The organism is Hafnia sp. CBA7124, from assembly GCF_002355555.1.
Classification (GTDB): Bacteria; Pseudomonadota; Gammaproteobacteria; order Enterobacterales; family Enterobacteriaceae; genus Hafnia; species Hafnia alvei.
Map to the genome: position 1 here is coordinate 4,145,564 of NZ_AP017469.1, position 439,735 is coordinate 4,585,298.

A 439,735-nucleotide genomic window follows, 5' to 3' on the forward strand; every position below is an offset into this window, starting at 1 on the left:
AAGTGGTGTGCGCTTCAGAGGTGTTGTAATCGATATCCGCACGCAGAGTATGCAACGGAACACGACCTTCACGGTACCATTCGGTACGCGCGATTTCAGCACCGCCGAGGCGGCCGCTTACTTCAACTTTAATACCTTTAGCGCCCAGACGCATTGCGTTCTGTACAGCACGCTTCATAGCACGACGGAACATAACACGACGTTCCAGCTGTGAAGTGATGCTATCAGCAACCAATTTTGCGTCCAGTTCTGGTTTACGAACTTCGGCGATATTGATTTGCGCAGGAACGCCAGCGATATCCGCTACGACCTTACGCAGTTTTTCGACATCTTCACCTTTCTTGCCGATAACGATGCCTGGACGAGCAGTGTGAATAGTCACACGGATGCTCTTCGCAGGACGCTCGATAACGATGCGAGAAACGGAAGCCTTCGCCAGTTCCTTAGTCAGGAATTGACGAACTTTAAAGTCGCTGTCCAGGTTGTCAGCGAACTCTTTGGTATTCGCGAACCAAGTAGAGTTCCAAGGTTTGACAATACCCAGGCGAATACCATTAGGATGTACTTTCTGACCCATTGCTAGTCTCCAGAGTCTCAGCGATCGGACACAACCACTGTAATGTGGCTGGTGCGCTTCAGGATACGATCTGCACGACCTTTAGCACGCGGCATAATGCGCTTCATGCTTGGGCCTTCGTCGACGAAGATTTTCGTCACTTTCAGATCATCGATGTCAGCGCCATCGTTGTGTTCTGCGTTAGCAATAGCAGACTCAAGTACTTTCTTAACCAGACCAGCAGCTTTCTTGTTGGTGTAGGCTAAAGTTTCCAGAGCTTGCGACACTTTCTTACCGCGGATCAGGTCAGCAACGAGGCGAACCTTCTGAGCAGAAGAACGAGCGTGGCGATGTTTAGCGATAGTTTCCATCTCTTCCTCCTACCTTAGCGCTTTTTAGCTTTTTTATCAGCCGCATGGCCGCGATAAGTACGAGTCGGCGCGAATTCACCTAACTTGTGACCGACCATTTCATCGGCTACAAATACTGGAACGTGCTGACGACCATTATGGACAGCGATGGTCAAACCGATCATGTTTGGAAAGACCGTTGAACGACGGGACCAAGTCTTAATAGGCTTTTTGTCTCCGCTTTCCACCGCTTTCTCTACCTTCTTCAGCAAGTGCAGGTCAATGAAAGGACCTTTCTTGAGAGAACGTGGCATGGCTTATCCTCTAATTATTTTTTACTACGGCGACGTACGATGAATTTATCAGTACGCTTGTTGCTGCGGGTCTTCTTACCTTTGGTCTGCAGGCCCCATGGGGAAACAGGGTGCTTACCAAAGTTACGACCTTCACCACCACCGTGTGGATGGTCGACTGGGTTCATCGCAGTACCGCGAACGGTAGGACGAACACCACGCCAGCGGCTTGCACCTGCTTTACCCAGAACGCGCAGCATATGCTCAGCGTTACCAACTTCGCCTAAGGTAGCACGGCAGTCGGATGGGATTTTACGCATTTCACCAGAACGCAGACGCAGGGTGACATATGCACCATCGCGAGCAACGATCTGAACGTATGCGCCAGCAGAACGAGCTAGCTGACCACCTTTGCCTGGTTTCATTTCTACGTTATGAACGGTAGAACCAACCGGGATGTTACGCATCGGCAAGGTGTTGCCAGGTTTGATAGCAGCATCAACACCAGACTGAATCTGGTCACCCGCTTTCAGGCCTTTAGGCGCCAGGATATAACGGCGTTCGCCGTCTTTGTACAGAACCAGTGCGATATTCGCAGAACGGTTCGGATCATATTCCAGACGCTCAACAACAGCAGGGATACCATCTTTGTTGCGTTTGAAGTCAACCAGACGATAATGCTGTTTGTGACCACCACCGATGTGACGAGTGGTGATGCGGCCATTGTTGTTACGGCCACCGGATTTGCTCAGTTTTTCAAGCAACGGGGCATACGGTTTGCCCTTGTGCAGCTCAGGGTTAACCACTTTAACAACGTGGCGACGACCCGGAGATGTCGGTTTACATTTAACAATTGCCATTGTTCGCTACTCCTCCGACTTACTCTGCGCCGCCGATGAAGTCCAGATTCTGGCCTTCTTTCAGGGTGACGTAAGCTTTTTTCCAGTCGCTACGACGACCAACACGCTGACCGTGACGCTTCACTTTACCTTTAACTACCAGGGTGTGAACTGCATCAACTTCAACTTCGAACAGTTTCTTAACTGCGGCTTTGATTTCTGCTTTAGTTGCGTCTTTAGCAACTTTGAGAACGATGGTGTTGGTTTTTTCCATCACCATAGACGCTTTTTCAGAAACGTGCGGCGCGCGCAGTACTTTCAGCAGACGTTCTTCACGGATCATGCCAGCATCTCCTCAACTTGCTTCACAGCGTCAGCAGTCATAACCACTTTGTCGAAGGCGATCAAGCTAACTGGGTCGATACCTGTAACGTCACGCACATCAACCTTGTACAGGTTGCGAGCGGCCAGGAACAGATTTTCGTCGACTTCGCCGGTTACAATCAGCACGTCTTCCAGCGCCATGTCTTTCAGTTTCTGTGCCAGCAGCTTAGTTTTAGGCGCTTCTACAGAGAACTTCTCGACGACGATCAGACGATCTTGACGTACCAGTTCGGACAGAATGCTTTTCAGCGCGCCGCGGTACATCTTTTTGTTAACTTTTTGACTGTGATCCTGAGGCTTCGCAGCGAATGAAACGCCACCGGAACGCCAGATCGGGCTCTTAACAGAACCAGAACGAGCGCGACCAGTACCTTTCTGACGCCACGGTTTTTTGCCTGAACCAGTTACTTCAGCACGGGTCTTCTGAGCACGAGTACCTTGACGGGCACCAGCTGCATAAGCAACTACAACCTGGTGTACCAGCGCTTCGTTGAAATCACGACCGAAGGTAGTTTCGGAAACAGTCAGCGCGCTTTGCGCGTCTTTCAATACTAATTCCATTCCTATCTCCTCACGCCTTTACAGCTGGTTTAACGATCAGGTCGCCACCGGTTGCACCCGGAACAGCACCCTTAACCAGCAGCAGGTTGCGCTCAGCGTCAACACGTACTACATCCAGGCTCTGAACGGTTACGCGTTCGTTACCCAGTTGGCCTGCCATTTTCTTGCCTTTGAACACTTTGCCCGGAGTCTGGTTCTGACCGATAGAACCCGGAACGCGGTGAGACAAGGAGTTACCATGGGTAGCATCTTGGGTACGGAAGTTCCAGCGCTTAACTGTGCCAGCAAAACCTTTACCTTTAGAAGTACCGGTAACGTCAACTTTTTTAACGTCAGCAAAAATTTCAACGCTAATGCTCTGACCTACGGTGAACTCTTCGCCTTCATTCAGACGGAATTCGCGCAGGGTGCGGCCAGCTTCTACGCCAGCTTTAGCGAAGTGACCAGCTTCTGGCTTAGATACACGGTTTGCTTTTTTAGCACCCGTAGTTACCTGTACAGCGCAGTAGCCGTCGTTATCCAGGCTTTTCACCTGAGTAACACGGTTTGCTTCGATTTCGATAACGGTTACTGGGATAGATACGCCATCTTCAGTGAAGATGCGGGTCATACCCACTTTTTTACCGACTAAACCAATCATTGTTTCAACCTCTCAATCGTTCAATGACCTGATTAACCCAGGCTGATCTGCACGTCTACACCAGCAGCCAGATCCAGACGCATCAGAGCATCAACGGTTTTCTCGGTTGGCTCAACGATGTCAACCAGGCGCTTATGAGTGCGAATCTCGTACTGATCGCGCGCGTCTTTGTTGACGTGCGGAGAAATCAGAACGGTAAAGCGCTCTTTGCGGGTCGGCAGCGGGATCGGACCACGGACTTGCGCACCAGTGCGCTTAGCAGTCTCGACGATTTCCGCAGTTGATTGATCGATCAGACGATGATCAAACGCTTTCAGGCGGATACGGATTCTTTGGTTCTGCATGAGACCAGAGCTCCAATTATTTTATAAACGTAAAAAATTACTCCTCACACCCATTTCGATTGATGGGGGAGTGTAATCGTTCAACATATAACCCCCATATCGGGAGTATTGTTCGATAGTCTAGGACTATCTCTGATTCAGAATCAGACTTACCAAGATTAGGTAAGCCCGCGCATTATACGTAAACCAGCTCAGGAAGCAACCTAAATGCGCAAAAATAGTGGAAAGGCTCTTACTCTATCCTGCCTGCACGATCTGATATCCTTCAAATACGCACGTATAAAATACCCGTCCGAGCCTTGAATTGCATGAAATTCATACAGCCCTGTGACAATGATTCCAATAAAATGTCCTCTATAGCTCAATATGCTCAGATATGATGGTGTGCATATTGAATGGAGGAAATACAGATGGAATTGCTCACGGATATCTATTCTTGCGTCATTTCTGATAGCGGAAAACGTGTAGCGCTATGTATCGTATTTGCTGTTTGCAGTGGTTGCGCCGCTTACATTGCAAGACAAGCGATACCTAGGCAAATTCTTTCTCCAGCTCCAACTGCTCTTCTCACTTTGGGCACGCCGTCGTTTTCTTCAATCTACAGAGGCAGCTTAAAGGCGCAAATCGGCTATGGACTGTTTTTTCTGGCTATATCCTTCTGGCCTCATATTAGTCTATCAATCGTGCCCATTGTTTGGCTAATCAGCTGGTTTCTCATCACCTTGTCTCTTTTGGATTTTCAGCATTACCTATTACCGGATATATTGACACTCCCCCTACTCTGGCTCGGCCTTTGTTTTAATGCATACACTAATGCGACTCCAATAGAACACGCCGTTGCTGGCGCAGTCGCGGGTTATATCTTTATTTGGTTTCTAGGCTGGATAACTAAGCATTTAGCAGGAAAAATGGGTATCGGATTAGGTGACGCTAAACTGTTGGCCGCACTCGGTGCATGGGCAGGGTATGAAAACTTGGCATTGATATCTGCCAGTGCGTCCTTTGGTGGAATTGTTTGGTGGGGAGTCCGGAGGTTTTGTTCACTGAAAAAGAACCACCCTCTGCCTTTTGGTCCTTGCTTGGCCATCGCCGGCTGGGTGGTTATTTTCGATATATTGCAATCATGGAAATTAAGCTTCTTCTTTAACCTGAGCTAATAGGTAATTTTGGATTCCCAGACGTTGGATAAGATCTAACTCAGTTTCCAGCCAGTCGATATGTTTTTCTTCATCAGACAGGACTTCAATCATAAGATCACGGCTGACATAGTCATGGACTGAATCTGCATAAGCGATACCTTCACGTAAGTTTTTTGCACCATCGAGTTCTAATTTAAGATCGGATCTCAACATTTCTTCCACGTCTTCTCCGATATTAAGTTTCCCTAAATCTTGAAGATTTGGCAGTCCTTCTAAAAAAAGAATTCTTTCGATGTAACGGTCAGCATGTTTCATCTCATCGATCGACTCGTGGTACTCAATGTCATTGAGTCGTGTGAGCCCCCAATTCTTAAACATACGGGCATGAAGGAAATACTGATTGATAGCTACAAGCTCATTTCCAAGTAGCTTATTGAGGTGGCCAATAACTTTTTTATCGCCTTTCATAAACAAAACCCTCCGCTTCCAGTTCTTTTAGTGTAGAACCAGAGTCTGAAGAGTCAAAAAATAACCCTACTTTTATGCCACGTTTATGAAGTTACTTTGAAGTACCGTGGTTTCCTCATCGAAAATCTCTCGAGCCTGACGGATACATTTGCCGCATTCAGATCCGAATGGAACTATTTTACGCAAATGATGGAGAGAGCTCGGCTGATATTTGCGGATTGCATGACGTATTGTTTTGTCCGAAATCCCATTACATAAGCAAACGTACATATTTTACTCTTTACTGATTTGATAATAAGAGTCTAAATAATAAACGTTATCATTTCAATAAAAGCATCTTATTTTACTGCTTATAAATCGTACTAATTTGAATCAGTTCATGTTTTTCTTGTAATAAAAAAGGGCGCCTAAGCGCCCTTTTACTGCATTTGGTTCAGAAGCTAAATATTAGCTCATTACCTTAGCAACAACACCAGCACCAACGGTACGGCCGCCTTCGCGGATTGCGAAACGCAGACCATCGTCCATTGCGATTGGGTGGATCAGGGTAACGATCATTTTGATGTTATCGCCTGGCATTACCATTTCCACGCCTTCTGGCAGTTCGATGGTACCGGTCACGTCAGTTGTACGGAAGTAGAACTGTGGACGGTAGCCTTTGAAGAACGGAGTATGACGGCCGCCTTCATCTTTGCTCAGAATATAAACTTCTGATTCGAACTTGGTATGTGGCTTGATAGAACCTGGTTTAGCCAGAACCTGACCACGTTCGATGTCTTCACGCTTGATACCACGCAGCAGAACACCAACGTTCTCGCCTGCACGACCTTCGTCCAGCAGTTTACGGAACATTTCAACGCCGGTACAAGTTGATTTAACGGTATCTTTGATACCAACGATCTCAACTTCTTCACCAACTTTAACGATACCGCGCTCTACACGACCGGTAACAACAGTACCACGGCCAGAGATAGAGAATACGTCTTCGATTGGCAGCAGGAATGGCTTGTCGATAGCACGTTCTGGTTCTGGGATGTAAGAATCCAGAGTTTCAGCCAGTTCTACGATCTTAGCTTCCCACTCAGCTTCGCCTTCCAGCGCTTTCAGAGCAGAACCACGGATGATTGGAGTATCATCACCTGGGAAGTCGTACTGAGACAGAAGTTCACGAACTTCCATTTCTACCAGTTCCAGCAGCTCTTCATCATCAACCATGTCGCATTTGTTCAGGAATACGATGATGAAAGGAACGCCAACCTGACGACCCAGCAGGATGTGCTCACGAGTCTGAGGCATAGGGCCGTCAGTCGCAGCAACAACCAGGATAGCGCCGTCCATCTGTGCAGCACCGGTGATCATGTTTTTAACGTAGTCAGCATGCCCTGGGCAGTCAACGTGCGCGTAGTGGCGTGACGGGGTGTCATATTCAACGTGAGAAGTGTTGATGGTGATACCACGTGCTTTTTCTTCTGGCGCGTTATCGATCTGGTCGAATGCACGTGCAGAACCACCGTAGGTTTTAGCCAGAACGGTAGTGATTGCAGCAGTCAGGGTAGTTTTACCGTGGTCAACGTGGCCGATTGTACCAACGTTAACGTGCGGTTTTGTACGTTCAAATTTTTCTTTAGACACGGCTTTATTCCTTACTCTTGTGCTCTCCCTTCATAGAGAGAGCACGGGATCAATGTTTTAAACTAGTAGCTTATTTGCCACGAGCTTCAATAACGGCCTGAGCAACGTTGTTCGGCGCATCATCATACTTCAGGAATTCCATGGAGTAAGATGCACGACCTTTGGTCAGAGAACGCAGCTGAGTTGCGTATCCGAACATTTCAGACAACGGCACTTCAGCGTGAATCTGAACGCCAGTAGCGTTAGATTCCTGACCTTTCAGCTGGCCACGACGACGGCTAAGGTCACCGATAACGTCACCAGTGTTCTCTTCTGGAGTTTCAACTTCAACCTTCATGATAGGCTCAAGCAGAACTGGTTTCGCTTTCTTAAAGCCATCTTTGAAGGCAAGAGAAGCGGCCAGTTTAAACGCCAGCTCAGAGGAGTCAACGTCATGGTAAGAACCGAAGTGCAGACGCACGCCGAGGTCAACAACCGGATAACCCGCCAGTGGACCAGATTTCAGCTGCTCCTGGATACCTTTATCAACGGCAGGGATGTATTCGCCAGGAATTACACCACCTTTGATGTCGTTGATGAACTCGTAACCTTTCGGATTTGAGCCCGGCTCCAGTGGGTACATGTCGATAACAACATGACCATACTGACCACGACCACCAGACTGCTTGGCGTGTTTACCTTCGATATCAGTAACTTTCGTGCGGATAGCTTCACGATAAGCAACCTGAGGTTTACCGACGTTCGCTTCAACGTTGAATTCACGCTTCATACGGTCAACGATGATGTCGAGGTGCAGCTCACCCATACCTGCGATGATGGTCTGGTTAGATTCTTCATCAGTCCATACGCGGAATGATGGGTCTTCTTTAGCCAGACGACCCAGAGCCAGACCCATTTTTTCTTGGTCAGCTTTGGTTTTCGGTTCTACTGCGATGGAAATTACCGGTTCAGGGAATTCCATACGCTCCAGAATGATCACGTTATCCGGATCACAAATGGTGTCACCAGTAGTCACGTCTTTCAGGCCGATTGCCGCAGCAATGTCGCCTGCGCGAACTTCTTTGATCTCTTCACGCTTGTTAGCGTGCATCTGAACGATACGACCAAAACGCTCACGCGCCGATTTTACCGGGTTAAATACGGTATCACCGGAGTTAACAACACCAGAGTACACGCGGAAGAACGTCAGGTTACCAACAAACGGGTCGGTAGCAATTTTGAACGCCAGAGCAGCAAATGGCTCTTCATCGCTCGCATGACGCTCAGCCGGAGTATCTTTACCGTCGTCCAGCATACCGTTGATTGCAGGTACGTCAGTCGGTGATGGCAGGTAATCAATTACCGCATCCAGCATCGCCTGAACACCTTTGTTCTTAAATGCAGAACCACAAGTAACAAGAATAATCTCGTTACGCAGTACGCGTGAACGCAGGGCAGTTTTGATTTCTTCCTCGGTCAGCTCTTCGCCGCCCAAGTATTTATCCATCAGCTCTTCAGAAGCTTCTGCTGCAGACTCAACCAAATTCTGGTGCCATTCAGCAGCCAGCTCAGCCATATCAGCTGGGATCTCTTCGTATTCGAAGGTCACGCCCTGATCGGCATCGTTCCAGTTGATCGCTTTCATTTTCACCAGGTCAACAACACCGGTGAAACCTTCTTCAGCGCCAATTGCCAATTGAAGCGGAACAGCGTTCGCGCCCAAACGGGATTTAATCTGGCCTACAACTTTCAGGAAGTTAGCACCCATGCGGTCCATTTTGTTAACGAACGCAATGCGTGGAACTTTGTATTTATTAGCCTGACGCCATACGGTTTCAGACTGTGGCTGAACACCACCAACCGCGCAGTAAACCATTACCGCACCGTCAAGAACACGCATGGAACGTTCAACTTCGATGGTGAAGTCAACGTGCCCTGGGGTGTCAATGATGTTTACGCGATGCGGTTCATACTGCTTAGCCATACCTGACCAGAACGCAGTAGTTGCAGCGGAAGTGATGGTGATACCACGTTCTTGTTCCTGTTCCATCCAGTCCATGGTGGCAGCGCCGTCATGAACTTCACCGATTTTATGGTTTACACCGGTGTAGAAAAGGATACGTTCGGTAGTAGTAGTCTTACCGGCGTCGATGTGTGCGCTGATACCGATATTACGGTAGCGGGCAATGGGTGTTGTACGAGCCATTTGATTCCTCTATTCCTAGGACGTTCAAGTTAAGTTACCCACAGCGGGCGGCTTGCTTGAAGCGCCCGCTTGGTGACTAACACTATGAAGGGATTACCAACGATAGTGAGCGAACGCCTTGTTGGCTTCGGCCATACGGTGAACGTCTTCACGTTTCTTAACTGCAGTACCTTTGTTTTCTGCAGCATCAGAAAGTTCGTTCGCCAGGCGCAGAGCCATGGATTTATCACCGCGTTTACGAGCAGCTTCAACGATCCAACGCATTGCCAGAGCATTACGACGAACCGGACGGACTTCTACTGGTACCTGATAAGTAGAACCACCAACGCGACGGGATTTAACTTCGACGGTTGGGCGGACGTTGTCCAGGGCTACTTCAAAAGCTTCCAGTTCGTTTTTACCAGAACGCTGAGCCAGGGTCTCCAGCGCGGTATATACGATTGCTTCTGCGGTAGATTTTTTACCATCTACCATCAGGATGTTTACAAATTTAGCCAGCAGTTCTGATCCGAACTTAGGATCCGGCAGAATTTTACGCTGACCAATGACGCGACGACGTGGCATGGAAATACTCCGTTGTTAATTCAGGGTTGTCCAAAACTCTATAGTTCGAGTTTGACATTAAAGTTAAAACGTTTGGCCTTACTTAACGGAGAACCATTAAGCCTTTGGCTTCTTCACGCCGTATTTGGAACGTGATTGCTTACGGTCTTTAACGCCGGAGCAGTCAAGCGCACCACGAACGGTGTGGTAACGAACACCTGGCAAGTCTTTTACACGACCGCCACGGATCAGGATCACGCTGTGTTCCTGCAGGTTATGACCTTCACCGCCGATGTAGGAGGTAACTTCAAAACCGTTAGTCAAACGCACACGGCAAACTTTACGCAGTGCGGAGTTTGGTTTTTTAGGAGTGGTGGTATATACGCGAGTACATACGCCACGTTTCTGCGGGCAAGCTTCCAGCGCAGGAACGTTGCTTTTAGCAACCTTCATGGAGCGTGGTTTGCGTACCAGCTGATTAATTGTTGCCATTAATAGCTCCTGGTATTTGCTTCGTTTTTTGCTTCGTAAACAAGTGTGATAAATCTCCCCATAAAGCCATGGGCAAAATATGAGGACGCAGAATTTTATGGCTGCCCAGTATAGGTGTCAAGAAATATACAAGATCGCATTCTCACCAAGATACTTGCTGAAGGTGTTTGGCACTCAGTTCAACGAACTGATTATAGTCTAACAACACGATATTGGATGAAATTCGAGCACTCAAACCTCGAGCAATAACATCGACATTCAGCGCATATAGGGATGTGGAGGCAGAAATGAGCTTTTCAAGGGCATGGGTATTTGCTAGCCCGCACAGAACACCATCCTGAAGAAGCACGATAGCGTCATTATTGCCCACAATAGCGCAAAGAGTTGTCAGATCTGCTGAGGTTGGAGACTTTGCCAGCGTATGTAACATGTAAAATATCACCAAAGGCTAAAAGGTTAGCACAACATCGCGTTGTTCAAGATTTTGTCGAATCTGTGCCGCAGTTCGCAGTTGAACGTCGATAATCCACTGCTCATTGTCATGTAAACCTCTTTCACGCAGTGACTCGGAACAGATATAAACGTCTTCAATATCGTAAAGCGGCATCACGCCAAAGGTTGAAACATAGTCTCGACAAAGAATTTCAGCCGGTTTTTGATTGGGCAAAAGTTGGAAAACACCATCCCCAATAAAAAACACCTGAATATCTTCACTGAAAGCAGAAGCAGCCAGCAATGCATCCAGCCCTTCACGTCCTGCGCTTGATGTATGCGGAGGCTGAGTAAAAATAAAAGCTAAACGTTTCATCCCATCCCCTCAGAATTGCATGATGCGATCGCAGGTCAATGCGGCTTCAGCCAGTGAACCTAACCCACTCAAGACAAAGCCATCCTGCAAATTGGCGGCAGGTAAGCCCAATTGTGCAGCCTCATCTTTCGAAACCACACCGCGACGCAGCGCTGCCGCGACGCACACATTCAGCACCACGTTATGTTCCTGCGCTAATTTCTGCCATGCACGAACCAAATCGAACTCATCACTCGCCGGAGATGTCAGCTGATTAGCGTTACTCACGCCCTCTCGGTAGAAGAACACGCTGACCAATTGGTGCTCGCTGGCCACCAGTGCCTGAGCAAACTGGTAGGCGCTACTCGCCGCCTGCGTGCCATAAGCAGGGCCTGTCACAAACAAGGAGTAGCTCAGCATTAGCGATCGCTGCCCTGTAGGTCGCCACTTTTGAACTGGCGAATATACAGATACACCGTGTGCTTAGAGATATTCAGACGGTCGGCAACCTGATTAATGGCGTCTTTGATATCAAAGATGCCCTTTTCATGTAGGTTCAGCACAATTTGGCGATTCTTCGCATTGTTTGATACAGAACGGTCAGCATTCACTTCTTCGATGGTGAACTCTAACGTCTGCGCCACTAAGTCATCCACGGAAGAGGCAAAATTCACTGAAGAAGCAACGTCTTGTGAAGCCTTAGGAATGAAGGTTTCCATGATCTGTGAGAAAGGCACATCCAGATTCATGTTGATACATAGCAGACCAATAACGCGCTGCTCTTTGTTACGAATGGCAATCGTAACCGACTTCATCAACACGCCGCTTTTTGCGCGCGTGAAGTACGCTTTTGACACGCTGCTATCTTCACCGGCCATATCGTGCAGCATGCGCAGGGCTAAATCGGTAATCGGCGAGCCGATTTTGCGCCCCGTATGTTCACCGTTTGCAATACGTACCGCTGAACATTTCAAGTCCTCAAGCGAATGCAAAACGATTTCGCAATGAGAGCCAATGAGCATAGCAAGACCATCAACAACGGCTTCGTATGATTTCAGAATTTCATGATCGGTCTGGCTGAACGGACGCTCATCCAGTAAATCGAGCTCACTGGTGTCACCAGGCATAAGCGTATTGGACATTGAAGACAACCCCCACGGAGGATTTAGCTACGCATCCATCGATGGATGCAGATTCAAGAAAACGAGCTAGTTAGCAAATAAAGTTTAGCAAAGCTGCCCTATTAAAATCCTTGAGGCCAGCGGGGTAAAAGTTTTTTTTACCTTCCAACGATAAAAAACAAAAAAGCCGTGGAATATTCCACGGCTTTTTTTAAACATTCAAGTTAATTACTTGCCTGCTTTCGCTGCGTCAGCTTTTGCTGGAGCTTCTGCTTTCGCGTCAGCTTTTGGTGCAGCTTTAACATCCAGCAGTTCTACATCAAATACCAGCGTAGAGTTTGCAGGGATGCCTGGGACGCCAGTTTTGCCATATGCCAATTCTGGTGGGATGACCAGCTTGATTTTGCCGCCTTTTTTGATGTGTTTCAGGCCTTCGGTCCAGCCTGGGATAACGCCATCAAGACGGAAAGACAGTGGCTCACCGCGGCTGTATGAGTTATCAAACTCAGTACCATCGGTCAGAGTACCTTTGTAGTTAACCACTACGGTATCGCTGTCTTTTGGCTCAGCACCGGTGCCTTCTTTATCAACTTGATACATCAGGCCAGTTTTGGTGGTTTTAACGTTTTTCTCTTTAGCGAACGCATCACGGAATTTTTTACCCGCGTCTGCGTTAGCTTTAGCATCCTGTTCCATCTTAGCCTGTGCAGATGCTTTTACGCGTGCTTCAAAGCCCTGCAGAGTGCCTTCGATTTCTTGGTCGGTCAGCTTGCTTTTACCTGCGAAAGCATCTTGGACACCGGCGATCAGCTGGTCTTTATCCAACTTGATGCCCAGTTTTTCCTGCTCTTTCAGGGAGTTTTCCATATAACGTCCCAGAGAAGCACCTAATGCGTATGCTGCCTGCTGATCGTCATTCTTGAATTTGCTGTTAGTTGCTGTCGGCGCAGCATCTGCAGCTTTAGCTGCGTCAGCGGCGAACGCTGATGCATTCAGAGCCAGAGCCATTGTGGTTGCCAGCACAGTAACTTTAAAAAAAGATTTCATCCATTTCTCCAAACTTTAAGGCAAATTACCTTAAATAACGATGAGCTAAATGTAGTTGGCTACTATAGCGGTCTGTTGACGCATAAAACAATCACTAAGCGTGCCAGTCTGATAAATTCAGACTACAACATGCCCAAAAAGTTTCACTCGCTTAGCCAATCAACAAGCGTAACGCGCAATTCGCCTGCTTTACGGGTAAAATAACGATTATGAGGTGAAATTTCACCTATGAAATTGTGAACAGAAACTACACCGTTTTCAGAGGAAAGATTATGCAACCATCGGCTTGGGATCGCGAAGAGCTTGAATCCCGATTTGAAATGCTCGAAAGCCGACTGGCTTTTCAGGAAATAACGATTGAGGAGCTCAACCAAACGGTTATTGCTCTTCAGCTAGAGATGAATAAATACCGCGAACAAATGCATTTACTGGTGGATAAGCTTAAAGCAGCTCAGCCGTCGATGATGGCTCACCCATCAGAAGAAACACCGCCGCCCCACTATTGAGCGATGATTTAACAACAAAAAAGCGGCCAAGGCCGCTTTTTTCATTCTGCTTATCAATCACAGAATTAATGACAGCCGCAACCACCGTTGCCTTTGCCATTACCACCACAGCAACCGCCTTCTTCACCATGGTCGTGACCGTGTTCGTGGCCATGACCACCACAGCAGCCTTCGCCGTGTTCGTGGTGATGATCGTGCTCGCCGTGTACGTGACCATGCTCCAGCTCTTCAGCTGTTGCTTCACGGATGGCGATCACTTCAACGTGGAAGTTCAGGTTCTGGCCAGCCAGCATGTGGTTACCATCAACAACAACGTGGTCGTCGTCAACTTCGGTAATTTCTACTGGAACTGGACCCTGATCGGTTTCAGCCAAGAAACGCATGCCAACCTGCAGTTCGTCAACGCCCATGAAAACGTCTTTAGGAACGCGCTGAACCAGATTTTCATCGTAGTTACCGTAAGCGTCATTGGCGCCAACGTGAACGTCAAAGCTATCGCCTTCAGCGTGACCTTCCAGAGCTGCTTCCAGCCCAGAAATCAGGGAGCCATGTCCGTGCAGATAATCCAACGGTGCACTCACCGGAGATTCATCAACTAAAACACCGTCTTCTGTACGTACCTGATAGGCCAAGCTGACCACCAGGTCTTTTGCTACTTTCATGATATCTCCTAGCGTTGGAAACTAAATTGGCGCAGATTGTAGCGGAATTTTGCGCCACTGTACCCACAAGGATAAAAAATCCCTCGCAGAAACGCCACCCTTGCCACTTATTCTGGCTTAAAAATACCGATCATTTGGTTGTTATGCTGAACATGGTCACTGACATTCGCTTCTGGCTGACTTAGCTGATGCCCGCACTTAACACACTCAGCATGCTCAATATTATTCTCTCGCCATACCACCAACGTATCCTGTGCCTTACAGCTGGGACAGGTTGCTCCTGCAATAAATCTCTTTTTCATTTTGTTACCCTATTCGTAGGCCTTTTCACAGGTCTTCTTCGTCCCAGTCATTCATCTGCCGCCGCTCATGCTGCATCTCGCGCTGAAAAATATCTTCCAGTTCGCGTCTGGCCTCTTTAACACGCGAAATTTGCGTCACATCTCCCTGATGATGCGGCATCAACTCACGCAGCATGCGCATATCTAAACGGCGAAAATGCTGCTGTGCCCGATGCGCCTGATGAGGATGCATACCCAGTTCCATCAGCGCCTTACGCCCCAGTTCTAGCGCGCTAGAAAACGTTTCACGGCTAAATTGATTCACACCAGCCATCAACAATTCATGCGCCTCAACGCGGCCACGCGCACGCGCCAGAATTTTTAAGTGTGGGAAATGCTGCTGGCACAAGTGCACCACGGCAAGGGTGTCTTCAGGCTCATTACAGGTCACAACAATCGCCTCCGCTTTCTCTGCCCCAGCTGCGCGCAGCAGTTCAAGCTCAGTGGCATCACCGTAATAAACTTTATACCCATAGCGACGCATCATACTGACAGCGCTCACATCACGTTCTAAAACCGTGATCCGCATTTTATTCGCCATCAATAGACGACCAATCACCTGACCAAAACGTCCGAAGCCGACGATAATCACCTGGGGATCATCATCCTCCACAAACGGCGCCTCTTCGTCCTCTTCCTGCGGGTTGTAGCGTTTCTCTAAAATACGGTCGACCAACTGCATTAACAGCGGCGTAGTCACCATTGAAAGCGTTACAATCACCAGCAGCAGCGCCATCTGATCGCCCTGCAATAATTTTTGCGTGCTAGCCGCTGAGAACAGAACGAAGGCAAACTCACCCCCTTGGCTCAACACCGCCGCAAACTGCATACGCACCGAGCGGCGGATGCCGGCTATGCGAGCAAGCGAATATAACACGCCGCCTTTTACTGCCACCAAAATGGCGACACCAGCCAATACCTCAGGTAAATGGGTGTAGAGAACCCCCAAATTCAGCGCCATACCGACTGAGATGAAAAATAGCCCCAGCAATAGGCCCTTAAACGGTTCAATCGCAATTTCTAATTCATGTTGGAACTCGCTCTCCGCCAACAGCACACCCGCGATAAATGTCCCCATCGCCATCGACACGCCTAACGCGTCCATGAACATGGCGGAGCCAAGCACCACTAACAGTGCGGCGGCGGTGAAAATCTCACGCACGCCGGTCGCGGCGATATAGCGAAAAATCGGTCGCAGTAAGTAACGGCCACCAATCAACATACCCAGCAAAGCGCCCACTTTGATGGCAATAAACGTCCAATCCGTATCTTTATTGCTGGAACCGACTAAAACAGGAATTAGCGCCAGCGCAGGGATCACGGCCATATCTTGAAACAGTAATACCGAGAATCCGAGCTGACCGCCTTCGTTGCGGTTCATTCCCTTCTCGCGCATCATCTGCAAAGCCATCGCGGTGGAAGACATCGCCAACCCAATTCCACCAATAACCGCAGCCTGCCATGAAAAATCCGTTAACAGCAATAAACCGCCCAGAATGACTGCGGTAAGTAAAACCTGCCCAGCCCCCACGCCAAAAATCGAGCGTCGAAGCGACCACAGTTTGCTAGGATTAAGCTCTAAGCCAATGATGAAAAGCAGGAATACAACACCCAGTTCCGAAAAATGCAGGATCTCATCCACGTCACGGATAAACCCTAACCCCCACGGACCAATCGCAATACCCGCAATCAAAAAACCCAGCACGGTACCAATACCAATCCGCCGCGCAATCGGCACTGCCACGACGGCTGCAAATAGGAACAGCAGTATCGCTGGTAAGAGTGAGCCCTCTTCAGTCATAAACTACCGCCTCCCGCCAAAGGTGATTCCAACCATTGCCCGTAGGCTTTGGCATGCGTTTGCAAAACGTCGGGCTTAAGCCGGCGAGCCCAATAAACCACCATCGGCGTCATCCAATGCATATGGCACATGCCTGCCGTTAACTCAAATGGACGCAAAACTTCATCCATGGTGTAACGGTTATAGCCACCCATTTGATAAGCCCCCTCAGGTTCACCGGTTGTGACGACGCTACGCCAATATTTTCCGCGCAGAGCATTTCCGCCAACGCCGCTGGCAAAACCGCGCGACAGCACGCGATCCAGCCACTCTTTCAACAAGGCAGGACAGCTATAGGTATAAAGAGGATGTTGAAAAACAATGATTTGATGCTCACGCAGCAGTTTCTGCTCATGGTGAATATCAATAAAAAAATCAGGATAGTGCGCGTAGAGATCGTGCACGGTGACATGTTCTAGCTGCTGTGCCGGCTGCAGTAAAACTCGGTTTGCAACCGAGTCCTGTGATTCCGGATGGGCATACAGCAGCAATACTTTCGGTGGCTGCGACATCTATTCCCCTCCCCAAAGCGTCGTCATCGGTGAGCATTTCAGCTACCATGCAGCGCTAAGATTAAAATTAATAGTGTGCGTGTTCTGAAAACTTATTATTGTTCACGCAAAAACAACCGTAATTTAACACATTTCTAATAGACGGCGCTTTATGATTGTTTTCTCATCGCTACAAATTCGACGCGGTACCCGCGTTCTGCTAGACAATGCCAGTGCAACGGTTAACCCCGGCCAGAAAGTGGGTCTGGTGGGTAAAAATGGCTGTGGGAAATCAACGCTGCTGTCGCTGTTAAAAGGTGAAATGAGTGCCGATGCTGGCAGCTTCAACTTTCCTGGTAACTGGGCGCTGGCGTGGGTCAATCAAGAAACCCCTGCACTCGACGTGCCCGCTTTAGAGTATGTACTCGACGGCGACCGTGAATTCCGCCAGCTAGAGTCTGAGCTCAACGATGCAAACGAACGCAACGACGGCAACGCCATCGCATTAGTGCATGGCAAGCTGGACGCCATTCAAGCGTGGACCATCCGCTCTCGCGCTTCCAGCCTGCTACACGGTTTAGGTTTTAGCCAAAGCCAGCTCGAAGAACCGGTAAAATCCTTCTCCGGCGGCTGGCGTATGCGCCTTAACCTTGCACAAGCGCTAATTTGCCGCTCCGATTTACTGCTGCTTGATGAGCCCACTAACCACCTCGACTTAGATGCGGTGATTTGGCTAGAACGCTGGCTGAAAAGCTATACCGGCACACTGATTCTTATCTCCCATGACCGTGATTTCCTCGATCCGATCGTCGACAAAATCTTGCATATCGAGCAAGAACAGATGTTCGAGTACACCGGCAACTATTCATCATTTGAACTGCAACGCGCCACTAAGCTTTCACAGCAACAATCTATGTATGAAAGCCAGCAGCAGAGCGTCGCGCATCTGCAAAGCTACATCGATCGCTTCAAAGCCAAAGCCTCTAAAGCGAAGCAGGCACAAAGCCGCGTGAAAATGCTAGAACGAATGGAGCTGATTGCGCCAGCTCACGTCGACAATCCATTCCACTTCAGCTTCCGCGAGCCAGAAAGCCTGCCAAACCCATTGCTGCGGATGGAAAAAGTGAGCGCTGGCTACGGTGACAAAACCATTCTGGATTCCATCAAGCTGAATCTAGTTCCCGGCTCTCGCATTGGTCTGCTAGGCCGCAACGGCGCAGGTAAATCCACGCTAATCAAGCTGTTGGCGGGTGAACTAGCACCGCAAAAAGGCGAAATCGGTTTAGCCAAGGGCGTGAAACTGGGCTACTTCGCTCAGCATCAGTTGGAATATTTACGCGCAGATGAATCACCGTTGCAGCATCTTACCCGCATCGCCCCACGCGAAACGGAACAGCAACTGCGTGACTATCTAGGCGGTTTTGGTTTCCGCGGCGATAAAGTCACCGAGCACACCGCGCGTTTCTCCGGTGGAGAAAAAGCACGCCTGGTATTAGCACTGGTTGTTTGGCAGCGCCCTAATTTGTTGCTGCTCGATGAACCCACTAACCACCTCGATTTAGACATGCGCCAAGCGCTGACCGAAGCCCTCATCGACTTCGAAGGTGCATTGGTGGTGGTTTCCCATGACCGTCACTTACTACGTTCAACGACCGACGATCTGTACTTGGTACACGATGGTCAAGTTGAGCCGTTTGCTGGCGATCTGGAAGATTATCAACAGTGGATGATTGACCTGCAACGTCAACAGGCACAGCAAGACTCCAATAAAAGCGAAAGCGAAACTAGCGGAAACAGCGCTCAGGCGCGCAAAGATCAAAAGCGCCGTGCAGCCGAATTCCGCACCCAAACTCAGCCAATCCGTAAGCACATCATGAAGATGGAACAGCAGATGGAAAAACTGGGCGCTCAGCTAGCCGTACTCGAAGAAAAATTAGCCGATAGCGAACTGTATGATATCAGCCGCAAAGCGGAACTGACCGAATGCCTACAGCAGCAGAATCAAACCAAGGCCGCGCTCGAAGAAGCTGAAATGGAATGGTTAGATGGGCAGGAAAAGCTGGAAGTCATGACCCGAGCCTTTGAGGCTGAAAGCGAATAAGCCTCGCAAAGAGGCTGTCATCAATTGCCAGCGATGAAATATTCGCTGGAATCCACTTCGCATAATCTCATAGACCCACTGTTAAGCCCCCGAAAGCGCATTTACTCTGCGCTTGGGTGCTTAGGACTGTCTGTCTTAAGCATAGAGTGGTATGGCAGATAGGAAAAAGCCCCACCTGATATTAAAAATCAAGGTGAGGCCAACCCTCATACTCAGCAGTGTGAGGTTAGCCTCTTCCCCGTTACAAAACAAGGAAAAGGAAAACCAAAAAATGCCACAAAAAACTGTTATTTGGTGTCTATTGATCGTCTGTATAACACTTCTGGCGTTCATTAGAATCACACATGGATACCTGTGTGAAATACACATCAAAAACGGTAACAAAGAGGTTGCCGCCGTTTTAGCCTACGCATCTAAACGGTAAGTGGCCTTACGTCGAGGTATTCCACTAGGAATACCTCGTTCGTTGGCTGGAATCTGTTGTGTATCAGTCTCTAAGCACCCTTCGTTTCGCTGCGATAAAACGGCTTATCCCCCAGAATAGTCGCTCGATGCATAATTCGCCGCTGAGGCAAATAGTCTGCATTGGCATAATGCTGCGTCACGCGGTTATCCCAAATCGCGATATCGTCTTGCTGCCAACGCCAGCGAACTTGGAATTCAGGCTTCGTCGTATGCTGGAAAAGGAACTGTAACAGCGCATCGCCTTCCTGCTGAGGGATACCCACCAGACGCGTGGTAAATCCTTCGTTCACAAATAGCGCCTGACGCCCGCTCACCGGATGCGTTCGCACCACCGGATGCAACAGCGGTGGATGCTGACGTTTTGCCTGCAGCCAGCGCTGGTGCTCCTCTTCCGAGCGAAGATGCTTATATTCAGGGAACGACTTTTCAAAATCATGCTCGGCTTGCAGGCCACTCAATAATATCTTGAGCTGAGGTGAAAGCGCCTCGAAGGCGGCAATGCCGCTCGACCACAGCGTATCACCGCCCACCTCTGGCAGACGTTTGGCGGCCAAAATCGCGCCCAGCGGAGGATTCTCGATAAAGGTCACGTCGGTGTGCCAGTTATCGTTGTCCGGAGGATTATCGTTATGCGTGTCGAGCTCAATGATCTCCTCCACGCCCGCCGCATGCGGATAGACCGGATGTATATGCAGATCGCCAAACCGCGATGCTAGCTCGCGCTGCTGTAACGGCGTAATAGCCTGCCCACGCGCAAACAACACCTGATGTTTTAGCAGCGCATGATAGAGCTGTTCAAACTGCGAATCACTCAGCGGGCGGGTGAGGTCTATATTGCTAACGACTGCACCAATGGCAGGGCTTAAAGGCTGAATAGCGATACGTTCATTCATTTTTTCACTCCATGCCACGGGGTTAAGCGGCGCTGCAAGGCTCTCAGGCCCAATTCCAATGCAAAAGCAATCAACGCAATAACGCTAATGCCAGCGATAACGACATCCGTGGCTAAAAATTCACCGGCGGACTGAATCATAAATCCTAAACCGCGCGTCGCGGCAATCAGCTCTGCGGCCACCAGCGTAGACCAACCCACGCCGAGCCCGATACGCAAGCCGGTTAAAATCTCAGGTAGCGCATTGGGAAGCACTACATACCACAACACCTGCCAGCGGTTTGCCCCTAAAGCTTGAGCCGCTCGCACGCGAACCTGTTCGACGCTCCGCACACCTGCGGCAGCAGCCAGCGTGACCGGCGCAAAAATCGCGAGATAAATCAGCAATATCTTGGATGTTTCACCAATGCCAAACCAGATAACCATCAACGGAAGATAGGCTAACGGCGGCACCGGACGATAGATTTCAATAATGGGGTCTAAAATACCGCGCACGGTAGGATTGAGCCCCATCGCAATTCCCACCGGAACGCCAATAACCACGGCGGCAAGCAGCGCGACTAGAATGCGTCCCAGGCTAGCGGCTAAATGCTGCCCCAGCGTGGCATCCATAAAGCCCTGCGTGCTGATGCTTACCAGTTGCTTCAGCACCTGCTGGGGTGCAGGCAGAAACAGCGGGCTGGTAAGCTGCATCGCGGTTACGCCCCACCACACCACTAAGATGGCCAGCAACGTGAGTGCGCTGATGACCACGTTTGATGGGATAGTTCTTTTCTTCTGGTATACGGTCAGCTTATGCGCGTTATCAGCGGTATTACCCTTCAGCGTGGAATGAAGACTCATGACCAAACTCCTTGCGCATGCGGTGTTCGCTGCTCGAAGACGCGGCTAAGCACATATTCCCGGCGCGCAATAAACGCGGGATCGGATTTAATCGCTCGGCACGGCTCACCATCGGCATAGCGCTGGCCAAAATTCAGCGCCAAACGTTCAACAATGCGTCCCGGCCCCGGCGACAACAGGATCAGTTCAGAGGCCAAAAATACCGCCTCTTCAATGTCATGGGTAATCAGTAAGATCTGTTTACCCGTTTTACGCCACACGCCCAGCAGCAATTCTTGCATTTGCTCACGCGTGAACGCATCAAGCGCACCGAAAGGTTCATCCAATAACAGCAGTTGAGGATTTGCCGCCAGCGCACGGGCGATACCTACTCGCTGGCGCATTCCGCCCGATAGCTGCCAGATAAAGTGCCGTTCATAACCTTCCAGCCCAACCAAGCGCAGCATCCGTAGCGCAATAGCGTTTCGCTCATCGCGTGCCACACCTTGTAGCTGCAAACCAAATACCACGTTAGCTAAAACATTTCGCCACGGCAGTAGGCCTTCATTTTGAAATACCACGCCACGCTCAGCGCTTGGCCCTGTAACTTCGCGACCGGACAGCGTTATCGAACCCGAATCTGGCTGGCTAAATCCCGCCACCAGATTCAACAACGTGGTTTTTCCACACCCAGACGGCCCGAGCACCACCACCAGTTGTCCACTCGCGATTTGTAATGAGACGTCTTCCAGAACAGGTTTTCCATCATAGGAAGCACTGAGATGATTCACTGACAGCATGGGTAACTCCTTATGCCTGAGGCTCAGCCTGCACTTGCTTCACAAACTGGTTATTCACGAAGCTACGATAATCTGCTGCCACCTGAGGAATTTTGCCCTGCTGCTGTAAAAACACGGCGGTATCATGAATGGCTTTATCAACCGGCTGGCCCAGTTCATTAACCTGCTCGGCAACGGGCAGATAGCGGTTTCCCTTCACTAACCCCGGAACCTGATCTTGCGGTACGCCGCTCAGCTTGGAGAGCTTGTCGACGTTCTGTCCGTCTTGCAGCCACTGCTCTGGCGCAGCCAGATAGGCCTTCTGTGCCGCTAACGTCGTGCGCGCAAACGCCGTTACAACATCGGGATGCTGCTGCGCGAAATCTTTACGTACTACCCATACGTCCAGCGTCGGTGCGCCCCATTTGCCGACCTGTTCTGAGTCGGTTAACACGCTACCGGTTTTCGCCAATTCGTTAACGGCAGGTGCCCAAACATAAGCGCCATCAATATCACCGCGCTGCCATGCCGCCGCAATCGCCGGTGGCTGAAGGTTTAAAATGGTGAGCTGATCGGGTTTGATCCCCCAATGCTTAAGCGCTGCAAGCAGGCTGTAGTGCGTGGTTGAAACGAAAGGAACGGCAATACGCTTCCCGATAAGATCCTGCGGGGATTTAATCTCTTTTTTCACCACTAGCGCTTCTGAGTTCCCCAACTGCGAGGCCAACAGGAAAACTTCAATGGGTAGTCCTTGGCTCACCGCAGCGGCCAACGGGCTAGATCCGATATTGCCAATCTGCACGTCGCCGGAAGCTAAGGCTTTCACTACGCTTGAACCGCTATCAAACTTGCGCCAATCCACCTTCGCGCCTGAGGCTTTGGCAAAGGCGTTATCCGCCTGTGCCACTTTGGCCGGTTCCGCAGAAGTTTGATACGCCACGGTCACATCAAGTGCATAGGCACTCGTGGCGGCTAACGAGAGGGTGAGAAACGCAGCCACGCTACGTAAAGAAAAGGGTTTGTTCGCCATCATCTGCTCCGCTTATTTTCGGTGTCAGGAGCACAATGCCCCGCGTTGAACACAGTTTTAGCTGAGCAAGATTTAGTTAAGAAGGAATAAAAAAGTATTTTTTATTCCAAATAGAGATAATTGAAATTTGATGTCTGAGCGACTAGTGTCAATGCTATTGACGGTATACAACGAAGAAATAAGCACGTCTCCAGCGAACTGGAGACGTCAAAATCAGTGCCAAATAAGCAAGACGCAGGCTGCTGTTAGCAGTCCCATGGAGATATTGAACGTAAACCAGGCGCGACGGCTGTTCAGCAAGCGGCCAATCACAGTGCCAAAACCTAGCCAAATAATGCCGGAGACTAAATTGACTAAGAACATTGCGATGCTGATCGCAATAATAGAATGGTTATATTCAGAGCCAGACAGGCTGAAACTGGCGACGGCGCCTAATCCCATCAGCCATGCTTTGGGATTTAAAAATTGAAGCAACCAGCCTTGGTACCAGTTAACCGGCTTTTTGACTTTTACCGCGGTAGGGTCAAGCTTTTCATAGCTGGAGGTCGCTATTTTCCAAGCGATGTACAGCAGATATAAGCTACCCAATATTTTTAGGGCGGTATGCAACGTAGGGTAAATCAGCAGCAGGCTACCAACACCAAACGCCACTAAAAGCAGCAGCGACTGCATTCCAAGCATAATACCCAACATCAACGGCACCGAACGCATAAAGCCAAAGTTCGCCCCCGACGAGGTCAGCAGCATATTATTTGGCCCAGGCGTGATCGCCGCTACCCACAAAAACCCTAGCATTGAAAGAAATAGACCAAGTTCCATTTGTTGGGCACTCCCACCCCTTTATGTTTGTCGTGACCTTGAAGCTATCAGTGTGATATTGATCGCACAAGAACGATGACATGAAAATTAATCACCTTATGAATAATCAATTCTCTCCTATGCGCGGAATAAGTAATCCGCACCTGCAAACCATTTTGCCAAGGCTATTCCGCCGCAAGCCGTTGCTACAGCCACATTGGCAGCGCTTAGCCTTACCCGACGGCGACTTTATTGACTTAGCGTGGAGTGAGCCACCAGAGCAGGCGCAGCATAAGCCGCGAGTGGTGCTGTTCCATGGTTTAGAAGGGAGTTTCTACAGCCCCTATGCACATGGTTTGCTGCACGCATGGAAAGAAGCCGGATGGCTGGGCGTAGTGATGCATTTTCGCGGCTGTAGCGGCGAGCCAAATAAAATGAACCGCATCTACCATTCAGGTGAGACCGAAGATGCTCGCTTCTTCCTCAACTGGCTACGCGAAACTTACGGCGAGGCACCCACTGCCGCGGTGGGTATTTCACTCGGCGGCAATATGCTGGCTTACTATTTAGGCCAAGAAGGCGCCAATGCCACGCTCAATGCCGCCGTCATTGTGTCCGCCCCGCTGATGTTAGAGCCTTGCTCATATCGGCTAGAACAAGGCTTTTCGCGCGTTTATCAAAGTTATCTCTTAGGCCAGCTAAAGCAGAACGCCCAGCGTAAGCTCGAACGCTACCCAAACACCTTACCGTTGAACTTAAAAACGCTGAAAGGCTTAAAACGCATTCGCGATTTCGATGATGTAATTACCTCACGTATCCACGGATTTGATAACGCCACGGACTACTACCGTCGCTGTAGCGCCCTACCGCTGCTGCCAAAAATCACCGTGCCGCTGCTCATCATCCATTCTAAAGACGATCCGTTTATGACACCGGAAGTGATCCCACGGCAGGAAGATTTACCGCCTAATATTGAATATCAGCTCACCGAATTTGGTGGACACGTTGGCTTCATCGGTGGCAGTTTTAACAAACCTCAGATGTGGTTAGAACAACGCATCCCCTCTTGGTTAACCCCATTTTTGGAGAACACGCAGTGATTATCCCTTGGGAGAATTTAGCCGCAGATACGCTGGATAGTTTGATCGAATCCTTCGTTCTGCGCGAAGGCACCGACTATGGCGTGCATGAAAAGTCATTGACGCAAAAGGTTGAGGACGTACGCCGACAGCTAAAAAATGGTGAGGCCGTTTTGGTGTGGTCAGAGCTACATGAAACGGTGAATATCATGCCCAAAGGGCAGTTCCGAGATACACCGGAAGAGTATGAGTAACCTTTAAACACCCGTTTAATAAAACCAATATTAAGTAAAGGCATCCAAATATTTTGGCTGGTTTGATGTCAAAAACGGCGCTTAAACAATCAGGAGAAGCATGGATGTCTCTACTTTCACAACACGTCACCCAACGTAGTTCAGAATCTAAAATATCGCCCTCTGAGTTACCATTCAACACTCGCATATTGATTATTATCACCTGCCTCATACAGGGTGCATTACTCTACCTAAGCAACGACTTTAGCACTCAAGAGTGGAGGCTAAGCCATAAAACCACACTGCTGTATGTGCTGGTATTATCACTATCTCTACCTTTAGTGTTCGTCTTGTCGGTGAATACATTACGCAACAAAACGCTCTGGAAAGCACTGCTTGCCTACGCCGTGGTTTTTATCGCCATGACAACGTGGGTAAATTGGAACGATGTTGGTCTAAGAGATTATGGAACCGGCATTTTAGCGACATTTTATTTTTCTCTTGCCGCGATTATCTTTGTTACACTGCCATGGCTGCAGGTGCGAATAGAAAACCCAAACTCGCCAGTCAACTATCCTGATTTGCACGACGCTATTTGGCAAAATACCATCACCGTAGTATTAACCCTGCTTATTGCGGGTTTGATGTGGGGGATTTTGTCGCTGGGCGCAGGCCTCTTCAAATTGATTGGTATTGATTTCTTTTACAATCTTTTCTTTGAGCACCAAATATTCACCTACCTTGCCAATAGCTTAGTTCTCGCCATCGGCGTTCTAATCTGTCGAACCAACTCAAAGTTAATCATCACGGTACGCAAGCTACTCTCTCTGGTGGTGAAAGGCTTGCTTCCTCTACTGTCGTTTTTCGCGCTGATTTTTATCTTCAGTCTGCCGTTTACAGGAATAAACACCTTAGCCAAGCAGTGGTCGTCAGCCACTACGCTGCTGACCACCATGTCTCTGCTATTAGCTCTGTTGGTCAATGCGGTATACCTTAGCGCTGATAATGCTGAGCAAAAACCCTATCCCAAAATCATTCGCTATATCATCAACGGCTCCCTGCTTGCTTTGCCCATCTACGCGATATTGTCCACGTATTATTTAGGCCTACGGATCGTGCAATACGGCTGGACACCCGAGCGGCTATGGGCTGCTGTCGTCGTTGGTTTGTCGCTTTGTCTGAGCCTTGCCTATGCAACTGCCGTAGTACGCAAAAACACGATCTGGCTTCACTCGCTGGGCAATATCAACAAAAAGATGATGTGCCTGATCGCGGCTATTCTCATTCTGTGCAATTCGCCCATCATCGATCCGTATCGCATTAGCGTGAACGATCAAATGCAGCGTTATGCCACTGGCAAAATATTACCGGATAATCTGGATCTCATCATGCTGCGGTTTGACGCAGGCCGCCGAGGCAACGATGCACTTCAAGCACTACGCCATGATGCCAAATTTATCAGCGATCCCGCCCGGAAATTAAATCTGGAAAAAATACTGATACAGACCAATCGCTGGGGGGGTTATGACGATGATGACAATAAACAAAAAACCGCGATATTTACGGTGGAGCGCGCGCGTAAAAACATACTGCTAGCAACAGGCGTAACGCCGCCAGATTCCAGTTGGTGGGCATCGCTATCAGAAAATAACTATCAGGCAGAGCGCATGAGTGATTGCTATCTGCTAGCCAATAGCTGCGTTTTAACAACGTTGGATCTCAATGCCGATGGAAAGCCAGAACCTATCCTGTGCAGTTTCAGCGCTCCTCAAGCGCCATTCTGCCAAGTTTATGCCCTAAGTGAGGGGAAATGGGTCGTGATTAGCAGAATGGATTTTGACGAGTATTTAGCTCAAAACAAGTCTGATAGCGCTAAGCTCAAAAGCCTCATCTTGAATGGCCAATTAAAAACAAAGCCAAAAGAGTGGAGCGATATCCAGATTCAGGATAAAACCATAGAGATGAACTATTACGGTTTAAGATAAACCGTTAATCCCTAATTATTGGAGCCGTGTTACCTATGTCAGCCAAACACCCAATTATTGCAGTAACCGGCTCCAGTGGTGCCGGTACCACCACCACCAGCGTCGCCTTCCGCAAAATCTTTCAGCAATTTCATCTGAAAGCCGCTGAATTGGAAGGCGACAGTTTTCACCGTTACACGCGGCCAGAAATGGACGCGGCTATTCGCAAAGCTCGCGAACAAGGCCGACATATCAGCTATTTTGGCCCAGAGGCCAATGATTTTTCTTTTCTAGAACAAAGCTTTCTTGAATACGGCCAGCATGGCCGCGGGCGTTCCCGTAAATATCTGCATACCTACGATGAAGCCGTTCCCTACAATCAGGTTCCGGGTACGTTTACCCCGTGGGAAGCACTGCCAGAACCTACCGACGTGCTCTTTTACGAAGGGCTACACGGCGGCGTCGTCACCCAGCAGCATAACGTGGCGCAGCATGTCGATTTACTAGTGGGCGTGGTGCCGATCGTCAATCTGGAGTGGATCCAAAAATTAGTACGAGACACCGGCGAGCGCGGCCATTCACGTGAAGCCGTGATGGATTCGGTGGTGCGTTCAATGGAAGATTACATCACCTACATTACGCCGCAGTTCTCTCGCACCCACATTAACTTCCAGCGCGTGCCGACGGTTGATACTTCTAATCCTTTTGCCGCCAAAGCGATCCCTTCCTCCGATGAAAGTTTCGTCGTGATCCATTTTCAGGGCTTAGACAACATTGATTTCCCTTATCTATTAGCGATGCTGCAAGGGTCGTTTATTTCACACATCAACACGTTAGTGGTTCCCGGTGGAAAAATGGGGCTGGCGATGGAGTTGATCATGACGCCGCTGGTGCAGCGCCTGATCGAAGGGAAAAAAATCGAATAACCGCGCGGGTTATTCAGCCATTAATAGATACTGAATAAAGCCCAGATGTAGCTTCAAGCCGATACGCATAGCGTCCTCATCCAATTTAAATTTTGGATTGTGGACGCCATAAACCGCACCCAAATCTTCATTCCCGCTGCCGATAAACAGAAAACAGCCCGGTACTTTTTCCAGATAAAAAGAGAAGTCCTCGCCGCCAAACATCGGCGCAGGCATTTCAAGCACGCTTTCTTTTCCGAGTTGCTGTTCAATAACTTCGCGCGCAATCCGGCTCGCCTCAACGTCGTTATTGCCGATGGTATAGCCTCGCGTCCAGCGAATATCATAATCCGCGCCGTGCGCCTGCGTAATTCCGGCAACGGTTTGCTCAACCAGCTGCGGTACTTTCTCGCGCACGCTCGCCACATGGGTGCGTAAAGTGCCTGCCAAAGCAGCCGTTTGCGGGATCACGTTGTAGCCGCCCTCTGATTTAAACGTCGCTACGGTTAATACCGGTGTCTGCAAAGGATCGATTTTACGGGCGACAATATTTTGCAGCGCAGTCACCACCTCAGCGCCAATGACCACCGGATCGATACACAGCTGCGGCATAGAGCCATGGCCGCCTTTTCCTTTGATGGTGATATCAAAGTTGTCGCTGGATGCGCAAAACACCCCCGATTTCCAGCCCACGACGCCCGTTGGGAAGTTCGGCATGACGTGCAAACCAAAAATCATGTCCACGCCGTCTAAAACACCGAGTTTAATCAGCTCTTGTGCGCCACCGGGCGGAACTTCCTCGGCGTGCTGAAATATAAAGCGCACCTGCCCACGTAATTGGTGGTGACATTGAGCTAAAACACTGACCGCCCCCATCAACATGGCCGCATGTGAATCATGTCCGCATGCGTGCATCACACCAGAATGCGTTGAGGCAAAAGGCTCTACGCTCTCTTCCTGAATCGGCAATGCATCAATATCAGCACGTAGCGCATAGCGAGGGCCACTCAATGCCCCGACTAAATCAACCACCACGCTGTTATTCGTCGGGCGCGATATCGAAATGTTCTCTACATGAGACAGTTCTTCGGCAATATAGTCGGCTGTTTTCTGCTCTTGGAAGGAGAGTTCAGGGTTTGCATGAATGTGCCGACGCCAACGAATAACATCCGGCATAACAGATAACAACATAGCATCAAGTTCACGTTTCATCGTACATCTCCCCTGTTACGCAGTTTCACGAACTGGGCTATAGGTTTTTCCTGCCAGCGGCAGGATCACCAGCCCAGAGACAATCATGACCACAACCAGAAAAACAAAAGTTGAAAAATAACCTTGGCTCATCTTCACCAGATACCCCATGGCAATCGGCGCAACAAAACCGCCCAAGGTGCCACCGGTGTTAATAATCCCCATCGCGGCACCCATGACGTCAGTCGGTAAACGTTTCATCGGTAAAGTGAAAACGGTGACAAACGACGCCATGAGGAACACATAGCCGAAGAATAAAAACAGGCTGGCCGAAATAGCCGAAGATGTGGCGTAAACCAACCCAATACAGACCGCGCTCAGCAACGAACACGAACAAACCACTTTGTGCTCTTTACCCTGCATGTATTTGCCAACGAAATAGCCGGTGCACAAAGACGAAATCCACATCCCCAGACCGCCCGCCGCGGCCACTAAGCTGGATACGCCCAACGGCAGCCCACGGTTTTGCACCAAGAATTTAGGCAGCCATGCCATCAGGCCGTAGGACGGAATGTTCAAACAAAAAATGGCGATAAACAGCAAAATAACGATAGGGCTTTTCAGCAGCTGGCGATAAGGCCCGCTTTTCTGCTGGGTAGAAGATGTTGGCCATGCCTTCTGTGGATTTGGCACCAGCCACAAAATGCAGCCCGAGATGATAAAGGCCAAAATACCCAACGAAGCAAAAGACCCGCGCCAGCCAATATGTTCAAGACAATATACCGCCACCAACGGGCCTAACGTCATCGCCAGCCCCGCCGAGGACAGCAGAATAGACTGCGCAAAAGTGCGCTGTTCAACGGTGAAATTTGCCGTCACCGCTTTCGCACAGGAGGTCGGATAGCCCGCATGTCCCATTCCCGCCAGAAAACGAAACGTCAGCAATAAACCAAAAGTGAGCCCCAGCCAGCCGAAGCACATGGCAAACCCACCCAGCAGAAAGAGTGAGCTACACAAGACTTTTTTGAATCCAAAGCGATCGTTCAGCCAACCGGCGGGGATCTGAAAAATGGAATAGGCGAGAAAAAAAACGCCGGTGATATAGCCTAATTGCTCAGGCTGGAGGGAAAACTCCCGCTCGATAGGCAACAGAGCAAACCCCACCACGGTTTTGTCGATATAAACGATTGCGTAGCCGATAAACAATAAGAAAATCATCAATGAACGGCGCTGAAATTGCATAGCCAAACTCCTCGCTGAACGGCGTCAACCCTGACAGAGGCTCAAACGCATAGGGGTGCTTATGTGATGTGCATCACTTTCTTTTTATTAACTGCGCGCCAGATGGCATTGATGAAAATATCGTCTTTACCCACACCGTGTAAGATGTCATTTTTTTTGGGGTGATGCTTTTTATTGATAGGGGAAGCGCGGTGAAATATCTGCCAAAAATTCAGCAGCTAAAAACGTTTCAGGAAGTGATTCGTCGAGGAAGTATTCGCGCCGCCGCGCGCGCGTTAAACCAGTCACAGCCTGCAATAAGCAGAGCGATCAAAGAATTGGAACATACGCTGAATACGCAGCTTATCTTGCGTGGAGCTAAAGGAATGATGCTGACTGAAACAGGAAGCGCGTTTGCGGCACGCTCGCAGCTTATTTTGGAAGAATTACAGCGAGCGGCAGATGAAATTGAGCAGATAAGCCAATATTCTCAAGGTTCAGTGTCTGTAGGCTTTTCATCGCTGATTGCGCTAACCGTGTTTCCTCAGGCCGCTGATACCTTTAAGTCTCAGTTTCCACAGGCCAATATACACGCCAAAGAAGCGCAGCTCTCGACGCTTCTACCGGCCTTGCGTGAAGGGCGACTCGATTTTGCCATCGGCACGCTAACAGTCGAAACTACGCCAATAGATCTGGTACGTGAGCCGCTATTTGAATCGCCCTTTTGCATTATCGCTCACCGCGACAACCCATTTTCTCAGGCTAAATCGTTAGAAGAGCTGAAGCACGCAAAATGGCTGATACCTGAAACCGATATGGGCTACTACCAGCAGCTAGAATCAGCCATGGGGAATTTTTACCACCAGCTTAGTCAATCACCGATCCGAACGGACTCCGTGGTGTGCGGATTAAGCATGGTGCAACAGGCACAATACCTCACCATCGTGGCCCGGGCGATGCGGGAACCGCTGGGATTAGGCAATACGCTCTGTGCATTGCCTATCGACGATTTACCCACCGCCCAGTATTGCGTGTTCTATTCACAAAAATCGCCGCTGACCTTAACGGCGCGGCGATTCTTGGATTTATTACGTTGGGAATGCCAAAACTATGCTTGGGAGTAAAAACGTTACTCAACCACGATAGTTTCAAAGCTGTGAGTAATATTCACCGCTTGACCCAACATCAGCGCTACCGAGCAATACTTCTCGGCCGATAAGGCGACTGCGCGTTCAACGGCTTTATCAGTCAGTCCTTTGCCGGTAACCACGAAATGCAGATTGATGTGAGTAAACAAACGAGGGGCTTCTTCGCGGCGCTCAGAGGTTAATTTTACTTCACAGTCGCGCACGTCCAGTCGCCCTTTCTGTAAAATAGAAACCACGTCAATCGCGCTGCATCCACCCGCAGACATCAGCACCATTTCCATTGGGCTTGGTGCTTTATCGCCAGCGTTTCCATCCATAAGAATTTGATGCCCTGAAGCGGATTCACCCAGAAAAGTCATCCCTTCAACCCATTTCACTCGTGCCTGCATGTTTATCACCCCTTTGGTTAAATTTTGGCATCAGACTACGCTTTCTATAAAAAACAGGCAATCAGAGGCCTCACTTCTTGATGCTGAAGCGAGACAACACAAGACACCTGCACAAAGCTGTGCTACAAACTATGCCGAAATGGATCTTTATGGATTGAAACGGGTATAGATCAATAACTCTAGGAAATAATTACCTTAGCCTATTACTCTATATCTCGATTATGAAGTGCTATACAAGTTAATAAGCAAAGCCCCGTGCCACGATAAGCACACTGTCAGGATCAGTATCCCGATATTAGGGCAGCGATAACAACAGAGGATAATAGCGAATGGTTCTCGGCAAACCGCAAACAGACCCGACTCTTGAATGGTTCTTGTCTCATTGCCATATCCACAAGTATCCGTCCAAAAGTACCCTGATCCACCAAGGTGAAAAGGCTGAAACCCTGTACTACATCGTTAAGGGCTCCGTTGCTGTATTGATTAAAGATGAAGAAGGCAAAGAAATGATCCTTTCTTATCTCAATCAGGGCGATTTCATTGGTGAACTAGGCTTATTTGAGGAAGGGCAAGAACGTAGCGCCTGGGTTCGTGCAAAAACCGCCTGTGAAGTGGCTGAAATTTCTTACAAGAAGTTCCGCCAGCTCATTCAGGTCAATCCAGATATTCTGATGCGCCTGTCTGCTCAGATGGCTAGCCGTTTACAGGTTACCTCTGAAAAAGTCGGCAACCTTGCATTCTTGGACGTAACCGGTCGTATCGCTCAGACCCTGCTGAATCTGGCCAAACAGCCAGATGCCATGACTCATCCAGATGGTATGCAGATCAAGATCACTCGTCAGGAAATTGGCCAGATCGTTGGCTGCTCCCGTGAAACCGTTGGTCGTATTCTGAAGATGCTGGAAGATCAAAATCTGATCTCCGCACACGGAAAAACCATCGTCGTTTACGGCACTCGCTGATAGATGACGCCCGTGTAGCCCTGCTGCACGGGTTTCTTTAGCTATGTGGCGGCGGTTCATCTACCACCCGGAAGTCAACTACGCACTGCGTCAAACGCTGGTGCTGTGTCTTCCTGTGCTATTCGGCCTGTTGATAGGTAATCTACAACTTGGGCTGATGTTCTCTTTAGTTCCCGCCTGCTGCAATATCGCCGGGCTCGATACTCCGCATAAACGCTTTATTAAACGATTAGTCGTTGGCGGCAGCTTATTTGCCTTCAGCAGTTTTCTGCTACAGCAATGCTTACTCTGGCAAATTCCCCTACCGCTGATCATGCTCGGTTTAGCCTTGTTGCTTGGCGTTAACGGTGAAATTAGCCCGCTACACGCACGGCTTATGCCTGCCGCGCTGGTTGCCTCTATTTTTACCCTGAGCATGGCGGGAAGCGTACCGATCTGGCATGGGCCACTGCTGTATATTGTCGGCACTATTTGGTATGGCGCTTTCACCTGGTTTTGGTTTCTGCTGTGGAAAGGGCAACCGATCCGCGAGAACCTCAGCCAGCTCTACGTTCAGCTTGGCGACTACATGGAAGCCAAATACAGCCTGCTAACTCAGCATATCGATCCTGAAACCGCGCTGCCTCCGTTGCTACAACGCCAGCAAAAAGTGATGGATCTTATTGCTCAGATCTATCAGCAAATGCACATGCTATCGTTGGTGCATAATCCTGAATACAAACGCCTGCTGCGCTATTTTCAGGTCGCATTAGACTTGCAAGAACACATCACCGTTAGCCTGTCTCAGCCTGATGAAGTGCAGAAGCTGGTCGAAAAAAGTCAGGCCGAGGCGATATTACGCCGCAATGCTCAGGTCATTACCGAGCGACTTAAAACGGTTGCCGACGATATTTTGTATCACCGTTATCCCCAACATTTCTCGATGGATAATGAGCTATCGGCGCTAGAAAAACTGTCTAATCAGCACCCAGATAACCCCGTTGGCAAATTCTGTTATTATCATTTTAGCCGTGTGGCTCGCCTGCTAGAGCGCCAACGCCCACTATATCAACGCAATCTGATGTCCACTCAGCAGCGGCTTCCCTTCTGGCCTGCGCTGCGCGCCTATCTTTCGTTGAAGTCGGTAGCACTGCGCAACGCCGCACGATTAGGTATTACGCTGGCTGCGGGCAGTAGCCTCGGCATGTTATTCCATCTGCCAAAGCCCTATTGGGTTTTGCTGACCATCATGTTGGTGATTCAGAATGGCTATAACGCGACGCGCGTTAGGATCCAGCACCGTGCGCTAGGCACCTTTGTTGGGTTAATTGTTGCCGCAGGACTACTGCAGCTCAACCTACCGTTGAACGTCACGCTTAGCTGCATGCTGGTAATTACCATCGCGGCTTATTTGGTGCTCAGGAAAAACTACGGTCTGGCCGTGATCGGTTTCACCATCACGGCGGTGTACACGCTTCAGCTGTTACAGCTTAACGGATTACATTTCTTGGTTCCGCGCCTCATCGATACGGTTCTCGGTTGTATTCTTGCCTTTGCCAGCACCATCTGGCTGTGGCCACAGTGGCAAAGCGGCTTGCTGCGCAAAAATGCACATCAGGCATTGGAGGCCTACCAAGACGAACTGCGCCTTTTACTGTCGCCTGAGCCAAAAACGTCCGCGCTGGCCTATGCGCGTATGAAAGTGAATCAGGCACACAATGCCGTCTTTACTTCGCTGAATCAGGCGATGCAGGAACCGGGATTTGACTCACGTTACTTAACGGATATGCGCCTGTGGATCACCCACAGTCAGTTTATCGTTGAGCATCTCAATGCCATGACGATCCTCGCACGCGACCACTACATGCTCACCGAGAATCTGGCACAGGATTATTTACAGCGTTGCGAAATTGCGTTGCAGCTTTGTCAGCAACGTTTGGAACATGATGGTCCAACGCTCAATGACAACGCCGCCGTATTTCAGTCTGACGATCAAGAAACTAACGGTATGCCCGTTACGCAAATTGAAGTGCATCTTCGACGCATCATTGCGCACTTACGCGCCATGCATACCATTTCGTCGATAGCATGGCGGCAACGGCCACATCACGGGATTTGGATGAGCCGTAAACTCAGGGATTAATTGCCACCCACGACTTTGGCAATCGCTTTTTCCAGCCGTGCCATGCCCTCATGGATATCGGCAAACTCGATAACCAACGAGGGCGCAAAGCGCAAAATATCCGGTCCCGCGTTCAGCAGCATAAGTCCTTCACTCGCGGCGGCATGCAAGATATCTCGCGCCTTACCGTGATAGGCAGGGCTCAGTTCAGCGCCCAGCAACAGCCCCATTCCACGCACCTGAGTGAAGATATTGTACTGGGTATTGATCTTCTCTAGGGCCTCCACAAACAGGCCGTGGCGCTCTTCAATTCCCGCCATCACCTCAGGTGTATTGATCACGTCTAAAGCCGCCTCTGCAACCGCACAGGCCAGGGGATTACCGCCATAGGTGGTTCCGTGAGTGCCCACCTGCATTGCGCTGGCAATTTCATGAGTTGTTAACATGGCGCTAATCGGAAAACCGCCCCCCAGCGCTTTGGCGGTGGTGAGAATATCCGGCGTCACGCCGTAGTGCATGTAGGTAAAGAGTTTACCGGTTCGGCCCATGCCGCTTTGTACTTCATCGAAAACTAACAGCGCCTGATGCCGATCGCAAAGTTCACGTACGCCTTGTAAGAAGCTTTGCGTCGCGGGCATCACGCCGCCCTCGCCCTGAACGGGCTCAAGCACCACTGCACAGGTATGATCGTCGATAACGGCGCGAACGGCGTCTAAATCATTAAATGGCACATGCACAATATCGGCGGGTTTCGGGCCAAAGCCGTCGGAATATTTTGGCTGACCACCGACGGAAACCGTAAATAAGGTACGGCCATGAAACGCATGGTGGAAGGCAATAATTTTGGATTTAAAAGGGCTAATTTTGCTAGAGGCATAGTAGCGAGCCAGTTTGAACGCCGCTTCGTTTGCCTCCGCGCCGGAGTTTGCAAAGAAGACACGCTCGGCAAAGGTGGCATCAATCAGCTTTTGTGCCAGACGTAGCGCAGGCTCATTGGTGAAAACATTACTTACATGCCACAGCTTTTCGCCTTGCTCATGCAGTGCAGCAACCAGCGCAGGATGGCAATGCCCTAAGGCCGTCACGGCAATCCCCCCCGCAAAATCCACATACTCTCGCCCTTGCTGATCCCACACTCGGCTCCCTTTACCGCGCACGGGAACGAAATCTGCCGGTGCATAGATAGGCAACATCACCTTTTCAAATGTGTCTCTTGCAACTGCCTGCTGCTTCGCCATTACTTTTCCACCTTATTCACATCGCCAACAACGATTTGCCAGCCATTAAATGAAAATATAATCATAAAATATGCATAACAAATCACTTTATGGCAACCGTAATTTGCGTTTGTTTTGCTAAAACCTCCCCACTCAATAACAGCGGTTAAAGTTGAGACTAAGATTCAGCGTGCTTATACTTTGAACTTGGAAGTTACGTTCCGCCTCTTCACTTAAGGACTGACCATGAGCGCTCCGCTTACCATTGCTAAGAATCAAAAAGTCACGCTGCAACTACTTCCGGCGCTGGCCAACCGCCACGGACTGATTACCGGCGCAACGGGTACGGGGAAAACCGTGACCCTACAAAAAATGGCAGAGCAGTTCTCTCGTATTGGTGTTCCCGTATTTTTGGCCGACGTAAAAGGCGACTTGTCCGGTATTGCCGCTGCCGGCACGCCTTCCGATAAATTACAGAAAAGATTAGATGCTTTGCAGGTGACCGACTGGTCGCCGCAGGCGTGTCCGATCATTCCGTGGGATATTTTTGCCGAAAAAGGTCACCCTATTCGTGCCACGGTGTCAGATTTAGGCCCGCTGTTGCTGTCTCGCCTGCTGGATTTAAACGACGTGCAATCCGGCGTGTTACAGCTGGTGTTTAAGATTGCCGATGACAGCAACCTGCTGCTGCTCGATATGAAAGACCTCCGCGCCGTGGTGCAGTTTGTGGGGGACAATGCCAAACAGTTCACCACCCAGTATGGCAATATTTCTACCGCGTCTATTGGCGCGATTCAGCGCGGATTACTAACGCTGGATCAGCAAGGCGGCGATCATTTCTTTGGCGAGCCGATGTTGGATATTAAAGATCTGATGCGCTGCGACGCCAATGGGCAAGGCATTATTAATCTGCTGGCCGCCGACAAACTGATCAATCAGCCGAAGCTCTACTCGGTATTCCTTCTGTGGCTACTGGCGGAGTTATTTGAACAGCTACCTGAGGTCGGTGACGTTGAGCAACCAAAGCTGGTGTTCTTCTTCGATGAGGCTCATCTGCTGTTTAACGACGCGCCTAGCGCCCTACTGGATAAAATAGAACAGGTCGTGCGCTTAATCCGTTCTAAAGGCGTCGGGATCTATTTCGTTACCCAGAACCCACTGGATATCCCTGACAACGTTCTCGGACAACTGGGCAATCGCGTTCAACATGCGCTACGTGCGTTTACCCCACGCGATCAAAAAGCCGTGAAAGCCGCAGCACAAACCCTGCGCGCAAATCCCGAATTCAGCACCGAGCAGGCCATTACCGAGCTGGGCGTAGGCGAAGCATTGGTTTCATTCCTTGATGAAAGCGGTCGCCCAACCATCGTTGAGCGCGCAATGGTTATCGCGCCTGAATCCCGTATGGGGCCGTTAACCGCCGATGAATTGAATCACGCCCTAAATCATTCACCGTTATATGGTCGCTATGACGAAGCCGTCGATCGTGAATCTGCCTATGAAAAAATCACCCAGCAGGGCTTCAGCACGGTTGAAAGCGGGGATGAAAAAGCCAGCGCTGACGACGTGAAAAAACCAGAGGCCAACGCGCAAGAAGGCGGCGGATTGATGGGCAGCTTGAATAAAATTCTGTTCGGCACCACCGGTCCTCGCGGTGGTAAGAAAGATGGCGTGGTACAAACCGCCGCAAAAAGCATGGCGCGTCAGGTAGGAAGTTCGCTCGGCCGCCAAATTTTGCGCGGCGTTTTAGGCTCGATTATGGGCGGGCGTAAATAACCACCGGCTTTCTTATGCTCTTACTTATGCCCCGCATGATTTATCATCGGGGCATCTGATGTCATTTCCGTACAAAGCGAACCTCTGATGCTGTTGCTGATCGATAATTACGACTCCTTTACCTACAACCTCTACCAATACTTTTGCGAACTCGACGCCGACGTTATCGTCCGCCGTAACGACGATCTCACGCTTGAGCAAATCGAAGCGCTGGCGCCTTCACATCTGGTGATATCACCTGGACCTTGCACACCAAACGATGCTGGGATTTCTTTAGCAGCCATCGAACACTTTGCGGGGAAAATACCGTTGTTAGGCGTGTGCTTAGGTCATCAGGCACTGGGGCAGGTTTTCGGTGCCAACGTGGTTCGCGCCCGTCAGGTCATGCATGGCAAAACCAGCGCAATTCGCCATACCAACGGCGGCGTATTCCATGGCTTAAACAATCCGCTAACGGTAACGCGCTACCATTCACTGATTCTGGAAAAAGAGACGCTGCCCGACTGCTTGGAAATTACCGCGTGGAGTGAACGCAACGGCGAACCCGACGAGATTATGGGCGTACGCCATCGCACCTTAGACGTTGAAGGCGTGCAGTTTCACCCTGAAAGCATTTTAAGCGAACAAGGCCACCAGCTATTGAAGAATTTTTTGCAGCGCTAGAAACAAAACTCCCGCCAACAGCGGCGGGAATCTCAGCTCATAACATCAAACCGAATATCAGAGATTATGGCAGTACTTTTGCCGATGTAATCACGATCGGCTTAGAAGGGACATTCTGGTATGGGCCGACGTTCTCAGTACGCACCTGAGCAATTTTGTCGACAATGTCCATCCCCTTCGTCACTTTACCAAATACCGCATAGCCAAAATCACGCTGGCCGTGATCTAAGAAAGCATTGTCGGCAACGTTAATGAAGAACTGGCTGGTTGCGCTGTCTTTTTCAGCAGTACGCGCCATAGCGATGGTGCCGCGCAGGTTACGCAAACCGTTATCCGCTTCGTTTTTGATTGGTGCATTCGTGGTTTTCTGCTGCATATCCGCAGTAAACCCACCGCCCTGCACCATAAAACCAGGGATCACACGATGAAAAATCGTGTTGTTGTAATACCCGCTGTTCACGTAGTCGAGGAAGTTCTTCACCGACACCGGCGCTTTTTGACTATCCAACTCAATTTCAATATTACCAGCGGTCGTCGACAGTAAAACATGGCTGTTGGCAGCCAATGCGGCCGGAGCCAATACCGTCAACGAAAATAGCGCGGTTAGGGTGACGAATACTCTCTTGAACATGACACATCCTTTCTCAGCGGGCTTTTTCAAAGCAGGTGAACAACAAATTAACTTATCGATTCTAATTAGGCGCTAGCCTATTAGCTACCCATTTACTCACATTTACTTAACGATGGGATAAGTCTGAAAAAATGCCGCCTCTTAGCGACGAAAAACACCTAGTTTTGCAATCAAGATCACACTTCATCCCCTACCTAATTATTCAAAAATGAATTTTTGCGAACTGACTCGCAAACCGATTGATGGAAGTTGCTAGTCTTAAACTTAAATGAGAGCGCTCTCATTTTATGATCAACGCAAAATACGCTATCTGATTTATCAGGTTTATGAGGCGGGTGATAAACCCAACGCTATTTATCTCGCTGCTCCTCGTGTTGTCCTGATGATCATCGAAATCCTCATTGCCAGATAAAACGGAGATACTCGCATGATCCCGATAAAAGTTGCCATCATCGGCGGAGGCAGTAGTTATACACCGGAGTTGGTTGAAGGCATTATCCAGCGAGCTAAGCAAATTCCGCTGTCTGAGCTGGCATTGGTTGACGTTGAAGCAGGTCGTCACAAGGTTGAGATCATTGCCGACCTCACACGCCGAATGCTGGCACGCAATGGCTTTGAGCAGGTCAAGGTCAGCATCCATTTCACCCCCGACGATGCTATTCGTGGAGCCAGCTTTGTATTAACTCAGCTGCGCGTAGGCCAGTTACCGGCACGTGCTGCCGACGAACGACTCGGCTTAAAGTTTGGATTAATTGGGCAAGAAACCGCCGGCGTCGGCGGTTTTGCTAAAGCGCTCCGTACGATCCCCGTGATGCTAAACATCGCCCGTAAAGTTGAACAGCTGGCTCCCGATGCCTGGATCATTAACTTCACCAATCCAGCAGGTATCGTTACCGAAGCGGTTTCTCGCTATACCAAGGCCAAAATCATTGGTCTGTGCAATGTTCCCGTCACCATGCACCATATGATTGCCAAAATGCTGCAACGGCCCTATCGAGACGTCCAGCTACGCTTCGCCGGTCTAAACCATATGGTTTGGGTGCATCAGGTCACCGCCGATGGGCAAGACCAGACGCAACGGGTGATCGACATGCTCTGCGATGGCGCGGCGCTCACCATGAATAACATCAAAGAAGAGCCGTGGCCGCCAGAGTTTCTGCGTGCGCTTGGTGCCATACCCTGCCCCTATCACCGCTATTTCTATCGAACCCGCACGATGCTGAAAGATGAAATCACTGAGGCTAGCACCGAAGGCACCCGCGCGGAACAGGTGATGGACGTTGAGAAAGCGCTCTTTGCGCTGTATGCCGACCCGAATTTAGACCACAAACCAGAACAGTTAAGCTTCCGTGGCGGCTCATTTTATTCAGAGGTTGCGCTGGAACTGATGTGTGCGATTCACAACAATCTCGGTACCCGTTTAGTGGTCAACACGCCAAACCGCGGCGCCATTCACGATCTGCCTGCTGATGCCGTGATTGAAACTGACTGTATCGTGGATGCCCAAGGCGCGCATCCTCTCGCATTCGGTTCGCTCCCCGTGTCCATGGTCGGTCTCACGCAACAGGTGAAATCGTTCGAACGTCTGACGATCGAAGCCGCCGTACACGGTGATAGAAAATCCGCGCTGCTAGCGCTGGTCACCAACCCATTAATTGGCGATGCCGGACTGGCTTCACCTTTATTGGATGAAGTCCTAGCCGTAAACAAAGCGTATCTGCCACAATTTAATTAACCGCAATCCCCTCGTTGCTTTGCCGCAAGGAGGGATTTGGATCCCATCATCATAAGGAATTTGACCATGACGACGCTTGAAGACGTTGCTGCATTTGCCGGTGTTTCTCGCGCCACCGTTTCACGCGTGGTGAATGGCGATAGCAACGTCAAAGAAAAAACGCGTCTCATGGTGGAAGCCGCTATCACCGAGTTAGGCTATAGCCCACACCCGGCCGCCCGGGCGCTGGCGTCTAACCAAAGCCAAACGATCGGTTTAGTCACAACCTCTTACCGCGGTGGTTTTTTTGGCGCACTGATGGATAACGTGCAAAGCGAAGCCGAAAGCCGCCGTAAACAGCTTCTAGTGACTCAGGGAAAAAATAGCGCTGACAATGAATGGCAGGCCATTCAGCGTTTATACAACCTACGCTGTGATGGGCTTATCCTGCACGTGAGAGCGCTGAGCGATGAGCAACTCTGCAAGCTGGCGCAAGAAGGCAAAGCCTTTATGATTTTGGATCGTTTGGTGCCGGGCCTTGAAGATCGCTGCGTCGCCTTCGATCATCACCGCGCCAGCCAAATGGCCACCAAACGGCTGATTGATTTAGGCCATACAAAAATAGCCTGTATCAGCGGCCCTTCCTCTCGTCATTCCAGCCAGCTACGCCGCCAAGGTTTTCTCGATACGATGGACGCCGCCGGACTGCTGCCCGTAGCCTGTTTAGAAGGCGATTATGATATGCAAAGCGGTTATCAGATGGCGGACAAACTTTTGCAAAGCCGACGACCTACCGCGATCTACTGCTGTAATGAAGAGATGGCGATTGGCGCACTGCTGGCGATCACCGAGCATCGCTTAACGATCCCAAATGATATCTCACTGATTTGCTATGACAGCGGAGAACGGGCAGCTTTTGTGCGTCCGGCATTAACCAGTATTCATTTCCCCATCACCGATATGGCTCGCCATGCCACCGAGCGTCTTATCGATCCCGCATGCATACCGGAAGTTTTTCTGCCTACCCTCATCGATCGTGGTTCGGTCATTGCCGCAAAAAGGTAATCTGTGACGATCTGAGAGCAATAATTTCTACTCAGATCGCTTTTGTAAGAAACTCATTCATATCGTTACAGCAAAAAATCGACATATATCACAAAAATCGCCTACAACTATGCTAGGATTCGCCGCCTTGTGGGATCGATTATTCTTAGTTTGATCCTTCGTAAATACTTTCCTATTTCTCAATACTACTGACACGGGCCTTGCTATGACCAACAGCAACCGCATTCGCCTAACATGGATCAGTTTCTTCTCCTATGCACTTACCGGTGCATTGGTGATCGTCACCGGGATGGTGATGGGCAATATCGCAGAATACTTTAATCTGCCGATTTCCAGCATGAGTAACACCTTTACGTTTCTTAATGCCGGTATTTTGGTCTCTATTTTCCTTAACGCATGGTTAATGGAAATTATCCCTCTTAAACGCCAGTTGATTTTCGGCTTCGTGCTGATGATCTTAGCCGTTGCGGGCCTGATGGTCGGCCACAGCTTGGTGATGTTCTCCCTGTGCATGTTTGTACTGGGCGTGGTGAGCGGGATTACTATGTCTATCGGTACCTTCCTCATTACCCATATCTATGAAGGTCGCCAGCGTGGCTCACGCCTGCTGTTCACCGACTCCTTCTTCAGTATGGCGGGGATGGTATTCCCCATCGTTGCCGCTACGCTGCTGGCGAATCACGTGACGTGGTACTGGGTTTACGCCTGCATCGGCGTGCTGTATCTGGCCATTTTCGTCCTGACGCTGATGTCTGACTTCCCTATTTTGGGTCAGAAAAAAGACGATCAGAGCGAGCCAGTGGTAAAAGAGAAATGGGGTATCGGCGTTCTCTTCCTGTCGATTGCCGCACTGTGCTACATCCTCGGCCAGTTAGGCTTCATCCAGTGGGTACCAGAATACGCCAGCAAACATTTCAACATGAGCATCGAAGAAGCTGGCGCATTAGTCAGTAACTTCTGGACTGCTTATATGGTTGGGATGTGGATCTTCAGCTTCATTCTGCGTTTCTTCGATCTGCAACGCATCGTGACCGTTCTGGCCGCGCTCTCTACCGTGATGATGTACCTGTTCGTCACCACCGAGCAGGTTGGCATGCTGAGCCTGTACATTCTGGGTCTGGGCTTTGTCAGCAGCGCAATTTACACCACGCTGATCACGCTGGGCTCGCTGCAAACCAAAGTGTCTTCACCAAAACTGGTGAACTTCATTCTGACCTGCGGCACCATCGGTACGATGTTGACCTTCATTGTGACTGGCCCAATCGTGGCGAAAAGCGGTGCTCACGCAGCGCTGGCAACCGCCAATGGCTTGTACCTTGTGGTCTTCGTGATGTGTTTACTGTTGGGCTTCGTGACGCGTCACCGCCTGCACGGCCACAGCACTAAATAAATCGGGTTCTTCCTGATAAAAAAACCGGCCTATAACAGGGCCGGTTTTTTATTGTCGCAATAACGCGATTAACGTTTAAAGTCGACGGTTTCAGACGCCCCTAAATGCAGCGTGGTTTTCGCTGGCTGGGTGCAGGCAATCACTGCGCCGCGACGAACGGAATAGCGCACAGGAACCTGACGACGCACGGCATCAAAACCACTGTCTGCCGGTAATACAATCAGATTCGCACTGTTCCCCGCCGCAATACCATAATCCGTTAGATTCAACGTTTTCGCACTGTGGTGAGTAATCAAGTTCACCCCATCGTCAATTTGACCATAGCCCATCAGCTGACAGACATGTAGCCCCATATGCAGCACCTGCAGCATATTTGCCGTACCCAGCGGATACCATGGATCAAACACGTCATCATGGCCGAAGCAGACGTTAATGCCAGATTCCAGCATCTCTTTCACGCGGGTAATACCACGGCGCTTTGGATAGGTATCGAAGCGCCCTTGCAGATGGATATTCACCAGTGGGTTCGCCACAAAGTTAATCCCAGACATCTTCAGCAAGCGGAATAAACGCGAAGTGTAGGCGCCGTTATAGGAGTGCATCGCCGTTGTATGACTCGCGGTTACACGTGCGCCCATGCCTTCTCGATGTGCCAGCGCGGCAACCGTTTCAACAAAGCGCGATTGTTCGTCATCAATCTCATCGCAGTGAACGTCGATCAGACGGTCATATTTTTGCGCCAACGCAAACGTCTTATGCAGAGACTCCACGCCGTATTCGCGAGTGAATTCAAAGTGTGGGATAGCACCAACCACATCAGCGCCCAGACGCATCGCCTCTTCCAACAACGCTTCACCGTTGGGATACGACATAATCCCTTCTTGTGGGAAAGCAACGATTTGCAGATCAACCCACGGAGCCACTTCCTGCTTCACTTCTAACATCGCTTTCAGCGCCGTTAGCGTGGCGTCAGAAACATCCACGTGAGTACGCACATGCTGAATACCGTTGGCAATTTGCCATTTTAGGGTTTGCCATGCGCGCTGTTTCACATCTTCATGGGTCAATAACGCTTTGCGCTCGGCCCAGCGCTCAATACCTTCAAACAGGGTTCCAGACTGGTTCCAGCTTGGCTGCCCCGCCGTTTGGGTGGTATCCAGATGGATATGTGGCTCTACAAAAGGCGGTAACACTAAGCCCTGCTCAGCATCCAAACATTTAGTTGAAGCAGGCATCACGCCAGATTGCGCTTCAATTGAGGTTATTTTTCCGTCTTGGAGACCGATCTGCCACAGCCCTTCTTTCCCCGCCAAGCGAGCGTTAATCACCGCCTGTAATGTGTTATTCGGCACCGTTAGCCTCCGCATTTGTTATTGTTGATACTGCCGTCATTGCAGTTTTACGATTTAGAATTGGATTAAGCACCAGATAGCTCAGCGCCCCGCCCAGCACCGCATTCACGGGCACCACGCCCGGCAGCCAATGACCGGCGGCAATCCCCAGCGCGACGGCCAGAATAGCCACCCAGTTTACGTTCATCATACGCGCGGTAGCAAAGTGCTCATAGCGGCGACGGTTCATCAGGTAGTCAGCGATGATAACGCCGCCCACCGGAGGGATAGCCGCAGACAAGAACGTCAGCCAGCCAACAAAATTGTTATACAGCCACAGCGCGCAAATAGTGCCGATGATGCCGTTAATGATCGACAGCGTTTTACTCGACATACCGGTAATGTTGGCAAAACCCAATCCCGAGGCATAGAGCGCATTGTCGTTGGTGGTCCAGATATTCAGCCCCAGCACTACAATGGCAGGTAGCAACAGACCTTGAGCAATCATGACATCAGAGATATCCGCCATGCCCAATGCCGCCGCACCGGCCGCGCCGAAAATAAACATCAAAGAGTTGCCGAGGAAAAACGCCACCATTGAAACCAGCACCGCCATTTTGGCATTGCGCCCGAAGCGTACAAAGTCGGCGGTGAGCGTTCCTGCGCTGACAAAAGAGCCCACCACCAGCGCCAAAGCCACGTTAAAATCTAACGGCTCAGCCGGAACCACAGATCTCAGCGCGTCTAATCCGCCCATGCCATGCACCGCGAGCCAGACTGAGTAGCCCCCTAAGCAAGCAATAGCAGGAACCGCAATCACCGAAAGCACCGTTAACGCTGAAATACCAAAGAACACCGTCACCGTCATCAGCAAGCCAGAGATCGCGATCAGCCAATTGATATCCAGCCCGGTGGCTTTTCCTACCGGAATGGCAAACATCGCCACGCCGACGCCAAACCACCCTACCTGCGTTCCGCCCAGCAGCAGTGATGGCAGCCAAGAGCCTTTAACACCAAAAGAGAATCGCGCAAGAAGATGTGTGGTGAGGCCCGTTTTAGCGCCGATGTAACCGAGAATAGAAGTGTAAATACCGAGAAGAAGATTACCGAGGAGTACTGCGAGGAAGAAATCATGATAACTAAGACCGGTTCCGAGAGCGCCTCCGGTCCACATACTGGCGGAAAAGAAGGTTAATCCCAGCATGACGAACGTCAATGCTAATACCCCTTTCCGCGCCGACTGCGGTACAGGCCCCTGACTATAGTTGTTATCTTGCGACACGACATTCCTCCTTTCGCTGTTTTCAGGCCAAAAAATCCGCCGCATTCTATTCCTCTGCCGACAAAAAGCAATCGTTTTCGTATGGGTAATAAGAATTTTATATATTTCCCATGATTGAGCAGCTCCGCTTTCAAGATTGCTTAAAAATAAAACAAAATAGCATTTCACTTTTTATAGCTCATCCATTATCAAACTGACACGTTTCAGCTAAAGTTGCGAAAAATCCACAACTTAACAAAATATCAATGAAATCAGACAACTACCACCTTAGAGGTATATAGGGGTCAAATTGATTTACATCAATAAGTACAAACTTCGGAGGATTATGGTAGGCGTAGGATTCTTTTCATATGCAGCAAATTTTGAGGCAAAAATGAGCAAAATTAGACTCGCCATTATCGGTAACGGGATGGTCGGCCATCGCTTCATCGAAGAACTATTAGAAAAGGCTGAACCGAATCAATTTGAGATTACCGTTTTCTGTGAAGAGCCTCGTGTCGCCTACGACCGAGTTCATCTCTCTTCCTACTTCTCACATCACACCGCTGAAGAACTGTCGCTCGTTCGCGAAGGCTTCTACCAAAAGCACAACGTCACCGTGCTAGTCGGTGAACGTGCGATTACGATCAATCGCAGCGAGAAAATTATCTATTCCAACTCTGGCCGTACTATTCAGTACGACAAGCTGATTATGGCAACAGGATCATACCCGTGGATCCCGCCAATTAAAGGCAGCGAAGGCCAGGATTGCTTTGTTTATCGTACTATCGAAGATCTTAACGCCATTGAAGCCTGTGCACGTCGTAGCAAACGTGGTGCCGTGGTAGGCGGCGGCCTTCTCGGCTTAGAAGCCGCTGGTGCGCTGAAAAACCTAGGCGTTGAAACTCACGTTATCGAATTTGCTCCTGTATTAATGGCTGAGCAGCTCGACCCGATGGGCGGCCAGCAACTGCGTGAAAAAATTGAGCGTATGGGCGTGCGCGTTCATACCAGCAAAAATACCCAAGAAATTATCCACTCCGGTAGTGAAGCGCGTAAAACCATGCGCTTTGCCGACGGCACCGAGCTTGAAATCGACTTCATTGTTTTCTCAACCGGTATCCGTCCGCAAGATAAGCTGGCGCACCAATGTGGATTAGCCACCGCTCGTCGCGGCGGGATCGTGATTAACGATCAGTGCCAAACCTCCGATCCTGACGTCTACGCTATCGGCGAATGCGCATCATGGAACGACCGTACTTTCGGCTTGGTTGCTCCTGGTTACAAGATGGCTCAGGTCACCGTTGACCACCTACTTGGCAACGAAAACGGCTTCCACGGCGCAGATATGAGCGCCAAGTTGAAACTGCTGGGCGTAGACGTCGGCGGTATCGGTGATGCACACGGCCGCACCGAAGGCGCTCGCAGCTACGTTTATCTCGATGAAAGCCAAGAAATCTACAAACGCATTATCGTCAGCGCTGACAACAAACGTCTGCTCGGCGCGGTGTTGGTAGGCGATACCAGCGATTATGGCAATCTGCTCCAGCTCACGCTCAACGATATTGAACTGCCAGAACACCCAGATAGCCTGATTCTGCCTGCGCACGCGGGCAAAGGTAAACCGGCTATCGGCGTGGAATCATTGCCAGAAACGGCGCAGATCTGCTCCTGCTTTGACGTCAGCAAAGGCGACATTATCAAAGCGGTCAACGCGGGCTGTCATACCGTTGCAGCGATTAAATCGGCAACGAAAGCAGGCACCGGCTGCGGTGGTTGTATTCCACTCGTGACTCAGGTGCTCAACGCCGAATTGGCTAAGCAAGGTATTGAAGTCAATAACCACCTATGCGAACACTTTGCCTATTCACGCCAAGAGCTGTATCACCTCATCCGCGTAGAAGAGATTAAATCCTTCAACGAGCTGCTGGAAAAATACGGCAAAGGCTACGGCTGCGAAGTGTGTAAACCAACGGTCGGTTCTCTGCTGGCTTCATGCTGGAACGACTACATTCTGCAACCGGAACTCACTCCGCTGCAGGACACCAATGACAACTTCCTTGCCAACATTCAGAAAGACGGCACTTACTCGGTGATCCCTCGCTCTGCTGGCGGTGAAATCACCCCAGAAGGCCTGCTGGCCATCGGTCAGATCGCACGCGAATACAATCTGTATACCAAAATCACCGGTTCACAGCGTATCGGTATGTTTGGCGCACAAAAAGACGATTTGCCTGCTATCTGGAGCAAACTGATTGAAGCGGGCTTTGAAACCGGTCACGCCTATGCCAAAGCACTGCGCATGGCAAAAACCTGCGTCGGCAGCACCTGGTGTCGTTACGGCGTAGGCGACAGCGTTGGCTTCGGCGTGGAATTGGAAAACCGCTACAAAGGCATTCGTACACCACACAAAATGAAATTCGGTGTCTCCGGCTGTACTCGTGAATGCTCAGAAGCACAGGGCAAAGACGTCGGTATTATCGCCACCGAAAACGGTTGGAACCTCTACGTATGTGGTAACGGCGGGATGAAACCGCGCCATGGTGATTTGTTGGCTGCCGATCTCGATCGCGAAACGCTGATCAAATACCTCGATCGCTTCATGATGTTCTACATCCGTACCGGCGATAAATTACAGCGCACGTCTGTTTGGTTAGAAAGCTTGGAAGGCGGTATCGACTACCTGCGTTCCGTCATCATCAACGATAAACTCGGGATGAATGCGTTGCTAGAGCAAGAAATTGCCCGCCTGCGCGAAAAAGTGATCTGCGAGTGGACTGAAACCGTAAACACCCCTGAGGCGCAGGTACGCTTCGCTCACTTCATCAACAGCGATCAACGTGACCCTAACGTTCAGATCGTGTCTGAACGTGCTCAGCATCGTCCTGCACGCCCAGATGAGCGTATTCCTGTCACCCTGATCGCAACCGAGGAGGCTAACGCATGAGCCAGTGGATTAATGTTTGCCCGTTAAACGATATTCTGCCCGGCACCGGCGTGTGTGCCTTGGTGGGCATTCATCAGGTGGCGGTGTTCCGTCCTTACCAAGATGAGCAGGTTTTTGCCATCTCCAATATCGATCCTTTTGCCGGTTCAAGCGTGCTATCTCGTGGCCTGATTGCTGAACATCAGGGCGAACTGTGGGTTGCTAGCCCGCTGAAAAAACAGCACTTCCGCTTGGTCGATGGGCTTTGTCTCGAAGATGAAGCCCATTCCGTGCCGCATTTTGCAACCCGTTTGGTAGATGGGTTTGTGCAGGTACGTTCGGCGGATTAATCATCGCAAAATCCCCCTCCTAACCTCCCCCTTCTCAGGGGGAGGGACAGACGGTGCCATACCGAAACATAAATAGTTATCCTCTCTTACACAGATGAGGACAGGTAAACGGTGCGCAACGCTTTCCTCTGCAAGGGGAACAATGAGGGGGACATTCAAGAATTCGTTTTTTAACCTTAAATCATGGAAGCCAGTATGTTTACCGACACCATCAATAAATGCGCAGCCAATGCGGCACGCATTGTTCGCCTGAACAAAGATAACCCGTTTGGATTTTGGATTAGCTCTGCGATGGCGGGGGCTTATGTTGGCCTCGGCATCATCCTGATCTTCACGCTCGGCAATATGGTTGAACCCGCACTGCGTCCTTTGCTTATGGGCGCAACGTTTGGTATCGCCTTAACGCTGGTGATCATTGCCGGTTCTGAGCTGTTTACCGGTCACACCATGTTCCTCACGCTGGGTGTTAAAGCAGGCACCATTAGCGGAGGTCAGTGGTTAGCCATTCTGCCGCAAACGTGGTTGGGCAATCTGATCGGTTCAATCTTCGTCGCCGTTTTATATTATTACGGTGGCGGAAATTTACTGCCAGTGGATAGCAGCTTAGTGCACACCGCCGCACTGGCGAAAACCACGGCGCCTGCTGCCGTGCTGTTTTTCAAAGGCGCGCTGTGTAACTGGCTGGTCTGTTTAGCGATTTGGATGGCGCTGCGCACTGAAGGTGCAGGCAAATTCTTGGCCATTTGGTGGTGCTTGCTCGCATTTATTGCCTCCGGTTACGAGCACTCGGTTGCCAACATGACCCTTTTTGCCCTATCTTGGCTCGGCAACCACAGCGAATCCTTTACCCTGAGCGGTATCGGTCATAATCTGCTGTGGGTAACTCTGGGTAATACCTTATCCGGTGCGGTCTTTATGGGCCTTGGCTACTGGTATGCAACGCCGCGCGCACAGCGTCCGGTAACGGAAGCCACTGCACAAAAAAATCAGACTGCTTAATGATTTTATGGCGCATCGCTCAGGCGGTGCGCTATTTTTTGCCGAAGCAAATTTCCGTAGTGAGGATTGTTGGATGGACTATTTACCGATTTTTTGTCAACTGCAGCAAAAAGCCTGCCTGCTGGTCGGCGGTGGCGAAGTCGCTGAACGCAAGGCACGACTGCTGATGGATGCAGGGGCAGATATCACGGTTAACGCCAAAGAGTTCACCCCACAATTTGACCTATGGGCACAAGATGGCAAGCTAAAACAGGCACATGGCGAATTTTCTCCCGCTTTGCTCGAAGGCGTTTGGCTGGTCATTGCTGCAACCGATGATGAGAGTGTTAACGATCTCGTCTACCAGCAAGCCAGCGAACGTCAGATCTTCTGCAACGTGGTTGATGCGCCTAAACGCGCCAGTTTTATCATGCCCTCTATTATCGACCGCTCCCCGCTGATGGTCGCGGTTTCTTCCGGCGGTAAATCGCCGGTGCTTGCTCGATTGCTACGTGAAAAGCTTGAAGCTATTTTGCCTCAGCATTTGGGTCAGTTGGCACGCCTTGCCGGTGACCTACGCCAGCAGGTGAAAGATAAATTCTCAACGATTACGCTACGTAGGCGTTTTTGGGAACGCCTGTTCGCCCACGATCGTCTCGCTCAGTCTTTAGCAAACCAAGACGCAGAGATGGTGGATAAGCATCTCACCGATCTATTTGAACAGCCATTGGAGCAGCGTGGCGAAGTGGTTCTGGTTGGCGCGGGGCCAGGAGATGCAGGACTACTGACACTGAAAGGCTTGCAGCAGATCCAACAGGCTGACGTGGTGGTTTATGACCGTCTGGTCTCTGACGACATCATGAATTTAGTCCGCCGTGACGCTGAACGTATTTTCGTGGGCAAACGCGCAGGCTTCCACTGTGTACCTCAGGATGAAATCAACCAAATCCTGCTGCGCAACGCCCGCAATGGCAAACGCGTGGTGCGATTAAAAGGCGGCGATCCCTTTATTTTTGGGCGCGGAGGCGAAGAGCTGGAAGTGCTAGCAGATGACAGCATTGCCTTCTCCGTTGTCCCTGGGATTACGGCGGCGTCCGGCTGCTCAGCCTACAGCGGCATTCCACTCACCCACCGCGATTACGCTCAAAGCGTACGCTTGGTCACGGGTCATGCCAAAAAAGATACCTCGCTCGATTGGGCAAATTTAGCGGCTGAAAAACAAACCTTAGTGTTTTATATGGGGTTGAACCAAGCCGCTGAAATCCAGACACAGTTAATCAAGCACGGAATGAGTGAGTCCATGCCTATCGCCTTGGTGGAAAACGGTACGTCGGTGCAGCAAAAAGTAGTCACCGGAGAACTTGCTGCCTTAGGCGAACTGGCACAACAGGTCGAAAGCCCGAGCTTGATTATCGTTGGCGCCGTCGTTTCCCTGCGCGACAAACTGAATTGGTTCAGTGGGATAGCTAAACAATAAAAGGCGTAAAGATTAGCGTCTTCTAGAGCACCAGCAAAAGCCAAACACAAGAAAGGCCTTGAGATGACTCATTTCAAGGCCTTTCTTGATACTTTAAACCAATACACTACAAAGCCGTATTAATTACTCTGCGGTAAAAATCTCTCTTAACGATGATCATAAATAGTTGTAGATGTATTATTTTTGTATGTCGTATTATATTTATACGGATAATAATCACCATTTTAATAACAGTTTAATTTTTCTTAAATAAGCTTTCATTACTTATAGGGTAATTAAATAGCCAATTAACTTGTCAGTATATTTTTTATAATTTATAGTGCAGCCGTTCTATTTTACAACCTAGTTTATATTTATTATTTTCATCCAAATGGAATATATTTAAAAGCTATCAATACGCATTTAAGATAAGGAATATCTAATGAACAAACTGATTAAAATTGCCATTGTCGCCGCAGTTCTTTCAACACTGACCGCATGCAGCGGACACATTGATAACAAAGCAAAAAACTGTAGCTATGACTATTGGTTCACCCCTGCCCTTTCTATTTCTAAAATGATCGGCGGCTGTGGCCCAGTGGAAAAACAACCATAGAATTATTCGGTTGAATGAACAAATCAGAAATTAACCTATTTATGCTTGCCAGTTTATTACTGATGAGCATAAATAATATTAAGCTACGCCGCCTATCGTTATAGTTTATTTCCTTTCTTATTTAGCCCGAACAAACAAGAATAACTTTCTTAATATTATAAATTCACACTTCAATAAATAGAAAACTCATGGGATTATTGGAAATAAAAAACCCGCTATCGATAAGCGGGTTTATGTACTATAGCTTAGCTGTCACACCTTACGGCTGAGCGACAAAACCAATAGCATCGTAGACTTTTTTCACCGTTTCTTGTGCACGCGCGCGCGCTTTCTGAGCTCCATCACGCATGACCTGCTGCAAGAAAGCCTCATCATTACGGAAACGGTTATAACGCTCCTGTAGCTCTGTCAGCATTCCAGAAACTGCGTCGGCAACGGCACCTTTTAAATGGCCGTACATCTTGCCTTCAAACTCTTGTTCCAATTCTGGGATAGTTTTACCCGTGACGCCAGACAGGATATCAAGCAGGTTAGAAACACCGGCTTTGTTCACGACGTCATAACGCACTACTGCTGGCTCATCAGAATCGGTTACCGCACGTTTGATCTTCTTAATAACAGACTTAGGATCTTCCAGTAAACCGATGACGTTATTACGGTTATCATCCGATTTGGACATCTTTTTGGTCGGTTCTAACAGAGACATCACGCGTGCACCGGATTTAGGAATAAACGGCTCTGGCACTTTAAAGATATCACCATAAAGTGCGTTGAAGCGTGCTGCTACATCACGACTCAGTTCCAGATGCTGCTTCTGATCTTCACCCACCGGTACCTGAGTCGTTTGGTACAGCAAGATATCCGCCGCCATCAGTACAGGATAATCGAACAATCCCGCATTGATATTTTCAGCATAGCGCGCCGATTTATCTTTGAACTGGGTCATGCGGCTCAGTTCACCAAAGTAGGTGTAGCAGTTAAGCACCCAACCGAGCTGAGTATGTTCAGGAACATGAGACTGAACAAAGATGGTGCTTTTCTCTGGATCGATACCGCAGGCCAGATACAGTGCCAGCGTATCCAAGGTCGCTTTACGCAGCTGCTGAGCATCTTGACGCACGGTAATCGCGTGCTGATCGACGATGCAATAAATGCAGTCGTATTCATCCTGCATCTGCACCCACTGGCGCAGAGCACCCATGTAGTTACCAATGGTCAGTTCACCAGATGGCTGTGCGCCACTGAAAACGATGGGCTTACTCATGTCACAGTTCCTATACGTCTTAGCTTAAAGGGGGCAGCCCGATCAGGGGCAACAAGTCAGAAAATTGGTTTAGCACACAGCTTGGCTCACTTCGTTCGATGGGCTCACCGTAGTTATAGCCATAGGTCATCCCTACCGATGGACACCCAGCAGCATGCGCAGCCTGAATGTCGTTACGAGAATCACCGACAAACAGCAATTCACTCGCCAGTACACCAGCTTTAGCCAGTACCAGATATAACGGGGCGGGATGGGGTTTTTTCTTCACCACGTCATCACCACCCACGATATGAGTGAAATAACCATCGATGCAGAGGGAGATCAGCAATGGTCGAACAAACGGCGTAGGCTTATTGGTAATCAGCGCAAGTAAATAGCCATGACGAGATAACGAAGCGAGCGTTTGTGCCACTTCAGGGTAAAGCTGACTGCCGGTTTCAACCGTGCTGGCATAATAAAAATCAAATGCAGCTCGGGTTTGCTGACACAGTGCATCGGTCGGCTCTTGATCCGCCCAAACTAAGGCGCGATTCACCAGCATATCTGCGCCGTTTCCGATCCAGTTCTTTACACGCTCCAATCCTGGAATAGGCAGCCCTAATTCCTTCATGGCTTTGTCCATCGCAGCCGCTAGGCCCGAAGCACTATCCACCAGCGTGCCATCCAAATCGAAAGCAATCGCCTGAATGCCTTCAAAACGTTTGGTTATGAACTGGGTAGAGCCGGAGCTACTCATTACACGCCTTGGCGATTTCGCCACGCATCTGAGTGATAATCTGTTCGTAGTCAGGATGGCCAAAGATCGCGGAGCCAGCAACAAACATATCTGCACCAGCGGCAGCAATGGCACCAATATTATCGACCTTCACGCCGCCATCGACTTCTAAACGAATATCGCGGCCGCTGGCATCGATAAGCTTACGTACCTGACGCAGTTTATCCAACGTCGCAGGGATAAACGACTGACCGCCGAAGCCGGGGTTTACCGACATCAGCAGGATCACATCCACTTTATCCATTACGTATTCAAGATAGCTCAGCGATGTCGCAGGGTTAAATACCAAACCAGCTTTGCAGCCCAAGGATTTAATCAGCTGTAATGAACGATCAACGTGCTCAGAGGCTTCAGGATGGAAAGAGATAATGCTAGCGCCTGCCTCAGCAAAGTCAGGAATGATGCGGTCGACGGGCTTCACCATCAAGTGCACATCAATAGGCGCAGTAATACCGTAGTCACGCAGTGACTTACACACCATCGGGCCGATGGTTAAATTCGGGACATAATGATTATCCATTACGTCAAAATGAACAACGTCAGCGCCTGACGCCAAAACTTTGGCAGTATCTTCCCCTAAACGGGCAAAGTCTGCAGACAAAATCGACGGGGCAATTAAATACTGTTTCATCCGTTTCTCCATGTGCTCGGTTCAGACACTGTGCAAATTTCAGGAATACAGCGCCAGCAATTCGTCTACTTTATTACGTCCACCGACTTTGCTGCTAATCGTTCGACGCGCGCTTACAACAAACAGATCGGCCTGTGCATACCAGAGACGTGTCAGCTCGGTATCATGATTGGAGATCAGCACCGGGATCTTATGCTGCAACGATAAATTTGATGCCACTTCAGCGAGCTTTAATTGATCTGTCATGCTGAAACTGTTGGTGTGATAAGCCGTAAAGTTCGCGGTTGCAGACAGTGGCGCATAAGGCGGATCGCAATACACCACCGTTCCATCCACCGCTTGGCTCATCGACTGCGTGTAGTGTTCGCAGACAAAAGTCGCTTTCTGCGCTTTCTGCGCAAACCAATACAATTCAGCTTCAGGGAAATAGGGTTTCTTGTAGCGACCAAACGGTACATTGAATTCACCACGAGAGTTATAGCGGCATAATCCGTTATAACAATGACGGTTCAAGTACAGGAACAATACCGCTCTACGGTATGGGTCTTGGCTATGATTAAACTCAGACCGCAGGGCATAAAACATCTCAGATTGATTAAACTCTCCGCTAAACATCACCTTAGCGTCACGTACGAAGTTATCAGGCTGAGTTTTAACGATGTTGTACAGACTGATCAGGTCAGCGTTAATATCCGCTAACAGGTATTCTTCATAATCCGTATTCAAAAATACGGAACCGGCCCCAACAAAGGGCTCGATCAACCGCTTTCCGGCAGGCAAATATCGACGAATTTCGTCTACCAGTGGATACTTTCCACCAGCCCATTTTAAAAAAGCGCGGTTTTTCTTCATGCCGTCAGTAAGCTACTTTTACAATTCAAATCGGCGGATCAAACACTGTTCTAGACAGCACATCAGCGCGCATTTATACCGTTCTTATTCGCAGCTGCGATGGCCAAAATGGCCTCGCAGCTGTAATAACTGAGGTATACCACTGTTTATTTTTTAACGTCTTTTTGTACCTGGCTCATCGGACGTACCCAAGGGTTCTTCGCCTGAACATCAGCAGGCAGCGTAGACACCGCCCGTTTTGCTTCAGCTGAACTTGAGTAACTTCCGCTCACCAGTACATACCAAGGCTTGCCGTTACGGGTGGTTTCATAAACCCAATAATGAGCCAAATTCTGTTTTTTCGCATAGGCGTTCAGAGAGTCTGAACGCGATGCGCTGCTCAGCTGTAACGTATAGTGATTAGAAGGCGCACCTTTCAATGACGCATTCGCACCGCTAACAGCAGAACTCACCGCGTGCGTCGCCGGTTTAGTTGCCGTCGTTACTGGCGTCTTGGTGTTCGTTGGTTTCGCAACGTTTGCCGTATGAGCAGGCGTTTTGCTAACCGTTGTTTTACCAGAATGCGGCTTGGCTGCATTACTGTTCGCCGTAGATGCTGGCTTGGTCTGGATCGGGCGAATATTTTGCGCGGTTCCGCCGTTGGTAACAGGCTTAGAAACAGCAGCACCCGAGCCCAACGTAGCCGGAGCCGTTGGCAATGTTGAAGCATTAGCTCCACCATCAACACCTTGTACCGCAGAGTCAACCTGACCTTGCTGTTGAGTCAGTGCATCCGACATATTGTTGCCCGCGAGATCGATACGCTGTTGCCCTTGCTCACCTTGAACAGGTGCGGCCTGAGTTGGCGTATTGGAAATCGGCGGAACTGAAACATCTTGCGGCTGCGCAGCGGGCGCGTTACCAGCGTCAGCGGAATGGTCAATCATACCTGAGTTGTTAACACCGCTACCATCGTGGGCATCAGTGGTATTACTCGCAGTATTATTGGATAAGGTAGAAGATCCCGACAGGCTGATATCTTTGGTTGCGCCATTGTTAGCCTGCTGACCTGCCTCACCTTTCGAGGGTGATTTCAACGCTGAACCAATGCCGATGATCAACACCAACAGCACTAAAATACCGATCCCCATCATCATATGCTGACGAGATACCGCTAATTTTGGCGCTGAAGGACGAGCCTTGCGTGTGCGAGTCGGACGACGATCGCTTGCGTCAGGCTTTAGATCTTCATCAGGTTTGAACTCTTCTTCTTCCATATCCACCCTCCAGTCAGAGGCAAAACCGGTGGGGCGTTTTGATTCTCACCGGTCAATTCAATATTCAATGATTCAACAACATCATCAACCGCGGCAATCCGCAATCGCAGCCAAGACAATCTCATGGGCTACGCCTGAACGTACTTCTGACTGACCAATCGCTGTTGGCAGCACCAGACGCAGTTCACCCGCCAGCACCTTCTTATCACGCATCATGTGTGGTAAATAAGATTCTGGAGTCATACTTTTTGGCCCGGTAACCGGCAGCCCCGCACGCGCTATTAGCGTTCTTACGCGAGCGACATCCGCTTCACTGAATTGGCCCAGACGACGCGCAGTTTCAGCGGCCATCATCATACCCGCCGCAACAGCTTCACCGTGTAACCAATTACCGTAGCCCATTTCTGCTTCAATCGCATGACCATATGTATGGCCAAGATTCAGCAATGCACGAACACCCTGCTCTTTCTCATCCGCAGCAACAACTTCGGCTTTTAGCTCACAGCAGCGACGAATGCAGTACGCCATTGCTTTATTATCAAGTGCCAACAGCTCATCCAGATGCTCTTCTAGCCATACGAAGAATTCACCATCAAGAATGATGCCGTACTTGATAACCTCAGCTAAGCCTGAAGCAAGTTCGCGCGCTGGCAGCGTTTTCAAACAGTCGATATCCACCACGACAGACGCGGGCTGGTAAAAGGCCCCGATCATGTTCTTACCCAGTGGATGGTTAACGGCTGTTTTTCCGCCAACGGAAGAGTCTACCTGAGACAACAATGTTGTTGGCACCTGAATAAAACGCACTCCGCGCTGATAGCACGCAGCCGCAAAACCGGTTAGATCGCCAATAACACCGCCGCCCAAAGCGATAAGCGTGGTATCACGCCCGTGGGGCTTTTGCAGCAATGCAGTAAATACTTGCTCCATCACAGACAACGTTTTGTATTGCTCGCCGTCCGGCAAGATCACCTGATCTACCCGAACACCGGTCTGCTCAAGCGCATGTTTGACACGTTCAAGATATATCGGCGCCAATGTTTCGTTGGTCACTAACATAGCCTGATCGCCTGCCTTTAAAGGCAGAAATGAAGCAGGCTCCTCAAACAAACCAGAGGCTATCGTTATCGGGTAGCTACGCTCCCCAAGAGTGACGGTAATCCTTTCCATGGTGTGCTCAGAACCTTTTTCAGATTAAGAATTCAGTATATAGCCAAATTAGCTGGGGCAGTTGACAGCCAGCAAGTGAACGAACCCCGACCAACCTACACCAGTAAGTTATTCCGGCGAACGCACACAGCTAACGTCGCGGCAACCCAAGTAACAAGGGTATAATTAGTTGCTTTCCAGCATATGAATAATCTGGTTAGCAACAACTTTAGCACTTTGATCATCCGTACGGATGGTCACATCAGCAATTTCTTCGTACAGCGGATTGCGTTCTTTTGCCAAGTCTTCCAGCACTTCACGCGGTGTATCTACCTGCAACAACGGACGTTTTTTATCACGCTGCGTACGAGCCAATTGCTTCTCGATAGTGGTTTCAAGATAAACAACCACGCCGCGAGCTGACAAGCGGTTACGGGTCTCGCGAGATTTCACGGAACCACCACCAGTTGCCAGAACAATGCCTTGTTTTTCAGTCAGTTCATTGATGACTTTTTCTTCACGATCGCGGAATCCTTCTTCACCTTCCACGTCGAATACCCAGCTAACATCAGCGCCGGTGCGTCGCTCAATTTCTTGATCGGAATCGAAGAACTCCATATTCAGTTGCTGAGCTAACTGACGACCAATAGTACTTTTGCCGGCACCCATAGGCCCAACCAGAAAGATATTGCGTTTCTCTGCCATGTTTTTCGGTACTACTAAGACAATTCGTTAATGATAACCCGCCCCGCCAATCAAATTAGCGACGGGACCTAAACTGAAACCTCATGAGCGATAGTGTGAGATCAGACGAAAAATTATCTCAACACTCTAGGTAGTTTGGCAACCGAATAAATCACAGCGCACGCCAAAGGTTACTTCACGGCGATAACGCTTTGGCCGGGGTACGGAAAAGCTCGGTGCTTAATTCGCTACCCTTGTAAGCTAAATCAAGCGCAGCGTCAAACGCGGAAACCATTCATGTGATAAAAATTTTTACCTTTTGAGCAAAAAAAGTATTGAATGCTTATTTCCTGAGTAATGCAGTGGGCATTTCCGTTTTTACTAATCTTGGCGTGATAAAAATCACCAGTTCGCGCCGTTTTGCCTCTTCCGTTGAGTCGCGAAACAGTGCACCAAGCAAGGGAACATCGCCCAATTTCGGCACCTGTGTTTTTCCATGCACAGCTTGCCGTTGAAAAATCCCGCCTAGGATAACAGTTTCACCATCATTCAGGGTGACCTGTGTTTTGATCTCCTGCTTATCGATGGCCAAAGCCTCACCGTCACCCTGCTTAATACTCCTGCCTGGCATATTTTGCGTAATCTGCAACATCAGCGTGATTTTGCCATTACGCATCACCCGAGGCGTGACCTCCATTCCCAGCACCGCCTCTTTAAACTCTATCGAGGTCGATCCACTGGCACCGCTAGAAACCTCATAAGGAATTTCAGTTCCCTGCTTAATACTTGCCGTTTGTAGATTGGTCGCCATCAGATGAGGACTGGCAATAATTTCCACGTTATCTTCTTGTTCCAGAGCCGAAAGCTCCAGCTCTAATAAGCGACCACCGATACGCGCAACTTGAAAACCTGCATTAAATGCACGCCCTTCCACCGGCAATCCCATGTTGAATTGGTTCAGCCGAAAGCCGCTTGAGTCAGACGCTGCGCCATCATCAGACTCCGAGGTCCCCCAACGTATCCCTAGCTCATTCAGGCTTTCACGATTGATTGTCACAATATGGGCAGTTAACTGCACCTGTGAGACGGGTTGATCGAGTTCCTCAATCCAAGCCTGAGCCGCTCGGGTGTTTTCAGGAAAATCCCGCACCAAAATCGTATTAGTCCGTGGGTCGGCACTAATACTGCCTTGCGCGCTTAACAACCCACTTTTTTGCTGCGTCAGGCTTTTGACCACGGCGTCCACATCCGCCTGCTGCAATGCAATGGAGACGGACGTTTTCTCCTGATCTTTCTCTTGCTGCTGTTTTTTATGCGCCAACTCTTGCTGTCTATCGACGGCCTCGGCTGTCTGCACAAAGAGAATATTGCCTGTTTGTTCAATTGATAACTGATTCATACGTGCTATTGCTTGTAATGCCCGCGGCCAAGGCACATCAACCAATTTCACTGAGGTATTCCCTTTAACCTCTTCGCTCACGATTAAATTAAGGTGACGATTATCCGCTAGCGCCTGCAGCACATTAACCAAAGGCGCGTCAAAGAAGGCTAGGGTTATCCGCGCACTATCACGCGACGGCGCGGCGAGTGCCGAAAACGAGCTAAGCCAGAGCAAACAACCATACCAAAATTCCTTTTTGACCTTTTTCATTCCATGGACTCCCTTTCAGCGTTTATCTTCGGACAACTAAACGGATAAACAGCAGGCTTTTCGAACACTGAAAATTCATTGTTTTTTGATATATCTTCCGCATCACTACGCGGCGAGAACAACGGCACAGCAACCATTGCGTCTCCGTTCGTTAACGCCACCCACACTCGCCAACAACGGCCATCACCAATCACGCCCAAAACCTGCCCCGTATCTGGCTCAACGGATATTGATGGCGGTATCAAAGGATGAAAAGGATCTCTATCCGCCTGAGAGGTGCTGATCGACATCACACCGAGGCATACAAGCACAGGAACTTGCCAGCCATGACAAAAGAGCGCTGCCTTCATATTCCATCCCCCGCGAGCGCGAGCTGTCCTGAGATCGTTTCCGATTCCGACTCAAGTTCTAGCTGTGTGATTAGCCGAGCACAGCCAGCCAGTTCATTCAGTAATTGCACAAGCTGAGGAAAACTTAGCGAGCCTTTCACGCCCCAACCTGTGCCTTTTTCACCGCCAGCACGCGGATCTTTCTGCCAAGTCATCTGCTGAGCAAAACGTTCACTAACGGGTAAATCAGCACACTGCGCCACTAACGGTATTATCGATATGGTGTTAATAGAAAGCTGCAACAGCAAGGCCTGCTGGTTTAAAGCATGAGTACTTAATCGCTCCCACGCGGCTTGTGCATCTTGTTGACGCTGCCAAGAAGGTGATTCAGCCCGATGAGACAATGCGGCCACGCCAAGTCCACCTAACGCGCCGCAAAATAGAAAGATGGCGCAGATAACTGCATAAAAATGGTGTGGGCTTAACTCGCATAACCAGCCAATCATGCGATCGGCAACGCTATTCATGCTGGCCACCTTCAAGCAAAAATTTTTGCAGCCCTGATTCAGCCACGCTCATTTTCATAAGTTGTAACTCGGGTAAAGCGGCGCTTTGATTGAGGTGTTGTGTGAAAGCAGAAATGACGACCGGCGTTGATGTCATCCCCTCAACTTCTAAGTGATGTGAGCGCCATGAAAAACGGGTCAACCACACCTGCGCAGGAATATGACGTTGTAGCGCTAAAATAAAGGTCAGGATCTGCAGATTGGTTTTACGGTTGCGCTCATATTGTTGATTCTGGCGCAGCTGATTTTTAGCCTGTAGTGTCCACGCGGCGAGTTGCCCCTGTTGATGCTTTAGTTGCTGGCTTTGGCGTTGCGACACGGCAGTTGCAGCCTCCCAGCATTGAACTCGACGATGCACTTGATAAGCGGAATAACTGGCTATCAATATCAGTAGAACCACCACGGCAACCAAACACAGCATACAAAGCCGTAGTCGCTGAGCACGCAAAGTCGAAAACCAAGGACAAAGGTTTATCTGCTCCATGAGGTTCTCTCCTCACACAGCGCCAGCCCGACGGCCAAAGCAAACAACTCCGGCTGCGAAGGTAAAGGTGGTTGTAGATAGGTCAGAGCACGAAATGGCGACCAGCCTGAGGCGTTGTCAGCGGCACAGGTTAGTGTCTCAGTGCCGCCAATCCCTTGGAGTGCGGCGTTCGAAACGGCTCGCTCGATGAGTTCAGGCATCGATTCATGGTTCTGACGCGCGATAAACCCAAACGCCAGCGGCTGAGAGAAAGGTGCTGCCCACGTCAGCACATGCTCTCCAACATGCAGTAATAATGCGGTTGGCGACTGCCCGCTAAGGGCTGCCGCTCGCCGTAATGCACAAGGGGTGATATCCGCAACGCTCGGCGTCAGACCGGCAGCAATCAATGGTGTTTGCCAATCGCGCATATCTTGCTGGCGCACAGCGGTCATTAGCCAGGCTTTCGGTTGAGAAGGCAAGCGAGTGTAGTCACAAACAAACTCCGAGCGAGGCAGCATAAGGCTGCGCTCTGCGGCTAAATCGAGAATGTTGCGCTGTAAATTAACCGGCAAATTCATCTCTGGCGTCGAAATGCTTTGCTGCATAATAATTTCCGGCGATAGGCCGATACGTACCGAGGTTTTGCCTGGAAGCTGGCGACGTAAGTCAGAAAGTCGATTATTCAGCCATTCCGATTGGCATAATCGTCCACTTTCGACCACATTTATGTGTGATGAAAACTGCCACCAACGCCTGAGCTGCCAGCCTTTACGCTGATAACTGACTGCCACGGCACAAAATGTCCGAGGCTGAATATCTATCCCTAACTGCCAAGTCCGTGCGAACATATGCAGCGATCTCCGTATCGTCAATGAAAGAAAAGAACGTATCCTCCGTGCTAGGTTGCCTTTATACTACTGCGCGTTTGTTTATAAACTGCCCAATTGACAAGTGATGGGAAATTCTAGGTGAAGTTCGTAAAGTATCTAATCATTCTTGCAGTCTGTTGCATTCTGCTGGGAGCGGCCGCAGTATTTGGTCTGTACAAATACGTTGAGCCACAGCTGCCCGATGTCGCGACGCTTAAAGACGTCCGTCTGCAAACACCGATGCAAGTCTATAGCGCCGATGGGTATCTCATCGCGCAATACGGTGAAAAACGCCGTGTACCTCTGCCGCTGAAACAAGTTCCGCCGCAGATGGTAAATGCCTTTATCGCGACTGAGGACAGTCGCTTCTTCGAACATCATGGTGTTGACCCGGTGGGGATTTTCCGCGCCGCTTCCGTGGCGTTATTCACCGGTCATGCCTCGCAAGGTGCGAGTACCATCACCCAACAGTTGGCGAGAAACTTCTTCCTGAGTCCAGAACGTACGCTGATGCGTAAGATCAAAGAGGCCTTCCTCGCGATCCGCATTGAGCAACTGCTGACTAAAGATGAAATTCTCGACCTGTATCTCAATAAAATTTATCTGGGTTATCGTGCCTACGGCGTTGGCGCCGCTGCACAGGTCTATTTTGGCAAAACCGTCGATCAGTTGACGCTGAGCGAAATTGCCATGATTGCCGGTCTGCCAAAAGCACCGTCAACGTTTAACCCGCTGTATTCTCACGATCGCGCTCTCGCCCGCCGTAACGTGGTGCTGAGCCGTATGCTGGATGAGAAATACATCACCCGCGCTGAATATGACCAAGCACGTAGCGAGCCGTTAGAAGCGCGCTACCACGGGCCAGAAATCGACTTCTCTGCACCTTACCTATCTGAAATGGTGCGTCAGGAGATGCTGAAACAGTACGGTGAAAATGCCTATACCGATGGCTATAAGGTTTACACCACCGTCACCAAGCGCCTGCAGTTAGCCGCTCAAAGCGCATTGCGTAACAACGTTATCGCCTATGACATGCGCCACGGCTACCGTGGGCCGTCTAATGTGCTGTGGAAAGTAGGTCAGCCAACATGGTCGCGTGAGCAAATCATGAACTCGCTAAAAACATTGCCAACCTATGGGCCATTGCTGCCTGCGGTTGTCACTGAATCCAGCGCAGATGAAGCCACTGTCATGCTAGCCAACGGCGATAATGTCACGCTGCCAATGGCGACAGTTCGCTGGGCACGTCCGTTCAAAACCGATCGCGTCCAAGGCCCTACGCCGCGTCGCGTCAACGATGTTATTCAGCCGGGCCAGCAAATTTGGGTTCGTCAGGATGAAGAGCAGAAATGGTGGTTGGCTCAGGTTCCAGATGTGAACTCGGCGCTGGTTTCCCTTAACCCGCAAGACGGTGCTGTCAAAGCACTGGTGGGTGGTTTTGACTTCAACCAAAGTAAATTTAACCGCGTCACTCAGGCTCTGCGCCAAGCAGGCTCTAACATCAAACCGTTCTTATATACCGCTGCGATGGACAAAGGCTTAACGCTGGCATCGATTCTGAACGACTTGCCGATTTCTCGCTGGGATGCGGGAGCTGGCACCGATTGGCGTCCTAAGAACTCGCCGCCAACGTATGCAGGCCCAATTCGCCTGCGTCAGGGCTTAGGTGAATCGAAGAACGTGGTGATGGTGCGTGCGATGCGTGCGATGGGAGTTGATTACGCAGCGGAATATCTGCAGCGCTTCGGCTTCCCTGCGCAAAATATCGTGCACACCGAATCCTTAGCGTTAGGTTCTGCGTCGTTTACTCCAATGCAGTTGGTTCGCGGCTATGCGGTATTTGCTAACGGCGGTTACTTAGTTGACCCTTACTTCATCACCAAAATTATCGACGGTGAAGATAAAGTGGTCTTCGAAGCTAAACCGAAGGTTGTTTGCGAAAGCTGTAATCTGCCAGTGATCTATGGGCAAACGCCAAAATCCGTTGCGCTTACCGATGATAGCGTCGAAAACGTCGCCGTATCTCAGGATAGCAACGCTAACGCAGCGGTGCCGATGCCTCAGCTTGAGCAAGTTACACCAGCTCAGATGAATCAGGATTCGGATCAACAATATGCGCCGCATGTGATCAACACGCCGCTGGCGTTCCTGATGCATGACGCGCTCAACAGTAACATCTGGGGTGAACCCGGTGGCGGCTGGATGGGTACCGGCTGGCGTGCAGGGCGTGATTTGAAACGTCATGATATCGGCGGTAAAACCGGCACGACCAACAGTTCAAAAGATGCATGGTTCTCTGGCTATGGTCCAGATATCGTGACCAGCGTTTGGATTGGTTTTGACGATCATCGCCGCGATTTAGGCCGCACCACCGCTTCTGGCGCGATTAAAGATCAAATCTCCGGCGGCGAAGGCGGTGCGAAAAGCGCTCAGCCAGCGTGGGATGACTTTATGAAAGCCGCCTTAGAAGGCGTTCCTGAGCAGAAAATGGCACCACCACCGGGTATTGTTAGCGTAACTATCGACAAATACACCGGCAAACTCTCAGGCGGAGGCGCTGGCAGCAAGTCTGAATACTTCATTGATGGCACTCAGCCAACGGAGTACTCGGTACATGAAGCGGGTACCACGGTGACCGACAGCGGTGGCGAAAGCCACGAACTGTTCTAGTGCAGAACCACTGATACGTTAAAGGGGCCAATTGGCCCCTTTTTTATATTCAGCGTTTGCATTAATCAGCTAACGTTAACGGCTCGTGCAGCCAAAAGCTCTCGCACTAAGAACAATGCACTTACGCTGCGAGCTTCGCGGAAATCAGGATCGTCAAGCAGCTCCATCATGCGCGCTATCGGCCAGCGTACAACCGGCATCTGTTCGGGCTCATCCCCTTCCAAACGCTCAGGGAAGAGGTCTTCCGCTAAAACAATATTCATCCGGCTGGAAAAATAGGAGGGTGCCATCGTCAGTTTATGCAAAAAAGTAAACTGCTCGGCACCAAAACCCGCCTCTTCCATTAACTCTCGGTTTGCCGCCTGAAAAATGTCTTCTCCAGGATCAATCAGTCCTTTAGGAAAACCAAGCTCATAGCTCTCAATCCCGACAGCATATTCACGGATCAGCAGCAGATCGTCGCCGAGAATCGGCACAATCATCACTGCTTCGCGTTCTGAGGGACGCATACGCTCATACACACGGCGCACACCATTGCTAAACTCTAAGTCCACCGACTCCACATTAAACAGGCGTGAGCGTGCAATGGTTTCCACGCTGAGAATTTTTGGCTTTTGTGGGAGTTTTTCCATGATGGCCCCGAATTAATGGTTTCCCGTCGATTATCGTAATACTGAAATATCCAAATCATGGGAATGGCGACTGACAGGCGACATATTTTGATTCGATATTTTCGTTTATAGATGCAGATCACAGTATTTAGTTACTCTGCATTGTGCGCAGAAGGTGTGAGATTCGCAACAATTGTTGAGTATATTTTGCGGTCTTGTTTCCAGCCAGCCTGAGCCAAAAAATTCCACTCAATATGCCGCTATTACTTGCCACACATGAGAAAAATCGGATAATGCCGATATAATCAGCAGACTCCGGCTGCTAACCTTTTTACTTGAATATGCGACAATCTTTGCAAAACTATAAATAAAATCATTTCATAACATATATTTATATTCGCTTTATAATTCATCCGTATAATGTCCTTTTGGACAAGGTGGAAAGGTGATGATTACCAAACGGGGTCGGCATGAGCGCACCAGTTATCGCATCAATCCTACTGATCCTTTGCCTGCTGATTGCCGGATGTGCCTATTGGTCTAAGATGAAAAAATCTGCCTTATTAACAACATCTTTCCCATTTCTTAAAACTAAACTGCGCAAACTGCAAAAAGATGAACTTCAGGCCATTGAGCAATATCTCAATAAGCTAGAGTCTCCTTCAGGTTCTTCTCATGCACCCATGCCCGTAGCTCAACATCGCCTGATGCCTCAGGGGGATCGCGTTTACCCGCTTGTCCACGCGATAACCCGCTACGAACTCACTACCGACGATCCCAATAAAAGACGCTATTACCTTGATAATATTGAGGTTCACCTGCCTGTTTTTTGGGAACAATATATCGCCGACGATAACCAGCTTGAGGTGATCAAAACTCATAGCATTCCTTTGGTTATCTCCATCAACGGTCACTCGTTGGTTGACGCTGCACAAGAGGATTTACTTCCTCCTCCCGATAGCACCAGCAGCGCTTCAATTCGTCAGACCGAAAGTGAAAAAGTCGAGCTGCAAGGCGTTCGCAAAGAAACCCAGTTGGAGTATCAGCTCAGCCAGCAAGGCGGCATCCGCGAATCTATCGTGATCGTGGTGGCATTACTGATGTTGTATGCCAGCCTAATGAGTCCTAATGCTTTAATGCCGTGGCTGCTGACCGTCGCTACGGGGCTGATTGCATGGGGTATTTGGCGCTTGTACAGTCGCCCTTCTGAACGCGACCTGAAAGAAATCCACTGCATCCGCGGGATCCCCAAGCGCTGGGGGTTATTTGGCGAGTCTAACGTTGGGCAAATCAACAACGTCTCGTTAGGCACCTTAGATCTCATCTACCCAGCACATTGGCAGAACTATATTCAAAAAGATCTCGGGCATAAAACCGATATCGAGATGTATCTCAGTCGACACGTGGTGCGTCAGGGCCGCTTCCTCTCGCTGCACGATGAGGTAAAAAACTTTCCCCTGCAGCGCTGGGGACGCAATATCGTGCTGCTAGGCGGAGCGCTTCTTACGCTCACGTTGCTGCTCACAACTCAGCCTCTCAGCATCCCGTTCAAACTCAGCTCGGCATGGCTACATGGAACACACAGTGTTGATGTGAATAGCGTGAAATCGCTGGCTGCGCTGCCGCTGCACGTTGGGGATACTTTAAACATTCAAGGTACCGGCATGTGCCGTGTTCCTGCTTCTTATCAAGACGGCGTACGTTATCCCTTTATGCCTTTCGATTGCTCGGCGATTTATTGGAGCAATGCGACCCCGATGTCTGCACCCGCGTCTGATATCGTTGATAACGCAGCGGCATTGCTTGCAACGGTGAACCGCCAGTTGAACGCGAACAATGAAGACCAGAAAGTTAACCCTGGACTGGCTAGCGCCATTCAAAAATCCGGCATGATCTTGCTGGATGACTTTGCCGACATTGTTCTGCGTACCGAAGATCTCTGTGCGCAGCAGTCAGAATGCACAAGGCTAAAAAATTCGCTGGTGAATCTTGGCAACAGCAAGTCATGGAACGCTCTGCTGAAAAAGGCGCAAAACGGAGGGTTGGACGGTGTGAACGTGCTGCTACGTCCAGCAAGTGCCCAGCTATTATCAAACATCGTCAATAGCGCCGTCTCTTCGTTCTATTATCGCGAAACACATCAGGCCGCACAGTCACTCACCGCAACGCCGCCGGGCGGATTTTTGATTATCAGCGATGAAGGTAAGCAGTTGGTTAATCATCCACAGCCTGCCATCTCACTCTACGATTACACGGCTATCGATCAGTGGCGTGAGCTGGAATCACTCTCACAACAGCTGCTGATGACACCATTTAAAGCCAGCGGCGTGATCACGGAGCTCAGCACCGATGCCAACGGTACTCGGCATATTATGTTGCACAGCGAACCCGATGGTCTAACGCTGTGGCGATACATCTTAACCTGCGCGCTGCTGCTCGCAGTGACACTGATTATTATCGTTAACGCACTGATGTTTATGTTCAGAATACAAAAATCGATGAATCGTATTCCTGAAATACAGCGCTACTACGACCAGTGCATTAACCACAGCATCATGCCTTTTGATACCGCTCCGCGACGTTAATTTCATCGGCTGGCATGACAAGCCAATAGAGTAAAAATATAATTCCTTAAGGCCAGCATCCGCTGGCCTTTTCGCCTATCTAGCAGGAGCCTGTATGTCCCCTACCCTGAACCATCAGCCTAATTTTAATTGGCAAGAAATCGAAACCGTATTGCTAGATATGGATGGAACATTGCTCGATCTGGAGTTTGACAGCTATTTTTGGCTTAATCTGGTGCCGCAGACCCTGAGCGAGCGCCGCGGCATTACGCTCGATGAAGCCAAAAAACTCATCCGCCATGAATATAATGCGGTGCAACATACGCTTAATTGGTACTGCTTTGACTATTGGAGCGATCGTCTAGACTTAGATATCTATCAAATGACCTCCGAAGTCGGCGCTCGTGCGCGTTTACGCCAAGATACCCAACCGTTTTTAGAAGCACTTCGTGCCAGCGGCAGAAAAACTATTTTGCTGACTAACGCCCATCCACACGGGCTTGCGGTAAAGTTGCAGCACACCGGACTCGATCAGCATCTTGATTTATTATTTTCCACCCACACATTTGGTTATCCGAAGGAAGATCAGCGACTGTGGCAGGCGGTACAAAAACGTACTGGATTTAATCCTGCAACTACGCTGTTTGTCGATGATGCCGAACCCATTCTGGATGCAGCCCAAAGCTATGGTATTCGCTACTGCCTTGGTGTTCGCAACCCGGACTCAAGCATGGCCGAGAAGCAATTCTCACGCCATCCGTCCATGAATGATTACCGCACATTATTGCCAGCCTTTCAGCCACAGTAGCTCGCTACGGCAGCAAAAGCTCGGCACCTTGGGCGAACTCATACAGGTAGGAGCCGACATGAAAGGTAAGAACGAACAGGAAGACAGCGCCATTCGTTTGGATAAATGGCTCTGGGCCGCACGGTTCTATAAAACCCGCGCCATTGCCCGCGACATGGTCGACGGCGGTAAAGTCCATTACAACGGACAGCGCGGCAAGCCTAGTAAAGCCGTGGAGATTGGCGCTGAAATCAAGCTACGCCAAGGCAATGACGACCGAACCGTTATCGTCACCGCGCTCACGGCACAGCGACGCGGCGCCGCAGATGCTCAGCAGCTTTATGAAGAAACTGCGGCCAGCATTGAAAACCGCGAAAAGGTTGCACTCGCACGCAAGATGAATGCGCTAACCATGCCGCATCCCGATCGCCGTCCTGACAAAAAAGAGCGTCGCACGTTGCTGAAATTTAAAAGCGAACAAGCTTCAAACGAATAAATTTAAAAACGGCTAGCTGGATAAACCGGCAGTCCTAAGAGAGAAAACCATGTCTAATCACGACCAATTACATCGCTATCTGTTTGAAAATATGGCCGTTCGCGGCGAGCTGGTCACCGCCAGCCACACTTTCCAGCAGATGCTCGAAAACCACAGCTATCCGGCACCGGTACAAACGCTGCTGGGCGAACTGTTGGTTGCCACTAGCCTTCTAACCGCTACGCTGAAATTTGACGGTGACATCACCGTTCAGCTTCAGGGCGATGGCCCATTGAAAATGGCCGTCATCAACGGTAACAACCAGCAGGAAATGCGCGGCGTTGCACGTTTGCAGGGCGATATTGCCGAAGGCAGTAGCATGCGTGAAATGTTAGGTAATGCGGTGATGGTTATCACCATCACACCAAGCGAAGGCGAACGTTATCAAGGCGTCGTAGGTCTGGAAGGTGAAACGCTGGCTGAATGTTTAGAAGCCTATTTCATGCAGTCCGAACAGTTGCCAACCCGTTTGTTCATCCGTACCGGTGAGCATGATGGCAATGCATGTGCAGCCGGTATGCTGTTGCAAATCATGCCTGCACAGCCTAACAACGTGGAAGATTTGTCGCATCTGGCTCAGCTGACCGCAACGGTAAAATCCGAAGAGCTGTTCGGTCTTCCGGCGAACGAAGTGCTTTATCGTCTTTATCATCAGGAAGAAGTCACCCTGTATGAGCCACAAGACGTCACTTTCCGCTGCACCTGTTCACGTGAGCGCAGCGCCAGCGCACTGCTGACCGTTCCGGTGGAAGAGCTGAACCACATGTTAGAAGAAGATGGCAACATCGATATGCACTGTGATTACTGCGGTAACCACTATGTATTTGATAAAATTGATATCGAATCATTACTGGCAGGTGGACAAAACCACAACGACGAGTGCGTTCATTAAGCATAAATGTCGTCATGCCGAACACCAAGCCCGCCATTGTGCGGGCTTTTTCATTGATCCTGCTCAGCATATATAGATTATCTACGCGCAAATTCCGTGGCATCCATCTCATAACTGAATGAAAGCCGGATGAAAATTGTTTTTTTTGATGGTTCTCTCGGTTAAACAGGCTCCAATCTTTGACACTAGACCTAGTAAAAAATCTAATCTTACAAGGAAAGGAGTAGTGTCATGCATACGAAAGGCTTAACCCCACAGGATTTAGCAGAATATGGAATTACTGACGCAGCTGAGATCATCTACAACCCTAGCTATGACCTGCTCTTCCAAGAAGAAACCGCTCCAAATCTAGAGGGATATGAACGCGGGACAGTGACAACGCTTGGCGCAGTTGCCGTTGATACTGGGATTTTCACCGGCCGCTCACCGAAAGATAAGTACATTGTGCGCGACGATGTGACTCGCGATACCGTTTGGTGGTCAGACCAAGGGAAAGGTAAAAACGATAACCATCCTCTTTCCGTTGAAATTTGGCAGCATCTGAAGTCACTCGTCACCAAAGAACTTTCAGGTAAACGTTTATTCATTGTCGATGCATTCTGCGGAGCAAACAGCGACACCCGCCTAAGCGTTCGTTTCATTACCGAAGTCGCATGGCAGGCTCATTTCGTTAAAAACATGTTTATCCGCCCTACTGACGAAGAACTGGCGAGCTTCAAGCCCGATTTCATCGTGATGAACGGCGCCAAATGCACCAACCCGCAGTGGAAAGAGCAGGGATTAAACTCTGAGAACTTTGTTGCGTTTAACCTTACTGAACGCATCCAGTTGATCGGCGGTACATGGTACGGCGGCGAGATGAAGAAAGGGATGTTCTCCATCATGAACTACCTGCTGCCGCTGAAAAATATCGCGTCTATGCACTGCTCTGCCAACGTGGGCGAAAAAGGCGACGTGGCGATTTTCTTCGGCCTGTCTGGCACGGGTAAAACAACGCTTTCAACCGATCCAAAGCGCCAGCTCATTGGCGATGATGAGCACGGCTGGGACGATGACGGCGTATTTAACTTCGAAGGTGGCTGCTACGCGAAAACCATCAAGCTGTCTGAAGAGGCAGAACCAGACATCTACCACGCGATTACCCGCGATGCACTACTGGAAAACGTGGTTGTTCTGGAAGATGGTACGGTCGATTTTAACGACGGTTCAAAAACTGAAAACACCCGCGTTTCTTACCCGATTTATCATATTCAGAACATTGTTAAGCCGGTTTCAAAAGCCGGTCACGCGAAGAAAGTTATTTTCTTAACCGCCGATGCATTTGGCGTGCTGCCACCGGTATCTCGCTTAACCGCAGACCAAACTCAGTATCACTTCCTGTCTGGGTTTACCGCCAAACTGGCAGGTACCGAACGCGGCGTAACAGAACCCACGCCAACCTTCTCTGCCTGTTTCGGTGCAGCGTTCCTGTCTCTGCATCCAACCAAATATGCAGAAGTGCTGGTTAAGCGTATGCAGGCCGCGGGCGCTCAGGCCTATCTGGTGAATACCGGGTGGAATGGAACCGGCAAACGTATTTCTATCAAAGATACACGCGCCATTATCGATGCCATCCTGAGCGGCGAGATTGATAACGCTGAAACCTTCACGCTGCCAATTTTCGACTTGGCAGTACCAACGGCGCTGCCGGGTGTAAATCCTGATATTCTGGATCCACGCGATACCTACGCCAGTAAAGAGCAGTGGCAAGAAAAAGCGCAAGATCTGGCGCAGCGTTTTGTCACTAACTTTGATAAATACACCGACACGCCAGCAGGTGCAGCACTGGTAAAAGTCGGCCCTAAGGTTTAATTTCGCAGTACAAAATACAAAAGGAGCCATTTGGCTCCTTTTATTTTTCTAGCTTGTTTATCTCAACTAATTCACATCGGCAAAGACGATGAATCATCAGTGATGAGACTCTTTGTCTTTCTTCTTATGACTTGATTTTGAGTCATGCGATGTAAGAGGATCTGACTCCGGCATCATTAACAATGCGCGGATACGCAGCCCACCGCGTTCGCTGGTGCCGATATCCAAGCTGCCAGAGTGTCCGTCGATAATACGTTGCAGGATCGCCAGACCCAGCCCTGTTCCGCTGGTTGTTCGGGCGCTTTCGCCCCGCACAAAAGGCTGGAAGAGATGCGCTAACTGCTCTGGAGCGATACCAGGGCCGTCATCTTCCACTTGGAACCATGCTCTTTTACCTTCGGTGCCGCTGCTCACTTTGATCCAGCCGTTACCGTAGCGGGTGGCGTTCACCACCATATTGACCGCGGCACGCTTAATCGACAGCGGATGCACATCAACCAGCAGTTCACCCTCGGCAAGATCGGTGTCGATCACCCTTTCATAACCACTTTCCGCGGCCACAACTTCGGCTAATATACCGTTCAGATCGCAAACCTCGGTCTGCATTTCCTGCCCGGTGCGCAGATAGTCAATGAACTGCTCAATGATGGCATTACACTCTTCGGTATCTTTGTTAATCGACTCCGCCAGATAGCCATCTTCGCTGCTCATCATCTCCGTTGCTAACCGAATGCGCGTGAGCGGCGTGCGTAAATCGTGGCTCACGCCCGCCATCAGCAAGGTACGATCGTCGGCAAGCTGCTTAACCCCTGCCGCCATTTGGTTAAATGCCCGCGTCACAGAACGAACTTCAGACGCGCCATATTCACGCAGCGGCGGAGGGATATGCCCTTTCCCCACCTGTATGGCAGCATGTTCGAGTTCCACCAAGGGTCGGTTCTGAATACGAATGAACAGCCATGCGCCACCAATCGCCAGCAGCATAATCGCCAAGGTATATCTGAACAGCGGAGAGAAGTCTCCCTGATGGATTTCCGTCAGCGGAACGCGTACCCAAATATCAGGCGATAACCATGTTTTGAGCCACACCACCGGTGTGTTCTTACTTATTTCAACGCGAACATCGGTTGGGCCGCCCAGCTGCTGCGCCATCTGCTGGCTGAGGAATTGATAGTGCTGCGCCCAGCGCAGGCCACTCTCCTCCGCCGCAGAATTGGTGTACAGAGAAATGCCCAGCTCACGATAAATTTCGCGCCGAAACGCCGGAGGAACCTCCAGCTGTGTACCATCCTCAAGCTGTAGCTTGTCCGTCATCAACATACGGACTTCATACGCCAGCACCTTATTGAATTGCTGTAGGCTGGGCAGAATCGCGAAATTCAGCACCACCAAATAGGTTGTCACCAAACTGACAAACAGTAAGGTGACAATCAGCAACAACGTGCGGGCAAATGAGCTACGCGGCGAGAAGCGCAGTCGCCTCATGCTTTACTGCCGTCCGGCACAAAGACGTAGCCCAAACCCCAAACGGTTTGGATATAGCGAGGATGTGCAGGATCTTCTTCAACCATGCGGCGCAAACGTGAAATTTGCACGTCGATAGAACGTTCCATCGCGCTGTATTCACGGCCACGTGCCAGATTCATTAGCTTATCTCGAGACAGTGGCTCACGCGGATGACTCACTAGCGCTTTTAGTACCGCAAATTCACCGCTGGTTAATGGCATAGGCTCATCTTCACGGAACATCTCGCGCGTACCGAGGTTCAATTTGAATTTGCCGAAGGAGATCACCGCATCTTCTTGAGATGGCGCACCCGGCAATTCATTGGCCTGACGGCGTAACACCGCACGGATACGAGCCAGCAGCTCACGCGGGTTAAACGGCTTAGGAATATAGTCATCGGCGCCAATTTCCAGCCCAACGATACGATCGACCTCTTCACCTTTTGCCGTCACCATAATGATCGGCATTGGGTTGCTTTGGCTGCGCAGACGGCGGCAGATAGACAAACCATCTTCGCCCGGTAGCATTAAATCCAGCACCATCAGGTGGAAAGATTCACGGGTTAGCAAGCGATCCATTTGCTCGGCGTTGGCGACACTGCGCACCTGAAAACCCTGTTCGGTCAGGTAACGCTCTAACAACGCACGTAGGCGCATGTCGTCATCAACAACTAAAATCTTGTAGTTCTCTTGCATGGTGTACTCCCAAAGGCGCCAAAGGCGGTATGCCCGACACGCTGAGCCGATATAATTAAAGCGATCTTTTTAAGGATGCCTATTGTTCAGAAACTGTGGCAATTGAGACAGCAGATAATGGTTTATATTCTAGCCTAAATTGTTACAAAGGTTATTTATCTTATGCTTACGGGCAGTTATTACACTTTTTATCACAAAATTTATCGCAAAATGCGATCAAATTAGCATCGCCAGATGAAGCTTCTCGCCGCGAATTGTAATCTTACGATTCGTGATATAACGTTCCATCCCCGCCTCATACAGGCAGAAATGAATACCTCGACTTCTTTTTCATGTGTTTTACAGGGCAGCAAAGAATGAAAACGCAACTGATTACACGCGGCGGCTACGAAAAGCTCAAGCAGGAGCTAGATTATTTGTGGCGCGAAGAGCGTCCTGAAGTGACAAAGAAAGTGACATGGGCAGCCAGCCTCGGTGACCGCAGCGAAAACGCAGACTATCAATATAACAAAAAGCGCCTACGCGAAATCGACCGTCGAGTCCGCTATCTCACCAAATGCCTTGAGCAACTGCGTATCGTTGATTATTCACCGCAGCAGGATGGAAAGGTCTTCTTCGGTGCATGGGTAGAAGTCGAAAATGATGAAGGCGTTATTAAGCGTTTTCGTATCGTTGGCTACGATGAAATTTTCGGCCAAAAAGACTATATCTCTATCGACTCACCGATGGCGCGCGCGTTGCTAAAAAAAGAGGTTGGCGATGCGGTTACCGTGACCACGCCGGTAGGTGAAGCGGTGTGGTACATCAATGAGATTGACTATCCGAAAGCATAATTCGGCATTATCCGAGCGCTTCGCGGCCCCTTGAACTGGCATGTTTATGCATCAAAAAGTATATACTTGCCCATAATTTTTAAACTTACGGACATACTGATTCTATGAATGATTCATTGAGCCGCATTATTGCGAGTGAACTGCAAGCGCGACCAGAGCAGGTTGATTCAGCCATTCGCCTCTTGGACGAAGGGAACACCGTCCCTTTTATTGCTCGCTACCGTAAAGAAGTTACCGGCGGTTTAGATGATACCCAGCTACGCCAGTTAGAAACCCGCTTAGGGTATCTGCGCGAGTTGGAAGAACGTCGCGCCACCATTCTGAAATCTATCGACGATCAGGGCAAACTGACCGAGCAGCTTGCCGGTGCCATCAACGGCACCATGAGCAAAACCGAGCTGGAAGATTTATATCTTCCCTACAAGCCTAAGCGCCGCACCCGTGGGCAAATCGCGATTGAAGCAGGTCTTGAGCCGCTGGCCGATTCGCTGTGGCAAGACCCGCAGCAAGATCCTGACACGCTGGCCGCCCGCTACGTTGATGCCGATAAAGGCGTTGCCGACACCAAAGCGGCGCTCGATGGTGCTCGCTATATTCTGATGGAGCGTTTCTCTGAGGATGCCGCACTGCTGGCTAAAGTGCGTAACTATCTCTGGAAAAATGCTCATCTGGTGTCCAAAGTGGTCGAAGGCAAAGAGGAAGAAGGGGCGAAATTCCGTGACTACTTCGACCATCACGAGCCAATTGCCAATGTGCCTTCCCACCGCGCACTGGCGATGTTCCGAGGCCGCAACGAGGGAGTATTACAACTCTCCCTGAACGCCGATCCTCAGTTTGAACAAGCCCCACGCGAAAGCTATTGCGAACAAATCATTATCGATCATTTAGGTTTACGCCTAAACAATGCACCGGCTGATGCTTGGCGCAAAGCGGTGGTGAACTGGACTTGGCGTATCAAAGTGTTGCTGCATCTTGAAACTGAGCTGATGGGCACCTTGCGCGAACGTGCCGAAGATGAAGCCATTAACGTTTTCGCCCGCAACATGCACGACCTGCTTATGGCTGCTCCGGCAGGTATGCGAGCAACTATGGGCCTCGATCCTGGTTTACGTACCGGCGTTAAAGTGGCCGTGGTTGACGGCACGGGTAAACTCGTCGCAACAGATACCATTTATCCACACACCGGACAGGCCGCAAAAGCCGCCGCCTCAGTAGCAGCGCTGTGTATCAAACACAACGTGGAACTGGTGGCGATTGGTAATGGCACCGCATCTCGCGAAACTGAGCGCTTCTATTTAGATGTTCAGCGCCAGTTCCCTGAAGTTAAAGGCCAAAAAGTTATCGTCAGCGAAGCGGGCGCATCCGTTTATTCCGCGTCTGAGCTCGCTGCGCAAGAATTCCCAGACTTGGATGTGTCGATCCGCGGAGCGGTATCTATCGCCCGCCGTCTGCAAGATCCACTGGCTGAGCTGGTGAAAATCGATCCGAAATCAATCGGGGTTGGTCAGTATCAGCACGACGTTAGCCAAACCCAGTTGGCACGAAAACTGGATGCCGTTGTAGAAGACTGCGTGAACGCCGTTGGCGTCGATCTCAACACCGCATCGGTTCCATTGTTGGCTCGCGTTGCAGGACTCACACGTTTGATGGCGCAAAATATCGTCGGATGGCGTGACGAAAATGGCCGCTTCAGCAACCGTGAGCAGCTGTTGAAAGTCAGCCGTTTAGGCCCTAAAGCGTTCGAGCAGTGCGCTGGCTTCCTGCGTATTAACCACGGCGATAATCCGCTGGATGCATCAACCGTTCACCCGGAAGCCTACCCTATCGTTGAGCGTATTTTGGCAGCCACACGCCAAAGCCTACAGGAATTGATGGGCAATCCAACGGAGCTACGCGGTCTGAAAGCCAGCGAGTTTACCGACGAGCGTTTTGGTGTGCCAACGGTCACCGATATCATTAAGGAACTGGAAAAACCAGGACGCGATCCGCGCCCTGAGTTCAAAACCGCGACCTTTGCCGACGGCGTTGAAACCATGAACGACCTGCAGCTGGGGATGATTCTGGAAGGCTCGGTCACCAACGTCACCAACTTTGGTGCCTTCGTTGATATCGGCGTCCACCAAGATGGTCTGGTGCATATTTCTTCACTGGCGGATAAGTTTGTCGATGACCCGCATAAAGTCGTGAAAGCTGGCGACATTGTTAAGGTCAAAGTGATGGAAGTCGATCTGCAGCGTAAACGTATTGCATTGACGATGCGTTTAGACGAGCAACCTGGCGAAAGCGGTTCGCGTCGCAGCAGCACAGAACGCACGCCAGATCGTCAACGTCCGGCGAACAATCAGGCTCGCCAAGCGAGAAATGACAAAAAACCTGACAGCGGTAATAACAGCGCAATGGGCGACGCGCTCGCCGCCGCCTTTGGCAAAATGAAGCGTTAACCGCGCAATAAGCCAATCTCCTTTCCCTCGCCAATATCGCGAGGGAAAGTGAGATGCATCACAATTTACAAATCTAAATGAGTATTCATTGCAATTACACACGTAAAGTTCAAATGCATATGTATCTGCATTGAAAATAAATAGTTAATGGATTTATTTTTAAAGCGTAATTTTTAACACCGTTAATATTTCGAAACTCAGTTTTATTAACGCACAAATATTCCCGCCACGCAGTCAAACCGCCGTTATTAATTCTCAAATCGCCGCTTACCCCTACATTTGCTATTGATTCCATCAAATATATTGAATATATGCTTTGTATATCGCCTTAATTCAAACGCATAAATCATGAAAATAAGAACAAATCCTTAACCGTTTTAACCAATGATTCTCATTTGCGATAGCTGAAAAATAGTGCTAAAACGGCATAATAAGGACCGAATCATAGTTGAAACGCCGAGAGCACTGGAAACACACTTCAGTATGAACTCGGCGGTTTTTGCCCTGTGATTATAATAATAATTCTCAATATTATTATTTTACGCATTCTCTGTTGCCAACTTGCATCACCTATCTAGAATGCACGGCGCTATCGCCAAGGATAAAGATAATCCGGTTCTCCTGTCTGACCTATAAACTTCAGACCCGAGTGTTTCCTCGTAGCAAATTACCGAATGTAAGAAGGTTTTTTATGCATCAGCTTCTTCCGGGCCACCAATATAAAATCATTGGCTTCTCGCCTTTAATTAGCCCTGCCTATCGTCAGAAATTACTTTCTCTGGGTTTTTTGCCTGGTTCTCCATTTAGCGTGGTACGTATTGCACCGCTAGGCGATCCCATTGAGGTGAAGTCTCGCCGCGTCAGCCTTGTGCTGCGTAAAAAAGATCTGGAGTTATTGATGATTGAGCCAATCGCTCAGGCAGACGCCAATCAGACTCACGTCGTCACCTCACAGATTACCGCTAGCGGCGCATAAATAAACGACTCACTTTGCTGCTGACCTTTTACCAGCAGCCATTTTTAGGGATGGCGACAGTACGGCCTGTGGTCTTGTCGTCGACGACAAACTCTTCTTATACAATGTTGGATTATGAAACAGCTCACCATCGGGTTAATCGGTAACCCCAACTCGGGAAAAACCACGTTATTCAACCAGCTTACGGGCGCTAGGCAGCGCGTAGGTAACTGGGCTGGCGTCACCGTGGAGCGCAAGGAAGGCCATTTTTCTACCCTAGAAAATCAGGTCAAACTGGTAGATCTACCAGGAACTTACTCCCTGACCACAATTTCTGAGCAAACGTCGCTGGACGAGCAGATTGCTTGTCACTACATCCTGAGCGGCGACGCTGATTTAATCATCAACGTGGTTGATGCATCTAACCTAGAACGCAACCTCTATCTGACTTTGCAGCTGCTTGAGCTGGGTATCCCGTGCATCATTGCACTGAACATGCTGGACATTGCTCGCAGCCAGAAAATTGATATTGATATTGATGCGCTGTCCAAACGCCTTGGTTGCCCGGTCATTCCTTTAGTATCCACGCGCGCCAACGGAATCGCCGAGCTGAAAAAAGCCATTGATTTGCCTCCAACCTGCGCAGTTGAAGCATTGGTTGAATATCCGCCGCTGCTGTTGGGTCAGGTCGATCGCCTGTCTCAGGCCATGCCGGATACGCTTGCCGTTCAGCAACGTCGTTGGCTGGCATTGCAACTGCTCGAAGGAGACATCTATAGCTCCACTCGCGCCAGTAATGCGTTGAAAATCCTGCCAGAAGTTCAGGAAACGCTAAAGCGCACCCTTAACGAAGATCCGGCGCTTATCATTGCTGACTCACGCTATAAAAGCATCACCGATATCTGTGATTCTGTGAGCAACACGGCCACCGCACTGCCGAATATTTTGACGGAAAAACTGGACCGCATCATTCTTAACCGATGGCTGGGAATACCTATTTTTCTGCTGGTGATGTATGTGATGTTCGTTCTGGCGATCAACATCGGTGGCGCACTTCAGCCGCTGTTTGATGTGGGTTCATCAACCATATTTATTCAGGGTTTACAATGGGTTGGATACACCCTGCGCTTCCCGGAATGGCTAACCATTTTCCTTGCTCAAGGGATCGGTGGCGGTATCAACACCGTGCTGCCGCTCGTGCCACAAATCGGCATGATGTACCTGTTCCTCTCCTTCCTTGAGGATTCCGGCTACATGGCGCGTGCCGCCTTCGTGGTCGACCGCATGATGCAGGCGTTGGGCTTGCCGGGTAAATCATTCGTTCCTTTAATCGTTGGCTTTGGCTGCAACGTGCCTTCCGTGATGGGTGCTCGTACTCTGGATGCACCTCGTGAACGCTTAATCACCGTATTGATGGCACCGTTCATGTCCTGCGGCGCACGCTTGGCCATTTTTGCCGTCTTCTCTGCCGCATTCTTTGGTCAGGGCGGCGCACTGGTCGTCTTCTCGCTATATATGCTCGGCATTGTGATGGCGATTCTGACCGGACTGATGCTCAAACACACAATCATGCGTGGCGAAGCCTCACCGTTCGTGATGGAACTGCCGGTTTATCACGTACCACACCTGAAAAGCCTGCTACTGCAAACTTGGCAGCGCCTGAAAGGCTTCGTGATGCGCGCCGGTAAAGTCATCATCATCGTCAGTATTTTCATTGGCGCGCTCAATAGCTTCTCCTTTAGTGGTAAAGCCGTTGATAGCATCAACGACTCAGCGCTGGCTTCAGTGAGTAAAGTGATGACACCGTTGCTGAAACCGATCGGCGTGCATAGCGACAACTGGCAGGCTACCGTTGGTTTAGTGACCGGTGCGATGGCGAAAGAAGTGGTCGTGGGGACGTTGAATACCCTGTATACCGCTGAGCAAATCCATGAAGAGGAGTTTGATCCAGCCGCATACAGCTTGATTGGTGGACTTGAAGGTGCAGTTGGTGAAACTTGGCAGAGCCTGAAAGACACCTTCAGCCTAAGCGTGTTTGCTAACCCAATTGAAGCCAGCAAAGGCGACGGCGAAATGGAATCTGGCTCCATGGGCGTGATGGGCAGCAAATTCGGCAGCGCCAGCGCCGCCTATGCTTATCTGATCTTCGTGCTGCTGTATGTACCTTGCGTATCGGTAATGGGTGCGATTGCGCGTGAAAGCAGCCGTGGCTGGATGACCTTCTCCATTCTGTGGGGACTCAACGTCGCCTACTCACTGGCAGCCGTGTTCTATCAGGTGGCTAATTTCGCCTCTCATCCGCAGTACAGCTCAATCACGATTGCAGCGGTGGTGATATTCAATGCGCTGGTGTTAGTTGCACTACGCCGCTCACGCGACCGTGTGACCGTACGCTTAGTCAATGATCCGGCCAGCGAATGCTGCTGCGATACCGGAAAAGGTAGCTGCCACTAGTGGCAGCTACGCGTCATTGAGCAAAGAGGACGACATATGGCAAGCCTGTTAAAAGTACGCGATACGGTGGCCCTACATGGCCGTATCGAACTCAACCAGCTCTGCCGCGAAGTCAACGGATCGCCAGCCATGGTGCTGGCGATGCTACAACGCTTAGAGCAAATGGGTTGTGTGGAAAAGGTCGATGATATCGACAACGGTTGTGTCAGCGGCAGTTGCAAAGGCTGCCCTGAAACCAGTAAGAACTGTGAGATGGTGGTGTATCAGGCGAAAAATGTTCACTGAATGTCTATGAGCTTGTGGTGTAAGGTTTCGTTCGCCTATTCTTTATGTAATCACGATGTAAGGTTTCGACCGCCTATCAGTAACGGTATTCATATACAAACTAAGTCGAAGGCGTCCGATGAGGGGCGCCAGCGCGCGCCCCTTCAATCCTCGCGCTTTTTATCCGTGACGCCATCTCCGCTCCGGTTTGGTATCGCCCATCCAGGGCGCCCCAAACTCCGCCGGTACATCCCTGTACCGGCGGCTCTTCCTACCAAGACTTAAACTATTAAAAGAAAAATAGAGAAATAAACTAAAAAGATAAGAAGACAAAAATGTCTTTTGCTTTTTTATGTTTAAAGAATGCATTTTAGAGCCGCCAGCAGGGATGCTGGTGGCAGGTTGAGGGCGTAAAGGATGTACGCTCCGAGACCGGTCGGACAAACGGCTCGGTAAAAAACGCGAGAGTCAAGAGGTTGCGCGCTGGCAACCTCTCGTCGGACGCCTACGCCAGCGGTTTCATAGAGCCGTATTTGCTCATGGGCGGACGAAAACCTTCACCACTCTAATAAAGGCACCCGAGATTTTCACCGAAACCTAAATAATTACCTTAACAAACTCTTCCAATACCCCACAAAATTCCCCCGGATGTGACACAAACGGCGCATGCGCTGATTTCTGAATAACAACAGACTCACTATTGGGGCAAGATTCATCGAGCAGCACAGCAACCTTACGCGGCACCAATCCATCCAAATAACCGTAAATACGCAGCAACGGCATTTTCAAACCAGCTATTTGCTCACGTAAATCCACGGAGCGCAGAATATCGAGTCCACCGTTTAATACCTCCACGGAAGGCATCGGCTGAGTTAGTACCACGTCTTTTAAAATACGCGCATCCTGTCGAGCGCTTTCCGTACCTAAGGTTTGCAAGGCTAAAAAACGTTCTACGGTACGTTTAAAATCTTCACTCAGTTGGCGTTGAAACCCGCTTAACACTTCACTTTTTATACCCGGCCACTCGCCTTGAGCGGTGAAACATGGCGACGACGATACGGTCACCAGCGCGGCAACACGTTCTGGGTAACGCAGTGCAATATCACTGGCCACCAAGCCGCCCATGGACCAACCGAGCCAAACCGCATTTTCAGGCGCCTGCTGCACGACAATATCGCTCATTTGCTCTAGCGTTAAAGCACCAAAGCCTTGGCTGCGCCCATAGCCCGGTAAGTCGACGAGATGTACACGAAACTGCGTACTCAATCGCGGCAAAATGCAACGCCATACCTCTGCGTTCAATCCCCATCCGTGCAATAACACAAGATCGCGATCGCCTTCGCCACAGGTATGCCAATAAAGCTTATTCATCAGGTATTGTCCGTCTGTTTAGTATTATCTCAGGAGGAGAAATATGTTTAACCTCAGCGCGCATTGCTGGATTTGCCAGCTCCCGCTCGTCATGCCTACGCAAGGGATCTGTAGCTTTTGTTCCGCGGCCTGCCTGCTAAAACCTCGAGTTTGCCCCTGCTGCGGATTACCCAGCGAGCACACCACGCGAGCCTGTGGCCGCTGCATACAAAAGGCACCTTACTGGCAGCAACTGATATTTGTTAGTGATTATCAGCCCCCGCTCCGCCAGTTAGTGCATCGTCTAAAATATCAGGGCAAATGGCAAATCGCATCGGCACTCTCGCGCCTGATGCTGTTGAGTTATCTGTACGCACGCCGTACTCGGCACCTGCCAAAACCCGATCTTATCACCGTGATCCCTTTGCATCATCAACGCCAATGGCGACGAGGATTCAACCAAAGTGACCGCTTAGCTCGCCCTCTAGCCCAATGGCTAGGGTGCGCCTATTTCCCCGATGTCATTAAACGCACGCGGAAAACCAAACCACAGCAGAGTCTCAATGCGATCCAACGGCGACGTAATTTGCGCAATGCATTCAGCTGCCAACAAAATCTGAGCGGCAAACATGTTTTAGTGGTCGATGACGTGCTTACCACTGGTAGCACGATGGGAGAAGTTAGCCGCCTTCTTCTTGCCCAAGGCGCTAAATCCATACAAGTTGTATGCCTTTGTAGAACCTTGTGAGCACTTTGCAATCGGCGTATTATAACCAACCAGATAAGTCAACTATTGAGCAAATGCCATGATCCGTATTACCGAAGCTGCCCAAGAGCACTTTGCCAAGCTGCTGGCAAACCAAGAAGCAGGCACCCAAATCCGTGTTTTCGTTATCAATCCAGGCACTCCAACCGCTGAATGCGGCGTGTCTTATTGCCCACCGGATGCGGTAGAAGCGAACGATACCAAGCTCGATTTTGAGAAATTATCGGCCTATGTTGACGACGTGAGTGCGCCGTATCTGGAAGACGCGGAAATCGATTTTGTGACCGACCAATTGGGCTCTCAGCTAACGCTGAAAGCGCCAAATGCCAAAATGCGCAAAGTAGATGACGATGCACCGTTGATCGAACGCGTTGAATACGTGCTGCAATCACAGATCAACCCACAGCTGGCTGGCCACGGCGGCAAAGTGACGCTGATGGAAATCACCGAAGAAGGTATTGCGATTCTGCAATTCGGTGGCGGTTGTAACGGTTGTTCTATGGTCGATTACACGCTAAAAGAAGGCATCGAAAAAGAACTGCTGCAGAAATTCCCTGAACTCAAGGGAGTGCGCGATCTCACTGAACACGAGCGCGGCGAGCACTCTTACTACTAATATTAGCCGCTGCTAATAGTAAAGCCCTGCTCTTATTGCTAAGAAGCAGGGCTTTTAAAATCGGGTACGACTTAAACCAAAATCACCTCAACGCCCTGCGCTTTCAATTGCTCAATCACTTTCTCGTCGGCGTCTTTGCCAGTAATCACAATATCAATCTGCTCTGCGCGACTAAACAGCATACCAGCACGCTGGCCCACTTTGCTGCTATCGGCTAATACCACCAATTTTCCCACGTAGTTCAACATCTTCTGCTCGGCCATCGCCGTGAGCATGTCGGTTTTATACAAGCCTTCGGCGGTCAACCCTTTGCCGCTGGTAAACATCCAATGTCCCGCATAAAGAGAAGATTCGCCCTCCTGTGGTGCCAGCGTAATCGCCTGACTGCGGTTATATTGGCCGCCCATAATGACAACGCTATCGTGCTCCTGCTCAATCAAAAAATTGGCCAGCGGCAGGTAGTTAGTGATCACCTGAGTATCTTTACCACAGATTTCACGCCCCAGCGTGAAGGCTGTCGATCCACAATTAATCACGATACTTTCACCTGGCTTAACCAGCTGTGAAGCCGCACGCGCAATGCGAACCTTTTCTTCATGATTCTGTGCCTGATGAATGTTCATCGGCGTCCAAGCCACACGGTTTTGGCTTACGGCTTCTGCGCCGTTGCGAACTTTCTTCAGTTTGCCGCTGTCGCCGAGCTTATTAATGTCACGACGCGCCGTTGCAGGAGAAACCTGAAGGCGATCAATCACCTGCTCAACGGTAACAAACCCCGTTTGTTGCAGCATTTCCAGTAAAGTCTGGTGTCTTTGCGATTCAGTCATGATTAATTCCAGCGCATAAATGATTATTTGGTGATTATATTTGAAAACGATCAAAAATAACACGCTTAAAAACACAAAAGCCGAGCATATAGCCCGGCTTGAGATACCGATATTATACTGATAACTATAAGAATGATTTGAACGGCAAGTCCGGCTCAATGGTGAAACAATCATCAAACCCACGCGGATAATGATACTCAAAATTATCCTTATCCAACGGATAGGTAAACTTGCCTCCTACCTGCCAAATAAACGGCTTAAAGCCATATTTCAGGCGATCTTTCTTCATCTCCCACAGCACACGAATTTCCTGTGGATCGGCTTGGAAGTTTGACCAGATATCATGGTGGAAAGGAATCACCACCTGAGTTTTAAGCGACTCAGCCATACGCAGAATATCAGAGCTGTTCATTTTATCCGTAATACCTCGCGGATTTTCTCCATACGATCCTAACGCCACATCAATTTTATGCTCATTGCCGTGTTTAGCGTAGTAGTTAGAATAATGTGAATCTCCGCTGTGATACAGGTTTCCACCAGATGTTTTAAATAGATAGTTAACAGCACGTTTATCCATGCCATCGGGTAAAACACCGGCTGCTTTTTCATTTGCTGGCAGCGTAATTAACGCTGTACGGTCAAAAGCATCAAGCGCATGGATCTCAACATCTTTGATTTTCACCACATCACCGGGCTTCATGACGATACAGCGTTCACGTGGCACGCCCCAGCCAATCCATAAATCCACACAGGTCTGCGGGCCAATAAACGGCACGCTGCTGTCGCAGTTTTGCATTACCGCAGCGGCAACGTTAACGTCAATGTGGTCATTATGATCGTGAGTAGAAAGCACTGCATCAATCTGGCGAATTGCAAAAGGATCCAGTACAAACGGCGTTGTGCGCAGATTAGGCTGTAGTTTTTTCACCCCAGCCATGCGCTGCATCTGATGACCATCTTTCATCAGCGGGTTACCGTGGCTCTGTTTTCCTGTGCCGCACCAGAAATCGACGCAGATATTGGCACCACCTTCAGATTTCAGCCAAATGCCTGTGCAGCCTAGCCACCACATCGCAAAAGTTCCAGGAGCAACGTTCTCTTGTTCGATTTCTTCGTTTAGCCAAGAACCCCACTCAGGGAATGTGCTCAGGATCCAAGACTCACGGCTGATGCTTTCAATCTTACTCATGGTATGCCCCTCATAATATTCACGTCTGCGATAAGTAAATAGCGTTACCTTCGCGCTAATTAATCAATATAAATCACAAAAAGATTAAATATGATTTGTTGTGAAAAATCTACCACGATTACGTGACTGAGCAAAAGCAAATTTTTTATGATTTAGTTCACATAAAAACCATCACTTAAAACAATCATAAACGCTAAAACTCGCCTCATGAATAGGTAATATTTTGTTTTAAATAGTAAAAACAAACACACCGTTACTTTTCATCTTTTATTTTATATCCACACAATTCAAGTTGAGATACAAATCACAAATAATCAAATTAAATCTTTAAGTGATTCTTTGTGATTGCTAGAGTGATTTTGTACAAAACAGAACCTGTCTGTGACACAAGAAAGAAAAACACGGCAGGAATGAAAGCCAAAAGCCGAGCGGAGTGCTTTATGGAAACCCTCTACAACATCTTCACCATATTTTTTAATCAGGTCATGACCAACGCCCCACTGCTACTGGGCATCGTGACATGTTTGGGATATTTGCTGTTACGCAAGAGTGCAACGGTCATTATCAAAGGCACCATTAAAACCATCATCGGTTTTATGCTGCTGCAAGCCGGTTCGGGGATCCTGACGGGCACATTTAAACCTGTTGTTGCCAAATTATCCGAAGTCTATGGCATCAACGGTGCCATCTCAGATACTTATGCAGCAATGATGGCGACCGTCGAACGTATGGGGGATGCTTATAGCTGGGTCGGCTACGCCGTGCTTCTCGCTCTAGCGCTTAACATTCTCTACGTGCTTTTCCGCCGCGTGACCGGCATCCGCACCATTATGCTCACTGGTCACATCATGTTTCAGCAGGCGGGTCTAATTGCCGTATTTTTCTATATCTTCGGCTACCCGATGTGGACAACCATCATCTGCACCGCAATTCTGGTATCTCTCTATTGGGGTATAACCTCCAATATGATGTTTAAACCCACGCAGGATGTTACCGAAGGCTGCGGGTTTTCAATCGGCCACCAGCAACAGTTTGCCGCATGGATAGCCTGTAAAATCGCACCTTATCTGGGAAAAAAAGAAGAGAGCGTTGAAGAGTTAAAACTCCCCGGCTGGCTCAACATCTTCCACGACAATATTGTGTCCACCGCCATCGTCATGACCATTTTCTTCGGCGCAATCCTGTGCTCCTTTGGGATTGATACCGTACAAAAAATGGCAGGAAAAACCCACTGGACGATTTATATCCTACAAACTGGTTTCCAATTCGCCGTCGCCATTTTCATCATCATCCAAGGCGTGCGTATGTTCGTGGCCGAACTCTCTGAAGCCTTCAACGGGATTTCTCAGCGCCTGATTCCAGGAGCTGTACTGGCAATCGACTGTGCGGCCATCTACAGCTTCGCGCCTAATGCCGTAGTTTGGGGATTCATGTGGGGTACCATCGGACAGCTCATCGCCGTCGGCATTTTGGTTGGAATCGGTTCTTCAATCATGATCATTCCGGGATTCATTCCGATGTTCTTCTCAAACGCAACCATCGGCGTATTTGCTAACCACTATGGTGGCTGGCGAGCAGCGCTGAAAATCTGCCTGCTGATGGGCATGGTTGAAATCTTTGGCTGCGTATGGGCGATAAAACTCACTGGGCTGAGCGCATGGATGGGAATGGCTGACTGGTCAATTTTGGCACCACCGATTATGCAAGGATTTACCCTTGGTCTGTGGTTTATGGGCGTCATTATCGTTATTGCACTGATTTATATGTTCTTCGCGGGTCGTACTCTACGAGCCGAAGAAGACGCCGAAAAAATAGCACTCAACGAATCTTCTACAAATTAATTAACTGGAGCACAAATCATGACAGTACGAATCCTCGCGGTATGCGGTTGTGGGCAAGGCAGTTCCATGATTATGAAAATGAAAGTTGACCAGTTTCTGACGCAGCAAAATATCGACCACAGCGTTAATAGCTGCGCCGTTGGAGAATATAAATCGGAACTCAGCGGTGCTGACATCATCATTGCATCGACCCATGTCGCCGATGAAATTACGGTTACGGGCAATAAATACGTGGTTGGCGTGCGCAACATGCTTTCTGCCGCCGACTTCGGCCCTAAGCTGATGGATGTGATTACAGCGCACTTCCCTAAAGATATTAAGTCATAGGAGTAGATATGAAACTGCGCGATTCACTGGCACAAAACCACTCCATTCGTTTGCAGGCCGAGGCAAACACTTGGCAGGAAGCGGTAAAAATTGGTGTCGATCTGTTGGTGCAGGCCGACGTCGTCGAGCCGCGTTACTATCAAGCCATTTTGGACGGCGTTGAGCGCTTCGGGCCTTATTTCGTGCTGTGCCCCGGCTTAGCAATGCCGCATGGCAGGCCAGAAGAGGGCGTGAAGAAAACAGGGTTCTCGCTAGTCACGCTAAAAACGCCGCTTTCGTTTAATCATGAAGATAACGATCCCGTCGATATCCTGATCACTATGGCTGCCGTTGATGCCAACACTCACCAAGAGGTGGGGATCATGCAGATCGTTAACCTATTCGAAGACGAAGCAAACTTTGATCGTCTACGTGCATGCCGCACCGAACAGGATGTTTTAGATCTGATCGATCAGACCAACGCCGCACAGGCCTAACGCTTACCTTTCGCCCTAGCCCTCCCCTGCATTGGGGAGGGAATGCAATGTACCAATTTGCACCTCCCTTAAAACGGGAGGCTAGGGAAGATCATGCCAAAAATTGGCTTTTGGAGTAGAAAAATGTCTCATTCATTACCGATGCTGCAAGTTGCTTTAGATAACCAAACCCTAGACGACGCGTATAAAACCACCCGCCTGATTGCCGAAGAAGTCGATATTATTGAAGTCGGCACAATCCTTTGCGTTGGTGAAGGCGTGCGCGCCGTTCGCGATCTAAAAGCGCTCTATCCACACAAAATCGTACTGGCCGATGCCAAAATCGCCGACGCAGGAAAAATTCTCTCGCGCATGTGTTTTGAAGCCAACGCGGATTGGGTCACCGTTATTTGCTGCGCCGATATCAACACCGCCAAAGGCGCACTCGACACCGCGAAAGAGTTCAACGGCGACGTACAAATTGAGCTGACCGGTTTTTGGACATGGGAGCAAGCCGCAGAGTGGCGTACCGCAGGCATTCAGCAGGTGGTTTATCACCGCAGCCGTGATGCGCAGGCCGCTGGCGTTGCATGGAGTGAAGCCGATATCTCCGCTATCCGCCGCCTCGCCGATATGGGCTTTAAAGTCACCGTCACCGGTGGATTGGCGTTAGAAGATTTGCCGCTGTTTAAAGGCATCCCAATTCACGTATTTATCGCTGGCCGTAGCATTCGCGATGCCGCAAGCCCAGTTGAAGCGGCTCGCCAATTCAAACGTTCTATCGCCCAGCTGTGGGGCTAAGGTAAATATCATGCTCCAGAAAGCCGTTCCTCTCGGAATTTACGAAAAAGCGCTCCCTGCGGGAGAAGACTGGCTGCCTCGATTGCAGTTGGCAGCCGAACTCGGTTTCGATTTTGTCGAGATGTCAGTTGATGAAAGCGATGCACGTCTGGCACGGCTTGACTGGAGTCGTGAACAGCGTTTGGCATTGGTGAATGCCATTGCCCAAACCGGCGTGCGCGTCCCCTCGATGTGCCTAAGCGCGCATCGCCGTTTCCCTTTGGGTTCTGAAGACGACAGCGTTCGTGCTCAAGGCCTAGAAATCATGCGCAAGGCTATTCGCTTGGCACAAGACGTCGGCATTCGGGTGATCCAGCTCGCAGGGTACGACGTTTACTATCAAGAAGCCAACAACGCGACCCGCGAACGCTTCCGCGCAGGATTGAAACAGTCGGTCGAGATGGCTAGCCGTGCTCAGGTCACGTTGGCCATGGAAATCATGGACTACCCGCTGATGAATTCAATCAGTAAAGCTATGGGCTATGCCCATTATCTGAATAATCCTTGGTTCCAGCTCTATCCAGACATCGGCAATCTCTCTGCGTGGGATAACGATGTGCAAATGGAATTACAGGCTGGAAGCGGCCACATTGTGGCGGTTCATGTCAAAGATACTCAGCCAGGCGTATTCAAAAACGTACCGTTTGGTACCGGCGTCGTTGATTTTGAACGCTGTTTTACCACCCTCAAAGAAACCGGCTACTGTGGCCCTTATCTGATTGAAATGTGGAGTGAAACGGCTGCCGATCCGGTCAAAGAAGTTAAGGCCGCACGCGACTGGGTGAAACAGCGTATGACCAACGCCGGGCTTCAGGTTGAGGAGACTCTCTAATGCAGCAGCTCAAACAGCAGGTTTTTGACGCCAATATGGCCCTCCCTCATTACGGTCTGGTCACGTTCACATGGGGCAACGTCAGCGCGATCGATCGCGAGCGCGGTTTGGTAGTTATCAAGCCGAGCGGCGTGCCGTATGAAACCATGCAGGCTGAAGACATGGTGGTGGTAGACCTTCAGGGCAATATCGTCGAAGGCCGCTATCGTCCCTCCTCCGATACGCCGACGCACCTTGAACTCTACCGCCGCTATCCACACCTCGGCGGCATTGTGCACACCCATTCCACTCACGCTACCGCATGGGCGCAGGCAGGGTTATCCATTCCCGCGCTTGGCACTACCCATGCAGACTATTTCTTTGGTGATATCCCCTGCACTCGCGCCCTAACCGCCGCTGAAGTCGCTGGAGAATATGAGCTCAACACCGGCAAAGTGATTGTGGAAACGCTAGGCGACACTAATCCGCTGCATACGCCTGGGATCGTGGTGTATCAGCATGGGCCCTTCTCATGGGGCAAAGATGCCGTCGATGCAGTGCATAACGCCGTCGTGATGGAAGAGGTGGCAAAAATGGCGTGGATCGCCTGTGGCATTAACCCACGGCTACGCCACATTGACGGGTATCTGATGGATAAGCATTTCAGCCGCAAACATGGGCCGAATGCTTATTACGGGCAGAAGTAATTCTTTGATATCTCAAGAAGGCTACCATGACAATTAACGCGTTATTTGTACAAAGCAATCCGGCACGTCGTCGCTATGGTGTGGCAACACTGGTCGGTTTTGCCGCGGGGATTATGTCGGCGTTTGTGAAATGGGGGGCTGAAGTTCCCCTACCGCCACGAACGATTACCGATGGCCGCGCTGAGTTTAATCCGCCCTATCTGTTTTTACGTGATTATCTTGGCATCGATCCAACCACGACGGTGTATACGTTCTCAGAACATATTATTAATCCGGTGATGGTGACTCACATTATCTTCTCATTGGTCTTTGCCATCGGCTATTGCATCGTGGCAGAACGTTTTCCAAAGGTGAAAATGTGGCAAGGGCTGATGGCGGGGATTATTTCAACGATTGCGGTTCACGGTATTAGTTTCCCCTTGCTGGGGCTCACACCGCCGCTGTCTCAACTCCCCGTTGATGAATATGTCTCGGAGATTTTGGGGCATCTCTTTTGGTTCTGGTCGATTGAGCTGATTCGCCGCGATCTGCGTAACCGAATTACCCATGAGCCAGATGCAGAAGTACCTATCACAGCCATGAGTCGGTAAATCTAGTCCATTCTCCTGTAGCCCTCGCTAGCCTTCCCTGTCAAAGGGGAAGGTTAGATGGGGTTAACTACACGCCATACCCCATCATTTTCATAATATTTTGCGCCTGTTGAACGGCCTCTTGGCGATGCGCAACGCCGAGCTTTTGATACAAATTACGAATATGGGTTTTAATGGTGGTTGCGGCAACGTCAAGTTCACCGGCGATTTGTTCATTGCTATAGCCAGAATAAATCAGCCCCAGAACCTGCCATTCTCGCTGGGTTAACGGACTGGTACGAATCAGCTCCGGCACCTGTGGGTGATTGAGCAATCGTTCAACAAAGCCCTCATCAAAATGCGCAAACTTATGCCGATGATGCTGGTTGATATCACGCAGAATGCGCTGGGCGCGGTGCTGATCCAGCTCTGGCAGCGTATTGAGCTGCAATAGCTGACGCAGCTGCTGTGCCATCACTTCGCCCTCAACCACGAAATGACTGACAAAACCGGTACGATTAGCCAAACTTAGCGCTTCAATCAATACGCGCAGCGCTTCGCTTTTGCGATCGGTGCTCCAATACAGCAAATTACACAGCAGCAGGTTACGATTGAGATCGCTCACCAAGCGCAAACGCCTGGCCTCTTCGTTTAGCTCATCGAGCACCACTTCGGCTTCTTCATAGCGTCCCAGCAGAATTTGTACTCGCGCAATGTTGCGCCACTGCCCTTGTAGGAAATGGTTATCTGCCCGCGATGGTTTTTCCGCCTGCATCAGCCACTGCGTAGCGGCAGCACGGTCGCCGGTCATCTGCCACGCAATCACCCGCGGCTTGTCGGTATTGGTTTGCCAGTCTCGATGGTAATGACCAGCCTGCAATAAATTCTCACAGCGCCGCAAATATTGGTTAGCGTTGTCCAGATCGCCACGCGCCAAAGAGCACTTGGCTAACATCGCCAAGCATTGCAGCTGCTGCTGTGGTTCATAGTTCGCTAGCACTTCCAGACCTTTACGGGCGGCTTCTTCGGCCTCGTCTAAACGCATCCACGACCACAAAACCTGCGAGCGAATTCGCAACAGGAATTCATGCATCGGCAATTGCTCTAAATGCTGTTCATGGATCAGCTCAAAAGCTTTGTCTTGAGTCTCATAGGCCGCTTGTAAAAAGCCCTGCGCAATGAGAATTTCGCTTTGTTGCAGCATCGCCCACAGCGCGTAATGGTAGGCCTGATGGCGGCGCGCAACCTGCTCAGTTTGTTGCATCATCGGCAACGCACGGGCTAAATCACCTTTGCAGTGGTGGACTTCCCCCATCACCGAACTGGTAACAATACGGCTGTAATAGCTGCTGATCGGCAAATGTTTTAACGCTTCCACGGCCAGCCGTTCGGCATCGTCAGGGCGACCATCGTTGATCGCCACCTGCGCCCGCAGCGCATCAAACTCGGCCAACATCACGCCATCTATTTCAATTTTCTGCACATGCATTTCATGCTCAGCGCGCTCCAGCAGAGTATTCACCTCGCTGTAACGATGCTGGCTCTGTGCCAGCCACGCTTGTAGCAGCGCCAATCGAGGGTTTTGAATCAGTTTTTCATACGGCAGGGCTTTTAAGCACTCTTCCAGCAACGAAAGCTCGCTTTGATGGAACAGCTCCCATGCATGCTGGAGTAGCACATCGCGCAGCATCTCGACGTCGCCTGCCGCTAATGCATGATGGATTGCCTCGGCGGGAAAGCCCTGATCGAGCCAACCCTGCGCCGCTCGACGATGAAGATCGGGCAAATCTGCTGCCAGTTCCCATTGGCAGCGCTGACGTAAAAAATTGGCAAATAATGGATGGAAGCAAAACCACTCGCCGTCAGCGTCCATTCGATGAATAAACAACCCCTGCCGCTCAAGCTCTTCCAACTGCTGTTGACCGTTATCTTCACCGGTTAAGCGAGTCAGCAACACATCATTCATCGAACGCAGCACTGAGCAGCGCAGCAAAAAGTTACGCGTCGTCGCATCAACGCGATCGAGCACTTCATCCACCAAATAATCAGAAAGATGGCTAGCGTTGATCTTCGCTAAACGTCGCGCTGACTCTTGCGCCGTGGTGGTTGATTGACGCACGGAAAGCGCAATCAGCTGTAGCGCCGTCGGCCAACCTTCAACCTCATCGCACAGCTGATGGCTTTCAGTGTCTGCCATCGGCGCTTTCAAACGATGATTGAAAAATTGTGATGCTTCTTGATGAGTAAAGGCCAGCTGCTTAGTGCCCACTTCTAAAAGCTGCTCGCGCACGCGTAAATTAGCGATGCCCAGTGGGGGAAGCGTGCGTGACAATAAAATGACGGTGAGATTATCTGGCTGATGGCGCAGGAAAAAGCGCATCGCCTCATGGATTTGCGCATTAGTGATCAGATGATAATCATCAATAACCAAGCATAGCGGTGCCGACCAGTCAGAAAGCTCAATAAAAAGCTGGGCAAATAACGCCGACAGCGTGGCGTACTGATGTTTTTGGCTCATTGCTTCGCTTTTGCTGCAATGTCCGCCGGTAGCTTGCTGCAAGGCCGCAATCAGATAGCTGGCAAAGCGCTCGGGCTGGTTGTCGCTCTCATCTAAAGAGAACCAACCTAAATGCGCATTTTCCTCTGCCCACTGCGCTAATAGCGTGGTTTTACCATACCCCGCCGGCCCATTAACCAGCACCAGACGGTAGTTACCGGCCGACGCAAGCTTGGTTAATAACCGTTCGCGTACCACCGTATTTTGCAGTCGCACAGGGCGACTTAATTTCGACGGAATGAGCATGGTAAATTCCCACAAAGAAAGCCCAAAGCAAACCACAGCAATATATAAGTTTTAAATATTGCTTAATTATTTCGCGCTTCGTAATTAATTAGTCCTGTTTAACTTGGGATATCACACCAATTAATGCAACAGAGCATGACGACTAGGTAGCAGGAAATTGCAGTCGATCACACTTCTCACATCTTCTTACATCTTTGCTGAGAAAATGACTCAGTACGATTTCATTGATTCTCTGTTTAGGTTAGCGCTTCATCTTTTTCTCTTGCTGGCGCGAAGCCGCATTTCAGCACGGCTTCCCTCGACATAGGAACATTTTTGCTCCTATTCTTAATCCTTTAGTTGCGAGTTTATTGCACAGCCTTTGTCGATTTTATGGGCTACGTCTTGGTAATCAGAGCTGAATTTACACGCCTGTGACGCGGAATATAACGGGTTTGGATCACAGTTTTGCCTACGCCCCGCCCCTCCTCCCCGCCTCATCCCCCTTCGGGAGGATGTTATAAAACCGGTGGGTCGGCAGGATAACGTCAATTCCTGAACTTTATGCTTTGAGAGAGACTGATATGTCGCACATACCATTTGATAAGGACGTATTCTTGGCGGCGCTGACCCGCCAATGGCAGCACTTCGGACTAACCGCATCAAACCAGATGACGGAGCATCAATGGTGGCAGGCTGTGAGTGCGGCAATTGCCGAGCAGCTGTCTGCATTACCGCAGCCAAAGGCCGTGGCAAAAAGCGAACTGCGCCATGTTAACTACCTATCCATGGAGTTTCTGATTGGGCGCTTAACCGCAAACAATTTGATTAATCTGGGCTGGTATGACGCCGTAGAAAAAGCTCTCGCAGCGCATGACGTTCTGCTCAGCGATTTGTTGGAGCAAGAAACCGATCCCGCGTTGGGCAACGGCGGCTTAGGCCGTTTAGCGGCCTGCTTCTTGGACTCCATGGCAACCGTTGAACAACCGGCAACAGGCTATGGCTTGTGCTATCAATATGGCCTCTTCCGTCAGTCCTTCAGCGAAGGTCACCAGATGGAGGCGCCAGACAACTGGGAGCGCGAAAGCTACCCGTGGTTCCGCCATAACAGCGCCCTGAACGTAGACGTTAACTTTGGCGGTAAGCTGGTCAAACAGCCAGACGGTTCGGTGCTATGGCAGCCAGCGCTCACGCTGCGCGGCGAAGCATGGGATTTACCGATTCTGGGCTATCACAACGGCGTAAGCCAACCGCTACGCCTGTGGCAGGCCACTCATGCGCACCCGTTTGATTTAACCAAGTTCAACGATGGCGAGTTCCTCAAAGCAGAAAGCGACGGCATTGAAGCCGCCAAGCTCACCAAAGTGCTTTACCCCAATGACAACCATCAGGCCGGTAAACGCTTACGCCTGATGCAGCAATATTTCCACTGCGCCTGCTCCGTGGCTGACATTCTGCACAAACACCATCTGGCAGGCCGCAAGCTGGCTGACTTACCGAAATATGAGGTGATTCAGCTCAACGATACGCATCCAACGATTGCGATCCCCGAACTGCTGCGCGTGCTGCTAGACGAACATCAGATGTCGTGGGATGAAGCGTGGGCCATCACCAGCAACACCTTTGCCTATACCAACCATACGTTAATGCCTGAAGCGCTGGAATGCTGGGACGAGCGCTTAGTTCGCAGCCTGCTGCCACGCCACTTTGACATCATCAAGCAGATCAATGCGCGCTTCAAAAAACTGGTTCAAAAGCAATGGCCTAACGATGAAGCGGTATGGGCTAAACTGGCCGTTCACTACGATAAACAAGTGCGCATGGCTAACCTATGCGTGGTGGGCGGTTTTGCGGTCAACGGCGTTGCCCAGCTGCATTCTGATTTAGTGGTTAAAGATCTGTTCCCTGAATACCACCAGCTCTGGCCCAACAAATTCCATAACGTCACCAACGGCATCACGCCACGCCGTTGGCTAAAACAGTGTAATCCTGCGCTGGCGAGCCTTATCGACAAGACGCTGAAAAAAGAGTGGGCTAACGATTTAGACGTGCTCAAAGGCCTTGAATCCTATGCCGACGATGCGAAGTTCCGCCAAAAATATCAGGCCATCAAGCGTGACAACAAAATCGCATTAGCCAAATACGTTAAAAACGTGATGGGTCTGGAACTTAACGTCGATGCGATCTTTGATGTGCAAATCAAACGCCTGCACGAATACAAACGCCAGCACCTAAATCTCTTGCACATTCTGGCGCTCTATCACGAACTACGCGACAACCCTCAGGCTGACCGCGTACCACGCGTTTTCCTGTTCGGCGCAAAAGCCGCTCCTGGCTACTATTTGGCTAAAAATATTATCTACGCGATCAACAAAGTCGCGGAGAAGATCAATAACGATCCGCTGATGAAAGGACGTCTTCAGGTCGCATTCATTCCTGACTATCGTGTTTCTGTCGCCGAGCTCATGATCCCTGCGGCTGATATCTCTGAGCAGATCTCCACGGCGGGCAAAGAGGCCTCAGGCACCGGCAACATGAAGCTCGCCCTCAACGGCGCATTAACCGTCGGCACGCTGGATGGTGCGAACGTCGAAATTGCGCAGGAAGTGGGTGAGGAAAATATCTTTATCTTCGGCCAAACCGTAGAGCAGGTGAAAGCCACGCTCGCCAAAGGCTATCAGCCTAAGGCGATTTATCGTAAAGATAAGCAGCTGAAATTGATTCTGGACGAGTTGGCCAAAGGTCATTACAGCAACGGCGATAAGCAAGCGTTCGATCAAATGCTGCATAGCCTGTTAGACGGCGGTGACCCTTACTTAGTCTTGGCTGATTTTGCTGACTACTGCCGCGCGCAAAAGGAAGTGGACGTCTTGTATCGCGACCAAGAGCAATGGACACGCGCCACAATCTTAAATACCGCACGCGTCGGTATGTTCAGCTCTGACCGGTCAATCCGCGATTACCAGAAGAGAATCTGGCAGGCAAAGCGTTAAGGAGCTGTTCCATGCAAGAGAAAACAACGCCACCAATGGAACAAATAACGGAGCACCAGCAGGCCGAGCGGAAGCTGCTGGAAAGTCTGGCGGCGGAAGCCGGTATCGCGGCCAGCTATATCAATGCTCATGGCAAACAACAGGCGATCAGTGCGGAAACCAAGCAGCGCCTGCTGGAAGCGATGCATCCCTTCACGCCGACTCAGGTCGGCTCACCGGTTCCGCCGGTGATGGTGTTTACCCAAGGCCGCCCATGCATTCTCAATCTTTATATCACCGGAGAATACACTTGGACGCTCGCGCTAGAAGCCCACTCGTCAGATAAATCGGCACCTACCGCGACTCGCTTCCAAGGAAAAATACAGCGACGCAAAACGCTGACGCTGCCGCGTGACCTACCGCTGGGCTATCATCAGCTCACGTTAAGCGATGAAACGCAGCAGTGGACTTGCCAGATTATCGTGACACCTCAACGCTGCTATGAGCCAGACGCCTTGCTGACCGGCCGTAAACTTTGGGGTGCCTGCGTACAGCTTTATACGCTGCGATCTGATAATAATTGGGGCATCGGCGATTTCGGCGATCTCAAACAGATGGTGCTAAACGTGGCGAAGCGTGGCGGAGCGTTTGTCGGCCTTAATCCGATCCATTCGCTCTACCCTGCTAACCCAGAAAGTGCCAGCCCCTACAGCCCATCCTCGCGTCGCTGGTTGAACGTGGCCTACATTGATGTCAACCAAGTCGAAGAGTTTAAGCTCAGTGACGAAGCACAAACGTGGTGGAACAATACTGAAACGCAGCGACGCCTAAGCGAAGCTCGCGCCAGCGAATGGGTCGATTATTCCAGCGTTATCTCGCTAAAGATCAATGCGCTACAGCGCGCATTCCCCGCGTTTATCCAGCAGAAAGGCAGCCATAAGCGCCTGAAAGCGTTCCGTCAGTTTGTTGAACAAGGCGGTCATAGCCTGTACCAGCAAGCAGCGTTCGATGCATTACATGCGCATCTGAATGCCCAAGATCCCACCATGTGGGGCTGGCCAGTATGGCCCGATAATCTGCGCAGCGCAGACAGCAGCGGCGTAGCCGATTTTTGCCGTCAGCACGCGGATAAAGTCGATTTCTACCTTTGGCTGCAATGGCTCGCCTACAGCCAGCTTTCAGAATGTTTCGAAGTTTGCCAGCAACAAAAGATGCCGATTGGGCTGTATCGCGATCTCGCCGTTGGCGTCGCCGAAGGTGGTGCTGAAACTTGGGGTGAAACCGGGCTATATTGCCTGAAAGCCTCGGTAGGCGCACCGCCGGATATTCTTGGCCCACTGGGGCAAAACTGGGGACTTCCGCCGATGGATCCCCACGTGATGGCAGCGCGGGCCTATCAGCCGTTCATCGATATGCTGCGCGCGAACATGACCTGCTGCGGCGCATTACGTATCGATCACGTCATGTCGATGCTGCGCCTGTGGTGGATCCCCTATGGCGAAACCGCCGATAAAGGCGCCTATGTGCGCTATCCGGTTGATGATTTACTGGCCATTTTAGCGCTAGAAAGCCAGCGCAATCAGTGCATGGTTATCGGTGAGGATCTCGGCACGGTGCCCGTTGAAATCATCGCTAAACTGCGTGATTGTGGCGTCTACTCCTACAAAGTCCTCTATTTTGAGCACGATCAGGAAAACAGCTTCCGCGCGCCGCAGTCATACACCGTACAGGCGATGGCAACCATCACCACCCACGATCTGCCAACGCTACGCGGCTATTGGCAAGCCGATGATTTGCATTTAGGCAGGGAGCTGGGGCTTTATCCCGATCTTGAGGTGCTGAGAAAACTGCATCAGGATCGCGAAGCGGCTAAACAAGGATTGCTAGATGGTCTGCATCAATATGGCTGTATACCGCAAAAGGTTGGGCGACGAGCTGACCGCTTAGCCATGAGTCCGGTCCTCAACCGTGGTTTGCAGCGTTACGTGGCGGATAGCGCCAGCGCTTTACTCGGCCTACAGCCAGAAGATTGGCTGGATATGGAAAAGCCCGTCAATATTCCGGGTACCAGCGACCAATATCCTAACTGGCGGCGTAAGCTTACCCAAACCCTAGAACAGATGTTTAGCGATCCTGATATTAATCTGCTTATCAGCGATTTAGATAAACGCCGCCGCAAGGTTTCTGCGGCTTAACTCAACGTCTCTGCCAATAGACCGTGAAAACGATTTTCGCGGTCTATTTTTCCGCTAATACTTTTTTCCCATTCGATATCACAAAAAATAACCCTCCGTTTAGCAAATGTATCTAGAAAAGCTGGCTATGCTTAAAAATGGTTAATTTATAAGTTAGCCACCCAATAAAAAAGCCAGCAGGCGGTGATGCTGTAGCGATTTGTGCCTTTGTGTTTTTACTCAAAAATTATCGAGTAACACTCACAAAAAATATTCTGAATGGCGGGCATGATGTCTATTAGCAATTATTCAGAAACGAATGATTGAATGATGGATTCATGCTGTGAATCTAAGGAAGAATGCCATGTCCGTACTTCCCAGCAGTCAAATGCTGCAACAGCTTCTAGCGGGTCATTGTGCTGACCCTTTTTCTATCTTAGGCATGCATCAAACCTCCAAAGGTTTGGTGGTACGCGCTCTGCTGCCTGATGCAACGTCCGTGCAGGTGCTCGACCGCAAAACAACGCGTATGGTTGCTCAGCTTGATCTGATCGACGAACGCGGCTTTTTTACGGGCCTGTTGCCTCGCCGTAAAAATCCGTTTGATTATCTGCTCAACGTCGCATGGAACGATCATCAACAAATTATTGAAGACCCCTACCGTTTTGGCCCCTTACTCGGCGAAGTCGATAATTGGCTGCTCACCGAAGGTAAACATCTACGTCCCTATGAAAGTTTAGGTGCCCACCCCACGCATCTGGCTGATATCAGCGGCGTCAGCTTTGCCGTTTGGGCACCGAATGCGCAGCGGGTTTCCGTGGTTGGCGAATTTAATTTTTGGGACGGCCGCCGCCATCCCATGCGTATCCGACAAGAGAGCGGCATTTGGGAGCTTTTCATTCCCGGCGTGCAGGCGGGTCAACTGTATAAATTCGAGCTTATTGATGCACATGGCAACACCGTGCTTAAAGCCGATCCCTATGCCTTTGAAGCACAAATGCGTCCAGATACCGCCTCGCTAGTGACCCCATTACCAGACAAAGTTCCACCGGATGCAAAACGCAGCGCGGCTAATCAGCTCAACGCGCCGGTCTCCATCTATGAAGTGCATTTAGGCTCATGGCGACGCCACAGCGATAACAACTTCTGGCTCAGCTATCGTGAAATGGCAGAACAGCTGGTGCCCTACGTCAAAGACATGGGCTTCACCCATATCGAACTGCTGCCGATTAACGAACACCCGTTCGATGGCTCATGGGGCTATCAGCCGCTGGGCATGTACGCGCCAACTCGCCGTTTCGGTACGCCAGAAGACTTCCGCTACTTTATGGATAAAGCCCATGAAGCGGGGATCAACGTGCTGCTGGATTGGGTTCCCGGCCATTTCCCTAGCGATACTTGGGGGCTGGCAGAGTTCGACGGCACCGATTTATATGAATATTCAGATCCGCGCGAAGGCTATCATCAGGATTGGAACACCTTGATTTATAACTATTCACGCTATGAAGTGCGCAATTTCTTAGCCGGAAACGCGCTGTACTGGATGGAGCGTTACGGCATTGACGGCCTGCGCGTAGACGCCGTTGCGTCGATGATCCACCGCGATTACAGCCGCAAAGAGGGAGAATGGATCCCAAACTGCTTCGGCGGAAACCATAACCTCGAAGCCATCGATTTTCTGCGCTATACCAATAAAACCATCGGTGAACAGCGCCCCGGCGCCGTCACGATGGCAGAAGAGTCCACCGATTTTCCCGGCGTTACGCTGCCGCCAGACGCCAACGGTTTGGGCTTCCATTACAAGTGGAATATGGGCTGGATGCACGACACGCTGGACTACATGAAGCTCGATCCGGTCCATCGTAAATATCACCATAACTTAATGACGTTTGGCTTGCTGTACGCATGGAGTGAAAACTTCGTACTGGCGCTGTCGCATGACGAAGTCGTGCACGGTAAACGCTCCATGCTCGACAAAATGCCCGGCGATGCATGGCAAAAATTTGCCAACTTGCGCGCCTACTACGGCTTTATGTGGGCTCATCCGGGCAAAAAACTGCTGTTTATGGGCTGTGAATTTGCCCAAGGCCGCGAGTGGAATTTCGAAACCAGCCTTGACTGGCATTTGCTAGAAGGTGAAGACAACTGGCACAACGGCGTACAGCGGCTGGTGCGCGATCTCAACCATTGCTATCGAGACTATCCGGCGCTGCATCGCTGGGATTGTGATGCGCGCGGCTTCCACTGGCGCGTCGTCGACGATCATGAGAATTCGGTGTTTGCCTTCGTTCGCCGCGATGAAACAGGCAACGAAGTTTTGGTTGTCAGCAACTTCACGCCAGTACCGCGCGAGCATTATCGCATCGGTGTTGAGCATGCAGGGCACTACCAAGAAATCATGAACACCGATTCTTACTATTACCACGGCAGCAATTTTGGCAATCAAGGCGGCGTCGATAGCCAATCCGTTGGCAGCCACGGCTGTCAATATTCTATTGAGATCGCCGTGCCACCGCTGGCCACGCTCTATTTGCAGCTAGCGCCTCAACCAGCGCCATCCTCGGAGGCCGTGTCTGATGCTAAAACCCGGTAATCCGGGCCCGTTGGGAGCCCACATCACGCCTGAAGGCGTCAATTTTGCGCTCTTCTCGTCTCACGCGACGCGGGTTGAGCTCTGCATTTTTGACAAAACTGGGCATCAGGAATCCTACGAGCTTCCGGCACGCAGCGGCGACGTTTGGCACGGGCTGTTACCTGGGGCAAAAGCGGGGTTGGAATATGGTTATCGCGTTCATGGCTCGTGGCGTCCTGAAAAGGGCCAGCGCTTTAACCCCGCTAAATTGCTGATCGATCCTTACGCTCGCGAACTCACGGGCACATTACCCTTGGACGATCGCCTGTGTGGCGGCCTACACGAGCCAGACTGGCGTGACGATCGCGATGTCGTCCCCCACTGCATCGTGCATGAAGAAACCTACGACTGGGAGAACGATCGTCCCCCTCATGTTTTATGGGGGGATACCGTGATTTATGAAGCTCATGTCCGCGGGCTTACCCAGCAACATCCGGGAATTCCAAAGGAATTGCGCGGCAGCTACGCCGCTCTTTCTCATCCGGTGATAATTGAATACCTAAAACGTTTAGGCATTACCGCGTTGGAACTGCTGCCGGTACAGCTTCATGCCGACGAGCCTCGTTTACAGAAAATCGGCCTCACCAACTATTGGGGCTACAACGTTCTCGCCCCGTTTGCCATCGAGCCGAGTTTTCACTCTGGCCGCAGCAAGACCACCCCGTTGAGTGAATTTCGCGACGCGGTCAAAGCGCTGCACGCCGCCGGAATTGAAGTCATTCTCGATGTTGTGTTTAACCATACCGCCGAGCTGGACGAGACCGGCCCGATGGTGTCATTGCGCGGCATCGATAACCGCAGCTATTACTGGCGAAACGCGCAAGGCGCGTTAGAAAACTGGACCGGCTGTGGCAACGCGCTGAGGTTAACGCAGCCGCATAGCGTGCAGTGGGTCATGGACTGCCTGCGCTATTGGGTTGAAGAGTGCCATGTGGATGGTTTTCGCTTTGATTTAGGCACCGTGCTTGGACGCAACGCTGATTTTCATCGGCATGCGCCGTTGTTTATTACCATCGCCCAAGATCCTGTTCTCTCTCGGGTGAAGTTCATCGCCGAACCGTGGGATATCGGCCCCAATGGCTACCAGTTAGGGCATTTTCCTCTCACCTTTTCGGAATGGAACGATCGTTATCGGGATGAAGTTCGCCAGTTTTGGTTACAGGGCTCTGTCAGCGCAGGCGCGTTTGCCGAGCGTTTTGCAGCCTCAAGCCCGTTATTTCGCCATCACGGGCGCGCACCGTCGTCGAGCATTAACCAAATCACCGCTCACGACGGCTTTACGCTGCACGATTTAGTGAGTTTTAACGACAAACATAATCTGGCTAACGGCGAGGAAAACCGCGACGGCACTAACAGCAATTACAGCAACAACCACGGCGTGGAAGGGATAGACGCCGATGAGGACGTTCAGCGCCGAAGAAGCCGTAGCCAGCGGGCATTGCTTGCCACGCTGCTGCTCTCACAAGGCGCACCGATGATTCTGGCCGGAGATGAAATGGGTCACAGTCAGCAAGGCAATAACAATGCGTACTGCCAAGACAATGAAATCGCTTGGCTAGATTGGTCCTGCGCAGATACCGCCTTAACGGAGTACACCGCCTCGCTAATTCAGCTGCGTAAGCGCATACCCGCGCTCTGCGCCAACCGGTGGTGGGATGAAAACGATGGCAACGTGGTCTGGCTGAACGCCCATGCACAGCCGCTCACGCCCGATGAATGGCAGGCTATCGGTCCGTCACTGCTACAGATTCAGCTATCTGGCGACTGGTTAATGATCGTGAATCCAGCGCAGAACGACGCTGAGGTTTGCCTTCCTGCGGGTCATTGGCAAGCGTCTGCGCCATTCAACGCATTGGATACCGTAAACAACACTGAACGCGTGGTCATGCCTGCACACAGCATATGCGTACTGATTCGTTCATAGCCCTACAACGCGCAGTCCAAGGCCTAAAGAGCGGACTGCACGCATAAAAACAAGGAGTCAGAAATGGTTAAGTCAGAAAATCAGAACCAGTTGATGTTGGCCCGTCAATTACCTCAGCAGTCTGTGGCCCTGATTCTGGCAGGTGGCCGCGGCTCTCGCTTGAAGGATCTCACCAAAACGCGTGCGAAACCGGCCGTTCACTTTGGCGGTAAATTTCGTATCGTCGATTTTGCGCTATCGAACTGCATCAACTCAGGCATCCGTCGCATTGGGGTAATCACCCAATATCACTCTCATACCTTGGTGCAGCACATTCAGCGTGGTTGGTCGTTCCTGAACGAGTCAATGAATGAGTTTGTCGATCTCCTGCCCGCTCAGCAGCGCGATGCCTCAGAACATTGGTACAAAGGAACCGCCGATGCGGTGTATCAAAATCTGGATATCATTCGGCGCTATGACGCTGAATTTGTGGTTATTCTTGCTGGCGACCATATCTACAAAATGGACTATTCGCGCATGCTGATCGACCACGTGGAGAGCGGTGCAGAATGTACCGTGGCCTGTATCCCCGTGCCGCGTAGCGAGGCAAGCGAATTTGGTGTGATGGAAGTTGGCGACGATCACCAGATTTTGAAGTTTCTGGAAAAACCACAGAATCCACCCGCCATGCCCGGCAACGAAGATATGTCGCTCGCCAGCATGGGCATTTATGTGTTTAACGCAGAATATCTTTATCAGCTGCTGGAAGAAGACATGAGCCTCACGGATTCCTTCCACGATTTTGGTAAAGACCTGATCCCCAAAATTACCGCTCAGGGAAAAGCATGGGCGCATCCCTTCACGCTTTCCTGCGTTACCAGCACCGACGAGCACGACGTGGCCCCGTACTGGCGCGACGTTGGAACCCTAGATGCCTATTGGCGCGCCAATCTCGATTTGGCTTCAGTCACGCCAGAACTCGACATGTACGACAAACGCTGGCCAATTCGAACCTATATGGAGTCACTGCCGCCCGCCAAGTTTGTCCAAGACCGTTCAGGCAGCCACGGCATGACCATGAACTCCTTGGTATCAGGCGGCTGCATTATTTCAGGCTCCGTGGTCGTTCACTCGGTGCTGTTCCCTCGGGTTCGCGTTAATTCGTTCTGCACCATTGATTCATCTGTTTTATTACCTGACGTCAACATTGGCCGCTCATGCCGCCTACGCCGCTGCATTATCGACCGCGCCTGCGTTCTGCCTGAAGGCATGGTGATTGGCGAAAACGCAGAAGAAGATAGCAAGCGTTTTTACCGCTCTGAAGGCGGCGTTGTCTTGGTCACGCGCGAAATGTTGGCTCGTTTATGAGATGAAATTGTGGATGTAGCTCCCTGCAAACAGAAAAGCGGATGGGAGCAACCGCCACTCTGACTGAGGACTACCGATGTACGTATTGCACGTCTGTTCCGAACTGTTTCCCCTGCTTAAAACAGGTGGATTAGCCGACGTTGTCGGTGCAATGCCTGCTGCGCAAATTGCTCAGGGAGCGAATGTCCGCGTTCTTCTCCCTGGGTTTCCGGCGCTGAAAGAGGGTATCCCTGAAACCCATGAAGTCGCCACGCTGGATACCTTTGCCGGTCGCGTTACGCTGCGTTTTGGTCATTATCAAGGCGTGGGTATCTATTTGATTGATGCCCCGCATCTTTATGACCGCCCCGGCAGCCCGTATCACGATCAGGCGATGTATGCCTACTCTGACAACCATCGGCGTTTCGGTTTGCTGGGATGGGTTGCGGCAGAGCTAGCCAGCGGCTGTGACCACTTTTGGCGTCCACAGGTCGTTCATGCTCATGATTGGCATGCAGGCCTTGCCTGCGCGTATCTGGCGGCGCGTGGTCGCCCTGCTCGCTCTGTATTTACCGTGCACAATCTTGCCTATCAGGGCTTATTTTCAGCCCATCACATGGCTGAGCTGTATCTACCACAGGATTTCTTCCAGATTTATGGGCTGGAATTCTATGGCCAAATCTCATTCTTAAAAGCCGGGCTGTTTTACGCCGATCACGTCACCACGGTCAGCCCTACCTATGCAAAAGAAATCACCCGCCCTGAATTCGCCTATGGCATGGAAGGGCTATTACAGCAGCTTGAACGCGAAGGCAGGCTTAGCGGCATTCTCAACGGCGTTGATGATGCTATTTGGGATCCCGCGACCGATAAACTCATCGCCAACTGCTATCAGCGGGAAAATCTCAAAGAGAAGGCGCTAAACAAACAGCATCTGCAAACCGCCATGGGGTTAGACGTCGATCCGGAGAAACCGATCTTTGCGGTTGTCAGCCGTTTAACCAGCCAAAAGGGATTGGATTTAGTGCTTGAAGCGCTGCCCACGCTATTAAACGGCGGAGGGCAGCTAGCGCTGCTCGGTGCGGGCGATGCTCCTTTACAAGAGGCATTTCTGGCCGCTGCGGCCGCCTATCCCGGTCAGGTTGGCGTGCAAATCGGTTATCACGAAGCCTTCTCACATCGAATCATTGCGGGATCCGACGTTATTTTAGTTCCGAGCCGCTTTGAGCCCTGCGGGCTGACCCAACTGTACGGACTGAAATACGGCACCCTGCCACTGGTGCGCCATACCGGCGGTTTAGCCGACACGGTGAACGACTGCTCGCTGGAAAATCTCTCCGAAGGCAGCGCCAGCGGTTTTGTCTTTAATGACTGTGATGCCAAAGATTTGTCGAATGCGCTACGCCGCGCCTTTGTTCTCTGGACGCGCCCAACGCTGTGGCGCTACGTGCAGCGCCAAGCCATGGCGCAAAACTTCAGCTGGGAAAAAGCGGCCGTGAGCTATTTAGATCTCTACCGCCGACTTTAGCCAGATACAGAATTCATCGGCATGGCTGGCGCTAATTGCATGACTTGCCATCGATGCTGTAACCCATATTTTTCATTATCGGGGTGTACTGATTATGACTTCACCGTTTAGCTATACTTCGCCCGTTGTCAGCGTCGAGGCGCTTAAACACTCGATTGCTTACAAACTGATGTTTGTGGTTGGTAAAGATCCGTCCATCGCTAACCAGCATGACTGGTTAAACGCCACGCTATTCGCGGTGCGAGACAGAATGGTCGAGCGCTGGCTACGTTCCACACGCGCTCAGTTCTCGCAGGATGTACGCCAGGTTTACTACCTTTCTATGGAGTTTTTGCTTGGTCGCACGCTTTCTAACGCCTTAATGGCGATGGGCGTGTATGACGAAACCAAGCAAGCCTTAGACGAAATGGGACTCGACCTTGAAGAGCTTATCGATGAAGAGATCGACCCAGGTCTTGGCAACGGTGGCCTTGGTCGATTAGCGGCCTGTTTTCTCGATTCCATGGCAACGCTCGCCCTACCAGCACGCGGCTACGGTATCCGCTATGAATACGGCATGTTCAAACAGAACATCGTTAATGGGCAGCAGGCGGAGTCCCCCGATAACTGGCTGGAATACGGCAATGCATGGGAGTTTGTGCGGCATAACACGCGCTATCGAGTTCGATTCGGTGGACGTATTCAGCAAGAGGGCAATCGCGCCCGCTGGTTGGAAACTGAAGAAGTGCTGGCGCTAGCTTTTGACCAAATTATTCCAGGCTTTGACACCGATGCGACTAACACTCTGCGTTTATGGTCAGCGCGCGCCAGTAGCGAAATCAATTTAGGTAAGTTTAATCAGGGCGATTACTTTGCCGCGGTAGAGGATAAAAACCACTCGGAAAACGTGTCCCGCGTGCTCTACCCGGACGATTCAACCTATTCAGGCCGTGAGCTGCGCCTGCGTCAGGAATACTTCCTCGTCTCCGCGACGGTGCAAGATATTCTCCATCATCATTGGCAAACGCATCACACTTTGCAGAATCTCGCCGAGAAAATTGCCATCCACCTGAACGACACCCACCCAGTGCTTTCGATTCCCGAATTAATGCGGCTACTCATTGACGATCATAAATTCACGTGGGAAAGCGCTTGGTCTATCGTGGTGCAGGTTTTCTCCTACACCAACCATACGTTAATGAGCGAAGCCCTCGAAACGTGGCCGGTAGACATGTTGGGCAAAATTTTACCGCGCCATCTACAGCTTATTTTCCAGATCAACGACCATTTCCTGAAAGACGTGAAAGAGCAATATCCTAATGATGATGCGTTGCTGTCACGCGTTTCTATTATCGATGAAACCAATGGCCGTCGCGTGCGTATGGCATGGTTGGCGGTGATTGCCAGCCATAAAGTAAACGGTGTATCTGAGCTGCATTCCGAACTGATGGTGCAATCACTGTTTGCCGATTTTGCTCGTCTGTTCCCGAACCGTTTCTGCAATAAAACCAACGGTGTCACTCCACGTCGCTGGCTGGCGCTGGCTAACCAGCCGCTGTCAAAAGTGCTGGATGAAAACATCGGACAAAGATGGCGCACCGATTTAAGCCAGCTTAATGAGCTGTTAGCGCACATCGACTACCCGACCTTCATTCGCGATGTGCAACAGGCCAAGCTGCACAATAAAAAACAGCTCGCCGTATACGTCGCGCAAAAGCTTAATGTAGTGCTAGATCCTAATGCGCTATTCGACGTGCAGATCAAAAGGATCCACGAATATAAGCGCCAATTGCTGAACGTGTTGCATGTCATCACCCACTACAATCGTATCCTGCAAGATCCTGAAAACGATTGGACACCACGGGTGAAGATCTTTGCCGGTAAAGCGGCCTCGGCCTATTACAACGCTAAGCAAATAATCCATTTGATCAACGATGTGGCTAAAGTGATCAACAACGATGAGCGCATCAAAGGCAAGCTCAAAGTTGTTTTCATCCCTAACTATGGCGTCAGTTTGGCACAGATGATTATTCCAGCCGCCGATCTTTCAGAGCAGATTTCCACGGCGGGCACCGAAGCATCGGGTACTAGCAACATGAAATTTGCGCTCAACGGCGCATTAACTATCGGCACGTTAGACGGCGCAAACGTGGAAATGCTCAATCACGTAGGTGAAGAGAATATCTTTATCTTCGGCAATACCACCGAGCAGGTTGAAACGCTGCGTAATAATGGCTATAACCCGCGCCAAATCTACGAACAGGATCCTGAGCTAAACCAAGCGCTCACCCAAATTGCGACGGGCGCCTTCAGCCCTGAAGATCCGCGCCGCTATGCAAGCCTCTTTGATTCATTGGTGAACTTCGGCGATCACTATCAGCTACTGGCGGATTACCGTAGCTATATTGATACACAAGACAAAGTGGATGAGCTTTATAAAACGCCAAATGAATGGACACACCGCGCGGTGATGAATATCGCCAATATGGGATATTTCTCGTCTGACCGAACGATTCAGGAGTACGCGGATGAGATATGGAATATTAAAGCGGTGAAGTTGTAGAGAACGAAGAAAAGCCCCCCTTTCAGCCTCCCCCTTCGCAGGGGGAGGAGCCGATTGAGGATCTTACAAGCATCACCGAACAGTTCCCTCCCCTGTGAAGGGGAGGGCTAGGGTGGGGTCATGCAGTCATTATGACTTATGCTCTGCCAGCCACTGCGCGACGCGCTGTTTCTGGGCATCATCCAGCCACATACCTAACTTGGTTCGGCGCCAGATCGCATCATCAAGCTCAACCACCCACTCTTCGGCAACCAGATAACGCAGCTCAGCTTCATACAGATGATGGCCAAAGTGCTCGCCCAGATCTTCCAGCGATTGCGCAGTTCCGATCAGTTGTTCAGCGCGAGTGCCGTAAGTGCGCACGTAGCGGCGGGCTAACGCTTCTGGCAACCACGTAAAGCGGCGACGCAGCTGCGCTGCATAGCTATCACGATCGGTGCCTAAATCGCCCCCCGGCAATACACCGTTTTTAGTCCATGCAGGACCACAGTTATCGTAATAACCAGACAGTTTTTCTAGCGCATGTTCAGCCAGTTTACGATAGGTGGTGAGCTTACCGCCAAATACGGAAAGCAGCGGCGCTTTACCATCCTGATCGTGCACGTCGAGCGTATAGTCACGGGTGATCGCCTGTGGAGAATCTGATTCGTCATCACACAGCGGACGCACACCGGAATAAGTCCAGACGATGTCGTCTTTGCTCAACTGTTTCTTGAAGTGATCGTTATAAACCTTCAGCAGGTAATTCACTTCATTATCATCAATCTTCACATCATGCGGATCGCCGTTATATTCCACGTCGGTAGTCCCGATGATAGAAAACTCATCCATCCACGGGATCACAAAGACAATACGATGATCTTCGTTTTGCAGGATATAAGCCTGCGGCTGATTATGAACACGCGGAACCACAATATGGCTACCTTTGATCAGACGGATACCATAAGGGGATTTCAGCTCTAATCCGTTATCGAAGAAATGTTTAACCCATGGGCCGGTGGCATTCACCAGACCTTTGGCACGCCAGGTAAAGACTTCACCCGTGTCTGCGTTTTTGGCTTCAACCACCCACAATCCATTTTCACGATAGGCGCGAGTGACCTGAGTACGAGTGCGAACTTCACCACCCCGCACCACAACTTCTTGCGCGTTTAACAGCACCAGACGAGCATCATCAACCCAGCAATCTGAATACTCAAACCCACGCGTTAAGCTGGATTTCAAGACTGATTCAGGGCCAAAGCGCAGGCCTTTGCTGCTTGGTAAGCTGGTACGTTTGCCCAAATGATCATAAAGGAACAAGCCTGTACGAATCATCCAAGCTGGGCGCAAATGTGGCTGATGTGGTAAGCGGAAACGCATCGGGAAGGCGATATGCGGCGCAAGTTTCAGCAGAACTTCACGCTCTGCCAAGGCTTCGCTCACCAAACGAAACTCATAGTGTTCAAGATAGCGCAGGCCACCGTGGATTAATTTGGAGCTCGCAGATGACGTGGCACAGGCCAAATCTTTAGCCTCCAGCATCAGAACGGAAAGCCCGCGTCCTGCCGCATCCGCAGCGATACCGGCACCGTTAATGCCACCACCGATAACGATCAAGTCTTTGGTTTCCACTTTCCCCTCCGGATGCTCGAAACAGTTCTAATTTTGTCGTTGATGATAGAAAAACAATCGAATAATGTTCGTTTACGAGCATTATAATACTCACAAACAAACATTAGCGCCAGAAATTAACCAAACAAAAACATTTCAGCGTGATGAAGATAACAGTTGAGAGATAATAAAATTACATACTGTGTGGGTATTAGAAAGCATAGCCGCCCAAGCTGATAAACTTAGGCGTCGAAAGGGAAAGACTAGTTACGAATTTCTTCGAGCAATTCTGGATATTTATCAAGCAATTTTAACAACTTGATGGTCGATACATGGGGCAGCGCTTTGCCTGTTTCGTAGCGCGAAAATGCGTTCACACCGCCGCCAAAGATCTCACCGGCTTCACTTTGGGAAAGGTTCAGCTTTTTTCGCATTGCCACCACGTACTCAGGATCGATGATGGAAGCATTAACCTGCTTGTTGAACTCCGTCAAAATGCTGTCGATACGCAGAGATTCTTCTTTAAAAATCACACCTTCCCCGCAGTCTAAACACCAGTCAGCGCCCCATGCCTTGATTATCATCGTTTGGCCTTTATAGGTGTAGGGAGTATCACGGTACTCCTTCACCGTGTTGGACGATCCACATTCAGGACATATCATCATCTAGCTCCTTAAAAGACACGATTAACACTTCATCCACTACCGTTAGTTTCAGATAGAGAGATACCTTTTCCAGATGGCAGTGGTACACATCCTGCCAAATTTTGTGGTTTTGATACGTTGTCATACTTTTATAAAAGTCTTTAGCAGATAACTCACTCACGACTCGATACATATCTGCACAGCTAAAATCGAGGCGCTTCGCATTCAAATAAGCGACTTTTGTGGCTTTAATCATCCCCTTCCCAATCAAACTCCGTACCTTTTCCAAGCTACAATGCGGCGTTCGCTTCTCCATCGGCTCTCCTTAGCAATATAACCTAATAGGTTAATTTGATCGATTAATAAACCATCAATAACAATTTATTGGAGCTTAAAATTGACTCAAGGACAGCCGCACGTAACTGCGAAACCGATTCAGAGAAATTCGTGAGACTTACAGCGCTGCAGGCGCTTTTGGAATCCACCGCGCATTAAAAAGCTATGGGAAAAGACAAAACAAAACGCACAGACCAAACTGGCTCTGTGCGTTTAGAAATAGAGAGGGAAAGGCTTAGCAGATTTCGAGCTGAACTTCGTGCTGCTCAATGATTTTCTGAATACTGGCCGGTGGCTGTTCATCGGTGAACAGGTAATCAATCAGATCCATGTTGCCTAGATTCACCATCGCATTACGGCCGAATTTAGAATGGTCAGTCACTAAAATGACGCAGCGTGAGTTTTCGATAATAGCGCGCTTGGTGCGTACTTCATGGTAATCAAACTCCAGCAATGAGCCGTCCATATCAATACCGCTGATACCGAGAATGCCGTAATCCAAACGGAACTGAGAGATAAAATCTAGCGTGGCTTCACCCATGATGCCGCCGTCACGGGTTCGCACTTCGCCACCCGCCAGTATCAATCGAAAGTCTTCTTTGCCCATCAGCAAAGTCGCAACGTTAAGGTTGTTGGTGACGACACGCAAATTACGATGATTCAGCAATGCATGCGCGACCGCTTCCGGCGTGGTGCCAATATCAATAAACAGCGTGGCACCATCAGGGATCAGGCTGGCAACGTGCTGTGCGATACGCGCTTTTTCCGCCGACCACATGATTTTGCGATCGTGATAAGCCGCATTCACCGAGCTGGATGGAAGTGCTGCGCCACCGTGATGACGCTGAATTTTGTTTTGCTCCGCCAAGTCGTTCAGATCGCGGCGAATCGTCTGCGGGCTCACCGCAAAGTGCTCGACCAACTCTTCCGTGCTCACATATCCTTGCTGGCGAACGAGATCGATTATCGCGTCATGGCGCTGTGTCTGCTTCACATCAATTCCCCTGAGTTACCGGATGTCCGGCGGTTAGACGTTGCTCTTACGCTGATGTCTTGCGCTGATGATGGGCATCCCAAAACGCCATCAACAGTCCAATCACTAAGCCTGCAATATGCGCACCGTTTGCGACCGACATTCCAAACCAATCAAAATGTCCGGCCACCAGCCATAGCACTGAAAAAACCATCAGGCCCCGTGGCATATTGATACCCATTTGCGGAGCGCGTTCACCACACCACCACACATAGCCCATCAACGCATACACGACGCCAGACAGACCACCAAAATTAGACCCACTAAACAGTGACTGCGCCCAGCCGCTCATAAAGGCCGCAACTAACGCAATTTGCAACAGCTTGCCTGCACCTAAGCGTTTTTCAACCTGCCCACCAAGATACCACCACCACATGAGATTAAAGATGATGTGCACCGCTGAGAAATGCAAAAACGCATGGCTCACCCAGCGCCAAACCTGAAAATATTGGCTTGAATCTGCGGGCCACGCTAGCCAGTTCATGACGGTTTCATCACCCAGCATTAGCATTAACAGGTAGACCACTACGCAGATAGCCGTAACTCCTACCGTTAAGGGGCCGGTCTGTCGGGTAAAACTTTTCAGATAGCTAAAGCTGCCATATTTCAAGCCGCTGTGCGTTGATCCCGCATGCCAGCTGGCCGCCTGATAGCGCGGATGCAAAGGCTCTTGCAAAAAGCGCGCAAGCTCTTGTTCAACCTGCGTCTGTTGAGCGTCGTCAGCGAGCCAAAGCACAACCTCGTCGTTGTGTACTTCTAACTCTAAACGCACGCCCTGCGTCGCCATATAATCAATAAACGCCTGCGCCAGCCTTGGGTTAGGCAGGGAAATAATACGAACCATGAATACCTGCTTGTTAAAATTGGCACCCTACTGATGCCTAATTGGCGCTACAGGGATGAGCTATCGACCTGCTGCGGATAAGCACGGGCCCATGCTTCAAATCCGCCATCGATGCTGTATACCTCTTCAAATCCTTGGTGCAGCAAATACTGCGCTGCGCCACGGCTGCTATTACCGTGATAGCACATCACCATCACCGGTGTATCGAATTCATTGTTTTGCATGAAGTTTTGCAGCGTTTCATTGGTCAAATGAAATGCGCCTTGGGCATGCCCGGCGGCATAGCTCTGCGGATCGCGAATATCCACCAACGCTACACCCGATTGTTGTAACTTTTGCTGTGCCTGTTCAACTGAAATAACGACAAACTGTTCCATAACACCATTCCATTACTGTATTCAAATTGCCCGCATTGTAACGAACATGTTACTGACAAAAAACCGCATTAAGCATATGGAATTGTTGCTAAAACCGTAGGACACAACAACCTAAAGACCATCAAGAGATTGCGGTTTTTAGCCAGAAATGCAAGAACTAAACGAGCGATTACGAAAATTCATGGTATTTAATCGCTCATTTTTCCCTTATCTTGCCACGCAAACCAAGGCGAAATGCCATAGACTTAAGGGAATAGCATCACAGGAGGTCTTATGAAAAACCTAATTCGTGCTGTGCTCCCCGCTCTGTTGCTCTCTCCATTGTCACTTTTTTGCAGTGTAAATGCCTATGCGCAGTCGGCCGTCATACAGCAGCAACAGCAAATGATCCAACAACAGCAACAAGGTTTCCAAAACCAAAACAGCAGTTTCAATCAACAGCAGTTGCGTAATACGCAAACTCAAATCCAGCGAGATAATCAAGCGCAGCAGATACACCAGTTGAATGAAAACATGCGTCTGAATGCCGATCAGCAATGGCAAAATAACAATCAGCAGCGCATGCTCAATAATCAGAACCGCCAACAACGTCAACAGCAGCTACAACTTAATCAGATGGATCAGCAGAAAAAAGTGAATAATCAAAGAATGCTGAACCAGCAAAATACCGTGGATCAGAATAGAAAAAATAACGGTGGGCAGTAGGCCATATATATCGAATGGCCCCCTCCCTAACCCTCCCCTTAGCAGGGGAGGGAACTGTTCGGTGATGTTTGTAAGAATCTCGATCTGCCCCTCCCCCTGCCAAGGGGGAGGTTGGGAGGGGGTCAGCTCTCCAATTTAGAGAGATTCACGGTCTGCAAAATCAGCACCGATCACATCAATTTTATCAGTACAGATGCAATCAACGCCCCAATCCAGCAGCAATCGGGCGCGTTTCGGGTTATTCACCGTGTACACCAGAATACGCAGCCCGGCAGCTTTGATATCCGCAACGCGTTCCGCAGTCAGCTCATTGTGATCGATATGCAATGAAACGCAGCCTAAGCGCGTGGTTAACGCCAGCCACTCTTCATCCCATGTTTCAAGCAGCAAACCGCGTGGCAATTCAGGAACCGCTTCTTGCGCCGCGGCCAATGACTCAACCGAAAAAGAGGAGAGCAAAGGCGGAACCGGATGCGTTGCCCATAGCGTTTTCGCCGCTAGTGCAACGACCCGCCCTGTTTCACGTTCAACGCCGGTCGTGGGTTTAATCTCAATATTCGCCGCTAGGCCAAATTCACGACAGCGATCGGCAACCTGCGAGAGCAGCGGCAAAGGTTCATCGCGGAACGCGCGGCCAAACCAGCCTCCGGCATCGAGACTCACCAGTTTTTCCCAAGGCAAATCACCGGCGACGCCCCAACCATTAGTGGTACGTTCCAGATTATCGTCGTGCAGCAAAAAAATTTGCCCATCGGCGCTAAGTTTGGCATCAAACTCAATCATTTTATGCCCATACTCCGCGCCAATATCAATGGCCGCTAAGGTGTTCTCTGGCGCCAGTTTGCCACCACCGCGGTGGGCGATAATTTTTGGATAGGGCCAATATGTTGTCATCTTGTACTCCGCCATAAAGGCTTTACTTCAGGTTCACGGCTCAATACGCAAACCGGTTGTTATATCGAAGAAATGCAGGTTTTCCTGTGGCAGAACCAACCGCAGTTCGCTTCCTGACTCAGGGAGAATTTGATGAGGCAAGCGCAGGATCACGCCGTGCTCCCCCCACCGCCCGTGCGCTAGATTATCGGCGCCCAGCAATTCCAACGTCATTACCGTAAACGGGTTTCCGCCTTCTGACTCAGCCGCACGACGCAGATGCTCAGGACGAATACCGAGCGTCAGCGCTTGCCCTGCCAGCTTGTTCAATGGCTGTTCTAGCCGCAGCTGCGGGCCATTGTTAACCTCGAAAGTCAGTCCGTCTGCGCTAATCTGACCATCAAGCAGATTCATCGCAGGCGATCCCATAAAACCAGCGACAAAGCGACTGGCTGGGCGATGATAAATCTCGGTCGGCGTTCCTATCTGCTCAGCGACACCCTTGTTAAGCACAATCACGCGCTGGGCGAGCGTCATGGCCTCAACCTGATCATGCGTCACATACAGGCTGGTCGTTTTTAAGCGGCGGTGCAACTGTTGCAGCTCAAGGCGCATCTGAACGCGCAGTTTTGCATCAAGATTGGATAACGGTTCGTCGAACAGGAATACCGCTGGCTCACGCACGATTGCGCGCCCCATCGCGACTCGCTGGCGTTGCCCGCCAGATAGCTCGCTTGGCTTGCGGGTTAAGTGCGGCCCTAATTCAAGAATAGCGGCCACCTCTTCCACCTTAGTGCGAATGAGCTCTTTGCCCAAACCGCGAATTTTCAGGCCGTAGGCCATATTATCAAATACGCTCATGTGCGGATAAAGCGCATAGTTTTGGAACACCATCGCCACGCCGCGATCTTTAGGTTCTTTATGCGTCACGCGATCGTCATCGATATAAATATCACCGCCTGTGGCTTCTTCAAGCCCGGCAACCATCCGTAGCAGCGTCGATTTCCCACAGCCAGACGGGCCAACCATCACGATAAACTCACCGTCGGCAACATCCAGATCGATCCCTTTGATTATCGCATTCTTGCCGTCATAGCTTTTGCTAACGGTCTGTAATTTTAAACGTGCCATTCAGTTATTTCTCGCTATCAACCAGACCACGGACGAACCAGCGCTGCATACCCAATACCACCAACAGCGGTGGTAATAGCGTCATCAGCAATGCGGCCATCACAAGTTGCCACTGCGTTGCGCTTTCTCCACTGGAGATGGCGCTTTTAATACCCGCGACCGCCGTTCCCATTGAGGGATCGCTAGTTATCAGCAATGGCCAAAGATATTGATTCCACCCATAGATAAACGTAATAACAAACAGCGCCGCTAAATTCGTTTTAGAAAGTGGAAACAGCACATCGCGGAAAAAGCGCATCGGCCCCGCACCGTCGATACGCGCAGCCTCTAGCAGCTCATGCGGCAACGTCATAAAAAACTGTCGAAATAAAAACGTGGCGGTTGCCGAAGCCATCAGCGGCAGCGTTAATCCCGTGTAGCTATCCATCAGATTTAGGTTTGCCATCACTTCAACCGTGGGAAATATCCTCACCTCGACCGGCAACATTAGAGTGATGAATATCAACCAGAAGAATAGGTTACGCAATGGAAAACGGAAATAGACAATGGCAAATGCTGAAAGCATCGAGACCGTAATTTTCCCCACCGTAATCACGAGCGCCATAATAAAGCTATTCATCAACTGAATGCCAAACGGTGCTCCAGCGCTACCCACGCCCTGATGCCAAACCTGCGAAACGTTATGCCACAGCTGTGAACCGGGGATCAGCGTCATCGGCACATCAAACACCTGTTGCTTATCGAGCGTTGCAGCAACGAACGCCACATACAGCGGGAATAAAATCACCATCACGCCCAACACCAGCATAATGTGGCAAAACACATCTAAGCCTTTACGGTTCTCAATCATTGGTAACGTACCTTACGCTCAACGTAGCGGAATTGGATCAGGGTTAACGCAATGACCATCAGCATCAGAACCACCGACTGCGCGGCTGAGCTGGAAAGATCGAGCCCCGCAAATCCTTCACGGTAGATTTTATAAATCAGCGTTGTCGTGGATTGCCCTGGCCCACCGCCGGTGGCTGCATCAATAACCGGAAAGGTGTCGAAGAAGGCGTAAACCAGATTAACCACCAACAAGAAGAAGCTCACCGGAGAAATCAGCGGCAACACAATATGAAAGAAGCGGCGAATCGGCCCCGCACCATCGATGGCGGCAGCTTCGAGCAAAGACTTAGGCACAGACTGTAATGCGGCGAGGAAAAACAAGAAGTTATAGCTCACCTGTTTCCATACCGAGGCCAGCACCACCAAAAACATGGCCTGACCGCTGTTTTGTGCATGGTTCCAGTTATAGCCCATCGCGCCAAGAAAATGCGATACCAGCCCCAGTCCCGGATTAAACAAAAACATCCACAGCACGGCGGCGATAGTGGGCGCAACCGCGTAAGGCAAGATAAACAAGGTTTGATAAATGCGGCGACCGCGCAAAACATGATTCACCAGCGCGGCAAAAAATAGCGACAGCACCAATCCAAAAAATGTGACCAAGCCGCTAAACCATAGCGTGGTGCGAAACGCGCCCAAATAGTAAGGATCGTGCCAAAGCGAAACAAAGTTTTGCCAACCGACAAACTCACTGGAAAGGCCGAAAGGATCGAGACTTTGTACCGAATACCACAGCGCTTCACCCGCAGGCCACAGGAAGAAAATCGCGGTGATTAAAAGCTGTGGAGCCACCAGCGCATAGGGCAACCAGCTGCATTTAAACGTGGGAGTTAGGGAACTCATAACACCTCAAAATTTGCTACCAGATACAGGCACCTGCCAATCACCTCATCTCTAAGGCGATTGGCAAGGTAGAACCAAAAACTACTTCGCCGATTTTTCAAAGCGCTCTAACAGCTGATTGCCGCGTAATACCGCTTCATCCAGTGCCTGCTGTGGCGTTTTCTTACCGGTCCAAACACCCTCAAGTTCTTCATCAACCACGGTACGAATTTGCGGCATATTGCCTAAACGGACGCCCTTGGTGAACGCCAACGGCGGCTTGTTCAGCATTTGTCGCGTGGCGACATCTGCGCCCGGATTTTTATCATAGAAGCCCTGCTGTTTGGTCAGCTCATAGGCCGCCGTCGTGATCGGCAGATAGCCGGTTTTTTGATGCCATTCGGCGGCAATCTCTGGCTTGGCTAAGAATTGGAAGAACTCCGCTACGCCTTTATAAGTTTCAGGCTTTTTGCCGTTCATCACCCACAGGCTGGCACCGCCGATAATGGCATTTTGCGGGGCATCTTTTGCGTCGGCGTCGTAGGGCATAAAAGCCACGCCGTAGTTAAATTTGGCATACTGTTTAATGTTGGCAAGCGAGCCGGAAGAGCCGGTCATCATGGCACAGTCGCCGTTATAGAATTTCGCCGTTGGCTCATCTTTACGGCCAAAGTAGCTGAAATCGCCTTTTTTGAGCATGTCGGACAGCAGTTGAATATGCTTCACCTGCAACGGCTTGTTAAACTCTAAACGCGCCGACGGGCCGCCAAAGCCGTTGTTTTCCGTGGCAAAAGGAACACCGTTCCACGCGCTGAAGTTTTCCAGTTGTACCCAGCCCTGCCAGCCAGACGCATATCCGCAGCTCATGCCGCTAGCGCGTAGCTTCGCCGCGTCGTCTGCCAGCGCCTGCCATGTTTTTGGTGGCTCATCCGGATTTAAACCCGCTTTTTTAAAAGCGTCTTTGTTGTAGTAGAGCACCGGCGTTGAACTGTTGAACGGCTGAGAAAGAAGTTGCCCAGAAGTATTATCGGCGTAATAGCCTGCGACGGTTGGAACAAACTGGGACTCATCGAAAGGAATGCCCGCCTCTTTGAATACCTGATAAACCGGCTTAATCGCCTGTTTAGCCTGCATCATGGTGGCCGTGCCGACTTCATAAACCTGCAAGATTGCTGGCGCTTTACCCGCGCGGAAAGCCGCAATCCCCGCCGCTAGGCTTTGCTCATAATCGCCTTTGTAAACCGGCACCACTTTGTATTCATTTTGAGATTGGTTAAAACGCTGAGCAAGGCTATCGACTTCAGTACCGAGCTCCGCCTCCATCGAATGCCAGAACGGAATTTCAGTGACCGCCAACGCGGGAGCGCTGAGGCAAAATGTGACCGCCAAGCTACAGATGCTGCGTTTTATTGTCTTATTCATCATGCTAAATCCCCGTCGAATGAGTGTTATCACCGTAAAAGTTGAGTGATAAAGAACGTCTTATTTTCGGGATGTACCATGACATGCGCGTATGACAGAAAAATAACCGATAGGTGAAGGAAATGTGACGGAGGGATGACGGTAACAAAGGAAAATCAGCCATCCTCAAATAAACGAAGATGGCCGAGAATTCTATCCGCCCAAATAGGCACTACGCACGGCGCTGTTTGCTAACAGCGCTGAGCCGCTGTCTTCCAGCACCACGTGCCCGTTTTCAAGCACGTAGCCACGGTCGGCCAGCTTGAGCGCCTGATTGGCATTTTGTTCGACCAGAAATATGGTCATGCCCTCTTCGCGCAGCTGTTGAATGGTATCGAAAATTTGCAGAATGATGATGGGCGCTAGGCCCAGCGACGGTTCATCGAGCAGCAACAGCTTAGGCTGGCTCATCAAGGCACGCCCGATTGCCAGCATCTGCTGTTCACCACCGGACATGGTGCCTGCGCGCTGTATACGACGTTCATACAAACGAGGGAAGAGATCGTAAACTCGCGCAATACGCTCTTGATACTGGTGGCGATCGGCAAAGAACCCGCCCATCGCCAAGTTCTCTTCCACCGTCATGCGCGAGAATACCCGACGCCCCTCCGGCACAATCGCTATTGCCTCACGCATAATGCGGGCCGTCTGCCAGTCGGTGATGTCTTGCCCAAGAAAATTGATGCGCCCCGAGGTCGCTCGCGGCTCACCGCATAGCGTGCCCAGCAGCGTCGTTTTTCCCGCACCGTTTGCACCGATAAGCGTTACGATTTCACCCTTCTGGATCTGAATACTGACGTTGTGCAGCGCCTGAATTTTTCCGTAATGAGCCGAGACATTGTCTAAAGTCAGCATAGTTACGCCTCTCCCAAATAAGCACGAATAACATCCGGATTATTGCGCACCTCTTCAGGTGAGCCTTGTGCCAGCGGGGTTCCCTGATTTACCACGTAAATTCGGTCTGAAATATCCATCACCAATTTCATATCATGCTCAATCAACAGCACAGAGACCTGATGATGATTGCGTAAATCGGCGATCAGCTCGTTAAGCTCATCGGTTTCTTTTGGGTTAAGCCCTGCGGCCGGTTCATCCAGCATCAGCAATTCAGGACGCGTCACCATACAGCGGGCTATCTCTAGTCGGCGCTGCTGACCATAGGCTAAATTCCCCGCCTGACGGTTTGAGAACTCCAGCAATCCCACGCGATCTAACCATACGGCGGCACGCTCTAATGCATCGGCCTCAGCGCGGCGAAACGTTGGCGTTTTTAGCAGGCCCGCGAATACCCCGCTTTTCAGATGTTGATGCTGTGCAACCAGCAGGTTTTCAACCACCGTCATCTCTTTGAACAAGCGGACATGCTGAAACGTGCGTACCACGCCCATTCGTGCAATTTGCTGCCCAGCCAACCCCGCAAGCTCACGGTCGCGCAGTTTAATCGAGCCGCTGCTCGGGCGATAAAAACCAGTTAAGCAGTTAAATACCGTGGTTTTGCCCGCCCCGTTCGGCCCGATAAGTGAGACAATTTCCCCCTCATTAAGCATCAGCGCAACGTTATTCACCGCTAGCAATCCGCCGAAGCGCATGCATAAATTATTCACTAGCAACAGAGGTTTGGCGCTCATGCTTGGCCTCCTTTGCGTGGGGCAAATTTCAGCTGTGGACGCTTCATTGGCAGTAATCCTTGTGGCCGCCAAATCATCATCAGCACCATCAGCGCACCGAGCAACAGCATGCTGTATTCATTTAAATCACGCATCAGTTCGCGAGACACCACCAAGATCACCGCGGCCAGAATCACCGCAAACTGCGATCCCATCCCGCCTAATACCACGATCGCCAGCACAAAGGCCGATTCCACGAAGGTGAAGGATTCAGGGCTAACAAACCCCTGCCGCGCCGCAAATAAGGTTCCCGCAAAGCCGGCAAACGCCGCGCTGATAGTAAACGCCGTCAGCTTGATCCGCGTTGGGCTCAGGCCTAATGAACGACAGGCAATTTCGTCTTCACGCAGCGCTTCCCACGCTCGCCCAAGCGGCATCCGCAGCAGTCGATTGATTACAAACAGCGTGATGACCACCAGCAGCAACGCCACGAGATATAAGAAGATGATGCGATCGCTTGGATCATATTTCAGACCAAAAAATTCATGGAATGATCCCCAGCCGCCGTCGCGCACGCTGCGGTTAAATTCCAGCCCGAAGAAGGTCGGTTTGGGGATCTGGCTGATACCGTTTGGGCCGCCGGTAATCTCCGTGTTGTTAAGCAGCAAAATACGTACAATTTCGCCGAAGCCTAACGTAACAATCGCTAAGTAGTCGCCGCGCAGTCGCAATACGGGGAATCCCAGCAGCAGACCAAAGGCTGCGGCAACGATCCCCGCAATTGGCAGGCTTTCCCAAAATCCAATGCCATAATAGTGATTGAGCAGCGCGTAGGTATAAGCGCCGATGGCATAAAAGCCGCCGTACCCCAACACCAGCAAACCAGACAGCCCGACCACGACATTCAGACCTAGCCCCAGCATGACGTAGATAAGCGTCAGCGTGGCAATATCCACGGTGCCGCGTGATACCACGAATGGCCACACCACCGCGGCGATAAGGATCAGCGCCAACACCAGTTTTTGCTTCGGCGTGGATCCATCCAAGCTTGGCAGCACTAGAGAGGGGCCGGAGACTTTTTTGAAACCCTGCTGGATCATCGGGCGCATCAATTGGAAGAAGAAGACCACCACGCAGCCCGCGCCAATCCATTCCCAGCGCACAGAATCCGCCAGATTAACCACCAAATGGGTGCCATCTAGGCCAAGCTGAACGCCCATAATAAATGACGCTAGAACAAACATCGTGACGGTGGAAATAATCGCATTAACCAGATTGAGCTGTTTCATACTTTCTCAACCTCCGGGCGTCCCAAGATGCCGGTAGGCATCACCAGCAGCACCACAATCAGCAAGGCAAAAGACACTACGTCTTTATATTCCGTACTCAGATACGCCGAGGTTAGCGCTTCCGCCACGCCTAGAATCAGGCCGCCAATCATCGCACCAGGAATACTGCCAATGCCTCCCAATACCGCCGCGGTAAAGGCTTTCATGCCCGCCATAAACCCAATATAGGGATTGATAACACCGTAAAACTGCCCCAGCAATACGCCAGCCACGGCCGCCATAGCAGCACCAATCACAAAGGTCAGTGAGATAACGCGATCGGTGCTAATACCCAGCAGGCTCGCCATTTTGAGATCTTCGGCGCACGCACGGCAGGCACGCCCCATGCGGGAATAACGGATAAATAACGTCAGCGCCAGCATGGCGAGGAACGTCACTACCCAGATAATGATTTGCATGGTGGAAATGCTGGCGGCAAAGCCATTACTTTCCCCTAGAGTCCATTGGCCAGTCACTAAGCGCGGCAGCGCCAGATCGCGCGAGCCCTGCGTAAGGCTGACATAGTTTTGTAAGAAGATGGACATCCCAATCGCGGAGATCAGCGCAATGAGACGTTTTGACGAGCGAACGGGTTTATAAGCCACGCGCTCGATGCTCCAACCATAGGCACTGGTGATGACGACCGCCACAATGAATGCCGCGCCAATCAATAACCAACTGGCATCGATACCGAGCATCATCAGCGCCGCAATCACAATAAAGGAGACATAGCTGCCGATCATATAAACCTCGCCATGCGCGAAGTTGATCATGCCGATAATGCCGTAAACCATCGTGTAACCAATGGCGATCAGCGCATAGGTGCTCCCCAGCGTTACGCCGTTGAACATCTGCTGAATGAAATAAAGGAACTGTTCTGACATACCCTATCCTTATAATGCAAGGGGGTGGCATCGATGTTCTACGCCTCTTCTTCGCAGGGAAGAGTTGGGGTTTAACAAGTAACGACTTCTGGTAATGACTTCAGCTATCTTCTTTCCCCGCATTGCCGCAGCCGATCGCCGTTCGGCTCCCTCCCCTGACAAGGGGAGGGCTGGGGTGGGGTTAGCGCTCAGAACTTACTTCACCGCGGTTGATGAACCATCGGCGTGCCATTCGAAGATACCGAACTCGAAGCCTTTCAGATCGCCTTTGTCATCCCAGCTCAATGGCCCCATCACGGTATCAACCGGTTGAGCTTTGAGGTTTTTGATGATGTCAGCAGGCTCTTCGCTTTTACTACGCTCCATGCCGGTGGTCAGCGATTGCAGCGCGGCATAGGTGGTCCACACAAACGGGCCAGTTGGATCCAGCTTTTTAGCTTTCAGCGAGTCCACGATGGCTTTGTTAGCCGGAGCCTGATCGTAGCGCTGCGGCAGAGTGACCAGCATGCCTTCGGAAGCATCCCCCGCGATGTTAGACAACGAAGAGTTACCCACGCCCTCAGGCCCCATAAACTTAGCCTTCAGACCAGCTTGCTTAGCCTGACGCAAAATTTGCCCCATCTCTGGGTAGTAGCCACCGAAGTAAACAAAATCGACGTTCTCTTTCTTCAGTTTGGCCACCAGCGTGGAGAAATCTTTATCGCCTGCCGTCACACCTTCAAATAGCACGGGCTTCACATTGGATTTCTCCAACGCATCTTTAACCGAACGAGCCAGACCTTCACCATATTGCTGCTTGTCATGCACCACGGCGATGCGCTGCGGTTTAATGGTGTTGAGAATATATTTCGCCGCCGTTGGCCCCTGATCGGAATCCAGCCCGGTGGTACGCATAATCAGCTTATAGCCGCGCGTGGTGAGATCGGCATTGGTCGCCGCAGGAGTTATCATCAACACGCCTTCATCTTCATAGATATCCGAGGCGGGCTGAGTGGAAGAAGAACACAGATGGCCGATAACGTAGCGAATACCATCGTTAATCACCTTGTTTGCCACCGCTACCGCTTGCTTAGGATCGCAGGCATCGTCATATTCCACGCCGACTAATTTGTCGCCGTTCACACCGCCTTTCGCGTTGATATCAGCAATCGCCTGCTTAGCACCGGTAAATTCCATATCGCCATATTGCGCCACTGGGCCAGACATCGCCCCCACGATGGCAATTTTGATGTCCTTCGCCATCACGCTGCTGCTCATGGCTAACGCCATACAACCCGCCAGAAAAACCTTACCCTTATTAATACTCATCCGCTCATCCCCGCCTGTCGTTATGTTTATTGTGTTTGCTTTGATGTGTTATCACGCAACATATTATTAACATAAAACGCTTTTATGCATAAGAAATAATGAATTATGTGATTTCACAGCAATGTTTTCTAATAAGGCTTTATTTTTCATGCCATTAAACAGGATATTTCTTCTGTAAATCAAATCAGAAGACTAGGAACAAGCGGTGTAAACAGCACAAAAATCGGAGAATTACGGCAACATTTATCACTAGGCGAGCACGTTCATCTGTTAAACAATTCATTTACTAATTTTTTACTCTGAAAATTGTAGAAGGATAAAAATAATCAGCTCAAATTTTGTACATAAAAAGTTACACCGCCAATGGATGCAGATCACTTACAATGCTTATCAATTATTCTCGGCAGAAGATAAAACATGAAACTCACCATTGAGCGCTTAGTAGAATTAAATTCAGACGACATCCGTGACTTGGGAAAAGTGTGGCCAGAACAGCAGCCAGAAGCATGGCAAGCGTGGCTCGAAGCGGGAAATGCCCTATTCGCCGCCCGTTTCAATGACCGACTATTAGCTGCCGTAAAGGTATTTGCCGATAAACCCAAAGGTTTCGCCACGCTGCATGACCTGTGCGTGCGTGAAGTGACCCGCCGCCGCGGCGTAGGTTTATATCTGATTGAAGATACTCTGCGTCAGTTGCCTGATATCAACGTTTGGCAATTGGCCGCAAGCGAGGTTCCAAGCGAGAACCGTGAAGAGATGGATGCTTTCATGAAGGCGTGTGGGTTTAACTTCTGCGAACTGAGCAACGGCGAACAGGGCTGGCAGAGTTAGGGTGAGGTAAACAGATCATTATGCCCATCATACTTCAAGATGCATTTTTGTTGGCGGCGCTCACTTGCCGCCTCAATGCAACTCGAATTATTTTGGGTATAGCTCATATTAATTGAGAGTTATGATCTGTTTATTAATTAAATAATATAGATAAATCATAACGCATTTTGCATATCACCAATTATACATAACTAACTACTCAAGAACACTGATATAAATCCACCTTAATTATTATTAATGATTGTGAAGCATAAATCATTTTTACCTTTAAGCTAATGACCCGAAACATCAAGCCACAGTAATATAAAAACCACTTCTTCCTTAGAATGACACGGCATCAAACTGATTTATTTTAAATAAATAACAAAAACAAATATCACCAACGAATACATATATTACATGGATGAATTCAAATAAGGATATATTTAAATGAGAAGAACAGGATTATATTTTTCCTGCAAAATTGGCGACCTTCCATCCGAAACATTTGACGTTGCAGAGTTCACCTTAAATGAGGGCTTATCACAACTATTTACCCTCACTCTCAAAGTTGTTAGCAAGCGAGACGATTTCAATCTTGATGCTCAATTGCTGCAAAAGGCGTCTTTAACCGTCACAGTAAACGACGATGAACAGCGCACCATCAGCGGTCTTGTCGCTGGCATAGAGCGCGGAGACTCTGGGTTTAGACGCACATTTTATACACTAACCATTCGCCCAGAAGCTTGGGTCATGACGCTCAACCAAGACAGTCGAATTTACCATCAGCTCACTGTCCCTCGCATTTTGGAACAACTTCTGCAAGACAACCATGTTCAGGCTAATTGCACCCTGATAAAAGAGAACCATCTGCAACGTGAATATGTGACGCAAAAGCGAGAATCATCTGCCCATTTTTTTGACAGGCTCGCCGCCGAAGAGGGTTTTGTATATTGGTTTGACGAGCAAGGCATGTGCTATAGCGATAGCCTGTACGGCATGTTGGTCGACGCCACGGTGATATATAACCCACATCCTCAATCGGCAATTCAAGGCGATATTATTAGTCAGTTACGCTTTGGCTCGTATATGCGCCCTCGCGAAGCCACTCATAAAGATCGTAATTACCATAATCCGAACAGCCAGCTAAATCATCGCGTACTCAGTAAACAACAAGGCGTGCCGGGCTCTCCACATTCGGTTTTTGACAGCTATGGTCGGTTCCAATTGGACTCAGAGGCAAGCCCGATGGTGCGTTATCGCGCTGAGCAATTGAGTTCCGACAGCAAGAAAGGGATCGCGACGTCTAACTGCATCAAATTGATGCCGGGTAGGATGTTTGATCTGATTGAGCATCCGGTGGAGCAAATGAACGATCGTTGGCAGGTTGTAACAGCGATTCACCATGGCTTGATGCCTGAAGCATTGGAAGAAGAAGACAGCGGCGGAGGCACAACGCTGGTTAATGAGATTACGTTTATTTCCGCCCGCGATGAATGGCGAGCCCCATTTCATTACAAACCGCTCGCCGACGGCGATGAAATAGCCGAAGTTGTCGGCCCCGTCGGAGAAGAAATTTATGTCGATGAGTACGGCGCGGTAAAAGTGCATTTCCACTGGAATCGCTATGATAAACCTGATGAAAAGGCTTCATGCTGGGTGCGTGTTGCACAGGGCTGGAACGGCAGCGGATATGGTTTTTTGGCCACTCCGCGTATAGGGCAAGAAGTTATTGTTTCGTATCTAAACGGTGATATCGACCGCCCGATCATTACCGGCTGTACCTATAACGCCGTTAATAGAACACCGCTAAAACTTCCCGCAGAAAAAACACGTACAACGTTTAAAACTAAAACGCACAAAGGCGAAGGTTTTAACGAACTGCGCTTTGAAGACGACGCTGGGCGAGAAGAAATTTATATCCATGCCCAAAGAGATCAATTAATTGAAATCAAACACGATAAAACCCAAAAAATAGAGAACGATGAAAGCCATACCGTAATGAATAACCACAGTCATTACGTGGGCAAGGATGAGTCTCTTCATATCGTTAAAGATCGATATATTCAAATAGATGAGAACCAGTTTGAAACTATCGAAAAAGATCTTATTACGAAGATTAATAACAATTGGGAAGAAAAAATTCACGCTACCCACACCCAAAAGGTAGGGGAAGATAAAGTGTGTGACATCGAGGGAAAATATACCACTAACGCCGTTGAAGGTATTCATAGCCACACCAAGACGCATACGCTTCAAGCCAGCGAGCAAGTCATGATCAAAGGCAAAGCGGGAACGATTACCATCAATAGTAGCGGCATCACCTTGGCAGGGATCGTCACGATCAAAGGTGAACTCAACGTTATGCCCGGCATGCCCGGTTCGCTCTCGTCTCTATCAGGCGCAGCCAATGAAGGGCAGCCCACCGCCGAAGATTGCCGTGAAAAAGCACGCCAAGAACAGGAGGGGAAATAATGCGCCCCGTTATCTGTTTAAACGATAAAACCAGCACCGGCGGCAAAGTGCTTCAGGGTTCTCTACTCATGAAAATTAAGGGAAAACCCGTCGCGCTGGTCGGTATGCAAGCCACCTGCAATGCCTGTAAAAAAGGGATCGGGACTCTCGTCGCGGCAGGGCCACGCCTAGGTAAGGTCAATAATATCGACATTGTGCTGGCCGGAGATTACGTTGCCTGCGGCTGCCCTCCCTTTAGCAATATCGTGATACCAAGCCAACAGATCGGAACCATTGAATAACACGGCAGAATGGAATCAGCACATGAACGAAATATTCGATGGCATGACTAACGGTGGTGCCTTTTGGGTCACCGAAACTATTTTTGACGATCCTCAGACAAGAAAAGGGACAAAACATACTCAGCTCCGGGCCCCTACCCTGATTTATGCTCAGGAACGACGGGATGTGGTCAGCATATTGTTTCGCTATTTTACTCAGCAAGGGCTGAATAACGCCGATTACACCGAAATAATGCCGTTCGATACGTATCTAGAAAACAGCCAGCGTTATGAAAAAACGTTTATTTTAGCAGCGCAAACGTTGAATGACGCTCATCCTGTCTTTATGGATCGCCGCTATTGTTTCGACCTGCTACCGAGCCAAGATGGCGATCTTTTCAATAGAGCAATAGCGATCAAAGCGATAAAAACGCCATTGCTCAAGCCGGATGCTGAGCCAAATATCGGCCACTGCCTGCAAAAAATGATCGTCCGACAAGATGCTAGCAAACAATATAGCCTGCATTGCTACGCCATTATTGATGCAGCAATTTACCAGTTGGATGGGCGTTTTCTGGTGCCTGACCTCATCGCTTCAGGGCTCACTTGGCGCTGTCTATTTAAAGGTGAATCAGAAAGCGTGATGGAAAATATTGCACCTTACCTGATTGATATAACGCCATATACGGATAAACAGACACTTTTCCTTCAACGGTTAATCACGCTGTTCACTCAACAACCGCTCGGGATCATTATCCAAAGCAAAGAGAGCTTTGGCATTGTTTATCATCATCTGCGCAAATTCACCTATGTGAAAAATCCAGAGACCCAACGCTGGTGTTATTTACGTTTTTATGACCCGAGAGCTCTGCCCACGATTATCAGCCTGATGGATTATTCTGGCCTAGCCTCATTTATGCGCCACGCGCTCGCCATTATTTATCTTCAGCCCAATCAAAGCACCGTTGTCAATATCATCTCAGTGACCCATAAAGTGAGAGCGATAAAAGGCAGCTGTTTTCGATTAACTCAGCGTATGTGTAACTATTTCTCCCAAAGCGCCTATCAAACTTTTATCCAAAAAGTCGATCGGTTCATCGAAGAGCATGTAGGCGATAAATCACAGATCACTGAAGGCTTTCGCTCTTATTTTATTGTTCAACATATCAACCAAGCGCTGCGCTGGGGCTTCTCTTTAGAAAAGCCCGTTTTACTTTACGTTGCCGCGCGCAGTATGAGCTATCTCCCAGAGATTAAATGGGGCGAGTTGGTTAAAGCTCACACCTGCCGTTTCCCTCTTAGCCAAGAGCTTAGAGCCAAACACCTGTTTGGCCTTGTTTGGCATCTGTCAGAAATTAAGGCTGTTTAATGGACAAAATGGATCAGGCCATGCAGGCCGCAGACGATAGTACTTCAGGCTCAACGGAAGTGGGCGCCTATGAATCCCCTTGTGATAGCGATATTAAGCCGATCTATCCGGTTCGCTATGCCTATGCCAATTTTTTTGAGTCAACGTTGCAATACGCGTTTCCACCACAGGATATTCAAACTCTACTTTCAACCACCACCGTCGGAGATGCGATGGGCTATGTGGTACGCCTGCTGCGCCCCGGCTGGATATATATCAAAGACGAAGATTTTGGCACTTTCTCTATTTTTAAATATGAGCAGCAAGAAAAAACCATCAATGGCAAAAATCAGTGCGTTGAGCGCTATCGGAAATTTATTTTCAAAAATGGCAATGATGCTAGCGACGGAGTAATACCCGAGTCTGGCGCTCGCGGTGAAGGTTATTATTTTGCTTTTGTGTCTAAGAAAGTCTCCAACATCAGCATTGTCTATAGCGAACATGAATGGCATGCCAACGTGATTAACGCCATTAATGGAGACAAAAAGCTGCGACAAAAATCGATGCAGAGTATTAATTTAGATGAAGATAAAAGTCTTTATGCACTTGAAGCCACAGAGGCTAATTTCACCAGGCTCATTGAAGATTATCGGCACAAGCAGCAGCGCGTATTAACCCTGTCAGACAAAGGCCATCCCGATAATTTAGGCGATATGGGTATTGATATTCTCACTACTCAAGAATCTTATTGGATGGATGCCGATGGTATTGGAAAAGAAATTCGTAGCAAACTTTGCTACGGAGAAAAAGCGCGCATTGTCGTGCTGTTTGACCCTGTCGGACGGCAAAAAGAAATTGTGCAAGCACATCGTATTTTGATTCAGTGGCAGCAACAGTTTCTGGCTGAAAACCACTATCCGCTAACGATTGGCGGGTTTGTTGAGCAACTAAAAAATAGCGACAACGAAGATATCCAAAAAGCAGTAAAAAACGGCATTAATCAGGATAACTGGAATCATTATTGGCTCGAAATAAAGCAGGAACAGGAAACCTATCTAGAACGCCAAAGAATGTTCTCCAAGCTGTATGAACAATTCATGATGAGCCCACTGGTGACTAACTGCGTGGGAGGTCTAGACTCCTACTTCAAATACTTTTTACCCTCACTCCAAGCCCCAAAACACAGCAGGATGAATTCAATAAGCTCATCGATATTGCCAGCGAAATCTTTATTAGTGTAACGGATTCCGAGCCGGGTAAAACTGCGCTGGAAAAAGTGATCTCCGATGCCGCTGACAGCCAGCGTTCATTTAGCGAAGAACATAATGTATGGGGCGTGCGTTGGAACACGCTGGTGCCGGTCCTCACTCAGCCACAGGAACAAATCAGCTGGGCGGAGAAAAGCTTAAAAGCAGTAGACCGGCTTTTCCAAGGGCTGGCTCCTATTTTGGGCTCAGCAATGTATGGCGATACTTGGCTAGCGCGAACAACCTCATCGTTAAGCAAAGCCGCCATCGAGCAAATAAAAAAAAGAGTGCCTATGCTACTGCATATTATGGGGATCGAAATCCTGCGGGATGAAGAGATATTTACCCGTGAGCAACTTAATCAGCTCGTAGAGCGCATCAAACAAAATCACGCCAACTTTGCAAAAGGAGCAGCAGCTGAAAGCAATATATATAGCAAAATAGCTCACGACAGAATGCCCGTCGCCAATAAGCTATTTGACTGGGAGCACGCACTACCCGATGCCAACGACGCTATTCGTTTACGATTGCCGTTGGTAGGCGTGATTGCCCCCCAGGGGAATAAATTTAGCTTTGAGAACGCTATCGGCTACACCGAAACCGCGTCTCGCGCACTGCTTCTGCTATTTGACACCAGCTTCTCTGGCCTCTCTGCCTTTGGTAACTACACAACCTTAAGTAGCCTTGCTGAACAAACCTCAGACTATGAGAAGGCTGATCCGCTAACTCGTGGCAACGTCGCCTATACCCAGATAAAAGCCGCGGCGGCGATCATCTCATTAACGGTGGATGTGTTCACCATCTCTAAAAACGTTACGCAGCTAAGCTCGCGCGTCATACAGAAAATCCCTACCGCCGTGGCTCGGCAATTAGCCCCCAAGCTAGGGGCCATGTCTCAAGCCTTGGAAGAGGGAGCCATAAAAATAGCGGTTACCGGCGCTTTAGCGGCGGTGAATTTTCTTAGCGCCGCCGTTGCCGCGATGGATACCTATGACGCTTATCAACAGGGAAATACCGGAGAGGCCGTGAGTGAAGGCATGCTCACGCTCGCTTTCACTATTTTTGGCGGAATTGCCGTTGCTGCACTAATGGGTATAACAGCTCCAGTTTGGTTAACCATCTCGGCATTCACACTTCTTATTGGTGGAACTCTTGGAGTTATGTTTACCTCGCGTTCTGCGTTAGAGAATATTTTATATAATTGTTTTTGGGGGAAGGGTGACCTATATGGTTTTTGGGGGGAAAGCAGAGACACCATACCTTCTCAAATAGAAAAAATTAAGAAGCCATATAACTTAGAGCTAATGAAAAAAAGATTTTTTATTGAGCAACATGAATTTATAAACTTATTCTCCATGCCAAAATTAGAAATATCAGGGAGGCCAAGCGGGTTGAGTTTAGGATACAAAAAGATGATTAAATATAATTTCACCCTTCCAAATTATGAATCAGGAGTTTCTGACATTCAGTATTGTTTTTACACTTTTTCCCCTCTTAAAAAAATATTTCAATCTAAAAGAACCCCAGATGAAATTTTAAATAAAATATTTGATAAAAAAATAAAAGATGCAGAAATAGAAATAAAAGATGGATTTTTAAATCTAAAAATCGAGATGGAATCTAGGCTAGTTTATGCTTCAGGGATAGAATGGATTTATGCACCATCCCCAGATTTAATTGTACCAATGAGAATTATTGACAATAACGGAAATCTTAATACTAATTATATCATTGGTATGATCGATGAAAGGACAAAATAACATGAGACATAGCATTAATATAAAAAAAGAGAATAGAAAACCTTACTTATTAATTGAAGATAAAGATACATTACTGACTCACTATATGAAAATTAAAAATGCCGAGGGACTTTATCGCATTAACTCCTTGAAAAAAATTAACAGTGAATTTTGTTTTTTATATTCTGGAACAAATTTTATAAGGGTAGCTGTAATATTACCTTTTATTCTTATTATTACTATAAATTTATTTCAATTCATAAGTAATATATACATAGATTGGAATAAATGCGAAGAACAGCAATCATCTGAAATTTTACGCGCTATAAAATACATAGCCGAAAATAAATCTAACCTGAGCAGTCAAGAAGAACAAATAATTAATAACAGAATTTTAGAACTCCGCTCATTTACGGATAATAACTTAAATATGAGTTTAAATGATTACTTATATTATAGATGTAATATTTATGCATATGGTGGTAAGTATTTCTGGAATGACATAGTGCATATAATTTATTATTCAATTTTCATTCCTATATTATCATATGTTTTTTTTCTCATAAAAGAAAAACCTCCATTAATATTAATTAATAATAGGAAAATATTTGTAACATGGGTGGAAGGAAAAGTCTATGTAGCACGATATTCTCAAATCGGTGTGATAGAAACAGCTAGTAACATTACTATGGTTCTTTACGGATTAAAAAATAAAAACAAACTAGTTAAAAATATATTTATCTTATATGCAAATCCATTGATAATTTTTAGTACAGAGAAACAACGTAAAGACCTCTTAGCGTTTATCACCAAATACATGGTTTGGGGGCTCTCCGCCGTTGCCTCTACCGAGTACGAACGCAACATGCCCTACTATTTACGCAAAGATAAAAAGCCGGATGACTTTGAACAGCAGGTTGATGAGATCCTAGCCGTGTTGGATAAACTCGATTCTCCACGCGAGCTAAATACGCTCGCTCATATCAAAGGGAAGTGATATGTACCACAGTCCTAAATGGTTTCATTTAACAAAAAATCTTGAATCATCGCTCTTGGCTGATGAGCAGTCGCAGTTGTTATCATCGCCTCTAAAAATTAAGGATAAAGATAACCTATGTAACATAATGTCTCTGCAGTATATTAATAATCGCATTTGCAAGTTTCGCAGTGGCCTGCAAATGCTTCGGTGGATTATATTTATCCCTTGGTTTTTAGGACTAATAGTTAGTTTTACATGGTTCTCAACAAACTTTTACGACAATTGGATTTCTGAAGAAAATAGAATTATATCTGAGATAGAATATATAAATAACACCAAATACCCAGTAACAAATTCATGGGGAGAGGTTTTTGAACAAAAATATGGTAATGACAGGAAGAAGGAATTAATTAAATACATCGGCAATGATATGACAATGAGTCTAATGGAATATATAGAATATACGTTGAAAGTATATTTATATGGCAAGGAAGACTTAATTGTCAATTTCAGCATGTTAATTTTTTATCTTTCGTCAATCCCCCTTTGTTTCTACGCCGCCTTTCTTAGTAAGCAAAAAGCACCGCTAACGTTAATACGTGATAGACAGCTTTTTATCACCTGGATAAACGGCAAAGCTTTCGTTGCGCGCTATTCGCAGGTTGGTGTGGTTGAAACCCATCAGGCGGTATCTTTAATTTTATACGGATTGAATAAAGACAAGCGTATTATCAAAACTGCCTTTGTGTTGCCAACCAACCCAACCTTTATCATGAGCTCCAGCCAAGGCCGTAAGGACCTCTTAGCGTTTATCACCAAATACATGGTTTGGGGGCTCTCCGCCGTTGCCTCTACCGAGTATGAACGCAACATGCCCTACTATTTACGCAAAGATAAAAAACCGGATGACTTTGAACAACAGGTTGATGAGATCCTTGCCGTGCTGGATAAACTCGACTCACCACGCGAGTTAAATACGCTCACTCATATCAAAGGGAAGTGATATGTACCACAGTCCAAAATGGTTTCATTTAACTAAAAATATAAAGTCATCATTGCTATCTGATGAACAAGATACATTGCTTACCCATTTCATGACGGTAAAAGATATCCATAAACTTCATTATATGATTTCATTACAGCGGATAGATAGAAATAACTGTCTTTTTCGCTCTGGTTTACAACTCTTACGGTGGTTTTATTTTTTTCCTGCAATCATATTATTATTAATTAATTTTATATCATTTTCACATAATTTTCATAATAGCTGGAAGCATGATGAAAAAGAAATATTGTCTACCATAAATGAAATAGACATGAGAGATTACTCTAAGGAAAATATTTTTGGTTATTACTTTGACATTAAAGATGATAATAGATTTAAAGAAAAACAAGTTAGTTATTTAGGTGCAGACAAAAAAATGGGTATTAAAGAGTATCTGTACTTTAGGTATAATGTCTATGCATATGGGCATAGACATTTTTTTACTGATGTAATTCATGTTGCTTTCTTGTTTGTTTTGGTTCCATTCTTTTTTTATCTATCATTCTTAATAAAAAATAAAGCTCCACTTATTCTTATTCGTGACAAGAAGTTATTTATCACCTGGATAAACGGCAAAGCTTTCGTTGCGCGTTATTCTCAGGTTGGCGTGGTTGAAACTCATCAGGCGGTATCTTTAATTTTATACGGATTGAATAAAGACAAGCGTATTATCAAAACTGCCTTTGTGTTACCGACCAATCCAACCTTTATCATGAGTTCCAGCCAAGGCCGTAAAGATCTCTTAGCGTTTATCACCAAATACATGATCTGGGGACTCTCCGCCGTTGCCTCTACCGAGTACGAACGCAACATGCCCTACTATCTACGCAAAGATAAAAAGCCGGATGACTTTGAACAGCAGGTTGATGAGATCCTTGCCGTGCTGGATAAACAAGATCCTCTAAAAATTGCGTAGTCGCTCTTTTTTATTTCACTACACACAAAAATGGGCACAAAAAAGGCGATGCCAAGCATCGCCTTTTTTCGGACCGTCGTGCATTTAAAGCTTAGGCTTCAATTGCTGCACGCAGTTTTTTCATTGCATTCTTTTCAAGTTGACGCACACGTTCTGCAGACACACCGTATTGATCGGCCAGTTCTTGCAGCGTTGCTTTGTTGTCGTCGTCTAACCAGCGGGCACGGATAATATGCTGGCTACGCTCATCCAAGCCTTCCATCGCTAAGCTCAGTTTGTCAGCGGCGTGGCTATCCCAGTTGTCATCTTCGATGTCGTTGGCAAAATCAGAAGATTTATCCTGTAGGAACAGCACTGGCGCGGCAGGTGAGCTATCATCGTCGTCGTTAGACATGTCAAAAGCCATGTCCTGCGCGGCCATACGCGATTCCATTTCCAGCACGTCTTTTTCAGACACGCCCAGCTCGCGAGCAACCAGTTCAACTTCGTCCTGATTGAACCAGCCTAAACGCTGCTTGGTTTTACGCAGGTTGAAGAACAGCTTACGCTGGGCTTTGGTGGTCGCAACCTTCACGATGCGCCAGTTACGCAGCACGTATTCGTGAATTTCAGCTTTGATCCAGTGAACCGCAAAGGACACCAGTCGTACGCCCATTTCTGGGTTAAAACGACGCACAGCTTTCATCAGGCCAATGTTACCTTCCTGAATCAGGTCTGCCTGCGGCAACCCGTAGCCGGCATAGTTACGGGCAACATGAACAACAAAGCGCAGGTGCGACAGAATCAGCTGTTTTGCTGCATCCAAGTCACCCTCGTAATGCAGTCGTTCACCCAGTTCTTTCTCTTCCTCTGCTGTCAGCATCGGATAGGTGTTGGCCGCACGAACGTAAGCTTCCAAGCTACCTTGAGGAACTAAGGTTAAAGTTTGCATCTCTTTGGTCATTCAAACCCTCTCAATATTCAATCCAGCCGTACTAGTAACGCCGTAGCAATTCTAACGATATAACAGCGCGGACACTAACACGATTCTGCAAAATTTGACCGTGAGTTACCCCACAAGTTCAATGTTGCGTGCATAAATTTAGCACAATTCTACAACAGACATGAACTCATTGGGAACGTGATGGGGGGAGTATAGGATGGAGAACCGGTATCGGGTTTAACCAGAATGGCTCTTCCCCCGTCAGCAACTCAACGAGGGAAGAGTATAACACTATTTCACTATTGTGGTGTAAATCGGCGTAAATGTTGGACGGTTGCCAGCCACGCGGCAATCCAGCCAATCATGGCGGAAACCAGCACCAGCAATAGGCACTCATCCCAACCTAAACCGTGCAGCACAAACGTGGTGCCAAATACCGAGGCGACTTTAGCCACCGCGGAACCCAACTGCCAGACCATCGCCTGAGACAAAATCAGCGATAGAATTGCACCACTAAAGCCTAACAGCGCACCGCCATTAAGGAATGGCCGAAGAATAAACCCGTCGGTCGCCCCAATCAGCTTCATCACGTTGATGGTGTCGCGACGGCTGAATATGCTCAGACGCACGCTGTTACCAATCACCAAGAACACGGCCACAATCATCAAAATACCGATCATCGCCGCGACCTGCCCGACCAGCCCAGTTAGCGCAGCCAAACGCGCAAACCAGCTGTCGTCCATGCGAACTTCATCAACCCCTTTCACGGCCGCCACGCGATCGCGCAGAGTGTTGAGGGTATCACTGCTTTCGAAATTCATTTTTGGCGTAATGATAGCCACGGCCGGAAGCGGGTTTTCTTCCAGCATATCCAGCGCGCCGCCAAAACCAGACCAGTTGCGGAATTCGCCCAGCGCTTCTTCTCGTGAGAGGTAGTTAACTTTATCCACGCCCTCTTCGCCTTTCAGCACCGTCATCACTTGTTCGGCAGCGTCATCATCCAGCGCTTTATCCAGATAAACCGTTAGCTGCGGCGTTGGATACCACTGTGAAGCCGCTTCGCTAACGTTTTTGTAGACCAGATAGCACACGCTGGGCAGCGTCAGTGAAATAGCAATGACCATCACCGTAAGCAGAGTCGCCAACGGCTGGCGCATCATATCAGCCAGCGTGTTAACCCATGCATAGCGCCACTGTTCACGCCAACCGCCACGCAGCGCCTTGGCTTTGTCGGGCATTTTCGCGCGCGAGGCCGAACGATTTGGAGCCTTAGCCATGCGAAATACCTCCGTCCATACGTCCCTGACTGAGCGTCAGCATACGGTAGCGACGGCGTGCAATCAGCCCCATGTCATGGGTTGCCATCAGCACCGTAACGCCCACTCGGTTGAACTCTTCGAACAGGCGCAAAATACCCTCTGACAGCGCCTCATCCAAGTTACCGGTTGGCTCATCCGCTAACAGCACGGCAGGCTTGTTAACCACCGCACGGGCGATCCCAACGCGCTGCTGTTCACCGCCGGAAAGCTGGATCGGGAAGTTTTTGGCTTTATCCAATAACCCCACTTTATCCAGCGCCGCAGAGACACGGCGGCGAATATCTTCGCTGCTGGCACCTGAAATAATCAGCGGCATCGACACGTTGTCGTATACCGTTCGGTCCATCAACAGATGATGGTCTTGGAAAATCATGCCAATCTGGCGACGCAGAAACGGAACTTCTGAGTTCCGTAAGCGGCTGATGTCATGACCACCAAAAAGAATATGTCCTGCGCTTGGACGCTCAATGCCACATATCAGTTTAAGCAGGGTACTTTTCCCTGCGCCTGAGTGGCCGGTGAGAAACGCCATCTCGCCCTGGCGTAGATGGAAATCTACGCCTTGCAGAGCCTGACGCCCGCCCAGATACGCTTTACTGACCTGTTCGAAGCGAATCATCCGTATTAATCCTCACGGGCAAAAAGTGCCTCAATAAAATCGTCGGCCTTGAATGGCCGTAAATCTTCGATACCTTCACCAACCCCGATATAGCGGATTGGAATGCCAAACTGATCGGCCACGGCAAAGATCACCCCGCCTTTAGCGGTGCCATCCAGCTTGGTTAACGTAATACCGGTCAGACCAACCGCTTCGTTAAACAGTTTTGCCTGACTCACCGCGTTTTGTCCGGTGCTTGCATCAATCGTCAGCATAACCTCATGTGGCGCATCTTCGTCCAACTTTTTCATTACACGAACAATTTTCTTCAGCTCTTCCATCAAGTGCGATTTGTTCTGCAAGCGTCCTGCGGTATCGGCCAGCAACACATCAATATTACGTGCTTTGGCCGCTTGAATCGCATCAAAGATAACGGAAGCAGAATCAGCGCCAGTATGCTGTGCAACTACGGGGATATTATTGCGCTCCCCCCAAACCTGCAGCTGTTCAACCGCCGCCGCACGGAAGGTATCACCCGCCGCGAGCATCACGGATTTACCTTCGGCTTGGAACTGGCGAGCCAGCTTACCTATCGTGGTGGTTTTACCCACGCCGTTAACGCCAACCATCAAGATGACAAACGGCGTGCGGCCACTGACGTCTAGCGGTTTATCGACGGTGCTTAAAATCTCACCCATCTCTTCTTTCAGTTTGCCATACAGCGACTCTGCGTCTTTGAGTTCTCTACGGCTAGCATGTTCCGTCAGAGATTTGATAATTTTGTTAGTGGTTTCAACGCCCACATCGGCAATCAGTAGCTGTTCTTCCAGCTCTTCAAACAGATCGTCGTCGATTTTCTTACCGCGGAACAAGCCGAAAAATCCGGAACCCAGATTTTGTTTGGTTTTCAGCAGGCTGCGTTTAAGGCGAGCGAAGAAACCTTCTTTCGTTGGGCGTTCCTGTTCATGCTGAACAACTACCGCAGCTTCCGGTTGCGCTTCAGCGTGAGATTCATCCTCATCGGCTTGATCAACCTCTGCGCCATCAACGACGTCGGTATCCAGATCGACAACCTCTTCTGAGCGCGCAATCTCAGCGATCACTTCGATGGCTTCTGGCTCAGGCTCTGGCTCGGAAACGGATCCTCCCACCACCGGCTCATGTTTAATCGCATCATCTTCAGCGATTTCCTGCTCAACCAGCTCTTCGATATAGGGTTCGTCAATAACCGGTTCTTGATGAACATGCGGATGCGCCGCTGCAGTCAGCGTAATCACTTGCTCGGCAAACACTTCCGCATCATGTTCGAGATGCTCACCGCCGTGGTGATTGTCGTGCTTGTTCACCAGCGGTTCGCTGGCATGAATAATAGTTTCAGCGGTTGTCTGGGCGGAAACTGGCGTATGCTCAGGTTCGGCCGGTTCAGCGGTAGCTTCCGGCGCAGGTGCCTCTTCGTGATGCGCCTGAGTGAGCTCTACAATTTGCTCAGCAAAAACTTCGGCACCTTGCGCATCGGGACGATGCTCGTGGCTTGATGCTAAATGCTCCGTCGTTTCAGCCAGTTCATCAGCCAATACTTTAGCTGGCGCTTCACGCTGGGCATGCTGCTCCGCCAACGGCAGATTTTCAGCGGCATGCTCTGGTGCAACGGTGGCATCCCATTCGCCGGGAGTTTCCACTGAAGCCGCATAGTCAGATTCACGCTCAGGCAGTTTGTCATCCAGCGATTCTGGCGTAGTGGTCTGCTCTGATGGCGCATCAGCTTGATGTTGTTCTGTTTCTTCTACCACTGGTGGTGTTTGCTGTTCGTCTTCTTGCGCCTTTTCCGGCTGCTCTTCCTGACGCCCAAACCCTAACCAGGAGAAAAAACCACGTTTTTTATCTTTTGCCATAGTGCGACGACTCTCCCGCCTGAAATTCAAAATTATTGATAAACTGCAATTGAACAAGTTTATCACTTAACCCGTTATCGCAACATGCATGCCGATGGGTTTCAAGTGGCATTTCCATCAATAAACGGTTACCTTGCACGGCAACAATGAAGATTGGCCTGTAATGGCACCGTCTAATACTGCAACCCAAACAAAAAATACCGCATTCATGGCAAAAAAATCTGCATCCCAATCCAGCGGACAAATCCGCATCATTGGCGGCCTATTGCGTGGCCGAAAACTTCCTGTGCCAGACAGTCCCGGCCTGCGCCCCACCACGGATCGCGTGCGCGAAACGCTGTTTAACTGGTTGGCTCCCGAGCTGAATGGCGCTCGCTGTCTCGATTGTTTTGCCGGCAGCGGTGCTTTGGGCTTTGAAGCCGTTTCTCGCTATGCCGAGCATGCTACGCTGCTTGAAGCCGACCGCACGGTGGCTGCACAGCTCAAAAAAAATGTCGCGCTGATTGGCACCGATAAAATCACGGTACAAAACACCGATGCGCTAAAATGGTTGTCACAGCCGGGTACGCCCTATCAGGTGGTTTTTCTCGATCCTCCCTTTAGAAAAGGGCTATTGGCAGAAACGATTACGCTGCTAGAAACACATGGCTGGCTCGCAGACGAAGCCTTTATTTACGTGGAGGCCGAAGCCGAAAGCGCAGCGGCAGATGTGCCCGCAAACTGGGCATTGCATCGCGAAAAAGTGGCGGGTCAGGTCGCTTATCGTTTATATACGCGCAGCGCGTCATAATTCGAGGAAATCACAATGGGAATTAATATTGGCCGCTTGCTCATGCTGTGCGTATGGGGGTTTATGCTGGTTAACATCATCCATCCTTACACCCGCCCGCTGAATATCTTTATGAACGTGGCGCTAGTGTTTATGGTGTTGATGCACGGTTTACAGGTCACAATGCTGAAAACCACGTTAACCAAAGACCAGCCGAAGATCGGCAAATGGCAGGAAGTGCGTATTTTCCTGTTTGGCGTTTTTGAACTGCTGGCTTGGCAGAAAAAGAATACTCCGCCGAAGAAATAATGAATGGCTGGATAACCCTCCCCTACAGGGGAGGTTTTAGCTATTACGCCTGTGGTTCAAAACTCACGAAGCGCGTGCCCTGCGTGCTGAGTGTACCGCGCGCACCTTTGTCTATCTGATGATAGGTTTTTTCCGGTACGACAAACTTCAGCTCACTTCCCCCCATTATTGGCTGGAAATAAACCTCATAACGCATATCTTCACCCGCAATCACTTCGCGCTGGCGTGAACGCCGATTGGGCGCAGGAAACTCGCGCTTAGCGCTCACTTCAACCTGTTGAGTGCTCAGCGGTGCGGCATCGTTAATGGCATTTTGACGGCGTTGCTGCATGAAACGTTGGGCAGCAAATACCACAATAACAGCAACGATCACGACGAATATCAGCGGTGGTTTACTCATGGTTTTTTGCCGGGGAGATAAGGGAAGACGGTGACATTATCGCCTAAATCAGAGATTCGTGCGCTGCCGCGTTCGGTGACGGCATCAATGCGAATAACGGCCTGAATAGGAATATAGCTGCGCTCTACGCCAGAGAATTCGTTCTTCAACCTCTCCTCTGAGGGATCGACCAACACGGCGCTTTGGGTATCAAAAACAAAATCGGCGATTTCGAGAAAACCAAACAAATTGCTTTGTACAATTTCACGCACGTAAAGCTGATAGTTTTTACCGTTGTTCATAAACTGAATTCGGTATAAAGGCGCTTGACCAGACATGACGTTCCTCATCACTGCCAATGGGCAATTTCAAATTCAATAACTTTGTAACGACCACAACGCCTGCTCAGCAGCATATGCGCTATGGATACAGCGGGTTAACATAACATGAAGTTGTTTACACTTCATCCGCACCGATAGCAGGTAAAGTGATTGTCGCCGCCTGCGGTGATCCCCTACACTCAGAAGATAAGTGACTATCTATTTATTCTTATTCTTGATGCGACGTCAGCATCATAAGAATCAGAAAATTAACCTGCTAATTAAAAAAAGGATAAATGATGAGTTGGGCTTTTCTTGCAGTTTTATTTTCTGGCTGGCTATTTGTTGATGCCAGCTATCGTGGCCCGCGCTGGCAACGTTGGGTCTTCAAACCCGTCACCCTGCTGTTACTGCTTTTGCTGGCATGGAGCGCGCCCAATATTCAGGCCAGCGGCTATTTGATTCTACTTGGCCTGCTCGCCACACTTGCCGCTGATGCGCTGTTATTGCTGCCACGCGAGCGCGTGCTGTATGCCATTGGCGCGTTTTTCTTATCACATCTTCTGTACACCATCAGCTTCGCCAGTGCCTTAACGGTCTCGTTCTATCTGCCGATGTTGGCGGTATTAATCATTATCGGGATTGCTTTGATAGCCACCATCTGGACGCGTTTAGACGATATGCGCTGGCCAGTGGTGACCTATATTGCGATGACGCTGTTGATGGTGTGGATGGCAGGCGATCAATACTTTGCACGCGGCACCGATTTTGGTTTCTCACTGTTGGTGGGAGCATCGCTATTGCTGTTGTCTAACGTGGTATGGCTGGTCAATCGTTATCGCTTCACTTTCCGCGCCGCCGACGCCATTATCGCCGCCAGCTATTTTGCCGGTCATTTCCTGATTGTGCGTTCGTTGTATTTGTAAGCTCCGCAGATAACCCTCAGATAGATATAGAAACGGGGCAGCTTGCCCCGTTCGCCTATTTATCGCGCCAGCGACTACACTTTCGCCGCAGAAAGATATTTCGCCATCTCATCTGCTGGCACCATGCCTCCACCCGTTGCCCATACCAAGTGAGTCGCATTTTGCATTTTCTGTGCGTCTAATCCGTGGCTCTGTAGATATTGAGCATCCCCACAGACTCGTGCCGCTCCCGGCATTCCCGCCAGCGCCGAAGGTTCAAGCTGAATACCTTGCTGCTGATTTAAAAGCCCCAGCAGGTTATACATTTCCTGATCGCTTAAGGTATACAAACCATCAAGCAGCCGTTCCATCGCTCGCCCAACAAAGCCGGATGCACGTCCCACGGCTAAACCATCGGCGGCGGTGATATTGTCGATCCCAATATCCTGCACTGAAATTTCATCATGCAGGCCTGTATGAATACCCAGAAGCATACACGGTGAATGAGTCGGCTCTGCAAAGAAGCAATGCACGTTGTCGCCAAAGGCTAATTTCAGACCAAATGCAACCCCGCCAGGGCCACCACCTACGCCGCACGGCAGATAAACAAACAACGGATGTTCAGCATCAACGTGAATATTCATCTGGCTAAACTGTTGGCGTAAACGCCCACCGGCAACGGCATAACCTAAAAATAGCGTGCGTGAATTTTCATCATCAATAAAGAAACAATGAGGATCTGATTCCGCCTCTTTGCGCCCTTGAGCAACGGCCACGCCATAATCCTGCGCATACTCCACCACATTCACGCCATGCTCACGCAGTTTTTGCTTTTTCCACGCTCGCGCATCAGCCGACATATGCACACTAACGCTGAAGCCAAGTTTGGCGCTCATAATGCCGATCGACATGCCTAAATTACCAGTAGAGCCTACCGCAATACTGTATTGGCTAAAGAATTGGCGGAACTTGTCGGAATACAGCACGCTGTAGTCATCATCTTCTGACAGCATTCCCGCTTCAATGGCCAGCTTTTCAGCGTGGGTAAGCACTTCATAAATCCCGCCACGCGCTTTGATCGACCCAGAGATAGGCAAATGACTGTCTTTTTTCAGCATCAGCTGACCAGCAATTTTTTGCTGATAGCGCTGTTCCAACGCAGCCTGCATCTCCGGGATCGCAACGACTTCTGACTCAATAATACCGTACGTTTTTTGCGTTTCTGGGAACGCTAAGCAAAGGTATGGCGCAAATCGTTTAAGGCGCGCTTCCGCCTGCGTAACGTCATCCTGCGTCAAACCAACGTAAGGAAGCCCCTCAGCCAACGTGGTGGTATTTGGGTTAAACCATGTAACTGCATCTAAGTTAATCAGCTTTTTAACCAATGGATATTGTTCAACCAAATGTTCAATTTCAAACGTATTCATAAATAGTATCTTCTCGATTAAACGATATAAGAGAGTAGGAAAGTCGTGCCTAAAGCGATCAGCGACGCGATGAAAGTCGCCACTGTGTAATATTTAAATGTCTCACTCAGCGTTGCACCACAGTATTGCTTAACCAGCCAAAACAGGGAGTCGGTGACGATGGTGCAGCCAATCGCACCAGAGCCAATGGCTAGCGTGATAATTTCAGGGCTCACGTTGGGATAAAGCGGCAATACCGGCGCAACAATCGCCGTGGCCCCCATCATGGCCACCGTGGCAGAACCCACTGCGGCATGAAGAATGATCGCCACCAGCCAAGCCAGCAAAATTGGATGCATATGCATATTGGAGAGCAGCACCGCCAAAGTATCAGCAAGGCCACTGGCTTTAAGAATGCCGTTAAATGCGCCGCCCGCACCGATAATCAGCAAAATGTTAGCAATTGAAGAGAAACCATCTTCCGTTTTGCTCAGCAGTTTACCCATGCCCATATGCTGACGGATGCCTAAAACGTAATAGGCAACGAAGGCAGCGATAAACATCGCCGTAATCGGGTTACCAATGAATTCAAAGAAGTTATACAGCGCTGAACCCTTGGTCATATTGAGTTCGGCCGCCGTCTTGATCAGCATCAGCACAATCGGCAGCAACACGGTAAATAACGTGGCACCCAACGATGGTAGATCTTCTTCTCGACGCACTTCCAGCTCAGAAAACGCGGCGGGGACTTGTTTAAACGGAAGGCGATGACCGACAAACTTCAAAAATAGCGGGCCACCGATCAGCGAAGCCACAAGACCCACCAACAGGCCGTATACAATGACGGTTCCAATATCAGCGCCTAACGCATTGGTCACATACAAGGCCGCCGGATGCGGAGGGACAACGCAATGCACGGCCATTAATGCGGTACACAGCGGGATCGCCAGCTTCAGCAAAGAAGTATTGGTCTTTTTAGCAATTGAGAATGCCAGAGGGATCAGCAACACCACACCCACTTCCACAAACAGCGTAATACCGCATACCAAGCCAACTAAAACCATAATGACGTCTGGTGATAACCAACGGCATTTTTGCAACGTAATGCCGATACGCTCAGCGGCACCAGAAACCTCCATCATTTTGCCCAGAATAGTTCCCAGACCAATCACGGCGGCTAAAAAGCCTAAGGTTCCACCAATCCCACCTTCAATGGCATTCACCATTTCCAACGGGTTCATTCCCATTAACACGCCGACATAAAAACTGGCCAGCAGTAGTGCTAAAAATGGGTGAATCTTAAATTTAACGATGGTTAATATAATTATTATGATGCTTGTTAATAGCGTTCCAACGACCCAAATTTGCGAGCTCATTTCCAACCTCACCCTGTAATAAATCACCTGTCTATTGGATAAGAAGTGAACATCGCTGACAAACGATCAAATTCAGCCTTCACATGAGCCAGATTGAATCAAACGGGTGATATTGGTCAAAATAGAAAGGAATTATCGCGATTGAGTCACATTAACTCATCTGTGAGCACGCTAAAACGCTCCGCTAGCGTATGCTGATGCTCTGTCCAAACGAGGTCGCTATGTTCGAGCATTCAAAATACATCGCACGTAACAAACTGCTTAATGGCTATCAGCTATCAAAACTCTATACCTTTGAGGTTGCGGCCAGACATGAGTCTTTTGCGCTCGCGGCGGAAGAGTTATCGATAAGCCCTAGCGCCGTTAGCCATCGCATCAATCAGCTTGAAGAAGAGTTGGGATTTAAGCTATTCCAACGATTTCATCGCCGTATTGCGCTCACGCCTGAAGGAGAGCGGGTATTTTGGGCGCTAAAATCTTCTCTCAGCTATCTCAATCAAGAAATTCTTGAGATAAAAAGCCAGGAGCTGTCGGGAACGCTGACGGTTTATTCTCGCCCCTCGATCGCGCAATGTTGGCTGGTGCCTAAACTGGCTGATTTTGCTAAACAATATCCGGCGATCAGCTTAAACATTTTAACCGGCAACGAGATGGTTAACTTCAACGGCGCGGGAATCGATCTGGCGATTTATTTTGATGATAAACCGCCTGAAACCCTGTCATGCCAGCACCTGATGAATGAGTCAATGATACCGGTGTGTAGCCCTGAATATGCCAAACAGCACGATCTCGTCGGCAAGCCATTTAATCTGCGCCAAAGCACGTTGCTGCACGATCGTCAGGCCTGGAGCTATGACTCCAACGAAAGTGAATGGCATTCATGGGCGCGGAATTTTAACGTTGATATCGCTGAAGATCAGCGAAGTATGGGGTTTGATCGTTCCGATCTGGCGGTGATCGCTGCAATGAACCATGTGGGTATTGCGATGGGGCGTAAAAATCTGGTGAACAAGCGGCTTGAGAGCCAAGAGTTAATTGCGCCCTTCCCAGAGTTTGAAATGCAGTGCGAGCAACGCTACTACATTTCAACTCTTTCGGAGCGCCAGTGGCCAAAGATCAACGTTTTTGTTCAATGGCTTAAAACGATGGCGGGCAATACTGAAGGTTAAATACTAAAAGCGTTAAATACTAGGGGTTAAACCCCGAGTAACCTTCGATTCATATCTTCAATTTTGCCGTTGAGAACCCGCATTTGCAGCGTTTTACTCCAGCTAGCTGAGATCCCAGCCGCACGCATCAGGCGGCGATACTCTTCTTCGTCAAACGGCATATGGAAGCAGATAGAAATTGCTTCTGCCACGCTGATGTCGCTGTTGCGCGAAACGAGTTCCAGCGGCTGATCTTCGCTGACCATACCTTCACCAACGATGCGATACAGCCAGCCGCAGCGGCCAGTTTGTTGCATCTGCACGGAAAACTCATCGATGTCCATGTGATAGTTGAGTTTATAGCACGGCGAACGCGGCTGAGTGACCTGAATCAGCGCCTCTCCCCAACGGTAGATATCACCGATAAAAACACTCTCTTCGGTCATCCCTTCAGTGGAAATATTTTCGCCTAAGGCCGGAGCGCAAAATTGCTCAGCTTGCTGGGGATACTGCCGTTGCCAAAACTGATAATGCTCACGCGGATACTGACACAGCGCCCGATCGGGGCCGCCATGGACTTTTTTCTCTGCCTGTTCATCACCTTCCAACCCAAGGCGATTGAGCATCACACCACCGGAAACCTGACGTTTGCCAATTGCACTCGGCTTGCTGCCTTCATAAGGAATGATGGTACCGGTGTAAATCGTTGGATAGTGCATGAAAAGCTCCCGAAAGCGGATTCATCAAGAAAATGACAATACCCTTACTATACCGTTCCCATCGGGTTTAAAAACAAAAAAAGCGTGGGTTTCCCCACGCTCCGATCACAGCTGTCTCACTATGGACAATGAGTACAGACGATTACTTTTTCGCTTCAGTAAAACGTTTTGCTGCTTCGTCCCAGTTCACCACGCTCCAGAACGCTTTGATGTAGTCTGGACGACGGTTCTGATATTTCAGGTAATAAGCATGTTCCCACACATCCAGACCCGCGATTGGGTAGCCGGAAGCACCAGAAACCGCTTCGCCCATCAGCGGGCTATCTTGGTTTGCAGTTGAAACCACGGCCAGTTTGCCGTCTGCTTTCAACACCAGCCACGCCCAGCCGGAGCCAAAGCGCGTTGCCGCTGCTTTTTCAAATTCTTCTTTAAATTTATCGACGCTGCCGAAATCGCGTTCGATAGCCGCTTTTAGGTCGCCTTTCAGCTCAGTACCAAGTTTCAAACCTTTCCAGAAGAAGCAGTGGTTTGCATGACCGCCTGCGTTGTTACGCAGCGCAGTACGTTTTTCAGCAGGGACTTTATCAAGCTGAGCAATCAGCTCTTCTGCGGTTAATTTAGCTAATTCTGGCAGAGACTCCAGCGCGGCGTTCGCGTTGTTGACGTAGGCCTGATGGTGCTTGCTGTGATGGATTTCCATCGTTTGCTTATCGAAGTGAGGCTCTAATGCGTCGTAGGCATAAGGTAGGGATGGCAGGGTATAGCTCATATTCATCTTCTCCAGATTTCAAAGGAGCAAAACATCCGCTCCGGTTAAGCAGTCTGGTCATTATAGTTAATTAAATGATATTGAAAATGATTATCAATCGCTTGTAAGCGGTAAGGGTATTATTAAAATCGGCGGGAAAATCACGTACATTCAGCCCTAGCAAGGCTCTCAGCCCGATGTTCGCGTTCAATTTTAACACCATCGTTAATATCAATAGTTGCGATTGCCAGTGCCAATGGCCCCACGATGTAGTGGTAACGAGTTAAAAGTGAGCAAAAAACTGTGACTTCATTTGCAACTCTTAACTGCTATCTTAAACATTGTGCATTTGCACAATGTTTACCGGTATCCGTCTCGGTATGCTCGGAATATTCTACTTAACATACACGGAGCGCAGCATGGCGACCTACCATCTCGATACCCGACTTGCTCAGGATATCGTGGACCGAACCATGAAAATCATCGATAGCAACGTTAACGTCATGGACGCACGGGGCAGAATAATAGGCAGTGGCGCTCAAGAACGCATTGGTGAATTGCACGAAGGTGCATTGCTGGCTATCTCGCAGGAAAGAATTGTCGATATTGATGAAAATATGACCCGCCACCTGCACGGCGTTCGCCCCGGCGTGAATCTTCCTCTGCATTTTGACGGTGAAATTGTTGGCGTCATAGGGCTCACCGGCGATCCTTCTGAGCTAAGGCGATATGGTGAGCTGGTGTGCATGACCGCAGAAATGATGCTGGAGCAAGCGCATCTGATGCACATGCTGGCACAAGATACTCGCCTGCGCGAAGAGTTAGTGCTTAATCTTATTCGCGCCGAAAAACTTTCTCCTGCGCTTCAGGAATGGGCTCAGCGCCTAGGGATAGATCTCAATCAGCCACGCGTTGTTGTGGTGGTAGAAGTGGATAGCGGCCAGCTTGGCGTGGATAGTGCCATCGTCGATCTTCAGCAGTTGCAGACGTTACTCACCACCGCCGAACACGATAATCTTGCGGCAATCGTCTCGCTCAATCAGATGGTGGTTCTCAGACCTGCTTTTAGCTCGCTCGGGCGCTGGGAGCCAGAAAGTCAGCGTAACCAAATTAATCTTTTGCTCAAAAAATTAGCCAAAAATAGCCAGTTGAAAATCAGAATCGCATTGGGCAACTACTTCCCAGATGAAAGCGGCATTGCGCGCTCATACCGCACGGCCTACACCACCATGATGGTAGGCAAACAGCGCACGCCAGAACAGCGCAGTTATTTTTATCAAGACCTGATCCTGCCCGTTTTACTCGATAGCCTGCGTGGCGGATGGCAAGCCAAAGAGCTGGTTCGCCCCCTATCACGGCTACGAGCCATCGATAGCAACGGCGTACTAAGAAAAACACTGACCGTATGGTTTATGAATAACGTCCAACCAAGCGCAACCGCCAAGGCACTCTTTATTCATCGCAACACCTTGGAATATCGCTTACACCGCATCTCTGAGCTTACGGGGCTCGATCTCAATAACTTTGACGATCGCTTGCTGATTTATATCTCATTACAGCTAGATAGCGGCTTCCTTTACCCTGCCGGCGATGCGGATTCAATTAGCCACCTTCCTCAAGCAGGCCAATAAAAAAAGAGCAATACGATCAACGTATTGCTCTTTCATGGGCTTATGGCTGTATATTTACGCGCGTGCAATCTTTAGCAGTCTGCCAATATTTTCGCAGGTTCTTTCAACATTGGAGCAGCCATTCTTGAGCAGCGCATCAATGTTCTCAGCGCCTGGCACGATACCAAAAATGGCATCAATACCTTCGCTATAAAGCTCACTCACGCCTTCACCGATATAGCCAGCCAGAGCAATAACCGGTACTCCCTGTGCTTTAGCCGCCTGAGCAACACCATAAGGCGTTTTGCCAAACTTGGTTTGGAAGTCGATGCCCCCTTCACCGGTAAAGCAGTAATCGGCACCCACCAGCTTTTCATTTAAACCTGAGTATTGGGTCACGATATCAATGCCTCGCGCCATTTTGCAGTGGGTGAATGCCATCAAGCCTGCACCCAAGCCCCCCGCAGCACCCGCTCCTGGGACGTCTTTCACTTGACGTCCCAACTGTGCATCGATCACGTCTGCATAGTGAGCCAAAGCACTGTCCAAAATCACCACGGTTTCTGGTGTAGCACCCTTTTGCGGGCCAAACGTTTTTGATGCGCCCGTGTCGCCACACAGTGGATTGGTCACGTCGCTGGCAACCAAAAACTCGACGTCTGCCAGCCGTGGATCTATGCCATCCAGATCGATTTTGCACAGCGAGCCCAACGCGCCACCACCCGCTGGCAGTGGTGAACCATTTTTATCTAAGAAGCGAACCCCAAGCGCAGCAGCCATACCCGCCCCGCCGTCATTGGTGGCGCTGCCGCCGATGCCCAGAATGATCTTGTTAATCCCTTTATCGAGACAGGCCTTAATCAGTTCACCGGTTCCGTAGGTTGTTGCCGTGAGCGGATTTTTGGTTTCTTTGGTGGTGAATTGAATGCCGCTCGCCGACGCCATTTCGATAACCGCCGTTTGCTGGCTCCAAATAATCCCGAACTGCGCCTCAACCGGCGTACCTAACGGCCCAGTAACCTCTTGGTGATAAATTTCGCCATCGGTGGCATCGATCAACGATTGAACCGTTCCCTCACCGCCGTCGGCCATCGGAACATGGATGAACTCAGCGTCGGGGAATGCGACTTTGAGCCCGGCTTCCATTGCCTTGCACACTTCTTTAGCGGTCATGCTTTCTTTAAACGAATCTGGAGCCAAAACAAACTTCATTCTTTTCATGGTTATTCCCTTAGATGAATCCATACATAATTGTTGCCACAATCGTCATTGTTCCGCCCACCATCGCTTCATAAGGGATTAATGCCATACGCTGTCTAATCGACATATGCATGCTGTCAGCGGTAACGTGGAAATAGTTGCCTTGTGGTAAAGAGTCAATGACGGTAGCACCCGTATGAACCATCACCGCAGAGGCCAATGGAGATAGCCCTACCTGCGAAATGGCGGTCCCGAAGGTACCTGTTGCTAAAATGACGCCGGTTGACGTTGAAGCCGTGGCGGCAGCCATGAGGATCCCTGATATTGGCGCTAAGAAAGTGCCTGAAATGCCCGAAATATCGATTAATTTAACAACTTCCATTGAAAGGTTTGACGCACCAATTAGCCCGGCAATCGCACCCGCACCAATCAGAATTAATACCGTCGCCGTCATTTTTTCAACGCCAGAGGTTGTATAGGATATTATTTTATTTTTTTGTCCCATCGCTATCATGCCAACAATACCGGCAAACGGCAGGACATATAATGCATCAAGCTTAAAGTGAGATAGCGCGTCAATATTAAGAATAGAACCAATCGGGTTCACCATCAATAATACAATTGCAATCACCGGCGTAATAATGGCTTTATTCAACGGTGGTCTTGTTTGGTCGTCACCCTCTGTTTTAGACGAAATTAAATTAGCTTCTTTATCTGTGACCATCACCCCACGATGTTTAATCATGGAAGCAACAATAACGGTCATCGCGAGCCCAAAAAGTGCAGGAATAAAGCCGCCAATCATTACATCGCTCAGGCTAATATGAAAACCATTTGCTGCGGCTATCGTGTTTGGGTTTGGCGAGATAATGTTCCCTGCCTTACCGCCACCGGAGAGCGCCAGCAACAGTGCCAGCTTTGAGATCCCCATCTTATTGCCGACTTCCAACGCAATAGGTGCCACAATAAGCACCGCAACAGGGATAAATACGCCAACGGCGGTGATCACCATCGTTGCTAGGGCAAGCGCAAGAATCGCTTTTTTCTCACCCATTTTTTTAACGATAGCCTGCGCAATCGTACCCGCAGCACCCGACTGCATCATCACACCCGCTAATACACCTGCGGCTAAGACGCGAATAACCGTCCCCATCACGCTTTGGGTACCGGTAATAATAATGCTTATAGTTTTACTTAAATCAGCGCCACCAATTAAACAGCCAACAATCGCGCCAAAAAATAATGAATATACCGGATTGAATTTTTTTAGAATAAGAAATATTGCGACAAACAGCCCTATTAGGGCGCCATACCAACTCAGTAGGTCTTCCATTGTTATTCCCCAAGATGTTCTATCGTTTATATACGTATTTTATAAGAGTAATATTCACCAATATATTGGTGCTTTAATAGTAAGGGATTAATCAAACCGAAGGTATGTGCTATTGCCTAGAAGATAGAGAGTAAAAGTTTTATTTTTTGGATAAGTGCACAACGCAAAGTGACGGCGATCGTACTTTTGGCTCTTCGAGGCAAAGTAGACAATCCTCATGGCTTCTAAACACTCCGATGCCTGAAGTCAAAAGACAGCAACATAGCGATAGCTAGAATACAAGGCTATAGTTACATAAATAGAATTTATTAATCAGTGTAATCCTGCAAAAAGTAACGATAGCTAAAATCATCAAGTTGGCTTACGTCCTTGTCTCGGCGTTGATAGTGTTGCAGTTCTCGCAATCGCCCTCTTTTCCTTTCTGGTAAGTTTAGCCCGTAGTGCTCAATGGTGACCTGTGCACGTCTCTGATGATTAGAATCAACTGCCGCGGAGGGCTCAATAGCGCCAGTGCGGTAATCGAGCATGAAGTAGCCATCAAATTGATAAGCGATATCGTCGGCAATGAGCAAGTCAGGATCAAATCGCTCCCGCTTTTGGCTTTGGCATTGATCGCAACACGGGTAAAGGTTTTCCCACTTATAAGCTAAATCTGGGAAAAGGCTTTTAGGCTTAAAATGTTCAATGGTCTTACGGCTTTGTTCGCCAATTCCGCCACCGTCACAAAACGCACAATGACCGACATTCATTGTGAATAGTATGTCTAGTGTCGTGCCATATTTGAAACCCGCATACCAATCAAACTTATGTTTAGGGTTATTTTCTTTGGCTTGACGGTGTTGAGCAGTGAGTGACTCCCAACATAAGGCTAAGTACTCAGGGCACTCACTGCGGATAAACTTATACATACTTGGTATTTAACCTTTCTTCACCAACCGCGTTATTTGACGCAGCTCCATGCTCACAATAGTTGCAACTTCAGAGCCTTTGCTGCTTAATTCTGCCGCCAATGCAACGAGCTGGCTATCATCTTGTGGATTGGATAAATAAGCCTTTTTTAGCTGATAGAATTTTTCAAGCAACGCTTCAGTTTCAACGTCAAATTGCTCTTCAATGCCAAACACTTCATCTAAAATCAGCTGATAGCTTTTCCCTGCAGCAGACGGCGTTGGCGTTATCACCTCTGCCGATGCAGGATCTCTACATACCGTTCTCTGAGGATCTGGCAGGCGGTAAACAAAGGCATCCTCAACGGAGCCCACTACAAAAGGTGAGTGAGTTGAGACAAACACTTGTGCATTTGGTAGCAGTTTTTGAATGGCAGGAAGAATTCGGCGCTGCCATTTAGGGTGCAGATGAATATCAACTTCGTCGAGGAATAAGATAATAGGCTGGGAAAAGATATCGCGATTTTCTTGCCAAGGAATAGATTCAAGGCGGAGAGCTAAATCCGCAACCCAGCCGATAATCGATTTTAGTCCATCAGGAAGAACATCAAAATTGACATTCGTCCCATTAACATTAAGTGAAATCGCTAGTGGTTTACGCTCAAGACGAAAACGAATATCTAAATCGCATACATCAAAAATAAATTTGCTAATCCGATCTAAAGACACATCATATAAGGTAGCTTCTTCCAGATCGTTATCTTGCCGTGCCAGAGCCGCATGAGTTCTATTATTTGCAATCCATTGAGCTAATACTTTAGGACGAACAGTATTATTAAACGACAAAGCATTTTCAAAAGGATTATGCACTGCCTGCTCTATCCCATTAGTAAGAGATAAAACGAATAAATCAGCAAGCTTACATTGTCCTGAATAAGCAAAAGCAGAAAATTTTACTGGCCATGATTTGAATTTACTATATTCCCTTATGCTATCAGGAATTATGCTTCCAATATTAAATCCATGCTTAATATTCCCACCTTGTCCCGAAAAATTAAAAGCTATATAACTTTCGCTCTGCGTGAATCTCGCTGCTATCAGGGGATTATTAACAGGCTCCTCATCAAACACCGCAGCCAACGCATACAGCAGAGTACTTTTCCCACAGCCATTTGGGCCGGTGAAAATATGGATTTCCGCTTTCTCAGCGTCTTTTTCTTCGCTTTTGATCTGTGGAAAATCAAAATGGGTATGCTCAAACACGCCAACATCGCGCAGTGTTATGCTTTCTAACCGGTATTGTTGACGCATCTGATGTTCCTTGCCATGTTTGAGTATAAAACGCTGGTTATTTTATACAGCAATTGCCTTCAAAGCACCGCTCTAGCGTGACTTCTGCGCAGCGCTCCGCAAACTACCTCAGCCGCTGCGGGTGAGTAAATACCGTGCCACGCCCTGGTTTACTAAAACCAACCAGCGTGAGATTGCATTTTTCGGCAACATCGATCGCCAGCGTGGTCGCTGCCGAGACGGCAAACAAAATTTCGACACCGCACATCGCCGCCTTTTGTACCATTTCATAGCTTGCTCGGCTGGAAACCAATACCGCACCTTGCGTCCACGGCTGCTTGGCACGTATGCCCAACAGTTTATCCAGCGCCACATGGCGGCCGATGTCCTCGCAGCCTCCGAGCAATTCACCTTGCGGATCAATCCACGCAGCAGCATGAGTACAACCGGTGAGATCGCCGATTTGTTGCACGCTACGCAGCTGACGCAATGCCTGATCCAGATTTTGTAGATCAAACGTTTGGGTAAACGGCAACGGCTCTAGCGGACGAACGACGTCGGTGATCTGCTCAACACCACACACGCCACAGCCGGTTCGCCCAGCCATCGAACGTCGCCGCTCTTTGAGCGCCATAAAACAGCGGCTCGAGAGCTCAATTTGCACTTCCACGCCGTTACAGGCGGGCACCACGTCCATACCGTAGATATCCTGCGGAGAACGAATAATGCCTTCTGAAAGCGAAAAGCCTAGCGCGAAAGCTTCAAAGTCCTTCGGCGACGCCATCATCACCACGTGAGAGATGCCGTTATACACCAGCGCAACAGGGACTTCTTCTGCCACCCAGTCTGGCTGAGAAGTGTGCAGCTGCCCACGTTGTTGCACCATGGTCTGGCGAACGCCATTAACTGGATTATTATTTAAAAAACTCATCTTATTCACGTCTTTGATACCTACCTGTAACAACCACAGGATTCATGTGGTAGTATTTAAGCACAAAGCGACTCCGCTCGCCGCTAAGAGTGAGCAAGTCCGTTAAGTTCTTATGACTCTAAACCTGCCATACCGAAAAAGTCGTGCGCAGGTTTAACGATGAATTTGCAAACAAACCAAATAAAACACACTTTTTGAAGCAATGTGATAGGAAGGAGATCACCATGCAGGTCAGCAGAAGACAGTTCTTTAAGATCTGCGCTGGCGGTATGGCAGGCACCACGGCGGCGGCGCTGGGCTTTGCTCCAGCGGTAGCACTCGCGGAAACTCGGCAGTACAAACTGCTGCGAGCACGCGAAACCCGTAATACCTGTACATACTGTTCTGTCGGCTGTGGGTTGTTGATGTACAGCCTCGGCGACGGCGCAAAAAACGCAAAAGAAAGCATTTTCCACATTGAAGGGGACCCGGATCATCCGGTAAACCGTGGTGCTCTGTGCCCGAAAGGGGCAGGTCTGGTGGATTTCATCCACAGTGAATCTCGTCTGAAATACCCTGAATATCGCGCTCCCGGCTCTGACAAATGGCAACGCCTAACTTGGGACGATGCTTTTGAGCGCATCGCCAAGCTGATGAAAGCCGACCGTGACGCCAACTTTATTCCGACCAACGATCAGGGAACCACGGTTAACCGCTGGCTCTCGACCGGTATGCTCTGCGCCTCTGCATCGAGCAACGAAACAGGTTTATTAACCCAAAAATTTAGTCGCGCCCTCGGCATGCTTGCCGTGGATAACCAAGCGCGCGTCTGACACGGACCAACGGTAGCAAGTCTTGCTCCAACATTTGGTCGCGGTGCGATGACAAACCATTGGGTTGATATTAAAAATGCCAACCTGATCGTCGTTATGGGTGGCAACGCCGCCGAAGCGCATCCCGTTGGGTTCCGCTGGGCGATGGAAGCCAAGATCCATAACAAAGCTAAGCTGATCGTTATCGATCCACGCTTTACCCGAACTGCCTCTGTGGCAGACTTTTACACGCCGATCCGCTCCGGTACCGACATTGCTTTCCTGTCGGGCGTATTGCTGTATCTGATAACCAACAACAAAATTAACGCTGAATACGTTAAGAACTACACCAACGCCAGTCTGCTGGTGCGCGAAGACTATGCCTTCGACGACGGTTTATTCAGCGGCTATAACGAAGAAAAACGGACCTACGACAAAACCACCTGGAACTATCAGCTCGACGAAAACGGCTTCGCCAAACGCGATGACACACTGCAAGATCCGCGCTGTGTGTGGAATATGCTGCGCGAACATGTCAGCCGCTATACGCCAGAAGTGGTGGAAAACGTCTGCGGCACGCCAAAAGCCGATTTCCTCACCGTTTGCGAATATATCGCTGAAACCAGCGCCGCTGATAAAACAGCCTCGTTCCTGTATGCCTTGGGCTGGACCCAGCACTCCGTCGGTGCGCAAAACATCCGCACCATGGCGATGATCCAGCTGCTGTTGGGCAACATGGGGATGGCCGGTGGTGGCGTTAACGCCCTGCGCGGTCACTCCAACATTCAAGGTCTAACCGACTTAGGATTGCTGTCCACCAGCCTGCCGGGCTATCTCAATTTGCCGTCAGAAAAACAGGCCGATCTGCAAACCTATCTCACTGCGACAACGCCAAAACCAACGTTACCGGGTCAGGTAAACTACTGGGGTAATACGCCTAAGTTCTTCGTTAGCCTGATGAAATCTTTCTACGGCGATAAAGCGCAGAAAGAAAATAACTGGGGCTTTGATTGGCTGCCGAAGTGGGACAAAGGCTACGACGTTCTGCAGTATTTCGAAATGATGTCGCAGGGCAAAGTGAATGGCTATCTATGCCAAGGCTTTAACCCGGTGGCCTCGTTCCCGAACAAAAACAAAGTGGTGAAATCACTCTCCAAGCTGAAATTCTTGGTGACGATTGATCCTCTGAACACCGAAACCTCGACGTTCTGGCAAAACCATGACGAATTCAACGACGTTGATCCGTCACAGATCCAGACAGAGGTCTTCCGCTTGCCTTCAACCTGCTTCGCCGAGGAAAACGGTTCTATCGTGAACTCTGGCCGCTGGTTGCAATGGCATTGGAAAGGAGCAGACGCCCCGGGTGAAGCGTTAAATGACGGTGAAATTCTGGCCGGTATTTTCCTTCGCCTGCGTGAAATGTATGCCAAAGACGGCGGCGCCGTGCCTGAGCAAGTCCTTAATATGACGTGGGATTACCTCACGCCAGAAAATCCTGCGCCGGAAGAAGTGGCAAGGGAAAGCAACGGTAAAGCGCTGGCTGATTTGATTGACCCAGCTACCGGCGCTGTTCTGGTGAAAAAAGGTCAACAGCTTAGCTCCTTTGCTCAGCTGCGTGACGACGGCACCACCTCAAGTGGCTGCTGGATCTTCGCCGGAAGCTGGACGCCAGAAGGTAACCAGATGGCGCGCCGTGACAATAGCGATCCGTCCGGTTTAGGTAATACTTTAGGTTGGGCATGGGCATGGCCGCTGAACCGCCGCATTCTGTATAACCGCGCTTCAGCCGATCCATCGGGTAAACCGTGGGATCCAAAACGTCAGTTGCTGGAGTGGGACGGCGCAAAATGGTCAGGCATTGATATTCCTGACTACAGCACCGCCGCGCCAAACAGCGGTGTCGGTCCGTTCATCATGCAGCCGGAAGGTATGGGACGCCTGTTTGCGATTGATAAAATGGCCGAGGGCCCGTTCCCTGAACACTATGAGCCGTTTGAAACGCCGCTGGGAACCAACCCGCTGCATCCAAACGTGGTGTCTAACCCTGCTGCTCGCGTGTTTAAAGACGATCTGGCTGCCATGGGCAAAGCCGATAAGTTCCCCTACGTGGGCACTACTTACCGCCTGACCGAGCATTTCCACTACTGGACTAAACATGCCCTGCTGAACGCCATTCTTCAGCCTGAGCAGTTTGTCGAAATCGGTGAAACGCTGGCAGAGAAAAAAGGTATCAAGCATGGCGATACCGTGAAAGTCAGCTCCAACCGTGGCTACATCAAAGCCAAGGCGGTGGTGACCAAACGTATCCGCACGCTGAAAGTGGACGGTAAAGATATCGATACCATCGGTATTCCAATCCACTGGGGTTACCAAGGCGTGGCGAAGAAAGGCTTTATCGCCAATACCCTGACACCGTTTGTCGGTGATGCCAACACGCAAACGCCAGAGTTCAAGGCGTTCCTGGTCAATGTGGAAAAGGTGTAACGGAGACGCATTATGGCTTATCAATCTCAGGACATAATCCGGCGCTCTGCCACCAATTCCCTGACGCCGCCCCCCGAGGCGCGTAACCATCAGGAAGAAGTGGCAAAGCTGATAGATGTGACCACCTGTATAGGCTGCAAAGCCTGTCAGGTGGGCTGTTCCGAATGGAATGACATCCGTGATGAAGTTGGTCATAACGTCGGGGTGTACGATAACCCCGCCGATTTAACCGCTAAATCGTGGACGGTAATGCGTTTTTCCGAAGTTGAGGAAAACGGCAAGCTGGAATGGCTTATCCGCAAAGATGGCTGCATGCACTGCGCCGATCCGGGCTGTCTAAAAGCCTGCCCATCGGAAGGCGCAATCATTCAGTATGCCAACGGCATTGTCGATTTCCAGTCAGAGCACTGCATCGGCTGCGGTTACTGCATCGCAGGCTGCCCGTTTGACGTGCCGCGCATGAACAAGGAAGACAATCGGGTGTACAAATGCACCCTGTGCGTCGACCGCGTAACCGTGGGACAAGAGCCCGCCTGCGTGAAAACCTGCCCAACTGGCGCCATTCATTTTGGCACCAAAGAAGCGATGAAGAACCTTGCCGCCGAGCGTGTTGCCGAGCTGCAAACCCGCGGCTTTGCGAATGCAGGGCTGTACGATCCTGCTGGCGTCGGCGGTACTCACGTGATGTACGTATTGCACCACGCCGACAAGCCAGAGCTCTACCACGGCCTGCCGAAAGATCCAACCATCAGCCCAACCGTGCAGTTCTGGAAAGGTGTTTGGAAACCGCTGGCCGCCATTGGCTTTGCGGCCACCTTTGCCGCCAGTATCTTCCACTACGTCGGCGTCGGCCCTAACCGCGTCCACGACGAGGAAGAAAACGAAGTGGATGGCAAAGTCGACGATATCCCGCCAGATACCGAACAGCACGATCACGATAAGGAGGAGCGCAAATGAAGAAGGAAAAGCCGATTCAGCGTTACTCAGCGCCAGAGCGGATTAACCACTGGGTGGTGGCGTTCTGCTTTATTGTGGTGTCCATCAGCGGCTTGGGGTTCTTTTTCCCCTCGTTTAACTGGCTGATGAATGTCTTTGGTACGCCGCAGCTCGCACGCATCCTGCATCCCTTCTTTGGCGTGGTGATGTTCGCTTCGTTCCTGATCATGTTCTTCCGCTATTGGAAGCATAACCTGATCAATCGCGAAGACATCACATGGGCAAAAAACATTCATAAAATCGCGATGAATGAAGAAGTGGGTGATACCGGTCGCTATAACTTTGGGCAGAAGTGTGTGTTCTGGGCCGCCATCGGCAGCCTGCTCCTCCTTTTGGCCAGCGGCATCGTGATTTGGCGTCCTTATTTCGCCGATGCGTTCTCCATTCCAGTGATCCGTTTGGCGCTGATGGTGCATTCATTCGCCGCAGTGCTGCTGATTATTGTTATTATGGTACATATCTATGCGGCACTGTGGGTGAAAGGTACGATCACCGCGATGGTCGAAGGCTGGGTACCTGCTGCATGGGCCAAAAAACATCATCCGCGCTGGTATCGAGAAGTGAAAGCCAAAGAGCAAGAGCGGAAGTAACCTTATCTCCTCCACATGCCAGCGTCGTTTTGCGCTGGCATCTCCCCCTGATAAGGGGGAGCGCGAGAGGAGGTCTTAACACTGGATCAATTTCATGAGCATTAAAATCGTCCCAAAAGAACAGCTAGGTGCAGAACGCGAAAAATCAGGTGGTTTAGACAATATTCCTCCGGTGCTGTTTGCTAACCTTAAGAGCCTCTATTCCCGCCGCGCGGAACGTCTGCGTCAACTTGCGGAAAATAATCCTCTGGGCGATTACCTGAATTTTGCCGCGGCGATTGCTGATGCTCAGCAAAAAGCATTGCACGACAATCCATTAACCATCGATTTAACCCAAACGCTAACCAACGCGGCCGCCATGGGCAAACCGCCTCTGGATACGAGTATTTTCCCACGCACTCATCACTGGCACACCCTGTTGCAGGCGCTGATTGCCGAACTGATGCCTGATGCGCCAGAGCATGTTCAGCCGGTGCTAGAGAACCTATCTAAAACATCTGATTCCGAGCTGGAAATCATGGCGAAGGATCTGTTTGCCGGTAACTACGGTGTCGTCGGTAGCGATAAAGCCCCCTTCATCTGGGCCGCGCTGTCTTTATATTGGGCGCAAATGGCAACCCAAATTCCGGGCAAAGCCAAAGCCGAATATGGTGAACATCGCCAATTCTGCCCGGTATGCGGCAGCATGCCAGTAGCCAGCGTCATTCACATGGGTACCACCAACGGCTTACGTTATTTGCACTGCAACCTGTGCGAAAGCGAATGGCACGTAGTACGCGTAAAATGCACCAACTGTGAACAAACGCGCGATCTCAATTACTGGTCACTCGACAGCGAAAATGCCGCTGTCAAAGCAGAAAGCTGCGGGGATTGCGGAACTTACCTGAAAATGGTTTATCAGGAAAAAGACCCGAAAGTTGAGCCCGTTGCCGACGACTTAGCAACGCTGGTGCTCGATGCAAAAATGGAAGAAGAAGGCTTCGGGCGCAGCAGCATCAACCCGTTCCTGTTCCCAGGGGAATAAACCCCACCCGTTCTCTTTCTTCATAAAAAAACCCGCCGATGTATGGCGGGTTTTTTATTGCCAAGTCTGCGAGCTCAATTCCATCCTTGGCGACAACACTCTGTAAATCTATCCGAACTGTTTTCTTGGTGTAAAAGCTGGCGTAGCGTAACCCTTCACAAACGAGAAAACGAAATAGAGCTCGACCAGCTCCTCCCGCACCCAACAAGGCGAGGATTGGGAAAGGGTCAGTCCATAATACTGATATTTACCCCCCTAACCCTCCCCTTCACAAAAGCGGGAACTGTTCGGCGATATTCGTAAGGATCACGATCGGCTCCTCCCCCTGCTAAGGGGGAGGTTGGGAGGGGGTATGCCGAAAAACTCAATATTTAACGTTCCACAACATACCGATTTGCGTAAAGACTTAAGACATAACCTCACCTACCCAGAACGAAAACTCTGGTCAGCGCTTAAACATCGCCAGCTAGGCATTAAGTTCAGACGTCAACATGGAGTTGGTCGCTACATCGTTGATTTTTATTGTGCCAGCTTATGCATGGCCATTGAGCTAGACGGCAATAGCCACTTCAACACAGAAGCCATCCAATATGACCGCATTCGCGATGATTATTTAAAATCATTAGGTATTCACGTAATTCGGATATGGAATAGTGATGTGATGGGTAATATCGATGGTGTTTTAGCGATGCTTGAGGACGAGATAAAAAAGCTGGCTTTACGACAGACCCCACCCTAACCCTCCCCTTCACAAAAGAGGGAACTGTTCGGCGATATTCGTAAGGATCACGATCGGCTCCTCCCCCTGCCAAGGGGGAGGTTGGGAGGGGGTCATGATATTTACCTCACCCTAGCCCTCCCCTTCACAAAAGAGGGAACTGTTCGGCGATATTCGTAAGGATCACGATCGGCTCCTCCCCCTGCCAAGGGGGAGGTTGGGACGGGGTCAGTCAGCAGATGCTTCCAAATACATCTTCCGCAGATAATGCGGCACCGCATCGTCAACGTTGCTGCCGATAACTTCCAGATTTGGCAACGCGTCTTTCAGGCGCTGATGAGAATCGCGCATGATGCAGCCTTTGCCCGCCATCGATAGCATTTCCATATCGTTCATGCCGTCGCCGAAAGCGATGCAATCTTTGAGCGTATAACCCAAGAGCTTCGCCACATATTCCAGCGCATGGCCTTTTGATACGCCGCCCGCCATTACTTCCAAACAGGTTGGCAGTGAGAAACTGACGTTTACGCGATCGCCCCAGCGTGCATTGATAGCTTCTTCCAACGGCAGCAGTTTTTCATGAGTATCGCTGGTGAAGTAGACTTTACAGATGCCGTCTGTAGGTAAAAATGCCGGTTCAAACAGCTGATAGTGGAAAACGGACTCTTGGAAAAACTCTTTCTGCTCAGGGCTTTCACGGTTCATAAACCAATCATCATTACGATAGACGTTGGTCAGAATGTCTGGGTCGTTATGCACGATATTATAAAGATCGCGGGCGATATCTTCATCTACGTTATGGCTGAAAATCAGTTCACCGGCGGTGTTATGTACACGCGCACCGTTTGACGTGATCATGAAAGCGCTGATACCTAAACTGTCTCTAACCTGTGCAATATCAATATGATGACGGCCTGTGGCAAACACAAAGTTTACCCCTAGCTGGGTCAGCTGTTGCAAAGTTTCACGGGCAAACGGAGTCAATGTATGTGCAGGTGACAGCAGGGTGCCGTCCATATCAGAAGCAACAATGTGGTACATAAAGTGTGTTCTAACCTCAACTGGGGTTGGCGGCAGTTTCTGCCGACGAATCGGAGTGAAGAGCGTAAAAATGCAAAATGGCATTTAACGCCTCAGAGCGCATTGCGTCCCGCTCAAACAGGATCTCGTGGCGTGCGCCCTTAATAATATGGGGAGCCCCACCGTATGGTGGATTCCCCGCTTTCGTGAGTGACTGACAAAAAGCAAAATGCGATGCGTTGGCAACGACCCGATCATCACCCGCTTGTAATAACAGCAGCGGCGCAGTGATATTTTCAGCGTTGGCGATGGCTCGTTCTCCCGCCTGAATACTCTCGCGCACCCAGTGGTAAGTCGGCCCGCCGACCTGTAATTCAGGGTAATCAGCGTAATAGCGTAAAAAACGACGATAGCGAACCCGACTATGAGTGAGTTCATTAACAATAAAAGGCAATGGGCGCCAATGGCCGGTACCTAATGCGTAATTATCCCGCATTTTCGGATAGCGTTCTGCCCAGTCCGCAATCCGTTTGGCAACCCATAACGGCATGGGCAATTTTATCCCCGTCATAGGCGCACACAGCGCGGCGGCGGTAACGCCCTGCGGCCTGCGAGCCAAAAACAGCGCGAGTATCGCACCGCCCATGGAGTGGGCCAGCGCAAAACGCTGTTTGTAGGGTTTAGATAAAATTTCTTGCTGCCAGAGAATCTCTAGATCATCGACGTAATCATCAAAACGAACGACGTGTCCACGGTGATGATCGTCCAGCATTCGCCCTGATTTTCCCTGTCCACGATGATCGACAATCACCACGTCATAGCCGCTGTGAAACAGATCGTAGGCGAGTTCAGGATACTTCATGTAGCTTTCGATGCGCCCTGGCGAAACCAGTACCACACGGGAATGCTGTTTTGACGTAAAACGGACAAACCGAATTGAAACATCGTCCACGCCCATAAAAACCTCTTCCTGACGTTGTTGCCAGAAATCGAGTAATGGACCGGTGGTAAATGCGGCGAATTCGTTCTCGCGCTGTAACCAGCTTTGGTTCAGAGGAGGCATAGGAGCCGTTATTGTCCTTTGGTAATTTTGTGAGCAATCGCACAAGAAATAGCTGTTTCGTATTGTGGCATAAAAGCGTTCGTTCAGGGAGTGATAACCATATTGTCGGCGGAACATGAACCAAAAAGGTGATTATTAGTTACACACATGAATACATTCTCCCATATCGAATAAATTCACTTGCGCATCGTCACACATTTTGTAAGTTTGGTTAATGGGGCAAGCCCCACCGCACAGACAGGCGGCTTTAATTTCTTAATATAAAAACTCCAAGGCAGGACTACATATGAAAAACGTTGGTTTTATCGGTTGGCGCGGGATGGTCGGCTCTGTGCTCATGCAACGCATGATTGAAGAACGCGATTTTGACGCCATTCGCCCGGTTTTTTTCTCAACATCTCAGCACGGTGAACCTGCGCCAACCTTTACTGGTCAGCAAGGTACCTTGCAAGATGCGTATGATATCGACGCGTTGAAGGCGTTGGACATTATCATCACCTGCCAGGGCGGCGATTACACCAACGAGATTTACCCTAAGCTGCGCGCCAGCGGCTGGCAAGGTTACTGGATTGATGCCGCGTCTTCGCTGCGCATGAATGAAGACTCAGTCATTATCCTCGATCCGGTTAACCACGATGTGATTCATGATGCGCTCAACAAAGGTATTAAAACCTTCGCGGGCGGTAACTGCACCGTAAGCCTGATGTTGATGTCTCTGGGCGGCCTATTTGCCAATAATTTGGTCGATTGGGTATCCGTGGCGACTTATCAAGCAGCCTCCGGCGGCGGTGCGCGCCATATGCGTGAGCTGCTCAGCCAAATGGGTATGCTGCATAACAGCGTTGCCAAAGAGCTACAAAACCCAGCATCCGCCATTTTAGATATCGAACGTAAAGTCACCGAACTAAGCCGTAGCGGCACACTACCAACGGATAATTTCGGCGTACCGCTAGCGGGTAGCCTAATTCCTTGGATCGACAAAGCGCTGGATAATGGCCAGAGCAAAGAAGAGTGGAAAGGTCAGGCTGAAACCAACAAGATTTTAGCCACCAAAGAGATCATTCCCGTCGATGGTTTGTGCGTGCGCGTTGGTGCTCTGCGTTGCCATAGCCAAGCTTTCACCATCAAGCTCAAACAAGATGTCTCCCTGCCTGAAATCGAGCAAATGCTGGCCAGCCACAACGACTGGGTCAAAGTGGTTCCGAATGACCGCGAACTTAGCATGCGCGAGCTAACGCCTGCCGCCGTCACCGGTACGCTATCAACGCCGGTCGGTCGCCTACGTAAGCTGAATATGGGACCACAGTACCTTTCTGCATTTACCGTGGGCGATCAGCTGCTGTGGGGCGCTGCGGAACCTCTGCGTCGCATGCTGAAGTTTGTGCTGTAAATGATTAGCCCTCTCCTTCGTTGGAGAGGGTTCCCATTCCGTCACTATCACGCCTCGACCACCACCTTCGGCACCCGAATCACAATACGGGTAAATTTATCAGCCTCGCTTTCCACGCTCACACCAAACCTATCGCCATAGCGAGCTTTAATCCTTCTATCAACCAAGTTCATGCCTAAGCCATCACCGCGTGGTTTGGACTGATAGAGACCCGCATTATCTTCAACGCTAATCAGAATGTCGTCGCCCTCCCTCCAGCTATGCAAACGAACCTCGCCAACGCCAAACAGCTGCGACGTGCCATGCTTAATCGCATTCTCCACAATCGGCTGCAACGAAAACGCGGGTAAGCGTATGTGCAGTAAGGACTCGTCAATATCAAAATCAATCATCAGATGATCGGAGAAACGCGCTTTCTCAATTTCCAAATAAGCTTTTACATGTTCAATTTCATCACCCAGCGTCACTTCGTCGCTGCTGCGTTTTAGATTTTTGCGGAAAAACGTCGACAGCGAAAGCACCAACTTACGGGCATGGTCGGGATCACGCCGGATCACCGCCGATAAGGTATTCAGCGCGTTAAATAGAAAATGGGGATTCACCTGCGCATGCAGCAACTTGATCTCAGACTGAGCCAGCAATTGTTTCTGCTGCTCATATTTACCCGCCAATATCTGCGCCGAAAGTAAGTGAGCAATACCCTCACCCAATGTACGGTTAATGCTTGAGAACAACTTATTCTTCGGCTCATACAGTTTGATGCTGCCTACCACGCGGTTATCTTCACCGCGCAGCGGGATCACCAGCGTTGAGCCAAGCTTACAGTTCGGCGTGACCGAGCACTGATAGGCCACTTCGTTGCCATCGGCATAGACCACCTGATCAAGCTCAATGGCGCGATGCGTGTGATGAGAGGTAATGGGCGACCCCACTAAATGGTGATCGTCGCCAATGCCTATAAATGCCAACAGCTTTTCACGATCGGTGATCGCCACTGCGCCGACCCCTAATTCTTCATACAGCACTTTGGCAACTTTCATGCTGTTTTGTGGGTTAAAACCTTGCCGCATAACACCTTCAGCTCGAGCCGCAATTTGCAGGGCTTTTGAGGAGAACGCCGAAGTGTACTTTTCAAAGATCGCCCGCCGATCGAGCAAGATCTGCATAAACATGGCCGCACCGACGGTGTTGGTGATCATCATCGGCAAAGCAATATTTTCCACCAGCTCTTCGGCCTCCCAGAACGGGCGCGCCACGATCAAAATGATCAGCATTTGGAAACACTCAGCCAAAAATGTAATTGCAGCAATCACCAACGGCTGGAACAGCAGATCTAACCGATTATTTTTCAGCATATAGCGATGCAATAACCCACCGACCAAGCCTTCCACCACCGTGGAAATCATACAGGCCATTGCCGTCATACCACCCATCGAATATCGATGTAAGCCGCCGGTCAATCCCACCAGAAAGCCCACCGATGGCCCACCAAGAACCCCACCTAAAACGGCACCTATGGCACGGGTATTGGCGATAGAATCATCGATGTGCAGGCCAAAATAGGTACCCATGATGCAAAACATCGAAAAGGTGAGATAACACACCAGCTTATGCGGCAAACGAATAGTGACCTGCATCAGCGGGATAAACAGCGGGGTTTTACTCAACAAATAGGCGATAACCAGATACACGCACATCTGTTGAAGTAGGGAGAGAATTAAATCGATCTGGCTGACACCCATGGAAAATATCCTTCATTCACATGGCAGGTTTTACATGGTAAATAGTGTAACTGATCGAGGAGTAGCGACCGTGCTTTTATCCCCAAAAATCATAGGCGATACTCGAAGCACAGCCGAATTTAGGCAAAAAAAAAGCCAGCACCCGAGCTGGCTAAAAAAACACTGGAAGCAATGTGAGCAATGTCGTGCCTTCTCGAAAGGACTCCTTGGATAGCGTGAGTCAAATATGAGCTACTTGACTGACGTTTCTCTAAGGTTGTCTTCCCTAGAACGCACGGCAATGATAATCATTATCAATATCACTTGTAAAGCGTTTTTTTATCTATTAATAACCCTACTAAAATAGTTTTTATCCTTTATATTGAATGGGTTATTTGCTAACTCGTTGACAGGAAAAACAAATGGCCGAGATTATAATTCGCGCAGCAACGCCAAAAGATGTCGAAGAATTGCACAAATTACATACTTATCCGCAGGTCTACGCCCAAACGCTACAGCTTCCGTATGCCACGACAGAAGTTTGGGAAAAACGCCTGAATCAAACGCCGGCTGGCACCTATCATCTTGTGGCGGTGCATGAAAATGACATCGTGGGGTGTGTGAGTTTAGACGCCTACCAGCGGCCACGTATGCGCCACAGCGGAACGTTTGGCATCAGCGTTAGACATGATTTTCAAGGGCGCGGCGTGGGAAGCAAACTGATGACAGCGATGCTAGAGCTTGCCGATAAATGGCTGGATTTAAAAAGAATTGAGCTTACGGTGTTTACCGACAACGTCGGTGCCGTTGCGCTGTATAAAAAATTTGGTTTTGAAATAGAAGGCACCAGCCGTAGCTACGCATATCGTGATGGTGATTACGTTGATGCATTCCATATGGCGAGACTACGCGTGCTCCTGTAGCAATCCTTCCTTGTGGCTGACCAGATAACGACAGAAATTGGCGTGATTGGTTAGCCCAAGCTTGCGCATTGCGCTACGTTTATGGCCACTAATCGTTTTCTCACTCACCTTCAATTTACGCGCAATTTCTCCGAGCGTTTGTCCCTGCTGCAAACAACTCATCACCCTTTCTTCGCTACGCGTTATCTTAACATCGGCTTGTTTTCCTCGCTTTTCAAGGAAGCCTCTAATGGCATCGCTGTGATCAATCACGCCCGATAATAAACGAGCCAAAATCGCCTCACGCAGCGACGAAATTGGTTCCTGCTTAGACAGTAATGTATAAGTGTTATGTGAGATGACTCTCGACAAAACATAAGGATCTTCAGAGCGCGTTAAGACGATCACTGGAAGTTTAGGAAAAGCCGCCTTCAGAAAATGCAACGTATCTAATGCGCCTGATAAGCCATATTCAAAAGGAACAATTTCGATAATTAATGCATCAAATGGTTTTAGCGTGTGCTCAAGAACAAACTGAGAACATAGATTGAAGGGCTGACATTTGATATCCATGCCATCCATGCAACTATATATTCCCATCGCATCAACATGAGAGGTTTCAACTAATGCAATTCTTAACATTTTATCCCTAATGATAATTATATGAGGAAAAATCTTCAAATTATCCTGCAAATTTGCAATGCAATGTATAAATTCCTAAGGCAGTGAAAATAATTATTCACAAACCTTAAAGAAAACTATAACACTCTAAGTTGTTATCAATACATGAACATTTCTGGTATGTTTTGTATATAATTTCACCGCTTTTTGCAAAACAAAAAACCATTACTTTACAAAAAACCAGAATTATTACCTACTAAAATGATGTTTTGCATGCTGAAAAAGTTATTTTATGACTGTATTTTACTCAATCAAATAATAGGTTATACAATTAACAAATAGCATTGACATCATGACATTGCGCTTAATCTAGATATAATGAATCTGGGACACTAACCTAAATTTTTACACACAGTGCAAATACCTCAATCGTGGTAATTGCCATCAATATAAAAAAGAGAAATATGCACAAAAACAATTTAGCAAAAGAACTATTTCTTTATAGTTCAGTTATACAAACGCTGCCTAATTTTAGACAGTCCATCGGACGTCATTATGATTTGATGTTATCAATGTGTAACACTCATCCTTTATTCTATAAAACGATGTTTAAAGATACGCGTTTCAATATCGCTATAACGATATTATGTTTTTATTTTACGCGTAAAGACCCCACATTATCCGATGTTAAAAGCTACTGTGTAAATCATGGACTAGGAAGCCATAACAGCTTGGAATCATTAATGTTTTTCTTGCGTGTCGGTGGAAGGCTTAATGTAAGAAAAAGCGAAAAAGACAAACGAATTCTATTGTTCAATCCTACAGAAAAAGGTTTGGATGAGACTCGTCGTTATTTAGCAAATTCTCTCGCTATTTTTCCCGATCTCCTACCGGATTATCGATTAAAAAAAGATCACCTTGAAAATTATGAGGGATTAAAAAATTTCTTCATCCGCTGTGCTGACCTGATGTTCAATGATGTTATTGTGAGCAATATACTTCCTGACTCTCAGGTTTTTTTATTAAAAGATGCAGGACATATGATCTTTATACGTCTTTACATCGAATCGTTAAAACAAAAGGAAAATCATGGCGTCACTGCCAATATATCCTATAGTCAAATTGCCAAAGAAACTTCCGTTTCACGTACTCACTTACGCAGGATTGTTGATGCCGCAGCCAAGAAAAATCTTATGACGCCTCATGAGAATATGACGCTGACATTGCATGACTCTTTCATTACATTAGCGGAAGAATACATGGGATTATATTTTGCCTTTGTGCTGTATTGTTTAGATATTGACCCTACAAATTCAGTATTAATGTAGAGCGGTTACAACCATATATATTTAAAGCTAATCACATCTAAAATAGCACCGATGAAAAATGGTCACTTAAATGATTAGTTGATTATCTGGTTGTAATCCCAGTAATTCCCTTCATCGTTTATTAGCGAGAAGGATATCTTCTTGCTCGTATTTTCTAAGCCCGAAGGCAACGTAATTTGATGATGGCTTTTGGGCGGTAACGTTCCTATATCTAAAGGAATATTATTTATTGTCACACCAATAAGACTTAAGTAAAACTCGGTTGGATTTTCAATTGTTAGGCTCTCGTTTTGCCGCATAAATGTGATCTTTTGACCAATCGACTTTTCTGGCTTACCCAGTCCTTTTGGGCGTAAAAAGAGCTTCATTTGAGTACGTAGTGCAATCGTAATTTTCTGCACAGAGTCTCCTGCCAAACGTGGAGGGATCTCATAAATATTCAGCCAAAACATCGATTCACGATCCTTGGGAAGCGGATTGTCCATCACCATTAAGCGTAAATTCGTCATCTCTTCGGGTTGCAGCTTAAATACAGCGGGCAATACCAACACAGGGGAAGCGCTTTTATCCGGCGTTGCCTGTGGATCTCCATCGTCAGACCAAGCCTGAACCACCACGGGATAAGTGTTTTTATTCACCAGCTGTAGCGACGCTTCTGTTTCGCCATCGTTAAACACCACGCGAGTCGCCTCGGCGTTCACCGCTGCCTGCACATTGGCTACGCCGAGCAGAGCAAAAATGATGCAGCCAATACTACTGAATGCGGATAAGAATCTGTGCATGCGCCTGATAGCTCCCTGCGGTGAGTTCATCCGAGCCAAATTTCTCTAGCTGCGCCATAAAGGTTTCGGTGTAGCTATCAATTCCCTGAGCCGTATTTGAATCCACTTTGGTTTGATCACCGCCAAGAATCGGTGACCAGCCAGTTGTTTTAGTGGTATCGGTGGTTAAAAACTGCATCGGTTGGTTATTACGGTAGATCTTCACCCCCACACCACGGGCATGACCCGGCGTACCATATTGTTCGTCCAGTAAATAGTTCGCTGCACCTGACGTTATCAGCCCATACTGAGTTGCCGCGGCAACGCTGGCAGGCGGAGCTAAAAATCCCAGCGCTATCTGGCCGGTTTTCAAACCTGAAGTCGCGGCAGACTGGCATTGGAAATCTAGCGTAAACGGCGACTGGCTCACTTCACCTGTCTGTAGCGCACTGATATTGATCGCGGGCAATGTCACCACCGGTGTGAAATTACTGACCTTACAGGTCGCCCCACGGCGGAACGTCACGTATTTATACAACCCAATAGATGCAGGCCAAGTACCATACCAACCGGGGAAGCTAGTTTGTGAATCCGCGCCATCAGCGGGGCCGGTAATCCCAGGACCACGAAATGCGATATACGCATTAGGCTGGGTATAGGCATATAAATAACTAGCTGAGTTATTAGTGCCAGCACGGGCATAGTTCAGACGAAAAACCTCAGTTTGTACCGCGCTAAAATTTTTCGCTTTAATCAGCAAACGTCCTTGGCTATCGGTATCAAGTCCGGTAAGCAGGCGTGATTTCCATATTTTGTCGTAGAATTGGCCGGTTTCCATATTGGTAAACCGAATCGCGACGTTGCGTACATAGGTGGCATAAGCCTTCGGTGCTACACCGGTAATGCTGCCGTCATCATATAGACCGGCATAAGCCGCATCACCGTTAGTGGCATACATCTCAAATATTTGGCTCGCATCTGCCGCATCGCAGCGAAATAACACTCGCTCGCTCTCATAGCCTGAGTTAATCGCGTAGGAGGTAAACGGTGCGACGCTAGAGGCTAGCAGCGTGCCATCGGGCTGGAAGTCATTGCTGGTGCTGATATCCACCACGCTAGGCAACCCTAAAGAGCCATTGTTGTTATCTAAACTACCAGGCCATGAACTCGCGACCCCATCACTGGCGCTGCTCAGCTGCGATTGGGCCGTAATTTTTGTGCAATTTGCGAACGCAGATGAACATATCATCAGCAGGAAAAGCGTTGATATTGCGCTAGTATTGGCTTTCATCCTGAACACTCCCTTCCCCTTAATGAACACATTGCCCAGAAACAGAAACCAACTCCTGCTCTTCAGACGACTCTGGTAAGACGTAGCTCACGCGACACATCTCTTCTGCACTCTCACCCCAACGCACGGTTAACGTACCTTGACGCTCACGCACGCGAGCATAAATCAGGCTCGCTTGGCCAGACATCCCTACTACATGATTTTGGTCATCCACCACGTTGGCGCCCATTGGCAAAGCATCGGTGCCATTGATTTTGGCTTTGATTAACACGCCATAACCACTCAAGGTATCAAAAGACGCCTTCACGGCAGCACCCGCATACGGGATCACGCGGCTTTGCGTGCTCTTAAGTTCGGTATGCTTGTTGATCCCTTTAGGATCAAGGCTGATCGTGTTGTAACGATAAGGCGTCAGCGATGGAATAATGGCGTAGCCATTGCCGTCTATTCGCGCGCCCTGCCCGTTTTTCACCAATGCGCCTTTAGCGCCTTTGGCTTCAACCAAACCAAACGTCTCGCTCAGATAAGGCCCAACCGTAACGCCACCGCGATGGATCACCGCCGCGCCGCGCCCCCCGACACCCCATTGGGTATATTCGCTCGAGGCGGAATAACTACCGTTAAGCGTACCGAACGCAGAGTTCTTTTGCAGATTCGCGCCCCAGTTATTAGTGCTACCCGCTTGGTTTTCGCGGTTTTGCTGATATCCGGCATATACCGAATAATTCAGCGTTCCTTGTTCATCTAACATGCCAGAAAGGGATGTTTGCGCTGAGTTACCGGAGCTATCAGCATGACTGAGCGACGTCGAAACGTAGTTTTCACGTCCGCCAAACGAAAGCGGGATTGAGAACGTTAATGTAATCAGGTTCTCAGTATTGCCCACGTAGGAAGAGGAATACCTGCGCTCAGAATCATCATCACCACCAATATCCATCTGGTTACGGTATACCGACTGCTGACGGCTGATCGCCAAGTTGTAGCTAATGCTTTTCCAACTGTTGGAATAACCCAGTTGAAGCTGCGTATTACGCGATTGATTATCGTAGTAATCCATCACCGATCCCGACAAGTACAAGCTGCCGTAATCACCCAGCGTCTGGTTGATCATCGCGGTAAACTGATTACGCTGATTCAAGGTATCCGACTTAAACACATTGTTTGAGCCATGTTTTTTACTTGCTCGCTCGCCTAATACATCACTCAGCTCGCGATAGCCTTCCGTGGAATAGCGATAACCCGCCAGCGCAACGTTAGTACCGGTGTAATCAAATGTTCGGCTATATGAGGCCTGCACTCGCCACCCTGACTGACTTTGTTCATCATCAATTTTGGCATGCGACCATGTGGTGTTCACACCAAATGCGCCTAACCAATGACTCCATACGCCACCGGCCAAAATAGCCTGATAGTCATCTGCAACACGCAAGCCGAGGTTGCCGGTAAGGCTATTGGAAACCCCGCGCTCATAGGTGAAATCACCGAACAGGTTCTGCGTACCGCCGTAATCACGTGCTTTCCCAATGAGAGCGTTATAACGACCAACGCCAGGACGCATCGAATCAGGTACCGCAGAAAATGGCACGGTAAACGTTGAGCTACGCCCATTTGCTTCGATGACTTCAACCTTCAAGTCACCTTCATAGTGGGTGCTGCTCAAATCATCAATAACAAAAGGCCCCTGAGGGACGTTGGTTTCGTAGATAGTACGGCCATTTTGGCTCACCACTACGCGCGCGTTGGTCTGCGCTGTTCCTCGGATCTCAGGCGCATAGCCACGACGCGACTGTGGCCACATACGCTGGTCGGTTTCCAGCTTGACGCCGTTAAACGCCATGCTGCCAAACAACGAGCCACCGCTATAGCTTTGGCCAATCATCAAGTTGCTGTTCAATGCCGCAATTGGCCTTTGCAGGTAAGTTTGCAGCGATTGCCACTGATAATGGGATTGGCTCGGCGACTGGCTATACGTTGCCGATGATTGCTGGCGTAGCTGCCATAAACCTAGGTTGATACCCGACTTCAAGCCAAGAAAACCATACTGACTGGTTCCACCAGAGCCCGAGCGATAGTGACTTTGATAATAGTTAGTGCTGTAGTTGAGGAACATCAACGATTCGCCAGCATCCCAACTTTCCACGGGAACGGCGTCACGCGGTGAGCGCGTTAACAAAGCCTGAGGAATATAGAGATCCAAACGCAGCCGAGGCTGGTCAAAGGCCCAACTGGCTCCCTTTAGCAGCTGTTCAGGCGCCTGACATACCGCTTTTTGTTGTGGATCGGCTGCTTTATCGACGGGCGGCAGCGAACTTTCGTTAACACCTGATTCCAAATAAAAATCACGGCTAAGGCAAGGTTCGCTCTTTTCTTGAGCGGAGTTGTTAACAAAGTCAACGCTGTCTCGCTGCATAAAACGGCCATTCAGATAAATATCGACTGAATATTTTCCCGCAGCGGTATTATTATCCGTATTAAAACGCTTTAGTCCCTTAGCAAATCCACCACCTAAAAACAATGACTCATCAAAGGTATATTGGCTATTATCTGTCGCCCACGAATAAACGCTCATCGGGAATAATGCACAGGTAATCCACGAAGCTAATTTACGATTATTCATCTAAATACCCTCTCATTCCATGAGATGAATGAGGAATCCATTATAGTTGGTAACGGTGCGTTATTTTCGCTCCCTGATCGTTAATATAATTAATCGTTAACTCAGGATTTTTTGTTCTGCTTGGCACCGGCCATGCTTCACTACTAAACGGGGCGATCATTTTATTGCCGAGTTGAGTCACTTTATTTTCTGACAAAATGCTGGCCCCTGAAATAGACAGGTAATAGCCACTCATATTTTCTAATTCCAGCGAGTAAGAGTTTCCCCGCTGAACTATTTTTGGTTTTACGTTTTGAGCAATCTCTGCAGGTGATGTCGTGATTCCAGCCGGGCGATAAAAAACCTTCACTCTGTTACGCAGCATTATCAACATTTGATTACTGCTGCTTTTTGCTTCTCTTGGTGGAATTTGTAAAAAATTAAGGTAATAGACGGACTCGCGATCCTGAGGTAATTGTGCCCCAGTAAACATTAGCCGTACGGTTTGGCCTGCTTTAGCCGCCATTTTAAAAAATGGCGGTGTAATAATGAATGGCGCTTGGCCTGTTTCAGGCGTTGAGTCTTCATTACCGCTGTCCATCCATACCTGAATCACATTAGGAAAATCATCGTGATTAGTCAGTTGGATATTTACCTCTTTGTTTTGTGCAGGGTAAACCACACGGTTTCCTGTCATCACCACGCTTGCCTGCGCCGAAGCAACTAGGCAAAGCGCCAAAACACATCCAGTAAAAACACCCCTGACAGATAACATATTATTATTCCTAAATAATTTACAGACCGGCATCCCGGTCTGTATGGCTTACTGGTAAGAAATTGCGTACTGTAATGAGCCCGCTACGGTGCCCGCTGTTGCTGCTGCAGTTGCGTAATACTGAACAGCGAAGTCATGCGTCGCTTCGGTATCACCTTGTTTCAGTACCAGACCATCAACGCTTTGTGGGCTTGTTAAATTAATACCCGTCGTGTCTTGCGTGCTTTTCAGGATTTGTAATTCGACGTTTCCAGCACCACCGGTATTACCTAAATTGCCGCTATTGGTAACGTTATTACCAACGAAAACGGTTTTAATATTGGTGTCTGCCGCATCATTTTTGGTGCAGCCTGTTACGCCAAGAGTAAATATCGTTTGGCCAGCAGTGTCACCAGATGCCGCCAAATCAGTAGCCGCTACGGTTGGCAGTAAAACAATTGGGCTCGCATCATTTCCGTTAATAGAAACAGAGCAAGTCTGAGCGGTAACTTCACCTTGGAAAGTGATGGTATTCGCACTGATTGCCATTGCAGATGCAGAAACAAAACAGCCCGCCATTAATGCGATTGATAAAATAGATTTATTCATTAGGTTCTATCCTTTAATTTATACAGATGATTATCGTTATTTGTTTTAACGATTTTATTAATTTAAAAATCCCTGTTTTTTTAGTCGCTAGAATAAAAACGGGCTATTTGGTGTTTACTGCAGAGTGAAGCGCGATCACTCTGGAGTAGAAACCTAAAGCAAGTTTTTAGTTATCTAAGGAAAACAAAAACGTCGAATTAAAAGTGTATTTCAAAACAAACAAAAATGTATTCATGATCCTTCACCTTATATATCGGCTAACACCACTTTTCTATGCGTTCACATAGCAGGAAGCGTTCCTCTTATCCGAGAGGAATATGCGTAATTAACCAAGAGATTTGTTATTTATTTTTTAATTCGATTTAGCTAATCCTTATAAACATGACCAGATAGAAAGTAAGAAAAAGATTAACAGACTGCTCAGAAGATTCCTATACCCACAAGGTGAATGAGGTGTTAAATAAATGTTATTTCATTCGGAAGTCAGATCTATTTCAGGTGTCAAATCGATAACATTTGTGAATGCAAGGTAAAAAAACACCATGATTTACATATAATTAGCATGTTTATCATGAATCCTAACTTTTTAGCCAGCGAAAAATCGCCCCATTTTTGTTCAGGGTGTACATTTTTGGGGTCATATCTAAAAACATGGTTTTTTACAAAAATACATAGACGCGTCATGATCAATTTTTGCAAAAATAAGATAAATCGTGTTTTTGCAGTCAAGTTACATCCAGACGCAATAAATCACTTACGTTGACTATTGGTTTATCAAATCAACCTTTACATAACCAATAACCACACTTATAGTTTGCGCAGTTAATCAGCGGAGATCCTTCCTTGGAAAGTCAGAGTAGTAACTTACATAGCAGTGACATATCACTGGCAAGCTGACTGTCTCCCCAGATGCTTTGCTTGCCAGACTCGGCGGGCAGCATCATTTCTCATCTCAGAACTGTTGCGTACCCATAAAAGACGTTATCAGCCAATAGGCTGATGGATTTGATGCGGACAGTTATCATGCAAATTTATACTCGCGCCCTATTCCCTCCGGGGAGAAACCTATCGATGTGAGTTGTCGGTAACGTTTAACGTCGCCAACTTTCTCGCGTCAGCTTTTCTTGTTGCTGTTGATTGCACCAAATCAACCTGCGCAGGAAGGCTTTCTCACGCCGGTATTTCGATATACGTCCACTTTGGACACACAGCAAACACTCTCGCCGCGAGGCGTAAGGAATCAATATGGACGAGCACCCCAGAAGCAACGTTATCCGCGTTGCACGGGCTGACGTGAGCGAACTCCGTCCCTAGTCTGCAACGCATACTCTTAGCCATTGGCTAATTAAGTAATTTAGCGAAAGAAAACTCCTCATTTTGGGGCGGATTTCTGCACGCAAAAAACAGTGATGAGTACTGTGTTATGACCCAGATAATCGATCAGGCCGCTGAAAAACGCAGCCGCAAAGACAAGAAAAAAGTGACCTATCTGATTGCAGAAGAATCTGCGGTCAGCTTGGATGCAACCCTCTCTAATCTCTCTTCAAACCTCAGCGGACTTGAGGAAGAAGACGCACGCGAACGCCTGCTGGAAACAGGCCCAAATCAGGTCGCTCATGAAAAAGTGCCACCAGCTTTGGTGCAGTTGATCAGCGCGTTTAACAACCCCTTCATTTTTGTTCTGATGGTGCTGGCAGCGATCAGTTTCTTCACCGACTACTGGCTACCGCTACAACGCGGTGAAGAAACCGATCTCATTGGCGTCATCATTATTTTGATCATGGTGTCGTTAAGCGGATTACTGCGTTTCTGGCAGGAATTTCGTACCAACAAAGCCGCTGATGCTTTGAAATCAATGGTGAGAACCACCGCGACGGTGCTGCGCCGAGCGCATCCTGCTGCCAAAAGCGAGTGCAAAGAGATCCCTCTGCAAGAACTGGTGCCGGGCGATATTATTTTGCTTTCCGCAGGCGATATGGTTCCAGCCGACGTTAAATTGATTGAATCGCGCGATCTGTTTATCAGCCAAGCCGTTCTGACCGGTGAGGCGATTCCAATTGAAAAATATGATGTTACCGCCAGCGTTAGCCAAAAATCATGCAGCGGCAATAATAGCGAAAGTGAGCTATTAGAGCTGTCCAACATTTGTCTGATGGGAACCAACGTGGCCAGCGGCACCGCGAAAGCCGTTGTCGTTGCAACCGGTGGCAAAACCTATTTTGGTTCTCTGGCTAAATCCATTGTTGGCACGCGCACGCAAACGTCGTTTGACCGTGGTGTTAACAGCGTAAGTTGGCTGCTGATCCGCTTTATGTTGGTCATGGTGCCCGTTGTTCTGTTAATCAACGGCTTCACCAAAGGCGATTGGGCAGATGCCGCGCTGTTTGCTTTGGCCGTTGCCGTGGGTTTAACCCCAGAAATGTTGCCAATGATCGTGAGCTCTAACTTGGCGAAAGGGGCAATTACCATGTCCCGTCGTAAAGTTGTGGTTAAGCGTTTGAATGCCATCCAAAACTTTGGTGCCATGGACGTTCTGTGTACGGATAAAACCGGTACGCTAACGCAAGACCGCATCATTCTTGAGCATCACATCGACATCAATGGGCACGAGAACAAAGAAGTGCTACAGCTGGCGTGGCTAAACAGCTACCACCAGAGCGGCATGAAAAACCTGATGGATAAAGCGGTGATCCGCTTCGGGCGTGCCCGTCCTGAAGTTGAGGCTATGGCTCGGTTTAGTAAAATCGACGAACTGCCTTTCGACTTTATTCGCCGTCGCCTGTCGATTGTGGTGAGTGATGAACAACGTCGCCATACGCTGATTTGCAAAGGCGCCGTCGAAGAGATGTTGGCCATTGCCACGCATATCAGCGATGACGGCAACATTTTGCCACTCGACGACAGCGCGCGTGCCGAGCTGCTGAAATTAGCCACTCACTATAATGAGCAAGGTTTCCGCGTGCTGATGGTGGGGACCCGTGATTTAGGTATCGATGGCTGTGTTTTCCCGCTGAGCAACAGTGATGAGCGCGATTTGGTGATCTGCGGATTGCTGACGTTCCTCGATCCACCAAAAGAGTCTGCGGCTGAGGCGATCACCGCGCTGCGTGAAAACGGCGTGATGGTTAAAGTATTGACCGGCGATAACCCAATTATCACCAGCAAAATCTGCCGTGATGTGGGTTTAGAACCGGGCGAGCCTCTGCTGGGTAGCGAGATTGAAGGCATGAGCGACGAGCACCTTGCCTTGCTGGCCGAGCAACGCACCGTGTTTGCTAAGCTAACGCCGCTGCAAAAATCACGTGTACTGAAAGCGCTGCAAAGCAACGATCATACCGTCGGTTTCTTGGGCGATGGTATCAATGATGCCCCAGCGCTGCGCGATGCTGACGTTGGTATCTCCGTAGATACCGGCACCGATATCGCCAAAGAGTCCGCTGATATCATTCTGTTGGAAAAAGATCTGATGGTGCTGGAAGAAGGCGTCATTACCGGCCGTGAAACCTTCGGGAACATCATCAAGTACCTGAACATGACCGCCAGTTCTAACTTTGGCAACGTGTTCTCCGTGTTGGTTGCAAGCGCCTTTATTCCGTTCTTGCCGATGCTCGCCATTCAGCTGCTGCTGCAGAACTTGATGTATGACATCTCACAGCTGACCCTGCCATGGGACAAAATGGACAAAGAGTTCCTGCGCAAACCGCGTAAATGGGATGCCAAAAACATTGGACGTTTCATGCTGTGGATTGGGCCGACGTCATCCATTTTTGATATCACGACCTACGCCATTATGTGGTTTGTCTTTGCCGCCAACAGCATTGAACATCAGGCGCTGTTCCAATCTGGCTGGTTTATTGAAGGCTTGCTGTCACAAACATTAGTTGTGCATATGCTGCGTACCCAGAAGATCCCGTTCATTCAGAGCACGGCAGCGCTGCCGGTCATGCTCACCACGGGCATCATCATGGCGCTTGGTATTTATATTCCGTTCTCACCGCTCGGTACGTGGGTAGGCTTACAACCGCTGCCATGGCAGTACTTCCCATGGTTAGTGGGTACGCTGTTCAGCTATTGCGTTGTCACTCAGCTGATGAAACGTTTCTATATTCGTCGTTTCGGACAGTGGTTCTAATCTCAAATTCTGATTAAACCTCAAAGCCGCGGTCATCATGCCGCGGCTTTTGCTTTTGTATATTAAGAACAGGCTTTAATTAATGTATCAGTGATCCACTGGTTCACACTTTTACCCGCAACCTCTGCCGCCACATTGATCTGTGAATGCACATCCGGCGGTACACGCAGGCTAATTTTGCCACTCGCGGGACGCTGGGGTTCACGCCCTCGTGAAGCGCAATATTCCAGATAGTCATCCACAGAAATCTCAAACTCTTTACGCAAATCAGCCACGTTGTCGGCATGAAAGCCAATAATATCTCTGATCCCCGCCAAATGCCCTACCAGACATTTATCTTCTTCACTGTATTCAATACGTGCTGCATAGCCTTTATAGAGCATAGTGTTCATGGAATAACTCCTAACTCCTCAAGAAAGACTCTGGCATCTATGATTTGATAAATCTTTGCATTCTTTCCAGGATGAGGCCGATGAAAAGCAACTGACAAACCACCAATTTCAAATTTAACGCGCGAGCCTTGACCTTCAGAAACCACGGCACCGAGGGCGATTAACAAGTTTTCAATCTTCCGCCACTCTAGCGTTCGAATCGGCGGGTTAGTGAAAATGACGTATAGCGTTCGTTGGTGTCTGGCACTGAGCTTATGAGTCGACATCCTTGCACCTCATCCGTGTCGCTCACGCGATAACGATATCAAATTTTGATATCATGGCAAGCGTTTTGCGATGAAAATTTGAGCGCAATGTAGAGCGAATTGAATGAAGTGGCTAACCGCTAAACGCCGTTATTTACCCTGCTTCGCAAACAACAAATGTATCCCCAGCGGCGTGGAATAATCTCTGCGGCACTTCTCGCATAATTAATTTGAGTGGCAGCAGCCTATACTGATTTCTAGTGCCATTTGTGCGCCAACAACACAACATCAGCGACATGCTGCTCATCCTATTTAGAGACATCACATGACAAATTCTTGGGAAGACCGTTTAATCATTGCCGATTTAATGACGGGTTGGATGCACAGGGATCTGGCCGAGTGGGACCAAATGCTAGAGCTGTTTCACCCAGACGGGACCATCGAGGTAACATGGTTTGAAGGGCTATTTACCGAGTTCGTGAAAGGCTCCCAGCGCATGGGGAATTCTGCGCTAGTCACTAAGCATCTTATCGGCTCACCGATGATCCAGTTTAACGGTGACAAAGCCATCGCTGAAACCAACGCCATGATCGTGATTGAAAATGCGCAACTGAAACTCGGTGCCAGCGTTCATAACCGCTTTTACGACTGGGTGGAAAAACGTAACGGCGTGTGGAAAATCACCCATCGTCAGTCTATCTATGATTTTGGCTCGTTCAACTTTCCACAGGGCATCGTTGAAATCGATAAAGCCACGGCCGAAAAATTCCCAATTGCCTACGCTCCATTGGCATATCTGTTAGAAAAGAGCGGTTTCCCACTATCGCGTGAATTTGCCAGCAAAGGCAGCGTGCTAGAAACAGAAATGAAAGCCGAAGGACAGGCGTGGCTGAAAGGGTAATGCTCAAATCTATCCGCCCCGAACGGGGCGGAAGAACAGTTTTATCGTGCCGCTAGCGCCTGCGCACAGGCCCAAGCAGAGCTCCACGCCCATTGGAAGTTATATCCCCCCAGCCAGCCGGTTACGTCTACCACTTCGCCGATAAAGAACAACCCCGGAGCTTTGTGCGCCTGCATGGTTTTCGACGACAGCTCATTGGTGTCAACGCCGCCTAGCGTCACCTCTGCGGTACGATATCCCTCAGTGCCGTTTGGGATCACCTGCCAGGCTTGTAGGGTTTCCACCACCTGCATCTGCTGCGCAACGTTTAACTGTTTCAGCGTGACGTCAGGGATTTGCCCTAAGGTTTGTAAGCACTCAACTAAACGTTTAGGCAGCTGTTTTGCCAGCGTATTTTTCAGACTCTGATTCGGATGCTCAATACGTTCTGTATCGAGAAAAGCAGTCAGATCGCAATCCGGCAACAGATTAATCGTCACTTTCTCACCGGCCTGCCAATAGCTGGAAAGCTGGAGAATTGCAGGGCCAGACAAACCACGGTGGGTAAAGAGAATGCTTTCACGGAAGCTGGTGCCAGATTCGGCGGTCACAACCGAAGGAACAGCCACGCCCGAGAGCGTTTGCAGATGATCTAACAGCGGTTTATGCAGCGTAAACGGCACCAACGCCGCACGCGTTGGCAATACCTTAAGGCCAAACTGCTCTGCAATTTTGTAACCGAATGGCGTTGCGCCAAGGCCCGGCATAGAAAGGCCGCCGCTGGCAATCACCAGCGATCGGCAGTTAACCTGCTCGCCGTTTAGCTGTAGAGAAAACTCGCCGTTCTCCATCCGCTCAACGTTTAAGATTTCGCTGCGTAAACGAATAACCACCTGCCCCAGCTCACACTCTTTTAGCAGCATGTCCACGATCTGCTCGGCGGAGTCGTCGCAAAAAAGCTGGCCCAATGTTTTCTCGTGGTAAGCAATTTGGTAGCGACTCACCAACTCGATAAAATCCCATTGGGTATAGCGCGCCAACGCTGATTTGCAGAAGTGTGGATTCTGAGACAAATAGGCCGCAGGTTCGGCATACATATTAGTAAAGTTGCAGCGACCGCCACCCGACATCAGGATTTTGCGTCCTGCTTTTTTGCCGTTATCAACCACTAACACACGCAAACCAAGTTGCCCTGCCTGAGCAGCACAAAACAGGCCAGCGGCACCAGCGCCAACGATCACTACATCGAAATTTTCCACACATAACCTCTTGTTTCACGGTTTTAAACGCAACCGCGAACGTAAATACCGATTTTTCCAATATGAGCTAATCTGGTAATAAATGCCGAAATAATCCCAGACCAGCGGCGGGGGATTGTAAACGGGGTAATTCTTCACCGCCAGTGTAAGAAAAAATTAATCTGAAGATATTCACTCAACATACTGAAATGATAGGACTAATCCGAGATATGTATTGATAACCAATGTAAACAAATCAAAAAAACGTCATATTTTGCTTTTCCCCAGCACGCGTTCTCGCAGATAATGCGCCGCGTTCATGACCACTAACTGGCGTAACGCTTATGCTACATCTATTTGCAGGGCTGGATTTTCACACTGGCCTTATGTTAGTCCTCGCACTGATGTTTGTTTTGTTTTATGAAGCCATCAATGGTTTCCACGACACAGCAAACGCAGTCGCAACAGTTATCTATACTCGTGCACTACGCTCGCAGATCGCGGTCGTTATGGCGGGTGTTTTCAACTTCTTAGGTGTGATGTTGGGTGGCCTCAGCGTCGCCTACGCAATTGTGCACCTCCTCCCAACAGATTTGCTGTTGAACGTGGGCTCGACTCACGGTCTGGCAATGATGTTCTCTCTGCTTCTAGCTGCGATTATCTGGAACCTCGGCACCTGGTATTTTGGTCTGCCGGCCTCCAGTTCTCACACGCTAATCGGCGCGATTATCGGTATTGCACTGACAAACGCACTGATATCCGACACTTCCGTGGTGGATGCGCTCAACATTCCGAAGATGCTGGAAATCTTCCTATCGTTGATTCTCTCCCCACTCATTGGTCTGGTTTTGGCCGGGCTGATGGTATTTGTACTGCGTCGTTACTGGAGCGGCACGAAAAAGCGCCGCCGTATGCATATGACGCCTGCTGAGCGTGAAAAGATTGATGGCAAACGTAAGCCACCGTTCTGGACGCGTATTGCCTTGATTCTGTCTGCTATCGGCGTGAGTTTCTCTCACGGCGCTAACGATGGTCAGAAAGGCATTGGTCTGTTGATGCTGGTATTGATTGGCGTGGCTCCGGCCGGCTTTGTGGTTAACATGGACGCCACTGGCTATGACATCACTCGTACCCGCGATGCCATCACGCATCTGGAACAGTATTATCAGAAGCATCAGGAAGCACTGCCGCATATCGTTGGCATTGAAGAACACCAGCCCGTTGCGCCAAGCACCGGCAACAATGATTTCCATTGTGATTCTTCACGCGCACTGATTGCTATCGACCACAGCAAAGCCTTGCTGAACAACCTGCAACGCTACGATGAGCTGACCGTTGATCAACGTAATCAGATGCGTCGTTTACTGATGTGTGTTGCTGACACAGCGGGTAAAGTTGCCAAACTGCCAGAGACCGATGCTCAGGATAAGCGCTTCCTAAACGACCTGCGCAAAGACCTGCTGGAGACCGTTGAGTACGCACCGATGTGGATTATCGTTGCAGTCGCTCTGGCGCTGTCTCTGGGTACCATGGTTGGCTGGCGTCGCGTAGCGACCACCATCGGTGAAAAGATTGGTAAGAAAGGCATGACCTATGCGCAAGGCGTTTCTGCGCAGATGACTGCCGCCATCTCCATCGGCGTGGCAAGCTACACAGGTATGCCGGTTTCCACCACTCAGGTACTTTCGTCTGCGGTTGCAGGTACCATGATTGTGGACGGCGGCGGTGTACAGAGTAAAACGATCAAAAGCATTCTGCTGGCATGGGTTCTGACCTTACCAGTCGCGATTGTGCTTTCTGGTGGTTTGTACTGGCTGGCGCTGACCTTCGTGATCTAAGCGATCAACTAATGCCAACTATCCTAAAAGCAAATTGCAACTCGGATAGTTAGGTCAGAGAGAACAAAAACACCGTAGGATAAAACCTTCGGTGTTTTTTTTGAGCTTAACATTTAATAATGCATCGAAAAGGCTATATGGACTCATATCCAGCAAGGTTTTTTACTATGAGTCATGGTTATAGTCATCGTGACTTTTAAAATGGCATTTTCTAATCAACACATTATTTATGTGCCGATTATTCGTCAATATTAATACACACAGGGAAACGGTTTCAATATTCCTTTAAGCTTCCCATATTGAATTTCAATATACCCACCAAAGCGAAGATCAGACAATATTTTTGCCACTCCACTCCTAGCCAATTTGCTACGAACAAGAATGTAATTTATAACGCTAATTTTTATTCTTTTCTCATATGGAATTATATTAATTTCCTGCAACAGCGCACAGACTATTTCATATGTTGTTCTGTTGATCAGTAAATTACTAGTACGAGCTTGGTAGTCACTCATGTAGGAATAATAATTTAAAACCTCCCTAATCAGTCCTTGCTTCGCAATCCTGTCAATCGCGATATCACGTGAAAGGCAATAGAGTTCACAACCCGATTTAGGAATAAGTTTGTAGGTGTCATTTCGAAACGATGATCCCATCAAACCAAACACCGCAGGAGCCTGAGCAGTAGCCACAAGCCGCCTATCCGTAACAACACTCCATAAATTGATCTCTCCTTTGACTAATAAAATAACAGCACATTCTTTTTCACCCTGCTTTTCATCTAGGGAGGTAATCAATTTAATTGATTCACCTTTATGCAAAGCAAGTGCTAAAGATATGGGTTGCAAACACGTTATTAATCGTTCTATATCATCTACAGGCTTTTTCAACTGAATGGGGTAACCATAGAGAAAAGGCTCATCATCTAGGCCTTTCATAATTATCACCAATTAAAGCTTAATAATTTAATATAATGACATACGATACCAAGAAACAAAACTAACCAGTATTGGATACTTTTATTTGTGTATATATCATAAATTCAGCGCGATAATTTTTAGACCAAGAACAGACTAATTTTAGATTCGGTATTATTAGAATCTAGATCTATGTCTGCCTATATGGAAGAACACCAACGTAATAACATATTACCTAAAGGACTATTTATTTATGACCACTCCATTCAAATTATCCGCCCTTTTTGCTGCTTCTTTTATCATCTTGTCTGGCTCCGCAATGGCAGCGACAACATCAGTCACCGGCGGAACCGTGCATTTCAAAGGTACGGTTATTGACGCCGCCTGTGCCGTTGATGACAACTCCATTGAGCAAACCGTTACAATGGGTCAGGTACGTACCGCCCGCTTTGGCACTGCAGGTTCCGTTACCATCGGCACCGCCGCTAACCAGAAAGTCCCTTTCTCCATTTCTCTGAAAGATTGCGATAGCACCGTGGCTAGCAATGCCTCCCTGACTTTTAACGGAACAGCCTCAGCAGATTACCCATCAGCGTTAGAAAACGCCGGTGGTCCAGGTTCAGCATCGGGCGTAGGCATTCAGATTTATGATGCTGAAGGTGCGGCTCTTGGCTTAGGCACTGCATCAGCAACCGTAGCATTAATTAACGGTGAGAATACCCTGTCCTTCACCGCTGACTACATCTCAACGAAAACAACCGTCACTTCAGGCGATGTTGAAGCTACTGCAACTTTTAACGTGACCTATTCCTAATTCATCACGTTTAAGCCTTCAAGGATGAGCAATGCGCCAAGGATGGCGCGCTATAACCCGATTTCGGAATGGAATACCGCCGATGAATCATTTTGCTTTCAAGCCGGCAGCGTGGGTTTCAGGTGCATGTCTGTTGCTCACGTCCTCGATTGCATTGTCTCAAAGCATGGCTAAGGTTGACGGCGGCAGCGTGCATTTTAAAGGAACCGTGGTGAACGCGGGTTGTGCGGTAGACACCAACAGCATCGAACAAGAAGTGTCGATGGGTCAGATCAGGCGTGATGCCTTCACGGGCGTCGGCAGTTGGGTCGATCCTGTTGGTTTCACGATTACGCTCACCGATTGTGATATCTCAGTGAGCCAATCCGCAGGGGTCGCTTTTCAAGGGCCATCCGATATTCACGATCCCCTCGTCTTCGCCGTCGCGAACGGGCCCGGTTCCGCAATAGGTGTCGGGCTAGGCATCTATGATGAACAAAGCAATCTAATTGTCCCGAACAGTGCGCCACGCGCTTATAAAACATTGATAGACGGCACTAACGTCTTGCACTTCATCGCTAAATATCGCGCGACAGAGCAACTCCCAGTCGCTGGCGACGCGAGTGTTACCGCAAATTTCATCGTGCTTTATCAATAGAGCGTATGCGCAGGTGAATAGGCATGCAACAGCGGCGAGCACTTTCCCTCTGCCACTTTTAACCCACTGATATGAATAAATAACGCTGAGGCTAACGTGTTTAATTCCACAAAAAAACTCTTGCTCACTTCGCTCTTATTACTCCCTTTTATTACCAGTCAAAACGCCTCCGCCGGTGGTGTTGCGCTGGGGGGAACTCGTCTGATTTACCCAATAGGCAACAATCAAGCGTCAATGCCCATCACAAACTCAGATGAGAAGGGTACTTTTTTAATTCAAACATGGGTCGAAGATAGCAAAGAAGTCAAAACCAGTGATTTTGTCATCACTCCGCCGTTATTCGCCATCGATCCAGAAAGTGAAAATACGCTGCGTATTGCATATATTGGCAGTAAAACATTGCCAAACGATCGTGAGACCGTCTACTGGCTGAACGTGAAAGCCATACCGGCAGCAAAGTCGCCCATTAAAGATAGCAATACGTTACAGATAGCCGTCCTCAACAGAATCAAGCTGTTTATGCGGCCAAAAAATCTACCGATGAAATCCGTGGATGCTCCGGCTCAACTACGTTTCCATCGTAGCGGTAGCCAGCTCATCATCAAAAATCCAACACCTTATTATGTCACGCTGGTGCAGTTCAAAGCGGGAAGTCAAAAGATCCCGAATACGATGGTGTCGCCAATGGAAAGCACCACGTTAACCCTTCCTGACAATGCACAGGGGGAAATCACTTTCCAAACGGTCAGTGATTTTGGTGCAAACTCCGCCACACAAAAAAGTGTGATGGAGTAATTCATGCCACGGAGAATGGACTCTTCTCTGCACGGTGTTGCCTGTGCTGTTGCGCAGGCAGTTGGTGTTTTGCCATTGGCGCTGTTTCCCTGCTTTGCCATGGCGGATAATTACTATAACCCTGCATTTTTATCTAACGACCCATCGGCCGTGGCAGATCTATCTCGCTTTGAAAAAAACAGTAGCCAAGCGCCGGGAAAATACCTCGTTGATCTTTACCTTAACGATGTACTTATCTCAACGGAGAACATCAATTTTGTCGCATCGACAAGCGACAAAAGTAAGATTATCCCCTGCCTAACCAGCAAACGTTTAGGGGACATGGGCGTAAATCTAAAAGCCGTTCCCGATCTGGAGAAACTGCCCGCCGATGCCTGTGTTTCTTTAACGGATAGTTTTCCCGGTGCGCGCGCCGACTTTAACATCAAACAGTTACGCCTAGACATTTCCCTACCGCAGGCTGCATTAACGCAGAACGCACGTGGCTATATTCCCCCTGAACAGTGGGATGATGGCATCAACGCCCTAATGTTTAACTACAACTTTACCGGCAGCAATAGCTGGGGCGATAACGTCAGTAATAATTATTATCTCAATCTACAAAGCAATCTCAACGTAGGCGCGTGGCGGGTGCATGACTACTCAAGCGGCACCTATAACGGCGGTGGTTCTAGCGACAGCAGCCATGACTGGCAACATATCAGCACCTATGTGCAGCGCAGCATCATTCCGCTCAAAGGCGAACTGACACTCGGCGACAGCTATACACCATCAGACGTATTCGACAGCCTGGGTTTTCGCGGCATACAAATCGCCTCCGACGATAATATGCTGCCAGATAGCCTGCGTGGTTTTGCCCCAACCGTGCGCGGCATTGCTAAAAGCCACGCCAAAGTTACGGTAAAGCAAAACGGCTATGTTATTTATCAAACTTATGTTTCGGCCGGTGCGTTTGAAATTAACGACCTCTATCCCACGTCATCCAGCGGTGATATGGACGTTGAAATTGAAGAGGCGGACGGCAGCAAAAGCACCTATTCCGTACCCTACTCCGCCGTGCCGCTGTTGCAGCGCGAAGGTCGAGTGAAATACGCCGTTACCGGTGGCCAATACCATTCCAACAACCAAGATCAGGACGAAAATGAGTTTGCTCAGGCAACGATAATCTGGGGGTTACCGTACGGGATCACCGCCTACGGCGGAGTGCAACACTCGGATAACTACCAGTCTGAAGCATTAGGAATGGGGGTAAATCTGGGTGATGTTGGAGCGCTGTCCGTCGACATCACCCAAGCCAGCAGCACGCTGGCAGATGACAGCCAACACACAGGACAGTCGCTGCGTTTTCTCTACGCCAAATCATTAAACTCAACCGGCACTAACTTCCAGCTCATGGGCTATCGCTACTCAACAGAAGGCTTTTATACGCTGGATGAAACCACCTATTCCCACATGAGCGGCTACAACACTGATAATACTCAAGATGACGAGCAGGACGAAGAACCTGATTGGACAGATTATTACGATCTTTATTACAACAAACGCGGGAAAATACAGGTCAATATTTCCCAACAAGTGGGGAGCAACGGTTCAATTTACGTCACGGGCAGCCAGCAAAGCTATTGGAACACCGACGAAACTGACAGCGTTGTTCAGTTGGGCTACAGCGGTAACTATCACGATGTTAATTACAGCATTTCGTGGAACTACAACAAATCGCAGGGTCAGCCAGAAGCGGATCAGCAGGTTGCCATTAATTTCTCCGTGCCAATCGGAAAATGGCTTTCACCGGGTGGCGCTGACAACAGCGATGTGTACAGCTCACCAAACAACGCCTATGCCACCTACAACAACAGCACCGATAACCACGGCAAGATGCAGCAAATGGCGGGGCTCAGCGGCACGCTGCTGAAAGACAATAACCTCAGCTACACCGTACAGCAGGGCTACGCCAATAAAGGCGACGGCACCAACGGCAACGCCTCACTGAACTACCAAGGCACCTACGGCAACAGCAATATTGGCTACAACTATAGCAGCGGCTATCAGCAAGTGGACTATGGCATAAGTGGCGGCATGGTAGCGCATGCCAACGGCATTACCCTCAGCCAGCCACTCAGCAGCACTAACGTGCTGATCAAAGCGCCGGGCGCGGCAAACGTAGACGTAGAAAACAGCACCGGCGTAAAAACCGACTGGCGCGGCTATGCCGTAGTGCCTTACGCCACCACCTACCGCCAAAACCGCATTGCGCTAGATACCAATACGCTGGGCGACAAAGTCGATCTCGACAACGCGGTAGTGAATGTAGTGCCTAGCGAAGGGGCGCTGGTGGTGGCCGATTTCAAAGCCCACACCGGCCTACGCGCACTGGTTATCTTGCTCTATCACCACAAGCCGGTGCCGTTTGGTGCCACCGTTAGCCGCAGCGATAGCGAAAATGGCACCATCGTCGGCGACGACGGCCAAGCCTATATGCTCAGCATGCCATTAAGCGGTGATTTGCAGGTGCAATGGGGCGACGATGCCGATCAACAATGCAAAGTACATTATCAACTGCCAGAAAGTGAAATGAATAAACCTCTTACCCAGTTCAAAGCGGAATGCCAATAATGAAAACGTTCTCTATTTTTAATCTTTCGATATTTAAAAAAATAATACTGGGGCTATTTTTAGTTATTGGCACAACGCAGGTGGCAAAAGCCTATACCGGAGCTTGCTCCGCCGATAATGGCACTTATAATTACTACGACAATTTCGGCATGCTCACCGTTGTTGATCCTAAAGGTAATCAACCAGGTTATCTATTCCCCCGTGCTTATAATTGGAACCTTGGAGGCGTATATACTGCGACTTGCGATTGCGACCCTGCAGAAGAAAAAAAAGCAGGTGTTAACTTAGATATATATTATAAAGCATCTAGCACTCTTTCAATAGGTCACACAGATGGAACATTACAGTTTTATAAAATTAATGACTATTTAGAAGCATCTACATTAGTTTGGATTGGTGGGATGCTAAAGCAATATGTAGCTACTCCATTTCATGATATCAATAACGAATCATCTACAGAGAAATCTGTACGCGTAGATTACGTGTGCGGAGCAAGTGCCAACTCTCAATTTTCGTCTGGTAGTAAGGGATTGTTATGGCTTTATATCACCAAGCCATTCGTTGGCACAACCTATATTGAGAATGTTAGAGTTATCGATATTTATGGCAGTGTCATACCAGGAAGTTATGGTGGTACCCCGTTATCCTCCGTTTGGGTAAATGGACAAGTGACCGTACCGCAAAACTGCGAAATTAACGCAGGGCAAATTATCACCGTTGATTTTGGCAAAATATGGTCTGGTGATTTCACCACCAAAGGCCAAAAACCCGATGGCTATGTAGCCAAAAATATTAAAGCCTCAATGAAGTGCAATAATATTAATGCCTACACCAATTTAACTATTCGCTTCCAAAGTGAAATATCCTCCGATTATCCCGATGCGATTAAAACCAATAACCCCGATATTGGCGTAGAAATTATCGATGATAATGGCCATCTAGTATTACCCAATACGGGGCTTATTCCTTTTCATATCGATGATAAATATGAAGCCAACGTAACGTTTAAAGCCCAGCCGGTTAGCACTACGGGAAATCCGCCTTCTGCCGGTCAGTTTCAGGCGCAGGCCTATATTCGCGTTGATTTTGCCTGAGGATAAACCATGCACAAATTCACTTTTATGTTACTGGCAATATTCTCAGCGCCTCTTTTCGCAGATCTTGGGCACGTTAACCTGATCATGACTGGCACGGTGCTACAGGAAAGCTGCGATATCAGCGCCGATACCAAAAACCAAACGGTGACCATTGGCTCGTTTTCATCGGCCGAATTTAAATCCGTGGGCAGCGTCACTACCGCCGTGCCATTTACTATTCAGCTCAACAAATGCTCGCCCAATATCAGCACCGCAGGCGTCACCTTTAACGGCACCCAGTTTGGCTCCGACCCCACCCAACTGGCGCTAACCGACACCAGCGGCAGCGGCGATTTAGCCGTCGGCGTGGTGGTGCAGGTGTTGGATAACAACGGGCCTATCGCCCTAAACAGCGTCAACGGCACGCGCTACGCGCTGCATCCGGGTGATAAAAATAAGCTGCCATTTTCATTACGTTATCAGGCCACACAGATACCGGTTAAGCCGGGGAATGGTTCTGCCGTTTTATATTTTTCAATGGACTACCAATAATGAAATCCAATACAGGCGTGTTTCATTATGGTTTATTGACGCTAATGATGGCTTCAGGCACCTGTTTGGCCTCCGATGACGGTAAAGGCACCATCAATATTATGGGCGATATCCACAACAATACCTGTGTGGTGGATACCACCGAGCTCAACGTCGATATGGGCAATGTGGCAACCAAACAGTTTTACCAGACGGGAAACGTGCCTCGGCCAGTGCTTTTTAATATAGCTCTCAAAGATTGCGGCCCAGATGTCAGCGGCGTTGCCGTGAAATTCACCGGCGAGTCTGCCGCAGCCAACAGCCCTCTGCTAAAACTCGATGCCTCTGCTGGCGCCGCTACGGGGGTCGGGATTTCCCTTATGGATAAGAACAAAACGCAGATCGCCATCAACGATAGCAGCAAAATTTATCCCCTCACTGCGAGTCAAGAAACGGCGAGGCTGGATTTTTACGCCCAATATTCGGCCTACACCCTACCGATAACCGCTGGTCCGGCAAGCGCTAGCGTCATCTTTACCATGACCTATCAATAATGAATATTTACGCTGTTTGGTGCATCTTTCCGTTGTTAGTGTTTAGCTTCGCTATTCAAGCCGGAGTGGTTATCGGCGGCACACGCTTTATCTACCCAGAGGCGGCGGACTCCATCTCATTTGAGGTTAAAAACACCAGTTCGGATACCTATTTAGTCAATACCAAAATTACCCAAGAGAGCGGCAGTGCTCCGTTTATCGCAACGCCGCCGTTATTTCCTATCTCTCCAGGTGACGCGAATAAAATCCGCATTGTTCGCACCGGTGGCAGTTTACCCAACGATCGTGAAAGCTTATTCCATCTGTATATCGCCGCGATCCCCTCAGGAAAAGCGCCCACAAACAGCCTACAGATTGCGGTGAAATCCCGCATGAAATTATTTTATCGGCCTGAAAACCTAAGAAAGGGCGCCGCAGAGGCTTGGCAAAAACTGGAATGGTCACAAACAAACAGAGAATGGCAGGTGAGAAATCTTTCGCCCTATTACATCACGCTCAGCCAGTTAAAGGTCAATAACCGCCCCAATAATGCCGTTATCATGCTCGCGCCCTTTGAGCAGCAACGCTTTACGGGATGCGAAAAAAGCCAGCCATGCTCAATTTCATGGCGAAGTATCAATGATTACGGCGCATTAACGCCTGTCTGCCATGCTCAAATTAGCGGTGACAAACTTCGACCAAACTCATGTGAGACTAACGAGAAATAAGATGAGCCACGAACTAGGTCGTGGCTCATCTCAACAACAAGGTTATCCGCGCAGCCTTACATCAGCCCTCGCACCAAAATCACACCGATAAACAGCGGGCCAATGTAGCGCCAAGTGATACGCAGACTGGCACGCCAGAAAGGTGAAATATCCGTAGGCATCAGCGTTGCGGCACGCGGCGACCAGCCAAATACTAAGCAGATAATAATACCGAACAGCGGCATCATCAGATTCGAAGTTAAGAAATCCAGCACGTCAAACAGCGTTTTACCACCCAGCGTAAAGCCGCTTAATTCACCGAACGATAAGGTCACAGGAATACCTGCCAGCATGATACTCGCGGTGATAATCAGGCTCGCATTGCGGCGCGACCAGCCCCAGCGCCCCTGAGTAAAGGCAACGATATTTTCCAGCAGAGAAATCGACGAAGACAGCGCAGCCACCAGCAACAGTAAGAAGAAGGCGACGGCCAATACGGCACCACCCGGCAAATGCGCGAAGAACACGGGCATGGTCATAAACGTCAATCCAGGGCCTGCGGCAGGGTCCAGACCCGCTGAGCTTAACGCAGGGAAGATCATCAAGCCCGCCAACACACAAACCAGACACGACAGCGTGACAACCCAAACGCTTGAGCGCGCAATGCCTTTGCTATCCGGCAAGTACGCTCCGTAGGTCACATGAATACCTAAGCCAATCGACAGTGAGAAAAACGCCAGCCCCAGCGCATCCAAAACACTTTTTCCGCTCATATGGCTAAAATCAGGGTATAAGAACAGCTTCAGCCCAGCGCTCGATCCCGGCAGCGTCATACCCACCACAATCAACACCAGCATAATTAAGAACAGCAGCGGCATCATGATCTTAACCGCTTTCTCAACGCCGCGCTGCACGCCGCCTAACACCACATAGCAGGTCAGCGCCGCAAACAGCAGGTGAGTGATTACCGGCAGAAACGGATTGCTAATGAAATCGGTAAACAGCGAATTCAGCTGGCTTGAGTCGGTAATATTCAGCTTGCCCGCCGCCGCCATGAACGTGTATCCCACCGTCCAACCGCCGACCACGCTATAAAAGCTGAAGATACACCATGAGCACGTCACGCCTAACACGCCAACCCAGCCCCAATGACGTCCTGCCAGCTGTTTAAATGCCTTTACCACGCCCTCGCGGGTATGGCTGCCCAGCAGCGTCTCCGCCATGAATACGGCCAGACCCAGCGTAAAACTGAACACCAAAAATACGATCAGAAACGCGCCGCCGCCGTTGGTGGCAGACACATAAGGGAATTTCCAAATAGCACCAATGCCAATCGCAGAGCCTGCGGCAGCCAAAATATGCCCAATTCGAGATGACCACTGCTGACTCATGCGAACCTCCGAGAGGAGGAAAAAATGCTGAACTTCATGTTGATGCTCCGGTGTTGAATAAATGCTGCCGGAGGGTGCTAGAAACAACAAGGCCGCCCTTCCGGCGGCCTTGTGAAATTTGAATGCGTGCAGGCCACCTAGATGATAAGGAGAAGGAGGCTGAGTTGGAGGTTAACTGCTTGCACGTTAGGATTTCCTAAAATTGAATACCTTTTCAAACTAATCAATGTGCATCGTGCCTGCAATCATTATTTTTCACTTTTACCTTTCGGCAACATCCCGTTGTGCCAAATGCTTCCCTCACTGGCTAATACCAAACGACCATGGCGCACAGGCTAACCACCACCAAACCGCATAGCCCGCTGGTTAAAATAAACTGTCGGCGTAGCCGTTCGCAGCGGCGAATAAACTCATCGTCATGGTGATCAAGATAGCGCTGAGCCTGAATATAACGCACCAAACGCACCTGTTTGCTCGGCTGTCCGTGCGAAGTAAAGAAACCACCGCCATCAACATATTGATAAAGCAGGGGATCGCAACCACGCAGAACCACCAGCAACGCACGCAACGAGGAGTAATAGCGCAGCATGTTAATCACGCACACAAAAAACAGCGCCCAAAAAAGCGCGACGGTATTAATCATGATCTCCTCCCGGCATCTTCTCTAGCTAAGCATCAGCGATGAGATAACGGTGCCTTTCAATTTTCTCGCCAGACAACCTTAGTCCAACAGGCATCATCAGACTAAACCACGATGGTTATTATCAACGTCGGCAGAATTACGCTTCACGCTCCGCAACAGTGCCCATTAATCAGTTTAGGAAAGGAACGGAAAAACGGTATGGGGATCACAGAATTAATTTAGCGGGCTAAGCGATAAAGCGCAGAATACGCTGGCGAATGATTTTACCTCGCGATTAATCCCTACAAGAAATCGGCCCAATAGAGATAAACCGAATAACAAAAGCAAAAAAAGGTGAAAATCTTTCTTCAGAAGATAAACAGCTCTTGCTTTACAGCCACGCTATCCTTATAAAAAACGGGTCTACTATTTTTAGTCACAGGCTAAAGCGCACGCTACAGAGTGCCCAATAAGACGATTTTTTCGCCGTTTACGCAGTTTTAACGTGTAAAACCGCGTCTTTTGTGACGAAAGCATGTTCAGCTTTAGCTCAAAAGAGTAAAACAATAGATAGAAGCAATATGTTAAGGATTTGAGTGACGAGTGTGAGCAAAACGACACCCTCGTGATCTATACCCGAAATGATTCGGGTTGCATTGAGGCAACGAGTAAACACAGCCAACAAAAATGCAGCCTGAAGTATGATGGGTATGAATGAATGCTAACATGCAGGCATGCAAGCGAAACTAGGTAGCGACACCCAATGCCTGCTACCCCGTTAACCGGCTTTATGGAAGGAGTAAACTTATGGCTTATAAACACATTCTGGTTGCTGTAGACCTTTCCCCAGAAAGTAACATCTTGGTTGAGAAAGCAGTATCTATGGCGCGCCCTTATGACGCTAAAGTTTCTCTGATTCACGTGGATGTTAACTATTCTGACCTGTACACCGGCCTAATTGACGTGAATCTGGGCGACATGCAGAAACGTATTTCTGACGAAACTCACCACGCCTTGACCGAGCTTTCTCAAAACGCAGGCTACCCAATTACCGAAACCCTGAGCGGCAGCGGCGATTTGGGTCAGGTACTGGTTGATGCTATTAAGAAATACGATATGGATTTGGTTCTGTGCGGACATCATCAGGATTTCTGGAGCAAGCTGATGTCTTCTGCGCGCCAATTGATCAACACCGTACACATCGACATGTTGATTGTTCCACTACGTGACGAAGACGAAGACTAACCTTTTCGCTCTTCTGCTCAATTAAGCTTTCAACGCCCGCTCTGCGGGCGTTTTTGTTTTTACCCTACCAACCCCCTCCCAGCCTCCCCCTTCACAGGGGGAGGGGCCGATCGAGATGCCTACAAGCATCACAGCACAGTTCCCTCCCCTGCCAAGGGGAGGGTTAGAGTGGGGTTATGCTTTCAGCTTCAGCTAAAAACTTAAGGTGGGGTCATTGAATTCTCTACAAAAAAACCACGAATCATCTTTTAAAGAGTGTGATCAACCACTAAGATCGCAATCAGTCCATACAATAATCTACATCATCACCAAAAATTGGCATTAACACGGCATCAAAACATATAAAAACGGAATTCTATTTCATCAGGGATGTATCTTCGGCAGCAGGCTCCGCGCATGCCTACACTTAATTAATCAATATTCGAAGGCGAACTAATATGAATAAGCCCGCCCCAGTCGGTTTATTGCAGCAACCTAAACCGTTTTTCATGATTTTCTTTGTTGAGCTATGGGAACGCTTTGGTTACTACGGCGTGCAAGGCATTCTGGCTGTTTTCTTCGTTAAACAGCTAGGCTTCTCACAGGAACAGGCCTTCATCACCTTCGGCGCATTTGCTGCTTTGGTTTATGGACTGATCTCCATCGGCGGCTACGTCGGCGACCACCTGCTTGGCACCAAACGAACCATGGTACTGGGCGCAATTGTCTTAGCGCTCGGCTACTTCATGACCGGTTTGTCACTGCATAAACCCGATATGATCTTTATCGCCCTCGGGACTATCGCGGTTGGTAACGGCCTGTTTAAAGCCAACCCGGCCAGCCTGCTATCGAAATGCTATCCGCCAAAAGATCCCCGCTTAGACGGCGCATTTACCCTGTTTTATATGTCTATCAATATCGGCTCGCTGCTGTCATTGTCACTGGCTCCGATTATTGCCGACAAATATGGCTACGCCGTGACCTATAACTTATGCGGCATTGGCTTAGTCGTGGCATTGCTGGTTTATTTCTGCTGCCGTGGCATGGTGCGTGACATCGGTTCAGAGCCTGATGCCAAACCAATGAACTTCAAAAACCTGCTGCTGGTGCTCATCGGCACCGTGGTTATGGTGTACGTTTGTGCATGGCTGATGCATAACGTCAAAGTTGCCAATATCGTGCTGATCGTGCTGTCGATCATCGTGGTTTTCTTCTTCTTCCGTGAAGCGTTTAAGCAGAATAAAAGCGACCGCAACCGCATGTACGTGGCTTTCGTTTTAATGATTGAAGCCGTACTGTTTTATATTCTGTATGCCCAGATGCCGACCTCGCTGAACTTCTTTGCGATTAACAACGTACACCATGAAATCCTGGGTATCGCAATTAACCCAGTTAGCTTCCAAGCACTAAACCCATTCTGGGTGGTCGTTGCCAGCCCGATTTTGGCATCGCTCTATACGCGTTTCGGCGCTAAAGGCAAAGACCTGACCATGCCTGCCAAATTTACGCTGGGTATGTTCCTGTGCTCGCTGGGCTTCCTAACTGCCGCAGCGGCTGGGCTCTGGTTTGCCGATGCGCAGGGTCTGACGTCTCCGTGGTTTATTGTGCTGGTTTATCTATTCCAAAGTCTGGGTGAGCTGATGATTAGCGCCTTAGGCTTAGCCATGGTGGCTGCGCTGGTGCCTCAGTATTTGATGGGCTTCATTCTTGGGATGTGGTTCTTAACGCAGGCCGCCGCCTTCCTGCTTGGTGGCTATGTGGCAACCTTTACTGCCGTACCTGAAGGTATTAGCGATCCGCTGCAAACCCTGCCAATTTATACTGGCGTATTCAGCAAAATCGGCATCGCCACCTTTGTTATCGCCATCATTATGGCCGCAATGGTGCCATGGCTAAACCGCATGATGAATACCCAACCGGAAAGCCAAAAAGCGTAAATACACGTCTTTTCGTCATTTCCCCTAACGCCTCCATCTGGAGGCGTTTTTATTTGCTACGTGATAATAAATCGCTTGATTAAAAACCTATTCCTAGTGATATAGTCAAAACGCAAACACAAAACATAATTGCATTTATAACCATAAAAAACGCATAAAACATCAACCACACTTCCCCTAAATAATCCAAGTTGAAGGACTACGGGAAATAAGGAGTACCAAACTATGGAGCAGCTATTGTCTCTGGAAAACTTTCTCGCCAGCGTACAACAACGCGATCCCAACCAACCCGAATTCTTGCAGGCCGTGCGAGAAGTAATGACCACCCTGTGGCCATTTCTAGAGAAAAATCCACGCTATCGTGACGCCGCCCTGCTAGAACGCCTGATCGAGCCTGAACGTGTCATTCAGTTCCGCGTCACATGGGTTGACGATCGTGGACAGGTTCAGGTCAACCGCGCATGGCGCGTACAGTTTAGCTCGGCCATTGGGCCATTTAAGGGCGGAATGCGCTTCCATCCTTCAGTTAATCTGTCGATCCTGAAATTCCTTGGCTTTGAGCAAACGTTTAAAAACGCGCTTACCACGCTGCCGATGGGCGGGGGTAAAGGCGGGAGTGATTTCAATCCGAAAGGAAAAAGCGACGGCGAAATCATGCGCTTCTGCCAAGCCTTAATGACTGAACTGTATCGTCATTTAGGTGCCGACACCGACGTTCCGGCGGGTGATATCGGCGTGGGTGGGCGAGAAGTGGGCTTTATGGCCGGCATGATGAAAAAGCTGTCGAACAACACCGCATGCGTATTCACCGGTAAAGGGCTGTCGTTTGGCGGCAGTTTAATCCGCCCTGAAGCGACGGGCTATGGCCTGGTTTACTTCACCGACGCCATGCTAAAACGCCATGGTTTAGGCTTTGAAGGAATGAAGGTCGCGGTATCAGGCTCGGGGAACGTGGCTCAATACGCCATCGAGAAAGCAATGGAGCTGGGCGCGCGCGTCGTCACCGCTTCAGACTCTAACGGCACCGTAGTCGATGAAGCTGGCTTTACGCCGGAAAAACTGGCGCGTCTGTGCCAGATTAAATCTCAGCAGGATGGGCGCATTGCCGACTATGCCAAAGAGTTTGGCCTCACTTATCTTGAAGGCCAGCAGCCTTGGGGCATCAGCGTTGATATCGCTCTGCCTTGCGCCACCCAAAACGAACTGGATGCGCCAGCCGCACGTCTGTTGATCGCCAATGGTGTTAAAGCCGTGGCCGAAGGCGCAAATATGCCAACTACGATTGAAGCCACGGATCTCTTCCTTGAAGCGGGTGTCTTATTTGCGCCGGGTAAAGCGGCTAACGCCGGTGGCGTAGCAACATCGGGTTTAGAAATGGCGCAGAACGCGGCACGCATGGGTTGGAAGGCTGAAAAAGTGGATTTGCGCCTGCATCACATCATGCTAGATATTCACCAAGCCTGCGTGGAATACGGCGGTGAAGATAAACAAACTAACTATGTGCGCGGGGCGAATATTGCAGGCTTTGTGAAAGTCGCAGATGCCATGCTGGCGCAGGGTGTTTTATAAGGTTTTCTCAAGAAGTTACCCCACCCTAGCCCTCCCCTTCGCAGGGGAGGGAACCGAACGGTGCCCCATCAAATATTCGAGCTGCCAACGAGCGATGTTGATTAGGTACTCGGTCTGCCCCTCCCCCTGCCAAGGGGGAGGCTGGGAGGGGGCTGTATAACTGAACTGATTACTTCCCTTCCAACTCGCTTAAGATTTTATACGCCACCGTTACACGCTGATCGATAGAGTAGTTTTTGTTCGCCAGCATCACGATACCCATCTTTTTAGCCGGAACAAATGCGATGTAGGCACCAAAACCATTGGTGGAACCGGTTTTGTTAATCCATACATTTTCCTGTGGTGGCAGCGGTGGAACAATCGGCGTAGCAACGCTTTTTGTCATCGCCATATCGTTGCCAGTGAGCAGATCCGGCAGAGATACCGGATATGGCAGCTGTTCCCACATCAGATCCTGCGTGATTTTGCCTGACTTGAAGTAACCGATATGCGTGTCGGTGAGCGCTTTTTGCAGCGTCGAATTTCCATCAAGTTTTAGCTGCCCCATATTGGCTTGCACATAGCGAATCAGGTCACTCGCATTGGTTCTAATGCCATAGGCTTCGTTGCCCAACACTTCCATATTAACGTGGATCGGCTCATTCTTTTTGTTATAGCCCCAAGCATAATTTTCCGCTTGGTCTGCTGGAACATTAAGATAGGTGTGCGTCATGCCCAACTTCGGAAGGAGCGTTTTCTCAATCGCATCTTCGTAAGTCATTCCCATGCTTTGCGCGGCAATCATGCCCAACAAGCCGGTACCAATATTGGAATAAACACGGTGAGTCCCCGCAGGATCGGCGGGTTTCCACGCTTTCAGATAAGCCATCAGCTGATCGGTGTTTTTCACTTCTTCAGGCATGAACAGCGCTAAACCTGTGGTATGCGTTCCCGCATTCAGCACGCTAATGTGATCGAAGCTGCTGCCGCGCAGTTCTGGAACATAATGGCTAATGCTTTTATCCAGCGATAACTTGCCGCTGACCTGTGCATAAGACGCCAGCGTCGCTGCAAAGGTTTTGCTCAGCGAGCCAACTTCAAATAGCGTGTTGTCCGTTACGGGCTGCTGGGGCTGTTTGGAGGCTAAGCCATAGTTATAAATATAATTTTTACCGTTCAGCGTAACTGCCACCGACATGCCCGGAATATTATTCTTCTGCATCAGCGGCTGGATCAGGCTATCAACGGTGTCTTTAATTTTGGCCTGATCCATTTCTGACGCCATGGCACCCTGAGCCGTTAAAGCCAGACAGGTAATCACGGATAACAACTTCAATGTGCTCTGCATTTTTTTACGCATATCAAATGACCTTTTAATCGGAGATATTTTGAATCTTGCACGCCTATCAGCATGCAAAAGAAAAAGTTTAGCGAAATAATCATTCACACGATGAGCCTAGGGCACCACTACGCCAAACTCATCGTGGCGGCAGGAATATCCGCTATCACCCGTAGATTGACAAGCGAGATTAAATTCCCTTAGGGTAAAGAAAAACTTATAGCTAGCTTCTTAAAGGGCCATGATCATGCGTTCCCATCTCCCGCTTAACGCGCTGCGCGCCTTTGAAGCCTCAGCCCGCCACCTTAGTTTTACTCGTGCGGGGCTGGAGCTCAGCGTGACTCAAGCCGCCGTTAGCCAGCAAGTGCGCACCCTAGAGGCGAGGTTAGGGACGCAGCTATTTAAGCGCCTACCGCGAGGATTAGAACTCACCGATGAAGCTCATGTCTTAATGCCGGTGCTCAGCGAAGCGTTTAGCCAAATTGAGGCGGTGCTTAAACAGTTTGACGGCGGTCATTTTCATGAAGTGCTAACCGTCGCTGCGGTAGGCACTTTCGCCGTGGGCTGGCTGATGCCTCGCTTACAAAGTTTTAACGCTGACCATCCCTTTGTTGAGCTTAGACTGCTCACCAATAACAATCTGGTTAATTTAGCCGGAGAAGGCTTAGATTTTGCCATACGCTTTGGCAACGGCATGTGGCCCGCGACCCATAACGTTCGGCTATTTGATGCTCCCCTCAGCGTACTGTGTACTCCTAGCGTTGCTCAGCGATTAGAGCAGCCTCAAGATTTAGCCAAAGAAACGCTTATGCGCTCTTATCGAGCCGAAGAGTGGAACAACTGGTTTCTCGCGGCGGATATTGAGCCCATCAGAGTTAACGGGCCTATTTTCGATTCGTCACGCTTGATGGTTGAAGCTGCTATTCAGAATGGGGGCGTCGCGCTGGCTCCAGCCAAAATGTTCGAACACGAACTACAAAACGGCATATTAGTGAGCCCTTTTGATATCAGCGTTGAAGTCGGTAGCTATTGGCTAACGTGGCTGAAATCCAAACCCTTATCACCCGCCATGCAACAGTTCCAGCAATGGCTTGTGGCACAAGTCAACGAGTAGCGTTGTTAACATAACCATGACCAAACCGTGGCCTATCACAACCATAGACGCAACCTTTGCGGCAATAGCGTGAGTAGCGGTACACTCTAAGACAATTTTCTCACCGGCAGTGATTAGCTTTGCGCCGCCGGATATATACCCTAAATAATTCAAGTGGCATCGAGGCGGCTTGAAGTATGACGGGTACACAACTCATGGAACTCCCTGATGACTAAACATTATGACTATCTCGCAATTGGCGGTGGCAGCGGCGGTATTGCTTCCATCAACCGTGCGGCCATGTATGGCCAAAAGTGTGCGCTGGTTGAAGCCAAGTATCTGGGCGGCACCTGCGTAAACGTGGGTTGTGTGCCGAAAAAAGTAATGTGGCACGCTGCACAAATCGCGGAAGCGATCCATCTGTATGGCCCTGACTATGGTTTTGATACCACGGTGAATAAGTTCGATTGGGGCAAACTGATCGAAAGCCGCACCGCCTATATCGACCGTATCCATCAGTCCTATGAACGTGGACTGGGCAACAATAAAGTGGATGTGATCCACGGCTTTGCCAAATTTATTGATGCGCATACCGTTGAAGTGAACGGCGAAACCATCACCGCCGATCATATCCTGATCGCAACCGGTGGCCGCCCTTCTCGCCCGAATATTCCAGGGGCAGAATACGGCATTAACTCCGATGGTTTCTTTGAATTAGATGCACTGCCAAAACGCGTGGCAGTGGTGGGTGCTGGCTATATCGCAGTAGAAATTGCCGGTGTGCTGAATGGTTTGGGCTCTGAAACCCATCTGTTCGTGCGTAAACACGCGCCTCTGCGTACCTTTGATCCAATGATCGTTGAAGCATTGGTTGAAGTGATGAACGCCGAAGGCCCGCAGTTGCACACCCAGTCAGTGCCAAAATCCGTGGTTAAAAATAGCGACGGTAGCCTGACGTTAACGCTGGAAAATGGCAAAACGTTTGAAGTTGACTGCCTGATTTGGGCCATTGGCCGTGAACCTGCCAACGACAATATCAACCTGAGCGCCGCGGGTGTCAAAACCAACGATAAAGGCTATATCACCGTTGATAAATATCAGAATACCAACGTAAAAGGCATTTATGCCGTTGGTGATAACACCGGTGCCGTTGAGTTAACGCCGGTCGCCGTTGCTGCAGGCCGCCGCTTGTCTGAGCGTTTGTTTAACAACAAACCTGATGAGCATCTCGACTACAGCAATATTCCAACCGTAGTATTCAGCCATCCGCCAATTGGCACCGTTGGTTTAACTGAAGACCAGGCGAAAGAGCAGCATGGCGAAGACAACGTGAAGGTGTACAAATCCTCCTTCACCGCGATGTATACCGCTGTGACTCAGCACCGCCAACCGTGCCGCATGAAGCTGGTCTGCGTAGGTAAAGATGAGAAGATCGTTGGCATCCACGGTATTGGCTACGGCATGGATGAAATGCTACAGGGCTTTGCCGTTGCACTGAAAATGGGTGCAACCAAAAAAGACTTCGACAACACCGTGGCGATCCACCCAACAGGCTCGGAAGAGTTTGTAACTATGCGCTAATCATTGATGGCGCAGTAACAGAAAAGGCCGAAGATTTCTCTTCGGCCTTTTGTTTATCTTTCTCTCAGGCTTGATGTTATTGCACGATCACGAAATGTCGTGAATAAAGCTCAAAAAGTCGCTTTTACGCAGCAAAGATAGGCGCTCACGGAACTGACGCAGCTTGCTGTAGATCGACTTGTCCGCGGTATGTAGCTTGGCAGCGATACACTTCACACGCATGCCGCTCATCATGTCATCTAAGATCGTGAACGTTTCTTCAGTGACGCGACCCGGACCATTGGATGTCTGGAACGTATGCTGAACTTCTTGCGTCACAAAACGACCACCGCGCAGGACTTCCTGCACCGCTGATTCTACCGACTCAAGGGACGCTTTCTTGTTAATAAAACTTGCATTATCAATGAGTCGAATGAAATTCAGCGTATGCTCTGCCTGATTCGATGTCCAAAATACGGTGCGATAGGCATCATACGAACGTAAACCGGCCAGAGTACGAACCACCTGAAAAATAGATTGATTCAAGCTGTCTAAATCAACCATAACAATTTTGGCTCTATCAGAATCAATCACAGCCCCTTGGCCTAGAGGTGCAATTTTCTTCAATAGGCTTTTTACTCCCGCAGCAAACATAGGATCGTCAGATAAAATAGCGATCACCGCGTTATCAATATTAATGACTTCAAGCTCAGATGATGATGTGGATAATGAATTCACTTTTTATTACCTTAAATATCATCGGCAACACCACTGCGGGGTATCTTGCCTAGTAGTACATCCTTGTGATAACTCCAATCCGACGCTATGCAGCTGCAATATAAAATCAAGCAGTCATGAGATAAAAACGCAATAGGATGATTTTCAATATCATCCACAAATACCAAATGAGTGCCTTTCATCCCGTTACGTTTATTCAATCAAACGTAAACAGATAGAAAGTAAAGTGCATCGTAATTTAGGGAGGACTAATAACCAAGACATCCTCAATGCAGAATAACAGCAAGCTGAATATGATTCGGTATATCTTGGGTACAAGTTAGGCAGAAAGAAGACTCTTAACAATAACCGTGGGCGGAAATGCCTTTTGCACAAAACGAAATGTAGTCTTTTTGTGTCTGTCATGTAGGTGAACGAAAGCAAAAATCAGATTAAGAATATAGAAAAAATCATTTAATTTCATTTAGTTATTGAATTCTTTTAACATATGTTTGTTTTTTGATAGCTTTGAGACTATTCACAGCACAACTTCAGTTATGCTACCTAGATCACAAAAAAAGCACTAAATGTTCAGAGTAAAACATCTATAGATATGCGATATTTTGCTTGCTAAACGCTAATAGTTCTCTATTGAAGAAATAAAAATGGATAACACTTTAGTTATCCATTTTTATATATGAACGAATAAATGTAATTTTAAGCAGAAAAAAGAATTTATAGGAATTAACTATCAGTTAATTCCTATTGTTTTTATTCGTGTAAAGCCCCAGCCTTAATTTTATTAATCAGGTTAACGATATTAACGTCCGTCGCTCTGCTCTTATGATAATGGGCATAAATGGTTCCCATCGGCTTCGCGTGCGGGAATTCGAGAACCTGCACATCAACCAATTTTTCAAATTCACGCGCAAAAGGTTGGCCACAAATCAGAATATAGTCTGTAGTAGCCGTCATCATCATCAAATTGAGTACCGAGGTGCTCGAGTAAATAGGCGCTTTGTTATGCGGATTCAGCACAATGTTATCTTCAAACAAAGATGGCCACATCGTTGGGCTTAAATACTCTTCCCGCTCAAGCTCCTGTAAGTTAAATCCGGCTTTAATTCGCGGGTGATCCTTGCGGCACATTACCACTGGCACCAGATCGAAAAGCGGCACATTGGTTATCATCCAATCTGCATATTTTTGCGGTGTAAAGCTAATGTCGATTTTGCGGGTACGTAGCCGAGTGATGTCTTTGGTCAAATCACCGTCATGGGTTTCATTCGTTAGGGCGACGTCGTCAAAAGGATACCCTTGATGCTGCAATATGCTCGTCAGGTAATATTCAAGCATCGGGGACAAACTCAGCTTTAAACGCGTCTGACGATTATCACCATTGAGCAGAGTGGTCGAAACACTCACCGCGCTCTGAATACTATTCAGAGCCAGCGCTAAATTGGGCGTAATGTTATAGGCCAGAGCGGTGGGTTCTAATCCTTTCTTCGTACGAATAAAAAGCGGATCGTTAAAACTATCACGCATTTTCTTGAGGGCACGACTAACCGACGCCGTTGAACTATTCAGCAGCTCTGCCGCTAAGGTGACACTGCGTGTATCCATCACCGTAAGAAAAATTCGGATAACGCTAACATCAATATCGAGCATGCCTTTACCTTGAATCGTTAGCTGAGGACGAATATAAATCAAAAACTATTTCCTATTCGTCTATACCCTAAATAATTTAAGTTGCTTGAAGGCTGCAAACCGGTAAATTCTTGTCGGCTCACCCAAGCCTGTGAATTGGTTGATTATGCATGGCCAACACACCTCTTACTAAGAGTTGAAAAATAGTAATTGAACGGTCTAATTATGCCATAACATACTGAATTGCACTCATTAAATAAAAAACCTGCCTCACAGATTCTTTGTTTAATTTTTAGCTTACCCCCGATATTACTCTCTATTTTTTCGTCATATTATGCAATCTATGTCGTAATTTACTCAGTTCGAGTTAAATTAGCAGAATATTCTTAATACTCCCGGCTTAATGACGAAAAAAATGGCATTAAAAGCCATCAGAAAATATTTATTAACCTAGATTTTCTCTTCACCTATTTTGCCTTACAGCTCGACTCTGCTAGGATCTAGATTATTCGCCCATCCTGACGTGAGAAATTAAGCGCCTGAATTTGCCTATGTTCCCAAACGCAGACAGGTGAAAATGCTTATGCCAAAAGAATTAGACCACAAAAGCAGTAAAGCAACCGTCACCACCCAAGTGGTGAAAACGCTGGATAAAGCCAATGGCGTCATGGACTGGTTCAAAGCCATTCCCAGCGTGGCCCATGTTATCCGCGCAGTTGATCGTTTTAATGACCGACTGGGCAGTCAGTTCGGTGCAGCGATTACCTACTTTTCGTTTTTATCTCTTATCCCTATTTTGATGGTGTCGTTTGCCGCCGTCGGTTTTGTACTTGCCTCAAATCCCGATTTGCTTACTGAACTGATTAACAAAATAGTCAGCAGTATCAGCGATCCAAATTTAGCAACGACCCTGAAAAATACCGTGAATACCGCCATCCAGCAGCGCACCACCGTGGGATTAACCGGTTTAGCCATTGCGCTCTATTCAGGCATTAGTTGGATGGGAAATCTGCGTGAGGCGATTCGCGCGCAGTCTCGAGAGGTTTGGGAGCGCAATCCACAGGATCAGGAAAAATTCTACTTTCGCTACCTGCGCGATTTTATCTCGCTTACGGGTCTAGTGATTGCGTTAATCGTTTCACTTTCGTTTACGTCTATCGCCGGTGCCGCGCAGGCTTCTATTGTTCGCGCCTTAGGTTTAGACGGCATTGAATGGTTACGCCCCGTGATGACGGCAATTGCGCTGTCTATTTCGATCATGGCTAACTATCTGTTGTTTCTTTGGATTTTCTTAGTATTGCCGCGTCATAAGCCAAAGAAAAAAGCCTTGCTGCGTGGAACCTTAATTGCGGCTATTGGCTTTGAAGTGATTAAATTTGTGATGACGTGGACATTGCCTAGCCTTGCACGCTCACCTTCCGGTGCGGCGTTTGGCTCGGTCATTGGTCTGATGGCTTTCTTCTATTTCTTCGCCCGCTTAACGCTATTTTGCGCCGCGTGGATTGCCACCGCCAACTATGACGGCGACACCACCGTAGAACGCAAAAATCCACAGCCATAAGTTATTCCACGCCAAGCTTCCCTGTGCAAAGAGGGGAAGCTTGGCAGATATCTTTACCACTCAGTCACTTGTGCAGCGGATATCTCTCCGCCAAAAAATCCAGAAAACAGCGAATACGTGCCGAAAGCTGACTATTTCGATAATACACCGCATGAATTGACTGATATGTCTCCAAGGTGTGCTCGGCCAGCACCTGCACCAAACGCCCTTCAGCAATATCCTGATGCGTCATAAAATCAGAAAGACATACAATTCCCCGCCCGTTTATCGCCAAATGACGCAGCGTTTCACCGCTAGAAGCCGCAATGTTAGGCGTAACGGAAAATGTCGCGCACTGGCTCTGCTTAAGCGGCCACTGGTTAAGCGATTGTGGCTGGGTAAAGCCTAACAGCCGATGTTCACTCAGTTCTTCTACCCGCTCTGGGGTACCAAATTTTTGCAGGTATTCCGGCGCAGCCAGCACCTTCAATCCCGAACGCCCAATAGGACGCGCGTGCAGACTTGAGTCTTGCAGAGTCCCAATGCGGATCGCCACATCGGTGCGCTGTTCCAGCAAATCGATAATTTGGTCGCTGGTATTGAGTTCCAGATCAATCTCTGGAAACTGCGCAGTGAAGGCTTCAATCAGCGGAACCACCACATGCAGCATAAACGGCGATGCGGCGTTTATGCGCAGACGACCAGCCGGACGATGCCGCTGCAAGGCCAACTGCTCTTCTGCTTCTTCAATCGCTTCGAGAATAGCGCGTGCGCGATCGAGAAAAATTCGCCCTTCTTCGGTTAAATCAATGCGCCGCGTGGTGCGGTTAAGCAGCGTGGTTTCTAGCTTTTGTTCTAAACGCCCTAGCGCACGGCTAATACCGCTGGGCGTTTGACCTAACTGCTCTGCGGCGCCGGTCAGGCTTCCCGCATCGACAACGGCGACAAAAGCCACCAGCTCTTCGGTTGTTGTTTTCATTGTTGCTCACCAATCAATTATCTTGTGAGTATAGACCTATTTTTCTGCAAAAATAATCCGTGCAAACTCAGCGCCATCAATTATTCATACCCAAGAGATTTCAAACCCCGCTGTCTGTGGCTTGAAAGATGAAGAGGATAGGAGTTTGCAGTTATGCCATTAGCTCTGTTTGCACTGACCATCAGTGCGTTTGCCATCGGCACCACGGAGTTTGTTATCGTGGGCCTGATCCCAACTATCGCCGCAGATTTGCAGGTTTCCCTGCCGTCTGCTGGCCTGCTTGTGAGTTTATATGCGCTCGGCGTTGCCATCGGCGCACCGGTGCTCACCGCGTTAACCGGCCGTATGCCGCGTAAAACGCTGCTGATTGGCCTGATGGTGCTGTTTACCCTCGGTAACCTGTTAGCGTGGAAAGCGCCCGGCTATATGTCGCTGATGACCGCTCGCGTGCTGACCGGCTTAGCCCACGGGGTCTTTTTCTCCATCGGTTCTACGCTGGCCACCAGCCTAGTGCCGAAAGAAAAAGCCGCCAGCGCCATCGCGATTATGTTCACCGGTTTAACCGTGGCCCTAGTCACCGGCGTACCTTTAGGGACGTTCATTGGCCAACATTTTGGCTGGCATGAAACCTTCTTGGCGGTTTCGCTGCTGGGGATTATTGCCCTTATCGGTAGCCTGATTTTCGTGCCTAACGGTTTAAAACATACGCCACCGGCTTCCATCGCTCGTCAGTTGACCATCTTGAAACAGCCACGCTTGTTGATGGTCTACGCTAAAACCGCATTGGGCTACGGCGGTAACTTTGTGGTCTTCACTTTCCTTGCGCCTATTTTGCAGCAGGTCAGTGGATTTAGCGCCAGCGCCGTAACGTGGGTAATGCTGATTTACGGAGTATCTGTGGCAGCAGGTAACCTGTGGGGTGGACGCTTAGCCGACCGTATGGGCCCAATTAAAGCACTACAAATTATTTTCTTACTGTTAGCCGCCGTACTTGCCGTGTTTAGCTTCACCGCACACAGCCCAGTGCTGGCCTTGATTACCGTATTGTTCTGGGGTGCAGTCGCCTTTGGTAACGTCCCTGGTTTGCAGGTTTATGTGGTGCAACAGGCAGAACGCTATGCCCCTCACGCCGTTGACGTCGCTTCTGGTTTGAACATCGCAGCCTTTAACCTCGGCATCGCCGGTGGTGCATGGGTCGGCGGTATGATCGTTGAGAACTATGGCCTGATGGTGACACCGTGGGTTGGTGCAATCGTAGTCTTACTGGCATTTGGTATGACTCGTTGGAGCGGCGCATTAGACAAACGTGCATGTGCTCAGTAAGGTAAGCGTCCTTTAGACCACTTTATTGGGAAGTTTGGTAATGATGAGATTTCAGCGCAAAACAGGATTCATCGTACTACTTGTTATTGTGCTCCTCGTCATTACCGGCTTCTTCTTCCTTCAGCCCTCGCATCCCGATGCTCTGTGGAAAATTGTCAGCCAACAGTGTGTACCGCATCAACAACAACGACAAAACCCAAGTCCCTGTGCCGAGGTCAACCTTGCACAGAGATTTGTGGTATTTAAAGACCGCAACGGCCCCCTGCAATATCTATTGATGCCAACCGCCAAGGTTACAGGCATTGAATCACCCCTCTTGTTAAACCCACAGCAACCCAATTATTTTGCCGCCGCATGGCAACAGCGCGATTGGCTGTCAAAGCGTTATGGCAAACCTGTGCCGGATGACCTGCTGTCATTCACCATTAATTCTGAATATGGTCGAATGCAAAATCAGCTGCATATCCATATGTCGTGCACTAAACCCAAGGTACTTGCGCGGATTACATCTTTGGCGCCCTCACTATCATCACAATGGCAGCCGGTACAGATTGGGATCAATCACCACAGCTACTGGGCGCGAACGCTCGACAGAAACTCTCTGGGAAAAAACAGCCCGTTCATTCTGTTAGCCGAAGGCTTACCACAGGCGCGGGAAAACATGGGAGCGTTTGGATTGGCATTGCTCCCCACTGCTGAGGGCAACTTTGTGCTGTTAGCCACCCAGCGTGAATGGTGGCGATTGAACTTAGCATCGATTGAAGAAATACAAGATCACAGCTGTGCAAACCTTGCCGCTCGCGTAAAAAACTCTCAATAAATTTAAGCCTAACCTCAAGCTCTCTTGTATAAAAAGAGAGCTTCTGTTTTTATGATTAAGAAATATAAAGATAATCTTATTGTTTTGATCGCTTGGGAGGGCGTATGGAATACTACGGATACGTTTTGGTGAAGTTTATTTTGGGATTCGCCATTGTGATTACGCATCTGAATTTTTCAGGTAAAACTCAGCTATCGCAAATGACACCGGTCGATTTTATCGGCAACTTTGTACTAGGTGGCATTATTGGCGGCGTTATCTACAGCGATGCTATTCCTCTTTATCAATACATTATCGTGCTGCTCATCGGCGTAGGTTTAATCTCATTGCTGAATGCAATCAGTAAGCATGTCTATTTCTTTCGTTCAGTCACCATCGGCGATCCCATTCCTATCATTAAAAAAGGGCGTTTTCTGATGGAGAATATCCTGACTAAGAAAAACAAAATCGATATTTTAAACGTGTCATCGCAGCTACATGCTCAAGGTATTCATTCGTTCCAAGAAATCAACTATGCCCAAATAGAGCCAAGCGGACAGCTTACCGTCGTATGTGAAGGGGCTCAGATGCCGTCGATCATTCTCATGAAAGATGGGCGTTTACGCTCTTATGAGCTCAACCAAATAGAAAAAGACGAAGCATGGATGGAGCAAGAACTAGAACGCTGCGGTATCAAAGCTGAAGATGTCTTTATCGCGGAATTTTGGGACGGAAAACTGATGTTTATTCTTCGTGATGGCGAAATCGTTCGTTAACCCATAAAACATCGGGGCGGAAATCCGCCCCGAGATTACATCTAGCTGCGGATCTTACGGTAGATAAACAACACCACCAGAGCACCAATAACGGCAACGATAAAACTGCCGAAATTAAAGCCATCGACTCGACCGTAGCCAAAGAAGGTGCTGATATAACCACCAACAACGGCACCCACAACCCCAAGGATCACGGTAACAATAAACCCACCGCCGTCTTTCCCCGGCATAATCCATTTAGCCAGAATACCGGCAATAAGCCCGAAAATAATCCACGAAAGGATACCCATACACTCCCCCTAAATTTACTGATTAAAAATAATCTTACCCACACCTAAATTATAGTGCGCCTTACGCTACGGATTGGCATTTGTCTTTGGCGTTTCATTTGACGCTGGAGCTACACCATTCTGAGCCGGTGGGTTTTGCTTCATGCTGTCTTTAATCGCCTGAGTTTTGGTTTGAGCATCGGCGGAAAGATCGTTCGCACCGCTGATGGCGCTCTCTTTAATCGTCTTAGCCTGATCGATTATTTGATCGCTCTGCTGCTTGGCCTGCTGCTCTATGGATTTGGCCTTAGCTTTCGCATCATCCGTAAGGGCATCGGCGCGTTTTTCGGCCTCACTTTTAATCGCTTTAGCTTTATCGCTGAGTTGATCGGCCTGCACATCCGCTTCTTTCTTCAGCTCATTGGCTTTTTGCTTAGCGGCATCGGTAATTTGATCGGCTTTATTATCCGCAGCGTCTTTAATTTGTTCCGCGTTGTCTTTCGCTTTATCAAGATTGGCATCAACTTTAGTGGAATCGTCACAGCCCGCGACAACCAACCCAATAAAAGAAGCTAACAGGACTTTATTCCATACTTTCATCATCCGTTTTCCTTGATATCTGTGTGTATTAAAAATGAACAACACAATCATGTTGTTACACCCAGAAAGCATAGTACAAATTCTCTGCCTCGCCAGTAATGGCGAGGCGATTGGCTATTTTTTCATCCCTTTCAGCATGCCGCCGCACTGGTTAGAGTCCACATCACTAGGGGAAATCAGCGCCAGCAAAGCTGCTGCGGGGGCAACCACAGCACCAAGCGCCACGGCAGCAACGCCGCGCGCAATCAGCGGCCCAGCTTTAACGCCCGCATCAGGGTGCTTGAATGTGCCCTTCACATACAATGGCGAACGCAAGGTCAGAACCCGCATGCCTTTGCTTTCAGGATCGACAGACAAATCCATACGTTCGGTAGCCAAATTGACGTTACCCGAAATATTGATCACCGCATTTTCGGTATCGAACACAAACAGGCGAGTCGCGGCTAAACCATTTTTAATGCCGATATCCGCTGCCGCGCAGTTGATCTTCACCTCATCATCACCAAACAGCTTACCAACCAGATAATTACCCACGTTCAGGCCCGCAATTTCCATCAGGTTGCGACTTATCACACCATCGTTGATTAGGAGACGTACATCACCGTTGCTGGTAGCCAGCAAGTCAGCCACCGAGTTGCCCGTACCGCTGATTTTGGCATCGCCGTTGAGCTGTCCTAAGCTACGGCGCATCGACTCAACGTTAGGCAATAGCTTTTGTAACTGGAAACCACGCGCATGCAGATCCGCCATACCGCGCATTGGCGTGCGTTGTCCTTCCAAGCGAATTGTCGAATTCAAATTACCGCCAGCCACGCCAAAACGCAGCGGATCCATTAACAACGTGCCATTGTTGAGCACCAAATGGGTGTAAAGATCGCTAAGCGGCAGAGATTCGCCGTGTTCAATCCGTTTAGCGGTAAATTTAACGTCGGCATCCATCGTCGACCACTGCTTAGTATCAAATTTATCTGCGGGTAAAACCTTGTCAGACGGCTGTGTGGCTTTATCACCACGGTTCACCTTTTCCTGATTGGAATCAGCACCGATCAGCGGCGCTAAATCAGCAAAACGGAGCTGGTTAGACACCAGTTCACCGTTCAGTGAAGGACGTGGCTTGCTCACTTGATAGCTAAGGCTACCGTGAATATCACTATCGCCAATTTTACCGTTAAAGTTTTGATAGCGATAAATCGCGCCTTTAGCGCGTTTAAGCTCGGCGCTTAAATGGCCATCGGTGGAATAAGGCGGGGTATCAGGTAACACGATTCCAGTCAGTTTATGCAGCTGACTTAAGCTCTGGCCGGAGAACTGTAATCGCAGATCCAGCGCACCTAAATTCAGTGGATCGCTGAGCGTACCGGCAACCGCAACTCGGGTTTTGCCTGAACGCACATCGGCCTGTAGTGGAAATAAACCATCAGGATCGCGCAGCGCCAGCATGCCGCCAATCTTGCCGCTACCTGAGAGCGATTCGCCGTTATATGTTCCATCGACTTTCCAGCCAAAAACATAATCAGGTGCTTTTTTACCAGCGACTTTTTTCGCCGCACCGCTGTTTCCCATCACCTCCCTAAACGGCAACGGTTTCCCCAACGGATCGACGGTGGCTTTAAATTTTGCATGAGCGATCGCATCGTCATAGGCGATCACACCCTGATCAAACACGATGTCATCGATCTTAAAAGACCACGCAGACTTTTGATCTTTGGCTTGATCGTCCGTTGATGAATTAGCGAGTTCAAACGTCCAGTTATTCTTACCATTCGCGAGCCTACGCAGTGAAGCATCTGGCTGTTTGAGTTTAATGCGGGGGATATAAACCTGTTTGCCGAGTAGCGCTAGCGGGGCGAGGCTGGCATCAACCCGTTCCAACGTAACCATCGAGACCGCGGGGATCTCCGGTGGATTGCCGAGCACAATATCTTCAGCGTGAATATGCGGCCAAGGCACCCAAGAATGCCAGCCCGTTTCATCAGTCGGGCGTGCCCAATCCACGCCAAGATCGCCTCGAATAGCGAACGGCCGATTAAGTTCTGTAGAGACTTTCTTATTGATCGTCGGCTTGAGGCGGTTCCAATCAAAGGTCATTACAAAGACAACGATCCCAACGATCAATACCACTAAGATCCCTGCTAACCAGCTAAATGCTTTTCCTGTTCTGGTCATGGCATATCCTAAATATTTAATCTAATTGATGATGTTTCCCACACATAACCATAGGTTAAATATTAAAGATATGCCCGTTTACGGGCAAAACAGAAGGCTTGCTACCCGTAAAAACTATTCGCGAAAGAACGTGGGTAATTGATGCAGAGAGTCGAACCGATTCGGACGTGAGAGGTAGAAACCCTGCGCAGCACAGGCCTCTGAACGTTTTACTAACATCCATTCCTGAGGGGTTTCAACACCCTCGACAATAACACCTTTGGTATAACGGCTCATCAGCGCCACTAATGCATAAAACAGCCTAACACCCTCATGGCTTTCGCGTAAAAACGAGAACAGCGCACGATCGAGTTTGACGAACTCATAGCGGCACTCCATCAGCGAAGAGAAATTTGCTAACCCGCTGCCGAAATCATCAAGCCATAAACGATGCACATCTTCTAGCGACTGAATGGGGATAGTCAGCGCCGCATACGCATGTTCAACCATTTCAAAGCGCAAATAGGGCATACTTTCCAGCAGATTACGTGCTTCTGGCAATAGCTGAATAGACTGCAGAGTTTGTCCATCAACGTTCACAGATACCAACAAATCGCGCTGCTGAATAAAGCTATGCCAATGCTGAATCAGTCTAAGCTGTTCCAGCACCACATCTTCACGCAGATCCTGTGAGATTTGCTCGAAATAATCTTCAGGCGATAAGCGGCAATCAGGATTATCAGGGTGGTAAACCGCTGTCAGCAATTCAATCGCTAACGGCACACCGCTGGTACAGTAAATAGGCTGGAAGGTATAGCTTCTCTGGCACTGGCTCCAGAAATTTCGCTCGCGGGTAGGCTCCAGTGCGGGCAACGTGGGCATAATCCACCCCGCCTCGATTGTCTTGCCAATTTTCATGTATCCACCATCCGCATACATCATGTGAGAACCACTTTCGTTGCCCTGACGGACAATGAACAAAATCAGTTATCGGCAAGGATCCTTAAATCTTTATAGCCAAAATAATTCAAGTGACTTGAATACGGCTAACGAATCAGCGGTAACCAAATAGCGGAGCTTGGCAAATGAGCTACGCTATTAATTCGTTTTATGGGAATTTATTAGCCTATTTTTTTACACCAATGGAGTATCAAAATGCCTTTCGTTAATATCAAAATCACTCGTGAAGGTGCCACTACCGAACAAAAAGAAGCACTGATTGCCGGTGTCACACAGTTACTGGTCGATACGATGGGGAAAAACCCAGCCACCACCGTGGTTATCATTGAGGAAGTCGAAACCGATAACTGGGGAATTGGCGGAAAAAGCGTGACCGAGCTGCGCAAGAAAAAGTAGCGCCTAGATAGCAAGATCGAAAACTATCGGTTCACCGTGAGATGAGGCATTCAACCACGAATGCCCCTTTTTTAGATCCACATCATATAAAAATAGAACACTGTTTTATTTATATTGACGCTGAGTTTTCCAACGGGGAAACTAAGATAACTGCGTTTTTACGACCTCAATAAAACAGGCTTTCCTTCATGACCATTGCTTCCCATTCCAATGCAAAAATTGCCGTTATCGGCGAATGTATGATTGAACTGTCGCAAAAAGGTGCGGATCTTTCCCGTGGCTTTGGTGGCGACACGCTGAATACCTCGGTTTATCTTTCACGTCAGGTGCCTGAAAATGAACTGGCCGTGCACTATGTCACCGCGTTAGGTACCGATACGTTCAGCAACGAAATGTTGGATGCGTGGCAGCGTGAAGGGGTAAAAACAGAGTTAACCCAGCGCTTGGATAACAAACTTCCCGGCCTCTATTTTATTGAAACTGATGCCAGCGGCGAGCGTACCTTTTACTACTGGCGCAACGATGCCGCTGCGCGCTATTGGCTAGACGGCGAAAACGCCGATGCGATTTGTGACCAATTAGCCCAGTTTGATTATCTCTATCTCAGCGGAATTAGCCTCGCGATCCTCAACGACAATAGTCGTGAGCGCTTACTCACTTTATTAAAACGCTGTCGCGCCAACGGGGGCAAAGTTATTTTTGATAATAACTACCGTCCACGTCTGTGGCAGAACATCGAACAAACACAAGCAGCCTATACCGCCATGCTTGCCTGCACCGATATCGCCTTTTTAACGCTGGATGATGAGGATCTGCTATGGGGTCAAAAACCTGCAGATGAGGTCATTGCACGCACTCACGCGCTAGGCGTGAGCGAAGTGGTGATTAAGCGCGGTGCTGATTCTTGTATGGTCTCAGTCGACGGGCAAACCGTAGATGTACCTGCGGTTAAACTACCCAAAGAAAAAGTGGTTGATACCACTGCCGCAGGTGACTCATTCAGCGCCGGTTATTTATCAGTCCGCCTACTTGGTGGAACACCAACCGCATCGGCACAGCGCGGACATCAAACCGCTAGCACCGTCATCCAGTACCGTGGTGCTATCATCCCGCAGGAAGCAATGCCTCGCCAATAATCTTTCGATGTCCCATCCTTCCCCTTTATAAGGAAAAGGATGGGAAATCATACCTTTAACAGTCTTCCTGAAATCTATTGGGCTGAAGTTGGCTCTTCTTTTGCCGCCGGATCCGCCTGTGGTGCAGTAGCGGAAGATGACGCATCTTCTGGCACTGCATCAGTGGCCGCCGAGGCATCTTCCATGTTCAGCCCCATGGTATTGTTGTAGACGTCACGTAACGCCTTCACGTTTTCCTCAGGTTCACCGCGTGGCTGGCGCAAGATCAAGGTGGGTTCACGAGAAAGCTGGTTATGCAGCTCCTGATTCAAATCATCCAGAGACAGCGTTGCCAAGAAACTCTGACGCAGCTTTTGGTAGGTTTCAGGAGAAATATCCACTACACCGCTTTGCTGCGAACGCAAACGCTGGCTCATCAGAACATCGGTGTCCGTACGCGCATAAGTCGCAAACAGCTTGGTTAGCTGATCTTTCTTCTGCGCAATCATGGTGTCGAATTCTTGCTGCGTAACGCCGTCATCATGCACCGCCGACATTTCCGTAGCGATAAAGCTCAGGGCCTTATTCAGGTTGGCCTGCGTAGTTGACAGATGGATGGCGCACTGAGAACGCTGATATTGTACCTGACAATCAAACATCAGATTGACCGACCCTTTCAGATCGCTGTTTGCCAACACCTGCTGTAAATGGCTGAACAGCGCTTCGCGAGCAAAATCACTTTTCCAGTAACGCTGAAGAACCTGAGAATCACGGATTGGCTGCCAAGGCACATCCCACGTGATCGACAGCGTATCCTGCTGCGCATTCTCGGCAATCAGGTTAATTGGCGTAGTCGGCAGCGGAGCCAGCGTTGGTAAGGTGGCTGGCGTTTCACGCTTGCCTTTCAAATCGGCAAAAGCCTTGTTGATCTGCTCGCTCAGAGAGCGGGAATCAACGTTACCAACCACGTAAAGCGTCATGGCGTCTGGCGTATACCACTGCTGATAAAACGCCTTCAGCTGTTGAGTATCTACCGGACGATTTGGTCCCTGGCCAGGCTCATGCCCAAGCATCGTTGAGCCTTTAAGACGAAGGCGCCATAGCGGATCGTTGGCGTCAGAAGGCAGCGTCGCCACCAAATTTTCCGGCGATTGCAGGGCGCTAATCACCGTATTGCTATCAATATTCAGCTTGCCGGCGGTATTCGCCAGCCACTGCAACGCTTCTTTCAGCAGCTCAGGGCGGTTATTCGGCAAGCTTAAATTGTATGCGGTGTAATCATAAGAGCTCACCGCCGGAGGTAACGGGCGCTGAGGGTCGATACTCTGCTGCCAGAACGATTGGAGCTGGCTCGCAGTAAAGTTATCGCTATGCGTTAATGCTAAACGCGGTAACAGATGGGCAAAACCCACCTGCTGATTTGACTCTACAAGTGAGCCAGTGCTCACTATCATACGCAACTCAATCCGATCGGATGGGCGCTGTGGTGTGGCTAACAACTGCCATGAAAAACCATTATCCAGTTTTCCTTCCTGCCACGCGGGATCGGGCTGTAGTGCTTCAGAATGCACAGAGCTGCTGGCCGCTGCCAACAACAATCCACCAACCATGAGCCGAATTTTGGTGCCTTGCATGTGAACCCCTACTAAATACTGACAAAAATGTGCGAATTCCCCTGAGGAAGATAACCCATCTGGCCTGTAAAAACGGCTAACTCAACGCGATGAGTCAAGCATCGATTTTTAGACCACAAGAGTGGGATTATGTCACCCGACAGAGAGAAAAAAAGTTCTAAACAACATCGACACCAAACAACAAAAGGCTCAGAAAGGTCGCAAGTTAGGATCGCTCGCGCATCTGAAACCGAAAGTATGACGAATGAGTTGTTGTAGAAATGAATGGGCACATTATAAAGATGCCCCCGCTCGCATCAAGCGAATGGGGGCAATCCGTCATGTTCGGTAACAAAAACCGAGGAATAGGAGGGTTATAGGGTCTGTGTTTGGGCTGCGTTGCGGTCTTTTTTACCTAAAACCGCTTTCATTTGTTTTTCATCCAACTGGCGAACACGCTTCGCAACCACAATTGTCGCCACGCCGTTACCAATCAGATTCGTCAACGCACGCGCTTCTGACATAAAGCGGTCAATACCAAGAATCAGCGCCAAACCCGCTACCGGTAGATGCCCTACCGCTGAAATGGTCGCTGCCAGAACGATGAACCCACTTCCGGTTACACCTGCGGCCCCCTTCGATGACAGCAATAGAACCACCAGCAAGGTAATTTGATGCCAGATATCCATGTGTGAGTTGGTTGCCTGCGCAATAAACACCGCCGCCATGGTCAGGTAAATCGAAGTGCCATCGAGGTTAAAGGAGTATCCGGTGGGTATTACTAACCCCACGACCGATTTCTTACAGCCTACTTTCTCCATCTTATCCAGCATGCGCGGCAGCGCAGATTCAGAGGAGGAAGTCCCTAATACAATCAGCAGTTCTTCTTTGATGTAGGCAATGAAGCGGAAGATACTGAATCCGGTGGCCTTGGCGATGGAACCCAACACAAACACCACAAACAGCACGCAGGTGATATAGAAGCAGATAATTAACTGCCCCAACTGCACCAGCGTTCCGACGCCGTATTTACCAATGGTAAAGGCCATCGCACCGAATGCACCGATTGGAGCCAGTTTCATAATCATGTTAATGATGCCGAAAATGACCTTCGAGAAGCTGTCGATGAAGTTAAACATCATCTGTCCTTTCTCGCCCAAATGATGCAGTGCAAAACCAAACATCACGGCAAACAGCAGAACCTGAAGGATATTCCCACTCGCAAAGGCACCAATGACGCTGCCTGGGATAATATCCATGATGAAGGCAACCAAGCCCTGTTGCGCTGCCTGATCGGCATAGACCGCCACCGCTTTGGCATCCAACGCGGCAGGATCGACGTTCATACCCGCGCCCGGCTGGACAATGTTCACGATCACCAAGCCAATAATCAGGGCAATAGTACTCACGACTTCAAAATAAAGCAGAGCAATTGCGCCGGTGCGGCCAACGGCCTTCATGCTTTCCATACCTGCAATCCCAGTTACCACCGTACAGAAGATAACTGGAGCAATAATCATTTTGATCAGTTTAACGAATCCGTCGCCCAGAGGTTTCATCTGTGCGCCGAGGTCAGGGTAGAAATGGCCTAGTAATATCCCCAGAGAAATAGCTAATAACACCTGGAAATAGAGGCTTTTAAAAAGGTTTTTTTTCATATTTATACACTTCCTTATCGGGTACGCACGCATCAGATACAACGCACTAAAGGCCGGGGTTACACTCGGTACAACCATCCTTTATGACTCTGTACTGCGTTGGACGCAAAATAACACCGGCGTAACAATATGGAAATGCAATGTTGTAATTAGTAACCAAATTTTATCATTTTTATGAGCTGAAACGCATCAAACCCGCAACGAAAAAAGGGTTATCACTACAAAGGGAAGGGATTTTTATGGAAGGATGGCCAGCGAACTGGCCATAATCAGTTGTTTACTAAGCGTAATCTTTAAATAAGAAAATACTTTCTCTCAAATTCTTCCTGCGGTAACGCAGGAGAGAACCAGTAGCCTTGCGCATAGTAGATACCGTGTTCAAGCAGCCACTCACATTGCATATGGGATTCAACACCCTCGGCTACTACGTCTAACGCCAGCACATCGGCAATGGACGCCACAATACGAACCAAAGCGTCATCGGCAGGGATCTGGTCGACAAAGTTTTTATCGATCTTAATAATGTCCACCGGCAGATGCTGCAAGTAGTTCAAGCCAGCGTAACCCATACCAAAATCATCTAAAGCAATCTTGATACCGATTTTGCGCAAACGCGCCAACATCTCTGCGGCCTGCTCCATATTGCTGATATAAGCCGTTTCCGTTACCTCAAGATGCAGCATGTGCGGATCGAGTTGGTACTCTCGCAACATTTTTTCCAGCAGCTCAACGTAACTGAGATTAGCAATCTGAATACCTGAAACGTTTAGCGAAATCGGTACGCCGATATTCTGCTTTTGCCAAGCCGACAGTATTTTCATCGACTCGCTAATCACCCATTCATCCAGCGCTTCTATGCCACCCACTTCTTCCGCCAACGGGATAAATTCAGAAGGTAAAGTCAGTTCGCCGTCTTTGCGATTCCAGCGGATCAGCGCTTCTGCACCTGCCAAACGCCCTGTACGCAAGTCAATCTGCGGTTGAAGATAAAGAGAGAAGTCGCCTTGGGTGAGCGCGTTCATAATTTCAGTTTCTTTGGTTAACCGCTCTTTAGCCTTGCGGGCCAGCCTCGGTTCAAAGAACAGGATTTGGTTTTTGCCTTCACGCATCGCCATATTCATAGCGGAACTTGCCTGACTCAAGAGAAGTTCAGCCTCTTTTTTGGCATCCATCGTCTCTTCAGCATTTGGCTGATAAAACGATATCCCAATGCTAGCCGTAGGCCGTAGCGCCAACGTTTCCAGATCAAGCTGCCGCGTAATGGAGTCCATCAGGTTTTTCGCCAAGAGCATCAGCGAATGCGGCCTTTCAACGTTACGCACCAGTACCACAAAGCGATCCTGATTAACCTGCGCCAGCATATCGGCTTCGCTCACACACTCATTCAACCGGCTCACTAATGACGCCAGTAACGCATCGCGCTGTGTGGTGTCCAATACCCCCATCGCCTCTTGCAATGTACTGATATTAATCACAACAATGCCGGAATTCTCTTTGCGGCAAACCAATAAATGCTGCTCCAGTAAAGGAACAAACAGCGTCATATTAGGCAAATTGGTCAGAGGATTGCGCGTAGACATGCGGCTCATCACCTGATGAGCTTTCTCTAACGCCTGCTGATTACGATTATAGTTGCGCACCAATAAGCCCAGCTCATCATCTCCGTGCGATGGAGGTGGCGTAAGCTGATGAAAATTAGGGGTATCAAGCGGCATGCTGCGCAATTCTTGCGCCAGCGCGCGCAACGGGTAGACCAATAGCCGATTCATACACCAACTGATGGCAACGGTAAGAATCAAGGCCAGCAAAAGATAGGTCGATACCATGGTAGACAGCGTCGACAAAATAAACTGATAAATGCGGAACGAATCGGCCTGTAAAACCAAGTAAGACGATGGCTGTCGCGCCGCGATATTGCGTTCAATGCCGTAAAGCGGCATTGAAACCTGAACGGGCAGATCGAAAATCTTCATCACCGCTTCAGGTACGGCTCGCTCTTGAGGAAAACGTCCTTTTAGCGCCTGAAGCTCATTGGGCAACATCACGTCGGCACGGCTCAGAATGCCGATCGGAACTAAACTATCGAGAATTTTTTGGGCTCTCACCGCGTCCATATTCAACATGGCTTCAGAAAGCGGCTCACGTACCGAATGGGCCAAATTCTCCAGTTGCTGGACGTAGTCCTCCTTACGCTGGTCCACAAAATGGAACAGCTGAATCACGACAAAAATACAAATCGTAATGAGCGCCACAACCGACACCATTGCCATTTGTTTGATCGTTAAGGAACGACTGACTCGCAAACTGTCTCTCCGATAACATCTAATTTAAACAATAAGAATCCAATACGTGGGGGATACTGTTAGCTAAACACCCCATTGACCCAGCCAGAGTATACTTGATCACATCTGTTTTTAACCCTTAAGCCGAATTCTTTCACAAACAATTACACGCATTTAAGCATAATCGGGTGACGTCGATGCATTTTGCACCATTTTTAACGCCAAATTGGACTCAGTTCAATGCCGACAAAAAACAAAAAGGCCCGTCATGCACAGTACATGCGGGCCTTTTAAGCTTGATCTAATCAAATTCGATATAGAATGATTACTTGAAATCAGCGTATGGCGTTAATGGCTGTGGTGGCAGATCCATATCACCTTGCCAGCCAGCCGCCGAATAGCGGACATAAATCAAACCGTGACTCGGGGTATAGTCTTTCGCTTCCTGAATATCGACGCCTGCACCGATAAACCAGTTCGAAGTGACTCGGCGTTCAATAATCGCTCGTAGGGTATAACCTACGCCGCTGCTGCTGCTGCCACTATCCGTATCATATTTATCAGTGTATTTGTTGTTCGCTTTGTCCGGCGTAGGGATCAGACTTTTAATCGGGTAGCGATCGACGGTGTCGGTTTTCGAATGCGACCAAGACACCGAACCACCCAATTCCCAAGACCAGTTTTCGGTACGTTGGCGATAGTTCAAAGGTACACCAAAGGAAACGTATTCCTGCGGGCTATAGTAACCACCTTGCCCCAGCGTATATCCGCTCAAATCCTTATCGTAGTGCCAAATCATATTACTCAGGCCTACGGTCACACGGCGGTTATTTTCGTTGATCAGCTTGTAATAGTACCCCGCCATCCAACGCACGCTGCTGTTGTCAGCAACGTTTTTCCCTGTCAGTTGATCGGCGCTCAAATCAGCCCAAACGCCATGCGCTTCGCCGCGATCGTAGCTGCCGCTGATCCCCAAACCGGTACGGCGTACACCGCCCCATGTAATGCCCGTTTGATCGTCTTTTTGGCCACCGAACGCCAACAATGAACTTGATATCGGGCGACGATGAGCATTCACCGTCCAGCCAATATGGTTCCAGTCATTGCTATAACTCAGCCCACCGACCCAGTCCACCACGTCGAAGCCCATTGGGGTGGTACCGAAATCCCCTTCCCAATGGTCATTTTTCCAGCCAGCGGAGAGACTCGCACCCGTTGAGTTTTGGCTATTACCGGGCTTACAGCCGTTAACGTAACAGGTACCAAATTTCTCTTTGTAAGCCCCACCTTTAAAGGAACCCTCCTGCATATTTACCACATCGGTACGCAGGAACATCCGCCCATCGTAGAGCGGCGCATCCATCTGCAGCATGGTGGTATTAGCCGTTAAATCGGAGTAGCCACCGGTACCGCTAGAACTCGCATAGTCATGATCCAGCGTGACATTCACATCCTGCTGTCGATACAAATCAGCCGCATCGGAACGCACACCACGCTTAAGCCAATCATCTTTTTCATCGTTACGCGTTAGACGAGTGAAAGTATCGTTATCCTGCGGTTTGGTTGGCGCAATGCCAGAGGTCACCATCGCATCACGGTAATAATCGAGCGCTTTATCAGGGTTCCCTTGCTTTTGTTCAAAGCGGGCCGCGTCGCGCATCACCAGCGCACCGTCCTGCCCTGGTTCTTTGGCCGCCTGCGGAGTAATACGATCAAAGATCGCCTGCGCTTTCGCCATATCTCCCACGGATGCCCAAGCTCCCGCCACGCGGCGTTCGGTATTCATGCTTGGCGCTTCGGTCGGTTTAACCTGCTGCAATGCCTGTAGCTGAGTGCGGGCTTGTTCAAGCTCACCTTGCGCAACGAAGGCTTCAATTTCTCCTAGATGAGCGGAGTCATTATCAGGCTCGCGTTTTAGCACATCGCGATAACCCGCCAGCGCCGCGTCATAATCTTCGCGCTCTAATGCCCAATCGGCGAGCGTTAAATCAACGCGTGTATTGGCTGGCTGTTGACGTAGGTAAGCAATCGCTTCGTCTTCATGCCCCGCATCACGCAGGTCTTGGGCTTTTTTAAGCGTTTCGCTGAAGTGCAAACGGTCAGAAAGCTCACGGATATTGGCATCCCACTTCGCCTGCGGTAATCCATCAATCTGCGCTAATGCCGCCCGATCGCGATCGGTACCAGAAAGATAAAGCGCGTGCGCATAAACCTGTTGAGGATCGCCCGGAAGCTGCTGCGCTAAAGCATTGAAAGCGCGGTCGGCTTCATCGGTACGCCCGGCCGCATGCAGGTCTTTAGCAAGGCGGTATGTCAGCCATACGTCATTGGGTGAAAGTGTCAGCGCCTGTTGTAACTTAGCTGCCGCACCTGCCCACTGTTGCTGCTGTTCAAGAGCCTGCGCCTGCTGTTGCAATACGTCACTTTGAATGCTGTTTATAGCACTCTGCATCGTCTTACGCTGGCTACGCGGCAACTGATCCAGATAGGCCATGGCCTTCTCGGGTGACTGGCGTTGGTAAATGTTCACTAACCCACGCACCGCGCTGCTATTGGTTGAGTCGAGGCGCAGTGCCTGCTGATACAATCGTTCTGCGCCCGCATCATCTTTACGTGCAACCGCAACATCAGCTAAACCCAGTACGGCATAGCTATCCGTATTATCGATCCCACGCGCCTGCTGATATTTTTGCTGCGCAATATCCAACTGATTGGCCTTCAGGGCTTTGTCGCCAGACTGGATTGCCAACCAATACTGATTACTTTTAATTAAGCTGACCCACTTATCGCGGTCATATCCGGTCGGATCGGCTTTTAATGCACGTTGGAAATACTCTAACGCTTTTGCACGGTTATCCTGTCGCGCATAGGCCTGACCCAGTGCGCCTAGCACGTCGGAATCATTTGGGCTTGATGCCAATGCCTTCTGCAACTCAGGGATCGCCACCCCGCCTTTTCCGGAGTCAACCATCGCCAAGCCGCGTGAACGGGCAACAAAAGCGGGATCGGAGAGTAATTTTTGCTGGTCGTCTAACTTCTTGCGCGCTTCAACGGTGGAAGGATCTTGCGCGAAAATAACCAGATAACGCTGCAAGGCCGCAACGCTTTGTTCACCGACTGGAATACGGTTAATCTCAGCCATCCACAGATCCGCGGCATCTCCGCGCGTGTTGCTATCTGCCGCCATTTTCTCCAGCACCGCATAAGCTTTCTGCGTTTGGTTGGTATCCAAAAGCATGCCTGCCAGCGCTTTGCGCAACTCACCATTACCCGGATTGGTTTGGCTCAACGCTTCCAATTTGGCAATGACGTTGTTTTCTTGACCCGGCTGACGTGCAACGACGCGCAGATACTCCACCGCTAAATCAACGGTCGGCGGCGTACCTTCAAACAATTTATCATAAGCGGCCACCGCCTCAGGAACATGGCCTGCGGTCGCTAATAGACGCGCCTGCTGTAGCTGTTGACGGCCTTCCGGCGTGGTCAGCGCCATATTCAGTTTTGCCTGCTTATAGGCCTCTGAATTCGGCGCCTGCGCTTTCAATTTATCTAGCTGCTGTTGCGCAACCTGCTGATCGCCCTGACGCAACGCCAAGCGCATACGCGCCGCCATCACGTCGGGATTGTTAGGATCCATCAGCTCTAAGCGATACAGCGATTGCGTGACCAAGTCATCGCGATGACTGGCTTCGCCCACGCGAATTTGCTCGAGCAGCCACTGCTCAGGCGAAACCGCTGCATCTGCGGCAACGCCTGCACCAGACAGAGAGGCGAGAGATAAACCGATCGAGAGACTCAACCCGCTTAATGAGAAGTTGCGGTACTTGCGCATGTGCTGCTGTCCCAGTGAGGTAAAAGCTCACCTTTTAAATTAAAACGAAAACGTTGTTGGTCCCATCCTTGGCCAAAGAGCGTTAATACGTAGCTGTAATAAGCATCATCGCCCAGCGGATTATCTTGTACCCGTTGGCGCTGAACCGCTTGCGCATCAGAACCGGCAAGGAACGGCAGCAACGCCGCTGAAAAACCTGAATTGCCATATCCTGACGCTTTGCCCGTCGCAACATCGACTTTTTCTGGTGGATATCCAAGCTCGGCGGTCATCGCCGCCATCGGCTGCCACTGCTTAATCAACGCGGCTTTGTTAGGATCGTTATCAGCCATCATGCCCGCCCACAGATAAACACGGATCGCGTCATAACCGCTGACGTTAGGCTTATCCGGCGTGGGTTCCCAGCCTTTGTCTTTGCGCCAGTCTATCCAGTCTGGCACAAACCCTTTCGGTGAACTCTCCAACAACAGACGCTGATTATTTTTATGCAGCGCAGCCCAAGGGCCATGGAAACCGGCCATGCGAGCCATCAGCTGCGGCGGTAAATAGCTTGGGTTAACGGTCCATACCGGCGAATGCGCAAAACCGACGCGCCCTGGCAACAACATTTCACCAAACCCTGGCAACTCAGCCACTTCCTCACGCGCGATGCGCTGAAGCAGCAAAACGCCTAGAGATTGATAGCTGCGCACTTTCCATAAACGGCCCGCTTCCATCAGCGAATAGGCAATCCACAGATCGGAATCCGAAGCCGAATTGGTATCGAGAACGCCCCATTCCTGCTTGCCGTTTTTATCTTTCTCTTTCATACCCCATAGCCAAGCGGGTAAGCGAGCGCTCAGATCGCCCTGCGCTAAATTGTTCTGCGTCCATTGCAGAATATTTTCAAACGTAGGTCGGTCATTGGCGACCAGAGCGAAGAACAGGCCATAGCTTTGGCCTTCAGAGGTCGTAATTTTTTTCGGGCTGCTGGTGTCGATCACCCGCCCTTGTTCACTAATATAGTGCTGTTTGAACTGCTGCCACTCTGGCCAATCACAACTAGCAGCAGCCTGAGTGCAAAAACTCAGCAGGAGCAGACACAGCGCAACCGCGCTGAATCTCGGCTCATGTCGTCCCCCTACGCAGGGGGACTGAGTGAAAAACCTAAACATCATTAATCACGCTCATCAGGAGATAAACGACGACGGCGTAAAATCCGTAGCAGACGCCATAGCACGATGGCCAACAGTACGACGCTCACCGCTGATAACACGGCAACCAGAATCGGATGCGTCGAGAATACATGCCACAGACGTTCCCACCACGGCAGATGACCCACGTAGTAAACATCGCCCACGCGCAGGCTGTTCACACCAGACTCACGGATGACTACAACAGAACCTGACATTGAGGCTTTCTTACCGCTGTCGATCATCGCGTCATTAAGCAGGCTATAGCCACGTGGGCTGTCTGCCAGCAAAGCAACAATGCTACGCTGATCGTGATACGGAGACTGGAAACCAATCACCGCGGCCATGGCACCTTCAGAGCGAATGGTGGTCTGCGAGTCAGGCTTCATTGCGGAAGCTTCTGGCATGATGGTGTCGAGATTTGGTCGACGCATCGGCATTTTGATCCAGCTTTCCGTTGCATCCACCAGCAGATCGATTTTGTCATCCTGTTTGAGTGCATCAGGAATTGAGCCAATTAACAGCACATCGGTATCTTTATCTTTTACCTGTGCCCAATCATCGGTCAGCGATACATTCAGCGCAGGGAAACCGGTTTGAGCACCAATGCTGCCCAATGCGTTTAGCATGGCCGTGACTTGAGCCGGCGTAGATTGTTTACCCACAACCACTTCAGTTTCTGACAAATCGGCTAAGCGACTGAACGGGAAGCCGGCGTTGGCGAATGAACGCAAATCCGGCATCGCCATAAAGTGACGGTAGCCTGAGAAGTCGATGGTTGAAGTGCCATCAATCGCCACCGTGTTAGGGACTGGCTGTGAGGTCACACAGTTATCCACTGACCCGCCGGAAATGGGATTCGCGTAGTCAAAATCAAAGCGCAGCTGGTTACTGGCACCCAGTTTCAAGGCCGGAATAGCCACATCAGTATTTTTATCAATCAATCCTTGGAACAGCGGCAAGCGCATCAACAATGCACCTTTATCGTGTTCAGGCACCAAATTAAACGATTGAATAAACTGATTGTTTAGGCTGATCCGCATGCGGGAACCGTCTTCGCTCGCAGGCGACGTATAACGGTACTTCATACGCATATCAATGCCGGTACTGCGAATCAAGAACAGATCTGGCGGCAGGTTTAGCGTCACGCTAATCGGCGACGGCTCTAAGCCTGTCGATTGCAACTGCTCTGCATAGGTCTGTAGCTCGGAGAACGTCATTGGGCGGTCGGTACGTACCCAGTTTGGCGCATCGTATGGCACGCGAGGTGCCAGCGTTTTAACGCCTTCGACCTCAACGCTGTCACCACGGAACAGAACGTTGCCCTGCGCAATACCGCGCACCGCCGTCATCAGGTCTTTATCATCACGACCCAACACCAGCAGCAATTTCACATACGGGTTATCTGGGCGACTGATCATCTCAACCACAGGCCCATTCACAGCCGGATAATCGCGCAGGAAATCAGGGCGCTTATCGTTGGTGGCAAATACTACGCCGTGTTTTTCCGGCAGTTGGTTAAACAGAACAGGGAAGTTTTGCCCACGCCATTGCGCTTTGCTACCAAACCAAGATGCCAGCACGCCCGCAGCGCGTTGTTCTGACAAGTTAGGCTGACCGGCAAAGACGATAGGCAGCGTTAGCGCACTATAATCGCGAGCATCAAAGAAAGGCTCAGGGAAATGCGACAAATCATTTTTCAGCGGCAACCCTTGGTAGGTCAGGCTGATGGAGCTGTTTTTGCCCACGTCTAGCCAGAGTGCGGTACTCGCTGGGTTCTCACAAACGGCACGATAGTGACCAACAAACTCCAGACGAACGCGGTTAAAATCGCTGATGTAGCGAGAATCAATCGGTACCTGTGCGCTGTTTTTCTTACCCAACTGCTCTTTCGCAATCGGCAACACGCCCATGAGTTCATCGTTAAGAAAAACTTTTACCTGAGACTCCACGGGGAATAGCGCGGGCGACGGCGTAAACTCTAAGTTCAGCATCGCATTCGATACCACTTCATCGCTACGCACGCCAAACTCAAACTGTCCGGTAGGATCAACGCCGCGCAAATGCATACTGCCCGGTGCCGGTGCAATCTTAGCGAAGGTTAAGTTAACGTCGCGCGTCGGGATCCCAACGACCTGAGGTGCTGGCGCGGCGGGATCGGTCAATGCGGTCGTAGCGGCATTTGTTGTCGCCACATTCTCTGGTTCGGTTACAGGAGACACCGGCTCAGCATGCACCAAAGTGCTAATACCCAATGCCACAGCAGTTAGCCAAAATATTTTTTTATTCATCGCATTATCATCATGTTGAGCCAATGTCTGATTCACCACTTTACTCTTCGTATCTCATCGCACAGAGTCTCCGCTGCGCCTTGAAATCGATGAATAAAGAAAAGTCCCGAAACGCTTATTATTTTTCCTGCCTACTTAAGCCCTGCTCACCCCGCGTGGAATAAACGAAACCGTCCACGCAACCAGAGTGGTAAATCCAACAAACACACTACGTAAAATCGGCGGTGCGTAGTCGGCAAGGCTTTGGTATCCACGGAAACCGAGTTTCAAAATATCCACCAAACTCTCTACCGGTTTGTCTTCTGCAAAACTGTCTTGCCACAGCGCCCAAGTATCTGCGCGGGCAAACGTACACTGAATAAACTCAATGTGCTGGGCTACGCTCATGTTATCCATACGCAAACCGGCTTTTTGTCCGAAGACTCGCGTAACCTTAGCTGGGAAGGAATATTCCTGCTGTCCACGCTTTAGCATCAGCGTGATGTTCTCACCATCCTGCAACACATTGCCTGAGCGTAGCTCAATTCCCACGCCGCCATCAGAATAGTCACGCAGCGTACAAGGGAAAATATGGCCGTCTTTTCGCGCAATTGCCGCAGGCATCGCAATTTCGACACGGTGAGACTGACGAACCTGCTTAGTTTCAACCGATACCGCCACGGCACCGCCTAAAATGACCATGTTGTAGAACACCCACACCATACTCATCGCCACCGTCCAGATCTCATCTTCTGGCCCGAATGACATGCGCCAAATTCCCAGAATCAGCCCGGCAAAGTTCAGCAGAACCAAAATCAGATACGGACGGGTAATTACCCAGTCGACGTGCTGATGCTCAACCAAGCCACCTTTGGCAGTCACGTTAAATTTCCCTTTATGCGGATTAAATAACGCCACCGTAGTAGGACGTGCGATGTACCACGCCAGCACCGTTTCGTAGATTTCACTCCAAAACGAATGGCGGTATTTGCCTTGGATTTTTGAGTTGGTGAGGCTGGAATGCACAATGTGTGGGATAACATACAAAGCGATAGCCAGCGCCGGAGCAAAAATGATGTAGGCGTGCATCAGCAAGAACGCCAACGGCGCGGTTAAGAAAATAAGCCGCGGGATACCCGATAAGAAATGCAGCATGGCGTTGGCATAACAAATACGCTGCGCCAGCTTCAAGCCTTTGCCAAACAGCGGGTTATCCAAACGGAAAATCTGCACCATGCCGCGCGCCCAGCGAATACGCTGACCAATATGCGCCGACAAACTCTCCGTGGCTAAACCCGCCGCCTGTGGAATTCGAATATAGGCCGACGTCCATCCACGGCGGTGTAAACGCAAAGAGGTATGCGCATCTTCCGTCACGGTTTCAACGGCGATCCCGCCCACTTCGTCCAGCGCAGTACGTCGCAATACGGCACAAGAACCGCAGAAGAAGGTCGCATCCCACATATCGTTGCCGTCTTGCAGCAAACCATAGAACAAAGTGCCTTCATTCGGCGTGCGGCGGAAACGACCAAGGTTACGTTCAAAAGGATCGGGGGAGAAAAAGTGGTGCGGCGTCTGCATCATGCCGAGCTTTTTGTCTTTAAAGAACCAGCCCAGCGTTAACTGTAGGAATGAACGCGTTGGCACGTGGTCACAGTCAAAAATCGCTACAAATTCGCCGGTCGCCTGCTTCAGGGCGTTATTGATATTCCCCGCTTTTGCATGTTCATGCGTTGTACGAGCAATATATTTAACCCCTACCGTCTCCGCAAATTCACGAAACTCTTCGCGGCCACCGTCATCCAACAACCAGATATTCAGTTTTTCTTTCGGCCAGTCAATGCCCAACGCCGCGTAGATCGTTGGTTTAACTACGCTCATATCTTCGTTGTAGGTTGGCACCATGATATCGATAGTTGGCCACGACTTAACGTCTTCCGGCATCGGTGCTGGCTGGCGATTAAGCGGCCAAATGGTTTGGAAATACCCCAGAACCAACACTACCCACGCATAGGTTTCTGCGGCAAGCAGCAGCAACCCACAGATTAAACTGACCGGATCGTCCCAGTTTAGCGTTGAGGTATAGCGCCACCAGATATAACGGCAGGAAACGGTTAACGACAGCACGATCATCATCAGAGAGGAGAAGCGCCCTGGAATACGCCGCACCACCATGGCAATACCCCACAGCAGCAGTACGAAAACAAACTGGGAACTTAAATCAAAAGGCTGGGAGATACATAACAGCGCGAGGATGGTAGAGAAAACGCACATCACGCCTAAAATAATACGCCGAACGCCCTGCCCTAAACGGTTAAAGGCCTCTTCAGACTCTTCCGCACCGTGTTCCTGTACTTTATCAGGCAGACTTTTCAGCCAGCCATGATAGCGATTGTGCAAACCTTTAAAACGCTCACCTAAGCCATAATTTTTTACCGAGCGATGCGCGGAGAACACGATCAACCACAGGGACTGAATGGCATAACGAACGATATCTAACGGGCGTGGGCGCTGTGCATCAATATGGGGAAAAAGCGTGGTTTGCTGGCTACGGATCTGCTGCCAGCGCGGGGATTCCAGTTTTAGAAAGAACCAGGCCATTGCCAACCAAAAACACCCCAGCGCCGCGCCTAAAGGGGAGGCCTCGTTATACTGGCGGTATTGACGATAGCGATCGGCCAACGCCTGACGCGCTGGCGTCATTAGAAACAGATCGAGTATCCACCTCATAACGCCGACCCATCAGCAACGTTGCCATCGGCATCAAAATGCAGCAAACACCAATTAGCCAACGTCATAATTTCTTCGGTTGCCAGCGAGTGCGGATAATACTCGCCCACCGGTTGCTTGGCGGCGCTCGCCTCAGCCATCGCTTCGTCGCGGTGAATCACCATAGGCAACAGCGAAGGCAAACTTTGCAGCCACAGCTGATAAATATCTTCTTGCAGCTTACTGGTGGCAAGCAGTTGATTTGCAAGCAGGAACGTTCCCTGCGGCAGCGCCTGCTGATGTAAGCGCGTGTGGCAGTTGGTATCAGGAACAATAACGTTAATAACGCCATCGGCAAGAGAAGTGAAATGCTGTGTCAGCGGATGCATACCGTTTGGCACATCCAGCAAAATCCAGTTATAACGGCCATTGGCACGCAATGCTGGAATGTTTTGCGCCCAGTGCGTCCAGCGGTGTATGTCCGTAAAGAATTGCGCATGCTCATCTGCGCTAATCTGTCCGAAAGGTAGAAAATCAAGCAGGTCGGTGTAACGTAGCGCCGCATCTTGCCAAGCCGTACCATCAAATTCAGCACGCGCCCAACCGTTCGTGTGGGCGAAATCCGTATTGAAATGCATGCGCAGCAAATTCGCAGGGGTGGCGTCGATGACTAACACGGATTCGCCCAGTTGCTGCAACCCCCACGCTAACGCAGCGGTGATCGATGTGGTTCCCACACCTCCTCGCATTCCCTGCAAAGCAATAATTGCCATTACTTAGCGCTCCCTGCAAATTGCATCAGCTCCGCCAAAAGGGGCCAACGGCGGATCACTTCATTCATATGTTCTTGTCTAGATATGTCGATATAGTCAATTTTAGGAATAGAAAATGCTTTGCTTAGAGCTGCAATATCATTTTGGAAAGTAAAAGTAGGGCTATTCTCAATCGGATTATTTCTTTTATCATTCATTCTGCTATCCGTGAAAAATCGGCTATGGTTTATGATTATAGCTAGATAAAGAAAAGCTGTTTCTACAATATAATAGCGAGAACATATCAGTCTTAGTAATTTGTCGTGAATTATTTATAATGTTACATTCCTTTGGGAAATTTCGCTAGTAAACTGATATAAGTTCAATTAATTGGAGCCGCAGAAAAACAACGAGCAAAAGCATTTCGTGTGGCTAAGATAAATCTGTCAATTAGATAAAAACATCAGTTTTACTAGGTATAATCACATTCAGAGAAATTAAACTCTTATGGCGCTATCGTTTTCTCTTGGAGTTCATCAACTATGGGATGAGCTTCGCATTATGCAAGCTCCCGGCCTCTACTGGGTGAGCGCAGATCGCGAAGTTGATGCCAAAAGTTTTTGTCAGCAGGTTATCTCTAGCCAGCCAGCTGAAACACGCGCGGCGTTAATCAGCGTTAATCATCCTCCTCAGGATATCATCAGTGCCAACTACGCTCATGGGCCCGACAAACTTCCTATCTATTCTCTGCCTGAAAGTAAAAAAGCGTTATTTCAGCTGACTGAAGATTTAATGCGCGGTTTAAATCCGAAAAATCGTCTGTTGATGTTGTTAACCCCCTCCAGTATTTGGGAACAGCTGCAACCTTATGAGCTCACCGACTGGATGAGAAATACTGCCCGCTGGTTGCGCCAACAAAACTGTACATTATTGATTTTAGACTACGGGAAAAGCGCCAATAATCAAAGGGCAACGCTTCAGTCTCAACACCGTACGCTATGTGGCCTCGCGAGCCTACGATGGCTTCAGGACCTGCACCGTTATGACGTGGCGTATTGGTGTAACCAAAACGGTGTCACCGCGCAGCAAGACGTCAGCGTTTCTTTTGATGAGCAAGGTTGGCATGCACAGGAAGATGCGTCTCAAGCGCCACAGCCACGCAACGATGAACAGCTCTATCTAGCCCATAAAGGCGTGCTGGAAGGTGCTCCACCGCTGTCAGAAAATTGGCATCTATTTGAGAGCAATCTAGCGCTGTTTAATGCTGCCTATGCAGCACAAGCTTCAACGCTGGTGTTTCAGCTTTCGAACAGCGATCAGCTCGATGCACTGGCGCGAAAAATTCATACTTTGCGCCGTCAGCGCGGCAAAATCATTAAGCTCGTTGTGCGTGAAAGCACACCTTGCTTGCGTTTCAGCGATGAACGTTTGTTATTGGCCTGTGGTTCCAATCTGATTGTGCCGCATAATGCGCCGCTTTCACGCTGTTTAACCATGTTAGAAGGGATTCAGGGACAAACCTACCCGCGCCATGTCCCTGCAGATATTAATCTGCTGATTGATGCAATGCGCCCGCTGAATTTGAAAGGATATATTCCTTACAATCCTTTCTGCGAAACGTTGATGTCATTGATGAATAACGCATTATTACCAGAAGACAGCAAAGGAATTCTGGTGGCATTGCGCCCGGTGCCCGGACTGCGCGCTGAACAAGCTCTCACGCTATGCCGCGCTCGCCGCTTCGGTGATTTAGTCACTATTGATGAAAACCGGCTCACGCTGTTTCTTTCATCATGCAGAATCAATGACTTAGACGTTGCACTTAAACACATATTTCCACTGCCGGTCGAAGAAGTTTTCTCCAACCGCATGGTTTGGTATCAAGACAAACTGATCATCATGGAACTGCAGCAGATGCAGCTTAATAAGCCATCAAACTGGCATCTTTCCGACCGGCTCGCGCCGTTGGTCGGCAATAAAAGCAGTCCGGTGGCCGAAGAGCGTCCACCTCGGCATTCACCGCAGCCAATCAGCTTATCTCTAGCCTTACATCAGGAGCGTGCTGAATGATGAACGGGATGGATATACTGCAGCTTATCGTGCTTTGTGCGGTGATTTTGCTGCCATTAGGCTACTATTTGCGTAAAAAATTGCCGATGCTGCTTCAGTCAGTACGCCAAGTTTTATTCACGCCGCGCTATTTAAAATCCGAAGGGATCCTGCGGCGTAATACTCGTTTGCAACGTAACACTTCAGTCACGGTAGACCGTAAAAATGACCAAGAATAGTAATACCAAGAATAACATCGCGGACCTGTGGCACTACTGGCGTGGGCTAGGCGGTTGGAATTTCTATTTCCTACTTAAATTTGCCCTCTTGTGGTTTGGCTATCTCAACTTTGATGCACTTTCTAACCTGATTTTCCTCGCCTTTTTGCTTTTCCCTTTACCCAATGCCCGTTTACACCGCTGGCGTAACTGGATTGCCATACCTATAGGTATTGGTCTGTTTTATCACGATACGTGGCTACCGGGTATCAACAGTATTATGAGTCAAGGCTCGCAGCTAGCGGGCTTCTCAGCGTCATACCTTCTGGATTTGGTCAATCGCTTTATCAACTGGAAAATGATCGGTGCAGGCTTCGTAATGCTGGTCGGTTACCTGTTTGTCTCACAGTGGATCCGCATAACGGTATTCGTGGTGGGTGCGCTCGTTTGGCTGAATGTGTTGCAAATAGCTGGCCCAGCTATCTCCTTAGTCCCTGATACAGCGAGTAATAGCACCGCGACTGCACCGGCGGCCAACGCCAATACTGGCTCTACATCAGCCGCTGCAACAGGCGACCTGCCGGCACAAACGGCACCACCAGATAGCAAGAACTTGGCCGCTTATCTCGATGCCTTCTATGCCAGTGAAAAACAGCGCCAAACTCAGTTCCCAGCGGCGCTACCAACGGATGCTCAACCCTTTGATTTACTGATTATCAATATCTGTTCTTTAGCATGGTCTGACGTTGATTCCATTGGCTTACAGGATCATCCGCTATGGAAACACTTCGATATCCTGTTCAAAAACTTTAACTCAGCCACCGCCTACAGTGGCCCAGCTTCAATTCGTTTATTACGCGCCAGTTGTGGACAGCCTTCGCATAAAGAGCTTTATTCAGCCGCGGGTCAACAGTGCTATCTGATGGATAATTTAGCTAAGCTAGGCTTTGGTCAGAACCTGATTATGGACCATAGCGGCAAGTTTGGTAACTATCTGGATGATCTACGGAAATATGCTGATTTGCAGCCACCGCTAGAGTCTCAGGCAGGGATTTCAAATGAGCTGACTTCCTTTGACGGCGAGCCCATCTTTAACGATCTTGAAGTGCTGCAACGCTGGGAACAAACAGTTGAAAAATCAGGGGATGCGCGTACTGCAACCTTCTTTAACCTGATTCCGCTGCACGATGGCAACCGAATGGTTGGCAGCAGTAAAGTTGCCGATTATAAGCCTCGCGCTCAGAAGCTGTTTGATCAGTTGGATACGTTCCTTACCCAGCTTGAGAAATCAAACCGTAAAATCATGGTTGTTGTTGTGCCTGAGCACGGTGCTGCGCTAGTTGGGGATAAAATGCAGATGTCTGGCCTACGTGATATCCCAAGCCCAAGCATCACTCACGTTCCCGTGGGCATCAAGTTTATCGGTATGAAAGCACCACAACCTACTGAAATCGTTGTCGATCAGCCAAGCAGCTATCTGGCGCTTTCCGAGCTGGTTGCACGCTCTGTTGACGGCAAACTCTTCACTGAGGCAAGCGTAAACTGGCAGGATCTCTTGAAGGGATTGCCTCAAACCGCACCGGTTTCAGAGAACGATAATGCCATCGTTATTCAGTATCAAGGTAAGCCATACATTCGCCTCAACGGTGGTGATTGGGTTCCTTACCCGCAATAAGATTGCTATCGTTAAACGGCTAGAAAGGCTCCCAAATGGGGGCCTTTTTTCTTATGTATAGCGCCTTAAAAAACATATTTATTCATTATGCCTATATATTTTTACATATACAGGAAATATATTTCCCTCGGGTAGACGTTATTTTAATATGGATATTTTAATGCATCTTTAACCCAGCAATATATATCTGAAAATACACGTATCCTTAGAATAACGGCAACCGACAATTAAGATTGATATTATTAACATCTGTTAAGATATTTCTAATAAAGCAAAAGACTACTATAGCGTTAGCAGACTAATACATCTGGTTTATCTTTTTTTTGCATGCTAATAGTTACCTCCTGTACAGATTCACATATAAGAGTACACCCATCCCTTATATCTAAAAAAAGAGCCTATACAGGCTCTTCAAATAAATATCTATATGGATAATCCGCTTTAGGCGCTCTGTGCAGCCTCATCCTGATCGACGGCAAAACAGGCAATAAGCTGATCGCCATACTGCTTAAGCTGCGGTTGTAACTGTTTGCAGGTGCCAAACGCACGACTACAGCGAGCATTAAACGCGCAGCCCGGAGGCGGATTCAACGGGCTCGGCAACTCGCCTGTCAGTTTGATACGCTCACGGCGCATATCGGGATTCAGGCGAGGCGTTGCCGACAGCAGCGCTTGGGTATAGGGATGGCGTGGGTTATTGAACACCGCTTCCTTCGGCCCTTTTTCTACACAACGTCCCAAATACATCACGATGACCTCATCCGCAATATGCTCAACCACGGAGAGATCGTGAGAGATAAATACATAAGACAGCCCCATCTCCTGCTGCAAATCCATCATCAGGTTCAGAACCTGAGCACGCACCGAAACATCCAGCGCAGAAACCGGCTCATCCGCAATCACGACGTCTGGGTTCAGCATCAGCCCACGCGCGATGGCAATACGTTGACGCTGACCACCAGAGAACATATGCGGGTAGCGATCGTAATGTTCGGTTTTCAACCCGACTTTCTCCATCATTGCCAAGGCCTTTTCGCGCCGTTCGGCACCGCTAAGCTTGGTGTTAATGGTGAGCGGCTCCTCAAGAATTGCACCGACTTTCTTGCGCGGATTCAGCGAAGCATAAGGGTTCTGGAAAACGATCTGGATTTTCTGGCGACGTAGTTTTTCCGCAGTAGCGTCCGGCTTTAATAAGTCCTGCCCTTGGTAGTACAGCTCGCCGCCGGTAGGAATTTCAATCATGGTCAGCAAACGCCCCAGCGTGGATTTCCCGCAGCCTGACTCGCCCACTACCGCCAGCGTTTTGCCTCTTTCCAGCGTAAAAGAAACGCCGTCTAACGCTTTTACCAAGCGTTCAGCGCCAAACATGCCCTTCTTCACCGGATAGTGTTTTTTCAGATCAATGGCCTGAAGCAGCGGTGCCTGTTTGTTCAATATTGCCTGACTCATAATGTTGGCCTCCCCGCATCATCGAGCGGCGTATGGCATTTCGCCTTACGTCCGTTGATATCCTTAAGTTCCGGTTCTACCTCACGGCACAAAGCCGTCGCATACGGGCAGCGCGGATTAAGCAAGCAGCCGTTAGGGCGATCGTATTTACCAGGGACAACGCCCGGTAGCGACGCCAAACGCGCTTTGTCGGCGGCAAACTCAGGTAACGCCCGCAGCAAAGCCTGCGTATACGGATGGCGCGGCGTACGAAATATTTCCTGAGCCGTTCCAGCTTCAACCACCTGACCGGCATACATCACGATAATTTTATGCGCGGCTTCTGCTACCAGCGCTAAGTCATGCGTGATCAGCACCAGCGCCATGTTCTCTTTCTGCTGAAGATCCAGCAGCAACTCAATAATTTGTGCCTGAATAGTGACGTCTAGCGCCGTGGTCGGTTCATCGGCAATCAACAGTTTTGGCCGACAGGCAATCGCCATCGCAATCATCACACGCTGACTCATCCCACCGGACAACTGATGCGGATACACATCCAAACGCGAGCCCGGATCGGGGATTCCAACCAGCGTTAGCAGGTCGATGGCGCGCTGACGGCGCGTGCTTTTATTCCCGCCCTGATGCACCTTGAGCGCTTCCATAATCTGGAAGCCCACGGTGTAGCAGGGATTCAGGCTGGTCATGGGATCCTGAAAAATCATGGCGACTTCCGCCCCCACGATTTGACGCCGTTCTTTCTCTGAAATTTTCTGTAAATCGATATTGTTAAAGCTCAGTCCGTTTGCCATCACGCGACCGGGAAAATCAATCAGCCCCATAATCGCCAGTGAACTCACTGATTTACCAGAGCCAGATTCCCCAACAATACCAATGACTTCACCCTGATTTACGCTGTAGCTGATACGATCTACGGCGCGAAACGGCGCGTCTTTTTCACCGAAGTGAACTGATAGCTCGTTAACTTCTAATAAAGCCATAATATTCTGCTCCCAAAAATCTACTGATGTTCTGTTGCCCAGTTCACACTGGGCGGTATCAGTAGACTTTTACTGTTTCAAACGCGGGTCTAGCGCATCGCGCAACCCATCGCCCATCAGGTTAAATGCCAATACCGTTAGCAGGATCGCAAGGCCGGGGAAGGTCACAACCCACCACGCACTTTGCGCAAACTGCAATACGTCAGACAGCATGGTTCCCCACTCCGGCGTTGGCGGCTGTGCGCCCATACCGAGGAAACCCAGCGCCGCCATGTCGAGGATGGCATTCGAAAAACCTAACGACGCCTGCACGATCAAAGGCGCTAAACAGTTAGGCAGAATATTGATAAACATTTGACGCATGGCACCGGCTCCCGCCACGCGAGACGCGGTGACGTAGTCGCGGTTAACTTCCACCAGCACCGCCGCGCGCGTCAAACGCACGTAATGCGGCAAGGCAACAAACGTCAATGCCAGCGAAGCGTTAACGATTGAAGGGCCAAAGATAGCCACCAGCACTAAAGCCAACAGCAGGCTTGGCAACGCCAACATAATATCGACGATGCGCATAATGACGGCGTCAACTACTCCGCCGAAGTAACCCGCCAACAGGCCAAACACCACGCCGAGGATCAGCGACAAGACCACCACTAAACAGCCCACCAGCAACGACAGGCGCGCGCCATAAATCAGCCGCGATAGCACGTCACGGCCGACATCATCGGTACCGAGAATAAATTTCCAACTACCGCCGTCTTGCCAAACGGGAGGTTTAAGCAGCGCATCACGAAACTGCTCTGCGGGGAGATGCGGAGCCAACACATTGGCGCCGATCGCTAGCACTAACACGATAATGATATAAACCAACCCCACTACCGCGCCTTTGTTGCGCTTGAAGTAGTGCCAAAACTCCTGAAACGGCGTCATTGGTTTGGGCGCGCTCATTGCTGGGGACGTTGTTGTAACGTTAGACATCGTTGCGCCTCCTATTTCTTATGCCGAATGCGTGGATTGACGACGCCATACAGCACATCGACCAGCAGGTTGACCAAGATGATCATAATGGCCACCAACAGCACTCCGCCTTGCACCACAGGATAATCACGACGCTGCAATGCATCGATTAACCAACGGCCTAAGCCCGGCCAAGAGAAGATGGTTTCTGTCAGAATGGCTCCCGCCAGTAACGTCCCCACCTGTAGACCAATCACCGTCACCACCGGCAGCAACGCATTACGCAGCGCATGCACAATAATCACTCGCATACGCCCTAATCCTTTGGCGCGTGCGGTGCGGATATAGTCTTCACTTAGCACTTCCAGCATGGAGGAACGCGTCATACGCACAATCACCGCCAGCGGGATAGTACCCAGCACAATGGCAGGCAGGATCATATGCATGACCGCGTCTTTGAAATCGCCTGGCTCACCCCAAATAAGGGTATCAATCAGCATAAAGCCGGTGAGCGGTAAGCTTTCATCAAGGAATACGCTGTCATCGATACGCCCCGATACGGGCGTTAGATTGAGCTGCACCGACACCAGCATGATGAGCATGATCCCCCACCAAAAAATAGGCATGGAATAGCCCGTCAGCGAGATGCCGACAGCGGTATGGTCGAAAACGGAGCCGCGCTTAACCGCCGCTAATACGCCAACCGGTATACCCACGAGAATGGCAAACAGCATCGCGCAGATGCCCAGTTCTAGCGTGGCTTTAAAACGGGGCACAAACTCATCCCAAACCGGCGTGCGGCTTTTGAGCGAGGTACCTAAATCACCGTGCAATACGTCTTTGACGTAGTGAAAATATTGTTGATACAGCGGTTTATCTAAGCCCATTTCCGTCATCATCTGAGCATGACGTTCGGCTGAGATCCCGCGCTCCCCTGCCATGATCGTGACCGGATCGCCGGGGATCATGTGAACAAAAGCAAACGTTAACAACGTAATGCCAATAAACGTTGGGATAACTAACCCCAAACGCCGGAGTATGAACTGCAACATATCCCGTACTCTCTATTTTTATGATGAAGCATTGCTCACAGTACAGCTACGACTAACAGAGACCCCACCCCAGCCCTCCCCTTCACAGAGGAGGGAGCAGATCGATAAAAATCACAATCGGCTCCTCCCCCTGACGAGGGGGAGGCTGGGAGGGTTAGCGGTAATTAGTCGAGAGACACCTGATCGAAGTGATGTTTACCCAATGGATCAACCACATAGCCTTTCACTTCTTTACGCACTGGCTCGTATACGGTGGAGTGGGCAATGATCAGCGCAGGCGCTTGGTCATGCATCACTACCTGAGCCTGCTTGTAAAGCTCGGTACGTTTTTCATGGTCGGATTCAGCGCGTGCAGGCTGGATCAGATCTTCAAACGGCTTGTAGCACCATCTTGAGTAGTTAGAACCGTCTTTCGCCGACTGGCAGCTAAACAGCGTTGCGAAGAAGTTGTCTGGATCCCCATTGTCCCCAGTCCAGCCCATCATCACGGTCTGGTGTTCGCCGTCTTTCGCACGTTTCAGGTACTCGCCCCACTCATAGGTCACGATCTTGGCTTTCACACCCACTTTCGCCCAGTCAGCCTGAATCATCTCAGCCATACGGCGAGCGTTCGGGTTGTATGGACGCTGCACCGGCATTGCCCAAAGGTCGATAGCAAAACCGTCTGCCAGACCCGCTTCTTTCAGCAGTTCTTTAGCTTTAGCAGGGTCGTAAGCGTAATCGGTGATCTTGTCGTTGTAGCTCCACATGGTTGGTGGGATCAGGTTTTTCGCAGGCTGGCCCGCTTTCTGATATACCGCGTCGATAATCGCTTCTTTGTTCACCGCCATGGTCAGTGCCTGACGCACTTTCACGTTATCCAGCGGTTTTTTCTCGACGTTAAACGACAGATAGCCGACGTTCAGCCCCGGTTGCTCCATCAAAGTAATGGATTTGTCTTGTTTCATACGGTCAATGTCAGCCGGATTTGGATACGGCATCACCTGACACTCATTCTTTTGCAGTTTGGCATAACGCACGGATGCATCCGGCGTAATGGAGAAGACTAAGCGATCGATTTTTGGCTTAGGTCCCCAGTAATCTTTGAACGGTTTGTAGAGGATTTTGGAGTCTTTCTGGTATTGCACCAGCTGGAATGGCCCAGTGCCCAGTGGCTCAAGGTCAATCTTCTCAGGCGTACCGGCTTTCATCATCGCATCGGCGTATTCCGCAGACAGAATAGAAGCGAAGTCCATCGCTAGGTCAGCCAAGAATGGCGATTCAGGGCGCGTCAGCTCAAAGCGAACGGTGTTATCGTCCACTTTTTCCACTTTGCTAATTAGCTCGCCCAACCCCATCCCTTGGAAATACTCATAGGTACCGCCAGAGACTTTGTAGTACGGGTTTTTATCATCTTTCTGACGCATGAAGGAGAACACGATGTCGTCAGCGTTCAGATCGCGCGTTGGTGTAAACAGCTTGCTGCCCTGCCACTTCACGCCTTTGCGCAGGTGGAAAGTATAGGTTTTGCCATCTGGGCTAATATCCCATTTTTCAGCTAAGCCGGGCTCAATCTCGGTAGTACCGGTTTTGAACTCAACCAAACGGTTGTAGATCGGCACCGAGCTGGCGTCGTAGGTGGTGCCCGAGGTGAACAGCTGCGGGTTAAAGCCCTCAGGTGAACCTTCTGAACAATAAACCAGAGTTTTTGCCTGCGCACCGGCGGCCAGCGCCAGAGCAACCAGACCAATCCCTAACTTCAGCGCACCAATTTTCTTTCCACGGCGGGTGGAGGTGTTCTTATGAGAAGACATAACGCTTGGCTCCGTAGTGTGATGTGTGTGTTCTGCCAGATCTATTTTTTTATAGGCGATCCGTGCAGCTTTGGCTGACAGCCAAGGATAGGTGCAACCCGCATGCCAAAGAGAACGATTCTTCGGGGCCACATTGGGTAGCACTCGGAAAGGGATCCCAGTGTTAATCACCCACCTTATGCATACCAATTTCGCAAGTGTTTAAGGTGACGTCAATATAACCAAACGTGATTTACAAGGACTGTGATATACAGCATACAAACATTAAAGAAACGTATTGATAACATTTACAGGATTAAAATTTATGCTACCGCGCAAATATCAGCTCATTTCACCATGTAACAAATCTTTAATAGAGAATACAGCTGCCAAACTTGCTGAAAAAATTCTCGCTAAATGATGAATATCTGAACAATTGAGTTTGTAATCTGCGTTATCAGCAGGAGGAAATGCTGTGATCCGAGGTCCGATGCCCTATTTCAGGGAGCCATTTTGGCCACTTCGCATCAAGTCAGAGCAGTTAGGATCGCGCTATGATGATGCAAACCGAGACTCAGGAGAGATAGCATGTCGATAGCAACATTTGCGCGTTTAACGGCTCTGCTTGATGAGCATCAGGCTCGTTATCGCGTTGTAGAACATCCTATGGCGGGGAAATCTGAAGAGGTAGCCAAAATTCGCGGTACACAGCTTGGGCAAGGAGCCAAAGCGTTGGTCTGTCATGTGAAAGGAAACGGTATTAAGCAGCATGTTTTAGCCATACTGCCCGCCGACCAACAGGCCGATCTCAGCGCGTTAGCACACGGCATCGGCGGTACGCGAGCGTCATTAGCCAGCCCGGTGGAAGTTGATGCATTAACCGACTGCGTATTCGGCGCGATCCCGCCTTTTAGCTTCCATCCAGACTTACTATTGGTAGCTGATCCGCTGTTATTCCAGCGCTTTGATGAATTGGCATTTAACGCCGGTACGCTTGAGCGTTCTCTAATCCTCAACACTCAAGACTATCAGCGCATCGCTCAACCTAAATTGGTCACGTTTATTCGCACCGAATAAGTCTCGCGAAAAACCTCCCCTTGACGCTTTAAAAAACAAGGGGAGGTTTATGCCGATTATCCGTTCACCGTGAGCTTAAACACGCTCATGCTTTGCATCAGGTTTCCGCTTTGCTCCTCTAAGGAACCGGTCGCAGCGGCAGACTCTTCCACCAGCGCCGCATTTTGTTGCGCCACCTGATCCATCTGTGAAATCGCCTGATTCACCTGTTCAATACCGCGGCTTTGCTCGTGAGAAGCCTCAGAGATCTCACTCATCAGCGCCGTTACCTGACGAATCTCCTTGGCGATATCAGCCATAGTATCGCCCGCGTTGGTCACCATTGATGAGCCCTCTTTTACCCGACGAGCCGAATCTTCAATCAACGTTTTAATCTCTTTGGCCGATTGAGCACTCCGCTGCGCCAAGTTGCGCACTTCACCAGCAACCACCGCAAAACCACGCCCTTGTTCACCCGCACGAGCGGCTTCAACGGCGGCGTTTAAAGCAAGGATATTGGTCTGGAAAGCAATACCGTCAATCACGCTGATAATGTCGGCAATTTTCTGTGAACTGGTCGAAATTCCCTGCATACGGGCAATGGCTTCACTGACGATTTCCGCCCCTTTATCAGCGGTATGAGAAACATTCCCTGCCAGCTGATTCGCCTGCTCGGCGTTGTCCGCATTTTGTTTCACCGTGGCGGTCAACTGCTCCATACTGGCGGCGGTCTCCTCCAGCGAGGCAGCCAATTCTTCCGTATGCTGCGATAAGTTTCTGTTACCTACGGTCAGCTCTTTCGCCCCCACATCAACCTGCATACTGGCATCACGTACCTGACTCACCGTATCTGCCAGCGATGTTTGCATGGTGAGCACGCGCCGCCCCAGCTTGGCAATTTCTGATTTGCCTTCACTCTCAAGATCCTGAGACAAGTCGCCACTGGCAATCAAAGAAACATGCCCGTCTAAACTTTCCAATGGATTCAGGATGATTTTACGCAGCGCAACCCAGCACAGTGCACCAATCAGAAACGAAAATGCGAAAGACACACTGATAATAATCAGGTCACGTTGGTAATCATGTTGCGCATCCGATAATGCCTTTTGACCGACTTCATCGGCGAAGCCACGGAAATCACGCAGGTCCTGATCAAAATTGGCAGATAAATTGCGCAACTGATCTTCTAATAATGCGTAATAAGCCGCGCTATCGTTGGTTTTCAGCGCCTGCAACATAGGCCGTAACGCCTGATTAACGTAGATCTGGTAGGTGTTTTCCAGTTCAGCGCTCAGTTGCGCACCGCGCGGCGTCAGTTTTTTCAGATCGGTAAATTTCTGCATGGATGCATCAGCTTCACCGATCAATTTCTCCGCTCGCTGACGGCTATCATCTGCCGCCGCTAGTTTACCCATCTCCATTTGGCGAACAGATAATGCCCCCGCCGTACGAGCCCGTAGCGTGGCATTAAAGCTAGCGGCCAGTGGGCTCAGCTCTTCAGCCTGCACCTGATTAACAACGGCCAGTCTTTGATTAATTTGGCGAACAGATTGAATACCGATAATGCTGATCATCAGCAGCAATAACGTATAAACAAGCATGATGAGTGCCAGCCCACCACGGACTGTCAGGTGTTTACTCATAATAGTCGTATCCCTAGGAATGAAAGAGCCTGCAAAAGAAGACATCAGATGTGGTATCTCTCTCAGCCAGTACAAAATGCCTCTCTCTATGGAGAGTGAATTATGAACAGAGGGAACTGACTGAAGATTGATCAGTTTATCGGCATGCCTGAAGGGAACTTGAGAGAAACTTAATACGAAGAAAGGCGCTTCTAGGAATAAAAAAGCCGAGAGGAAGAGTTCCTCTCGGCTCATCAAGACTAACTTATTGAATTAAAAACGACACCAGTTGTTGTTTTCATTAATTCCGCCATTGGGCGAGGTATAGCCTAAGCACCCCAGAATCGAGTCATACAGCTCAACGTGCCGGTGAGTCTGCCCCTGTTTTGCCTGCTTTTGTACCTGCTCAAACATTTTGGCATTGTTGCCTGAAGCCAAAAACTTATCCGATGCCCATACCATCAGTGGCACACGGAACTGCTCTGGCGGAGCCATTTCACGCGGAGTGCCGTGGAAATGCTCATTATCGCTGATTGATTCACCGTGATCAGAGGCATAAAACACCAGTGCTTTTTTATCTCGCACCTGATCAATCACGCTTTTAATCATGTTGTCAGTGTACAAAATGCTGTTGTCATAGGAGTTCATCAGCTGTTCTTTGGTGCAAGAATCGTCTACGCCCATGCACTCCGGTTTAAACTTCGCATAGCTACGCGGATAGCGCTGCGTATACAAATAGTGGGAACCAGACGTATGCAGTACGACTAAATGCTTGCCGTTTGGATGCTTCTGCAATGAATTCTGTAGCTCTTCCACCAGCAGCATATCGTCGACCGGCTTCCCATCATTACGATGTTCTGCGGCGATCAGCTCACGGAATGAGAAGTTATCGGAGTCGGTATTGTTGTAGAACCAAATCTCACTTTGCATCGCAAAAAGCTCAGAACTGAATCCAAGCTGATGTAATACAGAGAAAATATTCTGTTCTTTCAGCGTACGCTGAGCGTTGTTTTCCGTTCCGCCCTCACGCACAAACATGCAGCGCAGGGAAAGTTTGGTTGATGTATCGCAGGACTCACCGCGGAATGCGGCCAGATTAGGCTCTTTAGCCAGCTGTGGCGTGGTGTCACGCTCATAGCCCAGAATCCCCATATGATCCCAACGCGCCGTTTCACCGATGATGAACACGACATAGGTATCATCTATCCCTTCAGGCGCGACGTAAGAAAAATGATCCGCGGGATCAAATAAGTCGGCTTCATCCTGTCGTTCATCCAGCGCGGTGTAGCCATATAATCCAAACGCCGCCAGCCAGTTTGATGGCAAGTAAGAGTGAGCTACCACACCACCATAGCTTGGCATATCAACGTTGTTTTTCTGGTCGATCTCTTTCTGGGCGGTACCCATTAAGTTTAATGGAACCCAGACCACCGCAACAATCAGCGCCATCCCAACCAAAGATATGATTCTTTTACCCGGTGTTTTTAGCTGCTCAAGCAACGTGTTACGCGCTGAACCCAACCAGATGATCGCCAAAGGAATAATGCTGGCGGCAACAAACCACAAAACAAATTTCCAGCCGACAACTTCGGAAAACAGACCCAAATCACCCGGGGAAAATACGGAAATGATAATGCCGTAGCCAATCACAACGTTAAATGCCGTCATGTAATAGCTTGCAGCCACGGATATTAGCGTGATGAGCGTAGCCGTAATTTTGAAGAACCAGCGCCCTCCCAGCGAAAACACTCTCAGGATAAAGAAGGTAAAGAGGAGAACAACCATGACCTCTAAACTTCCCGTTAACCATTTAGAAAAATGGAGCCCCTCTTTGACTTCATCAAAACGGCGTAAAAACACCGGAATATTAAGAAAAATACCAATATAAATCGCTAACAGCAGCGCCTGCATTGGTTGTGATAGCAATTTTATTTTTTGCATTACTTTCTGAAACCTTGTTGCTAACCCTAGAAAACATGAGACACACCGCATTCTAAATCGTTCAGATGCGGGAACGGAATTTACCAAGAAAGTTCTTAATCGGCGAGAGACTATTCAGCAGAAAAATGTCAGCACCAGCCCAGCGGCCTATGGTGACGGACTTAGAGAAGGGATGACATGGGGATCGTCTGAGAAGATGCCCCATGGCATGGGGCATCAAATAGAAGGGAAAGCGGGTAAAATTAACGACGGCTCATCTCTTCTGATTTCGCCATACAGCTTTGCATCGCGTCCATCACGGCCGCACGCAGACCCTTTTGCTCTAACACTTTCACGGCTTCAATCGTGGTTCCCCCAGGAGAACACACCATATCTTTGAGCTCACCGGGGTGTTTACCGGTTTCCAGCACCATTTTGGCTGAGCCCATCACCGCCTGCGCGGCAAACTGATAGGCCTGAGCACGAGGCATTCCACCCAGCACAGCGGCATCAGCCATCGCCTCAATAAACATAAACACATAGGCAGGCGCTGAGCCACTCACGCCCACCACGGAATGGATTAGATATTCAGGAACAATAGCAGCCTTACCAAAGCTGCTAAAAATTTCTACAATCAGCGCGCTTTCATCTTCGCTCATTTGCTTATTCGGCGTAATGGACGACATTCCCGCATTCACCAACGCCGGCGTATTCGGCATCACGCGCACCACTTTTTGCCCATCTTTCAGCGCAAATTCAAGCGTTTCTAGCGTGACACCGGCCGCAATGGAAACCACAATCGCGTTTGGCTTGAGCGATTCTCTGATTTCACCCAAAACATTCGCCATCATATTCGGCTTAACACCAACGATCAGAATATCAGCCTGCTTAGCGACCTCATCTGCACTGCTGGCACCTTGGCTGCCAAACTCCTGGCTAATCGCTTCAACGCTTTGCGCGCTACGGTTATACACCGTGATATTTTCCGGTGAGACCAGTTTACTCGCAACCAGACCACCTAAAATCGCCTTGCCCATATTGCCACAGCCAATAAAACCGATTTTCTTATCCACGATGTTATTCCCCACAGTGCAGTCCTCCACGATAACGCCCGTTGTATCGAACATAATTGACATCTTCAGATGCGATTTCTTAGGCTACCACCAAAACCGTGAGAAAGGCACAACCTCTGTCCTGAATCTAAAAAAACAAAAAGGCCTTTCCCATTGATTGGGAAAGGCCTTTTCTGTACCGCTTCTGAACTACAGATAGTGCACTAAGTATGACGAGTATCGATTATTTATACAGTTCAGCAGTAGCATGCATTTTGTTATTTCCAGAGGTGGAAATAATGCGATAAGAAGATGCGCCAGCCTGTTCAGCTTTAGCCGCTACGCGAGCTTCCAACCCATCAAGGTTAGTTGCGCCACTGACGGATACAACGCCCATTTTCTGCATGTCAGACGTTGGCTGAGAAGAGAGGTCTGCGGCAGTAGCAGCAAATGCGGTTGCAGAGAGTGCGAAAACTACAGCTAAATTTTTGATGATTTTCATAACGTTTACCTTTCTTTAAATTTTGTCGTTTTGAAAGGCGCCCGCCTTCCGATGACTAAAGAATAGATCGGTTAACGAAGAGTTAAAATCGGATAGTTTTGAGCCTCTTGTTCAATTTTTTTGAATGCAATTTAAGCAACTTTACGTATGAATTTTAATCCGATGAGAGAGAGGCAAACGTAATATGCGATTTTTCAGATAAAAGGCTTTTAAAACAAATAGTAATCTTATTTTCAAGCTGGCCGACAAAAAAACACATATCCGACATTTCATTACAGACGGTATTTGTCAGGAAATATTCGTCAGCGCCATGCAAAACATCAGTCGAGATGTGCGATCACTTTCGGCAGACACAGCCTAAACCATGGCGTAAAACGTTCGGGCTCGAGCTGCATTTGCTCTAAGATTTCATCCACGGGATGATAAGCAAAAGCATCGGCCTCTTCTGCGTTAAGCTGTGGAACCACGTTGCTATGACCAATAAAAACATGTGCCAGCTCGTGTTCAGTTAGTCCCCCCCCAACGTCAAGGCAGTAACTCAGCTCAAAAGATTCATGCAGCGCGCAAGCCATTCCCATTTCTTGATAGAGCCGACGCATCGCCGCTTCTTGAGTATCTTCACCAGGGAGTGGATGGCCGCAGCAGGTATTACTCCACTGGCCACCGGCATGATATTTCCCCGCTGCTCGGCGCTGGATCAATAGCTCGTTATGATCGTTAAAAACGTACACAGAGATAGCGCGATGCAAAAGCCCCTGCTGATGAACCGCGAGCTTTTCCATTCTGCCAATCGGCATATCGTTTTCATCAACCAGAATCACTTCAATCATGGCCTTCCCCTCTCTCATCGTGTTACAACGGATCTCTATTAGCATACCTAATTGCTGCAAACTTTTTTTAATTTAACGCCACATCGTTCGCCCGCTAATCTAGCGCCAAAATATTATGGAGATACGCATATGAGCGGCATTAAAGATATTACTCAACTTCTGGCTTCGATGGAGCCGACACTTAACACTCAAGCTTTCGTTTTTTGTACCAGCCAATCACTCACGCTGGAACAAGCCGCCGCGCTAAACCCGCAGGGGCTCTTTTGGGAAACCGAAGGGATTACGCTGATTTTAACTCGTGAAGATGCCCAAGCGGCTGGCTTTGATGCCAGTTCAGATTTCCGTCAAATCACGCTCACGGTTCACTCTAGCCTTGAGGCTGTTGGACTAACCGCAGCGATTGCTGCCGAGCTCGCTCAGGCGGGTATCAGCGCCAACGTTGTGGCTGCTTATTATCACGATCACATTTTTGTTCCTGCCGCCGATGCCCAGCGCGCCCTAGCCGTTTTAACCCAGTTACAGCAGCGCAGTGCACTGGCTTAAATAGGCTAATAAAAAACCCGCAGAGGCGAAACCGCTGCGGGTGAATATCACGCGATAAAATTTTAAGCTCAGTTTTTTACCGATGCCTTTAACGAACCATCAGGATTCGTATTATCCAGCGGATATGGATTTTTATGTTGGCGGTTATAGTTCAAGGCATAAAGTGCCGTGATCACCATTAACACCACGAACGACCACATCACTTCCTGCGCACCGGAACCAACAACGGCCCAGATACAGTAGACAAACGCGATGCTGACAATCGCCAAATAAACAGGGCGAGCTTTACCGAAGTGACCGTGGCCTAGCAGCAGCAACGCCGCACAGGTATAAAGGTAAGGTACCAGCGTAAAGATCACACTCACCGACGAAACCAGACCAAACTCTTTCGCCGCATTAGGCGAAATGCTGCCGAACTGACAAATTGTCATTAATACGCCAACGATCAGCAAACCCGCAACCGGCGTACCCGCCTTGTTAACTTTGGCGAAAATGGGTGGGAACAAGCCATCATCGGCCGCGGCCTTCGCCGTTTGACCAGCCAACAGCGTCCAACCACCTAACGAGCCCAAACAGCCTGCAGCCGCGCAGAATGAAACCACTGCACCAGCCGTATTGCCTAACGCCATACGCGCCGCATCCCCGAAAGGTGAAGCAGAAACACGCAGCGCCGCATTCGGGATCATCCCCATAATGGCGGTGGTGGATAATACGTAGCACACGGCGGCAATCAGCACCCCGCCAATGGTTGCAATCGGAACGTTACGCTTAGGATTTTTAACCACGCCAGCCGCCACCGAGGCACTTTCCACCCCGATAAATGACCAGAGCGTTACGCTCAAGGTGCTTTGGATAGCGCCAAATGTACCCTGACCGCTTACGTTCCACGCAGCCATGTAGGTTTCGCTGTGGAACCAAAACCAGCCGAATACTGCAATCCCTACGATAGGTATCAACGCCAATACCGTCGCCACCGCCTGAACACGGGTGATCATCTGTGGCCCAACAATATTGAGCAATACAAAAATCCACAGCACAACCACACAGGTAATAGTCAACACCATTGGATCTTTCAAAATAGGGAAGAAATAGCTGAGGTAGCCAACACCAATCACCACCATCGCGATATTCCCCACCCAGCAGGCTAACCAATACAGCACGTTGGTTTGGTAACCGAGGAATGGGCCAAAAGAACGGCGGGCATAAGCATAAGAACCGCCGGGACTGGGATCTAAAGACGACATCTTGGCATACACCATTGAAAGCGCTAATGCGCCAATGATAGTCACCAACCATCCGTAGATTGCAATTCCGCCGGTAGACGCTAAGTTTGCCGGTAATAAAAATACGCCGGAGCCCATAATATTCCCTGATACCATTAAGGTAACGGGAATGAGGCCAACTTTATGAGATTCAGAATCCGAAGACATAATCCAACCTTAAGTTAAATAGAATTTTTGGTAGAAATTATATTACTCTCAGAGTTAAATCATGGCAGTAGCAAACGGCTAACATCGCCATTTCCGGCATATTTTTAGCCAATGACAATCCAGCTAAAATAATATTTACAAAGATAAATAACTAAAAGATTACATAACTTTTCAAACATTATAAATATATACTCAACCATCCCAATATAAATATATTCCTATATATTACCCAAGACGGTTCAAGTTGGATTTCGGCAGCAGTTCGATATTAATCAAGTAAACGATTTAGTAATTACTCTCAGCCAATAAAAAAGTAAACTCAGGCATTAAAAATATATTCAGTTATAGTGAGAATCTATGCAATCATTTTATCTCTATGCTGGTGCACGTAGTTTAGCGGCGTCGTCCCGTAATATTCTTTGAATACGGAGATAAAGTAGGACGTGCTGCTATAGCCGCACAGAGAAGAAACCTGTGAAATATTTTTATTAAAAACAATCAGTTGCTCTACAGCATAGCGCATTCTACAGTCAGTGATAATTTTACTGTAGGTGGTGTCTTCGTTTTTTAGCTTCTTTTTCAATGAGCTAGGGCTTAAGCATAGGCAGCTGGCAACGGACGTCAGGCTCCACTCTTTGTGCATATTGCTTTGAATAATGCTGTAAACATTCGCGCTAAGATTGCTTCTAATTTCACGAATAAGAAACGGTATTAGATTGTTATTATTTAAGAAAATAGATAAAACGGTGAACGAAAGACAACGGCTACGTTCGCGATCAACCTCACAGCCTTGCGCATCTTGCGATAGGCGTACCGCCTCTTGGAAAATATGTGGTGTCTGACAGCGTTCAATCATATAGCACGGTGTGGAACGCAGATTAGGAGACAGAGCGCTGATATCTTTTTTTAAGAAATGGATATAGTCCTTAATAACATCTTTATTCAAATATAATACTGCTGAGTCATCCAGTTCTGAAAAATCTATTACGTTATTTTTACATGAAATTAGCATCATGTGATTAGCTTTGAATGTAACTTCATTCTCAGAGTTAAAATTAACAGTGACATCTTTGCGTGTTAAAACGACAACGCAACCTTCGTTGTTACTGAGTTTCATATTAAGACATCCTACAGACGTAAAAGAATAAAATGCCGTTATTAAGTTAGACTTATCGACTAAAGTAATAAGGCATAAAAGAAAAAGTAATACATATGACAATTCTACGACCAGACACTAAAATACAGAGCTTTTCTAATTATTCAATATCGCGGGGATAAATACTGCCGTATCATTTTTTTTACGCAGAGTAATTGTACAATTACAGAATAAAAAATAAACATACAGGTATGAAAAAGCGCGGGATATACCCGCGCAAATACTACAAGAGAAACTGCTTTATCTTTTTTTGCTGTGGTGTCTTTGCTTCATCACCAACGAAGGTTATTCCGTGCGAACACACATCACGTGATAAACACCGTTGATAATTTCAGTCCCTTCGGTTTCATGTTCAAAACCGGGGAATTCGTGGTCCCAAGCCTGTAGAGCGCGCAGATAACCGATCTGTGGACTCTCTTCGCCGCCGAAGCTTTCACCGGATAATAGCATTGGGATTCCTGGTGGGTAAGGGATGATGGAGTTGGCTGCAACACGGTTGACCAGACCGTCAATCGCAACCATCTCCACCTTATTCGCCACAATGGCCTGATAGGCTGCACGCGGTGTCATCACCGCTTCTGGCAGACCAGAATAAGCCGTATTCAGTTTAGCACCTGGGTTATTTTTACGCAGATAGGCAAACATTTTGTCGCCCAAATCACGCAAGCCTAACTTGCCGTAGATTTCTGGCTGCTGCGCAACCAGATCGGGCAATACCGAAGATAGCGGGGTATTAGCATCATAATGGCGTTTAAACGAAAGCAGCGTGTTGATAAGCGTGCCCCATTTGCCTTTGGTAACGCCCATTGAGAACAGGAACATCACTTGGAAATCGGTAGTGCGCGTCGGCACAATGCCATGACGGCTCAGCCATGCGGTGACCAACGCCGCTGGCACGCCCTTCTCTTGCAACTCGCCGTCATCACCCATACCTGGAGCCAAAATACTGACCTTGATAGGGTCCAGCATGCTCCAGTTTTCAGGCAGATCTTTAAAGCCGTGCCAGTTATCTTCAGGATTCATCACCCAGCAGCTTTGTTCGGTTGCTAGAAGCTTAGCTGGCGCATCTTCAAACGCCATCTGCTTACCGGTTGCCGGATCGGTGACAATTTCTTGGTTCCACGGTTTGAAGAACCAATCACCATCCTGAGTAAACTCTTTATACAAACGCGCCATCGCCTGACGGAAGTCTACCGCCTCGTTGATCACTTCCTGCGTCAGAGAAAGACCGCTGTTGCCGTCCATCATCGATACAGCCACATCGTTAGAAGCGCAGATCGCATACAACGGCGAAGTGGTAGCGTGCATCATGTACGCCTGATTAAAGCGAGAAAAATCAACGGCACCGCGGCCGTCGCGCACATGAATATAAGATGCCTGAGATAACGCATTGAGCAGTTTGTGCGTTGAGTGGGTCGCAAACAGCGTTGGACCTTCATGATCGCCAGGTTCCCCACGCATAGCGTAGTGATCGCTATACATTGGGTTAAAACGTGCATAACCATACCAAGCTTCATCAAAATGAATTCGGTCAGTGGTTTTTTCTAATAAATCCTGCGCATTTTTGGCGTTGTAGCACACACCATCATAAGTACAGTTGGTCACCACGCTATAAGAAGGGCGCTGGCCCTGCTTGCTTTTACTCAGTGGGCTGTTAGCGATTTTTTGTTTAATCACTTCCGGCTGCATCTGCTGCGGATAAATTGGCCCGATAATCCCATAGCGGTTACGGCTAGGCAGCATGTAAACCGGTTTCGCACCGGTTAATATCAGCCCCTGCTCAATGGATTTATGACAGTTGCGGTCAATAACCACCACGTCATCTTCGGTCATACACGCCTGCATAATGGTGCGGTTCGAACCCGAAGTCCCCACCACCACAGAATACGAGTGATCTGCACCGAACACACGCGCCGCATTCTTTTCGCTTTCACCGAATGCGCCAGTGTGGTCGAGCAAAGAACCTAGCGAGGTGCGCTCAATCCCCATATCGGTGCGGAACAAGTTTTCACCGTAATAGTCGTGGTAAAAACGACCGGCTGGCGTTTTAGTAAAACCAACGCCGCCCTGATGGCCCGGCGCCGCCCATGAATATTCATGAACGTCGCTATATTTCATCAGCGCGGTCATCAATGGTGGCAGCAGTTGCTGATGATAACGGTTCATGGCAGCAACGGCGCGGCCGGCAATAAAATCAGCCGTGTCTTCAAGGATCCAAGCAAATTCATCGATTTGCTCCATCATCTCGCGGCTAAGTTCCTGAGTGGCTTTCTCTCTGTCACTCAACAAAAAGACCGGAACATTTTCCTGCCGCTCATGCAGTTTATTAAGCAGTTGCTGAGCCAGCACGTGCTCGGCGGAGTCATCCATTCCACGGCTAAACATCAGACAATCTATCGCTTCATTGGCAGACAAAATGGCAAAACCATCGTCAAATGAGGCGGCTTTGATCACCTCAACATTTTGACGATTCAGCTCATCAGCCAAACGTTCAACGGCAGCACCCACATAGGTGTCTTGATGGAGAAATTCACTTTCAACAATTAATACTTTCATCATGTGTTTATCCTTACAGATAAATAAACATAACGTTTAGTCGCGCTGAGGATATCTAGCTATACCCAAAATAATTCGAGTTGCATTGAGTAAACACGGCTAACAAAAATGCAGCTTGAAGTATGAAGGGTATATATTCTCAGAGCACTAAACCGCCATACAAATAGAATGAGTGTTAATGTTAAACCTTATATAACGCATTATGGTTTTATCCGCTCTTTCCTTGGAATTAGTATTGCCCTTATTTATCAACGTTGTAAAGTCAGGTTAAAAACACAAGATATTCGATACAAATCAATAAAAATCAATAATATAAACTAAAATAAAGACTATGAAAAAGCACATTTAGCAATATGTTATACACAACGATTTTATTTTTTTACCTTATAGTGATATTTATTTATAATCTACCCAACGATTAGGTTTACATAAAAAACAAACGCTATTGTTCATCCACAAATCTTTACGATAATAGATATTCAGCCACCTTAATTATTTATTTTTCTAAGAGAGACACTTCACAAATAGCGCTCACCAACGGCAGTGCAGTTGGCTACCGTGTTATCCTTCATGACATCGTGTTATCTACCTAAGACATCCTATGACGAGCGAACATTTTGCAGGGAAGTATGAGGCCGAGCTGAAATTCCATCTCAGCGATCCCGCTGGCTTTCTCGAACGCATCACTTTGGCAGGAGCAGAACCTTTTCACCTCAATAACCATGAGATCGATTGCTACTATGACCGCCCAACGTCTGAGCACTCAGACTCAACGCTGAAAAAGAGCGGCATTAGCATGTGCATTCGAGAAATGCGGCCATCCGGCATTAAGCTGTGGATCGTTAAAGGGCCAGACGCGTCTGAATGCGAAGCGATTAATATTGATGATTGTGAAAAAGTGGCCAGCATGGTGGAAAAGCTCGGTTTTTGGCCCAGTTTACGTATGGAAAAAAGCCGCAGTATCTATTTCTTAGGCCGTTACCACATCACCTTCGATCATCTTCCTACTCTGGGCTATTTTGCCGAAATCGCCATCATGACCGACAATGAACAGGCGGTGCCAGAACTGCTCAACGATTTACGCCATCAAGCATTGGCATTAGGGCTTGAAGATTCACAAAGGGAAATACGCAGCTATCGTCAAATGCTAGAACAAACGCGCAGTGGCATTAATTAGCCTATTTTTATCCCGTTTATTCAAAGATCAAAAAAGCTGGCTGGTGATAATTTAAACATCACTGGAACTCCATCACTGGCTAGCACATGAAAACATATAAGACCGTCACCCCAAATTTTTACACCCGATTTCAATGCACTGGCGCTGACTGCGTCGATCATTGCTGTACCGGCTGGAAAATATCGATTGATAAGAAAACCTACAAAAAATATACCGATTCTCATCACGAAAAGATTAAATCTTTCGCAAAAAACTCACTGCTATTAACCCGCAAAGGCTATGACAATTTTGCTACGGTAAAGCAAGATGAGTCAGGAAATTGCCCTATGCTCAATGAAGATAAGCTCTGTACCATTCACGCCAAAATGGGAGCCAATGCCCTGAGCGTAACGTGCAAAACATTCCCCCGCACCCAAAAACAGTATGCCAACGAGACCTTATTGAGCCTCACCATGGCGTGCCCTGAAGTAGCTAATCAAGTTTTATTTCAGCCAGATAGCATGTTAGTCAATGAAGACATCAAGCTCATTGTTGAAACGGCTAACCGGATTGGAAAAAAAGCGGCACACATTGAACGCTCTCAGACAACCCAACTAATTAACCTGTTTTGCAGCCATCTGGTCATGGCCGATAGCCCTGCCATCGAGGATAACCTGCTCGCTATCGTGCACCTTATTCTTTATTTACAGCAGATCGAATTCGATGTTGAAGCGCACCTTGACGATCTAGAGTCCTTATTCTTAACGCTAAATAGACAGCTATCCAGCGGAGATATGGCTCAACAACGCAGCCAAATTAGCAGCTCAGCGAAGATGAAGGTGATGCTATTAAGTATATTTGGCACAGCGATTAGCCAGTTAAATCGAGGGCGTGATTTTCTCGAGGAAAATCACCAAGCACTTGCTCATTATTTAGAATTAGACCAAGAGCCGAGCGATGCAAAGATAGGCGATAAATTTAGTCAATTAGACGCGCAATGGAAAAAGGTCTTAGCTAACTCTTGTTTATCTGACGAGCATGTGATGAAAAATTATCTTCTTTATCATATGTATAATAGCGGCTTCCCTGGTCAGGATATGAACAATATCCTGCGCCAATACTATCTAATGATGACAGATTATTTTTATTTAAAAACCCAGATATCAATCATGTCCATGACCAGAGAAATAACGCAGGAAGAGATCATGAAATTATTTGGCTCGTTCCATGTGGTCTACAATCACAACAGCAATTTACCTAAAGAGCTGAATGCCTATATCGATCGGATAAATGTAAACGATGACTTATCCTGTTTGTTATTGCTAAATTAGATACAACGGCACAGCAAAAATGGCTAACAAAAAGGAGCGGATATCCGCTCCTTTTTCACATAAACCATTCAAACAAACAGAATGGCAGACAGCCTAACGGATCACCATCACATTAACTTTCGCATGGCGCACAATGCCTGCCGCATTCGAACCCAATAGATAAGTTTTTACGCTTGGGCGGTGCGAACCAACAATGATAAGGTCAGCACCCATTTCATCAGCCTGCTGCAATGCCTCATCACGCGGGGTACCAAAACGAATGGTGTAAGACATACGCTCAGCGGGTAAATCTACCCCCTGTATGAGTTCTCTAATTCTTTCTTCAGCATAGGTCACCGCTTTGTTTTCAAACTCTTTGATGCCAAAAGAGTATGCGGTAACAAAGGCCTGTGCATCGGGCAAAACATACAAAAAATGCACATCAGCATCTGACATTTTTGCCAAATACTCAACGTGACGCAGAGCGTTTTGAGTCAGAATATCCTCTTCAATATCTACCGGCACCAAAATGCTTTTATACATATTTATGACCTCTCCATGTAGAAAACTTATGAATAGAATAACCTTACCTAATTCACGGTGGAACCCATTTCGGCTGGAACTGTGAGACAAGACATGCGCCTTTACCCCATAAAAAAAGCCCCGCAAACTTTTGCAGGGCTTTCGTTGGTTCACTTTCTCACGCGTTACAGTGAGCTAGTGAACGTCCTTGAGATCACGTCTTGCTGTTGTTCACGCGTCAGCGCGTTAAAGCGCACCGCATAGCCTGAAACCCTGATGGTTAAGCTCGGATATTTATCTGGGTTCTCAATCGCATCCAGCAGCATTTCACGGTTCATAACGTTCACGTTGAGATGCTGTCCACCTTCAACGTCTTCCTCATGATGGAAATAGCCATCAATCAGACCAACCAGATTATTTTTACGGATAAACTCGTCTTTGCCTAACGCCCCAGGGACGATAGAGAAGGTATAGGAAATACCGTCTTTTGCGTATTTAAACGGCAGTTTCGCCACCGAGGTTAACGACGCTACCGCACCTTTACGATCGCGGCCGTGCATTGGGTTAGCTCCCGGGCCAAATGGCGTGCCTGCACGGCGTCCGTCCGGCGTATTCCCGGTTTTCTGCCCGTAAACCACGTTCGAGGTAATGGTCAGAATAGACTGCGTTGGCTCGGCATCTCGGTAAGTTGGCAGCTTCTGGATCTTCTTCATGAAGCGCTCAACCAAGTCACAGGCAATATCATCGACACGATGGTCGTTGTTACCGAACTGCGGATATTCACCGTCAATAGCAAAGTCGATAGCCAACCCGTTTTCGTCACGAATTGGGCGCACTTTGGCATATTTGATAGCGGCGAGTGAGTCGGCGGCAACCGACAGCCCAGCGATACCACACGCCATGGTGCGAACTACATCGCGGTCATGCAGCGCCATTAGCGCGGCTTCATAGCTGTATTTATCGTGCATGTAGTGGATAACGTTCAGCGCAGTGATGTACTGCACTGCCAACCAATCCATAAACGAATCCAGACTCGCCATGACTTTGTCGTAATCCAAGACTTCATCTGTCATGGCTGGCACTTTCGGCCCGACCTGAATTTTCAGTTTTTCATCCACGCCGCCGTTGATGCAATACAGCAACGTTTTTGCCAAGTTGGCGCGAGCACCAAAGAACTGCATCTGCTTGCCAACCACCATCGGGCTAACACAGCAGGCAATCGCATAGTCATCACTGTCAAAGTCAGGGCGCATCAAATCATCGTTTTCATACTGTAACGACGAGGTCGCAATAGACAGATTCGCAGCATAGGCTTTGAACGCTTTCGGTAGGCGTTCAGACCACAGGATTGTCAGGTTCGGCTCTGGTGATGGCCCCATGGTTTCTAGCGTATTTAGATAACGGTAGGAGTTTTTGGTGACCAGCGTTCTGCCGTCTAAGCCCATCCCGCCGATAACTTCGGTTGCCCAGATTGGGTCGCCGGAGAACAACGTATCAAACTCAGGCGTACGTAAGAAACGCACCATGCGTATTTTCATAATGAAATGGTCAATCAGCTGCTGTGCTTCCTGCTCATTGATCACCCCATTTTTCAGATCGCGTTCGATATAAACGTCTAAGAACGTCGAAGTACGGCCCAGCGACATCGCGCCGCCGTTCTGCGATTTCACCGCAGCCAAGTAGCCAAAATAGAGCCACTGAATAGCTTCCTGCGCATTCTGTGCCGGACGAGAAATATCAAATCCATATTTCGCCGCCATTTCCTGAATTTGCTTCAGCGCGCGGCGCTGCTCGGCTAATTCTTCACGCTGACGAATCACTTGCTCAAGCTGAATACCCTTCTCCAGTTTGCCCTGCAAATCAGCAAACTGTAATTCACGTTCACGAATCAGGTAACGGATGCCATACAGAGCCACGCGACGGTAGTCACCGATAATACGCCCACGACCATAGCCATCTGGCAAACCGGTTAAAACACCGGATTTACGGCAGCGCATCATTTCAGGTGAATAAACGTCAAACACGCCTTGGTTGTGTGTTTTACGAATATCGGTGAAAAGATATTTAAAATTAGGATCCAGCTTGCGATTGTAGGCTTCAAACGAGCTCTCAATCATATTGATGCCGCCAAACGGGAATAACGCACGTTTCAGTGGTTTCTCAGTTTGTAAGCCAACAATTCTTTCTAGATCTTGATGGATATATCCAGGCGCATGGGCGGTAATGGTTGTCGCAATATCATTATCAAAATCGACCGGTGCGTGAGTGGAGTTTTCAATCCGCACGCCTTCCATTACTTTTTCCCACAGCTTGGTAGTTGCTTCGGTTGCAGTCGAAAGGAAAGACTCATCACCTTCATAAGGCGTATAGTTATTCTGAATAAAGTCTCTTACATTAATGCTACCTTTCCATTCTGTTCCTGCAAAACCATTCCAAGCTTCGGTAAATATATTCTCAGTCACGTCCAGATCGATATTCATTATCAAGCTCCATGTACCATAGGTATCGCCCCTATTTAATTAGGGGAGAAAAGAGTATTTAGGCAGTATTTATTTAGGAAATAGTTAAATAACGTTATGCGAATGCAATATGTTCTGCGGAGGAACTCACGCGAATAGCATCCAGTGCAATCATCTTTTCTTCATTAGTTGGGATCACTGCGGCGATAACGTTAGAACTCGGCGCCGTAATCACTTCAGCCTCCCCAGTACGACGCAGGTGATTTTTGGCTTCGTCGAGTTCAAGGCCGAATACCGCAAGATGCTGTAGCGTTAATTGACGAATCAGTTCAGAGTTCTCACCAATGCCGCCGGTGAACACAATGGCATCAAGCTTATTCAACGAGGCAGCGTGGCCACCGATATGACGAGCTAAGCGATGCACAAAGACGTTAATTGCCAGCTGTGCGCCTTCATGCCCTTCTTCATACGCTTTTTGCAACACGCGCAGATCGCTTGAAAGCCCAGAAATACCTAACAGGCCAGACTCTTTGTTCACCATGAACATCAGATCTTCTAACGTCTTGCCGGTTTTATCCGCCAGATATGCCAGTGCGCCAAAATCAACGTCACCGCTGCGCGTTCCCATGACCAAGCCTTCCAGCGGAGTCATGCCCATCGACGTATCAACGCTTTGGCCATTTTGTACTGCACAGACCGATGCGCCGTTACCTAAGTGAGCGACAATAATCCCGGAGTTCTTTTCATCTAAACCTAATTGCTCAATCGCCTGCTGTGCGACATAGCGATGAGAGGTTCCATGGAAGCCATATCTTCTCACGCCATATTGTTTGAAATATTGCTGTGGAAGCGCATAGGTATAGGCTTCAGGTTTTAAAGTCTGGTGAAACGCGGTATCAAAAACGGCCACATGCGGTAATTCAGGGAATATATGGCGCGCAGCCATAATGCCCTCAAGGTTGGCATAATTATGTAAAGGTGCCAGAGAGGAAACATTAGTAATTTCTTGCAATACTTCATCATTAATTAATGTCGCATCGCTAAATGCTTCTCCACCGTGGGCAATTCGGTGACCCACACATGAAATAGCGTCGCTGAGTTTTCTTTTTTCTAATTCTCTAACAATAGAATTCAATGCGTCTTCATAACTACCGGTTTTTAAATTAATACTGATAGTTTTATCAATGGTCATTGAGGTATTTTCAATACCGACGTTATCAACAATGCCGGACATCATCACATCGCAGTTATTTCCTTGCATAACAGAGAATTTAATTGATGAAGATCCACAATTAATCACTAGCACTACAGATTTTGAAGACATAGATATACCTCACAGCTAACTCCCCAGAGAGGAGTTAGCTGTTATTCTTTAAAATTTAGATTAAATAAGTTTGTAGAAAATATTCAGAATAGTCAGCAGGCCAACGATGGTAACAAAGTAGTTTTCTGGCTTGCCTTTATATTTCGCCAGCGCTGGCACTTTGCGAACCGCATACATCGGTAGCAGACACAGCAGGGAGGCAATGATAGGCGCACCCATGGCTTCAATCAGGTCAAGGATGTTCGGGTTAACATAAGCCACTACCCAAGTAGAGCCCATGATGAAGAACATGCTGATCAGGTTCAGTTTGCCGGTTGAATACTTCTTCTTGTCGCCTTTACAAGCGAACTTAACAATCAGGCCATTCATCCCTTCCAACGTTCCCAGATAGTGACCGAAGAACGATTTGAAGATAGCGACCAGAGCAATCAGTGACGCGCCATATTCCAGTACGGTTGAGAAGGTAGATTTACCACCGGCCATGCTTGAGAAGTGGTTTGCCAGATAAGAAAGAACCGGAATGTTTTGCGCTTTAGCGTCGGCCATCATCGCTGGAGACAGCGTAAACAGGCAGCTGAAGGCAAAGAACATGACCACAGCAACCATCAGCATACTGGCGCGAGAGATGATTTTAGAGCAGCGGTCTTCGGTGAACTGCTTGCCAAATTCAGGCTCGTATTCTTCACGTTTTGATTCAACGAAAGAGGAAACGATAGGCGAGAAGTTAAAGGAGAACACCATGATGGCGATACCCAGCCAGACGTTAACCAGAATACCGTCGTGACCCAGCAGAGAGATGCTGCTAGTGCTAACTTGTTCAAATACAGACGCGTTCCAGTAAGGGATCAGCGACAGGGAAATCAGAACCAAGCTGGCGATGAATGGGAACACCAGGAAACTCATTACCTTCACCATCAAATTCTTTCCGAAGAAGATGATGAAAGCCATGGCCATTAACAGAACCAGAGCAACAAGGCCACGGTTCAACGGCATTAACTGCAGCTGGTTTTCCCAGAATGTCATGAAGGTGTTGGTGATGGTGACACCATAAATCCATAACAGAGGACAAATCGCGAAGAAGTACAGGAAGGTAATAATGACCCCGCCTGTTTTACCAAAGTGCTCTTCAACCGTGTCGGTAATGTTGCCAGTGATATTGCTACCAGACAGGCACAGGCGCGCTAATGCGCGGTGACATAAAAAGGCAATTGGGTAGGCCAGCACAAGCATGATCAGGATAGGGATCAAACCGCCAAAGCCTGCACGGATAGGGAAGAACAGAACCCCTGCGCCGATGGCGGTGCCAAATAATCCAAGAGTCCATGTGGTGTCCGATTTCCGCCACATAGTTCCCTGATTCGAATAGGTAACGCTGTCTGTCGTCATACTGTAATTCCTCACGGATTTGCCCTTTTTTGAGGCTACATCACTGTAACCTCAGCTAGGGTCTATACCCTGTCGGGTGTTTGCATAGTTATTAGTGAACGTGATTCAGTCCCGTTATCTCTGATATTCTGGATAAATCAATATTCCCACCGGAAATAAGGCTAACGGTCTTTTTATTTTCGATATAGCCCTTGAGCTTACCGCTTAATATGGCCGCAGATGCCAATGCTCCAGCGCCTTCAGTCACGATCTTGTTTCGTTGGATAAGATCAATCATGCCGCGCTTAATTTCTTCTTCAGTGACTACCACAATGTCGGTTACCAGCTCTTTGACAATCTCATATGTCAGTTTACCTGGCGTCGACACGTCGCAACCGTCCGCAATTGTACCTGTTGTGCGGTGAGATAAAAATTGTCCTTCATGGAAAGATTTAGCCATTCCGTGAACGTTGACCGCTTGAACACCTATGATATTGATTGTTGGGTTAATTGATTTTAGCGCGATAGCGATACCGGAAATTAATCCCCCACCACCGATAGGGACAATAACGTTATCCACGTCATACAGATCTTCAAGGATTTCTAAACCGATAGTCCCCTGACCTGCAATCACTTTTTCATCGTCGTAAGGAGGAATAAAGATTCTATTTTCCAACTCAATTAATTCATGGGCTTTTGAGATGGTGTCATTAAAGCTATTTCCGTGCAGAATAACTTCAGCAGAATAATCGGCTGTTGCGGCAACTTTAGAGCTTGGTGCAGTACAAGGCATAACAACTTTGCTGTCAATTCCCAGCATGGCACAAGACAGGGAAACGCCCTGCGCGTGGTTACCCGCAGAACAGGCAATCACACCCTGCTCGCGTTCTTCTCTGGATAATGAAGCTAACTTATTAAAAGCACCGCGAATTTTAAAAGAACCGGTGCGTTGCATATTCTCAAATTTTAGATGGATGGTGCCGTTACAACGTTCACTGAGGTAGTTAGACTTAGGCATGCCTGTTTTATAGACGTGACCTTTTATCCTTTGTTGAGCCTCAATTATGTCGTTAAGCGTCACAGGTAGATTATTATATATCTTCATTTTCTCATCCCACAGATTATTTGACGCCTGCAGTATGATGAAATATTTCAGACTTGAATGTGATTGGCGTCGCGATAATTTAATTCATTATTTATTTTCTGATTTTCAAATTATGAACAGTATTTCCATTTTAATTATTATATGAAGATTTAAAGAAAAAAATATTTTTGTATTCTTACAAATATAATTTAAGTGATATTAATGGATTGTTACTAATGTTGCAGATGCGTAGTTCGACACCCGATTATCAAGATGATAATAGGTAGATTAATTGTTAAGTTTCTAAATAAAGATTTAATTTTCACCCTTTAATAAATCACTTAGCATATTAATTAGCGATAGATGCCATTCTATCAACAGCTAAGGTTTATTTAATCTGTGATCAAGATCGTTCTCTTTTATTTATATCTGTGTCTATAAATATAAAAGAACTGCCTTTGTTTTTCGGTACCCAAAAATGCAAATAGTTAATATCACGCTAGATATAATAAGCTCGATCACGGATATCCACTTTCCGTTTGAAATCTGCTCATATAACGAGCAAATTTACTTGAAAACAAAATGCAATCAGCGCTATGTCATCGCGCATGCCTATGATTTACCGGCCAATCTGACATGCCCAGTCTTTGATAATCACTGGGATCTCAAACATGACTATAAATTTGAGGTCAGAACGACCAATGATTTACGAGATGCCTTGCTGATCGGCAACGTGATGGGATGGTGGTCAGGCAATGAAATCCAGCTACTGCGGCAACTCATTAGCGCAATGGACCATTCACTGGTTATTGTAGATTAGATTTCTTTATTTTTTATAATGTTAAGTATTATTTTGCTATTTATTCATCAGTGAAACGCCAAAGGAAATCAACGGCTTCCTCTGCATAATCAATCCCAATCCGCTTACTCGCGATAATTTTCTCCACCTGCTTTTTATGCGCATCAATCTGTTCACAAATATAAAGCCGATCGCCCAATAGGGGCTCGTAATCAAACGTCCTATCAACGGCAAGGGCGCGGCAAAGTTTGCCTGGGCCGTTAGATAAATTTTTTACCTGTGGTTTTGTTAGCTCAGCTAAAGGCTTGGCATAGCGGTTACGCGCAGCCAACTCAATACCTTGGACAATTTCGATACCCCGAACTAAAACCGCCGTTGCATCGTCAGCCTGCCCCGTGACTACGTTAAGGCAGTTATGCATGCCGTAGATAAAGTAAACGTGAGCTATGCCGCCAGCCTGAAAGAGCGGCTCATTTCTGACAGTTCGCTTGCCCCCATAGGCGTGGCTCGCTTTATCTATCGCGCTGTCATAGGCTTCCACTTCATTTATCCGCCCAATAATCTGCCCTTCTTCCTGCTCACGGACCAAATAACAGCCGATCAGCTGTTGGGCTACCGCAAGAGGAGCTTGAGAGTAAAAATCCAGCCCTAGCTTCTTCATATACCCCTCTATTTATTAGAAAAATAATCCAAGCATTAGCTTAACAACAGCGCGTCTTTACGCGGTGATAAACCAAACATGCGCGAATATTCACGGCTGAACTGATTGGGGCTGTTATAACCCACTTGAAAAGCAATGGCCTCAGCGGTGCCTTTGCGTGACAAAAGCAGTTGGCGAGCCTCCAGCAAACGCAGTTGCTTTTGATACTCTAAGGGGCTCATCCCAATTAACTCTTTAAATTTACGGTGAAAAGCAGAGCGGCTAAGGTTTGCCGCTTTCGCCAGAGACTCAAGACTCAACGGCTCTTTGTACTTCTCTCTGAGCAAATCTAGCGCCCCTGCGACTCCCATTGAGTGAGTATCACGCGTAACAATGCGTGCAACATCAGCACCGTTAGGTCCCGTGAGTAGCCAATAGCATAGCTCCTGCATAAATCCAGCATAAAGAACGGGGATCGCTTCAGGACTATCAAGCAACCTTAGGCCACGTAACAAACAGCGAGAAAGTTGGGCATCGATATCTATCACAAATGCCGCATGCGGAGCAGTCTTTTGCTGTGGAAATCGATGCGAGAGCTGCATAAAAACATCGCGTACCACGGCTATATCGAATTCAATAATGACGCCTAAATAAGGCCGCAACGCATCTGCTTTCAGTATTCGGCTAACACCTGGCATTGCCGTTGTCACAATCAATGCCTGACCGGCCGCGTAATCAAAAGGAATCTCGCCAAAAACCGTGCGCTTAACGCCTTGCAGTACCAAACACAGCGCAGGCCGATGCAAAATGTGGCGAGGATATCGCCCATTACTCGCTCGAACCAACGTCACGCCGGGCAATAACGTTAAAAACGGGGTTTGTTCATGGCTTGAAAATGTATGCTTTGCTAGCAGAGATAGCAGCTCTTCGTTCATATTCGGGTTCATTACGAAAAAGACGATCTGGCAATAATACGCGCATAACAAGCACGCCACTATCTCCTTCTGCGCCTATCATTAACTTATCAAACCAACGAGGCGTTTTTATCATGAATCAGAATATCAAAGTTGCAGTTATCACCGGTGGAAGCCGAGGCCTTGGCCGCAGTACCGTAATCAATCTCGCCCAACGCGGCATTCATTCAATCTTTACGTATAAATCAGGCCAGCAAGAAGCGGCTGAAGTGGTGAAAGAAGCAGAGAAAGCGGGGGCAAAAGCCATCGCCCTGTATCTTGATACGGCTAACATCGCCGGATTTGATGATTTTGCTGCACAAGTGCAAGAAGCTCTGCGAGAACTCAATACTGATAAGTTTAATTATCTCGTTAATAACGCAGGTATTTCCAACCACACGCCATTTATGCAAGTGACTGAAGAAGAATTAGATTTACAATTTCAGGTGAACTTCAAAGGCGTATTTTTCCTCACCCAGAAACTGTTGCCACTGATGAAAGACGGTGGCCAAATCGTCAATATTTCTTCTGGTGTGACTCGCTTTGTGAACCCAAATAGCGTGGCCTACGCCACCGTTAAAGGCGCCGTTGAGGTTTTCACTCGTTATCTAGCTCACGATCTCGGTAAGCGCAATATTTCGGTGAATAGTGTCGCGCCAGGCGCCATTCAAACCGATTTTAGCGGCGGCGTCGTTCGCGATAATCCAGAAATAAACCAAGTCGTTTCAAACATGACTGCGCTTGGCAGACCAGGCTTGCCAGACGATATTGGTAAAATGCTAGCTTCATTCCTCTCTGACGATAATCATTGGATCAATGCACAACGCATTGAAGTTTCAGGTGGAATGCGGCTGTAAAAATCGGGCCCCTAGGGCTAAGCGAATAGAAATATCGAGCTTGGCCCTATTTAATAATTTCTAATATAAGCAATTTTCTTTTTTAAACGGCCTAATACCGAAATATAAAAACACGGCTGACAAATCATTTTCCTACCCACTCTCTATTTTTCCTCATCTTTGCCGATAACCTTTATAACGCATTCACTTCGTGTTGTGGCCAGCATTGTTTATTCCCAACACCTGCCGATTAACAATTGAGGTTTAGATGGATAGTTTTCAGAAAGATATCGATGAAAGGGCTAACCTAGCCTTATCCAACAAGTTCGAGCTGTTACTGTTTCGGTTAGGAGCAAGCCAACACGACAGCAAATCAGAGCTTTACGGGATCAACGTTTTCAAGCTGCGCGAAATTGTGCCCATGCAAAAAATCAATCGCGCGGCGGGTATGGTTTCGCCACTATTGGGGGTGGTGAATATCCGCGATCAGATTATGCCGGTTATCGACCTTCCGGCTGCGCTTGGCTGTACGCCTCAAACGGGTCTCAATCTACTTCTGATCACCGAGTATGCGCGTAGCACGCAGGCTTTTGCTGTTGAGGCCGTCGATAATATTATTCGCCTAGATTGGAGCCAAGTTCATACCGCTGAAGCCGGTGTCAGCAGCCGTAATATCACCAGCATTGCCAGTATGGAAGATGAAAATGGCAATAAAGATCTGGCGCTGGTGCTCGATGTTGAGCAAATTCTTTACGACATTATCCCCTCTGGCCGTAACGTCGATGTGGCAGCGATTAAAGAGAAAAGTTTTGCCTTGAAACCCGGTGCCATTGCGATTGTGGCTGAAGATTCGAAGGTCGCCCGTTCGATGCTGGAGCAAGGTCTAAAAGGCATGGGAATTCCTACGCAGATGCATACCACCGGCCTAGAAGCTTGGGAGAATATTCAGTCTATTGCCGCCGAAGCCAAAGCCGCAGGCCAATCAATAACCGATCGAATTGGATTGGTATTAACCGATATCGAAATGCCTGAAATGGATGGTTTCACCCTAACGCGGAATATTAAGAACGAAGCCACGCTGAAACAGATCCCCGTGGTTATCCACTCATCGCTATCAGGCAGCGCAAACGAAGACCATGTACGTAAAGTTGGGGCTAATGGCTACGTTGCAAAATTCGACGTTGCCGAGCTTTCAGAAGTGATCCACAAAGCATTGGCTGATGTTGCGGGGAGTTAATCAGCTTGCAGCCAAACTCAATATGGGCAGCGCGGTTCGTGCCGCCCATAAATAAATCTTAACTAGATCTTCAAGGCTTTCTGGATAGCATCGGCTAGAGATTCGATGTGTTTCTCTGCCGCTTGGAGTTGGTGGCTAACGCTGTTTCCATCATTGCTATCCGCCAAAGTGACTTTAATCAGCTCAAGCGCTGCGTTAACTGCGATAGTGCGCTGTTTCTGCTCACTTGAAACATGATCTGGGAAATAATTCTCTAACATAAACCGTCCTTATTTATTATCCAATAAATCATTAAATTCCTTTCACTTATTTTCTGCCGTTAGCTCTCTCGACAAAAAATAGTTCAAGAAGGTACGAATAACCGCAATAATCGCTAACTTGAGTAATTCATCAAGGCTCGGATTTATTGTCGTCGCCAAAATATCTGCTGCTAATTGAAACTCTAACGCCAAGGCTAACCAGCTACCAAAACGCGTTCTCATAATGTGGAAAATTGACTGGTTATTAAAATTAGGAATAACCGTCCACAGCGTTCTCACAAGCCCAATAAATACACATAAAACAGAGATAAGCTCTAAAAATGTCTGCAAGGTTTCAGACAAATAAATGATAATCTCTTTTATATGCTCCATTATTTTTAACCTTAATCCACAACGGCTGCTAAAAATTCAAAGGGTTTGGCTGGCTCAAAAGCGTGGGAAACTTCACCATTAAAATCAGCCATTTGGTTTACACCCAACGATAGTTTTCGCACCGGAGACTCAGCAGAAAGATCGGCCTGTTTTAAATCAACCCAAAACGTACTCATCCCAACGGCTGATTCAAAATAGTAGAGCTTATTTTTTTGATCGGAAATGGTACGCCAGCGGGTTGAGGAAATATTAGGCTCTGCCTGTGAGGTGATACCAAAGGGCACCGACACTGAACGCATAACGCTCACTACGCTCGCAAGGGCAAGACGTGCTTCGTGATACTTAGGAATTGCATTAATGTAATATTTGGCACGAACGAAGCGATCTGCCGCACGATTGGTGCCAGGCAGCATAATATTACCGCCAATCCCTTCCCAATATTTATCAATGGCCAGTTGCTGATCGTAGGTTGGTGAGTTGGTTAAGACTTGATATTCGGGGCTATGGTGGATAACCAGTTTTCCATCGATATATTCAAAAATAGCACTATCACCGCTGGCATCAGACAACGCTAAATGAATGGTCGCCAAGCGCGGTTGGCCGGGAACATCACCCGTAACCACCACAAATGGCTCAGACTGTAATTCTTTCACCGCTTCATCCACCGTGGCGAAATTATCCAACGCATACTGAGCCCATGCGGCCAGCGAAAGGCTCGGCTTATCTTTAGAAGGTTTAGGATACTGCGACTCTGCCAGCCACAGCATATTGGCGACCAATCCTTTTTCATTCATTCCATCGGTCGTAGCAATGTTGTAGGCCGCCGTCGTCACGCTGCCATACTTTGACACCCATTCCACAGAATGAGCGCCAGCATTGCCGTTACGCGCCATTCCACGCGGAAAGATCCACAGATCGGAATGCAAATCTTCTTTCCAATCCATTGTGCGGCCAGTCATCACTAGCTTATCTTCACCCTGATATACCGCACGAGTGCATGCTAAAGCGAGCTGGGGGGAAAATAACATCCCAACCGAACAAATGAGCAATGACGCTGCTGAAAGCAAAATATTTAAATGCATTGGCTATCACCTGGTTATTTTTTACCAGTGTAAGTAGTGATGGATAATTAAGCAAAAGATGCCCTGCATAAAACGTATTTTGTTTGGATAGTATTTATATTTCAGGAATGGAGATGAGAGAGCGGGAAAATAGCTTCCCGCCTACGGATGTAATAGAGAGTAAATGACTAGAATAAATCTTGAAACGATCCCAACCTGAATCCCCGCTCCGCAATCGCTTTTTTTAGCGAATCGGATGTCAACACATCCAGTTCGGCCAGGCGCGGGTAGCAATATTTGCTGGTCAGCAGTGTGTTATCAATAAACGCCGGATGGCACATAATCTCCAAAGAGCTATCACCACGTTCTATGGCACTATCTAGCGTGCTCAGAAACAGTGCTTCGGTAATAGACTCACCATAAAAGCGGCTGTCGAAGCCCTGTGTACTTTGTGCGCCGTGCAATTCCAGTTCGCCTTTGCGAACTTCATCACGGTCGATGCGCAAACCCACGCCCTTTTCTTTCGCAAAAGCCGCCACTATAGGGAAAATCTGCGGGAACATGTGCACGTGGTGATGGCTATCGATATGAGTCGGCAGCCTACCAAAAACGTCAACAAAGTGTTCGAATTGGCACTTTAGCTCTTGTTCAATTTCATCTAACGGCAGAGTTCCCTGTTCTGCCATTTCCCAGATCCATTTGCCCAATTCTCCATTGCGCGCCAAATTTGGCATCGGCGACAGCGGGCGTCCTAGCGTCAAAGCAAAGTGCATTCCAACCGCTAGCCCAGGGTTTTCAGCGCTCAGAGCAGCTGCATGCTCGACGCTTGCTGAGTTAACCAGTGCCGTGGTAGACGTCACTACGCCGTTTTTGAACGCCTCGATAATGCCGTAGTTTTGGGCTTTACAAAGCCCAAAATCATCAGCGTTCACTATCAATAATTTTTCCATAATCCCCTCAGCGAAACGCCTTCCCTTTACAGGGAAGGCGGTGGGTTATTTTAGTGCCGCGATAGTTTTGGCAAAGTTAGGCAGTAACGCTTCATGTGCCAACAACATTTCACGTGCTAGAACCTCTGCATCTTTATCAGAATGAATCAGCGGGCTCAGGTTCATCGCCAACAGCACATCATTCAGCTCACCGCTTATTGCGGCAGCACTAGCGGCAATTTCAAAGCCTTTGATGGTGTGAATCAACCCTAACACTTTGTCATCAAAGTGCGTCAAACGTGGATGCGGCGTGGCGCCATCGCGTCCAATAGTACAGGTCATTTCAACGGTCCAATCTGCCGGAATGTTATCAATATGACCATTGTGCGGGAAGTTAACGTATTGCTCAGTCTGCTTGTCGTTATAAATCGCGCTGATCACTTCGCAGGCCGCATCGGAATAATAAGCCCCACCGCGCAGCTCCAGCTCTTTTGGTTTTACGTTCAATTCAGGATTTTTATACAGATCAAAAAGCTGCTTCTCGACTTTTTGCACCACGCTTGCACGCGCGCCGCCTTTGTAGAATTCGCCCATTTCGATCGCCAGCATTTCTTTCTGCTTGAAGTAGTACAGCAGATAAGAACACGGCAGCAGCTTAAGAGAACGGATAAGGCCTTCGCTAAACGGCAAATCGAAGATATTTTTTACCGAACCGGCGGTTAACGTGCCGGAGGCTACGCCATCAAGCAGCTCTGCAAAGCGAGATTCTCCGTTAACGATGACGTCTTTGATAAAGACCATATGGTTCAGGCCAAAGAGGTCGATCGACAAATCATCCTGTGGTGTCAGTTTCAGCACATCCTGAATAAACATTTTCATGCCAACGGGGATGTTACAGACACCAATGAATTTCTTGAATTTGGTATGGCGGAATACGGCTTCTGTGACCATACCCGCTGGGTTAGTAAAGTTAATTACCCACGCGTTCGGGCAGATTTCTTCCACATCTTTAATGATGTCAAAAATAACCGGGATCGTGCGCAGCCCTTTGAATAGACCGCCTGCACCGTTGGTTTCTTGGCCAAGATAGCCGTGGCTCAGTGGAATTCGCTCATCCAACTCACGCGCTTTAAGCTGGCCAACACGCAATTGTGTGGTAACAAAATCGGCATCTACCAATGCTTCACGGCGATCCAGCGTTTTATGCATAACAATCGGCACGCCTGCGCGCTCGACCATACGCTGGCAGAGGTCAAAAATAATATCCTGTTTCTCTTTACCGGCCTCAACATCAACCAGCCATAATTCGGTAATCGGCAATTCATTGTAACGTTTAATAAAACCTTCAAGTAATTCTGGGGTATAACTACTTCCGCCACCGATAGTAACGACTTTCAGCTTTTTACTCATAGGAACTCCCGTACAATATCATTGCACTTCATATTAAATTAAGTGAGATATACCCATCACACATCAAATCACAGGCGCGCGTTTAAAAAACCAAAGTTTTTTCTGTCATTATCGTTATTAGGGTATATGTGAATGATTGAAGACTGTCTTATAAACAACAGTCCACATTCATTCACACATAGGTTAGTTAATACTGCACAACTTCTTTCTATAATTCTTCGGTGTAAACGATGTCAGTTTTTTAAAGTTTTTAATAAACATGCTCGGGCTGCTGTAGCCGGAATCAAATGCAATATCCGCAACCGAGTAATTGGTTATTTCCAGCTGTTTTTTAGCAAAATCAATGCGTATCTCATTAATGATCTGCATTGGCGTTTTTCCGTAGTGGCGCTGAGTCGCTCGAGTCAGATACTCTTGCGATTTTCCAGATAGCTCCACCATATTTGCCAAGGCCTTATCGCCAAACATCACCTTGTCATGCATTTTTTCTACCGCGTTCTTAAGCCAATCAGGCACATCAGCGATAACTTCGGTTTCTCTGTGATGACGTAAACGATTTACGATATAAAACGTCACCACTTCAAGAAACTCATTAAATTCGCCGTTCCTAAAATTAAGAGAAGAAATAACGGACTCTATATACGTTAGGAACTCGGTTTTTATCTGATAAACCTGTGATGCCACAAATCGATTAGGCAACAAAAATAAATAATGTTGCTCGAAAAACGCTTTACTAATTCCGACGTTTAATATTCTCGTCGCACCGAATTCATAAAAACTTTGGTGGTTCGACCCTAATGGGATAAAGACAAAGTCACCACGTTCTAACAATACCTTTTTCCCATTGATATTTTGGTAATATCGCCCGGTCAGCACCACCGTAAATTCGTAGTAATCATGCTCATGCAGCCCTGAAATGCTCTCTACTTTGTTGTAGATAAACATGTGAAAATTCTGACCGTCGAAAAGCTGATTTTCACGTGCAGTCTTAATTTCCATGCTCAGTACCGATGGCTGCATAATAATTCTCTACGTTATTTTATTTTCTCATGAACCTCAATCAGTTCTGCAATCAGTTCACGAGCCAGCATTGATGTCATCAGGTGATCTTGCGCATGAACCAGAATCAAACTGACTTTGGTTTTTCCTTCACCCTGATCGCCTTCAATCAGCTTGGTTTGCACCAGATGCGCTTCATTGAGCGATAAGCGAGACTGATTCATCAACGCTTTGGCCTGTTCGAAGTCACCTTCTTTGGCCTTTTTCAGTGCGCCATAGGCCAAGCTGCGAGCCTGTCCAGAATTGATAATGAGGCCCATCACCACTTCTTCCAGATCCTGCAATTCCTCTTCGGTACCAACAATGTTCTCTAAATCAAACATTTTATCACTCCATAACGGGGCCGTTAGCGGCGGGGGAAATGTTCTCCCCGCCAACGGTAAGATTAGAATTTCAATGCGTTCGCAATATCTTCTTCGCTTTCTTCTTCTTCAATTATCGCCTGCGCTTTGTTAGACAAGATAACGAAAGGCATATAAACCAGCGTTGAGACACACAAGTTGAACAAAGCGACTAACAGCGCAGCAATGCTGCCGTTACTGTTAAAGAATGCGCCCAGTCCGGTAGGCATGGTCCACGGTGCAAGGTTCGTCACCGGAGGAATGATGCCCATGCTGTACGCCGCCAGCGTGATGGCTGCCAGAATCGGCTGAATCAGTACGAACGGGATAAACATCACTGGGTTCATGATAATTGGCAAACCAAACAAGATTGGCTCGTTAATCTGGAAGATGCCTGACGGCAGCGCCAGCTTAGCCACTTGACGGTGATCTGCACGGCGTGAACCGATGAAGATAGCAATAATCAGACCCAACGTGGCCCCAGACCCCCCTAACAGAATGTAGGAGTCGAGCATTGGTTTAGCCCAGAAGTGGAAGGTTTTACCCGCTGCAATCGCCGCTTCGACAGAACCGTATTGTTTGTACAGGTCGATGTTTTCCAGTGCCCAAGGCGTCATGATGCCGTTGTCTAACGCCGTCAGCGCCAAAGAACCGTGCACACCAAAGAACCACAACAGGGAGTTAAAAATAACGTAAGCCCAGCCCACTACGCTGCCCATCGACGCCAGCGGCTTGGAGATGGAATCCATAATAATCTGGTGGAAGTTGTTGCCATATAATCCCAGCAGCCAAGAAATAATCCCGAAGATAGACAGGATAATAAAGCCTGGAATTAATGCAGAAAATGAGCGAGAAACAGAAGAAGGCACGCTATCTGGCAAGGTAATAACCCAATTTCTGCGAATAATAAACGCAAACATTTCGGCAACCACCAACCCGATAATCATACCGGAAATAATATTCGAGCCACCCAGCCAGTTCGCACCTACCGCATAGGCTTCACCCACGCTGTAAGGTGTTACGGTCATAAACGCCGCAACGGATAATAAACCGGCTGAAAGCGAATCAACTTTACGCTCTTCGGCTAATGCCATCCCAATAAAGAAGGGCGCCATCAGCGACATTATCCCCAGCGTACCGTTATAAACGTTGCCGCCAATAACTTTTAATCCGTTGAGTGTTTCAATGGTTGAAGCATCTAAACGAATACCGAGGGAATAAAAAAATGAGCCGTCGCCAAAGCTTAGAAATACGTTATTAATTAAAACAAACATGGCCCCCGCAAGGGTCAGCGGCATTAACTTAATAAAGCCATTTTTAATAGCGTTAATGTGAGGCTGTTTACCAATTTTGACGGCAAAAGGAAGAAGTATCTTTTCAAGTGAATCAATGGTTTTACTCATTGGTATTTTCCTTTAATGCCGCCATTCGGCGGCCAGAATATGAAATTCGCTCTTTGACTGGATTTCTCTTTGACTTAAAAATTCTTAATAAGAATTAAAATAAAAAATGACAAAAATAAAAATTACTGACTTGCTGCTGCTTTCTTGATCGCTGCAACCGCAGCTTTCAATACACCTAACCCATCAATTTTGCCGTACATAACAGAATCAATCACTTCAACGGGCTTTCCTGGTAATAACTTTTGGATCTCTGGCTGCATGTACGCAATTTGTGGACCAAGCAGAACCAGATCCGCCACGCCGCCCTTCTCGCCAGCCAGTGTTTCAGGGAATGCTTCGATAATGACCGGTACTTCATATTTCTCTGCTTGAACCTTCATTTTAGAAACCAGCAGAGAGGTGGACATTCCGGCGGAACAAAATAAATAGATGACTTTCTTTTCCATTATGAAACCCTCATATCCTCTATAGATTGCAGACCTGACACCATCTGCGTTCTAACCGGTGAGAACTCATCTACTGCCAATCAACAAAAATGACGAGTTGTCCCTGTTTGAATCGAGTATACGACATCGCTTTAGAGTGGGGTAATTCAGAACTAACAAAAATCGTCTCTCCTTGACCACTTGCTATGACCCTTTTCACATTCTGGGTAAATAATTCGCGGAAATAAATAAGATTAGGGTTATGCGCTGTAGGCATAACCCTACGAAAGAAAGTGCTTGGAGCCCGTGTCGGCTCAAAGCGAAGAGGGGGAATTCTGTTTAAATCTGGGCTTAATGAGACCTGCAACCTCGGTTTTTAAAGTAAAAAGCGCACCGGAAAGCGGACGTTCGCGAATCTCTTCATCAGCCATATTTTCACGCGTCGTGGTCACAAACAACGTCTTCATATCAGAACCACCGAAGCAGACCATTGTCGGACAGCGAACCGGCAGCCTATGCTCTTCAAGCAGCTCGCCGTTAGGAGAAAAACGGGCGATGCGATAGCCATCAAACAGCGCACTCCAGTAGCAGCCTTCGCTATCCATCGCCGCTCCGTCTGGTCGCCCATTGCCGCGAGGAAAAGTTTTCCACACCTCACGCAGCCCCGGATTGCCCAGCTCATCCAATGGAGTACGGTAAATAACGTGGTTAGGCGTGTCGCTGGTATACATCCAACGGTTATCAGCGGAAAACGCCAAGCCGTTGGCGCCAAGAATGTCACATTGCAGAACCGTTGCTTTCAGCTCGGCATCAACACGACAGAGCAAAGCACCGTTGTAATCACGCGGAGCCCAATAGGTTCCAGCGTAAAAACGGCCTTGCTGATCGGTACCGCCGTCGTTAAACCGCGCCAGTGCTGGGTTATTCGGGTTATCACATACTTTGTGCGTCACTGCGCCATGGCTATCGGTAAGATAAATTCCCGAACGCATCGCAACAATAAACCCGCCTTGCTCACGCAGCGCAAAGCAGCCTATTTCCTCAGGAAAATTAAGTTTCTGATGCTGACCTGTTGTTGGCTGATAGCTATGGATCTCTTTCTGCAGAATATCAGTCCAATAAAGCGTTTGGGTTTGCGCGTCCCACGTCGGGCATTCGGGTAAAACACCCTGATAATCAAATAACGGTTCCAGCTTGTGCATCATCAGCGATCCTTATTGGGGGATTATCAACGCTGAGAGTATGCCGCATAGCAGTACAAATTGCCGTTATATACTGAGGGACTATTAATGCTATTTTTGACGAGGATGGAGTTCAGGGGAGGCAAATTGGCGGAAGATCACAGGAGTCGAACCTGCCCGGGACCGCTGGCGGCCCCAACTGGATTTGAAGTCCAGCCGCCCCACCGGGGACGATGATCTTCCATTGGGAGATCTGAAGAGTCGGCGATTATACCCTGAAAAACCTCACGTGCTAAGTGGAAAATCCCAGTTTCGCGATACGCTCTTCATAAATAAAACAACGTTTTATTTTAATCAACACAAGTTTGGTACCCTTTGCTGCATAAATAGCCGTCACCTTATCTGCAGGAGATACCATGTCTAAGAAAGTCGCTGTACTACTGGCGAAAGGGTTTGAAGAAGCGGAAGCGATCATGACCATCGACGTTCTGCGTCGTCTGGACATCCACGTCACCACGTTGGCCTGTCAGGATATGTTGGAGCTCACCAGCTATCACAACATTCGCATGTTTGCCGATGTACTTCTCGAACGCAGCATGGATGAAACCTTTGACGCCGTCGTTATCCCCGGCGGGCCTGAAGGAACCGTCAATCTAGCTGCCAATCCACTGGTTGTTGAATTTATCCGCCGCCACGACGCCGCAGGAAAATGGATCTGCCCAATTTGCTCTGCCGCCGCACGCGTTTTAGGAGGAAATAATCTCCTCAATGGCCGCCGCTATACGTGCTCGGGCGATCTGCATCAGGATGTTAAAGACGGCATCTACGTGGATGAAAAGATCGTCGAAGATGGCAATCTGCTCAGTGGAAAAGGCCTTGGCGTTGCTTTCGATTTTGCTTTCCACCTCGGCTGGAAACTCACCGGTGACGCAAGCAATATCGATTTTCAAGTAGACCATATTTATTACGACTACTGGCGTACACAGGCCTAATTTATAGGCGCGATAAATGTTAAGTTCGCGCCATATTTATAATTTAAATCATTGAATATAAAAACAAGTTATCGCGGTCACATAAAACACAAAACATAATTTCAGAATGAAAAAACACAATGGTTAGCGGCTTATCCTTGCTCTAAGAATGGCGTATCGAATCCACGATACAAACGCCTTTAGAGGGATATATGAGCAGCCACATTCTGACAAAGCGAGAAAAAATCGGCTATGGCCTCGGCGATGCCGCAAGCCATATTATTTTTGACAACGTCATGTTCTACATGATGTTTTTTTATACGGATATTTTTGGCATTCCCGCTGGCTTCGTCGGCACTATGTTCCTGCTAGCGCGTGCGCTCGATGCGATTTCCGATCCTATCATGGGGTTAGTCGCTGACCGTACCCGCACCCGCTGGGGCAAATTTCGGCCTTATGTACTTTTTGCCGCTATTCCCTTTGGCATCGTCTGCATATTTGCCTATAGCACGCCCGAGCTCAGCCTAACCGGCAAAATGATTTATGCCGCCATCACTTACACCTTGCTGACGCTGATGTATACCGTCGTCAACATTCCGTACTGTGCGCTAGGCGGCGTGATTACCGCCGATCCGACGCAACGAATCTCTCTTCAGTCCTACCGTTTTGTGTTGGCCACCGCGGGCGGAATGTTAAGCACCGTGCTCATGATGCCGCTGGTCAGTCTTATTGGTAAAGGCGATCAGGCCTTCGGCTTTCAAGGCGGTATTGCGGTGCTCGCCTTAGTGGCCGTCATCATGCTGGCTATCTGTTTCGCCACCACCAAAGAGCGCATCAGCGATGAAGGCACAATGCAGGGCAGCATGCGTGAAGATCTGCGCGATATCATTCGCAACGATCAATGGCGCATCGTTGGCCTGCTCACTATTTTGAATATCTTGGCTGTCTCAGTGCGCGGCGGCGCCATGATGTACTACGTCACCTATATTCTCGGCAACCCGCTGGTGTTTACCTGGTTTCTCACCACCTATTGCGTAGGCAATTTGTTAGGCAGCGCAGCAGCCAAACCGCTGACCGACTGGAAATGCAAAGTCAGCGTATTCTGGTGGACCAACGCCCTTCTCGCCGTACTCAGCATAGCGATGTTCTTTGTGCCCATTGGCGCCAATATCACTATGTTTATCTTCATCTTTATCATCGGTGTTTTACATCAGCTCGTCACCCCAATCCAGTGGGTGATGATGTCCGACACCGTTGATTATGGCGAATGGAAAGGCGGCAAACGCCTCACGGGGATTAGCTTTGCGGGTACGCTGTTCGTCTTAAAACTCGGGCTCGCCCTCGGCGGCGCGCTGATTGGCTGGATGCTGGCGGGAGCGGGATATCAATCGGGAGCTGCCACGCAAAACAGCGCCACCATCATGTGCATTATCGCCCTGTTCACGCTGGTTCCCGCCGCTTGCTATTTCCTGAGTGCGCTTATCGCGGCTCGCCTATATACCCTGCGTACGCCGTTCATCAACCGCATTTTAAAAGAGCTGGCCGATGGCGTGCGCCGCAACGAACACGCATTCAATCAAGATATGAAGACAGCAGAGGATTTAAGTCATGAAAATCAGTGACGGCAATTGGCTCATCCATGAAGGACTCAACCTCATCCACCCGTTATACGTGTTTGACGTCGAGCAGCACGCCCGTGAAATGGTTATTTACGCCGCGCCGCGTGAAGCCAGCGCTCGATCAGCGCAGCTGGATACCCCGCTGTTTACACTACGCTTTTTCTCTCCACAGGAGGGTATCATTGGCGTACGCATTGCACATTTTGCTGGACGAATAGAGCGCGGGCCGCACTATCCTTTACACCACACCACCGAACACCCCCTGCGGATGGAAAATACCGATGATTACGCCGCACTACACAGTGGCGATTTAAGCGTTCGGGTAACCAAAGGGGAAAATTGGGCGCTGGATTTCCTGCGTCACGGCGAACGCATCACCGGCAGCGTGGCTAAATCGAACGGCTATATTCAAAATGCCAAAGATGGCAAAACCTATCTCTATGAACGTCTCGATCTCGGCGTGGGAGAAACCGTCTATGGCCTCGGCGAACGCTTTACGGCTTTCGTCAAAAATGGGCAAAACGTAGAAACGTGGAACCGCGACGGCGGCACCAGCACCGAACAGGCCTATAAAAATATTCCGTTCTATCTGACCAATCGCGGCTATGGCGTGTTAGTAAATCACCCCGAATGTATTTCGTTTGAAGTAGGTTCGGAAAAAGTCTCCAAGGTGCAATTCAGCGTTGAGGGCGAATATCTGGAATATTTGGTCTTTGACGGCCCAACGCCCAAACAGGTTCTAGACCGTTATACTCGCCTCACTGGCCGCCCAGCGCTACCGCCAGCGTGGTCATTTGGCCTTTGGCTTACCACCTCATTTACCACCAACTACGACGAAAAAACCGTTAACCGCTTTATCGACGGCATGGCTGAGCGCAATTTGCCGCTGCACGTGTTCCATTTTGACTGCTTCTGGATGAAGGCATTTCAGTGGTGCGATTTCGAATGGGACCCTGAAACCTTCCCCGATCCGGAAGGTATGCTCCAACGCTTGAAAGCGCGCGGGCTAAAAATATGCGTGTGGATTAACCCTTACATCGGGCAAAAATCGCCGCTGTTTAAAGAGGGAATGGAGAAAGGATATCTGCTCAAACGCCCAAATGGCGACGTATGGCAATGGGATAAATGGCAACCGGGACAGGGCATCGTTGATTTCACTAATCCCGCTGCCCGCGACTGGTATACAGGCCATCTCAAACGCTTAATCCACATGGGCGTTGACTGCTTTAAAACCGATTTTGGTGAGCGAATTCCAACCGACGTGGTATGGCACGACGGCTCCTGCCCGCAAAAAATGCATAACCATTACGCCTTTATTTACAACCAGTTGGTGTATGAAGTTTTACAACAAGAGTTAGGTAAAGACGAAGCGGTGCTGTTTGCCCGCTCGGCCTCGGTCGGCGCGCAGCAGTTTCCGGTTCACTGGGGCGGCGATTGCTACGCTACCTATGAATCTATGGCAGAAAGCCTACGCGGTGGACTATCTCTTGGGTTGTCTGGTTTTGGCTTCTGGAGCCATGACATCGGCGGATTTGAAAATACGGCACCGGCACACGTCTACAAACGTTGGTGCGCCTTTGGCCTGCTCTCCAGCCATAGTCGCCTGCACGGCAGTAAATCCTACCGCGTACCGTGGGCGTATGACGATGAAGCCTGCGACGTGGTACGTTTCTTCACCGAGTGGAAATGCCGCCTAATGCCGTACCTCTACGCCACCTCTGCTCAGGCTGCCAAAACAGGTACGCCGGTGATGCGCGCGATGATGCTGGAATTCCCAGAGGATCCGGGCTGCGATTATCTGGATCGCCAATACATGTTGGGAGATTCGCTGCTAGTCGCGCCGGTATTTAGCGAAAACGGTGACGTCAGCGTCTATTTACCCGCGGGCCGCTGGACACATCTCTATACCAACCAAGAAGCCACCGGTGGCTGGCACCGAGAACGGCACGACTTCAACAGTTTGCCGCTGTACGTACGCCCTAACAGCCTGATCGCTATCGGTAATAACAGCCAAAAACCTGATTATGACTACGCAGATAGCACCTGCTTCCATCTGTTTGCCTTAGAGGAAAATACCCAAACGCAGGCCGTTATTCCTGCTGCCGACGGTGAAACTCAATTTACGCTTTGCGTGCAGCGTAAAGGCAATCAGTTGCATGTTTCGAGCACCGGAAACGCTCAACGCTGGAGCCTATGCTTACGCAATATTCATCGAGCGATAGCACAGGAAAGCAGCACGGTGCATACGGGAGAAATGGGCGTTATCATCACGCCTGCTGATGGGGTTAACAGCCTGACCATCACGCTCAAATAACATCACTTTGCTAAAAAAACTGCCGCCAGCGCCTTAACCGCTGGCGGTTTTTTTAACGGTGTTCGGCGGCGGGCGCAGCCCATTCTTGCGGATAGCGCGATGGAACAAAGCGCAGCGTCAACAGCATTAAACCCACCACCAATAACGCGTGGAATATCCAATCCATCAGGAAGTTACCGCTGAGGCTACGCAACAATCCAGAAAGATAGGGTGACAGGCCTGCCACAATAAAACCGATCCCCTGCATGAAGGCCACCAAGCGCCCTGCAATCGCGGGTTGAGGCGAGTGGTCGAGCGCCAACACCAAGCACAAAGGGAACGCGCCGCCGAGTCCAAAGCCGCACACAACAGCCCATAGCACGGACATCTGCAAAGGCATCCAGATAAAACCACAGAACCCAATCAGCTGTAGCATTAACGCCGCCAACAGCAGCACGCGTCGATCCTGACGACGCGCAAACATTGGCAATATTAATGCCCCTGCCGCCTGTCCAACCGTCATCAACGCCAGCAAACTCCCGCTAAACTGCGCGCTGGAGCCCAGCTGCATGTAGTAGGGCGGCAGCCATGCGATCAGGCTGGTATAACCGCCATTGATCAGTCCAAAATAGAGACCCAGCGTCCATGCGCGCGGGCTGATATGTAGGCGCAGCGGCTGGGCTGATACCGCGTGTTTTATTGGCTGCGCCAGCGTTTTGCTCTGCGGCCACCAGCCGATCAACGCAATCACAGCAGGTAATACCCACCATGCCAAAGATCGGTGCCAAACATCGCTGTGCTGCGCCAGCCACGGCGTTAGCGCGGCACCTAAACCACCGCCGCCCATCAGCGCCGCCGACCACAACCCCATCACCAACGGCATACGCCGCTGGAATGAACGTTTGATCACCGCAGGCATAACGGCCTGAATAATCCCGATACCAATCCCGCCCAGCAATGCACTGCTTAACAGCACAAGACTTTGCGGAGCAAGCTCACGTAGCAGCGCGCCAACGGCAATCGCCAGCAAGCTCAGCGCCACGCTATTACGTTCACTGATATGGCGATCGACCCAGCCTCCCGCCAGCGCTAATACGCCCATCGCCACCACCGGCAAGGCGGTTAACAATGAAACGGCGGTAAAGCTCATGCCGCTCGCTTCACGCAGCTGCGGCAATAATGGTCCGATAGAGGTAAGAAGCGGCCGCATATTCAGGCCGATTAACACCAAAACTAACAACATCAAACTTTGTTTTTGTGTCTGGCTCATGACTGCTTTTGCGCCCAACGTTCATACAGCTTGCGAGCGTTTAGCTGTGGTAAATGGTGAATCGGTAAAGATTGTTGTTCTAACGGCAGCTGTAATTGCTGATAAATCGCCGCAGTCGATAATTTATACTCTTCCCCATCCTGGTTACCGTTGGCGAAATACACCGCCTTTACACCGGTCAGATACATGGCGCTGAGGCACATCGGACAAGGCTGACCGCTCGCATACACCGTACAGTCACGCAGCGCGGCGCTTCCCAGATGAGCAGAAACCTCACGAATACCGTTCAACTCAGCATGCGCCGTTGGATCGCCATTGAGATGAATGGTATTTACGGCCTCGGCAACAATCTCACCGTTGCGCACAATCACCGCACCAAATGGACGCCCGCCCTGCTCAACGCTATCCGCCGCCAGCGCTAATGCACGCTGTAGATACTCATCATGAGAAGACATGTGTGACTCCTGTTAATAAAAAGTTAGCAGGGTAAGGTTATCTTGAATTAGGGGGGAGGAATAGTGCGGAATGAAACTTTGTCTCTGATTGGTTAGGTCATTACGGTGTAAGGTTTCGACCGCCAAAATTTATTAAATAGGTGTAAGGTTTCGACCGCCAGATTTATGGCTAAATGGATGTAAGGTTTCGACCGCCTATCCGGTACGGCATTTACATATAGCTTCCGTCGAAGGCGTCCGAGTCGGGTGCGCCAGCGCGCGCACCCAACACCCGCGCGCTTTTATCCCAGACGCCATCTCCGCTACGGTTTGGTATCGCCCATCCCGGGCGCCCCAAACTCCACCGGTACATCCCTGTACCGGCGGCTCTCACTACCAAGACTTAAACAATGAAAAGACAAGAAAAAAGAAAGAAGAGATAACAACATCTTTGTCTTTTTAATGTTAGATGGAATGCATTTTAGAGCCGCCAGCAGGGATGCTGGCGGCAGGTTGAGGGCGCACAGGGATGTGCGCTCCGAGACCGGTCGGCCAAGCAACGCGGTAAAAAGCGCGAGAGTGAAGAGGTTGCGCGCTGGCAACCTCTTCTCGGACGCCTACACCGGCGATTTCATGGAAACAAATTTGCTGACTGGCGGACGAAACCCTTCACAGCTCTATCATAGAGATAGAAAACCGCTGCCAATACGGACGCCTGCACAGTCTCAATGTGAAACTAGGTCTTTTAGGCGGACGTAATATGCATAAGACCTAAAATATTCGGCATAGGCAATTAGTACGAAACCCTTCACAGCTCTATCATAGAAAAAAAGCCGTTGGTGTACGCCAACTCACAATAACGCCGCCAACCGATTCAAATCCGACTGAATCGCCCCAGCCGTCACATCGCGTCCTGCGCCTGGGCCACGGATAACCAACGGATTATCACGATACCAGCGGCTTTCAATGGCAAACACGTTATCACATGGCAACAGCGCCGCCAGCGGATGTTCTGGACGAACGGCTTCCACGCCAACGCGCGCTTTACCGTTGGCATCAAATCGAGCGACATAACGCAGCACCAGACCCATTTCGTTGGCGGCTTCTAAACGTTGGATCATTTGTTCGTTCAGGTCTTCACCGTTTTCGAAGAAGTGATCGATAGATCCCCCTTCGCAACCCGCCGGCACCAGCGATTCCACACGCACCTGATTCGGTTCAATGTCATAACCTGCTTCACGCGCCAAGATCACCAACTTACGCATCACGTCTTGACCAGAGAGATCAACGCGCGGATCGGGCTCAGTCAGTCCCTGCTGCCATGCTTGATCGACCAATTCGGTAAACGGAACCGTTCCGTCAAATTGCAGGAACAGCCAAGATAACGTACCGGAGAAAATCCCGCTGATCGACAAGATGGAGTCGCCGCTGTCACGTAGATCGCGAACCGTATAGTTCACCGGCAAGCCAGCACCGACGGTAGCGTTATACAACCAGTGACGGCCGGTTTTCTCAAAGGCATCACGGATTTGACGATAATCATCGCTGCACGATGCACCAGCTAATTTGTTCGCACTAATGACGTGGAAACCATAGCTGGCAAAATCACGATACTGCTGTGCTAACGACTCGCTCGCCGTAACATCCAGCACCACTAAATCGTCATAAGGATGAGCACGCATCCACAGGAACAGGCTTTCTTCATCCATCTCCTGTGCTTCATCATCAAAGAATGCCAATGCGCGGCTCGCGTCTAAGCCTTCATAATTCAGCAAGCTGCGGCTGCTATCCACCACCCCAGCCAGCACAAATTCAAAACCGCTACGGGCAGAAATATTCTCCTGCTCACGCGCAAACAGTTCTAACCAGCGCGAACCGATGTTGCCCTTGCCCATCAATACCAGCCCAACGCGTTTTTCAGCGCGGAACAGCGTGGTGTGCAAGCCTTGAATCAGGGCTTCAGTTGGGCCACGGCGCAATACCGCCACCAAGCTGATGCTGTCTTCTGACTGGCAGAAGAACTCAATTGGCTGATCTTTTAACTGCTGATAGAAACGGTGGCTGTGCAGGGGATTTTTGCATACGCCTGCGCCGACTAATGCCACCAGCGCTAGTCCTTCACGCAGTTGGAGCAAACCCGGAACGCCTGACTCTTCCAACAGCTTCATCGCGCTTTCCACCACTTCGGCGGTATAGCACAGCTGGATCATATGGCGATCGCGATGGACGCCGGTCGCTAATGGACGCAGCTGAGAGCGCTTGAGCACGCGGTCAATTTCCTGACGCACATGTTCAAAATCATGGCTTTGCGGAACGTTAAGCTCAATCAGGCAAACTTCATCGTGGCTGGTAACAATTTTTGCACCGGTGCCAGATGCCAAAACACGCTCAATACGCGTTGATCCCTGCTCTGGCTGATAACTACAGCGCAGCTGTAAATCAATATCGCTGGCGGAAACTGGCTGCAACGTACGCGCATGCAGAACCGGCGCGGCTAAGCGTGCCAGTTCGCTGGCTTCATCTAAACGCAACAGTGGCAGCAGGCAGGCATCTTTAACCTTGCGAGGGTCAGCGCTGTACACACCGGCCACGTCGCTCCAAATCGTCACGCGAGAAACGCCCGCTAATGAGCCGATCTGCGTGGCGGAATAGTCAGAACCGTTACGCCCTAACAGCACGGTTTCACCCGCATCGTTACGGCAGATAAAACCCGTGGCGACGAGGCGTTTGTTAGGGTGCTGCGCCAGAAGTTGCTGTAATAGAGGATAAGATCGGCCTTCATCAACCTGTGGCTGGGCAGAACGTTCGGCGCGCAGGAAACTACGCGCATCCAGCCACTCTGACTCCATGCCTTTCACGTTGAGCAGCGCCGACATCAAACGCGCAGACCAAATTTCACCGTGGCCCACCACTTCCGCATAGGTCGCATCGCACATCGGCTCATCGAGCAAAGCGGCTAGCCGCTCTAAATCCTGAGTAAAGAGCGCAACCAAAGGCTCGGCAAGTTCAGCGGGCAACAAACCCGTAATGAGTTCGCTCTGATAGCGACGTAACGCCTGCTGAACCTGATGCGCAGAGATCCGGTCAGTCTGGCTTAGCCTCAACCAGCTAATCAGCTGGTTGGTGGTGCTACCCGCTGCGGAAACAACCATCATATCGCCAGGGAAGCTGTACTCCGCCATAATCCCTGCGACACGCAGATAACATTTCACATCGGCTAAACTACTGCCGCCAAACTTATGCAGCTGGCGTCCTACCGCCTGCCCCGCTACCGGTTGTGCGCTCATTCTTTACCTCTTAAAACCAGCCTAATATGCAGCGTTATCGCTTGAGAAACAGCATATTAGCGTTGGCTGTTAGCTTTCTGGAACGCCTGCTCCAGATCGGAAATTAAATCGTCACCGTCTTCGATACCTACAGAAATACGCAGCAGGCTTTCTGAAATACCTGCGGCCTTGCGCGCCTCTGGAGCCATACCCGCGTGAGTCATCGTGCCTGCGTGGGAAATTAAACTCTCCACGCCGCCTAAAGATTCTGCCAGTGTAAACAGTTGCAGCGATTTTAGGAATCGTCGCAGCAAGGCTTCATCGCCGTCCAGTTCAAAGCTCAGCATCGCGCCAAATCCAGACTGCTGGCGGCAGGCAATTTCATGCCCTTGGTTTTCTGGCAACGAAGGATGATAAAGCTTTTTCACCAGCGGTTGATGCTTGAGGAACTCCACAATTTTCAACGCGTTTTGCTGCTGTAGCTGAATGCGAGGGCTTAAAGTTCTCAGGCCACGCAGCAGGAGATAGCTGTCAAAAGCGCTGCCGGTCACGCCAATATTATTCGCCCACCATGCTAACTCGGTAACATGCTCAGGATCTTTGGCGATAACGGTTCCCGCTACCACGTCGGAATGGCCATTTAAATATTTGGTACAGGAATGCAGAACCAAATCTGCACCTAATTTTAATGGCTGTTGCAGCGCCGGGCTCAAGAAGGTGTTATCAACCACCGTTAACGCGCCCACGGCCTTAGCCGCTGTGCAAATAGCGGCAATATCCACCACGCGCAGCAGCGGATTACTTGGGGTTTCAATCAGCACCAGCTTAGGTTTTTGTTCCAACGCGGCCGCGAGAGCCTGCGCATCACCCTGATCGACAAACAGCACGTTATACGCCCCGCGCTTCGCCAAACTATCGAACAGGCGATAGCTGCCGCCGTAGCAGTCGTGCGGCGCCACCAGCAGATCGCCTGGTTTGAGGAAAACCGTACACACCAGATGAATTGCCGACATACCCGTGCTGGTCATCACCGCGCCTGCGCCGCCTTCTAGCTCAGCCAGCGCGCGCTGCACCACATCACGCGTAGGATTTCCACGACGAGAATAGTCATGTGCGCGTGGTTCATTGAAATCGGTGAAGTTGTAAGTACTGGAAAGATGGATGGGCGGAACGACGCAACCATACTGCTCGTCATCATTTAAACCACTGCGCACTGCAAGTGTTGCCTGCTTATATGTCACGTTGTTCTCTCCGCGCTGGATGATGTGTCGGGTGAAAGTGGAATAAAGATTAATCGCTTCACATATGGACGTCAATACTTCTAGACATCTAAACTTCTTTGCGTATAGATTGAGCCTTGAGGAAATAACCGCTAAAATTATGTCAGTTTGAGGTGTACTGAAGTCACAAAACGGTGGCATAAACCGATAAATCAGACACTTCGTGAGCATAAATCGTGAGGATCGGACATAATTAGCCGTTTCTCAAAATAACTAAGTCTAATTAAGGTATCCCCCCATGGCTGCTGAATGGAATGGCGAATACATCAGCCCTTATGCTGAGCACGGCAAAAAAAGCGAGCAGGTGAAAAAGATCACTGTATCTATTCCGCTGAAAGTGCTGAAAATCTTAACCGACGAGCGCACGCGCCGTCAGGTCAACAACCTACGTCACGCAACCAACAGTGAGTTGCTGTGTGAAGCGTTTCTGCATGCGTTTACTGGCCAACCGCTGCCTAACGATGCCGATCTGCGTAAAGAGCGTAGCGATGAAATCCCAGAAGCGGCAAAAATATTGATGAGAGAGATGGGTATCGACCCAGATACTTGGGAATATTAATGTTTGCAGTTCTGCAAAATAGAAAACCACGCTGAAATGCGTGGTTTTTTTTACGTGGAAACATGACCCCACCCTAGCCATCCCCTTTACAGGGGAGGGAACCGTTCGGCGTAGGTTGTGAGAATTCTCGATGTGCTCCTCCCCCTGCCAAGGGGAGGGCTGGGAGGGGGTCTTGGCAAATCACGCAATAATCGGTGAATGAACCTCTGGGCGCACACCGAGCGTATGGCAGATGGCATAGCTCATTTCTGCGCGGTTTAGCGTATAGAAATGGAAGTCTTTCACGCCTTCACGGCTGAGGATTTTCACCATGTCCATCGCGATATTCGCGCCCACCATTTTGCGCGTTTCAGCATCGTCATCCAGCCCTTCAAACATGCTGGTCATCCAGTGCGGCACGCGCACGTTGGTCATGGTCGCAAAGCGCTGAAGCTGCTTAAAGTTCGAAACGGGCAAAATTCCCGGCACAATTTCCACGTCGATACCCGTCGCAACGCAGCGGTCGCGAAAACGCAGGTAGCTTTCAACATCGAAGAAAAATTGAGTAATAGCGCGGTTGGCACCGGCATCAATTTTACGTTTTAAATTAATAAGATCGGCCTGTGGGCTTTTGGCTTCAGGATGAACCTCAGGGTAGGCGGCAACGGAAATATCAAAATCGCCGACCTCTTTCAATAATGAGACCAGATCGCAGGCATACATATCGGGTTTACCGCCGCCCGCGGGCAAATCGCCGCGCAGAGCCACGATATGGCGGATACCGTTATTCCAGTAATCCTGTGCGATGGTGCGTAGCTCGTCACGGGTGGCATCAACGCATGTCAAATGCGGTGCGGCTTCTAAACCGGTGCGGTCTTTAATGCCTTTGATAATGCTGTGGGTACGATCACGCTCACCAGAATTAGCGCCGTAGGTCACAGAAACAAATTTCGGCTTCAGGCTGCTCAAGCGGTCGATGGACTGCCACAGAGTATCTTCCATTTCGCTCGTGCGTGGCGGGAAGAACTCAAATGACACATTAATTTGTCCGTGCAGTTCTGCCAGACTTTGGTTCAACGCCTCGCGCTGATTTGCGTGAAAGAAACTCATACCCTGTCTTCCTCTTATTGACCTGTTCGTGCGTAGCCACACTTTTTATTATCGTTTTCATTAAGCGTCTATACGTTTAGACGTCTAAACATGAAATTGCCGTAAGTTGGTCACTGAGTCAACAGTTAAATGAATTTCTCGCATGATGAATGTTCAGGGGGAGGTGAAATAAATTCATGTCTGGTATTTCGTGAAGCAACCCCCTCCCAGCCTCCCCCTTCGCAGGGGGAGGAGTAGATCGAGGATCTTGCAAACATCGCCGAACGGTTCCCGCCCCTGTGAAGGGGAGGGTTAGGGTGGGGTCGGCAACGAACTACCGCTTACTGATCTTATCCGCAATTGGCTTCACAACTTTATCGCCGTGATTACCAAAGAACTGATACAGAGAATCCGATGCTGTATGCGTTAGCACCATAATCTCGATACGACGATTGGTTGCACTCAGCGGCTGATCGTTATCCAACAGCATTTGGTCAGCCATGGCGTTCACCTGCAATACTTTATCCATCTCCAAGCCGCCGCGTGCCAACGCCTTGCGTGCCGCCATCGCACGATCGCCCGACAGGTTCCAGTTGTTGTACAAATCCTGATCGCGGTAGCGTGATGAATCGGTATGGCCCGTAATAATGATTTTGTTGTCCAGTTTATTAAATACCGGCGCCAAGTCTCGTAGCAGGCGGTTAAAGAACGGTGTCAAAATGGCGCTACTGCGCTGGAACATTTCACGCTTTTGGTCGTCTTGTACCAAAATACGCAGCCCCTGCGGCACAATTTCCATCTTCATATTGGTCTGCGCGTTATACGCCGATGTGACCTGTAAGATGATGCGTGCCAGCTCTTCCATTTCTTGCTGAGAGCGTTTGTTAACCTCTTCTAGCGATTCCGTTTTATTGACGATGTCAGCCACGGATTGCTTTGGTTGGTCGCTCTTGATACCACCGTTGTCTGAGCCCGAGCCGCTGCCTTCGGTATTTTCATCACCGCTACGCTTACCTTCCAGAATCGGGTTACTTCCCCCACCAGAGTTCTTTTGCGTGATAGGGTTTATCGACATGCCATCAAAAATGGATTCGCTATTGAGGGTAGAGACAATTTCTTTACGCTCTTCTTCAGTCACCGAACCCATAATCCACAGCACCATAAACAGCGCCATCATTGCGAGCGTAAAGTCAGCAAAGGCAACCTTCCACGCACCACCGTGAATCGCATCGTGCGATTTACGCGAGGAGCGTTTGATTATCGTGGTGTGACCTTTACCTTTTGGGGAGCGCATCAGTTACCCCCCACCATCTGGTTCACCCAAGAATCCAGCGTAGCGAAGGTCGGTTTGGAATCCATTGGCAACATCTTACGGCCCGCATCCACGGCCAGCAGGGTTGGTTTGCCCGCCACATGGTTAACCAGCACGGTACGCACGCATTCCAGCACCGCCATCTGCGTTTTAGCGCGCTGTTCCATGGCATTAGCCACCGGATCCATCAGGCAGTAACAGATAAATACGCCCAAGAATGTACCAATCAGCGCCGCTGCCACTTTAATACCGATGACCGCAATCGAACCATCGATAGATTCCATGGTGATGATGATCCCAAGAACGGCGGCACAAATACCAAAACCTGGCATCGCTTCAGCGGTACGCTGTAAAGAACGTGAAGGCAGCAGAAGCTCTTCTTCCATCGCGCCCAGTTCTTGCTCAAGAATACCTTCCAGTTCGTGTTCGTTGATCTTACCCATCGCCATCAAACGGAAGTTATCCGAGATAAAGGTCACCAGATCTTTATCAAGCAAAATCAGCGGGTATTTCTGGAACAGCGAGCTGCTTTCCGGTACTTCAATATGCTCATCCAGAACTTTCAAACCACCGTCCTGAACCAGTTCTAACAGCTCATATAACAGCATCAGCAGCTGACGCTGGTATTCGTCGGTGTATTCGTTTTTGCGCAGTGCACCACGGAATTGGCGCCACATTTCAACCAGCACATGTTTTGGGTTAGCCAAAACCATGGCCCCTAAACCCGCGCCAAGAATAATAACGATTTCGCCAGGTTGCCAAAAAGAAGCCAAACGCCCACCCGACATAATGAAGCCGCCGAGTACACAGACGAAAATAATAATCAGACCTAATAATTTCTGCATAGTGGTTCCACTTCTAGAAAAAGCTTTTAATTTTTTCTGTAATTTTCTTATTGAGCTGACAGACTCTGGCTTCGGTAAGATCCAGCACCAGTGCTATCTCTTTCAGACTCATTTCATGCTGATAATAGAGGCTCAAGATCAGCTGCTCGCGTTTGTCGAGGCTGGCCAAAGCAACACGCAAGGTATTGCTGACCATCATCTCGTCCTCCAACGGACGGCTATTGAGCGCGGAGCCCACGCCGTCGTTAGAGAGTAAATCATCAAGGCTTTCCAGCGACTTAGCGCAGTCAAGCAACAGATATTCCTGATACTCCTGCGGCGAGATCTCCAGTCGCCCTGCAATTTCTTCATAGCTAGGTTCTTTGCCTAGCTCTCGCGCCAGCTCGCGGATGGCGTCATTCAGTTTGTGGGTCTTCTGTCGTAAGCGGCGCGGGCGCCAGTCTAGCTGGCGCAGTTCATCTAACACGGCGCCGCGAATTCGGTGAATAGCATAAGCACCGAACTGCTCATCGGGATGTCCGTAACGACGCAAGGACGAGAGCAACCCCATTAGGGCGATCTGTTCCATGTCCTCGCGGTCGAGAACGCTGCTTGTTTGGTAAGACAGCTGCCTTACCACACGTTTTACCAACGGCAGATACGCAGTGAGATACTGCGTTTCTTGCGCCGGAGTCAGCGCTTCATTGGTCATAAAATCCATTATTTCCATTGCTCGTGTTTCTATCGCTTTCTATTGAAAGACCATCTTGCTAATGATGACATCGTGAAACGGCACGCCCGTATTCAGTGCTTTAAACTTCGTCACATAGGCCGCCATTAGCTGTTCACGCAGCTCAACCACGTTCATGCCGCGAATATGTGAATATTCCATATCGGATAACAGGCTTACGGTTGCCCCACGGATCGCAGGAACCATCGCCTCAGTACGCGCAGTTTCTTTGCCATCAGACGTGGCGAGCGCCAGTTCTAAAAGTAAATAGCGTTCTTTTTTGTTATCGCTTTTCAGGGTGATAACAACGTTTTTGATTTCGACAAACTCTACGGTGGCCTCACCATCAGCGGAGGAGAACATCTTAGAAATTTTGTCACCTACACCGTTTTCTGGCTGAGCCAGAATGTGATTCCCCATTACGGCTAAAACCGCCGCCAGCACGGCGGCGACCAATGCAATTACCAAACCTAATGAAAATGTTTTTACGGTCATATATGTCTTATTCAGTAGTTCAAATTGTCATGAGGACAGATTCATCCTCGCGGGTTTTCTTCGATGGTTCAGTGGCTTCACTGTCCAGCGGTGTACCCGAGAGAATGAAAGGCTGCTGAGCTTCGCCTTGATGCCCATGCCCTGATTGTTGCTGTGAGTTTTGCGAGGAAACCTGAACGTTCACCTGCACAAAGTTCTGGTCAGTCAGGCTTTGGCGCAGTTCATTGCTGACCTGCTGCAGGGCGCGATAAACCTCGCCTTGGCTGGCATTGATGTGCACCTGCAAACGTCCAGACTCAAATTGAATCGAGATATCGATCTTGCCCATATCCGGCGGATCGAGTCGGATCGTGGCATGTTGAACCTGATTTTTAACCTGAACCTGTAAGCGCTCACCGAGTGAATTTTGTAACTGCTGCGGCCAGCGCTCTTCGCTGGATTCCAGCTTCAGCGGCGCAGTAGTCGCATTAAAATTCTGCACCGTTGAAGCCACGTTATTACCTACGCTTGAAGGCGCAGACGTGGCTAACGACGCATTCAGGAGATCGCTGGGTACAGAGGAATGCTGCTGCATCGCAGGACTAAACGCTTCGTGGGTCTTGGTCATTGCCGATGAGATGGCAATATCAGACGGCGTAGCGTTTAACGCAGCGTTCAGCAATGACGCATTCACCGGCTGAGAAGCGCCTGTCGTCACCGGTTGAGCCGTCGTTTGGCGGCTTAGCATCAGCAATTCAGCACAAGCATGTTGCTCACCCTGCGGCGTTGCCGCCTGCTGAGCCGGTGGCTGGTAGGTGTTCAATAGCAGATTCAACATCTGCTGTTGATCTTCCTGCGGCAAGCTCGCCAGATCGTCGGCATCCGCATCGCTATCGGCAGAAGGCAGCGCAGTATCCGCGTTCGTGCCTCCCACTGCAGGACGCAACCCCGTAACACCAGACTGAGCAAGCAAAGAGCCCACCATACTGAGCAGCTCATGACTGAACTGCGCGGTGTTTTCCGGTAATGCGCCACTATTTAGCACTCCACCGACCGCCCCGATCATCGGCGCGGCGCCAGTCGAATCACCGATAGACACGGCAGAAGATGCGTCCATCGCAGTCGGCATTGAGCTAGAAACCAGATCCATCATGCTCATTATTCGCTGTCCTCGTCGCCGCTAAAAATAGCGTAAGCCATCGCCCCTTCGCGGTTGTTACGGTGCAAAGCCATCTTGTGCTCAAGCTCTGCGCTTTGCTGGCGGCAGATCTCATTCACGCGATGATGAATATCTTTCAGCATCATCAAGGCCTGCCGCTTTTGCTCGCTCAACGGCTGCCCGCTGAGTGAACTCAGTAACGAAGCGATCTGCTTATCAACGTTCCGCACCTGTACCCAATCACGCTGCTGAGTGGCACTCTTCAACGCGTTGGCAAGGAACTGAATCAGCTGAATATCATCCATTCTGCTTACCCATCTCTTCCCAACCTTCACGCAGGTTGTTGAGGATGGCTTCCACTTCATCAATGTATTCAACCGACAGCTTGTGGCTAGCGTCATAAAGACGGTAAACGCAGTAGTCATACAGGTTTGCCAAGCTCAAGGCCAAGTCACCACCCTTTTCGTAATCCAGCGCGCTTGTCAGCGCATTGAGAATATCGATGCACTTATTAATGCTCTGAACTTTACGTTCATAGCGCTTGGCAACAATGTGGCTCTTGGCGCGAACCAGTTCATCCATGAGACCGCTAAACAGCATAAGAACCAGCTGATGAGGGGTCGCGGCGGCGGCCTGAATCGCCAGATCTGAATCCTGATAAAGGCCGTATCCTTCCTGTTGAGTTCCGTACATAAAACCTACGTTTCCTTAGACTAAGCCAAACATACTCATCGTGTTGTTCATCTGAGACATCACCTGTTGCAACTGGGTAAACTGCTTCAGATAACGGTTATAAGAGTTCTCATAACGGGTGCTAATTTTGTCACTGCGGTCAGTCAACTGCGTTTCCTGACGATCCAGAGATTCTTGACGGCCCTTAATCACGCCGTTGGTGCTGTTCAGATATTTATCCAGCGACTTATCCATTTTCTTGATAAGGCCGTCATTGCCGTTAAACAGCGCGGTCAGCTGCGTCGGGTTATCTGTCAGCATTTTCTCGAGCTTTTCGCTGTCGAGTTCTAACTTGCCGTCTTTATCCGCGGTGATGCCGAACTTAGTCATGTCCAAACCATCGATATTGGTACGAACCATGTTGTTCAGTTCACGCTCTAACGATGCAATTCCCGCATCACCGGCAAAGGCACCACGATCTTTTCCACCGCTGCCGCTAGCGGTTAATTTGCCAAGTGAATCACGCATCGTGTTATAGGCATCGATGAATGCTTTTACCTGTGTTTCAGTTTCACTGGTGTCGGTGTTGACGTTGATACGCAGTGGCGCATCACCAACCTTCTGTGCCTGATTCAGCTCAACGGTCACGCCGTCAATAACACCGTCTAACTTATTGGTACTGTTAGTAATTTTCAGGCCAGTATCGTTACCACCCAAATAAACGATGGCGTCTTTGGCTTCAGAGATCGTGGTTTTCTTACCTGAATCCATTTCAGCCGGAATATCGCCACTCAGCTTAAGTTCGTTTTCTGCACCGGTTTTATCACTGCTGAGCATCAGCTTAACTTCGCCGTCGGTGCGGATTAGCGATGCGGTGATCGCTGGGCTTTTCTCTGAGCCATCGTTGGTTTTGTTGATGGCTCGAGCCAGATCTGACATGGTCTCTAGACCATCCATCTCGATATCAATAGACTTGCCATTGACCTCAAGCGTGAAGGTGCCCGTCGCGTTGTTGACGGCATCATCGGTCATATCGTCGAACGCCACCTGATGCGAGCCCGCCAGTTGCTCAACGTAAAGGTTGTATGTTCCTTTGGTGGCGTTGGAGTTGGCGGTGACATTGGCAATATTGTCTAAACTGGTGGTGACCTTATTGGTCAGCAGGCCATTATTGGTTTTATTCAGCGCCGTTAATGCGGTGCGGAAATCCGTCATGGCACTTTTCAGCGCTTTTAACGCATCTTGCTGGCCGGTTAACGACGTTTGCTGTTTCTTCAGGGCTGCCTGCAATGCCATAACATCGTAGCTAGCCAACTGCGTTGCCATGGTCTGTGGGTCAATACTCGTAAAATCTGACATGCTGATCCTCCGGACGCGCTGGCGAGTAGAAATGGTTACCTACAGGGTTACCGATAAATCCCCCACAGATAAAGCAAAGTACGTGCCAACTTTTTAGTTAATTTAAATCAATGAGATGGGTGACTACCGGAAGGTGTTTTTCCTGATATTGACGGAAAGAGGAAGTATTCCGGCAGAAATAAAAACACCGCCCAAGAGCGGTGTTTTTTTGCATTATGGTGTCATCGCTGATTAGCCCAGCAGAGACATCACCATGCCTGACATGCTGTTTGACTGCTTCAGCATAGACATGCTGGTTTGTGCCAACATCTGCTGACGCGTCATGGTTGATGCTTCAGAAGCGAAGTCGGCATCGCGGATGTTGCCCAGCGCCAGCTCGGTATTGTCCTGCATGTTTGCTAGGTTCGCAGAGGTATGCCCCAGACGGTTGATGTTCGCACCCAGAGATGAACGCAGAGAACCAACTTCTTTTAGCGCGCCTTCCAAATCAGCGATAGCGCCAGAAGCACTCGTCGCAGAATTCAGTTTCAACGCTCCCAGACCAGTACCAGGGACAGTTGTACCACTTGGGTTAGTGGTTGCTGCTGTACCGATAGTTTTGGTTAAGCCAGACAACTGGCTAGAAACATTAACATTCAGCGTTTCTGCGTTGCTAGAACCGATCTGGAAGTTCAGGCCACCAGTGCTAGCCAGACCTGTAGTACCGCTCAGCAGTTTAGTGCCGCCGTAGCTGGTGTTGCTCATAATGTTGCCCAGCTCAGAGTTCAGCTGATCGAATTCAGACTGCAGGGATGCACGGTCTTCACTTGAGTTAGTGTCGTTCGCTGCCTGAGTGGCTAAGTCTTTCATGCGGTACATGATGTTGCTGACTTCATCGAATGCGCCTTCAGCGGTCTGCAACATAGAAGTTGCATCGGCGATGTTGCGTTTTGCGACGGTCATGCCGTTAGTTTGGCCCTGCAGACGGGAAGCGATCTGCATGCCTGCTGCATCATCTGCCGCAGAGTTGATACGCTTGCCGGTACCCAGTCGTTCCATCGACGTAGACAGCAGGCTGTTAGATTTATTCAGCGCGTTCGTAGAAGCCATGGAAGAGGCATTGGTAAAGATAGATAAAGCCATTGTGTCGTCTCCTTCAGGGAATCCACCTATTTAGATTCCGCATCTCTCGTACTAATAGAAAACGACACACTGACTCTGCGAATTAAATCGAAAACTAAAAAAATTAAACAAAATTTTCATTAGCTAATGGTGACTGCCTGATAGATACAAAAACACCGCCCATAGGCGGTGTTTTCACGAGAGTCATGCGGAATATTAGCCCAGCAGAGACATTACCATGCCTGACATGCTGTTTGACTGCTTCAGCATAGACATGCTGGTCTGTGCCAACATCTGCTGACGCGTCATGGTTGACGCTTCAGACGCGAAGTCCGCATCGCGGATGTTGCCCAGTGCCAGCTCGGTGTTGTCCTGCATGTTTGCCAGGTTCGCAGAGGTGTGGCCCAGACGGTTAATGTTGGCACCCAATGTTGAACGCAGGGAACCAACGTCTTTCAGAGCGCTTTCCAGACTTGCAATGGCGCCAGAAGCATTAGTCGCAGAATCCAGTTTCAACGCTCCCAGACCAGTACCAGGGACAGTTGCACCACTTGGGTTAGTGGTTGCTGCTGTACCGATAGTTTTGGTTAAGCCAGACAACTGGCTAGAAACATTAACATTCAGCGTTTCTGCGTTGCTAGAACCGATCTGGAAGTTCAGGCCACCAGTGCTAGCCAAACCAGTACCGCCGCTCAGCAGTTTGGTACCACCGAAGCTAGTGTTATCCATGATGTTGCCCAGCTCAGAATTCAGCTGATCGAATTCAGACTGCAGGGATGCACGGTCTTCAGTGGAGTTCGTGTCGTTCGCTGCCTGAGTTGCCAGGTCTTTCATGCGGTACATGATGTTGCTCACTTCATCGAATGCGCCTTCAGCGGTCTGCAGCATAGAAGTTGCATCGGCAATGTTACGTTTTGCAACGGTCATGCCGTTAGTCTGGCCCTGCAGACGGGAAGCAATCTGCATGCCTGCTGCGTCATCTGCCGCAGAGTTGATACGCTTGCCGGTACCCAGTCGTTCCATCGATGTGGACAGCAGGCTGTTAGATTTATTCAGCGCGTTCGTAGAAGCCATGGAAGAGGCATTGGTAAAGATAGATAAAGCCATTGTGTCGTCTCCTTCAGGGAATCCACCTATTTAGATTCCGCAATTCTTGTACTAAGAGAGAACGACACGTCGACGATGAGAGTTAAATAGAAAATAAAAAAATCTTCAGTTCGATAATTAGCTAGAAACTTCTTTCTTATATAGAAAAGCTTATTTTAAAAGATGACACCAATCAGCTTTCCTCAACCCAATCGCCATCAAGAATAAATAAACATGATGGTTATATTAATGGCACTCTCTATATACCCACATTAGAGAAAAGGAATTAATAAATTAAAATATTATTAATAGCGACACAAATCAGAAAAATCTTAAGAGAAAAGTCTTATTATTTTTACATTATTTTCACTTTGCTTATAATGCATCAGCGTTACCTTATTAGTTAAATTAACCCACAATTAATCACGGTTAACGCATACAAAAAGATCACGCATTTCACAAATGAAATACAAAGGTATCTCAAAGGTACTATGTATTTACCTATAGACATATTTGGTCATAACTCCAGCGTAGAAATAGAGCTACAGGCCTTGCGTGTTGGTATTTGTTCGCGTAAAACAGTGTTCTCGGAAGAGAATCTTCCTAAAAGAGATCGATATTGACCAGACACCTTCCCTCAAAAAGAGGCTGTTTGGAACGCTTTCGGGCATAAGAACACGATGTTCTTCAGTCCCCCACCGCAGCGGGCGGCAATTCATTGACGAATTATAAACGGACTTTTTAACCCAATTTGCGTTAAGAGACGTTCTTTTGATCTCTCTAAAATACAATTATTTTACACATTAATGGTTTAATACTTCTGTAATTAAATGAATAAACGCTACTGTTCTGTTAATGATTGGCTCCTGGACATTTCTTCCGGTTCAATATTGCATTTAAATACCGGCGAAAGAAAAAGACTCGGTGAATACCAATTAAAGCTATTAGATATCCTGACTCAGCATGCGGGAGAAATCCTCTCACGTGAAGAGCTAACCAATATGGTTTGGGAAAGGCGAGTGATAGGAAATAATAGCCTTCCTAATGCCGTGCATGCTTTACGTGTTGCGCTAGAAGATGATGGTAAACAACAAAAAATAATCAAAACCATACCTAAAAAAGGTTATTTACTAGAGTCATCTTATTGCCGCTGTATTGAAACAGAATCATTAAATGAGAATGAGAATATAACAGAGATACCTCCTGAAGGTATTTCTACGAATTCAAACAGCTACAATGAAGAAGAAGCATCGTCTGATGTCGTTAGCGTGGAAACTTCGTCTCTGGGGATCAGTCCTGAACCTGGATATTATCAGGAAGCTTCCCAGCTAAACGAGCCTCAGCCCGCCAGAAAGCATTCATGGTTAGCCTATGCGGTTCTCATGCTGGTCGCCGTACTGGTCAGCGGCGCGATGGGCTATAAGTACCTGACGCTCAATAACAAATCGATCGCTGCCGCTCAGCAGGAAAACAACGTCTACAGCAATATTCGTTTGTATCAGATCGTGCAAGATGGCGACACATCGACATCCAAAGATTCACTTTATATCAAGCTGAAGGACACGCTTTACCAACTCAACCAGCGCTTGAAGACCAAAAACATCTACATGGATGTTTACTATAAGGTCTCTGATCAAGTGCTGAACTATACGTTTTCAGTGGAAACCACCTGTGCCAACCAACAGCTCGCCATGACGATCTACCATTGGCGAACCGATACACGTCAGCTTAGCAACCTGATCTTTCGTGAAACTGTGAGAAAAATAAATGAAATTCCAGCCTGTCAGAGCCAATAAGCTGATATGGATACTAAGCCTGCTTATTTTGTTAATCGGAATACTCGGCTACACCGCATTATCCGTCGCGACGCCAAGCCTGAAACCAAGGCAAGGCACGGTGCAAATGGGCTTTTATGATCTGATGTCTCAGCAGAAAGAGCTCTATGACTCTCATTTAACCTCAGTGAACGGCACTATTCTTAACACCATCACTAACCCAAACGACACGCGCTTTGTGGTGAAAGGGAAATTTACGGAAACTCACCGCGAATTAGGCAAGGTGTACTATCTCTACTCGCAGATTTATTACAGTACGCCTCAACGACGTCTGATGATCGATGGGCTGATTGATTTTTTACAGAATAATGAAGTGTGGATGATCCCACTGAAGCTAGACGGCCAGCCGCTGGTGATAGGGCAAACCGGAATGATATTTTTATATCCTTTGGGGCATTAGTCTATACCCCCCTCCCAGCCAAGAAAAAAGCTAGGGCTAAACCCCCTCCCAACCTCCCCCTTCGCAGGGGGAGGAGCCGATCGAGGATCAATCCAACATCTCTGAACGATTCCCCCTGCCAAGGGGAGAGTTAGGGTGGGGTCATTGAGATAACACTCTCCCTCCAGCCTCACTTCGCAGGGAGGAGCAGATCGTAGATCAGCCCAACATCACCGAACGATTCCCTCCCCTGCCAAGGGGAGGGTTAGGGTGGGGTCATTGAGATAACACTCTCCCTCCAGCCTCACTTTGCAGGGAGGAGCAGATCGTAGATCAGCCCAACATCACCGAACGATTCCCTCCCCTGCCAAGGGGAGGGTTAGGGTGGGGTCATTGCTGAGATTTTCACCCCAACAAATTCTTCACAGTACCCAAGCGCACATTGGCCTGCGCACTCAATGCCTGATTAAGGCTAGAAAATTGGCTGCTGCTGTTTTGTAGATGCTCACCTAATGCCTGAGAGACAGCCAGCGCCTGCTGCGGCTCATACGGCGTGGCCATTCCCTCAATGCGCGTACGAACACGCTCTTGCTGAAAACGTAATTTTCCACGCTGATGGGTGATTTGCTCCAGCGCGGTTAACACTTCCGTTCCCCGCTCGCGCAAACGCTCTGGCTGCGCTGCAATTTGTTTAAGCACGTCGCCAATCGCGGGCTCAGCCTGTGGTGTGAGCGATGAGAACGTTGAGTTAAAACGCTTTCCCTCACCGCGTACGCTTAAATGCGTACTCACTCGCTCCCAACGCGACTCATCGACGCTAAACGTCACATCACCGGCGCTATCTTGGCGGGCATGCACGCCAAAACGCCCTAATCCTTGATTCAAACGCATCACCGCCTGACGCTCAGAGCCATTTTGCGTGAGTGATACCGCGGCCATTTCTCGTTTGTTGCCACCGAGAGAGAAAACTAACGTCTCAGCATCTCCGCCCTGCAACAGTTTTTCACCCTCTGGCAGCGCAAAATTCACCTGCGTTTTGCCTTCCAACTTCACGTTGAAATGGCGATCAACGGTATTGCCGGAAAGCTGAGCGCGGTTATCCAGCAAGCTTTGCAAACCTTTCGCCTGCTGACGAATGGTATCAGGTCGAGTTTGGCTGTGTGTCGCGGAATGGCGCAGCTGCAAGAGCTGGCTTTCCGTTTGCGATAGAAAACTATCTGCCTGCTGAACCGCCGTTAATTGCTGGTTAAGCTGAACGTTATAGCGCAGCGGGCGCGCTGAAATCAGCGGTGATTCAGGGAAACTAGCCGGTGAAGCTGACGTGGTATCCGTAATGCCACGATTGCGAACCGACTGTGGGGCATCAATACCTCCCCGCGTCAGCGGGGAAGTGGTTGAGGTTTGTAACGAGGAAGTGCTAAGACCAACTTGCATATCAATTACATCATGCTAAAGAGTGAGAGCTGACTAATCATGCTGTAGGTTTTATTCGAAACCTGCATCGAGTTGTAATACAGCTGAAAATTGACCGACGCCGTGGCCATATCTAAACCAGACAAATCTTTAGCGACCATATCATTAGCCGTTTTCACGTCCGTATGCGCATCATCCAACATCGTTAAACGATTTTGACGCCCACCGAGATCGGTAAAGATCGCGGCCACATCGTCTGAAGAATCTTTTACGGCACCCATCAGCGCATTGAGCTCATCCGCATAGTCAGAAGCTGGAATATTCGGATCCTGCATTTTCTCACTGATCGACTTCAGCTGGTTTAATAAATCCAGATCGTTACCACTGCTCGAAAAAGCTCCGCTCAGGTTGGTATTTTCAGTGATGCTCACGCCGTTAGCCACTGCGGTTTCACGCGTACCGTCGTTACCGTGGTATTCATAGCTCTGGGTGGTTTCGTTCCACACTACCGGTTTCTGATCGGTTTTGGTGCCAGAAAACAGATAGCGACCGTCTTCGTTTTTCGAGTTCAGCGTCGCCACCAGAGAATCGAGCATGGAGCCAATCTCTTTGCCAAAGCCGGACATATCTTCGCTGCTGTGAGTATCGTTAGACGCCGCCAACAGTTTGTCATTAAGCGATGTCAGCTGATTGTTCAGCGCCGTCACGTGCGACTCCTGCATCGATAGGTTGCCAGACAAACGCGAGATATTGCTCTGATACTGGGTGATCGCAGACTGTTCACGGTTAAGCTGCACCATACGCGAACTGGCGATGGGATCGTCAGAAGGAACATTGACGCGCTGCAATGTCGACATCTGCTGCATCAGTTTATTCATCTGGGTACCGTTTTTACCCATCTGGTAGGTCATCATATTGGCGTTGTAGAGGCCGCTGACTCGCATGTTAATTCCTTATTATTATCAGAGCAGATTCAGTAAATCGGAGAAGATCTGGTTACCCGCCGCAATCACTTTCATATTTGATTGATAGGCATTCATGTAAACCTGAAGATTAATTGCTTCTTCGTCCTGATCGACCGCGCTGAGGTTGTCACGCTGATTCTGCGCTTCTACATAGACAGATATGGCTGCTTCGGCTTCGTTCTGGTTCTCACGGCTAGCAATACCGATAGAACTAATAATCGCGGCGGCACCTTCGTTGATGCTCATATTGCCCATGCCGCCGATATCCACCTTCTTGTTTTTCAGTTCAATCAGCAAATTCAGGTTATCGCCGTTACCCGTTTCATCATTTTTACCTGAAAGCGCCAGCTCATCGGGTTTGATGTCGGTGATGGTCAGCATGCCTGCTGGATTACTCAAATCGAAATTAAACAGCGGCTTACCCGGCTGACCATTCAGATCGAAACCTTGTCCGAGCTGATCGTTGAACATGGTTGCAATAGATTCCGCCATGCCCTGAACCGATTCCTGCATTTCTTTGAGCGTACCCTGCTCATAATCATTCAGCGCACCAAGCTGACCGCCGGTTGCCGGATTAATCGAGTATTCAGAACCAGCATATTTTAGCGTCAGTAACTGACTGCCATCTGGCTGGGTCGTGGTGGCGAGTTGGCCCGAACTCTGCCCGTTAACCAACGGCTGACCATTCGGCAAAGCGACCGTGTAATTGCCTTTCGCGTCTTCGCTGACTTTCACGTCAACCATGCTGCTCATCTGTTTCACCAGCTCATCACGCTGATCGCGCAGCACGTTGGTGTTACCGCCGGTGGCTTCAAGCTCAGCAATTTTCTGGTTATAACCTGCAATGTTCGAGCTAAGCGTATTCACGCTGTCTACCGTGGCATTACGCTGACTATTGATTGACGTCTTCTGGCTAGTAATAAAATTATTAATGTTATTAAAACGCGTCGCCATCGACTGCGCTTCGTTGATTAATTGCTGACGCAGCGCAGGAGAATCGGGCTCGGTGGTGAGCTCATTAAGCGAAGCAAAAAGTTTATCGATACCGTTGCCCAAACTGGTGGTATCCGTGCCAATCACCGACTCCAGCGCACCAATATACTTCTGCCCGGAATCATAATAGTTAGCTTTGCTGTTAGTGCCCCATACCTGACTGGTCAAATACTGATCCGAGATACGGCGAATACTGTCAACCTGAACACCGTTACCCGCAGACAGCCCCACGGAGCCCATCGGCCCTACGGCACTTTGCAAAATACCTTGGCGGCTATAGCCCGGCGTTAAGGCATTCTGAACATTCATACCAACGGTATTCATACCTAACTTGGCGGCTTGAATGCCGCTGTAAGCGTTACTGATTAAACTCATAATGATTCCTGTCCGCGGCTAAGTACTGGGATAACGGGCGTTTCAAGCTCTACGGGCTCTGGCGCTTCTACAGAATCAGAAGCGACATTTTCGCCCTCAATCTTAAGTGCGCGTTCCATTCCCTTAACCTGAGGATCAAGCTGGTTAATCAGCATGGTGGCGATTCCGCTACTGCGCTGTGAAGCCAGCTGCGAGGCCAGTTTGTCATCATAAAAATCACGCATCATGCGCTGCTGCTTGCTGTTGAACGGATCATCATCCGCCGCTAACGCATCCGACGCTTTGCGCATCTGCTGCATCATCGAACGCAGGAACATTGCTTCAAACTGCTCGGCGGCCTGATCTAAATTCTGTGCTTTCAGCGTGCCAGTGAAATCTCCCGGCAGCACGGTACTTTGGCGATTAATGGCATCAATCATGGTTTTTCTCCTTAAATAACCACGAGTTCAGCGTCTAACGCGCCTGCTTCGTGTAATGCCTGCAAGATAGCCATGGTGTCATCCGGCGCGGCGCCTAAGCTATTGATGGTGTTTACGATGCTACGCAGGCTGGTGCCTGCGGCAACGGTCACCATCTGGCCTTGGCCTCGGTTCACATCAATATCGCTTTGTGGTGTAGTGACCGTCTCACCGTTGCTGAAGGCATTAGGTTGGCTTACGTTGCGGCTTTCGCGAATGCTGACGGTTAAATTACCGTGAGAAACAGCGGCAGCCCGCACCACAACGCCGTCGCCAATCACCACCGTGCCGGTTCTGGCGTTAAACACCACGCGAGGCGGCTGTTTACCGGCGTTAATCTGCACGTCTTCCAGCATCGACATAAAGGCTACGCGAGCACCTGCGTCCTGCGGCGCTCGCACCACGACGTTGGTCGCACTTTGCGCCGTGGCGGTATTCGCACCAAAGGCCTGATTCAGCGCCACGGCAACGTTGTTTGCCGTTTTAAAGCTTGGACGTTTCAGGTTCAACGTAACCAGATTACTCACCTGAAAATCGCTAGGAATTTCACGCTCAATCGACGCCCCGTTCGGTACGCGTCCAACGGTTGGCGTGTTCATGGTGATACTGGAACCGCTATCGCCTTCGGCTTTAAAACCGCCGACCACCACGTTCCCCTGTGCCAATGCATAAACTTCGCCATCGGCACCGCGCAGTTGAGTCAGCAGCAACGTACCGCCGCGCAAGCTTTTGGCATCACCGATAGAGGAAACGGTGATATCAACAGACTGCCCGCGTGCATACATCGGAGGCAGCGTGGCGCTAATTGCCACCGCCGCCACGTTTTTCACTTTAGGGTCAATCTTGGCCGGTAGCTGTACGCCAAACTGACGCAGCATATTGGTGACCGATTGGCTGGTGAACTTCACCTGATTTTTGTCACCGGTGCCGTCTAAACCCACCACCAAACTGTAACCAATCAGTTGGTTACCACGAACGCCTTGCACATCCACCAGCGAGCCTAATGGCTGCGCCAATGACATTGAACTCCACAGGAGGGCGACAACCAGCGTAAGGAATCTGCACATGTTGAACATCTCCTGAATTAAATAGGGAACAGCGGATGGTTAAAGATCCGCGTCAGCCAACCGGCTGAGTTGGAGTCACTTAACGCACCACGGCCTGCATACGAGATACGCGCGTTCGCAATGCGCTGCGACGAAATGGTGTTATCGCGCTCGATATCATCGGTTCGAACCAATCCGGTGACGCGCATATATTCATCGCCCTGATTTAAGGTCAGCCACTTCTCGCCGCGCACCACTAAAACCCCGTTAGCCAAGATTTTATGTACCGCCACGGTGATAGAACCGCGCAGCATATTTTGCTGAGCGGAAGAGGCATTGCCGTTAAAGGAGCGATCCGCACCGATAGAGCCACTCAGCTTATCTACTGAGTGGCCAAAGGCTTCCGGTGCGGCAATAGACGCATCATTCTTCTTGCCGAAGTTGGTGCGCGCCTGTTTGCTAGACTGCGTAGACTCATCAAGTCGTACCGTCAGAATATCGCCCACGCGGTATGCGCGGCGATCCTGGGTCAGAGACCAGTTGTAACCGGCGTTATATAGCCCGCCACCCTGCACTGCAACCGGCTGCTGCAGTATTTCCTCTGGCGGCGCATAGGCCGCATCATCCTTGTGAACTAGCAGCGCAGGGCTTTCACAACCCGCTAGCGCCATCAACAGGACACACATCAACATCTGCTTTTTCATAACGTTCTTCGCTTTACTCTTTCACCAAGCCGCCGTTACAGCGACTGAGTGACAAACTTCAACATATCATCTGCAGCCGAAACCATTTTCGCGTTCATTTCGTAGGCGCGCTGAACGGTGATCATGTCGACCATCTCTTCAACAACCTGTACGTTTGAACCTTCCAATGTTCCCTGCTCCAACTGTCCAAGGGCATCTTCACCCGGTACGCCTTCTACGGCTTCGCCACTGGCCGCCGTTTCGCGGTAAAGATTGCCGCCTACCGCTTCTAAACCGGCCGGATTAACAAAATTCACCAGCGTGATTTGCCCAAGCTCTACCGGATCGGCCTCGCCGCCCACGGTTGCAGACACGGTGCCGTCTTTCGCAATCGACAGCTCTTTGGTGTTAGCCGGAAGCTCAATCGCAGGCACTAACGGTAAACCAGCGGCGTTAGTCACCACGCCGTCGGCGTTAACCTGTAGGTTGCCCGCACGCGTGTAGGCAATATCACCGTCTGGCGTTTCTACTTGGAAGAAGCCTTGGCCCGTAATCGCCACGTCCATCTGCTGCTTGGTGATCTGCATGCTGCCCACGGAGAACTCTTTTTGAGTCCCCACGATTTTCACACCGGTACCGTACTGAATGCCGGTTGGAGCCACGTTGTTCTGATCAAGCTGCGCGCCTGGAGCTCGCTGAGTTTGGTAGAACAGATCGTCAAACATCACGCGGTCGCGTTTGAAACCGGTGGTATTCACGTTCGCCAAGTTATTGGAAATGGCGCTCATTTTGGCGTCTTGCGCTGCAAGGCCGGTTTTGCTGATCCATAAAGCTGGATTCATGATTTATTCCTTAATTTAGCTGCCACGGATCAGTCGATTACCGGCTGTCGCCAAATCTTCTGCGGCTTTCATCATCTTGATTTGGGCTTCAAATTGGCGGTTCAGCGCAATGCTGGAAACCATTTCGCTAATCGCTGAAATATTGCTGCTTTCCAGATGTCCGGCAGCGATCTCAACGGCGTCGCTACGTGGGTTATTCCGCGTGGCGCTCACCAACAAACCGTCTGCGTCTTTTGAAAGCTGATCTGCGGGAATATCCACCAGTTTGATGCGATCGACGTCCATAGCCGCATTGACGTCACCGTCTTGCGGAACAATCGTAATGGTGCCGTCATCGCCAATGGAAAGATCGGAAAACGGCGGCAATACCACAGGGCCGGTTTCGCCAATCACTGGGCGACCGTTAATGGTTAAATCACCATCAGGGCTAACGTCCATCTGACCGTTACGGGTATAGACTTCACGGTTTCCGTTACCCACGGCAATCAGGCCATTGCCTTTAATGGCAATATCCAGCTCGCGTCCGGTATCTCTCACCGCACCCGGCGTCATATCCACACCGCTGTTTTGCTCCTGCACCAGATAGCGCGAGTCGTAGCCCGACCCCGCCACCTGCTGTGATAAAGCGCTTTCTAAGTCACCACGAAATCCGCTGGTGTTCACGTTCGCCAGATTATTCGAATGAATCTGCTGCTGTGACAGGCTGCGGTTAGCGCCGCTAACGGCGGTATAAATTAAGTGATCCATTAGACCGCCTGGAACAGAGCCGACATCATGCTGTCATTGGTGCTGATAACTTTGGTGTTAGCCTGATAGTTACGCTGCGCGGTCATCAACCCCACCAGCTCGGCGGTTAAGTCGACGTTAGATTCTTCCAATGCACCCGCTTTAATAGAACCCAACAGGCCTGAACCTGGCGCGCCGGTCAGCGGTGTACCCGATGCAGAAGTTTGCGCCCACGTAGTACCATCTTGTGAAGCCAGTCCATCTGGGTTGGTAAAGTTGGCCAAAATCAGCTGGCCTTGCAGCATGCGTTCGCCATTTGAGAAGGTGGCATAAACAAAGCCTTCTTCATCAATCTGCTGACCCGTTTTTTCACCAGAGGCGTAGCCATCACCTTTGTTTTTGGTTACGGAGAAATCAGAACCAAATTGGGTCGTTCCCGCGTAGTTCAGCTCAAGGTTCAGATCTTCAGCGCCAGGTATAGACAGTGAAATATCAACGGCTCCATTGGGTACTTCCATCACGCCCTGAGCGCTAAAGGAAATCGTCTGGGTAGCCCCTTTCGTTGGGTCAGTCGCATCGGGAACAGGCTCACCATCCATGTAGTAATGGCTGGTCCAAGTGTTATCTGCGTTCTTCACAAAATACTGCGATAACGTGTGCTCACGGCCCAAAGAGTCATAAACCTGCGTGGTGTAGGTATTGTTATATGAAGAGCTGTCTTTCGGATCTAACGGCGTGACCTTAGGTACTTCGGCGTTAGCATCCAAGTTAGCCGTGAACTCCAGCCCGTTGGTGGCTTTGGCGGGAATCGCACCGCTGCTAATATTCAGATTACCCACGTTACCCACCTGCAATACGCCGTTGGCATCAACCGGATAACCTTGCAAATTCATACCCTGACGATTGACCAGATTCCCGTTGGTATCTGTACCGAAATACCCTGCGCGGGTATAGGCTTCAGTACCTGCGCTATCACGCACCACGAAGAAACCGTTACCTGAGATCGCTAGATCCAGCGCGCTTGAAGAGGCCATGATATTACCGCCACGGGTAATACTTTGCGTGATACCACTCACGCCCACGCCCAGCGGCTGGGACTGTGCGTACAGCGCAGAGAACTCCGCACGGCCCGACTTGAAGCCCACGGTGCCGGAGTTAGCAATGTTGTTACTGATAGCGCTAAGCTGCTGAGTGATGGCGTTCAAGCCCGAAGTTGCGATACTAAAGCTCATAAAATCTTTCCTGATCTAAATTGGGTTAGTGTTCGAAAGTGTTCCGTTTTCGAAATTACGCTTTGCGAGTGTCGGTATTATTGGATGGGCTATTCATCCCAAACTGGCTGATGTAGTTATAAGGAACCTCACCCAGCCCAGCGATATTCAGCATGGTGGCACTGCCATCCAATGGAATACGCACATTGTTAACCACGCCACCCACTTCAATTGGAACCGACTCTTCACCGGTATCCGTCACCACGCTTAGCGTGTACTTGCCTTCGGCAAGGCCCAGCTCTTTCGGGTCAATTTTAAAATCAACCTGTCCGGCTTCCTGCTGGCCTAGCTCAATTTTGTGCTCGGTACCGGCTTCATCTTTGACGTACACCGTCACCACGCCTGCGGCGTGATCCAGTGACAGACGACCGTCGATGACCGTACTGCCGTCAGTTTCGATTTTGTCGGTCTGAACCATCACCTTCTGCCCTACTAAGTTGCCGGTAGACAGGGTTTGCAGGTTATCCATCAACACCGCATTGTTTTGCATCAGCGCAGACATGGACTCCATCGACTGCACCTGAGACAGCTGCGCCAATTGGCTAACGTATTCGGTACCATCGGTTGGGTTCAGCGGATCCTGGTTTTGGATCTGCGCAACCAATAGCGTCATAAACAGGTTGTTCATGCTCGCGGCGCTGTTATCGTTACTGGCAACACGGCTGTTATTGCTAGTTGTATCCGTATAACTCTGCGCGTCATTTACGTTCATGCTTAAGCTTCTCCAAGTCTCAGCAGGCTCTGCTGCATACTTTTCACACTGTTAAGAACTTCGACGTTAGTTTCGAAGCTACGGGATGCCGACATCATGTCCGCCATCTCTTCCACGACGTTGATGTCTGGATAAAAGACATAACCCTGATCGTTGGCCATGGGATGATTCGGTTCATAGCGCTGCACTGCGTTACCGGTTTCAACTACGTCCATGATTTGGACACGAGCGCCGGCCAAGGCTTTGTTGTCCATCAGCTCGCTGTTCTGATACACCGCGGCAAACACTGGGCGGCGAGCTTTATACACGGCCCCCTCGTTGTCCGCTGGCGACTCCGCGTTCGCCAGATTACTGGCGATGGTGTTCAGGCGAACGGTTTGCGCCGTCATTGCTGAACCTGAAACGCGATAAATATCCGTAAATGCCATTGTCCGTTGCTACCTAAATCAATTACTTACCGTCAATTGCCTTTTTAAGGCCCACAAACTTCATGTTTAAAAACGCTAAGCTGGTTTGGTAATCCAGCGCGTTTTTCGAGAACTCAGCCTGCTCAACGTCCAGAGCAACCGTGTTGCCATCGCTAGCGGGCTGATAAGGCACGCGATATTTGAGTTCTGCCGAGTTATTCGTCGAAAAGTTCAAACTCGAACGTTGCATCTCAGCGGCAAAATCAATATCTTTAGCCTGAAAGTTTGGGGTGTCGACGTTAGCTAAGTTCGCCGATAACAGCTCTGCTCGGGAAAGTCGAAGCTGTACCGCCTGTGGATGAACACCTAATGCCTTGTCAAAACTTAAGCCCACTGAAACTTCCTCTCATCACGTCGTTGTAAAATGTTGTTTCTCTGTCATTTACTGCTGTCCGCTACTGATATAGCAATTACCATGCCAGAGTTATAACAATATGATTTTTAAACAAGTTACGTCTAAAATTAGCCATACTAGGAAACGTTCTTTCCTTCCGCAGCATGCCCTTGTCCGAGCTCTCGTGGTTTTCGGGCTGTGTGCCCTTCCGCTCGCCTCAGGCTGGGCGATGAAAGAAACCTCCAAGCCCAGCACATCTAGCGCTCGCAAGCAGATTTATGCCCTCGCGGTAGAAGTGGCCACGGCCGATATCAATCGCGAGGCCAAACGTAAAAATTGGAAAGATTTCAACGCGAAAATGAACGTGTTTATTCCGTCGGAGGTCAGCAGCTATCGGGTTTGCTCCCAGCCATTGCAGGCCGCACTGCCGACCGGAGATAAACGCGATCTGAGCCGTCTGCGTTATGACATTCGCTGTGAAGATGCCAACGGGTGGGAGGTCGATGTAACCGTGAAGCCGGATATCTATCTGCCGGTCATTGTGGCGAAGAACACCCTTGAGCGCGGTGCGGTCATTTCCCCTTCTGACATCGAGTTAAAAAAACGCAATATCTCCAGCAGCCGCGCGGGGGTTATCACCAATCCTGATGAAGTCGTGGGATTAACCGTGAAACGCCGTATTCGCGATTTACAGCCTATTAGTCCAGCCCAGCTCGATCAGCCCATCATGGTCGATCGCGGCCAGCGCGTCGTGATGATTGCCGAACAAGACGGCATCGAGGCTCGCACCATGGGCGAAGCAATGAAAAAGGGTCGTAAAGGCGACATGATCAAAGTGAAAAACGAAAGCAGCCAGCGCGTGGTCAGCGCCGTTGTTGACAATATGGGCGTTGTGCGAATGCTTTACGCACCGGGTCAGTAAAGTTTTTGCACGGATAATTAAGTTTTGCCGTTGGCTGGTCGCTATAGTTGGGTATGGAAGGAAGACTTCCGCCTCTAGTCGATAATCTACATCGATAAACTAGTGGTTAACCTTGCGCAGCCAGACAGAAAATGACCAACGGGATGCCCGTTTCGGAGAGATGCAATGAAAGTAACTTCAACCCAGTACAACCTGACTCAGGCCGTCAACAATACTGCAAACACGAAGAGTGCCAATGCAGAGTCTGCGACCCCCTTACGTGCTCAGGCCACCACACCGGTTGATCCCGTGCTGGGTGAAGCTCAGGGGCAACTTGCGGCCATGCCGGAAGTGGATATGGATCGCGTTAACGCGATGAAAGACGCCATCAGCGCCGGAAAAATTGACATCAATCTGGACGAACTCACGCTCGCCATAGAGAAATATTACAAAGGATAGAAAGGGAATATGACTACGCCTGCGCAAAAGGTTAATACGCTAATTCAAGATATCGTCAGCGATCGAAAGATCTATATTGAGCTTATCGGCCAGCTCGAAAAACAGCGCGCATACATCATTGCGCGCAACGCCGACGATCTCAGTACGCTCAACCATGAGCTGGTCGAAAACTACCAGCGTCTGACAGAAAGCGCGCAAAAACGACATGATATTTTACAATCTCTGGGCGTTGCCGGAGGACGTAAAGGCATCACCGATCTCTTTGCTCGCCTGCCTGAACAGCATCAGCCGAAGGTTAATGCACTGTGGGCAGACCTTGAGCAACAGGCCAGACGCTGTAAAGAGATCAATGAACGCAACGGCGTGATGCTGCACATGCAACAGGAAATTGTGAATAACCTGATTAACGTCGCCCAGCCAGAAGCTTATTTGTATCAGGAAGGGTGAGCCTCGGCAGACCTTAAAATATCGCTCAAAATATGCTGTAGGATGATCATGTTAGACAGTAAAACCATCATGTATGCCCATCTTCCCCCATTGCAAAAGCAGTTTGCGGCTATGGGGCCCACGTTCATGTCCTCCTATGCGCTACAAAAGCTGCTGGACGATTATGAGTTCGACACTGTTTTAGACATCGGCTGTGGTCAGGGATTACACGCCGAAGTCTTTGCGATGTATGGCAAAAAAGTAACCGGCGTCGATTTTGGTCGCTCAGAATATTTTTTGCGTAACACTCATGAACGCGGGTTTGAATTAATCACCGGTGACTTTAACGAAGCTGAGCTGGATATGCAGTACGACTGCATTTGGTGTTCCCATGTATTGGAACATCAATTGAATCCCAATCAGTTCCTCAAAAAAGTTGCTGCGTCGGCGCGACCAAACGGCATTATCTGCGTTACCGTACCTCCGCTAAAAGAAGAAATTGTCGGCGGACACGTTAGCCTGTGGAATGCTGGACTGGTGCTCTATCACTTAGTGATGGCCGGAATTAACTGTAAAGACGCTGCCATCTTAAAATATGGCTATAACATCAGCGTCATTGTCCGAAATACTTCAATTATTTTGCCGAGCGATTTATCTTTTGACGTGGGTGATTTAGAAAAGCTCGCCGATTTCTTCCCTAGTTTTGTCCGCCAAGGATTCAATGGCGATATTCTCATTCATAATTGGACGACTTCATGATGAAAGGTTTTGTCATCGAAGGCTTAGGCTATGCTAATTTCTTTGCACGGATCACGGCAGGATTAAGCGAAAGCGAGCGAAAGAAAATAGCGTTCTTTGTTCGCGACGATGAAGCGTTTAATTTTATTACTCAAAGAGCGCCAAGTTGCCAACTCTATCGCATCCCGGATAGGGCAAAGGTTCCTACGCCAGAAGAGATTGCACAAAATAAGCCGGTACTTTTTAAGAGAATTCATCAGGACATCATAAAATCCTTCGAACATTTGATGGGTGGCGCGGATTATGAACAGTGCTGGCGATGCTACTTCTCTACCCTACTGTATTTCTCTCATGTCATAAAAGAACTTAATATCACCAAGCTCATCATGTGCAGCGGATGTGGCATTTACTCAAAGGCGGCAGCAACCGCCAGCTATATTCTACAAATTGAAACCCGCTTTACCGAGTTGGCGAACCTACCCGAAAAAGTCTTTATTGACCCTCAAGGAACCAATGCTAGCTCGCTGCTTGCTGCTCAGCCCGAACTGCTCGACGACTACCCCGATGTAGACCCAGTAAAACACCATCGCTGGATGAAAAAATACGTTGAAGAAAAGCGTAAAGTTATTCCTCAGGCATTAGGAAACCCGCGTTCAGAGCTGATAAAACAGATATCGCAGCAGACAATTTTAGACTCGGGTAAAAACTTTATTTTCCTGCCACTACAGGTATCCAACGACGCACAGCTTTGGATGTATGCCAAACATAAAAATCAGGATGCCATCACGTACGCAGTAAAATGCGCGACTGAAAAAGGCTGTTCTCTGGCGGTAAAGATACATCCTGCCGAAATGTCAGAAGAGGAAATAGTGCTCGTTGGAAAATTAAGCGCTGAACTCGGTTTTTATTTAACCCAAGAAAGTACCAATGCGCTTATTCAGGCGGCTGAAAGCGTAATTACGATTAACTCAACGGTTGGGTTAGAGGCGATGCTATATAACAAGCAGGTTGAGGTATTAGGAGACTGTTTCTACAAACATTTCGACGTATCTCGATTGCAAAAATACATACATCACTATCTCTTTTCTGATGTTCACTTCTTCGGTAATACAAAAATCAATCGTAAGACCGCGCAGGCGTTTTTAGCGCGTTAATCTTTCTAGTAATCATCCCCGTAATAGTATTTTTTACTATTACGGGAGATAAGAGAGCCTGCTTAATCTTTAATCTCTTCTTGAGAAAAAACATACATCGGACTGGTTTGATAAAACGACTCTAATTCTTGAAGTGTAGGATCGCACAAATGTAGTTGGTAATTTTTAACGTCAATGAGCGCGCGATACATATAAGGATGTGTTGCACTGACTAATTGATAAAATTTAACCAGCGCATCAGCATACAATTCCGCAAAGATAAGCCGAGGAGGAGAAAACAATAACGTATTGCTCGCCCCTCGCAATGCATCTATCTCTGCGCCTTCAATATCAAGTTTCCAGAGATCAAACTGACCGTGTTCGCCCACTAATTGATCTATGGTCGTCGTTTTTATCAAGGCTTTTTTTAGCTCAGCGCCGTAAACCTCCGGGAATATCTCCATTAGCTCAGGTTTTATGCTCGAACCTTGATTATGGCTTTGTGAAAGTACAATTTCAGCCTCACCGTCTTCGGCTGAAAGTGCCTTTTCAACGGTTATCAGATCGTCACTGGCTAACGTATGTAATCTATCGAAAATATACGGAACCGGCTCTAATGCTACGACTTTACTAGCGCCAAGCGAAAGAAAAGTCAGCGCGGTATAACCAATATTTGCCCCCGCATCCAAGACTCTATCGCCCTGTTTAACAAAACGTTTAAATAACAGACTGTCTACATCTGACTGGGGGTGACGCACCTTTAACAGACACTTGGCGGCATACATACGCTCATGTGAATTTTTCAGTTCAAAGGTAATTTCGCGATTTGCCAGGGGAAAAGAGACATTACCTTCTGATTGGATTATGGGCTCTAAATCCCAAACATGTATCGTCGATACTGAATGCATATAACAGAATCTCTTGTGAACCAAAACCTCAATAAAAAGCATCCCTGAGCCAAAAACAGCGCATAGACTACAGAGGATGAAAAGATCAGATCAGCGCCAACCCCGTCAGCAAACTGTAATCCGCAGTATGATCGGCATTGAACTGGGCTGTTTCCGTTGTCTGCCATGCAAAATAGGCGCTGAACAGCGTCACCACGTTTTCTTCGGTTAATTGCTCGTTATCGGTTAACCACATCGCGCACAGCATTTTCAGGCGGAAGAAATGGCGCACCAGTGCCAAGAATGATTCGCCATAGTTCTTGGCATCGATGCCAGGGAACACGTGGTGATATAGGCTATACAGCAGCGCATTGCGCAGAATATGCGGCTGTTCTATAAAGAGAGTTTGGGTCTGCCAAGCGGCCTCCAACTCCTGCAAGCGTTCTGCTAAGCGTGCCGGTTGCATAATGCTTAGCTCACTGAGTTTCAGCATCATCGGCATTTTTTGCGGTAAAGGCAGGTTCAGATTCAAACGCAGCGCGCCCATTCCTTGCAGCGCTTCCAACCGGCTCTCAACAATCGGCGGCAACATCCCCAGTTGCTGCTGGAGCACATTTTGATCGGCCAGCAACATCAGCTGTTCACCCATGGAAGCAATCTGCTCACAGGACTCATCGCCTTGCTCTGACAGAGTTTGCGCCTTGCTCAGCAGCACGCCGATGGCATACAGGCTGCACTCCAAATTCATGGCACGCTGAATGGTTAAATTGATGCACTGCTGGTTCACCTGCTCCAGCCACGGGCTGAGAGCCTCTTTCGCCATAGCCTGTGTTTGAACCGGATGTAGCACAAAAGCCTCAGGGTTGAGCAATGTCTCACGCACCGCGCTTTCACAGCCCAGCATCAGGCTTTCACGCTCTTGATTCTGGAAGCGTTGAGTGACTCGCGGATATTCGCCCTGCTCGGCTTTACACTTAGGGCAGTTGCACGTTTCCTGAAGAGCCACAAAACGAGCCACATATTCAGGCTGATAACTTTCAATCAGTTGCATTTCAATCTTCTCCAGAACAGCGCGCTTACGCGCTGCTCTTTACTTAGGTTTTCTAAAGAACCAGTGAGTGCAGTCAATTTCTTTATCCTGCAAGTAATCCCAATCACGGTTCAGGTAAGCGAAGCTGGGGTGAAATGCCAGCCAGCAATGTTGTTGCATCAGCTCTTTCCAGCGCATATCCATGCGTGCGGCTTTGGGTTCAGCACCCGCTTGCAACGAGGTTAAACATTCACGGTAGTGGGTCAGTAATATATTGAAATAGCTGCTATTAACGGCATACGCGCAGCCACAAAGCGCGTCATAAACTCGGCCAACCGACGGCAAGCTTTCCATCAGGTGCATCTCAAAATGCTTAGCGCCTAACAGCACGACGTTCCATTCGATATTGGGCAACGCTTTGAGCAAACCGTTGACGTTGGTGACCGTGTTTTCTTTTTTCACAAACTGGATATCGGCATCCAAAATCAATACGTTGCGCCATTCCTGCTGTTGCGCCTGCTCCAGAACATGGCAATGCGTGGTGAGCTCTGAAATTTCTCGCGTTGATTCAATCCGCTTAGGCAAACACACCAGCCGTTCAGAAGGAATACCAAACGCCATCAGCGCCTGACAGCGATCGGGCAAGTCGGCTTCGCACGCAGGATCAAACAGCACCACCACTTTCTCAAAGCATTCCCAGTAAACAGGCTGAGTCGAAGGCGTTAGGCTTAGGCGGCGGTAGTGCGCCAGCAGATTAGTATCTTGAACGAAGTCTTCCAGCGTCAGATCAACCGGTTCACAGCTCGACATGATGTAATCTTTGTCATAGGTGTTAGCGCTGTGCGATACACACAAAATGGCGCGCTTAGGGTCGATTTGTAAAACCGGCGCGGTAAAATTATTCAGAAAGCCCTGTTCTTCAGCCAGCATCGCGTCATGCTCATAACGATGCTTTCTCAGAAACTTTTTGTGATAGGCAAACGTGCCGTTGAGCGCATGATTTGGCCCAAAAGGATGAGTGCGATAGATTTTATTGAGATGGCTGTACCAAACGTAGATCTGATCGGAACCTGAAAACAGCGCGTTGTTACGCTGCAGTTCATCCACCTGATAAGAGATTTTTTGCGGCGAATAGTAGTCATCATCGTCGAAACAGATGATATATTCACCTTTAGCCAGATCGTTAAGCATGTTGCGCTTTTCACCCAGCATCAGACGGCGATCGCTGTGAATATAGCGTACGTTCTCCATGCTAGGGTCAACCAGCATATCAACCAGATCTTGGCTGCTGTGTGGCGAATCATCCACGATGATCAGTTCACGGCGATCGGCGGGGTAATCCTGATATTGATAGATATAAAGCAAGTAGGGTAAAAACTCGCGGCGGTTGTAGCTCGGACACACCACGCTCACAAAAGGCTTTTCGCCTTCAATCCGATGACTGCCCTGGCGTTGGAGCAAATGGTTCATCAAATTCGACGAGGTATTTTTTTTATTATTCAGTTTGTTATTCACACTTATGTACCGTATCTGATTAACGCGTCGCGGCCTGACGGCGCAGCCAGCACTGGGTCGAGATCGCATCAGTCACTTTTTGCGCCTGTCGCTCACGTTCACGCGCCACGAAATCACGGCGCTGTTCGAGTACCAACTCCACGCTTTTCTCACGGCGCGCTTCATGGACTAAATCTGCCTGTAGCTGCTTAGCCTGAATATCCGCCAGTGCCTGTTCCTGTCTCTGCCATTCGATCACGCGTTGAATGTTTTTCTTATAGCCAGACTGATTATTCATCAGCAGTGCCGAACTCCCCTGTAGCTGCGGCACTCCGGCCGAAAGCTCGGTAAGTGCGGCAATATTGCGTTCATAGCGCTGGCAAAGCTGCTTCTGCGAAGAGAGCTTCCCGCTGATGTCCTGTACCGCACGGTTACGCAGTTGGCGCAGCTGTTCCAGCGTTGAAATCATCTTGCTCATAGGGATACCTATCGGGTTAAGCCTGTGCCAGAAGGCAAAGATCGCTGATGGTGCCGTTAAGCAGCGCGGCGTCTGAGACTTCCTGCTGCAAGAAATTGTGGATTGCCGGGGAGAGTTTTACCGCGCGATCGGCCATGGGATCGGCTCCCGCCACGTAGCCACCAAGGGGGATCAACGGTTTGATGCTCATGTATTCGGCATACAGCTGTTTGAGGGTGCGAGCCGCTCGCTGGTGATCGCGCTGCGTCACCTGACTCATACAGCGGCTGATCGACTGACCAATATCGATAGCCGGATAGTGCCCTGCTTCTGCTAAATGACGAGACAAAACGATATGCCCGTCCAGCACCGCTCGCGCGCAGTCCACGATCGGATCCTGCTGGTCATCGCCTTCGGCTAGAACCGTATATATTGCCGTCATGGTGCCCGCACCGGTGCTGTTGCCTGCGGTTTCCACCAGTTTAGGAATGATGCCAAACGCCGAAGGCGGATAGCCTTTGGTTGCCGGAGGCTCGCCCAATGACAGCGCAATTTCACGCTGCGCCATCGCATAACGGGTGAGTGAATCCACCAGCAAGAGTACGTCTTTGCCTTTGTCGCGGTAGTAACTGGCAATAGAGTGGCAAAGTTCGGTAGCTTTGATACGCATCAGCGGCGATTCATCCGCCGGCGCCGCAACGATCACGGATTTCGCCATGCCTTCAGCGCCCAGCGAATTATCAATAAACTCTTTCACTTCGCGGCCACGTTCGCCGATTAACCCAACCACCACCACTTCTGCTTGGGTATAACGGGTGATCATGCCCAGCAGCACGCTTTTACCCACGCCGCTGCCGGCCATCAGACCGACACGTTGCCCTTTGCCGATGGTGAGCAAACCATTGATAGCGCGCACGCCAACGTCTAATGGCTCTTCAACCGGACGTCGCGTCAGCGGGTGAATTTGCGCAATTTGCTGAGGCAATAAGGTATCGCCACCAAGTTTGCCCTTGGCATCCAGCGGTTCACCTAATCCATTCACCACGCGGCCTAGCCACTGATCGCCAATCAATACGCCTTCATCTTTTTCAGCCGGAAATACGCGCGCGCCCGCAATTAAACCGACGGGGTGTTTGAACGGCATCAGGTAAGTGACATCGCGGTCAAAACCGACCACCTGCGCATCCATCAACTCATGTTCGGTGCTTTCTACGCGGCAAAGTTGCCCCACCGCTAAGCGGCAGCCAACACACTCCAGCAGAATGCCGTTTACTCGCACCAAACGACCGGCCACGCGTGCCAGATTGATGTTTTCAATGGATTTTAGCGCCTGCTCAAAGTCGGTATTTATCATGCAACTAGCTCATCAGCGGTATCAGGCAATAAACTGCTTTGCAGCACGTCCATGCACTGATCGAGGCGATGCTGGCAGCCAACATCCATTTCGGAGGTGTCTGTCACTACCCGACACTCACCCGGTGCCATATCCGCATCCGCACACAGTCCCCACTCGCGCGCCTTATCAGGCTCGGCTTCGCTAATGCGGCGGAATTCTTCTGGGTTGAGATACACCTTGAGCTGATCGGGGATCTGCGGCAGGCTGCTGAGCGCTTCTTCCACCAGCGTTAATAGCTGGGTTGGCTGTAACGTCAGCTCGCAGCGGATCACCTGACGTGTCACTTTTTCTACCAGCTGTAATAGCTCTTCACGACGGCGAAGTTCATAGCCATCAAGATAACGCTGTAGCTGAGCGGTGAGAGAATCAAGCGGCTCAGCGGCATCGATAAATTGCTGTTTTCCAGCCAGTTTTCCTTCGGCAAAACCTTTGCGCATTCCCTCTTCAAAACCCGCATTCGCGCCTTCCTGATAGCCTTCCTCTTTGCCTTCTTCCAGACCCTGAGCAAAACCACGGTTCAATCCGTCCTGAAAACCATCCATCAGCTGCTTTTGATATTCTGCTGGATCGAGCGCCTGCATTACGTCGCCGCTTTCACCCGCTAAACCATTGGTTTTCTGCCAACTTTTCCGCAAAGGCGGAAACTTATGTTGGCGCGGAACGGCGCTTTGACGCGCAGCGGAACGGCGGCTATTGAGCGGTGCAAAAACTGATTTTTGGTTTTCTTTATGCATGACCGTTATTCCACCGTTTGCTCAGCGAAGAGCTGTACCTGAATTTCGCCATCTTCAGCCAGCGAGCGCACAGAGCTCATGATCTCTTTACGAACCTGTTCAATACGGCTAACCGGCACTGGGCCTAAACGGGCCGTGGTGCTTTGCAGCAGTTGAACCTGACGTTTTGGCATTACGTTGAAAATGGACTGGCGTAAAACGGTTTCGGTGCCTTTCAGTGCTACCGCCCAATCTTCAATCGGAATTTCATCCATCAGACGCTGCAACGTGGCGGTGTTTTGACGGCTAAGAATGAAGAATTCGTACATTTCATCTTTCAGCTCATCCACGACTTCTTCGTCACGCTCACGCAATTGGTCTAACAAAATTTGCTGATTAGAAGGAATACGGTTCACGATGTTTGCCGCATGCTTAATACCGGTGACCTTCGAACCGTGTTCTGACAGCACGGCAACGCCGCGTTCAATCAGTCGATCCAGTTCATCAATGACGTCGCGGTTCACGTCATCCAGCTTAGCGATGCGGTAAACCACTTCGTCCTGACGCTCTTCAGGCAGGTAAGTCAGGATGCCAGCCGCCACTTCCGGCGGCAGGAAAGCCAAGAACACGGCCTGTAACTGCAAGTGCTCTTGCTCAATCAGCGCGGCCAACTGGGGAATATCCACCCACTGCAAACGCGCCATGCGATAGCGAATTTCATCGCCATAAATACCGTTGATCACGCTGCGGGCGATTTCACCGCCGAGTGATTTTTCCAAGATCCCTTGCAGGTAAGTTCGCGAAGCACCGTTAATGCCGCTTTGTTCCTGATAATCTTGGAAGAAGTTATTAATCGCCTGACGAGCGTGCGCCACCTTAACGCCGTGCATACGCGCCATGGTTTCGCTGATGCGAATCACTTCCTCACGGCTGAGTTTTTGCATCACGGTCGCCGCCGCTGCTTCGCCAATGCTCAGCATCAAAATAGCGGCTTGTTCTATGCGGCTACGTTCGCTGTTGGCGTTCGAACCGATTCGACTACTATTGTTTTGTGCCATCACGCTCATTGCTGTTAATCCATTGTTTCAATACTTCAGCCACTCGCTCGGTTTCACGTTGAGCCAGCATTTGCATATATTCCACCTTGGTCTCCAGACCGGAGCTTTGCGGCGGCAGATTGTTGTCTTCTTGGAAGGCGATGGCATTCGGGAGCCCTTGGGTGAGCCCCTCATCCGTCGTCACCATATCTTTTTCAAGTAGCTTGTTATCTGGCATTTCATCGGCGATGGCATCGACGGTCACAGGATCACGTACCTGACTGAATCGACGCGCAACCGGACGCACACCAAACAGCACGGCGAGCAGAGCCAAGAAGCCAATTCCGCCCATCTCACCCCAGCGCTGAATAGCGGGATCTTGCCACCACGTCATCATCGGCATATCGATATCAGCCGGAGCCGTAAATGCCATCATGTCGAGCGTGAGCGAGTCGCCGCGATCGCGGCTGATGCCGGCCGCATCTTCAATTAATTTAGTGAGGCCGGTAACCTGAGTTGGCGTCCATTCGGCTAACGCCGGAGCCGCTTTATTCAACACAATAGCGACCGTCATTTTTTCCAGCTTGTATCCCGGATGACGGATATGACGCACGTCGCGATCGTAGGCGTAATTACGCTGAGCCTGATTGCGCGTGGAGAGTGCCTGTTGGTTGTTCGCATCGGCAGGAGCAGCGCCTGCCGCAGGCGCTGGCGGAGCCGGACGGTTACTCAAGGAACCCGGAACGCCCATCGCTAATTCGTTGGTGGTGTTTTCCTGATTCACGCTTTCATTGCTGATGCGCGGATCGCCGCCCAGACGTTCCTGCGTTTCTTCAACGCTGCTCATATCAACCTGTGGCACGACGCTGATACGGTAGTTGGAAGTCCCCACCACGGAGCTCAGCAGGTTCGCAATATTCTTTTCGGTGTCGGCTTTTAGACGGTTGATCACGTCGTTGCCCTGACGGATACCGGCAATGTTGGAATTACCCGCTTGGAAGCCTTCAGACAGCAAAGCGCCGTTCTGATCGACAACGCGCACGTTAGCGACTTTCATGCCGGGAATGCTACCGGCAACCAACTGCACAATCGCCCCAACCTGCTGATCGTTCAGCTCTTTGCCATAGCGTAAACGCACCACCACGGAAGCGCTGCTGTCGGGTTTATTGCTCATCACAAACGAACTGGATTCCATCAGGCCGAGATGCACGCGCGCATGCTCAACCGGATCTAACCCCATGATGCTTTGCGCCAACTCACCTTCGAGGCTGCGTTTGTAGCGAACGTTCTGGATAAACTGGCTGCTGCCCAGCATCTCCTCTTTATCCATCAGCTCGTAGCCGCTTGGCATTACCGCCGAAATACCTTTCGCTGCCAACGCCATACGGGCTTTTGGCAGACTGCTTTCATCAATCAGAAGTTGGCCGTTATCAGGATTGATACGGTAAGCAATATTCTCTGCCCCCAGAACTTCAACCACCTGTGAAACCGGAATGTTTTCCTGAGAGCCAAATAGCGCGACATAGCCCTGATTGCTGCGCCATAAAGAAATGACAATAGCGCCGGTCAGCACAACGGCTGCGGCGCCAATCATCACCATATTTTTATTGATACCCTGCGGCAACGCGGGGATTTTTGCTTTGATTTTGTTTAACACTGACTAACCTTTAGAGGGCGATATTCATAACTTCGTCCAGCGCCGTGGTGAGCTTATTGCGCACCTGCACCATGGCAGAAAAGGCCACGCTGGCTTTCTGGCTTTCCAGCATTGCGCCGGTTAAATCATCACTTTGGCCGGTATCAATCGCCGTTTGTTTCGCGCTGGCAACATGCTGCATTTGATCGACATGGTTGATGGCGTTATTCATCACCTGACCAAAAGAAACAGACTGCGGCGCGGAAGAGAACAACGAGGTATTCGCTGGTGCAATAGCCATGTTTGGCGCAATGCCCGCCGACGCTGCCGCCGCGGTTTGCTGCATGCGCTGCATCATTTGCATTTGCGACGCTGGCATACCTAAACCTTCAATCTTATCCATCACTTATTTCCTTTATGGGGTGAGCGACACCTTGCCAACACCCTCCCAACCTCCCCCTTCTCAGGGGGAGGAGCCGATCAGGGTTTTCGCAACCTACGTGAACGGTTCCCTCCCCTGCGAAGGGGAGGGTTAGGGTGGGGATGAATGACAAGGCCAGCTCACCCCAGCTTCGCAATTACGAATAACATTCCACATCAATGCCTTCATCACGCATTGAGGCGAGTCGGTAACGCAGCGCACGCGGCGTAATACCTAAAAATTCGGCTGTTTTAGATTTGTTACCTTTATGGCGTTTCAGCAGATCGACGATGTACTGGAATTCCGCCATACGGCCGTGCAGCTTCACGTTACGCATAGCAGGAACGGCACCGCTTGCCGAAACAGGCGCGTTTTCATCATAGGCAGGCAACATCGGCATTCCCGGTGCGGCTGGAATGGGTGTGGCGGCTAGGCCAAAATCGCTGCCTTTAATCACGCCGTTATTACTCAGAATCAGTCCGCGCTGAATAACGTTTTCTAATTCACGTACGTTGCCTGGCCAGTTGTATTGCAACAATGCCTGACGTGCTTCATCAGTCAGCTGAGTTTTACCCGCATGGAAAGCCTGATATTTTTGAATAAAGCGTAGCGCCAAAGGAATAATATCTTGGGTGCGCTCACGCAGCGGTGAAATATGGATAGGCACCACGGATAAACGATAGAACAGATCCTGACGAAAACGCCCTTCAGCAATCTCAGCTTGCAAATCTTTATTGGTTGATGCAATTAAACGAATATCAAGAGGGATACGTTTATGGCTACCTAAACGCTCAACTTCCTGCTCTTGTAATACACGTAATAATTTAGCCTGTAACGAAAGTGGCATATCTCCAATTTCATCAAGCAATAAAGTTCCGCCGTTAGCCTGTTCGAATTTACCTGGAACGCTGGTCACTGCACCGGTAAAAGCACCCTTCTCATAACCGAATAAAATAGCTTCCAGCATACTTTCTGGAATCGCTGCGCAATTTACGCCGATATAAGGTGCATTTTCACCAAGGGCATGATGATGAATGTACTTAGCCACACACTCTTTACCCGTACCGGTCTCACCCGTAATGAGTACGGAAACATTAAAGTTGGCCACGCGACGGGCTAATGAAAATACGCTAACACTGGATGGCGCATTAGCAATAAATCCGTTCTCATTGTGAGATTGGTGATCGACGATAATATTCATGGTGTATTGCAGCCTCTATAAACCGAGAGTGGCCTACATATAATATGTAGGTATCTTCATACCGTATTAATGTGTGCTGCAAAGGTGATAACGACAGAGTATTTTTCTCTATACAAGCAATGACACATTAAAAGAGAGAAAATATTAAAACCTCTCTTTGTTACCGGTAATTCATTCTACTTAACAATTATAAAACATATTTACAATCTAGTTTTATCGCCTCATAGATAATAAACATAGTTATTAGTTTACTTAGGTGACGATTCAATAAAACGGAGTATATAGATACCTTAATCATTGTCTTGTTTTTAATGAGTATTAAAAAATAAAGACTTTATAATCAATAAGATAAAAAGTTATTAATGGGTATTAATCTAATATAAATAATAGATTAATAAGCCAACACCCCTTGTATAGAAAGTGGAATGCAGGTTTAATCCTATTCCCGTGAAAAAGGATGTGTTGTGAAGATTGTCGAGCGTTATCGGTTTAGAGTTGTAGCTCTCAAATAAATAGTACGACTCACTGAAATCATAACTTAAGTAACAAATGAATTTTTTTACACATTTTTTGGCAAGCACTATTCGAACCTTGATGTACCCAAGATATTTCACGACTCAGGGTATGACTGAAGAAGCTTAAGCTGCCAGAAGAAAGTCACACTTGGAATAAAAATGCAGCCTTCAGCAAACAGAATCAGAATACACAACAAAAACCAGCATCCTGACTTGGTTAAGCTGGAAGTGAATAAGCTTGGACGTCCTTATCATAAACTGCCTAAGATTATGAATGACTGCTTTGACATCCTAGATGCCAAGCTGAGTATTTATTTCTTGAAGAAATACCGTGTTAATGTCGCGTTAAATAAAATGACATTTAAAATGGACTGTAATTACAAGAACGCGCAAATTTTTTCTACGCCTTATGGAAATATTGCATTTGATATCGACCGTATTTTATTGCTCGATATTCTTCACGATTATTATGGCCTAAGCAAAGACAACACGCGTCTATCTCCTGATTTAGAACAACCTACAACAAAAACAGAAGAACGACTAAAAACAAAACTGGCGCAAGAATTAACGCAATTAATTATCAATCAGGAAACGTTTGGTGAATCATTAGAAATAAAAAATGATTACTCAACGGTAATTAGCCAGTGGTCTTATTGCGTGACGTTTTGGTTAGAAGGCTACGAGAAAGGGGGGTTCTCTATTCTATTAGATAACCATCACGTGGATAAAATGCTATCTAATATGCGTGGGCCAATCGAAGAAACTCAGCCGCGTGAAAATATTACCCCTGCTCAAATTGAACGCATGTTTTATGGTTTACCGTTGAAACTGAATGGCCGACTGGCGAGTTTAAATCTAACGGTTTCCCAATTATTAAATATTGAAGCTGGCGATGTCATTCCTATTTCGTTGAATGAGCAGCTTCCTATCTTTATCGGTAAAGAGCAGATGTTTAGCGCCGTGGTAGCAGAAGACCGCGGCAAATTGTTCTTGTCTGAATTCAACGATAAAACCACCGAGATGAACTATGAGTGATCAACAAACCGACCTGGCGCAGGATCTTAACTTCGACGATTTCAATCTGTCTGAAGCCCCTCAGACTGATACGACAGAAAGCCAGAATCGCGACAGCGCTCCTCGCTACGATTTGCAACAGGATAGCAACGCCGAAAGCCCGCTAGATAAGATGCGCAAAATGTCGCTCTTTAGCCGCATACCTGTCACGTTGACCTTAGAGGTTGCCTCCGTAGAGATTTCTTTGGCTGAGCTGATGACGGTTAACAACGATTCCGTTATCGAACTCGACAAGCTCGCAGGCGAACCGCTGGATATTAAAGTGAACGGCATTTTGTTCGGTAAGGCAGAAGTCGTGGTACTTAATGATAAATACGGCCTGCGCATTATCGAGTTCAACAGCAAAGACTTAGGCGAGCTGGCACGATGAATCGCCTGATCCGCTCCGGTGGCTTAACGCTACTGCTTACCATCGGATTGCTTTTCTCTCCGCTGCTGCTTGCCGCAAACGGAGACGTGACGCTATTTAGCACCGCAGATAACGGCGGCGGTCAGGATTACAACGTCAAAATTGAAATCCTGATCCTGATGACCTTGCTTGGCCTGCTGCCAATCATGGTGCTGATGATGACCTGCTTCACCCGCTTTATTATCGTGCTGGCCATTTTGCGTCAGGCGTTAGGTCTACAGCAAAGTCCACCCAATAAAATCCTGACCGGCATCGCGCTGGCCTTAACGCTATTGGTTATGCGTCCAGTTTGGACCACGGTCTATAACGATGCCGTGGTGCCCTATCAAAGCGATCAGATCACCATGAAAGAAGCATTGGTGAAGGCTGAAGCGCCGCTGAAAAAATACATGCTGGCGCAAACCAGCCAAAAAGCGATGGCGCAGATGATGGGCATTGCACAGGTGACCGGAGCGGCCGAAGAGCAGGATCTGACCGTGGTGACGCCCGCCTATATTCTGAGCGAGCTTAAGACCGCGTTTCAGATTGGCTTTATGATCTACATTCCATTTTTGGTCATTGACCTGATCGTCGCCAGCATTCTGATGGCGATGGGTATGATGATGCTATCGCCGCTGATCGTCTCACTGCCGTTCAAGCTGATGCTGTTTGTACTGTGTGACGGGTGGACGCTTATCGTCGGTACCCTAACCTCTAGCGTGCAGGGATTATAGCCATGATGACGATGGACGTTGCTGGCGACATCATGGCCAGCGGTATTCGCCTCGTGCTGATGATCTCTGTAGTGGCGATTATTCCCAGCCTGTTGATTGGCCTGTGCGTGAGTATTTTTCAGGCCACCACTCAGATTAACGAGCAAACTCTGAGCTTTTTACCCCGTCTGGTTATGACGCTACTGGTGCTGATCTTTGGTGGAAAATGGATGCTGACTCAGTTGTCCGATTTCACTATCGATATTTTCCACCAAGCTGCGGTACTGGTTGGATAAATCGCTATGGGCATTGATATTCAGACGTTAATTACGCCGCTGTTGGCGCTTTGGCTGCCTTTCGTGCGTATTTTATCTTTTCTGCATTTCTGCCCGATTTTCGATCAGAAGTCATTTTCACGCCGTATCAAAATTGGCACCGCGCTGGGGCTTTCTATCCTGATAACCCCCATGCTGCACAATAACGTGGTGCTCACTGAGCTGATATCGATGCGCAGCGTGATTTTGATAGGCGAACAAATTCTGTGGGGTTTTCTGTTTGGAGCGACGCTACAACTGGTGTTTGTTGCGCTGCAAACCGCGGGGCATATTCTTTCAATGAATATGGGACTCGGTATGGCGATGATGAACGATCCCAGCAGCGGCTCGTCCACTACCGTGATTTCACAGATTATTTTTGTATTTTGCGCCCTGCTATTTTTCACCATGGATGGGCACCTGCTGTTTATGACCATCCTGTACAAAGGCTTTGTCTATTGGCCTATCGGGCAAGCCATCAATGAGTTTTCACTGCGCACGCTGGCGCTGAGCTTGGGCTGGATTATGTCGTCAGCCACGCTGATTGCCTTACCGACCACCTTCGTGATGCTGATTGTGCAGGGCGGATTTGGTCTGCTTAACCGCGTATCGCCTACGCTGAATCTGTTTTCTCTCGGCTTTCCTATCAGCATGCTGTTTGGCCTGCTGTGTATGACGCTGATTATCGCTAACGTCCCCGACCATTATCTCAATTTAACCAACGAGATTTTGGCACGCCTCGACAATATGAGGGTGAACTGATGTCTGCCAGTTCAGGTGAAAAGAGCGAAAAACCCACCTCGGGCAAACTGAGAAAAGCCCGCGGCAAAGGGGATATTCCACGCTCCAAAGATATGACGATGGCGACCGGTTTACTGGCCTCGTTTATCACCATGACGGTTTTTTTCCCTTTTTATAAACACCTGATCAGCGAGTCCTTTATGTCGGTGAGCATCATGGGAAACAAGCTGGATGATGATGGCGTGATTGAGCAGTTTTTACTGCGTAACGTTTTTATCTTATTGAAGTTTATCGCCACGCTGATCCCCATTCCGATCGCCTGCATTGTGGCCAGCTTGGTGCCGGGTGGCTGGATTTTTACGCCAAATAAATTAATCCCTGATTTTAAAAAAATTAATCCGATCAGCGGCGTAAAACGCATGTTCTCCGCCAGCCACTACGTGGACGTGGGCAAGATGCTGGCGAAGTGCGGCGTATTGCTCATCACGCTCTACATGATGGTGCATGACTCTCTGACACCGCTGTTACAGCTGCAAACCATGTATCTGCGTCAGGCCATTATGGCTGGCTTCGACATTTTGCATCACGTTCTCAGCTATTTCGTGGCCATTATCGTCCTATTTGCCTTTATTGACGTGCCGCTGAGCAAATTCATGTTCACCAAAAAGATGCGCATGACCAAGCAGGAAGTGAAAGAAGAGTACAAAAATAACGACGGTAATCCGCAAATTAAAGGCCGTATTCGCCAGCTACAACGTCAGATGGCCATGGGGCAGATTAACCAAACCGTGCCCACCGCCGACGTGATCCTGACTAACCCAACGCACTATGCGGTGGCGTTGAAATATGACCCCGATAAAGCCCAAGCGCCCTTTATTGTCGCTAAAGGCGTGGATGATATTGCGCTTTATATCCGTGAAGTGGCGATGACCAATAACATTGAAGTGGTGGAGTTCCCGCCGCTAGCGCGTGCGGTTTATCACACCACTCGCGTAAATCAACAGATCCCGGCGCAGCTGTTCCGCGCTATCGCTCACGTATTGACCTATGTGATGCAGATTAAATCTTGGCGTTCAGGCCAAACCGAATTTAAACCCCGTTTGAATACGCAAATCGAGATCCCGAAAGAGGTGCTAAAGACGCATGGCAAACAGTAAGTTAAAGCTGGCTTTTACAACATTAAGGCAGGGAAACGTCGGCGTTCCGATCCTGTTGCTGTGCGTGCTGGCAATGGTTATTTTGCCGTTGTCACCGCTGGTGCTGGATATCCTATTCACCTTCAACATCGTGCTGGCGGTGTTGGTGCTATTGGTTGCGGTCAACAGTAAGCGTCCACTCGACTTCGCCGTTTTTCCAACGATTTTGCTGATCACCACGCTGATGCGACTGACGCTAAACGTGGCATCCACCCGCGTGGTGTTACTTCACGGTCACGAAGGCGTAGGCGCTGCCGGTAAGGTTATCGAGGCCTTTGGTCAGGTGGTCATTGGCGGTAACTTCGTCGTGGGTTTTGTGGTCTTCGTGATTTTGATGATCATCAACTTCGTGGTTGTTACCAAGGGTGCTGAACGTATTTCCGAGGTTTCGGCTCGCTTTACGCTAGACGCCCTGCCGGGTAAACAGATGGCTATCGACGCCGATCTGAACGCCGGTTTGATCAATCAGGAACAGGCCAGAGCACGCCGTAAAGACGTGGCCAACGAGGCCGATTTCTACGGTGCGATGGACGGTGCGTCGAAGTTTGTGCGTGGTGACGCCGTTGCCGGGATCATGATCCTGATTATCAACGTGATCGGCGGTATCTGTATTGGTATCTTTAAATATGATTTGGATGCCAGCCATGCGTTCCAGCAATATGTTCTGCTGACGATTGGTGATGGTCTGGTAGGTCAGATCCCATCCCTGCTGTTGGCGACCGCCGCTGCAATTATCGTGACCCGCGTGAGCGATGGTGAAGACGTTAGCGATGAGATCAAAACTCAGCTGCTAGCAAAACCGACCGTTCTCTATACCGCTGCGTTTGTGATGTTCATTCTGGCCGTGGTGCCAGGCATGCCGCATATTGCCTTCCTTAGCTTCACTGGTTTGCTCTTGTTCGCCGGATGGAAGCAGAGCAAGAAGGTGCAAAAAGCCGAGCCGATCACCGATATGGAGGCTATCAGCGAAGCCATTTCCAAAGACAATACGCCGGTTGTGAGCTGGGATAGCATCCCGCTTATCGAGCCTATCGGTTTGAACTTGGGGTATAAGCTGGTCACGCTGGTTGATTCAGCCAAAGGCAGCCCGCTTTCTCAGCGTATTCGCGGTGTTCGACAAGTGATATCTGAAACCTGTGGCGTATTGCTACCCGAAATTCGGATTCGTGAAAACTTCCGCCTGAAGCCAGCCCAGTACGCCATTCATATCAACGGGATAAAGGTGGCAACCGGCGAAGTTCACTCCGACAAATTAATGGCTATTCCGGGCGCTGAACTGTATGGCGAAATTGACGGCGTATTAGATACCGATCCGGCCTACGGCATGGCGATCATCTGGATCGTGCCAGAACAAAAAGCCAAGGCGTTAAACCTAGGCTATCAGGTTGTGGATTGCGCCAGCGTGGTCGCGACGCACGTGAATAAAGTGGCGCGTCACTATTTGCCAGATTTGTTCAACTATGACGATATCACCCATCTTCATGCGCGTTTGGGCTTACAGGCTCCCAAACTGGCGGAAGATCTGGCTGGCGCGCTTAACTTCAGCCAACTGCTACGCATTTATCGTCAGCTACTGACCGAACACGTTTCGTTAAAAGATATTGTGACCATCGCCTCTACGCTGTTAGAAAGCGCCGCAGTAACCAAAGACCCTATCTTGCTAACCGCCGACGTGCGCTACGCGCTACGCCGCGCCATTATTAATAGCGTCAATGGCGATAAAGGTTCTCTGGCGGTATATACCATTGATAATGAGTTGGAAAACTTGCTGCTGAGTGCCCTGAATCAGTCTCAGCAAGCAGGCAAAGTGGCGCTAGATAGCTTCCCAGTTGATCCAAATATTTTGTCGCAGTTACAAAATACCATGCCGATGATCCACGAGCAGATGAAGGCGCAAGGGCACGCCCCTATTTTGCTGGTTGCTCCGCAGCTTCGCCCTATCCTTTCACGCTACGCACGCCTATTCGCCGCAGGGTTGCAGGTGCTTTCGTATAATGAAGTGCCGGATGACAGTGATTTGAGTATTGTGGGGACGTTGGCTTAGGTGGATTAAAGACCCCCTCCCAACCTCCCCCTTCGCAGGGGGAGGAGCCGATCGAGATTCTTACAAACATCGCTGAACGGTTCCCTCCCCTGATAAGGGGAGGGTTAGGTGGGGTCGCTACCCAGTATTGCGACAAGCCCCTCCCAACCTCCACCTTCGCAGCGGAAGGAGCCGATCTAGATTCTTACAAACATCGCTGAACGGTTCCCTCCCCTGATAAGGGGAGGGTTAGGTGGGGTCGCTACCCAGTATTGCGACAAGCCCCTCCCAACCTCCACCTTCGCAGCGGAAGGAGCCGATCTAGATTCTTACAAACATCGCTGAACGGTTCCCTCCCCTGACAAGGGGAGGGTTAGGGTGGGGTCGTTAGCCAAACATCACCGGCTAACGTGAGATCGCTTTATCATTGCCTATTCGGTGGCGGCAATGTAAACACCTCCAACGCCCGATATAACTCTCTGAAAATACGTCTTCTTTCTTGATAACTCTCATATCGTGCCGCATCAGGTTTATGCACCTGTTCCAGCGGAAGTTCGGGGAGCAGTTCGGCGAGCGGCGTACTCGGATGCAGTGCGATTTGGGCGAGTCGTGCGGCACCTAACGCTGGGCCAACGTCGCCACCGGTTCGGTACTCAAGCGTTTGACCACTGATATCAGCCAGCATCTGCCGCCAATATGCGCTACGTGCGCCGCCGCCGATCAGGGTAATGCGCTGCGGTTTTAGGCCCGTGGCGTGCAAAACATCCATCCCATCCGCCAGCGCAAAGCCCACGCCTTCTAATACGGCTCGGCATAAATCGGCGCGCTGGTGCTCATGAGTCAGCCCCCAAAATGCGCCCTTGGCTTCTGGATTATTATGCGGCGTGCGCTCTCCGGAGAGATAAGGTAAAAACCACAGCGGAGCCTCTGCCGGAGCGCTGCTTTCCACCTCTTTTAGCAGCTCAGCCACGCTGCTAAGCCCCGTGAGTTTCGCGACCCAATCCAAACACGATGCCGCGCTGAGCATCACTGACATCAGGTGCCACGTATTCGGCAATGCGTGGCAGAAACTGTGTACCGCGCTTTCTGGATTGCTTAAGAAACCATCACTGACGGCAAAATAGACGCCGGATGTGCCAAGCGAAAGCATCGCCTGACCTGAACGATATAAACCCACTCCCACAGCACCCGCTGCGTTATCGCCACCGCCCGCCACCACGGGCACAACCGGCATATGCCAACGCTGCGCAATGGATGCCAGTAATTCGCCCGTAATCTGCGAGCCTTCAAACAACGTAGGCATATGGCTGCGATTAAGCCCCGTTGCTGCCAGAAGTTCATCACTCCAATCACGCAGGCCTACATCTAGCCACATCGTTCCTGCTGCATCGGACATATCACTGGCAAAAACACCGCTCATCTTCCAGCGGAGGTAGTCCTTGGGTAACAGCACCTTATCTATCTGAGCAAACACGCCGGGCTCATGCTTTGCCACCCATTTCAGCTTCGGCGCGGTAAACCCCGGCATCATTAAATTACCGGTAATCTGGCGAGAATTGGGCACGCTCGCCTCTAATTCTCGGCACTCCTGCGCGCTGCGCCCATCGTTCCAGAGAATTGCCGGTCGCAGAATATTTTGCTGTTTGTCGAGCAGCGTAGCCCCGTGCATCTGGCCTGTCAGCCCTACCGCTCGCACGTTGCTCAGTGAATGCTTTTGACCCAGCGCCAGCACCGCCGCGTCCGTGGCACGCCACCATGATGCGGGATCTTGCTCAGACCATAATGGATGTGGACGATTGACCTGTAACGGCTCGCCATGGCTGGCTATCACCTCGCCCTCTTCGCTGAGCAAAATGGCTTTTACGCCGGAGGTCCCTAAATCAATACCCAGATACATGGCGCAGCTCCTGTTCTCAAACGGTTCCTCCCCCTATTTAGGGGGAGGTTAGCAAGGGAAAGTATCAACCAAAAATATAACGATTAACCACGTTTTCCAGCAGCTCTTGATGTCCGCTCTGATGCTGCGGCGCGAGCTGGTTTTGCTGTGCATATTGCGCAATACCATCCAGAGAGAGTTTTCCCTGCAAGATTTGCTGACCAAATTCGCCGTTCCAGCCGGAATAACGTTTCGCAACGCGACGATCGAGTTCACCATCTTCAATCATTTTGGCCGCAATTTTCAGCGATAGCGCCATCGTATCCATGGCGCCAATATGACCGTAGAACAAATCATATTTATCCGTGCTTTGGCGACGAACCTTGGCGTCGTAGTTCAGACCACCGGTGGTGAAACCGCCTGCTTTGAGGATTTCAAACATGATCAGCGCATTTTCTTCTACGCTGTTCGGGAACTGATCGGTGTCCCAGCCGAGCTGCGCATCGCCTCGGTTGGCATCTACCGATCCAAAAATACCCAGTGCAATCGCGCTGGCGATCTCGTGATGGAACGTATGACCCGCCAGCGTGGCGTGGTTGGCCTCGATATTTACCTTAATCTCTTTTTCTAAACCGAACTGTTTTAAGAATCCATAAACCGTCGCAACATCATAGTCATATTGATGCTTGGTTGGCTCTTGTGGTTTTGGTTCGATCAGCAACGTGCCTTGGAAACCAATTTTGTGTTTGTGATCGACTACCATCTGCATGAAACGCCCTAACTGCTCGCGCTCTTGGCGTAAATCAGTGTTCAGCAGGGTTTCATAGCCTTCACGCCCGCCCCACAGCACGTAGTTTTCGCCACCCAATTTTTTGGTCGCCTGCATCGCTTGGCAAACCTGAGTGGCAGCCCAAGCAAAAACGTCTGGATTTGGGTTAGTAGCCGCACCTGCGCCGTAGCGCGGATTCGTAAAGCAGTTCGCCGTGCCCCACAGCAGCTTCACGCCGCTGCTTTCTTGCTTCTCAGCCAGCACGTCGGTCATCACGGCAAAGTTATTGACGTATTCTTTCAGCGAAGCGCCTTCGGGCGACACGTCGATATCATGGAAACAGTAATACGGCACATTCAGCTTGTGGAAGAATTCAAAGGCGACATCGGCTTTGCGCTTCGCCTGTTCCAGCGCTTCGCCCGGCTGCTGCCAAGGGCGGTCAAATGAGCCGATACCAAACATATCCGCACCATTCCAGCAGAAGGTATGCCAGTAGCACGCCGCAAAGCGCAGGTGCTCTTCCATGCGTTTACCAAGAACAATTTCGTCTGGATTGTAATGGCGGAAAGCTAAAGGATTAGTGCTATGAGTTCCTTCAAAACGAACACGTTCTAGTTGATCAAAATACGACATGGAATATTCCTTATTTAAGATTACTGGCAGCTTGGGCCATTAATTGCGTTTGTTGTTCTTTGTTCAGCCTGGCAATTCCAAATCCTGTGAATCCCCATAGCGTGGCAAAAAAGATTCCGCTCCAACATAAAATTGCCCACGGTAGATAACTCAGGGTAGCAACACCAAGAGTTCCAGCCATATAAGCACCTGCGGCGGTCCAAGGTAGAATCGGCTCAAATATGGTTGCGGAATCTTCGACTGTGCGGCTGAGGTTTTTCGGATGGAGCCCTCGCTCGATATACGCGTTACGCAACATTTCAATTGGAATAAGAATAGAAATCTGTCCATTACAGGTAACACTAATCATGGTTAAACCACACGCTAAAGTGGCGAGAATCATCGTTCCGGTTGAATGCACAAGCTTTAGCAAGTTGTGGACAATAACTTCTAATGCACCACTGAGCGCTAAAGTACCGGCAAAAGACAAGGCGCAGAAACAGATTAATAAAGTGCTCATCATGGAATTCATTCCGCCACGATTAAGCAAATTACTCAGTAGAGGATTAACTTCCCGATCGCCTAGCATAGATATGTTGAAACCATCTACAGCACTTTTAACCACATCGTGTAATGAGAATCCTTGAATAAACGAGGCATTCAGCATCGCGACAAGCGCTGAAACCAACATGACTGGAATAGTTGGTTTTTTGGTTATTGAGCCATATAAAACGATAGCAATTGGCAACAGCAGTAAAAAATTAAAATGGTAAATACTCTTGAGGCCATCAGTAATAATGAGAACCTTATCTGGAATGGCAACTCCACCGAGATCGGAATTCATTCCATAGAAAAATAAAACAACTGCAGACAGAATTAATGATGGTAACGTGGTGTAGAGCAAATGACCGATATGCTCATATAAATCTACCTGCGCTGCCATGGCCGCTAAATTAGTATCACCAGATAGAGGGGATAGCTTATCGCCAAAATAAGCGCCAGCAACTACGGCCCCTGCCGTCGCGGCTACATTGGCATCCATGCCAATTGCAACGCCCATGAAAGCAACACCGACGGTGCCCGCAGAGCCCCATGATGTCCCTGTACATACAGAAACAACGGAGGTAACAAGCAAGGCGGTAACATACAACATTGCAGGATCAATCAGTTTTAATCCGTAATAAATCATCAGCGGAATTGTGCCACCCGCCATCCATGTTCCAATAAGTAGCCCCACGCTAATTAAGATAAGCAGGGCTGGCATCGTCTTTGCAATTTTCTGAGAAATTGACTCCAGAATGGCGTTGTAATCGTGCCCTAGCCTTTTCACTAGCAAGGCGGCAATCACCGTAGATAAAACCATCAGTGGTTCTGGAGGTAAATCAAAGGCGGCGTATCCTACGCCTAATAAAAATACCATCGATAATATAGGCAACAGTGCCTCTAAGAGAGTGGGCGCTCTTGGTTTTATTGTATCGCTCATTAGATTTTACTCCTGCGGTGCATAAGGAAAAGTGCTAACAATGCGTTCTAAAGCTGCAACTAGTGTTGCTCGTTGTGTTGCGATATTTATTCTGAAAAAACCTTCACCAGCATGACCAAAATCGCTTCCCCAGCTCATTTCAACTTTGGCCAATGAAATAAACCAATGCTTTAGTTGCTCTTCAGATATACCGCTAGACTGATAATTCACCCAAAGCATATAAGTGCCGCTACTCTGAGTTATCTTCCATGTAGGAAAATATTTTTGTAGCAAGGTAGCAGCATAACTTCTATTCTCTGCTAAATAGGTTTTTAGTGATAAAATCCAGTCGTCACACTCCTTATAGGCAGTTAAAAATGCGGGAACGGAAAAATACCCAGGGTTATGTATGCCAGCAGCAGCAAGGCAATTTTTAAATTCTTCCCGAATTTTATTATTTGCGATAATAATATTTGCCACTTCAAGGCCAGCCATATTGAACGTCTTAGCCGGAGAGGTGCAAATCAATGAATTTTGCTCAACATAATGACTGAGCGTAGATATAAAGCGGTGTTGGCTATTGTTAAAAATAAAATCACAATGCACATCATCCGAGATGATAAATACATTATATCTTTCAGCTAATTTTGCTATTTTTATTAGTTGCTCTTCCTCCCACACAATGCCTGTTGGATTATGTGGAGATAAAAGAATAAAACATTTTGCTAGCTTAAACTTACTTTCTAGATCATCGAAGTCAATATGGTAGCAGCCATCTTCATAGATAAGCTCGCTTTCTAACAACTGCCGATGATTTAATCTTACTGCATCATTTATCGGATGATAGGCTGGAGAAAGAGTTAGAATTGTATCAGAACACTCCGTAAATGACTGAATGTAAATAGAAATCGCTTGAATTACTCTCGGGCAAAATACGATATGTTCAGTAGGAATATCCCAATGGTGATGCTTAGAAAACCATTGGGATACTGTGTCGTTCCAATCTTGGCTTAATAATGTGTAACCATAAATCCCTTTACGATTGAAAGTGTTTAATCTCTCAATCATATTTACAGGCAACGGAATATCCATATCAGCGACAGATAGAGGAATAACATCATCCCCTAGAAGAGCACTCCATTTAGCGCTATAGGTTTCATTGCGTGAAGTTTTCTTATCAAAGTCATAGTGTTCCATCGCAGCACCTTGCTTAATATGGTATTTATGATGCTAAAATAATGCTAATTTATCTCTAGAGATATTCCGAGTTTTGCTTTTCCACTTATGAAAAATAACTAACGTGATATTAATCACAATTAATGCATTTATTCTATTATTTATCTATACATAATGAAGGAAAATGGATGTTTTCAATCATTTGGTCTCCTAAAAAATATAAAATGAGGTAGACATGTTCGCCAAACGCTATCGCATTACATTGTTATTCAATGCCAACAAGGCGTATGACCGTCAGGTGGTGGAAGGTGTGGGTGAGTATTTACAGGCTTCTCAGTGTGATTGGGATATTTTCATCGAAGAAGACTTTCGTTGCCGTATCGACAATATTAAAGATTGGCTAGGCGATGGCGTGATTGCCGATTTTGACGACCGTGAAATCGAAGCGTTGTTAAGCCATCTCGAAGTGCCGATTGTCGGCGTCGGCGGCTCTTATCATCGTGAAGAAGACTATCCACCGGTTTCTTACATCGCCACCGATAACCATGCGCTGGTCGAAAGCGCATTTTTGCATCTCAAAGAAAAAGGCATCAATCGCTTCGCTTTTTATGGCCTGCCAACCAACAGTGATAAACGATGGGCGCAGGAGCGAGAGTATTCTTTCCGCCAGTTGGTTGCTAAAGAGCAATACCAAGGCGTGGTGTATCAAGGAATGGAAACCACGCCAGATAACTGGCAATACGCACAGAACCGGCTAGCTGACTGGGTGCAAACGCTGCCGCCACAGACGGGGATTATTGCCGTTACCGATGCGCGTGCTCGCCATCTGTTACAGGTATGCGAGCATCTTGATATTGCCGTGCCTGAAAAAATCAGCGTTATCGGTATCGATAACGAAGAGCTCACGCGATATTTGTCGCGCGTGGCACTTTCGTCGGTCGCACAGGGCACACGCCAGATGGGTTATCGCGCAGCTAAAATGCTGCACCAGCTGCTATCTAGCGGAAAGCCGTCAGTACCTCAACGTGTTTTAGTTCCGCCGATAAAAGTCGTTGAACGGAGATCGACCGATTTCCGCTCGCTAAGCGATCCGTCCGTCATTCAAGCCATGCATTTTATTCGTCACCATGCCTGTGAAGGGATCAAGGTTGAGCAAGTTTTGGATGCCGTGGGCATGTCTCGTTCAAATCTAGAGAAGCGGTTTAAAGATGAAACAGGGCAAACCATTCATGCCGTAATCCATGAAGAAAAGTTGGATCGCGCACGCAATCTCTTAATCGCCACCTCGCTATCGATCAATGAAATTTCTCAGATGTGCGGGTATCCGTCGCTGCAATATTTCTATTCAGTATTTAAGAAGGGATACAGCATGACGCCGAAGGATTATCGCGATCGCTTTGGTGACAATATTGGATAACGAAACATTGGTGCATAAAACAGTAACTTGATAAGAAAAATCTTAGCCAACTCTAACTAAAACCGCCGCTTTAAAGTCAGCCCAAAATGAATTGGCGTTAAAATCAAAGCGGCGGGAACACGCTATCAGTCGATCTCGTCACTCAAGATGTAGTCAGCTAACTGCCAATTGACGGGCGAGCCTTGATAGTAAGGCATAACGGTGCCTTTTCGGATATTTAGAACAGGATGTGAAGATGAGTTCATCATCCGCCATACCCCAGTTTGTGGACATTCATGTCCGCTTGCTCGCTGGATCCCGAGCGGCTTCCGTGTCATTTCGTTTTGATTCTGAGATATAAGTTCAGTTGATAAGTAAGCAAAATTATTACTTTCTATTCTCATGACATCCTCAAGCAATAAAAGAAAGAACATTTATTAAAAGCGACATGAGTTAGAAAAATCTTAAGCGCAAAAAATAAACACAAAGATGATAAATAATTTGTTGGTTAATGTTTTGCCAAATATACTGGCGGTGATTAATCCGATTTACTCTTATTAGGTTTTAATATGTGTGTTAGAAACACATTAATTAAGTTTCTCTGGGTTCTGCTCGTTGGCTTAACCAGTAGCCAAGCCATGGCAGTCAACTGCCAGCGTGCAACCACGCCGCTGGAAAATACCATCTGTAGTAACGATGGCCTGCATTGGCTAGACACCACGATGACCATTATTTATCGTGCCATGCTGGTTAAAGAAGATTCGCTGAAAGTGCATAGCCAGTACGAAAACTGGGAAAAATCGCTCGAAAAGTGCACCAGCGATAATTGTATCGAGCGCGCTTATTATGAGGGTATCAGCACCCTTTCGGATGCCGATACTAACTTCCAATGGGATGGGCAGTGGTGGAATCTCAGCGCGGGTAATATGAGCGGGGGCACCGTTCAGTTCAGTCGCAATAACGAATGGGGTTTTAACATTGATATCCATGCCTGGACAGGTATGAACGGTGATGAATATACCGCTGAAGCCCGTAAGCTTTACGGCATCGGTATCGTCGATCGCGTGACGGATACCAGCAGTTGTAAACTGCTACTGATTCCTAAAAAGGATGGCTCGCTGCAAATTCATAGCAATGCCGACTGGGGATGCAGAATGTCTATGCCTGATGGCGTATTCATCGATGGGAAATATACAAAAGCTACCAAGGACCCTCGTCCAAAGCCTTCGTTGTTATCCATTGGCATTATTACGGAAGCCGCTCGCGACCAGCAATTTCGTGAGCTTGTGGGTGTTGATTACCAGCGCTTTGTCGATACCGCGAACGTCTATATTTATAGTGAAGATCTCGACAACATTGGCGCACGAGTCGTTTCGATGTGGGTGCGTGGCGCATCAAATAATAAAGCCGCTATTATCATGTACACGCCAGAAGGCGATATGTGGGCAGGTTTGATTGTGCCAGACAAAAATGGCCAACTGGCCATGCGCTATTACAGCTCAAAAAATAAGGACGAGAAAATGATGCCAAGAACCTTGGCGTCGTGGAAACTTCATTTTTTAGAGAAGTAACCGGTGCCACTTTAGCCCCATTCTCACCAGTGTGAGGATGGGGGATCGCTATGAAACCCAGCCTTTTCTATCGATTTTTCCTAACACCCAACTGCACAATAAACTTCCCGCCAGCGCGAAGAAAAACACCATGAAAATATCCACCAGCGGCCAGCTGCGTGCGTCTAAATGATGGGTGCGAATGAAGTGGATAAAAAAGGCATGGAAGCCATAAATTGCCAACGAATGACGTGAAATAAACGCCATCCATCGAGATTGAGTGTGATTAAAGTTATTCTTAAAGAATAGAAAAATGGCACAACTCGCTATAAATACCAGTGGCCCGCAGTACATGTAGTAAGTATCAGCAAATCCGCCGTTGTGCTGTGTTTGGCGGTAGGTGGAAAATGCAATTGCGACCACACACCCGATAAAAATTAGCGCCGCACTCCAAGATACACGTCGCAGCTCGGTATGTAACATCCCCAGAGATCGGCCCATCAACGCATAAAGCAGGTAGTAAAACATGTCACCAGAGATGTGCAGATTAATCGGGAGCAGCTTAATTCCTTGATAGCTGTATTGCGGCAAATTAGGGTTGGCAATAACCGCCAGTACGGCAACTACTATCGCCAAATACCGCGCACTCACCGCACGCACGCTAATTAATGGGGAAATGATATACAGGGCCAATATCGCATAGAAAAACCACAGGTGATAAAACACCGGCTTCACGAGGAAATATCGAATAGAAAGCCACGGGTTAATATGTGTCAGCAAACTGATATACAGCAGCCCTAGGGCGCTGTAAAAAAGCAAACAGCGCAAAACATGCAGCACATGCCGCCCTTGAGCCGACTTCTCGCCAAAAAACAGATAGCCAGAAATCATGAAAAATAAGGGTACACATACCCGAGACGCCGAATTAAGGAGGTTAGCGACATCCCAATTTATTTGGCCAATGCTAAACCCACTGGTGACATAGTAGGTTGTTGAATGGATCATCACTACCATGAGGCAAGCCGTGGCGCGTAAGTTATCGATCCAAATGATTTTCTGACTCATGTTTTGCGCCAAGCCCTTACCAGAATTCCGTATAACACCGACGGTGTTTTTGTTAAAAACAGGTTAACCTTCCGACCCCTCCATCAGCAATCAGAAGAATGCCTAAGCTAATCGTGATTTATATTTTTGAGTGACACATCACTGATTGCCAAGCGTGATAATTGACGGCAAAATAGCCACTCAGCCTTACGTTGTTCGTAAAACATAATCTGTTCACCGACACATCGCCGGTTTTTTCCCTTTTCTGAATAAACAAATAACTAATAAATATGCAAAAGTCTCTCTCCGCCGCAGGGCGATTGGGCCGACAGGCGCTGCTGTTTCCGCTTTGTCTGGTTCTGTATGAATTCACCACCTACATCGGCAACGACATGATCCAGCCCGGTATGTTGACCGTGGTGCAAGAATTTAACGTTGGCCAAGAATGGGTACCAACGTCAATGACCGCTTATCTGGCTGGCGGCATGTTCCTGCAATGGCTGCTTGGGCCATTGTCAGACCGCATCGGGCGTCGTCCAGTTATGTTGGCGGGCGTGGCCTATTTTGTCGTGATGTGTTTAGCCATTTTGCTGGCACAGACGATTGAACAATTTACGCTGCTGCGCTTCTTGCAGGGCGTGAGCCTGTGCTTTATCGGTGCCGTGGGCTATGCCGCTATTCAAGAGTCTTTTGAAGAATCGGTGTGCATAAAAATCACCGCACTGATGGCGAACGTGGCCCTGATAGCTCCCTTGCTGGGGCCGTTAGCCGGTGCCGCTTGGGTGCATATTTTGCCGTGGCAAATGATGTTTGTGATGTTTGCCGCACTCGCCGCGTTTTCTTTCTATGGATTGTGGCGTGCGATGCCTGAAACCGCGACGCGCCGTGGTGAAAAGCTGTCGCTGAAAGCGCTGGGGCAGGACTATAAACAGGTGCTATCGAACCGCCATTTTCTGTGTGGTGCGCTCGCGACCGGTTTTGCCAGTTTGCCACTGTTAGCTTGGATCGCACAGTCTCCGGTCATCATAATTAGCGGCGAAGGTTTAAGCAGCTATGACTACGGACTTCTACAGGTTCCGGTGTTTGGCGCGTTGATTCTGGGCAACTTTACGCTGGCTAAGCTAACCAGCACTCGCAGCGTTCGTTCCCTGATTAAACTTGGTGCGTGGCCAATGATGCTGGGACTGGCAATCGCGGCGATTGCCACGGTACACGCTTCTCATGCCTATCTGTGGATGACGGCGGGGCTGAGTATCTACGCCTTCGGGATCGGAATCGCTAACGCAGGGCTATATCGTTTAACGCTGTTTTCCAGCGATATGAGTAAAGGCACCGTATCGGCGGCAATGGGTATGCTGAGCATGCTGATTTTTACCGTCGGCATTGAGTTAACCAAACACGCTTATCTGCTCGGCGGTAATAGCTGGTTCAGCCTATTTAACCTGATGAGCGGTATTATTTGGCTAACGCTAGTGGTGCTATTTTTACGTAACAAACAGGTCGGAATGCCGCAGGCGGCATAATTTGGCCGCCCTTCACATTGGTCGAAGCCGCTCGGAGAAATTCCACGCATCACCGAGCGGTTCCCTCCCCTGCGAAGGGGAGGGTTAGGATGGGGCTGCTATTCACCAAACCTTACTGAATACTGCCCTCATCATCATCTTCGGTCGCAGGCAGTACCATATATGTCCCTTCAAACACCGCACCTGGATGCTCATCGCCATATAAATTCACGGAAAGCTGAACGCGAGCTTTGCGCCCACGGGCAAGCCTGTCCAGATCGCCGCTAACGGAGCTGAGATCCGCAACCGCTCGCGGCCGACCGGTAATCGGTGCGCTATAGCGTATATGTGCATCGGCAAGAATAATGGTTCCACCTAAATGGCGTTCACGCAGCAGCAGCCAAATCAGCCCCCAGCCCGTTAACGTTGCCAGTGAAAACAGACTGCCTGCAAACAGCGTTTGATGCGGATTTTGATTGCCTGACTCCGGCATGGTGGTCACAAAACGCTGGCCGGTATATTGGCTGATACGCACACCCATTTTTTCACTGAGTGGGATGTTTTCGTACCATGCTTTTTGCAACTGAGCGCACCAATCGGGACGATGCAAAATATCATCGAGCGTTGCTACCGGTTTAATCATCAGGAAATGACGCACCGGCGTAGTTTGCGGCGCGGTAATCTCCCCCTGATTTTCAAAACCCAGTTTGGCAAAAAACTCCACCGCATCTTCACGTGCGCTACATACCACGCGTTTAACCCCTTCCTGACGCGCTACAGACTCCAGCGTCATCGCCACCAGCGTTCCTAACCCTTTGGCCTGTACGGTGGGATCAACCGCCAGAAAGCGGATAGAGGCTTCATTATCGGCATTAATATATAAGCGCCCGATGGCAACCGGTTTACCCGACTCATCAACCACCATTTGATGGTGCGCCATCGCATCATAGGCATCACGCTCCGATCCCACCGGTTGATGCAGCGGCTTACGCAGCATTTCCCAGCGAAACTGGTAATAATCTTTTAGCTCTTGCTCTGTAACCGGAACTCGCAGGTGATACATAACTTGCTCTCTCTGTTTTACAGCATTCGCGTTACAACCCCCTCCCAACCTCCCCCTTCACAGGGGGAGGAGCCCACCAGTTTCTCATGTTAGCTGGGTTTCTCATTACAACGAGGAGAACGCACTAAACCTGGAGCCAGAAAGTGACCGGCCCATCATTGAGTAGTGAAACCTTCATATCGGCTGCAAACTGCCCTGTTTGCGTGTTGATGCCGGTTTCACGGCACTGACCCACGAAGTATTCATACAGGCGTTCTGCTTCATCGGGAGCGGCGCCACCTGAAAAGCTCGGTCGCATCCCTTTTTGGGTGTCTGCGGCTAAGGTAAATTGGGAAACCACCAGTACGCTGCCACCGGCTTGCTGAACGTTAAGATTCATCTTGTCGTTTTCATCGCTGAAAATGCGATAACCCAATACTTTGTCACGCAGCCGTTGGGCTTTTTGTTCGTTATCTTCTTTTTCAACGCCCAGTAATACCAGAAGGCCTGGGCCGATTTCGCCCACGGTTGTGCCTTCAACAACAACGCTGGCATGAGTTACTCTCTGAATTAACGCTATCATTTAGTTCTTCTCTTACTTATCGTTTTCTGGCGATGTCGCTTGAATTCTCTGGTTTTCTTCTCGTTTTGCGCGCTGATGCATGGCGCGGTATTCACTGAGCGAGACGGTAATCTCTGCGCCTAATAACACAATGCACCAACTCCAGTAGACCCATACAAACAGTATCGGTATCACGGCCAGTACGCCATAAATCAATTGATACGATGGAAACATCGTGACGTATAGCCCAAAGCCTTTTTTACCCAGCTCGAACAATAGCCCCGCCACCACCGCGCCGATCAGCGCATCTCTGGCGGGAACTCGCTGCGTGGGCACGACGCAGTAAATGAGCCAGAAACTGGCGCAGGAGAGCAAGAGAGGAAAAATGCGCAGTACCTGATCCACCAGCGAATACACACCGGTCATCGCCAGCCAGCGGATGGAAAGCAGATAGGTGCTAATCGCCATGCTGGCCCCCACTAAAATGGGTCCAAGGGTTAATACCATCCAATAGATCGCAAATGAATAGACGATTGGCCGCTGGGTACGGCTACGCCAAATATGGTTTAGCGCACCGTCAACGGAGGATATCACCAGCAGAGCCGTGACAATCAGCCCAACGGCACCCACGGCGGTCATCTTGCTGGAGTTAGCGACAAACTGTTCAATATAAGACTGCACGACATCGCCGGCAGCGGGAACGAAATTGGTAAAAATAAAGTGTTTGAGCTGTTCAGAAACTTCGCCAAACATGGGAAAAGCGGCAAACAGAGAGAAAACCACCGTGACGAGAGGAACCAGAGATAACAAAGAAACATAGGCCAGACTGCCCGCCATCATGCTCACTCGGTCGTGATTAACTCTGGCCCACAAGAGACGCCCAAATGAGACGCAAGACTTTGCTGACTGCCAAGAAAAAAGGGTCATGCCCCCTCCTGAAAACAACGCTCAGACCATGACATTACGGCCTGAGCGGTTAAACATCTTTTAATGTTAACGTTTTCTTGGGGTTGCGCAAAAAAATGCGAAGGACAAAACGAATTATCCCATTACCTGCCCCTCTTATTACCTACCCCATAGATAGGTTAGGCAAAATACGCGGGCACCACTTGGTTATCCGTGACGAGAATAGACTTAATTCCCAACGCCGCCGCGGCCGCAACGTTTTCAGCGTTGTCATCAAAGAATACCGCATCGCTGGCTGGGCAATGTTCCTGAGCCAGCACGTGCTGGTAAATCTCCACATCGGGTTTGCGCATACCAAGATCTTGAGAGAGGTACATATGATCGCTGGCAGCCTCCACTTCAGGATAATGCTTTGGCCAATAGTTGCTGTGTAGGCGGTTAGTGTTGGAGAGCACAACCACACGATTACCGTAACTACGCAACTTTTTCATCAGCTCAATGACTTCTGGACGTAGACCAACAAATACCGACTGCCAGCCTAACTCAAACTGTTCGAAGCTGAGTGCTATTCCCATTTCAGCACAGAGTTTGTGCGCGAACTCTTCATCGGTAATCGTACCACGCTCATGCTGCTGGAAAACTTCACCCATTTTGAACCTTTCGGACAGCGTTGCCAGCGGCACACCGCTATATTTGCTCCAAACACCGAGCACGCGCTTAAAATCAATATCTACAATCACATTCCCTAAATCAAAGATGTACAACATGTGCCGCTCCTGATTTTTTGTGAATTCTTACTCTAACCTGAAATCGTGCGCTGAAATAGGCACCGTCTCTAAACGCCGCAACGAATACAGAACATTCAAAATCCGCTGTTCTGAAGCTTTGCACAACACCCTGATAGTAGAACTCCCTACTTAAGCGCGCAAAAATTGGACATAGATCACAATTCCTCACTACGTATGACTATTTCAATAGCAGCAAAACCTTTATTTCCCTGTGGGTATAAGAATTTTCTAAGTTCCGCCGATAGAAAATCAAACATCGCATATTTATTACCCAAATAAGGCCGGAAATTATGTTTAAAAACCTAACAATCAGAACAGGACTGCTCATTTTATTAGCCGTATTTGCCTTACTTCAATTTACGTCCAGTGGAATCGGGATGTATTTTCTTCACCAGAACGATGAGGACGTTAACTTTCTGGAAGTTACCGCAAGCGAACAAAAAGCGCTCTCTGATTCACGTGATGCCGTCTTACGCTTGCGTTCGATTATCGACAGCACGGTTATCCAACTGACCAATAATATGCCGGTTAATGTGCCTCAGGTCGTCAAAGCACTGCGCCAAGAATTACAAACCTCGCAGACTAACTTTGACTTGTTTATGAAGATCCCTGGCATAACCATGAGCCGACCAGAAATCGGTAGAATTATGGAGAAAGCGCAGGCGGATCAGGTTTCAAGCGCGTTGACGAATATTGGCTTATTGGAAAATTTCACCACACCAGAACAGCTCCAACAGTCGATGACAAGCCATCAAGAATCTCGCCTAAAGGTGCGTAAAGAATATGATGATCAGTACACAAACTACGTGAGCCTACGTCAGGAAAATCTGGTCAAGGCGAGTGCCGATAGCACAGCCTCTTACACGTTCTCCATTCAAATCATGTGCGCTATTTTAGCCGCCGTGGTGGTGCTATTTATCATTGCTTACTTCTGGTTGGATCGCATCTTGGTGAAACCATTGAACAAGGTATCCGGCTATTTTGCTCAAATTGGTAAAGGCGATCTTCGTCACCCGATTGAAGTTGAAAACAATAATGAAATTGGTAAGTTATGTGCCGCGCTGCAAGAGATGCAATATGAGCTGATTGAAACCGTGACGTCTATTCGCGATGGGGTGGAATCCATTAATATTGGCACTCAAGAAATTGCAGCAGGCAACACCGACCTATCTAGCCGAACGGAAGAGCAGGCATCCGCGCTGGCAGAAACAGCCGCCAGCATGGAGCAGATATCGTCTACGGTTAAGCTCAACGCGGATAACGCCGTGCAAGCCTCTTCCATGATCCAAACATCGGCCTCTATCGCTCATGAAGGCGAACAGCAGATGAAAAACATGACCACCAAAATGCATGCCATTAAAACCAATGCGCAAAAGATGGGCGATATCATTAGCGTCATCGATAGCATTGCTTTCCAAACCAATATCTTAGCCCTGAATGCCGCCGTGGAGGCCGCTCGCGCAGGTGAAGCCGGTCGTGGGTTTGCCGTTGTCGCCAGCGAGGTGCGTAACCTTGCCCAACGCTCTGCGCAGTCAGCCAAAGAAATTAACAGCCTCATTTCTGAATCTGCTTACCAAATTCAAGAAGGTGCGGAACTGGCAGATAAAACGGGGTCAACAATCGCGGAAATGACCAGCGCTATCTCGAAGGCAAGCACGATGATGGACAGCATCTCTTACGCCTCTGAAGAACAAAGCCGCGGTGTCGAACAAATACGCGTAGCCATCACCCAGATGGATCAGGTGACTCAACAAAATGCGGCCTTGGTCGAGCAGGTCGCAACCACAGCTGCGAACGTTGAGGATCTGTCAGGAACCCTAACGCAGGCCGTCGCCGTCTTTCAAATTAAAGGTCAAACCACAACGCCGGTAAAAAACTCAGCGACAGCAAAAACAGCTGAAACGCTAGATGATGAAAACTGGATCTGATTTTTAGGTATAAAAAAAGGGCACCCAAAGGTGCCCTCATATCAGACTTAAACAATCGTTAAAGAAGATTAGTCTTCTTTAGGGCCACGAGCTGCGCGGCGACGGTCGTTTTCAGTCAGGTGACGTTTACGGATACGTACAGAAACCGGAGTCACTTCTACCAATTCGTCGTCATCGATGAATTCCAGAGCCTGTTCCAGAGACATTTTAATCGCAGGAACCAGAGTCGTTGCTTCATCAGTACCAGACGCACGCATGTTGGTCAGTTTTTTACCGGTCAAGCAGTTAACGGTCAGGTCGTTAGAACGAGTATGAATACCGATGATCTGGCCTTCATAAACTTCTGCACCGTGACCCAAGAACAGCTTACCGCGATCCTGCAGACCGAACAGAGCAAACGCAACCGCTTTACCCTGACCGTTAGAGATCAGCACGCCGTTCTGACGCTGGCCGATTTCGCCTGGACGTACATCGTCGTAATGGCTGAAGGTGGAGTACAGCAGACCAGTACCAGAAGTCATAGTCATGAATTCAGTACGGAAGCCGATCAGGCCACGCGCAGGGATGATGTAATCCAAACGGATACGACCCTTGCCATCTGGAACCATGTTTTTAACGTCGCCCTTGCGTTCACCCATGGCTTGCATGACTGAACCCTGGTGCTGCTCTTCGATATCCAGAGTTACGTTTTCAAACGGTTCTTGCATACGGCCATCAATCTTACGGTTGATAACCTTAGGACGAGATACTGCCAGCTCGAAACCTTCACGACGCATGTTTTCGATCAGAACCGACAGGTGAAGTTCACCACGGCCTGAAACGCGGAATGCGTCAGCATCTTCAGTTTCTTCAACGCGCAGAGCAACGTTGTGTACCAGTTCTTTCTGCAGACGCTCCAAGATCTGACGGGAGGTCACGTATTTACCTTCTTTACCGCAGAACGGAGAGGTGTTTACGCAGAAGTACATGGTTACAGTTGGTTCATCAACGCTCAGCGCAGGCAGAGCTTCAACATTACCCACTTCACAAATGGTGTCGGAAATGTTCAGTTCACCCAGACCGGTGATTGCGATGATGTCGCCAGCTTCAGCAACGTCAGCTTCGATACGCTCCAGACCCATGTGGGTCAGAACTTTACCGACTTTACCGTTACGAGTTTTGCCTTCGCTATCGATCAAAGTAACCTGTTGGTTAGGTTTGATTTTACCGCGTTTGATACGGCCGATACCGATAACGCCAACGTAGTTGTTGTAGTCCAGCTGAGAAATTTGCATCTGGAAAGGTGCATCAGCTTCAACTTGTGGCGGAGATACATGGTCAACAATCGCTTGATACAGCGGAGTCATGTCGTCGGCCATATCGTTATGGTCCAGACCCGCGATACCGTTCAACGCAGATGCGTAAACGATTGGGAAGTCCAGCTGCTCGTCGGTTGCGTCCAAGTTAACGAACAGGTCGAAGACCTGATCGACAACCCAGTCAGGACGTGCGCCCGGACGGTCAACTTTGTTGATAACCACAATTGGTTTCAGACCGTTAGCAAATGCTTTTTTGGTCACGAAACGGGTCTGCGGCATAGGGCCATCCATTGCGTCAACAACCAGCAGTACCGAGTCAACCATAGACATTACACGTTCAACTTCGCCACCGAAGTCAGCATGCCCCGGGGTATCCACGATGTTGATACGGTAGTCTTTCCAATTAATGGCGGTGTTTTTCGCGAGGATGGTAATCCCACGCTCTTTCTCCAAATCGTTGGAGTCCATTACGCGTTCAGTTGCTTCTTCACGTTCACCGAACGTGCCGGATTGTTGTAGCAACTTGTCAACCAGGGTAGTTTTCCCATGGTCAACGTGCGCAATAATGGCGATGTTACGCAGATTTTCGATCACAGCTTTGCCTCAGGCATTAGAAATAGCGCGCTATTGTACACGTAATAAGCGAGGGACTAAACAAGATCACAAGCATCTCTTATAAACAACCGTAAAAAGGTGAGTTTGTGATCCTATTCACGATGCCAAACGGCGCGGGAATGAACAATTTGCACTGGAATGGTGCATATGAAATCTTACACTGCACCATTCTGGTGCGGAATTCGATTCTGGTGCATAGTCTCCTATCACCAGATACGCCAATTATGCGCTTTCCGAGCGATTTGTAAAGTTGGCATGGTTTTAGCTTGTATAAATTTATGGTGAAAAAACCATTTATATATACAGATTCGTTCCACGACGACCTTAGGCAACCGGGAGTAGAGTATGTCCGCTGAACACGTATTAACAATGCTGAATGAGCATGAAGTCAAATTCGTAGACCTGCGTTTTACTGATACGAAAGGTAAAGAACAGCACGTTACGATCCCTGCTCATCAAGTCAATGCCGACTTCTTTGAAGAAGGTAAAATGTTTGACGGCTCCTCTATCGGCGGCTGGAAAGGTATCAACGAATCCGACATGGTGCTGATGCCAGATGCAAGCACTGCGGTTCTGGATCCGTTCTTTGAAGAACCGACTCTGATTATCCGTTGCGACATTCTTGAGCCAGGCACCATGCAGGGCTATGACCGCGACCCACGCTCCATCTCTAAGCGTGCAGAAGATTACCTGCGCTCTTCAGGCATCGCAGACACCGTTCTGTTTGGGCCTGAACCAGAATTCTTCCTGTTCGATGACATTCGTTTCGGCAGCAGCATTCGTGGCTCCCACGTTGCCATTGACGATATCGAAGGCGCATGGAACTCCAGCACCAAATACGAAGGCGGTAACAAAGGCCATCGTCCAGCGGTGAAAGGCGGCTATTTCCCAGTTCCTCCTGTCGATTCTTCACAGGACATCCGCTCGACCATGTGTCTGACCATGGAAGACATGGGTTTAGTGGTTGAAGCTCATCACCATGAAGTTGCAACCGCCGGTCAGAACGAAGTGGCAACCCGCTTCAATACCATGACCAAAAAAGCTGACGAAATTCAGATTTACAAATACGTGGTTCACAACGTGGCTCACGCATTCGGCAAAACCGCGACCTTCATGCCAAAACCAATGTTTGGCGATAACGGTTCTGGTATGCACTGCCATATGTCCCTGTCTAAGAACGGAACTAACCTGTTCGCAGGCGACAAATACGCAGGCCTGTCTGAAATGGCGCTGTACTACATTGGCGGCGTAATCAAACATGCTAAAGCGATCAACGCGCTGGCAAACCCAACCACCAACTCCTACAAGCGTTTGGTTCCAGGCTACGAAGCACCAGTTATGCTGGCTTACTCTGCCCGTAACCGTTCTGCCTCTATCCGTATTCCAGTGATCGCCAGCCCGAAAGGACGCCGTATTGAAGTTCGCTTCCCAGATCCAGCGGCTAACCCATACCTGTGCTTCGCGGCACTGCTGATGGCAGGCTTGGACGGTATTGTGAACAAAATCCATCCTGGCGATGCGATGGATAAAAACCTGTACGATCTGCCTCCAGAAGAAGCGAAAGAGATCCCAACCGTTGCGGGCTCTCTGGACGAAGCGCTGGCCTGTCTGGATGCTGACCGTGAATTCTTGACCCGCGGTGGCGTGTTCACCAATGACGCGATCGATGCTTACATCAAACTGCGTCAGGAAGAGATGGAACGTGTTCGCATGACGCCGCATCCTGTTGAGTTTGAACTGTACTACAGCGTCTAAAACCGGCGTCTAAAACACGCTCATGTGCTTGGCACGTCTTATGGCGTGCCGCAAAAAGATTCAAATTGGTTCGTCGATTTTTTGTTGCCGTGGAAACTTTATACCCATCTTCGGATGGGTTTTTTTCTCCACTTTTTTTGAGCACCTAACTGATGGGCACCCGCGGAGAAATTTTTTATTCGCCAAATCCCACGGTTTTGAAAGCATGCTAAAGTGCATTTATCTTATTTGCACCAAAACAGTGCAGGAGCCCGCAATATGGCCGACCAATCCATGACCGATGCGCAAACCGCACGTAAACAGCCTGATTCCGGGCAAATTCTCAATTCACTGATTACCTGCGTATTGTTGCTTGATCGCAATCTGGCGGTTCATTACGCCAATCCAGCCGCGCAACAGCTGTTGGCTCAAAGTTCTCGCAAGTTATTTGGCACTCCACTCCCAGACTTATTAGGCTACTTCTCGCTCAATATTCGGCTGATGCACGATAGCCTGCATGCTGGACAGGGGTTTACCGATAATGAAGTCACGCTGGTTATCGATGGTCATGCTCATATTATGGCGCTCACGGCACAACCCATGAGTGATGACTTTATCCTGTTGGAACTCTCTCCGATGGATAGCCAGCGCCGCCTCAGCCAAGAACAGCTACAGCATGCACAGCAGGTCGCCGCCCGCGATTTGGTGCGTGGATTAGCTCATGAGATTAAAAACCCGCTTGGTGGATTACGCGGCGCTGCGCAGCTGTTAGCTAAAGCCTTGCCCGATCCCTCGCTGACCGAATACACCAAGGTCATCATCGAGCAGGCAGACCGTCTAAGAAATCTGGTCGATCGGCTGTTAGGCCCTCAGCGCCCCGGTCAACACGTCACACAAAGCATTCATCAGGTGGCAGAACGTGTTTGCCAGCTGGTTTCACTCGAATGCCCCGACAACGTCACGCTGGTTAGGGATTACGATCCGAGCCTGCCGGAGCTTGAGCACGATCCAGAACAAATTGAACAAGTACTGCTCAATATCACTCGCAATGCGCTTCAGGCACTAGGAAACGCGGGAGGTACGATTACGTTGCGCACTCGAACCGCATTTCAGCTCACACTGCATGGCGAGCGCTATCGCTTAGCGGCGCGTATTGATATTGAAGATGATGGTCCGGGGATCCCCGCCCATCTGCACGATACCCTGTTTTATCCGATGGTCAGTGGCCGCGAAGGCGGTACCGGACTCGGCCTGTCGATTGCCAGAAATCTCATCGACCAACATCAGGGTAAAATTGAATTTAATAGCTGGCCGGGGCATACCGAATTTTCGGTTTATCTGCCTATTCGCAAGTAATTTACAACATTTACTAAGCGGCCTTCCGTAAACAGAGGTGATTATGACAACGCAACAGGGAATCGTCTGGATCGTTGATGATGACAGTTCCATCCGCTGGGTGCTGGAACGTGCACTGACCGGCGCGAGTTTGCGCTGCGTCACGTTTGAGAACGGAAACGAGGTGCTGAGTGCTTTAGCCAGCCAAACGCCGGACGTTTTGTTATCCGATATCCGCATGCCCGGCATGGATGGTTTAGCGTTACTTAAGCAGATAAAACAGCGCCACCCCATGCTTCCGGTCATCATAATGACAGCGCATTCAGACTTAGATGCCGCGGTGAGCGCCTATCAGCAAGGTGCCTTTGATTACTTGCCTAAGCCTTTCGATATCGATGAAGCGGTCGCCCTTGTAGAGCGGGCGATCAGCCACTATCAGGAACAGCAGCATCCAGCGCGCAGCGAACCCATTAACGATCCTGCGGCAGATATCATCGGTGAAGCACCGGCGATGCAGGATGTTTTTCGCATTATTGGCCGACTTTCGCGTTCTTCAATCAGCGTATTGATTAACGGTGAATCCGGTACGGGTAAAGAGCTAGTCGCGCACGCGCTACATCGCCACAGCCCACGAGGCAAAGCGCCGTTTATTGCGCTGAATATGGCCGCCATCCCTAAAGACCTCATTGAGTCAGAGCTGTTTGGTCACGAAAAAGGAGCCTTTACCGGCGCTAATCAAATTCGTCAGGGCCGTTTTGAACAGGCAGACGGCGGCACGCTGTTTCTGGATGAAATCGGTGATATGCCACTCGATGTGCAAACACGCTTGCTGCGCGTGTTAGCCGACGGTCAGTTTTATCGCGTTGGCGGATATGCTCCCGTCAAAGTCGATGTACGCATTATTGCCGCAACGCATCAAAACCTTGAACAACGGGTGCAGGAAGGAAAATTCCGTGAGGATTTATTCCACCGCCTTAACGTTATTCGCGTGCACTTGCCTCCGTTGCGCGAACGTCGTGAAGATATCCCTCGCCTCGCGCGTTACTTTTTGAAAGTGGCCGCCACCGAATTAGGCGTTGAAGCAAAAATTCTTCACCCTGATACCGAGTTGGCGCTCACTCGTCTTCCGTGGCCAGGCAACGTGCGTCAGCTAGAAAACACCTGCCGCTGGCTTACCGTTATGGCCGCCGGGCAGGAGTTGCTGGTTCAAGATTTGCCAAGCGAACTGTTTGAAACCAGCGTACCGGAATCCACCAGCGGAACCGCCTCGCCCGATCATTGGTCTGCGCTTTTGGCTCAGTGGGCAGAGCATGCCTTGCGATCTGGGCATCAGGATCTGTTGTCTGAGGCACAGCCAGAAATGGAGCGTATTCTGCTGACGACCGCGCTGCGCCATACTCATGGCCATAAGCAAGAGGCCGCGCGGCTGCTCGGTTGGGGGCGCAATACCCTGACACGTAAGCTAAAAGAGTTGGGAATGGAGTGAGCATTAGCCGATCATCAGTGGTTTGTTAATATGTTGTATCTGGTTAATAAAAATACAATCTGGCGCACAAAAAAACGGCTATACCGATCTTTTACTGCACACCGCAGATCGGTATGATCATCGGCACAGTTTTTGGAGGTTATGATGATCGATTCGATACTGAGCTTGATCTCGCAGGGTGCTGAGCTCGCCACCGCCGCCGGACACTCATCGCAGACAGCATTTGCCGCCGTGCTATGTGCCGCGCTGCTGAGTTTTTTGGGTTAACCATTTCACTCTCCCCCTCCCATGAGAAAGGGCGTTGTTCTAGCAACGCCCTTTTTTGTTGGTTGAATCCTTAAAACTCATCGTGATTAAGACTCAATTCAGAACCCTGTTTGCATCTTTCGCTGTTATGCTGAAATGAAAGAGCCTGAATTATCAGCCAATCCGACGCCTATCTCCTAGGAGCAAACATGAAACCTGCCATCGTTCTCTATAAAACGCTACCCGCTGACCTGCGCCAAAAGCTCGATGAACACTTCAGCGTGACCGCCTTTGATGAGCTTTCTCATCAAACCTTCCCTGCATTTTTACAGGCGTTAAAAAACGCAGAAGGATTAATCGGTTCTGGCGGGCGTATTGACGCTGACCTACTGGCACAAGCGCCTAAGCTTCGAGCCGCTTCAACCATTTCAGTCGGCTACGATAATTTTGACGTCGACGAGATGACCCGACGTAACATCTTGCTGATGCATACACCCACCGTGTTAACAGAAACCGTCGCGGATACGTTAATGGGGCTGATGCTGGCAACTGCGCGCCGCATTCCAGAATTAGATGCATGGATCCGTGACGGACACTGGAATGATAGCCTTGGGGCCGATCATTACGGAACAGACGTTCACCACAAAACCGTGGGTATTCTTGGCATGGGGCGCATTGGTATGGCGCTGGCGCAGCGCGCTCACTTTGGTTTTGGCATGAAAGTGCTCTATAACACCCGTACCCCAAACCCAGAGGCGAATCAAAAATATCAGGCGCAGCATTGCGATTTAGATACGCTACTGGCCCAATCTGATTTTGTTTGTATCACGCTACCGCTGACGTCACAAACTCACCATATGATTGGACGTGCGCAGCTAGACAAAATGAAAAAAAGCGCCATTTTAATCAATGCAGGTCGCGGGCCTGTTATTGATGAAGATGCCTTAATTGAAGCGCTAAAAGACGGCACCATCCTCGCGGCGGGCTTAGATGTGTTTGAGCGTGAACCGCTGCCTCATGATTCAGAGCTGATGAAACTCAAAAATGTGGTTTTAGCGCCGCATATTGGCTCGGCCACTCATGAAACCCGCTACGGTATGGCGGCCTGCGCCGTCGATAATCTGATTGCTGCGTTAAACGGTACGGTGAAGGAAAACTGTGTCAACCCTCAGATTGCGGTCAAAAACTAGACGTATAAATCACCGATGGGCAGGATAGTCTGCCCATATTTCAGCGGAGAATAGGAGGCGTTAAAGAATACGTTATAAAGAATAGTAGTGCTCTTTTACACGCAGCCAATCTTCAGGAGGGATCGGCTCTAAGTATTTCTCTAACTGTTTAAAATCATGCTGTACCGCTTTTTCTCTCACCCAACGGCGGCGACTCTTTTCAAGATCCAAAAATCCAGCCTCAACGTCCCCATGACTTTTCACATAGATATGCCGAACATAGCAGCAACCGTGCTGCCGATTTACGCTATGCATTTTTTTAAAGGCAACGGCAATCTGCTTGAGAAGTTCATTCATCACTTCAGGCTCACAGGCTTGATTCTGTTTCTGCGTATACCAATCACCAATACAAACAAAGTCCTTCATGTCTTCCGTTACAAGTAGGGCGCGCCACTCGCCATTAATTTGCAGCGCTTTACCGTATACGATTTTGGGGACAATCACGCCTGCCGCAGAGAGTTCGTTGATCACCTGAATTTCGCGCACAATGGTTGGACGCCCAAATGGATAACGAAGAGAGTGGAATAGGTGCATCACCTGACGTTTTACATAAAGCGTTTTGCCATCACGTTCAATGCGCTGAACGCCGCTCATACCTTTGCGGCGCTCATTAGGCTCTTCAACCCAATCGCCTTCTGTATCCCACCAACGCTGAAACTCTTCTAATTCTGCTCGCGATGCCATATCAACCCCTCGTGTAAAAATCCATTCACGCAGACCGTTATTGCTTAGTTTTAAATCAAACGAAAAAAATACACATACAGAGAAATAATAACCACTAAAACTAGTAGTAAGTTATCTTAAAGAGCTCATTGGGCACAAAGCATACTTCTGCATATCGCCAGAAAACGTCAAACACATCATCACGATGACTTGAATGGTCGACAAAACATCCAATACACAAACGTAATAGGTGAATCGTTTCATAATGACTACGGTTATGTGGCTTACCCCACAGATGTGCGATGCTGCTTTTGCGAGAATCCACAGTAATTGTAAGCAGCTAGATGTTAACCATTGATCAACGGCGAGCGAGTTCGATGCCGCCTTTTATTAGCAGTAGAATCAAGGATGTGTACGATGAGCGATATCGCCCTTACGGTTAGTCTGCTGGCGCTCGTTGCCGTGCTGGGATTGTGGATCGGCAATTGGCGCATTTATGGTGTTGGCTTAGGCATCGGGGGCGTGCTTTTTGGCGGAATTATCGTCGGCCATTTTGCTCAGACGTACGCTCTCGACCTCAACGGCGATATGCTGCATTTCATCCAAGAATTCGGCCTGATTTTATTCGTGTATACCATCGGGATTCAGGTCGGCCCCGGCTTCTTCTCCTCGCTACGCGTTTCGGGACTCAGGCTTAACGGCTTCGCCGTTCTGATGGTGGTGCTGAGCGGCATCGTGACGGCGCTGATCCACAAACTGTTTGGTGTTCCTCTTCCCGTGATACTAGGCGTATTTTCAGGCGCAGTGACCAATACCCCCGCGCTTGGAGCCGGACAACAAATTCTGACCGATTTAGGCTCCGACCCTGCGCTAGTCGATAAGATGGGCATGGGCTATGCCATGGCCTACCCGTTTGGGATATGTGGCATTTTGCTGGTGATGTGGCTGCTACGCTTGATATTTCGTATCAGCGTGGATGCTGAAGCCAGAGATTTTGACGCTAAAAATGGCTTGAAGCATGAGCTGCTGCAAACCATGAACATCTCGGTGCGTAACCCCAATCTGGCGGGAATGCCGATTCATAGCATCCCTATTATCAACAGTGATGAAATCGTCTGTTCACGCTTAAAACGTGGCGAACATCTGATGGTGCCGCTGCCCGATACGGTGCTGGAGTTAGGCGATCTTATCCATCTGGTTGGGCAAAAACAGGATTTAGAAAACGCGCGTTTAGTCATTGGCGATCAGGTCGATACATCACTGTCTACACGCGGTACAGCGCTTCAAGTGAGTCGCGTAGTGGTGACGAACGAGAAGGTGTTAGGTAAAAAAATTCGCGATCTGAATTTAAAACAGAAATACGACGTGGTGATCTCTCGCCTTAATCGCTCTGGTGTTGAGTTGGTCGCGAGTAGCAATGCAAGCCTACAGTTTGGCGATATTTTGAATCTGGTGGGAAGACCCGAATCTATCGATCGCGTGGCAGATATCGTCGGCAACGCCCAGCAGAAACTGCAACAGGTTCAAATGCTGCCGGTGTTTATCGGCATTGGGCTCGGCGTTTTACTCGGATCCATTCCCCTTTTCATTCCCGGATTCCCTGCCGCATTGAAATTAGGTTTGGCGGGTGGCCCGCTAGTGGTCGCGTTGATCTTAGGGCGTATCGGCAGTATTGGTAAGCTGTATTGGTTTATGCCACCTAGCGCCAACCTTGCCCTGCGCGAACTCGGCATCGTACTGTTTTTATCCGTGGTCGGTCTGAAGTCTGGTGGCAATTTCGTTGATACATTGCTTAATGGCGATGGTTTGTCGTGGATTGGCTATGGAATATTAATTACCGCAATTCCATTGCTCACCGCGGGGATCCTCGCTCGCGCAATGGCGAAAATGAACTATCTAACCATCTGCGGCATGCTGGCTGGCTCGATGACCGATCCTCCAGCGTTGGCCTTCGCCAACGGGCTACATCCAACTAGCGGCGCAGCAGCGCTCTCTTATGCGACGGTTTATCCACTCGCGATGTTCTTAAGGATTATGTCGCCACAGTTATTGGCGGTGATTTTTTGGGCCATGTAGGGGCGGGGATTTTATGGAGTAGTGTAAGGTTTCGAACGCCGAGTATGTCTGTACTGAAGCTCATACAAGACAATCTCAATATTACAGATATACGTAAGGTTTCGAACGCCTGTGAGCATTCGCATTTCTATGAAGCCGTTGGCGTAGGCGTCCGATGAGAGTCCCGTTGCGCGGGGACTCTCAACTCGCGCGCTTTTTACCGAGCCGTTTGGCCGACCGGTCTCGGAGCGCACGTCCTGTGCGCCCTCAACCTGCCACCAGCATCCCTGCTGGCGGCTCTAAAATGCATTCCATCTAACACGGAAAAGACAAAAAATACTTTGTCTGTCTTCTTATCTTCTTATTTGTGTAAGTCTTGGTTGGGAGAGCCGGCACGACAGGGATGTCGTGATGGAGTTTGGGGCGCCCTGGATGGGCGATACCAAACTGGAGCGAAGATGGCGTCTCGGATAAAGGCGCGCGGGTGTTGGGTGCGCGCGCTGGCGCACCCGACTCGAACGCCTTCGACGAAAGCTATATGTAAATACCGCAACGGATAGGCGGTCGAAACCTTACACCACAGTCGAATAAACGATACGCCCTCTCTGCTAGACGTAATTAAGCTTACATTTTGCAATGACAATCCCACCCTGATCACACTTCTGAATTCATCCCAAACCAATCTGTGACAACAGTCATACATCCTCATTATTTCGCTTTTTTATGGAACCGGTTCCAAATATCGTGGCGTTATTGAATTGATGATGAAGTGACCATCATTGGAGTGAATATGAAAAGAGATATCGTTGTTGTGACCGCCGCGTATGGATGGGACAACGTTAAAAAGCTCGGCGGACAGGCTAACTTACTGCCGATTATCGCTGAGTCAGGAGCCAACGGCGTTGAAATTCGTCGTGAGCTATTATCTGACTCAGAGCTAAACACCTTAGGTCATTTAGCCCGTCAAATTGCTGACCATCAGCTTTTTGCCGTTTATTCGGTACCGGAGGGATTGTTTGCCCTCGATGGTTCACTGAATCCACAGCTCGAAAATCGTTTACAAGAAGCCGCTGAGCTCAATGCTCGCACGGTGAAATTCTCTCTGGGGCATTACCAGCCAGGCTATGACATCACTGAACTAAACGCCTTGCTCAGCAAGCACCCAGTGCAGCTCGTCGTTGAAAACGATCAAACACCGGATTGCGGCATTTTTTCACCGTTAAACGCATTCTTTGCCACGGTACAAGATTGTCATTCCCCAATACGCATGACCTTCGATATGGCGAACTGGGATTGGGTTGGCGAAGACGCACATATCGCCGCGCAAAAACTAGCTCACATTGTGCATTACGTGCATGTGAAGGCCGCGGAAAAACGCCCTCAAGGCTGGTGCGCGGTGGAATTAGATAATAGCGACGGTCGCTGGAAACCGTTACTGGCAGAGCTTCCCCATCAGGCAATGCGCGGCATTGAATTTCCATTAGAAGGCGATGACTTAACCTCAGTAACCCGCCACTACGTTAATTTATTGAGAGCAGACTAATATGAAAACTTCACCGCTAGACGTGATCACCTATGGCGAGGCAATGACCATGTTCGTCGCTAATGAAACCGGTGAACTGGATCAGGCTATGCAGTTTACCAAGCGTATCGCAGGCGCTGAGCTGAATGTATCTATTGGTTTATCTCGCCTCGGAATGAACGTGGGCTGGGTTAGCCGTGTAGGTAACGACTCCTTTGGCCGTTTTACGCTCGCGACGCTGCAACAAGAGGGAATAAACCATCAGTGCGTTACCGTTGATGAGCGCTTCCCAACCGGTTTCCAACTGAAATCCAAAGCTGAGAATGGAACCGATCCCAAAGTGGAATACTTCCGCAAAGGATCGGCGGCCAGCCATCTTTCTGTTCACGATTTCGATCGGGCCTATTTCTCACAGGCTCGTCACCTTCACTTGAGCGGCGTTGCGGCGGCACTTTCCACTGATTCTTTGGCTCTCGCCAACCACGCGGCGCAAGAAATGCGCGCGATGGGCAAAACCATCTCTTTCGACCCTAATTTGCGTCCAGTGCTATGGCCAAGCCAGCAGGTGATGTGTGAAAAGCTGAACGCTTTAGCTTTCCAGGCCGATTGGGTATTACCGGGTCTGAAAGAGGGGCAAATCCTCACGGGCAAACAAACACCGGAAGAGATTGCTGATTTCTACCTTAACCGCGGCGTAAAAGCCGTCATCATCAAGCTCGGGCCAGATGGCGCTTGGTTTAAAACCGCAGACGGCCACCAGCAACATGTGGCAGCCGTACGCGTTGAAAATGTGATTGATACCGTTGGCGCGGGTGATGGTTTTGCCGTCGGTGTTATCAGTGCATTACTTGAAGGAAAAGCGCTACCGGATGCCGTTATGCGCGGCAACAAAATTGGTGCGCTAGCGGTGCAGGCCATTGGGGACAGCGAAGGCTTACCAACCCGTGCTGAACTTGGCGAATAATAAATAACGCATCCACCTCTGGGCCCTACATCCCAAGGATGTATCTGAACCATACTGAAGGATTATAACCATGAGCAAATCAACGATTGCCCCGAAGCGCTGGTGGTACATCATGCCGGTGATTTTTATCACCTACAGCATGGCTTATCTTGATCGCGCGAACTTCAGCTTTGCCTCTGCCGCTGGGATTAATGAAGATCTTGGCATCACCAAAGGAATGGCCTCTCTGCTGGGAGCCCTATTCTTCCTCGGCTATTTTTTCTTCCAGATCCCTGGAGCCATTTACGCCGAACGCCGTAGCGTACGTAAGCTGGTATTTTGGTGCCTGATCCTGTGGGGCATGTGTGCCACGCTAACCGGCTTGGTCAGCAATATTCCTGCGCTGGCTGCTATTCGATTCGCTCTTGGGGTGGTTGAAGCGGCGGTTATGCCCGCCATGCTTATCTACATCAGTAACTGGTTTACCAAAGCTGAGCGTTCCAGAGCCAATACCTTTTTGATTTTAGGTAATCCGGTCACCGTTCTGTGGATGTCTGTGGTTTCTGGCTACTTGATTCATGCCTATGGCTGGCGCGAAATGTTCATCATCGAAGGCTTCCCTGCGGTTATCTGGGCTTTCTGTTGGTGGGTGCTGGTTAAGGATAAGCCTGAGCAGGTTGGCTGGTTAAGCGAGTCTGAAAAAGCCGCGCTGCAAGCCAAACTGCTTGAAGAACAGCAAGGCATTAAGGCCGTACGTAACTACAGCGAGGCTTTCCGTTCGCGTAACGTCATCATCCTGTGTGCTCAATATTTTGCATGGAGCATCGGCGTGTACGGCTTTGTGCTGTGGCTGCCTTCGATTCTGCGCCACGGTTCTGACATGGGAATGGTGGAAGCTGGCTGGCTCTCAGCGGTGCCTTATTTGGCTGCAACCATTGCGATGATCGTGGTGTCTTGGGCATCCGACAAAATGCAAAACCGTAAACTGTTCGTATGGCCGTTGCTGTTGATCGGGGCACTGGCCTTTATCGGTTCTTATCTCGTCGGCGCTAATCACTTCTGGTGGTCTTACGCGCTGTTGGTTATCGCAGGCGCAGCGATGTATGCACCTTATGGCCCATTCTTCGCCATTATCCCTGAAATGCTACCACGCAACGTTTCCGGTGGGGCGATGGCCTTAATCAACAGCATGGGTGCATTGGGTTCTTTCTTTGGCTCTTGGTTTGTCGGTTATCTGAATGGTTCTACCGGCTCTCCAGCCGCATCCTACGTATTTATGGCCGGTGCACTACTGGTCGCCGTTTGGTTAACACTTATCGTTAAGCCCTCAGATACGCAAAAAAAAGCCACCGTTAAACCGGCGTCAGCCGTTGCTCAGGGGAAATAGTTTTATGAAGCAATCCATTGTTCTGTATAAAAAAATACCCTCTGATTTGCTACAACGATTAGAAGACAATTTTGATGTCCGATTCTTTGATGGAATCAATGAGACTAACCGTGCAGAAGTTCTCGCCGCGCTAAAAAATGCCGATGGTATGATTGGCGCAAGCGTACCAGTGCGCGCTGAGTTGCTAGACCATGCGCCCAAGCTAAAAGCGATCTCAACCATTTCAGTTGGCTACGATCAGTTCGACGTCGGCGATCTGACACAGCGCAAAATTGTGTTGATGCACACGCCAACGGTGCTCACCGAAACTACGGCCGATACCGTGTTTACGCTGATTCTGATGACCGCTCGCCGCGCTTTGGAAATGGCGGAAATGGTGAAAGCCGGAAAATGGACACGCAGCATCGGCAGCGATAGCTATGGCGTCGACGTTCATCATAAAACGATAGGTATTTTGGGTATGGGCCGTATCGGCGCTGCGCTGGCGCGCCGAGCCCACGCGGGTTTTGGCATGAATGTTTTGTACTGGAACGATCGCCCCAATACGCAGGTGGAAGAGGAGTTTAACGCTCGCCGCTGCGAGCTGGATGAGTTACTCGCTCAGTCTGACTTCGTCTGTATCACGCTGCCTTACAGCGAGCAAACGCATAAGCTTATCAACGCCGAACGTTTAGCAAAAATGAAATCCAGCGCTATTTTGATCAACGGCGCACGCGGCAAAATTGTCGATCAGGCTGCATTAATTAAAGCGTTAAAAGACGGTACGATTCGCGCTGCGGGGTTAGATGTGTTCGAAGTGGAACCATTGCCTGCTGATTCAGAATTGCTGCAGTTACCTAACGTTGTTGCACTGCCTCACATCGGCTCAGCAACGGAGGAAACCCGCTATAACATGGCGGCCTGCGCGGTGGATAATCTGATCACGGCATTAACGGGGGAAGTAACGGAAAACAGTGTGAATGCACATTTGTTGAAGTAATTGCTTCGATCTTCACTTCAGGTCTTGGTAGGTTTAGCCACATCGGCTCTTCCTACCAAGACCGATATCTTCTAGATCACCCGCGAAAACTGCTGCATTCTCGCCTGCTTGCGCAGATAGATATCAAAGCACATGCAAATATTACGGATCAGCAAACGACCGCGTGGCGTCACTTCAATGCTGGTTGGCGTGATTTCCACCAGCCCATCATCGACCAAAGGTGCCAGTAGTTTTAAGTCATCCGCGAAATAATCGGCAAAAACAATCGCGTATTGGCTCTCAACTTGGGAATAGTCTAGGCGGAAGTTGCAGATGAGATTTTTAATCACATCACGGCGCAAACAGTCATCCTCAGTCATCGAAAGCCCACGCCAAAGCGCATGACCATGATCTTGCACATCGGCATAATACTCTTTCAGCACTTTGCGATTCTGCGCATAGCTATCCCCGATCATGCTTATCGCGGAAACGCCCAGTCCGAGCAGATCGCTATCGCCCTGCGTGGTATAGCCTTGGAAGTTGCGATGCAATTTGCCTTCACGCTGAGCCACTGCCAATTCATCATTAGCATGAGCGAAATGGTCCATGCCGATAAACTGATAGCCAGACCCCGTTAGCATCGCGATAGTTTCTTGCAGAATAGACAGCTTGCTGTCTGCCGATGGCAGGTCTTCGTCTTTAATTTTACGCTGCGCGGCAAATAGCTTCGGCATATGCGCATAGTTAAATACGCTCAGACGATCAGGATTGAGCTCAGCCACTTTTTGCAGCGTATAGCTAAAGCTCTCTGGCGTTTGCTTTGGTAAGCCGTAGATAAGATCGATATTCGTTGAGGTAAAACCAATCGCTTTAGCCCGATGAATCAAATCGAAGATAAACTGTTCGTCTTGCTCACGATTCACCAGCTTCTGAACTTCTTTGTTGAAGTCCTGCACGCCCATACTGAGGCGATTGAAGCCTTCTTGCCGCAGGTGGTCGAGCACATCCAGCTCAATTTCACGCGGATCGACCTCAATTGAAATTTCTGCATCCGGCAGAAAATCAAAAGCATCGCGCAACATATGCATTAAGCGGGAAATCTGGTTTTTATCTAGATAAGTTGGCGTACCACCGCCCCAATGTAATTGGGAGACTTTTCGCCCCACAAACATCGGTGCACGTTGGCGAATTTCAAATGCCAGCTTATCAAGATATTCGTCCGCTTTATGTGTTTGGCGGGTAACGATCTTATTGCAGCCGCAGAAGTAACACAGCTTGTGGCAAAAAGGGATATGAACGTAAAGCGAAAGCGCACGTTCAGGGTAACGAGCTACCGCATTCGCAAACTCAGTCTCGGTGAAACTTTCGCTGAATTCTAATGCAGTAGGATATGAGGTGTAACGCGGCCCAGAATAGTTATATTTTTGAATCAGGGCCAGATCCCAGACAATTGCCTGTTCCGACATGCTTACTCCTTCCGATGATTTCGTCTGCCAGACCGGTGACGAGGAAGCCGTGAAAACTGGCGGGTCATGGCAGCTTGCCGCCAGCGTTGTTTACGCCGCGACAGCCACCATAGTTTACCTAATAACCACAGCAGATAACACGTAAGCAGTAAGGCTATTGTTAGGATTAGCCCCATTGACGATTAAAATACGTCTTTCGGGTTACCGCGTTTGAGCAATTTAACGATGTCTTCTTTTGGCTCTTCTTCGTCGACTTCGTCATCTTCGTCGCCCAACTCGATGCCTAACTCTTCCATCAGTGCATCAATGCGGTCCAACATATTGTCAACGTAGCTTTGCTCTTCTTGGTTGAGATCTTCACCATCGTCGAGACGGATCAGCAGCTCATCCAGACGCGGATCGTTTTCCAACTGAGTCAGCTCTTCTTCTGGCGTCAGTCGTTTTTTCGCTTCCGGTTTAGGCGCTTTTGCTTTTGGCTTCTTCACTTCTGTTGCCACCAGCGATACAGGCACTTTACTGCCGATACGCGGATCTACAACTTTGGCTGCATCACCGGTTTTTTTGTTGGCAGCTTCTGGGTTGGCACGGCCACCCGATTTGTTACCGCGGTGCTTTTTCTGGCGCTTACGGGCACGAGCTTCCAGATCGAGCTCAACACGGGTTTTTCGTTTTTGTTTTGGCGCTGAAGTTTTAGCTTTCGGCGTTTTATTGGCAGGACTCATTAGCGTGTACTCACAGAGAGATAAATCGAGTAGAGAAATATTAGCGAGCTCAGGTTAATTCCTGATACGCCAGTCTCCGACACCCGTAAAACAGGCGTTTAGGCTGAGGGGGCGGACAATGCGCACACCCTACCAGAAAGCACACAAAGAAAAAAGGCGACAGCCTAAACTGTCGCCTTAATTCTAGCCTTCAAATGAAGGATATTCACGCAATTCAATCCTTGAATGCAGTCAACGTCCCGGTTTTTCCCTTTGCCGTTTTGCTCCTAGCATCCTCTTCCTGAGGCTCTTGTCCTTGTTGCGCCAATCCCAGCGCTAAACTCATCCTGAGTTCGTGTCTTCCTTTACGATATACATCCTGTATATCTTCGCTAATCCTTTAGCGTGAATCCTTTCTCTCGTTACGCATTCTTGCGTTCCCTGAGATTCGTCTTCCTGACGAAGTTTTCCGTGCCGTTATCCTTGGCGTTGAAAGATACTTTAAAGTATTGGCTTACTTTCTCAATGGGTTATCACGCCCGCTAACATGTGATCTTTATCACGTTGTTTTGTAATTATATGAATCTATTACTTTAATAAATTCAGGCTTATAGCGGAAAACGTGATTGCCCGAAAAATGAATGGTCAATGTCTTACACGGCTGTAAGCCGTGAGCTTACAGCAGATAAACAGCGGTTTTATGCGCTCTTTACGGCTGATGCAGTTATAATCCCCACCAGATACCCCCATGCTTTAATGGAGACGAACGTTTTGAACCGTAAAACTTATAACTATCATGTGACACACTTCGTCACCAGCGCCCCTGATATTCGCGCTCTGCCAGCCGATACCGGAATTGAAGTCGCCTTTGCTGGTCGCTCTAACGCCGGTAAATCCAGCGCCCTTAATACGCTGACCAACCAAAAAGGCTTAGCGCGTACGAGTAAAACGCCAGGCCGTACTCAGCTGATTAACCTGTTTGAAGTCACCGACGGTATTCGTCTGGTTGACTTGCCGGGCTATGGCTATGCTGAAGTACCGGAAGAGATGAAACGCAAATGGCAGAAAGCGCTAGGTGAATACCTGCAAAAACGTAACTGTCTGAAGGGATTAGTGGTGTTGATGGATATCCGTCATCCACTGAAAGATCTCGATCAGCAAATGATCCAATGGGCCGTAGACGTTAACCTACCAGTTATGCTGCTGCTCACCAAAGCCGATAAGTTGGCATCCGGCGCGCGCAAAGCTCAGCTAAATATGGTGCGTGAGGCTATTTTGCCATTTATGGGCGATATTCAGGTTGAAGCGTTTTCTTCACTGAAGAAGTTTGGCGTCGATAAGCTGAGTGAAAAACTGAATACGTGGTTCAGTGAGATTGAGCCTGAAACACTGTCTGAAGAAGATGAGGAAGAAGGCGGGGAATAACTGCCTAACATCTTATTGAACAAGTTATTGAACAAGGTCGCTTAGGCGGCCTTTTTTGGTTTTGACAAAAAAAAACGCCCCAGTCATAAAAGACTGGGGCGGCTAATATTCAGCCAAATCCGATTACGTGAAGTAAAAGGTCTGAAAGATAGAACATCTTACCTCTGTACCCTACGCCTGTAACTCTACAACATTTTCAGACGAGGGAAAACACTTTTTGTAGCTAACTTACAAAGATGCGTTCAATTAAACAGCATAAACGGCGTAATGAACGCGATTTTATGTAGTTAAATTACATAAATAGATTAATTAACCATCATTTAGTGAGCTTGATCCCAGTTTTCACCGGTACCCACATCAACTTTTAACGGAACCGCCAACTCAAGGCTTTTCTCCATGAGTTCACGAACTTTCTCAACCGTTTGATCGATGATGGACTCATGAACTTCAAAGACCAATTCATCATGCACCTGCATAATCATGCGAACTAAAGGTTCTTTCTGTTCCAATAACCATGCATCAACGACGATCATCGCACGCTTGATAATATCAGCCGCGGTTCCTTGCATCGGAGCATTGATCGCGGCGCGTTCTGCCGCCTTACGGCGCATACCGTTACGGGAATGAATTTCAGGAAGATAGAGGCGACGGCCATCTAGCGTCTCTACATATCCCTGCTCTGCCGCCTGCTGCCGTGTGCGCTCCATATATTCCAGCACGCCAGGGTAACGCTCAAAATAGAGGTCCATATAGCGCTGCGCTTCGCCACGAGCAATATTCAACTGACGAGCCAAACCAAAGGCACTCATGCCATAAATCAGCCCAAAGTTAATCGCTTTAGCACTGCGGCGCTGTTCACTGGTGACATCTTCAAGCGCTAAGCCAAAGACTTCTGCCGCCGTGGCACGGTGAATATCTTTACCAGCGGCAAACGCAGTCAGTAGTCCCTTGTCACCCGACAAGTGCGCCATGATGCGTAATTCAATCTGAGAGTAGTCGGCCGCTACAATTTTATAGCCCTGTGGCGCAATGAAAGCCTGGCGGATCCGGCGTCCTTCATCATTACGTACTGGGATATTCTGCAGGTTAGGATCGCTGGAAGAAAGCCGTCCGGTTGCGGTAACCGCTTGGTGATAAGAGGTATGAACCCGACCAGTCGCGCCATTGATCATCTGCGGGAGCTTATCCGTATACGTACTTTTTAACTTCGCTAAACCGCGGTGTTCCAAAATAATGGTTGGCAGTTCAAAACCCTGCTCCGCTAATTCAGCCAGCACTTCTTCATTTGTTGAAGGCGCGCCACCCGGCGTTTTTTTCACCACAGGCAGCTTCTGCTTTTCGAATAAAATTGCCTGTAACTGTTTTGGCGAGGAGAGGTTGAAGGGTTCCCCTGCGGCCTCATGTGCCTTCTTCTCCAGCTCATCCAAACGGATAGCCAGCTCCTGAGAATGTTTGCCCAGAATATGGCTATCGATCAGTACGCCGGTTCGCTCCATACGCGAAAGCACCGGAACCAAAGGCATGTCGATATCGGTGAAGACTTTCTTCAAACCCGCTTCTTTTTCTAGCTGTGGCCAAAGTTTGAGATGCAGCTGTAAAGTCACATCAGCATCTTCTGCCGCATAAGGCGCAGCCTGCTCAAGCGCAATTTGGTTAAAGGTCAGTTGAGATTTACCCTTACCCGCAATTTCTTCAAAGGTAATGGTTTTATGATTCAAGTGGCGCTCAGCCAAGCTATCCATATCATGGCGACCGGCAACGCTGTCGAGATCATACGATTCCAGCATCGTGTCGAACGCAATGCCTTTGAGCTCAATGCCATAACGCGCCATGACGCCTTGATCGTATTTTAGGTTCTGCCCAACTTTCTGTAGATTATCATCTTCCAATAGGGGTTTTAACTTCGCCAAAACGGTATCACGGCTCAGTTGATCTGGCGCATCGAGATAATCATGGCCGACCGGAATATAAGCCGCCACGCCAGGCGCAGTCGCAAATGACAGGCCAACCAGATTGGTCGTTAAGACATCCAGAGAGTCAGTTTCCGTATCGAAGGCAAAGACCTTCGCGGCTTTTAAGCTGGCGATCAAATTATCCAGCGCCGGCTCATCCAGAATAGTTTGGTAATTTTCCTGTGATAAAACCGACGTAGCTTCTTCCACTACAGCGGCCTCTAGCGGCTCACTGGCAGCTTTCGCGGATTTACGCGCCGTTGGTGCTTTCTTTTCACCACTGAGCCAAGAACCAGCCTCAGCGTCTTCTAACCAGCGTTTAAACTCATAGCGGCTAAATAATTCGTGCAGCTGTTCAGTATCCATCGGCTTGAGCTGGAGATCGTCGCAGGTAATATCCAACTCAACGTCAGTTTTAATCGTTGCCAGCAGGTATGAAAGATCGGCCTTATCTTTATTCAATTCCAGCTTAGCGCCCATCGTTTTGGCACCGCGGAAGCTCAGCGTCGCCACTTTATCCAAATCGCTATAAATCTGTTTTAGGCTACCAATACCTTGCAGCAGCGCCTGAGCCGTTTTCTCGCCAACCCCAGGTACGCCTGGAATGTTATCCGAGGAGTCCCCCATCAGGGCGAGGAAATCGATGATTAACTCCGGTGGCACACCATACTTCTCACAAACTTCCTGTGGCCCCAAAATGGTGTTATTCATCGTGTTGATCAACGTGATATTTGGCGTCACAAGCTGCGCCATATCTTTATCACCGGTGCTGATCAATACATGGCGTCCCGCCTTTTCAGCGGCCTGCGCCAACGTACCAATAACATCATCAGCCTCGACGCCAGAAACGGCCAAAAGGGGCAAACCAACGGCCTGAACCATTTTATGCAGCGGCTCTATTTGCTCACGCAAGTCATCTGGCATAGGTGGGCGATGTGATTTGTACTCAGCAAACAACTCATCACGGAAAGTCTTTCCTTTGGCGTCGAATACCACAGCGACGTGACTTGGCTGATACTGCAGCATCAGGCTGCGCAGCATATTCAACACGCCATACATTGCCCCGGTAGGCTCTCCCGCACGGTTCGTTAACGGAGGAAAAGCATGGTATGCACGGTACAGGTATGAGGATCCATCAACTAGGATCAGGGGGTTTTCAGGGATTTCGGCCATAGTATGTCTTTATCGTGATGGTGGACTTAGAGGTAAGGATGCCATACCTCGGGGCAAGAGACGAATTTTAGCGGGAGATTTGATGAGTAATGCGATCAAGTATTCAGATCTGAATGATCAAATTGTGGATAAGTTTGTGAACAAAAGATCATGATTTTAATAATAGGTGTTCTCATCCAGACTTTATTTACAATTTCATTAGTATTTTAAATAACTTACACGTAAAGATCCCTGTTAGAACATAAAATAGCCAGCCCCCACACGATGTGGATAATATTTCAATTAGTCACCGTTATTTTCATATTACTGATAATGCCTCATACAGATTAGTCTAAATAATCAACTATGCTAATGCTTTTGAATTTATCTTTCATATATCTGGCGAAATGCTGTTGTTCAATAAGCCTTCTGGTAAAATCGCGCTTTGATTCCTCAAATGCTATTACACGAATAAGCTAATGCCTACGTTGATTGCCTTGGTTCTATCACCCATCCTATTTGTGTTAACCACGGCGTTGACCATCCTCGTGACAGTTTTATGCTCTATACCGATTACGATCGCAGGCATCATAAAGCTACTACTCCCCATCCCTTTTATTTGGCGATATATCTCAAGCTTTGCTGATTTCATGATGTGGTGCTGGTGCCAAGGCTTATCGATGCTGATGAGGTTTAACGTTGGGTTAAAGTGGGAGATAGATGGCTTAGAGGATCTGAGCAAAGACAATTGGTATTTGGTCATCAGCAATCATAAAAGCTGGACCGATATTGTCGTGCTCTGCGTATTATTGCGGAATCACATTCCAATGAATAAGTACTTTTTGAAGCAACAGCTTGCTTGGGTTCCTTTCGTTGGCTTTGCCTGCTGGGCTCTGGATATGCCGTTTATGAAACGCTATTCACGCAGCTATTTACTTAAGCATCCCGAATTACGCGGTAAAGATATTGAAACCACACGCCGTTCCTGCGAAAAATTTCGTCTTCGCCCGACTACCATCGTTAATTTTGTCGAAGGATCGCGAAGCACTGAAGAGAAGCGAGTAAGAACGCACTCTCCTTATCGAAATTTGCTCCCCCCTAAAGCTGCAGGCATCGCATTCACGCTAAGTGCGTTGGGTAATCAGTTTGATCGCGTATTGAATATAACGTTGGTCTACCCAGACAATAATCACAGCCCGTTTTTAGACTTACTCTGCGGCAGGATGAAGAAAATTGTCGTCCGAGTAGAAACATTGCCCATCACCGCGGAAATGCACGGCGATTATTTCAACGATAAGGTCTTTAAACGACACTTTCAGCTCTGGTTGAACAATCTCTGGCAGCAAAAAGATCGGCTTATCGATCACCTTAAAAAGGTGTATGCAGAACCACATAAGTAAAAAAACCGGGCAAAAGCCCGGTTTTTTATTACTGAGACAGACGCAGGATTATTTCTGCTTCAGCAGGAAGTTTACAACGTGAGAGAACTGCTGAACGTAGGAATCCATTGAGCTGGTATCCAGACCATCGTTTTTGACCATATATTTGCCATTAACAAAGATAGCAGGGACGCCGCGCAGTTGCAGATCTTCAGCCGCTTTCTCTTGCTGTACAACTAAAGATTTCACCACGAAGCTATTCAACGCGCCATCATAGTCTGCGGCGCTAACGCCCGCTTTAATGAAGACGTTACGGATATCTTCAGGACTCTGTACGCTTTGGGTTTTCTGCACAGCTTCAAACATTGGCTGAGTGATTTTATCTTCAACGCCCAGAGCCATTGCAACAGCCCATGCTTGAGTTAACTGCTTGCCCAATGGGCCTAAGAATTCAACGTGATATTTGGTCATTTTCACGCCTTCTGGCAGGCCTTTGCGTACTGCATCAGAAACGTGGTAAACCTCTTCGAACTCATAGCAATGTGGGCAGTAGAATGAGAAAAACTCTAAAACCTGTGGCTCATTAGTGATGCTTTTATCCAGCTTCACATACTGATCGCCTTCAGAAAATTGAGCCGCAGAGGCACCAAATGCCATTGCGATCCCAACTAACGCCAACCAAATCTTTTTCATGCGAACTTCTCCATCGTCTTAAGTTTTTTGATTTAATACATCGGCATTAGCTGCAACGGTGGTGCTTGTAACAGCTTAACCTGTTCCATGAAGGCAGATGTTTGTCTCAACCAGAAACTCTCATCGGTCATCCACGGAAAACTCTTTGGAAAGGCAGGATCTTGCCAGCGGCGGGCAACCCATGCCAAATAGTGCACCATGCGCATAGCACGCAGCGGCTCTATTAGTTTTAGCTGCTGAGAGTCAAAATCAGCAAATTCGCCGTAGGCCTCAAGCAAAATATCCAATTGGATCAGCTGTTCTTGGCGCTCACCATGCAATAGCATCCATAAATCTTGAACCGCTGGACCATTGCGCGCGTCATCTAAGTCAACAAACAGCGGGCCATCTCGCCACAGTATATTGCCGGGATGGCAATCACCATGCAGTCGTACCGGCGCCCAGTCAGTTGTCCAATACTGCTCCACTTCCAAAATCAATGACTCTAGAGCAGCAAGAAACGCAGGTTTTAGCTTTATGGGTATTAATGAAGTACGCTCTAAAACAGCCCTTGGCTGATAGAGATACTCATCCAACCCCATGGTTGGACGCTCGGTGAAGAGCTTCTGCTGTCCAACTTGGTGGATACGCGCCATATAACGCCCAACCCATTCAAGCTGATCGTCGTTGTCAATTTCATATGCACGGCCACCCACGCTTGGAAACAGAGTAAAGGCATAACCAGCAAAATGATGAAGAGTTTGTCCATTTAATGACAACGGTGCAACAACCGGGATCTCGCTGTCAGACAGCTCACGAGCAAAGCCATGTTCCTCGCCGATTTGGCTATCTGACCATCTTTCAGGACGGTAGAACTTCGCAACATAGCGCTGACGCTCTTCATCCATTAGTTGAAAGACACGGTTCTCATAGCTATTGAGCTCGGTTAAGCCGGAATCAATACGAATCCCCGTACTCTCGATGGCATCGAGAATAAGATCTGGCGTAAGTGTTTGAAAACTGAAAGTTGGATTAGTCATAGTCAGGCCAGAGCTCGCGCAATAAACCAAGATGATAACATTATCAAATCGACCTACCGCGCTGTTTATGCGCTATCTTGTCTGAAATTAGTCTTTGATTACGCCTCTGGCACGCAGAATGGCGGTCTTAAAGTCTTCCTCGTAATCTTTCTTTAGACCAGGGATAACTTCAGTGCTGGCGCTGTTACGCATCTTAAGATGATAAATGAGAATATCGTCGGTCAGGTCAGCTAAATCGCCTTTAAACCCTGCTTCATTGGCTAGTTTTTGCAAAAATTGAACCAGATTTAAATCAGGTTCTTGTTGCCAAGCTGGATGGATCAGTTCAATGAGTTCATTAACGCGATGGCATTTCATTATGTATTTCTCCCTGATGCTTAATGGGCAGACAAATTATCAGTCTTAATTTACCAAAGATAGCCCTTGCTCGTATAACATTCACTTTTTACAAACTATTACACGCACAGGAAACTCTGGGACAGGCGCGTTACAATAGCCTATTAGCGATAGAGAGAGACACTGTATGTATGACATCGAAGGTGTAATTCTAGCAGGAGGAAGAGCCTCTAGAATGGGTGGTAATGATAAAGGCCTCGTTCTACTCAATGGCAAACCTCTTTATCAATATGTGCAGGAGGCGCTGACGCCTCAGGTAACAAAGCTTTCCATCAATGCTAATCGTAATATATCAATGTACCAACGTTCAGGGCTGAGCGTATTCCCTGACGTTCTTAACGATTACCCCGGACCATTAGCAGGAATGCTAAGTGGTTTGCAGCAAAGCCACCATGAGTGGGTTGTGTTTGCTCCATGTGATGTTCCTTTTATTCCAACAGATATCGTGCATCACCTGTGGACATATAAAGCAGATAAAAAAGCCGCATACATATTTGATGGAAACAGAGCACACCCAACAATTGCGTTATTGCACCGTTCCCTCATTTCGCCTCTGATGAATTATCTTGAACGAGGCGAGCGGAAATTAATGATTTTTTTAGAACAATGTGAAGCCCAAAGGATTACGTATCCTAAAGAAGAGTGTTTCATCAATTTCAATACATACGAAGAGTGTTTGCGATGCGAGCAGAAGCTAAAGGAACAAAAATGAAGAACAACATACCTTTGCTTGGTATAGCGGCTTATAGCGGGACAGGAAAAACAACGCTATTAAAAAAGCTTATTCCGCTTCTGAATACTAAAGGGATAAGAATCGCGCTTATTAAACACACACACCACGATATGGATATTGATACGCCAGGAAAAGATAGCTACGAGCTTCGTAAAGCAGGTGCAGAGCAAACCTTGGTGGCAAGTGACAAACGATGGGCGCTAATGACGGAAACGCCAGAGGAAGAGCCTCTGGATTTACAATTTCTGGCTTCGAAGATCGATCCCTCTCGCTGCGACCTTATTCTGGTTGAAGGCTTTAAGCATGAACCTATTCCTAAGATCGCGTTATACCGTGAATCAGTCGGGAAGCCTTTTGCTGGAATAATTGACGATCACGTAGTGATCCTGGCGAGCGATGGAAACATTAACTGCAATCTTCCTATGTTAGATATTAATAACATCGGACACATCGCAGATTTCGTCGAAGAGTGGTTAAAGCAGCAGTAAGATCTACCTACATAAAAATAATAAATAGCCGCGTTAGCGGTTATTTATTTGATAATTTTTTCAAATTCCCCATAGCAAAAAACCCCAGTCTTTCGACTGAGGTTCTTTACTTTAATTAAAGCCTGGCAGTTCCCTACTCTCGCATGGGGAGACCCCACACTACCATCGGCGCTACGGCGTTTCACTTCTGAGTTCGGCATGGGGTCAGGTGGGACCACCGCGCTATCGCCGCCAGGCATATTCTGTTAATTAACCCGTGCTCCGTATCTCTACAGCTCACCAGTCAATCCAATCTGTTCACAAGCCTACTCTTTGTGTTTTCGCGTCTCTGCGTCTTAAAACACCTTCGGTGTTGTAAGGTTAAGCCTCACGGATCATTAGTACTGGTTAGCTCAACGTATCGCTACGCTTACACACCCAGCCTATCAACGTCTTAGTCTTAAACGTTCCTTTAGGAGACTCAAGGTCTCAGGGAAGACTCATCTCGAGGCAAGTTTCGCGCTTAGATGCTTTCAGCGCTTATCTTTTCCGCATTTAGCTACCGGGCAATGCCATTGGCATGACAACCCGAACACCAGTGATGCGTCCACTCCGGTCCTCTCGTACTAGGAGCAGCCCCTCTCAATCTTCCAACGCCCACGGCAGATAGGGACCGAACTGTCTCACGACGTTCTAAACCCAGCTCGCGTACCACTTTAAATGGCGAACAGCCATACCCTTGGGACCTACTTCAGCCCCAGGATGTGATGAGCCGACATCGAGGTGCCAAACACCGCCGTCGATATGAACTCTTGGGCGGTATCAGCCTGTTATCCCCGGAGTACCTTTTATCCGTTGAGCGATGGCCCTTCCATTCAGAACCACCGGATCACTATGACCTACTTTCGTACCTGCTCGAGCCGTCACTCTCGCAGTCAAGCTAGCTTATGCCATTGCACTAACCTCACGATGTCCGACCGTGATTAGCTAACCTTCGTGCTCCTCCGTTACTCTTTAGGAGGAGACCGCCCCAGTCAAACTACCCACCAGACACTGTCCTCAATCCCGATTAGGGACCGGAGTTAGAACATCAAACATTAAAGGGTGGTATTTCAAGGTTGGCTCCACGCAGACTGGCGTCCACGCTTCAAAGCCTCCCACCTATCCTACACATCAAGGCTCAATGTTCAGTGTCAAGCTATAGTAAAGGTTCACGGGGTCTTTCCGTCTTGCCGCGGGTACACTGCATCTTCACAGCGAGTTCAATTTCACTGAGTCTCGGGTGGAGACAGCCTGGCCATCATTACGCCATTCGTGCAGGTCGGAACTTACCCGACAAGGAATTTCGCTACCTTAGGACCGTTATAGTTACGGCCGCCGTTTACTGGGGCTTCGATCAAGAGCTTCGCCTTGCGGCTGACCCCATCAATTAACCTTCCAGCACCGGGCAGGCGTCACACCGTATACGTCCACTTTCGTGTTTGCACAGTGCTGTGTTTTTATTAAACAGTTGCAGCCAGCTGGTATCTTCGACTGGCTTCAGCTCCATCCGCAAGGGACTTCACCTACGCGCCAGCGTGCCTTCTCCCGAAGTTACGGCACCATTTTGCCTAGTTCCTTCACCCGAGTTCTCTCAAGCGCCTTGGTATTCTCTACCTGACCACCTGTGTCGGTTTGGGGTACGATTCAATGTTACCTAGAGCTTAGAGGCTTTTCCTGGAAGCTTGGCATCAACTACTTCATCACCGTAGTGACTCGTCATCACGCCTCAGGGTTAATAAAAGCGCGGATTTACCAACGCTTTCCCCCTACACGCTTAAACCGGGACAACCGTCGCCCGGATAGCCTAGCCTTCTCCGTCCCCCCTTCGCAGTAACACCGAGTACAGGAATATTAACCTGTTTCCCATCGACTACGCCTTTCGGCCTCGCCTTAGGGGTCGACTCACCCTGCCCCGATTAACGTTGGACAGGAACCCTTGGTCTTCCGGCGAGCGGGTTTTTCACCCGCTTTATCGTTACTTATGTCAGCATTCGCACTTCTGATACCTCCAGCAACCCTCACAGGCCACCTTCAACGGCTTACAGAACGCTCCCCTACCCAACAACACCTAAGTGTCGCTGCCGCAGCTTCGGTGCATAGTTTAGCCCCGTTACATCTTCCGCGCAGGCCGACTCGACCAGTGAGCTATTACGCTTTCTTTAAATGATGGCTGCTTCTAAGCCAACATCCTGGCTGTCTATGCCTTCCCACATCGTTTCCCACTTAACTATGACTTTGGGACCTTAGCTGGCGGTCTGGGTTGTTTCCCTCTTCACGACGGACGTTAGCACCCGCCGTGTGTCTCCCGTGATAACATTCTTCGGTATTCGTAGTTTGCATCGAGTTGGTAAGTCGGGATGACCCCCTAGTCGAAACAGTGCTCTACCCCCGAAGATGAGTTCACGAGGCGCTACCTAAATAGCTTTCGGGGAGAACCAGCTATCTCCCGGTTTGATTGGCCTTTCACCCCCAGCCACAAGTCATCCGCTAATTTTTCAACATTAGTCGGTTCGGTCCTCCAGTTAGTGTTACCCAACCTTCAACCTGCCCATGGCTAGATCACCGGGTTTCGGGTCTATACCTTGCAACTTGACGCCCAGTTAAGACTCGGTTTCCCTACGGCTCCCCTATTCGGTTAACCTTGCTACAAAATATAAGTCGCTGACCCATTATACAAAAGGTACGCAGTCACCCCATAAAAGAGGCTCCCACTGCTTGTACGTACACGGTTTCAGGTTCTATTTCACTCCCCTCGCCGGGGTTCTTTTCGCCTTTCCCTCACGGTACTGGTTCACTATCGGTCAGTCAGGAGTATTTAGCCTTGGAGGATGGTCCCCCCATATTCAGACAGGATGTCACGTGTCCCGCCCTACTCATCGAACTCACAACATATGCATTTTCAAGTACGGGGCTATCACCCTGTATCGCCGGACTTTCCAGACCGTTCCTCTGACACATACGCTGATTAAGGTTCTGGGCTGCTCCCCGTTCGCTCGCCGCTACTAGGGGAATCTCGGTTGATTTCTTTTCCTCAGGGTACTTAGATGTTTCAGTTCCCCTGGTTCGCTTCGTTAAGCTATGTATTCACTTAACGATAGTGCAACGAATTGCACTGGGTTTCCCCATTCGGAAATCGTCGGTTATAACGCTTCATATCAGCTTACCGACGCTTATCGCAGATTAGCACGTCCTTCATCGCCTCTGACTGCCTAGGCATCCACCGTGTACGCTTAGTCACTTAACCTCACAACCCGAAGGTGTCTCTTTAGTGAACGCGGTTACGAACCGGTTCAAGACAGCATTCAAGATTGCAAAAAATTGAGAGACTGCTTAATACAAACTGTGTCAGTGTGTCTCACAGTTGCTTAAGCTTTCAAATTTCAGCTTGTTCCAGATTGTTAAAGAGCAAAATACTTCGCAGCATACTGTTTCCAATACACTCTGAAGTATGTTTTTGAGACTGAATACTATTATTTATCGCAAACAAAAGTAATGGTGGAGCTATGCGGGATCGAACCGCAGACCTCCTGCGTGCAAGGCAGGCGCTCTCCCAGCTGAGCTATAACCCCATACAGTCAACAGTTTACCTTTGATACCAACTCCTGACACACAGGCGTAAGAATTGGTAGGCCTGAGTGGACTTGAACCACCGACCTCACCCTTATCAGGGGTGCGCTCTAACCACCTGAGCTACAAGCCTATATAAAGGTATTCTGCTCGTTATTCTTCATCAGACAATCTGTGTGGACACTGCACTTAACGCTATCTTTAGGTAAGGAGGTGATCCAACCGCAGGTTCCCCTACGGTTACCTTGTTACGACTTCACCCCAGTCATGAATCACAAAGTGGTAAGCGCCCTCCCGAAGGTTAAGCTACCTACTTCTTTTGCAACCCACTCCCATGGTGTGACGGGCGGTGTGTACAAGGCCCGGGAACGTATTCACCGTAGCATTCTGATCTACGATTACTAGCGATTCCGACTTCATGGAGTCGAGTTGCAGACTCCAATCCGGACTACGACATACTTTATGAGGTCCGCTTGCTCTCGCGAGTTCGCTTCTCTTTGTATATGCCATTGTAGCACGTGTGTAGCCCTACTCGTAAGGGCCATGATGACTTGACGTCATCCCCACCTTCCTCCGGTTTATCACCGGCAGTCTCCTTTGAGTTCCCACCATTACGTGCTGGCAACAAAGGATAAGGGTTGCGCTCGTTGCGGGACTTAACCCAACATTTCACAACACGAGCTGACGACAGCCATGCAGCACCTGTCTCAGAGTTCCCGAAGGCACTAAGCTATCTCTAGCAAATTCTCTGGATGTCAAGAGTAGGTAAGGTTCTTCGCGTTGCATCGAATTAAACCACATGCTCCACCGCTTGTGCGGGCCCCCGTCAATTCATTTGAGTTTTAACCTTGCGGCCGTACTCCCCAGGCGGTCGACTTAACGCGTTAGCTCCGGAAGCCACGCCTCAAGGGCACAACCTCCAAGTCGACATCGTTTACAGCGTGGACTACCAGGGTATCTAATCCTGTTTGCTCCCCACGCTTTCGCACCTGAGCGTCAGTCTTTGTCCAGGGGGCCGCCTTCGCCACCGGTATTCCTCCAGATCTCTACGCATTTCACCGCTACACCTGGAATTCTACCCCCCTCTACAAGACTCTAGCTTGCCAGTTTCAAATGCAGTTCCCAAGTTAAGCTCGGGGATTTCACATCTGACTTAACAAACCGCCTGCGTGCGCTTTACGCCCAGTAATTCCGATTAACGCTTGCACCCTCCGTATTACCGCGGCTGCTGGCACGGAGTTAGCCGGTGCTTCTTCTGCGAGTAACGTCAATCACTGCGGTTATTAACCACAATGCCTTCCTCCTCGCTGAAAGTACTTTACAACCCGAAGGCCTTCTTCATACACGCGGCATGGCTGCATCAGGCTTGCGCCCATTGTGCAATATTCCCCACTGCTGCCTCCCGTAGGAGTCTGGACCGTGTCTCAGTTCCAGTGTGGCTGGTCATCCTCTCAGACCAGCTAGAGATCGTCGCCTAGGTGAGCCATTACCCCACCTACTAGCTAATCCCATCTGGGCACATCTGATGGCGTGAGGCCCGAAGGTCCCCCACTTTGGTCCGAAGACGTCATGCGGTATTAGCTACCGTTTCCAGTAGTTATCCCCCTCCATCAGGCAGTTTCCCAGACATTACTCACCCGTCCGCCGCTCGTCACCCAGAGAGCAAGCTCTCTTGTGCTACCGCTCGACTTGCATGTGTTAGGCCTGCCGCCAGCGTTCAATCTGAGCCATGATCAAACTCTTCAATTAAAAGCTTGATTTGCTTCAACAAGTGAAGCGATGCTCGAAAATTAACTTTCGTAATAATTCACTAAATGAATTACTGCTTGGTCACTCTTCAAGACTTTAATATTTTATCGTCCGAGGACGTTAGATATTGTCTTGTGAGTGCCCACACAGATTGTCTGATAAATTGTTAAAGAGCAGCGAATTGCGAACATTCGTTCCAGCAACTCGGGAGGTGCATATTACGCTTTCCTCCTGAAGAGTCAAGCTTTTTTCTTTTCAGAAATTCGCATTACTGCGATGCTTTTCTCTTCCTCACCGAGCGACGTTTGCGTCGTTGTTCCCGGTCAGTGGTGGCGCATTATAGGGACTTCTCAGCAGGTGGCAAGTGTTTATTTCACAAATAAATCTGAGTGCATAATATTTCATCATTAAGTTTAAAAAACGACACTCTCTGAATGAATATTATGCAGAAATGGCTTGTACTACAGCTATCGTTGTATTCAGAGATATAAACAAGAGGCAGGAAAACATATTCAAGTTTTGATTTTATTATTGGCTAGATCGATTTTTAAATCGTTTATCACCGATAAAACAAGTGACTCAGGATCAGCTGTTATTCGATTTATAGTAGAACTCACGCTCGACCTTAGAATGATTAGGGGGAGAAATAAGAAAAGGATAACGAAGAGAAATAAAATAATTAGAAGTATGGTGCTTAATATGAACTATTTGAGCGATATATCACCATGCAGATAATATCCTCTGCTTAGCAGCTACTCTGTAAAAACATATTTCATGGTCAATAGAGAATGATTTACTCAAATTCCCCATAGCAAAAAACCCCAGTCTTTCGACTGAGGTTCTTTACTTTAATTAAAGCCTGGCAGTTCCCTACTCTCGCATGGGGAGACCCCACACTACCATCGGCGCTACGGCGTTTCACTTCTGAGTTCGGCATGGGGTCAGGTGGGACCACCGCGCTATCGCCGCCAGGCATATTCTGTTAATTAACCCGTGCTCCGTATCTCTACAGCTCACCAGTCAATCCAATCTGTTCACAAGCCTACTCTTTGTGTTTTCGCGTCTCTGCGTCTTAAAACACCTTCGGTGTTGTAAGGTTAAGCCTCACGGATCATTAGTACTGGTTAGCTCAACGTATCGCTACGCTTACACACCCAGCCTATCAACGTCTTAGTCTTAAACGTTCCTTTAGGAGACTCAAGGTCTCAGGGAAGACTCATCTCGAGGCAAGTTTCGCGCTTAGATGCTTTCAGCGCTTATCTTTTCCGCATTTAGCTACCGGGCAATGCCATTGGCATGACAACCCGAACACCAGTGATGCGTCCACTCCGGTCCTCTCGTACTAGGAGCAGCCCCTCTCAATCTTCCAACGCCCACGGCAGATAGGGACCGAACTGTCTCACGACGTTCTAAACCCAGCTCGCGTACCACTTTAAATGGCGAACAGCCATACCCTTGGGACCTACTTCAGCCCCAGGATGTGATGAGCCGACATCGAGGTGCCAAACACCGCCGTCGATATGAACTCTTGGGCGGTATCAGCCTGTTATCCCCGGAGTACCTTTTATCCGTTGAGCGATGGCCCTTCCATTCAGAACCACCGGATCACTATGACCTACTTTCGTACCTGCTCGAGCCGTCACTCTCGCAGTCAAGCTAGCTTATGCCATTGCACTAACCTCACGATGTCCGACCGTGATTAGCTAACCTTCGTGCTCCTCCGTTACTCTTTAGGAGGAGACCGCCCCAGTCAAACTACCCACCAGACACTGTCCTCAATCCCGATTAGGGACCGGAGTTAGAACATCAAACATTAAAGGGTGGTATTTCAAGGTTGGCTCCACGCAGACTGGCGTCCACGCTTCAAAGCCTCCCACCTATCCTACACATCAAGGCTCAATGTTCAGTGTCAAGCTATAGTAAAGGTTCACGGGGTCTTTCCGTCTTGCCGCGGGTACACTGCATCTTCACAGCGAGTTCAATTTCACTGAGTCTCGGGTGGAGACAGCCTGGCCATCATTACGCCATTCGTGCAGGTCGGAACTTACCCGACAAGGAATTTCGCTACCTTAGGACCGTTATAGTTACGGCCGCCGTTTACTGGGGCTTCGATCAAGAGCTTCGCCTTGCGGCTGACCCCATCAATTAACCTTCCAGCACCGGGCAGGCGTCACACCGTATACGTCCACTTTCGTGTTTGCACAGTGCTGTGTTTTTATTAAACAGTTGCAGCCAGCTGGTATCTTCGACTGGCTTCAGCTCCATCCGCAAGGGACTTCACCTACGCGCCAGCGTGCCTTCTCCCGAAGTTACGGCACCATTTTGCCTAGTTCCTTCACCCGAGTTCTCTCAAGCGCCTTGGTATTCTCTACCTGACCACCTGTGTCGGTTTGGGGTACGATTCAATGTTACCTAGAGCTTAGAGGCTTTTCCTGGAAGCTTGGCATCAACTACTTCATCACCGTAGTGACTCGTCATCACGCCTCAGGGTTAATAAAAGCGCGGATTTACCAACGCTTTCCCCCTACACGCTTAAACCGGGACAACCGTCGCCCGGATAGCCTAGCCTTCTCCGTCCCCCCTTCGCAGTAACACCGAGTACAGGAATATTAACCTGTTTCCCATCGACTACGCCTTTCGGCCTCGCCTTAGGGGTCGACTCACCCTGCCCCGATTAACGTTGGACAGGAACCCTTGGTCTTCCGGCGAGCGGGTTTTTCACCCGCTTTATCGTTACTTATGTCAGCATTCGCACTTCTGATACCTCCAGCAACCCTCACAGGCCACCTTCAACGGCTTACAGAACGCTCCCCTACCCAACAACACCTAAGTGTCGCTGCCGCAGCTTCGGTGCATAGTTTAGCCCCGTTACATCTTCCGCGCAGGCCGACTCGACCAGTGAGCTATTACGCTTTCTTTAAATGATGGCTGCTTCTAAGCCAACATCCTGGCTGTCTATGCCTTCCCACATCGTTTCCCACTTAACTATGACTTTGGGACCTTAGCTGGCGGTCTGGGTTGTTTCCCTCTTCACGACGGACGTTAGCACCCGCCGTGTGTCTCCCGTGATAACATTCTTCGGTATTCGTAGTTTGCATCGAGTTGGTAAGTCGGGATGACCCCCTAGTCGAAACAGTGCTCTACCCCCGAAGATGAGTTCACGAGGCGCTACCTAAATAGCTTTCGGGGAGAACCAGCTATCTCCCGGTTTGATTGGCCTTTCACCCCCAGCCACAAGTCATCCGCTAATTTTTCAACATTAGTCGGTTCGGTCCTCCAGTTAGTGTTACCCAACCTTCAACCTGCCCATGGCTAGATCACCGGGTTTCGGGTCTATACCTTGCAACTTGACGCCCAGTTAAGACTCGGTTTCCCTACGGCTCCCCTATTCGGTTAACCTTGCTACAAAATATAAGTCGCTGACCCATTATACAAAAGGTACGCAGTCACCCCATAAAGAGGCTCCCACTGCTTGTACGTACACGGTTTCAGGTTCTATTTCACTCCCCTCGCCGGGGTTCTTTTCGCCTTTCCCTCACGGTACTGGTTCACTATCGGTCAGTCAGGAGTATTTAGCCTTGGAGGATGGTCCCCCCATATTCAGACAGGATGTCACGTGTCCCGCCCTACTCATCGAACTCACAACATATGCATTTTCAAGTACGGGGCTATCACCCTGTATCGCCGGACTTTCCAGACCGTTCCTCTGACACATACGCTGATTAAGGTTCTGGGCTGCTCCCCGTTCGCTCGCCGCTACTAGGGGAATCTCGGTTGATTTCTTTTCCTCAGGGTACTTAGATGTTTCAGTTCCCCTGGTTCGCTTCGTTAAGCTATGTATTCACTTAACGATAGTGCAACGAATTGCACTGGGTTTCCCCATTCGGAAATCGTCGGTTATAACGCTTCATATCAGCTTACCGACGCTTATCGCAGATTAGCACGTCCTTCATCGCCTCTGACTGCCTAGGCATCCACCGTGTACGCTTAGTCACTTAACCTCACAACCCGAAGGTGTCTCTTTAGTGAACGCGGTTACGAACCGGTTCAAGACAACATTCAAGATTGCAAAAAATTGAGAGACTGCTTAATACAAACTGTGTCAGTGTGTCTCACAGTTGCTTAAGCTTTCAAATTTCAGCTTGTTCCAGATTGTTAAAGAGCAATATCTTAAACACGACTCGTTAGAATCATCTTTAAGATTTTTCGTTCATTAGAACGGGTGATAATGTCTTTCACTCATTATCGGAATGGCGTCCCCAAGGGGATTCGAACCCCTGTTACAGCCGTGAAAGGGCAGTGTCCTAGGCCTCTAGACGATGGGGACACGAAAATACCGACAAAGCTTTCGCCTTCTCGTTTCGTATCAGCATGAGTCTTAAAACTCACAACATCAACAGGTGCTCTTGCTCATTAATTTCATCAGACAATCTGTGTGGACACTGCACTTAACGCTATCTTTAGGTAAGGAGGTGATCCAACCGCAGGTTCCCCTACGGTTACCTTGTTACGACTTCACCCCAGTCATGAATCACAAAGTGGTAAGCGCCCTCCCGAAGGTTAAGCTACCTACTTCTTTTGCAACCCACTCCCATGGTGTGACGGGCGGTGTGTACAAGGCCCGGGAACGTATTCACCGTAGCATTCTGATCTACGATTACTAGCGATTCCGACTTCATGGAGTCGAGTTGCAGACTCCAATCCGGACTACGACATACTTTATGAGGTCCGCTTGCTCTCGCGAGTTCGCTTCTCTTTGTATATGCCATTGTAGCACGTGTGTAGCCCTACTCGTAAGGGCCATGATGACTTGACGTCATCCCCACCTTCCTCCGGTTTATCACCGGCAGTCTCCTTTGAGTTCCCACCATTACGTGCTGGCAACAAAGGATAAGGGTTGCGCTCGTTGCGGGACTTAACCCAACATTTCACAACACGAGCTGACGACAGCCATGCAGCACCTGTCTCAGAGTTCCCGAAGGCACTAAAGCATCTCTGCTAAATTCTCTGGATGTCAAGAGTAGGTAAGGTTCTTCGCGTTGCATCGAATTAAACCACATGCTCCACCGCTTGTGCGGGCCCCCGTCAATTCATTTGAGTTTTAACCTTGCGGCCGTACTCCCCAGGCGGTCGACTTAACGCGTTAGCTCCGGAAGCCACGCCTCAAGGGCACAACCTCCAAGTCGACATCGTTTACAGCGTGGACTACCAGGGTATCTAATCCTGTTTGCTCCCCACGCTTTCGCACCTGAGCGTCAGTCTTTGTCCAGGGGGCCGCCTTCGCCACCGGTATTCCTCCAGATCTCTACGCATTTCACCGCTACACCTGGAATTCTACCCCCCTCTACAAGACTCTAGCTTGCCAGTTTCAAATGCAGTTCCCAAGTTAAGCTCGGGGATTTCACATCTGACTTAACAAACCGCCTGCGTGCGCTTTACGCCCAGTAATTCCGATTAACGCTTGCACCCTCCGTATTACCGCGGCTGCTGGCACGGAGTTAGCCGGTGCTTCTTCTGCGAGTAACGTCAATCACTGCGGTTATTAACCACAATGCCTTCCTCCTCGCTGAAAGTACTTTACAACCCGAAGGCCTTCTTCATACACGCGGCATGGCTGCATCAGGCTTGCGCCCATTGTGCAATATTCCCCACTGCTGCCTCCCGTAGGAGTCTGGACCGTGTCTCAGTTCCAGTGTGGCTGGTCATCCTCTCAGACCAGCTAGAGATCGTCGCCTAGGTGAGCCATTACCCCACCTACTAGCTAATCCCATCTGGGCACATCTGATGGCGTGAGGCCCGAAGGTCCCCCACTTTGGTCCGAAGACGTCATGCGGTATTAGCTACCGTTTCCAGTAGTTATCCCCCTCCATCAGGCAGTTTCCCAGACATTACTCACCCGTCCGCCGCTCGTCACCCAGAGAGCAAGCTCTCTTGTGCTACCGCTCGACTTGCATGTGTTAGGCCTGCCGCCAGCGTTCAATCTGAGCCATGATCAAACTCTTCAATTAAAAGCTTGATTTGCTTCAACAAGTGAAGCGATGCTCGAAAATTTAACTTTCGTAATAATTCACTAAATGAATTACTGCTTGGTCACTCTTCAAGACTTTAATATTTTATCGTCCGAGGACGTTAGATATTGTCTTGTGAGTGCCCACACAGATTGTCTGATAAATTGTTAAAGAGCGACGCCAATCAAACATAAGTTCTCATTGGCGTGGGCTGCGTATACTACGCTTTTAGCCCGAAGAGTCAAGCATTTATTTTTCAACAAACTGCATAACTCATTAAATCTTCTTGCTGTCCAAGCGATGTTTGCATCGTTATTCCCGGTCAGTGGTGGCGCATTATAGGGACTTCTCAGCAGGTGACAAGTGTTTATTTCATAAAACTTTCTGAATGCATAATATTTCAACATTAAGCTTAAAAAACGTAAAATACGCGCCACTTTTAACCGAATAAAGACATTGCGGTTTGCTTTTGTAGGATAAAATAAGAGTGAAACAAAGGTAATTATGCCAGATAGGACCTAAAGCCATGCAACTCAACGCACAACAACAAGCTGCACAACGCAACCTTTCTTATCTCTTAGCAGAAAAGATCGGTCAGCGTATTCTCTCTGGAGAATATAAGGCAGGCAGCATCCTGCCTGGGGAGCTCGAGCTTGGAGATATTTATGGTGTCAGCCGTACTGCCGTTCGTGAAGCAGTAAAAATGCTGGCAGCTAAGGGGATGGTATTGCCTCGCCCAAGAATTGGTACTCGTGTTATGCCAAGTAGTCACTGGAACTTCTTAGATCAGGAGTTATTAACTTGGTGGCTAACCCGTGAGAATTTCGAGCATGTAAAAGAACACTTTTTAGTTCTGCGCCATGCACTAGAACCACAGGCCTGCCTATTAGCGGCGCTCCATGCCTCAGAAGAGCAGAAAGCTGAACTCAATACATTAATGGATGAGATGCGCGAATTGAATAACCGCTTTGACCGCGAGCGCTGGATCAAAGTTGACGTTCAATTCCACCAGCTTATCTATAAGGCCAGTGCGAATCCTTTCCTAACATCATTCGCCAACCTATTCAGTTCCGTTTACCAAAGCTATTTCCGCGCAATCACCGGTGATGAAGTTATAAAGCTCAGTCTTCATCAGGCTATTGTTGATGCAATTTTGACTGGAAACAGTATGGATGCATTTATTTCCTGTCAGGCTCTGCTAGGACAAAAACACGACTAAACGGTATACCTATGACAAAAACTGCCCGTAGTATGGCTGGCTTACCTTGGATTGCCGCCATGGCTTTTTTCATGCAAGCCTTAGACGCAACCATTCTGAATACAGCTATTCCCTCTATTGCGCGTAGTTTGGATCGCTCCCCGCTGGCCATGCAATCTGCCATTATCAGCTATACGCTGACGGTTGCGATGTTAATACCCGTCAGCGGGTGGGTTGCAGATAGATTTGGTACCCGCAAAGTGTTTATCTTCGCGGTTTCTCTGTTCTCACTGGGTTCTCTCTCCTGTGCATTGTCAGGCTCCCTGACGATGCTAGTCTGCTCACGCGTGCTTCAAGGCATTGGCGGCGCAATGATGATGCCGGTTGCGCGATTAGCACTACTGCGTGCCTACCCTCGCAGTGAATTATTGCCGGTCTTAAACTTTGTCACGATGCCAGGGCTGATCGGGCCGGTAGTCGGACCTATGCTCGGCGGTTGGCTAGTCACGGTGGCAACTTGGCATTGGATATTCCTAATCAATATTCCTATCGGTGTTGCAGGTATTTTTTACGCCCGCCGCTATATGCCTGATTTCAAGACCCCAACCCGACGCTTCGACTATATTGGCTTCTTAATTTTTGGGGTAAGTCTGGTTTGTCTTTCTACCGGTATGGAGCTTTTTGGCGAGAACGTGCTGCCAGTTATCTATGCGTGGCTGATTCTATTCGCTGGTGTTGCGCTTCTATTTACCTATGTTCTGCATGCTCGTCGCCATCCGCAGCCGCTAATTGATTTACCGCTCTTCAAAACGCGGACATTCTCCATCGGTATCGTAGGTAACGTAGCTTCCCGATTGGGTACGGGATGTATCCCGTTCTTAATGCCATTAATGTTGCAGGTCGGTTTTGGATACTCAGCCATTATTGCTGGCTGCATGATGGCGCCAACCGCGATAGGTTCGATCATTGCTAAGTCAACCGTAACCGGCGTATTACGCCGATTTGGCTATCGTAAAACGTTGGTCTGCGTAACGATGATTATTGGGGTGATGATTGCGCAGTTTTCACTGCAAGATCCTGACATGCCGTTATGGATGCTAGTTTTGCCGTTATTCTTGCTAGGGATGGTGATGTCGACGCAGTTCACATCGATGAACACCATTTCGTTGGGCGATTTAACGGATAAAAACGCCAGCGCGGGGAATAGTGTTCTCGCGGTAACCCAGCAACTATCTATTAGCTTTGGGGTCGCAGTCAGCGCTGCCGTGTTGAGATTCTATGACTCCCTATCATTTGGCTCACTAGTCGATCACTTCCACTACACCTTTATTACTATGGGCGTAGTCACCATTTTCTCTGCGTTGATCTTCTTAATGCTGCGCCCTACCGATGGCGATTCCCTTATCAAAGGGCGTAAAGCGCAGCTGCGTAGAAAAAGCCGTGATGCTAAATCTGCCCAACAGAATCCCTAACCATTAACTCTGGTGTTAAAACCAGAGTTTGCGGTTCGAGATCAAGATGCATAAGACGATGTAAAAGCGTATCAACGGCCAATTCACCCAGCTCATCTTTGGGCTGGTGAATGGTGGTTAACGGCGGAGAAAGATATTGCGACATTTCAATATCGTCGTAGCCGACCACGGCCACATCACAGCCTACTTTAAGCCCTGCTCGGTACAAGGCCTGATAGACCCCAACCGCCATAGCATCATTCCCCGTGAAAACAGCATGCGGCGGTTCTGGTAGAGCAAGCAGCTGATTCATGGCATCAACACCGCCAGAAAATTCAAAATCACCAAATATTACGTATTCATCAGGGATCGCAATGCCTGCCTGCTGCATTTCATAACGGTAGCCTTCCAAACGTTCCCAAGCCGGCGTTTTATCTTTTGGCCCCGCAATACAGGCAATCTTGGTATAGCCTCTATCTAACAGATGACGTGTCGCAATTTTCCCGCCGAGAAACGAGTTGTCTTGAATAACATCATTCGGACCATCAAAGACGGCCCAGTCCATCATCACAGTGGGAAGCGATGGATATCGGCTAAGCATTTCGCGCGCAGGACGATAGCTTTCGGTGCACATCATCAATAGCCCATCAACTCGCTTTTGTAGCAGAGTTTCAAGGCTCTGATTCATACGAGCTAAATCACCTTCGGTATTACATAAAATCAAACTATAGCCGCGCTCGTAACAGCTTCGCTCAACGCCGCGTACCACTTCAGCAAAGAAGGGGTTGTTACTGGTTGTCACCAGCATGCCGATGGTTCGAGTTTGATTTAGCTTTAAACTGCGCGCCAATGCTGAAGGGGCGTAGTTAAGCTCTTGTACCGCAGACAACACTTTGTCACGCACGCTGTCGCTGACAAAGCGGTTGTTATTGATGACATGAGAAACTGTTGAGGTTGATACGCCCGCTAAGCGGGCGACGTCTTTCATGGTGGTCACTCAGAGCTACTCCTAATACTGCGACTCTTAGTGTGACTGGAGAAAAGAATCGATCTCTTTGCGCCAAGGAACGGAAGGTTGAGCGCCTTCACGCGTCACGGCGATGGCGGCGGCTGCATGAGCAAAACGCACCGCGGCGTTAATTTCAGTGCCTTCCAGCAACGCTGTTACTAAAGCACCGTTAAATGTATCGCCCGCAGCGATAGTATCAACGGCTTTTACTTTAAACCCTGGAATCGTTTTACCTTGTTGATTTTGGCTCAGCCATACGCCTCGGCTTCCCAAGGTAATCAACACGGTTTTTATCCCTTTTTGATGCAGAACTTCAGCGGCTTGCTGAGCACTCGCATCGTCTTTAATTGTAATACCCGTTAGCTTTTCAGCTTCTGTCTCATTGGGCGTGATGACGTCAATATTAGCGAGTAAGTCATCAGGCAGTTCGCGAGCCGGTGCCGGATTCAAAATAACCTGAGTATTATGCTTACGTGCTAACTGAGCCGCAGCCATAACCGTTTCTAGCGGCGACTCTAGCTGCATGAGCAATGCATCGGCATCTTCAATCAACTTTTGATGCTTAGATAAGTAATCAGGTGTTACCGCGGCGTTAGCGCCCGCGCTAATCCCAATCACGTTCTCTCCTTCCTGATTAACAAAAATCAGTGCGACGCCGGTGGTTTCACCGTCAATAGCTTCGATGGCTTGGGTATTGATACTATCGCTAGAGAGTTGCTGGCGAATACGTTCACCGATGTCATCCTGACCGACGCACGCAATAAAGGAAATATCGGCACCGCTACGACCGGCAGCTACCGCTTGGTTAGCACCTTTACCACCAAAAGCCACTTTATACTGCTGACCTAAAACGGTTTCTCCCGGACGCGGGAAATGCTCGATATTTAGGATATGATCAGCATTAATACTGCCCAATACCACCAGTTTGCCTTTTTGCATCTTGCTCAATCCCTTAAATGTACGCCACCACAGGGGACCTGCAGCGGCGCGATTGTATTACTTGGTCACTGGGTTACTCGGTAACCAGTTTCAGCTCAACAGGAATATTGGCTGGCACTTTTTCGCCTTTCAATACTTTATCTGCTGTTTCTACGCCAATCACGCCAATTTGCTCAGGCTGTTGAGCTACAGTTGCACCCAGTTTGCCACGCTGAACCGCTTTCACGCCGTCGGCGGTGCCGTCAAAACCGACCACCAGCACATCAGCTTTACCCGCGGTTTGCAGTGCACGCAGTGCGCCTAAAGCCATTTCATCGTTCTGTGCAAACACCGCTTGTACCTGTGGGTGTGCCGTTAGCAGGTTCTGCATAACGTTCAAGCCCTTGGTACGGTCAAAGTCAGCAGGCTGGCTGGCCAGCATATTGAATTTGTGTTCTTCCTGCGCTTGCTTGAAACCTTCGCCACGTTCACGCGCGGCTGACGTTCCCGCAATACCTTCTAACTGAATAACTTTGGCATTATCGCCCAATTTCTTGGCGATAAACTCACCCGCGGCCTTACCACCCGCAGCGTTATCAGAAGCGATATGGCTTACCACAACGCCTTTATTCGCCGCACGGTCCAAAGTAATAACCGGAATTTTGGCCTGATTAGCCATCAGAATCGCATTACCTACCGCATCAGAGTCGGTTGGATTAATCAGCATCAGTTTGGTGCCACGTACGGTTAAGTCCTGTACGTTAGCCAGCTCTTTCGCTGGGTTATTCTGAGAATCCAAAATCACCAGCTTGTAGCCTAATTTATCGGCTTCTTTCTGCGCACCGTCTTTCATGGAAACAAAGAACGGGTTATTCAGCGTGGATACCACCAGCGCGATAGTGTCTTGCGCCATCGCATTTGCGCTCAGAGTTGCACTTAAAGCCGCAGCGGAGATCAGTGTTGCCAGTTTTTTCATATTCATTATCGTCGTTTCCTGTAGGGGAGATTATTTGTTGCTTTTGTTGTCTACCAGAACCGCCAGCAAGATAACCACTGCTTTAACGATCATTTGGTAGTAAGACGAAACACCCAGTAAGTTCAGACCATTATTCAGGAAACCTAAGATCAATGCGCCGATCAATGTCCCCATAATGCGGCCTTTACCACCCGCCAAACTGGTTCCTCCCAGTACAACGGCGGCAATAGCATCCAACTCATAGCCTGTACCCGCCGTTGGCTGTGCTGAGGAAAGACGAGCAACCTCGATAACACCGGCCAGAGCAGAGAGCAAACCACACAGCGAATAAACAATAATTTTTACACGGTCAACGCTAATACCTGACAGGCGGGTTGCCGACTCATTACCACCCAACGCATAGATATAGCGGCCAAGGCGCGTGTGATGCAGCATGTACCATGCCAGAGCGAACACAATCACCATCAGCCAGATTGGGGTTGGGATCCCTAGAGGGCGGCCAATACCGAACCAACCAAACAGATCTGCCGCGTCCGAGAAGCCGGTGTTTATTGGGCTTCCGTTGGTATAGACCATGGTCACACCGCGCAACAACAGCATCATCACCAGCGTTGCGATAAAGGCCTGCACTTTGCCTTTGGCGACAATAACCCCCGTACATCCACCGATAGCGGCGCCGAGTGCCAGAGCAGCAAATACGGCAACAAAGGCGTTAACCTCAAGCCCAACAATAGAAGCGGCAACGGCACCGGTGATCGCTAGCAACGATCCGACGGATAAATCAATGCCCGATGTTAGGATCACCAGCGTCATCCCCACCGCCATAATGGCGTTGACCGATGTTTGCTGCAAAATGTTGAAAAGGTTATTAAGCGTAAAGAAATTAGGGCTCATTGAGGATACAACCGCAATCAGCACCAGCAGGGCGATCAGCGACTTTTGCTCCAGCAATAATGTTTTTAACTGATCTTTACTAAACCCACCTTGCTTCTGGGTTGTCTGGGTGTTCATCTGCGATTACTCCTGCTTCACGCCGTATTGCTTGCCAACGGCGGCTGCCATCAGCACTTCTTGGGTTGCCTGTTCAATTGGGAATTCCCCACTGAGGTGGCCATCATGCATCACCAAAATGCGGTCACTCATACCAAGTACTTCTGGCATTTCAGAGGAGACCAAAATGATGCTTAGCCCTTCTTGCTTGAACTGGTTAATAAGTTGGTAAATCTCTTTTTTAGCCCCGACATCGACGCCACGCGTTGGCTCATCCAGAATCAGCACTTTCGGACGCGTCATCAGCCCGCGGGCTATCGCCACTTTTTGCTGATTACCGCCGGAGAGCAAACCAATCGGTTGATCCATCGACGGTGTTTTCACATTAAACAGGCGCATAAAATCGCTTACGGCTTCCTGTTCTTCAGCATGCTTTAGAGAACCATTCGCTCGGCTGAAATAGCGCAATGCGGTAAGAGACATATTCTCTTTCACCGACATTCCCAACACTAAACCATCACGTTTACGGTCTTCAGAAATATAAACAATGCCGTTTGCCAAACCATCCTGCGGTGAGTGTGTAACCACCTCACGCCCATCCAGCGTGACAAAACCCTGTTTGCGCGGTAACGCACCGTACAGAATTTTCATTAATTCGGTACGCCCTGCGCCCATCAGGCCAGAAACACCGAGAATCTCGCCGCGATACAGATCGAAACTGACGTTTTCAACGCCAGGCCCATACAAGCCTTTTACCTGCAAACGTAATTCACCACGTGGCTGATTCAAACGCGGGTACTGTTCTTCCAATTTGCGGCCAACCATCATCTCAATCAGTGAATCTTCTTGCAGCTCACTAACCGGGCGTTCAGCAATGAACTGACCGTCACGGAAAATCGTGACGTCATCGCAAATTTCAAAGATTTCTTTTAGACGATGGGAGATATAAACAATGCCACGACCTTCAGCCTTCAGTTCCCGAATCACTTTAAACAGGGACTCGGTTTCGGTGTCTGTCAGCGCATCGGTAGGCTCGTCCATGATGATAACTTTGGATTCGAAGCTCAGCACCTTAGCAATTTCGACCATTTGCTGATCGCCAATGGATAAATCGCCCACCAGCCGATGGCTGCTGTAGCTGATATTGAGGCGAGCCAGCAATTTGTCCGCTTCGGCATACATTTTTTTCCAATCAATACAGCCCAAGCGATTCACAAACTCACGACCTAAGAAAATATTCTCGGCAATGGTGAGTTGTGGAATGAGGTTGAGCTCTTGATGGATGATGCCGATACCCGCTTCCTGAGAAGATTTAGGGCCGTTAAATGTGACTTCTTTTCCGAGGAAGTTTTGGGTGCCCGCATCTTTTTGATAGATACCGGTAAGAACCTTCATCATGGTGGACTTACCCGCGCCGTTTTCCCCCACTAACGCCATGACACGTCCGGGGTAAACATTTAGCGCAGCACCAGATAGAGCTTTAACGCCGGGAAAGCTTTTATCAATGCCTTTTAAAGCTAATAACGGTTGCATAGCGGCCTCAGAAGGTTACGCCAGAATAAAGCAGCACATTCGCATACGGAGAACACTCTCCGCTGCGAATCACTGCCTTACTGGTAGAGCTCAGCACTTTAAATTGCTCATGGCTGACATACTCCACCGTGATGGTATTTCCCTGGTGTTGTTCGAGTTGTTTCAAATTAGCTAATAACTGCTGATGGATTTCGGCGTTTTTGCCCGGCATCTCTTGCGCAATAACCGCTTTTTCAACCTGCATTTCTTGTGTAATCACACCCACAACCTGAAGAAAACTAGGAACACCGTGGGTTAACGCCAAATCGATACGTTGAGTTGAATCAGGGATCGGAAGCCCTGCATCACCCACCACAATGGCGTCGGTATGACCTAAACGAGAGATGAGATAAGAAATCTCGGAATTGAGTAAGGTGCCTTTTTTCATTTTCTGCTCCATCAGCGAAACGTTTCGCTTGTAAGAATTCTAGGTGCTAATGGATGACTGGCAACTACTAAAGTTGAGATTTGTGATCGCTATCGAAACGTTTCGATAGCAGAAGCGTTTCAGCGGATATAAGCATCTAGGCGAGGCTGAAGCTGCTTATTATTTTCAGCGTTTAAGTCTTGGTAGGGAGAGCCGACGAGACAAGGAAGTCTCGTCGGCGTTTGGGATGCGCATCCCAAACCTTGCGGAAATGCCATCTCGGAAAAAAGCGCGAGGATACAAGGGGCGCGCGCTGGCGCCCCTGCCCGTACGCCAACACAAATGCCGCGAGGGTATGTGCTATTAATAGGCGTACGGAACCTTTCACCAATCGATCTAAATTTCCACCTGTGTTCCAAGCTCAATCACGCGGTTTGGCGGGATCTCAAATTGGTCAGCAGCCTGTAGCGCATTTCGGCTTAATGCCATAAACAGTTTGCCACGCGCTTTCAGATACCAAGGTCGTTTGCCTAAGATCAGCGATTCGTGTGACATGAAGAACGATGTTTCCATCATCCGGCACGGCAGGCCTTCTAATCCGCAACGATGGAAGATCTCCTCCACGTTTGGCGTTTCTTTAAAGCCATAGCTAGCAACGACACGCCAGAAAGTAGGGGAAAGCTGCTCAATGGTCACACGACGAACGTTGTGCACATAAGGTGCATCTTCCGTACGGAGCGTCAGTAAGATCACTCGCTCATGCAGCACCTTGTTATGTTTCAGGTTATGCAGCAACGCGAAAGGAATAACGTTCATCGCACGCGACATATATACAGCCGTTCCTAGCACACGCACTGGCGGTGATTTCTCTAGCGATGCAATCATCGCTTCCAGAGAATTACCGTGTTCATGCAAGCGGCGTAACAAACGGAAACGCTCGCTTTTCCATGTTGTCATGATGATAAACATCACCAGACCAAGGGCAAGCGGCAACCAACCCCCCGAGAAGAACTTCAGGGCATTGGCGGTAAATAGCGGTATGTCCATGCATAGCAGTCCAGCAATCAGGATCATCACCACGAAGCGGTTCCAGTGCCAGTTTTTCACCGCCACGGTACAGCTGAGAATACTGGTTAATACCATGGTGCCTGTTACCGCGATACCGTAGGCCGCGGCCAGATTACTGGAGTGTTCAAAGCTGGCAATCACAATCACCACGGAGATATACAGCGCCCAGTTAATCGCAGGAATGTATATCTGCCCAGCTTCCATATCCGACGTATGAATAATTCGCATCGGAGGGAGATAACCCAAGCGTACAGCTTGGCGAGTTAAGGAGAATACGCCTGAGATAACGGCCTGCGAGGCAATAACGGTCGCAAAGGTCGCCAAAACAAGAAGCGGGATTAATGCCCAATCGGGTGCTAATAAGAAGAACGGGTTTTTGATCGCTTCAGGGTTTTTCAGCAGTAATGCACCTTGCCCAAAATAGTTCAGGATCAGCGATGGAATGACAAAGAAGAACCATGCCAAACGAATAGGCTTCTTACCGAAGTGTCCCATGTCGGCATACAGGGCTTCAACGCCGGTAATAGATAATACAACTGCCCCCAGCGCAAAGAACGCCATGGAACGATGTTCAACGAAGAACCCAATCGCCCATTTGGGATTTAATGCCGTCAGCACCGCGGGATTGTCCATGATGCTGCGCGCACCAAGAATGGCCAGCGTCAGGAACCATAGCACCATCACCGGCGCAAAGAGTTTACCAATACTTCCCGTACCATGTTTTTGAATGAAAAACAGAATGGTAAGAACCAGTATAGAAAGAGGAACAATGTACGGATCAAGCGACGGCGCCGCTATCTCAAGGCCTTCTATCGCTGACATCACTGAAATTGCAGGCGTAATCACTACTTCGCCATAGAAGAAGCTGCCGCCTATTAACCCCAAGATCACTAAAATCGCCGTCACTTTAGGCGCTGTATTACGCCCCGCTAATGACATCAGGGTTAATATCCCACCTTCACCCGCGTTATCTGCACGCATGACGAAAGTCAGGTATTTAAGGGATACAATGAGGATCTGCATCCAGAAAATCAGTGAGAGAAAACCAAATACAATTTCTGGTTCAACATTAAAACCGTAGTGACCAGAAAAACACTCGCGTAAGGTATATAAAGGGCTTGTACCTATATCGCCATACACTACGCCGATAGCGGCCAGTGTGACTGTCGTTAATGAACGTTTATGCTCTGAACTCATAACTTGTTTCTTTTGCTGGAACATCTATAAGCGATGCGCGTACTGACAGACCGAGCGCTCATAAAAAACGCACAGTATGCATAAATCAGCACAATTTCCTACTATTTAGATTAAAGGAAATATGACTGAGCCTGTGAAAACCGGCATATAACAAGCTTAGAAAGCTTTAAAAAAATCAACAAGCTAAGCAATGAAATAAAGCTGGTCAACGCTCCAAGAAGTCGATAAAACAAAACAATCCTTGTTATGAATGGGACTATTATGACGCAATCTAGCCAATTGGCCGAACGTATTTCGCGATTAAGCCATGCTTTGGAAAATGGACTTTACGAACGACAAGAGGCCATACGGCTCTGTTTACTAGCCGCCCTATGCGGTGAAAGCGTATTTTTACTCGGCCCTCCGGGGATTGCAAAAAGCCTTATCGCTCGCCGTTTAAAATTTGCATTTCGCCATGCACGCGCTTTTGAATATCTCATGACCCGCTTCTCCACCCCAGAAGAAGTATTTGGCCCATTATCAATTCAGGCGCTGAAAGACGAGGGGCGTTACCTACGCTTAACCCACGGCTATTTGCCCGAAGCTGAAATTGTTTTCTTAGATGAAATTTGGAAAGCGGGCCCCGCTATCCTGAATACGCTTCTGACTGCCATTAACGAGCGCCGTTTTAGAAATGGGGACAGTGAAGAAGCCATTCCAATGCGCCTGTTAGTCACTGCATCGAATGAGTTACCTGAGTCAGACAGCAGCTTAGAAGCGCTCTATGACCGTATGCTTATTCGTTTATGGCTAGATAAGGTGCAAGAGAAGCAGAACTTCCGTGCCCTAATCACCAGCAGCCAAGATGAGAACGCAAACCCAGTCCCTGAGGCATTGAGCATTTCAGACGAAGAGTTTCATGCCTGGCAGCCACAGATCGGCAAAGTCGCGCTCTCGACCCACTGCTTTGAGCTCATCTATCAACTGCGACAACGAATCAATATCTTAGACGATGCCCCCTACATTTCTGACCGTCGTTGGAAAAAGGCGCTGCGTCTTCTTCAAGCCTGTGCTTTCTTTAGCGGCCGCACCGAACTGGCCCCGCTTGACCTGATTTTGCTGAAAGACTGTCTATGGCATGATTTCGCCTCTCGCCAGATGCTTAACCAGCAGATTCAACAAATGTTGACCGATCAGGCTTATCAACAACAAAGCCTACTACTACAGTTACAACAAACTGAAGCGAGTTGGCTTCAGTCTCAACAAGAACAAAGCCAGCAACAGGCCATGACGCTACCGGTGAAAACAGGGCTGTTTAACCGTAAACAGGCGCACTCTCTGCCGGATGATTTCCCCGTCGGTAAAGTTACCTTAATGCTGTTCAAGCCGTTAAAAATTCATGATATGCAGGTGACTCATATCGTTACCGACTCAGGCGATCTCTCGCGCTGGTTGCAAAAAGGCGGGGAATTCCGCGCCAAGCTTAACGGTATTGGTTTTGCTTTGCCGATTGATATCACTCTCGACGACAAGCACCAGCTACAAATACGGGATGTTAGCTATCAAACCACCATGCTTTCGCTGCCAGGTAAAAAAAATGGAGATATTCCTGCCGATATACAGGAGAAAATCCAACAGATCGAAAATACGCTGAGCGAGCAGCGACGCCTTTTTGCCTCTCATCAACCTTGCCTATTCGTAAGCAGCGATTGGCTAGCCCAAATTGAAGCCAGTCTAGCGAGCATCGATGAAAAGCTACGCACGCTGAAAGCTACGCTAAGAGGCGCGTAATATGCCGACTCTTGAAGCTGTTGAAGCCTTTTTGGTGGTCAATGAAAACGAACTGATGCAGGATTTTCTCATTGGTTTGATGGCCGCCCCACAGCTGGCGGTTTTCTTTGAGAAATTCCCACGCTTACGTTCGATCCTTGAGGGCGAGATCCCAAGCTGGCGCAATCGGCTGGAAAGGAGGATCAAAGAAACCTCCGTACCGGAGGATCTCGCGCATGAGTTCACGCTTTATCAGCATCAGTTAGGGCTTCAAAGCGCAGATTTCTTTCAGCAACTCACAGAGACGCTAGCCATATTACGTGAGCATGAATCGCCTTTTATCTATGAGGCCGAATCACTTTGCCCCGATGGCGCCACGCCGCGCAGCATTAGCTTTCAAACGTTGTTCTTACAGCGTTGGAGACTAAGCCTGATCGCCCGCACCCTAACGCTTCATCATCAGGTATTAGATGAAGAGCGAGAGCTGTTACAAGCCGAGTTACAGCAGCGTATGCAAATCAGCGGGGCGCTGGAGCCGGTATTAGTCGATAACGAAAACGCGGCGGGCAAGCTGTGGGACTTAAGTAAAGGAGAGTTACACCACGGCGATTATCAGCTCATGGTGCAATATGGCGATTTCTTAGCTCAGCAGCCTGAATTGAAAAAACTGGCTGAGCAGCTCGGTCGCAGCCGCGCATCAACCGCTGAAGATAAGCAAAGCACCGAGCAAGAAGTGGCTCGAGTCATGGTACGTGAGCCCGCCATCATGCCTGAAGAAGTCAGCGGGATTCACCAAAGCGACGATATTTTACGTCTTCTGCCGACTGAACTCTCGATGCTAGGAATGGAAGAGCTGGAGTTTGAGTTCTACCGTCGATTGCTGGAGAAACGCCTACTCAGCTACCGCCTACAAGGCGACGTTTGGCGTGAGCAAGAATTTCAGCGCCCGATCACCTATCAAAAAACCCATCAACAGCCGCGAGGTCCTTTTATCGTCTGCGTGGATACATCGGGTTCCATGGGCGGGTTTAACGAACAGTGTGCCAAAGCATTCTGTTTGGCGCTGCTGCGGGTGGCACTTGCCGACAATCGCCGCTGCTACATCATGCTGTTTTCCAGCAGCGTGGTGCAGTATGAACTCACCGCAGACTCAGGCATCGATCAGGCTATTCGATTTTTATCACAGCGCTTTCGCGGCGGGACTGATTTAGCCCAATGTTTATCGTACACCGTGGCGATGATGAAACAATCGGCGTGGAAGCAGGCTGACGCCGTGGTTATCTCTGATTTTATCGCTCAACGGCTGCCAGAGGATATGGTGAAACAGGTTCGCCAGCTCCAGCAAAACAATAGCCACTGTTTTCACGCAGTGGCTATGTCTGAGCACGGAAAACCCGGCATTATGAAGATCTTTGATCATATCTGGCGTTTTAACACCGGGATCAAAGGGCGCCTGTTACGGCGCTGGAAACGTTAATGCTTAGAGCAGCGAGTCAATTTGATCGCGAACTTCTGGTGCCCAAACACCGCACTGTACCTGACCGATGTGCTTCTGTTTTAGCATCAGCATCACCAAGCGAGACTGACCAATACCGCCGCCGATAGTCTGTGGCATTTCCCCACGAACCAGCGACTGATGCCATTCTAGCTTCATACGCTCTTCGTCGTCGGTCAATGCCAGCTGGCGCTTCAGCGTCTCCGCGTCAACACGGATGCCCATAGAAGAAAGCTCAAACGCATCTTCTAACACTGGGTTCCACACCACGATATCGCCATTCAAACCAGCAAATCCTTCTTCACCAATCGACGTCCAGTCATCATAGTCCGGAGCACGAACATCATGCGCTTTGCCGTGCGATAGCTTTCCACCGATACCAATCAAGAATACCGCCCCTAATTCTTTCGCAATGGCACGTTCACGGCCTTTTGCATCCAGATCGGGGAAACGGCGCAGCAGCGTTTCGCTGTGGATAAAATGGATCTCTTCTGGCAAAGAAGGTTCGATACCAAATTCAGCGGCAACTTCTGCTTCAGTTGCTTTCATTGCGGCGTAAATTTTACGTACGGTTTCTTTTAAAAACTCTGGCGTACGCTGACCATCACCCATAACGCGTTCCCAATCCCACTGGTCAACGAAAACCGAGTGGATTGGCGTCAGACGGTCTTCGTCTGGGCGCAGCGCTTTCATGTGGGTGTATAAGCCTTCACCTGGGCCAAAATCATGCATACCCAAGGTTTTACGTTTCCATTTAGCCAGAGAATGCACAACTTCAAACGTATCTTGCGGCAACGTCTTCACTTTTACCTGTACCGCTTTTTCACTGCCAGACAGGTTATCCTGAGTACCATCACCTAAGCGGCTCAGAATAGGCGCTTGAACTTCAATTAAACCAAGCTGTTTTTCCAGTTGGCGAGAGAAGGAAGATTTCACGAAGCTGATTTGTTGTTGTTTTTGTATAAATTGTTTTTTCATTGCCGTTCTCACATTAACCTGTCTTTGTTAAAACAGATTAAGCAACAGAATGGCATCAAGATTCAATATCCAACAATAAATATTGCCTTTTAGGTTTTATTCCATCATTTTTAACCCGTTAAAAATAACTAATCGCTAAAAAAGAGGTGATAAATTGGCAGAAATTTACCAGATCGATAATCTCGATCGCGGCATTCTTAACGCTTTAATGGAAAATGCGCGCACGCCATACGCTGAATTAGCCAAAGTCTTCAACGTGAGTCCAGGCACCATTCATGTTCGCGTGGAGAAAATGAAGCAGGCGGGAATTATTACCGGAGCCTGTATACAGGTGAGCCCAAAGAAGCTGGGCTACGATGTTTGCTGCTTTATAGGCATCATTTTAAAAAGTGCCAAAGACTATCCATCTGCATTAGCACGGTTGGAGAGTTTAGAAGAAGTGGTTGAAGCCTATTACACGACGGGGCACTACAGCATCTTTATTAAGGTCATGACACGATCAATTGATGCGCTACAGCACGTACTTATCAACAAGATCCAGACCATCGACGAGATCCAATCTACGGAAACGCTGATCTCCTTGCAGAATCCCATCATGCGCGATATTACGCCCTAAGTTATTTTCTTTCATACCCACATTATCCACAGGTAGATCCCAGCCCTTTCCCGGCGTACAATAGCCGCCTTTATAAAGGTTGGGATCATTATGGCTGATATTACTCTCATCAGTGGCAGCACCTTAGGTAGCGCCGAATATGTTGCTGAACACCTGGCTGAAAAGCTGGAAGAACAGGGCTATTCCACAGAGATACTGCATGGCCCAGAACTCGATGAAGTTCCCATGCAAGGTATTTGGCTGGTTGTGACGTCAACGCATGGTGCTGGTGAGCTTCCCGATAACCTCCAACCTTTATTCGAACAGATTGAAACACAGCAGCCGGATCTTACTCAGGTTCGTTTTGGCGCAATGGGTCTCGGTAGTAGTGAATACGACACCTTCTGTGGAGGGATCAAAACTGTCGATCGTATTTTGATCGCGTTTGGCGCTCAGCGGATCGGCGATATGCTGGAGATCGATATTACCAAACACGATATTCCAGAGGATCCCGCTGAGATTTGGCTCACGAAATGGGTCAAAGTTATCAATTAAGCGTACAAATTGTGCGATCGGTATGTGGATAAGTATGCTTAAAAGGGTCTGATAACCGGTAGTTATCCCAATAACAACCGGAGTACGTTTTTCAGCCTGTGTATAAAGTGCCATTTAGATCCCAGCTTATACGGAATGGGATCACCGATCATCCACAACCAATGATCCTTGATAGGATATTGATCTTAATGTTGAAATTAGGCTTATCCACAGAGGATCGCGATCCTAGTAGTAAGATCTAATAAAGAGATCCTTAAATAAAAAGATCTTTTTAATACTTAGTGATTCTCCTACCCGTTTGACCTTCCTCTAAACTTGAGTAGAATCCCCACCCCAAGGCAAAAACGATCGTTCATAGCCTTCCGGTCTTCGCGAGGTGCAGTACCATGTTTTATCCAGATATCTTTGACGTCATCATTATCGGTGGTGGCCATGCAGGCACAGAAGCTGCAATGGCGTCCGCTAGAATGGGGCGACAAACTTTATTATTAACGCATAACATTGATACGCTTGGACAAATGTCTTGTAACCCGGCGATTGGTGGTATCGGAAAGGGACATCTGGTTAAAGAAGTCGATGCGTTAGGCGGCTTAATGGCGACCGCAATTGACCACGGCGGCATTCAGTTTAGGATACTAAACAGCAGCAAAGGCCCAGCCGTTCGAGCTACTCGCGCTCAGGCAGACCGTGTTCTGTATCGCCAAGCGGTACGCACCGCATTGGAAAACCAGCCCAACCTGATGATCTTCCAACAAGCGGTTGAAGATCTGATTGTCGAGAACGATCGTGTGGTTGGTGCGGTAACCCAAATGGGCTTAAAATTCCGTGCTAAGGCCGTCGTATTGACCGTTGGAACCTTCCTTGATGGAAAAATCCACATTGGTCTAGAAAATTACAGCGGTGGCCGTGCTGGCGATCCTCCTGCTATCGCCCTTTCTCGTCGTCTACGTGAATTACCACTGCGCGTTAACCGTCTAAAAACGGGAACACCACCGCGTATTGATGCCAGAACTATCGATTTCAGCGTATTAGCACCCCAGTATGGTGATAATCCGTCTCCAGTATTCTCGTTTATGGGTAATGCTTCTCAGCACCCAGAACAAATGCCGTGTTACATCACGCATACCAACGAACGCACTCATGATGTGATCCGTAATAATTTGGATCGTAGCCCGATGTATGCCGGGATCATCGAAGGGATCGGGCCACGATATTGCCCATCGATCGAAGACAAAGTTATGCGCTTTGCCGATCGTAATGCTCATCAGATCTTCCTGGAGCCTGAAGGACTAACCAGCAACGAAATTTATCCAAACGGGATTTCAACCAGTTTGCCATTTGACGTTCAGATGCAAATCGTTCGCTCAATGGAAGGGATGGAAAACGCGCGAATTGTTCGTCCTGGCTACGCCATTGAGTATGATTTCTTCGATCCACGTGATTTGAAACCAACGCTGGAAAGCAAACATATCCAAGGTTTGTTCTTTGCTGGGCAGATCAACGGCACGACCGGCTATGAAGAGGCTGCCGCTCAGGGGCTATTGGCAGGTCTGAATGCGGGACGCTTTGCTAACGAAGATGAAGGTTGGTCACCGCGTCGCGATCAGGCCTATCTTGGCGTGCTGGTGGACGACCTGTGCACTTTGGGTACCAAAGAACCGTATCGCATGTTTACCTCTCGCGCGGAATATCGCTTGATGCTGCGTGAAGACAACGCTGATTTACGTTTAACGGCTATCGGTCGTGAACTTGGCTTAGTTGATGATGTACGTTGGGCTCACTTCAATCAGAAGCTTGAAAATATTGAGCGCGAACGTCAGCGCCTGCGTGATATTTGGGTTCATCCAAACTCTGAGCATGTTGCTCCGCTGAATGAAATCCTAAAAGCGCCTCTTTCCCGTGAAGCTAACGGTGAAGATCTGCTGCGTCGTCCTGAGATCGATTATGCCAAACTGACCAAGCTTGCTCAGTTTGCACCTGGCTTGGAAGACGAAAAAGCGTCTGAACAGGTCGAGATCCAAGTGAAATACGAAGGCTACATTGCTCGCCAGCAGGAAGAAATTGAAAAACACCTGCGTAACGAAAATACGTTGTTGCCGGCTGACTTGGATTATTCGCTGGTTTCTGGGCTGTCGAATGAAGTCATTGCGAAGCTTAACGATCACAAACCAAGTTCAATTGGTCAGGCATCACGTATTTCTGGAATAACGCCTGCCGCCATCTCAATTTTGCTGATTTGGCTGAAAAAACAGGGCTTACTGCGACGTAGCGCTTAAATCTGTCTAAAACCGCACCAAACAGTGCGGTTTTTTTATTGCTATGCTTCACTCTGTTCCGATTTAACTGCATCATACTGGGCTGGGCCTTTTAAGGCTGATGCCCATGTTTGACCGAGGATTCTTCAGTGCAAAAACAACTCGATACTCTGCTAGCTAAAGCTGGAATTTCGCTAACCGATCAGCAAAAACAACAGCTATTAGGGTATGTTGGTTTGTTGGATAAGTGGAATAAGGCCTATAACCTGACTTCTGTCCGCGATCCTAAAGAGATGTTAGTTCGCCATATTCTCGACAGCATCGTGGTTAACCCTTTCCTGAAAGGCGACCGCTTTATTGATGTTGGCACTGGCCCTGGTCTTCCTGGGATCCCGCTGGCCATTGTTCGTCCAGATTCTCATTTTACTCTCCTCGATAGCTTAGGTAAGCGCGTGCGTTTTCTTCGTCAGGTACAGCATGAGCTGAAGCTGACTAACATCGAGCCGGTACAAAGCCGAGTTGAAGAGTTCCCCGCAGAGCCACCGTTTGACGGCGTTATTAGTCGCGCATTTGCCTCTCTGCAGGATATGATTTCTTGGTGTCACCATTTGCCAAAGGCAGAGACTGGCCGCTTTTATGCGTTGAAGGGGGTTCGCCCTGATGACGAACTGGCGCAGTTACCTTCGGGCATTGAGCTGGTGTCCGTTGAGCGGTTACATGTGCCTACTCTTGATGGTGAAAGGCATTTGGTTATTCTTAAGGCAAACTAATTTTGCCTTTTGTCAAAAAAAGTTAAAAAAGTTACGGCTGAGAACTAATCATTGAATAGCTAAATTATTAGCCTGATGGGGTTTGTTTTTTTACTTTTATTTCACAATTAGCGCTATTAAAAGACGATATTCTTACCGAACGCACTGTATGTTTAGCATTCGAATGAATTAAATGCGTTATTTCTAGTTGGATTAAAGGTAGAAATAAACAATTAAAGATGTCTAGTTTGTCAATAATATGTTTATTTCTGGTGTGTGAAATGAAGCCTAAAGTTTTAATTTTTAACTTTATGATTTTAAATAAATTAAAGCGCTCATTTAGCTAAAACACAGTAAAGACCACATGGTATATAAGACTTCTCTGTTTTTACTTTTGTGATCTGTGATCGCTCATATATTGTAACGGTGGAATTGTCGGACAAAGCAATGAGATATGGTATTCTGACAATTCTTAGCGATTGTCCTTAAAAGGTGAAAGTATTTAATTTATTATTCACTTTTTCGCTACTTATCCATTGAATTTGTTGTTGTGCACCGTATAATTTGCTCGTTTTTCTAGCTTGACTCGGCCTCGTAAAGGCAGTTTTATTACGTCACTCAATCAGCATACCCCCAGAGGGGTACGGAGAGAGCAAACGTCATGTCTGTAACGCTTTATAGCGGCAAGGCAGCGCGAAAATTACTGGCTCTGCAGTTACTGACTTTTGTTCTGTTCGGCATCGGCTTTTCAGCTAAAGAGATAAGCTGGGGTTTTTCAGCCGTTCTCGGTGGCTTGTCAGCGTGGTTGCCTAGCGTCGTTTTCATGCTGTTTGCTTTGCGTCATCAAGCTCATACTCCAGCAGGAGGCCGAGTAGCATGGTCTTTTGCTATTGGTGAGGCGTTAAAGGTCGTCAGCACGATTGTTCTTATGATCGTGTCACTGGGGTGGTTTAAGGCGGCGTTATTCCCGCTTGGCCTGACTTATATCGCTGTGTTGGTTGTTCAGATCGTGGCACCAGCAATAATAGGTCGCAATAGCTGACCTGTTGTAAAACGGCCTTAAATTAAAACAGTTACCGTACTTAACTACTTAAAGGGTAAGAGGCATCATGTCTGCAGGAGAAATCTCTACGCCACAAGAGTATATCGGTCACCATCTGACACAGCTTCAGATCGGGACGGGATTCTGGTCGATCAACATTGACTCAATGTTTTTCTCCGTTGTCCTCGGCCTACTCTTCTTGGTTATCTTCCGCAAAGTGGCTAAAAACGCGACTAGCGGTGTTCCGGGTAAATTACAGTGTGCGGTTGAACTGGTTGTCGGCTTCGTCGATAGCAGCGTGCGCGACATGTATCACGGTAAAAGCAAGGTTATTGCCCCTCTGGCTCTGACCGTGTTTGTTTGGGTTTTCCTGATGAACCTGATGGACTTGCTGCCAATCGATTTCTTGCCTTACATCGGCGAGCATATCCTTGGTTTACCAGCGCTGCGTGTTGTACCTACGGCTGACGTAAACATTACGTTGTCGATGGCGCTGGGCGTATTTATCCTGATTCTGTTCTACAGCATTAAGATGAAAGGTGTCGGTGGGTTCGTTAAAGAACTGACCATGCAGCCGTTCAATCATCCTGTATTTATTCCAATCAACCTTATTCTGGAAGGCGTCAGCCTGTTGTCTAAGCCGGTTTCACTGGGTTTGCGACTGTTCGGTAACATGTATGCCGGCGAGCTGATTTTCATCCTGATTGCCGGTCTGTTGCCGTGGTGGTCACAGTGGGTGCTCAATGTTCCATGGGCTATCTTCCACATCCTGATTATTACGCTGCAAGCCTTTATCTTCATGGTTCTGACGATCGTCTATCTCTCGATGGCGTCTGAAGAGCACTGATATTTTTAATAACACTACTGCGTTTAAACTGAAAGAAACTGGAGACTGTCATGGAAAACCTGAGTATGGATCTGCTGTACATGGCTGCCGCTGTGATGATGGGTTTAGCGGCAATCGGTGCTGCGATCGGTATCGGCATCCTGGGTGGTAAATTCCTGGAAGGCGCTGCACGCCAACCTGACCTGATTCCTCTGCTGCGTACACAGTTCTTTATCGTTATGGGTCTGGTGGATGCTATCCCAATGATCGCTGTTGGTCTGGGTCTGTACGTCATGTTTGCTGTCGCGTAAAAGAGCCTTGGCTCTTCTACCGTAAAGAAACACATACCAATTAACTATTTAAGAGGCATTGTGCTGTGAATCTTAACGCAACAATCCTCGGCCAGGCCATCGCGTTCATTTTGTTCGTATGGTTCTGCATGAAGTATGTATGGCCTCCAATTATGGATGCCATCGAGAAGCGTCAAAAAGAAATTGCTGACGGCCTCTCAAGTGCAGAACGTGCGAAGAAAGATTTGGACTTAGCTCAAGCCAATGCGACCGACCAGCTGAAAAAAGCTAAAGCCGACGCTCAGGTGATTATTGAACAAGCGAACAAACGCAAAGCTCAAATCATCGACGAAGCTAAAGTAGAAGCTGAGCAGGAACGTAACAAAATCGTGGCGCAGGCGCAGGCTGAAATCGACGCAGAACGTAAACGCGCTCGTGAAGAGCTGCGTAAGCAAGTTGCTACGTTGGCTATTGCTGGTGCCGAGAAAATTATCGAACGTTCCGTGGATGAAGCTGCTAACAGCGACATCGTTGATAAACTGGTCGCTGAACTGTAAGGAGGGAGGGGCTGATGTCTGAATTTATCACGGTAGCTCGCCCCTACGCCAAAGCAGCTTTTGACTTTGCCGTTGAGCACCAGAACGTAGACCGTTGGCAGCAAATGCTAGCGTTCTGCGCTGAGGTGACCCGCAACGAGAACGTGGCTGAAATGCTTTCTGGTGCATTAGCACCGGAAACATTATCCAACCTGTTCATTGAATTGTGTGGTGATCAGCTCGATGAATCCGGCCAGAACTTTATTAAAGTGATGGCTGAGAACGGACGTTTATTAGTTCTTCCTGAGGTGTTGCAGCAATTTAATACGCTGCGCGATGCGCTGGAGGCCACGGTTGACGTGGAAGTTACTTCAGCAGCAACTTTAAGCGATGAGCAACTGAATAAAATCAGTGCCGCGATGGAAAAACGTCTGTCACGTAAAGTGAAGCTGAATTGCAAAATTGATAAGTCTGTCATGGCTGGCGTGGTTATTCGCGCTGGCGACCTAGTGATCGACGGCAGTATTCGCAGTCGTCTGGAACGCTTGGCAGACGTCTTGCAGTCTTAAGGGGACTGGAGCATGCAACTGAATTCCACCGAAATCAGCGAACTGATCAAGCAGCGCATTGCTCAGTTCAATGTGGTGAGCGAAGCTCACAACGAAGGTACTATTGTGTCCGTGAGCGACGGTATTATCCGTGTTCATGGTCTGGCGGATGTTATGCAGGGCGAGATGATCGCGCTGCCAGGCAACCGCTACGCTATCGCACTGAACCTAGAGCGCGACTCTGTTGGTGCGGTAGTTATGGGTCCATACGCTGACTTAGCCGAAGGCATGAAAGTTAAGTGTACTGGCCGTATTCTGGAAGTACCGGTTGGTCGTGGCCTGTTAGGTCGCGTGGTTAACACCTTGGGTGAACCTATCGATGGTAAAGGTCCTGTAGACAACGACGGCTTCTCTGCCGTTGAAGCTATCGCACCGGGCGTTATCGAACGCCAATCCGTTGATCAGCCTGTACAGACTGGTTATAAGTCCGTTGATGCCATGATCCCAATCGGTCGTGGTCAGCGTGAACTGGTGATCGGTGACCGTCAGACCGGTAAAACCGCTCTGGCAGTTGACGCCATCATTAACCAGCGTGATTCCGGCATCAAATGTATTTATGTCGCTATCGGTCAGAAAGCTTCGACTATCGCAAACGTCGTTCGCAAACTGGAAGAGCACGGCGCACTGGCTAACACCATTGTTGTTGTTGCATCTGCATCTGAGTCTGCTGCGCTGCAATACCTGGCTCCGTATGCCGGTTGTGCGATGGGCGAATACTTCCGTGACCGTGGTGAAGACTCGCTTATCATTTATGATGACCTGTCTAAACAAGCGGTTGCTTACCGTCAGATTTCCCTGCTGCTTCGTCGTCCACCAGGTCGTGAAGCATTCCCAGGCGACGTCTTCTATCTCCACTCCCGTTTGCTGGAACGTGCTGCGCGTGTTAACGCCGATTACGTAGAAGCTTTCACTAAGGGTGAAGTAAAAGGCGCTACCGGTTCACTGACGGCTCTGCCGATCATTGAAACTCAGGCGGGTGACGTTTCTGCGTTCGTTCCGACCAACGTAATTTCGATTACCGATGGTCAGATCTTCTTGGAATCTAACCTGTTTAACGCCGGTATTCGTCCTGCGGTAAACCCGGGTATCTCTGTATCCCGTGTTGGTGGTGCTGCTCAGACCAAGATCATGAAAAAACTGTCCGGTGGTATTCGTACCGCATTGGCACAGTATCGTGAACTGGCTGCGTTCTCTCAGTTCGCATCCGATCTGGATGATGCAACCCGTAAACAGCTGAACCACGGTCAGAAAGTGACCGAGTTACTGAAACAGAAACAGTATGCACCGATGTCGGTTGCAGAGCAGTCTCTGGTTCTGTTTGCAGCTGAACGTGGCTATCTGGAAGACGTTGAACTGGCTAAGATCGGCAGCTTTGAAGCTGCTCTGATGGCTTACGTTGAACGTGAGCACGCTGACCTGATGCAACAAATCAACCAAACTGGTGCTTACAATGACGAGATCGAGGGCAAGCTGAAAGGCATCCTCGATACCTTCAAGGCAACCCAGTCCTGGTAATACCGTTACGGCCTGATGGTTTTCGTTAAAGAATGCTGTCGGGCCGTAAGGTCTTGAGGAGAAGCAGAGATGGCCGGCGCAAAAGAGATACGTAGTAAGATCGCAAGCGTCCAAAACACGCAAAAGATCACTAAAGCGATGGAAATGGTCGCCGCCTCCAAAATGCGTAAAACGCAGGATCGCATGGCGGCCAGCCGTCCTTATGCAGAAACCATGCGCAAAGTGATTGGTCACCTTGCCCTTGGTAATCTGGAATATAAACACCCGTACCTGGAAGAGCGCGACGTTAAGCGCGTGGGGTATCTGGTGGTTTCTACCGACCGTGGTCTGTGTGGTGGCTTGAACATTAACCTGTTCAAAAAACTGCTGACGGATATGAAAAGCTGGAACGAAAAAAGCGTTGAAGTTGATCTCGCGCTGATTGGTTCCAAAGCAGCATCTTTCTTTGGTTCTGTGGGCGGTAATATCGTTGCACAGGTAACCGGTATGGGTGACCACCCTTCCCTGTCTGAATTGATTGGGCCGGTAAAAGTGATGTTGCAGGCTTATGATGAAGGGCGTCTGGACAAACTGTATGTGGTGAGCAACAAGTTCATCAATACCATGTCTCAAGAACCTCAGATCCTTCAGCTGTTGCCGCTGCCACCGTCTGATGATAGCGAGTTGAAGAAGAAATCATGGGATTACCTGTACGAACCCGATCCTAAGGCGCTGCTGGATACCTTGCTGCGTCGTTATGTGGAATCTCAGGTTTATCAGGGCGTCGTGGAAAACCTGGCCAGTGAGCAGGCCGCTCGAATGGTTGCGATGAAAGCCGCAACTGATAACGGCGGTAGCCTGATCAAAGAGCTGCAGTTGGTATACAACAAAGCTCGTCAGGCCAGCATTACCCAAGAGCTCACCGAGATCGTCGGTGGAGCCTCCGCGGTTTAAGCTAGGTTTTACGAATTACGTAGAGGATTCAAGATGGCTACTGGAAAGATTATCCAGGTTATCGGCGCTGTGGTGGACGTCGAGTTCCCGCAAGATGCCGTGCCTAAAGTGTATAACGCACTTGAGGTGAAAGGCGGTGCCACTAAACTGGTACTGGAAGTTCAGCAGCAGCTAGGCGGCGGCGTTGTACGCTGTATCGCTATGGGTACTTCTGACGGTCTGCGTCGCGGACTGGACGTTGTTGACCTGGAGCACCCGATTGAAGTCCCAGTAGGTAAAGCGACCTTAGGCCGCATTATGAACGTACTGGGTGAGCCAATTGATATGAAGGGTGATATCGGCGAAGAAGATCGCTGGGCTATTCACCGTGAAGCTCCAAGCTACGAAGAACTGTCTAACTCGCAAGAACTGCTGGAAACTGGTATCAAGGTAATGGACCTGATTTGTCCGTTCGCTAAGGGCGGTAAAGTTGGTCTGTTCGGTGGTGCGGGTGTTGGTAAAACAGTAAACATGATGGAGCTGATCCGTAACATCGCGATCGAGCACTCAGGTTACTCTGTATTTGCTGGCGTGGGTGAACGTACTCGTGAGGGTAACGACTTCTACCACGAAATGACCGACTCCAACGTATTGGACAAAGTATCACTGGTTTATGGCCAGATGAACGAGCCACCAGGAAACCGTCTGCGCGTTGCGCTGACCGGTCTGACTATGGCTGAGAAGTTCCGTGACGAAGGTCGTGACGTACTGCTGTTCATCGATAACATCTACCGTTATACCTTGGCCGGTACCGAAGTATCTGCACTGTTGGGTCGTATGCCTTCTGCGGTAGGTTATCAGCCAACGCTGGCGGAAGAGATGGGTGTTCTGCAAGAACGTATCACCTCGACCAAAACGGGTTCAATCACCTCTGTTCAGGCCGTTTACGTACCTGCGGATGACTTGACTGACCCATCACCAGCAACCACCTTTGCTCACTTGGACGCAACCGTGGTACTGAGCCGTCAGATTGCTTCTCTGGGTATTTACCCAGCCGTTGACCCGCTGGATTCCACCAGCCGTCAGCTGGATCCACTGGTTGTGGGTCAGGAACACTACGACGTGGCACGTGGCGTGCAGTCTATTCTGCAACGTTATCAGGAGCTGAAAGATATCATCGCGATTCTGGGTATGGACGAACTGTCCGAAGACGACAAACTGGTCGTTGCTCGTGCGCGTAAAATCCAACGTTTCCTGTCACAGCCATTCTTCGTTGCTGAAGTCTTTACCGGTTCTCCGGGCAAGTTCGTCTCGCTGAAAGATACCATTCGTGGTTTCAAAGGCATTCTGGATGGTGATTACGATCATCTGCCAGAGCAGGCGTTCTACATGGTTGGCACCATTGAAGAAGCAGTGGAAAAAGCCAAGAAACTGTAACGCCTTGAGAGGAGGTTGATATGGCTATGACTTACCATCTGGACGTTGTCAGCGCAGAGCAGAAAATGTTCTCTGGGCTGGTACAGAAAATCCAGGTGACAGGTAGTGAAGGTGAGCTAGGGGTTTTCCCTGGTCACGCCCCGCTGCTTACTGCCATTAAGCCTGGCATGGTGCGTATTGTTAAACAGCATGGTGAAGAAGAGTTCATCTACCTGTCCGGCGGTATCCTTGAGGTACAGCCGAGCTCGGTAACCGTGTTGGCAGATACCGCCATTCGTGGTCAAGACCTCGACGAGGCGCGAGCGATGGAATCTAAGCGTAAAGCGGAAGAACACATCAATAACTCGCACGGCGATGTTGACTATGCTCAGGCATCAGCGGAATTGTCCAAAGCGATCGCGAAACTTCGCGTTATCGAATTGACCAAGAAAGCGATGTAAGCAGACTCCAAATAAAAAGCGGCTGAAAGGCCGCTTTTTTTTATTCTGAAAATAAGACTTTCCCCAGAGCAAATCTCGCCTAAACGTTGTGCAATTAACCTATTATTTGTCTCTGTTCGCAGACATATTTTCCCATTCTGCCCGCTGTTATTTATTATGTGTCTATTCCGCAGCCAGCGCGGCTTGCGAAAGTTTTGTGCTGAGAAATATGTAGTAATTCTGTTACCAAACAGGTTTACTTTGCCCATCAATTTGAATGAATCAGGTTGCTTATGTCTAACAGTTCTTTAAGCGTTGTTATTCTTGCCGCAGGCAAGGGTACTCGTATGTATTCCGATCTTCCTAAAGTGCTTCATCCTCTGGCTGGAAAGCCAATGGTTCAGCATGTCATCGATACGGCTTTAAAGTTAGGCGCACAGAACGTGCATCTGGTTTATGGCCATGGTGGAGATCTGTTAAAAGAAAAACTGTCAGACCAGCCGCTGAACTGGGTATTACAGGCCGAACAGCTGGGTACCGGGCATGCGATGCAACAAGCGGCGCCACATTTTTCTGATGATGAAGATGTGTTGATGCTGTACGGCGATGTGCCACTTATTTCCGGTGAAACGCTGCAACGCTTGTTAGCCGCTAAGCCGCAAGGTGGTATTGGTTTGCTGACCGTTAAGCTTGCGAATCCTACAGGCTATGGCCGCATCGTGCGCGAAAACGACAACGTTGTGGGCATTGTTGAACACAAAGATGCCACGGCAGAGCAGCATAAAATCAATGAAATCAACACCGGCATTCTGGTTGCTAGCGGTCGCGATCTAAAGCGTTGGTTAGGCAAACTCAACAACAATAACGCGCAGGGTGAATATTACATCACTGACATCATCGCGTTAGCGCATCAGGAAGGTCACCGTATCGAAGCGGTTCATCCTGACCGTTTGAGTGAGGTTGAGGGCGTTAATAACCGTCTGCAACTGTCAGCATTAGAGCGTGAATATCAATCTGAACAGGCGCAGAAGTTGCTGCTAGCTGGCGTGATGCTGCTTGATCCTGCTCGTTTCGATCTGCGCGGTGAACTGATCCATGGTCGCGATATCTCCATTGATACTAACGTGATTATCGAAGGCACCGTTAAGCTAGGTGATCGCGTGCGCATCGGCACTGGCTGTGTGCTGAAAGACTGCGTTATCGGCGATGATTGCGAAATTAGCCCTTATACCGTGATTGAAAACTCTACTTTAGCGACGGAATGTACCGTGGGGCCATTTGCTCGCCTGCGTCCAGGTGCGGATTTGGCTGAAAAAGCGCATGTTGGCAACTTCGTTGAGATGAAGAAAGCGCGCTTGGGCAAAGGCTCCAAAGCGGGACACCTTTCCTATTTAGGCGATGCGGAGATTGGCGACAACGTGAACATTGGTGCGGGTACGATCACCTGTAACTACGATGGCGCCAATAAATTCAAGACCATTATCGGTGACGATGTGTTTGTGGGGTCTGATACTCAGCTGGTGGCCCCAGTCACCATTGGCAACGGTGTCACTATTGCTGCGGGCACCACCGTAACGAAAAACGTGGCGGAAAAAGAGCTGGTTTTAAGCCGCGTTAAGCAAACGCATATCCAAGGCTGGAAGCGCCCAGTAAAGAAATAGCTGCTAAATAAGATAGGTTATCCCCGTTAAATCCGGTTGATGATTACATCGGTAATCTATTTTGCACTGTGCCTTGTTTATCAAGGCACAGAACAAAATAAGCAGTAAACAATAATATCCCCATAGGGGAATCGCCCCAATCTCTACAGGCTCGGGGCACCAAATCAGATCGTACGGACATCGACAGAACAGCTAATGAAAGGCTGTTCTTGTTATAGGAATCAAACACTATGTGTGGAATTGTTGGCGCAGTTGCGCAGCGTGATATTGCAGAAATCCTGTTAGAAGGTCTGCGTCGTTTAGAATACCGTGGTTATGATTCTGCGGGTCTGGCGGTTGTTGATCATCAGGGGCATATGCAGCGTATCCGCCGCGTCGGAAAGGTACAGGCTCTCAGTGATGCCGTAGCGGAAAGCCCAATGACCGGTGGAACCGGTATTGCGCATACTCGCTGGGCAACACACGGTGAACCCACTGAACATAATGCGCACCCGCATATTTCTGAACATATTGCCGTGGTACACAACGGTATTATCGAAAACTACGAATCTCTTCGTGCGTTGCTGATTGAGCGTGGCTATCACTTTACGTCTGAAACTGACACCGAAGTGATCGCGCATCTCACCCATTGGGAGCAGCAACAGGCAGGTGGTTCGCTATTAGAAGTTGTTCAACGCGTTATTCCACAGCTGCGCGGTGCTTACGGTACCGTCGTGATGGATGCTCGTCATCCCGATGTACTGGTCACCGCTCGCTCTGGTAGCCCGCTGGTGATTGGTTGCGGGATGGGCGAAAACTTTATTGCCTCCGATCAGCTGGCACTGTTGCCTGTGACCCGCCGTTTTATCTTCTTGGAAGAGGGTGATATTGCTGAAGTGACCCGCCGCACGGTGAAGATCTTTGATAAAGAAGGCAATGCCGTTGAACGCACAGAAATTGAATCCAACGTGCAATATGACGCGGGTGACAAAGGCGCATATCGCCACTACATGCAAAAAGAGATCTACGAACAGCCGCTAGCCATCAAAAATACCCTTGAAGGGCGTTTTAGCCACGGCAAAGTGGATCTGGGTGAACTTGGTGAGAAAGCCGATACGCTGCTGGCGAAGGTTGAGCACATCCAAATTATCGCCTGTGGGACTTCATACCACTCGGGTATGGTGGCGCGCTATTGGTTTGAATCTCTGGCCGGTGTACCTTGTGACGTGGAGATTGCTTCTGAATTCCGCTATCGCAAGTCTGCGGTACGCAAAAACAGCCTGATCATTACGTTATCTCAGTCGGGTGAAACGGCGGATACGTTAGCGGCTTTACGTTTGTCCAAAGAGATTGGCTATTTAGGCTCGTTGGCTATCTGTAACGTAGCCAGTTCGTCGCTGGTGCGTGAATCTGATTTGGCTCTGATGACCAAAGCGGGAACAGAAATCGGTGTTGCGTCAACCAAAGCGTTTACCACTCAGTTAACCGTTTTGCTGATGCTGGTGGCGCGTATTGGCCGCCTGCATGCGATGCCTGAACAGGTTGAGCACGATATCGTTCACGCCCTTCAAGCACTGCCTGCGCGTATTGAACAGATGTTATCAATGGATCAGGGCATTGAAGAACTGGCCGAAGATTTCATGGATAAGCAGCATGCCCTATTCCTCGGTCGTGGCGATCAGTATCCCATCGCAATGGAAGGGGCTCTGAAGCTTAAAGAGATCTCCTATATTCATGCAGAAGCCTATGCGGCTGGTGAACTCAAACACGGGCCACTGGCGCTGATTGATGCCGATATGCCGGTGGTTGTGATTGCGCCAAACAACGAACTGTTGGAAAAGTTGAAATCCAATATTGAAGAAGTTCGCGCGCGCGGCGGTTTGCTGTATGTCTTTGCCGATAAAGACGCTGGTTTCACCGATAGCGAAGGGATGCGCATTATTTCTCTGCCGCACGTAGAAGAGGTCATTGCACCGATCTTCTATACCGTTCCGCTTCAGCTGCTTTCGTATCATGTGGCGCTCATCAAAGGCACTGATGTCGATCAGCCACGAAATCTGGCTAAATCGGTAACCGTTGAGTAATCCCATCTCTAAGCCCCGTTCGCGGGGCTTTTTCATTTTTCTCCGCCAACAAACATTTCATTTGTAATAAAACTGTCATATTCCATACATTTTACTGTCATCAAACTGCCTTATTTTCCCTCCTGCACCATACTTAAACTTGATTGTTCACACTGATGCTGATGAATAACACTCCCTGTGGAGGGAATATGAAGCCGATGCGTTCCTTGGTTGTCACTAAAAAAATGGTTACCCATAAGACTGTTGCTGCCATTGTTGCTGCAACTTGCTCTCTGACTACAATGTCTGCATTCGCTGCGACCAGCTTGACCGGTGCCGGTGCGACTTTCCCCGCGCCTGTTTATGCTAAGTGGGCAGATACCTATCAGAAAGAAACCGGTAACAAAGTTAACTATCAAGGTATTGGTTCTTCCGGCGGCGTTAAGCAAATTATTGCAAACACCGTTGATTTCGGTGCATCTGATGCGCCTCTGACTGATGAAAAACTGGCCGCAGACGGTCTGTTCCAGTTCCCAACCGTTATCGGTGGAGTGGTGCTGGCGGTGAATATTCCGGGATTGAAATCTGGCGAACTGACGCTGGATGGCAAAACTCTGGGTGATATCTATCTGGGCAACATCAAAAAATGGAATGATCCAGCGATCACCAAATTAAACCCAGGTTTAAAACTACCAGATACTAATATTGCCGTGGTTCGCCGCGCTGATGGCTCTGGCACTTCTTACGTCTTCACCAACTATCTGGCGAAAGTAAACGCAGATTGGAAATCTAAAGTTGGTGCAGGTTCTACCGTTAACTGGCCAACCGGTTTGGGCGGCAAAGGTAACGACGGCGTTGCTGCGTTCATCCAGCGTCTGCCAGGTTCTATTGGCTACGTTGAGTACGCTTACGTTAAGCAAAGCAAGCTGGCTTATACCAAGCTGATTTCTGCGGATGGCGACGCTGTTCTGCCAACGGAAGAGAGCTTTAGCAACGCGGCTAAAGGCGCTGACTGGAGTAAATCCTTCGCCCAAGACCTGACCAACCAGAAAGGCGCTAATGCATGGCCTATCAGCTCCACCACCTTCATTCTGGTGCATAAAGATCAGCAGAAACCAGAGCAGGGCGCTGCGGTACTGAAATTCTTCGACTGGGCCTATAAAAATGGCGGCAAAGAAGCGAGCGCCTTGGACTATGCACCGTTGCCTAACGCTGTCGTTGAGCAAATCCGTGCAGCATGGAAGACCAACGTAAAAGACAGTTCAGGTAAAGCGCTGTACTAATGTTTCATCCGCTTCCAGAGCCGATGCTTTGGAAGCGGAACTCTAGTTTAAGAAGAGAATCACATGGCTGATCATCCGTTATCTAAGCCTTCATTGCCCAAGAAAGAATCAAAAATAAGACCACCGAGCAAAAACGGTGACGTTATCTTTGGTGCTCTAGTCAAACTAGCAGCGCTGATTACCCTATTGTTGCTGGGCGGCATCATTGTTTCGCTGTTTATCGCGTCGCTGCCGAGCATTCAGAAGTTTGGCTTCGCTTTCCTGTGGTCCAAAGAGTGGGACGCACCGGCGGAGCAGTTTGGTGCGTTGGTGCCGATTTACGGCACGATCGTCACCTCTATCATCGCCTTGGTGATAGCCGTTCCGGTGAGCTTTGGGATTGCGTTGTTCCTGACCGAACTCGCGCCAAACTGGCTGCGCCGTCCGCTGGGTGTTGCGATTGAGCTATTGGCCGCTATTCCGAGCATTGTTTATGGCATGTGGGGCCTGTTTGTTTTTGCTCCGCTGTTTGCCGAATATTTCCAAACCCCGGTGGGTGATGTGCTTTCCGGTATTCCGATTGTGGGTGACCTCTTTGCTGGCCCTGCGTTTGGTATCGGTATTTTGGCTGCCGGTGTGATTCTTGCCATCATGATCATTCCTTATATTGCCGCCGTAATGCGTGACGTTTTTGAGCAAACGCCGGTGATGATGAAAGAATCTGCCTACGGCATTGGCTGTACGACGTGGGAAGTGATGAGCCGCATTGTTCTTCCGTTCACCAAAAATGGGGTGATCGGCGGCATCATGCTGGGGTTAGGGCGCGCGCTGGGCGAAACCATGGCGGTGACTTTCGTCATTGGTAATACCTACCAGCTCGACAGCGCTTCGCTGTTTATGCCAGGGAACAGCATTACTTCTGCGTTGGCGAATGAATTTGCTGAGGCCGAGTCAGGTCTGCATACGGCGGCGCTGATGGAGTTAGGTCTGATCCTGTTTGTTATCACGTTCATTGTGTTGGCGTTGTCCAAGCTGATGATTTTACGTCTTGATAAGAATGAGGGACGTTAAGATGGCGATGATTGATACGAATGACGCACAGGCTTTAGCCAGTTCACGCCGAAAAATGCAGGCGTGGCGTCGTCAGAAAAACCGCATTGCGCTGTTTTTGTCTATGGTCACGATGGCCTTTGGGCTGTTCTGGCTGGTGTGGATTTTATTTTCGACGATCACGAAAGGCGTTGATGGCATGTCTATCGCGCTGTTCACCGAAATGACGCCTCCTCCAAACAGTGAATGTGGCGGTTTGGCTAACGCCATTGCCGGTTCTGGCTTGCTCATTCTATGGGCGACGGTGATTGGTACTCCGCTCGGAATTATGGCCGGTATCTATTTAGCTGAGTATGGTCGCAAAGGATGGTTGGCGAATTTTATCCGCTTTATTAATGACATCTTGCTCTCTGCGCCGTCTATTGTGGTTGGGCTGTTTGTTTACACCATCGTGGTTGCCAAGATGCAGCACTTCTCCGGCTGGGCGGGAGTGATTGCGCTGGCGCTGTTGCAGATCCCTATCGTTATTCGTACTACTGAAAATATGCTGAAACTGGTGCCCGATAGCCTGCGTGAAGCGGCCTATGCGCTGGGAACACCAAAATGGAAGATGATTTCTGCTATCACGTTGAAAGCATCGGTGTCCGGCATCATAACCGGCGTGCTGTTAGCGATTGCGCGTATTGCCGGTGAAACCGCACCGCTGCTGTTTACATCGCTCTCCAACCAGTTTTGGAGCACCGATATGTCGCAGCCGATTGCCAACCTTCCGGTCACCATATTTAAGTTTGCAATGAGCCCGTTTGCCGAGTGGCAAGAGCTGGCTTGGGCTGGGGTATTACTGATTACCCTATGTGTTCTGCTGCTGAACATTCTGGCGCGCGTCGTTTTTGCTCAGAAGAAGCGCTAACAAAAAGCATTAATTATTGCAGGCGTTGCTTATCGGTAAGAAAAGCAGCGTCGTGAAAAAGAGAGATTAGAGATGAGTATTGTTACAGACACGACCAACAGCAAAATCCAGGTTCGCGATCTTAACTTCTACTACGGCAAGTTCCATGCGCTGAAGAATATTTCGCTGGATATCGAAAAGAACAAGGTGACGGCGTTTATCGGCCCGTCAGGCTGCGGTAAATCTACATTGCTGCGCACCTTTAACAAAATGTTCCAGCTCTATCCTGAGCAGCGCGCAGAGGGTGAAATCCTGCTTGATGGACACAATATTCTGACTGATAACTCAGATATCGCCCTGCTGCGTGCCAAAGTAGGCATGGTATTCCAAAAGCCAACGCCTTTCCCGATGTCAATTTACGATAACATCGCCTTTGGCGTGCGTTTGTTTGAAAAGCTGTCGCGTGCCGAGATGGATGAGCGCGTCCAGTGGGCATTAACCAAAGCGGCGCTGTGGAACGAATCAAAAGATAAACTTCATCAGAGCGGCTACAGCCTGTCTGGTGGACAGCAGCAGCGTTTGTGTATTGCGCGTGGAATTGCTATTCGCCCTGAAGTGTTATTGCTCGATGAGCCTTGCTCAGCGCTGGACCCGATTTCCACCAGCAAGATTGAAGAGCTGATCACCGAACTGAAAGAAGACTACACGGTGGTGATCGTAACGCATAACATGCAGCAGGCTGCCCGTTGTTCAGACCATACCGCGTTTATGTATCTGGGCGAACTGATTGAATTTAGCGATACTGACACCCTGTTTACCTCTCCGGCGCAGAAGCAAACGGAAGATTACATCACTGGCCGTTACGGCTGATTACGGGACTTATCATGGATAATTTAAACCTAAACAAACATATTTCCGGTCAGTTTAACGCCGAGCTGGAGCACATCCGCACTCAGGTGATGACCATGGGTGGGATGGTTGAACAGCAGCTTTCAGATGCGATTACCGCTATGCACAACCAAGACGGTGAGCTGGCAAAACGCGTTATTGAAGGCGATAAAAAAGTTAACATGATGGAAGTGGCGATTGATGAGGCCTGCGTGAAGATCATCGCTAAGCGTCAGCCCACCGCCAGTGATTTACGTTTGGTCATGGCGATCATCAAAACGATCTCCGAACTGGAGCGTATTGGTGATGTAGCCGATAAAATTTGCCGTACGGCGTTAGAGAAGTTCTCGCATCAGCATCAACCGCTGTTGGTTAGCCTAGAATCTCTGGGTCGCCACACCGTACAGATGCTGCATGACGTGCTGGATGCATTCGCCCGCATGGATCTGGACGAAGCGGTGCGTATTTATCGTGAAGATAAAAAGGTCGATCAGGAATATGAAGGCATTGTTCGCCAGCTGATGACCTACATGATGGAAGACACGCGCACCATTCCAAGCGTTCTCACCGCGCTGTTCTGTGCGCGTTCCATTGAGCGTATTGGCGACCGCTGCCAGAATATCTGTGAGTTTATTTTCTACTTCGTTAAAGGGCAGGATTTCCGTCACCTTGGCGGTGATGAGTTGGATCAGCTGTTGGCGAAGGATGGGAATAAGCCGACTTGATGTAAGGTGGGGTCGAACTGCTGTGTAAGGTTTCGTTCGCCTGTTTATGCCGAAGTGTCGGGTTACGTCCGCTTTGAAGCGTTGCATTGATATGTAATGTCAGCGTTCGCGTCCGTGTCGGAGGGCTCAATCGCCGCCCTCCGACGCCTCGGCTTGGCACCACCTCGACAGCCCGCTGCGCGGGTGCCCTCATTTCATCATTTCGGTTTTAACGGAACGAACGGCAATCGCCATCCTGGCTCCTCCGTTCTTTCGGCGACATCCCTGTCGCCGAATCCTAACCTACATGATTCACTCGGCTGCTCGGTAACGTGCCGGAAAAGGTCAATGTCAAAACCAAGTCTTCACTAATTGAAAAAACAAAAAGACAAAAACTTCTTTTGTCTTTTACGTGTTAGATGAAATGCATTTTAGAGCCGCCAGCAGGGATGCTGGTGGCAGGTCGAGGGCGTACAGGATGTACGCTCCGAGACCGGTCGGGCAAACGGCGCGGTAAAAAGCGCGCGCGTTGAGAGTCCCCGCGTAACGGGACTCTCATCGGACGCCGACGCCAGTGGCTTCATGGAAGTACTCATGCTGACTGGCGGACGAAACCTTTCACTGTTCCATCATAGACGGCTTCTTAACCAGACTAAAACCTCACCCTCTTACAACAAATTCATCTATCCATATCCTCTAATAGTATTTCCAGTTCTATGTGGGTTAAGCGTAATTTAATCCTGTCGCTAAAAATAAAGCCGCAAAAACATACTTCTGGGCACAATACCTTTAGGAGCTTTTCCATGAAGCAACGCGTTCTCGTTCTGTCCTTGTTAGCCAGCCTTTCCGCTGTTTCTGGTTTGGCTCATGCCGATAAACTCGATGATATTCAAAAGGCTGGCGTTGTGCGTATCGCCGTTTTTGATAGCAATCCGCCGTTTGGTTATGTCGATCCACAAACCAAAAAGCTGGTGGGTTATGACGTAGACGTTGCCGATGCCATCGGTAAAGCGTTGGGCGTGAAAGTTGAACTGCGTGCTACCAACCCTGCTAACCGAATTCCACTATTAGCGTCTAAAAAAGTCGATTTGATCGCAGCGAACTTCACCATTACGCCAGAGCGCGCCAAAGAGGTGAATTTCAGCGTGCCGTATTTCCGTACGGGACAAAAATTCATTGCCCACAAAGGCGTGCTGAAAGAGCCTGACGATATCGCCAAGCTGCGTATCGGCGCTGATAAAGGCACCGTGCAGGAAATTACGCTACGCGATAAATATCCAACCGCTAAAGTGATCTCCTACGATGACACGCCGCTGGCGTTTGCCGCACTGAGAAACGGCAACGTTCAGGCGATTACCCAAGACGATGCCAAACTGGTCGGGCTGTTAGCCAACGTGCCGGAAGCAGCAAAAGCTGATTTTGAAATCTCACCTTTCAGCATCACCAAAGAGTATCAAGGCATTGGTTTGCCAAAAGGCGAAGATCGTCTGACGACTAAAGTGAATACCGTGTTGGAAGGTCTGGAGAAAGATGGTCAGGCTGAGAAAATTTACGATCGCTGGTTTGGCCCAGAAACAAAATCTGCCCAGCCACGTGGTGATTTTAAAATTGGCCCTGTTGATATCAGCAAGTCCTAATCCATTCTGAATAAGTGCGGCCGCGCTGCTGTGTCTAGGCGTGGTCGCATTTCCCGTATGACTTGGAATAGCTGTTATCGAGGCAGCTATTCCAAGTGGTTTGGGAATATCGCGATCGGTGAGCATGATGAACGGACAATCTTTTTACGATGTAATTCTGGCACCGCAGTATCTGCATTGGCTGTGGTCTGGGTTTCTGATTACGCTGGCTATATCAGCGTGTACGGTCGTTCTTGCTACCTTGCTTGGCCTGATATTAGCGGCGTTGCGTGATAGTCCACAGCGTTGGCTGAGTTTGCCGGTTGTGGCCTACAGCTCGGTTTTCCGCAACACGCCGCTGCTGGTTCAGCTCTTTTTCTGGTACTTCGGTGCGGGACAGCTTCTACCGTCCGTTGTGATGCAGTGGCTAAATACGCCGCATGAATGGGTGATTGGTGGATGGACTCTCGCATGGCCGTCGTTTGAGTTTTTGGCCGGTTTAGTTGGCCTGACGCTGTATTCCGCAGCGTTTATTTCTGAAGAGATCCGCGCAGGAATTCGCGGTGTGGCAAGCGGGCAAAAACAGGCCTCGCAGGCGCTAGGACTTAGCCTTTGGCAGAGCATGCGTTATGTCGTACTGCCGCAGGCGGTAAAGATTGCTATGCCGCCGCTATTAGGGCAGTACATGAATATCATCAAGAACTCTTCGTTAACCATGGCTATCGGTGTGGCGGAGCTTTCGTATGCTTCACGGCAGGTTGAGACCGAAACGCTAAAAACATTCCAAGCGTTTGGCGTTGCGACCCTACTGTACGTATTAATTATTGCGCTGATGGAAGGTTGGGGCATGTGGTACCAGCAGCGTCGTCGGATGCAGGAGCGCTATTAGAATGGATTTCACCGTTATTCACGATAACCTCAGCTATCTGCTGTGGGGGCAATTTCCCGATGGCCCCTTAGGCGGTGCCGCGTTAACGCTGGTAATGAGCCTGATTGCCGGGCTGATTTCTGCCGTGTTGGGCACGCTGCTGGGGATTTGCTTGGCGATGTCGCGGGGTTGGCTGGGTGCTGCCTTAGCAACGGTGCTGGGTTTTTTCCGCGCTATTCCGGTTATCATGCTGATCTTCTGGACTTACTTCCTTCTCCCGATCGTCTTTGGCGTTGATATCCCCGAGATCACCACGGTGGTTTGCGCGCTAGCATTGATCGCCTCAGCCTATCTGGCTCATGCCGTTGCGGCTGGGATACACGCTGTAGGGCGTGGACAATGGCAGGCTGGGCTTTCTCTGGGGTTAAATCGCTGGCAGGTTTTGGGCAATGTGGTGTTGCCTCAGGCACTGCGCATGATGGTGCCATCATTTATCAATCAATGGATTTCATTAATTAAGGATACTTCGCTGGCGTATATCGTGGGCGTGAGCGAGTTGACGTTCCTCGCCACGCAGGTTAATAACCGCAGCATGGTGTATCCGATGGAAGTGTTTATGTTTGTGGCAGGTGTCTATTTTGTAATGTGCCTTGCGTTAGATGTGGCAGCAAACCAGCTAAGTCGGCGTTTTACGTCGCAAAATATCGTAGTAAAACGCCGCTGGTGGCAGTTGAAGCCTGCGTTACCGGCAAGCTAAAACTATTTGGTCAGCGACCAACCACGCTCACGCCATAGCTCTGGTAGCAGGCTGAGATCGTCAAAAGAGGTCACCAGTGGATGCTCAATGACCGGATTGTGCGCGTCGCCGCAGTAGTAGAACACCGGAATACCGGCGGCAATACCCGATTGCACGCCTGATGGTGAATCATCCACTAAAATACACTCTTTAATATCGACGCCCATCTCTTTGGCTGCGTGGAACATCAGGTCAGGGTCGGGCTTCCAGCTCTGAATATCGTAGCCGCTGTAGAGTCGGTCACCAAAATAGTCCAGCATTCCCGTTGAGCCCAATGAGTTCTGCATTTTGCTGACCGGTCCATTGGACGTGGTGCACATCGGCACTGTTATCTGTGACAGCAACGATTCTGCATGGGGAATCGGCTTCAACTCAGTGGTAAAGAGGCGAGCGACTTCGTCGCGGTAAATTTGCTCCATTTCATCACGATCGGACTCGAAAGCATGTTCTTGTTTGATGCGCTCGATGATCTCGTAGAGCTTAACGCCTTTGAATTCCTTGAAAACGCGATCCAATGACAGATGTACACCGTAATGGGCGAACATATGAACGTAAGCTTTGCTGCACAGATATTCGCTATCAACCAGCGTGCCGTCACAGTCGAAGAAAATACAATTAATAGATGTCATTGGGCTTCCTTGTTTTTCATGGCAAGCGGCAGCCTAGCGCTGCCGTCGTCAGAGATAAACCAGTGCCCAGTTTAATCGCTTAAGACAGAAAAGCGAGTCTCAGTAAATGCGAAGCGATCGACGTCAAACAACCCTAAGCTGGTTAATTTCAGTGAAGGAATGACCGGCAAAGATAAAAACGCCATCTGAATAAACGGCTCATTTAGCGTCACGCCACAGCGGCGGCAGGCATTTTTCAGATGGGTGATATCGTCAGCGATCTCTGCTGCCGGTTTGTCACTCATCAAGCCTGCAATAGGCAGCGAAAGGTGACTTTTTACCTCGCCCTCATCGGCGACGCATAAGCCGCCACCTTGTGAAATCAACTGGTTAACGGCGATAGCCATATCGCGCGCATGATGACCGATCACCACGATGTTGTGGCTATCATGGCTTACGGTTGCCGCCATGGCTCCGCGTTTAAGGCCAAAGTTTTGTAGCAAACCTAAGGCGGGCGGTTTTTGATGACCGTAGCGTTCCATGACCGCAATTTTGCAGACATCATCGTGATCGAAACGCTCGCCCTGCCAAATAACGGGAAGCTCGCAGGTAATCAGTTCATTTGGGATCACCTGTATTGCCCGATAGCGTTCCCCGCTTTCCAATGGAAGCGTAAGCGCAGATTCATCAACCGGCGTGCGTTGAATTGTATTTTGTGTTGGTGGCTGAGTTTGCTGATAACGCTGTTCGATCGTGGCGGTGAGTTGTTGGGCATCAACCCGTTTTCCTCCAGCAATCACCTGCTGAATTTCAACCTGCTGCACATCATTGAGTAAAACGATATCCGCTCTTTTGCCTGGAGCAATAAGCCCCAGACGTTTTAAGCCGAAATGCCGTGCCGGAGACCAGCTTGCGACGCGGTAGGCAACATGAGCCGGTATGTTGTGCTGATTGATTAGGCGATGAATGAGGGCGTTGATATGGCCTTCATGCGCAATCTCCCACGGGTTGCGATCGTCAGTACAGAGCATGCATTGTGGGCTACTAAATTCAGTAATCAGCGGCGCTAGCGTATCTAGATTGCGTGCAGCGGAGCCCTCTCGCATCATGAGCGCCATCCCCAGAGACAGTTTTTCGCGCCCTTCTTGTAGCATGAGTGTTTCGTGGCAGTTTTCTACGCCAGCCGCCAGATACCCGTTAAGGTCTTTGCCGCTTAACATGGGGCTGTGGCCATCAAGGGTTAAATGGCGAAAGGCATCCAGCTTGTCCATGATGTCGCTGTCCCCAGCAATCACGCCGGGAAAGTTCATCATTTCTGCCAGCCCAAGGACATGCGAGTGATCGCGGTATTTCAGCATTTCATCTAAGGGAAACTCGGCTCCGTTGATGTCGCTACCGGCCAGCGCGGGCACGCATGAGCTAATTTGCACGAACTGATTTTGTTGCGCCTGCTCCGCACAGCGCAAAAACCATTCCAACCCTTGTTTACCCATCACGTTCACAATCTCGTGCGGGTCGCAGACGATGCTGGTCACACCCAATGGTAACGTTGCGCTTTCAAACGTTATTGGCGTCATCATGCTAGATTCAATATGCAGGTGGGAATCAATAAATCCCGGTACTGCAATAGCATTATTGGCGTCAATTCTGCGATGAGCTACAGCACCGGCATAGGCAGGACCGATGCCCGCAATATTTGCACCACAAATGACAATAGGACCCAGCAGTTCGCCACCGTTTATCAGATCGAGGATACGAACATTGTCAATAATGCAGTCAGCGGCCTCATCGCCGCGTGAAACGGCCAGAAGGCGGATCATTTCTTCACGCGAAAGCGATTGCGTATGCTTATTATTTATCCCTTCCATGTTAATTCACGTTCCTTGAAATTGTTTTTATCATATTGATATTAATATTTTTTTATCTATATAAACGCATTATATGAGAGCCTAAATAGGTCTACGTGACACCGCTCACTAAAATGACGAGTAAAAAAACATCTAGAAATCTGTGTGACGGGGATCATTATTTAGCGCTTTTGGTATAGGATACTCTCCCAAAGCCAATATCCATCCGGATTTAATAGAATGAATAATTCAACTTCAAACTCTGCTCAAGGGCAGGGGCTGTTTGAGCGTGTCTTCAAATTGCAGGAGCATGGCACCACCGCAAGGACTGAGGTGATCGCCGGTATCACCACGTTTTTGACCATGGTGTATATCGTTTTCGTCAACCCGCAAATCCTCGGCGCTGCAGGTATGGATACACAGGCTGTATTCGTTACCACCTGTCTGATCGCTGCTTTCGGTAGTATTTTCATGGGGCTGCTGGCTAACTTACCGGTCGCGCTGGCTCCTGCTATGGGGCTGAATGCCTTCTTTGCCTTTGTTGTTGTTGGCGCTATGGGGCTGACATGGCAGGTTGGTATGGGCGCTATTTTCTGGGGTGCCGTTGGCCTATTGTTGCTGACCATCTTCCGCATCCGTTACTGGATGATTGCGAATATCCCGATGAGCCTGCGCGTGGGTATCACCAGCGGTATTGGTTTGTTTATCGCGATGATGGGTCTGAAAAATGCCGGAATCGTTGTGCCAAACAAAGATACGTTGGTTGCGGTTGGAAACCTGACCTCGCATAGCGTTCTGCTGGGCGCTTTGGGTTTCTTTATCATCGCGATTTTGTCCTCTCGTAGCTTCCATGCCGCCGTATTGGTTTCCATCGTGGTGACCACGCTTATCGGCTGGGCGCTGGGTGATGTGCAGTATTCCGGTTTGTTCTCCATGCCGCCGAATATTACCAGCGTCGTGGGTCAGGTTGATTTATCTGGCGCGTTAAATATTGGTCTGGCGGGCGTGATTTTCTCCTTCATGCTGGTAAACCTGTTCGACTCTTCTGGCACATTGATTGGTGTAACTGATAAAGCTGGGCTGGCGGATAAGAGCGGTAAATTCCCACGCATGAAACAGGCGCTGTATGTCGATAGCATCAGCTCTGTTGTTGGTTCTTTCATTGGTACGTCTTCGGTGACGGCCTATATCGAGAGTACCTCAGGTGTTTCCGTGGGGGGCCGTACAGGCTTAACTGCGGTAGTCGTCGGCATTCTGTTCCTGCTGGTGATTTTCCTTTCGCCGCTGGCGGGAATGGTTCCTGCTTATGCTGCGGCAGGCGCGCTGATTTATGTGGGCGTATTGATGACGTCTAGCCTGTCTCGCGTGAAGTGGGATGATTTGACTGAAGCTGTACCGGCGTTTATCACTGCGGTCATGATGCCGTTTAGCTTCTCGATCACGGAAGGTATCGCGCTTGGCTTTATCTCTTATTGCATCATGAAGTTAGGCACCGGCCGCTGGCGTGAAATTAGCCCATGCGTGGTGATTGTGGCGCTGCTGTTTGTGCTGAAGATTGTATTTGTTGATGCGCATTAATCGCGCTTGAAGTAAGCCCCTCAGAAGATCCCGTTTGCTGGGATTAGCCTCTCCCTGAGAAGAGAGAGGCTGGGAAGGGGCTTTTTAGTTCTGCTTACCCATTCACTTTTCTATCAATCACTTCTCTATCAACCGACGCGGCGCACATAATCTGCAAATGCAGATAGCTGTTTGCCTAAGAACTCAATGGTTGACGTATCCGTTAACGTGCCCTTCTGCTCATCCACTTTGCTCTGGATCACGCCACCCATAAACTCAGGTTTGTTCATCACCTGACAGTCTAAGAACACCAAAATCTGGCGCAGATGGTATTGGCAGCGCGCACCGCCAACTGGGCCCATTGAGCTGGTTTGGATCGCCACAGGCTTTCCAGCTAACGGCTGATTTGGCAGACGAGAGATCCAATCGATAGCGTTTTTCAGACCACCTGGAACAGAATAGTTATATTCAGGGGTGACGATGATAACGCCATCAGCCTGACGAATTTGCTCGGCAATCGCCTCAATTTGAGCAGGGAAGCCTTCATCCTGTTGGCGATCTGCGTCATAGAGAGGGATATCGCGAATGGATGGTAATGCTTCAATGGTTACGCCTTCAGGCGCTAAGCCCGGTAGCGCATTGGCGACGATCCCATTGTAGGAACCTTTACGTAGGCTACCGAGTAAAGTGACAATTTTCAGTGGTTTATCTGACATAAGTTCTCCATTTCTTGATGTAATATAACCGGATATGTAGAACTCATCTTAGATCAATAATCAATCATAGAGTAGATAAGTTGTTATCAGACTTATCATTTAAGCCGTTTGTATTGGCGTGTTGCTGGTAAAGCGCAAATAGGATGCGGACTCTTTTAACTCAGCCTGCTTCTCTGCGGTGATATTGACCAGCTGGTTTTCTTCTTGATCCATCAACCAATAATTAAGCTGTCCCAACGTGGGTGATTTACTGCATGCCCACGCGATCTCACCTTGTATCGCGCTAATGGTTTCGACCTGCGGTGTGACCGTTGAGCGCAGTTTTCCTGCGCCCGGTAAAAGGCGTAGCGTTTGCAAACCGCTGGTACCCAGCCCTGAGATCTTAAGAACCGATTCACGGATAGCCCAAAGCTGAGTTGTTGCTTCCAAGCGATCGGCTTGCCCATCGATCCAAATTTTTTCGCCGCTGGTAATATACTGTTGCTGAAGATGAATAAAGCCGCCCTGACGCGCTCGGATAATTTCGACGTCCATACCGACTTTCCCGTTGGTGCCAAGCATCAATGCGATGACGCTACCCGCGTACCCCAAGCTAAAGTCGGGAAGTGTTGGATCAACAAAGCACGGCCTTCCGCTGGGCGCAACGGCCAAGCGCGGTAATTTTTCATAGCCATAAAGCTGAAACATGAGCTCAGCAAGCAATGCTCGGCCATGCAAAAAACGTTCACGGCGTTTAGGCGAGTAGTGAAGCGAGGTGGTGATCAGATCGTCGGTGAGACGATGCACGTTTAAAGCTTGGTTGGATAGATACCACCAAGCAAAATGATTATCCATAGTCGCTCCCTGATTTACGGATGAATTGGTGGATATACCCGTGATATTTCAAGCTGCATTTTTATTGGCTGCGTGACTTGTCGCCTCAGTGCAGCTCGAATTATTTAGGGTATATACGTAACGTACTAACTATAGCGTAAGCTTTTTTTGCTCATGAGATTATTTATCTTCGTCGAATATTTAGTAACTCGATTTTGTATGAACTGTGCAACAGCGCACTGATTTCGCTGATAAATTTGACGCAGACTATGACCTTAAACGATTATATGTAGGTAAATATCAAGTAGAACAAGGGGTTGGAATGGTGATGCAAAAGAAGTCTTAAACGAGGGATTGGCCTGCTGGTTTTGCTGGCTCTGATTATCCTTTTACATAACAGCCCCCTAGCTGACGTGTTATCGCACGTTGAGTCGTTACAACAGTGGGTGAGTTCGCATGGCTGGTGGGGGGTTTTGGCTTATATTCTCTTGTTTGTTATCACTTCACTCTTCCTATTCCCAGGAAGCGTGTTAGTCATCGCCGGAGGTGTCGTTTTCGGGGTGTTTTACGGAACGATCATCTCATTATTTGCCGCTACTCTGGCTTCTTCGCTCTCATTTTTAGTCGCCAGATATTTAGGCCGTGCTTGGCTATTACACCGCTTTGGTGGAAATCAAAAATTTGAGCAGATTGAGCGAGGTATTCAGCGCTATGGCGTGGATTTTTTGATTTTTACCCGCTTGATTCCGCTTTTTCCCTACAATATTCAAAACTATGCCTATGGGTTAACGGCGATATCTTTTTGGCGCTACAGCGTCGTTTCCTGTTTAACCATTCTGCCGGGAACGTTCATATTCACGTTTATGGCCAGTGAACTGGCTGAAAATGGGATTACGCTAAATGTAACGCTAAAACTCGTCTTGTGCGGCCTGCTGTTGTTTGTTTTGACACAGATAACCCGTAGGGTTTTCAGTAAGCGGTTTGCGAAAAAATAAAACCCGCCAATGGCGGGTTTTTGAACAGAAGTGATCACTTACCAATGCAGAAACTAGAGAAAATGCGGCCCAGCAAATCATCTGAGGTGAACTCGCCGGTAATCTCACTAAGCGCCTGCTGAGCAAGACGCAGCTCTTCAGCAAGTAATTCACCTGCATAAGCACTTACAAGCTGTTCCTTGCCCTGTTCAAGGTGTTCTGCGGCGGTTTCAAGCGCCTGAAGGTGACGGCGACGAGCTAAGAAGCCACCTTCCATGTTGCTTGTAAAGCCCATGCTCTGCTTGAGATGGTCGCGCAGGACATCGATGCCTTCACCGGTTCGTGCAGAGAGCCTAATAAGTGAGTAACCATTTACTTCGCTGAGCCCCAGAGCTTCTCCGGTCATATCGGCTTTGTTGCGAACAACGGTGATTGGCAACGTTTTTGGCAAACGAGCCATAAACTCAGGCCAGATGCTGGCAGGTTCAATCGCGTCAGTTGTGGTGCCATCAACCATGAATAGTACGCGGTCGGCTTGTTCGATCTCATTCCATGCACGTTCGATACCGATGCGTTCAACTTCATCGCTGGCTTCGCGCAAGCCTGCGGTATCAATGATGTGTAGCGGCATGCCGTCAATATGAATGTGTTCACGTAGGACGTCACGCGTGGTACCCGCGATGTCGGTGACGATAGCAGCTTCGCGTCCCGCCAGTGCGTTTAGCAGGCTGGATTTACCGGCGTTCGGGCGGCCAGCGATCACCACCTTCATCCCTTCACGCAGCAAACTTCCCTGACGCGCTTCGGCACGCACGGCCTGCAGCTCTCCCATAACGCCGTTTAACTGCGCTTCAATTTTACCGTCTGAGAGAAAATCGATCTCTTCATCGGGGAAGTCGATAGCGGCTTCAACAAAGATACGCAGATGAGTTAGCGCTTCTACCAGCTGATTAACGCGATTGGAAAATGCGCCTTGAAGTGAATTTACCGCCGAGCGGGCAGCCTGTTCGGAGCTAGCATCGATGAGGTCGGCAATGGCTTCGGCCTGCGCTAAATCGAGTTTGTCATTGAGAAATGCGCGCTCAGAGAACTCTCCCGGGCGGGCAATGCGAACTTCTGGCATCTGTAGAATGCGTTTTAGTAGCAGATCGAGGATAACGGGGCCACCATGGCCTTGCAGTTCAAGAACGTCTTCACCGGTGAAAGAGTTTGGCCCGGGGAAGTACAACGCGATCCCCTGATCCAGCACGCTGCCATCGGTATCTTTAAACGGTAGATAATCTGCATAGCGTGGCTTAGGTAATTTACCCAGCAATGCCATAGCGACTTCTTTAGCCTGACGTCCTGATACGCGCAGAATGCCTACGCCGCCGCGTCCCGGAGGGGTTGCTTGGGCAACGATGGTGTCGGATTGGCTCATAGTCATACTCTCTCGTTACTAAATTGAAATACGTACCCACCATAGACCTTCATGCTGAGACGACGATAGGTCAATGAGGTCATAAAACAGGGCATAAAAAAAGGCGGTCAATTGACCGCCTTACTCAACTCATATCATCGCGTGGATTATGATTTTTTCTTGTCGCGGCTGTGTAGGCCACGTTTCTCAAGACCACGGTAGATCAGCTGTTGCTGGAGGATGGTCACCAGGTTGCTGACGATATAGTACAGCACCAGACCTGATGGGAACCACAAGAAGAACACCGTGAAGATGACCGGCATAAAGGTCATGATCTTCTGCTGCATCGGGTCAGTTACTGTGGTTGGCGACATCTTCTGAATGAAGAACATCGTGATACCCATCAGAATTGGCAAGATGTAGTACGGGTCTTGTGCGGCTAAGTCATGGATCCACAGTGCGAACGGCGCTTGACGCAGTTCCACCGAGCCCATCAGCATGTAATACAGTGCCAGGAAGATAGGCATCTGAATCACTAGTGGGAGACAACCACCCAGCGGGTTAACTTTCTCTGACTTGTACAGCGCCATCATTTCTTGGCTCATGCGCTGTTTGTCGTCACCAATACGCTCACGCATTGCGGCCAGTTTCGGCTGCAGCATGCGCATTTTCGCCATGGAGGTGTACTGCGCTTTAGTCAGCGGGTACATGATGCCACGAACGATGAAGGTGATAACGATAATCGAGAAGCCCCAGTTACCGATAAAGCTGTGGATGAACTGCAGTAGCTTAAACAGTGGCTGAGAAATGAACCACAACCATCCGTAGTCTACGGTCAAGTCCAAGTGTGGTGCCACGGCAGCCATATCACTCTGGATTTCAGGACCAACCCACAGGGTTGCGTTCAAGTTTTTCTCAGTACCCGGAGCAACAACGACAGGCTCGGCTTTAAAGCCAATCGTCGATAGTCCGTTACCCAGATTAGCGGTATAGAACTGGTTAGTACCGTTTGTCTCTGGGATCCATGCGGTTGCAAAGTACTGCTGCAACATGGCAACCCAACCGCCTTTAGTGGTGATATTCAGCGGGTCTTTATCAAACGCGTACTTCTGATATTTATCATCGCTTGAAGAGTATGCCGCACCACGGAAGGTGTGCAGAGCAAAGTTGCTGCTGCCTGTATCTTTGTGTTTTGGCAGGTCAATAGACTGCTTCAACTGACCGAACAGAGTCAGATCCAACGGCTGTGCGCTGGCGTTCTTAACTTTGTAGTCCACGCCAATGGCGTAGTCACCGCGTTTAAGAACGAAGGTCTTGGTATAGACCACGCCGTCTTTCGCCGTGTACGTCAAAGGAATACGCAGCTCGTCCTGACCATTGACCAGTTCGAAGCTGGTTTGATCGGCGGCGTACAGAGGACGGTCACCGTTAGCTGGATTGTCTGGACCATTTTTACCTGTCAGGCCGCTTTGAGCCTGATAGATGAAGTTTGGTGTAGTTTCTAACAGCTGGAAAGGCTGGTCAGAACCTAAAGTAGCTGGATACGCCAACAGGTTAGCCTGTTCGATATCACCACCACGGGTGTTAATGGTCAAAGACAGCACATCAGTCTTAACCGTAATCAGTTTACCCTGGCCACTTTCTGGCACAGCCTGGCTAGATGCATCGGCTGTCGTGGTGTTCGCGGTCTGTCCTGCGGTCTGAGCGGTTGGCTGCGGATTGTTATCCGTTTGCCATGCTTGCCAGATCATGAAAGACACGAACAGCAGAGCGATGAGGAGTAGATTGCGTTGCGAATCCATCTTAATGTTCTCTGTTATCGTCAGTTTTCGGCGGCACGGGATCATCACCACCTGGGTTCAATGGGTGGCATTTTAATACGCGTTTCAGTGTCAACCAACTGCCTTTTATCATCCCAAACCTGCTCAATGCCTCAATTCCGTACTGTGAGCAGGTTGGTCTGAAACGACAATGCGGTCCGAGCAGCGGACTAATGAAAAGCTGATACCCGCGTATCAGCTTTATTAGGATACGCGAGCTTGCCGACAATGACGACGCCATAACTTTTCCAAAATCTCTGTCAGCGCCCGATTATCGAGCTCCTGAACCCCTTTTTTAGCAATTACCACAAAATCCATGGCAGGCAGCGAATGTTGGCTTAAACGGAAGCTCTCACGCGTTAGACGTTTGATCCGGTTACGCTCATGCGCACGCTTGACATATTTTTTGGCGACTGTAAGACCGATGCGGGGATGCCCCAGCGTGTTCATACGGCCGAGTATGGTAATTTGAGGAGTGCCGGCTCGTTGCGGTTGCTGGAAGACGAAATTGAAATGATTGGGAGTTAACAAACGTAACTCCCTAGGAAATGCTAGCTTAACCACAGAGGGTTAGCTTTATTACTTAGAAACGGTCAGACGAGTACGGCCTTTCGCACGACGGCGGGCCAGAACCAGACGACCATTTTTGGTTGCCATACGAGCACGGAAACCGTGTGAACGGTTACGTTTCAATACGGACGGTTGGAAAGTGCGTTTCATAGCGATTTCTACCTAAACTTAAATAATTACTGATCAGTAAACGCGTTTGGCTACTCGGCGTGAGAACGACCGACGCCTCAATCGCATATATAAAGAGGCGGGATTGTAATAATTGTACAGTCCTGAGTCAATTCTCATCGCAAGATAGCTCAACCGAATTTCACTAACGTGAGCCTCAATCACCGTCGCATCCCTAAATAGTCCCTAAGAGATACATAGGTTTGAGGCCTGTAAAAGTGACGAAAAAAAATCACTAAACAGAACTCAGGCGCAACGCGTGGGTGGGAAATTATACGGACTCCCTATCAAAGCGCAAGGATCTAACCAAGATCCTTCTGGATAAAGTGTAGATCCGTGATGATTTTATCACCCGCAAAATCTGAAAATAGTGGATCTGTGGGCTGTTTAACGCTGGACAAATCGCTTAAAAGCTTAAACTCCCTTTCTGAATGTTGCCTGTGGATAAAAACGATCTAATCTGTGCAGAAGGGGAGGATCTTCTGTGCGATTTAGGCTATGATCCGCCATTCCGATTGCGATCCAGATCTCTGGTGCATTGGAGATAATGAAATTTAATACATCGCATTTAAAAGCGATTCGTATGTGATGGTTTGCTTGTGGGTAACCTGTTTATGATCTTTTCATTTATTAAGATCTCAGCATCTTTTGTGCGGAACAGTGCCTTGACGAGGTTCAAACGATCACGTGCGTCAAAAAAAGTCAGTCTAAGTATCCTATTCATTTCTTTTTGATCTTGTTCGA

Annotated in this window: 385 protein-coding genes, 4 tRNA genes, 6 rRNA genes and 1 pseudogene (1 of these 396 only partly in view); 168 read left to right on the forward strand and 228 right to left on the reverse strand. The window is 49.0% G+C overall.

All coding sequences use genetic code 11. The features are described 5' to 3' along the window. The 8 genes in view from rpsC to rpsJ are tightly spaced (at most 32 nt apart) and all read right to left on the reverse strand, a layout consistent with a single transcriptional unit that may run on beyond the window. On the reverse strand, nucleotides 1-577 hold the 5' portion of the coding sequence (gene rpsC / locus CPY98_RS18810) for a 30S ribosomal protein S3 (protein ID WP_004846598.1). 125 nt of this gene lie to the left of the window's left edge; 577 of the gene's 702 nt are visible here — the first part of the coding sequence; the start codon lies at nucleotides 575-577; its stop codon lies beyond the left edge, outside the window. A gap of 17 nt (nucleotides 578-594) precedes the next feature. Further along, entirely contained in the window at nucleotides 595-927 is a 333-nt protein-coding gene (rplV, locus tag CPY98_RS18815; RefSeq protein ID WP_004391423.1) for a 50S ribosomal protein L22, read from the reverse strand. Between the two features lie 14 nt (nucleotides 928-941). Beyond that, on the reverse strand, nucleotides 942-1,220 hold the full coding sequence (gene rpsS / locus CPY98_RS18820; RefSeq protein WP_004846600.1) for a 30S ribosomal protein S19: 279 nt from the start codon (nucleotides 1,218-1,220) through the stop codon (nucleotides 942-944). Nucleotides 1,221-1,234: 14 nt separating this feature from the next. After that, nucleotides 1,235-2,059, reverse strand: coding sequence for a 50S ribosomal protein L2 (gene rplB / locus CPY98_RS18825; protein ID WP_025802669.1), 825 nt, complete (start codon nucleotides 2,057-2,059; stop codon nucleotides 1,235-1,237). A 19-nt stretch (nucleotides 2,060-2,078) separates the two neighbouring features. Then, complete coding sequence (gene rplW / locus CPY98_RS18830; RefSeq protein ID WP_004846604.1) at nucleotides 2,079-2,381, reverse strand: 50S ribosomal protein L23; 303 nt, start codon at nucleotides 2,379-2,381, stop codon at nucleotides 2,079-2,081. Continuing rightward, entirely contained in the window at nucleotides 2,378-2,983 is a 606-nt protein-coding gene (gene rplD, locus CPY98_RS18835; RefSeq protein WP_004846606.1) for a 50S ribosomal protein L4, read from the reverse strand. The genes rplW and rplD overlap by 4 nt, the downstream gene beginning before the upstream one ends. A gap of 10 nt (nucleotides 2,984-2,993) precedes the next feature. Further along, the gene (gene rplC / locus CPY98_RS18840; RefSeq protein WP_025802672.1) at nucleotides 2,994-3,623 is read right to left on the reverse strand and encodes a 50S ribosomal protein L3; all 630 of its coding nucleotides are present in this window, start codon (nucleotides 3,621-3,623) and stop codon (nucleotides 2,994-2,996) included. Nucleotides 3,624-3,655: 32 nt separating this feature from the next. Further along, complete coding sequence (gene rpsJ, locus CPY98_RS18845; RefSeq protein WP_001181005.1) at nucleotides 3,656-3,967, reverse strand: 30S ribosomal protein S10; 312 nt, start codon at nucleotides 3,965-3,967, stop codon at nucleotides 3,656-3,658. Nucleotides 3,968-4,377: 410 nt separating this feature from the next. Between rpsJ and CPY98_RS18850 the strand changes: the two genes are divergently transcribed. Beyond that, nucleotides 4,378-5,124, forward strand: coding sequence for an A24 family peptidase (locus CPY98_RS18850; RefSeq protein ID WP_096388594.1), 747 nt, complete (start codon nucleotides 4,378-4,380; stop codon nucleotides 5,122-5,124). On the opposite strand, the gene bfr is transcribed toward CPY98_RS18850, so the two are convergent. From bfr to fkpA, 11 genes are all read right to left on the reverse strand, one after another. Further along, nucleotides 5,098-5,574, reverse strand: coding sequence for a bacterioferritin (gene bfr, locus CPY98_RS18855; RefSeq protein ID WP_025802675.1), 477 nt, complete (start codon nucleotides 5,572-5,574; stop codon nucleotides 5,098-5,100). The two genes, CPY98_RS18850 and bfr, sit on opposite strands and share 27 nt — an antisense overlap. Before the next feature lie 72 nt (nucleotides 5,575-5,646). After that, complete coding sequence (bfd, locus tag CPY98_RS18860) at nucleotides 5,647-5,844, reverse strand: bacterioferritin-associated ferredoxin (RefSeq protein ID WP_071892163.1); 198 nt, start codon at nucleotides 5,842-5,844, stop codon at nucleotides 5,647-5,649. Between the two features lie 177 nt (nucleotides 5,845-6,021). Further along, the gene (gene tuf, locus CPY98_RS18865; protein ID WP_038502512.1) at nucleotides 6,022-7,206 is read right to left on the reverse strand and encodes an elongation factor Tu; all 1,185 of its coding nucleotides are present in this window, start codon (nucleotides 7,204-7,206) and stop codon (nucleotides 6,022-6,024) included. A gap of 70 nt (nucleotides 7,207-7,276) precedes the next feature. Further along, complete coding sequence (gene fusA, locus CPY98_RS18870; RefSeq protein ID WP_025799189.1) at nucleotides 7,277-9,391, reverse strand: elongation factor G; 2,115 nt, start codon at nucleotides 9,389-9,391, stop codon at nucleotides 7,277-7,279. Nucleotides 9,392-9,484: 93 nt separating this feature from the next. Next, nucleotides 9,485-9,955, reverse strand: a complete 471-nt coding sequence (gene rpsG, locus CPY98_RS18875) for a 30S ribosomal protein S7 (protein ID WP_017803037.1) — start codon at nucleotides 9,953-9,955, stop codon at nucleotides 9,485-9,487. 96 nt (nucleotides 9,956-10,051) lie between these two features. Continuing rightward, nucleotides 10,052-10,426: a 30S ribosomal protein S12 gene (rpsL, locus tag CPY98_RS18880; RefSeq protein WP_002212323.1), complete on the reverse strand. Its 375-nt coding sequence runs from the start codon at nucleotides 10,424-10,426 to the stop codon at nucleotides 10,052-10,054. Nucleotides 10,427-10,568: 142 nt separating this feature from the next. Continuing rightward, a complete protein-coding gene (tusB, locus tag CPY98_RS18885) occupies nucleotides 10,569-10,856 on the reverse strand; it encodes a sulfurtransferase complex subunit TusB (protein ID WP_043489374.1) in 288 nt (95 codons plus the stop codon). 18 nt (nucleotides 10,857-10,874) lie between these two features. Then, a complete protein-coding gene (gene tusC, locus CPY98_RS18890) occupies nucleotides 10,875-11,234 on the reverse strand; it encodes a sulfurtransferase complex subunit TusC (protein ID WP_046450570.1) in 360 nt (119 codons plus the stop codon). Nucleotides 11,235-11,243: 9 nt separating this feature from the next. Continuing rightward, nucleotides 11,244-11,633 carry a sulfurtransferase complex subunit TusD gene (gene tusD, locus CPY98_RS18895; protein WP_046450571.1) on the reverse strand — a complete coding sequence of 130 codons (390 nt, stop codon included), beginning with the start codon at nucleotides 11,631-11,633 and terminating at the stop codon, nucleotides 11,244-11,246. Continuing rightward, complete coding sequence (locus CPY98_RS18900) at nucleotides 11,633-12,355, reverse strand: transcriptional regulator (protein WP_008815470.1); 723 nt, start codon at nucleotides 12,353-12,355, stop codon at nucleotides 11,633-11,635. Before CPY98_RS18900 ends, tusD begins: the two co-directional genes overlap by 1 nt. 207 nt (nucleotides 12,356-12,562) lie before the next feature. Then, complete coding sequence (gene fkpA, locus CPY98_RS18905) at nucleotides 12,563-13,381, reverse strand: FKBP-type peptidyl-prolyl cis-trans isomerase (protein WP_040046973.1); 819 nt, start codon at nucleotides 13,379-13,381, stop codon at nucleotides 12,563-12,565. A gap of 272 nt (nucleotides 13,382-13,653) precedes the next feature. Between fkpA and CPY98_RS18910 the strand changes: the two genes are divergently transcribed. Then, nucleotides 13,654-13,887 carry a SlyX family protein gene (locus CPY98_RS18910; protein WP_025799204.1) on the forward strand — a complete coding sequence of 78 codons (234 nt, stop codon included), beginning with the start codon at nucleotides 13,654-13,656 and terminating at the stop codon, nucleotides 13,885-13,887. Nucleotides 13,888-13,952: 65 nt separating this feature from the next. Here CPY98_RS18910 and slyD read toward each other — a convergent pair whose 3' ends face one another. The 4 genes from slyD to kefG all read right to left on the reverse strand — a co-directional run bounded on the left by slyD (nucleotide 13,953) and on the right by kefG (nucleotide 17,242). Further along, the gene (gene slyD, locus CPY98_RS18915) at nucleotides 13,953-14,549 is read right to left on the reverse strand and encodes a peptidylprolyl isomerase (protein ID WP_025799206.1); all 597 of its coding nucleotides are present in this window, start codon (nucleotides 14,547-14,549) and stop codon (nucleotides 13,953-13,955) included. A 107-nt stretch (nucleotides 14,550-14,656) separates the two neighbouring features. Continuing rightward, entirely contained in the window at nucleotides 14,657-14,851 is a 195-nt protein-coding gene (locus tag CPY98_RS18920) for a YheV family putative zinc ribbon protein (RefSeq protein ID WP_025799209.1), read from the reverse strand. 25 nt (nucleotides 14,852-14,876) lie between these two features. Next, nucleotides 14,877-16,691 (reverse strand): glutathione-regulated potassium-efflux system protein KefB, encoded by a 1,815-nt coding sequence (gene kefB / locus CPY98_RS18925; protein WP_096388595.1) that lies wholly within the window; start codon nucleotides 16,689-16,691, stop codon nucleotides 14,877-14,879. Next, a complete protein-coding gene (gene kefG / locus CPY98_RS18930; protein WP_096388596.1) occupies nucleotides 16,688-17,242 on the reverse strand; it encodes a glutathione-regulated potassium-efflux system ancillary protein KefG in 555 nt (184 codons plus the stop codon). The genes kefB and kefG overlap by 4 nt, the downstream gene beginning before the upstream one ends. Nucleotides 17,243-17,393: 151 nt before the next feature. Between kefG and CPY98_RS18935 the strand changes: the two genes are divergently transcribed. Beyond that, nucleotides 17,394-19,322: an ABC transporter ATP-binding protein gene (locus tag CPY98_RS18935; protein ID WP_096388597.1), complete on the forward strand. Its 1,929-nt coding sequence runs from the start codon at nucleotides 17,394-17,396 to the stop codon at nucleotides 19,320-19,322. A gap of 271 nt (nucleotides 19,323-19,593) precedes the next feature. Beyond that, complete coding sequence (locus CPY98_RS18940) at nucleotides 19,594-19,746, forward strand: Hok/Gef family protein (RefSeq protein ID WP_025799218.1); 153 nt, start codon at nucleotides 19,594-19,596, stop codon at nucleotides 19,744-19,746. 70 nt (nucleotides 19,747-19,816) lie between these two features. Here the strand turns inward: CPY98_RS18940 and tauD are convergent, their stop codons facing one another. The 5 genes from tauD to CPY98_RS18965 all read right to left on the reverse strand — a co-directional run bounded on the left by tauD (nucleotide 19,817) and on the right by CPY98_RS18965 (nucleotide 24,129). Then, nucleotides 19,817-20,680 (reverse strand): taurine dioxygenase, encoded by an 864-nt coding sequence (gene tauD / locus CPY98_RS18945; RefSeq protein ID WP_043489389.1) that lies wholly within the window; start codon nucleotides 20,678-20,680, stop codon nucleotides 19,817-19,819. After that, a complete protein-coding gene (tauC, locus tag CPY98_RS18950) occupies nucleotides 20,677-21,522 on the reverse strand; it encodes a taurine ABC transporter permease TauC (RefSeq protein ID WP_096388598.1) in 846 nt (281 codons plus the stop codon). The genes tauD and tauC overlap by 4 nt, the downstream gene beginning before the upstream one ends. After that, the gene (gene tauB / locus CPY98_RS18955; protein ID WP_046448803.1) at nucleotides 21,519-22,301 is read right to left on the reverse strand and encodes a taurine ABC transporter ATP-binding subunit; all 783 of its coding nucleotides are present in this window, start codon (nucleotides 22,299-22,301) and stop codon (nucleotides 21,519-21,521) included. Before tauB ends, tauC begins: the two co-directional genes overlap by 4 nt. Nucleotides 22,302-22,311: 10 nt before the next feature. Continuing rightward, the gene (gene tauA / locus CPY98_RS18960; RefSeq protein ID WP_046448804.1) at nucleotides 22,312-23,310 is read right to left on the reverse strand and encodes a taurine ABC transporter substrate-binding protein; all 999 of its coding nucleotides are present in this window, start codon (nucleotides 23,308-23,310) and stop codon (nucleotides 22,312-22,314) included. Nucleotides 23,311-23,523: 213 nt separating this feature from the next. Continuing rightward, nucleotides 23,524-24,129 carry a LysE family translocator gene (locus CPY98_RS18965; protein WP_046448805.1) on the reverse strand — a complete coding sequence of 202 codons (606 nt, stop codon included), beginning with the start codon at nucleotides 24,127-24,129 and terminating at the stop codon, nucleotides 23,524-23,526. Between the two features lie 98 nt (nucleotides 24,130-24,227). Here CPY98_RS18965 and CPY98_RS18970 point away from each other — a divergent pair, with 98 nt between their 5' ends. The 4 genes from CPY98_RS18970 to CPY98_RS18985 all read left to right on the forward strand — a co-directional run bounded on the left by CPY98_RS18970 (nucleotide 24,228) and on the right by CPY98_RS18985 (nucleotide 28,310). Beyond that, nucleotides 24,228-25,208: a hydrolase gene (locus tag CPY98_RS18970; RefSeq protein WP_096388782.1), complete on the forward strand. Its 981-nt coding sequence runs from the start codon at nucleotides 24,228-24,230 to the stop codon at nucleotides 25,206-25,208. After that, entirely contained in the window at nucleotides 25,205-25,441 is a 237-nt protein-coding gene (locus CPY98_RS18975; RefSeq protein WP_043489396.1) for a YheU family protein, read from the forward strand. Before CPY98_RS18970 ends, CPY98_RS18975 begins: the two co-directional genes overlap by 4 nt. A gap of 104 nt (nucleotides 25,442-25,545) precedes the next feature. After that, entirely contained in the window at nucleotides 25,546-27,405 is a 1,860-nt protein-coding gene (locus CPY98_RS18980; protein WP_096388599.1) for a DUF4153 domain-containing protein, read from the forward strand. 35 nt (nucleotides 27,406-27,440) lie between these two features. Further along, nucleotides 27,441-28,310, forward strand: coding sequence for a phosphoribulokinase (locus tag CPY98_RS18985; RefSeq protein ID WP_025799235.1), 870 nt, complete (start codon nucleotides 27,441-27,443; stop codon nucleotides 28,308-28,310). A 9-nt stretch (nucleotides 28,311-28,319) separates the two neighbouring features. Here the strand turns inward: CPY98_RS18985 and CPY98_RS18990 are convergent, their stop codons facing one another. Both CPY98_RS18990 and CPY98_RS18995 read right to left on the reverse strand, forming a co-directional pair. After that, nucleotides 28,320-29,501 carry an amidohydrolase gene (locus CPY98_RS18990; protein ID WP_096388600.1) on the reverse strand — a complete coding sequence of 394 codons (1,182 nt, stop codon included), beginning with the start codon at nucleotides 29,499-29,501 and terminating at the stop codon, nucleotides 28,320-28,322. 15 nt (nucleotides 29,502-29,516) lie between these two features. Then, nucleotides 29,517-30,722: an MFS transporter gene (locus tag CPY98_RS18995; RefSeq protein WP_046448808.1), complete on the reverse strand. Its 1,206-nt coding sequence runs from the start codon at nucleotides 30,720-30,722 to the stop codon at nucleotides 29,517-29,519. Nucleotides 30,723-30,913: 191 nt separating this feature from the next. On the opposite strand from CPY98_RS18995, the gene CPY98_RS19000 reads away from it, so the two are divergent. Continuing rightward, on the forward strand, nucleotides 30,914-31,825 hold the full coding sequence (locus tag CPY98_RS19000) for a LysR substrate-binding domain-containing protein (RefSeq protein ID WP_046448809.1): 912 nt from the start codon (nucleotides 30,914-30,916) through the stop codon (nucleotides 31,823-31,825). A gap of 5 nt (nucleotides 31,826-31,830) precedes the next feature. On the opposite strand, the gene CPY98_RS19005 is transcribed toward CPY98_RS19000, so the two are convergent. After that, nucleotides 31,831-32,238: an OsmC family protein gene (locus tag CPY98_RS19005; protein WP_025799244.1), complete on the reverse strand. Its 408-nt coding sequence runs from the start codon at nucleotides 32,236-32,238 to the stop codon at nucleotides 31,831-31,833. A gap of 329 nt (nucleotides 32,239-32,567) precedes the next feature. Here CPY98_RS19005 and crp point away from each other — a divergent pair, with 329 nt between their 5' ends. Together crp and CPY98_RS19015 are read left to right on the forward strand one after the other, a co-directional pair. Next, nucleotides 32,568-33,200: a cAMP-activated global transcriptional regulator CRP gene (gene crp / locus CPY98_RS19010; RefSeq protein ID WP_004090925.1), complete on the forward strand. Its 633-nt coding sequence runs from the start codon at nucleotides 32,568-32,570 to the stop codon at nucleotides 33,198-33,200. 43 nt (nucleotides 33,201-33,243) lie between these two features. Then, a complete protein-coding gene (locus CPY98_RS19015; RefSeq protein WP_025799248.1) occupies nucleotides 33,244-35,322 on the forward strand; it encodes a YccS/YhfK family putative transporter in 2,079 nt (692 codons plus the stop codon). Here CPY98_RS19015 and CPY98_RS19020 read toward each other — a convergent pair. Next, nucleotides 35,319-36,539: an aspartate aminotransferase family protein gene (locus CPY98_RS19020; protein WP_096388601.1), complete on the reverse strand. Its 1,221-nt coding sequence runs from the start codon at nucleotides 36,537-36,539 to the stop codon at nucleotides 35,319-35,321. The genes CPY98_RS19015 and CPY98_RS19020 overlap by 4 nt on opposite strands. Before the next feature lie 225 nt (nucleotides 36,540-36,764). Here CPY98_RS19020 and CPY98_RS19025 point away from each other — a divergent pair, with 225 nt between their 5' ends. Together CPY98_RS19025 and CPY98_RS19030 are read left to right on the forward strand one after the other, a co-directional pair. Continuing rightward, complete coding sequence (locus CPY98_RS19025) at nucleotides 36,765-38,294, forward strand: helicase HerA-like C-terminal domain-containing protein (RefSeq protein ID WP_096388602.1); 1,530 nt, start codon at nucleotides 36,765-36,767, stop codon at nucleotides 38,292-38,294. Nucleotides 38,295-38,381: 87 nt separating this feature from the next. Then, complete coding sequence (locus CPY98_RS19030) at nucleotides 38,382-38,957, forward strand: aminodeoxychorismate synthase component II (RefSeq protein WP_043489408.1); 576 nt, start codon at nucleotides 38,382-38,384, stop codon at nucleotides 38,955-38,957. Between the two features lie 64 nt (nucleotides 38,958-39,021). On the opposite strand, the gene ppiA is transcribed toward CPY98_RS19030, so the two are convergent. After that, nucleotides 39,022-39,588: a peptidylprolyl isomerase A gene (ppiA, locus tag CPY98_RS19035; RefSeq protein ID WP_040046992.1), complete on the reverse strand. Its 567-nt coding sequence runs from the start codon at nucleotides 39,586-39,588 to the stop codon at nucleotides 39,022-39,024. A 427-nt stretch (nucleotides 39,589-40,015) separates the two neighbouring features. Between ppiA and CPY98_RS19040 the strand changes: the two genes are divergently transcribed. The 3 genes from CPY98_RS19040 to tsgA all read left to right on the forward strand — a co-directional run bounded on the left by CPY98_RS19040 (nucleotide 40,016) and on the right by tsgA (nucleotide 43,757). Then, entirely contained in the window at nucleotides 40,016-41,323 is a 1,308-nt protein-coding gene (locus CPY98_RS19040) for a 6-phospho-beta-glucosidase (RefSeq protein WP_096388603.1), read from the forward strand. Between the two features lie 66 nt (nucleotides 41,324-41,389). Then, nucleotides 41,390-42,367 (forward strand): LacI family DNA-binding transcriptional regulator, encoded by a 978-nt coding sequence (locus CPY98_RS19045; protein WP_096388604.1) that lies wholly within the window; start codon nucleotides 41,390-41,392, stop codon nucleotides 42,365-42,367. A 205-nt stretch (nucleotides 42,368-42,572) separates the two neighbouring features. Next, nucleotides 42,573-43,757 carry an MFS transporter TsgA gene (tsgA, locus tag CPY98_RS19050; protein ID WP_025799261.1) on the forward strand — a complete coding sequence of 395 codons (1,185 nt, stop codon included), beginning with the start codon at nucleotides 42,573-42,575 and terminating at the stop codon, nucleotides 43,755-43,757. Between the two features lie 68 nt (nucleotides 43,758-43,825). Here tsgA and codA read toward each other — a convergent pair whose 3' ends face one another. Then, entirely contained in the window at nucleotides 43,826-45,109 is a 1,284-nt protein-coding gene (gene codA, locus CPY98_RS19055) for a cytosine/isoguanine deaminase (RefSeq protein ID WP_096388605.1), read from the reverse strand. Next, nucleotides 45,099-46,370: a cytosine permease gene (codB, locus tag CPY98_RS19060; RefSeq protein WP_043489419.1), complete on the reverse strand. Its 1,272-nt coding sequence runs from the start codon at nucleotides 46,368-46,370 to the stop codon at nucleotides 45,099-45,101. Before codB ends, codA begins: the two co-directional genes overlap by 11 nt. 373 nt (nucleotides 46,371-46,743) lie before the next feature. On the opposite strand from codB, the gene nirB reads away from it, so the two are divergent. The 5 genes from nirB to CPY98_RS19085 all read left to right on the forward strand — a co-directional run bounded on the left by nirB (nucleotide 46,744) and on the right by CPY98_RS19085 (nucleotide 52,675). Next, entirely contained in the window at nucleotides 46,744-49,296 is a 2,553-nt protein-coding gene (gene nirB, locus CPY98_RS19065) for a nitrite reductase large subunit NirB (protein WP_043489549.1), read from the forward strand. Further along, nucleotides 49,293-49,625, forward strand: coding sequence for a nitrite reductase small subunit NirD (gene nirD / locus CPY98_RS19070; protein ID WP_096388606.1), 333 nt, complete (start codon nucleotides 49,293-49,295; stop codon nucleotides 49,623-49,625). The genes nirB and nirD overlap by 4 nt, the downstream gene beginning before the upstream one ends. Before the next feature lie 195 nt (nucleotides 49,626-49,820). Continuing rightward, the gene (nirC, locus tag CPY98_RS19075) at nucleotides 49,821-50,624 is read left to right on the forward strand and encodes a nitrite transporter NirC (protein ID WP_025799270.1); all 804 of its coding nucleotides are present in this window, start codon (nucleotides 49,821-49,823) and stop codon (nucleotides 50,622-50,624) included. A 73-nt stretch (nucleotides 50,625-50,697) separates the two neighbouring features. Beyond that, nucleotides 50,698-52,080, forward strand: coding sequence for a siroheme synthase CysG (gene cysG, locus CPY98_RS19080; protein WP_043489552.1), 1,383 nt, complete (start codon nucleotides 50,698-50,700; stop codon nucleotides 52,078-52,080). 421 nt (nucleotides 52,081-52,501) lie between these two features. Then, entirely contained in the window at nucleotides 52,502-52,675 is a 174-nt protein-coding gene (locus tag CPY98_RS19085) for a YhfL family protein (RefSeq protein ID WP_025799274.1), read from the forward strand. Between the two features lie 259 nt (nucleotides 52,676-52,934). Here CPY98_RS19085 and trpS read toward each other — a convergent pair whose 3' ends face one another. From trpS to CPY98_RS19145, 12 genes are all read right to left on the reverse strand, one after another. Continuing rightward, nucleotides 52,935-53,939: a tryptophan--tRNA ligase gene (trpS, locus tag CPY98_RS19090; protein WP_025799276.1), complete on the reverse strand. Its 1,005-nt coding sequence runs from the start codon at nucleotides 53,937-53,939 to the stop codon at nucleotides 52,935-52,937. Between the two features lie 19 nt (nucleotides 53,940-53,958). Continuing rightward, nucleotides 53,959-54,675, reverse strand: a complete 717-nt coding sequence (locus tag CPY98_RS19095) for a phosphoglycolate phosphatase (protein WP_096388607.1) — start codon at nucleotides 54,673-54,675, stop codon at nucleotides 53,959-53,961. After that, nucleotides 54,668-55,345: a ribulose-phosphate 3-epimerase gene (rpe, locus tag CPY98_RS19100; protein ID WP_096388608.1), complete on the reverse strand. Its 678-nt coding sequence runs from the start codon at nucleotides 55,343-55,345 to the stop codon at nucleotides 54,668-54,670. The genes CPY98_RS19095 and rpe overlap by 8 nt, the downstream gene beginning before the upstream one ends. A 39-nt stretch (nucleotides 55,346-55,384) precedes the next feature. Next, nucleotides 55,385-56,197: an adenine-specific DNA-methyltransferase gene (dam, locus tag CPY98_RS19105; protein ID WP_025799281.1), complete on the reverse strand. Its 813-nt coding sequence runs from the start codon at nucleotides 56,195-56,197 to the stop codon at nucleotides 55,385-55,387. A gap of 146 nt (nucleotides 56,198-56,343) precedes the next feature. Beyond that, on the reverse strand, nucleotides 56,344-57,453 hold the full coding sequence (gene damX / locus CPY98_RS19110; protein WP_046360099.1) for a cell division protein DamX: 1,110 nt from the start codon (nucleotides 57,451-57,453) through the stop codon (nucleotides 56,344-56,346). 84 nt (nucleotides 57,454-57,537) lie between these two features. Next, nucleotides 57,538-58,623 (reverse strand): 3-dehydroquinate synthase, encoded by a 1,086-nt coding sequence (gene aroB, locus CPY98_RS19115; RefSeq protein WP_040047001.1) that lies wholly within the window; start codon nucleotides 58,621-58,623, stop codon nucleotides 57,538-57,540. A gap of 165 nt (nucleotides 58,624-58,788) precedes the next feature. Next, entirely contained in the window at nucleotides 58,789-59,307 is a 519-nt protein-coding gene (aroK, locus tag CPY98_RS19120; protein ID WP_004090980.1) for a shikimate kinase AroK, read from the reverse strand. Between the two features lie 322 nt (nucleotides 59,308-59,629). Further along, a complete protein-coding gene (gene hofQ, locus CPY98_RS19125) occupies nucleotides 59,630-60,937 on the reverse strand; it encodes a DNA uptake porin HofQ (RefSeq protein WP_096388609.1) in 1,308 nt (435 codons plus the stop codon). Next, nucleotides 60,934-61,287 (reverse strand): hypothetical protein, encoded by a 354-nt coding sequence (locus CPY98_RS19130; protein ID WP_046448821.1) that lies wholly within the window; start codon nucleotides 61,285-61,287, stop codon nucleotides 60,934-60,936. The genes hofQ and CPY98_RS19130 overlap by 4 nt, the downstream gene beginning before the upstream one ends. Next, on the reverse strand, nucleotides 61,284-61,793 hold the full coding sequence (locus CPY98_RS19135; RefSeq protein WP_096388610.1) for a hypothetical protein: 510 nt from the start codon (nucleotides 61,791-61,793) through the stop codon (nucleotides 61,284-61,286). The genes CPY98_RS19130 and CPY98_RS19135 overlap by 4 nt, the downstream gene beginning before the upstream one ends. Next, nucleotides 61,786-62,316, reverse strand: a complete 531-nt coding sequence (locus CPY98_RS19140; RefSeq protein ID WP_046448823.1) for a PilN domain-containing protein — start codon at nucleotides 62,314-62,316, stop codon at nucleotides 61,786-61,788. Before CPY98_RS19140 ends, CPY98_RS19135 begins: the two co-directional genes overlap by 8 nt. Continuing rightward, nucleotides 62,304-63,146 carry a hypothetical protein gene (locus CPY98_RS19145; RefSeq protein WP_043489431.1) on the reverse strand — a complete coding sequence of 281 codons (843 nt, stop codon included), beginning with the start codon at nucleotides 63,144-63,146 and terminating at the stop codon, nucleotides 62,304-62,306. Before CPY98_RS19145 ends, CPY98_RS19140 begins: the two co-directional genes overlap by 13 nt. A 120-nt stretch (nucleotides 63,147-63,266) precedes the next feature. On the opposite strand from CPY98_RS19145, the gene mrcA reads away from it, so the two are divergent. Continuing rightward, nucleotides 63,267-65,837, forward strand: coding sequence for a peptidoglycan glycosyltransferase/peptidoglycan DD-transpeptidase MrcA (gene mrcA / locus CPY98_RS19150; protein ID WP_025799298.1), 2,571 nt, complete (start codon nucleotides 63,267-63,269; stop codon nucleotides 65,835-65,837). 65 nt (nucleotides 65,838-65,902) lie between these two features. Here the strand turns inward: mrcA and nudE are convergent, their stop codons facing one another. Further along, complete coding sequence (gene nudE / locus CPY98_RS19155) at nucleotides 65,903-66,469, reverse strand: ADP compounds hydrolase NudE (protein WP_025799300.1); 567 nt, start codon at nucleotides 66,467-66,469, stop codon at nucleotides 65,903-65,905. 449 nt (nucleotides 66,470-66,918) lie between these two features. Here nudE and CPY98_RS19160 point away from each other — a divergent pair, with 449 nt between their 5' ends. From CPY98_RS19160 to pckA, 5 genes are all read left to right on the forward strand, one after another. After that, nucleotides 66,919-69,033 (forward strand): IgaA/UmoB family intracellular growth attenuator, encoded by a 2,115-nt coding sequence (locus CPY98_RS19160; protein WP_025799301.1) that lies wholly within the window; start codon nucleotides 66,919-66,921, stop codon nucleotides 69,031-69,033. 94 nt (nucleotides 69,034-69,127) lie between these two features. Beyond that, a complete protein-coding gene (gene yrfG / locus CPY98_RS19165) occupies nucleotides 69,128-69,820 on the forward strand; it encodes a GMP/IMP nucleotidase (RefSeq protein ID WP_025799303.1) in 693 nt (230 codons plus the stop codon). 58 nt (nucleotides 69,821-69,878) lie between these two features. Then, on the forward strand, nucleotides 69,879-70,295 hold the full coding sequence (gene hslR / locus CPY98_RS19170; protein WP_040047008.1) for a ribosome-associated heat shock protein Hsp15: 417 nt from the start codon (nucleotides 69,879-69,881) through the stop codon (nucleotides 70,293-70,295). Between the two features lie 49 nt (nucleotides 70,296-70,344). Continuing rightward, nucleotides 70,345-71,226 carry an Hsp33 family molecular chaperone HslO gene (gene hslO / locus CPY98_RS19175; RefSeq protein ID WP_040047009.1) on the forward strand — a complete coding sequence of 294 codons (882 nt, stop codon included), beginning with the start codon at nucleotides 70,345-70,347 and terminating at the stop codon, nucleotides 71,224-71,226. 231 nt (nucleotides 71,227-71,457) lie between these two features. After that, nucleotides 71,458-73,077, forward strand: a complete 1,620-nt coding sequence (gene pckA / locus CPY98_RS19180; protein ID WP_046448824.1) for a phosphoenolpyruvate carboxykinase (ATP) — start codon at nucleotides 71,458-71,460, stop codon at nucleotides 73,075-73,077. 96 nt (nucleotides 73,078-73,173) lie between these two features. Here pckA and envZ read toward each other — a convergent pair whose 3' ends face one another. Next, on the reverse strand, nucleotides 73,174-74,562 hold the full coding sequence (gene envZ, locus CPY98_RS19185; protein WP_096388611.1) for a two-component system sensor histidine kinase EnvZ: 1,389 nt from the start codon (nucleotides 74,560-74,562) through the stop codon (nucleotides 73,174-73,176). After that, nucleotides 74,559-75,278, reverse strand: coding sequence for a two-component system response regulator OmpR (gene ompR / locus CPY98_RS19190; RefSeq protein WP_004091002.1), 720 nt, complete (start codon nucleotides 75,276-75,278; stop codon nucleotides 74,559-74,561). The genes envZ and ompR overlap by 4 nt, the downstream gene beginning before the upstream one ends. A 356-nt stretch (nucleotides 75,279-75,634) precedes the next feature. Here ompR and greB point away from each other — a divergent pair, with 356 nt between their 5' ends. The 5 genes from greB (at nucleotide 75,635) to CPY98_RS19215 (ending at nucleotide 82,246) form a co-directional block, all read left to right on the forward strand. Next, nucleotides 75,635-76,111, forward strand: a complete 477-nt coding sequence (gene greB / locus CPY98_RS19195) for a transcription elongation factor GreB (RefSeq protein ID WP_025799313.1) — start codon at nucleotides 75,635-75,637, stop codon at nucleotides 76,109-76,111. Between the two features lie 104 nt (nucleotides 76,112-76,215). After that, the gene (locus CPY98_RS19200) at nucleotides 76,216-78,552 is read left to right on the forward strand and encodes a Tex family protein (RefSeq protein ID WP_046448826.1); all 2,337 of its coding nucleotides are present in this window, start codon (nucleotides 76,216-76,218) and stop codon (nucleotides 78,550-78,552) included. Nucleotides 78,553-79,243: 691 nt separating this feature from the next. Further along, complete coding sequence (gene feoA / locus CPY98_RS19205) at nucleotides 79,244-79,528, forward strand: ferrous iron transporter A (protein ID WP_025799318.1); 285 nt, start codon at nucleotides 79,244-79,246, stop codon at nucleotides 79,526-79,528. 114 nt (nucleotides 79,529-79,642) lie between these two features. Beyond that, entirely contained in the window at nucleotides 79,643-81,961 is a 2,319-nt protein-coding gene (feoB, locus tag CPY98_RS19210) for a Fe(2+) transporter permease subunit FeoB (RefSeq protein WP_096388612.1), read from the forward strand. Between the two features lie 36 nt (nucleotides 81,962-81,997). Then, complete coding sequence (locus CPY98_RS19215) at nucleotides 81,998-82,246, forward strand: FeoC-like transcriptional regulator (protein WP_043489442.1); 249 nt, start codon at nucleotides 81,998-82,000, stop codon at nucleotides 82,244-82,246. A gap of 576 nt (nucleotides 82,247-82,822) precedes the next feature. On the opposite strand, the gene bioH is transcribed toward CPY98_RS19215, so the two are convergent. Then, the gene (bioH, locus tag CPY98_RS19225) at nucleotides 82,823-83,596 is read right to left on the reverse strand and encodes a pimeloyl-ACP methyl ester esterase BioH (RefSeq protein ID WP_096388613.1); all 774 of its coding nucleotides are present in this window, start codon (nucleotides 83,594-83,596) and stop codon (nucleotides 82,823-82,825) included. A gap of 43 nt (nucleotides 83,597-83,639) precedes the next feature. Between bioH and gntX the strand changes: the two genes are divergently transcribed. Together gntX and nfuA are read left to right on the forward strand one after the other, a co-directional pair. Then, the gene (gene gntX / locus CPY98_RS19230; protein ID WP_096388614.1) at nucleotides 83,640-84,323 is read left to right on the forward strand and encodes a DNA utilization protein GntX; all 684 of its coding nucleotides are present in this window, start codon (nucleotides 83,640-83,642) and stop codon (nucleotides 84,321-84,323) included. 58 nt (nucleotides 84,324-84,381) lie between these two features. Continuing rightward, on the forward strand, nucleotides 84,382-84,957 hold the full coding sequence (gene nfuA / locus CPY98_RS19235; RefSeq protein WP_025799326.1) for a Fe-S biogenesis protein NfuA: 576 nt from the start codon (nucleotides 84,382-84,384) through the stop codon (nucleotides 84,955-84,957). A 71-nt stretch (nucleotides 84,958-85,028) separates the two neighbouring features. Here nfuA and ulaR read toward each other — a convergent pair whose 3' ends face one another. Beyond that, on the reverse strand, nucleotides 85,029-85,784 hold the full coding sequence (gene ulaR, locus CPY98_RS19240; protein ID WP_025799328.1) for an HTH-type transcriptional regulator UlaR: 756 nt from the start codon (nucleotides 85,782-85,784) through the stop codon (nucleotides 85,029-85,031). A 124-nt stretch (nucleotides 85,785-85,908) separates the two neighbouring features. Then, the gene (ulaG, locus tag CPY98_RS19245; RefSeq protein ID WP_096388615.1) at nucleotides 85,909-86,973 is read right to left on the reverse strand and encodes an L-ascorbate 6-phosphate lactonase; all 1,065 of its coding nucleotides are present in this window, start codon (nucleotides 86,971-86,973) and stop codon (nucleotides 85,909-85,911) included. A gap of 440 nt (nucleotides 86,974-87,413) precedes the next feature. Between ulaG and ulaA the strand changes: the two genes are divergently transcribed. The 7 genes from ulaA to CPY98_RS19280 all read left to right on the forward strand — a co-directional run bounded on the left by ulaA (nucleotide 87,414) and on the right by CPY98_RS19280 (nucleotide 92,544). Further along, nucleotides 87,414-88,814, forward strand: a complete 1,401-nt coding sequence (gene ulaA / locus CPY98_RS19250) for a PTS ascorbate transporter subunit IIC (RefSeq protein WP_043489449.1) — start codon at nucleotides 87,414-87,416, stop codon at nucleotides 88,812-88,814. Between the two features lie 18 nt (nucleotides 88,815-88,832). Next, entirely contained in the window at nucleotides 88,833-89,141 is a 309-nt protein-coding gene (gene ulaB / locus CPY98_RS19255) for a PTS ascorbate transporter subunit IIB (protein ID WP_025799334.1), read from the forward strand. An 8-nt stretch (nucleotides 89,142-89,149) separates the two neighbouring features. Next, nucleotides 89,150-89,617 carry a PTS ascorbate transporter subunit IIA gene (gene ulaC / locus CPY98_RS19260; RefSeq protein WP_025799335.1) on the forward strand — a complete coding sequence of 156 codons (468 nt, stop codon included), beginning with the start codon at nucleotides 89,150-89,152 and terminating at the stop codon, nucleotides 89,615-89,617. A 123-nt stretch (nucleotides 89,618-89,740) separates the two neighbouring features. Then, complete coding sequence (locus tag CPY98_RS19265) at nucleotides 89,741-90,397, forward strand: 3-keto-L-gulonate-6-phosphate decarboxylase UlaD (protein WP_096388616.1); 657 nt, start codon at nucleotides 89,741-89,743, stop codon at nucleotides 90,395-90,397. A gap of 10 nt (nucleotides 90,398-90,407) precedes the next feature. After that, nucleotides 90,408-91,268 (forward strand): L-ribulose-5-phosphate 3-epimerase, encoded by an 861-nt coding sequence (locus CPY98_RS19270; protein ID WP_043489451.1) that lies wholly within the window; start codon nucleotides 90,408-90,410, stop codon nucleotides 91,266-91,268. Beyond that, the gene (locus CPY98_RS19275; protein ID WP_040047022.1) at nucleotides 91,268-91,954 is read left to right on the forward strand and encodes an L-ribulose-5-phosphate 4-epimerase; all 687 of its coding nucleotides are present in this window, start codon (nucleotides 91,268-91,270) and stop codon (nucleotides 91,952-91,954) included. Before CPY98_RS19270 ends, CPY98_RS19275 begins: the two co-directional genes overlap by 1 nt. 26 nt (nucleotides 91,955-91,980) lie before the next feature. Next, complete coding sequence (locus CPY98_RS19280) at nucleotides 91,981-92,544, forward strand: DUF1440 domain-containing protein (protein WP_046360085.1); 564 nt, start codon at nucleotides 91,981-91,983, stop codon at nucleotides 92,542-92,544. Between the two features lie 67 nt (nucleotides 92,545-92,611). Here CPY98_RS19280 and malT read toward each other — a convergent pair whose 3' ends face one another. Then, entirely contained in the window at nucleotides 92,612-95,326 is a 2,715-nt protein-coding gene (malT, locus tag CPY98_RS19285) for an HTH-type transcriptional regulator MalT (RefSeq protein ID WP_046448831.1), read from the reverse strand. 563 nt (nucleotides 95,327-95,889) lie between these two features. On the opposite strand from malT, the gene malP reads away from it, so the two are divergent. The 7 genes from malP to glgP all read left to right on the forward strand — a co-directional run bounded on the left by malP (nucleotide 95,890) and on the right by glgP (nucleotide 110,403). Then, nucleotides 95,890-98,298 carry a maltodextrin phosphorylase gene (gene malP, locus CPY98_RS19290; RefSeq protein WP_096388617.1) on the forward strand — a complete coding sequence of 803 codons (2,409 nt, stop codon included), beginning with the start codon at nucleotides 95,890-95,892 and terminating at the stop codon, nucleotides 98,296-98,298. Between the two features lie 35 nt (nucleotides 98,299-98,333). Continuing rightward, nucleotides 98,334-100,472, forward strand: coding sequence for a 4-alpha-glucanotransferase (gene malQ / locus CPY98_RS19295; RefSeq protein WP_172863871.1), 2,139 nt, complete (start codon nucleotides 98,334-98,336; stop codon nucleotides 100,470-100,472). A gap of 343 nt (nucleotides 100,473-100,815) precedes the next feature. After that, complete coding sequence (glgB, locus tag CPY98_RS19300) at nucleotides 100,816-103,044, forward strand: 1,4-alpha-glucan branching protein GlgB (RefSeq protein ID WP_096388619.1); 2,229 nt, start codon at nucleotides 100,816-100,818, stop codon at nucleotides 103,042-103,044. Beyond that, the gene (gene glgX, locus CPY98_RS19305; RefSeq protein ID WP_096388620.1) at nucleotides 103,028-105,007 is read left to right on the forward strand and encodes a glycogen debranching protein GlgX; all 1,980 of its coding nucleotides are present in this window, start codon (nucleotides 103,028-103,030) and stop codon (nucleotides 105,005-105,007) included. The genes glgB and glgX overlap by 17 nt, the downstream gene beginning before the upstream one ends. Before the next feature lie 63 nt (nucleotides 105,008-105,070). Beyond that, nucleotides 105,071-106,354, forward strand: coding sequence for a glucose-1-phosphate adenylyltransferase (gene glgC, locus CPY98_RS19310; RefSeq protein WP_025799356.1), 1,284 nt, complete (start codon nucleotides 105,071-105,073; stop codon nucleotides 106,352-106,354). 76 nt (nucleotides 106,355-106,430) lie between these two features. Beyond that, nucleotides 106,431-107,861, forward strand: coding sequence for a glycogen synthase GlgA (gene glgA / locus CPY98_RS19315; RefSeq protein ID WP_046448835.1), 1,431 nt, complete (start codon nucleotides 106,431-106,433; stop codon nucleotides 107,859-107,861). 94 nt (nucleotides 107,862-107,955) lie between these two features. Continuing rightward, nucleotides 107,956-110,403: a glycogen phosphorylase gene (gene glgP / locus CPY98_RS19320; RefSeq protein WP_096388621.1), complete on the forward strand. Its 2,448-nt coding sequence runs from the start codon at nucleotides 107,956-107,958 to the stop codon at nucleotides 110,401-110,403. 129 nt (nucleotides 110,404-110,532) lie between these two features. Here the strand turns inward: glgP and glpD are convergent, their stop codons facing one another. The 6 genes from glpD to glpE form a co-directional block, all read right to left on the reverse strand. Beyond that, a complete protein-coding gene (glpD, locus tag CPY98_RS19325; RefSeq protein WP_025799362.1) occupies nucleotides 110,533-112,017 on the reverse strand; it encodes a glycerol-3-phosphate dehydrogenase in 1,485 nt (494 codons plus the stop codon). Nucleotides 112,018-112,259: 242 nt separating this feature from the next. Further along, the gene (locus CPY98_RS19330; RefSeq protein ID WP_226930139.1) at nucleotides 112,260-112,661 is read right to left on the reverse strand and encodes a type II TA system antitoxin MqsA family protein; all 402 of its coding nucleotides are present in this window, start codon (nucleotides 112,659-112,661) and stop codon (nucleotides 112,260-112,262) included. Then, entirely contained in the window at nucleotides 112,645-112,956 is a 312-nt protein-coding gene (locus tag CPY98_RS19335; protein WP_096388622.1) for a type II toxin-antitoxin system MqsR family toxin, read from the reverse strand. Before CPY98_RS19335 ends, CPY98_RS19330 begins: the two co-directional genes overlap by 17 nt. Nucleotides 112,957-113,211: 255 nt before the next feature. After that, nucleotides 113,212-113,970, reverse strand: a complete 759-nt coding sequence (locus tag CPY98_RS19340; RefSeq protein WP_025799366.1) for a DeoR/GlpR family transcriptional regulator — start codon at nucleotides 113,968-113,970, stop codon at nucleotides 113,212-113,214. Between the two features lie 46 nt (nucleotides 113,971-114,016). After that, nucleotides 114,017-114,853, reverse strand: a complete 837-nt coding sequence (glpG, locus tag CPY98_RS19345) for a rhomboid family intramembrane serine protease GlpG (RefSeq protein WP_043489475.1) — start codon at nucleotides 114,851-114,853, stop codon at nucleotides 114,017-114,019. A 47-nt stretch (nucleotides 114,854-114,900) separates the two neighbouring features. Beyond that, the gene (gene glpE / locus CPY98_RS19350; RefSeq protein WP_096388623.1) at nucleotides 114,901-115,230 is read right to left on the reverse strand and encodes a thiosulfate sulfurtransferase GlpE; all 330 of its coding nucleotides are present in this window, start codon (nucleotides 115,228-115,230) and stop codon (nucleotides 114,901-114,903) included. A 273-nt stretch (nucleotides 115,231-115,503) separates the two neighbouring features. Between glpE and CPY98_RS19355 the strand changes: the two genes are divergently transcribed. Further along, the gene (locus tag CPY98_RS19355) at nucleotides 115,504-115,935 is read left to right on the forward strand and encodes a hypothetical protein (protein WP_043489478.1); all 432 of its coding nucleotides are present in this window, start codon (nucleotides 115,504-115,506) and stop codon (nucleotides 115,933-115,935) included. A gap of 135 nt (nucleotides 115,936-116,070) precedes the next feature. Here CPY98_RS19355 and ugpQ read toward each other — a convergent pair whose 3' ends face one another. The 10 genes from ugpQ to CPY98_RS19405 all read right to left on the reverse strand — a co-directional run bounded on the left by ugpQ (nucleotide 116,071) and on the right by CPY98_RS19405 (nucleotide 126,240). Then, nucleotides 116,071-116,829, reverse strand: coding sequence for a glycerophosphodiester phosphodiesterase (gene ugpQ / locus CPY98_RS19360; RefSeq protein ID WP_025799373.1), 759 nt, complete (start codon nucleotides 116,827-116,829; stop codon nucleotides 116,071-116,073). Between the two features lie 33 nt (nucleotides 116,830-116,862). Next, nucleotides 116,863-117,939: a sn-glycerol-3-phosphate import ATP-binding protein UgpC gene (locus tag CPY98_RS19365; RefSeq protein WP_096388624.1), complete on the reverse strand. Its 1,077-nt coding sequence runs from the start codon at nucleotides 117,937-117,939 to the stop codon at nucleotides 116,863-116,865. 4 nt (nucleotides 117,940-117,943) lie between these two features. Further along, complete coding sequence (gene ugpE / locus CPY98_RS19370) at nucleotides 117,944-118,789, reverse strand: sn-glycerol-3-phosphate ABC transporter permease UgpE (RefSeq protein WP_025799379.1); 846 nt, start codon at nucleotides 118,787-118,789, stop codon at nucleotides 117,944-117,946. Further along, on the reverse strand, nucleotides 118,786-119,673 hold the full coding sequence (ugpA, locus tag CPY98_RS19375) for a sn-glycerol-3-phosphate ABC transporter permease UgpA (RefSeq protein ID WP_025799382.1): 888 nt from the start codon (nucleotides 119,671-119,673) through the stop codon (nucleotides 118,786-118,788). Before ugpA ends, ugpE begins: the two co-directional genes overlap by 4 nt. An 81-nt stretch (nucleotides 119,674-119,754) precedes the next feature. Continuing rightward, nucleotides 119,755-121,077 (reverse strand): sn-glycerol-3-phosphate ABC transporter substrate-binding protein UgpB, encoded by a 1,323-nt coding sequence (gene ugpB / locus CPY98_RS19380; RefSeq protein ID WP_043489487.1) that lies wholly within the window; start codon nucleotides 121,075-121,077, stop codon nucleotides 119,755-119,757. Nucleotides 121,078-121,266: 189 nt separating this feature from the next. Beyond that, the gene (livF, locus tag CPY98_RS19385) at nucleotides 121,267-121,968 is read right to left on the reverse strand and encodes a high-affinity branched-chain amino acid ABC transporter ATP-binding protein LivF (RefSeq protein WP_025799385.1); all 702 of its coding nucleotides are present in this window, start codon (nucleotides 121,966-121,968) and stop codon (nucleotides 121,267-121,269) included. Nucleotides 121,969-121,970: 2 nt separating this feature from the next. Then, complete coding sequence (livG, locus tag CPY98_RS19390; protein ID WP_025799388.1) at nucleotides 121,971-122,741, reverse strand: high-affinity branched-chain amino acid ABC transporter ATP-binding protein LivG; 771 nt, start codon at nucleotides 122,739-122,741, stop codon at nucleotides 121,971-121,973. After that, on the reverse strand, nucleotides 122,738-124,009 hold the full coding sequence (locus CPY98_RS19395) for a high-affinity branched-chain amino acid ABC transporter permease LivM (protein ID WP_096388625.1): 1,272 nt from the start codon (nucleotides 124,007-124,009) through the stop codon (nucleotides 122,738-122,740). The genes livG and CPY98_RS19395 overlap by 4 nt, the downstream gene beginning before the upstream one ends. After that, nucleotides 124,006-124,932 (reverse strand): high-affinity branched-chain amino acid ABC transporter permease LivH, encoded by a 927-nt coding sequence (gene livH / locus CPY98_RS19400; RefSeq protein WP_043489495.1) that lies wholly within the window; start codon nucleotides 124,930-124,932, stop codon nucleotides 124,006-124,008. The genes CPY98_RS19395 and livH overlap by 4 nt, the downstream gene beginning before the upstream one ends. Before the next feature lie 195 nt (nucleotides 124,933-125,127). Beyond that, nucleotides 125,128-126,240 (reverse strand): branched-chain amino acid ABC transporter substrate-binding protein, encoded by a 1,113-nt coding sequence (locus CPY98_RS19405; RefSeq protein ID WP_096388626.1) that lies wholly within the window; start codon nucleotides 126,238-126,240, stop codon nucleotides 125,128-125,130. Nucleotides 126,241-126,657: 417 nt separating this feature from the next. Between CPY98_RS19405 and panM the strand changes: the two genes are divergently transcribed. From panM to CPY98_RS19450, 9 genes are all read left to right on the forward strand, one after another. Then, nucleotides 126,658-127,071 (forward strand): aspartate 1-decarboxylase autocleavage activator PanM, encoded by a 414-nt coding sequence (panM, locus tag CPY98_RS19410; protein WP_025799394.1) that lies wholly within the window; start codon nucleotides 126,658-126,660, stop codon nucleotides 127,069-127,071. A gap of 429 nt (nucleotides 127,072-127,500) precedes the next feature. Beyond that, on the forward strand, nucleotides 127,501-129,525 hold the full coding sequence (gene tssI / locus CPY98_RS19415; RefSeq protein WP_096388627.1) for a type VI secretion system tip protein TssI/VgrG: 2,025 nt from the start codon (nucleotides 127,501-127,503) through the stop codon (nucleotides 129,523-129,525). Next, nucleotides 129,525-129,806 (forward strand): PAAR domain-containing protein, encoded by a 282-nt coding sequence (locus CPY98_RS19420; RefSeq protein ID WP_096388628.1) that lies wholly within the window; start codon nucleotides 129,525-129,527, stop codon nucleotides 129,804-129,806. The genes tssI and CPY98_RS19420 overlap by 1 nt, the downstream gene beginning before the upstream one ends. Nucleotides 129,807-129,828: 22 nt before the next feature. Next, the gene (locus CPY98_RS19425; protein WP_096388629.1) at nucleotides 129,829-131,154 is read left to right on the forward strand and encodes a DUF4123 domain-containing protein; all 1,326 of its coding nucleotides are present in this window, start codon (nucleotides 129,829-129,831) and stop codon (nucleotides 131,152-131,154) included. Next, nucleotides 131,154-132,374: a toxin VasX gene (locus CPY98_RS19430; RefSeq protein WP_096388630.1), complete on the forward strand. Its 1,221-nt coding sequence runs from the start codon at nucleotides 131,154-131,156 to the stop codon at nucleotides 132,372-132,374. The genes CPY98_RS19425 and CPY98_RS19430 overlap by 1 nt, the downstream gene beginning before the upstream one ends. 35 nt (nucleotides 132,375-132,409) lie before the next feature. Beyond that, on the forward strand, nucleotides 132,410-134,140 hold the full coding sequence (locus CPY98_RS19435) for a hypothetical protein (protein ID WP_096388631.1): 1,731 nt from the start codon (nucleotides 132,410-132,412) through the stop codon (nucleotides 134,138-134,140). Continuing rightward, the gene (locus CPY98_RS19440; protein ID WP_157743855.1) at nucleotides 134,124-135,116 is read left to right on the forward strand and encodes a hypothetical protein; all 993 of its coding nucleotides are present in this window, start codon (nucleotides 134,124-134,126) and stop codon (nucleotides 135,114-135,116) included. Before CPY98_RS19435 ends, CPY98_RS19440 begins: the two co-directional genes overlap by 17 nt. Before the next feature lies 1 nt (nucleotide 135,117). Continuing rightward, on the forward strand, nucleotides 135,118-136,101 hold the full coding sequence (locus tag CPY98_RS19445) for a hypothetical protein (protein ID WP_096388633.1): 984 nt from the start codon (nucleotides 135,118-135,120) through the stop codon (nucleotides 136,099-136,101). Between the two features lies 1 nt (nucleotide 136,102). Beyond that, on the forward strand, nucleotides 136,103-137,059 hold the full coding sequence (locus CPY98_RS19450; RefSeq protein WP_157743856.1) for a hypothetical protein: 957 nt from the start codon (nucleotides 136,103-136,105) through the stop codon (nucleotides 137,057-137,059). A gap of 91 nt (nucleotides 137,060-137,150) precedes the next feature. Here the strand turns inward: CPY98_RS19450 and rpoH are convergent, their stop codons facing one another. The 4 genes from rpoH to ftsY all read right to left on the reverse strand — a co-directional run bounded on the left by rpoH (nucleotide 137,151) and on the right by ftsY (nucleotide 141,790). After that, a complete protein-coding gene (gene rpoH / locus CPY98_RS19455) occupies nucleotides 137,151-138,002 on the reverse strand; it encodes an RNA polymerase sigma factor RpoH (RefSeq protein ID WP_025799396.1) in 852 nt (283 codons plus the stop codon). A 278-nt stretch (nucleotides 138,003-138,280) separates the two neighbouring features. Next, nucleotides 138,281-139,258, reverse strand: coding sequence for a permease-like cell division protein FtsX (ftsX, locus tag CPY98_RS19460; protein WP_025799398.1), 978 nt, complete (start codon nucleotides 139,256-139,258; stop codon nucleotides 138,281-138,283). Continuing rightward, nucleotides 139,251-139,919 carry a cell division ATP-binding protein FtsE gene (gene ftsE / locus CPY98_RS19465; RefSeq protein WP_004090701.1) on the reverse strand — a complete coding sequence of 223 codons (669 nt, stop codon included), beginning with the start codon at nucleotides 139,917-139,919 and terminating at the stop codon, nucleotides 139,251-139,253. Before ftsE ends, ftsX begins: the two co-directional genes overlap by 8 nt. A gap of 5 nt (nucleotides 139,920-139,924) precedes the next feature. Next, nucleotides 139,925-141,790, reverse strand: a complete 1,866-nt coding sequence (gene ftsY / locus CPY98_RS19470) for a signal recognition particle-docking protein FtsY (RefSeq protein ID WP_096388635.1) — start codon at nucleotides 141,788-141,790, stop codon at nucleotides 139,925-139,927. A gap of 208 nt (nucleotides 141,791-141,998) precedes the next feature. Between ftsY and rsmD the strand changes: the two genes are divergently transcribed. Further along, on the forward strand, nucleotides 141,999-142,580 hold the full coding sequence (gene rsmD, locus CPY98_RS19475) for a 16S rRNA (guanine(966)-N(2))-methyltransferase (protein ID WP_096388784.1): 582 nt from the start codon (nucleotides 141,999-142,001) through the stop codon (nucleotides 142,578-142,580). A 15-nt stretch (nucleotides 142,581-142,595) separates the two neighbouring features. Next, nucleotides 142,596-142,868 carry a DUF1145 family protein gene (locus tag CPY98_RS19480; RefSeq protein ID WP_025799404.1) on the forward strand — a complete coding sequence of 91 codons (273 nt, stop codon included), beginning with the start codon at nucleotides 142,596-142,598 and terminating at the stop codon, nucleotides 142,866-142,868. Nucleotides 142,869-142,911: 43 nt separating this feature from the next. On the opposite strand, the gene CPY98_RS19485 is transcribed toward CPY98_RS19480, so the two are convergent. After that, nucleotides 142,912-143,268, reverse strand: a complete 357-nt coding sequence (locus CPY98_RS19485; RefSeq protein ID WP_043489504.1) for a DUF2500 domain-containing protein — start codon at nucleotides 143,266-143,268, stop codon at nucleotides 142,912-142,914. Further along, entirely contained in the window at nucleotides 143,265-143,585 is a 321-nt protein-coding gene (locus CPY98_RS19490; RefSeq protein ID WP_046360067.1) for a DUF1820 family protein, read from the reverse strand. The genes CPY98_RS19485 and CPY98_RS19490 overlap by 4 nt, the downstream gene beginning before the upstream one ends. Before the next feature lie 281 nt (nucleotides 143,586-143,866). Here CPY98_RS19490 and CPY98_RS19495 point away from each other — a divergent pair, with 281 nt between their 5' ends. Then, on the forward strand, nucleotides 143,867-144,493 hold the full coding sequence (locus tag CPY98_RS19495) for a lysoplasmalogenase (RefSeq protein WP_043489507.1): 627 nt from the start codon (nucleotides 143,867-143,869) through the stop codon (nucleotides 144,491-144,493). A gap of 74 nt (nucleotides 144,494-144,567) precedes the next feature. Here the strand turns inward: CPY98_RS19495 and CPY98_RS19500 are convergent, their stop codons facing one another. Next, nucleotides 144,568-145,899, reverse strand: coding sequence for a D-serine ammonia-lyase (locus CPY98_RS19500; RefSeq protein ID WP_096388636.1), 1,332 nt, complete (start codon nucleotides 145,897-145,899; stop codon nucleotides 144,568-144,570). A gap of 17 nt (nucleotides 145,900-145,916) precedes the next feature. Next, on the reverse strand, nucleotides 145,917-147,254 hold the full coding sequence (dsdX, locus tag CPY98_RS19505) for a D-serine transporter DsdX (RefSeq protein ID WP_040046454.1): 1,338 nt from the start codon (nucleotides 147,252-147,254) through the stop codon (nucleotides 145,917-145,919). A gap of 221 nt (nucleotides 147,255-147,475) precedes the next feature. On the opposite strand from dsdX, the gene dsdC reads away from it, so the two are divergent. After that, complete coding sequence (gene dsdC / locus CPY98_RS19510; protein WP_096388637.1) at nucleotides 147,476-148,423, forward strand: DNA-binding transcriptional regulator DsdC; 948 nt, start codon at nucleotides 147,476-147,478, stop codon at nucleotides 148,421-148,423. A 26-nt stretch (nucleotides 148,424-148,449) separates the two neighbouring features. On the opposite strand, the gene yiiM is transcribed toward dsdC, so the two are convergent. Beyond that, nucleotides 148,450-149,121: a 6-hydroxyaminopurine reductase gene (gene yiiM, locus CPY98_RS19515; RefSeq protein WP_025799420.1), complete on the reverse strand. Its 672-nt coding sequence runs from the start codon at nucleotides 149,119-149,121 to the stop codon at nucleotides 148,450-148,452. 142 nt (nucleotides 149,122-149,263) lie between these two features. Then, the gene (gene sodA / locus CPY98_RS19520) at nucleotides 149,264-149,890 is read right to left on the reverse strand and encodes a superoxide dismutase [Mn] (RefSeq protein ID WP_096388638.1); all 627 of its coding nucleotides are present in this window, start codon (nucleotides 149,888-149,890) and stop codon (nucleotides 149,264-149,266) included. A 398-nt stretch (nucleotides 149,891-150,288) separates the two neighbouring features. On the opposite strand from sodA, the gene CPY98_RS19525 reads away from it, so the two are divergent. After that, nucleotides 150,289-151,500, forward strand: a complete 1,212-nt coding sequence (locus tag CPY98_RS19525; RefSeq protein ID WP_025799424.1) for a CdaR family transcriptional regulator — start codon at nucleotides 150,289-150,291, stop codon at nucleotides 151,498-151,500. 54 nt (nucleotides 151,501-151,554) lie between these two features. Here CPY98_RS19525 and CPY98_RS19530 read toward each other — a convergent pair whose 3' ends face one another. The 5 genes from CPY98_RS19530 to fdhD form a co-directional block, all read right to left on the reverse strand. Next, nucleotides 151,555-152,691, reverse strand: coding sequence for a glycerate kinase (locus tag CPY98_RS19530; RefSeq protein WP_369828326.1), 1,137 nt, complete (start codon nucleotides 152,689-152,691; stop codon nucleotides 151,555-151,557). Nucleotides 152,692-152,710: 19 nt separating this feature from the next. Then, the gene (locus CPY98_RS19535; protein WP_043489521.1) at nucleotides 152,711-154,012 is read right to left on the reverse strand and encodes a GntP family permease; all 1,302 of its coding nucleotides are present in this window, start codon (nucleotides 154,010-154,012) and stop codon (nucleotides 152,711-152,713) included. A 308-nt stretch (nucleotides 154,013-154,320) separates the two neighbouring features. Then, on the reverse strand, nucleotides 154,321-154,920 hold the full coding sequence (locus CPY98_RS19540) for a hypothetical protein (protein ID WP_043489524.1): 600 nt from the start codon (nucleotides 154,918-154,920) through the stop codon (nucleotides 154,321-154,323). Between the two features lie 9 nt (nucleotides 154,921-154,929). After that, nucleotides 154,930-156,210 carry an AAA family ATPase gene (locus CPY98_RS19545; protein ID WP_046448844.1) on the reverse strand — a complete coding sequence of 427 codons (1,281 nt, stop codon included), beginning with the start codon at nucleotides 156,208-156,210 and terminating at the stop codon, nucleotides 154,930-154,932. A 103-nt stretch (nucleotides 156,211-156,313) separates the two neighbouring features. After that, nucleotides 156,314-157,120, reverse strand: coding sequence for a formate dehydrogenase accessory sulfurtransferase FdhD (gene fdhD / locus CPY98_RS19550; RefSeq protein ID WP_096388785.1), 807 nt, complete (start codon nucleotides 157,118-157,120; stop codon nucleotides 156,314-156,316). 224 nt (nucleotides 157,121-157,344) lie between these two features. Between fdhD and fdnG the strand changes: the two genes are divergently transcribed. The 5 genes from fdnG (at nucleotide 157,345) to CPY98_RS19580 (ending at nucleotide 163,744) form a co-directional block, all read left to right on the forward strand. Next, nucleotides 157,345-160,395 carry a formate dehydrogenase-N subunit alpha gene (gene fdnG / locus CPY98_RS19560; protein WP_121626087.1) on the forward strand — a complete coding sequence of 1,017 codons (3,051 nt, stop codon included), beginning with the start codon at nucleotides 157,345-157,347 and terminating at the stop codon, nucleotides 160,393-160,395. A 12-nt stretch (nucleotides 160,396-160,407) separates the two neighbouring features. Continuing rightward, complete coding sequence (gene fdxH, locus CPY98_RS19565) at nucleotides 160,408-161,352, forward strand: formate dehydrogenase subunit beta (RefSeq protein WP_025799435.1); 945 nt, start codon at nucleotides 160,408-160,410, stop codon at nucleotides 161,350-161,352. Then, nucleotides 161,349-161,981 (forward strand): formate dehydrogenase cytochrome b556 subunit, encoded by a 633-nt coding sequence (gene fdoI / locus CPY98_RS19570; RefSeq protein ID WP_025799436.1) that lies wholly within the window; start codon nucleotides 161,349-161,351, stop codon nucleotides 161,979-161,981. Before fdxH ends, fdoI begins: the two co-directional genes overlap by 4 nt. 94 nt (nucleotides 161,982-162,075) lie before the next feature. Next, on the forward strand, nucleotides 162,076-163,005 hold the full coding sequence (gene fdhE, locus CPY98_RS19575) for a formate dehydrogenase accessory protein FdhE (RefSeq protein WP_025799437.1): 930 nt from the start codon (nucleotides 162,076-162,078) through the stop codon (nucleotides 163,003-163,005). A gap of 352 nt (nucleotides 163,006-163,357) precedes the next feature. Beyond that, complete coding sequence (locus CPY98_RS19580; protein WP_046448848.1) at nucleotides 163,358-163,744, forward strand: endonuclease domain-containing protein; 387 nt, start codon at nucleotides 163,358-163,360, stop codon at nucleotides 163,742-163,744. A 207-nt stretch (nucleotides 163,745-163,951) separates the two neighbouring features. On the opposite strand, the gene yigL is transcribed toward CPY98_RS19580, so the two are convergent. After that, entirely contained in the window at nucleotides 163,952-164,764 is an 813-nt protein-coding gene (gene yigL / locus CPY98_RS19585; RefSeq protein WP_043489581.1) for a sugar/pyridoxal phosphate phosphatase YigL, read from the reverse strand. Nucleotides 164,765-164,780: 16 nt separating this feature from the next. Beyond that, entirely contained in the window at nucleotides 164,781-165,806 is a 1,026-nt protein-coding gene (gene pldB, locus CPY98_RS19590; RefSeq protein ID WP_043489582.1) for a lysophospholipase L2, read from the reverse strand. 286 nt (nucleotides 165,807-166,092) lie between these two features. On the opposite strand from pldB, the gene asd reads away from it, so the two are divergent. Beyond that, the gene (asd, locus tag CPY98_RS19595) at nucleotides 166,093-167,196 is read left to right on the forward strand and encodes an aspartate-semialdehyde dehydrogenase (RefSeq protein ID WP_025799443.1); all 1,104 of its coding nucleotides are present in this window, start codon (nucleotides 166,093-166,095) and stop codon (nucleotides 167,194-167,196) included. A 47-nt stretch (nucleotides 167,197-167,243) separates the two neighbouring features. Here the strand turns inward: asd and CPY98_RS19600 are convergent, their stop codons facing one another. After that, nucleotides 167,244-168,938: a sensor histidine kinase gene (locus tag CPY98_RS19600; RefSeq protein ID WP_043489585.1), complete on the reverse strand. Its 1,695-nt coding sequence runs from the start codon at nucleotides 168,936-168,938 to the stop codon at nucleotides 167,244-167,246. A gap of 401 nt (nucleotides 168,939-169,339) precedes the next feature. On the opposite strand from CPY98_RS19600, the gene CPY98_RS19605 reads away from it, so the two are divergent. Further along, entirely contained in the window at nucleotides 169,340-169,840 is a 501-nt protein-coding gene (locus CPY98_RS19605; protein ID WP_046360058.1) for a GNAT family N-acetyltransferase, read from the forward strand. On the opposite strand, the gene CPY98_RS19610 is transcribed toward CPY98_RS19605, so the two are convergent. Beyond that, nucleotides 169,823-170,500 (reverse strand): LuxR C-terminal-related transcriptional regulator, encoded by a 678-nt coding sequence (locus CPY98_RS19610; RefSeq protein WP_227658344.1) that lies wholly within the window; start codon nucleotides 170,498-170,500, stop codon nucleotides 169,823-169,825. The genes CPY98_RS19605 and CPY98_RS19610 overlap by 18 nt on opposite strands. A gap of 404 nt (nucleotides 170,501-170,904) precedes the next feature. On the opposite strand from CPY98_RS19610, the gene CPY98_RS19615 reads away from it, so the two are divergent. Next, entirely contained in the window at nucleotides 170,905-171,768 is an 864-nt protein-coding gene (locus CPY98_RS19615; RefSeq protein ID WP_025799451.1) for a hypothetical protein, read from the forward strand. A gap of 74 nt (nucleotides 171,769-171,842) precedes the next feature. Here CPY98_RS19615 and CPY98_RS19620 read toward each other — a convergent pair whose 3' ends face one another. The 5 genes from CPY98_RS19620 to CPY98_RS19640 are packed head-to-tail and all read right to left on the reverse strand — an operon-like array spanning nucleotide 171,843 to nucleotide 177,779. Then, nucleotides 171,843-172,550 (reverse strand): molecular chaperone, encoded by a 708-nt coding sequence (locus CPY98_RS19620; RefSeq protein WP_096388640.1) that lies wholly within the window; start codon nucleotides 172,548-172,550, stop codon nucleotides 171,843-171,845. Next, nucleotides 172,522-173,820 (reverse strand): fimbrial protein, encoded by a 1,299-nt coding sequence (locus tag CPY98_RS19625; RefSeq protein WP_096388641.1) that lies wholly within the window; start codon nucleotides 173,818-173,820, stop codon nucleotides 172,522-172,524. Before CPY98_RS19625 ends, CPY98_RS19620 begins: the two co-directional genes overlap by 29 nt. Before the next feature lie 19 nt (nucleotides 173,821-173,839). After that, on the reverse strand, nucleotides 173,840-176,437 hold the full coding sequence (locus CPY98_RS19630; protein WP_043489595.1) for a fimbria/pilus outer membrane usher protein: 2,598 nt from the start codon (nucleotides 176,435-176,437) through the stop codon (nucleotides 173,840-173,842). 40 nt (nucleotides 176,438-176,477) lie between these two features. Next, nucleotides 176,478-177,191, reverse strand: coding sequence for a molecular chaperone (locus tag CPY98_RS19635; RefSeq protein WP_043489598.1), 714 nt, complete (start codon nucleotides 177,189-177,191; stop codon nucleotides 176,478-176,480). 48 nt (nucleotides 177,192-177,239) lie between these two features. Further along, entirely contained in the window at nucleotides 177,240-177,779 is a 540-nt protein-coding gene (locus CPY98_RS19640; protein ID WP_043489601.1) for a fimbrial protein, read from the reverse strand. Nucleotides 177,780-179,202: 1,423 nt separating this feature from the next. Between CPY98_RS19640 and mgtA the strand changes: the two genes are divergently transcribed. Beyond that, entirely contained in the window at nucleotides 179,203-181,911 is a 2,709-nt protein-coding gene (mgtA, locus tag CPY98_RS19645) for a magnesium-translocating P-type ATPase (RefSeq protein ID WP_025799464.1), read from the forward strand. A 62-nt stretch (nucleotides 181,912-181,973) separates the two neighbouring features. Here mgtA and CPY98_RS19650 read toward each other — a convergent pair whose 3' ends face one another. Continuing rightward, entirely contained in the window at nucleotides 181,974-182,303 is a 330-nt protein-coding gene (locus CPY98_RS19650; RefSeq protein ID WP_025799466.1) for a type II toxin-antitoxin system HicB family antitoxin, read from the reverse strand. Further along, nucleotides 182,300-182,569, reverse strand: coding sequence for a type II toxin-antitoxin system HicA family toxin (locus CPY98_RS19655; RefSeq protein ID WP_043489604.1), 270 nt, complete (start codon nucleotides 182,567-182,569; stop codon nucleotides 182,300-182,302). Before CPY98_RS19655 ends, CPY98_RS19650 begins: the two co-directional genes overlap by 4 nt. A 304-nt stretch (nucleotides 182,570-182,873) precedes the next feature. Here CPY98_RS19655 and CPY98_RS19660 point away from each other — a divergent pair, with 304 nt between their 5' ends. Then, complete coding sequence (locus tag CPY98_RS19660; protein ID WP_043489605.1) at nucleotides 182,874-183,449, forward strand: nuclear transport factor 2 family protein; 576 nt, start codon at nucleotides 182,874-182,876, stop codon at nucleotides 183,447-183,449. A 41-nt stretch (nucleotides 183,450-183,490) separates the two neighbouring features. Here the strand turns inward: CPY98_RS19660 and CPY98_RS19665 are convergent, their stop codons facing one another. Beyond that, nucleotides 183,491-184,687 carry an NAD(P)/FAD-dependent oxidoreductase gene (locus CPY98_RS19665; RefSeq protein ID WP_096388642.1) on the reverse strand — a complete coding sequence of 399 codons (1,197 nt, stop codon included), beginning with the start codon at nucleotides 184,685-184,687 and terminating at the stop codon, nucleotides 183,491-183,493. A 323-nt stretch (nucleotides 184,688-185,010) separates the two neighbouring features. On the opposite strand from CPY98_RS19665, the gene pitA reads away from it, so the two are divergent. After that, nucleotides 185,011-186,504, forward strand: a complete 1,494-nt coding sequence (gene pitA, locus CPY98_RS19670; RefSeq protein WP_025799474.1) for an inorganic phosphate transporter PitA — start codon at nucleotides 185,011-185,013, stop codon at nucleotides 186,502-186,504. A 251-nt stretch (nucleotides 186,505-186,755) separates the two neighbouring features. On the opposite strand, the gene CPY98_RS19675 is transcribed toward pitA, so the two are convergent. After that, nucleotides 186,756-187,442 carry a helix-turn-helix domain-containing protein gene (locus CPY98_RS19675; RefSeq protein WP_046448857.1) on the reverse strand — a complete coding sequence of 229 codons (687 nt, stop codon included), beginning with the start codon at nucleotides 187,440-187,442 and terminating at the stop codon, nucleotides 186,756-186,758. 232 nt (nucleotides 187,443-187,674) lie between these two features. On the opposite strand from CPY98_RS19675, the gene CPY98_RS19680 reads away from it, so the two are divergent. From CPY98_RS19680 to CPY98_RS19715, 8 genes are all read left to right on the forward strand, one after another. After that, nucleotides 187,675-188,235: a fimbrial protein gene (locus tag CPY98_RS19680; protein WP_043489612.1), complete on the forward strand. Its 561-nt coding sequence runs from the start codon at nucleotides 187,675-187,677 to the stop codon at nucleotides 188,233-188,235. Between the two features lie 166 nt (nucleotides 188,236-188,401). Beyond that, nucleotides 188,402-188,872, forward strand: a complete 471-nt coding sequence (locus CPY98_RS19685; protein ID WP_051874045.1) for a fimbrial protein — start codon at nucleotides 188,402-188,404, stop codon at nucleotides 188,870-188,872. Between the two features lie 96 nt (nucleotides 188,873-188,968). Beyond that, nucleotides 188,969-189,667 (forward strand): fimbria/pilus periplasmic chaperone, encoded by a 699-nt coding sequence (locus CPY98_RS19690; protein WP_046448858.1) that lies wholly within the window; start codon nucleotides 188,969-188,971, stop codon nucleotides 189,665-189,667. Between the two features lie 3 nt (nucleotides 189,668-189,670). Next, nucleotides 189,671-192,280, forward strand: coding sequence for a fimbrial biogenesis usher protein (locus CPY98_RS19695; protein WP_096388644.1), 2,610 nt, complete (start codon nucleotides 189,671-189,673; stop codon nucleotides 192,278-192,280). Further along, entirely contained in the window at nucleotides 192,280-193,374 is a 1,095-nt protein-coding gene (locus CPY98_RS19700) for a fimbrial protein (RefSeq protein WP_157743857.1), read from the forward strand. Before CPY98_RS19695 ends, CPY98_RS19700 begins: the two co-directional genes overlap by 1 nt. A 9-nt stretch (nucleotides 193,375-193,383) precedes the next feature. Then, complete coding sequence (locus CPY98_RS19705; protein ID WP_043489622.1) at nucleotides 193,384-193,908, forward strand: fimbrial protein; 525 nt, start codon at nucleotides 193,384-193,386, stop codon at nucleotides 193,906-193,908. After that, entirely contained in the window at nucleotides 193,908-194,441 is a 534-nt protein-coding gene (locus CPY98_RS19710; protein ID WP_051874043.1) for a fimbrial protein, read from the forward strand. The genes CPY98_RS19705 and CPY98_RS19710 overlap by 1 nt, the downstream gene beginning before the upstream one ends. Next, nucleotides 194,441-195,148: a molecular chaperone gene (locus tag CPY98_RS19715; RefSeq protein WP_096388646.1), complete on the forward strand. Its 708-nt coding sequence runs from the start codon at nucleotides 194,441-194,443 to the stop codon at nucleotides 195,146-195,148. Before CPY98_RS19710 ends, CPY98_RS19715 begins: the two co-directional genes overlap by 1 nt. 56 nt (nucleotides 195,149-195,204) lie before the next feature. On the opposite strand, the gene CPY98_RS19720 is transcribed toward CPY98_RS19715, so the two are convergent. Beyond that, nucleotides 195,205-196,518 carry a sodium-dependent transporter gene (locus tag CPY98_RS19720; RefSeq protein ID WP_043489623.1) on the reverse strand — a complete coding sequence of 438 codons (1,314 nt, stop codon included), beginning with the start codon at nucleotides 196,516-196,518 and terminating at the stop codon, nucleotides 195,205-195,207. A gap of 307 nt (nucleotides 196,519-196,825) precedes the next feature. Next, on the reverse strand, nucleotides 196,826-197,161 hold the full coding sequence (gene uspB / locus CPY98_RS19725; RefSeq protein ID WP_043489625.1) for a universal stress protein UspB: 336 nt from the start codon (nucleotides 197,159-197,161) through the stop codon (nucleotides 196,826-196,828). 786 nt (nucleotides 197,162-197,947) lie between these two features. On the opposite strand from uspB, the gene uspA reads away from it, so the two are divergent. The 3 genes from uspA to gdhA all read left to right on the forward strand — a co-directional run bounded on the left by uspA (nucleotide 197,948) and on the right by gdhA (nucleotide 201,870). Next, entirely contained in the window at nucleotides 197,948-198,385 is a 438-nt protein-coding gene (gene uspA, locus CPY98_RS19730) for a universal stress protein UspA (protein WP_008815546.1), read from the forward strand. A 437-nt stretch (nucleotides 198,386-198,822) separates the two neighbouring features. Then, entirely contained in the window at nucleotides 198,823-200,301 is a 1,479-nt protein-coding gene (gene dtpB, locus CPY98_RS19735; protein WP_096388647.1) for a dipeptide/tripeptide permease DtpB, read from the forward strand. A 225-nt stretch (nucleotides 200,302-200,526) separates the two neighbouring features. Beyond that, the gene (gene gdhA, locus CPY98_RS19740) at nucleotides 200,527-201,870 is read left to right on the forward strand and encodes an NADP-specific glutamate dehydrogenase (protein ID WP_043489626.1); all 1,344 of its coding nucleotides are present in this window, start codon (nucleotides 200,527-200,529) and stop codon (nucleotides 201,868-201,870) included. 169 nt (nucleotides 201,871-202,039) lie between these two features. Here the strand turns inward: gdhA and ampC are convergent, their stop codons facing one another. Continuing rightward, complete coding sequence (gene ampC, locus CPY98_RS19745) at nucleotides 202,040-203,209, reverse strand: class C beta-lactamase (RefSeq protein WP_043489629.1); 1,170 nt, start codon at nucleotides 203,207-203,209, stop codon at nucleotides 202,040-202,042. A 226-nt stretch (nucleotides 203,210-203,435) separates the two neighbouring features. On the opposite strand from ampC, the gene CPY98_RS19750 reads away from it, so the two are divergent. After that, nucleotides 203,436-204,302 carry a LysR family transcriptional regulator gene (locus CPY98_RS19750; RefSeq protein ID WP_096388786.1) on the forward strand — a complete coding sequence of 289 codons (867 nt, stop codon included), beginning with the start codon at nucleotides 203,436-203,438 and terminating at the stop codon, nucleotides 204,300-204,302. A 207-nt stretch (nucleotides 204,303-204,509) separates the two neighbouring features. Then, a complete protein-coding gene (gorA, locus tag CPY98_RS19755) occupies nucleotides 204,510-205,862 on the forward strand; it encodes a glutathione-disulfide reductase (RefSeq protein WP_046448865.1) in 1,353 nt (450 codons plus the stop codon). An 87-nt stretch (nucleotides 205,863-205,949) separates the two neighbouring features. On the opposite strand, the gene CPY98_RS19760 is transcribed toward gorA, so the two are convergent. Together CPY98_RS19760 and CPY98_RS19765 are read right to left on the reverse strand one after the other, a co-directional pair. Beyond that, nucleotides 205,950-206,579: a response regulator transcription factor gene (locus CPY98_RS19760; protein WP_043489632.1), complete on the reverse strand. Its 630-nt coding sequence runs from the start codon at nucleotides 206,577-206,579 to the stop codon at nucleotides 205,950-205,952. Between the two features lie 750 nt (nucleotides 206,580-207,329). After that, nucleotides 207,330-208,226, reverse strand: a complete 897-nt coding sequence (locus CPY98_RS19765; protein WP_096388787.1) for a LysR family transcriptional regulator — start codon at nucleotides 208,224-208,226, stop codon at nucleotides 207,330-207,332. A gap of 556 nt (nucleotides 208,227-208,782) precedes the next feature. Here CPY98_RS19765 and yhjD point away from each other — a divergent pair. After that, the gene (gene yhjD / locus CPY98_RS19770) at nucleotides 208,783-209,766 is read left to right on the forward strand and encodes an inner membrane protein YhjD (protein ID WP_025799495.1); all 984 of its coding nucleotides are present in this window, start codon (nucleotides 208,783-208,785) and stop codon (nucleotides 209,764-209,766) included. Nucleotides 209,767-209,830: 64 nt separating this feature from the next. Here yhjD and CPY98_RS19775 read toward each other — a convergent pair whose 3' ends face one another. After that, nucleotides 209,831-210,724: a LysR family transcriptional regulator gene (locus tag CPY98_RS19775; RefSeq protein WP_096388648.1), complete on the reverse strand. Its 894-nt coding sequence runs from the start codon at nucleotides 210,722-210,724 to the stop codon at nucleotides 209,831-209,833. Between the two features lie 153 nt (nucleotides 210,725-210,877). Between CPY98_RS19775 and CPY98_RS19780 the strand changes: the two genes are divergently transcribed. The 3 genes from CPY98_RS19780 to CPY98_RS19790 all read left to right on the forward strand — a co-directional run bounded on the left by CPY98_RS19780 (nucleotide 210,878) and on the right by CPY98_RS19790 (nucleotide 213,622). Next, nucleotides 210,878-212,047 carry an MFS transporter gene (locus tag CPY98_RS19780; RefSeq protein WP_025799500.1) on the forward strand — a complete coding sequence of 390 codons (1,170 nt, stop codon included), beginning with the start codon at nucleotides 210,878-210,880 and terminating at the stop codon, nucleotides 212,045-212,047. Nucleotides 212,048-212,090: 43 nt separating this feature from the next. After that, nucleotides 212,091-212,867, forward strand: a complete 777-nt coding sequence (locus tag CPY98_RS19785; RefSeq protein WP_231899474.1) for a CDP-diacylglycerol diphosphatase — start codon at nucleotides 212,091-212,093, stop codon at nucleotides 212,865-212,867. 104 nt (nucleotides 212,868-212,971) lie between these two features. Next, complete coding sequence (locus CPY98_RS19790; protein ID WP_025799504.1) at nucleotides 212,972-213,622, forward strand: DUF421 domain-containing protein; 651 nt, start codon at nucleotides 212,972-212,974, stop codon at nucleotides 213,620-213,622. Nucleotides 213,623-213,663: 41 nt separating this feature from the next. Here CPY98_RS19790 and CPY98_RS19795 read toward each other — a convergent pair whose 3' ends face one another. The 4 genes from CPY98_RS19795 to pdeH all read right to left on the reverse strand — a co-directional run bounded on the left by CPY98_RS19795 (nucleotide 213,664) and on the right by pdeH (nucleotide 217,554). Next, nucleotides 213,664-213,912, reverse strand: a complete 249-nt coding sequence (locus CPY98_RS19795) for a GlsB/YeaQ/YmgE family stress response membrane protein (protein WP_025799506.1) — start codon at nucleotides 213,910-213,912, stop codon at nucleotides 213,664-213,666. Between the two features lie 66 nt (nucleotides 213,913-213,978). Next, entirely contained in the window at nucleotides 213,979-214,491 is a 513-nt protein-coding gene (locus CPY98_RS19800) for an E3 ubiquitin--protein ligase (protein ID WP_043489706.1), read from the reverse strand. A 114-nt stretch (nucleotides 214,492-214,605) separates the two neighbouring features. Continuing rightward, entirely contained in the window at nucleotides 214,606-216,657 is a 2,052-nt protein-coding gene (locus tag CPY98_RS19805) for an AsmA family protein (RefSeq protein ID WP_046448867.1), read from the reverse strand. A gap of 114 nt (nucleotides 216,658-216,771) precedes the next feature. After that, complete coding sequence (gene pdeH, locus CPY98_RS19810; protein ID WP_046448868.1) at nucleotides 216,772-217,554, reverse strand: cyclic-guanylate-specific phosphodiesterase; 783 nt, start codon at nucleotides 217,552-217,554, stop codon at nucleotides 216,772-216,774. 237 nt (nucleotides 217,555-217,791) lie between these two features. Here pdeH and CPY98_RS19815 point away from each other — a divergent pair, with 237 nt between their 5' ends. Further along, nucleotides 217,792-217,992 carry a 2-hydroxymuconate tautomerase family protein gene (locus CPY98_RS19815; RefSeq protein WP_025799514.1) on the forward strand — a complete coding sequence of 67 codons (201 nt, stop codon included), beginning with the start codon at nucleotides 217,792-217,794 and terminating at the stop codon, nucleotides 217,990-217,992. 188 nt (nucleotides 217,993-218,180) lie between these two features. After that, the gene (locus CPY98_RS19820; protein WP_043489642.1) at nucleotides 218,181-219,128 is read left to right on the forward strand and encodes a sugar kinase; all 948 of its coding nucleotides are present in this window, start codon (nucleotides 218,181-218,183) and stop codon (nucleotides 219,126-219,128) included. A gap of 74 nt (nucleotides 219,129-219,202) precedes the next feature. On the opposite strand, the gene CPY98_RS19825 is transcribed toward CPY98_RS19820, so the two are convergent. The 9 genes from CPY98_RS19825 to bcsR form a co-directional block, all read right to left on the reverse strand. Continuing rightward, a complete protein-coding gene (locus CPY98_RS19825; RefSeq protein WP_025799518.1) occupies nucleotides 219,203-220,741 on the reverse strand; it encodes a pitrilysin family protein in 1,539 nt (512 codons plus the stop codon). A gap of 353 nt (nucleotides 220,742-221,094) precedes the next feature. After that, nucleotides 221,095-222,378 (reverse strand): dicarboxylate/amino acid:cation symporter, encoded by a 1,284-nt coding sequence (locus CPY98_RS19830; RefSeq protein WP_025799519.1) that lies wholly within the window; start codon nucleotides 222,376-222,378, stop codon nucleotides 221,095-221,097. Nucleotides 222,379-222,671: 293 nt separating this feature from the next. Further along, the gene (hmsP, locus tag CPY98_RS19835; RefSeq protein ID WP_204354938.1) at nucleotides 222,672-224,681 is read right to left on the reverse strand and encodes a biofilm formation regulator HmsP; all 2,010 of its coding nucleotides are present in this window, start codon (nucleotides 224,679-224,681) and stop codon (nucleotides 222,672-222,674) included. A gap of 304 nt (nucleotides 224,682-224,985) precedes the next feature. After that, nucleotides 224,986-228,492, reverse strand: coding sequence for a cellulose synthase complex outer membrane protein BcsC (gene bcsC, locus CPY98_RS19840; protein WP_096388650.1), 3,507 nt, complete (start codon nucleotides 228,490-228,492; stop codon nucleotides 224,986-224,988). Next, a complete protein-coding gene (bcsZ, locus tag CPY98_RS19845) occupies nucleotides 228,465-229,649 on the reverse strand; it encodes a cellulose synthase complex periplasmic endoglucanase BcsZ (RefSeq protein WP_080723884.1) in 1,185 nt (394 codons plus the stop codon). The genes bcsC and bcsZ overlap by 28 nt, the downstream gene beginning before the upstream one ends. After that, complete coding sequence (gene bcsB, locus CPY98_RS19850; RefSeq protein ID WP_096388788.1) at nucleotides 229,649-231,955, reverse strand: cellulose biosynthesis cyclic di-GMP-binding regulatory protein BcsB; 2,307 nt, start codon at nucleotides 231,953-231,955, stop codon at nucleotides 229,649-229,651. Before bcsB ends, bcsZ begins: the two co-directional genes overlap by 1 nt. 135 nt (nucleotides 231,956-232,090) lie before the next feature. After that, nucleotides 232,091-234,664, reverse strand: coding sequence for a UDP-forming cellulose synthase catalytic subunit (gene bcsA / locus CPY98_RS19855; RefSeq protein ID WP_096388651.1), 2,574 nt, complete (start codon nucleotides 234,662-234,664; stop codon nucleotides 232,091-232,093). Continuing rightward, nucleotides 234,661-235,416, reverse strand: coding sequence for a cellulose biosynthesis protein BcsQ (gene bcsQ, locus CPY98_RS19860; protein WP_043489663.1), 756 nt, complete (start codon nucleotides 235,414-235,416; stop codon nucleotides 234,661-234,663). The genes bcsA and bcsQ overlap by 4 nt, the downstream gene beginning before the upstream one ends. Beyond that, nucleotides 235,416-235,613, reverse strand: a complete 198-nt coding sequence (gene bcsR / locus CPY98_RS19865; protein ID WP_043489666.1) for a cellulose biosynthesis protein BcsR — start codon at nucleotides 235,611-235,613, stop codon at nucleotides 235,416-235,418. Before bcsR ends, bcsQ begins: the two co-directional genes overlap by 1 nt. A gap of 289 nt (nucleotides 235,614-235,902) precedes the next feature. On the opposite strand from bcsR, the gene bcsE reads away from it, so the two are divergent. The 3 genes from bcsE to bcsG are packed head-to-tail and all read left to right on the forward strand — an operon-like array spanning nucleotide 235,903 to nucleotide 239,337. Beyond that, nucleotides 235,903-237,465, forward strand: a complete 1,563-nt coding sequence (bcsE, locus tag CPY98_RS19870; RefSeq protein WP_096388652.1) for a cellulose biosynthesis protein BcsE — start codon at nucleotides 235,903-235,905, stop codon at nucleotides 237,463-237,465. Next, a complete protein-coding gene (gene bcsF, locus CPY98_RS19875; RefSeq protein ID WP_040044433.1) occupies nucleotides 237,462-237,683 on the forward strand; it encodes a cellulose biosynthesis protein BcsF in 222 nt (73 codons plus the stop codon). The genes bcsE and bcsF overlap by 4 nt, the downstream gene beginning before the upstream one ends. Next, nucleotides 237,670-239,337 carry a cellulose biosynthesis protein BcsG gene (bcsG, locus tag CPY98_RS19880; RefSeq protein WP_096388653.1) on the forward strand — a complete coding sequence of 556 codons (1,668 nt, stop codon included), beginning with the start codon at nucleotides 237,670-237,672 and terminating at the stop codon, nucleotides 239,335-239,337. Before bcsF ends, bcsG begins: the two co-directional genes overlap by 14 nt. A gap of 441 nt (nucleotides 239,338-239,778) precedes the next feature. Here the strand turns inward: bcsG and dppF are convergent, their stop codons facing one another. From dppF to dppA, 5 genes are all read right to left on the reverse strand, one after another. Further along, nucleotides 239,779-240,786 (reverse strand): dipeptide ABC transporter ATP-binding subunit DppF, encoded by a 1,008-nt coding sequence (gene dppF, locus CPY98_RS19885; RefSeq protein WP_046448872.1) that lies wholly within the window; start codon nucleotides 240,784-240,786, stop codon nucleotides 239,779-239,781. Then, nucleotides 240,783-241,763 carry a dipeptide ABC transporter ATP-binding protein gene (gene dppD, locus CPY98_RS19890; protein ID WP_043489675.1) on the reverse strand — a complete coding sequence of 327 codons (981 nt, stop codon included), beginning with the start codon at nucleotides 241,761-241,763 and terminating at the stop codon, nucleotides 240,783-240,785. The genes dppF and dppD overlap by 4 nt, the downstream gene beginning before the upstream one ends. Nucleotides 241,764-241,832: 69 nt before the next feature. Continuing rightward, nucleotides 241,833-242,738: a dipeptide ABC transporter permease DppC gene (dppC, locus tag CPY98_RS19895; protein WP_025799544.1), complete on the reverse strand. Its 906-nt coding sequence runs from the start codon at nucleotides 242,736-242,738 to the stop codon at nucleotides 241,833-241,835. Nucleotides 242,739-242,749: 11 nt separating this feature from the next. Beyond that, nucleotides 242,750-243,769, reverse strand: coding sequence for a dipeptide ABC transporter permease DppB (dppB, locus tag CPY98_RS19900; protein ID WP_043489677.1), 1,020 nt, complete (start codon nucleotides 243,767-243,769; stop codon nucleotides 242,750-242,752). Nucleotides 243,770-243,933: 164 nt separating this feature from the next. Beyond that, nucleotides 243,934-245,562: a dipeptide ABC transporter periplasmic-binding protein DppA gene (gene dppA, locus CPY98_RS19905; RefSeq protein WP_046360031.1), complete on the reverse strand. Its 1,629-nt coding sequence runs from the start codon at nucleotides 245,560-245,562 to the stop codon at nucleotides 243,934-243,936. A gap of 567 nt (nucleotides 245,563-246,129) precedes the next feature. On the opposite strand from dppA, the gene CPY98_RS19910 reads away from it, so the two are divergent. Continuing rightward, nucleotides 246,130-246,618, forward strand: coding sequence for a YbaK/prolyl-tRNA synthetase associated domain-containing protein (locus tag CPY98_RS19910; protein WP_043489679.1), 489 nt, complete (start codon nucleotides 246,130-246,132; stop codon nucleotides 246,616-246,618). Between the two features lie 56 nt (nucleotides 246,619-246,674). On the opposite strand, the gene CPY98_RS19915 is transcribed toward CPY98_RS19910, so the two are convergent. From CPY98_RS19915 to idi, 5 genes are all read right to left on the reverse strand, one after another. Continuing rightward, the gene (locus tag CPY98_RS19915) at nucleotides 246,675-248,240 is read right to left on the reverse strand and encodes a methyl-accepting chemotaxis protein (RefSeq protein ID WP_096388654.1); all 1,566 of its coding nucleotides are present in this window, start codon (nucleotides 248,238-248,240) and stop codon (nucleotides 246,675-246,677) included. Between the two features lie 252 nt (nucleotides 248,241-248,492). Next, nucleotides 248,493-250,160, reverse strand: coding sequence for a kdo(2)-lipid A phosphoethanolamine 7''-transferase (eptB, locus tag CPY98_RS19920; RefSeq protein ID WP_040044426.1), 1,668 nt, complete (start codon nucleotides 250,158-250,160; stop codon nucleotides 248,493-248,495). A gap of 242 nt (nucleotides 250,161-250,402) precedes the next feature. Further along, entirely contained in the window at nucleotides 250,403-251,266 is an 864-nt protein-coding gene (gene proC / locus CPY98_RS19925) for a pyrroline-5-carboxylate reductase (protein ID WP_071842648.1), read from the reverse strand. A 169-nt stretch (nucleotides 251,267-251,435) separates the two neighbouring features. Next, nucleotides 251,436-251,693, reverse strand: coding sequence for a DUF1471 domain-containing protein (locus tag CPY98_RS19930; protein WP_025799557.1), 258 nt, complete (start codon nucleotides 251,691-251,693; stop codon nucleotides 251,436-251,438). Between the two features lie 320 nt (nucleotides 251,694-252,013). After that, the gene (idi, locus tag CPY98_RS19935) at nucleotides 252,014-252,523 is read right to left on the reverse strand and encodes an isopentenyl-diphosphate Delta-isomerase (RefSeq protein ID WP_040044424.1); all 510 of its coding nucleotides are present in this window, start codon (nucleotides 252,521-252,523) and stop codon (nucleotides 252,014-252,016) included. A 129-nt stretch (nucleotides 252,524-252,652) separates the two neighbouring features. Here idi and CPY98_RS19940 point away from each other — a divergent pair, with 129 nt between their 5' ends. Beyond that, complete coding sequence (locus tag CPY98_RS19940; RefSeq protein ID WP_043489683.1) at nucleotides 252,653-253,066, forward strand: ACT domain-containing protein; 414 nt, start codon at nucleotides 252,653-252,655, stop codon at nucleotides 253,064-253,066. A gap of 68 nt (nucleotides 253,067-253,134) precedes the next feature. On the opposite strand, the gene adiC is transcribed toward CPY98_RS19940, so the two are convergent. The 3 genes from adiC to adiA all read right to left on the reverse strand — a co-directional run bounded on the left by adiC (nucleotide 253,135) and on the right by adiA (nucleotide 258,208). Further along, the gene (adiC, locus tag CPY98_RS19945; RefSeq protein ID WP_040044422.1) at nucleotides 253,135-254,496 is read right to left on the reverse strand and encodes an arginine/agmatine antiporter; all 1,362 of its coding nucleotides are present in this window, start codon (nucleotides 254,494-254,496) and stop codon (nucleotides 253,135-253,137) included. 355 nt (nucleotides 254,497-254,851) lie between these two features. Continuing rightward, complete coding sequence (locus CPY98_RS19950; RefSeq protein ID WP_043489686.1) at nucleotides 254,852-255,613, reverse strand: AraC family transcriptional regulator; 762 nt, start codon at nucleotides 255,611-255,613, stop codon at nucleotides 254,852-254,854. Between the two features lie 324 nt (nucleotides 255,614-255,937). Next, nucleotides 255,938-258,208 carry an arginine decarboxylase gene (adiA, locus tag CPY98_RS19955; RefSeq protein ID WP_096388789.1) on the reverse strand — a complete coding sequence of 757 codons (2,271 nt, stop codon included), beginning with the start codon at nucleotides 258,206-258,208 and terminating at the stop codon, nucleotides 255,938-255,940. A gap of 601 nt (nucleotides 258,209-258,809) precedes the next feature. Here adiA and CPY98_RS19960 point away from each other — a divergent pair. Beyond that, nucleotides 258,810-259,385 carry a class IV adenylate cyclase gene (locus CPY98_RS19960; RefSeq protein WP_096388655.1) on the forward strand — a complete coding sequence of 192 codons (576 nt, stop codon included), beginning with the start codon at nucleotides 258,810-258,812 and terminating at the stop codon, nucleotides 259,383-259,385. Nucleotides 259,386-259,471: 86 nt separating this feature from the next. After that, entirely contained in the window at nucleotides 259,472-260,695 is a 1,224-nt protein-coding gene (gene fliB, locus CPY98_RS19965) for a flagellin lysine-N-methylase (protein ID WP_096388656.1), read from the forward strand. Nucleotides 260,696-260,788: 93 nt separating this feature from the next. On the opposite strand, the gene CPY98_RS19970 is transcribed toward fliB (CPY98_RS19965), so the two are convergent. The 5 genes from CPY98_RS19970 to tdcB form a co-directional block, all read right to left on the reverse strand. Then, entirely contained in the window at nucleotides 260,789-261,217 is a 429-nt protein-coding gene (locus CPY98_RS19970; protein WP_025799572.1) for a universal stress protein, read from the reverse strand. A 164-nt stretch (nucleotides 261,218-261,381) separates the two neighbouring features. Then, complete coding sequence (pflB, locus tag CPY98_RS19975; RefSeq protein ID WP_043489692.1) at nucleotides 261,382-263,676, reverse strand: formate C-acetyltransferase; 2,295 nt, start codon at nucleotides 263,674-263,676, stop codon at nucleotides 261,382-261,384. Between the two features lie 94 nt (nucleotides 263,677-263,770). Beyond that, nucleotides 263,771-264,979, reverse strand: coding sequence for a propionate kinase (gene tdcD, locus CPY98_RS19980; protein ID WP_043489695.1), 1,209 nt, complete (start codon nucleotides 264,977-264,979; stop codon nucleotides 263,771-263,773). Nucleotides 264,980-265,039: 60 nt separating this feature from the next. Further along, nucleotides 265,040-266,365: a threonine/serine transporter TdcC gene (gene tdcC / locus CPY98_RS19985; RefSeq protein ID WP_040044416.1), complete on the reverse strand. Its 1,326-nt coding sequence runs from the start codon at nucleotides 266,363-266,365 to the stop codon at nucleotides 265,040-265,042. Nucleotides 266,366-266,456: 91 nt separating this feature from the next. Further along, nucleotides 266,457-267,449, reverse strand: coding sequence for a bifunctional threonine ammonia-lyase/L-serine ammonia-lyase TdcB (tdcB, locus tag CPY98_RS19990; protein WP_040044415.1), 993 nt, complete (start codon nucleotides 267,447-267,449; stop codon nucleotides 266,457-266,459). 550 nt (nucleotides 267,450-267,999) lie between these two features. Here tdcB and CPY98_RS19995 point away from each other — a divergent pair. Further along, on the forward strand, nucleotides 268,000-268,248 hold the full coding sequence (locus CPY98_RS19995; protein ID WP_130993085.1) for a hypothetical protein: 249 nt from the start codon (nucleotides 268,000-268,002) through the stop codon (nucleotides 268,246-268,248). 40 nt (nucleotides 268,249-268,288) lie between these two features. Here CPY98_RS19995 and CPY98_RS20000 read toward each other — a convergent pair whose 3' ends face one another. Together CPY98_RS20000 and CPY98_RS20005 are read right to left on the reverse strand one after the other, a co-directional pair. Then, the gene (locus tag CPY98_RS20000) at nucleotides 268,289-268,888 is read right to left on the reverse strand and encodes a DNA-3-methyladenine glycosylase (RefSeq protein WP_096388657.1); all 600 of its coding nucleotides are present in this window, start codon (nucleotides 268,886-268,888) and stop codon (nucleotides 268,289-268,291) included. Nucleotides 268,889-268,923: 35 nt separating this feature from the next. Then, complete coding sequence (locus CPY98_RS20005) at nucleotides 268,924-269,802, reverse strand: AraC family transcriptional regulator (protein WP_096388658.1); 879 nt, start codon at nucleotides 269,800-269,802, stop codon at nucleotides 268,924-268,926. A gap of 113 nt (nucleotides 269,803-269,915) precedes the next feature. On the opposite strand from CPY98_RS20005, the gene CPY98_RS20010 reads away from it, so the two are divergent. Then, a complete protein-coding gene (locus CPY98_RS20010) occupies nucleotides 269,916-270,677 on the forward strand; it encodes an SDR family NAD(P)-dependent oxidoreductase (protein WP_043489734.1) in 762 nt (253 codons plus the stop codon). A 247-nt stretch (nucleotides 270,678-270,924) separates the two neighbouring features. Beyond that, nucleotides 270,925-271,893, forward strand: coding sequence for a chemotaxis protein (locus tag CPY98_RS20015; RefSeq protein ID WP_025799585.1), 969 nt, complete (start codon nucleotides 270,925-270,927; stop codon nucleotides 271,891-271,893). 62 nt (nucleotides 271,894-271,955) lie between these two features. Here CPY98_RS20015 and CPY98_RS20020 read toward each other — a convergent pair whose 3' ends face one another. From CPY98_RS20020 to CPY98_RS20070, 11 genes are all read right to left on the reverse strand, one after another. Next, nucleotides 271,956-272,153 (reverse strand): hypothetical protein, encoded by a 198-nt coding sequence (locus tag CPY98_RS20020; protein WP_025799586.1) that lies wholly within the window; start codon nucleotides 272,151-272,153, stop codon nucleotides 271,956-271,958. A 42-nt stretch (nucleotides 272,154-272,195) separates the two neighbouring features. Further along, nucleotides 272,196-272,525, reverse strand: coding sequence for a DUF1622 domain-containing protein (locus CPY98_RS20025; RefSeq protein ID WP_038502556.1), 330 nt, complete (start codon nucleotides 272,523-272,525; stop codon nucleotides 272,196-272,198). Between the two features lie 11 nt (nucleotides 272,526-272,536). Continuing rightward, nucleotides 272,537-273,607 carry a linear amide C-N hydrolase gene (locus CPY98_RS20030; RefSeq protein WP_043489738.1) on the reverse strand — a complete coding sequence of 357 codons (1,071 nt, stop codon included), beginning with the start codon at nucleotides 273,605-273,607 and terminating at the stop codon, nucleotides 272,537-272,539. 167 nt (nucleotides 273,608-273,774) lie between these two features. Then, nucleotides 273,775-274,536, reverse strand: a complete 762-nt coding sequence (chbG, locus tag CPY98_RS20035; protein WP_046448884.1) for a chitin disaccharide deacetylase — start codon at nucleotides 274,534-274,536, stop codon at nucleotides 273,775-273,777. Nucleotides 274,537-274,581: 45 nt separating this feature from the next. After that, nucleotides 274,582-275,925, reverse strand: a complete 1,344-nt coding sequence (locus CPY98_RS20040; RefSeq protein ID WP_046448885.1) for a 6-phospho-beta-glucosidase — start codon at nucleotides 275,923-275,925, stop codon at nucleotides 274,582-274,584. Between the two features lie 183 nt (nucleotides 275,926-276,108). After that, entirely contained in the window at nucleotides 276,109-276,945 is an 837-nt protein-coding gene (gene chbR / locus CPY98_RS20045; protein WP_025799591.1) for a transcriptional regulator ChbR, read from the reverse strand. A gap of 14 nt (nucleotides 276,946-276,959) precedes the next feature. Continuing rightward, nucleotides 276,960-277,307 (reverse strand): PTS N,N'-diacetylchitobiose transporter subunit IIA, encoded by a 348-nt coding sequence (gene chbA / locus CPY98_RS20050; protein WP_096388659.1) that lies wholly within the window; start codon nucleotides 277,305-277,307, stop codon nucleotides 276,960-276,962. Nucleotides 277,308-277,369: 62 nt separating this feature from the next. Next, nucleotides 277,370-278,728 carry a PTS N,N'-diacetylchitobiose transporter subunit IIC gene (gene chbC, locus CPY98_RS20055; RefSeq protein ID WP_046360018.1) on the reverse strand — a complete coding sequence of 453 codons (1,359 nt, stop codon included), beginning with the start codon at nucleotides 278,726-278,728 and terminating at the stop codon, nucleotides 277,370-277,372. A 122-nt stretch (nucleotides 278,729-278,850) separates the two neighbouring features. Continuing rightward, nucleotides 278,851-279,174: a PTS sugar transporter subunit IIB gene (locus CPY98_RS20060; RefSeq protein ID WP_025799598.1), complete on the reverse strand. Its 324-nt coding sequence runs from the start codon at nucleotides 279,172-279,174 to the stop codon at nucleotides 278,851-278,853. Between the two features lie 293 nt (nucleotides 279,175-279,467). After that, complete coding sequence (locus tag CPY98_RS20065) at nucleotides 279,468-280,355, reverse strand: SMP-30/gluconolactonase/LRE family protein (protein WP_096388790.1); 888 nt, start codon at nucleotides 280,353-280,355, stop codon at nucleotides 279,468-279,470. A gap of 127 nt (nucleotides 280,356-280,482) precedes the next feature. After that, nucleotides 280,483-280,577: transfer RNA gene (locus CPY98_RS20070), tRNA-Sec, on the reverse strand. A gap of 173 nt (nucleotides 280,578-280,750) precedes the next feature. On the opposite strand from CPY98_RS20070, the gene CPY98_RS20075 reads away from it, so the two are divergent. The 3 genes from CPY98_RS20075 to yicI all read left to right on the forward strand — a co-directional run bounded on the left by CPY98_RS20075 (nucleotide 280,751) and on the right by yicI (nucleotide 285,238). Beyond that, entirely contained in the window at nucleotides 280,751-281,326 is a 576-nt protein-coding gene (locus CPY98_RS20075) for a DJ-1/PfpI family protein (protein ID WP_043489784.1), read from the forward strand. 191 nt (nucleotides 281,327-281,517) lie between these two features. Then, nucleotides 281,518-282,927 carry a glycoside-pentoside-hexuronide family transporter gene (locus CPY98_RS20080; RefSeq protein ID WP_025799604.1) on the forward strand — a complete coding sequence of 470 codons (1,410 nt, stop codon included), beginning with the start codon at nucleotides 281,518-281,520 and terminating at the stop codon, nucleotides 282,925-282,927. After that, nucleotides 282,914-285,238 carry an alpha-xylosidase gene (gene yicI / locus CPY98_RS20085; RefSeq protein WP_096388660.1) on the forward strand — a complete coding sequence of 775 codons (2,325 nt, stop codon included), beginning with the start codon at nucleotides 282,914-282,916 and terminating at the stop codon, nucleotides 285,236-285,238. The genes CPY98_RS20080 and yicI overlap by 14 nt, the downstream gene beginning before the upstream one ends. Nucleotides 285,239-285,290: 52 nt before the next feature. Here the strand turns inward: yicI and CPY98_RS20090 are convergent, their stop codons facing one another. The 4 genes from CPY98_RS20090 to metB all read right to left on the reverse strand — a co-directional run bounded on the left by CPY98_RS20090 (nucleotide 285,291) and on the right by metB (nucleotide 291,428). Beyond that, nucleotides 285,291-286,460 (reverse strand): cyanate transporter, encoded by a 1,170-nt coding sequence (locus CPY98_RS20090; protein WP_231899475.1) that lies wholly within the window; start codon nucleotides 286,458-286,460, stop codon nucleotides 285,291-285,293. A gap of 23 nt (nucleotides 286,461-286,483) precedes the next feature. Beyond that, a complete protein-coding gene (locus tag CPY98_RS20095; RefSeq protein ID WP_043489791.1) occupies nucleotides 286,484-286,942 on the reverse strand; it encodes a nucleoside deaminase in 459 nt (152 codons plus the stop codon). Nucleotides 286,943-287,772: 830 nt separating this feature from the next. Next, nucleotides 287,773-290,208, reverse strand: a complete 2,436-nt coding sequence (locus tag CPY98_RS20105; RefSeq protein ID WP_043489794.1) for a bifunctional aspartate kinase/homoserine dehydrogenase II — start codon at nucleotides 290,206-290,208, stop codon at nucleotides 287,773-287,775. Between the two features lie 56 nt (nucleotides 290,209-290,264). Continuing rightward, complete coding sequence (gene metB / locus CPY98_RS20110; RefSeq protein ID WP_040044400.1) at nucleotides 290,265-291,428, reverse strand: cystathionine gamma-synthase; 1,164 nt, start codon at nucleotides 291,426-291,428, stop codon at nucleotides 290,265-290,267. Nucleotides 291,429-291,705: 277 nt separating this feature from the next. On the opposite strand from metB, the gene metJ reads away from it, so the two are divergent. Further along, on the forward strand, nucleotides 291,706-292,026 hold the full coding sequence (gene metJ, locus CPY98_RS20115) for a met regulon transcriptional regulator MetJ (RefSeq protein ID WP_025799616.1): 321 nt from the start codon (nucleotides 291,706-291,708) through the stop codon (nucleotides 292,024-292,026). A 180-nt stretch (nucleotides 292,027-292,206) separates the two neighbouring features. Here the strand turns inward: metJ and metF are convergent, their stop codons facing one another. The 11 genes from metF to CPY98_RS20170 all read right to left on the reverse strand — a co-directional run bounded on the left by metF (nucleotide 292,207) and on the right by CPY98_RS20170 (nucleotide 301,832). Next, nucleotides 292,207-293,115, reverse strand: a complete 909-nt coding sequence (metF, locus tag CPY98_RS20120) for a methylenetetrahydrofolate reductase (protein WP_025799618.1) — start codon at nucleotides 293,113-293,115, stop codon at nucleotides 292,207-292,209. A 313-nt stretch (nucleotides 293,116-293,428) separates the two neighbouring features. Continuing rightward, entirely contained in the window at nucleotides 293,429-294,388 is a 960-nt protein-coding gene (gene lafU / locus CPY98_RS20125; RefSeq protein ID WP_025799620.1) for a putative lateral flagellar export/assembly protein LafU, read from the reverse strand. Continuing rightward, the gene (gene motA / locus CPY98_RS20130) at nucleotides 294,388-295,251 is read right to left on the reverse strand and encodes a flagellar motor stator protein MotA (RefSeq protein ID WP_025799621.1); all 864 of its coding nucleotides are present in this window, start codon (nucleotides 295,249-295,251) and stop codon (nucleotides 294,388-294,390) included. The genes lafU and motA overlap by 1 nt, the downstream gene beginning before the upstream one ends. Nucleotides 295,252-295,264: 13 nt before the next feature. Continuing rightward, nucleotides 295,265-295,951, reverse strand: a complete 687-nt coding sequence (locus CPY98_RS20135; protein ID WP_040044399.1) for a FliA/WhiG family RNA polymerase sigma factor — start codon at nucleotides 295,949-295,951, stop codon at nucleotides 295,265-295,267. A 30-nt stretch (nucleotides 295,952-295,981) separates the two neighbouring features. Next, on the reverse strand, nucleotides 295,982-296,455 hold the full coding sequence (locus CPY98_RS20140) for a flagellar basal body-associated FliL family protein (protein ID WP_025799624.1): 474 nt from the start codon (nucleotides 296,453-296,455) through the stop codon (nucleotides 295,982-295,984). Between the two features lie 19 nt (nucleotides 296,456-296,474). Then, complete coding sequence (locus CPY98_RS20930; protein WP_172863854.1) at nucleotides 296,475-297,593, reverse strand: flagellar hook-length control protein FliK; 1,119 nt, start codon at nucleotides 297,591-297,593, stop codon at nucleotides 296,475-296,477. Beyond that, a complete protein-coding gene (locus CPY98_RS20150) occupies nucleotides 297,593-297,898 on the reverse strand; it encodes a hypothetical protein (RefSeq protein WP_046449646.1) in 306 nt (101 codons plus the stop codon). Before CPY98_RS20150 ends, CPY98_RS20930 begins: the two co-directional genes overlap by 1 nt. Beyond that, nucleotides 297,891-298,286 (reverse strand): flagellar export chaperone FliS, encoded by a 396-nt coding sequence (gene fliS / locus CPY98_RS20155; RefSeq protein WP_025799630.1) that lies wholly within the window; start codon nucleotides 298,284-298,286, stop codon nucleotides 297,891-297,893. Before fliS ends, CPY98_RS20150 begins: the two co-directional genes overlap by 8 nt. A gap of 15 nt (nucleotides 298,287-298,301) precedes the next feature. Then, nucleotides 298,302-299,624 carry a flagellar filament capping protein FliD gene (gene fliD, locus CPY98_RS20160; RefSeq protein WP_046449645.1) on the reverse strand — a complete coding sequence of 441 codons (1,323 nt, stop codon included), beginning with the start codon at nucleotides 299,622-299,624 and terminating at the stop codon, nucleotides 298,302-298,304. 231 nt (nucleotides 299,625-299,855) lie between these two features. Next, on the reverse strand, nucleotides 299,856-300,746 hold the full coding sequence (locus tag CPY98_RS20165) for a flagellin (RefSeq protein WP_046449644.1): 891 nt from the start codon (nucleotides 300,744-300,746) through the stop codon (nucleotides 299,856-299,858). 195 nt (nucleotides 300,747-300,941) lie between these two features. Further along, entirely contained in the window at nucleotides 300,942-301,832 is an 891-nt protein-coding gene (locus CPY98_RS20170; protein ID WP_046449643.1) for a flagellin, read from the reverse strand. Between the two features lie 809 nt (nucleotides 301,833-302,641). On the opposite strand from CPY98_RS20170, the gene CPY98_RS20175 reads away from it, so the two are divergent. Then, entirely contained in the window at nucleotides 302,642-303,607 is a 966-nt protein-coding gene (locus CPY98_RS20175; protein ID WP_096388662.1) for a transcriptional regulator, read from the forward strand. Then, nucleotides 303,579-304,046: a hypothetical protein gene (locus tag CPY98_RS20180; RefSeq protein WP_096388663.1), complete on the forward strand. Its 468-nt coding sequence runs from the start codon at nucleotides 303,579-303,581 to the stop codon at nucleotides 304,044-304,046. The genes CPY98_RS20175 and CPY98_RS20180 overlap by 29 nt, the downstream gene beginning before the upstream one ends. 384 nt (nucleotides 304,047-304,430) lie before the next feature. Here the strand turns inward: CPY98_RS20180 and CPY98_RS20185 are convergent, their stop codons facing one another. From CPY98_RS20185 to CPY98_RS20240, 12 genes and pseudogenes are all read right to left on the reverse strand, one after another. Then, complete coding sequence (locus CPY98_RS20185) at nucleotides 304,431-305,459, reverse strand: hypothetical protein (RefSeq protein WP_025799641.1); 1,029 nt, start codon at nucleotides 305,457-305,459, stop codon at nucleotides 304,431-304,433. Nucleotides 305,460-305,464: 5 nt separating this feature from the next. Next, the gene (gene flgL, locus CPY98_RS20190) at nucleotides 305,465-306,382 is read right to left on the reverse strand and encodes a flagellar hook-associated protein FlgL (protein WP_038501770.1); all 918 of its coding nucleotides are present in this window, start codon (nucleotides 306,380-306,382) and stop codon (nucleotides 305,465-305,467) included. 18 nt (nucleotides 306,383-306,400) lie between these two features. Beyond that, nucleotides 306,401-307,771: a flagellar hook-associated protein FlgK gene (gene flgK, locus CPY98_RS20195; protein WP_096388664.1), complete on the reverse strand. Its 1,371-nt coding sequence runs from the start codon at nucleotides 307,769-307,771 to the stop codon at nucleotides 306,401-306,403. Nucleotides 307,772-307,908: 137 nt separating this feature from the next. Continuing rightward, a pseudogene (locus CPY98_RS20200) lies at nucleotides 307,909-308,190 on the reverse strand (rod-binding protein); the annotation flags it as partial. An 11-nt stretch (nucleotides 308,191-308,201) separates the two neighbouring features. Beyond that, on the reverse strand, nucleotides 308,202-309,296 hold the full coding sequence (locus tag CPY98_RS20205) for a flagellar basal body P-ring protein FlgI (protein WP_025799649.1): 1,095 nt from the start codon (nucleotides 309,294-309,296) through the stop codon (nucleotides 308,202-308,204). Between the two features lie 17 nt (nucleotides 309,297-309,313). Beyond that, nucleotides 309,314-309,979: a flagellar basal body L-ring protein FlgH gene (flgH, locus tag CPY98_RS20210; RefSeq protein ID WP_043489823.1), complete on the reverse strand. Its 666-nt coding sequence runs from the start codon at nucleotides 309,977-309,979 to the stop codon at nucleotides 309,314-309,316. 35 nt (nucleotides 309,980-310,014) lie between these two features. Continuing rightward, nucleotides 310,015-310,800: a flagellar basal-body rod protein FlgG gene (gene flgG, locus CPY98_RS20215; protein ID WP_043489825.1), complete on the reverse strand. Its 786-nt coding sequence runs from the start codon at nucleotides 310,798-310,800 to the stop codon at nucleotides 310,015-310,017. 15 nt (nucleotides 310,801-310,815) lie between these two features. Beyond that, the gene (gene flgF / locus CPY98_RS20220; RefSeq protein ID WP_046449640.1) at nucleotides 310,816-311,547 is read right to left on the reverse strand and encodes a flagellar basal-body rod protein FlgF; all 732 of its coding nucleotides are present in this window, start codon (nucleotides 311,545-311,547) and stop codon (nucleotides 310,816-310,818) included. Beyond that, nucleotides 311,547-312,758: a flagellar hook protein FlgE gene (gene flgE / locus CPY98_RS20225; RefSeq protein ID WP_046449639.1), complete on the reverse strand. Its 1,212-nt coding sequence runs from the start codon at nucleotides 312,756-312,758 to the stop codon at nucleotides 311,547-311,549. Before flgE ends, flgF begins: the two co-directional genes overlap by 1 nt. Before the next feature lie 55 nt (nucleotides 312,759-312,813). Continuing rightward, nucleotides 312,814-313,509 (reverse strand): flagellar hook assembly protein FlgD, encoded by a 696-nt coding sequence (flgD, locus tag CPY98_RS20230; RefSeq protein WP_025799659.1) that lies wholly within the window; start codon nucleotides 313,507-313,509, stop codon nucleotides 312,814-312,816. Between the two features lie 2 nt (nucleotides 313,510-313,511). Further along, nucleotides 313,512-313,937 carry a flagellar basal body rod protein FlgC gene (gene flgC, locus CPY98_RS20235; protein ID WP_025799660.1) on the reverse strand — a complete coding sequence of 142 codons (426 nt, stop codon included), beginning with the start codon at nucleotides 313,935-313,937 and terminating at the stop codon, nucleotides 313,512-313,514. Nucleotides 313,938-313,959: 22 nt separating this feature from the next. Then, complete coding sequence (locus CPY98_RS20240) at nucleotides 313,960-314,310, reverse strand: flagellar basal body protein (protein ID WP_025799662.1); 351 nt, start codon at nucleotides 314,308-314,310, stop codon at nucleotides 313,960-313,962. A 100-nt stretch (nucleotides 314,311-314,410) separates the two neighbouring features. On the opposite strand from CPY98_RS20240, the gene flgA reads away from it, so the two are divergent. The 5 genes from flgA (at nucleotide 314,411) to CPY98_RS20265 (ending at nucleotide 317,988) form a co-directional block, all read left to right on the forward strand. Further along, complete coding sequence (flgA, locus tag CPY98_RS20245) at nucleotides 314,411-315,232, forward strand: flagellar basal body P-ring formation chaperone FlgA (protein ID WP_096388665.1); 822 nt, start codon at nucleotides 314,411-314,413, stop codon at nucleotides 315,230-315,232. A gap of 165 nt (nucleotides 315,233-315,397) precedes the next feature. Beyond that, a complete protein-coding gene (locus CPY98_RS20250) occupies nucleotides 315,398-315,670 on the forward strand; it encodes a flagellar biosynthesis anti-sigma factor FlgM (protein WP_025799665.1) in 273 nt (90 codons plus the stop codon). 9 nt (nucleotides 315,671-315,679) lie between these two features. Next, nucleotides 315,680-316,117 (forward strand): flagella synthesis protein FlgN, encoded by a 438-nt coding sequence (locus CPY98_RS20255; protein ID WP_043489835.1) that lies wholly within the window; start codon nucleotides 315,680-315,682, stop codon nucleotides 316,115-316,117. 48 nt (nucleotides 316,118-316,165) lie between these two features. Beyond that, nucleotides 316,166-316,855 carry a bifunctional 2-polyprenyl-6-hydroxyphenol methylase/3-demethylubiquinol 3-O-methyltransferase UbiG gene (locus tag CPY98_RS20260; protein ID WP_157743858.1) on the forward strand — a complete coding sequence of 230 codons (690 nt, stop codon included), beginning with the start codon at nucleotides 316,166-316,168 and terminating at the stop codon, nucleotides 316,853-316,855. Beyond that, complete coding sequence (locus tag CPY98_RS20265; RefSeq protein ID WP_096388667.1) at nucleotides 316,852-317,988, forward strand: hypothetical protein; 1,137 nt, start codon at nucleotides 316,852-316,854, stop codon at nucleotides 317,986-317,988. Before CPY98_RS20260 ends, CPY98_RS20265 begins: the two co-directional genes overlap by 4 nt. Before the next feature lie 62 nt (nucleotides 317,989-318,050). On the opposite strand, the gene CPY98_RS20270 is transcribed toward CPY98_RS20265, so the two are convergent. The 10 genes from CPY98_RS20270 to CPY98_RS20315 all read right to left on the reverse strand — a co-directional run bounded on the left by CPY98_RS20270 (nucleotide 318,051) and on the right by CPY98_RS20315 (nucleotide 328,239). After that, on the reverse strand, nucleotides 318,051-318,875 hold the full coding sequence (locus tag CPY98_RS20270; RefSeq protein ID WP_157743859.1) for an FkbM family methyltransferase: 825 nt from the start codon (nucleotides 318,873-318,875) through the stop codon (nucleotides 318,051-318,053). Nucleotides 318,876-318,960: 85 nt separating this feature from the next. Then, nucleotides 318,961-319,905 (reverse strand): flagellin lysine-N-methylase, encoded by a 945-nt coding sequence (gene fliB / locus CPY98_RS20275; protein WP_096388669.1) that lies wholly within the window; start codon nucleotides 319,903-319,905, stop codon nucleotides 318,961-318,963. A gap of 39 nt (nucleotides 319,906-319,944) precedes the next feature. Then, nucleotides 319,945-321,399, reverse strand: coding sequence for a glycosyltransferase family 2 protein (locus CPY98_RS20280; RefSeq protein ID WP_227743356.1), 1,455 nt, complete (start codon nucleotides 321,397-321,399; stop codon nucleotides 319,945-319,947). Between the two features lie 19 nt (nucleotides 321,400-321,418). Continuing rightward, nucleotides 321,419-321,856: a flagellar export protein FliJ gene (fliJ, locus tag CPY98_RS20285; RefSeq protein WP_025799682.1), complete on the reverse strand. Its 438-nt coding sequence runs from the start codon at nucleotides 321,854-321,856 to the stop codon at nucleotides 321,419-321,421. A gap of 16 nt (nucleotides 321,857-321,872) precedes the next feature. Then, the gene (gene fliI, locus CPY98_RS20290) at nucleotides 321,873-323,189 is read right to left on the reverse strand and encodes a flagellar protein export ATPase FliI (RefSeq protein WP_096388671.1); all 1,317 of its coding nucleotides are present in this window, start codon (nucleotides 323,187-323,189) and stop codon (nucleotides 321,873-321,875) included. After that, on the reverse strand, nucleotides 323,186-323,965 hold the full coding sequence (gene fliH / locus CPY98_RS20295) for a flagellar assembly protein FliH (protein ID WP_096388672.1): 780 nt from the start codon (nucleotides 323,963-323,965) through the stop codon (nucleotides 323,186-323,188). Before fliH ends, fliI begins: the two co-directional genes overlap by 4 nt. A gap of 5 nt (nucleotides 323,966-323,970) precedes the next feature. Beyond that, nucleotides 323,971-325,011 (reverse strand): flagellar motor switch protein FliG, encoded by a 1,041-nt coding sequence (locus CPY98_RS20300; RefSeq protein ID WP_025799690.1) that lies wholly within the window; start codon nucleotides 325,009-325,011, stop codon nucleotides 323,971-323,973. Then, nucleotides 324,986-326,638, reverse strand: coding sequence for a flagellar basal-body MS-ring/collar protein FliF (gene fliF, locus CPY98_RS20305; protein WP_096388673.1), 1,653 nt, complete (start codon nucleotides 326,636-326,638; stop codon nucleotides 324,986-324,988). Before fliF ends, CPY98_RS20300 begins: the two co-directional genes overlap by 26 nt. 10 nt (nucleotides 326,639-326,648) lie before the next feature. After that, a complete protein-coding gene (locus CPY98_RS20310; RefSeq protein WP_025799693.1) occupies nucleotides 326,649-327,020 on the reverse strand; it encodes a flagellar hook-basal body complex protein FliE in 372 nt (123 codons plus the stop codon). A gap of 175 nt (nucleotides 327,021-327,195) precedes the next feature. Next, nucleotides 327,196-328,239, reverse strand: coding sequence for a sigma-54-dependent Fis family transcriptional regulator (locus CPY98_RS20315; protein ID WP_096388674.1), 1,044 nt, complete (start codon nucleotides 328,237-328,239; stop codon nucleotides 327,196-327,198). Between the two features lie 728 nt (nucleotides 328,240-328,967). Between CPY98_RS20315 and CPY98_RS20320 the strand changes: the two genes are divergently transcribed. From CPY98_RS20320 to flhA, 7 genes are read left to right on the forward strand one after another with little or no spacing between them, the layout of a single operon-like run. Continuing rightward, the gene (locus tag CPY98_RS20320) at nucleotides 328,968-329,789 is read left to right on the forward strand and encodes a FliM/FliN family flagellar motor switch protein (RefSeq protein ID WP_226930032.1); all 822 of its coding nucleotides are present in this window, start codon (nucleotides 328,968-328,970) and stop codon (nucleotides 329,787-329,789) included. Further along, entirely contained in the window at nucleotides 329,782-330,198 is a 417-nt protein-coding gene (gene fliN, locus CPY98_RS20325) for a flagellar motor switch protein FliN (protein WP_025799699.1), read from the forward strand. Before CPY98_RS20320 ends, fliN begins: the two co-directional genes overlap by 8 nt. Next, on the forward strand, nucleotides 330,195-330,950 hold the full coding sequence (gene fliP / locus CPY98_RS20330) for a flagellar type III secretion system pore protein FliP (protein WP_025799701.1): 756 nt from the start codon (nucleotides 330,195-330,197) through the stop codon (nucleotides 330,948-330,950). The genes fliN and fliP overlap by 4 nt, the downstream gene beginning before the upstream one ends. A gap of 2 nt (nucleotides 330,951-330,952) precedes the next feature. Next, nucleotides 330,953-331,225, forward strand: a complete 273-nt coding sequence (gene fliQ, locus CPY98_RS20335) for a flagellar biosynthesis protein FliQ (protein WP_025799703.1) — start codon at nucleotides 330,953-330,955, stop codon at nucleotides 331,223-331,225. Between the two features lie 6 nt (nucleotides 331,226-331,231). Further along, nucleotides 331,232-332,005 (forward strand): flagellar biosynthetic protein FliR, encoded by a 774-nt coding sequence (fliR, locus tag CPY98_RS20340; RefSeq protein WP_096388675.1) that lies wholly within the window; start codon nucleotides 331,232-331,234, stop codon nucleotides 332,003-332,005. Further along, on the forward strand, nucleotides 332,005-333,141 hold the full coding sequence (gene flhB / locus CPY98_RS20345; RefSeq protein ID WP_025799707.1) for a flagellar biosynthesis protein FlhB: 1,137 nt from the start codon (nucleotides 332,005-332,007) through the stop codon (nucleotides 333,139-333,141). The genes fliR and flhB overlap by 1 nt, the downstream gene beginning before the upstream one ends. Further along, entirely contained in the window at nucleotides 333,128-335,224 is a 2,097-nt protein-coding gene (gene flhA, locus CPY98_RS20350) for a flagellar biosynthesis protein FlhA (RefSeq protein WP_096388676.1), read from the forward strand. Before flhB ends, flhA begins: the two co-directional genes overlap by 14 nt. 403 nt (nucleotides 335,225-335,627) lie before the next feature. On the opposite strand, the gene xylB is transcribed toward flhA, so the two are convergent. The 4 genes from xylB to CPY98_RS20955 form a co-directional block, all read right to left on the reverse strand. Next, nucleotides 335,628-337,100 (reverse strand): xylulokinase, encoded by a 1,473-nt coding sequence (xylB, locus tag CPY98_RS20355; RefSeq protein WP_096388677.1) that lies wholly within the window; start codon nucleotides 337,098-337,100, stop codon nucleotides 335,628-335,630. A 64-nt stretch (nucleotides 337,101-337,164) separates the two neighbouring features. Continuing rightward, the gene (gene xylA, locus CPY98_RS20360; protein WP_046449627.1) at nucleotides 337,165-338,481 is read right to left on the reverse strand and encodes a xylose isomerase; all 1,317 of its coding nucleotides are present in this window, start codon (nucleotides 338,479-338,481) and stop codon (nucleotides 337,165-337,167) included. Between the two features lie 10 nt (nucleotides 338,482-338,491). Continuing rightward, nucleotides 338,492-339,943: a Na+/H+ antiporter NhaC gene (gene nhaC / locus CPY98_RS20950; RefSeq protein ID WP_046449626.1), complete on the reverse strand. Its 1,452-nt coding sequence runs from the start codon at nucleotides 339,941-339,943 to the stop codon at nucleotides 338,492-338,494. Between the two features lie 6 nt (nucleotides 339,944-339,949). Beyond that, nucleotides 339,950-341,119 carry a MalY/PatB family protein gene (locus CPY98_RS20955; protein WP_197704304.1) on the reverse strand — a complete coding sequence of 390 codons (1,170 nt, stop codon included), beginning with the start codon at nucleotides 341,117-341,119 and terminating at the stop codon, nucleotides 339,950-339,952. 214 nt (nucleotides 341,120-341,333) lie between these two features. Between CPY98_RS20955 and xylR the strand changes: the two genes are divergently transcribed. Next, nucleotides 341,334-342,515: a D-xylose utilization transcriptional activator XylR gene (gene xylR / locus CPY98_RS20370; RefSeq protein ID WP_025799717.1), complete on the forward strand. Its 1,182-nt coding sequence runs from the start codon at nucleotides 341,334-341,336 to the stop codon at nucleotides 342,513-342,515. Between the two features lie 548 nt (nucleotides 342,516-343,063). Then, nucleotides 343,064-344,065, forward strand: coding sequence for a lysozyme inhibitor LprI family protein (locus tag CPY98_RS20375; protein ID WP_043489885.1), 1,002 nt, complete (start codon nucleotides 343,064-343,066; stop codon nucleotides 344,063-344,065). 48 nt (nucleotides 344,066-344,113) lie between these two features. Here the strand turns inward: CPY98_RS20375 and CPY98_RS20380 are convergent, their stop codons facing one another. Beyond that, nucleotides 344,114-345,109 carry an acyltransferase gene (locus CPY98_RS20380; protein ID WP_043489887.1) on the reverse strand — a complete coding sequence of 332 codons (996 nt, stop codon included), beginning with the start codon at nucleotides 345,107-345,109 and terminating at the stop codon, nucleotides 344,114-344,116. A gap of 269 nt (nucleotides 345,110-345,378) precedes the next feature. On the opposite strand from CPY98_RS20380, the gene CPY98_RS20385 reads away from it, so the two are divergent. After that, nucleotides 345,379-346,611 carry an MFS transporter gene (locus CPY98_RS20385; protein ID WP_043489888.1) on the forward strand — a complete coding sequence of 411 codons (1,233 nt, stop codon included), beginning with the start codon at nucleotides 345,379-345,381 and terminating at the stop codon, nucleotides 346,609-346,611. Nucleotides 346,612-346,723: 112 nt separating this feature from the next. On the opposite strand, the gene fabY is transcribed toward CPY98_RS20385, so the two are convergent. The 4 genes from fabY to yihX form a co-directional block, all read right to left on the reverse strand. Beyond that, nucleotides 346,724-347,653: a fatty acid biosynthesis protein FabY gene (fabY, locus tag CPY98_RS20390; RefSeq protein ID WP_040044547.1), complete on the reverse strand. Its 930-nt coding sequence runs from the start codon at nucleotides 347,651-347,653 to the stop codon at nucleotides 346,724-346,726. Between the two features lie 124 nt (nucleotides 347,654-347,777). Next, the gene (dtd, locus tag CPY98_RS20395) at nucleotides 347,778-348,215 is read right to left on the reverse strand and encodes a D-aminoacyl-tRNA deacylase (protein WP_025799727.1); all 438 of its coding nucleotides are present in this window, start codon (nucleotides 348,213-348,215) and stop codon (nucleotides 347,778-347,780) included. Between the two features lie 12 nt (nucleotides 348,216-348,227). Beyond that, a complete protein-coding gene (locus tag CPY98_RS20400; RefSeq protein ID WP_096388678.1) occupies nucleotides 348,228-349,121 on the reverse strand; it encodes a virulence factor BrkB family protein in 894 nt (297 codons plus the stop codon). Between the two features lie 158 nt (nucleotides 349,122-349,279). Continuing rightward, entirely contained in the window at nucleotides 349,280-349,867 is a 588-nt protein-coding gene (yihX, locus tag CPY98_RS20405) for a glucose-1-phosphatase (protein WP_025799732.1), read from the reverse strand. 311 nt (nucleotides 349,868-350,178) lie between these two features. On the opposite strand from yihX, the gene CPY98_RS20410 reads away from it, so the two are divergent. Continuing rightward, the gene (locus CPY98_RS20410) at nucleotides 350,179-351,816 is read left to right on the forward strand and encodes a methyl-accepting chemotaxis protein (RefSeq protein ID WP_025799734.1); all 1,638 of its coding nucleotides are present in this window, start codon (nucleotides 350,179-350,181) and stop codon (nucleotides 351,814-351,816) included. 68 nt (nucleotides 351,817-351,884) lie between these two features. Here CPY98_RS20410 and typA read toward each other — a convergent pair whose 3' ends face one another. Further along, a complete protein-coding gene (gene typA / locus CPY98_RS20415) occupies nucleotides 351,885-353,708 on the reverse strand; it encodes a ribosome-dependent GTPase TypA (protein ID WP_025799735.1) in 1,824 nt (607 codons plus the stop codon). A gap of 366 nt (nucleotides 353,709-354,074) precedes the next feature. Between typA and glnA the strand changes: the two genes are divergently transcribed. The 5 genes from glnA (at nucleotide 354,075) to ghrB (CPY98_RS20440) (ending at nucleotide 359,720) form a co-directional block, all read left to right on the forward strand. Beyond that, nucleotides 354,075-355,484 (forward strand): glutamate--ammonia ligase, encoded by a 1,410-nt coding sequence (gene glnA / locus CPY98_RS20425; protein ID WP_025799736.1) that lies wholly within the window; start codon nucleotides 354,075-354,077, stop codon nucleotides 355,482-355,484. Between the two features lie 273 nt (nucleotides 355,485-355,757). After that, complete coding sequence (glnL, locus tag CPY98_RS20430; RefSeq protein ID WP_025799737.1) at nucleotides 355,758-356,819, forward strand: nitrogen regulation protein NR(II); 1,062 nt, start codon at nucleotides 355,758-355,760, stop codon at nucleotides 356,817-356,819. Between the two features lie 43 nt (nucleotides 356,820-356,862). Further along, nucleotides 356,863-358,284 carry a nitrogen regulation protein NR(I) gene (glnG, locus tag CPY98_RS20435; protein ID WP_096388679.1) on the forward strand — a complete coding sequence of 474 codons (1,422 nt, stop codon included), beginning with the start codon at nucleotides 356,863-356,865 and terminating at the stop codon, nucleotides 358,282-358,284. A gap of 144 nt (nucleotides 358,285-358,428) precedes the next feature. Then, nucleotides 358,429-358,551 (forward strand): YshB family small membrane protein, encoded by a 123-nt coding sequence (locus CPY98_RS20890; RefSeq protein ID WP_147288302.1) that lies wholly within the window; start codon nucleotides 358,429-358,431, stop codon nucleotides 358,549-358,551. A 188-nt stretch (nucleotides 358,552-358,739) separates the two neighbouring features. Beyond that, nucleotides 358,740-359,720: a glyoxylate/hydroxypyruvate reductase GhrB gene (gene ghrB, locus CPY98_RS20440; RefSeq protein WP_046449623.1), complete on the forward strand. Its 981-nt coding sequence runs from the start codon at nucleotides 358,740-358,742 to the stop codon at nucleotides 359,718-359,720. Between the two features lie 72 nt (nucleotides 359,721-359,792). Here ghrB (CPY98_RS20440) and inaA read toward each other — a convergent pair whose 3' ends face one another. Continuing rightward, entirely contained in the window at nucleotides 359,793-360,443 is a 651-nt protein-coding gene (gene inaA / locus CPY98_RS20445; RefSeq protein WP_046449648.1) for a lipopolysaccharide kinase InaA, read from the reverse strand. A gap of 396 nt (nucleotides 360,444-360,839) precedes the next feature. Here inaA and CPY98_RS20450 point away from each other — a divergent pair, with 396 nt between their 5' ends. From CPY98_RS20450 to ghrB (CPY98_RS20475), 5 genes are all read left to right on the forward strand, one after another. Then, nucleotides 360,840-362,498, forward strand: a complete 1,659-nt coding sequence (locus tag CPY98_RS20450; RefSeq protein ID WP_096388680.1) for a putative transporter — start codon at nucleotides 360,840-360,842, stop codon at nucleotides 362,496-362,498. Between the two features lie 769 nt (nucleotides 362,499-363,267). Beyond that, complete coding sequence (locus tag CPY98_RS20460; RefSeq protein ID WP_096388681.1) at nucleotides 363,268-364,020, forward strand: sugar phosphate isomerase/epimerase; 753 nt, start codon at nucleotides 363,268-363,270, stop codon at nucleotides 364,018-364,020. Nucleotide 364,021: 1 nt separating this feature from the next. Further along, on the forward strand, nucleotides 364,022-364,963 hold the full coding sequence (locus CPY98_RS20465) for a sugar kinase (RefSeq protein WP_043489906.1): 942 nt from the start codon (nucleotides 364,022-364,024) through the stop codon (nucleotides 364,961-364,963). Nucleotides 364,964-365,033: 70 nt separating this feature from the next. Further along, on the forward strand, nucleotides 365,034-366,329 hold the full coding sequence (locus CPY98_RS20470) for an MFS transporter (protein WP_025799748.1): 1,296 nt from the start codon (nucleotides 365,034-365,036) through the stop codon (nucleotides 366,327-366,329). A 4-nt stretch (nucleotides 366,330-366,333) separates the two neighbouring features. Beyond that, the gene (gene ghrB / locus CPY98_RS20475; protein ID WP_043489909.1) at nucleotides 366,334-367,308 is read left to right on the forward strand and encodes a glyoxylate/hydroxypyruvate reductase GhrB; all 975 of its coding nucleotides are present in this window, start codon (nucleotides 366,334-366,336) and stop codon (nucleotides 367,306-367,308) included. 71 nt (nucleotides 367,309-367,379) lie between these two features. Here the strand turns inward: ghrB (CPY98_RS20475) and hemN are convergent, their stop codons facing one another. Together hemN and yihI are read right to left on the reverse strand one after the other, a co-directional pair. After that, on the reverse strand, nucleotides 367,380-368,753 hold the full coding sequence (gene hemN, locus CPY98_RS20480) for an oxygen-independent coproporphyrinogen III oxidase (RefSeq protein ID WP_046449620.1): 1,374 nt from the start codon (nucleotides 368,751-368,753) through the stop codon (nucleotides 367,380-367,382). 182 nt (nucleotides 368,754-368,935) lie between these two features. After that, entirely contained in the window at nucleotides 368,936-369,475 is a 540-nt protein-coding gene (yihI, locus tag CPY98_RS20490) for a Der GTPase-activating protein YihI (RefSeq protein ID WP_025799753.1), read from the reverse strand. A 750-nt stretch (nucleotides 369,476-370,225) separates the two neighbouring features. On the opposite strand from yihI, the gene yihA reads away from it, so the two are divergent. Then, nucleotides 370,226-370,879, forward strand: coding sequence for a ribosome biogenesis GTP-binding protein YihA/YsxC (gene yihA / locus CPY98_RS20495; protein WP_025799755.1), 654 nt, complete (start codon nucleotides 370,226-370,228; stop codon nucleotides 370,877-370,879). A gap of 320 nt (nucleotides 370,880-371,199) precedes the next feature. On the opposite strand, the gene polA is transcribed toward yihA, so the two are convergent. Then, nucleotides 371,200-374,004, reverse strand: coding sequence for a DNA polymerase I (gene polA / locus CPY98_RS20500; RefSeq protein ID WP_096388682.1), 2,805 nt, complete (start codon nucleotides 374,002-374,004; stop codon nucleotides 371,200-371,202). A gap of 458 nt (nucleotides 374,005-374,462) precedes the next feature. On the opposite strand from polA, the gene CPY98_RS20505 reads away from it, so the two are divergent. After that, nucleotides 374,463-375,383 (forward strand): acyltransferase, encoded by a 921-nt coding sequence (locus CPY98_RS20505; RefSeq protein ID WP_096388683.1) that lies wholly within the window; start codon nucleotides 374,463-374,465, stop codon nucleotides 375,381-375,383. Nucleotides 375,384-375,431: 48 nt separating this feature from the next. Here the strand turns inward: CPY98_RS20505 and dsbA are convergent, their stop codons facing one another. The 3 genes from dsbA to CPY98_RS20520 all read right to left on the reverse strand — a co-directional run bounded on the left by dsbA (nucleotide 375,432) and on the right by CPY98_RS20520 (nucleotide 377,431). Beyond that, nucleotides 375,432-376,055: a thiol:disulfide interchange protein DsbA gene (gene dsbA, locus CPY98_RS20510; RefSeq protein ID WP_040044562.1), complete on the reverse strand. Its 624-nt coding sequence runs from the start codon at nucleotides 376,053-376,055 to the stop codon at nucleotides 375,432-375,434. A 32-nt stretch (nucleotides 376,056-376,087) separates the two neighbouring features. Further along, entirely contained in the window at nucleotides 376,088-377,074 is a 987-nt protein-coding gene (locus CPY98_RS20515; RefSeq protein ID WP_096388684.1) for a serine/threonine protein kinase, read from the reverse strand. 87 nt (nucleotides 377,075-377,161) lie between these two features. Continuing rightward, complete coding sequence (locus CPY98_RS20520; RefSeq protein WP_043489920.1) at nucleotides 377,162-377,431, reverse strand: YihD family protein; 270 nt, start codon at nucleotides 377,429-377,431, stop codon at nucleotides 377,162-377,164. Between the two features lie 166 nt (nucleotides 377,432-377,597). Here CPY98_RS20520 and mobA point away from each other — a divergent pair, with 166 nt between their 5' ends. Both mobA and mobB read left to right on the forward strand, forming a co-directional pair. Continuing rightward, nucleotides 377,598-378,182 (forward strand): molybdenum cofactor guanylyltransferase MobA, encoded by a 585-nt coding sequence (mobA, locus tag CPY98_RS20525; protein ID WP_096388685.1) that lies wholly within the window; start codon nucleotides 377,598-377,600, stop codon nucleotides 378,180-378,182. Next, entirely contained in the window at nucleotides 378,179-378,691 is a 513-nt protein-coding gene (mobB, locus tag CPY98_RS20530) for a molybdopterin-guanine dinucleotide biosynthesis protein MobB (protein WP_096388686.1), read from the forward strand. Before mobA ends, mobB begins: the two co-directional genes overlap by 4 nt. Nucleotides 378,692-378,811: 120 nt before the next feature. On the opposite strand, the gene rrf (CPY98_RS20535) is transcribed toward mobB, so the two are convergent. The 9 genes from rrf (CPY98_RS20535) to CPY98_RS20575 form a co-directional block, all read right to left on the reverse strand. Further along, nucleotides 378,812-378,927 (reverse strand): 5S ribosomal RNA (gene rrf, locus CPY98_RS20535). A 120-nt stretch (nucleotides 378,928-379,047) separates the two neighbouring features. Beyond that, nucleotides 379,048-381,956 (reverse strand): 23S ribosomal RNA (locus tag CPY98_RS20540). A 249-nt stretch (nucleotides 381,957-382,205) separates the two neighbouring features. After that, nucleotides 382,206-382,281, reverse strand: a tRNA-Ala gene (locus tag CPY98_RS20545). A 54-nt stretch (nucleotides 382,282-382,335) separates the two neighbouring features. Further along, a tRNA-Ile gene (locus tag CPY98_RS20550) sits at nucleotides 382,336-382,412 on the reverse strand. A gap of 73 nt (nucleotides 382,413-382,485) precedes the next feature. After that, nucleotides 382,486-384,028 (reverse strand): 16S ribosomal RNA (locus tag CPY98_RS20555). An 857-nt stretch (nucleotides 384,029-384,885) separates the two neighbouring features. Next, a 5S ribosomal RNA gene (rrf, locus tag CPY98_RS20560) occupies nucleotides 384,886-385,001 on the reverse strand. 120 nt (nucleotides 385,002-385,121) lie between these two features. Beyond that, nucleotides 385,122-388,029: ribosomal RNA gene (locus CPY98_RS20565) — 23S ribosomal RNA — on the reverse strand. A 250-nt stretch (nucleotides 388,030-388,279) separates the two neighbouring features. Further along, nucleotides 388,280-388,355, reverse strand: a tRNA-Glu gene (locus CPY98_RS20570). A 138-nt stretch (nucleotides 388,356-388,493) separates the two neighbouring features. Next, nucleotides 388,494-390,036 (reverse strand): 16S ribosomal RNA (locus CPY98_RS20575). Together the 16S, 23S and 5S rRNA genes with 3 tRNA genes alongside form the textbook arrangement of a ribosomal RNA operon. A 526-nt stretch (nucleotides 390,037-390,562) precedes the next feature. Between CPY98_RS20575 and CPY98_RS20580 the strand changes: the two genes are divergently transcribed. Further along, the gene (locus CPY98_RS20580; protein WP_096388687.1) at nucleotides 390,563-391,255 is read left to right on the forward strand and encodes a FadR/GntR family transcriptional regulator; all 693 of its coding nucleotides are present in this window, start codon (nucleotides 390,563-390,565) and stop codon (nucleotides 391,253-391,255) included. A gap of 11 nt (nucleotides 391,256-391,266) precedes the next feature. Then, nucleotides 391,267-392,706: a multidrug transporter subunit MdtD gene (mdtD, locus tag CPY98_RS20585; protein ID WP_096388688.1), complete on the forward strand. Its 1,440-nt coding sequence runs from the start codon at nucleotides 391,267-391,269 to the stop codon at nucleotides 392,704-392,706. On the opposite strand, the gene rbsR is transcribed toward mdtD, so the two are convergent. The 7 genes from rbsR to kup all read right to left on the reverse strand — a co-directional run bounded on the left by rbsR (nucleotide 392,681) and on the right by kup (nucleotide 400,782). Beyond that, nucleotides 392,681-393,682 (reverse strand): ribose operon transcriptional repressor RbsR, encoded by a 1,002-nt coding sequence (gene rbsR / locus CPY98_RS20590; RefSeq protein WP_025797428.1) that lies wholly within the window; start codon nucleotides 393,680-393,682, stop codon nucleotides 392,681-392,683. The two genes, mdtD and rbsR, sit on opposite strands and share 26 nt — an antisense overlap. A gap of 27 nt (nucleotides 393,683-393,709) precedes the next feature. Further along, nucleotides 393,710-394,633 carry a ribokinase gene (gene rbsK / locus CPY98_RS20595; RefSeq protein WP_046360577.1) on the reverse strand — a complete coding sequence of 308 codons (924 nt, stop codon included), beginning with the start codon at nucleotides 394,631-394,633 and terminating at the stop codon, nucleotides 393,710-393,712. Nucleotides 394,634-394,706: 73 nt separating this feature from the next. After that, nucleotides 394,707-395,594 (reverse strand): ribose ABC transporter substrate-binding protein RbsB, encoded by an 888-nt coding sequence (gene rbsB, locus CPY98_RS20600; protein WP_025797424.1) that lies wholly within the window; start codon nucleotides 395,592-395,594, stop codon nucleotides 394,707-394,709. Between the two features lie 24 nt (nucleotides 395,595-395,618). Continuing rightward, complete coding sequence (gene rbsC / locus CPY98_RS20605) at nucleotides 395,619-396,599, reverse strand: ribose ABC transporter permease (protein WP_025797422.1); 981 nt, start codon at nucleotides 396,597-396,599, stop codon at nucleotides 395,619-395,621. Between the two features lie 6 nt (nucleotides 396,600-396,605). Continuing rightward, on the reverse strand, nucleotides 396,606-398,111 hold the full coding sequence (gene rbsA / locus CPY98_RS20610; protein ID WP_025797421.1) for a ribose ABC transporter ATP-binding protein RbsA: 1,506 nt from the start codon (nucleotides 398,109-398,111) through the stop codon (nucleotides 396,606-396,608). Nucleotides 398,112-398,118: 7 nt separating this feature from the next. Continuing rightward, on the reverse strand, nucleotides 398,119-398,538 hold the full coding sequence (rbsD, locus tag CPY98_RS20615) for a D-ribose pyranase (protein WP_040045296.1): 420 nt from the start codon (nucleotides 398,536-398,538) through the stop codon (nucleotides 398,119-398,121). Between the two features lie 375 nt (nucleotides 398,539-398,913). Continuing rightward, nucleotides 398,914-400,782 carry a low affinity potassium transporter Kup gene (kup, locus tag CPY98_RS20620; RefSeq protein WP_043489939.1) on the reverse strand — a complete coding sequence of 623 codons (1,869 nt, stop codon included), beginning with the start codon at nucleotides 400,780-400,782 and terminating at the stop codon, nucleotides 398,914-398,916. Nucleotides 400,783-401,043: 261 nt separating this feature from the next. Here kup and ravA point away from each other — a divergent pair, with 261 nt between their 5' ends. Next, nucleotides 401,044-402,552, forward strand: coding sequence for an ATPase RavA (ravA, locus tag CPY98_RS20625; protein WP_043489942.1), 1,509 nt, complete (start codon nucleotides 401,044-401,046; stop codon nucleotides 402,550-402,552). 1 nt (nucleotide 402,553) lies between these two features. Then, nucleotides 402,554-404,008 carry an ATPase RavA stimulator ViaA gene (gene viaA / locus CPY98_RS20630; protein WP_025797414.1) on the forward strand — a complete coding sequence of 485 codons (1,455 nt, stop codon included), beginning with the start codon at nucleotides 402,554-402,556 and terminating at the stop codon, nucleotides 404,006-404,008. A gap of 3 nt (nucleotides 404,009-404,011) precedes the next feature. Here the strand turns inward: viaA and asnA are convergent, their stop codons facing one another. Further along, on the reverse strand, nucleotides 404,012-405,004 hold the full coding sequence (gene asnA / locus CPY98_RS20635; protein ID WP_043489944.1) for an aspartate--ammonia ligase: 993 nt from the start codon (nucleotides 405,002-405,004) through the stop codon (nucleotides 404,012-404,014). A gap of 154 nt (nucleotides 405,005-405,158) precedes the next feature. On the opposite strand from asnA, the gene asnC reads away from it, so the two are divergent. The 23 genes from asnC (at nucleotide 405,159) to CPY98_RS20750 (ending at nucleotide 428,480) form a co-directional block, all read left to right on the forward strand. Next, on the forward strand, nucleotides 405,159-405,620 hold the full coding sequence (asnC, locus tag CPY98_RS20640; RefSeq protein WP_004093884.1) for a transcriptional regulator AsnC: 462 nt from the start codon (nucleotides 405,159-405,161) through the stop codon (nucleotides 405,618-405,620). 90 nt (nucleotides 405,621-405,710) lie between these two features. Continuing rightward, complete coding sequence (gene mioC / locus CPY98_RS20645; protein ID WP_025797409.1) at nucleotides 405,711-406,154, forward strand: FMN-binding protein MioC; 444 nt, start codon at nucleotides 405,711-405,713, stop codon at nucleotides 406,152-406,154. A 386-nt stretch (nucleotides 406,155-406,540) separates the two neighbouring features. Then, nucleotides 406,541-408,430, forward strand: coding sequence for a tRNA uridine-5-carboxymethylaminomethyl(34) synthesis enzyme MnmG (gene mnmG, locus CPY98_RS20650; RefSeq protein WP_043489948.1), 1,890 nt, complete (start codon nucleotides 406,541-406,543; stop codon nucleotides 408,428-408,430). 128 nt (nucleotides 408,431-408,558) lie between these two features. Next, nucleotides 408,559-409,179 carry a 16S rRNA (guanine(527)-N(7))-methyltransferase RsmG gene (rsmG, locus tag CPY98_RS20655; protein WP_043489950.1) on the forward strand — a complete coding sequence of 207 codons (621 nt, stop codon included), beginning with the start codon at nucleotides 408,559-408,561 and terminating at the stop codon, nucleotides 409,177-409,179. 640 nt (nucleotides 409,180-409,819) lie between these two features. Next, nucleotides 409,820-410,200 (forward strand): F0F1 ATP synthase subunit I, encoded by a 381-nt coding sequence (atpI, locus tag CPY98_RS20660; protein ID WP_025797404.1) that lies wholly within the window; start codon nucleotides 409,820-409,822, stop codon nucleotides 410,198-410,200. A gap of 67 nt (nucleotides 410,201-410,267) precedes the next feature. Further along, nucleotides 410,268-411,047: a F0F1 ATP synthase subunit A gene (gene atpB / locus CPY98_RS20665; protein ID WP_046459649.1), complete on the forward strand. Its 780-nt coding sequence runs from the start codon at nucleotides 410,268-410,270 to the stop codon at nucleotides 411,045-411,047. Nucleotides 411,048-411,097: 50 nt separating this feature from the next. After that, nucleotides 411,098-411,337 carry a F0F1 ATP synthase subunit C gene (atpE, locus tag CPY98_RS20670; RefSeq protein ID WP_004093904.1) on the forward strand — a complete coding sequence of 80 codons (240 nt, stop codon included), beginning with the start codon at nucleotides 411,098-411,100 and terminating at the stop codon, nucleotides 411,335-411,337. Between the two features lie 65 nt (nucleotides 411,338-411,402). Then, complete coding sequence (gene atpF / locus CPY98_RS20675; protein ID WP_004093905.1) at nucleotides 411,403-411,873, forward strand: F0F1 ATP synthase subunit B; 471 nt, start codon at nucleotides 411,403-411,405, stop codon at nucleotides 411,871-411,873. A gap of 14 nt (nucleotides 411,874-411,887) precedes the next feature. Then, complete coding sequence (atpH, locus tag CPY98_RS20680; RefSeq protein WP_025797389.1) at nucleotides 411,888-412,421, forward strand: F0F1 ATP synthase subunit delta; 534 nt, start codon at nucleotides 411,888-411,890, stop codon at nucleotides 412,419-412,421. A 12-nt stretch (nucleotides 412,422-412,433) separates the two neighbouring features. After that, the gene (atpA, locus tag CPY98_RS20685) at nucleotides 412,434-413,975 is read left to right on the forward strand and encodes a F0F1 ATP synthase subunit alpha (protein WP_025797387.1); all 1,542 of its coding nucleotides are present in this window, start codon (nucleotides 412,434-412,436) and stop codon (nucleotides 413,973-413,975) included. Between the two features lie 69 nt (nucleotides 413,976-414,044). Continuing rightward, nucleotides 414,045-414,908 (forward strand): F0F1 ATP synthase subunit gamma, encoded by an 864-nt coding sequence (gene atpG / locus CPY98_RS20690; protein WP_025797385.1) that lies wholly within the window; start codon nucleotides 414,045-414,047, stop codon nucleotides 414,906-414,908. A gap of 33 nt (nucleotides 414,909-414,941) precedes the next feature. After that, a complete protein-coding gene (gene atpD, locus CPY98_RS20695) occupies nucleotides 414,942-416,324 on the forward strand; it encodes a F0F1 ATP synthase subunit beta (RefSeq protein WP_025797384.1) in 1,383 nt (460 codons plus the stop codon). A 20-nt stretch (nucleotides 416,325-416,344) separates the two neighbouring features. After that, nucleotides 416,345-416,764, forward strand: a complete 420-nt coding sequence (locus CPY98_RS20700) for a F0F1 ATP synthase subunit epsilon (RefSeq protein WP_004093913.1) — start codon at nucleotides 416,345-416,347, stop codon at nucleotides 416,762-416,764. 272 nt (nucleotides 416,765-417,036) lie between these two features. Beyond that, nucleotides 417,037-418,404, forward strand: a complete 1,368-nt coding sequence (gene glmU, locus CPY98_RS20705) for a bifunctional UDP-N-acetylglucosamine diphosphorylase/glucosamine-1-phosphate N-acetyltransferase GlmU (protein WP_043489953.1) — start codon at nucleotides 417,037-417,039, stop codon at nucleotides 418,402-418,404. A 230-nt stretch (nucleotides 418,405-418,634) separates the two neighbouring features. Next, nucleotides 418,635-420,467 (forward strand): glutamine--fructose-6-phosphate transaminase (isomerizing), encoded by a 1,833-nt coding sequence (glmS, locus tag CPY98_RS20710; protein WP_096388689.1) that lies wholly within the window; start codon nucleotides 418,635-418,637, stop codon nucleotides 420,465-420,467. A 224-nt stretch (nucleotides 420,468-420,691) separates the two neighbouring features. Further along, complete coding sequence (gene pstS, locus CPY98_RS20715; protein ID WP_172625190.1) at nucleotides 420,692-421,729, forward strand: phosphate ABC transporter substrate-binding protein PstS; 1,038 nt, start codon at nucleotides 420,692-420,694, stop codon at nucleotides 421,727-421,729. A 63-nt stretch (nucleotides 421,730-421,792) separates the two neighbouring features. Beyond that, entirely contained in the window at nucleotides 421,793-422,779 is a 987-nt protein-coding gene (gene pstC / locus CPY98_RS20720) for a phosphate ABC transporter permease PstC (protein ID WP_096388691.1), read from the forward strand. Nucleotide 422,780: 1 nt separating this feature from the next. After that, on the forward strand, nucleotides 422,781-423,668 hold the full coding sequence (gene pstA, locus CPY98_RS20725; RefSeq protein ID WP_096388692.1) for a phosphate ABC transporter permease PstA: 888 nt from the start codon (nucleotides 422,781-422,783) through the stop codon (nucleotides 423,666-423,668). Nucleotides 423,669-423,740: 72 nt separating this feature from the next. Next, on the forward strand, nucleotides 423,741-424,517 hold the full coding sequence (gene pstB, locus CPY98_RS20730) for a phosphate ABC transporter ATP-binding protein PstB (RefSeq protein ID WP_025797376.1): 777 nt from the start codon (nucleotides 423,741-423,743) through the stop codon (nucleotides 424,515-424,517). Nucleotides 424,518-424,531: 14 nt separating this feature from the next. Further along, nucleotides 424,532-425,260 (forward strand): phosphate signaling complex protein PhoU, encoded by a 729-nt coding sequence (gene phoU / locus CPY98_RS20735; protein WP_025797374.1) that lies wholly within the window; start codon nucleotides 424,532-424,534, stop codon nucleotides 425,258-425,260. Nucleotides 425,261-426,042: 782 nt separating this feature from the next. Next, nucleotides 426,043-426,876: an ABC transporter substrate-binding protein gene (locus tag CPY98_RS20740; RefSeq protein WP_096388693.1), complete on the forward strand. Its 834-nt coding sequence runs from the start codon at nucleotides 426,043-426,045 to the stop codon at nucleotides 426,874-426,876. A gap of 127 nt (nucleotides 426,877-427,003) precedes the next feature. Beyond that, a complete protein-coding gene (locus CPY98_RS20745) occupies nucleotides 427,004-427,744 on the forward strand; it encodes an amino acid ABC transporter permease (RefSeq protein WP_025797370.1) in 741 nt (246 codons plus the stop codon). Between the two features lies 1 nt (nucleotide 427,745). After that, nucleotides 427,746-428,480 (forward strand): amino acid ABC transporter permease, encoded by a 735-nt coding sequence (locus CPY98_RS20750; RefSeq protein WP_096388694.1) that lies wholly within the window; start codon nucleotides 427,746-427,748, stop codon nucleotides 428,478-428,480. A gap of 2 nt (nucleotides 428,481-428,482) precedes the next feature. Here the strand turns inward: CPY98_RS20750 and yieH are convergent, their stop codons facing one another. Together yieH and adeD are read right to left on the reverse strand one after the other, a co-directional pair. After that, nucleotides 428,483-429,148, reverse strand: a complete 666-nt coding sequence (gene yieH / locus CPY98_RS20755; protein ID WP_043489964.1) for a 6-phosphogluconate phosphatase — start codon at nucleotides 429,146-429,148, stop codon at nucleotides 428,483-428,485. Nucleotides 429,149-429,219: 71 nt separating this feature from the next. Further along, nucleotides 429,220-430,995 (reverse strand): adenine deaminase, encoded by a 1,776-nt coding sequence (gene adeD / locus CPY98_RS20760; RefSeq protein WP_096388695.1) that lies wholly within the window; start codon nucleotides 430,993-430,995, stop codon nucleotides 429,220-429,222. Between the two features lie 219 nt (nucleotides 430,996-431,214). Between adeD and CPY98_RS20765 the strand changes: the two genes are divergently transcribed. Next, nucleotides 431,215-432,552 carry an NCS2 family permease gene (locus tag CPY98_RS20765; RefSeq protein WP_025797361.1) on the forward strand — a complete coding sequence of 446 codons (1,338 nt, stop codon included), beginning with the start codon at nucleotides 431,215-431,217 and terminating at the stop codon, nucleotides 432,550-432,552. A gap of 128 nt (nucleotides 432,553-432,680) precedes the next feature. Here the strand turns inward: CPY98_RS20765 and CPY98_RS20770 are convergent, their stop codons facing one another. Then, nucleotides 432,681-433,247: an NADPH-dependent FMN reductase gene (locus tag CPY98_RS20770; RefSeq protein WP_040045280.1), complete on the reverse strand. Its 567-nt coding sequence runs from the start codon at nucleotides 433,245-433,247 to the stop codon at nucleotides 432,681-432,683. Nucleotides 433,248-433,346: 99 nt separating this feature from the next. Then, nucleotides 433,347-434,081 (reverse strand): 4'-phosphopantetheinyl transferase superfamily protein, encoded by a 735-nt coding sequence (locus CPY98_RS20775; protein WP_025797358.1) that lies wholly within the window; start codon nucleotides 434,079-434,081, stop codon nucleotides 433,347-433,349. Between the two features lie 452 nt (nucleotides 434,082-434,533). Between CPY98_RS20775 and CPY98_RS20780 the strand changes: the two genes are divergently transcribed. Next, nucleotides 434,534-435,055: a TVP38/TMEM64 family protein gene (locus tag CPY98_RS20780; protein ID WP_226930103.1), complete on the forward strand. Its 522-nt coding sequence runs from the start codon at nucleotides 434,534-434,536 to the stop codon at nucleotides 435,053-435,055. A 34-nt stretch (nucleotides 435,056-435,089) separates the two neighbouring features. On the opposite strand, the gene mnmE is transcribed toward CPY98_RS20780, so the two are convergent. From mnmE to rpmH, 5 genes are all read right to left on the reverse strand, one after another. Continuing rightward, on the reverse strand, nucleotides 435,090-436,454 hold the full coding sequence (gene mnmE / locus CPY98_RS20785; protein WP_025797354.1) for a tRNA uridine-5-carboxymethylaminomethyl(34) synthesis GTPase MnmE: 1,365 nt from the start codon (nucleotides 436,452-436,454) through the stop codon (nucleotides 435,090-435,092). A 146-nt stretch (nucleotides 436,455-436,600) separates the two neighbouring features. After that, nucleotides 436,601-438,235, reverse strand: coding sequence for a membrane protein insertase YidC (gene yidC, locus CPY98_RS20790; RefSeq protein WP_043489972.1), 1,635 nt, complete (start codon nucleotides 438,233-438,235; stop codon nucleotides 436,601-436,603). Between the two features lies 1 nt (nucleotide 438,236). Then, complete coding sequence (yidD, locus tag CPY98_RS20795; protein ID WP_008815724.1) at nucleotides 438,237-438,494, reverse strand: membrane protein insertion efficiency factor YidD; 258 nt, start codon at nucleotides 438,492-438,494, stop codon at nucleotides 438,237-438,239. Then, nucleotides 438,458-438,817, reverse strand: coding sequence for a ribonuclease P protein component (gene rnpA / locus CPY98_RS20800; RefSeq protein ID WP_004093963.1), 360 nt, complete (start codon nucleotides 438,815-438,817; stop codon nucleotides 438,458-438,460). Before rnpA ends, yidD begins: the two co-directional genes overlap by 37 nt. 15 nt (nucleotides 438,818-438,832) lie before the next feature. Then, nucleotides 438,833-438,973 (reverse strand): 50S ribosomal protein L34, encoded by a 141-nt coding sequence (gene rpmH / locus CPY98_RS20805; protein WP_025797346.1) that lies wholly within the window; start codon nucleotides 438,971-438,973, stop codon nucleotides 438,833-438,835. Nucleotides 438,974-439,735 lie beyond the last annotated feature (762 nt).

Coding starts and splice junctions, on each gene's coding strand:
- pckA (WP_046448824.1), top strand. CDS start 71,458: ATGCATACGAAAGGCTTAACCCCACAGGATTTAGCAGAATATGGAATT.
- CPY98_RS20175 (WP_096388662.1), top strand. CDS start 302,642: ATGAATAAACGCTACTGTTCTGTTAATGATTGGCTCCTGGACATTTCT.
- dppC (WP_025799544.1), bottom strand. CDS start 242,738: ATGTCTAACGTTACAACAACGTCCCCAGCAATGAGCGCGCCCAAACCA.
- CPY98_RS20020 (WP_025799586.1), bottom strand. CDS start 272,153: ATGTTAGAGAATTATTTCCCAGATCATGTTTCAAGTGAGCAGAAACAG.
- idi (WP_040044424.1), bottom strand. CDS start 252,523: ATGATTGAAGTGATTCTGGTTGATGAAAACGATATGCCGATTGGCAGA.
- CPY98_RS19910 (WP_043489679.1), top strand. CDS start 246,130: ATGTCGATAGCAACATTTGCGCGTTTAACGGCTCTGCTTGATGAGCAT.
- tsgA (WP_025799261.1), top strand. CDS start 42,573: ATGACCAACAGCAACCGCATTCGCCTAACATGGATCAGTTTCTTCTCC.
- hemN (WP_046449620.1), bottom strand. CDS start 368,753: ATGTCGGAACAGGCAATTGTCTGGGATCTGGCCCTGATTCAAAAATAT.
- CPY98_RS19275 (WP_040047022.1), top strand. CDS start 91,268: ATGCAGCAGCTCAAACAGCAGGTTTTTGACGCCAATATGGCCCTCCCT.
- CPY98_RS19270 (WP_043489451.1), top strand. CDS start 90,408: ATGCTCCAGAAAGCCGTTCCTCTCGGAATTTACGAAAAAGCGCTCCCT.
- glgB (WP_096388619.1), top strand. CDS start 100,816: ATGTCCGTACTTCCCAGCAGTCAAATGCTGCAACAGCTTCTAGCGGGT.
- bcsR (WP_043489666.1), bottom strand. CDS start 235,613: ATGAATGATAAAAGAAATAATCCGATTGAGAATAGCCCTACTTTTACT.
- CPY98_RS19820 (WP_043489642.1), top strand. CDS start 218,181: ATGACCATTGCTTCCCATTCCAATGCAAAAATTGCCGTTATCGGCGAA.
- CPY98_RS20450 (WP_096388680.1), top strand. CDS start 360,840: ATGAGCGATATCGCCCTTACGGTTAGTCTGCTGGCGCTCGTTGCCGTG.
- metJ (WP_025799616.1), top strand. CDS start 291,706: ATGGCTGCTGAATGGAATGGCGAATACATCAGCCCTTATGCTGAGCAC.
- malT (WP_046448831.1), bottom strand. CDS start 95,326: ATGCTCATTCCGTCGAAATTAAGTCGCCCTGTGCGACTGCAAAATACG.
- CPY98_RS19830 (WP_025799519.1), bottom strand. CDS start 222,378: ATGAAAAAAAACCTTTTTAAAAGCCTCTATTTCCAGGTGTTATTAGCT.
- fdxH (WP_025799435.1), top strand. CDS start 160,408: ATGGCTTATCAATCTCAGGACATAATCCGGCGCTCTGCCACCAATTCC.
- ugpB (WP_043489487.1), bottom strand. CDS start 121,077: ATGATGAATAAGACAATAAAACGCAGCATCTGTAGCTTGGCGGTCACA.
- yieH (WP_043489964.1), bottom strand. CDS start 429,148: ATGACATCTATTAATTGTATTTTCTTCGACTGTGACGGCACGCTGGTT.
- pdeH (WP_046448868.1), bottom strand. CDS start 217,554: ATGAAAATTGGCAAGACAATCGAGGCGGGGTGGATTATGCCCACGTTG.
- rbsK (WP_046360577.1), bottom strand. CDS start 394,633: ATGCAAAAAGGCAAACTGGTGGTATTGGGCAGTATTAATGCTGATCAT.
- flhB (WP_025799707.1), top strand. CDS start 332,005: ATGTCTGCCAGTTCAGGTGAAAAGAGCGAAAAACCCACCTCGGGCAAA.
- CPY98_RS19930 (WP_025799557.1), bottom strand. CDS start 251,693: ATGAAAATCATCAAAAATTTAGCTGTAGTTTTCGCACTCTCTGCAACC.
- CPY98_RS19825 (WP_025799518.1), bottom strand. CDS start 220,741: ATGCAAGGCACCAAAATTCGGCTCATGGTTGGTGGATTGTTGTTGGCA.
- rbsD (WP_040045296.1), bottom strand. CDS start 398,538: ATGAAAAAAGGCACCTTACTCAATTCCGAGATTTCTTATCTCATCTCT.
- CPY98_RS20410 (WP_025799734.1), top strand. CDS start 350,179: ATGTTTAAAAACCTAACAATCAGAACAGGACTGCTCATTTTATTAGCC.
- rbsB (WP_025797424.1), bottom strand. CDS start 395,594: ATGAATATGAAAAAACTGGCAACACTGATCTCCGCTGCGGCTTTAAGT.
- CPY98_RS19815 (WP_025799514.1), top strand. CDS start 217,792: ATGCCTTTCGTTAATATCAAAATCACTCGTGAAGGTGCCACTACCGAA.
- CPY98_RS20005 (WP_096388658.1), bottom strand. CDS start 269,802: ATGAACGAAGAGCTGCTATCTCTGCTAGCAAAGCATACATTTTCAAGC.
- CPY98_RS20060 (WP_025799598.1), bottom strand. CDS start 279,174: ATGGAAAAGAAAGTCATCTATTTATTTTGTTCCGCCGGAATGTCCACC.
- trpS (WP_025799276.1), bottom strand. CDS start 53,939: ATGAGTAAGCCCATCGTTTTCAGTGGCGCACAGCCATCTGGTGAACTG.
- fliR (WP_096388675.1), top strand. CDS start 331,232: ATGGGCATTGATATTCAGACGTTAATTACGCCGCTGTTGGCGCTTTGG.
- nfuA (WP_025799326.1), top strand. CDS start 84,382: ATGATCCGTATTACCGAAGCTGCCCAAGAGCACTTTGCCAAGCTGCTG.
- CPY98_RS18850 (WP_096388594.1), top strand. CDS start 4,378: ATGGAATTGCTCACGGATATCTATTCTTGCGTCATTTCTGATAGCGGA.
- CPY98_RS19705 (WP_043489622.1), top strand. CDS start 193,384: ATGCACAAATTCACTTTTATGTTACTGGCAATATTCTCAGCGCCTCTT.
- flgE (WP_046449639.1), bottom strand. CDS start 312,758: ATGAGCTTTAGTATCGCAACTTCGGGCTTGAACGCCATCACTCAGCAG.
- gntX (WP_096388614.1), top strand. CDS start 83,640: ATGTTTAACCTCAGCGCGCATTGCTGGATTTGCCAGCTCCCGCTCGTC.
- CPY98_RS20255 (WP_043489835.1), top strand. CDS start 315,680: ATGACTACGCCTGCGCAAAAGGTTAATACGCTAATTCAAGATATCGTC.
- ulaA (WP_043489449.1), top strand. CDS start 87,414: ATGGAAACCCTCTACAACATCTTCACCATATTTTTTAATCAGGTCATG.
- CPY98_RS19950 (WP_043489686.1), bottom strand. CDS start 255,613: ATGAAACTCAGTAACAACGAAGGTTGCGTTGTCGTTTTAACACGCAAA.
- chbR (WP_025799591.1), bottom strand. CDS start 276,945: ATGCAGCCATCGGTACTGAGCATGGAAATTAAGACTGCACGTGAAAAT.
- hofQ (WP_096388609.1), bottom strand. CDS start 60,937: ATGAAAAAGGTCAAAAAGGAATTTTGGTATGGTTGTTTGCTCTGGCTT.
- fliQ (WP_025799703.1), top strand. CDS start 330,953: ATGATGACGATGGACGTTGCTGGCGACATCATGGCCAGCGGTATTCGC.
- CPY98_RS19015 (WP_025799248.1), top strand. CDS start 33,244: ATGTGGCGGCGGTTCATCTACCACCCGGAAGTCAACTACGCACTGCGT.
- CPY98_RS19335 (WP_096388622.1), bottom strand. CDS start 112,956: ATGGAGAAGCGAACGCCGCATTGTAGCTTGGAAAAGGTACGGAGTTTG.
- CPY98_RS20745 (WP_025797370.1), top strand. CDS start 427,004: ATGAACGGACAATCTTTTTACGATGTAATTCTGGCACCGCAGTATCTG.
- bfr (WP_025802675.1), bottom strand. CDS start 5,574: ATGAAAGGCGATAAAAAAGTTATTGGCCACCTCAATAAGCTACTTGGA.
- ulaB (WP_025799334.1), top strand. CDS start 88,833: ATGACAGTACGAATCCTCGCGGTATGCGGTTGTGGGCAAGGCAGTTCC.
- fliJ (WP_025799682.1), bottom strand. CDS start 321,856: ATGAGCAAGATGATTTCAACGCTGGAACAGCTGCGCCAACTGCGTAAC.
- ghrB (WP_046449623.1), top strand. CDS start 358,740: ATGAAACCTGCCATCGTTCTCTATAAAACGCTACCCGCTGACCTGCGC.
- CPY98_RS19030 (WP_043489408.1), top strand. CDS start 38,382: ATGCTGTTGCTGATCGATAATTACGACTCCTTTACCTACAACCTCTAC.
- CPY98_RS18985 (WP_025799235.1), top strand. CDS start 27,441: ATGTCAGCCAAACACCCAATTATTGCAGTAACCGGCTCCAGTGGTGCC.
- ftsE (WP_004090701.1), bottom strand. CDS start 139,919: ATGATTCGCTTCGAACAGGTCAGTAAAGCGTATCTGGGCGGGCGTCAG.
- CPY98_RS20165 (WP_046449644.1), bottom strand. CDS start 300,746: ATGGCTTTATCTATCTTTACCAATGCCTCTTCCATGGCTTCTACGAAC.
- CPY98_RS20185 (WP_025799641.1), bottom strand. CDS start 305,459: ATGCAAGTTGGTCTTAGCACTTCCTCGTTACAAACCTCAACCACTTCC.
- CPY98_RS18940 (WP_025799218.1), top strand. CDS start 19,594: ATGCCACAAAAAACTGTTATTTGGTGTCTATTGATCGTCTGTATAACA.
- CPY98_RS19500 (WP_096388636.1), bottom strand. CDS start 145,899: ATGAATACGTTTGAAATTGAACATTTGGTTGAACAATATCCATTGGTT.
- adiA (WP_096388789.1), bottom strand. CDS start 258,208: ATGAAAGTATTAATTGTTGAAAGTGAATTTCTCCATCAAGACACCTAT.
- sodA (WP_096388638.1), bottom strand. CDS start 149,890: ATGAGCTATACCCTGCCATCCCTACCTTATGCCTACGACGCATTAGAG.
- panM (WP_025799394.1), top strand. CDS start 126,658: ATGAAACTCACCATTGAGCGCTTAGTAGAATTAAATTCAGACGACATC.
- CPY98_RS19625 (WP_096388641.1), bottom strand. CDS start 173,820: ATGAAAGCCAATACTAGCGCAATATCAACGCTTTTCCTGCTGATGATA.
- rbsA (WP_025797421.1), bottom strand. CDS start 398,111: ATGCAACCGTTATTAGCTTTAAAAGGCATTGATAAAAGCTTTCCCGGC.
- asnA (WP_043489944.1), bottom strand. CDS start 405,004: ATGAAAAAACAATTTATACAAAAACAACAACAAATCAGCTTCGTGAAA.
- tusC (WP_046450570.1), bottom strand. CDS start 11,234: ATGAAACGTTTAGCTTTTATTTTTACTCAGCCTCCGCATACATCAAGC.
- CPY98_RS19765 (WP_096388787.1), bottom strand. CDS start 208,226: ATGCTCGATATTGATGTTAGCGTTATCCGAATTTTTCTTACGGTGATG.
- CPY98_RS20460 (WP_096388681.1), top strand. CDS start 363,268: ATGAAAAGAGATATCGTTGTTGTGACCGCCGCGTATGGATGGGACAAC.
- kup (WP_043489939.1), bottom strand. CDS start 400,782: ATGAGTTCAGAGCATAAACGTTCATTAACGACAGTCACACTGGCCGCT.
- aroK (WP_004090980.1), bottom strand. CDS start 59,307: ATGGCAGAGAAACGCAATATCTTTCTGGTTGGGCCTATGGGTGCCGGC.
- bfd (WP_071892163.1), bottom strand. CDS start 5,844: ATGTACGTTTGCTTATGTAATGGGATTTCGGACAAAACAATACGTCAT.
- glmS (WP_096388689.1), top strand. CDS start 418,635: ATGTGTGGAATTGTTGGCGCAGTTGCGCAGCGTGATATTGCAGAAATC.
- ugpQ (WP_025799373.1), bottom strand. CDS start 116,829: ATGACAACATATTGGCCCTATCCAAAAATTATCGCCCACCGCGGTGGT.
- CPY98_RS19365 (WP_096388624.1), bottom strand. CDS start 117,939: ATGGCACGTTTAAAATTACAGACCGTTAGCAAAAGCTATGACGGCAAG.
- CPY98_RS19775 (WP_096388648.1), bottom strand. CDS start 210,724: ATGAAAACAACAACCGAAGAGCTGGTGGCTTTTGTCGCCGTTGTCGAT.
- nirB (WP_043489549.1), top strand. CDS start 46,744: ATGAGCAAAATTAGACTCGCCATTATCGGTAACGGGATGGTCGGCCAT.
- cysG (WP_043489552.1), top strand. CDS start 50,698: ATGGACTATTTACCGATTTTTTGTCAACTGCAGCAAAAAGCCTGCCTG.
- malP (WP_096388617.1), top strand. CDS start 95,890: ATGTCGCACATACCATTTGATAAGGACGTATTCTTGGCGGCGCTGACC.
- ftsX (WP_025799398.1), bottom strand. CDS start 139,258: ATGGCTAAGGCTCCAAATCGTTCGGCCTCGCGCGCGAAAATGCCCGAC.
- xylA (WP_046449627.1), bottom strand. CDS start 338,481: ATGTCGTATTTTGATCAACTAGAACGTGTTCGTTTTGAAGGAACTCAT.
- CPY98_RS19675 (WP_046448857.1), bottom strand. CDS start 187,442: ATGAAAGGCCTAGATGATGAGCCTTTTCTCTATGGTTACCCCATTCAG.
- CPY98_RS19490 (WP_046360067.1), bottom strand. CDS start 143,585: ATGTCTGGTCAAGCGCCTTTATACCGAATTCAGTTTATGAACAACGGT.
- CPY98_RS19425 (WP_096388629.1), top strand. CDS start 129,829: ATGAACGAAATATTCGATGGCATGACTAACGGTGGTGCCTTTTGGGTC.
- ppiA (WP_040046992.1), bottom strand. CDS start 39,588: ATGTTCAAGAGAGTATTCGTCACCCTAACCGCGCTATTTTCGTTGACG.
- dtpB (WP_096388647.1), top strand. CDS start 198,823: ATGAATAAGCCCGCCCCAGTCGGTTTATTGCAGCAACCTAAACCGTTT.
- aroB (WP_040047001.1), bottom strand. CDS start 58,623: ATGGAAAGGATTACCGTCACTCTTGGGGAGCGTAGCTACCCGATAACG.
- flgD (WP_025799659.1), bottom strand. CDS start 313,509: ATGAACGTAAATGACGCGCAGAGTTATACGGATACAACTAGCAATAAC.
- phoU (WP_025797374.1), top strand. CDS start 424,532: ATGGATAATTTAAACCTAAACAAACATATTTCCGGTCAGTTTAACGCC.
- CPY98_RS19160 (WP_025799301.1), top strand. CDS start 66,919: ATGAGCGCACCAGTTATCGCATCAATCCTACTGATCCTTTGCCTGCTG.
- CPY98_RS20065 (WP_096388790.1), bottom strand. CDS start 280,355: ATGCACAAGCTGGAACCGTTATTTGATTATCAGGGTGTTTTACCCGAA.
- CPY98_RS19495 (WP_043489507.1), top strand. CDS start 143,867: ATGAGTTGGGCTTTTCTTGCAGTTTTATTTTCTGGCTGGCTATTTGTT.
- CPY98_RS20260 (WP_157743858.1), top strand. CDS start 316,166: ATGTTAGACAGTAAAACCATCATGTATGCCCATCTTCCCCCATTGCAA.
- CPY98_RS20955 (WP_197704304.1), bottom strand. CDS start 341,119: ATGGAACACTATGACTTTGATAAGAAAACTTCACGCAATGAAACCTAT.
- CPY98_RS19785 (WP_231899474.1), top strand. CDS start 212,091: ATGAGATTTCAGCGCAAAACAGGATTCATCGTACTACTTGTTATTGTG.
- fliD (WP_046449645.1), bottom strand. CDS start 299,624: ATGTCAGATTTTACGAGTATTGACCCACAGACCATGGCAACGCAGTTG.
- CPY98_RS19685 (WP_051874045.1), top strand. CDS start 188,402: ATGGCTAAGGTTGACGGCGGCAGCGTGCATTTTAAAGGAACCGTGGTG.
- bcsZ (WP_080723884.1), bottom strand. CDS start 229,649: ATGATGTTTAGGTTTTTCACTCAGTCCCCCTGCGTAGGGGGACGACAT.
- flgF (WP_046449640.1), bottom strand. CDS start 311,547: ATGGATCACTTAATTTATACCGCCGTTAGCGGCGCTAACCGCAGCCTG.
- CPY98_RS18935 (WP_096388597.1), top strand. CDS start 17,394: ATGATTGTTTTCTCATCGCTACAAATTCGACGCGGTACCCGCGTTCTG.
- glnG (WP_096388679.1), top strand. CDS start 356,863: ATGACAACGCAACAGGGAATCGTCTGGATCGTTGATGATGACAGTTCC.
- CPY98_RS18900 (WP_008815470.1), bottom strand. CDS start 12,355: ATGTCCAATACGCTTATGCCTGGTGACACCAGTGAGCTCGATTTACTG.
- CPY98_RS20025 (WP_038502556.1), bottom strand. CDS start 272,525: ATGGAGCATATAAAAGAGATTATCATTTATTTGTCTGAAACCTTGCAG.
- CPY98_RS19355 (WP_043489478.1), top strand. CDS start 115,504: ATGAAAAACCTAATTCGTGCTGTGCTCCCCGCTCTGTTGCTCTCTCCA.
- CPY98_RS19445 (WP_096388633.1), top strand. CDS start 135,118: ATGTACCACAGTCCTAAATGGTTTCATTTAACAAAAAATCTTGAATCA.
- flgH (WP_043489823.1), bottom strand. CDS start 309,979: ATGAAAAAGCAGATGTTGATGTGTGTCCTGTTGATGGCGCTAGCGGGT.
- CPY98_RS20205 (WP_025799649.1), bottom strand. CDS start 309,296: ATGTGCAGATTCCTTACGCTGGTTGTCGCCCTCCTGTGGAGTTCAATG.
- CPY98_RS19525 (WP_025799424.1), top strand. CDS start 150,289: ATGGCGACCTACCATCTCGATACCCGACTTGCTCAGGATATCGTGGAC.
- mnmG (WP_043489948.1), top strand. CDS start 406,541: ATGTTTTATCCAGATATCTTTGACGTCATCATTATCGGTGGTGGCCAT.
- dsbA (WP_040044562.1), bottom strand. CDS start 376,055: ATGAAAAAGATTTGGTTGGCGTTAGTTGGGATCGCAATGGCATTTGGT.
- rpsL (WP_002212323.1), bottom strand. CDS start 10,426: ATGGCAACAATTAATCAGCTGGTACGCAAACCACGCTCCATGAAGGTT.
- CPY98_RS19620 (WP_096388640.1), bottom strand. CDS start 172,550: ATGCACAGATTCTTATCCGCATTCAGTAGTATTGGCTGCATCATTTTT.
- CPY98_RS19450 (WP_157743856.1), top strand. CDS start 136,103: ATGTACCACAGTCCAAAATGGTTTCATTTAACTAAAAATATAAAGTCA.
- hslR (WP_040047008.1), top strand. CDS start 69,879: ATGAAAGGTAAGAACGAACAGGAAGACAGCGCCATTCGTTTGGATAAA.
- atpB (WP_046459649.1), top strand. CDS start 410,268: ATGTCTGCAGGAGAAATCTCTACGCCACAAGAGTATATCGGTCACCAT.
- CPY98_RS20090 (WP_231899475.1), bottom strand. CDS start 286,460: ATGTTGTTAGTTTTGGTGTTAATCGGCCTGAATATGCGGCCGCTTCTT.
- glgP (WP_096388621.1), top strand. CDS start 107,956: ATGACTTCACCGTTTAGCTATACTTCGCCCGTTGTCAGCGTCGAGGCG.
- rplW (WP_004846604.1), bottom strand. CDS start 2,381: ATGATCCGTGAAGAACGTCTGCTGAAAGTACTGCGCGCGCCGCACGTT.
- bcsB (WP_096388788.1), bottom strand. CDS start 231,955: ATGAATAAAAAAATATTTTGGCTAACTGCTGTGGCATTGGGTATTAGC.
- flgG (WP_043489825.1), bottom strand. CDS start 310,800: ATGAATCCAGCTTTATGGATCAGCAAAACCGGCCTTGCAGCGCAAGAC.
- CPY98_RS20030 (WP_043489738.1), bottom strand. CDS start 273,607: ATGCATTTAAATATTTTGCTTTCAGCAGCGTCATTGCTCATTTGTTCG.
- flgC (WP_025799660.1), bottom strand. CDS start 313,937: ATGGCATTTACGGATATTTATCGCGTTTCAGGTTCAGCAATGACGGCG.
- CPY98_RS20470 (WP_025799748.1), top strand. CDS start 365,034: ATGAGCAAATCAACGATTGCCCCGAAGCGCTGGTGGTACATCATGCCG.
- mnmE (WP_025797354.1), bottom strand. CDS start 436,454: ATGAGCCAATCCGACACCATCGTTGCCCAAGCAACCCCTCCGGGACGC.
- CPY98_RS19265 (WP_096388616.1), top strand. CDS start 89,741: ATGTCTCATTCATTACCGATGCTGCAAGTTGCTTTAGATAACCAAACC.
- CPY98_RS20890 (WP_147288302.1), top strand. CDS start 358,429: ATGATCGATTCGATACTGAGCTTGATCTCGCAGGGTGCTGAGCTCGCC.
- CPY98_RS19005 (WP_025799244.1), bottom strand. CDS start 32,238: ATGCAGGCACGAGTGAAATGGGTTGAAGGGATGACTTTTCTGGGTGAA.
- CPY98_RS19215 (WP_043489442.1), top strand. CDS start 81,998: ATGGCAAGCCTGTTAAAAGTACGCGATACGGTGGCCCTACATGGCCGT.
- adiC (WP_040044422.1), bottom strand. CDS start 254,496: ATGTCTTCGGATTCTGAATCTCATAAAGTTGGCCTCATTCCCGTTACC.
- tdcB (WP_040044415.1), bottom strand. CDS start 267,449: ATGAAGATATATAATAATCTACCTGTGACGCTTAACGACATAATTGAG.
- glgC (WP_025799356.1), top strand. CDS start 105,071: ATGGTTAAGTCAGAAAATCAGAACCAGTTGATGTTGGCCCGTCAATTA.
- yihI (WP_025799753.1), bottom strand. CDS start 369,475: ATGAGTCCTGCCAATAAAACGCCGAAAGCTAAAACTTCAGCGCCAAAA.
- CPY98_RS20075 (WP_043489784.1), top strand. CDS start 280,751: ATGTCTAAGAAAGTCGCTGTACTACTGGCGAAAGGGTTTGAAGAAGCG.
- CPY98_RS20740 (WP_096388693.1), top strand. CDS start 426,043: ATGAAGCAACGCGTTCTCGTTCTGTCCTTGTTAGCCAGCCTTTCCGCT.
- bcsG (WP_096388653.1), top strand. CDS start 237,670: ATGACCAAGAATAGTAATACCAAGAATAACATCGCGGACCTGTGGCAC.
- mdtD (WP_096388688.1), top strand. CDS start 391,267: ATGACAAAAACTGCCCGTAGTATGGCTGGCTTACCTTGGATTGCCGCC.
- CPY98_RS20765 (WP_025797361.1), top strand. CDS start 431,215: ATGAATAATTCAACTTCAAACTCTGCTCAAGGGCAGGGGCTGTTTGAG.
- CPY98_RS20750 (WP_096388694.1), top strand. CDS start 427,746: ATGGATTTCACCGTTATTCACGATAACCTCAGCTATCTGCTGTGGGGG.
- CPY98_RS19795 (WP_025799506.1), bottom strand. CDS start 213,912: ATGGGTATCCTTTCGTGGATTATTTTCGGGCTTATTGCCGGTATTCTG.
- yicI (WP_096388660.1), top strand. CDS start 282,914: ATGAAAATCAGTGACGGCAATTGGCTCATCCATGAAGGACTCAACCTC.
- CPY98_RS19395 (WP_096388625.1), bottom strand. CDS start 124,009: ATGAAACAGCTCAATCTGGTTAATGCGATTATTTCCACCGTCACGATG.
- tauD (WP_043489389.1), bottom strand. CDS start 20,680: ATGAATGAACGTATCGCTATTCAGCCTTTAAGCCCTGCCATTGGTGCA.
- CPY98_RS18920 (WP_025799209.1), bottom strand. CDS start 14,851: ATGAAAAAGAGATTTATTGCAGGAGCAACCTGTCCCAGCTGTAAGGCA.
- CPY98_RS19085 (WP_025799274.1), top strand. CDS start 52,502: ATGAACAAACTGATTAAAATTGCCATTGTCGCCGCAGTTCTTTCAACA.
- CPY98_RS19700 (WP_157743857.1), top strand. CDS start 192,280: ATGAAAACGTTCTCTATTTTTAATCTTTCGATATTTAAAAAAATAATA.
- mobA (WP_096388685.1), top strand. CDS start 377,598: ATGTATGACATCGAAGGTGTAATTCTAGCAGGAGGAAGAGCCTCTAGA.
- tssI (WP_096388627.1), top strand. CDS start 127,501: ATGAGAAGAACAGGATTATATTTTTCCTGCAAAATTGGCGACCTTCCA.
- fabY (WP_040044547.1), bottom strand. CDS start 347,653: ATGTATCACCTGCGAGTTCCGGTTACAGAGCAAGAGCTAAAAGATTAT.
- glgA (WP_046448835.1), top strand. CDS start 106,431: ATGTACGTATTGCACGTCTGTTCCGAACTGTTTCCCCTGCTTAAAACA.
- metF (WP_025799618.1), bottom strand. CDS start 293,115: ATGAGTTTCTTTCACGCAAATCAGCGCGAGGCGTTGAACCAAAGTCTG.
- CPY98_RS19530 (WP_369828326.1), bottom strand. CDS start 152,691: ATGAAGTTTGTTTTGGCTCCAGATTCGTTTAAAGAAAGCATGACCGCT.
- CPY98_RS20310 (WP_025799693.1), bottom strand. CDS start 327,020: ATGGATAAGATTGAAGGTTTAGGTATGCCAGCGTCGCAAATGCAAATG.
- ulaC (WP_025799335.1), top strand. CDS start 89,150: ATGAAACTGCGCGATTCACTGGCACAAAACCACTCCATTCGTTTGCAG.
- CPY98_RS19135 (WP_096388610.1), bottom strand. CDS start 61,793: ATGAATAGCGTTGCCGATCGCATGATTGGCTGGTTATGCGAGTTAAGC.
- atpA (WP_025797387.1), top strand. CDS start 412,434: ATGCAACTGAATTCCACCGAAATCAGCGAACTGATCAAGCAGCGCATT.
- CPY98_RS20315 (WP_096388674.1), bottom strand. CDS start 328,239: ATGAATATTATCGTCGATCACCAATCTCACAATGAGAACGGATTTATT.
- pstS (WP_172625190.1), top strand. CDS start 420,692: ATGGTTACCCATAAGACTGTTGCTGCCATTGTTGCTGCAACTTGCTCT.
- glnL (WP_025799737.1), top strand. CDS start 355,758: ATGACCGATGCGCAAACCGCACGTAAACAGCCTGATTCCGGGCAAATT.
- damX (WP_046360099.1), bottom strand. CDS start 57,453: ATGGAAGAAGAAGAGTTCAAACCTGATGAAGATCTAAAGCCTGACGCA.
- CPY98_RS20400 (WP_096388678.1), bottom strand. CDS start 349,121: ATGACCCTTTTTTCTTGGCAGTCAGCAAAGTCTTGCGTCTCATTTGGG.
- tdcD (WP_043489695.1), bottom strand. CDS start 264,979: ATGTCTTCAAAATCTGTAGTGCTAGTGATTAATTGTGGATCTTCATCA.
- rplV (WP_004391423.1), bottom strand. CDS start 927: ATGGAAACTATCGCTAAACATCGCCACGCTCGTTCTTCTGCTCAGAAG.
- feoA (WP_025799318.1), top strand. CDS start 79,244: ATGCATCAGCTTCTTCCGGGCCACCAATATAAAATCATTGGCTTCTCG.
- CPY98_RS20270 (WP_157743859.1), bottom strand. CDS start 318,875: ATGCATTCAGTATCGACGATACATGTTTGGGATTTAGAGCCCATAATC.
- CPY98_RS19615 (WP_025799451.1), top strand. CDS start 170,905: ATGCACAAAAACAATTTAGCAAAAGAACTATTTCTTTATAGTTCAGTT.
- CPY98_RS20700 (WP_004093913.1), top strand. CDS start 416,345: ATGGCTATGACTTACCATCTGGACGTTGTCAGCGCAGAGCAGAAAATG.
- pstB (WP_025797376.1), top strand. CDS start 423,741: ATGAGTATTGTTACAGACACGACCAACAGCAAAATCCAGGTTCGCGAT.
- CPY98_RS20380 (WP_043489887.1), bottom strand. CDS start 345,109: ATGAGTCAGAAAATCATTTGGATCGATAACTTACGCGCCACGGCTTGC.
- CPY98_RS19650 (WP_025799466.1), bottom strand. CDS start 182,303: ATGAACACTATGCTCTATAAAGGCTATGCAGCACGTATTGAATACAGT.
- livH (WP_043489495.1), bottom strand. CDS start 124,932: ATGTCAGAACAGTTCCTTTATTTCATTCAGCAGATGTTCAACGGCGTA.
- CPY98_RS20505 (WP_096388683.1), top strand. CDS start 374,463: ATGCCTACGTTGATTGCCTTGGTTCTATCACCCATCCTATTTGTGTTA.
- CPY98_RS19545 (WP_046448844.1), bottom strand. CDS start 156,210: ATGCGTCAACAATACCGGTTAGAAAGCATAACACTGCGCGATGTTGGC.
- rpmH (WP_025797346.1), bottom strand. CDS start 438,973: ATGAAACGCACTTTCCAACCGTCCGTATTGAAACGTAACCGTTCACAC.
- nirC (WP_025799270.1), top strand. CDS start 49,821: ATGTTTACCGACACCATCAATAAATGCGCAGCCAATGCGGCACGCATT.
- tauB (WP_046448803.1), bottom strand. CDS start 22,301: ATGCTGTCAGTGAATCATCTCAGTGCTTCCTATGATGGAAAACCTGTT.
- CPY98_RS20250 (WP_025799665.1), top strand. CDS start 315,398: ATGAAAGTAACTTCAACCCAGTACAACCTGACTCAGGCCGTCAACAAT.
- CPY98_RS19540 (WP_043489524.1), bottom strand. CDS start 154,920: ATGTATAAGTTTATCCGCAGTGAGTGCCCTGAGTACTTAGCCTTATGT.
- dppD (WP_043489675.1), bottom strand. CDS start 241,763: ATGGCTTTATTAGAAGTTAACGAGCTATCAGTTCACTTCGGTGAAAAA.
- CPY98_RS18990 (WP_096388600.1), bottom strand. CDS start 29,501: ATGAAACGTGAACTTGATGCTATGTTGTTATCTGTTATGCCGGATGTT.
- CPY98_RS20000 (WP_096388657.1), bottom strand. CDS start 268,888: ATGAAGAAGCTAGGGCTGGATTTTTACTCTCAAGCTCCTCTTGCGGTA.
- dtd (WP_025799727.1), bottom strand. CDS start 348,215: ATGATAGCGTTAATTCAGAGAGTAACTCATGCCAGCGTTGTTGTTGAA.
- CPY98_RS19280 (WP_046360085.1), top strand. CDS start 91,981: ATGACAATTAACGCGTTATTTGTACAAAGCAATCCGGCACGTCGTCGC.
- CPY98_RS19480 (WP_025799404.1), top strand. CDS start 142,596: ATGGGAATTAATATTGGCCGCTTGCTCATGCTGTGCGTATGGGGGTTT.
- mioC (WP_025797409.1), top strand. CDS start 405,711: ATGGCTGATATTACTCTCATCAGTGGCAGCACCTTAGGTAGCGCCGAA.
- rbsC (WP_025797422.1), bottom strand. CDS start 396,599: ATGAACACCCAGACAACCCAGAAGCAAGGTGGGTTTAGTAAAGATCAG.
- fliS (WP_025799630.1), bottom strand. CDS start 298,286: ATGTACGGAACTCAACAGGAAGGATACGGCCTTTATCAGGATTCAGAT.
- CPY98_RS20520 (WP_043489920.1), bottom strand. CDS start 377,431: ATGAAATGCCATCGCGTTAATGAACTCATTGAACTGATCCATCCAGCT.
- CPY98_RS19095 (WP_096388607.1), bottom strand. CDS start 54,675: ATGAGTAGCTCCGGCTCTACCCAGTTCATAACCAAACGTTTTGAAGGC.
- rpsJ (WP_001181005.1), bottom strand. CDS start 3,967: ATGCAGAACCAAAGAATCCGTATCCGCCTGAAAGCGTTTGATCATCGT.
- envZ (WP_096388611.1), bottom strand. CDS start 74,562: ATGAGGCGACTGCGCTTCTCGCCGCGTAGCTCATTTGCCCGCACGTTG.
- CPY98_RS20180 (WP_096388663.1), top strand. CDS start 303,579: ATGAAATTCCAGCCTGTCAGAGCCAATAAGCTGATATGGATACTAAGC.
- CPY98_RS18965 (WP_046448805.1), bottom strand. CDS start 24,129: ATGGAACTTGGTCTATTTCTTTCAATGCTAGGGTTTTTGTGGGTAGCG.
- ulaR (WP_025799328.1), bottom strand. CDS start 85,784: ATGACTGAATCGCAAAGACACCAGACTTTACTGGAAATGCTGCAACAA.
- rplD (WP_004846606.1), bottom strand. CDS start 2,983: ATGGAATTAGTATTGAAAGACGCGCAAAGCGCGCTGACTGTTTCCGAA.
- CPY98_RS19780 (WP_025799500.1), top strand. CDS start 210,878: ATGCCATTAGCTCTGTTTGCACTGACCATCAGTGCGTTTGCCATCGGC.
- atpH (WP_025797389.1), top strand. CDS start 411,888: ATGTCTGAATTTATCACGGTAGCTCGCCCCTACGCCAAAGCAGCTTTT.
- CPY98_RS19045 (WP_096388604.1), top strand. CDS start 41,390: ATGACGACGCTTGAAGACGTTGCTGCATTTGCCGGTGTTTCTCGCGCC.
- CPY98_RS19200 (WP_046448826.1), top strand. CDS start 76,216: ATGAATGATTCATTGAGCCGCATTATTGCGAGTGAACTGCAAGCGCGA.
- CPY98_RS19720 (WP_043489623.1), bottom strand. CDS start 196,518: ATGAGTCAGCAGTGGTCATCTCGAATTGGGCATATTTTGGCTGCCGCA.
- CPY98_RS19805 (WP_046448867.1), bottom strand. CDS start 216,657: ATGACCAGAACAGGAAAAGCATTTAGCTGGTTAGCAGGGATCTTAGTG.
- CPY98_RS19970 (WP_025799572.1), bottom strand. CDS start 261,217: ATGTATAAAAGCATTTTGGTGCCGGTAGATATTGAAGAGGATATTCTG.
- CPY98_RS19680 (WP_043489612.1), top strand. CDS start 187,675: ATGACCACTCCATTCAAATTATCCGCCCTTTTTGCTGCTTCTTTTATC.
- yidD (WP_008815724.1), bottom strand. CDS start 438,494: ATGGCGTCGTCATTGTCGGCAAGCTCGCGTATCCTAATAAAGCTGATA.
- motA (WP_025799621.1), bottom strand. CDS start 295,251: ATGCAGAAATTATTAGGTCTGATTATTATTTTCGTCTGTGTACTCGGC.
- fliN (WP_025799699.1), top strand. CDS start 329,782: ATGAGTGATCAACAAACCGACCTGGCGCAGGATCTTAACTTCGACGAT.
- CPY98_RS19710 (WP_051874043.1), top strand. CDS start 193,908: ATGAAATCCAATACAGGCGTGTTTCATTATGGTTTATTGACGCTAATG.
- CPY98_RS18910 (WP_025799204.1), top strand. CDS start 13,654: ATGCAACCATCGGCTTGGGATCGCGAAGAGCTTGAATCCCGATTTGAA.
- CPY98_RS20375 (WP_043489885.1), top strand. CDS start 343,064: ATGTGTGTTAGAAACACATTAATTAAGTTTCTCTGGGTTCTGCTCGTT.
- CPY98_RS20135 (WP_040044399.1), bottom strand. CDS start 295,951: ATGGATTTTATGACCAATGAAGCGCTGACTCCGGCGCAAGAAACGCAG.
- CPY98_RS19715 (WP_096388646.1), top strand. CDS start 194,441: ATGAATATTTACGCTGTTTGGTGCATCTTTCCGTTGTTAGTGTTTAGC.
- hslO (WP_040047009.1), top strand. CDS start 70,345: ATGTCTAATCACGACCAATTACATCGCTATCTGTTTGAAAATATGGCC.
- viaA (WP_025797414.1), top strand. CDS start 402,554: ATGCCGACTCTTGAAGCTGTTGAAGCCTTTTTGGTGGTCAATGAAAAC.
- slyD (WP_025799206.1), bottom strand. CDS start 14,549: ATGAAAGTAGCAAAAGACCTGGTGGTCAGCTTGGCCTATCAGGTACGT.
- glnA (WP_025799736.1), top strand. CDS start 354,075: ATGTCCGCTGAACACGTATTAACAATGCTGAATGAGCATGAAGTCAAA.
- atpG (WP_025797385.1), top strand. CDS start 414,045: ATGGCCGGCGCAAAAGAGATACGTAGTAAGATCGCAAGCGTCCAAAAC.
- yigL (WP_043489581.1), bottom strand. CDS start 164,764: ATGTACCACATTGTTGCTTCTGATATGGACGGCACCCTGCTGTCACCT.
- tauA (WP_046448804.1), bottom strand. CDS start 23,310: ATGGCGAACAAACCCTTTTCTTTACGTAGCGTGGCTGCGTTTCTCACC.
- CPY98_RS19635 (WP_043489598.1), bottom strand. CDS start 177,191: ATGTTATCTGTCAGGGGTGTTTTTACTGGATGTGTTTTGGCGCTTTGC.
- CPY98_RS19330 (WP_226930139.1), bottom strand. CDS start 112,661: ATGATGATATGTCCTGAATGTGGATCGTCCAACACGGTGAAGGAGTAC.
- chbA (WP_096388659.1), bottom strand. CDS start 277,307: ATGTTTGATTTAGAGAACATTGTTGGTACCGAAGAGGAATTGCAGGAT.
- bcsA (WP_096388651.1), bottom strand. CDS start 234,664: ATGAGGTGGATACTCGATCTGTTTCTAATGACGCCAGCGCGTCAGGCG.
- CPY98_RS19695 (WP_096388644.1), top strand. CDS start 189,671: ATGCCACGGAGAATGGACTCTTCTCTGCACGGTGTTGCCTGTGCTGTT.
- CPY98_RS19915 (WP_096388654.1), bottom strand. CDS start 248,240: ATGAGTAAACACCTGACAGTCCGTGGTGGGCTGGCACTCATCATGCTT.
- dsdX (WP_040046454.1), bottom strand. CDS start 147,254: ATGAGCTCGCAAATTTGGGTCGTTGGAACGCTATTAACAAGCATCATA.
- CPY98_RS18980 (WP_096388599.1), top strand. CDS start 25,546: ATGTCTCTACTTTCACAACACGTCACCCAACGTAGTTCAGAATCTAAA.
- CPY98_RS20170 (WP_046449643.1), bottom strand. CDS start 301,832: ATGGCTTTATCTATCTTTACCAATGCCTCTTCCATGGCTTCTACGAAC.
- CPY98_RS19800 (WP_043489706.1), bottom strand. CDS start 214,491: ATGAAAGTATGGAATAAAGTCCTGTTAGCTTCTTTTATTGGGTTGGTT.
- kefG (WP_096388596.1), bottom strand. CDS start 17,242: ATGTCGCAGCCACCGAAAGTATTGCTGCTGTATGCCCATCCGGAATCA.
- bcsE (WP_096388652.1), top strand. CDS start 235,903: ATGGCGCTATCGTTTTCTCTTGGAGTTCATCAACTATGGGATGAGCTT.
- atpD (WP_025797384.1), top strand. CDS start 414,942: ATGGCTACTGGAAAGATTATCCAGGTTATCGGCGCTGTGGTGGACGTC.
- tdcC (WP_040044416.1), bottom strand. CDS start 266,365: ATGACGACAGACAGCGTTACCTATTCGAATCAGGGAACTATGTGGCGG.
- CPY98_RS20930 (WP_172863854.1), bottom strand. CDS start 297,593: ATGAGCATGATGGATCTGGTTTCTAGCTCAATGCCGACTGCGATGGAC.
- fusA (WP_025799189.1), bottom strand. CDS start 9,391: ATGGCTCGTACAACACCCATTGCCCGCTACCGTAATATCGGTATCAGC.
- greB (WP_025799313.1), top strand. CDS start 75,635: ATGAAAACGCAACTGATTACACGCGGCGGCTACGAAAAGCTCAAGCAG.
- CPY98_RS20465 (WP_043489906.1), top strand. CDS start 364,022: ATGAAAACTTCACCGCTAGACGTGATCACCTATGGCGAGGCAATGACC.
- dam (WP_025799281.1), bottom strand. CDS start 56,197: ATGAAGAAAAACCGCGCTTTTTTAAAATGGGCTGGTGGAAAGTATCCA.
- eptB (WP_040044426.1), bottom strand. CDS start 250,160: ATGCAAAAAATAAAATTGCTATCACAACCAATGCAGGCGCTGCTGTTA.
- CPY98_RS19605 (WP_046360058.1), top strand. CDS start 169,340: ATGGCCGAGATTATAATTCGCGCAGCAACGCCAAAAGATGTCGAAGAA.
- CPY98_RS20010 (WP_043489734.1), top strand. CDS start 269,916: ATGAATCAGAATATCAAAGTTGCAGTTATCACCGGTGGAAGCCGAGGC.
- yhjD (WP_025799495.1), top strand. CDS start 208,783: ATGCTTATGCCAAAAGAATTAGACCACAAAAGCAGTAAAGCAACCGTC.
- rpe (WP_096388608.1), bottom strand. CDS start 55,345: ATGAAACAGTATTTAATTGCCCCGTCGATTTTGTCTGCAGACTTTGCC.
- xylR (WP_025799717.1), top strand. CDS start 341,334: ATGTTCGCCAAACGCTATCGCATTACATTGTTATTCAATGCCAACAAG.
- rpsS (WP_004846600.1), bottom strand. CDS start 1,220: ATGCCACGTTCTCTCAAGAAAGGTCCTTTCATTGACCTGCACTTGCTG.
- atpE (WP_004093904.1), top strand. CDS start 411,098: ATGGAAAACCTGAGTATGGATCTGCTGTACATGGCTGCCGCTGTGATG.
- glgX (WP_096388620.1), top strand. CDS start 103,028: ATGCTAAAACCCGGTAATCCGGGCCCGTTGGGAGCCCACATCACGCCT.
- livG (WP_025799388.1), bottom strand. CDS start 122,741: ATGAGCGCCAAACCTCTGTTGCTAGTGAATAATTTATGCATGCGCTTC.
- kefB (WP_096388595.1), bottom strand. CDS start 16,691: ATGACTGAAGAGGGCTCACTCTTACCAGCGATACTGCTGTTCCTATTT.
- dppA (WP_046360031.1), bottom strand. CDS start 245,562: ATGTCTTCTCATAAGAACACCTCCACCCGCCGTGGAAAGAAAATTGGT.
- yidC (WP_043489972.1), bottom strand. CDS start 438,235: ATGGATTCGCAACGCAATCTACTCCTCATCGCTCTGCTGTTCGTGTCT.
- CPY98_RS19430 (WP_096388630.1), top strand. CDS start 131,154: ATGGACAAAATGGATCAGGCCATGCAGGCCGCAGACGATAGTACTTCA.
- gorA (WP_046448865.1), top strand. CDS start 204,510: ATGACTAAACATTATGACTATCTCGCAATTGGCGGTGGCAGCGGCGGT.
- yrfG (WP_025799303.1), top strand. CDS start 69,128: ATGTCCCCTACCCTGAACCATCAGCCTAATTTTAATTGGCAAGAAATC.
- dsdC (WP_096388637.1), top strand. CDS start 147,476: ATGTTCGAGCATTCAAAATACATCGCACGTAACAAACTGCTTAATGGC.
- ftsY (WP_096388635.1), bottom strand. CDS start 141,790: ATGGCAAAAGATAAAAAACGTGGTTTTTTCTCCTGGTTAGGGTTTGGG.
- CPY98_RS19405 (WP_096388626.1), bottom strand. CDS start 126,240: ATGAGTATTAATAAGGGTAAGGTTTTTCTGGCGGGTTGTATGGCGTTA.
- nirD (WP_096388606.1), top strand. CDS start 49,293: ATGAGCCAGTGGATTAATGTTTGCCCGTTAAACGATATTCTGCCCGGC.
- asd (WP_025799443.1), top strand. CDS start 166,093: ATGAAAAACGTTGGTTTTATCGGTTGGCGCGGGATGGTCGGCTCTGTG.
- proC (WP_071842648.1), bottom strand. CDS start 251,266: ATGTTCGATACAACGGGCGTTATCGTGGAGGACTGCACTGTGGGGAAT.
- CPY98_RS19630 (WP_043489595.1), bottom strand. CDS start 176,437: ATGAATAATCGTAAATTAGCTTCGTGGATTACCTGTGCATTATTCCCG.
- fliH (WP_096388672.1), bottom strand. CDS start 323,965: ATGCATAAAGAAAACCAAAAATCAGTTTTTGCACCGCTCAATAGCCGC.
- fliB (WP_096388656.1), top strand. CDS start 259,472: ATGAAAACATATAAGACCGTCACCCCAAATTTTTACACCCGATTTCAA.
- ulaG (WP_096388615.1), bottom strand. CDS start 86,973: ATGAGTAAGATTGAAAGCATCAGCCGTGAGTCTTGGATCCTGAGCACA.
- chbC (WP_046360018.1), bottom strand. CDS start 278,728: ATGAGTAAAACCATTGATTCACTTGAAAAGATACTTCTTCCTTTTGCC.
- ompR (WP_004091002.1), bottom strand. CDS start 75,278: ATGCAAGAGAACTACAAGATTTTAGTTGTTGATGACGACATGCGCCTA.
- CPY98_RS20150 (WP_046449646.1), bottom strand. CDS start 297,898: ATGGATGATATTCAGCTGATTCAGTTCCTTGCCAACGCGTTGAAGAGT.
- feoB (WP_096388612.1), top strand. CDS start 79,643: ATGAAACAGCTCACCATCGGGTTAATCGGTAACCCCAACTCGGGAAAA.
- fdhE (WP_025799437.1), top strand. CDS start 162,076: ATGAGCATTAAAATCGTCCCAAAAGAACAGCTAGGTGCAGAACGCGAA.
- mgtA (WP_025799464.1), top strand. CDS start 179,203: ATGACCCAGATAATCGATCAGGCCGCTGAAAAACGCAGCCGCAAAGAC.
- fliB (WP_096388669.1), bottom strand. CDS start 319,905: ATGCAACTGATTGAAAGTTATCAGCCTGAATATGTGGCTCGTTTTGTG.
- yihX (WP_025799732.1), bottom strand. CDS start 349,867: ATGTTGTACATCTTTGATTTAGGGAATGTGATTGTAGATATTGATTTT.
- tusD (WP_046450571.1), bottom strand. CDS start 11,633: ATGCTGAGCTACTCCTTGTTTGTGACAGGCCCTGCTTATGGCACGCAG.
- ravA (WP_043489942.1), top strand. CDS start 401,044: ATGACGCAATCTAGCCAATTGGCCGAACGTATTTCGCGATTAAGCCAT.
- bioH (WP_096388613.1), bottom strand. CDS start 83,596: ATGAATAAGCTTTATTGGCATACCTGTGGCGAAGGCGATCGCGATCTT.
- pflB (WP_043489692.1), bottom strand. CDS start 263,676: ATGAATATCGATCTGGACGTGACTGAGAATATATTTACCGAAGCTTGG.
- CPY98_RS19145 (WP_043489431.1), bottom strand. CDS start 63,146: ATGTTCGCACGGACTTGGCAGTTAGGGATAGATATTCAGCCTCGGACA.
- CPY98_RS19750 (WP_096388786.1), top strand. CDS start 203,436: ATGCGTTCCCATCTCCCGCTTAACGCGCTGCGCGCCTTTGAAGCCTCA.
- CPY98_RS19960 (WP_096388655.1), top strand. CDS start 258,810: ATGACGAGCGAACATTTTGCAGGGAAGTATGAGGCCGAGCTGAAATTC.
- dppB (WP_043489677.1), bottom strand. CDS start 243,769: ATGTTGCAGTTCATACTCCGGCGTTTGGGGTTAGTTATCCCAACGTTT.
- CPY98_RS18970 (WP_096388782.1), top strand. CDS start 24,228: ATGAATAATCAATTCTCTCCTATGCGCGGAATAAGTAATCCGCACCTG.
- ampC (WP_043489629.1), bottom strand. CDS start 203,209: ATGCGTAAAAAAATGCAGAGCACATTGAAGTTGTTATCCGTGATTACC.
- ghrB (WP_043489909.1), top strand. CDS start 366,334: ATGAAGCAATCCATTGTTCTGTATAAAAAAATACCCTCTGATTTGCTA.
- bcsQ (WP_043489663.1), bottom strand. CDS start 235,416: ATGGCAATTATTGCTTTGCAGGGAATGCGAGGAGGTGTGGGAACCACA.
- CPY98_RS19440 (WP_157743855.1), top strand. CDS start 134,124: ATGAAAGGACAAAATAACATGAGACATAGCATTAATATAAAAAAAGAG.
- CPY98_RS20775 (WP_025797358.1), bottom strand. CDS start 434,081: ATGGATAATCATTTTGCTTGGTGGTATCTATCCAACCAAGCTTTAAAC.
- xylB (WP_096388677.1), bottom strand. CDS start 337,100: ATGTATCTGGGTATTGATTTAGGGACCTCCGGCGTAAAAGCCATTTTG.
- nhaC (WP_046449626.1), bottom strand. CDS start 339,943: ATGAGCGATACAATAAAACCAAGAGCGCCCACTCTCTTAGAGGCACTG.
- pitA (WP_025799474.1), top strand. CDS start 185,011: ATGCTACATCTATTTGCAGGGCTGGATTTTCACACTGGCCTTATGTTA.
- bcsC (WP_096388650.1), bottom strand. CDS start 228,492: ATGCGCAAGTACCGCAACTTCTCATTAAGCGGGTTGAGTCTCTCGATC.
- CPY98_RS20095 (WP_043489791.1), bottom strand. CDS start 286,942: ATGTCTTCTCATGATGAGTATCTACAGCGTGCATTAGCGCTGGCGGCG.
- inaA (WP_046449648.1), bottom strand. CDS start 360,443: ATGGCATCGCGAGCAGAATTAGAAGAGTTTCAGCGTTGGTGGGATACA.
- tusB (WP_043489374.1), bottom strand. CDS start 10,856: ATGTTACATACGCTGGCAAAGTCTCCAACCTCAGCAGATCTGACAACT.
- flgL (WP_038501770.1), bottom strand. CDS start 306,382: ATGCGAGTCAGCGGCCTCTACAACGCCAATATGATGACCTACCAGATG.
- uspA (WP_008815546.1), top strand. CDS start 197,948: ATGGCTTATAAACACATTCTGGTTGCTGTAGACCTTTCCCCAGAAAGT.
- nudE (WP_025799300.1), bottom strand. CDS start 66,469: ATGGAAAAACTCCCACAAAAGCCAAAAATTCTCAGCGTGGAAACCATT.
- crp (WP_004090925.1), top strand. CDS start 32,568: ATGGTTCTCGGCAAACCGCAAACAGACCCGACTCTTGAATGGTTCTTG.
- CPY98_RS19420 (WP_096388628.1), top strand. CDS start 129,525: ATGCGCCCCGTTATCTGTTTAAACGATAAAACCAGCACCGGCGGCAAA.
- flhA (WP_096388676.1), top strand. CDS start 333,128: ATGGCAAACAGTAAGTTAAAGCTGGCTTTTACAACATTAAGGCAGGGA.
- fdhD (WP_096388785.1), bottom strand. CDS start 157,120: ATGAGTTTTTTAAATAATAATCCAGTTAATGGCGTTCGCCAGACCATG.
- fkpA (WP_040046973.1), bottom strand. CDS start 13,381: ATGAAATCTTTTTTTAAAGTTACTGTGCTGGCAACCACAATGGCTCTG.
- flgK (WP_096388664.1), bottom strand. CDS start 307,771: ATGAGTTTAATCAGTAACGCTTACAGCGGCATTCAAGCCGCCAAGTTA.
- CPY98_RS18995 (WP_046448808.1), bottom strand. CDS start 30,722: ATGCAATTTCAGCGCCGTTCATTGATGATTTTCTTATTGTTTATCGGC.
- CPY98_RS19485 (WP_043489504.1), bottom strand. CDS start 143,268: ATGAGTAAACCACCGCTGATATTCGTCGTGATCGTTGCTGTTATTGTG.
- rpsG (WP_017803037.1), bottom strand. CDS start 9,955: ATGCCACGTCGTCGCGTCATTGGTCAGCGTAAAATTCTGCCGGATCCT.
- fdoI (WP_025799436.1), top strand. CDS start 161,349: ATGAAGAAGGAAAAGCCGATTCAGCGTTACTCAGCGCCAGAGCGGATT.
- CPY98_RS20515 (WP_096388684.1), bottom strand. CDS start 377,074: ATGACTAATCCAACTTTCAGTTTTCAAACACTTACGCCAGATCTTATT.
- CPY98_RS20015 (WP_025799585.1), top strand. CDS start 270,925: ATGGATAGTTTTCAGAAAGATATCGATGAAAGGGCTAACCTAGCCTTA.
- ugpE (WP_025799379.1), bottom strand. CDS start 118,789: ATGATTGAGAACCGTAAAGGCTTAGATGTGTTTTGCCACATTATGCTG.
- CPY98_RS19040 (WP_096388603.1), top strand. CDS start 40,016: ATGATCCCGATAAAAGTTGCCATCATCGGCGGAGGCAGTAGTTATACA.
- pldB (WP_043489582.1), bottom strand. CDS start 165,806: ATGCCTCCTCTGAACCAAAGCTGGTTACAGCGCGAGAACGAATTCGCC.
- CPY98_RS20040 (WP_046448885.1), bottom strand. CDS start 275,925: ATGAGTAAAAAGCTGAAAGTCGTTACTATCGGTGGCGGAAGTAGTTAT.
- CPY98_RS20265 (WP_096388667.1), top strand. CDS start 316,852: ATGATGAAAGGTTTTGTCATCGAAGGCTTAGGCTATGCTAATTTCTTT.
- CPY98_RS19660 (WP_043489605.1), top strand. CDS start 182,874: ATGACAAATTCTTGGGAAGACCGTTTAATCATTGCCGATTTAATGACG.
- rpoH (WP_025799396.1), bottom strand. CDS start 138,002: ATGACCAAAGAGATGCAAACTTTAACCTTAGTTCCTCAAGGTAGCTTG.
- gdhA (WP_043489626.1), top strand. CDS start 200,527: ATGGAGCAGCTATTGTCTCTGGAAAACTTTCTCGCCAGCGTACAACAA.
- CPY98_RS20300 (WP_025799690.1), bottom strand. CDS start 325,011: ATGAGCGTGATGGCACAAAACAATAGTAGTCGAATCGGTTCGAACGCC.
- polA (WP_096388682.1), bottom strand. CDS start 374,004: ATGGCCGAAATCCCTGAAAACCCCCTGATCCTAGTTGATGGATCCTCA.
- adeD (WP_096388695.1), bottom strand. CDS start 430,995: ATGGAAGGGATAAATAATAAGCATACGCAATCGCTTTCGCGTGAAGAA.
- CPY98_RS19940 (WP_043489683.1), top strand. CDS start 252,653: ATGAGCGGCATTAAAGATATTACTCAACTTCTGGCTTCGATGGAGCCG.
- rplC (WP_025802672.1), bottom strand. CDS start 3,623: ATGATTGGTTTAGTCGGTAAAAAAGTGGGTATGACCCGCATCTTCACT.
- rsmD (WP_096388784.1), top strand. CDS start 141,999: ATGGCAAAAAAATCTGCATCCCAATCCAGCGGACAAATCCGCATCATT.
- CPY98_RS20770 (WP_040045280.1), bottom strand. CDS start 433,247: ATGTCAGATAAACCACTGAAAATTGTCACTTTACTCGGTAGCCTACGT.
- CPY98_RS19640 (WP_043489601.1), bottom strand. CDS start 177,779: ATGAATAAATCTATTTTATCAATCGCATTAATGGCGGGCTGTTTTGTT.
- glpE (WP_096388623.1), bottom strand. CDS start 115,230: ATGGAACAGTTTGTCGTTATTTCAGTTGAACAGGCACAGCAAAAGTTA.
- bcsF (WP_040044433.1), top strand. CDS start 237,462: ATGATGAACGGGATGGATATACTGCAGCTTATCGTGCTTTGTGCGGTG.
- CPY98_RS20080 (WP_025799604.1), top strand. CDS start 281,518: ATGAGCAGCCACATTCTGACAAAGCGAGAAAAAATCGGCTATGGCCTC.
- dppF (WP_046448872.1), bottom strand. CDS start 240,786: ATGAGTCAGGCAATATTGAACAAACAGGCACCGCTGCTTCAGGCCATT.
- CPY98_RS19130 (WP_046448821.1), bottom strand. CDS start 61,287: ATGAAGGCAGCGCTCTTTTGTCATGGCTGGCAAGTTCCTGTGCTTGTA.
- CPY98_RS20385 (WP_043489888.1), top strand. CDS start 345,379: ATGCAAAAGTCTCTCTCCGCCGCAGGGCGATTGGGCCGACAGGCGCTG.
- chbG (WP_046448884.1), bottom strand. CDS start 274,536: ATGGAAAAATTATTGATAGTGAACGCTGATGATTTTGGGCTTTGTAAA.
- CPY98_RS19140 (WP_046448823.1), bottom strand. CDS start 62,316: ATGGAGCAGATAAACCTTTGTCCTTGGTTTTCGACTTTGCGTGCTCAG.
- fliI (WP_096388671.1), bottom strand. CDS start 323,189: ATGATAAATACCGACTTTGAGCAGGCGCTAAAATCCATTGAAAACATC.
- glpG (WP_043489475.1), bottom strand. CDS start 114,853: ATGGTTCGTATTATTTCCCTGCCTAACCCAAGGCTGGCGCAGGCGTTT.
- mobB (WP_096388686.1), top strand. CDS start 378,179: ATGAAGAACAACATACCTTTGCTTGGTATAGCGGCTTATAGCGGGACA.
- CPY98_RS20140 (WP_025799624.1), bottom strand. CDS start 296,455: ATGACCGTAAAAACATTTTCATTAGGTTTGGTAATTGCATTGGTCGCC.
- tauC (WP_096388598.1), bottom strand. CDS start 21,522: ATGAGTCTTCATTCCACGCTGAAGGGTAATACCGCTGATAACGCGCAT.
- flgA (WP_096388665.1), top strand. CDS start 314,411: ATGATTTTTAAACAAGTTACGTCTAAAATTAGCCATACTAGGAAACGT.
- pstC (WP_096388691.1), top strand. CDS start 421,793: ATGGCTGATCATCCGTTATCTAAGCCTTCATTGCCCAAGAAAGAATCA.
- glmU (WP_043489953.1), top strand. CDS start 417,037: ATGTCTAACAGTTCTTTAAGCGTTGTTATTCTTGCCGCAGGCAAGGGT.
- CPY98_RS19655 (WP_043489604.1), bottom strand. CDS start 182,569: ATGTCGACTCATAAGCTCAGTGCCAGACACCAACGAACGCTATACGTC.
- lafU (WP_025799620.1), bottom strand. CDS start 294,388: ATGCGCTCCCCAAAAGGTAAAGGTCACACCACGATAATCAAACGCTCC.
- rplB (WP_025802669.1), bottom strand. CDS start 2,059: ATGGCAATTGTTAAATGTAAACCGACATCTCCGGGTCGTCGCCACGTT.
- uspB (WP_043489625.1), bottom strand. CDS start 197,161: ATGATTAATACCGTCGCGCTTTTTTGGGCGCTGTTTTTTGTGTGCGTG.
- CPY98_RS19535 (WP_043489521.1), bottom strand. CDS start 154,012: ATGGAAGACCTACTGAGTTGGTATGGCGCCCTAATAGGGCTGTTTGTC.
- CPY98_RS19025 (WP_096388602.1), top strand. CDS start 36,765: ATGAGCGCTCCGCTTACCATTGCTAAGAATCAAAAAGTCACGCTGCAA.
- CPY98_RS19790 (WP_025799504.1), top strand. CDS start 212,972: ATGGAATACTACGGATACGTTTTGGTGAAGTTTATTTTGGGATTCGCC.
- fliP (WP_025799701.1), top strand. CDS start 330,195: ATGAATCGCCTGATCCGCTCCGGTGGCTTAACGCTACTGCTTACCATC.
- CPY98_RS19020 (WP_096388601.1), bottom strand. CDS start 36,539: ATGGCGAAGCAGCAGGCAGTTGCAAGAGACACATTTGAAAAGGTGATG.
- CPY98_RS20580 (WP_096388687.1), top strand. CDS start 390,563: ATGCAACTCAACGCACAACAACAAGCTGCACAACGCAACCTTTCTTAT.
- malQ (WP_172863871.1), top strand. CDS start 98,334: ATGGAACAAATAACGGAGCACCAGCAGGCCGAGCGGAAGCTGCTGGAA.
- CPY98_RS19600 (WP_043489585.1), bottom strand. CDS start 168,938: ATGGGTGTCAGCCAGATCGATTTAATTCTCTCCCTACTTCAACAGATG.
- CPY98_RS19580 (WP_046448848.1), top strand. CDS start 163,358: ATGCCGAAAAACTCAATATTTAACGTTCCACAACATACCGATTTGCGT.
- ugpA (WP_025799382.1), bottom strand. CDS start 119,673: ATGAGTTCCCTAACTCCCACGTTTAAATGCAGCTGGTTGCCCTATGCG.
- pstA (WP_096388692.1), top strand. CDS start 422,781: ATGGCGATGATTGATACGAATGACGCACAGGCTTTAGCCAGTTCACGC.
- CPY98_RS20105 (WP_043489794.1), bottom strand. CDS start 290,208: ATGAGCGCACAACCGGTAGCGGGGCAGGCGGTAGGACGCCAGCTGCAT.
- yiiM (WP_025799420.1), bottom strand. CDS start 149,121: ATGCACTATCCAACGATTTACACCGGTACCATCATTCCTTATGAAGGC.
- livF (WP_025799385.1), bottom strand. CDS start 121,968: ATGCTGACTTTAGACAATGTCTCGGCTCATTACGGAAAAATTCAGGCG.
- atpI (WP_025797404.1), top strand. CDS start 409,820: ATGTCTGTAACGCTTTATAGCGGCAAGGCAGCGCGAAAATTACTGGCT.